The 366975-nt window shown below is 49.1% G+C and carries 320 protein-coding genes, 5 tRNA genes, 2 rRNA genes, 2 pseudogenes and 1 riboswitch (2 of these 330 only partly in view); of the genes and pseudogenes, 210 read left to right on the top strand and 119 right to left on the bottom strand.

What is annotated here, in order from left to right; genetic code table 11:
• The 3 genes from ACJJIB_RS16420 to ACJJIB_RS16410 form a co-directional block, all read left to right on the top strand.
• Positions 1-2844: ribosomal RNA gene (locus ACJJIB_RS16420) — 23S ribosomal RNA — on the top strand; it begins 36 nt to the left of the window's first position.
• A 203-nt stretch (positions 2845-3047) separates the two neighbouring features.
• Positions 3048-3163 (top strand): 5S ribosomal RNA (gene rrf, locus ACJJIB_RS16415).
• Positions 3164-3883: 720 nt separating this feature from the next.
• Positions 3884-6094, top strand: coding sequence for a hypothetical protein (locus tag ACJJIB_RS16410; protein ID WP_444886864.1), 2211 nt, complete (start codon positions 3884-3886; stop codon positions 6092-6094).
• Positions 6095-6461: 367 nt separating this feature from the next.
• Here ACJJIB_RS16410 and ACJJIB_RS16405 read toward each other — a convergent pair whose 3' ends face one another.
• The gene (locus ACJJIB_RS16405) at positions 6462-6707 is read right to left on the bottom strand and encodes a thiamine pyrophosphate-dependent enzyme (protein ID WP_444886863.1); all 246 of its coding nucleotides are present in this window, start codon (positions 6705-6707) and stop codon (positions 6462-6464) included.
• Positions 6708-6988: 281 nt separating this feature from the next.
• Positions 6989-7198: a hypothetical protein gene (locus ACJJIB_RS16400; protein ID WP_444886862.1), complete on the bottom strand. Its 210-nt coding sequence runs from the start codon at positions 7196-7198 to the stop codon at positions 6989-6991.
• A gap of 731 nt (positions 7199-7929) precedes the next feature.
• On the opposite strand from ACJJIB_RS16400, the gene ACJJIB_RS16395 reads away from it, so the two are divergent.
• Positions 7930-9498: a thioredoxin domain-containing protein gene (locus ACJJIB_RS16395; protein ID WP_444886861.1), complete on the top strand. Its 1569-nt coding sequence runs from the start codon at positions 7930-7932 to the stop codon at positions 9496-9498.
• 78 nt (positions 9499-9576) lie between these two features.
• On the opposite strand, the gene ACJJIB_RS16390 is transcribed toward ACJJIB_RS16395, so the two are convergent.
• Entirely contained in the window at positions 9577-10503 is a 927-nt protein-coding gene (locus ACJJIB_RS16390; protein WP_444884140.1) for an SGNH/GDSL hydrolase family protein, read from the bottom strand.
• Positions 10504-10776: 273 nt separating this feature from the next.
• A riboswitch (TPP riboswitch) is annotated at positions 10777-10875 on the top strand.
• 85 nt (positions 10876-10960) lie between these two features.
• Here ACJJIB_RS16390 and thiC point away from each other — a divergent pair.
• From thiC to ACJJIB_RS16355, 7 genes are all read left to right on the top strand, one after another.
• Positions 10961-12871 carry a phosphomethylpyrimidine synthase ThiC gene (gene thiC / locus ACJJIB_RS16385; RefSeq protein WP_444886860.1) on the top strand — a complete coding sequence of 637 codons (1911 nt, stop codon included), beginning with the start codon at positions 10961-10963 and terminating at the stop codon, positions 12869-12871.
• Positions 12872-12977: 106 nt separating this feature from the next.
• Positions 12978-14054, top strand: a complete 1077-nt coding sequence (thiO, locus tag ACJJIB_RS16380; RefSeq protein WP_444886859.1) for a glycine oxidase ThiO — start codon at positions 12978-12980, stop codon at positions 14052-14054.
• Positions 14054-14254, top strand: a complete 201-nt coding sequence (thiS, locus tag ACJJIB_RS16375) for a sulfur carrier protein ThiS (RefSeq protein ID WP_108734077.1) — start codon at positions 14054-14056, stop codon at positions 14252-14254. The genes thiO and thiS overlap by 1 nt, the downstream gene beginning before the upstream one ends.
• A gap of 2 nt (positions 14255-14256) precedes the next feature.
• Complete coding sequence (locus ACJJIB_RS16370) at positions 14257-15063, top strand: thiazole synthase (RefSeq protein WP_108734076.1); 807 nt, start codon at positions 14257-14259, stop codon at positions 15061-15063.
• 8 nt (positions 15064-15071) lie between these two features.
• Positions 15072-16625 carry a thiamine phosphate synthase gene (thiE, locus tag ACJJIB_RS16365; RefSeq protein ID WP_444886858.1) on the top strand — a complete coding sequence of 518 codons (1554 nt, stop codon included), beginning with the start codon at positions 15072-15074 and terminating at the stop codon, positions 16623-16625.
• Entirely contained in the window at positions 16619-17368 is a 750-nt protein-coding gene (locus ACJJIB_RS16360; RefSeq protein ID WP_444886857.1) for a HesA/MoeB/ThiF family protein, read from the top strand. Before thiE ends, ACJJIB_RS16360 begins: the two co-directional genes overlap by 7 nt.
• Before the next feature lie 342 nt (positions 17369-17710).
• Positions 17711-18184 carry a Dps family protein gene (locus ACJJIB_RS16355; protein ID WP_252082742.1) on the top strand — a complete coding sequence of 158 codons (474 nt, stop codon included), beginning with the start codon at positions 17711-17713 and terminating at the stop codon, positions 18182-18184.
• Between the two features lie 38 nt (positions 18185-18222).
• Here the strand turns inward: ACJJIB_RS16355 and ACJJIB_RS16350 are convergent, their stop codons facing one another.
• The gene (locus ACJJIB_RS16350) at positions 18223-19104 is read right to left on the bottom strand and encodes a LysR family transcriptional regulator (protein ID WP_444886856.1); all 882 of its coding nucleotides are present in this window, start codon (positions 19102-19104) and stop codon (positions 18223-18225) included.
• Between the two features lie 157 nt (positions 19105-19261).
• On the opposite strand from ACJJIB_RS16350, the gene ACJJIB_RS16345 reads away from it, so the two are divergent.
• The 4 genes from ACJJIB_RS16345 (at position 19262) to ACJJIB_RS16330 (ending at position 27724) form a co-directional block, all read left to right on the top strand.
• Complete coding sequence (locus ACJJIB_RS16345; RefSeq protein ID WP_444886855.1) at positions 19262-21241, top strand: acetoacetate--CoA ligase; 1980 nt, start codon at positions 19262-19264, stop codon at positions 21239-21241.
• A 108-nt stretch (positions 21242-21349) separates the two neighbouring features.
• A complete protein-coding gene (locus tag ACJJIB_RS16340; protein WP_252082736.1) occupies positions 21350-21730 on the top strand; it encodes a hypothetical protein in 381 nt (126 codons plus the stop codon).
• A gap of 166 nt (positions 21731-21896) precedes the next feature.
• Positions 21897-23696, top strand: coding sequence for an autotransporter assembly complex protein TamA (locus ACJJIB_RS16335; protein WP_444886854.1), 1800 nt, complete (start codon positions 21897-21899; stop codon positions 23694-23696).
• Entirely contained in the window at positions 23696-27724 is a 4029-nt protein-coding gene (locus ACJJIB_RS16330) for a translocation/assembly module TamB domain-containing protein (RefSeq protein WP_444886853.1), read from the top strand. The genes ACJJIB_RS16335 and ACJJIB_RS16330 overlap by 1 nt, the downstream gene beginning before the upstream one ends.
• A gap of 231 nt (positions 27725-27955) precedes the next feature.
• Here the strand turns inward: ACJJIB_RS16330 and ACJJIB_RS16325 are convergent, their stop codons facing one another.
• The 3 genes from ACJJIB_RS16325 to ACJJIB_RS16315 all read right to left on the bottom strand — a co-directional run bounded on the left by ACJJIB_RS16325 (position 27956) and on the right by ACJJIB_RS16315 (position 30452).
• Positions 27956-28558 carry a hypothetical protein gene (locus ACJJIB_RS16325; RefSeq protein ID WP_444886852.1) on the bottom strand — a complete coding sequence of 201 codons (603 nt, stop codon included), beginning with the start codon at positions 28556-28558 and terminating at the stop codon, positions 27956-27958.
• A 351-nt stretch (positions 28559-28909) separates the two neighbouring features.
• Complete coding sequence (locus ACJJIB_RS16320; RefSeq protein WP_444886851.1) at positions 28910-29488, bottom strand: HD domain-containing protein; 579 nt, start codon at positions 29486-29488, stop codon at positions 28910-28912.
• 106 nt (positions 29489-29594) lie between these two features.
• Entirely contained in the window at positions 29595-30452 is an 858-nt protein-coding gene (locus tag ACJJIB_RS16315) for a M90 family metallopeptidase (RefSeq protein ID WP_444886850.1), read from the bottom strand.
• Positions 30453-31199: 747 nt separating this feature from the next.
• Between ACJJIB_RS16315 and ACJJIB_RS16310 the strand changes: the two genes are divergently transcribed.
• Positions 31200-31964: a substrate-binding periplasmic protein gene (locus ACJJIB_RS16310; protein ID WP_444886849.1), complete on the top strand. Its 765-nt coding sequence runs from the start codon at positions 31200-31202 to the stop codon at positions 31962-31964.
• Between the two features lie 196 nt (positions 31965-32160).
• Here ACJJIB_RS16310 and ACJJIB_RS16305 read toward each other — a convergent pair.
• Positions 32161-32237 (bottom strand) — tRNA-Arg (locus ACJJIB_RS16305).
• Between the two features lie 368 nt (positions 32238-32605).
• On the opposite strand from ACJJIB_RS16305, the gene ftsH reads away from it, so the two are divergent.
• The 3 genes from ftsH (at position 32606) to ACJJIB_RS16290 (ending at position 38862) form a co-directional block, all read left to right on the top strand.
• A complete protein-coding gene (gene ftsH, locus ACJJIB_RS16300) occupies positions 32606-34564 on the top strand; it encodes an ATP-dependent zinc metalloprotease FtsH (protein ID WP_444886848.1) in 1959 nt (652 codons plus the stop codon).
• A 785-nt stretch (positions 34565-35349) separates the two neighbouring features.
• The gene (locus tag ACJJIB_RS16295; protein WP_444886847.1) at positions 35350-37638 is read left to right on the top strand and encodes a TonB-dependent receptor; all 2289 of its coding nucleotides are present in this window, start codon (positions 35350-35352) and stop codon (positions 37636-37638) included.
• Between the two features lie 246 nt (positions 37639-37884).
• Complete coding sequence (locus ACJJIB_RS16290) at positions 37885-38862, top strand: NAD(P)H-quinone oxidoreductase (RefSeq protein WP_444886846.1); 978 nt, start codon at positions 37885-37887, stop codon at positions 38860-38862.
• Positions 38863-38887: 25 nt separating this feature from the next.
• Here ACJJIB_RS16290 and ACJJIB_RS16285 read toward each other — a convergent pair whose 3' ends face one another.
• Both ACJJIB_RS16285 and xseA read right to left on the bottom strand, forming a co-directional pair.
• Positions 38888-41203, bottom strand: coding sequence for a transporter substrate-binding domain-containing protein (locus tag ACJJIB_RS16285; RefSeq protein ID WP_444886845.1), 2316 nt, complete (start codon positions 41201-41203; stop codon positions 38888-38890).
• Between the two features lie 66 nt (positions 41204-41269).
• Positions 41270-42622 carry an exodeoxyribonuclease VII large subunit gene (gene xseA / locus ACJJIB_RS16280; RefSeq protein ID WP_444886844.1) on the bottom strand — a complete coding sequence of 451 codons (1353 nt, stop codon included), beginning with the start codon at positions 42620-42622 and terminating at the stop codon, positions 41270-41272.
• Positions 42623-42794: 172 nt separating this feature from the next.
• Here xseA and guaB point away from each other — a divergent pair, with 172 nt between their 5' ends.
• Positions 42795-44282, top strand: coding sequence for an IMP dehydrogenase (gene guaB, locus ACJJIB_RS16275; RefSeq protein ID WP_444886843.1), 1488 nt, complete (start codon positions 42795-42797; stop codon positions 44280-44282).
• An 87-nt stretch (positions 44283-44369) separates the two neighbouring features.
• Complete coding sequence (guaA, locus tag ACJJIB_RS16270) at positions 44370-45947, top strand: glutamine-hydrolyzing GMP synthase (protein ID WP_444886842.1); 1578 nt, start codon at positions 44370-44372, stop codon at positions 45945-45947.
• 368 nt (positions 45948-46315) lie between these two features.
• Here guaA and rlmB read toward each other — a convergent pair whose 3' ends face one another.
• The 7 genes from rlmB to ACJJIB_RS16235 form a co-directional block, all read right to left on the bottom strand.
• A complete protein-coding gene (rlmB, locus tag ACJJIB_RS16265; RefSeq protein ID WP_444886841.1) occupies positions 46316-47086 on the bottom strand; it encodes a 23S rRNA (guanosine(2251)-2'-O)-methyltransferase RlmB in 771 nt (256 codons plus the stop codon).
• Positions 47083-47952: a Rossmann-like and DUF2520 domain-containing protein gene (locus tag ACJJIB_RS16260; RefSeq protein WP_444886840.1), complete on the bottom strand. Its 870-nt coding sequence runs from the start codon at positions 47950-47952 to the stop codon at positions 47083-47085. The genes rlmB and ACJJIB_RS16260 overlap by 4 nt, the downstream gene beginning before the upstream one ends.
• On the bottom strand, positions 47952-48710 hold the full coding sequence (locus tag ACJJIB_RS16255) for a pyridoxine 5'-phosphate synthase (protein WP_444884162.1): 759 nt from the start codon (positions 48708-48710) through the stop codon (positions 47952-47954). The genes ACJJIB_RS16260 and ACJJIB_RS16255 overlap by 1 nt, the downstream gene beginning before the upstream one ends.
• 3 nt (positions 48711-48713) lie before the next feature.
• Positions 48714-49304, bottom strand: coding sequence for a peptidylprolyl isomerase (locus tag ACJJIB_RS16250; RefSeq protein WP_444884163.1), 591 nt, complete (start codon positions 49302-49304; stop codon positions 48714-48716).
• 128 nt (positions 49305-49432) lie between these two features.
• Positions 49433-50113, bottom strand: a complete 681-nt coding sequence (locus tag ACJJIB_RS16245; RefSeq protein ID WP_252082703.1) for a TIGR04211 family SH3 domain-containing protein — start codon at positions 50111-50113, stop codon at positions 49433-49435.
• A gap of 26 nt (positions 50114-50139) precedes the next feature.
• Positions 50140-50439, bottom strand: a complete 300-nt coding sequence (locus tag ACJJIB_RS16240; RefSeq protein WP_444886839.1) for a YciI family protein — start codon at positions 50437-50439, stop codon at positions 50140-50142.
• Positions 50440-50477: 38 nt separating this feature from the next.
• Complete coding sequence (locus tag ACJJIB_RS16235) at positions 50478-51203, bottom strand: VC0807 family protein (RefSeq protein WP_252082700.1); 726 nt, start codon at positions 51201-51203, stop codon at positions 50478-50480.
• A gap of 250 nt (positions 51204-51453) precedes the next feature.
• Between ACJJIB_RS16235 and ACJJIB_RS16230 the strand changes: the two genes are divergently transcribed.
• The 5 genes from ACJJIB_RS16230 (at position 51454) to rluB (ending at position 56273) form a co-directional block, all read left to right on the top strand.
• Positions 51454-52368 carry a PHP domain-containing protein gene (locus ACJJIB_RS16230; RefSeq protein ID WP_444886838.1) on the top strand — a complete coding sequence of 305 codons (915 nt, stop codon included), beginning with the start codon at positions 51454-51456 and terminating at the stop codon, positions 52366-52368.
• Between the two features lie 116 nt (positions 52369-52484).
• Complete coding sequence (locus ACJJIB_RS16225; RefSeq protein ID WP_252082697.1) at positions 52485-53108, top strand: L-threonylcarbamoyladenylate synthase; 624 nt, start codon at positions 52485-52487, stop codon at positions 53106-53108.
• Positions 53109-53180: 72 nt separating this feature from the next.
• Complete coding sequence (locus tag ACJJIB_RS16220; protein WP_444888939.1) at positions 53181-54239, top strand: segregation and condensation protein A; 1059 nt, start codon at positions 53181-53183, stop codon at positions 54237-54239.
• A gap of 1 nt (position 54240) precedes the next feature.
• Positions 54241-55419: an SMC-Scp complex subunit ScpB gene (scpB, locus tag ACJJIB_RS16215; protein ID WP_444886837.1), complete on the top strand. Its 1179-nt coding sequence runs from the start codon at positions 54241-54243 to the stop codon at positions 55417-55419.
• Complete coding sequence (gene rluB, locus ACJJIB_RS16210) at positions 55416-56273, top strand: 23S rRNA pseudouridine(2605) synthase RluB (RefSeq protein WP_252082694.1); 858 nt, start codon at positions 55416-55418, stop codon at positions 56271-56273. The genes scpB and rluB overlap by 4 nt, the downstream gene beginning before the upstream one ends.
• Positions 56274-56343: 70 nt before the next feature.
• Here the strand turns inward: rluB and ACJJIB_RS16205 are convergent, their stop codons facing one another.
• The 3 genes from ACJJIB_RS16205 to ACJJIB_RS16195 form a co-directional block, all read right to left on the bottom strand.
• Complete coding sequence (locus ACJJIB_RS16205) at positions 56344-57051, bottom strand: SRPBCC family protein (RefSeq protein ID WP_444886836.1); 708 nt, start codon at positions 57049-57051, stop codon at positions 56344-56346.
• 90 nt (positions 57052-57141) lie between these two features.
• Positions 57142-58518 carry an ATP-binding protein gene (locus tag ACJJIB_RS16200; protein WP_444886835.1) on the bottom strand — a complete coding sequence of 459 codons (1377 nt, stop codon included), beginning with the start codon at positions 58516-58518 and terminating at the stop codon, positions 57142-57144.
• An 11-nt stretch (positions 58519-58529) separates the two neighbouring features.
• Positions 58530-59234, bottom strand: coding sequence for a response regulator transcription factor (locus tag ACJJIB_RS16195; protein WP_252082689.1), 705 nt, complete (start codon positions 59232-59234; stop codon positions 58530-58532).
• Between the two features lie 168 nt (positions 59235-59402).
• Here ACJJIB_RS16195 and ACJJIB_RS16190 point away from each other — a divergent pair, with 168 nt between their 5' ends.
• The 3 genes from ACJJIB_RS16190 to ACJJIB_RS16180 all read left to right on the top strand — a co-directional run bounded on the left by ACJJIB_RS16190 (position 59403) and on the right by ACJJIB_RS16180 (position 61021).
• Positions 59403-59870: a Spy/CpxP family protein refolding chaperone gene (locus ACJJIB_RS16190; protein WP_444884169.1), complete on the top strand. Its 468-nt coding sequence runs from the start codon at positions 59403-59405 to the stop codon at positions 59868-59870.
• Positions 59871-60085: 215 nt separating this feature from the next.
• Positions 60086-60637, top strand: coding sequence for a flavodoxin (locus ACJJIB_RS16185; protein WP_444885897.1), 552 nt, complete (start codon positions 60086-60088; stop codon positions 60635-60637).
• A gap of 6 nt (positions 60638-60643) precedes the next feature.
• Positions 60644-61021 (top strand): hypothetical protein, encoded by a 378-nt coding sequence (locus tag ACJJIB_RS16180; protein WP_444884170.1) that lies wholly within the window; start codon positions 60644-60646, stop codon positions 61019-61021.
• An 82-nt stretch (positions 61022-61103) separates the two neighbouring features.
• Here the strand turns inward: ACJJIB_RS16180 and ACJJIB_RS16175 are convergent, their stop codons facing one another.
• The 9 genes from ACJJIB_RS16175 to map all read right to left on the bottom strand — a co-directional run bounded on the left by ACJJIB_RS16175 (position 61104) and on the right by map (position 73475).
• Positions 61104-63059 (bottom strand): alpha/beta hydrolase family protein, encoded by a 1956-nt coding sequence (locus tag ACJJIB_RS16175; RefSeq protein WP_444884171.1) that lies wholly within the window; start codon positions 63057-63059, stop codon positions 61104-61106.
• Between the two features lie 111 nt (positions 63060-63170).
• Positions 63171-65225 carry an alpha/beta hydrolase family protein gene (locus ACJJIB_RS16170; protein ID WP_444886834.1) on the bottom strand — a complete coding sequence of 685 codons (2055 nt, stop codon included), beginning with the start codon at positions 65223-65225 and terminating at the stop codon, positions 63171-63173.
• 138 nt (positions 65226-65363) lie between these two features.
• Positions 65364-66497: a succinyl-diaminopimelate desuccinylase gene (gene dapE / locus ACJJIB_RS16165; RefSeq protein WP_444886833.1), complete on the bottom strand. Its 1134-nt coding sequence runs from the start codon at positions 66495-66497 to the stop codon at positions 65364-65366.
• 90 nt (positions 66498-66587) lie between these two features.
• The gene (dapD, locus tag ACJJIB_RS16160; RefSeq protein ID WP_444886832.1) at positions 66588-67619 is read right to left on the bottom strand and encodes a 2,3,4,5-tetrahydropyridine-2,6-dicarboxylate N-succinyltransferase; all 1032 of its coding nucleotides are present in this window, start codon (positions 67617-67619) and stop codon (positions 66588-66590) included.
• Positions 67620-67628: 9 nt separating this feature from the next.
• A complete protein-coding gene (locus ACJJIB_RS16155; RefSeq protein ID WP_444886831.1) occupies positions 67629-67982 on the bottom strand; it encodes an ArsC family reductase in 354 nt (117 codons plus the stop codon).
• Positions 67983-67984: 2 nt separating this feature from the next.
• A complete protein-coding gene (nth, locus tag ACJJIB_RS16150; protein ID WP_252082677.1) occupies positions 67985-68653 on the bottom strand; it encodes an endonuclease III in 669 nt (222 codons plus the stop codon).
• 57 nt (positions 68654-68710) lie between these two features.
• Positions 68711-69889 (bottom strand): succinyldiaminopimelate transaminase, encoded by a 1179-nt coding sequence (gene dapC, locus ACJJIB_RS16145; RefSeq protein ID WP_444886830.1) that lies wholly within the window; start codon positions 69887-69889, stop codon positions 68711-68713.
• 30 nt (positions 69890-69919) lie between these two features.
• The gene (locus tag ACJJIB_RS16140; protein WP_444886829.1) at positions 69920-72625 is read right to left on the bottom strand and encodes a [protein-PII] uridylyltransferase; all 2706 of its coding nucleotides are present in this window, start codon (positions 72623-72625) and stop codon (positions 69920-69922) included.
• A 79-nt stretch (positions 72626-72704) separates the two neighbouring features.
• Complete coding sequence (gene map, locus ACJJIB_RS16135) at positions 72705-73475, bottom strand: type I methionyl aminopeptidase (protein ID WP_252082672.1); 771 nt, start codon at positions 73473-73475, stop codon at positions 72705-72707.
• Positions 73476-73762: 287 nt separating this feature from the next.
• Between map and rpsB the strand changes: the two genes are divergently transcribed.
• The 16 genes and pseudogenes from rpsB (at position 73763) to rnhB (ending at position 90350) form a co-directional block, all read left to right on the top strand.
• Positions 73763-74509, top strand: coding sequence for a 30S ribosomal protein S2 (rpsB, locus tag ACJJIB_RS16130; RefSeq protein ID WP_252082670.1), 747 nt, complete (start codon positions 73763-73765; stop codon positions 74507-74509).
• A 113-nt stretch (positions 74510-74622) separates the two neighbouring features.
• Entirely contained in the window at positions 74623-75486 is an 864-nt protein-coding gene (gene tsf, locus ACJJIB_RS16125) for a translation elongation factor Ts (RefSeq protein WP_444886828.1), read from the top strand.
• Between the two features lie 162 nt (positions 75487-75648).
• Complete coding sequence (gene pyrH / locus ACJJIB_RS16120; RefSeq protein WP_152452478.1) at positions 75649-76386, top strand: UMP kinase; 738 nt, start codon at positions 75649-75651, stop codon at positions 76384-76386.
• Complete coding sequence (gene frr, locus ACJJIB_RS16115; RefSeq protein ID WP_444886827.1) at positions 76383-76940, top strand: ribosome recycling factor; 558 nt, start codon at positions 76383-76385, stop codon at positions 76938-76940. The genes pyrH and frr overlap by 4 nt, the downstream gene beginning before the upstream one ends.
• Positions 76940-77695 (top strand): polyprenyl diphosphate synthase, encoded by a 756-nt coding sequence (gene uppS, locus ACJJIB_RS16110; RefSeq protein ID WP_444886826.1) that lies wholly within the window; start codon positions 76940-76942, stop codon positions 77693-77695. Before frr ends, uppS begins: the two co-directional genes overlap by 1 nt.
• Positions 77696-77822: 127 nt before the next feature.
• Positions 77823-78668 (top strand): phosphatidate cytidylyltransferase, encoded by an 846-nt coding sequence (locus ACJJIB_RS16105; protein WP_252082663.1) that lies wholly within the window; start codon positions 77823-77825, stop codon positions 78666-78668.
• A gap of 108 nt (positions 78669-78776) precedes the next feature.
• Complete coding sequence (gene ispC, locus ACJJIB_RS16100) at positions 78777-79961, top strand: 1-deoxy-D-xylulose-5-phosphate reductoisomerase (protein ID WP_444886825.1); 1185 nt, start codon at positions 78777-78779, stop codon at positions 79959-79961.
• A gap of 58 nt (positions 79962-80019) precedes the next feature.
• Complete coding sequence (rseP, locus tag ACJJIB_RS16095) at positions 80020-81375, top strand: RIP metalloprotease RseP (protein WP_444884181.1); 1356 nt, start codon at positions 80020-80022, stop codon at positions 81373-81375.
• A 112-nt stretch (positions 81376-81487) separates the two neighbouring features.
• Positions 81488-82765 (top strand): annotated as a pseudogene (bamA, locus tag ACJJIB_RS16090) (outer membrane protein assembly factor BamA); the annotation flags it as partial.
• 63 nt (positions 82766-82828) lie between these two features.
• On the top strand, positions 82829-85381 hold the full coding sequence (bamA, locus tag ACJJIB_RS16085) for an outer membrane protein assembly factor BamA (RefSeq protein ID WP_444886824.1): 2553 nt from the start codon (positions 82829-82831) through the stop codon (positions 85379-85381).
• A 70-nt stretch (positions 85382-85451) separates the two neighbouring features.
• Positions 85452-85967 (top strand): OmpH/Skp family outer membrane protein, encoded by a 516-nt coding sequence (locus tag ACJJIB_RS16080; RefSeq protein ID WP_252082654.1) that lies wholly within the window; start codon positions 85452-85454, stop codon positions 85965-85967.
• A gap of 12 nt (positions 85968-85979) precedes the next feature.
• Complete coding sequence (lpxD, locus tag ACJJIB_RS16075) at positions 85980-87035, top strand: UDP-3-O-(3-hydroxymyristoyl)glucosamine N-acyltransferase (RefSeq protein WP_444886823.1); 1056 nt, start codon at positions 85980-85982, stop codon at positions 87033-87035.
• 85 nt (positions 87036-87120) lie between these two features.
• Positions 87121-87558 (top strand): 3-hydroxyacyl-ACP dehydratase FabZ, encoded by a 438-nt coding sequence (fabZ, locus tag ACJJIB_RS16070; protein WP_444886822.1) that lies wholly within the window; start codon positions 87121-87123, stop codon positions 87556-87558.
• 115 nt (positions 87559-87673) lie between these two features.
• Entirely contained in the window at positions 87674-88453 is a 780-nt protein-coding gene (lpxA, locus tag ACJJIB_RS16065; protein ID WP_444884183.1) for an acyl-ACP--UDP-N-acetylglucosamine O-acyltransferase, read from the top strand.
• A 114-nt stretch (positions 88454-88567) separates the two neighbouring features.
• On the top strand, positions 88568-89716 hold the full coding sequence (gene lpxB / locus ACJJIB_RS16060; protein WP_252082646.1) for a lipid-A-disaccharide synthase: 1149 nt from the start codon (positions 88568-88570) through the stop codon (positions 89714-89716).
• Positions 89717-89732: 16 nt separating this feature from the next.
• Entirely contained in the window at positions 89733-90350 is a 618-nt protein-coding gene (gene rnhB / locus ACJJIB_RS16055) for a ribonuclease HII (protein ID WP_444884185.1), read from the top strand.
• 23 nt (positions 90351-90373) lie between these two features.
• On the opposite strand, the gene ACJJIB_RS16050 is transcribed toward rnhB, so the two are convergent.
• Both ACJJIB_RS16050 and ACJJIB_RS16045 read right to left on the bottom strand, forming a co-directional pair.
• Entirely contained in the window at positions 90374-91648 is a 1275-nt protein-coding gene (locus tag ACJJIB_RS16050; protein ID WP_444884186.1) for an HlyC/CorC family transporter, read from the bottom strand.
• Positions 91649-91867: 219 nt separating this feature from the next.
• Positions 91868-92668, bottom strand: coding sequence for a cytochrome C assembly family protein (locus ACJJIB_RS16045; protein WP_444884187.1), 801 nt, complete (start codon positions 92666-92668; stop codon positions 91868-91870).
• A 206-nt stretch (positions 92669-92874) separates the two neighbouring features.
• Here ACJJIB_RS16045 and ffh point away from each other — a divergent pair, with 206 nt between their 5' ends.
• The 6 genes from ffh (at position 92875) to ACJJIB_RS16015 (ending at position 97559) form a co-directional block, all read left to right on the top strand.
• The gene (gene ffh, locus ACJJIB_RS16040; RefSeq protein ID WP_252082643.1) at positions 92875-94293 is read left to right on the top strand and encodes a signal recognition particle protein; all 1419 of its coding nucleotides are present in this window, start codon (positions 92875-92877) and stop codon (positions 94291-94293) included.
• Between the two features lie 155 nt (positions 94294-94448).
• Positions 94449-94688, top strand: a complete 240-nt coding sequence (gene rpsP, locus ACJJIB_RS16035; RefSeq protein ID WP_226648429.1) for a 30S ribosomal protein S16 — start codon at positions 94449-94451, stop codon at positions 94686-94688.
• Between the two features lie 22 nt (positions 94689-94710).
• Complete coding sequence (rimM, locus tag ACJJIB_RS16030) at positions 94711-95250, top strand: ribosome maturation factor RimM (RefSeq protein ID WP_444886821.1); 540 nt, start codon at positions 94711-94713, stop codon at positions 95248-95250.
• Positions 95251-95261: 11 nt separating this feature from the next.
• Entirely contained in the window at positions 95262-96026 is a 765-nt protein-coding gene (trmD, locus tag ACJJIB_RS16025) for a tRNA (guanosine(37)-N1)-methyltransferase TrmD (protein WP_252082639.1), read from the top strand.
• A 74-nt stretch (positions 96027-96100) separates the two neighbouring features.
• Complete coding sequence (gene rplS, locus ACJJIB_RS16020) at positions 96101-96457, top strand: 50S ribosomal protein L19 (protein ID WP_286037023.1); 357 nt, start codon at positions 96101-96103, stop codon at positions 96455-96457.
• A gap of 349 nt (positions 96458-96806) precedes the next feature.
• Complete coding sequence (locus tag ACJJIB_RS16015) at positions 96807-97559, top strand: DsbC family protein (protein WP_252082637.1); 753 nt, start codon at positions 96807-96809, stop codon at positions 97557-97559.
• 45 nt (positions 97560-97604) lie between these two features.
• On the opposite strand, the gene aspA is transcribed toward ACJJIB_RS16015, so the two are convergent.
• The 3 genes from aspA to ACJJIB_RS16000 form a co-directional block, all read right to left on the bottom strand.
• Positions 97605-99071 (bottom strand): aspartate ammonia-lyase, encoded by a 1467-nt coding sequence (aspA, locus tag ACJJIB_RS16010; protein ID WP_444884190.1) that lies wholly within the window; start codon positions 99069-99071, stop codon positions 97605-97607.
• Positions 99072-99199: 128 nt separating this feature from the next.
• On the bottom strand, positions 99200-100012 hold the full coding sequence (locus ACJJIB_RS16005; RefSeq protein ID WP_252082633.1) for a helix-turn-helix domain-containing protein: 813 nt from the start codon (positions 100010-100012) through the stop codon (positions 99200-99202).
• A gap of 161 nt (positions 100013-100173) precedes the next feature.
• Complete coding sequence (locus tag ACJJIB_RS16000; RefSeq protein ID WP_444884191.1) at positions 100174-101181, bottom strand: asparaginase; 1008 nt, start codon at positions 101179-101181, stop codon at positions 100174-100176.
• Positions 101182-101565: 384 nt separating this feature from the next.
• On the opposite strand from ACJJIB_RS16000, the gene ACJJIB_RS15995 reads away from it, so the two are divergent.
• From ACJJIB_RS15995 to ACJJIB_RS15935, 13 genes are all read left to right on the top strand, one after another.
• A complete protein-coding gene (locus ACJJIB_RS15995) occupies positions 101566-102888 on the top strand; it encodes a homoserine dehydrogenase (RefSeq protein ID WP_444885898.1) in 1323 nt (440 codons plus the stop codon).
• A gap of 91 nt (positions 102889-102979) precedes the next feature.
• Entirely contained in the window at positions 102980-104392 is a 1413-nt protein-coding gene (gene thrC / locus ACJJIB_RS15990; protein ID WP_444886820.1) for a threonine synthase, read from the top strand.
• Positions 104393-104441: 49 nt separating this feature from the next.
• Positions 104442-106169: a single-stranded-DNA-specific exonuclease RecJ gene (gene recJ, locus ACJJIB_RS15985; RefSeq protein ID WP_444886819.1), complete on the top strand. Its 1728-nt coding sequence runs from the start codon at positions 104442-104444 to the stop codon at positions 106167-106169.
• A 77-nt stretch (positions 106170-106246) separates the two neighbouring features.
• The gene (locus ACJJIB_RS15980) at positions 106247-107158 is read left to right on the top strand and encodes a DMT family transporter (RefSeq protein WP_444884194.1); all 912 of its coding nucleotides are present in this window, start codon (positions 106247-106249) and stop codon (positions 107156-107158) included.
• Positions 107159-107167: 9 nt separating this feature from the next.
• The gene (locus ACJJIB_RS15975; RefSeq protein WP_444884195.1) at positions 107168-107788 is read left to right on the top strand and encodes a LysE family translocator; all 621 of its coding nucleotides are present in this window, start codon (positions 107168-107170) and stop codon (positions 107786-107788) included.
• Positions 107789-107821: 33 nt separating this feature from the next.
• Positions 107822-108271, top strand: a complete 450-nt coding sequence (locus tag ACJJIB_RS15970; protein WP_444884196.1) for a hypothetical protein — start codon at positions 107822-107824, stop codon at positions 108269-108271.
• Between the two features lie 37 nt (positions 108272-108308).
• On the top strand, positions 108309-108704 hold the full coding sequence (locus ACJJIB_RS15965) for a MerR family transcriptional regulator (protein WP_444886818.1): 396 nt from the start codon (positions 108309-108311) through the stop codon (positions 108702-108704).
• 100 nt (positions 108705-108804) lie between these two features.
• Positions 108805-109900 (top strand): peptide chain release factor 2 gene (prfB, locus tag ACJJIB_RS15960; protein ID WP_157533496.1). Its coding sequence is split into 2 segments (ribosomal slippage): positions 108805-108876 and positions 108878-109900, totalling 1095 coding nucleotides; the frame shifts between segments, so codons are not numbered across the junction.
• Between the two features lie 84 nt (positions 109901-109984).
• Entirely contained in the window at positions 109985-111469 is a 1485-nt protein-coding gene (gene lysS, locus ACJJIB_RS15955) for a lysine--tRNA ligase (RefSeq protein WP_444886817.1), read from the top strand.
• Between the two features lie 169 nt (positions 111470-111638).
• The gene (locus ACJJIB_RS15950; protein ID WP_444884199.1) at positions 111639-112505 is read left to right on the top strand and encodes a hypothetical protein; all 867 of its coding nucleotides are present in this window, start codon (positions 111639-111641) and stop codon (positions 112503-112505) included.
• Positions 112506-112831: 326 nt separating this feature from the next.
• Positions 112832-113011 (top strand): hypothetical protein, encoded by a 180-nt coding sequence (locus ACJJIB_RS15945; RefSeq protein WP_444886816.1) that lies wholly within the window; start codon positions 112832-112834, stop codon positions 113009-113011.
• Positions 113012-113041: 30 nt separating this feature from the next.
• Positions 113042-113194: a GNAT family N-acetyltransferase gene (locus ACJJIB_RS15940; protein WP_444886815.1), complete on the top strand. Its 153-nt coding sequence runs from the start codon at positions 113042-113044 to the stop codon at positions 113192-113194.
• Positions 113195-113722: 528 nt separating this feature from the next.
• Positions 113723-114151, top strand: a complete 429-nt coding sequence (locus tag ACJJIB_RS15935) for an MAPEG family protein (protein WP_444886814.1) — start codon at positions 113723-113725, stop codon at positions 114149-114151.
• A gap of 1033 nt (positions 114152-115184) precedes the next feature.
• Here the strand turns inward: ACJJIB_RS15935 and ACJJIB_RS15930 are convergent.
• From ACJJIB_RS15930 to ACJJIB_RS15910, 5 genes are all read right to left on the bottom strand, one after another.
• The gene (locus ACJJIB_RS15930; protein WP_444884201.1) at positions 115185-116537 is read right to left on the bottom strand and encodes a HupE/UreJ family protein; all 1353 of its coding nucleotides are present in this window, start codon (positions 116535-116537) and stop codon (positions 115185-115187) included.
• A gap of 30 nt (positions 116538-116567) precedes the next feature.
• Entirely contained in the window at positions 116568-118319 is a 1752-nt protein-coding gene (locus tag ACJJIB_RS15925; RefSeq protein WP_444886813.1) for a hypothetical protein, read from the bottom strand.
• A 365-nt stretch (positions 118320-118684) separates the two neighbouring features.
• On the bottom strand, positions 118685-119296 hold the full coding sequence (locus ACJJIB_RS15920; protein ID WP_444884203.1) for a TPM domain-containing protein: 612 nt from the start codon (positions 119294-119296) through the stop codon (positions 118685-118687).
• Positions 119296-120057 (bottom strand): TPM domain-containing protein, encoded by a 762-nt coding sequence (locus ACJJIB_RS15915; RefSeq protein WP_444886812.1) that lies wholly within the window; start codon positions 120055-120057, stop codon positions 119296-119298. Before ACJJIB_RS15915 ends, ACJJIB_RS15920 begins: the two co-directional genes overlap by 1 nt.
• Positions 120058-120074: 17 nt before the next feature.
• Positions 120075-120689 (bottom strand): LemA family protein, encoded by a 615-nt coding sequence (locus ACJJIB_RS15910; RefSeq protein WP_444886811.1) that lies wholly within the window; start codon positions 120687-120689, stop codon positions 120075-120077.
• Between the two features lie 86 nt (positions 120690-120775).
• Between ACJJIB_RS15910 and ACJJIB_RS15905 the strand changes: the two genes are divergently transcribed.
• The 7 genes from ACJJIB_RS15905 (at position 120776) to ACJJIB_RS15875 (ending at position 126494) form a co-directional block, all read left to right on the top strand.
• Entirely contained in the window at positions 120776-121312 is a 537-nt protein-coding gene (locus ACJJIB_RS15905) for a YaeQ family protein (RefSeq protein ID WP_444886810.1), read from the top strand.
• A 14-nt stretch (positions 121313-121326) separates the two neighbouring features.
• Positions 121327-121809, top strand: a complete 483-nt coding sequence (locus tag ACJJIB_RS15900; RefSeq protein WP_252082598.1) for a YajQ family cyclic di-GMP-binding protein — start codon at positions 121327-121329, stop codon at positions 121807-121809.
• 11 nt (positions 121810-121820) lie between these two features.
• Positions 121821-122756 (top strand): esterase-like activity of phytase family protein, encoded by a 936-nt coding sequence (locus ACJJIB_RS15895; RefSeq protein ID WP_444884207.1) that lies wholly within the window; start codon positions 121821-121823, stop codon positions 122754-122756.
• 353 nt (positions 122757-123109) lie between these two features.
• The gene (locus ACJJIB_RS15890; RefSeq protein ID WP_444884208.1) at positions 123110-124045 is read left to right on the top strand and encodes a YjiK family protein; all 936 of its coding nucleotides are present in this window, start codon (positions 123110-123112) and stop codon (positions 124043-124045) included.
• Complete coding sequence (locus ACJJIB_RS15885; protein ID WP_444884209.1) at positions 124046-124636, top strand: uracil-DNA glycosylase family protein; 591 nt, start codon at positions 124046-124048, stop codon at positions 124634-124636.
• A gap of 2 nt (positions 124637-124638) precedes the next feature.
• Positions 124639-125361, top strand: coding sequence for a uracil-DNA glycosylase (gene ung / locus ACJJIB_RS15880; protein ID WP_444884210.1), 723 nt, complete (start codon positions 124639-124641; stop codon positions 125359-125361).
• Positions 125362-125693: 332 nt separating this feature from the next.
• Positions 125694-126494: a hypothetical protein gene (locus tag ACJJIB_RS15875; RefSeq protein WP_444884211.1), complete on the top strand. Its 801-nt coding sequence runs from the start codon at positions 125694-125696 to the stop codon at positions 126492-126494.
• A gap of 260 nt (positions 126495-126754) precedes the next feature.
• Here ACJJIB_RS15875 and ACJJIB_RS15870 read toward each other — a convergent pair whose 3' ends face one another.
• A complete protein-coding gene (locus ACJJIB_RS15870) occupies positions 126755-127690 on the bottom strand; it encodes a LysR family transcriptional regulator (protein ID WP_444886809.1) in 936 nt (311 codons plus the stop codon).
• Positions 127691-127759: 69 nt separating this feature from the next.
• Here ACJJIB_RS15870 and ACJJIB_RS15865 point away from each other — a divergent pair, with 69 nt between their 5' ends.
• The gene (locus tag ACJJIB_RS15865) at positions 127760-128497 is read left to right on the top strand and encodes an SDR family oxidoreductase (protein ID WP_444886808.1); all 738 of its coding nucleotides are present in this window, start codon (positions 127760-127762) and stop codon (positions 128495-128497) included.
• Positions 128498-128674: 177 nt separating this feature from the next.
• Here ACJJIB_RS15865 and ACJJIB_RS15860 read toward each other — a convergent pair whose 3' ends face one another.
• The 3 genes from ACJJIB_RS15860 to ygfZ form a co-directional block, all read right to left on the bottom strand.
• The gene (locus ACJJIB_RS15860) at positions 128675-129238 is read right to left on the bottom strand and encodes a hypothetical protein (RefSeq protein ID WP_444886807.1); all 564 of its coding nucleotides are present in this window, start codon (positions 129236-129238) and stop codon (positions 128675-128677) included.
• 247 nt (positions 129239-129485) lie between these two features.
• Complete coding sequence (locus ACJJIB_RS15855; protein ID WP_444886806.1) at positions 129486-130034, bottom strand: hypothetical protein; 549 nt, start codon at positions 130032-130034, stop codon at positions 129486-129488.
• Positions 130035-130381: 347 nt separating this feature from the next.
• Positions 130382-131422, bottom strand: a complete 1041-nt coding sequence (ygfZ, locus tag ACJJIB_RS15850) for a CAF17-like 4Fe-4S cluster assembly/insertion protein YgfZ (protein WP_444886805.1) — start codon at positions 131420-131422, stop codon at positions 130382-130384.
• Positions 131423-131536: 114 nt separating this feature from the next.
• Between ygfZ and ACJJIB_RS15845 the strand changes: the two genes are divergently transcribed.
• Positions 131537-131782: an FAD assembly factor SdhE gene (locus tag ACJJIB_RS15845; protein WP_252082577.1), complete on the top strand. Its 246-nt coding sequence runs from the start codon at positions 131537-131539 to the stop codon at positions 131780-131782.
• On the top strand, positions 131757-132209 hold the full coding sequence (locus tag ACJJIB_RS15840) for a protein YgfX (protein WP_444886804.1): 453 nt from the start codon (positions 131757-131759) through the stop codon (positions 132207-132209). Before ACJJIB_RS15845 ends, ACJJIB_RS15840 begins: the two co-directional genes overlap by 26 nt.
• 30 nt (positions 132210-132239) lie before the next feature.
• On the opposite strand, the gene nadB is transcribed toward ACJJIB_RS15840, so the two are convergent.
• Entirely contained in the window at positions 132240-133856 is a 1617-nt protein-coding gene (gene nadB / locus ACJJIB_RS15835; protein WP_444886803.1) for an L-aspartate oxidase, read from the bottom strand.
• A gap of 169 nt (positions 133857-134025) precedes the next feature.
• Here nadB and rpoE point away from each other — a divergent pair, with 169 nt between their 5' ends.
• The 5 genes from rpoE to ycjG all read left to right on the top strand — a co-directional run bounded on the left by rpoE (position 134026) and on the right by ycjG (position 138089).
• The gene (gene rpoE / locus ACJJIB_RS15830) at positions 134026-134640 is read left to right on the top strand and encodes an RNA polymerase sigma factor RpoE (protein WP_226647383.1); all 615 of its coding nucleotides are present in this window, start codon (positions 134026-134028) and stop codon (positions 134638-134640) included.
• A 117-nt stretch (positions 134641-134757) separates the two neighbouring features.
• A complete protein-coding gene (locus tag ACJJIB_RS15825) occupies positions 134758-135462 on the top strand; it encodes a sigma-E factor negative regulatory protein (protein WP_252082571.1) in 705 nt (234 codons plus the stop codon).
• 1 nt (position 135463) lies between these two features.
• Positions 135464-136639 carry a MucB/RseB family sigma factor regulatory protein gene (locus tag ACJJIB_RS15820; RefSeq protein ID WP_444886802.1) on the top strand — a complete coding sequence of 392 codons (1176 nt, stop codon included), beginning with the start codon at positions 135464-135466 and terminating at the stop codon, positions 136637-136639.
• 5 nt (positions 136640-136644) lie between these two features.
• Complete coding sequence (locus ACJJIB_RS15815) at positions 136645-137097, top strand: SoxR reducing system RseC family protein (RefSeq protein ID WP_444886801.1); 453 nt, start codon at positions 136645-136647, stop codon at positions 137095-137097.
• Positions 137098-137141: 44 nt separating this feature from the next.
• Positions 137142-138089, top strand: a complete 948-nt coding sequence (gene ycjG, locus ACJJIB_RS15810; protein ID WP_444886800.1) for an L-Ala-D/L-Glu epimerase — start codon at positions 137142-137144, stop codon at positions 138087-138089.
• Here ycjG and mpaA read toward each other — a convergent pair.
• Positions 138077-138781 carry a murein tripeptide amidase MpaA gene (gene mpaA / locus ACJJIB_RS15805; protein WP_444886799.1) on the bottom strand — a complete coding sequence of 235 codons (705 nt, stop codon included), beginning with the start codon at positions 138779-138781 and terminating at the stop codon, positions 138077-138079. The two genes, ycjG and mpaA, sit on opposite strands and share 13 nt — an antisense overlap.
• Before the next feature lie 175 nt (positions 138782-138956).
• Here mpaA and ACJJIB_RS15800 point away from each other — a divergent pair, with 175 nt between their 5' ends.
• The 8 genes from ACJJIB_RS15800 (at position 138957) to acpS (ending at position 146436) form a co-directional block, all read left to right on the top strand.
• Positions 138957-140351 (top strand): Do family serine endopeptidase, encoded by a 1395-nt coding sequence (locus tag ACJJIB_RS15800; RefSeq protein WP_444886798.1) that lies wholly within the window; start codon positions 138957-138959, stop codon positions 140349-140351.
• A 133-nt stretch (positions 140352-140484) separates the two neighbouring features.
• Entirely contained in the window at positions 140485-142290 is a 1806-nt protein-coding gene (gene lepA, locus ACJJIB_RS15795; RefSeq protein WP_252082557.1) for a translation elongation factor 4, read from the top strand.
• A 43-nt stretch (positions 142291-142333) separates the two neighbouring features.
• Complete coding sequence (gene lepB / locus ACJJIB_RS15790) at positions 142334-143101, top strand: signal peptidase I (RefSeq protein ID WP_252082555.1); 768 nt, start codon at positions 142334-142336, stop codon at positions 143099-143101.
• 48 nt (positions 143102-143149) lie between these two features.
• Positions 143150-143590: a DUF4845 domain-containing protein gene (locus tag ACJJIB_RS15785; RefSeq protein ID WP_252082554.1), complete on the top strand. Its 441-nt coding sequence runs from the start codon at positions 143150-143152 to the stop codon at positions 143588-143590.
• Complete coding sequence (gene rnc, locus ACJJIB_RS15780) at positions 143583-144263, top strand: ribonuclease III (protein WP_252082551.1); 681 nt, start codon at positions 143583-143585, stop codon at positions 144261-144263. Before ACJJIB_RS15785 ends, rnc begins: the two co-directional genes overlap by 8 nt.
• Before the next feature lie 113 nt (positions 144264-144376).
• Positions 144377-145276 carry a GTPase Era gene (gene era / locus ACJJIB_RS15775; protein WP_444884224.1) on the top strand — a complete coding sequence of 300 codons (900 nt, stop codon included), beginning with the start codon at positions 144377-144379 and terminating at the stop codon, positions 145274-145276.
• A gap of 24 nt (positions 145277-145300) precedes the next feature.
• Positions 145301-146050 (top strand): DNA repair protein RecO, encoded by a 750-nt coding sequence (recO, locus tag ACJJIB_RS15770; RefSeq protein ID WP_444886797.1) that lies wholly within the window; start codon positions 145301-145303, stop codon positions 146048-146050.
• On the top strand, positions 146047-146436 hold the full coding sequence (gene acpS / locus ACJJIB_RS15765) for a holo-ACP synthase (protein WP_252082544.1): 390 nt from the start codon (positions 146047-146049) through the stop codon (positions 146434-146436). The genes recO and acpS overlap by 4 nt, the downstream gene beginning before the upstream one ends.
• A 35-nt stretch (positions 146437-146471) precedes the next feature.
• Here the strand turns inward: acpS and ACJJIB_RS15760 are convergent, their stop codons facing one another.
• Entirely contained in the window at positions 146472-149237 is a 2766-nt protein-coding gene (locus ACJJIB_RS15760; protein ID WP_444886796.1) for a response regulator, read from the bottom strand.
• 288 nt (positions 149238-149525) lie between these two features.
• On the opposite strand from ACJJIB_RS15760, the gene cysM reads away from it, so the two are divergent.
• The 12 genes from cysM to ACJJIB_RS15700 all read left to right on the top strand — a co-directional run bounded on the left by cysM (position 149526) and on the right by ACJJIB_RS15700 (position 163262).
• Positions 149526-150416 carry a cysteine synthase CysM gene (cysM, locus tag ACJJIB_RS15755; protein ID WP_444886795.1) on the top strand — a complete coding sequence of 297 codons (891 nt, stop codon included), beginning with the start codon at positions 149526-149528 and terminating at the stop codon, positions 150414-150416.
• A 667-nt stretch (positions 150417-151083) separates the two neighbouring features.
• Positions 151084-153330 carry a GTP diphosphokinase gene (gene relA / locus ACJJIB_RS15750; RefSeq protein ID WP_444886794.1) on the top strand — a complete coding sequence of 749 codons (2247 nt, stop codon included), beginning with the start codon at positions 151084-151086 and terminating at the stop codon, positions 153328-153330.
• Between the two features lie 9 nt (positions 153331-153339).
• The gene (gene mazG / locus ACJJIB_RS15745; RefSeq protein WP_444886793.1) at positions 153340-154167 is read left to right on the top strand and encodes a nucleoside triphosphate pyrophosphohydrolase; all 828 of its coding nucleotides are present in this window, start codon (positions 153340-153342) and stop codon (positions 154165-154167) included.
• Positions 154168-154310: 143 nt separating this feature from the next.
• A complete protein-coding gene (gene adk / locus ACJJIB_RS15740; RefSeq protein ID WP_444884231.1) occupies positions 154311-154964 on the top strand; it encodes an adenylate kinase in 654 nt (217 codons plus the stop codon).
• Positions 154965-155131: 167 nt separating this feature from the next.
• The gene (hemH, locus tag ACJJIB_RS15735) at positions 155132-156130 is read left to right on the top strand and encodes a ferrochelatase (protein WP_444886792.1); all 999 of its coding nucleotides are present in this window, start codon (positions 155132-155134) and stop codon (positions 156128-156130) included.
• Between the two features lie 262 nt (positions 156131-156392).
• A complete protein-coding gene (locus tag ACJJIB_RS15730) occupies positions 156393-157199 on the top strand; it encodes a hypothetical protein (RefSeq protein ID WP_252082525.1) in 807 nt (268 codons plus the stop codon).
• Between the two features lie 165 nt (positions 157200-157364).
• On the top strand, positions 157365-158063 hold the full coding sequence (gene tsaB, locus ACJJIB_RS15725; RefSeq protein ID WP_444886791.1) for a tRNA (adenosine(37)-N6)-threonylcarbamoyltransferase complex dimerization subunit type 1 TsaB: 699 nt from the start codon (positions 157365-157367) through the stop codon (positions 158061-158063).
• 6 nt (positions 158064-158069) lie between these two features.
• Positions 158070-158867: an undecaprenyl-diphosphate phosphatase gene (locus tag ACJJIB_RS15720; RefSeq protein WP_252082522.1), complete on the top strand. Its 798-nt coding sequence runs from the start codon at positions 158070-158072 to the stop codon at positions 158865-158867.
• Between the two features lie 5 nt (positions 158868-158872).
• Positions 158873-159754 carry an NAD(P)-dependent oxidoreductase gene (locus ACJJIB_RS15715; protein ID WP_252082521.1) on the top strand — a complete coding sequence of 294 codons (882 nt, stop codon included), beginning with the start codon at positions 158873-158875 and terminating at the stop codon, positions 159752-159754.
• 84 nt (positions 159755-159838) lie between these two features.
• Positions 159839-160975 carry a tRNA-queuosine alpha-mannosyltransferase domain-containing protein gene (locus ACJJIB_RS15710; RefSeq protein WP_444886790.1) on the top strand — a complete coding sequence of 379 codons (1137 nt, stop codon included), beginning with the start codon at positions 159839-159841 and terminating at the stop codon, positions 160973-160975.
• Positions 160976-161116: 141 nt separating this feature from the next.
• A complete protein-coding gene (locus ACJJIB_RS15705) occupies positions 161117-161869 on the top strand; it encodes a thiaminase II/PqqC family protein (RefSeq protein WP_444886789.1) in 753 nt (250 codons plus the stop codon).
• Positions 161870-162302: 433 nt separating this feature from the next.
• Entirely contained in the window at positions 162303-163262 is a 960-nt protein-coding gene (locus tag ACJJIB_RS15700) for a DUF2279 domain-containing protein (protein ID WP_444886788.1), read from the top strand.
• Between the two features lie 90 nt (positions 163263-163352).
• On the opposite strand, the gene ACJJIB_RS15695 is transcribed toward ACJJIB_RS15700, so the two are convergent.
• The 4 genes from ACJJIB_RS15695 to ACJJIB_RS15680 form a co-directional block, all read right to left on the bottom strand.
• Entirely contained in the window at positions 163353-164288 is a 936-nt protein-coding gene (locus ACJJIB_RS15695; RefSeq protein ID WP_444886787.1) for a TauD/TfdA family dioxygenase, read from the bottom strand.
• A complete protein-coding gene (locus tag ACJJIB_RS15690; RefSeq protein ID WP_444886786.1) occupies positions 164281-165051 on the bottom strand; it encodes a class I SAM-dependent methyltransferase in 771 nt (256 codons plus the stop codon). The genes ACJJIB_RS15695 and ACJJIB_RS15690 overlap by 8 nt, the downstream gene beginning before the upstream one ends.
• A complete protein-coding gene (locus tag ACJJIB_RS15685; protein ID WP_252082510.1) occupies positions 165029-165727 on the bottom strand; it encodes an iron-containing redox enzyme family protein in 699 nt (232 codons plus the stop codon). Before ACJJIB_RS15685 ends, ACJJIB_RS15690 begins: the two co-directional genes overlap by 23 nt.
• Positions 165728-166341: 614 nt before the next feature.
• On the bottom strand, positions 166342-166623 hold the full coding sequence (locus ACJJIB_RS15680; RefSeq protein ID WP_444886785.1) for a hypothetical protein: 282 nt from the start codon (positions 166621-166623) through the stop codon (positions 166342-166344).
• Positions 166624-166792: 169 nt separating this feature from the next.
• Here ACJJIB_RS15680 and ACJJIB_RS15675 point away from each other — a divergent pair, with 169 nt between their 5' ends.
• The 3 genes from ACJJIB_RS15675 (at position 166793) to ACJJIB_RS15665 (ending at position 169033) form a co-directional block, all read left to right on the top strand.
• Entirely contained in the window at positions 166793-167035 is a 243-nt protein-coding gene (locus ACJJIB_RS15675; RefSeq protein WP_252082508.1) for a hypothetical protein, read from the top strand.
• Between the two features lie 235 nt (positions 167036-167270).
• Positions 167271-168620 carry a 3-carboxy-cis,cis-muconate cycloisomerase gene (gene pcaB / locus ACJJIB_RS15670; RefSeq protein WP_444886784.1) on the top strand — a complete coding sequence of 450 codons (1350 nt, stop codon included), beginning with the start codon at positions 167271-167273 and terminating at the stop codon, positions 168618-168620.
• Entirely contained in the window at positions 168617-169033 is a 417-nt protein-coding gene (locus ACJJIB_RS15665) for a nuclear transport factor 2 family protein (protein ID WP_444886783.1), read from the top strand. The genes pcaB and ACJJIB_RS15665 overlap by 4 nt, the downstream gene beginning before the upstream one ends.
• A 63-nt stretch (positions 169034-169096) precedes the next feature.
• On the opposite strand, the gene ACJJIB_RS15660 is transcribed toward ACJJIB_RS15665, so the two are convergent.
• Positions 169097-172204 (bottom strand): cellulose binding domain-containing protein, encoded by a 3108-nt coding sequence (locus tag ACJJIB_RS15660; protein ID WP_444886782.1) that lies wholly within the window; start codon positions 172202-172204, stop codon positions 169097-169099.
• Positions 172205-172970: 766 nt separating this feature from the next.
• On the opposite strand from ACJJIB_RS15660, the gene ACJJIB_RS15655 reads away from it, so the two are divergent.
• A complete protein-coding gene (locus ACJJIB_RS15655; protein WP_444886781.1) occupies positions 172971-175055 on the top strand; it encodes a neutral/alkaline ceramidase in 2085 nt (694 codons plus the stop codon).
• A gap of 89 nt (positions 175056-175144) precedes the next feature.
• Here ACJJIB_RS15655 and ACJJIB_RS15650 read toward each other — a convergent pair whose 3' ends face one another.
• Positions 175145-176062, bottom strand: coding sequence for a haloalkane dehalogenase (locus tag ACJJIB_RS15650; RefSeq protein WP_444886780.1), 918 nt, complete (start codon positions 176060-176062; stop codon positions 175145-175147).
• A 493-nt stretch (positions 176063-176555) separates the two neighbouring features.
• Here ACJJIB_RS15650 and ACJJIB_RS15645 point away from each other — a divergent pair, with 493 nt between their 5' ends.
• Entirely contained in the window at positions 176556-177041 is a 486-nt protein-coding gene (locus tag ACJJIB_RS15645) for a hotdog fold domain-containing protein (protein WP_444886779.1), read from the top strand.
• A 242-nt stretch (positions 177042-177283) separates the two neighbouring features.
• Entirely contained in the window at positions 177284-177766 is a 483-nt protein-coding gene (locus ACJJIB_RS15640; protein WP_444886778.1) for a hypothetical protein, read from the top strand.
• Positions 177767-177889: 123 nt separating this feature from the next.
• Here ACJJIB_RS15640 and ACJJIB_RS15635 read toward each other — a convergent pair whose 3' ends face one another.
• The 6 genes from ACJJIB_RS15635 to ACJJIB_RS15610 all read right to left on the bottom strand — a co-directional run bounded on the left by ACJJIB_RS15635 (position 177890) and on the right by ACJJIB_RS15610 (position 183190).
• On the bottom strand, positions 177890-178399 hold the full coding sequence (locus ACJJIB_RS15635) for a 6-carboxytetrahydropterin synthase (protein ID WP_444886777.1): 510 nt from the start codon (positions 178397-178399) through the stop codon (positions 177890-177892).
• A 269-nt stretch (positions 178400-178668) separates the two neighbouring features.
• The gene (locus ACJJIB_RS15630) at positions 178669-179256 is read right to left on the bottom strand and encodes an endonuclease dU (RefSeq protein WP_444884251.1); all 588 of its coding nucleotides are present in this window, start codon (positions 179254-179256) and stop codon (positions 178669-178671) included.
• Positions 179257-179259: 3 nt separating this feature from the next.
• Positions 179260-179817 carry a DUF1415 domain-containing protein gene (locus ACJJIB_RS15625; protein ID WP_444886776.1) on the bottom strand — a complete coding sequence of 186 codons (558 nt, stop codon included), beginning with the start codon at positions 179815-179817 and terminating at the stop codon, positions 179260-179262.
• A gap of 8 nt (positions 179818-179825) precedes the next feature.
• Positions 179826-180359, bottom strand: a complete 534-nt coding sequence (locus ACJJIB_RS15620; RefSeq protein WP_252082489.1) for a DUF2058 domain-containing protein — start codon at positions 180357-180359, stop codon at positions 179826-179828.
• 144 nt (positions 180360-180503) lie between these two features.
• Positions 180504-181598, bottom strand: a complete 1095-nt coding sequence (locus tag ACJJIB_RS15615; protein WP_252082487.1) for a PaaI family thioesterase — start codon at positions 181596-181598, stop codon at positions 180504-180506.
• Positions 181599-181717: 119 nt separating this feature from the next.
• Positions 181718-183190, bottom strand: a complete 1473-nt coding sequence (locus ACJJIB_RS15610; protein WP_444886775.1) for an alpha/beta hydrolase — start codon at positions 183188-183190, stop codon at positions 181718-181720.
• Positions 183191-183976: 786 nt separating this feature from the next.
• Here ACJJIB_RS15610 and ACJJIB_RS15605 point away from each other — a divergent pair.
• Together ACJJIB_RS15605 and ACJJIB_RS15600 are read left to right on the top strand one after the other, a co-directional pair.
• Entirely contained in the window at positions 183977-184492 is a 516-nt protein-coding gene (locus ACJJIB_RS15605; RefSeq protein ID WP_444886774.1) for an RNA polymerase sigma factor, read from the top strand.
• Between the two features lie 609 nt (positions 184493-185101).
• Positions 185102-188113 carry a TonB-dependent receptor gene (locus ACJJIB_RS15600; RefSeq protein WP_444886773.1) on the top strand — a complete coding sequence of 1004 codons (3012 nt, stop codon included), beginning with the start codon at positions 185102-185104 and terminating at the stop codon, positions 188111-188113.
• A 316-nt stretch (positions 188114-188429) separates the two neighbouring features.
• Here ACJJIB_RS15600 and ACJJIB_RS15595 read toward each other — a convergent pair whose 3' ends face one another.
• Positions 188430-188912, bottom strand: coding sequence for a PraA/PraB family alkane oxidation protein activator (locus tag ACJJIB_RS15595; RefSeq protein ID WP_444884255.1), 483 nt, complete (start codon positions 188910-188912; stop codon positions 188430-188432).
• A gap of 1138 nt (positions 188913-190050) precedes the next feature.
• Between ACJJIB_RS15595 and gnd the strand changes: the two genes are divergently transcribed.
• Complete coding sequence (gene gnd / locus ACJJIB_RS15590; protein WP_444886772.1) at positions 190051-191571, top strand: NADP-dependent phosphogluconate dehydrogenase; 1521 nt, start codon at positions 190051-190053, stop codon at positions 191569-191571.
• Between the two features lie 104 nt (positions 191572-191675).
• Here gnd and rdgC read toward each other — a convergent pair whose 3' ends face one another.
• The 5 genes from rdgC to ACJJIB_RS15565 all read right to left on the bottom strand — a co-directional run bounded on the left by rdgC (position 191676) and on the right by ACJJIB_RS15565 (position 196229).
• Entirely contained in the window at positions 191676-192668 is a 993-nt protein-coding gene (rdgC, locus tag ACJJIB_RS15585) for a recombination-associated protein RdgC (RefSeq protein ID WP_444886771.1), read from the bottom strand.
• 695 nt (positions 192669-193363) lie between these two features.
• A complete protein-coding gene (locus ACJJIB_RS15580; RefSeq protein ID WP_444886770.1) occupies positions 193364-193702 on the bottom strand; it encodes a hypothetical protein in 339 nt (112 codons plus the stop codon).
• A gap of 10 nt (positions 193703-193712) precedes the next feature.
• Positions 193713-194216, bottom strand: a complete 504-nt coding sequence (locus ACJJIB_RS15575) for a hypothetical protein (RefSeq protein WP_444886769.1) — start codon at positions 194214-194216, stop codon at positions 193713-193715.
• 90 nt (positions 194217-194306) lie between these two features.
• Positions 194307-195407, bottom strand: coding sequence for an alpha/beta hydrolase family protein (locus ACJJIB_RS15570; protein ID WP_444886768.1), 1101 nt, complete (start codon positions 195405-195407; stop codon positions 194307-194309).
• A 423-nt stretch (positions 195408-195830) separates the two neighbouring features.
• Complete coding sequence (locus tag ACJJIB_RS15565; protein ID WP_444886767.1) at positions 195831-196229, bottom strand: VOC family protein; 399 nt, start codon at positions 196227-196229, stop codon at positions 195831-195833.
• A gap of 442 nt (positions 196230-196671) precedes the next feature.
• Here ACJJIB_RS15565 and ACJJIB_RS15560 point away from each other — a divergent pair, with 442 nt between their 5' ends.
• The 3 genes from ACJJIB_RS15560 (at position 196672) to ACJJIB_RS15550 (ending at position 199609) form a co-directional block, all read left to right on the top strand.
• Positions 196672-197754 carry a bile salt hydrolase gene (locus tag ACJJIB_RS15560; RefSeq protein WP_444886766.1) on the top strand — a complete coding sequence of 361 codons (1083 nt, stop codon included), beginning with the start codon at positions 196672-196674 and terminating at the stop codon, positions 197752-197754.
• A 74-nt stretch (positions 197755-197828) separates the two neighbouring features.
• Entirely contained in the window at positions 197829-198701 is an 873-nt protein-coding gene (locus ACJJIB_RS15555; protein ID WP_444886765.1) for a GNAT family N-acetyltransferase, read from the top strand.
• A gap of 5 nt (positions 198702-198706) precedes the next feature.
• Positions 198707-199609, top strand: a complete 903-nt coding sequence (locus ACJJIB_RS15550; RefSeq protein WP_444886764.1) for a polysaccharide deacetylase family protein — start codon at positions 198707-198709, stop codon at positions 199607-199609.
• Between the two features lie 147 nt (positions 199610-199756).
• Here the strand turns inward: ACJJIB_RS15550 and ACJJIB_RS15545 are convergent, their stop codons facing one another.
• From ACJJIB_RS15545 to ACJJIB_RS15535, 3 genes are all read right to left on the bottom strand, one after another.
• Complete coding sequence (locus ACJJIB_RS15545) at positions 199757-199915, bottom strand: hypothetical protein (RefSeq protein ID WP_444888938.1); 159 nt, start codon at positions 199913-199915, stop codon at positions 199757-199759.
• 989 nt (positions 199916-200904) lie between these two features.
• Entirely contained in the window at positions 200905-202377 is a 1473-nt protein-coding gene (locus ACJJIB_RS15540; RefSeq protein ID WP_444886763.1) for an aminoacyl-histidine dipeptidase, read from the bottom strand.
• Between the two features lie 116 nt (positions 202378-202493).
• The gene (locus ACJJIB_RS15535; protein WP_444886762.1) at positions 202494-204461 is read right to left on the bottom strand and encodes a VacB/RNase II family 3'-5' exoribonuclease; all 1968 of its coding nucleotides are present in this window, start codon (positions 204459-204461) and stop codon (positions 202494-202496) included.
• 350 nt (positions 204462-204811) lie between these two features.
• Here ACJJIB_RS15535 and ACJJIB_RS15530 point away from each other — a divergent pair, with 350 nt between their 5' ends.
• Together ACJJIB_RS15530 and ACJJIB_RS15525 are read left to right on the top strand one after the other, a co-directional pair.
• Positions 204812-205900, top strand: coding sequence for a Glu/Leu/Phe/Val dehydrogenase dimerization domain-containing protein (locus ACJJIB_RS15530; protein WP_444886761.1), 1089 nt, complete (start codon positions 204812-204814; stop codon positions 205898-205900).
• A 250-nt stretch (positions 205901-206150) separates the two neighbouring features.
• Positions 206151-208970, top strand: coding sequence for a M16 family metallopeptidase (locus ACJJIB_RS15525; RefSeq protein WP_444886760.1), 2820 nt, complete (start codon positions 206151-206153; stop codon positions 208968-208970).
• 135 nt (positions 208971-209105) lie between these two features.
• On the opposite strand, the gene ACJJIB_RS15520 is transcribed toward ACJJIB_RS15525, so the two are convergent.
• A complete protein-coding gene (locus ACJJIB_RS15520; protein WP_252082433.1) occupies positions 209106-209717 on the bottom strand; it encodes a glutathione S-transferase family protein in 612 nt (203 codons plus the stop codon).
• Positions 209718-209807: 90 nt separating this feature from the next.
• Here ACJJIB_RS15520 and ACJJIB_RS15515 point away from each other — a divergent pair, with 90 nt between their 5' ends.
• Complete coding sequence (locus tag ACJJIB_RS15515; protein ID WP_444886759.1) at positions 209808-211169, top strand: metal-dependent hydrolase family protein; 1362 nt, start codon at positions 209808-209810, stop codon at positions 211167-211169.
• Between the two features lie 60 nt (positions 211170-211229).
• Here ACJJIB_RS15515 and ACJJIB_RS15510 read toward each other — a convergent pair whose 3' ends face one another.
• On the bottom strand, positions 211230-211940 hold the full coding sequence (locus ACJJIB_RS15510; RefSeq protein ID WP_444884270.1) for an SIMPL domain-containing protein: 711 nt from the start codon (positions 211938-211940) through the stop codon (positions 211230-211232).
• On the opposite strand from ACJJIB_RS15510, the gene ACJJIB_RS15505 reads away from it, so the two are divergent.
• Complete coding sequence (locus tag ACJJIB_RS15505) at positions 211912-212208, top strand: hypothetical protein (protein ID WP_444886758.1); 297 nt, start codon at positions 211912-211914, stop codon at positions 212206-212208. The two genes, ACJJIB_RS15510 and ACJJIB_RS15505, sit on opposite strands and share 29 nt — an antisense overlap.
• Positions 212209-212341: 133 nt before the next feature.
• Here the strand turns inward: ACJJIB_RS15505 and ACJJIB_RS15500 are convergent, their stop codons facing one another.
• A complete protein-coding gene (locus ACJJIB_RS15500) occupies positions 212342-213088 on the bottom strand; it encodes an aspartate/glutamate racemase family protein (RefSeq protein ID WP_444884271.1) in 747 nt (248 codons plus the stop codon).
• A 100-nt stretch (positions 213089-213188) separates the two neighbouring features.
• Entirely contained in the window at positions 213189-214385 is a 1197-nt protein-coding gene (locus ACJJIB_RS15495; RefSeq protein WP_444886757.1) for a hypothetical protein, read from the bottom strand.
• 75 nt (positions 214386-214460) lie between these two features.
• Between ACJJIB_RS15495 and ACJJIB_RS15490 the strand changes: the two genes are divergently transcribed.
• The 8 genes from ACJJIB_RS15490 (at position 214461) to ACJJIB_RS15455 (ending at position 223793) form a co-directional block, all read left to right on the top strand.
• Positions 214461-214901, top strand: coding sequence for a VOC family protein (locus tag ACJJIB_RS15490; RefSeq protein ID WP_444884273.1), 441 nt, complete (start codon positions 214461-214463; stop codon positions 214899-214901).
• A gap of 60 nt (positions 214902-214961) precedes the next feature.
• The gene (locus tag ACJJIB_RS15485) at positions 214962-216068 is read left to right on the top strand and encodes a hypothetical protein (protein ID WP_444884274.1); all 1107 of its coding nucleotides are present in this window, start codon (positions 214962-214964) and stop codon (positions 216066-216068) included.
• Entirely contained in the window at positions 216065-216736 is a 672-nt protein-coding gene (locus ACJJIB_RS15480) for a GntR family transcriptional regulator (RefSeq protein WP_252082419.1), read from the top strand. The genes ACJJIB_RS15485 and ACJJIB_RS15480 overlap by 4 nt, the downstream gene beginning before the upstream one ends.
• Before the next feature lie 396 nt (positions 216737-217132).
• Positions 217133-218482: an aspartate aminotransferase family protein gene (locus ACJJIB_RS15475; protein WP_252082417.1), complete on the top strand. Its 1350-nt coding sequence runs from the start codon at positions 217133-217135 to the stop codon at positions 218480-218482.
• A gap of 122 nt (positions 218483-218604) precedes the next feature.
• Positions 218605-219990, top strand: a complete 1386-nt coding sequence (locus tag ACJJIB_RS15470) for a glutamine synthetase family protein (RefSeq protein ID WP_444884276.1) — start codon at positions 218605-218607, stop codon at positions 219988-219990.
• A gap of 601 nt (positions 219991-220591) precedes the next feature.
• Positions 220592-221935: a glycosyltransferase family 4 protein gene (locus ACJJIB_RS15465; RefSeq protein WP_444886756.1), complete on the top strand. Its 1344-nt coding sequence runs from the start codon at positions 220592-220594 to the stop codon at positions 221933-221935.
• Positions 221935-222687, top strand: coding sequence for a class I SAM-dependent methyltransferase (locus ACJJIB_RS15460; RefSeq protein ID WP_444884278.1), 753 nt, complete (start codon positions 221935-221937; stop codon positions 222685-222687). Before ACJJIB_RS15465 ends, ACJJIB_RS15460 begins: the two co-directional genes overlap by 1 nt.
• Positions 222684-223793 carry a prenyltransferase/squalene oxidase repeat-containing protein gene (locus tag ACJJIB_RS15455; RefSeq protein ID WP_444886755.1) on the top strand — a complete coding sequence of 370 codons (1110 nt, stop codon included), beginning with the start codon at positions 222684-222686 and terminating at the stop codon, positions 223791-223793. The genes ACJJIB_RS15460 and ACJJIB_RS15455 overlap by 4 nt, the downstream gene beginning before the upstream one ends.
• On the opposite strand, the gene ACJJIB_RS15450 is transcribed toward ACJJIB_RS15455, so the two are convergent.
• Entirely contained in the window at positions 223728-224345 is a 618-nt protein-coding gene (locus tag ACJJIB_RS15450) for a class I SAM-dependent methyltransferase (protein WP_252082408.1), read from the bottom strand. The two genes, ACJJIB_RS15455 and ACJJIB_RS15450, sit on opposite strands and share 66 nt — an antisense overlap.
• Before the next feature lie 107 nt (positions 224346-224452).
• Here ACJJIB_RS15450 and ACJJIB_RS15445 point away from each other — a divergent pair, with 107 nt between their 5' ends.
• Together ACJJIB_RS15445 and ACJJIB_RS15440 are read left to right on the top strand one after the other, a co-directional pair.
• Positions 224453-225175 (top strand): acyltransferase, encoded by a 723-nt coding sequence (locus ACJJIB_RS15445; RefSeq protein ID WP_444886754.1) that lies wholly within the window; start codon positions 224453-224455, stop codon positions 225173-225175.
• A gap of 44 nt (positions 225176-225219) precedes the next feature.
• Complete coding sequence (locus ACJJIB_RS15440; RefSeq protein ID WP_444886753.1) at positions 225220-225732, top strand: shikimate kinase; 513 nt, start codon at positions 225220-225222, stop codon at positions 225730-225732.
• 72 nt (positions 225733-225804) lie between these two features.
• Here ACJJIB_RS15440 and ACJJIB_RS15435 read toward each other — a convergent pair whose 3' ends face one another.
• The gene (locus tag ACJJIB_RS15435) at positions 225805-226275 is read right to left on the bottom strand and encodes an Lrp/AsnC family transcriptional regulator (RefSeq protein ID WP_152452743.1); all 471 of its coding nucleotides are present in this window, start codon (positions 226273-226275) and stop codon (positions 225805-225807) included.
• Between the two features lie 277 nt (positions 226276-226552).
• On the opposite strand from ACJJIB_RS15435, the gene ACJJIB_RS15430 reads away from it, so the two are divergent.
• Entirely contained in the window at positions 226553-230110 is a 3558-nt protein-coding gene (locus tag ACJJIB_RS15430; RefSeq protein ID WP_444886752.1) for an indolepyruvate ferredoxin oxidoreductase family protein, read from the top strand.
• A gap of 50 nt (positions 230111-230160) precedes the next feature.
• On the opposite strand, the gene ACJJIB_RS15425 is transcribed toward ACJJIB_RS15430, so the two are convergent.
• Both ACJJIB_RS15425 and ACJJIB_RS15420 read right to left on the bottom strand, forming a co-directional pair.
• Complete coding sequence (locus ACJJIB_RS15425) at positions 230161-231471, bottom strand: OprO/OprP family phosphate-selective porin (protein ID WP_444886751.1); 1311 nt, start codon at positions 231469-231471, stop codon at positions 230161-230163.
• Between the two features lie 250 nt (positions 231472-231721).
• Positions 231722-232612: a TraB/GumN family protein gene (locus ACJJIB_RS15420; RefSeq protein WP_444886750.1), complete on the bottom strand. Its 891-nt coding sequence runs from the start codon at positions 232610-232612 to the stop codon at positions 231722-231724.
• Positions 232613-232798: 186 nt separating this feature from the next.
• Between ACJJIB_RS15420 and ACJJIB_RS15415 the strand changes: the two genes are divergently transcribed.
• Positions 232799-233905 (top strand): glycosyltransferase family 4 protein, encoded by a 1107-nt coding sequence (locus tag ACJJIB_RS15415; RefSeq protein WP_444886749.1) that lies wholly within the window; start codon positions 232799-232801, stop codon positions 233903-233905.
• An 11-nt stretch (positions 233906-233916) separates the two neighbouring features.
• On the opposite strand, the gene ACJJIB_RS15410 is transcribed toward ACJJIB_RS15415, so the two are convergent.
• The 3 genes from ACJJIB_RS15410 to ACJJIB_RS15400 form a co-directional block, all read right to left on the bottom strand.
• Positions 233917-234501, bottom strand: coding sequence for an acyloxyacyl hydrolase (locus tag ACJJIB_RS15410; RefSeq protein WP_444886748.1), 585 nt, complete (start codon positions 234499-234501; stop codon positions 233917-233919).
• A gap of 147 nt (positions 234502-234648) precedes the next feature.
• Positions 234649-235797 (bottom strand): sigma-70 family RNA polymerase sigma factor, encoded by a 1149-nt coding sequence (locus tag ACJJIB_RS15405; protein WP_444886747.1) that lies wholly within the window; start codon positions 235795-235797, stop codon positions 234649-234651.
• A 181-nt stretch (positions 235798-235978) separates the two neighbouring features.
• Positions 235979-236398: a hypothetical protein gene (locus tag ACJJIB_RS15400; RefSeq protein WP_444886746.1), complete on the bottom strand. Its 420-nt coding sequence runs from the start codon at positions 236396-236398 to the stop codon at positions 235979-235981.
• A 259-nt stretch (positions 236399-236657) separates the two neighbouring features.
• Here ACJJIB_RS15400 and ACJJIB_RS15395 point away from each other — a divergent pair, with 259 nt between their 5' ends.
• Entirely contained in the window at positions 236658-236963 is a 306-nt protein-coding gene (locus ACJJIB_RS15395) for a hypothetical protein (RefSeq protein ID WP_444884289.1), read from the top strand.
• 73 nt (positions 236964-237036) lie between these two features.
• On the opposite strand, the gene ACJJIB_RS15390 is transcribed toward ACJJIB_RS15395, so the two are convergent.
• The 4 genes from ACJJIB_RS15390 to ACJJIB_RS15375 all read right to left on the bottom strand — a co-directional run bounded on the left by ACJJIB_RS15390 (position 237037) and on the right by ACJJIB_RS15375 (position 240786).
• Entirely contained in the window at positions 237037-237795 is a 759-nt protein-coding gene (locus tag ACJJIB_RS15390) for a YciK family oxidoreductase (RefSeq protein WP_444884290.1), read from the bottom strand.
• Between the two features lie 51 nt (positions 237796-237846).
• Positions 237847-238506: an HAD family hydrolase gene (locus tag ACJJIB_RS15385; RefSeq protein WP_444884291.1), complete on the bottom strand. Its 660-nt coding sequence runs from the start codon at positions 238504-238506 to the stop codon at positions 237847-237849.
• Positions 238507-238518: 12 nt separating this feature from the next.
• Positions 238519-239220 (bottom strand): bifunctional 2-polyprenyl-6-hydroxyphenol methylase/3-demethylubiquinol 3-O-methyltransferase UbiG, encoded by a 702-nt coding sequence (ubiG, locus tag ACJJIB_RS15380; protein ID WP_252082389.1) that lies wholly within the window; start codon positions 239218-239220, stop codon positions 238519-238521.
• A 240-nt stretch (positions 239221-239460) separates the two neighbouring features.
• Positions 239461-240786: a TRZ/ATZ family hydrolase gene (locus ACJJIB_RS15375; protein ID WP_444884292.1), complete on the bottom strand. Its 1326-nt coding sequence runs from the start codon at positions 240784-240786 to the stop codon at positions 239461-239463.
• Positions 240787-240974: 188 nt separating this feature from the next.
• Here ACJJIB_RS15375 and gyrA point away from each other — a divergent pair, with 188 nt between their 5' ends.
• The 13 genes from gyrA to ACJJIB_RS15310 all read left to right on the top strand — a co-directional run bounded on the left by gyrA (position 240975) and on the right by ACJJIB_RS15310 (position 257132).
• Complete coding sequence (gyrA, locus tag ACJJIB_RS15370) at positions 240975-243536, top strand: DNA gyrase subunit A (RefSeq protein WP_252082387.1); 2562 nt, start codon at positions 240975-240977, stop codon at positions 243534-243536.
• 166 nt (positions 243537-243702) lie between these two features.
• A complete protein-coding gene (gene serC, locus ACJJIB_RS15365; RefSeq protein ID WP_444884293.1) occupies positions 243703-244782 on the top strand; it encodes a 3-phosphoserine/phosphohydroxythreonine transaminase in 1080 nt (359 codons plus the stop codon).
• Between the two features lie 41 nt (positions 244783-244823).
• On the top strand, positions 244824-245927 hold the full coding sequence (gene pheA, locus ACJJIB_RS15360; RefSeq protein WP_252082383.1) for a prephenate dehydratase: 1104 nt from the start codon (positions 244824-244826) through the stop codon (positions 245925-245927).
• Positions 245927-248158: a bifunctional prephenate dehydrogenase/3-phosphoshikimate 1-carboxyvinyltransferase gene (locus ACJJIB_RS15355; protein WP_444886745.1), complete on the top strand. Its 2232-nt coding sequence runs from the start codon at positions 245927-245929 to the stop codon at positions 248156-248158. Before pheA ends, ACJJIB_RS15355 begins: the two co-directional genes overlap by 1 nt.
• 66 nt (positions 248159-248224) lie before the next feature.
• Positions 248225-248914, top strand: coding sequence for a (d)CMP kinase (cmk, locus tag ACJJIB_RS15350; protein ID WP_444884295.1), 690 nt, complete (start codon positions 248225-248227; stop codon positions 248912-248914).
• Positions 248915-249087: 173 nt separating this feature from the next.
• Entirely contained in the window at positions 249088-250767 is a 1680-nt protein-coding gene (gene rpsA, locus ACJJIB_RS15345; protein ID WP_252082377.1) for a 30S ribosomal protein S1, read from the top strand.
• 140 nt (positions 250768-250907) lie between these two features.
• Complete coding sequence (gene ihfB, locus ACJJIB_RS15340) at positions 250908-251216, top strand: integration host factor subunit beta (protein WP_252082375.1); 309 nt, start codon at positions 250908-250910, stop codon at positions 251214-251216.
• A gap of 115 nt (positions 251217-251331) precedes the next feature.
• Entirely contained in the window at positions 251332-251640 is a 309-nt protein-coding gene (locus ACJJIB_RS15335) for a lipopolysaccharide assembly protein LapA domain-containing protein (RefSeq protein ID WP_252082373.1), read from the top strand.
• Between the two features lies 1 nt (position 251641).
• Positions 251642-252832, top strand: coding sequence for a lipopolysaccharide assembly protein LapB (gene lapB / locus ACJJIB_RS15330; RefSeq protein WP_444886744.1), 1191 nt, complete (start codon positions 251642-251644; stop codon positions 252830-252832).
• A gap of 47 nt (positions 252833-252879) precedes the next feature.
• Positions 252880-253590 (top strand): orotidine-5'-phosphate decarboxylase, encoded by a 711-nt coding sequence (gene pyrF, locus ACJJIB_RS15325; RefSeq protein WP_444886743.1) that lies wholly within the window; start codon positions 252880-252882, stop codon positions 253588-253590.
• 141 nt (positions 253591-253731) lie between these two features.
• Positions 253732-254034 (top strand): ComEA family DNA-binding protein, encoded by a 303-nt coding sequence (locus tag ACJJIB_RS15320; RefSeq protein ID WP_252082368.1) that lies wholly within the window; start codon positions 253732-253734, stop codon positions 254032-254034.
• Between the two features lie 204 nt (positions 254035-254238).
• Entirely contained in the window at positions 254239-255117 is an 879-nt protein-coding gene (locus ACJJIB_RS15315) for an MraY family glycosyltransferase (protein WP_444888937.1), read from the top strand.
• 65 nt (positions 255118-255182) lie between these two features.
• Positions 255183-257132 (top strand): polysaccharide biosynthesis protein, encoded by a 1950-nt coding sequence (locus ACJJIB_RS15310; RefSeq protein WP_444886742.1) that lies wholly within the window; start codon positions 255183-255185, stop codon positions 257130-257132.
• A gap of 168 nt (positions 257133-257300) precedes the next feature.
• Here ACJJIB_RS15310 and ACJJIB_RS15305 read toward each other — a convergent pair.
• Positions 257301-257376 (bottom strand) — tRNA-Asn (locus ACJJIB_RS15305).
• Between the two features lie 46 nt (positions 257377-257422).
• Positions 257423-257498, bottom strand: a tRNA-Asn gene (locus ACJJIB_RS15300).
• 241 nt (positions 257499-257739) lie between these two features.
• Between ACJJIB_RS15300 and uvrB the strand changes: the two genes are divergently transcribed.
• From uvrB to ACJJIB_RS15245, 11 genes are all read left to right on the top strand, one after another.
• Positions 257740-259746, top strand: coding sequence for an excinuclease ABC subunit UvrB (gene uvrB / locus ACJJIB_RS15295; RefSeq protein ID WP_444886741.1), 2007 nt, complete (start codon positions 257740-257742; stop codon positions 259744-259746).
• A 149-nt stretch (positions 259747-259895) separates the two neighbouring features.
• Positions 259896-259972, top strand: a tRNA-Val gene (locus ACJJIB_RS15290).
• Positions 259973-260079: 107 nt separating this feature from the next.
• Entirely contained in the window at positions 260080-262008 is a 1929-nt protein-coding gene (gene thrS / locus ACJJIB_RS15285; protein WP_444886740.1) for a threonine--tRNA ligase, read from the top strand.
• A 21-nt stretch (positions 262009-262029) separates the two neighbouring features.
• On the top strand, positions 262030-262575 hold the full coding sequence (gene infC, locus ACJJIB_RS15280) for a translation initiation factor IF-3 (RefSeq protein ID WP_435583647.1): 546 nt from the start codon (positions 262030-262032) through the stop codon (positions 262573-262575).
• Between the two features lie 146 nt (positions 262576-262721).
• A complete protein-coding gene (rpmI, locus tag ACJJIB_RS15275; RefSeq protein WP_020413351.1) occupies positions 262722-262916 on the top strand; it encodes a 50S ribosomal protein L35 in 195 nt (64 codons plus the stop codon).
• A 36-nt stretch (positions 262917-262952) separates the two neighbouring features.
• Complete coding sequence (gene rplT, locus ACJJIB_RS15270) at positions 262953-263312, top strand: 50S ribosomal protein L20 (protein WP_252082363.1); 360 nt, start codon at positions 262953-262955, stop codon at positions 263310-263312.
• Positions 263313-263516: 204 nt separating this feature from the next.
• A complete protein-coding gene (pheS, locus tag ACJJIB_RS15265) occupies positions 263517-264530 on the top strand; it encodes a phenylalanine--tRNA ligase subunit alpha (protein WP_252082361.1) in 1014 nt (337 codons plus the stop codon).
• Positions 264531-264661: 131 nt separating this feature from the next.
• On the top strand, positions 264662-267037 hold the full coding sequence (pheT, locus tag ACJJIB_RS15260) for a phenylalanine--tRNA ligase subunit beta (RefSeq protein WP_444886739.1): 2376 nt from the start codon (positions 264662-264664) through the stop codon (positions 267035-267037).
• A 130-nt stretch (positions 267038-267167) separates the two neighbouring features.
• Entirely contained in the window at positions 267168-267473 is a 306-nt protein-coding gene (gene ihfA, locus ACJJIB_RS15255; RefSeq protein ID WP_108733837.1) for an integration host factor subunit alpha, read from the top strand.
• Positions 267454-267822, top strand: a complete 369-nt coding sequence (locus ACJJIB_RS15250) for a MerR family transcriptional regulator (RefSeq protein WP_152452791.1) — start codon at positions 267454-267456, stop codon at positions 267820-267822. Before ihfA ends, ACJJIB_RS15250 begins: the two co-directional genes overlap by 20 nt.
• A 114-nt stretch (positions 267823-267936) precedes the next feature.
• A tRNA-Pro gene (locus ACJJIB_RS15245) sits at positions 267937-268013 on the top strand.
• A 99-nt stretch (positions 268014-268112) separates the two neighbouring features.
• Here the strand turns inward: ACJJIB_RS15245 and ACJJIB_RS15240 are convergent.
• The 11 genes from ACJJIB_RS15240 to ACJJIB_RS15190 form a co-directional block, all read right to left on the bottom strand.
• A complete protein-coding gene (locus ACJJIB_RS15240; RefSeq protein ID WP_444886738.1) occupies positions 268113-269330 on the bottom strand; it encodes a site-specific integrase in 1218 nt (405 codons plus the stop codon).
• A 14-nt stretch (positions 269331-269344) separates the two neighbouring features.
• Positions 269345-269629, bottom strand: coding sequence for a hypothetical protein (locus ACJJIB_RS15235; RefSeq protein ID WP_444886737.1), 285 nt, complete (start codon positions 269627-269629; stop codon positions 269345-269347).
• A 24-nt stretch (positions 269630-269653) separates the two neighbouring features.
• Positions 269654-270049, bottom strand: a complete 396-nt coding sequence (locus tag ACJJIB_RS15230) for a hypothetical protein (RefSeq protein ID WP_444886736.1) — start codon at positions 270047-270049, stop codon at positions 269654-269656.
• Between the two features lie 16 nt (positions 270050-270065).
• On the bottom strand, positions 270066-270329 hold the full coding sequence (locus ACJJIB_RS15225) for a hypothetical protein (RefSeq protein ID WP_444886735.1): 264 nt from the start codon (positions 270327-270329) through the stop codon (positions 270066-270068).
• Between the two features lie 26 nt (positions 270330-270355).
• Positions 270356-270544 carry a hypothetical protein gene (locus ACJJIB_RS15220; RefSeq protein ID WP_444886734.1) on the bottom strand — a complete coding sequence of 63 codons (189 nt, stop codon included), beginning with the start codon at positions 270542-270544 and terminating at the stop codon, positions 270356-270358.
• Between the two features lie 86 nt (positions 270545-270630).
• Positions 270631-271122, bottom strand: a complete 492-nt coding sequence (ssb, locus tag ACJJIB_RS15215) for a single-stranded DNA-binding protein (protein ID WP_444886733.1) — start codon at positions 271120-271122, stop codon at positions 270631-270633.
• Positions 271123-271176: 54 nt separating this feature from the next.
• A complete protein-coding gene (locus ACJJIB_RS15210; RefSeq protein WP_444886732.1) occupies positions 271177-271677 on the bottom strand; it encodes a siphovirus Gp157 family protein in 501 nt (166 codons plus the stop codon).
• The gene (locus ACJJIB_RS15205) at positions 271677-272417 is read right to left on the bottom strand and encodes a hypothetical protein (protein WP_444886731.1); all 741 of its coding nucleotides are present in this window, start codon (positions 272415-272417) and stop codon (positions 271677-271679) included. The genes ACJJIB_RS15210 and ACJJIB_RS15205 overlap by 1 nt, the downstream gene beginning before the upstream one ends.
• Complete coding sequence (locus tag ACJJIB_RS15200) at positions 272410-272862, bottom strand: hypothetical protein (protein ID WP_444886730.1); 453 nt, start codon at positions 272860-272862, stop codon at positions 272410-272412. The genes ACJJIB_RS15205 and ACJJIB_RS15200 overlap by 8 nt, the downstream gene beginning before the upstream one ends.
• On the bottom strand, positions 272847-273242 hold the full coding sequence (locus tag ACJJIB_RS15195; protein WP_444886729.1) for a hypothetical protein: 396 nt from the start codon (positions 273240-273242) through the stop codon (positions 272847-272849). The genes ACJJIB_RS15200 and ACJJIB_RS15195 overlap by 16 nt, the downstream gene beginning before the upstream one ends.
• 346 nt (positions 273243-273588) lie before the next feature.
• The gene (locus ACJJIB_RS15190) at positions 273589-274062 is read right to left on the bottom strand and encodes a hypothetical protein (protein WP_444886728.1); all 474 of its coding nucleotides are present in this window, start codon (positions 274060-274062) and stop codon (positions 273589-273591) included.
• Between the two features lie 113 nt (positions 274063-274175).
• On the opposite strand from ACJJIB_RS15190, the gene ACJJIB_RS15185 reads away from it, so the two are divergent.
• The 27 genes from ACJJIB_RS15185 (at position 274176) to ACJJIB_RS15055 (ending at position 293236) form a co-directional block, all read left to right on the top strand.
• A complete protein-coding gene (locus tag ACJJIB_RS15185) occupies positions 274176-274451 on the top strand; it encodes a hypothetical protein (protein ID WP_444886727.1) in 276 nt (91 codons plus the stop codon).
• A 67-nt stretch (positions 274452-274518) separates the two neighbouring features.
• Positions 274519-274731, top strand: a complete 213-nt coding sequence (locus tag ACJJIB_RS15180) for a hypothetical protein (RefSeq protein WP_444886726.1) — start codon at positions 274519-274521, stop codon at positions 274729-274731.
• A gap of 63 nt (positions 274732-274794) precedes the next feature.
• On the top strand, positions 274795-275001 hold the full coding sequence (locus ACJJIB_RS15175) for a hypothetical protein (RefSeq protein ID WP_444886725.1): 207 nt from the start codon (positions 274795-274797) through the stop codon (positions 274999-275001).
• Positions 275001-275714 carry a helix-turn-helix domain-containing protein gene (locus tag ACJJIB_RS15170; protein ID WP_444886724.1) on the top strand — a complete coding sequence of 238 codons (714 nt, stop codon included), beginning with the start codon at positions 275001-275003 and terminating at the stop codon, positions 275712-275714. Before ACJJIB_RS15175 ends, ACJJIB_RS15170 begins: the two co-directional genes overlap by 1 nt.
• Before the next feature lie 27 nt (positions 275715-275741).
• Entirely contained in the window at positions 275742-275987 is a 246-nt protein-coding gene (locus tag ACJJIB_RS15165; protein WP_444886723.1) for a hypothetical protein, read from the top strand.
• Between the two features lie 109 nt (positions 275988-276096).
• Complete coding sequence (locus ACJJIB_RS15160) at positions 276097-276753, top strand: hypothetical protein (protein WP_444886722.1); 657 nt, start codon at positions 276097-276099, stop codon at positions 276751-276753.
• On the top strand, positions 276753-277202 hold the full coding sequence (locus ACJJIB_RS15155) for a NinB/YbcN family protein (protein ID WP_444886721.1): 450 nt from the start codon (positions 276753-276755) through the stop codon (positions 277200-277202). The genes ACJJIB_RS15160 and ACJJIB_RS15155 overlap by 1 nt, the downstream gene beginning before the upstream one ends.
• Positions 277199-277486 carry a nuclease domain-containing protein gene (locus ACJJIB_RS15150; protein ID WP_444886720.1) on the top strand — a complete coding sequence of 96 codons (288 nt, stop codon included), beginning with the start codon at positions 277199-277201 and terminating at the stop codon, positions 277484-277486. The genes ACJJIB_RS15155 and ACJJIB_RS15150 overlap by 4 nt, the downstream gene beginning before the upstream one ends.
• A gap of 215 nt (positions 277487-277701) precedes the next feature.
• Positions 277702-278340, top strand: coding sequence for a hypothetical protein (locus tag ACJJIB_RS15145; RefSeq protein WP_444886719.1), 639 nt, complete (start codon positions 277702-277704; stop codon positions 278338-278340).
• Between the two features lie 29 nt (positions 278341-278369).
• Entirely contained in the window at positions 278370-279506 is a 1137-nt protein-coding gene (locus ACJJIB_RS15140) for an HNH endonuclease (protein WP_444886718.1), read from the top strand.
• Between the two features lie 227 nt (positions 279507-279733).
• A complete protein-coding gene (locus tag ACJJIB_RS15135; RefSeq protein ID WP_444886717.1) occupies positions 279734-279979 on the top strand; it encodes a hypothetical protein in 246 nt (81 codons plus the stop codon).
• Between the two features lie 337 nt (positions 279980-280316).
• Positions 280317-280694: a D-Ala-D-Ala carboxypeptidase family metallohydrolase gene (locus ACJJIB_RS15130; protein ID WP_444886716.1), complete on the top strand. Its 378-nt coding sequence runs from the start codon at positions 280317-280319 to the stop codon at positions 280692-280694.
• Positions 280694-281062 carry a 3TM-type holin gene (locus ACJJIB_RS15125; RefSeq protein ID WP_444886715.1) on the top strand — a complete coding sequence of 123 codons (369 nt, stop codon included), beginning with the start codon at positions 280694-280696 and terminating at the stop codon, positions 281060-281062. Before ACJJIB_RS15130 ends, ACJJIB_RS15125 begins: the two co-directional genes overlap by 1 nt.
• Positions 281059-281274, top strand: coding sequence for a phage holin family protein (locus ACJJIB_RS15120; RefSeq protein ID WP_444886714.1), 216 nt, complete (start codon positions 281059-281061; stop codon positions 281272-281274). Before ACJJIB_RS15125 ends, ACJJIB_RS15120 begins: the two co-directional genes overlap by 4 nt.
• Positions 281261-281761, top strand: a complete 501-nt coding sequence (locus tag ACJJIB_RS15115) for a DNA-packaging protein (RefSeq protein ID WP_444886713.1) — start codon at positions 281261-281263, stop codon at positions 281759-281761. The genes ACJJIB_RS15120 and ACJJIB_RS15115 overlap by 14 nt, the downstream gene beginning before the upstream one ends.
• Complete coding sequence (locus ACJJIB_RS15110) at positions 281758-283233, top strand: phage terminase large subunit (RefSeq protein ID WP_444886712.1); 1476 nt, start codon at positions 281758-281760, stop codon at positions 283231-283233. Before ACJJIB_RS15115 ends, ACJJIB_RS15110 begins: the two co-directional genes overlap by 4 nt.
• Entirely contained in the window at positions 283233-285269 is a 2037-nt protein-coding gene (locus ACJJIB_RS15105; RefSeq protein ID WP_444886711.1) for a portal protein, read from the top strand. Before ACJJIB_RS15110 ends, ACJJIB_RS15105 begins: the two co-directional genes overlap by 1 nt.
• Positions 285270-285273: 4 nt before the next feature.
• Complete coding sequence (locus ACJJIB_RS15100) at positions 285274-285519, top strand: hypothetical protein (RefSeq protein ID WP_444886710.1); 246 nt, start codon at positions 285274-285276, stop codon at positions 285517-285519.
• 6 nt (positions 285520-285525) lie between these two features.
• Positions 285526-286515, top strand: a complete 990-nt coding sequence (locus tag ACJJIB_RS15095; protein WP_444886709.1) for a hypothetical protein — start codon at positions 285526-285528, stop codon at positions 286513-286515.
• 12 nt (positions 286516-286527) lie between these two features.
• Complete coding sequence (locus tag ACJJIB_RS15090; RefSeq protein WP_444886708.1) at positions 286528-287421, top strand: SU10 major capsid protein; 894 nt, start codon at positions 286528-286530, stop codon at positions 287419-287421.
• A gap of 48 nt (positions 287422-287469) precedes the next feature.
• Positions 287470-287787 (top strand): hypothetical protein, encoded by a 318-nt coding sequence (locus ACJJIB_RS15085; protein WP_444886707.1) that lies wholly within the window; start codon positions 287470-287472, stop codon positions 287785-287787.
• A gap of 1 nt (position 287788) precedes the next feature.
• Entirely contained in the window at positions 287789-288391 is a 603-nt protein-coding gene (locus ACJJIB_RS15080) for a phage adaptor protein (RefSeq protein WP_444886706.1), read from the top strand.
• Complete coding sequence (locus tag ACJJIB_RS15075; protein WP_444886705.1) at positions 288391-289974, top strand: Kelch repeat-containing protein; 1584 nt, start codon at positions 288391-288393, stop codon at positions 289972-289974. Before ACJJIB_RS15080 ends, ACJJIB_RS15075 begins: the two co-directional genes overlap by 1 nt.
• A gap of 2 nt (positions 289975-289976) precedes the next feature.
• The gene (locus ACJJIB_RS15070; RefSeq protein WP_444886704.1) at positions 289977-290735 is read left to right on the top strand and encodes a hypothetical protein; all 759 of its coding nucleotides are present in this window, start codon (positions 289977-289979) and stop codon (positions 290733-290735) included.
• On the top strand, positions 290735-292276 hold the full coding sequence (locus tag ACJJIB_RS15065) for a hypothetical protein (protein ID WP_444886703.1): 1542 nt from the start codon (positions 290735-290737) through the stop codon (positions 292274-292276). Before ACJJIB_RS15070 ends, ACJJIB_RS15065 begins: the two co-directional genes overlap by 1 nt.
• The gene (locus tag ACJJIB_RS15060; RefSeq protein ID WP_444886702.1) at positions 292273-292524 is read left to right on the top strand and encodes a hypothetical protein; all 252 of its coding nucleotides are present in this window, start codon (positions 292273-292275) and stop codon (positions 292522-292524) included. Before ACJJIB_RS15065 ends, ACJJIB_RS15060 begins: the two co-directional genes overlap by 4 nt.
• 334 nt (positions 292525-292858) lie before the next feature.
• Complete coding sequence (locus ACJJIB_RS15055; RefSeq protein ID WP_444886701.1) at positions 292859-293236, top strand: hypothetical protein; 378 nt, start codon at positions 292859-292861, stop codon at positions 293234-293236.
• Between the two features lie 86 nt (positions 293237-293322).
• On the opposite strand, the gene ACJJIB_RS15050 is transcribed toward ACJJIB_RS15055, so the two are convergent.
• Entirely contained in the window at positions 293323-294174 is an 852-nt protein-coding gene (locus ACJJIB_RS15050; RefSeq protein ID WP_444886700.1) for a potassium channel family protein, read from the bottom strand.
• Positions 294175-294322: 148 nt separating this feature from the next.
• On the opposite strand from ACJJIB_RS15050, the gene ACJJIB_RS15045 reads away from it, so the two are divergent.
• From ACJJIB_RS15045 to ACJJIB_RS15020, 6 genes are all read left to right on the top strand, one after another.
• Positions 294323-294853, top strand: a complete 531-nt coding sequence (locus ACJJIB_RS15045) for a hypothetical protein (protein WP_444886699.1) — start codon at positions 294323-294325, stop codon at positions 294851-294853.
• 10 nt (positions 294854-294863) lie between these two features.
• Complete coding sequence (locus ACJJIB_RS15040; RefSeq protein WP_444886698.1) at positions 294864-295790, top strand: hypothetical protein; 927 nt, start codon at positions 294864-294866, stop codon at positions 295788-295790.
• Between the two features lie 32 nt (positions 295791-295822).
• Positions 295823-296851, top strand: a complete 1029-nt coding sequence (locus ACJJIB_RS15035) for a hypothetical protein (RefSeq protein WP_444886697.1) — start codon at positions 295823-295825, stop codon at positions 296849-296851.
• A complete protein-coding gene (locus ACJJIB_RS15030) occupies positions 296852-299035 on the top strand; it encodes a hypothetical protein (protein ID WP_444886696.1) in 2184 nt (727 codons plus the stop codon).
• A gap of 362 nt (positions 299036-299397) precedes the next feature.
• The gene (locus ACJJIB_RS15025; RefSeq protein ID WP_444886695.1) at positions 299398-300924 is read left to right on the top strand and encodes a TIR domain-containing protein; all 1527 of its coding nucleotides are present in this window, start codon (positions 299398-299400) and stop codon (positions 300922-300924) included.
• A gap of 30 nt (positions 300925-300954) precedes the next feature.
• Positions 300955-301467 (top strand): GmrSD restriction endonuclease domain-containing protein, encoded by a 513-nt coding sequence (locus ACJJIB_RS15020; protein WP_444886694.1) that lies wholly within the window; start codon positions 300955-300957, stop codon positions 301465-301467.
• Between the two features lie 60 nt (positions 301468-301527).
• Here ACJJIB_RS15020 and ACJJIB_RS15015 read toward each other — a convergent pair whose 3' ends face one another.
• From ACJJIB_RS15015 to ACJJIB_RS15000, 4 genes are all read right to left on the bottom strand, one after another.
• Positions 301528-301824: a hypothetical protein gene (locus ACJJIB_RS15015; RefSeq protein ID WP_226646540.1), complete on the bottom strand. Its 297-nt coding sequence runs from the start codon at positions 301822-301824 to the stop codon at positions 301528-301530.
• A gap of 220 nt (positions 301825-302044) precedes the next feature.
• On the bottom strand, positions 302045-302707 hold the full coding sequence (locus ACJJIB_RS15010) for a DNA-processing protein DprA (RefSeq protein ID WP_444886693.1): 663 nt from the start codon (positions 302705-302707) through the stop codon (positions 302045-302047).
• A 2-nt stretch (positions 302708-302709) separates the two neighbouring features.
• On the bottom strand, positions 302710-303222 hold the full coding sequence (locus tag ACJJIB_RS15005; RefSeq protein WP_444886692.1) for a ComF family protein: 513 nt from the start codon (positions 303220-303222) through the stop codon (positions 302710-302712).
• A 273-nt stretch (positions 303223-303495) separates the two neighbouring features.
• Positions 303496-304101: a hypothetical protein gene (locus tag ACJJIB_RS15000; RefSeq protein ID WP_444886691.1), complete on the bottom strand. Its 606-nt coding sequence runs from the start codon at positions 304099-304101 to the stop codon at positions 303496-303498.
• A gap of 544 nt (positions 304102-304645) precedes the next feature.
• Here ACJJIB_RS15000 and ACJJIB_RS14995 point away from each other — a divergent pair.
• From ACJJIB_RS14995 to csrA, 5 genes are all read left to right on the top strand, one after another.
• On the top strand, positions 304646-304843 hold the full coding sequence (locus ACJJIB_RS14995; RefSeq protein WP_444886690.1) for a hypothetical protein: 198 nt from the start codon (positions 304646-304648) through the stop codon (positions 304841-304843).
• 101 nt (positions 304844-304944) lie between these two features.
• Entirely contained in the window at positions 304945-305334 is a 390-nt protein-coding gene (locus tag ACJJIB_RS14990) for a LexA family protein (RefSeq protein ID WP_444886689.1), read from the top strand.
• Between the two features lie 1189 nt (positions 305335-306523).
• Positions 306524-306805 carry a hypothetical protein gene (locus ACJJIB_RS14985; protein WP_444886688.1) on the top strand — a complete coding sequence of 94 codons (282 nt, stop codon included), beginning with the start codon at positions 306524-306526 and terminating at the stop codon, positions 306803-306805.
• A complete protein-coding gene (locus ACJJIB_RS14980; protein WP_444886687.1) occupies positions 306795-307757 on the top strand; it encodes a reverse transcriptase family protein in 963 nt (320 codons plus the stop codon). Before ACJJIB_RS14985 ends, ACJJIB_RS14980 begins: the two co-directional genes overlap by 11 nt.
• A gap of 1039 nt (positions 307758-308796) precedes the next feature.
• A complete protein-coding gene (gene csrA / locus ACJJIB_RS14975) occupies positions 308797-308976 on the top strand; it encodes a carbon storage regulator CsrA (RefSeq protein ID WP_444886686.1) in 180 nt (59 codons plus the stop codon).
• A gap of 728 nt (positions 308977-309704) precedes the next feature.
• Here the strand turns inward: csrA and ACJJIB_RS14970 are convergent.
• The 5 genes and pseudogenes from ACJJIB_RS14970 to ACJJIB_RS14950 form a co-directional block, all read right to left on the bottom strand.
• Positions 309705-309758, bottom strand: a pseudogene (locus ACJJIB_RS14970) (YtoQ family protein); the annotation flags it as partial.
• Positions 309759-309868: 110 nt separating this feature from the next.
• Positions 309869-309973, bottom strand: coding sequence for a TIR domain-containing protein (locus ACJJIB_RS14965; protein ID WP_444888936.1), 105 nt, complete (start codon positions 309971-309973; stop codon positions 309869-309871).
• A 272-nt stretch (positions 309974-310245) separates the two neighbouring features.
• The gene (locus ACJJIB_RS14960; RefSeq protein WP_444886685.1) at positions 310246-310701 is read right to left on the bottom strand and encodes a nuclear transport factor 2 family protein; all 456 of its coding nucleotides are present in this window, start codon (positions 310699-310701) and stop codon (positions 310246-310248) included.
• 251 nt (positions 310702-310952) lie between these two features.
• The gene (locus tag ACJJIB_RS20950; RefSeq protein WP_507021847.1) at positions 310953-311135 is read right to left on the bottom strand and encodes a phosphotransferase family protein; all 183 of its coding nucleotides are present in this window, start codon (positions 311133-311135) and stop codon (positions 310953-310955) included.
• 986 nt (positions 311136-312121) lie between these two features.
• The gene (locus tag ACJJIB_RS14950; RefSeq protein ID WP_252082349.1) at positions 312122-312709 is read right to left on the bottom strand and encodes a hypothetical protein; all 588 of its coding nucleotides are present in this window, start codon (positions 312707-312709) and stop codon (positions 312122-312124) included.
• A 1351-nt stretch (positions 312710-314060) separates the two neighbouring features.
• Here ACJJIB_RS14950 and ACJJIB_RS14945 point away from each other — a divergent pair.
• Positions 314061-315110, top strand: coding sequence for a manganese-dependent inorganic pyrophosphatase (locus tag ACJJIB_RS14945; RefSeq protein ID WP_444884307.1), 1050 nt, complete (start codon positions 314061-314063; stop codon positions 315108-315110).
• Positions 315111-315754: 644 nt separating this feature from the next.
• Here ACJJIB_RS14945 and ACJJIB_RS14940 read toward each other — a convergent pair.
• Positions 315755-316150, bottom strand: coding sequence for a DUF1801 domain-containing protein (locus ACJJIB_RS14940; RefSeq protein WP_444886683.1), 396 nt, complete (start codon positions 316148-316150; stop codon positions 315755-315757).
• A gap of 822 nt (positions 316151-316972) precedes the next feature.
• Between ACJJIB_RS14940 and ACJJIB_RS14935 the strand changes: the two genes are divergently transcribed.
• A complete protein-coding gene (locus ACJJIB_RS14935) occupies positions 316973-318790 on the top strand; it encodes a DUF885 domain-containing protein (protein ID WP_444886682.1) in 1818 nt (605 codons plus the stop codon).
• 173 nt (positions 318791-318963) lie between these two features.
• On the opposite strand, the gene ACJJIB_RS14930 is transcribed toward ACJJIB_RS14935, so the two are convergent.
• The 3 genes from ACJJIB_RS14930 to ACJJIB_RS14920 all read right to left on the bottom strand — a co-directional run bounded on the left by ACJJIB_RS14930 (position 318964) and on the right by ACJJIB_RS14920 (position 320188).
• Positions 318964-319587 (bottom strand): phytoene desaturase family protein, encoded by a 624-nt coding sequence (locus ACJJIB_RS14930; protein ID WP_444886681.1) that lies wholly within the window; start codon positions 319585-319587, stop codon positions 318964-318966.
• Entirely contained in the window at positions 319538-319813 is a 276-nt protein-coding gene (locus ACJJIB_RS14925) for a hypothetical protein (RefSeq protein ID WP_444886680.1), read from the bottom strand. Before ACJJIB_RS14925 ends, ACJJIB_RS14930 begins: the two co-directional genes overlap by 50 nt.
• A gap of 162 nt (positions 319814-319975) precedes the next feature.
• Positions 319976-320188: a hypothetical protein gene (locus tag ACJJIB_RS14920; RefSeq protein WP_444886679.1), complete on the bottom strand. Its 213-nt coding sequence runs from the start codon at positions 320186-320188 to the stop codon at positions 319976-319978.
• A gap of 870 nt (positions 320189-321058) precedes the next feature.
• On the opposite strand from ACJJIB_RS14920, the gene ACJJIB_RS14915 reads away from it, so the two are divergent.
• Positions 321059-321214 carry a hypothetical protein gene (locus ACJJIB_RS14915; RefSeq protein ID WP_444886678.1) on the top strand — a complete coding sequence of 52 codons (156 nt, stop codon included), beginning with the start codon at positions 321059-321061 and terminating at the stop codon, positions 321212-321214.
• Between the two features lie 2208 nt (positions 321215-323422).
• Entirely contained in the window at positions 323423-329707 is a 6285-nt protein-coding gene (locus ACJJIB_RS14910) for a BamB-related PQQ repeat family beta-propellar protein (RefSeq protein ID WP_444886677.1), read from the top strand.
• A gap of 644 nt (positions 329708-330351) precedes the next feature.
• On the opposite strand, the gene ACJJIB_RS14905 is transcribed toward ACJJIB_RS14910, so the two are convergent.
• Positions 330352-331929 (bottom strand): phytoene desaturase family protein, encoded by a 1578-nt coding sequence (locus ACJJIB_RS14905; protein WP_444886676.1) that lies wholly within the window; start codon positions 331927-331929, stop codon positions 330352-330354.
• A gap of 664 nt (positions 331930-332593) precedes the next feature.
• Here ACJJIB_RS14905 and ACJJIB_RS14900 point away from each other — a divergent pair.
• Both ACJJIB_RS14900 and ACJJIB_RS14895 read left to right on the top strand, forming a co-directional pair.
• Positions 332594-333877, top strand: a complete 1284-nt coding sequence (locus tag ACJJIB_RS14900) for a hypothetical protein (protein WP_444886675.1) — start codon at positions 332594-332596, stop codon at positions 333875-333877.
• Between the two features lie 1792 nt (positions 333878-335669).
• A complete protein-coding gene (locus ACJJIB_RS14895) occupies positions 335670-336536 on the top strand; it encodes a glycosyltransferase family 2 protein (protein ID WP_444886674.1) in 867 nt (288 codons plus the stop codon).
• 133 nt (positions 336537-336669) lie between these two features.
• On the opposite strand, the gene ACJJIB_RS14890 is transcribed toward ACJJIB_RS14895, so the two are convergent.
• A complete protein-coding gene (locus tag ACJJIB_RS14890) occupies positions 336670-337824 on the bottom strand; it encodes a hypothetical protein (RefSeq protein ID WP_444886673.1) in 1155 nt (384 codons plus the stop codon).
• Positions 337825-339886: 2062 nt separating this feature from the next.
• On the opposite strand from ACJJIB_RS14890, the gene ACJJIB_RS14885 reads away from it, so the two are divergent.
• The gene (locus ACJJIB_RS14885; RefSeq protein ID WP_444886672.1) at positions 339887-341374 is read left to right on the top strand and encodes an APC family permease; all 1488 of its coding nucleotides are present in this window, start codon (positions 339887-339889) and stop codon (positions 341372-341374) included.
• A 104-nt stretch (positions 341375-341478) separates the two neighbouring features.
• Here ACJJIB_RS14885 and ACJJIB_RS14880 read toward each other — a convergent pair whose 3' ends face one another.
• A complete protein-coding gene (locus ACJJIB_RS14880) occupies positions 341479-342078 on the bottom strand; it encodes a hypothetical protein (RefSeq protein WP_444884315.1) in 600 nt (199 codons plus the stop codon).
• Positions 342079-342940: 862 nt separating this feature from the next.
• Here ACJJIB_RS14880 and ACJJIB_RS14875 point away from each other — a divergent pair.
• The 3 genes from ACJJIB_RS14875 to ACJJIB_RS14865 all read left to right on the top strand — a co-directional run bounded on the left by ACJJIB_RS14875 (position 342941) and on the right by ACJJIB_RS14865 (position 345590).
• Positions 342941-344410, top strand: coding sequence for a lytic polysaccharide monooxygenase (locus ACJJIB_RS14875; RefSeq protein WP_444886671.1), 1470 nt, complete (start codon positions 342941-342943; stop codon positions 344408-344410).
• A 169-nt stretch (positions 344411-344579) separates the two neighbouring features.
• Positions 344580-345287: an alpha/beta fold hydrolase gene (locus tag ACJJIB_RS14870; protein WP_444886670.1), complete on the top strand. Its 708-nt coding sequence runs from the start codon at positions 344580-344582 to the stop codon at positions 345285-345287.
• Positions 345288-345365: 78 nt separating this feature from the next.
• Positions 345366-345590: a GDCCVxC domain-containing (seleno)protein gene (locus tag ACJJIB_RS14865; protein ID WP_444884319.1), complete on the top strand. Its 225-nt coding sequence runs from the start codon at positions 345366-345368 to the stop codon at positions 345588-345590.
• A gap of 88 nt (positions 345591-345678) precedes the next feature.
• On the opposite strand, the gene ACJJIB_RS14860 is transcribed toward ACJJIB_RS14865, so the two are convergent.
• Positions 345679-346839 (bottom strand): patatin-like phospholipase family protein, encoded by a 1161-nt coding sequence (locus ACJJIB_RS14860; protein WP_444886669.1) that lies wholly within the window; start codon positions 346837-346839, stop codon positions 345679-345681.
• 462 nt (positions 346840-347301) lie between these two features.
• Between ACJJIB_RS14860 and ACJJIB_RS14855 the strand changes: the two genes are divergently transcribed.
• Together ACJJIB_RS14855 and ACJJIB_RS14850 are read left to right on the top strand one after the other, a co-directional pair.
• The gene (locus ACJJIB_RS14855) at positions 347302-347784 is read left to right on the top strand and encodes a hypothetical protein (RefSeq protein ID WP_444886668.1); all 483 of its coding nucleotides are present in this window, start codon (positions 347302-347304) and stop codon (positions 347782-347784) included.
• A 259-nt stretch (positions 347785-348043) separates the two neighbouring features.
• On the top strand, positions 348044-348373 hold the full coding sequence (locus ACJJIB_RS14850) for a cupin domain-containing protein (protein WP_444886667.1): 330 nt from the start codon (positions 348044-348046) through the stop codon (positions 348371-348373).
• Positions 348374-348397: 24 nt separating this feature from the next.
• Here ACJJIB_RS14850 and ACJJIB_RS14845 read toward each other — a convergent pair whose 3' ends face one another.
• Positions 348398-349441, bottom strand: a complete 1044-nt coding sequence (locus ACJJIB_RS14845; protein WP_444886666.1) for an alpha/beta hydrolase — start codon at positions 349439-349441, stop codon at positions 348398-348400.
• 485 nt (positions 349442-349926) lie between these two features.
• On the opposite strand from ACJJIB_RS14845, the gene ACJJIB_RS14840 reads away from it, so the two are divergent.
• On the top strand, positions 349927-350154 hold the full coding sequence (locus ACJJIB_RS14840) for a hypothetical protein (RefSeq protein WP_444886665.1): 228 nt from the start codon (positions 349927-349929) through the stop codon (positions 350152-350154).
• Positions 350155-350226: 72 nt separating this feature from the next.
• Positions 350227-352047: a jacalin-like lectin gene (locus ACJJIB_RS14835; protein ID WP_444886664.1), complete on the top strand. Its 1821-nt coding sequence runs from the start codon at positions 350227-350229 to the stop codon at positions 352045-352047.
• A gap of 53 nt (positions 352048-352100) precedes the next feature.
• On the opposite strand, the gene ACJJIB_RS14830 is transcribed toward ACJJIB_RS14835, so the two are convergent.
• Complete coding sequence (locus ACJJIB_RS14830) at positions 352101-353072, bottom strand: EamA family transporter (protein ID WP_444886663.1); 972 nt, start codon at positions 353070-353072, stop codon at positions 352101-352103.
• Positions 353073-353160: 88 nt separating this feature from the next.
• On the opposite strand from ACJJIB_RS14830, the gene ACJJIB_RS14825 reads away from it, so the two are divergent.
• Both ACJJIB_RS14825 and ACJJIB_RS14820 read left to right on the top strand, forming a co-directional pair.
• Positions 353161-354549 carry an aminotransferase-like domain-containing protein gene (locus ACJJIB_RS14825; protein WP_444886662.1) on the top strand — a complete coding sequence of 463 codons (1389 nt, stop codon included), beginning with the start codon at positions 353161-353163 and terminating at the stop codon, positions 354547-354549.
• 197 nt (positions 354550-354746) lie between these two features.
• Positions 354747-355520, top strand: coding sequence for a hypothetical protein (locus tag ACJJIB_RS14820; protein ID WP_444886661.1), 774 nt, complete (start codon positions 354747-354749; stop codon positions 355518-355520).
• 571 nt (positions 355521-356091) lie between these two features.
• Here the strand turns inward: ACJJIB_RS14820 and ACJJIB_RS14815 are convergent.
• Positions 356092-356718, bottom strand: a complete 627-nt coding sequence (locus tag ACJJIB_RS14815; protein WP_444886660.1) for a hypothetical protein — start codon at positions 356716-356718, stop codon at positions 356092-356094.
• 566 nt (positions 356719-357284) lie between these two features.
• Here ACJJIB_RS14815 and ACJJIB_RS14810 point away from each other — a divergent pair.
• The 3 genes from ACJJIB_RS14810 (at position 357285) to ACJJIB_RS14800 (ending at position 362111) form a co-directional block, all read left to right on the top strand.
• Entirely contained in the window at positions 357285-357749 is a 465-nt protein-coding gene (locus ACJJIB_RS14810; RefSeq protein ID WP_444886659.1) for a GNAT family N-acetyltransferase, read from the top strand.
• A gap of 774 nt (positions 357750-358523) precedes the next feature.
• Positions 358524-360392 carry a carotenoid oxygenase family protein gene (locus tag ACJJIB_RS14805; protein ID WP_444886658.1) on the top strand — a complete coding sequence of 623 codons (1869 nt, stop codon included), beginning with the start codon at positions 358524-358526 and terminating at the stop codon, positions 360390-360392.
• A 57-nt stretch (positions 360393-360449) separates the two neighbouring features.
• Positions 360450-362111, top strand: coding sequence for a D-arabinono-1,4-lactone oxidase (locus ACJJIB_RS14800; protein WP_444886657.1), 1662 nt, complete (start codon positions 360450-360452; stop codon positions 362109-362111).
• Between the two features lie 65 nt (positions 362112-362176).
• On the opposite strand, the gene ACJJIB_RS14795 is transcribed toward ACJJIB_RS14800, so the two are convergent.
• From ACJJIB_RS14795 to ACJJIB_RS14785, 3 genes are all read right to left on the bottom strand, one after another.
• Positions 362177-362959, bottom strand: a complete 783-nt coding sequence (locus tag ACJJIB_RS14795; protein WP_444886656.1) for an alpha/beta fold hydrolase — start codon at positions 362957-362959, stop codon at positions 362177-362179.
• A gap of 96 nt (positions 362960-363055) precedes the next feature.
• Complete coding sequence (locus ACJJIB_RS14790) at positions 363056-363496, bottom strand: hypothetical protein (RefSeq protein WP_444886655.1); 441 nt, start codon at positions 363494-363496, stop codon at positions 363056-363058.
• 253 nt (positions 363497-363749) lie between these two features.
• Positions 363750-364232, bottom strand: a complete 483-nt coding sequence (locus ACJJIB_RS14785) for an Lrp/AsnC family transcriptional regulator (protein ID WP_152456185.1) — start codon at positions 364230-364232, stop codon at positions 363750-363752.
• Positions 364233-364801: 569 nt separating this feature from the next.
• On the opposite strand from ACJJIB_RS14785, the gene ACJJIB_RS14780 reads away from it, so the two are divergent.
• Positions 364802-366975: the 5' portion of an indolepyruvate ferredoxin oxidoreductase family protein gene (locus ACJJIB_RS14780; RefSeq protein WP_444886654.1), read on the top strand. 1339 nt of this gene lie beyond the right edge of the window; the window shows 2174 of its 3513 coding nt (coding positions 1-2174); its start codon is at positions 364802-364804; its stop codon lies beyond the right edge, outside the window.

Here is a 366975-nt window from a genome sequence, read left to right as displayed (position 1 = left end):
CAGCTGGAGGCGATGAAGGACGTAGGAGCCTGCGAAAAGTCTAGGGGAGCTGGCACACAAGCTTTGATCCTAGAATGTCCGAATGGGGAAACCCACCTGTTTACAGGTATCCATAACTGAATACATAGGTTATGGAGGCGAACCCGGGGAACTGAAACATCTAAGTACCCGGAGGAAAAGAAATCAACCGAGATTCCCTGAGTAGCGGCGAGCGAAAGGGGATTAGCCCTTAAGCTCTTTATGTTTTAGTGGAAGGTTCTGGAAAGTACCGCGATACAGGGTGATAGCCCCGTACACGAAAAGGCATTTAGAGTGAAATCGAGTAGGTCGGGACACGTGTTATCTTGACTGAATATGGGGGGACCATCCTCCAAGGCTAAATACTCCCAGCTGACCGATAGTGAACCAGTACCGTGAGGGAAAGGCGAAAAGAACCCCGGAGAGGGGAGTGAAATAGAACCTGAAACCGTATACGTACAAGCAGTAGGAGCCCTTCGGGGTGACTGCGTACCTTTTGTATAATGGGTCAGCGACTTATTGTCTGTAGCAAGGTTAACCGCTTAGGGGAGCCGTAGAGAAATCGAGTCTTAATAGGGCGTTTAGTTGCAGGCAATAGACCCGAAACCCGGCGATCTATCCATGGGCAGGTTGAAGGTTGAGTAACATCAACTGGAGGACCGAACCCACTAATGTTGAAAAATTAGGGGATGACCTGTGGATCGGAGTGAAAGGCTAATCAAGCCGGGAGATAGCTGGTTCTCCTCGAAAGCTATTTAGGTAGCGCCTCGCGTCTCACCCTCGGGGGTAGAGCACTGTTTGGGCTAGGGGGTCATCCCGACTTACCAACCCCATGCAAACTCCGAATACCGAGGAGTGCAATCGCGGGAGACACACGGCGGGTGCTAACGTCCGTCGTGGAAAGGGAAACAACCCAGACCGCCAGCTAAGGTCCCAAATACCAGTTAAGTGGGAAACGATGTGGGAAGGCCCAGACAGCTAGGAGGTTGGCTTAGAAGCAGCCATCCTTTAAAGAAAGCGTAATAGCTCACTAGTCGAGTCGGCCTGCGCGGAAGATATACCGGGGCTAAAACTGGTAACCGAAGCTGCGGATGCTCTTAGGAGCATGGTAGAGGAGCGTTGTGTAAGCCGTTGAAGGTGGATCGGGAGGTCTGCTGGAGGTATCACAAGTGCGAATGCTGACATGAGTAACGACAAGGGAGGTGAAAAACCTCCCCGCCGGAAGACCAAGGGTTCCTGTCCAACGCTAATCGGGACAGGGTTAGTCGACCCCTAAGGCGAGGGCGAAAGCCGTAGTCGATGGGAAACAGGTTAATATTCCTGTACTCGCTATTGCTGCGACGGAGTGACGGAGAAGGCTAGGCCAGCATGGCGATTGGTTGTCCATGTTTAAGGTTGTAGGCTGGGGACTTAGGCAAATCCGGGTCCCTAAGGCTGAGAACTGATGACGAAGCCCACTTGTGGGTGAAGTGGTTGATGCCCTGCTTCCAGGAAAAACTTCTAAGCTTCAGGCAATAGTGAATCGTACTCTAAACCGACACAGGTGGTCAGGTAGAGAATACCAAGGCGCTTGAGAGAACTCTGGTGAAGGAACTAGGCAAAATGGTACCGTAACTTCGGGAGAAGGTACGCCGGTTTTGGTGATGGGACTTGCTCCCTAAGCTGAGGCCGGTCGAAGTGACCAGGTGGCTGCGACTGTTTATTAAAAACATAGCACTCTGCAAACTCGTAAGAGGACGTATAGGGTGTGACGCCTGCCCGGTGCCGGAAGGTTAATTGATGGGGTTAGCTTCGGCGAAGCTCTTGATCGAAGCCCCGGTAAACGGCGGCCGTAACTATAACGGTCCTAAGGTAGCGAAATTCCTTGTCGGGTAAGTTCCGACCTGCACGAATGGCGTAACGATGGCCACGCTGTCTCCACCAGAGACTCAGTGAAATTGAAATCGCTGTTAAGATGCAGTGTACCCGCGGCTAGACGGAAAGACCCCGTGAACCTTTACTACAGCTTTGCACTGAACTTTGAGCCTATTTGTGTAGGATAGGTGGGAGGCTTTGAAGCAGCGACGCTAGTTGTTGTGGAGCCGTCCTTGAAATACCACCCTGGTATGTTTGAGGTTCTAACTCTGGTCCGTTATCCGGATCGAGGACAGTGTATGGTGGGTAGTTTGACTGGGGCGGTCTCCTCCCAAAGAGTAACGGAGGAGTACGAAGGTGCACTCAGCATGGTCGGAAATCATGCAATGAGCATAATGGTATAAGTGCGCTTGACTGCGAGACAGACATGTCGAGCAGGTACGAAAGTAGGTCATAGTGATCCGGTGGTTCTGTATGGAAGGGCCATCGCTCAACGGATAAAAGGTACTCCGGGGATAACAGGCTGATACCGCCCAAGAGTTCACATCGACGGCGGTGTTTGGCACCTCGATGTCGGCTCATCACATCCTGGGGCTGAAGCCGGTCCCAAGGGTATGGCTGTTCGCCATTTAAAGTGGTACGCGAGCTGGGTTTAGAACGTCGTGAGACAGTTCGGTCCCTATCTGCCGTGGGCGTTGGAAATTTGAGAAGAGTTGCTCCTAGTACGAGAGGACCGGAGTGAACGAACCTCTGGTGTTCGGGTTGTCACGCCAGTGGCATTGCCCGGTAGCTATGTTCGGACGGGATAACCGCTGAAAGCATCTAAGCGGGAAGCCTCCTTCAAGATTAGATTTCCCTGACTCCTTGAGAGTCCTAAAGGGCCGTGGAAGACTACCACGTTGATAGGCTGGGTGTGGAAGCGTTGTGAGGCGTTGAGCTAACCAGTACTAATTGCCCGTGCGGCTTGACCATACAACAGAGATGGTTACTAACGACTAGCTAAGCTAGCGGATTGTGGAATGAAAGACACACAATGATCGCTTGCGGTGTATTACTACAGATTGTTTTACCGACTTATTTGGGGTTATCGCCGGTCAACAGACCGAGGCAAACAGCGATAACACGGCAGGCCAAGCAGATTGCTTATAAGACCAATGCCAACCCAAGCCAGTTTGCCTGACGACAATAGAGTTGTGGAACCACCTGATCCCTTGCCGAACTCAGAAGTGAAACGCAGCATCGCCGATGGTAGTGTGGGGCTTCCCCATGTGAGAGTAGGTCATCGTCAGGCTTCTAATCCGAAAAGGGCCACCCAACAGGGTGGCCCTTTTTTTATGTGTAAAAATATTTACAGAAAAAGATAAGATGGGTTGAAGAAAATTGAGTTCTTAATTTGCTTGGTCAATCTTCTGGTTCAAGCTAGCAATACTTCAAATTAAAACTTAACCCCAGTATTGATCATCAATCTGATCTTGATTTTATTTTCCATGACAATAACAAAGGGTTCGACTGCTAAGCAGGCGGGCTTTTTTTATGGATGAAAGAAATATCAGCGAATCGCGATTGGGAATTAAAAATAAAAAAGGGAGATTAAAAGCTTCCGCCAAATTTATCCTCTCAATAATGTTGCTGGATAATCAATGAAGCTTTCTTTGTCCTTTGTTTATGCTGAAGTAATAACTTGAGCTTGGTGTTCTTATAAGAAATTATTTGATCTAAATCTCATCCTGGCCTCATTTTTGTGAGACAGTCGTACAACATAGGCATAAAGAACTTGATTTTAATATAGCGATTCAGGATAGTCGCCCGTTGCCTTTTCTTGTGGGTTGAAGGGTTTTTATCTGCTCTTATACGCAACACGATAGAGGCACGTTAAGGCTTCTCACTTGTACGAGTGGTCGATGATAGTTAAAGACGTATTCAGCCGTGTCGGGGAAGACTATACATACCCAGTTTGGGCAGTGATGGCTGTTGCTGCCATTGGGCGCTAAAGATATTGAAGGATAGTTAGATGCACATTCTTACGCTGTACCAATCAATTTCGCGATGGTTTCTATTGCTGACCATTGCAGTTTCACTAGCCGCCTGTGGTGGTGGTAGTGGCGGTAGCGATGACGGGGCTTCTTCCCCGGATCCAACTTCACCAGAAACAGATCCCTCTTATAGCATTACTGTAGAGCTACGTGACTTAGATACGGATGAGTTGATTGAAAACCCCAATCCAGAAGAGCCGGTAAGTATCCATGTGACGGTTAAGAGTGACAATAGTGGTCTTGTTGTCTCTGAGAACGTAACTGTTACAACAACCTTGGGTGAGTTGAGCCCTAAAAGTGGCATAGTCAAGACAAATGACAGTGGTGTCGCTACTCTGGAACTGAGTGTTGAAGGACAGGAAATCGGCAGTGTTGGTGAGATTGTTGTTGCCTACGATAGTGTTAGTACAGATCAGGCACCCTACTCGCCACTAAGATTTAGTATCGAAGAACCTTCTCTACAGCTTGGCTACCTGGATAATAGCCAGCAGTTTGTGTCGGGTGAATTGGAGATTCTTGCTCAGAACCTATCTTCTAAGGGCACAACGCCAGTTAGCGTCTATTTACAGGGTCCTGATGGCAACCTTTACTCCAAAAGGATGCAAGTAGAATTTTCCAGTAATTGCAGTTTGAGCCAACCAGCCGTTGCTACTCTTGATTCTCCGGTTACTACGACAGAGGGTAAGGCAACTTCTACATATACTGCAGAGGGCTGCGAAGGTCAGGATAGCATCACTGCAACGTTAGTAGCTTACCCAAGTATATCTGCCAGCGGCCAGCTTACTGTAATGCCTCCAGAGGTAGGCTCCATTGAGTTTGTGAGTGCTGAACCTGAGATAATCAATATCCAAGGTTCTGGAGGCAAGGAAACATCAGAAGTACGTTTTCAGGTCTTCAGCAAAGATGGCTTGCCAATGAGCGGGGTGGAAGTTAACTTCACTTTGGAAGAGGGAGAGGGAAACGTCAACCTTGCTAGTAGTTCCGGAACGACCGATGCTGAGGGCGAAGTAATTGCTTTGGTTTCTGCTGGAAGGGTAGCGTTGCCGGTTCGGGTTAAAGCTACAATTACTGATAGCAACGGGAACACTTCTTATACTTTTTCTAGTGATTTAGTAGTCTCAGCAGGCATTCTTGATAAAGACTCGTTTTCTTTATCTGCTAGCGTCCTTAGAGTGAATGGTGATGACTATGATGGTGTCACTTCCGAGATCACTATTAGGGTTGGCGACGATAACAATACGACTCCTGATGGTACCGCTATTTCTTTTAAAACTGAGTATGGGCGCATTGCCGGCTACTGTACTACTGTCGATGGGAATTGCTCAGTGGATTGGAATAGCCAGAACCCCCGAGCACCTCTGGATTATAAATTCCTTGGTGACGATGGTGTGATGCATTCTCTTCGGACTATTTTTAACACGACCTGTCCGGTTACTGGGCTAATGGGCGGCTACCCATGTCCACAGCCATTGGGACAACCTTATGGCGGCCGCTCTACTATCCTCGCTTATGCGCTGGGACAGGAAAGTTATACCGACGCGAATAGTAATGGGCAATATGATACCGGAGAAACGTTTGTAGATTTACCGGAAGCGTTTTTAGATCACAATGAAGATGGAGCCTTTGGGAACTCGAGGAGTATTGGTAGTTGCTATCCCAATTGCCCAGAAGAGGCCGGTGATGAAGAGCTGTTTATCCCACTGAATGACAACGGAAAGTACGATAGTGGCAATGGTATTTATAACGGCCTTAGCTGCTCTGAGGCAGCTGAAGCGGATGGTACTTGCTCTAAAGAACTTGTTCATGTAAGTGAGGAGCTCGTAATTCTTGTGGCAGGGAGTGAACCCTACGGAATATTTAGAACCTTAGATGGTAATTATACTTCCAGTCCTGAAGTTGAAGTTGGTTTAGGGGGCGCGACTTACCTTTATTTTTATCTTTCTGACCTTTACAACGGGCTCTTGCCTGAGGGTACTACCGTGAAGACTTACTCAGAAAAATGTGAGGTTAGTCACGGCTCTAGTGAGATTGAGTTTGGCCCGGAACTGGTTGCATTTACTATCGTCGCCCCCAGTGACGCTGAGTTAGGTTCTGAGTACGTGAAAGTTGAGGTTAATGTTCCTGCTCCAGGCGGTGATTCGGATAGCGGTGTTACTAAGACTTGGCAGTTTAAGTGTACTGTTAATTAGTTTAATCTGATCAGGTAAGAATCTAGATTCTTAAGCTGATTTTGACAATTACCGGGCCACATAAGTGGCCCGGTTTCATTAATGATTAGTGAATCTCAGGCTTGTGTAGATCACAGTTTTATTCTTTGTAGTGAAACTCTTTTGCTGTGTGGATAATAATCGGAGCAACTTGGTTTCTCTAGGGATTGCTATATTTAAGTAAAAGTGTAATCGCTACTTGCAACTAAGTTTGTGAAGCTTTTATAAATTAAAAGTAAGTGCTCAGATAGACTTTACAAGCTCACTCAAATGATCGGTTAACTTATCATTCTCAGAATAATATACAGGGCAGGCAACCACTGGAACTGTGTGGGCTGCCAAGGCCTTTTTAACAATTTGCTTGACTCTGGAAGTCGACATGACAATGGCGCTTGAGTTCCAGATCTATTTTCCATCTAAAAAGCCCATAGCTACTGCCAACAAAAATTAACATAATAATGGGAATGCTTTCACTAATTGCAGTTTCAACTTCTTGAAAATTCATCATAAAGCTGCTATCGCCCATCACTGCTAGTACTCTGCATTTAGGGTGGACCAGGTTGATATCAGTAGCATCAGGTAGGGCATAGGACATAATGGCAAGCCTATTAGGAATTAGGAGGGGTGTTGGGCTTGTAGGCTAGGTAGGCGTGCCATCCACATTTTCACTGCGCAGGTGTCTGAAAGCACAATATCATCTATTTGTATCGCTTCTTGAAAGTCTGCGACCACCCTTTGGGATTTCATTGGGCAGGTATTGGAGGCTTTGCCATTGTTAATTTATCTGAAAAGAAGTTTTTGTATTTTTTAATCTTCACTGACCAGGCTTGGCTTTTTCAGGCGTGCTCAACTTTTGTAAAAAAAAGATTTTGGCTTCTATATCACGGTTAAGGCAAATGTTGGCATCAACCTCTGCTGGGAAATTATGATTATAGATAATTTTTTTTCTGCATTTAGGAGTATGGGGGATGGAGGCGTCTCATTCAGTTCATAGCCAACACAGATAACAACATCGACACAATCAAAACCAAAATTGGCATAGTCGTAAACCATAACACCCAGAGAGTTTGGATGCTCCTCTGGCATTGTGCTCTTTCCATGAAATGTGCTGACGAAAACCATATTTAGAGCCTCGGAGAATTGAATCTAAGTATCTTAGGTGTTTGCGATTGGAGGGGTGGGATTTAGCTTGGTGTTAACAAGCAGGGACCACTTATTTTGGGGTGCCGCCATATCTAAAATGTCTTCGGGAACACACAAGATAATAGGCTCTTGGCTAATCTTCCTGATAGCTTTTGAAAGCTGCACGTACCAGCTCGGAAGTGAATTCTGGATTTATAATCATTTTTGATGAGTTGGTGATGAGCTCAAGCATCTTTACTAGAGCAATATATTGAGACGTTTCTTTATAAAGCCCCTCGATACCAGCTTTAGCACTGATGGGAACGAGAGGCGTGCTATCCGCTTACGTATCGGCGATTTCCACTGGCATATTAGTAGCTTCTGGTCCAAGTGTTCCATAGCAGACACCGGGGTTCCCAGTTGCCAGGCCATACATAACTGTCATAAATAAATTTGCAAGCTGGAATCTGGCCAGATTTTCAATAAATGTCGATCAGTTTGTAGATGTTATCTGAAGACGCTGACAGTGATGGCGTTTAACTTTACAGTCCTATTAGGTGCCGCGCCCTAAAGAAATTGTTGATGGATAAATGAATAAACATCTCAGTTTTAGGGTGATTTTGGCGCTTATTTTGTAATTATTAGGTCGTGGGCTAGGAGCTTGTTAGGATCGACATGGGAAATGGGGAATTATAGTGAAAAAAGTTAAATTACGATTCCGAATGATTTTACTAATGAGTTTTGCATTTGTTTTTTCTTCATGTGGAAAAGACGAAAGAAAGGCTGCGCTAAATGCTAAACTAGATGTCGACTCTGAAGTGGTGGCGCGTATTGGTCGTAATAATATTACATTGCAGGATTTGGATAATGATTTACAGCTGGTTTTTTATGATATTGCAGAGCAAAAATATAATTTGCGTTTGGCTAGACTGAATGCCTTGGTGAATGGAAAAGCTAATTTTAGCTCAAAGAGGGATGATATAGAGATTTATCTGAAGTTGCCCGAGCCGCCACGAATTCAATTGCCCGAGAGTTCTAAATTTATTAGGGGTAATCAGGATGCTCCAGTCACCTTGGAGATGTATTGTTCTTACCAGTCTCCACATTGCAAAACGATACAGCCTGTAATACGCCGTCTACTAGAGGTTTATAAGGGTTGGGTTCGTCAAGCGCACTTTGATTTTCCGCTTAAATTTCATCGTGAAGGAATTCAAGCTGCATCTGCAGCGCGTTGTGCGGCGGTGCAGAATAAATTTTGGGAGTATCACGATGCCTTGTATGTTCTAACTCCTGAGTTTGATAGTGATACTTACCTTCAGTTGGCTAAACAATTGCAATTAGATATTCATCTTTTCGAAGATTGCTTATCCAGTGATAGCCCAAAAGATTCCGTAGTGGGGTCCCGGGATGGTGCACTAGATCTTGGTCTTAAAAATGTACCGGTCATTTTTATTAATGGGTTGTATCTGAAAGGGGTGCGTAACTTTGAGCAGTATGCTTTTTGGGTAGATAAAGAACTGCAATCTATGGGGATAAAATCAAAAGAAAAGTATAGATGGAAGGATAGCGAAACGATTGATGATAGAAATCTACCGGTTACCAGATTGCCACTAATGTTACTGGGGGTTAGCGAATCAACTGTAGAAGGTAAGTCGAAAGCTTTGATTGCAGTAAAGGAGGCTACTGCGGAGTATTTCAGTGCAGGGCAAAAAATTTCAGACAATATTTTATTGTTGCGCATCCACTCTAATTTCGCAGTGATAGAGAGTAGAGGCGGACTGGAAAAGTTACCCTTAAAGGGGAAAGAGGGCGCTGAGGTTTTACTCACCTACACACATGGGCAAAGTGAGGAGTTAAAACGACGTATAGAGCAGCCACTGGGCCCTGGAACCCGCAAGTTGATAGCCTCTTCTGGTGTGCTGACTCTAGGACAGGCTTGGTTAAGTCGTCACTTGGAGCAGCGACAGGCTTTGGAGGCTAAGTTTACCGAGGCCGAATTGGAAGTTGAGGGACACCATTTGATGCGACTTGAAGGTGTCGCAGATAATGAGTTCTTCACTGCCTTGGGCTTTCAAGAAAATGATGTATTACTGAGAGTGAATGATAGTTGGGTACATAGCGGTCAAAATAAATTGTGGGATGCGCTTTCTAGTGGCCGGCTTATTGATGTGGTCTTTATGAGAAAGGGACTACCACAACGTATACAGTATGTAGTTGAAGAGCTTAGCTACTTTGAGAAAAATTCAAATACAGAAAGAGAATAGTTTAGGCTGTGAGATAAACTTGGGCTCTCATGAAAGCTCTAGTCAGAGAGCCCAATGTTCACCGATTAGGGAAGTTATTTACTTATCGGGATTACCCTGCCAAAAGATATCGGCAACGATATTTTGGCCTTGTACACTGGGATGGAAACAGTCTCCACCACCCACATCGTCCTTTCCAAACTGGAAAGTCCCAGCATTTACCTCATCTTCACCAGTATATTCCGCTATAACCTCAACACCATTAACACCATTGTAACTTTCGGCTTCTTCGGCAAGAATCTCGTTATAACGCCGCTGGGCTGCAGTAATCGCATTATAGCGGGTGGTGAAGTCCTCTCCGTTCATGATACCGCCGTTGGTTGCAATTCGGCAGATACCAAATGTTGACCAAACGTTTTCACAGTCTACTCGGGAGTTTTCCGCCTGCTTTTCCAGGCCTGCTCCACGAAGATCCTGTACCCTAGGTACAGATCCGAGCAGAATGGTGGAGCCATTGGGAAGGCCGTCGACGAGTTTATCCAAGCCGGCTTGAACAGCTGAGCGCCATTCATTGTCGGTATATAGTGGGTTATTACAGTTGGCTGGATCGGCACAATCTCGGTTGCAGATGTCATTCCCGCCAAGAACGATTTCAACATGATCTGCCACATTGGTTTGAGCCAAAATGCGATCGGCCTGCACTGCAAAATTCTTATTACCTCCACGCATCTCGGCACCGGATTCAGCCGCTTTTTTATTTGCAGCGATATTGGGTGAAATAATTTTATATCTATCGTAAATACTTTCTACAGAATTATTGTCACCATCAAACCAAGAGTGTTCCGGTTGATCTCCACCCAGGAGGCAAAATAGGTCCCAAAAATACTTATTGCGTGTACAGTCTGCACCGAATGCCATGGTAATGCTGTCTCCTGCAGCGACAGATTTTGACGGGGCTGCCATCACTGATGGCAGCGACATAACACTTAAAAAAAAGACTGCTATAACTCCGTATCTTTTCCACATTGTGATTTCTCCCACACCGACTCTCGTCGTAGATAGTTATTGTTTTAAAGCTATATCGGTGAACCTGAGGAGTTTAGGTTGGTGGGTGAGAGGTGCTACTGCGAATGCGCTAGACTAGCTGGTCAGATTTTAATAAGTTGAAGCATGTTGAAATTCTGTCGTCGAGAACATTAAGTGATTTTGGTTTCACTTCAAATGATGGTTGTTGTCAGACCTAGATACGGCTCTTTGATAGACCACCTATTCATATTCGATGGCTTCCTCTATACTGCGCATTACTTGTCGGAGTGCCTGTGGGCTGAGATCGCTGTTGCGAGATCCGTTGAACCTGATCGGGGTAACCCCCGCGTAGGGAACAAGATCTGAAGTCGCCTGTTTTTTTACAGTTTGGCGTCTTTTCTCTTTGTAAGTGCCCTGGATGCTGCGACCTTTAAATTCCCAAGTTTTAAGGTTACGCATGTCTGAGATCATTGAACAATCCGGTAAAGCCGGAAAGCCCTCCCGCGCTGCCAGTCGCGATTCCGCTAAAGAATTTCTTGAGAATCTCACGGTTCAGTCTTTTCCCAATTCGCGCAAGGTGTTTTTGCCTGGTGAAACCCCTGGTATCCAGGTTGGCGCTCGCCAGATTTGTCTTGGGGATAGTGTGGTAGGTGGAGATGCCGATAATCCTATTCTAGAGCCCAACGCGCCTCTCACCGTATACGATACCTCCGGGCCATATTCAGAGCCCAATTTTAAAGTCGATGTACGCCAAGGTCTGCCCAAGCTACGCAAAGGCTGGATAGAGGCACGAGGAGATACTGAACAGCTGGACTCCCGCCAGGCGGCCTATAGTCAGCAGCGTATGGCGGCTCAGGGACTGGATCACATTCGCTTCGAAAAGCTTCCCAGTCCGCGCCGAGCCAAGCAGGGAAGTAACGTATCGCAAATGCACTATGCCCGCCGTGGCGTTATCACGCCGGAGATGGAGTTTGTCGCAGTCCGCGAAAATATGGGACGCGTAAAGTTAGCGGCGGAGATGAGTGAGAGTGAATACCAAAAAGCACGTGATGGTATTTACATCCCCGAGCAAATCACGCCGGAATTTGTTCGTAGGGAAGTTGCAGAAGGACGCGCAATTATCCCAGCGAATATCAATCACCCGGAAGTGGAGCCGATGATTATCGGGCGCAACTTTCTGTGTAAGGTGAATGCAAATATCGGCAATTCCGCTGTGACTTCTTCCATTGAAGAGGAAGTGGAAAAACTGGTTTGGTCTACCAAGTGGGGGGCAGATACGGTGATGGATCTGTCTACCGGAGCCAATATCCACGAAACTCGCGAGTGGATTCTGCGCAACTCACCAGTCCCCATTGGTACCGTACCCATTTACCAAGCATTGGAAAAAGTAAATGGAATTGCCGAAGACCTCAACTGGGATGTTTTCCGAGATACCTTGATTGAGCAAGCGGAACAGGGAGTGGATTATTTCACTATTCATGCCGGCGTGCTCTTGCGCTATGTACCACTCACAGCCAAAAGAATGACCGGGATAGTGTCTCGTGGTGGTTCCATCATGGCGAAGTGGTGTCTCGCTCATCACAAGGAGAATTTCCTCTATACCCACTTTGAGGAAATCTGCGAGATTATGAAAGCTTATGATGTGAGCTTTAGTCTTGGTGATGGCCTGCGTCCGGGCTCCATCGCTGATGCCAATGATGAAGCTCAGTTCGGTGAGCTGCATACGCTTGGTGAATTAACCGAAGTTGCCTGGAAGCACGATATACAGACCATGATTGAAGGCCCTGGCCATGTGGCTATCCATAAGATCAAAGAAAATATGGATGAGCAGTTGAAGCACTGCCACGGTGCCCCCTTCTATACTCTTGGCCCATTAACGACAGATATTGCTCCGGGTTACGACCACATCACTTCCGGCATAGGTGCAGCACTTATTGGCACTTATGGTTGCGCCATGCTCTGCTATGTGACACCGAAAGAGCACCTGGGCCTACCCAATAAAGAGGATGTTAAAGAGGGTCTGATGGCCTATAAGATTGCGGCCCATGCCGCAGACCTGGCCAAGGGGCATCCATGGGCACAGAAGCGCGATGACGCACTGTCAAAAGCCCGCTTTGAATTTCGTTGGGAAGACCAATTCAATCTTGGTCTGGACCCGGAGCGCGCGCGCTCTTATCACGATGAAACCCTGCCGAAGGAATCCGGCAAGGTAGCGCATTTCTGCTCCATGTGTGGGCCTAAATTCTGTTCTATGAAGATTACTCAGGACGTGCGTGATTACGCAGCCAAACAGGAGGCGGAACGCGGGATGGAAGAGATGGCAGTTAAATTTAAGGATATGGGCAGCGAGATTTATCACAAGGGCTGATCGGGTGTTGGGGGAGGGTAACTCCCCCAGCATATTAGAAATACAGTGATGTAAAAGGAGCTTGCTATCGCTGGTATCCAATTGGAATTGTGAAGATAGGTAAGCTGTGTCAAACGAAACCAAAGCCAAAGTGGCTATTGCCGGTGGCGGCCTGTTGGGGCGATTACTCGCCTGGAGGCTCTGTCAGCTTGATGTAGATATTACCCTGTTTGAGGCTGGTAACTTATCGGAATCAAAAGGTGGAGCCTGTTGGACAGCTGCGGGAATGATCTCGCCTTTATCGGAGCTGGTACATAGTAATAAACACATTTATAGCCTGGGGTTAAAAAGCCTTGAGCTTTGGTCTGAGTGGGTCCGGCAGCTAGAGGAGCAGAGCGGGCAGGACGTGGAATACCGCCGAGCGGGCTCAGTGCTGGTTGCTCATGGCAAGGATAAAAGTGAGCTGCTGCAATTCCTACGGGAGTTGCAGGGCAAGTTGGGCGAGTCTGCCAGGGAGCAGGTGCAGCCCCTCGATTGCAATACTTTAGCGAAATTAGAGCCCTCCTTACACGGCTTTGAACAGGGGCTTTACTTACGAGGTGAGGCGGATATCAATAATCACCGCTTATTGCCTGCGTTACTCAGAGTATCGCGCCGAGGTGCAGTCACTCTGCGAGAGTACAGCAAGGTAAATTGCGAAGCCGGGTATATCTCTGTGAACTCGGAGCGCGAACAATTTGATTGCGTGATCGACTGCCGTGGTCTCGGTGCCAAGGGGCAGATTGAAGGCTTACGCGGTGTCCGTGGTGAGGTGATGGTGGTGGAATCCCGGGAAGTGGTTTTGCAGCGTCCAGTGCGGCTGCTCCACCCGCGTTATAAGCTCTACGCTGTACCACGCAGCGATGGACGCACAGTAATCGGCGCTACGGAAATTGAGAGCGAAGACCAGTCGCCCATTTCCGTGCGCTCCAGTATGGAATTGTCTTCCGCGCTTTACTCCCTCAACCCGGCTTTTGCCGAGGCTCGTATTGTTGAGACCCGCGTAAATTGTCGCCCCGCCACTATGGATAATATGCCTTATATCCACAGCGAGGATGGGCTGATTAGGGTGAATGGCCTTTACCGTCACGGTTATCTTTTAGCGCCGGCAGTCGTGGAGCAAGTGGAGAATCAAGTGGCACAACAACTGTTACAGGTGGTTTGATGCAGGTACTAATTAATGGGGAAACACAGAGCCTTGAATCCCCGCTAAAACTCTCTGCGCTTTTACAGCAGCTCGGCTATCGCGGAGAAACGTTTGCCGTTGCGATCAACGGTGGATTTATTCCCCGTACGGAATATAGCAATACACAGATAAATAACGGCGATAGCCTGGATATTGTTGCTCCGGTAGTGGGGGGGTAAAGGTGAGCGATCTATTAACACTTTACGGAAAAACATTTAATAGCCGGCTTTTGGTGGGCACCGCCCTGTATCCCTCCCCAGCGATTATGCGCGAATCCGTGCAAGCCTCAGCTTCGGAAATTATTACTTTGTCTCTTCGCCGGCAAAATCCGGCACAGCAGCAGGACAATCGATTTTGGGATTATATTCGCGAGTCCGGTTGTCAGTTGTTGCCCAATACCGCCGGTTGTAAATCGCCGCGAGAAGCGGTGGAGCTGGCAAAAATGTCCCAGGAAATTTTCCAGACCGATTGGCTCAAGCTGGAAGTGATTGGTGATGATTACAATTTGCAGCCAGACCCCTTTGGTCTGGTAGAAGCTGCGCGGGAATTAATTCAGTTAGGCTTCAAGGTTTTGCCTTATTGCACAGATGACCTGGTTCTGTGTCGAAAACTATTGGATGTGGGTTGCGAGGTATTAATGCCCTGGGGGGCTCCCATCGGTACCGGGCAGGGACTGCTCAATAAATATAACCTGCAAACACTGCGCGAGCGCCTGAGTGATGTACCGCTTATTATTGACGCCGGAATCGGTGCGCCATCACAGGCGGCAGAAGCACTGGAGATGGGCTTTGATGCGGTGTTATTGAATACCGCGATTGCAAAAGCCCAGGATCCGGTACTGATGGCTAATGCTTTTAAATTGGCTGTGGAATCCGGGCGCGCCGCCTTTAATGCCGGCTTGATGCTCAGGCGTCAAACTGCCAGCCCCAGCACCCCCACCCTAGATATGCCTTTCTGGCAGCAGGCAGAGAGCATATTGCAGGATTAGTATTTTTTATGCGCGATCAACTCCAATTGAAAAAGCCAATTGTCTGGACCATTGCCGGCAGTGACTCCGGCGGTGGCGCCGGTATTCAGGCGGACCTGCTGACTTTTGCAGACCTCGGCTGCCATGGTTGCAGTGCTATCACGGCCAATACCGCACAGAATACGGTAGAAGTAACTGCAATTAATGCAGTTTCCCTAGAGGTCTTAGTTTCACAATTGCGGGCCTTACAGCGGGATCTATTTCCTGCCGCAATTAAAATCGGTCTGCTAGCGAATGCTGAACAAGTTGTTGCGGTGGCAGATTTCTTGCGCCAGCTGAAAGCGGTGCAGCCGGTTCCGGTTATTTACGATCCGGTTGCTGTTGCTACCAACGGAGCCGGGCTCACTGAAGGGAATATTACCGCAACGGTGTTGGCTCAGTTGATGCCACAGTGTGATCTGGCCACTCCCAATTTACATGAATTGGAATGGCTTACCGGAGCCAGTGTCACGGGTGCGGAATCTATAGTGCAGGCTGCGCGTCAGTTGCACGCTCACGGCGGTACCGCAATTTTAGTTACCGGCGGCCATACGCAATTACGTGCGGGAGAAGTTGCCGACTTACTGTGGGATGGTGAAAAAGCCGATTGGTTTATTGGCCGGGAAGTGTCCAGTACAGGCACACATGGCACTGGCTGCACCCTGTCCTCCGCTATTGCCGCTTGCCGCGCTTTGGGCTACCCGTTGCGAGATGCCTGCGTTGTGGGTAAAGCCTATGTACAGCGGGGCTTGCGCCGGGGAAATAATGCACATATCGGCGCTGGTGCTGGACCTGTAGGCCACTGTGGCTGGCCCCTGGATTTAATCGACTTCCCGGAGATTTTGGTGCCGGGAGAAGAGCGTGCGCTGGATTATGGTTTTGGTGCGGCCCAGCCCCTTGTTCAAGGGTTTGCCCAAACAGACTCTCAAGCATTGGGTTTATATCCGGTAGTGGATACAGTGGAGTGGTTGCAGCGCCTGGCTGAGCTGGGGGTGCGTACTTTACAGTTGCGAATAAAGAATCCGGGTGGGGATCTGCGCGCACAGATTGAGCGTGCAGTGGCTATTGGCAGGACGTATAACCTGCGCCTGTTTATCAATGATTACTGGCAGTTGGCGATTGAGTGCGGCGCCTACGGTGTGCATTTGGGGCAGGAGGATTTGCAGTCTGCTGATCTGAGGGCAATTCAAGCGGCAGGATTGAAGCTGGGTATCAGTACCCACGGCTTCTATGAATTACTGTTGGCCTACCGTTATCGCCCCAGCTACTTGGCGATTGGTGCAATTTATGCGACCAACACCAAGGATATGTCGGATCAGTTGCAGGGCGTGCAGAAACTCGCGCGAATGGCAGCACTATTGCCCGATTATCCACTCGTGGCAATTGGTGGTATTAATATGCAACGGGCCAGTGAGGTTATTGCTAGCGGTGTTGGCAGTATCGCCGTGGTCAGCGCTATTACTAAAGCGGAAGATTACAAGCAGGCGGTTGCCGATTTTAATGTCCTGTGGAAAGGTAAACATGCGGAAGTAGAGCCATGTTAAGTAGTAAAGAATTAAAGCGTTACAGTCGCCAGATAATGTTGCCCCAGGTGGGTGAAGAGGGGCAGAAAAAGCTGTCTTCTGCGCGAATTATGATTGTTGGCTTAGGTGGGCTCGGCAGCCCGGCAGGGATGTATCTGGCCGCAGCCGGTATTGGAGAGCTGCACCTGGTGGATGGTGATCATATCGATCTCTCCAATTTGCAGCGCCAGGTTTTGTACAAAACCAATCACCAGGGAAAATCCAAAGCCATGGTGGCTGCACAACAATTGGCTGCAGCCAATCCAACAATTAGCATTCACCCCCACAACCAAATGGCGAATGAATCCTGGCTGCATGAACGGATAAAACAGGTGGATCTGGTGTTGGACTGCACCGATAACCTGGAAATCCGCCATACGATCAACCGGGTTTGTTATCAGGCCGGGTGTCCGGTGGTAATGGCATCGGTGCAGGGGTTTTCCGGCCAGCTGATTAGTTTTGATTTTTCTGAAGGAAAAGGCCCCTGTTATGCCTGTCTGTTTCCGCCCCAGGAGCAGGCTGAAGTGCAGAACTGCGCTACAGCAGGGGTGATCGGTCCTGCGTTGGGGGTCGTTGGCAGTATGCAGGCTCTGGAGGCCATGAAGTACCTGATGGATTTGCCGGTATCGAGCTTGAATAAATTGCACTTAATCGAGACGGAAACCTTAGCTCTGCAAACTTTGCAGCTGCCGAGTCATAGTAATTGCCCGGTTTGTAATACCTAGCTAACTTTGTTTTCTCTTAAATTTTTCTTTCCGTAGATTGATACAGCGCTGGCACTATAAGTGTATGCATAACCAACATGTTTTATTTATTTTTCCTTTTTGGCGGATTAATTAACTTTTCAGTTTGGACACACAGTTGTTCCAGGGCAGGATACCGCTAGATTCAAGGCATGTTCCGAGTTAGTTGCCAGGGTAAATATGTTTGTCTTTTTAGTGTCTTATAAACTTGGCTCGGCTATATAGATAAGCTATCAACCCGATAGCTTGTGGTAAAACCATAAAACTATCAGAATGGGAGTGTAACCATTTCGGTGGCAAAGTCTTGGAAGAAGGATTTGTTTAATGAAAAAAATTGATATTGGTATTAGTGAAAAGGATAGGGAAAAGATTGCTGGCGGCCTCAAGCACTTGCTGGCGGATAGCTACACTCTATACCTGCAAACGCACAACTTCCATTGGAATGTTACCGGGCCATTTTTTCGTGAACTACACCTGATGTTTGAGGAGCAGTACAACGAACTGGCTACGGCGGTAGATGACATTGCAGAGCGAATTCGCACTTTGGGTGTTTCTGCACCGGGCACCTATCAGGCTTTTGGACAGCTGAGTTCTATTGAAGAAGTTGTGGAAGTTCCCGCAGCAGAAGATATGGTGAAAATTCTCACTAAGGGCCATGAGCAGGTAATAAAAACTTGTCGCGATGTATTAAAGGCCGCGCAAAAGGGCGAGGATGAATCGACTATTGCCCTGGTATCTGACCGTATGCGTGTGCATGAAAAAACTGCCTGGATGCTGCGCGCTACCAGTAGTAAATAGTTACTGGCACTCTGGGTAAATTACTATTCCTGTAGTGACTACTGCCCGGTGAGTAATTCCAGGAAAGCGCTGGCGGGTGCAGAGAGGTTACCGCGGCTTTTAAATAGTGCGCCAACTTCTTGCATTACCGCCGGCGCGGTAAGAGGCAAGCAGATTAAACCGTACTCTCGCATTTGTGCCTCACAAAGGCTTGGTACAGCACTGATTCCCAAGCCCGCTCTGACCAGCTGCCCGATAGTACTGAGCTGGTTAGCTTCACAAATATATTGAGCAGCTTGTCCACACTGGTCTAATGCAGTATCCGTCCAGCGTCGTACCGCCGATCCACGGTTCATCGATATAAAAGGGTGAGTGGCCAAGTCGCGCCAGCGTATTGTCTTTTTTTCCGCCAATATGTGCTCTTCGGGCACTACTGCGATAAAACGATCGCGTTCAAAGGGCACAAACTCCATTCCGCCCAGTTCATCCGGACGAAAACTGATACCCAATTCCGCGCGTCCCTCCTGCACCGCCTCTACAACCCGTTCCATAACCACATCTTCCAGCACAATATTGATTTGGGGAAACTTCTGGTGGAAGTCAGCCAATAGAGAGGGTACCCGGTTTAAGGCAAAAGCGGGGATAACCGCCAGCCGTAGCTGGCCGCGTTCCAGGCGGAAGCGCTGCTGTATAGCATCCAGTGATTGGTCCCAGCTATTAAGCAGTTGTTCCGCACGAACCAGGAACTCGCGTCCTTCTGGGGTCAAGACCAGTTGGCGACCATCGCGACTGAATAGGGGGCCTCCGGTGGCTTCTTCCAGATTACGGATGGCTATAGAGAGCGCCGGCTGGGAAGAGTGTAACTGGGCACTGGCCTGCGCCAAGCTGCGGCTGCGCGCTACGACAACGAAGGCTCGAAGCTGTTTAATAGTAGCGCTCACTGGGGCTCCAGATACTTCAGGGAATGTTAAATTTTATTAAAGAAACCATCGAAAGATTAAAATAGTTTAAAGTCGTCGGGCAAGGCATGATTGCCGCTTTCGCCTAGGCGAAGGTCAAACAACCACCGAGAATAATGAACCTACAAGGTCTGCTGAGATGAAGGACAACGCACAAGCCCTTTGGCAACCGAGCCCCAAGGCCGTAGCCGCCACCCAGATGGATGAGTTTCGTCGTCTGGTTAATGTGAAGCACCAGCTGCAGCTTGAAGACTACAGTGCGCTTTACCAGTGGTCTGTAGAAGAGCGTGAGCTCTTCTGGAGCGACTTATGGGATTTCTGTGAAGTGCAGGCCAGTGCGCGTGGAGAAGAGATCTTGGGCCGCGACAACATGCCGGGTGCTGAGTGGTTCCCCGATGCACGACTCAATTTTGCCGAAAACCTGCTGCGCTACCGCGACGATAAGACGGCTTTGGTTGAGCGCCTGGAGAATGGCAGCCGCCGCCAGCTCAGCTACGCGCAGTTGTACGGTCGGGTAGAACGCTTGGCTTCAGCCCTGGCGAATCAGGGCATATCCGAAGGGGATCGTGTAGCTGGCTTTATGCCGAATGTGATGGATTCCGTAGTGGCGATGCTGGCAACCACCAGTCTTGGCGCTATATGGACTTCCTGTTCGCCGGATTTTGGTATCAATGGCGTGTTTGATCGTTTCGGCCAGGTAGAACCGAAGGTGCTGATCGCCTGCGAAGGTTATTTCTACAACGGCAAAGTGATCGATTCCCTGCCGCGATTGCGCGAGATAGTGGCCTGTATCGACTCGATCGAGAAACTGGTGGTAGTGCCAGTTGCCCGCTCGCAGGAAAAAGTGGCTCAGGTACTAGCAGCAGAGCCGCTGGATAAAGCGGTGTTGCTACAGGAGTTCGAAGCCACAGCGCCTGAGCGCGAGCTTACCTTTGTTCAGACTGCTTTCGATCACCCCCTATACATCATGTATTCCTCAGGGACTACTGGGGTGCCGAAGTGCATTGTGCACGGGGTGGGCGGCACCTTGCTTCAACACCTGAAGGAGCATCGCCTGCACTGCGACTTGCGTCGTGAGGATTCCTTATTCTACTTCACTACTTGCGGCTGGATGATGTGGAACTGGCTGGTAAGTGGCTTGGCTTGTGGTGCAACCCTGGTGTTGTTCGATGGCTCTCCCTTCTATCCAGAGGCTAGGGGCTTGTGGGATATGGCGGATGAGGAGGGCATCAGCGTATTTGGCACCAGTGCCAAGTATATCGCCGCCTTGGAAAAGAGCGGCTGTAAGCCCCGCGAAAGCCACAAATTGGAGAAGCTGCGCGCGGTACTGTCTACAGGCTCGCCACTGGCTCATGAAGGCTTTCTATATGTCTACCGAGATATAAAGGAGGATCTGTGCCTGTCTTCTATTTCTGGAGGCACGGATATTATTTCCTGCTTTGCCTTGGGTAACCCTGCGTTGCCAGTTTATGCGGGAGAACTTCAGTGTCGAGGATTGGGCATGGCTGTGGAAGTCTGGAATGACGATGGCAAGCCGGTAACTTCAGAGAAGGGGGAGCTTGTGTGTGCCAAATCTTTCCCTTGTATGCCGATCGGTTTCTGGAATGATCCCGATGGGGCGAAATATAACAGCGCCTACTTCGAAAATTGGCCGGGAGTTTGGGCACACGGCGACTATGCAGAAATTACTACCCATGGAGGAGTGATTATTTACGGTCGTTCCGATGCGGTACTGAATCCCGGTGGCGTGCGTATTGGTACTGCCGAGATCTATCGCCAGGTAGAGAAAGTTGAGGAGGTGCTTGATAGCATCTGTATCGGTCAGCAGTGGCAAGACGATGTACGGGTTGTACTGTTTGTGGTGTTGCGCGAGGGCGTAGAGCTGAATGATGATCTAGTGCGGAGAATCCGCTCCACCATTCGCGCTAATACGACCCCGCGCCACGTACCCGCCAAGGTGATTCAGGTGGCCGATGTTCCGCGTACTATTAGTGGAAAAATTGTTGAGTTGGCGGTTCGCAATGTCGTGCATGGTAAGGCGGTTAAGAATATAGAAGCCCTCGCCAACCCAGAGGCTCTGGCACTCTATGAAAATTTGCCAGCCTTGGCGGAAGACTAAAGAGATTAAGGGGGGAGGGCGCGTAGACGGGCGTCATTTTGTTTGACTCGGTTCTGCGCTACCCTTGCCCTGTAGTAATACCAATAAATTCAAGGCAGAAGAGCAAGTATGGTTACCTATCTCTACTGGGCAGCGGTTATCGCTCTGGTTATTCTCTCCCTCTTTGCTGGCAGCCGCATGGGCAGCTTGAAAATTGGCGCCATTGTGGCTGCAGTTTTCTTCTTTGCAGGCTGGCTGGCTTATTACTTCCACTATGAACAGGTCTTTGTAAAACGCTTCGGTGGTGTGATGCGTATTTCTGTACCTGACGGTTACCGGCATATTGGCGCCACCTGGAAAGAGGATAACCTCTGGATCGAGAACTACGACCCCAAAACCAATCAATGTATTTTTACTGAATACTCCAAGGGCAATATTCTCGAGGGGCGGGTGATTATCAAAGACTGTAATCCGTTACTTGGCAGCCCGAGCACTAGCAGCCAGCCATAAACCATTTGCTTTCTCTCTGCCGGCGATTAAAACGGGACTATTAGCTATATCGTCTCTCGTCGGCAAACTCTACCCGGGCAATATCTGTACCGGGTCATTATCAGGTGTGAAGGGATGGATACCCGGGAGTATGCGGACTAGCCGCCGTAGTCAACGGATTAATATTTTGCGAGTTCTCTTTGCCTTCCTGCTTATCGGTTTTGTATTACTGCCCTTCCAGCAGGCAGTAGCCATTCCTTTTTTTTCCAAACTTCCCGCTTTTTCACTGTTTGTGCAGGGCGACCCGCAATTGCAGGAAAAATTGACTAAAGAGCTCAATGAGTTGCGTAAGAATAGTAGCGCCCTTGAGAGTTATGAAAACCTGCGGGATATCGCTCATTATGAGCGTGGAAATCTGGAAAAATTACTGCGTGCTGAGGGGTATTACGATGCTACTGTACGGGAATCGGTGCAGGGTAGTGAAATTATTTACCAAGTAATTCCCGGTCCTCAGTATTTGATAAAGAGCCTGGATATTGAAATGCCCGCGAATCTGCGGGCGGGCTTTCCCGGCTTGCCTATTTCTATCGGCGATCCATTACAGGCAGATGAGGTACTCGAAGGTGTGCAGACCATCACCAGATACCTTAATGAAAATGCCTGTCTGCTTAATGTCGATGTTACCTATCAAGCTACAGTGATTCACCAGGAGGCAGCTGCACGTTTGGTGTACCGTGTGGCACCCAGTCCAGAGGTGTTGGTGGGTGAGGTAGAAATCCTTGGTGCCACTTCTGTTGAAGATGACTATTTGCGCAGTAAGTTGAATATTAACCCTGGGGATTGTTTCAGTCGCAGTAAGCTGGATGCGGCTCAATTGCGTTTATTGCGCACTAATTTAATTTCCAATGTAACTCACCAGATATCAGAGCCCTATAACGGTCTGGTTGATGTCATCTTTATTGTGCAGGAGCGCAACCACCGCACTATTACTTTGGGGGTGGGGTACACCTCTGATGAGGGCCCCGGTGTATCTGCCAGCTGGGAACATCGCAATATTTTTCACCGTGGCGAAAAGCTGGAAGTGGAGAGTAAAGTGAATAAGGTCAAGCAAACTCTAGAGAGTAAGTTGACCATACCGCGTTTTTTTAGAGATAAACAGCGCTTTACTGCGAGTGTGGCCTTAACCGGTGAGGATGTAGACTCCTACAGTTCCAAGGCCTTGACCCTTAAGGGGCTGGTATCGCGCAAGCTGAGTAAGCACCGTACCATCAGTGGCGGGGCTGAACTGAAATTCAGCCGTGTGGATGAAAAAGTAGATGGTGCTGTGGAGGATGGGGACCCGGATGAGAATTATCATTTATTGGCGTTCCCGTTGGGTTTTAAGTTAAACACAACAGATAAGCCTCTCGATGCCCGTCGCGGCGCCACCACAGCACTGGAGATTAAGCCCTATGTGGATCTCAAAAATAACAGTACTTCATTTGTCAAAAATATCCTGCAGTTGACCACTTATAAAACGGCGCAATCGGCGCGCTACGAACCAACTTTAGCATTGCGTATCAAGGCCGGCGCCATTACTGGCGCACCCAATTTGGAACTGCCGGCGGATGAACGCTTTTATGCAGGTGGGGGTGGTTCAGTGCGAGGCTATGGGTACCAGGAGTTGGGTCCACGTATTGTTGAAATTAATGAGGACGGCCAGGAATCCCTGTCCGATGCGATCGGTGGGCGCGGCCTCAGCGAAATATCAATTGAAGGGCGTTTCCGCTTTAGTAAAACTTGGGGCGGAGTCCTGTTTCTCGATGGAGGAAATGCCTATGAGAATCCACGCCCTAACTTCTCTAACCTCTTCTGGGGGGCGGGATTTGGTGTTCGCTACAATACCTCCTTCGCTCCTATCCGCTTTGACTTAGCCTTTCCTCTGGATAGGCGCGACGGAGTAGATGATCACTACCAGGTCTATGTCAGCCTGGGGCAGGCATTTTGATGTCCAGATGGAGTGTATTGGCTCTGGACTTTGCTGGCGCACTGCTAGGTTTTTTGCGAGGCTTTTTGCGGGGGTTGTGGCGTTCCCTCGGAGCCGGGGGCTACCTGATCACGGGTCTGGTGCTATTTATTCTGCTTTCATTAATTTACTTTCTAGGCACAGAGCAGGGGCGGGTTAATTTGACCCGCACGGCTTTTTACGGTGCAGAACAGGTAATCAACGGCCTTACGATTGAGGCTGAAGGGATTGGCAGCGAGCGCCTCGGGGCTTGGTTTTTCGAACGTCTTCGGGTCGATTTTGAGAGCAATACCCTGGCAGAGGGAAGCCAGCTGGAGTTTCAGCTACAGAGTTTTTCCAGTAATCCAGTCAATATTGAGCGTATCGCTGCCAAAGATTTTCTGCTGAATCTCGATGTGCTGGATGAATTACTTAAATCCTTGACTGAAGCAGAGCAAGAAACTGCACAAGTAGTAGAGGATGAGACGGACACAGTAAAAACTTCCAGCTGGGAAGCCCTGTTGCCGAGTTTTCGCTTAGGAGAGTTAAAGCTTGAGCGATTGCAGTTAATTAGCAGCAAAGTCAGCGATATTCCAGCGCTCTCTGTATCCGCTAATAGCCTGTATCGCTGGGAGGGGCAGCCCACTCAGTTGCAGCTGGAAGTTCGCGAGTTAAAAGGTGGTGATCTGCAGTTTATTGCCGAGGGGCGGGAGCAGCAGCCGGGGCGGTTTGTTCTGGACTTTTCGGCCAGTGAAACAGCTCAGGGCTTTGTGGGTCGCCAGCTACACCTGCCGAAAGGGCAGGCGTTGGATGCACGTGGCAAAATTGCTCTGCGCCGTCGCGATGAGCAGGTACAGATCGATATAGAGTCTATTTCCATTCCACTTTCCCAGCATCAATTGGCATTGACCGGTAGCTTGCTAATTGACCTTTTTCCCTGGCGCATTCACTCCGAAGGTATTTGGTTGCAGGTGGATGGGCGGCGCAGCACTGTTTCAGGCAGTATTGGTGCAAATGAGATCAGTGCTGAGCTTCACCTCAACCGCCTGCCAATTACCCTCTCCCGCCCTTGGCAAGATGTATTACACAGCGGCTGGTTTAGTGCTGATTTAACCCTATCCGGTACACTGCCACTACCCAGTATCTCTGGTCAGATTGAGCTGAATAGTCACTATCGGGAGCAGCCACTGAGTCTGCTGGGTGAGGTGAATACTGATCAGGGGGTTATTCTGTTGGAGTCCCTTCGACTGGCGTTTGCCGGTGCGCAAATTCGTACGGCGGGCGCTATTGATACCGACAACAAGTCCCTGGACATCAATGTAGCGGCGCAAGAGCTGGGGGTTGAAGAGATTCGTCGATTGCTATCTGCTTTACCGCAAACAGAAGCACTAAAAATCCCCGATGACTTCTCTGGGACCCTGCATCAACTTCAACTACAGATAAAAGGGCCCTGGGACAAGCCGGTTTTTGATGGGGATGTGAGTGCTGTTACCGCTTACCGAGGCCTACAAAATGAGTTGACGGGCAAGGTGAAGGGTAATTTACAGGGGCTGACAATTACTGATCTGAGCTTGGTGGGGGAAAAGCTGAATGTATTCGGTGGCGGCTCGGTGGATATCGAGGCAAAAACAATGAATTTGCAGCTGCATTTGGATATTCGCAACCTCAGCCCTTATGAAGATCTCGGATTTGTCTCTGCACAGGGGGTTAGCCTGGGTTTAAAGGGGTTGCTGGGTGTCGAGGGCCCTTGGTCTAATCCCTACTTGAATGCCAGCCTGGAATCCGATGGTCTGGTTCAAGAATACCGCTATAACCTGAAAGGTGATGCCAACGGAAACCTGGAAAAAATTGACCTGCAAGGCTTGCGACTGGAACTCTTTGCCAACGGCACCATGAACTACTTTGATTCACGACAGTTTCAGGGCCCGCAATCGCCAGTGATTATCCCAGGTATCGCCAAGGGCGCGGTACAGCCTGAGCAGAGCGCGAGTCGCCTGACAGCCCTGGCCGAGGAAGCACAGCGTCTGGGGAAGCAGGGCGTCGTATTGGTGGAGGCGCAGGGAGTAATTGAGTCTAAACGGGACCAGCTCCAGGTGGGAGTGAATGTGCGTAACTTACCCTTGAGCTTGGTGGAAGTGTTTGGAGCAGTATTGCCCAGTACTATGGAGGGTGAGCTGAGTCTGGATGGAGAAATTAGTGGGGCGCTTACTAACCCGGAGGTAAGGGCCAGTGTGCTGGCGCAGGGCGGTTACCGCTATGAGCCCTGGGTGCTGCAGGGCGCTCTGGATTATGCCGATAAGAGTTTGATTGTTGAGGGGCTGGAGTTTTTGTGGGCGGGACGTAACCAATTGTCGGTCCATGGCAGCCTCAATGAACAACGTCTGGACCTGCAAGTTTTAGGTAGGGCTTCTCTGGAAGATCTCTCCCGTGAGGTAGAATTTAATATCCCCGATCAAGGGGATATCTCCCTGCATGCGAGTATCACCGGTAGCCCTCGTCAGCCACAGCTTGAGGGCGATCTGCGTCTCAGCGGCTATATGCCAGGCAGGGAAAAAGGGCGGGTTCAGGTACAGCCGCTCTCTATGGCCCTGGAGTGGTATACCGAGGGCGGTGAGTTGCAAGTGTCTCTGGTAGCTGATCATGGCAATCGACGCGCAGTAGATAGCAGCGCTAGCCTGCTTATTACACCCATAATGGAGCGATTGTTCGCAGATAACCCATCTGGACCTATAAGTGATGTTCCCCTGCAGTTGGTCAGTGATGGTACTGCAGACTTGTCTGTGGTTGCGGAGTTTATGGACCCGAGGGTGAATGTTATGCGGGGCCTGTTGAGTTTCTCTGCTGATGGTGCAGGCACGCTTGGCGAGCCCCGGCTCAATGGTGCGATAGAACTCAGCGGGGCCAGCTATGAGCACCGGCCCAGTCACACGCGCATTGCCGATATCGATTTTTATATGCGCCTTACACCAGAGGAATGGCGTATTGAGCGTGGCAGTGCCACTGTTGTGGATGGCGGTACGATTAACCTGGGAGGAGCGGTGTTCTTCCCTGAGCAGTCGCCACCACAGATGAGCCTCAATTTAAACCTAAATAGAGCACACTTGTTAAATACTCCGGGGGTGCGCGGTGCCATTTCGGGAGAGGCAATTCTGTCCGGCTCCAGCCAGGATGCGGAAATTACCGGGCGCTTTACTTTACGTCCATTAGCGGTACAGATTGAACAGTGGATCGGTAGCAGTGTTCCGGAAATCCAGGTGGTAGAAGTCCAGGTGGATGGCCCGCAAGTGGAGCGCGCTCCACCGCTACTCAGTAAGATTAACCTGGGGGTGGAAGTGGTTTTAGACCAGCAATCTTATGTGCGTGGTCTGGGGCTTAACTCCCAACTGCGTGGTCAGGTGGATATTCGTGGAACTGCGGCCAAACCCGAGGCTTCAGGAAAACTGACCATTGTGAGAGGTAGCTTTGATCTACTAGGTAAGAAATTTAATTTGCAGGAAGGGGAGGTACGCTTTGAAAATAACGAAGTGGCTGTATTTGTCGAAGGCGTTTACAAGTATAGCGACGGTGAAATCACTGCAAATATTTCTGGTTCTGCAACAGATATGGATATTACTTTCAGCTCTGATCCCTCAGCTTCCCAGGATGAAATCTTAGCTCAGCTGTTGTTTGGTAAGTCCTTGTCAGATATTTCTCCGCTGCAGGCGGTGCGTTTAGTGAGTGTGGTTCGCAGCTTGCAAACCGGACGCGCTGTGTTAGACCCGGTAGCCAAAACCCGGGAATTGTTGCGGCTGGATACTCTGAATATTGAGCAAGAGGAAGGTGATGAGGGGGATGAGTATGCTCTGAGCTTGGGAAAATATATTACCAACCGTATCTATGTAGAGTTGCAACGTAGTACCGATCCCCTAAGCCCCTGGCAAGCAGAAATGCAGATAGAGATAGGCGAAGACCTTAATCTGGAGTTTAAAACAGCGGACGAGGGCGATAGTGGTTCTGGTAGTGTGGAATTGCAGTGGAAGAAGGATTATTAATTTGCGACGGTTAAAAGTTATCAATAAGAATGAAAGGGCTTGCTTTCGACTTAGCGGCTGATAACTCGCTTTATTTAAGTCTTTTCGTAAAAAGAATTTTTGGCTGGATCATAGAGTGATTCAATTATTTAATCAGTTTTTTGAGTTTTTGATATTCTCAAAGACTATATATAAGTAAATGGCTGAATTACTCCCTTTTTTGGAAAATGGTAAGGATGTTCAGAATTTTTCCTACTCTTTAGATGACCTCAAGTGTTTAGTGATTAGCATATTTGTAACCTCTAAAGTGCAGCCCTCTTTTGGTGGGTGATTAACTCCCCAGTTGTCAATAACGATCATCATCGACTTATCAAAAATAGTCGGGCCTTTCTCGCGGTAAGCATGCCAGAGTTGATTAGTGTTTTCACACTTTGTCGCTGAAGGGGCACACACTCGAATGTCCCATTGATAAGTGCCGCTTTTGGGTCCTGAGAGAACTTGGCTGGAAGTAAAAGTGATATGCTGGCTAGTGCCACTATCGACTCTGATGGCGCCATGTTGGTTGATCCACTCTGCCTGCTTGGGGCGACCTCCCCAATTGGAGGCTAGGTCACCGGGGCCATTGGGGCCCATTGTTTCTACAAAGTCCACTTCTCGTTCCCCGCCGCTCCAACATCCCCCAGATTCTCCACACCAGGGGAACATGTATACAGCAATCCACTCGGTTGGGTTACATTTGCCCGCAGGAATAGAGATCTTGAAATCTATCGCAGCAATTTCCTCCATCTGTATGTTTTTATTGCCACATTGGACAGCTGTGGTATAGGCACAAGCCCCCTTGCTATTGCGCCGCATTATGATCGTTGCCGATCCGTCGATACTACTGGGTTGGAAGTCAATTTGGGTGCACCTATTGTATTGAGCAACCTTATCATCCTGATGGTTAAATAAGGGTTGGCACTTAATAGGCGAATTGGCTGATGCGGTGTGGAGCAAAAAAAGAATAAAGGCTCCGAGGATTGGCAGGGCTACTTTTGGCACGATTTATATTCCAGAAGGAGTTGGAAACTATTCAGATATTGGTAGCAATCAGGGGAAGCTATACAAGAATGGTATTGATTGTAGAACAGGCTAAGGTAGTTGAGCATTACCCTGTGGGAAGCCCATGGCTCAAATTTATATGCTTGATCCTATTCAGGTAGGCCCTTACTTGAGGATGCCATCTTTGATTGCCCCCTCTAGCATGCTACAAATCTCATGCCAAAGTTTTTCACTACCCTTTCCAATACGTGCGTTTAAAGAAAATATTTGATCCTTGGTGATGCCGTATTGTTTCCAACTGTGTCCCTCACCATAAATGTTATGTAGTAGGGGAGGGATTCGGTCAATGGCCTTGGCAAATCGGGCGTCAGCCGTTTCTCCAGACTCGAATTCCTCCCATAATTTCATCAATTCTATATTCATACTTCCAGGTAATAATGATAATAGTCGTTCTAACCCTTTCTTTTCTTTAGTCTTTGCCTCGTTTGTTTCCCTTGAGTAGATTATGGTATCCCCTGCATCAATTTCCCCAAGATCATGTATTAGTAGCATTTTTAAAACCCGGTTTATATCAATTGGGTCATTTGAATAATCTTTCAAAATTAGCGCGCATAGACAGACATGCCAGCTGTGCTCTGCGGAGTTTTCGAAGCGATTCAATCCCACTGGTTTTGTTTTCCGTTGAACGTCTTTAAGCTTCTCTATTTCGATAATAAAGCTAAGCGCTTTCTCAATTGCTTCCATTGATACTTCCTGGTATTAGTTTTCTGGAATTATGCTCGATATCATTTTTTTTTTATAAGCTGCCACTAGCTTATTGTATTTCTATGTTGAATTTAACGAGAAAGAGTTATAGCCCTGGAGAACTATCTGCTTTTCCTCCGACCAGTGTTGCTGGGTCCAGTCGATAGAAGCGGCTCAGTTCCCTGTAGAGCTCTGGATGTAGGGAGCGCATAGCAATGGGGATGGTGTAAAAGCTCTCAGTGGCTACAGCAAAAAATTCAGCGGGCGATTGGGCTCCATATAAATCCAGCACGGAAGGACTGTCACCGGGGAGCTGGCCAAATTCAGCTTTTTGGCGCAAACGATGGAATTCCTGGCTCATTACTGCAGCCCAGTTGTCGCCATCGTTGGACTTCTCAAAGAGTGGACGGCCATCAAAGTAGCCATCTTCCTCATCCACTTTATGGGCAAATTCATGTAAAGCGACATTGTGTCCTCGCTGAGGGAACTCTAAATCTTCCTCCAAATCACCCCAGGAGAGCACTACGGGGCCGCGATAGTGTGCCTCGCCTTCCCGTGCGCTGTGCTTGTGGGTCTCTATATAACCCTCTCTGTGAGTTTCCTGGGCAACGTAAGTGTCCGGATAGAGTAGTAAGGTGTAGAGATTGGGGTAACACTCGTTTTTACGACCCAGCAGTAGAAGGCATGCATGGGCGGCGATCGTGACTCTCATTTTTTCATTCACTTGTAAGCCGTCGCAGCCGACAAATTCTTTGTCATGAAGAAAAAGTGCGATATTTCCACGTAGTTCTTTCTGCTGGCCACTATTTAGATCGTGATATAGAGGAAGCGCTTCCTTGAGGAGCTGTAACTGCTCCTGAGTCAGTACTTGTGCACGTCGATAGTTGATGCGCCAGCGGCGATAAAGAATCGGTATTAACCAAATTGCCAGGGCGAGCAGGATAATTGTAATAAAAGCGCTCATAGATTATGTGCCTGCTGTCTGGCTGAATTACTCTCGTCTATTGAAAAAGTTTCACAGGTCGTACCTTGGTGGTACTTTATTTGTTTCTGCCGTTTATTGAATACCCAAATAGAGGGTAGCTTGCAGAACTCATAGAAATTTTCCTGCCGATCGTTGTGTGCGGTCCGATAAAGACGTAACCGAAGGGGGTCGGAGAGTGTTATGTATTTATGATCTTGACTGTGAGCTATCCACTTGCAGTTTTTCTCCATCTGTACCATTGAGGCTATCGATTTAACATTAAAGCTGCGGCCAGGCTTTCTTACTTCTCGAAACTCAGTGTTCAATTGTGAGTCTAGGATTGTCAGATTATTGCGATCATCTGTATTGTGTAGAGTTCTTTTATATTTAGTGAGCTGTTTCTGAATCGATACCATACTGGCTGGCCTTTGCTTCAGTCTCTTTGGGATTCCAGCGGGGGGTATAAACCTGGTTGAGCAAAATACAAGTTTGACTTTGCAGTTCTCAGGAAAAAGATTGATGTTGAGAGTTTTCCAATAGGGGTTTATAGCCATACCGCTTTACTATTTTCTGAGTTGGGGGGATTACGTGCCGTTTTCAAGTTCTTTGGCTAGAAAATATGTCTGGCATAGGGGGTGGCTGAGTATGAGTCTGTTTCTATGGTGGAAAGATGCGACTTGATAAATAGCTATTCGGTGTCAACACTTAGGGCGTCTGGGTGATTTTTCTGTCGCTTTGGAGATGGTTATGCGTATGCGCTCCGTTGTTGTTTTTCTCGGGTTGATGTTCGGTGTTCTTGTTCAGGCGGTTGCCCAATCGGGCGGCACACCCTTAAAGGTGGCAATAGCTGGCGATGCTCCCCCCTATGTGATCAACAATGCTACCAGTGGCTTGGAGGTCGATATTGTACGGGAAGCGCTGCCTGGGTATTCGGTGCAGTTTGAACAGATGGGTTTTGCAGAGACAGCCCCAGCCCTTGAGCAGGGTAAAGTACAGGCAGCTGTTAATGTGATGAAGAAAGATGATGGTCTTTTTTACTCTAATAACATGATCAGTTTTGCCAATTACGCGATTACCAAAGCTACCGATAAAATGAAAATTGATAACATTGCTGATTTGGCCGGTAAGAAGGTGATTACTTGGCAGGGAGGGCCTATGGATTTAGGGCCGGAATTTGAAAAGATGTATGGACCCAATGGTACGCAGCGCCAGAATATTATTCAGGCTCCAACAGCCCCCGATCTTGTCGCTCAATTTTGGAAAATGAAAGACGTGGTGGCGGTTGTAGATATGGAGCTGTTTAAGCATTTGAGTAATAAAATGGGACATAAAATGGATCAGGTTAATCTTTTCCCGATCTTCGTTCCAATGACCGATTTCCGTGTAGGGTTCCGTGATCAGAAGGTGCGCGATGATTTCAATAGTGGGCTTGCCAAGCTGTGCAGCAGTGGCCGCTATCAGGAGTTGTTGAAGAAATATGATGTTGTACAGAAGGAGAACATCTGCAAGTAAGCAGGTGTGAGAATCTCCGTATTGTACGGCGAGTGAAGGGGCCTCGGTTGTTATCAAGGCCCTTTCAATTTTTCAGGGACTAGCCAAGCTCGGCTATCTTGCCAGCTAACTTAGCTGAAGGTTGTTAGCTATAAGGTAGGTAAAAAGTCAGAAAAATAAAAAGGGCCTGTAACTTGCGTTACAGGCCCTTTTTGTATGGCGCGCTCGGGAGGATTCGAACCTCCGACCGCCTGGTTCGTAGCCAGGTACTCTATCCAGCTGAGCTACGAGCGCGTTATGGGTGCGAACTATAGTCAGTTGATTTGCTTAAGTCAACTGATTTCAAAGAAAATCCTTTAAAAATCCGCAACTTATCGAACTTTTTCGCCCCTTGGCGCAGGGCCAGAGAGTTCGACAGGGCGCGAATTTTGCCGCGTGGAACGAGAGTTTGCAAGTTCTTTTTAACAATAGTTGTTACAGGCCTTTAGGTGGGGTTGATTGAGACCGCTGAGCGCCGCCCTCATTCGTTAACCCGAGGCTTTATGAGCCTATACATATGCCGGCTCAGCATAGTTGGCGGAGAACTATACTGATTGTTCCAGCATAAAGGGACTGCGCTTCAATTTTTGGATAGTAGGCTACCCCAATATCAGTGAGATCTTATGGCAATGGCGGATGAGGATGAGAAAGGGAAGAAGTTACCTGCCGAGGAGCCAGATTCCCCTCTCTCTGGCCAGTCTCAGCAGAGTCCACTTGGTTGGCTGCAGTATGTCGTACTCCTTTTCCTGGTGATCCTCACTCTTCAATACTGTTCGAATGGGCAGTTTGGTTCAGAAAGGGAGGTTTTATCTTACAGTGACTTTAAGAGTGCGCTAAGTAAGGGGGAAATTGCCAGTGTACTTTTTGAAGGACAACGTATCACCGGAGTCTTCAAACAAGTAGCCAGTAAGCAGCCCGAGGGAAAGAGTGAGACTAAAGATAAAGCCCAGAAGCCAGAAGAAAAACGCTTTGAGACGACCATACCCCCGGTGCAGGACCCAGAGTTAATGCCCTTACTGGAAAAGCAGCAGGTAATAATTGAAGCGGAATCATCTCAGGGCGGATTTTGGCAAAGGATGGCGATCTTGCTGTTGCCGTGGGTTTTGATAATTGCCTTGCTGGTTTGGTTGGGGCGTCGAATGCAGGCCCGAATGGGTGCCATGACCCCAGGCAACCCATTCAGTTTTGCCCGGTCACCGGCCAAACGCTATGAACGCAGTGAATCCGAAGTGACTTTTGCTGATGTGGCTGGCCTTGCCAATGCCAAGAGGGACTTGCAAGAAATAGCCGGCTACCTAAAAGACCCTGAACACTACCGTAAACTCGGGGCAAAGATTCCTCGCGGTATTCTGCTGATGGGCCCCCCAGGTACAGGCAAAACATTGATGGCCAAGGCTTTGGCAGGAGAGAGTGATGCTCCCTTCTTCAGTATCAGTGGTTCGGAGTTTATAGAGATGTTTGTCGGTGTCGGGGCATCGCGGGTGCGGGATATGTTCGCTGAAGCCAAGAAAGAGGCTCCAGCAATCATTTTTATCGATGAAATTGATTCAGTAGGGCGGGCGCGCGGCACGGGTCTGGGAGGGGGACACGATGAACGTGAGCAAACCCTGAATCAGATTCTCGGCGAGATGGACGGCTTTGATCCCCAGGAGGCGGTGGTTGTGATAGCGGCAACCAACCGTCCCGATGTGTTGGATGCGGCACTGCTTCGCCCTGGACGCTTTGATCGCAAGATCACCCTGGATTTACCGGATAGGCCTGCTCGAAGGGACATCCTAAGTATTCATACTAAGAATGTCCCACTACATGGGGAGGTCGACCTGGAGCGCTTGGCTGCCTTAACGGCGGGTTTCGCCGGGGCGGACTTGGAAAACCTGATTAATGAAGCCGCGTTGTTGGCGGGCAGGCAAAATAGGACAGCCGTGGATATGGATTGTCTGCTACAGGCCAGGGACAAAGTAGTACTTGGTGGCGAGCGGGAAGTGATAATGGGGGAGGAAGATCGAAAGACGGTTGCCTATCACGAGGCTGGCCACGCCCTCACCGCGATGCTGCTACCCCATGCCGATCCGTTGGAGAAAGCCACTATTATTCCCAGGGGACACAGCCTCGGGGCAACAGAACAGATTCCACTAGAAAATCACCACAACATGAAAGTGAGCTACCTGCGTGATCGCATCGGTGTGATGTTGGGGGGTAGGGTGGCTGAGCAGGTCGTGTTTAATGAAGTCAGCAGTGGGGCAGAGTCCGATTTGAAGCAGGCCACCCGCTTGGCCCAGCATATGGTAACGCACTGGGGTATGAGTCAGAAACTTGGACCCGTGGCCTTTCGGCGCGGGGAGGAGCATATCTTTCTTGGTAAAGAAATGGCGCAGCAAAAAGATTTCAGTGAGCATACTTCTGAGATTATTGATGATGAAGTCATCGACCTGGTCAGCGCAATAGAGGCGGAAGTCCAGAATCTTCTACAGGGCCATCGCAAGGAGCTCGATGCCCTGGCACAAGCGCTACTAGAAAAAGAAACCCTCGATGCTTCTGAGATGCATCAAGTAATCACACTTGGGGGCAACGCAGACTCTTGATCTGCAAGCGGTTAAGGGATCGGATACATCCTAGCGCTGCATTTGCAGTTGACGAATTGATAGGGCATTGCTCGGCTAGCTTACCAGTGGGTCGTTTGCGATGTACTAATAAGGTGAAAATAATTTGTTACTTCTGGCAATAAAGTGGCCGGACTTAATGGTCAAATTCACTTTTGTATAAAGTGGAGAAATTTGTAATTAGTGTCACACTTTTTTAACAGAATATTCAAAAGTACCATTTCTCAGTATCCACACCCAGAAAAATCTAGTCTATTAACCGAGTAATTTTGCTGACTGCTAGGTCTTTTATGTTGAAGATAACGAAGTTTGAGCCTGTATTTCGCCGTTACTGCATTTTTTAAATTTATCAAGCTAGATTTAACTCACACCTTGGCTGCTCTTAACAAAAATAAATTTTGATTCCTTGCTTTTTAAGGGGAATTTTGGGTGTGGGCGAGTAAAAAGTTCGCACTTAAATAGTGCATTTTTAGTTCTTTTTTTTAGTCAGGATTTAGTTTTCCCTCTTCTAACGAACTTTCCAGACTAATTGAGTTATTTTTATCGTTATCCGCGATAAATAGACTTCCACCGGGCGTGGCTAGCCTGTAATCTGTTTGAGTCACAGAAAACATGCGAATTCTGTGCCTCTTTATCAGCGCGGTCTTGGATCGGAATCCCGCAAAGTCGGAATCTCCACAGAGAGAGTAGAGCGGCGGGATAAGGCAGTACCGATTGCGATAAGTCCGTTGTTGTAGATAAAAACAATAAAACAATGGAGAGAAAACATGGGAAGTCCGTCAAAACTTAAGCAGCACTCCGCTCTGCTTTCCGCCTGTTCTGTAGCGACTCTTTGGTTGGCCAGTGGTGCGACCCCCAGCTTTGCCGCTGAGGGTTCGGTAGGTACTCTAATGGAGGAGGTGCAAGTCACCGCCCGCAAACGCGCCGATGCAGAAATCCTGCAGGAGGTTCCCGTAGCGGCCACCGCCTATTCTGGCGATCAGTTAGAGGCTCTGCACACTAAGGATCTGCAAAGCCTTTCCTTCAAAATGCCCAATGTTCAATTGGAAGATGTGGGCACGGTAAAAAATACCGCAAACTTCACGGTACGCGGCCTGGGTATCAATAGTTCTATTCCCTCTATTGATCCTACCGTCGGTGTGTTTGTGGACGGTATGTATCTGGGTGTGAACGCCGGTGTGGTGACCGACCTGTTCGACCTGGAAGGTGTTGAAGTCTTGCGGGGTCCACAGGGCCTGCTATTTGGCCGCAATGTAACTGGTGGTGCAGTGGTCATAAAGACTGCCCGCCCCACGGATGAATTTTCTACACGCTTTAAAATATCCACCACCGACAATCTAGATACTGTCGCAGCCGGCTCCATTAACGGCGCCATTTCCGATACGGTCAACGGCCGTTTAACGGTTTATTACAACGATGACCGCGGATGGTTCGAAAACGTTGCCACTAACAACGACAATGCCGGCGCTTCCGACAGCTGGTTTATTCGGCCAAGCTTTAGTATCCAGCTGAGCGATACAGCGGAGCTATTGGTGCGTATGGAGCACGGCCGCATGGATTCTGATGGTGTGGTGGCTCAGAACCGCGGTTCTGAGCCCTATTTCGAAATAACCGACGACGGGGTTGTCCCTTGGGGCAGTCCGACCCAGATAGCCGCCTCATTAGGTATTGATGACTGGGATAATGGCAGGGATTCTTTTGAGGTGGCCCAAAATGAAGAAGGTTACCAGAAAGATGAATGGAGCCAGATCATTACCGAGTTCAATAAGGATGTCGCTTTTGGTGATGGCACCATTACCAATATTCTCGCCTGGCGTGAGTATGAGGCTCACGGACTGGGTGATATCGACTCTCTACCGGTCACGCTGTTTCATGCAGATTCCAGTGTGGACCAGAGCCAGCTCAGTAATGAATTGCGTTACTCCGGCCGTTTTGGTCGCACCGCATTGACCACCGGTGTTTACTGGTTTAGCCAAGACGTCACCTATTTGGAAAATCGACTTCTGTTTCAGGGGTTATTCGATTGGACTGGGGGCGGTAAGCAGGACCACAGTACTTATGGCGTATTTGCCCAGGCGGATATCGACCTAAATGAGGCTTGGGTTTTGACCTTGGGGGGACGCTATTCCAGTGAGAAGAAAGATGCCAAGATAGCCTCTATTCCTCTAAATACCTGCACCCTCAGTGGTTGTACAAGTTACGACTTTAAGGATAGCGAGAGTTGGAATGCCTTTACGCCCAAGGTTGGCTTGCAGTGGAGCGTCTCTGATGATACCCAGCTGTATACCTTCTGGACCAAGGGCTTCCGCAGTGGCGGTTACAACTTCCGCAATGCTGGTATTAATCCATTAACTGGAGGGCCTTATACTCCACAGGCTACCGATCAAGAGGAGCAGAGCAGCTTCGAGATTGGCGCCAAAGTGGATTGGCTGGATGGACGTCTACGCACCAATATGGCGGTTTTCCACAACACTATTTATGACATGCAGCGCGAGGAAAATCTTCCTGATCCATTCAGTGGCGTTGCGCAGATAATTCGCAATACCGCCGATGCCACTATTCGCGGCGCCGAGCTGGAGGCAATGGCGGCTATCAGTGAAAACCTGCTGTTTACCTTCAATGTTGGTTATGTGGACGGTGACTACGATAAGGTGCTGGGTGATCTGAATGGCGATGGCCTTGTAGATAGTACCGATCTCGGTCTTGAGATTCCCCGTCTGGCCCCCTGGACCTACGGTGTGGGCTTTATCCACGACTTGCAGTTAGGCGCCTACGGCACCCTGACTTCTCGTGTGAATTTTAATCATAGAGACGAAGCCCCTTACACCGATGATAACCGCGGTATGCTGTCAGAAGTGGATATGCTGGATTTCAGCATCGGCTATACCCCGGACAATGGTAGCTACACCGTTTCATTGTTCGGCAAAAATATGCTGGATGAAATGGCGGAGGGTAACAATACTCAGTTGCCTTACAAAATGGGTGGAGTGGGTGCCAGTTTCACACCATTGAATAAAGGGCGTGTAATGGGAGTGGAGTTCCTATACGAGCTCTAATCGCGGGACTTACCATTTGAATTAATTAGGACTTTGGTTCTCAGTTAATGCATTTCTTGGCCGGGCCACTTGCATACAGGATCTTTCGGTGATTTGTGCAAGTGTTCCCGGCCACATTGCTTTTACCCTCCTGTAATTCCCTTCTATTAGCGGTACAGTAGTGCTCAATATCTCTCTGATGGTTTCAGGGTTTGTCGCCATCACTGAATCGGGTCGTGAAGAATTTAAAGGATAAAGGAGCGAATAATGCGTGCTATTGATCTACCGGAGTATGGAGGCCCCGAGGTCATGCAGTTGGCGGACCTGCCCAGACCGGAGGTCGCCCCAGGTGAAGTGTTGGTTGAAGTAGCTGCCGCTGGTGTCAATCGTCCCGATATCGTTCAGCGCAATGGTCATTACCCTCCGCCTCCAGGTGCCTCTCCTATTCTTGGGCTTGAAGTTTCCGGTCGGGTGGCCGCTGTGGGTGAAGGCGTTGAACGCTGGCAAGTTGGCGATAAGATCTGTGCCCTAACTAATGGCGGCGGATATGCAGATTTTGTGGCGGTTCCAGAAGGGCAGTGCCTACCAATACCCGGTTCTTTGTCTATGGTGGAGGCTGCGACATTACCGGAGACTTTCTTCACGGTTTGGGCCAATGTATTTGATCGGGCTCGTTTGAAAAGTGGAGAGATCTTCTTGGTACATGGCGGTAGCTCGGGTATTGGCACTACCGCTATTCAGTTGGCACACCAGCTGGGGGCCAGGGTTTTCGCCACAGCCGGTTCCGCAGAAAAATGTGTGGCTTGTGTGCAACTCGGCGCAGAGCAAGCAATAAATTACCGGGAAGAAGATTTTGTACAGGCAGTAAAAGAAGCTACTTCAGGACATGGAGCGGATGTGATTCTGGATATGGTGGGTGGTAGCTATATTGATCGTAATATTCAAGTGGCTGCGAATGATGGCCGTATCGTGAATATCGCCTATCTGCAGGGAGCCAGAGTCGAAGTGAATATGTTACCGGTGATGTTAAAGCGGCTTTCCCTTACCGGCTCGACCTTAAGGCCAAGATCCACACAGGTTAAGGCCAGTATTGCACACTCTTTGGAATCACAAGTTTGGCCATTAATAGAAACTGGTAAAATTCACCCTCAGATTGCTGCGCGCTTCCCTTTGGAGGAGGTTGCCGAAGCACATCGGCTTCTTGAGTCTGGCAAGATCGTTGGGAAAATTGTGCTCACCTTGTGATCTTTGGAGAATCTACGTTATCAGCTTATGGAGCGGAGTAATTGGGTATCTGCTGGATAACCCCCTCTGGGGTGTGGAGTGGTGAGCAGTAGCTGATACTCGGTGCTTTCTGTAGGGGCACAGCTACACTGGCATCGTCGCTCATCATTTCTACATAGGCCTTGTAGAGATTGCTGATGTTACGCACATATTGCACGGGCTCCGATCCCCGTACATAGCCATAACGCGCACGCTTAAAATACTGGGGCTGGGCCAGCTTTAACATCGCTACTTCTACATTGTCGAACCAGACGTTGGGGTCTAGGCCCAACTGTTTGGCGAGGCGCTGTGCATCGAGAAGGTGGCCATAACCGGCGTTGTATGAGGCTAGAGTGAACCAGAGTTTGTTTACCGTGGGCAGGGAGGGGTTAAACCGGTCTCTGACCCAGTCCATATATTTTACACCGGCTTTAATGGCGCGCTCAGGTTCAAACAGCGGGGGTGGAAAGCCCATTTCCTCTGCGGTTGCCGGCATTACCTGCATCAAACCTTGTGCACCGACCGGTGAAACCGCTTTCGGATTGAAATTACTTTCCTGCCACATTTGTGCAACGATCATGCGCCAGTCGAAATCATATTTATAAGCCGATTCTTTTACCAGGTCATCATAAGGGGAGAGGTTTTCTCCTGGTATTATTCGGGTGCTAACCCTCTGCATAAAGCGTTTGTTGGGCTCAAAGTAGGCCGCATACTGTTTTTTATACTTCGCAGTTTTTCTATAGCCCTCGATAAATTTATTGAGGTTCTTCAGTAGATGCCAGTTCTGGCGTAGAACCAGCCAGCCTTGGGGCTGGGGGTCCCCGAGTAACGTACCTAGTACCAAATTGGGCTGTACTGAAGCCTCAATTTTTGCGCGCCCAGAATTTGAAATGGTGGCATCGATTAGACCGTCCGAGATCAAAGAGAAAATTTGTGATTGGGACATATCCGGCGGTGCAACCTGAACTTCTACGTCAATACCTGCGTCTCGCAGAATTTTAGCTGTGTCGATAAAAGAAGAGTAGGCACGTAGAGTGAGTTTTCGGCCGCTCAGGTCCTGAATTTTTTCGATTGGGGGTTTATTTTTACTACTTATGATTTGCTCTGCCGACTCTACATAGGGCTTGGTGAATACCATTCCTTTTGGCTCATAGGATGGGGTGATATTGAGTTCCGATCCGGCAAAATCCCCGCGTCCGGCCCTGAGCCAGTCCGCTAAGCTCTCTTCATACGGCACCACAATAATTTGTAACTGCAGTTTGTGTTTGTCTGCGAAGGCTTTTGCCAACTCATAGTCAAACCCCATTAACAGACCTTTCCAAATAAAGTAGGTCGTGGGGCCGTTATAAGTAAGCAAGCGAATAACGCCAGATTTTTTAATGCCCTTCCAGTCGGTGATGCGCTCTTCCTGGGCCTTCACCAGATTGCGAGTAATAAAGTTATCCACGGTGGAGTTGAGTCGCTTAGTGTCTTTGCGCATTCCCCAGGCGATATTCTGCATCTCGCTAACATAAGCCCCTAGGCGTAAGTCGTCTCTATAGTTGCGTAAATCCTCCGCAGAAAAGTTTTCGAGAATCGCGACCCGATTATTTTTCATATTGAGCATATCGATCAAACCATCGCGATTACCGTGAATAACAAATTCACGCACAGAAAGTTTTGCATCAGGATATTTGGCAATTAATTGCTGCGCAGCTTCTATATTGGCAGAGCCCTGCGGAACAATTAATTCAACATCGTTAAGTTTGCTCGGGTCGCTAATATCTGGACCGGAAGGGCCAGTAACTAGCTGCAGGCGGGATTGGCGCATGGGTACGCTGAAGTCAATGATTTTCTTGCGCGCATCGGTCACTGTTAGGTTATAGGCAATGACATCAGCTTCACCGGCAATTAGCATTTCTACTGCTTTGTCGGGGGTTGGGGCCTTAATCCACTTGGCCTCCAGCTTTAATTGATCGGCGAGTTTATTTCCCAGCTCGAAGTGGCGCAGGCTGACTACTCCGTCTCTAGGTAATAGGTTTTCCGCTGCTCCGGTCAAGTTCACGAAGCGGATGGTGCCGTGTTTTTTTATTTCCTTGAGGTCCCCGGTTTCAATGTAATTGACCTGCTGTTCTTTTGCAGGAATAACAATAGGACTTTTTTTCTCCCCGGTTGGGGTATTTGCCTGAGGGCTACTTTCTGAAGAGGCCGTAGGTTGTAGAGTACCTGAGTTCTCTGAAACTTCGGGTACTTTGGGGGAGCATCCGGCAAGTGCGAGAATTAGTATAAAAAAGTATAAAAAAATCCAGCAATAGGGGCTGATAGCTTTATAACGGCACCTCATAGATAGCTCCAAAAGCTCTCTATGTGTGGATTATAGTGTCGTGCCTCTTCAGCCCATTTTCTGGTTTTAGTGACTGATGTTCTCTACCTTGGCGGAAAAGTGACCCCGGGCCAATTGAACTTCAATTTCCTGGTTTATTTCGAGCGTGCGGCTGTCTTTTAGAGGTTTACCTTGGGAATCCTTGGCAATAGCATAGCCGCGCTGTAAAACAGCCAGTGGGCTCACATTGTGAAGTAACTGCGCTTGGTGGTTGAGCCTGTCAGCTTTTTGCAGCAAAAGGCGCTCAGCCGCGCGTTGCAAAGTGCTTTGCACAAATTTCAGCTGTTCTCCTTTTTTCTGTAATTGCCTCTGGGGTTGGTAGTGGGTAAAGGCCCGCTGAGCTGCTGCCAATTGGTTGCGGCGCTGCTGAATTTGCTGCTGGCCTGCGGCCAATAGGCGCATCTCCAGGTGGTCCAGGCGTTGCGAGCGGTTTTGCAGTTGTTCACGCGGGTGGCGTAAACGATTACGGCTCAACATAATTTTCTGCTGTAAGTGGCGAACCTGCTGCTGTATGGCCCTATATAATCGAAGCCTACTATTTTCCAGCCGTTGATATAACTCAGCGGCATTTGCACTGGCAATTTCCGCTGCTGCTGAGGGGGTGGGTGCGCGTAGATCGGCAGCCAGATCGGAAACGGTCGTGTCTGTTTCGTGGCCTACCGCAGAAATTGTGGGAATGGGGCAGGTGGCCAAGGCTCGCGCAACAACCTCCTCATTGAAAGGCCAGAGATCCTCCAAAGAGCCGCCGCCACGCCCCACGATAAGTAGGTCGTGGCGACCGCTGCGGCCAGCTTTTTCAATAGCGCCGGCGATTTGTTGCGCCGCTCCCTGGCCTTGTACAGCCACTGGCCAGAGTTCAATTCGCGCTCCAGGGTGGCGTCGACCCAATACATGGATCATATCGCGAATCGCGGCACCAGTCGGGGAAGTGATAATGCCAATATTGGTGGGCAAATAGGGCAGGGCGCGTTTTCGGGCGCTGTCGAATAGCCCTTCGGCCTGTAATTTGGCTTTGAGTTGTTCCAGTTGGCGCATCAGGGCGCCGAAGCCGGCTTCCTCCATATGTTCCACGATCAACTGGAATTCACCGCGGCCCTCATAGAGGCTAACCCGTGCACGGATCAGCACTTCGCGGCCGTTTTGTGGGCGAAAAGCCACACTGCGGTTGCGCCCGCGAAACATGGCACAGCGCACCTGGGCGCGGGCATCTTTCAAGCTAAAATACCAGTGGCCGGAGCTGGGCACAGTAAAATTGGAGATTTCCCCGCTGATCCACAGTAGTGGAATGCTGCCCTCCAGCAGCTGTTTCACCTCCCGGTTCAAATCGCTTACCGACAGGACACTGCGTTTGCTGTTGGGAGTTGCTGGGCTGGATTGCATCTGTGCCTCTCAAGTGAAAACTGGCGGAGCAATATTGCAGTATCCCCCTTATAGGTAAAGTGCTTTACTCGTTAAATCCGATTTTCTATGAAATGCCATTTGCGCTTTTATTCCTGAGAGGTATAATCGCGCCGATACCCAATCCCGCCTATTCGAGGTTTGAGTGTCAACAATGTCTGAATCCAATCTGCGCATCGCGCGCGAAGCCCTCACTTTCGACGACGTCCTACTTGTGCCCGGTTATTCCGAGGTGACCGCCAAGGATGTCAGCCTTAAAACCCAGCTGTCCCGCAATATCACCCTGAATATTCCCATTGTCTCCGCTGCTATGGATACAGTAACGGAAGCGCGCCTGGCAATTGCCCTGGCACAGGAAGGTGGTATCGGCATTATTCACAAGAGCATGTCCATTGAAGAACAGGCTCTTGCGGTGCGTGCGGTGAAAAAATTTGAAGCCGGTGTGGTAAAAGACCCGATTACGATCGAGTCGGATGCCACCGTGCGTGAATTGATCGCCCTGACAACCCATCACAATATTTCCGGTGTTCCGGTAATGGATAAAGGAGATCTGGTGGGTATTGTTACCAGCCGCGATGTTCGCTTCCTTACCGACCTGGATGTGAGTGTTGCCAGTGTTATGACGCCAAAGGAGCGCCTGGTAACTGCACACGAAGATGCCTCTTCTGATCATGTGCGCGAATTGCTGCACAAGCACCGCATCGAGAAAGTACTCGTTGTGAACGATGATTTTGAGTTGCGCGGCCTGATTACCGTTAAAGACTTTAATAAGGCAGAGCAGTACCCAAACTCCTGTAAAGATTCCGATGGTCGATTGCGTGTTGGCGCATCAGTGGGCACCAGTCCTGACACCGATGATCGCGTAGCGGCTCTGGTAGAGGCCGGTGTGGATGTGTTGGTTGTGGATACTGCCCACGGCCATTCCCGCAACGTAATTGATCGCGTGCGTCGCATTAAGGAAATGCATCCTCAGGTGGATGTAATTGGCGGCAATATTGCCACTGGCGACGCCGCGCGCGCATTGGTTGAAGCTGGTGCGGATGCGGTGAAGGTGGGTATTGGCCCCGGCTCTATTTGCACCACCCGAATCGTAACGGGTATCGGTGTGCCCCAGGTAACGGCAATTGCAGAGGTTTCCACTGCGCTTAAAGGAACAGGGGTACCCATGATCGCCGATGGTGGCATCCGCTATTCCGGTGATATTTCCAAGGCAATTGTTGCGGGTGCTTCTTCCGTAATGATGGGCTCTATGTTTGCCGGTACCGAAGAGGCGCCGGGTGAGGTGGAGCTATACCAGGGGCGTACTTACAAGTCCTATCGCGGTATGGGCTCCCTCGGTGCCATGGCGCGCACTCAGGGCTCCTCCGATCGCTACTTCCAGGATGCCAGCAAGGGCGCTGAAAAACTGGTCCCGGAAGGTATTGAAGGGCGCGTCCCTTATAAAGGCCCTCTGTCTGCCATTGTGCACCAGATGCTCGGTGGCCTGCGCTCTGCTATGGGGTATACCGGTAGTGTGGATATTGAAACCATGCGCACCCGTCCAGAATTTGTGCGGGTAACTGCCGCCGGCATGGGTGAGTCCCATGTACACGATGTGCAGATTACCAAAGAGGCGCCCAACTACCCGGTGGGCGGACGCTAAGCCTCTCGGTGAACAACTTTCAGTACCAAGCCGCAAACGGACCTTTCAGGTCCGTTTGCCGTTATTTATTCTGTTAATGAGTCAATCATGAGCCAAGATATCCACTCCAGCCGAATTCTGATCCTCGACTTTGGGTCCCAGTACACCCAGTTGATCGCCCGCCGTGTGCGCGAGCTGGGTGTTTTTTCCGAAATTCGCGCCTTCGACATGAGCGAAGAAGAGATCCGCGAATATAACCCGAAAGGTATTATCCTGGCCGGTGGGCCCGAATCTGTACCGGAAGAGGGCTCTCCCCGCGCGCCAGAAGTGGTTTACAGCTTGGGCGTGCCTGTTCTGGGGATTTGCTATGGCATGCAGACCATGGCACACCAGCTAGGTGGTGCCGTACAGGGAAGTAACGTCCGCGAGTTTGGCTACGCCCAGGTAAAAGTAGAGGGCGCTTCCAATCTGCTGCGCGATATCAAAGATCACCTCAACGATGAAGGTGAGGCGCTGCTGGATGTATGGATGAGCCACGGCGACAAAGTCGTGCAAATGCCGGAAGGCTTTGAGCTGATGGCCTCCACCGATTCCTGCCCCATTGCTGGTATGTACTCCGCCGACAAGAACTTCTTTGGGGTACAGTTCCACCCGGAAGTGACACATACCCTGCAGGGTATACGCATCTATGAACACTTTGTCATTGATATCTGCGGTTGTGAAAAGCTCTGGACCCCGGCCAATATTATCGAGGACTCCATTGCCAAAGTGCGCGAACAGGTGGGTGATGGCAAGGTATTGCTGGGTCTCTCCGGTGGTGTTGACAGCTCTGTGGTGGCGGCACTGCTGCACAAGGCTATTGGCGATCAGCTGACCTGTGTTTTTGTGGACAACGGCCTGTTGCGCAAAAATGAGGGCGATCAGGTGATGCAAATGTTTGCCGACAATATGGGCGTGCGGGTTGTTCGCGCCGATGCGGAAGAGGATTTCCTCTCACGTCTGGCAGGTGTGGATGAGCCTGAAGCCAAGCGCAAAATTATCGGCAATACCTTTATCGAGATTTTCGATCGAGAAGCGTCCAAATTGCAGGATGTGAGGTTCCTGGCTCAGGGTACTATTTATCCAGATGTGATCGAATCTGCCGCCGCCAAAACGGGCAAAGCCCATGTAATCAAGTCTCACCACAACGTGGGCGGCTTGCCGGAAGATATGCAGTTTGAACTGGTGGAACCACTGCGTGAGCTGTTTAAAGATGAAGTGCGCAAAATCGGCCTGGAGTTGGGCCTGCCTTACGATATGGTTTACCGCCACCCCTTCCCGGGACCGGGCCTGGGCGTTCGCATTCTCGGCGAGGTAAAGAGAGAGTACGCCGATATCTTACGCGAGGCAGACGCCATCTTTATCGAGGAGTTGCACAAGGCTGATTGGTACCACAAAACCAGCCAGGCATTTGTGGTATTCCTGCCGGTGAAATCGGTTGGTGTGGTGGGCGATGGCCGCCGCTATGAATATGTAGTGGCGCTTCGAGCCGTGGAAACCGTGGACTTTATGACGGCGCGTTGGGCGCATTTGCCCTACGAGTTGATTGAGAAAGTCTCCAATCGCATTATTAATGAGATAGAGCATATCTCCCGTGTGGCTTACGACGTATCGAGCAAGCCACCGGCTACCATCGAGTGGGAGTAAGCGCTTAATCTCACTTCTTTAATGGGGCGCTTGGCGCCCCATTTTTCTATTTTCCCCGCCAAGCGTGCCACTTTCCACAGCTGATCCCTTTACTATAAATGGCGCTTAATTGGTGCGCACGTCTTTCGCTTTTATCTTGTAATTCACTGTAACTCGTTGATTTTTTGGGCGTTTCAAAAGCTGGTCATTTTTTCTTCAGATTGTCACATTGGCGCAACCATGGGCCTTTGCGACAGGGAAAGAATAGTTATCCTCAGAGATATCCACAGAATCTGTGGGTAGCCACTCTTCGAGAGGGGTGTAGTTGGTAATTAGGGGGTTGAAAGAGAAAGAAGGGGCACCTTTTGCACAGAGATGCCCTGGGCGGATTAAAGTTGGCGCCGGAAGCTGATCAGTGCCGCAGTAACTGCTACGTTGAGGCTCTCCACACCATTTTGCATGGGGATACGCACTAGCTCGTTACACTGCTTGGTGACCGCATCGCTAACCCCGCGGGTTTCATTGCCCAGAACAAAAATAGTTGGTTTGTTACCGGGAACCTCTGCAAGGGTCATTGAGGCATGGGAGGACAGGCCACAGATACGTGCGCCGGAATCGCGAAAATCGCTTAGTGCATCGGCCAGGGTGTCGCACCGTAGTATCTGGGTTTTAAACAGAGTGCCGGTGCTGGCTTTGATCACCAGTGGGTCAATCTGTGCGCAGCCCTTTCTCGGCAGGAGAATACCATCCACACCGCCGGCACAGGCTGATCGGATAATCATGCCGAGATTTTGTGGATTGGTAATACCGTCCAGCGCTAAAAGTTCGTAGGTCTTAGCCTCATTCTTGGGCAGGAAGGCTTTGTAGTTGCCGTAGTTGGGTAGGGCCAGATCCAGCGCTACACCCTGGTCCTGGCGAGAATTTTTCGAGATGCGGGAGAGTTCTTTCCGATCCAAGTAGGAGATTTCTATCTGGCGCTCCTCGGCCAGAGACTCCATTCGACTGATCAGCTGGTCGCGTCGGTTGCTGCTAGCCAGGTGCAGCTTGTGTACCGGAAGTTCAGGGTCTTCCAGTGCTTCGAGCACCGGCTTGCGTCCATAAATAGTCAGAAGGCTGTCGAAAAAGGCCCTTTTTTTTAGGTATTCAGAGGAGTCTTTCACCGCATTGGCTCGCTCAGTAGTTCGATTAATTTGGCCGCGCTCTCATCGGATAGCTGGCCCCGCCGCGCCAACTCTACACAGGCGAGGCCCAGTTGGCGATAGTGGTGCGCGAGTTCCGGGGCTGTCGAGGTTAAGTCTTTCAGCTGGTTGGCTACCGTTTCCAGGTCGCCCCGGGCGATCGGGCCGGTGAGAGAATTCTCCGGTCCAAGAGCCATATTATTCTGTGCGGTCTGCAGAACAATTGGCTCCAGTAACTTGAGGGCACTATCGCGGTCGATACCCGCCGCAGCGAAACTGCTCAGGCTGAGATCTATGAGTACGGTGAGATAGTTGCACGCGATCACCGAACCGGCATGGTATAGAGACTTGTGCTGGGCTTCGATGTTGAGTATTTCACAGCCTATGGTAGTGAAAGCTTCTGCTAAAGCCTTTGTTGCAGAGCTTTCGCCCTCTAGGGCGACGCTACAGCCGGCGAAACTGTCGAGGGAGCGCAGCGGGTCGGCAAAGCTGTGCACCGGGTGGGCGCTGGCGATAGCGGCAGGGCGCAGCACTTCGAGCACTTGTGAGCTCAGGGCGCCACTGCAGTGGAAGGCTGCTATGTTTTCGCGTTCGCCAAGGTGGTTGGCGAGGCGTTCAGCTGTTGCGGCAATCTCGCTATCGCTGCAAGCGATTAGCCAGAAGTCTGCGGGCTTCATCAATTCCAGCGCGGCTACTGCGTGCCCGGCGCTGATAAACTCGGCGGCAGCCTGTGCGCTTTCCAGACTGCGGTTAAAAATCGATTGAACTTGAAAAAAACCGGTCTGTTGCCACAAGCGCCCGAGAGTTTTCCCCAGGCGCCCGGCACCAATAATGTTGAGTGTCTTCATTAGTTGCCGGCGAGGCAGTCCAGGTAAGCTTTAACAGCATTCTCCAGCCCCATACCGATGGCGTCTACGGTGAGGGCGTGGCCGATTGAGACTTCCTGTAATCCTGGCAGGGTGCGGTAGCGGGGCAGGTTGACCAGGTTCAGGTCGTGGCCCGCATTTACCCCCAGCCCCAATTGGCGAGCATGCTCGGCGGCGGCGCAGTGAGCGCTGAAGATATCTTCCAGTTCCGCACTCTGTTTTGCGGCTGCTTCTGCATAGGGGCCTGTATACAGCTCAATGCGATCAGCACCCACATCCTTGGCCAGGCTGATCTGCTCTAGATCCGGATCCATAAACAAGCTAACTCGGACACCGGCGTCCTTGAGTCTGGCGATCAGGGGGACCAGGCGCGGGCCATCGAGTTTGAGGTTGAAGCCGTGATCGGAGGTTAGCTGGTCGTTGCTGTCGGGGACCAGGGTGCACTGATCTGGTTGGGTTTCCAGTACTAACGGCATCAGGCCGGGATAGTCCCCCTGGTGCAGGGCAAAGGGATTGCCCTCAATATTGAACTCAATACCTTGGCGATCGCGGCACAGTGCAGCCAATTCGCGTACGTCATTGGGGCGGATATGGCGCTGATCTGGGCGTGGGTGTACGGTGATACCCTGCGCACCAGCGTCTAGGCATATCCGACCGTGGGCAGTGACATCGGGGAAGTTACCCTCGCGGGAATTGCGGATCAGGGCGATCTTGTTGAGATTAACACTGAGAGCGATCACAGCTTATTCTCCCTTGCTGTTGGTGGCGACGGCGTTGTCACCGGTGTCTATACGTTTGGCCTCAAGGATGCGGATGGGCGTGTTGGGGGCACTTGGGTGCTGTCGATAGAGGCCCCTTGGCTGCTCTACCATCTTTTCCACAATATCCATGCCGGCAATCACCCGGCCAAAAACGGCGTAGCCGGGCTTGTCTTCTTGGGCGTCGAGCCTGGTGTTATCGACCAGATTGATAAAAAACTGAGAGGTAGCGCTGTCTGGGTCGTTGGTTCTTGCCATGGAGAGGGTGCCGCGCAGGTTTTGCAGGCCGTTGGCGGATTCGTTGACGATGGGGTCTTGGGTTTCCTTTCTCTGGAAATCGAAAGTAAATCCGCCACCCTGAACAACGAAGCCCGGTACTATCCGGTGGAAGATGATCCCATTGTAAAAGCCGTTATCGGTATAAGTAAGGAAGTTCTGTACGGTGACCGGAGCTTCTTTGGCGAAGAGTTCGATCTGAATAATGCCCAAGTCGGTTTTAAGTTCCACGCGCGGGTTTTTGGCCAATGCGGGAAGGGCAAGGGTTGCACAGAGTAGCATTGCAAATAGTTTACGCATCATCCTAAGTCCTTTAGGTTTTACGGCAGTGTTTCGACACAGCCGCTTTTGAGTTGGATGTAGGGCCTGGGGGGATATCACTTCCCCCGGGGCTCAATAGTATGCGATTTCGACGAGAGTGGGCGAAATCAGTTCGCCCACTCTGAGTGGCGCTTGCGCGGGCGTAGGTGCGGGGCAATCATTGCAAGGAGGGCGCCCAGTAGTACAGACAGAGCGCCATACATATACCACTTGTGGCTTTCACTGCCGGATAAGCGCTGAATTTCCGCTTCTGCCATGGTCTTCTCCTGCTTGAGTAGTTCGTGCTGGTGCAGGAGCTTCTGGTGGCGCTCATTGAGTGCCAGGGCATCTGCTGATAACGCCTTTAGGGTTTTCAGCTCGGCTGCGAGCGTCTGGCTCTGTTGCTGGGCGGACTCCAGGGAGCTACTCAGCTTGCTATTTTCTTCCTCCAGGCGGCGGACTTCCCCACCGAGGTTGCCTTCCATTTTCTCAAAGCGTGCCAGGTTCGCTTCCGCTTGTTCCAGCTTGAGTTTGGCCACTGGGTCGGAGACCAGGTATTGGCGCCTCACCCACCCCTCTGTGCCACCCTGGGTGCGCACGCGGGTCCAACCCTCTTGCGGGGCATCTTCGAGAACACTGAGCTGGGTGCCGCTGGGCAAGCCGCGGTGCAGGATACGAAATCCATTGCCTTTACCGGCGCGCATAGGCACATGTAGCTGGTCGGTGATATAGCGAGTTTCGGCGGCGGCAGTTGCCGGGACTGCGTTGAGCAGTGTGGCGGCGATCAGGCCGCACAATAATTTCTTCATTGCGATACAGCTTGTGCTTGTTGTTATTAGGGCAGTACTAATTTGAATGGCTTGACAGAAGTTGAAGCGTAGACACCAGCAGCCACATAGGGGTCGCCGTCGGCCCAGGCCTGAGCCTCCTCAAGCGAGGGAAATTCGGCAACCACCAGGCTGCCGCTAAAGCCAGCCTCACCGGGTTCTTCGCTATCAACGGCGGGGTGTGGGCCTGCAACCAGCAGGCGCCCCTCGTCTTTAAGACGGTTGAGTCGGGCTAAATGGTCTGGACGCGCTTTTTTACGCAAAGGGAGACTATCGCTAACATCTTCACTGATGATTGCGTACCACATTGTGAATTTTGCTCTTGTTAGTTGATCAGGAAATTTTGTTATTGGGCAACCATGACTTCTTCCAGCTTCAGCCCGGTAAGCTTGCCGATACGGGAAAAGAGGAAAAAGAGAACCAGCATTAAAATAATGGTGGCCGGCAGGGCGATCACCGGATAGCTGAGTGCGGTCATTTTACCCAGTTCCTCATTGAAGGCTTCCGTACCCGGAGGGCTCTGTAAAATAACTTTCGCCAGTACGTAGTTGAGTACTGAGGAGAGGAAAAAAGAGGCGGCGATCATCCAGGATGCCTGTTGCAAGGTGCGCTCAAAGGCACCCTGGTTGCCTTTGTTGGCGAGACTTTGGGCAATCTTGGCGGTATCCAGTATCTGGTCGTTGTACAAAAGCGTCTTTACCAGTGGCCAGCGGGTGTAGAGGGAGGCAACGGTGGCGATACCCAGCAGGCCTGGAATGGCGGCTTCTTTAATGGCGATATACTGCGGATCCAACTCCAGCAGGCTGATGCCACCGGTGAGCAGGATGCTGATAGTTCCCAGGGCGGAGAAGAAGTTGACCTTGCCAGAGCGAATGAGGTCGCGCAGTCCGTAGCCGAGGGGGAAAGCCAGTGCGACCACTAGGGCCCATTTGGTGCCAAGCCAGTCGTCCCCGGAGAGTTTGGTCAGGACCAGGGTGGGGATAACGATGTTGAGAAGCAGGTTGCCGAGAAGGCCCTCTTTCTTCTTGGGCTTCTGTTGGGCTACTGGGGTGGTCGAATTCGTTTCGGTCATACTCAATTCCGGTGATAATGCCCGCGGGAAGCTGGTTGAGAGGTCATATTGCAATGGCCCTCAAGGAAAATCGCTTCCCCACTGACAATACTGCTGTCAGACTCCGGTTCCTCGTGGCCGCCAAGGGAGACCTATGGTCCGGGCCCTATCCTTGAAAACACCGGTTGCGAGTAGGACAGCGCCACCGGATGATTGTTCCAAATAATAGATACTGCGACTTTTAACCCCTAGAGAGAGTGAGAGCCTGCTGTTGAGTTTCCTGCCAGAAGATCTGAATACAGACCTTGTAGACCTTCACTGCCACAGTACCGCTTCCGACGGTATTTTAAGTCCTACTGAGCTGGTGTCGAGGGCGAAATCTCAAGGTGTGACACTGATGGCACTCACTGACCACGATACGGTGGGCGGTGTAGCTGAGGCACAGTCGGTTGGTGACCAATTAGGCATCACCGTGATGACGGGGATCGAATTCTCCAGCCTTTGGGGGCGGCGCTCCGTCCATGTAGTTGGATTGAATGTTGACCCGGCAGCCGAGTGCTTGCGGCAGGCAATTGCCCTGCGCGAGCGATTGCGCCAAGAGCGCGCCGAGCGGATTGCCGAACGTCTAGAGAAACGCGGTTTTCAGGGCGCTTTGCAGGGGGGGCGTGCGATTGCCGGTGATTCCGTACTGGGGCGGCCGCACTTCGCCCGTTGGCTGGTGCAAGCTGGGCACGTTGAGGACACAGCGCGGGCATTCAAGCGCTATCTGGGCACCGGCAAGATCGGCGATGTGCGCGTGGAGTGGCCACAATTGCAAGAGACTGTAGAAACCATTCAGTCTGCTGGCGGCTCGGCAGTGTTGGCACACCCTCTCAAGTACAGTCTCACTCGAACCCAATTATTGCGTCTGATGACAGAGTTCTACCGCAGTGGCGGGAATGCTATAGAGCTGCTCTGCGGTCGGCAGAACCCCACGCAGACCAGAGAACTGCGCACCCTCATGGCGTTGGCCGTTGGCGATTCCTGCAAAGCTCCATTGTTGAGCTCTTTGGGGAGTGATTTCCACCAGCCGGAGCAGCCCTGGAGGGAGCTGGGCTGTGTGCGTTTACCCGAAGACGTCGAGCCGGTGTGGAATCTGTGGCACACTCTGCACCGGGATCGACCCGGGGAAGCAGTATCTGCCTGACAGTGTGAATTTTCACATCACACCAGAGGGGGAGTCGGCATTGGTCGAACCCTAATCCCCGGCGGGTATCAGAGCCCGCCGCAAGAGGTTTCAATTGATTAAAGCTTGGGGGCTTTGTGGCGCAGTTCTTTCAAATTCATCCGGACAATCCTCAAGGGCGGCTGATCAGTCAGGCCGCAGATATAGTGACTAGTGGTGGGGTGATTGTTTATCCCACTGATTCTGCCTACGCGATAGGCTGCCGATTAGGGGAGAAGCTAGCGGTTGAGCGGATTCGCGCCCTGCGTCAGCTGGATAAAAATCACAACTTTACCCTGATGTGTCGCGATCTTTCCGAGTTAGCCACTTACGCCAAGGTGGATAACCAGATGTTCCGCCTGCTAAAGAACCACACCCCAGGCTCCTATACCTTTATTATGCCAGCCACCGCAGAGGTGCCTCGCCGTCTAATCCACCCCAAGCGCAAAACCATTGGCATTCGCGTGCCCGACAACCCCATTGCTTTGGAGTTGATTGAGGCGGTGGGTGAGCCGTTGATGAGCTGCAGCCTGATTATGCCTGGCGATACGCAGCCGCTGACCGACCCCTATGATATTCGCGACACCCTCGAGCACCAGGTGGAGCTGGTGATTGATGGTGGCTTTTGTGGAATGGAAGCGACTACGGTAATTGACCTGACAGGCGATGAGCCCGAGCTAATTCGCCAGGGCTGTGGCGCCACAGATGAAATACTGGGCTGATTAGTGCCTCACTGGTGTATAATCGGCCGTTTGCGATTTTGAGGGTGGGGCAGGGTGTCCAGTGAAGAACTAATAGCCGAGGTGGAGGAACAGGTACTCGCCGATGTTGCAGCTACCGAATCTGCCGCCCCTGCTGATTCGCCCACGGAAAGCCCGCTCTCCGAGGAGAGCGAAGAGGGCGAAGGCCCTCTCGCACTCGTGTTGGGGGAGGCATTTACCGACCTGCCCCCAGATCTCTTTATTCCACCAGATGCTCTGGAAGTTATCCTGGAAGCCTTCGAAGGCCCACTGGATCTGCTGCTTTACTTAATCCGCCGCCAGAACCTGGATATTTTGGAAATTAACGTCTCGGACATCACCCGCCAGTATATGGCTTATGTGGAGATGATGACGTCGATGCGTTTTGAGTTGGCGGCGGAATATTTGGTGATGGCGGCAATGCTCGCCGAGATCAAGTCGCGCATGCTGTTGCCGCGCCCGCCAGCAGCGGAAGAAGAAGAGGGTGAGGACCCTCGCGCTGCACTGATTCGCCGTCTGCAGGAATACGAGCGCTTCAAAACTGCCGCCGAGGATCTCGATGAAATACCGCGCATGGGCCGCGATATCCATCAGGCGAGTGCCGAAGGACCGGACCGTAATATTACCCGGCCCGACCCAGAGGTGGATCTCAAGGAGGTATTGGTTGCGCTGGCGGATGTGTTGCGCCGCGCCGATATGTTTGAGAGCCACCAAGTGGAACGCGAAAAGCTCTCTACCCGCGAACGTATGACTCAGGTGCTGGATCAGATCCGCCACGGTCAGTTTGTGCCGTTCGTGAGTCTGTTCACCGCAGAAGAGGGGCGCCTTGGCGTGGTGGTGACTTTCCTGGCGGTGATGGAGTTGGTCAAAGAGTCTCTGGTCGAGCTGGTACAAAATGAAGCTTTTGGGCCCATTCATGTGCGCGCAGCTAGCCAGGGCAATGAAGCCGGTGATGATGAACTTGACGAAAGTACAGATGACTCCTACGCAGAAGAGCCGGGGGAAACACCCCAGTTTTCCGATGCCGAGAGTACCTTGAGTCACGACTTGAGTGATCAGGAGTCACATCTTGAGGGGCAGGTGGAGCCCAGAGAAGAAGAGTTGGAACAATAAGATGACAATCGCTCCGGAATTACTGCGCAGAATCCTGGAGGGTGCCTTGTTAGCTTCGGCTCAGCCCCTCAGTGAGGAAAAATTGTTGTCCTTGTTGGACGAGGAGGAGCGCCCCTCCGCCACAACCCTACGGGATGTGCTCGGTGAGATTTCCGAGAGTTGTGCCGGACGCGGTTTTGAGCTGAAAAAAGTTGCCAGTGGTTGGCGCTTCCAGGTGCCGGAAGATCTGGCCCCCTGGGTGAACCGTCTATGGGAGGAAAAAGCGCAAAGGTATTCCCGCGCAACTCTGGAAACATTGGCGATAATTGCCTACCGTCAGCCGGTCACCCGTGGGGATATTGAGGAGATCCGCGGGGTTGCGGTCAGCTCCCAGATAGTGAGAACCCTGTTGGATAGAGGTTGGATCAAGGTGGTTGGACACCGAGATGTGCCCGGTAAGCCCTCCCTCTACGCGACTACCAGGGATTTCCTAGATTATTTCAATCTGTCCTCCCTGGATGACTTGCCCACTTTGGCTGAAATCCGTGATATCGAGAGCTTGAATAAGATTCTCGAATCAGAGGGGCTCCCCCCCGAGGAAATCGCGGCTGCACTCGCCGCTGAGGGAGAGGAACTTTCAGAGGGCGAGCAGGCGAGTGTGGAAACGGAAGAGGAGGCCGGCGCACTGGAAAGTGAGGAGCAGCAGGAATCTGAAGATGCGGAAACGGATACCGATGCTGAGGAGGACGCCCGGGTCGCTGCAGCGCTTGAGGAGATCGCTGCGGAGGCCAATATACAGCTAGAGGCCGATGGCGAGCAGCCCGAGATAGAGACCGAAGCTGCCGAAAGTGATGATGTGGCAGTAGCTGAGTTATCCACAGAGGCGCAAGAAGAGATCAAGGATGAGGCGCCGGAAGATGAATGGGAGTTGGCGCAGACGCAGTCTGAAAGCCCAGAGGCTTCTGAGCCTTTGAGTGTTGACGCCGAGGAGGAGTCAACTCCGGAAAAAGAACATGAAAGCGAAATTGAACAGGACGACGACGTTAGGGAGCCACAAGCCCCTATCGCGGCAACACTGCCCAAAAGCAGCCTGTTTGGTGATATCGACACTGAGGCTGCAATCGATCAAGAGGAGCCGGGAAGTAGCGATGTCGATGAAGATTCCCAAGAAGTAGTGCAAGCGGAAAACACCACCCCATGAGTGATGGCACCTCGCCAGCAGGCGAAAAATTGCAAAAAGTATTAGCGCGCAGCGGCCTGGGGTCGCGGCGTGAGATGGAGCGCGCGATCGATGCGGGTCGCGTGACCGTTAACGGAAAAGTAGCGGAACTCGGCGAACGGGTGACCGGCGCGGACCATATTGAATTTGATGGCCAGGGCTTGCCCTCCAGCGGGGAAAACCGCTGCCGGGTAATCCTATACAACAAACCCGTCGGCGAAATCTGCTCGCGCCACGATCCGGAAGGGCGCCCCACGGTTTACGACCGCCTGCCCCGGCTGAAAACCGGCCGCTGGATATCCGTTGGCCGCCTGGATTTCAACACCAGTGGTCTGCTGCTGTTTACCAATAGTGGCGAGCTGGCCAACAAGTTGATGCACCCCTCATCGGTGATCGATCGCGAATACCTTGTGCGCATCCAGGGAGATGTGGATGAGGAGATGAAGCGACGCCTGCTTAAAGGGGTGCTATTGGATGACGGCTCCGCGCGCTTTACCGATATTGTCGAAAGCGGCGGCGAGGGCAGAAACCGCTGGTTTTACTGCGTGGTGATGGAGGGACGCAATCGCGAGGTGCGCCGTTTGTGGGAGTCCCAGGGGGTGCGCGTGAGCCGCCTGAAGCGGGTGCGCTATGGCAGTGTATTTATTCCATCCCACGTGCGTGTGGGCCAGTGGATTGAGATGGAGCCCAGGGAAATTGACGACCTGTGTATCACCGCCGGTCTGCCCAAGCTGGGCCAGCGACCGCTAACCCAGGGGGAGAAACAGAACCTGGAACGCCAGAGGCGCAAACTGCGTAAGTCACCGGTACCGGCGCAGCGTCGTAATAAGTCCTGATACGGTTACGTTTTTTTACGAAAAAGCCCGCATTCTGCGGGCTTTTTCGTGCTTGGGTGCTAGCTTTAGCCTACGGCTGGTTCTCCTTTTGCTCTTCATTTTCAGGAATTTCTCCAGCCTCTTCTTGCTGTTGATTCTGCATCTCAGACTGTACGCCCTGCGGGCCACCACCCATGGCGTCGTCGACATCGGAGGGAATATCGGACACCGAATTACTGGTGTCATTAGTCTCCTCCTTATTGGCTCCCTCGGTTTTGGTACTGGACTCCATCAGTTGCTTGAGCTTTGCCAGTCCTTGTTCGTAGGACTCCCCCACCATTTTTTTGATGGCCAGCCCCATCCAGCGCTCCCTTGGGCCGCCACCGGTATCGGTATTAAAACTCCAGACAACCTGGGTGCCGCCGTTTTGGGGCATTAACCTGAATTCCGCGGAGGCTTCACTGCCGTCACCAAAATTAAGCTTGTTGAGTACTGTTGAGTCCGGCGTGCTGGCGATGATGGTCTGGGTTCCGCTGCCCTCTTTGGAGTTTTCACCATGCCAGCTCATGGTTGCCCCTACCCCCGTTTCTGGACCGCTGTATTTATATTCCATGGCGGGATCTATATGCCGCCAGGGGGACCAGCTGTTGAATTTTCGATAGTCGTTGACGTAGGGGAATATGGTTTGGGGTGGTTTGTCGATGTAGATATTGCGCTCCAAGGAGACTTCTCGGGGAAACAGATAACCGGCTAGGAGCAGTAGTATCAGAAATACGAAGATATAGAGTATCCAGCGCATAGCGGGGCCCTTTGATATTTTCGGGATCGCTGACCCCGATTGCCGGCGAATAGCCGGCACTAGTCAAGGTTATAGCAGTTCCTCTGCGGTTTAATCGTCGCTGAGATGGATAAGTGGCAGCTTGATCTCGACACAGAGGCCGGCACCGGGGTGATTGCGTGCGGTAATGCTGCCACCGTGATGCAATATCGTGCGCTGGGCGATAGCCAGTCCCAGGCCAAAACCACCACTCTCGCGAGTGCGGGCGCTGTCCGTGCGGTAGAAGGGGCGGAATATGGCTTCTAGGTCGGATTCTTCCACGCCGGAGCCAGAGTCGATTACAGAGATGCTGCAATTGTCTGTGGACTCCTGCACCAGTACCCGCACCAGTCCGTGGCTGGGGCTGTATTTGATCGCATTGCGCAAGATATTCTCTAGCGCTGCGGTCAGGGAGCTGCCGCGAGTAGCGACAAGCAGCTCTTCACCACTGACGCTCATATCAAAGCCGAGATGTTTATCCGTCGCCTCGATCTGCAGGTCGTCGATCAGCGCTGAGAGTAAACTGTTGAGCTCGACTACGTCATCCAGTGGGCGCTGCTCCTGGTTGCTGACCGGCAAGGAGAGAACGTCGGCGATAATATCTTCGAGATAGTCCGCCGCTTTGCCGATTTTATCCAGTTCAGTATCGAGCTCTACAACTTGCTTCTGGCGGGCGATCGCGAGGGCTACCTGCAGTCGTGCCAGGGGCGAGCGCAATTCGTGGGACACATCTTTAATCAGGCGGCGCTGTTCGGACATGGACTCCTGAAGCTGGGCGGTCATGGAGTCGAAGTCCAGTGCCAAGTCGGTCAATTCATCGTTGCGGGTGCGCAGGCTGGGGGCGACCCGGTAATCCAATCCTCCGGCGGCGACACGCTTGGTGGCGGCGCGCAGTTGTTCTAAAGGTCGGCTCAGGTAGCTGGCCAGCCAATAACAGGCAATGCCTGAGGCAATCATCGAGAGCAGCAGCATGGGCCAGAAGTTGCGCCAAAGGAATCGCAGTAGCAGCCCCTCTTTACTATCTCCGGCAACCAGGGCAATACGTAGAGGGTCGCCTGTGCGCAGTGGCAGGAAGAAGCCCACGGTAGGTTTGTTATCCACCAGCATATGGGCCTCGCGATTACGGTAGTCGAGGCTGTTGATCAGCGGCGCCATGTTCTGTGGCAACGGTCGCCCCAGCAGGTCGTTGCCTTCGCTATCTATTGCGTACACCCGCCGCTTGACCTTTTTGGGTGCGCGCTCCAGCCAGTGCTGAAACTGCTCGGGCCCATGGCGGCGGGCGATACGCATATTGCGCATGACTTCTCGAAACAGTGCGGGCCCCTCCCAGCGCTCCTCCTGGCGGGGGTCACCAAATTCGCCAAAATGGGTAATGTAAATGGCGGCAACCACCATCACCATGGCGGTGATCCATGCGCCAAAAAACATTTTCCAGAAGAGGCTGCGCATTTTGATACTACCTACTGCTTGGCCTGGGTGAGCATATAACCGGCGCCGCGGATATTGATAATCAGGTCGCGGCTGGCGCCTTTGTCCGCGAGTTTCTTGCGAATGTTGCTGACATGTACATCGATGGAGCGGTCGTAGGGCATCAGTTTGCGCCCCAGGGCATTCTCGGTGAGTACCTCTTTGCCCACTACATCCCCAGCGCTTTGTACTAACACCTTGAGCACAGAAAATTCGGCCCCTGTCAGAGATAGGGCCTGGTCACTCCAATAGGCCTGATGCTCGGTTGGTAGCAGGCGTAACGGGCCGCTGCTAAGGCTATCGTCGTTATTTTCTACCTCAACCCGACCGCGACGCAAGATTGCGCGCAGGCGCGCCGCCAACTCGCGGGGATTACAGGGTTTGGGTAAGTAGTCGTCGGCACCCATTTCCAGGCCCACGATTCGGTCTACGGTGTCCCCTTTGGCGGTCAGCATAATAACCGGCAGGGAGCGGCTGGTGGGAGAGGCCTCCTCGCGCAGCTTGCGCAGTACATCAAAGCCATTGTGCACCGGTAGCATCACATCTAACACCAGGGCATCAAAGGGCTGGCTCTGGGCCAATTCCAATCCGCGGCCACCGTCGTTGGCGGCAGTTACATCAAAGCCCTCTCCGGTGAGGTACTCCCTCAGCAGATCAGTTAATTCTGTGTCGTCGTCGATTAGAAGGATGCGGCTCATGATGTTCTCTCAATTGCTGTGGGGCCATTATATGCAAAGCGTTGGCGCTAGTTATCACAGCTCTGCGGCCTTTTTACCGTTCTTAACAAATGTTTACCGGGGTTTGCCCCTGTTTACACAGGCCCGACTTACTATGAAATCACTGAATACAAACGTGAGGACGGAGTGATGAAAAACTGGAAGCTGGTGCTGAGTAGCCTGGCCTTGGCCGGAGTAATGGCTGCCCCTGTAGCTACTATGGCGTTTGGCGCAGAGGAAGGCCATCACAAGCGCGGATATGAGTATATGGCGCGCAAGCTGGAACTGACTGAGGGCCAGAAAGCGCAGTTGAAGGCTAACAGAGACAGCAATAGCGAAAGCAGGAATGCCCAGCGCCAGCAGTTACAAGAGCTGCGCAAGCAAATCCATACCGCCCTGGAGAGCGGTGCAGACCAGGCCACCCTAGACCAGCTCGGGACCGAATTGGGCAAGTTGCAGGTGCAAAAAATGCAGAACCACTTCCAACTGCGCCAGCAGTTCGAAGCGATCCTCACGGATGAGCAGAAAGCAAAATTTGAAGAGTTGAAAGAGCATCGCAAAGAGCGCCGTGTAAAGTGGCGTGAGGAGCGCCTTGAGCGCCGCGCTACAGAGAGCTGATTTCCCCAAATCGCAGACTCCTTGTGCGATCCACCGGGCGCACCCTTCCCCAGAGGCCCGGTCGGTTCATAACCCTTTGCCCCCACAATTATGGGGGCTTTTTTGTGTCGAGGTATAGCCTTGGCCAGCTTGCCGTGCCCCGCCTTTGCTGGGAGAATACGCCGCCCCGCCAATAGGTATCTAGTGTGGCCCGGTTTGGGCGAAGAGGAATGACTGTGAGCAAAATCGGCTTGTTTTATGGCAGTGATGAAGGCAACACCGAATCTGTAGCCCTGCGTATTCGCGCCCGCCTGGGTGAGGAGCGGGTGGACCTGTTTGATATAGCCGATGTCACACAGTTGGACATTGCCAACTACGAGCAGCTGATTTTTGGTATTCCCACCTGGGATTTCGGCCAGATCCAATCCGATTGGGAGGAGTTCTGGGAGGATGTGCAGGAAATCGACTTCAGCGGCAAGACGGTGGCCCTGTTTGGCCTGGGCGACCAGTTTGGTTATGGCGATTATTTCTTAGACGCTATGGGCATGTTACACGATGTGATTGTCGGTCGGGGAGCGGCCATTGTCGGTTTGTGGTCGATCGAAGGCTATGAGTTTGAGGCCTCCAAAGCGGAGATCGAGGGCGAAGGCAAATTTATGGGGCTCGCTATTGATGAAGACCAGCAGGAAGAGATGACTGCCGAGCGTCTCAATCTCTGGTGCAAACAGATAGCCGACGAGTTTAATCTTGAAGGCGGTGCGGCCAGTGTCGTTGAGCTGGATGACTAAATCTACATGTCACAGACGATCCCCTTTAAAGATTTCTGGCCCTGGCTGGCCGAGCATCCCAACTGCATTCTCCGGGCCGGCACTCCAGAGAGCGTCGTTTACGATGATGATGACTACTACTGGCGCTTTGCAGAGGAGGATACCCGCACACTGCTTGTACAAGTGATGCGCGGCAAACGCCCGGTAGCGGAGTTTTTTATCGAGCCCTCACACATTGCTTCTGTACAGGTGGGCCCAGGGGAAAGGGGAGAGTATAACTTCGATTTGATGACAGAAATCCATGGGCAGATGCAGGTGATTTATTATTTTGTGCTGTCACATGGCTTAGACGAGCCAGTGAGTCCCGTCGAGGAGCCCCCCCAGGCTTCAGGGCAGCTCCACTAAAAGATCGTTTATCTGATCTTGGATTTGAAGTACCAGTTGATAAATCAACTGGTACTAAGGAGACCGGAGTGGTATTAACTTATTACAGGTTTACAGCTGGGTGTTTTTCTACTGACCCAACACCAATATGCTTATCAAGAAAAGCTAGTAGTTCTGTATAAAGTTTCATATTGTTTTTTTCATTATAAAACCCATGTCCTTCATTGGCGACAATAAGGCTTTTTGCGGGCTTTCCTTCTTTCTCAAGTTTTTCCAATAGCTCCTCTGCGTGCTCAACCGGCACTCGCTCATCTTTCTCACCGTGAATAATAAACAAGGGAATATTGAGTTTGTCAGTATTGTGGATTGGGGAGTTTTCCCTAAGGAAGTTCTTATCTTTGCTCAGCTCCCTTTTAAGGTAGGCTAACCCCCTATCGCGACGTTTGATGTCCCCCTTCTTATACATCATCTCCAGATCATAAACACCTACATAGCCGGCGGCACACTTATACAAGTCTGGGTATCTGATCGGATTCATTAGGGCGGAGTAACCCCCAAAGCTGGCACCGTAAATGCAAACTCTCTCTGGGTCTGCATAGCCTTTTTCTACTGCCCAGTGAACGGCGTCGGCTATGTCCTTTTGAATTTTGCCTCCCCACTCACGCTCTCCGGCTGTGTAAAAATGGTCTCCATAGCCTGTGGAACCACGGAAATTAACCTGGAGAAACAGGTAGCCATTTTGGGAAAGTATTTGTGCTTCTTGTTCGTATCCCCAATAGTCACGGGCATGGGGCCCACCATGTGGCACTACTACCATAGGCAGATTTTTAGTTTGTCCTTTGGGAAACGTCAGATAGGTGCCTATTCTCATGTTATCTGTGGTGACGAATGACTCAGCTCGCATTGAGTTTAGAGTTTCAGGGGCAAGCCATTCTGATGATGACAATAGAAAATCTACTTTCTTAGTCTTCAAGTTTGCTAAGAAATAATCCCCTGGAAGTCGGTCTCCATAAACTTTTAATATTCCTAAAGAGCCATCACTGGTGAAGCTTGTAAAGTTTATTCTGTAGCCCTCAAAAGCCTTTTTTAAACCACGGAAATAAGCTGCAAATCCATCGCCCTCATCAAAAAAGTACTCTTCAGGGTAGTCGGGGTGCAGGTAAACCCCGATGGGTTTATCACTTTTGGGGTGGTAAATTACTGCGCTAATGTCGGAAATATCGTGGGAAAATATTTGAGTTAATTTGTTTGTTTTAGTGTTAAATTTAACTAGTTGCTCCGTATCGTTAGGGCGGTCTATTTCAAAATAGAAATCCCCTGTTTCTAGATTGCCTCCCCTTGGCCAGCTACGATTTAAAATAGAGTTTTCTAGTTTTTCCCATCCTATTTTAGATTTCTTGTAAAGTTCGCGTTCACCATTTCTGTTGCTGCCGGTAGCGAAGGTTAAATTCCCGTTTCTGTCAGTGTGGGCGCGTCCTACCTGAGGAAGTCCTGTTATTCTTTTTTGTACGCCATTATAAATGTTTACTTCGAGGATTTCTCCTATTGTTTCCCAGTCCTTAGCCCAGGGGGAGGTGGAGATCAATATTTTATTTTTTTCTTTAGGGAGGGTATCAATGATTGTTGGGTGGGCATATGTGGATTCGGCCTTTTTTAAGCGAGATCCGACTTGGCGCTCTCCCGCCAAGTGTCCGAATATGTTTTTGCCTCTAGTGCCATCATAGTTAATGGCAAATAGTGAGCCATAAAATATTGGTGTCTCTAATGCCGCTTCCCTTGATACGACTTCAGTAACAATCCGTTCATTGTTAGCCCAGTAGAAATCGCCGACTTCTTCCTTGCTTCTAAAGCGCAGATGGCCAGTGATCTTTAGAGGGTTGATAGACATAAAAACCAGTATTCTCTCCCCCTCATATAATTTTTTAATGGCTAAATGGGTACCAGTTGGAGAAATTTTTACTTCTTGTATATCTGTATGCCGTACCAAGTCGGACAAGCTAACTTGCCCAGAAAGTGCGAGAGAGGGCCACAGGAAAAAAAGAAATAACAGCTTGCGCATCACTAAAATCCTTGTCATTGATTTTTCTATTATGAATGACAAGGGAAATGAATAAAATAGTGTGGACGCCTAGTGGAGGCGCCCACTAATTAAAAAGTCAGTAAAGATAAATTATTTACTTACTAAGTCTTCAGTCTCTCTATCCGACTTATGCTGATCAAACCAGTACAAAATAGAAGCCACTTTCGCAATCATCTGGCTGGGTCTTGCGGCAATACTGTGAGAGGCGCCTGGAATTCGTACCATTGCCGCTTCCACATCGTTCAACTTCAGTGCCTGGTAAAACTGCTCTGTTTCGGACATCGGTGTGCGGTAGTCCTCCTCTCCGGTGAGCAGCATGGTTGGCGTAGTGACATTGCCCACATAAGTCAGCGGTGAGCGGCGACGATATTCCTCCGGCTTTTCCCAGGGCATGCCTGAGAACCAGTATTTGGTAAAGAACCTGGAGTAATCTGCAGTTAAAACGAAGCTCTCCCAGTTGATTACCGGTTTGGCAACTACTGCTGCGCGGAATCGGTCAGTTTTGCCAATAATCCAGGCCGTTAGGGTGCCGCCGCCGCTGCCGCCGGTAACGAATAATTGCCCCTCATCGATATAACCTTGGTCGATTACTGCATCGACGCCGGCCATTAAATCGTCGTAATCCTGGCTCGGGTAATTGTGATGAATCAGGTTGGCAAATTCATGCCCGTAGCTGGTGGAGCCCCGTGGGTTTGTGTAGAGAACTACATAGCCGGCGGCGGCAAAAAGCTGCACCTCGGCGGCAAACCGGGGGCCATAGTTAGAGAAGGGCCCGCCGTGAATTTCCAACAGTAGGGGATATTTTTTCTTCGGGTCGAAATTGGGCGGGTAGGCGACCCAGCCTTGTATATCGCGGCCATCAAAACTGGACTTGTAATTGATCTCCTCCACGCGGGCCATATTGCGCAACGGCATCACATCGTTATTGAGGCTGGTCAGCGCTTTTACTTTGCCGTTGTGGGCCAAAGCCAGCTCTGCCGGATGTTGCGGATTAGTTTGCGTGTAAGCAATAGCTCCGCGTTTGGATGTGGCAAAGTGAGTGCCCGAGTAGGGCCGCCCCAGCGATAGACCACCAGCATCACTGGCGACTACGGTGTCACTGCCACCAATTTTTTTAATGGCAATTTTTGTGGAGCCCTGATCGTCGTAGCTGTAAGCGATACGTTTGCTGTCGCCGAGCCAGTCGAAGCTGGAGATGCTGCGGTCTTTAGCGGTTTGGACTTTGCGGGACTTGCCGCTGTCGAGATCGATGATGCGCAGGCTGTGTTGTTGGTACCCGAGCCGTTGATCCTCGAATCCCAGGTAGGCGAGCTTTTTACCATCGGGGGAAATCTGCGGATGGTGATCGGGCCCGAATCTTTCGGTGATCTGCTCGATGTTGCCATCCTTGAGATTTACTCTATAAATTTCAGAGTTCATCAGTTCGATCTCGTGATCGGGGTGGCGGTTTGCAGAAAAGTAAATAGCGTCGTTGTTTTTACTCCAGGCGAGACTACTGCCGTGATCGAACTCACCGCTGGTAAGCTGACGCGGCGTGCCGCCCTCACGGGGGATGACAAATACCTGGGTGTGCCCCTGCTTGAGATAACCCATGCCGTCCGCACGATAAATACTGCGGTCGATAAACTGAGGTGGTTTTGCCCACTCTGCGCCCTCGGGGGCACCGGGTAGTTCAACCGGGAGCGGTTTGCTCTCGGGCACAAACATGGTGAAGGCAATTTGTTTGCCGTCTCGTGACCACTGAATATTTGAAGGGGATTTTGGCAGGTGGGAGATCTGCAGATTTTGGCCGTTGTCGAGCCACAATAGGTGTATCTGGGGGCTGCCGCTGCGGGAACTTATAAAGGCAATTGTTTTACCGTCCGGGGATAGGCGCGGCGAATAATCAGAGTAATCTCCTGAGGTCAGTGGGCGGTGGTCCTTGCCGTCGGCACTGATGCGCCACAGGTTTGCCCGCTTGTTGTCCGCCATTTTGTTCATGGAGTTGCGGACGTAGTAAATACTCTTTCCGTCGTTACTGAACTGAGGGTCGCTGGCATACTCAAGATTGAATACATCCTCATAGCTGAAGTTAGTGGGTTGCTCTTCAGCGAGGGCAGGACTGGCGATTAATATCGCCGCGGCTATTTTCAATAGTCTGTTCATGATCTGCGGGCTCCTCCATTTTGTTATCGGGAGGAGCATACCGCAGAGGCAGTTGGTTAGGAGGCGAATAAGCCGATCCGTGTATTTAGTGGGATAGTCCGTGCAATTAATAAATAATTATCGTCTGGGGCAGTAAGCTCAGGTTAGAAGCTCCCTAAGTACTTCCCGATAGATTTCCTTAAGTATATCCAAATCGTCGGCTTTGACTCTCTCATCAACTTTGTGAATAGTGGCATTGACCGGCCCCAGTTCCACTACTTGCGCTCCTGTTGGAGCGATAAAGCGGCCATCGGAAGTGCCCCCGGCCGTCGATAATTCTGTTTCCTTTCCTGTGATTTTTTGAATCGCTTGCTCTACAGCGTGGACCAGTGGACCCTCGGCAGTGAGGAAGGGGTGCCCGGACAAATTAAAGTTCGCTTCATATTTTAAGTTGTACTTATCCAGGATTGCTCGGGCACGGGCCTCCAGTTCTTCGGCGGTGGATTCTGTAGAAAAGCGCCAGTTACAGAGCAGATCCACCTCACCGGGAATCACATTGGTTGCTCCTGTACCTCCGCTAATGTTGGAAACTTGGAAGCTGGTGGCTGGGAAAAATTGGTTGCCCTGATCCCACTCTTCTGCGGCCAGTTCAGCGAGAGCTGGGGCCAAATTATGAATTGGGTTTTCCGCCAGATGTGGATAGGCCACATGTCCCTGTACACCGAAGACTTTTAATTCAAGGCCCAGGGAGCCGCGTCTTCCATTCTTGATAATATCGCCGACGCGCTCGCTGCTGGAGGGCTCACCGACAATACAGCAGTCTATTTTTTCTCCCTGCTCCTCAAGCCACTCAACGACTTTGACTGTGCCGTTGATTGCCGGCCCCTCTTCGTCGCTGGTGATCAAAAAGGCGATGCGACCTCTGTGATCAGAGTGTTGCTGGATAAACTCCTCGCAGGCCACCACCATTGCTGCCAGTGAACCCTTCATATCGGCCGCGCCGCGACCATACAGAAAGCCATCGCGGATTTCGGGTTCGAAGGGTGGGCTGCTCCAGTTTTCCTCCGGCCCGCTCGGCACGACATCGGTGTGACCGGCAAAGGCAAGTAGAGGGCCTTTGCTTTGCCCGTTACGCACCGCCCAAAAATTATCGGTATCGCCACGGCGCAACTTTGTCACCTTGAACCCAATTTTTTCCAGCCGCTCAATCATCTGATCCATACAGCCTGCGTCCTCGGGAGTTACGGAGCGACGGCGGATAAGGTCAAAGGCCAGTTGCAGTGTGGGGGTCACGGAATAATCCTTTTAGTTGATCAGGTGCGTTGTTATCGGAATTTATGCAGATGGAGAGCGGGCGGGGCCGGGGCCCCGCAGGGTCAGGTTTTAATTGCTGTGCAGAGCTGCATTCAACTCAATGGCACTCTTATTCGTTAAACATTCAACGGCGCCATTGGTGGAATTTCTGCGGAACAGGAGGTCGGATTTTCCGGCCAATTCGCGTGCTTTGATATATTCGACCAGTTTGCCGCTGTCGTCCAGTAGGGCCACTTTGGTCCCAGCGGTGATATATAAACCTGCTTCCACGGTGCAGCGATCCCCCAGGGGGATGCCGATACCGGCGTTGGCACCCAGCAGGCAGTTGTCGCCCACGGAAATCACTATGTTTCCGCCGCCGGAGAGAGTACCCATGGTAGAGCTGCTGCCACCCAGATCGGAGCCAGCACCGACAAAAACGCCGGCCGAGATGCGGCCTTCGATCATGCCCGGTCCCTCGGTGCCCGCGTTAAAGTTGACGAAGCCCTCGTGCATGATCGTGGTGCCCTCACCGAGATAGGCGCCGAGACGCACACGCGCGGTGTGGGCGATACGCACGCCCGTGGGCACCACGTAATTGGTCATCTTGGGAAATTTGTCGACACAGGCAACTTCCAGGTGCTCTCCATTCAGGCGCGCTTCCAGTTGGCGCTGTGGCAGTTCTTCCAAGTCGATTGCGCCCTGATTGGTCCAGGCCACATTGACAAGTTTGCCGAAGATACCTTCGAGATTCGTTTCGTGGGGTTTCACCAGCCGGTGGGAAAGCAAATGTAATTTTAAATACGCTTCAGGTACTGTCTGTGGCGCCTCGTCGCTGGAAAGTACGGCCACTACCAGAGGTCGGTGGCTGTTGGCGAACTGCTGTAGGATCTCCGCCTGTTCGCCCGCCCCGGCGCTGTGCAGTTTTTCAGTGAGGCTGTGGAGCAGGGTCGCGTCGAGAGGCAGGCTGTGGTTGCCGCTTTCGATATGTAGGGTCTCGGTTACCGCTTTGGCTATTTCTGCACTGGGTTTCAAAAGCGGTTTTGGATAGAAGACTTCCAGCCAGTCGCCCTTGCTATTACAGGTACCAACGCCGAATCCAATGCTGTAGATATCGCTCATATTTTTCTCCTAGTTGGCTTGGCCGGTAAGTGCGGCGAACTCTTGCTCTTTAAAACCGAAGTGGGTAGTGCCGCCTGAGGTGGTCACTGGGCGCTTGATCAGGGTGGGGGTCTCGATGGCCAGGGTCAAAGCGCTGGTGTTGTCCATTGTGTTTTTCTGCGCTTCGCTCAGGGCGCGCCAACTGGTGGAGCGGCGATTCAGTACTTCCTGCCAGCCAAATTTATTCAGCCAGGCTTTTAGGGGCACATTGTCCATGCCGTCTTCACGGAAATCGTGAAATTGATAGTCGACCCCATTCTTCTCCAGCCATTTGCGGGCTTTTTTTACGGTGTCGCAGTTTTTAATGCCGTACAGAGTAATCACAGTTACGCCTTTTTGGTTTTCTTGGGGTTTTTGCGGTTGGGGTAGCAGGTGGTGCAGATTTCGCAGACTGTGCCGTCACAGCCGCGTGCCGAGCAGTACTCGCGGCCATAAAAAATAATCTGCAGGTGCAATTTATTCCACTTTTCTCTGGGGAATAGCCTTTTTAGATCTTTCTCGGTCTGGGTGACATTTTTACCGCTGGTGAGTCCCCAGCGCTGCGCCAGGCGGTGAATATGGGTGTCCACAGGGAAGGCCGGGTGGCCAAATGCCTGGGACATTACCACACTTGCTGTCTTGTGACCGACGCCGGGCAGGGTTTCCAGGGCGGCCATATTTTCCGGCACTTTACTGTGGTATTCGTTGACGAGAATTTGTGACAGCTTGCTGATGGCTTTGGATTTTTGCGGTGATAAACCGCAGGGGCGGATAACCGCTTGAATATCCTCCACGGGTACTAGAGCCATATCCTCCGGGTTGTCGGCCAACTGCCAGAGGGCGGGGGTGATCTGGTTTACACGCTCATCGGTACACTGCGCCGAGAGTAGTACGGCGACTAACAAGGTGTAGGAGTCTTTGTGATCGAGCGGAATCGGGGTCTGCGGATAGAGTTCTTCCAGGCGCTGTAGAATAAAATCCACGCGCTCTTGCTTGAGTAAATTTTTTACTGCCATTCTCGTCTGTGCCTGGGGGGCTCCTGGGTTACGGTGTCTGTTGGATTAGTTCGTCTGTCAGGTTTGCCGGCAAAATTCCTTGATGCGCTCTGCAGCCTCTATGCATTCTTCCAATGTGGCCACCAGGGCCATGCGTACATACTCGCTGCCTGGATTTACTCCCTCGCTATTGCGGGCGAGGAAAGAGCCTGGCAAAACCGTGATATTTTGCTGGCGGTATAGCTCTCTGGCGAACTCCTCCCCGTTGCCGACTCGCGGCCACAGGTAAAAGCTGGCCTGTGGTTTTTGTACTTCTAAGCAGCCGTCGAGAATATCGAGCACCGCGTCGAACTTTTGTCGGTAGAGTGCGCGATTTTCGTGTACGTGCTCTTCATCTTGCCAGGCGGTAATAGAGGCGTATTGGTTGGGCAGTGGCATTGCGCAGCCGTGGTAGGTGCGATAGAGCAGGAATTTCTCCAGCAGCTGAGCGTCGCCGGCAACAAACCCGGAGCGCAGCCCCGCCAAATTGGAGCGCTTCGACAGGCTGTGAAAAACCACACAGCGGCGATAGTCGCTGCGGCCCATTTGCTCGCAGGCTTGCAGCAGCCCGGCCGGCGGCGCGCTCTCATCGAAATAGAGTTCCGAGTAGCACTCATCCGAGGCGATGGTGAAGTCGTAGCGGTCTGCAAGTTCGATGAGTAATTGCAAATCGTCAATCTCTAGCAGGGCACCGGTGGGATTGCCCGGTGAACACAGGTAGAGCAGTTCACACTGCTGCCATACCGATTCGGGCACTGAGTTGAAGTCCGGTTTGAAACTATTGTCAGCGAGGCAGTTGATAAAGTGCGGCTCGGCGCCGGCGAGCAGGGCCGCTCCCTCGTAAATCTGGTAGAAGGGGTTGGGCATCAGTACTTTACTACCCGGCGTGACCGTGGCCTGTGCGAAGGCGAATAACGCTTCGCGGGTGCCGTTTACTGGCAGCACCTGGGAATCGGCACTCACCTGTTTGAGTTGGTAACGGGCGCACAGCCAATCGGCAATTGCCTGGCGCAGGGGTTCAAGGCCTATGGTGAGCGGGTAGGCGGAGATTTTATCCAGGTGCGCGACTAGCGCTCTCTGTACGAATTTGGGCGGCTCGTGTTTCGGTTCGCCGATGGAGAGGGCGATATGGGGTTTGTTCGCCGGCTGCAGGCCCGCTTTCAGTGCCTGTAACTTGGAAAAAGGGTAGGGCTGCAGCTTGTCCAGGTTTGGATTCATGGCGTTCTTATCCGCTCGTCATTGGTGATATTACGGCGCTGTGTGGTCATCCAGCTCCCGGCAAATGGCCTGCTCCAGAGCGCGGTTGGTCTCGGCATTGCAGAGGGCGCGCCCCTCGGCGTCGGTGATATGGAAAATATCCTCCACCCGCTCCCCGAGAGTGGAGATCTTGGCATTGTGCAGGCGCAGATCGTGTGTGACAAAGGTGCGTGCAATCAGGGCCAGCAGGCCCGGTCTATCAGCACTGGTAATTTCCAGCGTGCTGTACTGATCTCCCGGTTCTGTGGATAGGTGCGCGCGGCTCTCCAGTGAAAACATCTTTAGGCGCCTCGGCGTGCGCCGTTGGATCACCTTGGAGTAATCCTCCACCAGTTCCAGCTCCTCTTGTAGGGTTTCGCGAATTTGCTGCAGGCGCTGGGGTTCGTCGAGCAGGGGCTGTCCAGATTCGTCCAGTACATAAAAAGTGTCTAGGGTGTAACCTGAAGCCGAGCTGTAAAGGCGCGCGTCGTGCACGTTCAGGTTGAGCATATCGAGTCCGGTGACTGCGGCGGCGAACACATTGGCGCGGTCGGGGGTATAGACGAAAACCTGGGTGGCGCCATCGTGCTCACCGGGGCCCGAGTTGCGCGTTAGTACCAGGGTGTCGCTCGGCAGCAGCGGGCTGTTGCTGTGCAGCTCATGGATGGCCGCGGTGTGCCAAACGATGTTGTCGGCGCTCTCGCGTACAAAGTAGTCCTCGCCCATTTGCGCCCAGATATTTTCTATGGAGGCCTCTGGCAGACCGAGGGCGCTCAGCTTTTCCAGTGCCAGGCTGCGGGTCTCCTCGATGATTTCCTCCCGGTCGACGGGATTCTCCAAACCACGGCGCAGGGCGTGTTGGGTGGCCTGGTAGAGCTGGCGCATCAGGCTGGCGCGCCAGCTGTTCCAAAGCTCTGGGTTGGTGGCGTTGATATCGGCTACTGTGAGGGCGTAGAGGTAATCCAGGTGTTCGCGGTCGCCCACCTCGCGGGCGAAGGCATGCACCACCTCCGGGTCGCTGATGTCCTGTTTTTGAGATACCTGGCTCATCAATAGATGCTTTTCCACCAGCCAGCACACCAGGCGGCGGTCGCGTGCCGGCAGTTGGTGGCGTTGGCAGAATTCGGCGGCGTCCACCACGCCCAACTTCGAGTGGTCGCCGCCGCGACCTTTTGCGATATCGTGGTAGAGACCGGCAATATACAGCAGCTCGGGCTGGCGCAACCGCTCGAGGATCTCCGCGGCGATCGGGAATTTCTCCCGTGCTTCGGGGCCGCGAAAACTGCGCATATTGCGCACCACCTGCAAGGTGTGAGCGTCCACAGTGTAGATATGGAAGAGATCGTGCTGCATTTGCCCGGTAACGCGGCCGAATTCTGGCAGGTAGCGCCCGAGAATACCGTAGCGGGTCATGCGCGACAGCTGTGTGGAGAGTCCGCGCGCAGAACGCAGCAGTTCCATAAACAACTCGCTGTTGGCGGAGTCCGCGCGAAAGCGCTCATCGATCAAGTGGCGGTGCTCCCGGATCAGGCGGATAGTTGAGGCACGCACCCGGGTAATCTGCGGGTGCCTGGCCATCAACACAAAGATTTCCAATAGTGCAGAGGGGTGCTGATTAAACACCTGCGGATAGGCGGCTTCAATCGCGCCGCCGCGCAGTTGGAAGCGCTCATTGATGGGGGTGACAGCCTGTTCACCCCCTTGTTGGATCACCTCGCCCAAATACTGCAGCAATACATCGTTAAGCTCGCGTAGGGCCATTACGATGCGATAGTAGTTGTGCATAAATTGCTCAACTGCCAGCTGGGTGTCGCTGTCTTCATAGCCAAATTGTTTGGCTAGCTCCCTCTGGTAGTCGAACAGCAGTCGCTCCTCGGCGCGCCCGGCGAGGAGGTGAAGGCCGTAGCGCACACGCCAGAGGAAACTTTCGCCGGACTGCAGGATGGCGAATTCTTCCTCAGTGAAAAAGGCTTTGCCCTGCAACTGTCTGAGCGTGCGTACGCGAAAAAAGTACTTCGCGACCCAAGAGATAGTCTGGATATCGCGCAGCCCGCCGGGTGCGTTTTTGATGTTGGGCTCGAGAATATATTCCGCTGCCTGCTGGCGGTTGTGGCGCTCATCCTGTTCCGCCAGTTTGGCTTTGAAGAAGTCCTCGGTGGGCCAGAGCTTGCCCCCCTCCATCCCGGCCGCAAGCCGTTCGCCGGGTTTGCTATCACCCACCACAGTACGGGACTCGGTGAGATTGGTGATGACGGTGATGTCCTCGGCGGCCAGCGCTAGGCACTCTTTTACGTTGCGCACTGAGTGACCGATCTCCAAGCCCAAATCCCAGAGGAAAGTAATGAGGCGCTCTATGTTGTCGACTGTTTCATCATCGGCCCGTTCTTCGGTGAGGATCAGCAGGTCGATATCGGAATGGGGGTGTAGCTCCCCGCGCCCATAGCCTCCGACGGCCAGCAAGCTGGCGCCCGGTCTCCAGCTGTACTGATGCCAGGCGTAGTGCAACAGGCAGTCGATGAATAAGGCGCGCTCATGCACGAGGGTGGCCACATCTTCCCCCTCGCGAAAACGTTCAGCCATCTGGTGCTCGGCAGCGCCAATCGCATCTTTAAATACTTGCAAGGGCGGTTTTTCACGGGAAGCCAAGTCCCGGCGAAAGCGGGTTTGATCGAAGAAGAACAGGGGGCGCTCGAAGTAAGGGATATTGGCCGGCTGCATGACTGAAGTCCGTTTGGCAGTGTCCCGCCGCGCGGCAGCGGGACTGTGCATCTTTAATTGGAGCGGGGAGAGTTTGCGATTAAAACTTTTCCTCACCGCGTGCGGTCAGTACCTCAACCCCGTTGCTGGTGACCACCATGGTGTGCTCCCACTGCGCCGATAGGCGGCGGTCCTTGGTGACTGCCGTCCAGCCGTCGCCGAGAACGCGGGTTGCGGCTTTGCCGGCATTGATCATCGGCTCAATAGTGAAGGTCATGCCCTCCTGCAAAACTTCGCCAGTTCCGGGCTGGCCGTAGTGCAATATCTGAGGTTCTTCGTGGAAGACATCGCCGATACCGTGACCGCAGAAGTCGCGTACGACGGAGTAGTAATTCTTTTCGGCATGCTGCTGGATCACATGGCCAATATCACCGAGGCTGGTACCCGGGCGCACTATCTCAATAGCCTTGTACATGCATTCTTGGGTTACGCGCACCAGTCGCTCGGCGTGTGCAGCGGGCTTGCCGACAAAGAACATCTTGCTGGTGTCGCCGTACCATCCATCCTTGATCACGGTGACGTCAATATTAATGATGTCGCCCTTTTTGAGGACTTTGCTTTCAGAGGGTATTCCGTGGCAGACCACTTCATTTACCGAGGTGCAAATGGACTTTGGGAAGCCTCGATAGCCGAGGCAGGCGGGAATGGCTTTCTGCACATTGACAATATGGTCGTGGCAGCGGCGGTCCAGTTCTTCCGTTGTGACACCAGGGACCACATATTCGCCAATCATTTCCAGGACCTCTGCGGCGAGGCGGCCCGCGGTGCGCATTTTGGCAATTTGTTCCGGCGTCTTTATGGCTGAGGTCATGCGTGTCCTTAAGTCTATCTGTGAAGGCGGGCATTGTAGCGGATTGCCGGTGGTGGGGCATAGCGTCAGGGCTTGACACTATTCAGCGAGCGAATCGGCGCACTCATTCGCACCATATTTGTCCGCGTCCTTCACTCAGCTGTGCGATTGTGGTATAAAGCGCGCCGCTCCGGAATGCTTCCGGGGTGAAAATGCCGCACACGCATCGACACATGTGTCTGGGTGCCTCGATAGGGGTTGACGCATGGGATGTGTGGAGGACTAACCCGTATATATAGAGGTTTATTATGCCGCAAGTAAGCATGCGCGATATGCTGCAGGCTGGTGTTCACTTTGGCCACCAGACCCGCTACTGGAACCCGAAGATGGGTCAATTCATCTTTGGTGCCCGCAACAAGATTCACATCATCAACCTGGAGCACACTGTACCGGCCTTCAACGAAGCCCTGCAGGTGATCAAGGGGATGGCTGCTCAAAAGAAAAAGATTCTGTTCGTTGGCACCAAGCGTGCTGCACAGAAATCTATCAAAGAGCAGGCTGAGCGCTGTGGCCAGCCCTTCGTCAGCAATCGCTGGCTGGGCGGTATGCTCACCAACTACAAAACCATCCGCGCGTCCATCAAGCGTTTCCGTGAGCTGGAAGCCCAGTCTCAAGATGGCACTTTCGAAAAGCTGACCAAAAAAGAAGCTCTGATGCGCACCCGCATGATGGAAAAGCTTGACCGCTCCATCGGTGGTATCAAAGACATGGGCGGCCTGCCCGACGCGATTTTCGTAATCGACGTTGAGCACGAGCGCATCGCCATCCAGGAAGCTAACAAGCTTGGTATTCCGGTAATCGGTGTTGTCGATACCAATAGCGATCCCGCTGGTGTTGACTATGTAATTCCCGGTAACGACGACGCTATCCGTGCAATCAAGCTGTACACCACTGTTGCAGCTGACGCGGTGCTCGCCGGTGCAGCGGAAGCTGGTAGCGCGGTGAACAAAGACGAGTACGTCGAAGCTAGCGATGACGAAGCTGCTGCAGAGTAATTTGCAGGGCTAAGTGGTGTAACGGAGTAGCGTTACATTGCGAACTTAAAAAGGGGCCCGAATTACGGCCCCTTTTTTCTAATTTTTAGTGACAGAACCCCGAGGAAAAAATCATGGCGATTACCGCGTCAATGGTAAAAGAACTGCGCGAGCGTACTGGCCTGCCGATGATGGAGTGTAAGAAGGCACTTACCGCAGCGGATGGTGATATCGAGAAAGCGATCGAAGACCTGCGCAAAGCCTCCGGCCTGAAGGCTGCTAAAAAAGCTGGCCGCACCGCTGCAGACGGCGTTGTCGCTGCAAAAGTAGCCGAGGACGGCAGCTACGGTGTGTTGGTTGAAGTGAACTCTGAGACTGACTTCGTTGCCCGCGATGAAAACTTCCAGGCTTTTGTTGCCAAGGTGGTCGATAAGGCATTTGCTGAGCGTCAGCAGGACGTAGTCGCCCTGATGGAAGGTGATCTGGAAACTGCTCGCGAAGCACTGGTTCAGAAAATCGGTGAGAACATCGGTGTGCGTCGAATCCAGCTGGTTGAGGCTCCGGTTGTAGGTGCCTACGTACACTCCAATAATCGTATCGCCGCCCTGGTAGCTCTGAGCGCTGGTGAGGTTGAGCTGGCGAAAGACGTTGCTATGCACGTAACCGCGGTAAATCCCCAGGTGAATAAGCCTGAAGATATGCCTGCTGATGTTCTGGAAAAAGAGAAGGACATCATCAAGGCGCAGCCGGATATGGAAGGCAAGCCCGCTGAGATCGTTGAGAAAATGATGGGTGGCCGTATCAAGAAGTTCCTGAAAGAGAACAGCTTGGTCGAGCAGCCTTTCGTTAAGAATCCTGACGTGAGCATTGGCAAGCTGGTTAAAGATGCCGGCGCTGACGTAACTTCTTTCGTTCGTTTTGAAGTGGGCGAAGGTATCGAGAAAGAAGAGGTGGACTTCGCTGCAGAAGTGGCTGCACAGGTTAAGTCCTCTTCTTAATTGATAATAGTGGGTGCCCTGTGCGCTCACTCGCGGTGGGGTGCCTTCGCTGGAGCCTATGTGCTTACAGCGGGGCACCCCTCTGTGTAAATGACTGAAAGTGTTGTAATGTTCGGCGGCAATACTTGGCCACTAAACAGGTACATTTGAGAGGACCGAAGAATGCCCGGTATTAAAGACCGCAAATATAAAAGAATTCTGTTGAAACTCAGCGGCGAAGAGCTGATGGGTGATCAGGGTTTTGGTATCAGCCCTAAAGTGCTGGACAAAATGGCCCTGGAGATTGGCCAGCTGGTAGGTATCGGCGTTCAGGTTGGATTAGTTGTGGGCGGCGGCAATTTGTTTCGCGGCGCGGCCCTGAGTGCAGCTGGACTCGATCGCGTGACCGGCGATCATATGGGAATGCTGGCTACGGTAATGAATGCCCTGGCCCTGCGAGATGCGCTGGAAAGGTCCAATATCTCCTCGCGGGTCATGTCCTCTATTCAGATGAGCGGAATTGTGGACCACTATGACCGCCGCGCGGCCATTCGCTACTTGGAGCGCGGTGAGGTACTGATTTTTGCTGCGGGTACCGGCAACCCATTTTTTACCACAGATTCTGCAGCCTGCCTGCGCGGTATTGAAATTGAGGCTGAGTTGGTGCTAAAAGCCACCAAGGTAGACGGTGTTTACTCGGCTGATCCGGTACTGGACCCTACCGCAACCCGCTATGACCAGCTGACTTATGACGAAGTGCTCGATAAAAAACTTGGCGTGATGGATTTGACTGCGATCTGCCTCTGCCGCGAGCACAATATGCCCGTTCGGGTGTTCCGTATGGATAAAACCGGTGCGCTGCTCAATATTGTCGTGGGCGGCGAGGAAGGCACGCTAATCGAAGAGGAAGTGAAATCGTGATTGAAGATATCAAAAAAGACGCTAAGACTCGCATGAGCAAGGCGCTCGACGCACTGGCCAATAATTTCAATAAAATTCGCACCGGCCGTGCGCATCCGAGTATTCTCGACGGTATTCATGTTTCCTATTACGGTTCAGATACTCCACTATCTCAGGTTGCCAATGTCACAGTTGAGGATGCGCGCACCTTATCGGTGACTCCCTGGGAGAAAAACCTGGTTCCAGACATCGAAAAGGCGATTATGAAATCGGATCTGGGCCTCAACCCAAGCACAGCGGGTGCGGTTATTCGTATACCGATGCCTATGCTGACCGAAGAGACTCGCAAGAACTTTATTCGTCAGGCTCGCGGTGAGGCTGAGACTGCGCGTGTGTCTATCCGAAATATTCGTCGCGATGCGCTGGCTGAGGTGAAATCTTTGGTCAAGGATAAGGAGATCTCCGAGGACGATGAGCGTCGTGCAGGTGATGATGTTCAGAAAATTACAGATCAGTTTGTAGCGGATGTCGATAAGGCGCTCACAGCTAAAGAAAAAGATCTGATGGAAATTTAATGGGTAATAGTGGTACCAGCTTGAGCTCCCCAGTCCCCCGACATATCGCCATTATTATGGATGGTAATGGGCGCTGGGCCGCCCGCAGAGGGCTCTCGCCCTCGGCTGGGCACAAGGCTGGAGTTGAGCGCATACGCGATCTCCTGTCTGCGTGTAGGAGTCGCGGTGTAGAGGTGCTGACATTGTTCGCTTTTTCCAGCGAAAATTGGCAGCGCCCTCCTAAGGAAGTGGAGCTGCTAATGACGCTGTTTCACTCCTATCTGCGCAAAGAAGCTAGGCGTATGCGTGATGAAGGCGTGCGCCTGAGAGTGGTAGGGCGCAGGGATCGTTTTTCGCCTCGCTTGCAGCGCGCCATTGCGGAAGCGGAAGAGATTACCCGAGGCTGTACTCAGGGCGACCTGGTTATTGCTGCGGACTATGGCGGTCGCTGGGATATTGCCCAGGCGGCAAAGCAGCTTGCCGAAGAGGTGGTCAATGGCCAGCGGTCCCTCGACTCCATTGATGAGGATGCGGTTGAAAGCCATATACAGCTCGCGGATTTGCCATCGGTGGATCTATTGATAAGATCCAGTGGCGAGCAGCGTATTAGTAACTTTATTCTCTGGCAGGCCGCCTATAGCGAGTTATTTTTTACCGATACGCTCTGGCCGGATTTTGATGAAAGCGCCCTTGATGAGGCGATAAAAGCATTTCAACAGCGCGACCGGCGATTCGGTGGGCGCGCTGAAGGTGATGGCACGGCTGTGCAGGCCTGACGGGGATCGGGCCAAATGCGCGGCCATTTTTTTGTCCGCGAATAATTTTTAGGAATATTACACCGGGGCGTTCAGGCTTGCTGTGCGATAGTAGGCTGAGTGTAGGTCCAGATGAAAGGGGTTTTCGGTGCTTAAACAAAGAATAATTACTGCGCTGGTATTGCTGGTACTTTTCGCTGGAGTTTTGTTCCTGCTACCAATTCAATGGTACACACTGATTTTCGTAGCCGTGATTTTGCTCGGTGGTTGGGAGTGGGCCAATCTTTCCAACCTCAATCGCGCACTGCGTTTTGTCTTTCTCGCCGCACTGGGCGGAACCCTGGTATTCACCGCGGAATATGTTTTTTCCATGGATTTCGGATCCCCGGATATTGATCGGGCCCGTCAAATCCTGGCAGTAGCCTGCGGTTGGTGGGCGCTTGCTTTTCACTGGGTCCAGAGCTACCCCGCCAGTGCCTCGCTGTGGGGCAATCGTTGGGTACGTGGACTGATTGGGCTAGTGGTTCTGGTGCCCAGCTGGTTGTCGCTGGTGGTTTTGCGTGGGCTCGATCACGGGGCCTGGCTGGTATTGTATGTCGTCGCTATTGTTGTCGCTGCCGATGTGGGCGCTTATTTTGTCGGGCGCAAGTTCGGAAAGCGCAAGTTGGCCCGCGAAGTGAGTCCCGGCAAATCCTGGGAGGGTTTTTTTGGCGGTTTGGGAGCCTGCTTGATACTCGCACTGGTTACTTCCTATCTGTTTGATCTTCCTCTGAAAAATACTGTGCTGTTCTCTTTTGGTGTACTGGTAACTGCGCTTGCCTCAGTCATTGGCGACCTGCTGGAGAGTATGTTCAAGCGGCACCGGGGTATCAAAGACAGTAGTCATATTCTGCCAGGGCATGGCGGTGTTATGGATCGGCTGGATAGTCTCACTGCGGCTTTACCGGTTTTCACCATGGCGGCCCTCGCTAGTGAGCTGCCTAAGTACTTATAACGGGTACGCCACACTTCAATTTATATCCAGTACTTGTGACCTGCGCCGCTATTGTCTGTCGGTGCTTTGGTCGAGTTACAAGAAGTTTCGTAGGTAAGTCGAGCACTTATGCAAAGGCAATCTCCACAAGTCGTCACTGTCCTAGGTTCTACGGGCTCTATTGGTGTAAGCACACTCGATGTGCTTTCCCGCCACCCCCAGCGCTATACCATCTATGCCCTGACAGCTCGCGAGCGTATCGCTGAGCTGGCCCAGCAGTGTCGTCAATATAACCCTCGCTTTGCGGTGGTGGCTGGTGAAGAGGGGGCCGATCAATTGCGCAGTATGCTGGGGGAGGAAGTTTCTACTGAAGTCCTTTGGGGTTTGGAAGGGCTATGCCAAGTTGCTTCTGCGAATGAAGTGGATGTGGTTATGGCGGCAATTGTCGGTGCAGCTGGGCTGCGTCCAACTTTAGCAGCAGTTGAAGCTGGGAAGAAAGTGTTGCTTGCGAATAAAGAGGCTCTGGTGATGGCCGGCCCAGTTTTCCTGCAAGCTTTGCGGGCAGGAGGTGCCCAATTACTGCCAATTGACAGCGAGCACAATGCCATTTTCCAGTGTCTGCCCCAGCCGTTTGGCAGCTTGGAGGGGGCGGGAGTGGAAAAAATCTTGCTAACCGGTTCCGGCGGCCCTTTCCGCACACGCCTAGCCGGTGATTTACATCGAGTGACCCCCGAGGAAGCTTGCGCACACCCCAATTGGTCGATGGGACGGAAAATTTCAGTAGATTCGGCCACCATGATGAATAAGGGGTTGGAGTTTATTGAGGCCTGTTATTTGTTCAGCGCCAGCCCAGAGCAAATAGAAGTGGTCGTGCACCCACAGAGTATTGTGCATTCCATGGTGCAATATCGGGATGGCTCCCTGTTGGCACAGATGGGTAATCCAGATATGCGCACCCCCATCGCTCACGCACTGGCCTTTCCCATCCGCATAGATGCTGGGGTTCCTGCACTCGACCTGATAGCGCAGGGCCGCCTGGATTTTGAAGCGCCAAATTATCAGCGATTCCCCTGCCTGCGTCTGGCACGCGAAGCTATGAATGCCGGCGGCAGTGCTCCCACGGTATTGAATGCGGCCAATGAGGTGGCTGTAGAGGCGTTTTTACAAGGACGGTTGGCATTTACTAGTATTGCTGCGGCTATAGAAAAAGTAATGAATAGCACTCCCACCGTTGAACTGACAGGGCTGGACGTAGTCGAAGCCATTGATCTCAATGCGCGGGAGCTGGCCCAACAAGCTGTTGGGGCCCTTTAATTTTGCTGCTGGGCATATAATGCCGGTGTTTGCGCATGAAAAGAGACTGTAACTGAGTATGGATCTGATTCAGACGGTAATCTGGGCCTTGGTAGCCCTCGGTATACTGGTTTCCTTCCACGAGTTTGGACACTTTCTCGTAGCACGGCTCTGTGGGGTCAAGGTGCTGCGCTTTTCTGTCGGCTTTGGCCGCCGCCTTTTCTCTCGCTATGACCGGCACGGCACTGAGTTTGCTATCTCAGCAATTCCCCTTGGTGGCTATGTAAAAATGCTAGATGAGCGGGAGGGGCCTGTCGCCGCTCACGAGCTGAATCAGGCATTTAACCGAAAGAGTGTTTGGGCGCGTATGGCGATTGCTGCAGCGGGTCCCGCAGCTAACTTCCTGTTGGCAATTGTACTGTTTTGGATTGTCTTTATGGGGGGCACGGCGGGTCCGGTGCCTGTCGTAGATTCCGTCAAGCCTGGAAGTATTGCTGAAGCTGCGGGATTGGAGTCCGGGCAGGAAATTATCGCGGTGGATGGCGAAGCTACACCCACTTGGCAAGCCCTCAACTGGCGCTTGGCTAACCGTTTGGGGGACAGTGGCTCTATAGAATTCTCAGTGCGCTACCCGGACTCTAACCTCGAATATCATATGGCGGCTGATATCGACCGTTGGCTCGCAGGCCAGGAAGTCCCTGACCCATTGGGGGAGATTGGCCTCGGTCTCTGGACGCCGCCCATTAGTATGACGTTGCATAAGGTTGTGGAGGGTAGCGCTGCTAGTGCAGCGGGGCTGCGTGCGGGCGATAAGATTGTGGCTACCGACGGGCGAATTTTTTCCGGTTGGGAAGAGTGGAGTCAGTATGTGCGCGCTCGTGCAGGCGAGCCCCTTCAGGTGGAAGTTGAACGACAGGGGCAACGGTTGACCCTGCCGGTTACGCCGGCGCAGGTGACGCTCGACAGTGGTGAGCGTGTCGGCCAGATCGGCGTACAGCCCGTCACCGAGCGCTGGCCCGAGGATCGCGTACGAGTTTTCCACTACGGTGTAGCTGGCGCTCTTTCTCAGGGGGTGCAAGAGACTTGGGACAAAACACTGTTCACTCTGAACAGCTTGAAGAAATTGATTTTTGGTCAACTTTCGACCAAAAACTTGAGTGGCCCCATCACCATTGCTAAAGTGGCGGGTACTTCCGCAGAGAGGGGGTGGCAGTCTTTCCTGTCGCTTTTAGCTCTGCTTAGTATCAGTCTCGGTGTACTCAATCTGTTACCCATTCCGGTACTCGATGGTGGTCACCTTCTCTACTACGGTATTGAGGCGGTCAAGGGTTCTCCTGTGTCTGAGAGAGTGCAGGTGATCGGTTTACAAGTAGGTATGGCCTTAGTGCTTTGTATTATGGGGTTGGCTCTTTATAACGATATTTTACGTTTGTAGCCTCCTGGAGTGCACTTTCCTATGGCGTTTGGAGTGAATAGATTTTTAGAGTGAGCATGGTGCCGGTTACCTTGGGAACCTCTGCTCTTATCAGAAGCGGTTCGGAATTAGTATGAAATATTGGCTGTTAGCGATATCCCTGGGCTTGGTGCTGCCTCTCAGCGCTTTAGCTCAGTCATTCGTTCTCAGCGATATTCGTGTAGAAGGTTTGCAGCGTGTTTCTGCAGGCACCGTTTTTTCAGCTCTTCCGGTGCGTGTTGGCGATGAAATTGAGCTTGCGGATATTCAGGGGGCGACCCGAGAACTGTTTCAAACCGGTTATTTTGAGGATATTCAGATCGGTCGTGAAAGTAGCGTTCTAGTTGTTAACGTGAGAGAGCGGCCAGCCATATCTAAGATAGATATATCAGGAAACAAGGCGATTGCCTCGGAAGATCTGCTAAAGGCGCTGAAGGATTACGGTCTGGCCGAGGGACAGATTTTAAAGCGCTCGACCCTCAAAGGGTTGACCCAGGAGTTTGAGCGCCAGTATGTGGCACAGGGGCGCTATGGCGCTAGCGTCCAAGCAGAAGTTAAAGAGTTACCACGCAATCAGGTTGAATTGAAGGTTATTGTCGAGGAAGGGACCGTTGCTGCGATTAAACATATCAACATCGTAGGGAATCGCGTCTTTTCAGATCAAGAGCTCGGAGAAATTTTTGAGCTTAAAACCACTGGCTGGCTCTCTTGGTTGCGCAGTGATGATAAGTACTCCCGTGAGAAGCTCACTGGTGACCTGGAGCGTCTTGAATCTTATTATCTCGATCGCGGATATCTCGACTTCCAGATCGACTCTACCCAAGTATCTCTTGGGCCGGACAAGAAGAGTGTTTTCATCACTGTTAACGTGATTGAGGGTGATGTTTACACTGTTAGTGAAGTAGAACTTGCTGGAGACCCAGTCGTTCCAGAGGAAGAAATTAAGCGCTTGCTGCTAGTGCGTGAAGGGCAGACGTTCTCCCAGGTCAGGATGACAACGACTTCAGACTATATTTCCAAGCGTTTGGGCAATAAGGGTTACGCTTTTGCCGAAGTAAACGGTATTCCAGAAGCCAATAAAGAAGAGAACACGGTAAAAATCACTTTCTTTATTGACCCTGGCAAGCGCACCTACGTTAGGCGTATTACTTTTCGTGGAAACACTCGCACGGCAGATGAAGTTTTGCGGCGAGAGTTGCGCCAAATGGAGTCCGCTTTAGCTTCTTCGGCTCTTATTGAGCAATCTAAAGTTCGCCTTGAGCGACTTGGTTACTTGAAGGTGGTGAAAGTTGAAACGGTCAAGGTACCCGGGAACTCAGAACGGGTTGATGTCGATTACAAGGTAGAGGGGCAACCCTCAGGTTCCGGGGGAGCTGGGCGCTGAATAAAGCGCTGTAACTCCTGGATTGCGAATAAAAACACTCGGAATTAGTAGATGAAAGATTTCCTCAAAGCGGCCTCCCTCGGCCTGATGTTGCCTTTAAGTGCAATAGCGCAGTCGTTCGTGGTCAATGATATTCGCGTGGAAGGATTGCAACGCGTCTCTGCCGGTACAGTCTTCTCTGCCCTTCCCGTGCGAGTGGGTGATGAAATTGAATCCGTGGAAATCCAGAGCGCTACCCGGGCACTGTTCCGCACCGGCTACTTTGAAGATATCCAAATCGGCCGTGAAAATGGTGTTCTGGTGGTCACTGTTCGCGAGCGTCCAGCAATTTCCAAGATTGAGATCAGCGGTAATAAGGCCATCGCCACCGAAGATTTGCTCAAGGGTATGAAGGATAACGGTTTATCCGAGGGGCAGATCTTTAAACGTGCAACTCTGGAGGGGCTCGCCCAGGAGCTTGAGCGCCAATATGTGGCACAGGGGCGCTATGGTGCAAGTGTTAAGACCGAAGTGAAAGAATTGCCACGCAACCAGGTCGAGCTGCGGGTTATCGTCGACGAGGGCTCGGTTGCGGCTATCAAGCACATCAATGTTGTGGGTAACGAGGCATTTTCCGACGAAGAATTGGCAGAAATTTTCGAGCTGCAGACCACAGGTTGGTTGTCCTGGCTGCGCAGCGATGACAAATATTCCCGTGAGAAACTCACTGGTGACCTGGAGCGCCTAGAGTCCTACTATCTCGACCGCGGCTATCTGGATTTTCAAATAGAATCCACTCAGGTTTCCCTGAGCCCAGACAAGCAGAGTGTTTTTATCACAGTCAATGTGAGAGAGGGGAATGTTTACACCGTCAGTGAGGTGGATCTCGCCGGCGACCCGGTGGTTTCGGAAGAGGAAATCAAGCGCTTACTGTTGGTGCGTGAAGGGCAGACTTTCTCCCAGATTCGGATGACCACCACGTCTGACTATATTACCAAGCGTCTGGGCAATGAAGGTTATACCTTTGCCGAGGTGAATGGCATTCCCGAACCCGATAAAGAAGAGAATACGGTAAAAATTACCTTCTTTATCAACCCGGGTAAGCGCGCCTATGTGCGCCGAATCAATTTCCGTGGTAACACTCGTACTGCCGATGAGGTGTTGCGTCGTGAAATGCGTCAGATGGAATCTGCCTCGGCCTCCTCCGCAAGAATTGAGCAATCCAAGGTGCGCCTGGAACGCCTTGGTTACTTTAAAGAGGTGGAAGTAGAAACTGCAGAGGTGCCTGGTACTTCCGACCAGATCGATGTGGAATATACCGTAGAGGAGCAACCTTCAGGCTCTATTGGTGGCACTATCGGCTGGGCACAGAGTAGCGGCTTGGTACTCGGCGGTAATATCCAGGAAAATAACTGGCTGGGTACCGGCAAGCAGGTAGGTATTGGTTTAAACGTGTCTACCTACCAGACCGCACTGAACTTTTCCTATCTTGACCCTTACTTTACGCCTGACGGTGTGAGCCGCGGGTTTAACGTTTTTTATAGGGAAAATGACTACTCTGAGGTCAACCTGTCGGACTACAACACGACTAGTTATGGTGGTGGTGTTAGCTTCGGCTACCCGGTTTCAGAAATTTCCCGTGTGGGGCTGAATGTTAATTTCAGTCATTTGGAGCTCTCGGCCTCGAGTGGTTCTGTACAGGAAATCCAATCCAGCCCATCTCTTTTGGATGACACCTCTCTTGAGGGGGTGACACTCACTAATGCTGAGACGATTGTTGCAGATCTCAATGATGGAGTGGCCAATGATCTTGCAATGATGATTGATCAGAATCAGTTTAATACTTCAGCAGATGGTTTTATCGATCGTTACGGTGATGCGTTTAATAACTTGGCTTTGACTGCTTCTTATGCCCGCTCCACTTTGAACCGCGGTATATTGGCGACTCGCGGGGCATCCCAGAATTTCTCCGCGGAATTTACCGTGCCCGGCAGTGATCTTGAATACTACAAATTTATTTATACTGGTCAGTATTTCCGCCCCCTAACGAAGAGCTTGACGCTACGTCTGCGTACGCGCCTGGGTTACGGGGATGGCTACGGCGATCTCGATCAACTGCCTTTCTTTGAAAATTTCTATGCCGGTGGTTTTGGCTCTGTGCGCGGTTTCAAGCGTAATACACTGGGTCCCCGTTCAACTCCGGCCGAGTTTTATACTCGTCTCCCCTGTGCGACTGATGGTGAGATCATCACGGAGTACTGTTATCAGACAGATGAAAATGGAAACCTGGATATCCGTCAGAATGGGGATGCCGACCCCTTTGGTGGCAATATCTTAGTAGAAGGTAGTGCCGAGGTTATTTTCCCGCTGCCGTTTATCAAAGATCAGCGCTCTCTGCAGTCTGCCTTCTTTGTTGATGCAGGTAACGTCTTTGATACTAGTTGTGATGAAACCCAGATCAACTGTTACGATGTGGACTTCGGTAAAATGAATGTTTCCGCGGGCATTGGCTTGACATGGGTTACCGGTTTTGGACCATTGACTTTCAGTTTGGCTAAAGCCTTGAAGGAAAACGAGGATGATGAGACGGAAGTGTTCCAGTTTACCCTGGGTAATAGCTTTTAACTTTATCGAATATAAATGGATTGAGTGCAGCTGCTGCGCATAAAAAATAAAACCAATTGGAGAGACTAAAGTGCTTAAGAATGTAAAGATTTTCGCAATCCTGCTGGCTGGTATAACCCTGTCTGGCGCCGCCATGGCGCAGACCAAGGTTGCGGTATTTAACCTGCAGGCTGCGATTATGAGCACCGATGTGGCCAAGACCAAGGTCAATTCATTGAAGACCAGTTCCGAGTACTCCAAGCTGCAAAGTAGTGCCGAGTCTATTCGTTCAGAACTACAAAAAATGGCAGAAGATGCGCAGAAAAATAGCGTTACCTGGTCCGATGAGCAGAAAACAGAATATCAGCGTAAGATGAACTTCAAGCGTTCAGACTTTGAAACTACCGTTAAAAAACTGCGCGCAATGGAGGCCCAGGTGGGCCAGGAAATTCAAACTTCTCTGGGGCCCAAGGCTAAAACAGCGCTGGAAGCGATCATTAAAGAGCAAAACCTGGACTTAGTGTTGGATGCCTCTACCGCTTACTTTGCAAATCCTTCGGTCAATCTGACTGAGGCTGTCGTAAAGCGTATGAATGCTGATAAGTAATCGATAGTCTGTATGAGTGACAATTTGTCGTTAACCCAGCTTGCAAATGCTCTGGGTGCTGAGCTGCGTCTGGCCCCCGGGGTAGACGCAGAATATGTAATTTCTGGTCTTAGCACTTTGCAAGATGCTGGGCCCGAGCAGTTGACCTTCCTGGCAAACCCTAATTATCGCCGCTTCCTCAAGACCACGTCAGCGGGCGCTGTATTGGTGACTGCCGAGTTTGTTGAGGAGACACCTGTTAGCGCACTTTGTGTGGATAACCCTTACTTGGCTTTTGCCAGGGCGAGTGCTTTGTTCAATACGGCTCCAACGATTGAGGCGGGTATTCACCCGAGCGCTGTAGTTCATCCGGACGCAGAAGTGGCCTCTAGTGCCTCTATTGCAGCTGGTGCGGTGATAGAGGCGTTTGCGAAAATTGGGCCTCGGGCATCGGTTGGCGCCAACTGCTTTGTGGGAGAGGGCAGTACCCTTGGAGAAGGGAGCTGCCTTTATGCGGGTGCAATACTGCATCACGGTTGTCAGATCGGGCGCGATGTTATCATCCACAGTCACGCGGTTATTGGTGCAGACGGCTTTGGTTTTGCGCTGCATCAGCGTGAATGGATTAAGATTTATCAGCTGGGTGGCGTGCAGGTTGGCGATGAGGTTGAAATAGGCGCCAATACTTGTGTGGATCGTGGGGCACTTGGTGACACTGTGATTGGTCGTGGTGTCAAGATCGACAATTTGGTCCAAATCGCGCACAATGTGCAGATTGGTGACTACTCAGCCATTGCTGCATGCACAGGAATTGCGGGCAGCGCAGTAATCGGTAAGCACTGTGCTTTGGGTGGCAGCTCCCGTATTGCCGGGCATGTAACCATTGCCGATGGCTGCCAAGTTACCGCTAATACTTTTGTGACCAAATCCATCGACAAGCCGGGAATTTACTCCGGCGCTTTACCCTTTGCCGATAGTCAGTCCTGGCGTCGCAACGCGGTGCGCTTCGGGCAGTTGGATAAGGTGGCACGAAGGGTGAAAGATTTGGAGAAGCAACTTAAAGCCCTGTCCCTCGATCGGGATAAATAGCTCACAGCTGCTTTAAGAAAAACAATTTTGATTTGATGTTTTCGGGGCGTTTAACGCCCCGAAGTGGTTTCTGGGGGCATTTGGAATGATGGATGTAACTGAGATTCGCGAGTACCTGCCACATCGCTATCCGTTTTTATTGGTCGATCGTGTCGTTGAACTCGAGGAAGGGAAGTTTATTAAGGGGTATAAAAATATCTCTATTAATGAGGAGCTGTTTAACGGTCACTTTCCACAGATGCCGATTTTCCCCGGTGTTATGATCGTTGAGGCTATGGCCCAGGTTTCAGGAATTCTTGGCTTCAAAACATTTGGCAAGAAGCCCGAGGATGGCTACCTGTACCTGTTTGGCGGTGTCGACAAGGCGCGTTTTAAGCGTCAGGTGGTCCCTGGGGACAGGCTGGACCTGATGTCCGAAGCAGTTTCAGTGCGCCGTAATATCTGGAAGTTTTCCTGTAAAGCCAGTGTCGATGGTGAGCTTGCGGCCTCTGCAGATCTTCTGTGTGCGGTGAAGCAGGTTTAATGCGCTTATTCGTCACTTGACGTGGCTGCTAAGGTGCTTTTGATAACTCTTCCAGTTGTTGTTTATTTGAAGTTGTAGTGTCCGAAGTGTCGCTACCTGAGGAGTAGATTCCAGAATGCAGACAAATATCCACCCCACAGCTATTATCGATCCGACGGCGGTTATCGGTTCCGGGGTGAGTATCGGAGCCTATTCCATAGTTGGCGCCGATGTGGAACTCGGTGATGGCTGTGAAATTGCTTCACATGTTGTATTGAGTGGGCCCACTAAGCTCGGAAAAAATAACCGTATTTACCAGTTTGCCTCGATAGGTCAAGATACGCCGGACAAAAAATATCAAGGCGAGCAGACCACCCTGGTAATTGGCGATAACAATGTTATTCGTGAGGGCGTAACCATCCACCGGGGCACTGTGCAGGATCGTGGGGAAACCACTATCGGCAGTGATAACCTGATTATGGCCTATGCCCACATTGGTCATGACAGTGTTGTCGGTAATCACACCATTCTCGTTAATAATGTGGGGCTCGCCGGCCACGTAATAGTAAAAGATTGGGCAATCCTCAGCGGGTACAGTCTTGTACATCAGCATTGCACCATTGGTGAGCACGCTTTCCTAGGGATGGGCGCAGCGATCGGCAAAGATGTGCCGGCTTATGTCATGGTGGCTGGGAATCCGGCAGAGGCCAAGACTATTAATGCGGAGGGGTTGCGTCGTAGAGGTTTTTCCCGCGAGGATATCTCTCTAATCAACAAGGCATACAAAACGGTCTACCGGCGTGGCCTCACTCTGCAAGAGGCTGTCCAGGCCCTTACGGAACTGCGTGAACAGTCCCCTGTAATTCAGCCTTGGATTGATTCCCTGCAGACCTCCTCTCGCGGAATTGTCCGCTAAGCACAACCATTTGCGGGAAGTGCTGTTATTGTGCACTTCCTGATTTAGTCTTTTCATATCTTAATCGGTATCTATGAAAATTGAGCCATTTCCACTCTGGGGGAATTGTTAGGCGTGTCAGAAAATAATAAGCCGGTTCGTATTGGTATTGTTGTCGGTGAGGCCTCTGGAGATATCCTCGGTGCAGGTCTTATTGACTCCCTGCAAAAGCGTCTCCCGGGAATTCAGTTTGAAGGGATTGCTGGTCCGCGTATGCAGGCTTTGGGGGCGAAATCCCTTTTTCCAATGGAGCGCCTCTCGGTGATGGGATTGGTTGAGCCGCTAAAACGACTGCCAGAATTATTAAAAATTCGCCGCACTCTGCGCGAGCACTTCACTGAAAATCCGCCGGATCTTTTTATCGGAATCGACTCACCAGATTTTAACTTGTCTCTGGAGGAGTCCCTCAAGGCCGAAGGGGTTCGCACTGTGCATTATGTCAGCCCTTCAGTGTGGGCGTGGCGGCAGGGGCGAATAAAAAAGATTGCTCGTGCTATTGACCATATGCTCACCTTGCTGCCTTTTGAGGCTGCTTTTTATCGTGAAAACCATGTGCCGGTGACTTTTGTTGGGCATCCGTTAGCGGATGATATTCCTCTGCAGGTTAGCAATGTTGCAGAGCGCAAAGAGCTGGGTCTCACAGTTGATGACCGTGTTATTGCGCTGTTACCGGGTAGCCGAGGTGGGGAAGTGCGTTTGCTTGGGCCACTATTTTTGCAGACGGCTCGCTGGTGTTACCAGCGCCATCCCGATCTCAAATTTGTATTGCCGGCAGCAAATGAGCAGCGTTTAGCCGAATTGCGGGAGCAGCTAAAGGATTTTCCGGAACTGCCTGTCACGATATTGGAGGGAGATTCACACAAGGCGCTCAGTGTGTCGGATGCTGTGTTAATAGCTTCAGGAACGGCAACGTTAGAAACCATGCTACTGAAAAAGCCTATGGTGGTTGCCTATAAACTGGGCAAAATTACTTACGCTATCGTCTCTCGTATGCTGCACACTCCCTGGGTTTCTCTGCCCAACTTGCTGGCACAAAGGGAGTTGGTGCCGGAAATCCTGCAGAGTGATGCGACCCCGGAGAATCTCGGAGCGGCGTTGATGCGCTATTTTGAAGATCCACTACTGGGTGATCAGCTGCAGCGCGAATTTGATGATCTTCACCAGCAATTGCGTCGGAATGCCTCTGAGCGGGCAGCCGATGCTATCTGTGCTCTTTTGAAGTAATCGGGTTTTATAAACCATGAGTGTTAAAAAAGAATTACCTCCGTACATCTGTCCTTATAAAGGTGATCTTCTCGCTGGAGTCGATGAAGTTGGCCGTGGCCCACTGGCTGGAGATGTAGTGGCGGCTGCAGTAATTCTCGATCCAGCAGAGCCCATTTTGGGGCTGGCCGACTCCAAAAAACTTAGTGAGAAAAAACGAGAGTCGCTCTTTGAGGAAATTTGTGAGCGTGCGTTGAGTTTTTCTATTGCCCGTGCAACCGTCGAAGAAATTGATCAGATCAATATTCTGCAGGCGAGTTTATTGGCAATGCGCCGTGCAGTGGAGCAGTTGCCACTACAGCCTGAGTTTGTGTTAGTAGATGGTAATAAAAGACCGGACTGGTCTTATCCCTGCGATACTGTGATTAAGGGGGATGGTCGCGTTGCCGCCATTGCTGCGGCCTCAATTTTGGCCAAAGTGACCCGTGATCGAGAGATGGTGGAGTTGGATGCACGCTATCCAGGTTATGGACTGGCCGGCCACAAAGGTTATCCAACTAAAGCTCATATGCAGGCCCTGGAAGAATTGGGCCCCAGCCCACTGCACCGGGTGAGTTTTGCCCCGGTAAGGAAACTCTTAGAGGATATTGCTTAAGCTCAAGGTTGTAGAGCGCTTGACTAGCGCTCAATTTTTTTGATCCTGGCTCTGATAATCATTTTGTCGGAAACTTCTTCAATTTCCACTTGGTAATTATTGAGGATAAATAAACTGATATTACCATCTGGGATGCTTTCAAGGTGCTCCATAAGGAGACCGTTGAAGGTCTTTGGGCCGTCGGTGGTCAGGTCCCAATTTAGCGTGCGGTTGATATCCCGGATAGAGGTTCCACCCTCGATCATATACCAGCCGCTTTCCATGGCGACAATTTCCTCATCGTCGCTGGGAACTGGGCTCGCGGTGAAGTCGCCGACAATTTCCTCCAGTAGATCTTCTAGAGTTACTATCCCCATCACCTCCCCATATTCATCCACAACCAAGCCCATGCGGCGCTTGGTTTTCTGGAAGTTCATTAGCAGGGTGGGCAGTGGGGTGGCCTCGGGTACAAAGTAAGGTTCACCGGTAAAGGACTTGAGACGTTCAGCTGTGAGTTTGTCTGGGCCGTCTCGCAGTATCTGTGCGGCGCGACGCAGGTGCAAAATACCCACTACCTGATTGATATCTCCCCGGTATACCGGCAGGCGGGTGTAAGTACTCTCTGCCAGTTGTTGGAGAATCTGATCGGCGCTGTTTTCCAGGTCGATTCCCATGACCTCGTTGCGCGGGATCATAATGTCTTCCACTGTGGCCTGGTCCAGGTCCAGCACATTGAGAAGCATGCCTTTGTGCTTGCTGGGAAGCAGGGCGCCAGATTCGAACACCACTGTTCTAAGTTCCTCGGGCGCTAGGTGTTCTGCCTCGTTGCCAGCAGTTGCTTCAACGCCTACCAGGCGCGCAAGTCCATTGGATATGCTGCCGACGAGTAATACAAACGGTGTCAGAAGCCATTGCAGTGGGCGTAAAATTAGCGATGCAGGAAATGCCACTCTCTCCGGGTGAAGAGCGGCAATGGTTTTTGGGGTGACTTCCGCAAAAATAAGAATAACGATTGTGAGAGCGCCGGTAGCGTAGAAGAGGCCGGCATCGCCGTACAGTTGAGTAAAGACAGCACCGGCAATTACTGAGGCCAGGATATTGACCAGATTATTGCCAATCAGGATAACGCCGATCAGCTTGTCCGGTCGGGCAAGCAGTTCCATGGCCCGCTTGGCGCCGCGGTGACCGCTCTTGGCCTGGTGGCGCAGGCGGTAGCGGTTCAGCGCCATCATGCTGGTTTCGGAGCTGGAAAAGAAAGCCGATATCACAATCAGCAGGGCAAGCAGGCTAAACAGCAGGCCCGGGGGCATCTCGTTCAAGGGAGAACTCTTTTTATTTCTGAGCGGAGATATTGAAACAGAACGGCTACCTCCGCAAGTTTTCCGGTCACTTATAAACCTAAATAAACCCGGTAAAGGCTATAGGGGCGGTTGAGGAGATCAAGGGGTGTTTGGTCTCCTCCCTGAAAATGGCACCTGTGAGCGAATGTCAGTGCCGTTTGCTTATACTCGACTTTAAACGGCTCCTCTTTAGTATTCTTAGCCGCGCTGAAGGATAACCTCAATAACCAACTTACTACCAAAGTAGGCCAGCATTAGTGCAGCAAAGGCACACAGAGTCCAACGCACGGCAGTGTTACCGCGCCAACCCCACTGCCAATGCCCCCAAAGAAGAATACTGTAAAGCACCCAGGCGAGCAGGGAGAGCACTGTCTTGTGTAGGGGGCCCTGCTCAAAAAGGTTACCCACAAAGATAAATCCGGTAATCAGGGAGGCAGTTAACAGTAATTGGCCGAAAGCAATTAACCCAAAGAGTAATGACTCCATGCTTTGCAGGGGGGGGAGCAGGCGCATGGCACCCACTGGCCGATGGTTGTGTAGCTGCTGGTTCAGGTAATAAAGGTAGATGGCCTGTAGGGTTGCAAGAGTAAGTAGGGAGTAGGCGGAGATTGATAGCAGCGCGTGTATGGCAATCCCAGAAGATAACTGTTGGTGTGGTGCAACGCCTCCCCAGGTGTGGGACGCGGTCAGTTCGGTGAGTGCTCCTAACGGGGCAAAAATCAGTATCAACAAGGTTAGTGGTCGATTCACCGCTAGGATAAGCAGCAATAAGTTCACCACCCAGGTGATTAATGACAGCATTGCTAACAGATCAAAGCGATAGCCTGCTGAGGAAAACAGTGTCTGCGCAAGGGATATTGCGTGGGTGGCCAGGGCTCCGGCGAGCAGGCCCAGGAGCAGTTTACGATCGGGCTGTTGGGCGCGGGCAAGGGCCCTGGCCGCGACAATGGTGGTAGCTATATATAGCGCGATGGCCGTCCAGTGGGCGAATGCCGCCATTGGTTAGATCCGTATCTTCTAAGCAGTGGAGGAGGAGTGTGTCACAGCACGCTTTAACAGGGAAGATCTGGTGATATTTCGGCTGTGACGGGACCTGAGCTATACTGCCGCGCCTCAGAGTGGGAGTTTGGAGATACTCCCCAAAAAAATTTCGCGGCCCTCCGCACCGGGGTCCTGTCCGCAATCGGAGAAATCGAGACGAATTTATGTTCGATAACCTGAGTGACCGCTTATCGGCGGCCCTAAAAAAAGTCACCGGCAAGGCCCGTCTGACCGATGACAATATCCGCGATACCCTGCGTGAAGTGCGCAAAGCGCTGCTTGAGGCGGATGTCGCTCTGCCAGTCGTGAAGGCCTTTGTACAGCAAGTGCGCACAGCCGCTGTTGGGCAGAAGGTTAGCAAGGCCCTGAACCCGGGGCAGCAGTTCGTCAAGATTGTTCAGGATGAGCTGGTTAAGGTGATGGGTGCTGCTGCAGAGCCGCTCAACCTTGCAGTTCAGCCCCCCGCTGTGATTTTGATGGCGGGCCTTCAGGGGGCCGGTAAAACCACCAGTGTTGCCAAGCTAGCCAAATACCTGCAGGAGCGGGAAAAGAAGAAAGTTATGGTGGTGAGTGCGGACGTGTATCGCCCCGCAGCCATCAAGCAGCTGGAAACTCTGGCAGGTGAAGTGGGCGCGCTGTTCCATGCTTCAACTCCTGATCAGAAGCCCCTGGATATTGCCAAGGGTGCAGTGGATGCGGCTCGCAAGCAATTTGCCGATGTACTGATTGTCGATACGGCGGGTCGTCTGCATATTGACAGTCAGCTGATGGATGAAATCCGCGAGCTGCACAGTGAGTTGGATCCCGCAGAAACCCTGTTTGTTATCGACGCAATGATCGGTCAGGATGCGGTAAATACCGCCAGCGCCTTCAATGAGGCCCTGCCACTGACCGGGGTTATTCTGACTAAGGCAGATGGTGATGCACGCGGTGGTGCGGCACTCTCTGTGCGCCATGTTACTGGCAAGCCGATCAAGTTTATCGGTGTTGGTGAAAAGACCGACGCCCTGGAAACCTTCCACCCGGACCGTATCGCCTCCCGTATCCTGGGTATGGGCGACATTCTGTCTCTGATTGAAGAAGCAGAGCAGAAGATCGATAAAGAGAAAGCCGAAAAGCTGGTTAAGAAGGTCCAGAAAGGTAAAGGCTTTGACCTGGAAGACTTGCGCGACCAGTTGCAGCAAATGCAAAACATGGGTGGCTTTGGCTCCCTGCTGGAGAAAATGCCCGGCATGGGTGGTGTGGCGCAGGCCGCACAACAGGCCGACATGGGTAAAGAATTTAAGCGTATGGACGCCCTGATTTCCTCCATGACGCCGGCCGAACGCCGCAATCCTGACCTTCTTAACGGTTCGCGCAAGCGCCGTATCGTCGCCGGCTCCGGCACCCAGCTGCAAGATCTCAATCGCTTGCTTAAACAACATAAGCAGATGGGCAAGATGATGAAAAAGCTCAAGGGCGGCGGTATGGGCAAGATGATGCGCGGCCTCGGTGGAATGACCGGGGGTGGTGGTCTGCCCGGAGGTCTCGGCGGAATGGGCGGTATGCCCGGTGGCCTGCCCCCCGGATTCAAGAAAAAGTAAGGGTTTTCGGGGCTCTGAGGGCCCTAGGAATCGCTATACAAATCTCTGGCGGTACATTAGAATACGCCGCCTTTCAGCCGGGTGAGCTGCCGGCAGAGATGTTTGGGTGACAGCTTATTGCTGTCGCCAAGTGTTAAAAAATACAGGAAAGTTACATGGTAACCATTCGTTTGGCTCGTGGCGGTGCTAAAAAACGCCCGTTCTATCACCTGACCGTAACCGACAGCCGCAAGTCTCGCGACGGTCGATTCATTGAGCGTGTTGGCTTCTTCAACCCGGTTGCCCGTGGCCAGGAAGAGCGTCTGCGCATTGATCGTGAGCGTGTTGACTACTGGCTGGGTCACGGTGCTCAGGTTTCTGATCGCGTCAGCAAGCTGCTGAAAGAATCTGCTTAATTTGCGCGTAAGTGGTGCTCCTGTGACAGATAACGGAAAACCTTCCGAAGAGTTGGTCACGGTTGGGCGCGTTACTACCGTTTATGGTGTGCGCGGCTGGGTCAAGGTTCACTCCTATACCGAGCCGATGGACAACATCCTGCAGTTCCCTAATTGGCGCTTGCAGGGGCCGAAAGGTTGGGAAGCTCTCGAAATTGACGCTGGTAAGCGTCACGGTAAGGGCTTAATAGTACATGTGAAAGGCATTGATGACCGCGATTTGGCGGCTCGACTTTGCCAGCGCGATATAGCTGTAGCTCGTGAACTGATGCCTGAGCTTGAGCGGGGTGAGTATTACTGGCACCAGCTCGAGGGATTAAAGGTTGTCAGCCATTTCGATGGCGAAGATCACGACTTTGGTATCGTCGCCCGCATGATGGAAACTGGCGCCAACGATGTAATGGTGGTGCGCGGTGGAGCGGATAAGCGCGAGCGCTTGATTCCCTATCTGCCGGATCAGTTTATAACCAATATTGACCTGGAAGCCGGTGTAATAACCGTCGACTGGGACCCAGCTTTTTAAGGCGCTGAGCGATGACTAAAAAAATCGCTCTGGTAAGCATTTTTCCGGAGATGTTTGCTGCATTGACCGAGTATGGTGTCAGCGGTCGGGCCGTCAAAGATGGCCTGTTGGAAGTGCGCTGCTGGAACCCTCGGGATTTCACCAGTGACAAGCATCGCACTGTGGATGATCGCCCTTATGGCGGTGGTCCCGGAATGGTGATGATGGCTGAACCCCTTTATCAGTCCCTGCAGGCCGCGCGCGCCTGGGCTGGGGAAGAGGGCGAAGCTGTACGCACTATCTACCTGTCTCCGCAGGGACAGCAACTGGATCAGCGCGGGGTCGAAAACCTCTCTGGCGCTGGCAATCTGGTTTTGCTGGCCGGGCGCTACGAAGGGGTAGATGAGCGTATCGTCGAATCAATGATCGACGAGGAGTGGTCCATTGGTGACTATGTCCTAAGTGGTGGTGAACTGGCTGCTATGGTGTTGGTGGATACCATTACACGGCTGATTCCCGGCGCGCTAGGGCACGACCAGTCGGCGGTTGAGGATTCATTCTCCTCGGGTTTGCTCGACTGTCCCCACTATACCCGGCCCGAACAGTACCGGGGTGTGGCGGTACCGGAAGTGTTGCTCTCGGGCAACCACGAAAGAATACGCCGCTGGCGCCTGAAGCAGGCACTGGCGCGCACACAGCAGCGTCGACCCGACCTTTTGGATGGGCTGGAGCTGAACAAGGAGCAGAAGCAACTGTTGGAAGAAATTCAACAGGAGCGGAAATCCGATAAAACTTGATGCCGGATTCGCCGGGAGGCGGGAGTAGTTCGGTGAACTAGCTGAGAAGCTACATAAACTCTATTTGGGAGCAAATCCAAATGACTAACAAAATTATCCAGCAGCTGGAGCAGGAACAGCTGAAGAGCGAAGTACCTCCCTTCGCGCCGGGCGACACTGTAATCGTTCAAGTGAAAGTAAAAGAAGGTAACCGCGAGCGTCTGCAGGCGTTCGAAGGTGTGGTAATCGGCAAGCGCAACCGCGGCCTGAACTCCTCCTTTACCGTGCGTAAAATCTCCCACGGTGTTGGTGTTGAGCGTACTTTCCAGACTCACAGCCCGCTGGTTGACAGCATCAAGGTTAAGCGTCGTGGTGACGTACGCCAGGCTAAACTCTACTACCTGCGCAGCCTGACTGGTAAAGCCGCACGTATTAAAGAGAAGCTTAACTAAGCACCTCTCATACAGCTCGCAGAAAAGCCGGGGTTATTCTCCGGCTTTTTTGTATCCGTAGTCTTCCCTTTATGGCCAGTCATGTGCCAAGCCCGAAAGGCTGAATTGCCATGGAAGTGCATTTGAACTTCTGGCCTCACGCTTCTCCCTTTGTCCCCGACAGCTACGCTATCTACCCCTGTATCCTTTAGATCAGCGCACAACTTGGGAGTTTGTACGTAGTGTCCAGTGCCTGAATATGTTAAAACGCGCCATGTGGATCTGAAATGGCATATAGCTGCCATACTGGCTGGAACTGAAGGCCGACGTTTGAGTCGAACCTCATTGAGAATTTAAGGAGCAATCGGTAATGATGCTTATCAAGAAGCCGCTGGCGCTCGCTGGAGTGCTGCTCGGTCTGCTTGGCCCAGCGGCCCTTGCAGAGGTCGACGCAAACGTTGCGAAGACAATCAAAGCCCGCCTTGAGGCAAGTAACCCCAAGCCTACTTATGGTGAAGTGCGTGAGACCCCGATCGAGGGGCTCTACGAAGTAGAGCTTGACGGTGGTAGCAGTACTCTGTTTGTCTCAGCCGATGGCAACCATTTTATTCTGGGGGACCTGTTCCAGGCTAAGACTGGCGGAGGCTTTGCGAACCTCTCTGAGGGGCGCCGAGCAACTCGCCGGGCCAAGGTGATGGAAACCCAAAGCATCGACGATATGATCGTCTTCTCGCCCAAAGGCGAGACCAAAGCGCGTATCTATGTTTTCACCGATGTCGACTGTGGCTATTGCCGCAAGTTGCACCAGGATGTTCCTGAGCTGAACAAGCGCGGGATCGAAGTAAGATATTTGGCATTCCCGCGCGGAGGCCTGCAATCTCTGGGTTATCGCAAGCTCGCTACTGCCTGGTGTGCCGATGACACCAATAAAACGCTCACCGCATTGAAGAACCGCGAAAACGTGCCTTTGCAGGTCTGCAATAACAACCCGGTTGCCGCCCAATATAAATTGGGTAACGAGGTGATCGATGTACGCGGCACGCCCACTATTGTGATGGAGGATGGCAGGGTTGTGCCCGGTTATCTGCCTCCAGCCACTCTAATTAAAGAGCTGGGTATTTAAGATCAGCGGAAGAAAGCGGCCTCTCTAAAGCGGCCGCTTTTTTATCTAAGTCGGGCTCTTCAATGCTACTTTACGTGGCTGAGTCATATTCTCTGGAGCGAGAATATCATTTAACTCTTCCTCACTTAGTAACCCCTCATCCAAAATCAACTGCTTGACGCTCGCGCCCGTCATCAATGCTTGCTGGGCAATACGAGTGGCATTTTCGTAGCCGATAAACGGATTTACCGCGGTGATCAGGCCGATACTGTTTTCTACCAACTGCCGGCAATGCTCTTCATTCGCGCTGATGCCATTGACACAGCGTTGAGCCAAGGTATGCATGGCTTGGGTCATTAAGCGCATAGACTGTAGCAAGTTGAAGGCGATAACTGGTTCCATGACATTTAACTGCAGCTGGCCCGATTCCGCTGCCAAGGTGATTGTCAGGTCGTTACCGATTACTTGGTAGGCCACCTGGTTGACCACCTCGGGAATTACTGGATTTACCTTACCAGGCATAATGGAGGAGCCTGGCTGCATCGGTGGCAGATTGATTTCATTGAGACCTGCGCGAGGGCCGCTGGAGAGAAGGCGTAGGTCGCTGCAGATCTTTGAAATTTTTACTGCGATACGTTTCATTACCCCGGAAAACATGACGAAGGCACCCATATCAGAAGTGGCCTCTACTAGATTTTCCGCGCAGACAAAGTCGATGCTGGAAATTTCAGACAGTGCCGATACAACCAGTTGACGATATTGCGGGTCGGTATTAATACCTGTACCGATTGCGGTGCCGCCCATATTAATTTCTTTAAACAGGGCTACTAGCTCTTTAACCCGAGCGACATCTTCACGAATGGTTGCAGCAAAAGCGGCAAACTCCTGCCCCAGGGTCATGGGTACTGCATCCTGTAGCTGGGTGCGGCCCATTTTAATAACCTGTGCAAATTCCTTGGCTTTGCCATCAAATTCGATACACAGCTCCTCCATAGACTGCACCAGGTCGTTGTAGCTGAGCAGGACTGCTAGGTTGATGGAGGAGGGGTAAACATCGTTGGTGGATTGCGATAGGTTTACATGGTTGTTGGGGTGAGCGTTTTTGTATTCACCCTTATTGTGGCCGAGCAATTCCAGCGCGCGATTGGCAATTACTTCATTGGCGTTCATATTGGTGGAGGTGCCGGCACCGCCTTGAATCATGTCTACCAGGAATTGATCGTGCAGCTTGCCTTCAATAATTTCATCGCAGGCTTTGGCAATTGCCGCTTCCAGGTTCTTTTCCAGGTAGCCGAGTTCGCAGTTGGCATGAGCCGCAGCCTTCTTCACCATGGCCAGCGCTTTGACCAAATTAGGGAAGTGGTTGAGGGTGATACCAGTAATTTGGAAGTTTTCCAGGGCGCGCAGGGTTTGAATGCCAAAATAGACATCGGCCGGTACTTCGCGCTCTCCGAGCAAGTCTTTTTCGGTGCGGTATTCACTACTGGTAGTGAATACCGGCATGGGTTTTAGGGTGTGGAAATCGTTTGTCATGGACTTCTGCTTTCTCTTCATCTGCATAAGGGCAAGTGCACCAATAACCAGAATTAACCTGGGTTACGGGGTGCCCGTGGTTGTTATCATTTGGGCCTCTTGGTTGGGCCTTTAATAGAAATTCATGCTTAAAGTGGAGTGGCAAAAAAACTCTGTGGACCTTCAGTGTTTGAGGCTCGGATATTTTCGCGAATACTGCGATTGATCTCATCGGAATCCGGGCCAAATACCCCGCACAGTTTTAATGCGTTTTTGATGCTGATATTACGTCCGAGAGATTCCAGCAATACTTTTGTACATACGGGTTCGCGCCGGTCACTGGCAGAGGCGCCCAGCTTGAGGCCGGATAAATAACTCACTCGGCTTTTATAGGTGGGATAGAGGATTGTCTGGGCGATTTCGTTGCGTGTCAGCGCTTCGTAGCCAATCAAAAATATACGCTCAGAGAGAAAAAGCAGCATGCCTTTGTAGCGGGACTTGTACCACTCCTCCCTATCTGGATAGCGCATGCGCTCGAAGCGCTGGAAGTAATATCCTTCCCCATCGGACTCGATATGCAGCAGGCTGCGAATAATATGATCGGGAAAAGTCATCGAGTAGTGATATTCAAAGTAAAAGCCCAGGTATTTATCAGCGCGCCCCTGTGACTCCCGCATTAGCAAGTCAATATCCATAGAGTAGGGGCGGGAGGATTCGACAGTCGTAGCGGTGCGGCGCACCCGAACAATTTGCTCAAACTGTTCGGCGGGCATCAAAATTTCATGGGGTTCAACACCAAAGAAGTGGCAGATTTTACTGAGAGTGTACTGTGAGGGCTGAGTATTGCCGCTGAGGTATTTGTTAAATTGTGCTCGGTTCACACCCATGCGCCGACACACTTCGGCGATGGAGCGATAGAAACTGCACAGCAGGCGTAAGTTTTGTGAAAAATTATTGCTCATCAAGGAGTATCTGCTTCTGGTCTAAATGCCCAGTATTTTCCTCTAAACCAATACCTGGCCACATTTGGTCGCCCGATAAAAAGCCGTCGGGATTTATATCTGCAACGATAAGCTAGCAGAATTTTTTCTGCGCATTGCTCAATAAATCCCGTTTGATTTTGTTAGGGGGTGCATTCCCCGCATAGCGGGGTTTCCATTAAGTCTTTAACTTCACTGTTTGTGTGGTTCATGGCTAACAGGTGATTCAATTTGGCATAGCAGGCTTCGCTGGTCATATCCAGGCCACCGATCACACCGGCGCGCAGTAGTGCGGAGCCGGCAGCGTACTTGCCGAGATCCACATGGTTTTCCAGGCATTGTGATACCGCCACACAAATAATTCCCAGCTCTGTAGCTCTGGTAAGCTGCTCGGTAAATGCCTGATTGTCGGTGGGGGCATTGCCGGTACCGTAGGTTTCAATCACTATACCGCGTGGGCGTGCTTCAATAACTTTACTGAGAAACAGCGGAGTAATTCCGGGGAATAGTTTCACTAATACAACGCTGCCATCGGCGTTATCGGGGATTTCAAACTGCGGTGTGTCTCCGTGCATCAATAAAGCATTAGGATCGATATGCACCTGGATGCCCACTTCGCCGAGGCTCGGATAATTGGGACTGGAGAAGGCATCCAGTGAGCCGGAGCTAACTTTTACCGCACGGTTGCCACGCAACAGCTTGCCGTTAAAGTAGAGGCAGACCTCACCGATACTATCTGAACCGCTCAATAGCAAGGCGGCGATTAAATTGTTATAGGCGTCGCTGCGCATTTCCCGCAAGGGGATCTGAGAGCCGGTTACCACTACCGGTTTGGCCAGTCCCTGCAGGGCGAAGGACAGCGCGGAGGCGGTATAAGCCATAGTATCGGTGCCGTGCAGCACAACAAAGCCTGTGTAGTGGCTATAGTTGTCGCGTATCAGGGCGGCGATGCGGTACCAGTCCTGGGGCTGCATATTGGCGCTGTCGAGGAGCGGGTCGAGGGCCTGGAAATCATAGCTCGGCAGTTGGCCGATCACATCCTGTAGCAGGCGCTGCAGGGCATCTTCAAGATCGGCGTCCGGCACATAGCCGGATTCACTGCGGCGCATTCCCAGGGTTCCGCCAGTATAAAGGATAAGGGTTTTTTTCATCACTCGACCGCTATCTGAGTCCGTTTTTCAGTGCGCCCATTTTTTGGAAAAGGCGCGGTGGATGCAATTTCGCAGGTTGCTGGTACCTGATGCTAGTAGATGCACTTATAGCATCTACTGAGGATGGCTCCTATTTCAAGGAGTTCTTTTGGGTGACAAAAGTTTCGTTTACCCCATCGTTGAGGGTGGAGTTTGGCTGGCGCAATTTTATTGACTTTTTTGCTTTCAGCTCGGTAAGGTTGTCGATATTTTGTTAATTTTATTTGTTTTTATTGCGTCTTCTCCTGGTGTGGCATTTTAGGTTGGGGTGCATTACCGGGGGCCTACGCGCGGAGGGAATTTGTGAGCGCAACAATTGAAGACGTCGCAGAGGCGGCGGATCAGATGCCTGCGGTAGAGCCGCAGCGTGCAGTGCGTATTGGTGTTTGCGGTTTGGGCACGGTGGGCAGCGGAACAATCAATGTCCTGGCGCGCAATGGAAACGAAGTGGCCGCGCGTTGTGGCCGTTCGGTAGTGATTGAGCAGGTCGGGGCCCGCCGCGACAACCCCGATTGCGATACCAGTGAGCTGGATGTTACCCGCGATATCTTCGATGTCGCCAACAACCCCAATGTCGACATTTTGGTGGAGCTGATTGGCGGCACCACGGTAGCGCGCGAGCTGGTCTTGGTGGCAATTGAAAACGGCAAGCATGTGGTGACCGCGAACAAGGCACTGATCGCCGAGCACGGTAATGAGCTGTTTGAACTGGCCGCACAAAAGGGCGTCACCATTGCCTATGAAGCGGCCGTGGCCGGCGGCATCCCTATTATTAAATCCCTGCGCGAAGGCCTGGTGGGCAACCGCATCGAATGGCTCGCCGGCATTATTAATGGCACAGGAAATTATATCCTCACTGAAATGCGCGAGAAGGGGCGCAGTTTTGATGAGGCTCTGGTTCAGGCACAGGCTCTGGGATATGCAGAAGCAGACCCGACCTTCGATGTAGAAGGCATCGATGCTGCGCACAAGCTGGTAATTATGGCCTCCCTGGCTTTCACTATCCCGCTTGCCTTCGACAAGGTATATACCGAGGGTATCAGCCGCATTTGTCCGGAGGATATCCGCTATGCCGATGAACTCGGCTATCGCATTAAACATCTGGGCATCGCACGCCGCACAGAGCAGGGGGTGGAACTGCGGGTACATCCAACCCTGATTCCACAGCGTCGCCTGATCGCCAATGTAAATGGTGTGATGAATGCGGTGTTGGTCAACGGCGATGCGGTGGGGCCAACGCTGTATTACGGCGCAGGCGCCGGTGCCGAAGCTACAGCCTCGGCAGTGATTGCCGATATTGTCGATGTGGCGCGCACCCTGGATGCCAAGCCGGATCAGCGGGTACCGGCTGCCGGGGTGGCCTTGGCAGAGCAGGGCGATACCCTGGTGTTGCCGGAGGAAGAGGTGGTCACCAGCTATTACCTGCGTATTTCCGCTCATGATAAGCCGGGTGTTATGTCCAAGGTGGCAACTATTTGTAGCGATCAGGGCATCAGCATTGAGGCCCTGATCCAGCACGAGCCGGTCGATGGGGAAGAGTTGGTCCCAGTGGTGATTCTCACCAGCCGTGCCAGGGAGGCCTGCCTGCGCGAAGCGGTTACACAAATTGAGGCCCTGGATACGGTTGAAGGGAAAGTGGTGCGTATTCGCGTGGAGAGCCTCGGTTAAGCCCTCTCCCCTATTGCTAGATGGCGCCTTTCTCTATGAATAGGCGCCAGTTTTCTTTATTGCCTACGAGATCCAAGAGCGAAACAACACCGTGAAATTTGTCAGCACCCGCGGCCGCGCGCCGTCTCTCTCTTTTGCCGATACTGTCCTCACCGGGCTCGCCAGCGATGGCGGTCTCTATGTGCCCGAGTCACTGCCGCAATTTTCCCGAGAGGATATTGCGGCTATGGCGGGTATGGATTACCAGCGGTTGGCTTTTGAAATTATTCGGCCGTTTGTGGGAGAGGATCTCAGTGAGCGGGAGCTGCGCAATATTATCGAGCGCTCCTATGGTTTGGGGCAGGGTCAGTTTCGTCACAGGGCGGTAGCGCCTTTGGTACAGACCGATACCAATGAGTGGATTCTTGAGCTTTTCCACGGCCCGACTTTGGCCTTTAAAGATTTTGCCCTGCAGTTTCTCGGTCAGTTGTTCGACCACCTGCTGAAAAAGCGTGGTGAGCGCGTGGTGGTGATGGGGGCGACTTCCGGGGATACCGGTTCGGCGGCGATTGAAGGCTGCCGCCACTGCGACAATATCGATATTTTTATTTTGCACCCCCACAATCGGGTCTCAGAAGTACAGCGCCGGCAGATGACCACAGTGCTGTCAGACAATGTGTTCAATATCGCCATGGAAGGTAATTTCGACGATTGCCAGAATATGGTGAAGGCCAGCTTCGCCAACCAGTCCTTTTTGCCCGATGGGCGCCGTTTAGTGGCGGTGAACTCCATTAATTGGGCGCGCATTATGGCGCAGATTGTCTACTACTTTTACGCCGCCTTGCGCCTTGGCGCACCGGAAAAAACGGTAAATTTCTCCGTGCCCACCGGCAACTTCGGCGATATTTTTGCCGGTTATCTGGCAAAGCAGATGGGTTTGCCAATCGACCAGTTGGTGATCGCTACCAATGCCAACGATATCCTGCACCGCTGCATCAGCGATAACGATCACACGCCCAAACCGCTGATACACAGCCTGTCGCCCAGCATGGATATCATGGTGTCGAGCAATTTTGAGCGCCTGCTGTTTGATCTCTACGGCCGCGATAGTGCCGCAGTGGCGGAGTTGCTGGCAGATCGCAGTGTACCTATGCACTTGAGCGAATCGGCCCTGGCGCAGGCCCAAAAGACATTTTCCAGCTATAGGGTCGACGATGCGCGTACTATTGAGGTGATTCGTGAACAGTACCAGGCGACCGGCTATCTGCTCGATCCCCATACCGCTATTGGTGTCGAGGCCTCAAGAAGAGTGCGTCGCTCCGCCGAGCAGCCAATGGTTTGCTTATCCACCGCACACCCGGCAAAATTCCCCGATGCTGTGGCGCAGGCACTGCCACAAACCGAAATCCCCCTGCCGGCCCATATGCTGGACCTCTGGCAACGCGAAGAGCGATTCAAGGTGCTGCCCAACGACTTGTCCCAGGTGCACGATTATATGGCGACCATGCTGTCCGAAGGGCACTAGCTGGCGCAGCGAGGGACTTGGCGGCCGGATTAAAAATAGCTGAGAGAGAATGAATACAACAATTCAGCGGCGGCCAGTGGATTTTTCCACTGGCCGTTTTGCTTCTGAAACCCCCCAAATTTTACAGAGGGTACTGCTTGGTCGCGGTATCGTCAGCGAGGAAGCCCTGGACCACAGCCTCGCCAAGCTGCAACAACCACAGTCGATGCGGGGGCTGGATATAGCGGTGACACTGCTGGTGGAAGCCGTGCGGGCGCAACAGAAGATCTTGATCGTCGGTGACTTCGATGCCGATGGTGCCACCAGCAGCACGCTCGCCGTGCTGGCACTGGGGGCCATGGGTGCGCCGGGCGTGGACTTCCTGGTGCCGAACCGCTTTGATTTTGGTTACGGCCTCACCCCGGAAATCGTAGAGGTGGCCAAGGATTACGCCCCGGATATGCTGATCACCGTGGATAACGGCATCAGCAGTATCGATGGGGTGGCGGCGGCCAAGGCCGCAGGCATGACAGTGATCGTAACCGATCACCACCTGCCCGGCAGTGAGCTGCCGGGTGCCGATGCCATTGTGAACCCGAACCAGCCGAACTGTGATTTCCCCAGTAAGAATCTCGCCGGTGTGGGAGTTATCTTTTACCTGTTGAGTCGTCTACGCAGTGCCCTGCAGGAATGCGGTTGGTTTGCGCAGAGCGGTATCGCTCCGCCGAATATGGCCGAATTTCTCGATTTGGTGGCGCTCGGCACTGTCGCTGACCTGGTGCCGCTGGATCACAACAACCGCATTCTGGTGCACCAGGGTATCGCCCGTATTCGTTCCGGGCGCTGCCGACCCGGTATTTCCGCTTTATTAGAGGTGGCCGGGCGAGACCAACGCAGGCTTTCCACCACCGATATTGGTTTTATCCTGGGGCCACGTATCAATGCGGCCGGGCGCCTGGATGATATTGGCACAGGCATCCGCTGCCTCCTGACCCGCGATCCCAGTGAAGCTCGTGAGTTGGCGGGGGAGCTGGATATGCTCAACCGGGACCGCAAGGCCATAGAGCAGGGTATGCAGCGGGAAGCTCTAGCGGCGTTGGAAGAACTGCAGCTGGAGGGGGAAATTCCCTGGAGCCTGTGTCTCTACGATGCCAATTGGCATCAAGGGGTGGTGGGTATTCTTGCCAGTCGTATCAAGGAGAAATTCCACCGCCCGGTAATTGCCTTTGCCGAAGGGGATAACGGCCTGGTAAAAGGCTCGGCGCGTTCCATACCCGGCTTACATATCCGCGATGCCCTGAGCGATGTGGCCGCAGCCAATCCTGAGCTGATCAGTAAATTCGGCGGTCATGCCATGGCCGCAGGGTTGAGTCTGCCTGCACAAAACCTCGATGCTTTCCGGGCGGAGTTTGAACGAGTGGTGCGCAAGCGCCTGGATGAGAATCAATTGCAGGCCGTGATCGATTCCGATGGTGAATTGGATATTGCAGACTACACCCTGCAAACCGCGGCCCTGTTGCGTGCCTGTGCCCCCTGGGGGCAGGCGTTTCCCGAGCCGGTCTTCGATGGCGAGTTTCTATTGCTTCAGCAACGCATTGTCGGCGAGCGGCACCTGAAAATGGTGGTCGCTCCGCCGCAGGCGCCACAGCTGGCCCTTGATGCCATTGCTTTTAATATAGATACAGACCAGTGGCCGCAGCCCACCGAGCGAGTGCGCCTGGCTTACAAGTTAGACGTCAATGAATTTCGTGGGCGCGAATCCCTGCAATTAATGGTGAGCCTGCTGGAGGCTATATAGGAGCACCTTTCGGGAAGTTGTGAATTGCTTGGAGCTTGTTCACAACAGTAATAAAAAGTGGTTGGAAGTAAAAAGTAGTGAAACGTAAACAAGTCCAGGCCGAAGTCCTGCTGTTATTAGCCGCTCTTTTCTGGGGCGTCGCCTTTGTGCCACAAAAGATCGCCATGGCAGATATTGAGCCGTTGGCGTTCAATGCCTGGCGCTTTATCCTCGGCGGCCTGATTTTAGTGCCTATCGTTTATTGGCTATCTTCGCGCAGAGATGCCCAACCTGGCGAGGCGAACGGACATACCGTTAGCCACCGCTGGAGAGCCTGTTTACCCGGCGGTGCTCTACTCGGTTTTTGGTTGTTCCTAGGTGCGGCGCTGCAACAGATCAGCCTGCTCTACACCACTGCTGGCCGCGCTGGTTTTATCACCGGGTTTTACCTCCTGTTGGTGCCGGTTATCGGTTTGTCCCTCGGGCATAAAACCAATCGCTGGACTTGGGGCGGTATTGGTCTGGCTTTATTTGGCCTCTACTGGCTGGCGGACTTCAGTGAAGAATCTCAGTTAGTTGGCGACCTGATGGTGTTTGCCAGTGCTTTTGTCTTCGCCATCCAGGTGCTCTCTGCGGATCGCTTGGTGAAACGCTACGATGCACTGCGTCTGGCCTGTATTCAGTTTCTGGTCTGTGGTCTGTTGTCGGCCCTGGCATCCCTCTTCACCGAGCAGGCAACGATACAATCCGCTGTGGATGCGGCCTGGCCGATCGCCTACATGATGATTTTCTCCACTGCGCTGGCATTTACTTTCCAGTTGTTGGCTCAGCGCCATGCGGCACCATCCCACGCCACGGTGATTATGAGCCTGGAGGCGGTGTTTGCTCTAGCGGCAGGCTGGTTATTCCTTAATGAGATGCTTAACACCACAGAATTGATTGGCTGTGGCCTGATGCTGGCTGGGATGCTGGTAAGCCATTATGGGAACCACAGTGGTACCCATCACTAGGAAAATACAATGGAATTGTCTGTACTCGCGCTTTTTGTCCCCGCCAGCTTTTTTGCCTCGGTAACCCCGGGACTGTGCATGATGCTGGCCCTAAGCCTTGGTATTACGGTGGGGGTGCGCCACACCCTGTGGATGATGGTTGGCGAGCTGGTAGGAGTAGCGCTAGTGGCCTTGGCTACGGTGCTCGGTGCGGCGGTGGTAATGGTGCAGTATCCCACTGTATTTCAGCTATTTAAATACTGCGGCGGTGCCTACCTCGCCTGGATGGGCATACAGATGTGGCGTTCCCGGGGGCAGCTGGCTTCTCTTGATGCGGCACAGGGGCGCGCCCGGCCCTCCGCAAAAGCGCTGATGGTTCAGGGGTTTATTACTGCGGTTGCAAATCCTAAGGGGTGGGCCTTCTTTATTGCTCTGTTGCCGCCCTTTATCAACCAAAGCAAGCCCTTGGCACCGCAGCTTTCTATGTTGATCGCCACCATACTGTTGCTGGAAACCTTGTGTTTGCTGATTTACGCTGGGGGTGGTCAGGCCCTCAGTCGCCTGCTGGAACGCGCTGAAAATGTACGTTTAATTAACCGTATTTCCGGTACTTTGATGTTACTGGTGGGAGCCTGGCTGGCGCTGTCTTAAGCTGGGTGGCCATTGCTTTATGGAGGAAGTGTGATGGTGAAAATAAAATTGTCTGCTTTGCTGGTGCTGACTTTACTGGCTATGGCGGCCTGCGGTGGAGCCAAGGAGGAAAAGGCTATGGAAAATCAGGTAGAGAATACCCCGGGCTCCAGTCAGCCAGAGGTGACGTCCAACCCTCCCGCAACTAGGTCGGGCGAACTGGTTTGGGTCTATCGCAAGAGTGGCCGCAAGCAGTGTGAGGGCGGTGGCATGACTTTACAGCAGAGTCAGGCCAAGTTACGGGAAAATGGTTTGATGGTGCAGGAATCCCGCTGCGGTGTGCGCACAGATCGAATGTTTCCGGCTGTCTGTGGTGCGCCCACAGGGGATATATTGTTGCACTTGATCAGTATGGATGCTCTGGATGCCGCCCTGGAGCTGGGTTACGACCCCGCCGAAAAGATGCAGTATCAATTTTCCCAGTGCCGGGATAACAGCGCTTAAGGGTAAACTCTAGTGGTCAATAGGTTGGGAGTTGGCAGTGAATATTTCTCAGGCGGCACAGCATTCGGGGCTCAGTAGTAAGGCCCTGCGCCACTATGAATCGATCGGTTTGGTGACTCCCGCGCGCAAGGCCAATGGCTACCGCCATTACACCGAGGACAATCTGGAGACCTTGCGCTTTATCCAGCGCGCTCGCGCCTGCGGCTTCTCCATAGAGGAGGTACGCACTCTGTTGGGGCTTAAGGGTAATCCCGAGCGACACAGCCGCGAAACCAAGCAGTTGGTGCACGAAAAACTCTCCATGCTGGAAACCCAGTTGCGCGATATGTTGGCAATGCGTGAAACCCTACATTCGTTTATCGACAGTTGTGCCGGTGATGACTCACCGGACTGCGCGATTTTGCAGCAGTTATCCGGCCAGTTTGGCAAATAGGGATTTTGCGCAATTTACAGCGGCTGGCTGACTGGAAGGACCCCCGCGCGCTGCGGTAGAATGCGCGCCGCTTTTTATTTTGTCCGGACACCGAAAGTTCATGGAAATCAATCCCCTCCTCAATCAATTAAAAGACCTCGAAGAGCGCACTGACGTTCTTAGGGGGTATCTTTGACTACGCCAGCAAGAAAGAACGTCTTACCGAAGTAGAGCTGGAGCTAGCTGAGCCGAGCGTTTGGGACGACCCCAACCGCGCGCAGGAACTGGGGCGCGAGCGCTCTTCCCTGGAAACGGTGGTTAATACCATCGAAAACCTCGACTCCGGCATTGCCGATTGCCGCGAGCTGTTGGAAATGGCAGTCGAGGAAAATGATGAGGACTCCGTAGGGGAGGTCTCCACTGAGATCGAAGGTCTCCAGCAGCAGCTGGGGATTCTGGAATTCCGCCGTATGTTCTCCGGCGAGAACGACGAGAACAATGCCTACCTGGATATTCAGGCCGGCTCCGGCGGTACCGAGGCCCAGGACTGGGCGGAAATGATCCTGCGTATGTACCTGCGCTGGGGTGAAGCCCATGGCTTCAAGACCACCCTGGAAGAGGTCTCCGCAGGGGAAGTTGCCGGTATCAAGAGCGCCACCGTGCACTTTGCCGGCGATCATGCCTTCGGCTGGCTGCGCACAGAGACCGGCGTACATCGCCTGGTACGCAAATCGCCGTTTGATTCCGGCAACCGCCGTCACACTTCTTTCAGCTCGGTATTTGTGTCGCCGGAAATCGATGACAATATCGAGATTGAAATCGACAAATCTCAGGTGCGTGAAGACACCTACCGCGCGTCTGGCGCCGGTGGTCAGCACGTGAACAAAACCGATTCTGCGGTACGTTTGACCCACACAGAATCTGGCATCGTCGTACAGTGCCAGAGCGAGCGCTCCCAGCACCAGAACCGCGATAAAGCCTGGAAAATGCTGCGCGCAAAAATGTACGAGCAGGAAATGCTCAAGCGCAACGCAGAGAAGCAGGCCATGGAAGACAGCAAGGCCGACATCGGTTGGGGCAGCCAGATCCGCTCCTACGTGTTGGACGACCAGCGTATCAAGGACCTGCGTACCAGTGTCCAGACCAGCAACTGCCAGGCAGTACTGGACGGAGACCTGGACCAGTTTATCGAAGCCAGCCTCAAAGCCGGCCTCTGATTTAAAGACTCCACTCTCACCGCGTCCCTCGTCTCTCACTAATGGGACGAGGGGTAATATCACTCACAAAACTGATAGATCACCATGACTGATATCCAGCAAGACGAAAACAAACTGATCGCCGAGCGCCGCACCAAGCTTTCCGCTCTACGCGAGAAGGGCAATGCTTTCCCCAACAGTTTTCGCCGCGAGAACCTCGCTGCCGACCTGCAAGCTGAGTTCGGCGATAAACAGAAAGAGGAGCTGGAAGAACTGGGTAAACGGGCGTGCGTAGCGGGGCGAATCCTGGCGAAACGCGGACCCTTTATGGTGATCCAGGATGTGTCTGACCGTATCCAGCTCTATGCCGATAAAGCGGCACAAAAAGATATTAAAGAGCGCTTCGGTGCCTGGGATATCGGCGATATCGTCGGCGTAAAAGGCACACTGCACAAATCCGGAAAGGGCGATCTCTACGTCAACTGTGAAGAGTACAGCCTGCTGACCAAAGCGCTGCGCCCGCTGCCGGAAAAGTTCCACGGCATCGCCGACCAGGAAATGCGTTATCGCCAGCGCTATGTGGACCTGATCGCCACGCCGGAAGCCCGCGAAGTGTTCCGCGTGCGCTCTAAAGTGATCGAGTACATTCGCGACTTCCTCAACGGCCAGCAGTTTATGGAAGTGGAAACGCCCATGTTGCAGGTTATTCCCGGTGGTGCCAGTGCGCGTCCGTTCGTTACCCACCACAATGCGCTGGATATCGATATGTACCTGCGTATTGCCCCGGAGCTGTACCTGAAGCGTCTGGTTGTGGGTGGTTTTGAGCGGGTTTACGAGATCAACCGCAACTTCCGCAACGAGGGTCTGTCCACGCGCCACAACCCCGAATTCACCATGCTTGAGTTTTACCAGGCGTACGCGGACTACAACGACCTGATGGATCTCACCGAGAAGATGCTGCGCGGTATCTGTGAAGATGTACTGGGCTCCACCACTGTGGAATACCAGGACAGCAGCTACGACTTCTCCAAGCCGTTCGCGCGGTTGTCTGTGTTCGACTCCATCCTGCACTACAACCCGGAACTGACTGCGGCTGATATCGACAATATCGAATCCGCCCGCGCGGTAGCCGAGAAGCTGGAAATCCCGCTGAAAGATAGCTGGGGCCTGGGTAAGGTACAGATCGAGATCTTCGAGAAGACTGTAGAGCACCGTCTCGACCAGCCGACCTTTATCACTGAGTACCCAACTGAAGTGTCTCCGTTGGCTCGTCGCAACGATGACAATCCGTTTGTCACCGACCGCTTTGAATTCTTCGTTGGCGGCCGCGAGATTGCCAATGGTTTCTCCGAGTTGAACGACGCGGAAGATCAGGCCGAACGCTTTAAAGCCCAGGTTGCGGAGAAAGATGCCGGTGACGACGAAGCCATGCATTACGACGCCGACTATATCCGCGCGCTGGAATACGGCCTGCCGCCCACCGCTGGTGAGGGCATCGGCATCGACCGTCTGGTAATGCTGTTTACCAACTCTCCATCGATTCGCGACGTACTGCTGTTCCCGCATATGCGCCCTGAAGCGAACGACTAAGCGAACAAAAACGTAAACCCTGCGCACTATCCCAAGTGCCTACAGCTGCCGCGCCATTTCCGGCGCGGTGCTTTCCCTTCGGTCAATTCCCCGCCTGGCTATCGCTATCTATTCTTAATGGATGCTTATTGAGATTGAACCTCGGTAAAACCATTAAATGGAGATGCTCTTGTCAGTAATAAGGGCGGTGGCAATTATTTCTGGATTAATAGCGCTTTTTTTTTCGTGTGCAATTTCAGCCCAATATGCGCCTCAGAGCCGCCCCCCTGCGACAACCGTAGATGACTGGCGCTTTGCGGCCACCCCCTACATTTTTCTGCCACTTCGCACCAAAGGAAAGGCCACAGTGGCGGATACCACTGTGGATGTAGATCTGAACTTAAGAAAAACCCTAGAGCTCCTGAATGCGGCTTTTTCTGTACGTTTGGAAGCTTGGAGAGGACGCTTTGGCCTGGTTTCGGACCTCTATTATGTACACCTCAATTTAAATGAGGGCACAACGATTGCGCCACCCCGAAATCCCCAGTTGGATATAGATGTTGATATCGATGTGAATGTGGATGTTCATCAGGCGTGGGTGGCTGCATTTGGCGCTTACCGGGTACTGCAAGGCCATTTTGGCGAAAGCGAGCGGCGCTATTTTTGGGATATAGGCGTGGGTGTACGTTGGAATCGCCTGAGGCAGGAAGTGAAAGCCCGCGTGGGTATTGATATCGGCAGAATGCCAGAAATCCAAAATCGTTTGGGCGGCCGCAAAAGTTGGTGGGAGCCGACTATTGGTACCCGTGTGGGCTTTGCTGTGAATGACTGCCTGACCCTGGGGGCGCGTACCGAAATCGGCGGTTTTGGAGCTGGTGGTGATGATTTGCAGTGGAATCTATTGGCAGGATTAGACTGGCGCGCCTGGAAAACCACCTCATTGCGCCTGGGCTACCAATATTACAGTATTAATTATTCCGATCGACTTTCTGATGGTCGCTTTGCCTATGATATTACCCAGCATGGACCCTATCTAGCGGTGACCTGGCGCTGGTAAATAGAATAGTTTTTTGTTTCTGCGCTGAGCTTGGTTTCCCTTTATAAATACCTCTTATTAGTGATTAATATCTGTTAAAAAATTTTCCGTGATCAATTTTTTAAAGTGGGCGCTGATAGGGGTGAAAATATAAAAAATGCTTCTATTTGGTTCTAATGTTCTATTTTTGTGGTTGATTGATTTGCTGGAAAGTTTAAGTCAGGAGCGAATTTCCATTTTAAATGGCAGTTATGATAATGACGGTTGAAATTATCATTTTATGAGTCTGCAAGGATATATGGAATTATAGTGCGTAAGGCTATTAGAGATAATGCAGGCGCGTTTTTATGTTGTGGCAGTTCTATCAATATCATCAGAGCTCCTTTAATTTGGAGGATATTGATAGTAGAGGTCGATACAATATAGATGAAGAGCATCTAAGTGATGTGATATCTGGCAATGTAGAATGTGATGCATTTGTTGTTCTGATTGAAGGTGGGATTGCTGGTTTTGTAACTATAGAGTAAGCCGAAATTGTTGGTATGGAAATGCCGGAATTGTCTGATATCTTTATTCTTCCAAAATATCGCAGTCAAGGGGTGGCAAGTAAAATAGCTAGGGGTTTTATGCTTAAAGAAATCGGTCAGTTGTATGCGGAAATCTATCAGGGGGATACTTTTGCTCTTCAGTTTTGGGAGGGTGTTTTATAAAAAATTAATGTAGCAGAAATCAGTAAAGTTGAGTCTCCTAGAAAATCTAGCATTTCATGATTATGTGGTAGCAAATATCTAGTAGATGGAGGTATTTTTAAATGTAAGTTTTGTTGTGCAGTAATATTTTGATAAAGTTGATTTTCTGTGTGTGATAAATGGAGTTGGGGGTTTGGTTTCTGCGGAGTGAATGATAGGATTGTTGAAATGTTGCTTATTGCGCTTGAGTTGATAGGGTCTGAGGCCGGTACCCTTGCTGTTAGATATTCGATAAAAGTTAGGCGTAACAGAAAAATAACGATGAATATAGAGGTCAATTCCTGGGTTTTTAAGAAGGTTAGACGTTACTGTTGATGAGTCGCAGTTGGATGGTTGAGGGAATCCGTATCTGCTATTGCATGTTGAGTTAGATTAAGTTTGAAAGCTTTGGCTTGGTGGGTGAGGTGATATAATTTAATCTTCGTAATTTTGCTTCCCTAAAGGTTCAGTGCATTATTGGAAAATTAAAATTTAACTATTGGAAATAAGATGAATTCAACGGTTCAATTAATTCAGCCGGTGGTGGCTTTGCTGGTTTGGTCAATGGTTATGTGGTTTTGGATGTATGTAACAAGATTGCCGGCGATTGCATCTATGAAAATGAAGTTGGATTCTGAAGTGCCATCCGGAGTCCAGATGTCACAGCTTCCGGCAAGGGTTAGATGGAAGGCGGATAATTATAATCATTTAATGGAGCAGCCTACTCTATTTTACGCAGTAGTTTTCTCATTGGCTTTTCTAGGCGCAGTCACGGAGTTTATCGTTTATACTGCTTGGGCATATGTGGGTTTAAGAGTGATTCATAGTCTTGTTCAGGCTTTAGTGAATAAAATAGAATTTCGCTTTGTTGTCTTCGTTTTATCCAATATTCCCTTAGTAATCATAATATGTAAAGCAGCGATTCAAGCCTTTAAATAGTGACTAAAAAAGCAAAACTATTCGTTATATTTTGGTGCTTGTTATTGGTTGAGGTGATATTACCTTGGCAAAGCTAATCTGATTTGCTGTGTGGCCACTGGCCTCGTTTTGCTGTCGAAGAAAGAGTGCTTTACCAACTCATCTGCTAAGGATCATCATGTCTCCCGAGATTGAATGTTTGTAAGTTGCAAATGGAGGAAAGCATCTTTTTGGCTACTAGTATTTGTTCTAGATTGACCTAGCCTAAGAGCAGGCCCTCTTGTTTGTGGGGTAGGTGGTTTTAATTCTTGGTAACTAGGGGGTAGCATCCCCATTTTTTTCTGTGTAAGTTTCCTGTTATTCGATTTTAGCCCATTTAATGGAAATAGTATTGTCGATTAATGGGCAAATAATACAAGGAGCTGCTCTTCTAGGGTGTAGATTTGGTAGTTATGCATGCTGAGAGGCCTCCAGTGGGGCTGTAGCGAAGTGAATTTATTTATCCCAGCTTATTCAGTGCAAAATACATAAAAGTCTGTAAGTGTTTCCAGTGTTGGAGGGCATTTAGACGTCCATGTAGAAACCCTGATTCAATTAAGTAAATGCAATCTGACTCGAAAATACACTAAGTTATTAATGGTAGGTTTTTAATTTATAATGATATCGGTGACTTTCTCCTTTAGGCTAAAAGATACTATTCGTTCTGAGATGTCCATATGTTATATGGATGCTATTTTCATTCAGCTCTAAGTAGGGTGTGATCGAATTTGTTTTTGGTTATGAGGCAGGGGGGAGTGGGTAATGGCGTGCAGAATGCACTCTGCTGGTGAGTTTAATAAGACCACTTGTGGGCGAATAGCAGTGATTATAAAAAATAATACCTTGTTGTTGGCCTGTTCCATTGAGTCTATAGGAGTGGTTACCTTTTCGGTTCTTGGTTACAAATCCAGTAAATAGAGTGCTGCTTGATTTGTGGCTGTCTTTAACTTTAAATCGTTAGATTTATTGTTCAATATAATGAGGCTTATAACTTCCTCTCTGGTAAAATCATGAATTAGATTTTACTGTTGCTGATTGTAATATTGGTTCTGGATTGGTTTTCTTGCTGTATTACGTTCACCAATTCATAACCCCTCTCAAAAGTCCAGAGTAAGGCAATGGCACAGCATATAGTGGCAATTGTGTAGCGTAGGTTAGATTCCCAGTTTTTCTGTCGAAGTCTGGCCAAATAAAGCAGAGGCCAGATTGCTAAAATTATTAAAATTTGACCAGCCTCTACGCCGAGATTAAAGGCTAACAAGCTCTGCCAAATATTAGGTGAATTGATGTTGAGTATTTCATGTAATACAAAGGAAAATCCTAGTCCATGTAGTAGGCCCAGCATCAAGGACGTCAAAAAAATTGTACGCTCGGTGGATATAGAGGTGATCGATTTTTGTCTCATTGAAAGCCAGGCAATATAAATTATGGAAATGGCGATTCCGGTTTCAATCAGTGGGACAAACCAGACAGTGTTAGGAATAAAACCAAAGAAACCTACGGATAGGGTAATACTGTGGCCGATAGTGAAGGCCGTGACACGCCAGAATAATAAGGGGAGAGCGAGGGCACCAAGACTAAGACAAAGTACAAAAAGCACATGATCTAGCCCCTGAATAATATGTACCATGCCCTCCTTTAGAAAGGTATTGATGGCATCTATACTGGAATAACGGATTTGAACAGGCTCTCGCATTAGCCCCCTAGAGCGGAAAATCTGGATTTTCCCAGGGTTATAACTGAGGATTAAATTTGCAGTATTTTCTTGATCGGGAAGCCCTGGATTCAGGGAGCTAAAGAGTTGATATTCTTCCAGCGGTTGCTGAGTGGGGTAATGGATGTGGATATCAACCAGTGTGTCACTGACATGGAGCGAGTTGTTAAGTGCTCTCTGTACAAAGTTATTAGAAAGGGCTCGTTTTGCCTCTGCAAGTGTGGCAAAGGCTGGCTCGTTGCCAATAGGATAAAGGCGTACTGACTTTACATGCCCTTTAAGCTCCTGATCAGTAGAGAGGATATGTGTCGCTGCTGCGGCAATATTGCCCAGCCCCTCAGGGTGGATTGTGAACTGTTCGACATCCACATAGTGAACCAATCGATCATTTTCCAGGCTGTTGCGAGTATATGGTACTTGATATGGAATTTTCCCCGAGTAGGGATCAATACCATGTTGCGCCTTATCCGCCAGTAAATAGGAAAGAGGCAGTCTCATATAGAGGCTGGCTCCATTGGCGCTGTGCTCAATATGTAGAATTCTTATATTTAGGTTTAGTGAAAAATGGGCTTCAGTGATTTGAGATATTACAGATAGGTGGAGAGCCAGAGCAAAAGAAAGGAGGTTAATTAAATTTGAGATATTTTTTTTCATAGCACTTGGTTATCAACTCTAGTGGCAACCTTATCGTATAGATAGTGGTGTAAAGGCGGATATCTTCCAATACTTGTCTGATTGGGTTATTTCTATACTTGCTCGAGTTTCTCGCGGTACTTGCTCCATATGTCCCCAGCTGTAATCTTCAATCATTGAATGCCACTTTCCAACAATTCTGAAAGTTTTATTTCCGTTCAGGACCATTTGATCTGCATGCTCAATTTCCAGGTCACGGATAGATCTAATAGAACCCTTATTGCCGCTGTTGGTTAGAGGTTGGTAAACTTGTGACAAGTTTTCGACGGTAAAATCAAATTTTTCGCTGCTTACTAGATTGGCAAGCTGATCGTTTAATTTTTCACTTTGAGGTTCTTCATAGGCAGCGGAAAGACGATCAAGTATTGTCTCGGTAATTTCTTTTATTTCTTGCTTGTTTATGGTGCCGGGCAGGGGGATGCGCAGTTCACTTGGAAGAGTGTAATAAATGGGTACGGCACAAATAATTACAATGCCGTAAAAGAGTATCGGATGTTTGTTTTTTGTCTCAACCTTTTTGCTTCGCAGGGTGAGAATGAAAAATACTGCAAAGCAGAAGGAGAAAAGCACCGCCATGGGTATGGCCGCTATGGTATTCTCAATAGGGATTGGATCACTATTGGGAGCACGGTAATCATATAAATAATTGCGCCATTGAATGTCGGGAAAGTCCGGCATAACATGCGTTGGGAAAGGACCTGCCGGATCTTGTATTAGTGTGGGAACTGATTTGATGGATTCTGTAAAGAGGTTCCAGTCGATAGTAACACTTTGTGGTAGCTCCTTAACATGATATTTTTCCCGGTAACCGATCAGTAATGAACCTATCTCGATTCGCTCATGCTCTCCTATTGCGGTAAAGCCTGTATCGTTTGCCTTGAGAAAAACTGTTTCTGTGCTGATAGGTTCAACCAGCGTTTGGTTGATACTAGTGGGATTTTTTTTCTGTAGGAATTTCTCTGTAGTTGCGCTTAATTCTTTTCTTCGCTTGGCTGTAAGGGGCTTCCAGGCATCAAAGGGTTGTTCGGTCCATTGTAATAAATCTCTTGGGCGCAATAAAATTTCGTGGCGAACCTGGCGAGGTTCCACATAGAGGAAAGATCTAAGGGGGTAGCGATTGTGCCGATTTATAGCTTGGTTTTCAAAGCGAGTATTCCAAGGATCTCCCCAATCAATTTTCAGCTTTTCTATTTGAGACAAATATTGAAAACTGCTTACGGATGTGTGGCCGTGTTGACTGGTAAATCCTATTGTGGCTAAGACAGCCCCATCGGAATCCAGTGGTGGACGTATTTCCAGATTGCTCAAGCCTTTTATTGGAAACTCGATATCTGCCAACAGTATGGTTTTGTCGGCTGGAAAATTCGGCCTTAGCAGGCCTGTCCTTGGATCTATTCTTCCCGCAAAAGGTGAGTTTCTCGGTTTTCTCTCGGCAATTCTGACAGAGGTTATAGTCGGCTCAATTTTACCCTCTGGGGAGTGCACCTCAATGGCGATCTCTTTTTGTGCAAGAGCAAGTCTAGCTATTTCATAAATACTCTTCGTAGGTGGTATTCCCGGCCAAAACGCGTTCGCATCAGCTGCAGAAATCTCTAGGCTGATATAAAGGTTGTTATTGAGTATCTCTATTTCTGCAATATTTGGTGCAGTCTCCGCACCGGTGAGATTGATATAATCGGCGCAGATAGTGGAGGACAGTGAAGCCGATATAAATAGCCAAATTGTAATTAAGATCTTTCTCATTAGGTTTTCTAATTTTTTGGTTGCGAGGGATCACCGTCGTTACAGGAGTAACTAGTATTTGGCACTGGAATTTTTTGTGAGCTGGGTGCTTTTATACGGGTATTGAGGTTTTTATTTGACATATTTTTTTAAGCTTAATATTGATTGGCAAGTCCTGTTAAATTGGCGTGGATGACTTTGTTTTTATCTTGTTTGTTTTTGCTTTTAATGGTTTTTATAAGTACATAATCACCATAAGCTTTAATTTTTCATAGGGATTATTGCTCCTTTACTGCAGCTTAGTAGAAGGAGTTGTTAAAGCGTAGGTATAGAAGTATTGTGGCGTTAAAATCACGCCTGAAGGGTAAGTAGGGCAGTAAATTAGGTTAGTTAATTAGAATCAGGTGGTTGGGTAACTCATCTTTCACAACACTACAGGGGGCTGCATCTTTTAATAAGTCTCCACATTGTGAAATACAGAGTAACAGTGCTTCCCCAGCCTTACCGCGCTTAATTTCCCGTACAAATTGCTCGATAATAACCTGCCAGTTGTCGTTGGATACATGCTGAGCCAAGCCGCGATCTGCCAGAATTTCTACATAGTGCTCCGCTTCACAAATAAAAATCAACAGACCCAGTCGATCTTTGGTGCTATGTAGTTCTTGTTCAAGAAATTGACGGCGGGCTAGGTTTGAGGCGCGCCAGTATTTGATCTTTTTGGGTACAAGGCGCATGGTTATCGGCCGCCAGCGAAACAGTACTGCCAGCGCGATAAAGAGAACCCACTGTAGCAGAAAGGCTTGCTGAAAGCTGAGCCACCAGGGTAGGAATTGGAATAGTGGCGATAACAGCAGGGTCAAGAAGGCAGCCCAAAGGGTGGAGATATACAAATAGTTATCGGCTTCCCGCGCGACAATAGCTACCAACTCCGCGTCGGTTTGGGTCTCCACTTCTTTGATGGCCTCCGCCACCTGGCGTTGATAGCTATTACTAAGCATTACCATCCTCCCGAAGCACCTCCTCCGCCAAATCCGCCACCTCCTCCACTAAATCCACCGCCTGTGCCAGTCCCGGATAAGCCTCCTCTAGGGTGCCCCGCACCAAAGCCTCCGCTACCATAGTAGCCGCCAAAGCGACCGCGTTTATAATTACGCCCATGAATTGGTGAGCTGAGGACCGAGCTACCAAATAGATGCAGCATTACCAGTAAGAGAAATAGCCCAACTACAAAGGCCAGGCGTCGGCCCTCCTTGGTCTCGATCGGTTCGGCCACATATTCGTTCTTGGTGGCGGCAATAATTGAGTTCACGCCGGCATTAATTCCACCGGCATAACTCCCTTTCTGGAATTCCGGCAGAACCTTGGTTTGAATAATATTGGCAGATAGCGCATCGGTGAGAGCGCCTTCGAGGCCGTAGCCAACCTCAATTCGGAGCTTGCGCTCTTTGGGAGCTATCAAGAAGAGAATCCCATTGTTTTTCTTCTTGTGGCCCAGCTTCCACTCTCTTGCCAATTGATTGGCATATTCCTCTATGGTGATACCCTGGAGCTCTGGGAGGGTGGCCACCACCAGTTGGTTACTGCTCTCAGATTCGTATTGCTGAATCAATTCTGTAAGTTTGTATCTCTCTTCGGCGGTTAGTAGCTCAGCTTTATCCACCACCCTCCCGGATAGAGGGGGGAGCTGTACCTCGGCCCATAGAGCCAAAGCCAGTAATGCTGCAATGAGCGTCAACAAGGTCAGAAAGGAGCGTGTCATAAGGGTTTCCCGGCGGCCTACTGGAAATTGACTTCCGGAGCCTTCTCGGCCTCTTCGCTAGTGGCCTGGAAGGTCTCCCTCAAAGACATATCTCGATATAGGAGTGCGTGCCAAATACGACCGGGAAAAGTGCGAATCTCACGGTTGTAGCGCTGCACTGCCTGGATATAATCCCGGCGCGAGACACTGATGCGGTTTTCGGTGCCTTCTAACTGGGATTGCAAGCTGAGAAAGTTTTGATTGGCTTTGAGGTTGGGGTAGCGCTCGACCACAAGCAGCAGCCGTGACAAGGCGCTGGAGAGTTGTGCCTGTGCGGCTTCGAACTGTTGTAATTTGGCCGGATCGTTGAGCAGGTTGCTGTCCAGCTGAAGTGAGTTCACCTTGGCGCGCGCCTCGGTTACGGCCTGAAGGGTTTCCCGTTCATGCCCGGCATAGGCTTGAACGGTTTTCACCAAGTTAGGCACTAGGTCTGCGCGACGCTGGTACTGGTTTTCCACCTGAGCCCAGGCGGCTTTTACCTGTTCGTCATAGGAGGGGATATTGTTTACGCCGCAGCCACTGATGAGACTTGCCATCAGACACAGCATGGTGCAGCGCCAAATTGGCAGGCTGTTGCCGGTAGCAGAGGTCATGCGGAATATCCTTATTCTTCCGTAAACCAACCAAGAATAGTCCGCCTCAGTTGTAGTGCTGAAGGTGGCGTAGAGATGGAGCCGAAATGGCACTAAAAGCAACAATTTTCAAAGCCAAGGTGCAAATAGCCGATATGGACCGTGACTACTATGCGGAACATCAGCTGACCTTGGCGCGCCACCCTTCAGAAACAGATGAGCGTATGATGGTGCGCTTATTGGCGTTTGCACACAATGCATCCGATTTATTGGAGTTTACCCGAGGCCTCTCATCTGATGAGGAGGCGGATTTATGGCAAAAGAGCCTCAGTGGAGAAATCGACCTATGGGTAGAAGTGGGTCTTCCAGCCGAGGAGCGCTTGCGCAAGGCCTGTAACCGTGCCGGGCGGGTTTTGGTATACAGTTACGGGCGTCGTGCCGCACCGATCTGGTGGCAAAAGCTGGAGAATCAGCTCGAACGTTTTGACAACCTTAGAGTTTTCCATCTTGCTGCGGACACGACTGAGCAATTGGCGCAGATGGTTGAGCGCAATATGGATTTCAGTATCACCATTCAAGACGGCCATATTTGGTTGGCCGATAACGATCACAATACGGAGATTACTCCGCAAATCTGGAAATAGGAGCCGAGAATTTAATGCCTTCTTTTGACATTGTATCTGAAGTCGACAAGCACCAGCTGACTAACGCAGTGGATCAGGTAAACCGCACTGTTACCAATCGCTTTGACTTTAAAGGCGTGGATGCGGAAGTGGAGATGAGCGATTTCTCTCTGGTGGTCCGTGCCGAGGTGGATATGCAAGTAGACCAAATGGTGGATATGCTGCGTGGTGCCCTGATTAAGTGTGATATCGATCCGCTGGCTATGGATGTAGGTGAAAAAGAGCAGTCTGGTAAGCTGGTTAAAGTGGGAGTGACCCTAAAGAATGGCCTGGACAAAGAATTGTCAAAAAAAATCGTTAAGCTGATCAAAGATGAAAAGCTCAAGGTGCAAGCGGCTATTCAGGGTGAACAGGTGCGGGTTACCGGGAAAAAGCGCGATGATCTGCAACAGGTAATTGCCTTACTTCGTGGTAAGGAACTGGAACAGCCACTGCAATTTAATAACTTCCGCGATTAAATGGTTACACAGTGATCAAAAATTATCTCTCTGGCATTGCTATCGTGCTGTTCTCCCCCTTGCTGGCGGCAGTGGAGATTTCCCCCGCCAAGCTGCAAGCCAGCTATTGGGTGGATAATAGCGAAGGTCTGGATATTTCTGGCCTAAGCTTTTGTGCTGGCAAGTTGCTGGCAGTTTCCGATAAGAATTCTAGAGAGGTTTACTCATTAGAGCTCAGCGAAGGTTCCGCCGATCTGGTGTCCTTTTTGCGTTTGAGTGGTCTAGGAGTGCCGGAACGTGACGAGCCTGTTAATGTCTGGGAGAGCTTTAAAGCGTTTTTCCGCCCCGCAGAAGATCTGGACTTTGAGGGCGTTAGTTGTGGTGAGAATCAGATCTTTCTGGTTAGTGAGCATTACAATCGCATTGCCGTGGTGGACCCAGAGGGGAATGCGCGCTGGCAAGAGCATATCTGGTCGGGTGAAGCCAAATCTCAAGGTTTCTTACAAAAGAGCAACGCTTCCAGTGAGGGCCTGGTAAAAGCTGGCGATACTTTCTGGGTGGCGATGGAGCGTGAGCCAAGGGGCCTGTTGAAGCTGGATTCAGATGGAGAAGCTAGCGCATTCACTTTGCCACAGGTAGAGGGTTTAAATTTTGCTGATCGCTCTGAGGATTTAGCCGGCCTGGACTTCTTTAACGGCGCCCTTTATACCTTGGAGCGCAATGCGCACGCAGTTTGTCGCAGAGTATTGCCCAGTCTACGGGCGGAGTGGTGTCTGGATTATCGCTCGCTTGAAGAGTCTCCAGAGCGTGTTTATGAGGAAACCCGCTATGGAAAAGGTGAGGGATTGGCTGTGGGCGAGAAGGGCATTTTTGTGGTGCTGGACAATAACAATGTTGGCCGTGCGCAAGAGCCTGAAGATAAGCGCGCGTTACTGCTACACCTTGCAATGCCGGAAATGGCAAATTAATTGCAGCTCTGTTGGCACTATGCCGATAAATTTCGGCGTCACGTTTATTGCGCTCGGCGTCGAACTCTTTTCATTTCCACTCCTTTTATTTGCCGACTTTTGGCTTGAGTTTAGTCTGCCTCCTAAATCGGGTATCGTATTATCCTCCTTGTAGCGCAAAAATTGTCGATGGGTATTATGGTGGCTATGCTATTTCCTAGTGATTAGCGATCTAGAGTATGTTGGCAGCGGCTTTATGGAGAGAGACTTTTCCATTTCTCTGAAAGGTAAACGGTGAATTAGAAGATCTAAGAATGCGCCAAATCACTAATTATTCTTTTAGTTCATTCATTTCTCGATGGATTGGAAAAAACGTGATCAAGCGAATTTTATTTTTCTTTATCAGTTTGTTGGTGCCTTCAGCGATGGCTGCTGACATTATTCCCGCTAAAAAAGTACAGCATTATTGGGTAAATGCCAGCGCAGGGTTGAGCCTCTCTGGTTTAACTTTTTGTGATGGCAGACTTCTTACTATTTCAGATAAAAAGTCAGAGAAAGTTTATCAGATCGTTTTAAAGGGTGTTCATGCCAAGCTGGAGCCCTTTGTCACACTCTCTGGTTTGAATGTTCCAAAGAAAGATCGGCCGACAAACGTATGGTACTTTTTATTGGATCTTACCCGACCGGCAGCGGCAATGGATTTTGAAGCAATCAGCTGTGTAGATAATAATTTATATTTATTGAGTGAGCGCTACAACCGCATTGCCGAAGTTGATATGCAGGGGCAGGGCCGTTGGCTGGAAAATATGTGGTCGACCACAGCTAAGGCTCAGGGCTATATGCAGGGGTACAATCTATCAGGCGTAGGCTTACAGAAAGTTGGCGATGATTTTTGGATGGTGCTAGAGCGTGATCCCCGTGCTTTAGTTAAGCTTGGCCCTAAGGGGGGAGTGCAAATTTTTACACCGCCGGCTGTAGAGGGGCTAAATTTTCGCGGACAATCAGAGAACCTGGCGGGTTTGTCCTATTATGATGGCGCGCTGTTTACTCTGGAGCCCAATGCGTCTGCGGTATGTCGGAGAGAATTACCTAGCTTGAAGGCGCAATGGTGCCTGGATTATTGGGAGCAAGAGAACTCTTCTGAATTGGGCTATGAAGTATCCCGCACTGGGGGCAAAGGCGATGGGTTGGCAGTGGGCGATACGGGCATTTTTATAGTATTTGACAACGACAATATCAGTCGTATACATGACCCTCAAGATCGCAGGGCGCTTCTGTTACATCTAGCTTATCCCGAAGGGGCGCAATAGGTGGTCGTCGAGAGGTTACCAACCTTATTGGAGGAGATACGCGCTTGTCGTCTATGTGAGGATCACCTGCCACTGGGAGCCAATCCGGTGCTGCGAGCGGCAGAATCTGCTCGTTTGTTGATCATTGGTCAGGCGCCGGGAACTAAGGTTCATGCCACCAGTATCCCATGGAATGACCCCTCTGGTGATCGTCTGCGCGAGTGGCTGTCGATCGATAGGGATATCTTTTACGATGAATCCCAGATTGCCATTATTCCCATGGGCTTCTGTTATCCGGGGCGAGGTAAGGGAGGAGATTTGCCACCGCGCCCGGAGTGTGCTGTCACCTGGCATAAGCGCTTGCTGCAACAGCTACCTCACTTGCAACTCACGCTGTTGGTGGGACAATACGCCCAGCGACACTACCTGCCGCATTGGTATGGCAATATTACAGAGAATGTGCGCCATTACCGCGATGCCCTGCCCGCAGGGTATTTCCCTTTGCCCCACCCGAGCCCGCGCAACACACTTTGGCTGCGGCAAAGACCTTGGTTTGAAGAGGCTGTGGTGCCCGAGTTGCAAAAGTACGTAAAAAAGATTCTGAAGGTTTGATAATGCCGGTTCCGGAAAAAGTTAAGATTCACCCCTCCTGGTACGATGTGCTGAGCGAGGAGTTCAAGAAGCCTTATATGGCGGAATTACGTCAGTTTCTGCGGGGAGAAAAAGAGGCTGGTAAGCGCATCTATCCACCCGGTGGGCAGATCTTTAACGCTTTCAACTCCACCCCATTTGATCAGGTGAAAGTGGTGATTTTGGGGCAGGACCCCTATCACGGGATAGGCCAGGCGCACGGTTTATGCTTTTCTGTGATGCCCGGCGTACGAGTCCCGCCATCGTTACAAAATATTTACAAAGAATTGCACTCTGATATGGGAATACTTCCAGCGCACCACGGCTGCCTACAACCCTGGGCAGAACAAGGAGTGCTGCTACTCAATGCCACCCTCACTGTAGAGGATAGTAAAGCTGGTGCCCATCAGGGGCGCGGTTGGGAGCAGTTTACCGATGCCGCTATCCATAAGCTGGCCGAGCAGCGTGAAGGTCTAGTGTTTATACTCTGGGGTAGTTACGCACAGAAGAAAGGCGGTTTTATTGATCGCAAAAAGCACCTGGTACTACGCGCCCCTCACCCATCCCCCCTTTCAGCGCATCGTGGTTTTTTTGGCACTAAGCCGTTCTCTCAAGCTAACCACTGGTTGCAGCAGCGAGGTGAAAAGCCCATTGAATGGGCCCTGCCAGAAGAAAATCAGTTAAAAAGAGTTGCTGTAGAAGTCTAATAGCTGCCCCCCTTCGATAAAAATCATTTCTAAAAATAAATACCCAGCTTGCGATCGTTAAGGGTAGGCTGGGCATATTAGGTCAATTAAGTTGAACAGTATTTGTCAGTGTTTAAGGTAAAACCTTTGCGTTGGTGTATTTAAGTGCCTGAAGGGCTCTCTCGCACAGATGGGGGTTATCTGCTTTTTTATAAACTGTCTATAATGATTTTGGCTGAAATATTGCAGTTTTTTATCAGGGCTTATGAGAAGTTTAATCTCATATGTATGGCTAGTGCTGCGTGAAAGCTTTATGAATCTGACGACTTAATTGGGGGGAGCCAGTGCCGCTAATGCTGACCGACTTAGCCGATTCTATTTTGGATTTTCTCTCGGCGCCATTTATGGAAGCCTTTCTCACTACAATTTTTATTGGTTCGGGGGCGGCTTTAAAGAAAACAATTGATACGAGTGCTTTTAGAAGTTTGTGGACTAATTTTTTTAGTGATTCTGACTCTGAAATTCATGTGGTGCTTCCTCTAATAAAGCAAAAAACACTTTTTTCTGATTTTGCCAGTAGGCAAAGCCAGATTCCGGATAATGTGTTGTTTTTGCCTTATGATGAGGCTGTTGGGATGCAGCTTCTAAAAGAGGCTATTGAAAAAGCCTTTCCAAGAAAAAAAGTAATTTGTCATGATTCCAGAAACTTTGTCGGTGATCAAGAAAGTTTTATTTGCATTGGAGGTCCAGCTGTAAATGCTGTGAGTCGTGATTTGTTGCTTACCAGGAAGTTAGATGCAAAATTCAAGATGGATTTTTTGGGTCGATCTGCTTTTGATGAGGTTGATGAGAGTGTTTATAGGTCGAATACATTAAAAGGATCAATCACCGAAGATTACGGATTTATCTTTTTTGCAGAAAATCCTTACCATAAAAATAGCTGTATATGCTTAGTTTTTGGTATATGGTCTCATGGGACTTATTCGGCTGTGCAGGCTTTGTGCCAGAAGGGGAAACCTTTAAAAGAGTTAGTCAGACACCTTAAAAACAATAAATCTTTATTTGCTGTCACAAAATCTACGGTTAGGGGGTTGGTGACAGGCTTTCCAACTGTGGAGAAGGTGAGAAGAATAGAGTCTTCCTGTCAAATCTAAGAGCTTGGTATTTAGTTGATTTCGATGCTTGTTGTTAGAAGAGTAGGCTTTCTGGGTGTTTTCCTGAGAGGCTCTAAATGCAAAGAACTTTGCCTATTGGGATTGTGATTTTGGGCGGAGCCCTTTAAGGGCTTTTGTTATTGTAATGTTACTTGAGATAAGGTTAAAAATTCAGCCCCAAATACTCTTAAGGAATACTCTGGTGGCGATAAAGGTGAGGGGCGATTGGTGGTTGACCGTATAGGATTCCCTTCATGCTGCTAGATACTCCAATTAAATAAATTTTTTTCCTCTTTAAGAAAGTCTAACAATGCAGCGAGTTTCTTGGGTTTATTTAGTCCCTGGCGGTAAACGGCATGAATGTCCATTGGTGGAACATGCCAGTCTGGAAGAATATTAACGAGTGAGCCTTTTCCTAACTCTTCCATAATATTGTTGATTGGTAATTGCGCAATTCCCAGCCCATTGACTGCCGCATTTTTCAGGGCTGAAATATTAGCACAAAAGAAATTCCCATTAACGGGCAAAGTCATTGTCGATTGTTTAGAGGTTAGCGCCCACTCGGTATCTCCAGGGTTAAATTGAAATCTCAGGCAGTTATGGCTTATTAGGTCGCTGGGCTGCTGTGGTTTTCCCTGTGTGGTGAGATATTCAGGGCTGGCTACGAGAATTCGCGTTGAACTGCCAAGCTTTCTGGAAATCAGGCGCTCATCATGTATGTCGCCAACACGAAACGCGAGGTCAATGCCTTGGGAGAAGAGGTCTTCAAAGTCGTAAGTGAGGTTTAGAGAGACGGTAATTTTTGGCCAGCGCTTCAAAAAAGTGGGTAAAACTCTCTTGGAGAGAAATTCACCCAGGGCTGGCGGGGCTGAGATTCGCAATAAGCCTTGGACCTGCTGATCCATTACCAGCACATCATTTTGCATGGTTTTAAAGTCTTCTATCAAATGCAGAGCCCGGTCATAGGCAATAGCCCCCACTTCTGTCAGTGCAACACGCCGGGTGGTACGATCCAATAGTTTGGCTTTTAGGTGGGATTCCAGTCTTGAAACCTCCTTACTAACCGTTGATTTAGGAAGTTCCAGCTGATCTGCAGCCAGCGATAGGTTTAATGTCCTACAGACATGGACAAAAACAGATAAAGTTCTAAGGCTGATTGTTTCCAATTCGCGAATATTCATTTTCTTTTTATACAATTGTTTCCATTTTCTCGAATAATAGAATGCTCCTGTGTTTGAAGCAACCTAACTCACAGGAGATTTACCATGTCTAACGATCGAATTGCATTGATCACCGGTTCAAATCGAGGAATTGGTCTTGAGGCTGCCAAGCAGCTTTCTAACCAGGGAGTCAAAGTAATCCTGTCTGGTCGAGATAAAGCGAAATTGGAGGCCGTTCAAGCTACTTGGAATGGTGAGGTGGCACCAATTGATATTATTGAGCTGGATATTACCAAAGCTGAAGATAGGGCACGAGCTGCTCAAAAGATTGCGGAGCAATATGGTCGGCTGGATATTCTGGTGAATAATGCCGGTGTTATCGTTGAGGGGGAGTGGGGCCAGAACAATAGTGAAACAGTTTCGCAGGAGGATCTGAACACCACCTTTAGTATTAACGTATTCGCTCAAATTGGTCTAACGCAAGATCTTCTGCCATTGCTAAAGAAGAGTAAAGCTGGCCGTATCGTGAACGTGAGTAGTATTCTGGGTTCTTTAGCTGTGAACGCTGACCAGAACTCTGGTTGGAGTGCAGTGAAGCCCTTCGCTTACAATGCGTCAAAGGCTGCGCTTAATATGTTTACAGTTTCTTTGAGCCAAAGTCTTGCAGATACCGGTATCAAGGTAAACAGCGCACACCCAGGTTGGGTTAAAACCGATTTGGGTACCAGCGCGGCACCAATGGATGTGACCGAAGGGGCGAGAACTGTTGTGGAGCTTGCCTTGATTGATAGTGACGGTCCTAACGGTCAATTTATTCACCTTGGTGAAGAACAGCCTTGGTAAATAGTTGAAGTTACAGCTGGGTAGTTTTCAGAGCCCCCATATCTATTATTTGAAAAATAGGTATGGGGTCTTTGGTTTTTGAATGACTGTTGATTTTACTGTGCAGCAGATTTTTTTAGGTCTTGGATTTAATAGAAAATAATTTTTTATGAATTATTCAGAGGCTTCCCTGTGTGGTTAACGGCGCCTTCTTAGGCGCTCGCTATGAAGCTGGCTGGATTCTTTCTTCTCAACCGACTTCCATAAAGGCCGCATTAAGAGCCTGGCAAAGGCGAAGCCGACAAAAAACAAATTACATATGTAAGCAAGGAAATATGGCCCAAACCCTCTTTTGAAAACTATCCCAGTTGCGTTTAGGGTGCTTATGATAACAATGGAGGAAGCTATAGCAAAGAGACCGTAATAGGTGAATTTCATTACGGGAGAAACAAATTTAAAATGTCTTTTTTTCCATAGGTAGACAATAAAACCCATGGTAGCAATTCCCATGATGCTGCTGCTGATAGACCAGACATATCGTGCCTCGACATGAAAATTTAACAGGGCAAGAGAGAATGCAGAAAGTAGGGCGCTACACAAGCTGATATAGACAATCATGGCGAGGGAGACGACATGCCCTCTGGAGATACTTTCCATCTTTCTTGACTGAAATGTCGCAACCATAGCGGCAAAGCCCGCCAGAATAATGGATACTTCGATAATATGTAGCAGTTGTTCAATTTGTCCCGGCAGTGTATCCATCTTCCGCTGGCGCCCTGGGCAGAGATGTTATGTTGTGAGAGGTTTATCGGTGTGTAAAGGATAGTTTATGTTTTTTAGTGACTTGCTGTCTTTTTGGGGTTTCAGTTTTCTTTTGAAAATGTCGAAATTTTTAGTGCAAAATCTTTATTGAGGCGTGGGCGTTTTATTCTTTGATGGCACTTTTTATTTTGGTTGAGTTTTTACATGTTTCGACGGTTTATATGTTGTGGTGTGAGATTTAGGCCCTTCATTGCGTATTAATTTGTTGTTTTCGTGCGCGCTGCAGTTCGTTTTCTCTTACCACTTCCCATAGGGGGCGCATAAGTAGCCGTGAGAAGGCAAAGCCTACAACAAATAGGTTAAAAACGAAGGATAGGAAGTAAGGCCCATATTCTCTGTTAAAGCCGATTCCAAAGGCGTTCAAAAAATTGATAAAAGCCATGGTCCCAGCGCCCCCAAAGAGTGCAAAATAGATAATTTTTGCCGCTCTGGATACCGTTTTTAGACGCTTTTTTATCCATAAATAACTTATGGAGAAGGTTGTGGCCAAGAACATGGCAAAGCTACTTGTGGACCATAGGGTTTGATCACTAATCCCAAAATTTGCAAGTGTTAGGGTGAATGCGGCGAGGAGTGCGTTGACCAAGCCGATATAAATTATCATCGCAAGGGAAACAATTCTTCCTTTAGTGATCTTCCTGTTTTTCTTGGGTTGGAGGGTGCCTACGATGGCGGCAAAGCCAGCTAATACGATGCAGGATTCTAGCGCAACAATAATTTGATTCATCTCTTTCAATGGAGTCACCCCTTTCCCTGTATTTACATGGGATATAGCAGGGTAAGACTAGTGGAAAGAAGGTAAAGTGTTTTAGTGGGGTTAGTAGTAATTACCTTGTTTTAAGTGAAAAGCTTTTGGTCGTATTAGGTAGGTGCTGGTTGATTAATGGTCTGAATGTGAAAGTGGCGACGGGGAATGTCACTTTGTGAGTATTTTGCCTAATGTCTGAGCGGATTATCAGGTCTATGGAGGCAATGGTTATAAACATTGACTAAAGGTCGTGTGGAAAGGTGTTTTCCGCCTGAGACCGGTATGAACTGTATACCGGTCTATCTGCCAAAAGTGAATCAGCCGGTTAATTAGCCTTATGCTAAGGGGTCGGCATCAGCATCGTAGGGTAAATCCTGAATCTCCAGGGCACGGCCATCTTTCAACTTTAAGGTTTCGCCGGCGGCAATTTTGGCGATTGTCAGTACGGCGAGCAATTCTATGCCTTCTTCGCTGTGGCAGGCTTCAACCAGATTGCCGATGCTTTGTTGTCCGTCGGCAAAAATTTCCAGTCCACTGGCTGGAAGATCACCACCCTCACATTTTGCACGGTATAGGCGACGCTTGGCGGCGCCACGGAACTGCATGCGGGCGACAACTTCCTGGCCGGTATAACATCCCTTTTTAAAGCTCACACCGCCAAGTAGGTGCAGGTTAGTCATCTGTGGGATAAACATCTCAGAAGTGGTGGCATCAACCTGGGGGATGCCGGCTTCGATCTGCCCCTTTTGCCACTGGTCGTAACCTGTGGCTTCACTATGGGGAGAGAGTTTTTGCCAGAGTTGTTGTGTTTTATCGCTGGGGCTAAGCAGAGCCAATTGGAACTCATTGACCGATTGGGCGATACAGCGCTCGCCACTGAAATCGAAAGTCACTACCTGGCCTGGAGAAGGGGCCTCGAAGCCCAGTAGTTGTGCCGCCTGCTCCGCAACACCCTCTCCCTGTAGGCCTAGCCAATGGGAGTCATCGCTGATGTCGCTAAGTTCCGCCTTGAAAAATACGGCGTACTTCGCCAGCGCCTGCTGGGCGATTGGGGCGAGATTGCGGGGTAGGCGGAGTATAAATTCGCTCTGGGAGAGCTTTAGGGCACTAAAGGCACTGATCATGCGTCCCTTGGGGTTGCAGTGAGCACCCAGTGTGCTGTGCCCGTCGGGTAGATTTACAAGGTCGCAAGTGAGCTGGCCTTGCAGAAACTTCTGACTATCGGGGCCTACTACTGAAACGGCGCCCACGGGGCCGAGGTCGATAAGATGTAAGCCCTGGCGGTCATCATTGCTGGTAAGGGGGAAGTGGGCCCTGCCGCCTTCCCAAATGGCGCCTTCGCTACTGAGAAAATCCTGCCACTGTTGCTGGTCCATAGTGTTGCCACCTCCGGTTGTCTTGGTGGCATTAATTGGGGATTACAGCGCCCCTTTTCAAGTTTGCTCAGCTAGCAGGTATACTGCGCACTTTAATCTGGTTGGAAATGAAGTATGGATCGCAACCGCCTGTTTTGGGCCAGCCGCCGCGGCATGTTGGAGTTAGATCTGGTGCTGCTGCCGTTTCTGGACAATATCTACGAGACCCTGGAGCCCGAAGATCAACAGCGTTATGTGCGACTGATGGACGAGCAGGACCAGGATCTATTTGCCTGGTTCATGCGCCGTGAAGATCCGGCCGACCCGGAGCTATTGCGCATAGTACAGATCATCCGTGACAACACCGGTTTACAGCAGTAGACCGCCGTCTCAAATTTTTGAGCGCAGCGCACGCTTGAGCTGCGTGGTTGCGCGATCGCCTCTCCTTCTTCTCTTTTTATTGCTTGCCACAGGGCAGACGGTATTGCTGCTGTGGTTGAGTGACCTCCCTTCCTGGCTTTTCTGGTCGGCACTGCTGCTTATGTGCCTCTATGCCTTTGTTGAAAAACGTCGCCTGGAGCGGATGAGCGGGATCTTATCAACCCGAGACCGCCGCTGGTTTTGGCGTACTGAAAGTGGAGTGGAACGAGAATTTGAGTTTTGTGGTGAGCTGGTAGTGTGGCAGTGGTTGCTGGTAATCCGTGGGCGTGATCAGATGGGAGCCTCTTTTTGCTTGGTTTTGGCGCGGGACGCGCTCAATCGGGACGACTGGCGCAGATTGCAGGTGGCTTTGCGCTATTCACGCTAGGGTGGGCTCTGCCCACCCACACCCCTGTGTTCAGATAAATTGCCTCTGATTGGCGTAGTTTTCCGGTACCAGCACCGTATCCATGGCCAGCTCTCTGAGATCTGGATAATCGAGAGAATAGTGCAGGCCCCGACTCTCTCGGCGGTCCAGAGCCGAGCGGATGATCAAATCGGAAACCAAGGCCAGATTGCGTAGTTCCACTAGATCATTCGTGATGCGGTAATTGGCATAAAACTCGCGAATTTCCCGCTGCAGGAGTTTTACTCTGTGCTGAGCGCGCAGCAGGCGCTTGCGGGTGCGCACGATTCCTACGTAGTCCCACATAAAGCGCCGCAGCTCATCCCAGTTGTGGGATATCACAACGTCTTCATCAGAGTCCGTAACTCGCGAGGCGTCCCACTCCGGCGCCTTGCGCGGCGCTTGCACCGAGTCAAGATGTTCGTCGATATGCAGGGCGGCAGAACGGGCGTATACCAGGCATTCCAATAGGGAGTTACTAGCTAGGCGATTGGCGCCATGAAGGCCGGTAAAAGTAGTTTCCCCGATGGCATAGAGTTGGTCCAGGTCGGTGCAACCGTGTTTATCTACCATAATTCCACCGCAGGTATAGTGGGCGGCAGGCACCACCGGGATGGGCTCTTTGGTGATATCTATGCCGTATTTCAGGCAGTTGCTATACACGGTGGGGAAGTGCTCACGTACAAAGGTGGAATCTTTGTGGGAGATATCCAAATAGAGGCAGTCGGCACCAAGGCGTTTCATTTCATGGTCAATGGCACGGGCGACGATGTCCCTGGGGGCTAGTTCACCGCGCTTATCAAAGCGTTCCATAAAGCGGCTGCCATCGGGCAGTTTCAACTGTGCTCCCTCGCCGCGCAGGGCTTCTGTAACCAGCAGGGCTTTAGCCTTGGGGTGGTAGAGGCAGGTGGGGTGGAATTGGTTGAATTCCATATTGGCCACCCGGCAGCCGGCGCGCCAAGCCATGGCAATGCCGTCGCCGCTGGCACCATCTGGATTACTGGTATACAGATAGGCCTTGCTGGCACCACCGGTGGCGAGGATCACCGCCTTGGCCTGCAATAGCTCGACTTCTTCAGTATTTTTATTCAGCACATAGGCGCCAGCACAGCGAAAACGCCCTTTCTCGGGGTCTGGTTGGCGTATTAAATCAATGGCGACGTGATGTTCAAAGCAGTCAATATTGGGGCTGTTGAGTACTTTCACCAGCAAGGTGCTATGTACGGCTTTGCCCGTGGCGTCGGCGCTGTGAATGATACGGCGATGGCTGTGCCCACCTTCTTTTGTCAGGTGGTAGTCCTCGCCCTCGCGGGTGAAACTCACGCCCTGGTCAATCAGCCAGCGAATGGCTGCGGTGCTCTCTTCTACCGTGAAGCGGACAGACGATGGGTGGCAGAGTCCGGCACCCGCGTCTAATGTGTCTGCAATATGTGACTCCACCGAATCCATATCGTCTAACACTGCCGCGATGCCCCCCTGGGCGAACCAGGTGGAACCGTCCTGCAGACGCTGCTTGGAAAGCAAGGCTACGCGATATTTGGCGGAGAGATGCAGGGCCAGGGTGAGGCCAGCGGCGCCGCTGCCGATGACGAGAACGTCGTAGTTTACCGGGGCATTCATAGATTTCATTTATCTTTAAGGGTCGCGTAGTATAGCGCCTCCTGATTATTCGTCGATTTGACGTGGAACTTATGTCCTATTGTCAGTGTCTTCAACACAGTAAAAGAAACGCCTGCGCCGGCAGCCCCTCAGTAAATCGTTGTGGTGCCCGCAGTGTGGCTGGATATGGGAGTTGGGGATGACAGCGCATCAGGCGTCAACGAGTGACCGTGAGCTGGTGGAGCGGGTTCAAAAGGGAGATAAACGCGCTTTTGACCTGTTAGTACTCAAGTATCAACACAAAATTGTTGCTGTGGTCAGCAGATTTATCAAGGACCACAGTGAGGTACAGGATGTCACTCAGGAGGCTTTTATTAAGGCCTACAGGGCGCTCGCCAATTTCCGTGGCGACAGCGCTTTTTACACATGGATGTACCGGATTGCGATTAATACCGCTAAAAATCATTTGGTTTCCCGTAGCCGCAGGCCCCCGTCTTCCGATGTGGATCTTGAGGATGCCGAGTTTTACTCCGGCGCCGATCTGTTGCGGGATAACGAAACACCTGAGAATCAGATGTTTCGTGACCAGCTTGAATCTGCGGTGCATCGCGCCATTCGCGCACTGCCAGAGGATCTGCGCTCAGCGGTTACGCTGAGAGAGCTTGAGGGACTGAGCTATGAGGAGATCGCCGAGGTAATGGGATGCCCGGTAGGCACAGTGCGTTCGAGAATTTTTCGTGCACGGGAAGCTATTGACCGGACAGTCCAGGCCGTGATGGCCGGTGAGCCGGAAACACTGGGTGACCGGGGTTAAAATTGCGGAAAATTTTCCCAACTGGGGAAACCAACCGCCGAGAGCCCGGTCTTATCTCATACCAACTATGGTGCGTGTGGGCACCGAATAAATGATTGCACAAGAGGGTTAACCCCTATGTCCCACGGGAATCATCAGGAACGTCTCAACGAGTCGCTCTCGGCGCTTATGGATGGCGAAGTCAGCGAGTTGGAGTTGCAGCGGCTGTTAAAAGCCTCTTCGGCTTCTGAAGAGTTGGGTGAGCGCTGGTCACGCTACCAACTTGCGGCGAGTGTAATGCGCCGCGAACAGGTCGCCCCTGTGAACAGCAGTCTCGCTGCAAACATCTCTGCGGCAATTGATCTCGAAGAGCCCTTGTCGCAAACGGGGAGTGGTGGTGCCGTGGCGGCCAATGGGTTGATTAATAACCGTTGGTGGCGTCCGCTTTCACGCGGTGCGGTAGCGGCCACTGTAGCATTTGCTGCAATTCTTGGGGTTCAACAGATTACCGATACACAGCAGAGTCCTGTGCAGGGTCAGGGTGTGGAATTGATGGCAGAGGTTGAGCGCCCGGCACAGCCGGTAGTGCAATCTGCCCCGCAGCCGTCCGGTTTTTATGTGCCGGCACCATCTACCCGCTCAGTGAGCACAGCCACTCCGAGCTTTGTACCCGAGCAGCGCGGTGTGGTTGGCCAGCAGGTGATTCAGCAGGTGCCAACACCGGAGCTGATGCGCCATCTGAACCGCGTAATGATGCAACACTCAGAACAGGCCGCGCATGTCGGCAGCCAGGGCATGGTGCCTTTTGCCCGCGCGACCTACGGCGAACAAGTTGGTATGTAGCGTGACGAAAGCCGTTTTCAGGGGGAGTCTTATCCGTATTGGAATTCGCAGGGCCAGTAACCTCTTACTGGCCACCTCACTGCTGGCGCCACTGGTGATCGCCCAGGAGACAGTCAGCACCGATAATGCTATCCAACCCAGTGCGCCCAGTATCGTAAACCTCGATATGGCCAGCACCCAGGCGGCAGCTTCTGCTGCTGATGTGACAAACCCGAGCAGTGAACAGGATGCCCTGGCTACCGCCAACCCGGAACCTCCGGCTGTTGACCCCACAGTGCTCTCTGCGGAAGCTCTGACCAGTCCTGGTGCTGTGTCGGTAGCGGTTGCCGGTAATGAGGTAGAGCAGTGGTTGGCCAAGCTTGCCAAGGCGGTTGCCGAGCTGGAATACAGCGGGCTGGTCACCTTTGAGCACGCCGGCATGCTTGAAACCCTGCAGGTGGTACACGCGGTCCGCGACGGAGAACAAGTAGAGCGTGTGCGCTACCTCAGTGGCGAACCGCGAGAATTGATCAGCCACGGTAGCAGCAGCAATTGTGACTACGGTGTTTCGCCCAGTGCTCGGGCTACCCTATGGAATGCGGTGGGACAGCAACAAGTTCAGCGCGCCTACCAGTTTATTTTGCGTGGCGAGGAGCGTATTGCCGATCGCGATGCCGTAGTGATCGAGGCCAGGCCGCGGGATCGCTACCGGCTCGGGCTGGTGGTCAGCTTAGACCGGGAAACCGGCCTGCCCCTTAAAACTATGTTGGTGAGCACTCAGGGCCGAGTGTTGGAGCGCTACCAGTTTGTACAGCTAGACTTGTCGCCGGTAGAGGATGGTGCCCTGGAGGCGGTCTCCAATAATGCGCGACGGGTTGATAATCGAACTAGCTGCGAATCCTCCCAGAGTCGCTGGCAAGTGCGCTGGCTGCCGGAAGGTTTCAAGGTGGTATCGGTGAAACCCCTTTCCGATGGCGATATGATGGTCTTTAGTGATGGGCTAGGCGTATTTACCGTATTTGTGCAACGCCTTGGACCTGAGCTAAAGGATTTTAAAGGCAGAGCCATACGCGGTGCGACAGTGGCCTATATGGACCGAATGGAAGTCAATGGCGTCGCTTATACCGTTACTGTCGTTGGGGAAATCCCCGATGCCACGGCGCGCAGAGTAGCCAGTTCTATTGCTGAAAAAGGCTGAGTGCCGTGCTTGAAGAGCGCGGCCGTATTGTCGCCATAGAATCCGACGCTGTCTGGGTTGAAACAATCCAGCGCAGCGCCTGCAATGGTTGTGAGGCCAAGTCTGGCTGCGGCACTGGTCTACTTGGTGACTTTTTTTCTTCTTCCACGCGAGTGAGAGCAGTTCTTAACGGCTACCCGGCCGATAAAATTTCCCTGAATGATACCGCCGTAATCGGCATTGCTGAGAATGCCCTTACCAGCAGTACCCTGCTGGTTTATTTGTTACCACTGGTTTCCCTGGTGTTTGTCGCACTATTGGGGGACTATCTTTTCGCTGAGGCTGGCGCCGTTATAGGCGCGCTACTGGGCCTACTGGGCGGTGCTCTCGGCGTGCGCTGGTACAGTCGCCGCCAAGCTGCCAATCCCACTTATACCCCGGTGCTATTGCGCATAGAGCCCAGCAGCGGGCATTCATAACAGAACCTAAACTGATAACTCCAAGGTTTAATCGGAGTCTTTCCATGTTGGCCCGCTGCTATATAGAGCGCTGGCCCCTGCGCACGGCCTTTGTTATCTCCCGCGGAGCTCGCACTGAAGCAGAAGTCGTCGTTGTAGAGGTAAAGCTGGAAGGCCGCGTGGGTATTGGAGAGTGCACCCCTTATGCCCGCTATGGCGAAAGCCCTGAATCGGTTGTGCAGCAGCTGGAACCCTTGCTTTCCGAGCTGGCTGCCGGTTTGAAGCGAAGTGCTTTGGCGTCGCGATTGCCCGCTGGCGCCGCGCGCAATGCCCTCGACTGTGCGCTGGCTGACTGGGAGGCGAAGTACAATAATGTGCCCTTTGCCGGCCCCGATTCCCTGCCCACCGTACAGACTTTGGTGATCGACAGCCCGGAGGCCATGGCTATGGCCGCGGACAATGCGGTATCCCATGGAGTGCAAGTATTAAAGCTCAAGCTGGATGATCATCTGGTCTGTGAGCGGGTGGCGGCCGTACGTGCCGCTGCGCCCAGTGCCCAGTTGGTGATTGATGCCAATGAAGCCTGGCAGAGCATCACTCTGATCGAGCGCTGTCAGCAGTTGGCCGAGTTGGGGGTTGCCATGCTGGAGCAACCCTTGCCTGCGGACGACGATAAATTTCTCACCACATTTCCCCATCCACTTCCTATCTGTGCCGATGAGAGCTGCCATACCCGTGCTGACCTGCCGCGCCTGAAGGGGCGCTATGAGATGGTCAATATTAAGCTCGATAAGACCGGGGGGATTCGTGAGGCTGAGGCTCTGGCGAAGGAGGCATCCGCGCAGGGTTTTGAGCTGATGCTCGGTTGTATGTTGTGTACCTCGCGGGCAATACGTGCGGCTTGGCCTCTGGGGTCAAAGGCGCGCTACCTGGATTTGGATGGCCCTACCTGGCTGGCGAGAGATGCCGAGCCCCCACTGCGCTTTACTGCTGGCAGGGTTTATTGGTCGTAAGTAATCAGGTCGATCAGTATATCCAGATATTCTTCACTGGCTGCATCAGCGGAGATTGGTGGAAACTCCACGGTGATACAGGGCAGGGCGCGCTCGGCGCACCAGGTACCGAAAGAACCCGGTGTTTGGTAGCCTAGCTGTTCGACCAGTGGCAGCTGCATACCTTCGGCCAACCAGGCTCCCAGTGAAGTTTTGTCGGGGTCTTCCACGCAGCCCAGGGGTTCGTGGATAGATACCGTCCAAGGGGGCGCCAGTTTAGTAATCAACTGGGATAACGCGGAGGTTTCACTCTCAGAGGCGGGCCTGTTGCCGGTACCGAGTTGGACATCGCGGGCATCTGCTGTGCTATTCCAGCGGTAAACATTGCCGCCGCCGTCCCAGTTCTCTGTGGCAAAGTTGCGGTTCAGGTCTACGCCGTTTGCATTGCAGCGGGTACCCAACTGGCAACCATCGGGATTTACCGCCAGTATCACATGGTGTTTGAGCTGATTCGTCGCCAGTGAGCGCAGTGCACAAGAGAGTGCTACCACTGCTGCGACTTCATCGCCGTGGGTGCCGGCCATCACCAGGCCCGGTTTGTGGCCGGATTGAGCGGGAAAATAAAAAAGTGGTGCGCCCAGGGCGCTGTATCCGTACAGTTCTTTGGGGAGGTGGAATTGGCCTCGCTGTGGGCGTGGGCGCAGTTTGGACATCGCTGGCCTTTACACAGATTTACATTAGGCGGCAGAACTTTCGTGGCTATACAGCCACTAAATCGTTACTGAATGTCCCTAAAGGGGCTGGAGCCATTCCGTCGAGGCATGCCCTGGAAGGGATTCAAATTCCAATGGTTTCATATTAGAAGGGAACACTAGGGGTAACAAACCTATGGTTAAACGCTGTACACAATATCTCTTGGTACTCTGTCTCTTGGCTTCCGGCGCTGCTAGTGCGCGCGGACTGCCAGAACTTACCGAATTGATAGAGGAAAACTCTCCTGCGGTGGTTAAGATCAACACGGTGGATCGCAGCCGAGTGGCTCGCGGCAACAGTTCGCCGCAGTATCAGCAGGAAATCCCCGATATTTTCCGTCACCTGATCGAGCCACGCCGTCGTCAGCGTCCAGTGGCCAGCATGGGCTCAGGTTTCATCATTTCTGAAGATGGTTATATCGTGACCAACAACCATGTGGTCGATGGTGCAGATGAGGTGAGAGTTACGCTAACCGATCGCCGCGAATACGAGGCGAAGGTGATAGGCACCGATGAGCGCTCGGATCTTGCCCTGCTCAAGATCGAAGCCGATGACCTGTCGGCAGTGCGCTGGGGGGACTCAGAGGAGCTGCAGGTGGGTGAATGGGTGGTCGCGATCGGCTCGCCATTCGGCCTCGACTACTCCGCCAGTGCCGGTATCGTGAGTGCTATGGGGCGCAGTATTCCCAATGAGAGTCGTGAAAACTATGTGCCATTCATTCAGACCGATGTAGCCATCAACCCTGGTAACTCCGGTGGGCCGTTGTTTAATCTCGATGGGCGGGTAGTGGGGATCAATTCCCAGATTTATACCCGTAGCGGCGGATCCATAGGCCTGTCTTTCGCTATCCCAGCGAGCCTGGCCCAGGATGTGGTTGCCCAGTTGAAAGAGAAGGGTCGTGTGGATCGCGGCTGGCTCGGCGTTGGTATCCGCAATGTGGACCGTGATATGGCTGAAGCCATGGGGCTCGGTAAACCTTCTGGTGCGCTAGTGGAGCAGGTGAGTCCAGGTACTCCTGCGGCTGAGGCCGGTATTAAACCTGGAGATGTAATTATCCGTTTTGATGGTCGCAAGATTGGTGTACATGGAGATCTGCCACATGTAGTCGGTCAGGTTCGCCCCGGCACCGAGGTTCCCGTGGAGCTGATGCGCAAGGGCAGAACCGAAAAGCTACAAGTGGTTGTCGGTTCTCTTCCGGGTTCTGATGAAGAACGCAGCCAGGCGTCCAATCAGCCGGCATCCAGACTGGGTGGCCCCCTCGGTGTGGTTGTCGAGGAAATCCCGGAGGGTATGAAGCAGCGTTGGAATGTAGATACTGGCGTGCTTGTACGCCAGGTTATTCCCGGTAAGCCAGGTGCAAAGGCGGGTCTGCGTAGCGGTGATATCATCGCCCAGCTGGGCTTTGAGGAAGTGACTGATATCAGCGACTACGAAACGGTGGTCGATGACCTCCCCAAAGATGAGCTGTTGCCGATCCGCTTTTTCCGAGCTGGCCAGTCAACTTTCCGCACAATTAAGATCGAAAGCTAAGTACAAGAGGCAAATGGTGGCCCATTGGGTCACCTGCCTCTCACCTCTGCTCGGGAGTTCTGTTAGACTTGCGCCACACAGCTGGCAGCTCCGCCAGCTAATCATTTGATTTTTCAAGGGTTTTTATTCCGCAGTGGCCACAGATCTCTCACATATCCGCAATTTCTCCATTATTGCCCATATCGACCACGGGAAATCTACCCTGGCGGACCGCTTTATTCAGGATTGCGGTGGGCTCTCAGACCGCGAAATGGAAGCTCAGGTGCTCGACAGCATGGAGTTGGAGCGCGAGCGCGGTATTACCATCAAGGCGCAGAGTGTAACGCTCGACTACAAAGCGCGGGATGGTAAGACCTACCAGTTGAACTTTATCGATACCCCGGGACACGTGGACTTCTCCTACGAGGTATCCCGCTCCCTGGCAGCCTGTGAAGGGGCGCTGTTGGTAGTGGATGCCGCACAAGGTGTCGAGGCCCAGTCAGTGGCCAACTGTTATACAGCGATTGAGCAGGGCCTGGAAGTTATCCCGGTACTAAACAAGATGGACCTGCCCCAAGCGGATCCGGATAAAGTCGCTGAGGAAATTGAGGAAATCATCGGCATTGATGCTGCCGATGCGACCCGTTGCAGCGCCAAGTCCGGTCTGGGTGTAGAGGATGTCCTTGAGGATCTGGTGCGTCAGGTTCCACCACCCGAGGGTGATGTGGATGCGCCGCTACAGGCCCTGATCATCGACTCCTGGTTCGATAGCTATTTGGGCGTTGTGTCCCTGGTACGAGTAGTACAGGGCACCCTGAAAACCAAAGACAAGATTGTCACCAAGTCGATTGGTCGCCCCCATGTGGTGGATAACGTCGGTATCTTTACCCCCAAGCGCAAAGAAACTGGTGTGCTGCGTGCCGGTGAAGTGGGTTTTGTTGTGGCTGGCATCAAGGATATCCATGGCGCGCCAGTGGGCGATACCCTGACCCACGCTAAGGGTGCCGATGAAATCGAAATGCTGCCGGGCTTCCAGAAGGTCAAACCACAGGTTTACGCGGGTTTGTTCCCGGTTAGCTCCGACGATTACGAAGGCTTCCGCGATGCGCTGGAGAAGCTTTCTCTTAACGATGCCTCTTTGTTCTATGAGCCTGAGACCTCTGATGCGCTCGGCTTTGGTTTCCGCTGCGGCTTCCTCGGTATGCTGCACATGGAGATTATCCAGGAGCGTTTGGAGCGCGAGTATGATCTCGACTTGATCACCACCGCGCCAACTGTGGTGTATGAGGTTGAGCAGACCGACGGCGAAGTGGTGATGGTGGATAACCCATCGCGCCTGCCGGATGTGGGTAACATTGAGGAGATGCGTGAGCCTATTGCCGAGGTGAATATCCTGGTACCGCAGGAATATCTGGGCAACGTGATTACTCTCTGCGTGGAGAAGCGCGGTATTCAGAAAGATATGCAGTACGTGGGTTCCCAGGTATCCCTGCGCTATGAGCTACCCATGAGTGAAGTGGTGATGGATTTCTTCGACCGCCTCAAGTCGGTGAGCCGTGGCTTTGCTTCCCTGGATTACAGCTTTGTGCGCTTCGAAGCGGCAAAACTGGTGCGTCTGGATATCCTCATTAACGGGGATCGAGTCGATGCCCTGGCGCTGATCGTGCACCGTGAGAATGCCCAGCAGAAGGGGCGTGCCATGGCGGAAAAAATGAAAGAATTGATTCCCCGGCAGATGTTCGATGTGGCAATTCAGGCGGCTATTGGTGGCCAAGTGGTGGCCCGTACCACCGTAAAGGCTCTGCGCAAGAATGTGACTGCAAAATGTTATGGTGGCGATGTCACCCGTAAGAAAAAACTGCTTGAAAAGCAGAAAGCGGGTAAGCGCCGTATGAAACAGCTCGGTCGAGTGGAAGTGCCACAAGAGGCCTTCCTGGCCGTGCTGAAGGTGGATCAATAGCGGCTAGGTCCGCTATTGGCTTCAAGGAAAATAGAGATACATAATGGATATTAATTTACCTCTGATTCTGCTCTGGTTAGTCGTTATCAGTGGCGGTATCTGGCTGGTAGACAGCCTGTTTTTTGCCCGTCGCCGCAAAAAAGAAGGTGGGGGCAAGCAAGAGGATCCAGTGGTTGTGGAGTACGCAAAGTCGTTCTTCCCAATCCTGGCAATCGTTTTTGTGTTGCGCTCTTTTATTGTCGAGCCTTTCCAGATTCCCTCTGGTTCCATGATCCCAACCCTTCAGGTTGGTGATTTTATTCTGGTCAATAAGTATGAGTACGGCTTGCGCCTGCCGGTCTCCCGTAAAAAAGTAGTAGATATCGGCGAACCTCAGCGCGGCGACGTGATGGTGTTTTTCCCACCGCACATGAATGATACCTACTTTATCAAGCGGGTTATTGGCCTTCCCGGTGACAAAATTGAGCTGAAAAACAATGTGCTCTATGTCAACGGTGAGCTGGCACCGCAGGAGCTGATTCAGGCGATGCCCCCGGTAAATCCGAGACAGGAAATATTGTGGGAAAATCTCTATGGCAAGCGCCATTTAATGCAAAAAAATATCCCTGCCAGTCAGTACGGTAACTTTAGTGGTGTAGTTCCGGAAGGCCATTACTTTATGATGGGCGACAACCGCGATAACAGCCTCGACAGCCGTGCATGGGGCTTTGTCCCTGAGCGTGACGTAGTGGGTAAAGCCTTTGCTATTTGGATGCACTGGGACAACTGGCTCAGTTTGCCCAGCTTTAAACGTGTAGGCTCTATCCAATAACGAAAATGGCCGGCGTTGTGCCGGCGATATGGATTGAGGGCAAAGGTAATGAGTAGTGTTATCCGGGTTTCACTAAAGCGTCAGCGCGGCATGAGTTACTGGGGTTGGTTGTTGGTTATTGCGGTGTTGGGCTTTGCCCTTACCTGTGTTTCTAAAATGGCCCCAGCCTACGTGGATGCGCGCTATGTGAGTGAGGCCCTGAGAACTCTGGGTGAGAACCCGGAGCTGGAAAATATGTCGACCGGCCAGATCAAGAAAGAGCTGGGCCGTTTCTTTCTGATCAATAATGTGCGCGGAGAGCCCACTAAAGCATTGCAGGTGGTGCGTGGGGCGAAAAGTACTGTGGTCAGTATTAATTACGAGTTGCGCCAGCCGCTGATTTATAACGTGGATGTCGTGATGAAATTTAACAAACAGCTCAATACGGCCAAGCCTGAGCTTTGTTGTGATCCTTTGATAGATCTGGAGCAATTCCGCAAACGTGACTGACCTTTTACTGGAGCGCCTCTGCCAGCGCCTTGGCCACAAATTTGAACAAAGCACTCTTTTGGAGTTGGCGCTTACACACCGATCCCACGGCAGCCGTAACAACGAGCGTTTGGAATTTCTCGGCGATTCCATTCTCGGCTTTACTATTGGTGCCGCACTCTATGAGCAATTTCCCCAGGGCCGCGAGGGCCAGCTGAGCCGTTTGCGCGCGCAACTGGTCAGTGGTGAAACCCTAGCTAAGCTGGCGCGAGAGCTGGATATTGGCGACTGCTTACGCCTGGGCGAGGGTGAGATGAAAAGCGGCGGCTTTCGCCGCGCCTCTATCCTGGCTGATGCGGTGGAGGCCCTGATCGGTGCCATCTACCTTGATGCCGGTCTGGAGGCAGCGCGCGCTAGAGTGCTGGCATGGTTTGCACCACGGCTACAGGAGTTGTCACTGGAGACGGTGAAAGACCCCAAAACCCGCTTGCAGGAATGGCTCCAGGCCCGTAAAAAGCCTCTGCCTGAGTATTCAGTCGTGGATGTGTCCGGTGCTGAGCACGCCCAGCACTTTATCGTAGAATGCCGGGTTAGTGGTTTGGCCCAGCCGGTTCGCGGCGAGGCCAATAGTCGCCGCGCCGCAGAGAAAACTGCCGCGGTAGAGGCTTATAAGCGCCTCACTGGGCAGGACTAACCTTACAATTAGAGCGCAGCGGTTTATCGCCCGGCTCGGACAGATAGCCCCTGTGTGCGGGGGCGAGCAGAGCCCGGTTTCGCTGGGCACTTCAACCCTTTCGGAGAAACTTCTTGAGCGAACAACCCTCTCGCTGCGGCTATGTAGCGATCGTCGGCCGCCCCAATGTGGGAAAGTCCACGCTGCTTAACCATTTGCTGGGCCAGAAGCTGGCGATTACTTCACGCAAGCCCCAGACAACCCGCCACAACATGCTCGGTATTAAAACCGATGGCCCCAATCAGATTATTTTTGTGGACACACCCGGCCTGCATTCGGATCAGGAAAAGGCCATCAACCGCTATATGAACCGTGCGGCTTCCAGTGCAGCTCGGGATGTAGATGTGGTGGTGTTTGTCGTGGAGCGCACCCGCTGGAGTGAGGGAGACCAGCTGGTGGCCGATAAGTTACGCGGTCTCAAGTGTCCGCTGATTATCGCCGTCAATAAAGTCGATCAGCTGGAGGATAAGAGTGATCTGCTGCCTCAGCTGCAGGCTTTGGCGGAACAGCACCCTAAGGCTGAAATTGTGCCGATCTCGGCACTGCGCAACGTCAACCTTGATTCCTTAGAAGAGGTAATCCTCAAGCATTTGCCAGAGGGGCAACACTTCTTCCCAGAGGATCAAGTTACTGATCGCAGTTCACGCTTCCTCGCCGCAGAGATTGTGCGTGAAAAAATTATGCGTCAGCTGGGAGCGGAAGTGCCCTACCAGGTCACTGTTGAGGTTGAGGAGTTCAAACAGGAAGGGAAGATTCTGCATATTAGCGCAGCGATCCTGGTGGAGAGATCGGGGCAGAAGCGTATTATCATCGGCAACAAGGGTGAACGTATCAAGCAGATTGGCAGTCAGGCTCGTGAAGATATGGAGCGCCTGTTCGATAGCAAGATAATGCTGAATTTGTGGGTTAAGGTGAAGTCCGGCTGGTCTGATGACGAGCGTGCCCTACGCAGTCTCGGCTATCGAGACGAGTAACTCTCTTCCCCTGACTCGTCCGCCATGAAGACACCACCGCCGGCGCAGCCGGCGTACATTCTCCACTCCCGGCCCTATCGCGACTCCAGCCTGATTCTTGAGTTATTCACTCCAAACCATGGCCGTATTGGTTGTGTTGCCCGCGGTGCGCGGAGGGACAAGCAGCGGCGCCAGCAGGCGCTGCAACCTTTTACGCCTCTATTAGTTACTCTGCTCGGTGCTGGATCCCTGAAAACCCTCGGGCCCGTGGAGAATGTTGGAGTTCCACTCTGGCTTAAGGGACGTGCTGTCTATGGCGGGCTCTACGCCAATGAGTTGATGGTGCGCTTGCTACCGGAGGGCGAGGCGCACATAGGTCTGTTTGCCACCTATCAGCGTCTATTGCAGGAGCTATCAGATCTGGGCGGTACGGACAGTGCAGAGTTGGAAGGACCACTGCGCAGTTTCGAATTACAGCTGCTCGCGGAGTTGGGTAGTTGCCCACCGTTGGATTATTGTGTGCAGAGTCAGGGCGTTGTGAGTGAGGCCGGCAGCTACAGGTTGGAATTGGAGGTGGGCTTTGTGCCGGTGCACAGGCAGGGTGCCACTGCTCTGCGTGAGCGGGAGTTTTTTGGTTCAGAGCTGCTGGGGATACTGCGGGCTAAAGAGTCTGGCAAGTGGCCGGCAGAAGTATTGGGCCCGGCAAAGCGTTTAACCCGTATTTTGTTGCGCACATTACTGGGGGAGAAGCCCTTGCAGAGCCGCGAGTTATTTAAACAGGTTTACGGGAAATGATTGTTAGCATCGGTACCGACATTTGCAATTACAGCCGTATCGAGTCAGTTTGGCGCCGCCATGGTGATCGTTTCGTGGAGCGTATATTGAGTGGTGGCGAACGCTGTGATTTTGCCGATCTTGCCGAGGCCAATAGAGCGGCCTATTTGTGCAAGCGCTTTGCAGCTAAAGAAGCGGTGGGTAAAGCCCTAGGTACTGGTATTGGAGAAGGTGTTTCCTGGCAGGATATTGAAGTGCGCCGGCGCCAGGGTGCAGCTCCGCAGGTGCTGCTGCGGGGTGGAGCGCAGAGGCGGGCTCAGGCGATGGGAGTGGAGGTGATACACCTCTCCCTTTCCGATGAAAAGGACGCAGCTCTAGCGTTCGTGATTTTTGAAGCTCGCAGTTAGGCCGGAGCATCTCCCCGGCCTTTATTTATTGCGAGTTAGGCAACCTCCAACCCAAACAGTGTGTCGAGATCCTGCTCGGAGGCCCATTCTCGCAGGGCGCGAATTTCCCTGAGTGCTCTATCCAATTTGCGGCGGTCGAGCTGGGGATTCTCCTGATTTTGCTGGATACGTAACTCCTCCTGTAACACACAAGTGGCCTCTCGTAGGCGTGATACGCCACAATAACAGCAGCCGCCGTGCATGCGGTGGGTCAACTCAAACATGCCTTTTATGTCGCCTAGACCCTGTAGTCGCTCAAGTTCCCGTTCATCTGTTATCAACCCATCCACGAGCATTTGCAGCATATCCCTGGCCAGTTTTGCATCGCCATTTGCCAGGTTTAGGCTCTCGCCGATATCCACCAGGCGCATCTGGTTTGGGCTCAATTTTTCTACCACTTGTGGAGTGATAATTTTTAGCCAGCGTTTGATCATATGGGACAACTGGGCTTCGCTCACTGGTTTGCTCAGGTAGTCGTCTAGCCCTGCGGACAGTAGCCTCGCCTTCTCCTCGGCTCCCACATGGGCAGTGAGTGCAATAATGGGCGTGCGGCGGCCGGTCTCTCGTTCGCGGATGCAGCGGGTGACTTCAATACCGTCCATACCGGGCATCTGGATATCCATAAAGACCAGGTCGAAAGTGCTTTGCTGCCAATGTAGTAAGGCTTCCTCACCACTGGCGGCGATCACCACCTCTACACCCTGGGCGCGCAGTAACTCGCCGACCAGGCGCCGGTTAGCGGCGTGGTCATCCACGGCCAGGACACGCGGTGGCGCGGGCCAGGGGAGGGCGGGTACGGCACCATTACTGGGGCGAGGCTGGCTCTGTTGGGGGACAGCTCTTTTCAGTGCGCGAAGCAGGTTCTCGCGGGTTACCGGCTTGCCAAGGAAAGTTAAGGTGCGGGTGCGCAGCTGCTCATAGCAGCGGCGCAGCTCTGCTGGGGCACCGAGTACGATTACCCGGCATTGATAGGCATCGACCAGGGACTGTACCTTCATGCTGAAGCTGTCGAAGTCTCCCTTGGCGATGGCGGTATCGATAATCACCGCATCTGGCAGCGCATCGTGCCGCCACATTTGTTCAATTGCTGGCTGCAGAGTATCGGTATCGGCAAGTTCAATGGGTTCAACCTGCCACTGTTTAAGCAGTTGAGCAACCTGGGAGCGGGTCAATTCGTTGGGGTCGGCAATCAGTATGCGGCAGTCTGGGAAAAGCACCCGTGGCGGGATGCCGCGGTTGCGTTCCGGTACCAGGGTCAGTTCCACCCAGCAGGTGCTGGCACCATTTGCAGCTACTTCCATACCCGTGCAACCGCGCATGCGCTCGACGAGGCTGCGAGCGATAGAGATTCCGAGCCCGTTGGCGCTGATCTGCTGCGAATGTTGTGGTGTTTTGGCGTTGAGAATTTGTTCCAGCTCGCGGCGACCGGGCTCATCAATGCGATTTCCCAAGTCGGTAACACTGATTCGCAATACCAGTTCAGAGTCCTTATTGCTCTGTACAGTGAGGCGTACCGGGATATTACCATTCTCGGAACTACGCACGGCGTTACCGAGCAAGTTGGTAAATATTTGCTTTGTACGTAGAGGATCGCCCACTAGGGTGACAGGCAATTGTGGGTCAATCAGTGGCACCAGTTCCAGGTGATGCTCATAGGCATAAGGGGCAAGGATTTGCAGGGTCTCCTCAAGCAGCTGCCCCAGGTCCATAGGGATATGGTCGAGCACCAAATTGCCGGACTCGATTCGAGAAAAATCCAGAATATCGTTAATTGTGGTGAGCAGGTTTTCTGAGGAGCGCAGAATGGTTTGCAGGTAGTCCTGTTGTAGCTCATCGATCTCGGTTTTAAGCAATAAATTAGTAAACCCGATAATGCCGTTTAATGGTGTGCGGATTTCATGGCTGGTATTGGCAAGGAAGGTCGACTTGATACGGCTCGCCTCCTGGGCCCTTTTGCGTGCCAGGTCCAACTCGATATTTTGCTCTTCCATACTGTCGAGAGACTGACGTAGATCGTCCATGCTCTGCAGCATGTTCGATTTATAGTCCCGCTGGTAATTGGCAAGACTTTCACCCATCTCGTTAATCTGATCGGCCAGTTGTGCGAGTTCGCGGTTCTCTATCTCGTGAATGCGGCGGTCAAACTCACCGCGCCCCATGGCTTGTAACACCTGTCCCATACGTACCAGGCTGTGAGCAAAACGCTCAGATAAAATCACCGACCAAGCTAGGGCGGCCAAGGTGCAAATAATTAAGCCCACCAAGCCCACGAGTAATACTTGGTAGGTGCCCACAAGAAAATAGGGCCGGTGTAGCTCGATACTAATCCAGCAGGTGGTGATGTCCCCCTTTAATGGCTGTAATACCTGTAGGGTTTCATCATCTTCAAAAATAAAAGCTTCGCGCTGATTGAGTTGGTGGTTTGTAAGCGGGGTGCGTGGTCGTGGGCCCACACTGGCCAGAAGCCCCAGCCCAGTGGATCTATCCAGTGAGATTTTTTTACTTTCCTCAGTGGAATAAATATGCACCGAGCGCACCATGTCCTTTTCCAACATCAGTGCCAGAAGGCTCTTGCGTAACCATTCCATACGCAGATCGAAAGGGTGGCCGCCACTCATTTCAATTAACTCGGCCAGTTGCTCGGCACTTGCCCGTCCGTGGCTGAGTAAGAGCTGACGGCGATCATGCATTTGTTGCAGTGTGAACACCAGGGCCAGAGTCATGGCCAAAATCAGCGCTGGCGCAACCGTGAAGCGAAACATAGTTGAACGCAACGAGCGGAGCTCTGAAGGAGCCGGCATGGAAGGGTCGGTATTATTTGGGGCCATGAGAAATCAAGGGTCTTGTGCGATTATTTTTTCCCCATTTTACCCCTATGCGAGAGGAGGCGCACTCCTATACGGGCTGCTCTGGGTAAATGTTTTCTGCTTTGCGATTTTTTGATATTTGTAATAACTCGACTATATAGTCCACCAAAATAGTCGGTATTTAGCCCGAGAGGGAGCATCGGGTACACTGTGCGGCCGCAATATGTCTGGACTCAAGGTACTATGGATTACCCAACGATTGCTGACTGCGTAGGTAATACGCCACTGATCAAGCTGCAACGCCTCCCCGGTGATACCAGCAATACGATTTTGCTCAAGCTGGAAGGCAATAATCCGGCTGGTTCGGTAAAAGATCGCCCGGCTCTATCAATGATCAACCACGCCGAGGCAAGAGGGCAGATTAAACCAGGGGATACCTTGATAGAAGCTACCAGCGGCAATACGGGTATCGCACTGGCAATGGCAGCTGCCATTAAAGGTTATCGTATGATCCTGATTATGCCGGACAGTGCTACCGCAGAACGTAAGGCCTCTATGACTGCATACGGTGCCGAGCTGATTTTGGTCAGTGCGGAGGAGGGAATGGAAGGTGCTCGGGATCTAGCTCTTCAAATGCAGACCGAAGGTCGTGGCCTTGTGCTCAATCAGTTTGCCAATACGGATAACCCTCTGGCCCATTACGAGGGTACCGGACCCGAAATTTGGCAGCAGACCGCTGGGGAAATTACTCATTTTGTCTCTTCTATGGGGACCACAGGTACCATAATGGGCTGCGGCCGCTTTCTGAAAGAGCAGAAGCCGGAGGTTCAGATTGTGGGTCTGCAGCCAACCGATGGTTCCAGTATTCCCGGTATTCGCCGATGGCCACAGGCTTACCTACCAAAAATTTTTGTCCCGGAGGAAGTGGATCTCGTTATCGATATGGATCAGCGAGAAGCGGAGGAAATGACACGTAGGCTGGCGCGTGAAGAGGGCATCTTCTGTGGTGTTTCTTCCGGCGGAGCGGTTGCCGGAGCACTGCGCCTTTCCAGCCAAGTGGAGAATGCCATAATTGTGGCAATCATCTGTGACCGCGGTGATCGCTATTTATCCTCGGGATTGTTCAATCAGTAAGGCTGGGAAAAAAGGCACAGTCGGGTGTGCAGATTTTTTGTTGCCCCCGACTTTAGTGTGAATTTTTATATGCCTACTAATCTATCTGCGTATATTTGATATTTTCTCTCTCCGACTTTTATTTTTTTGATGCTCTGATTTTAAGCGTGTCCTCAGTTTAAGATTGTCAGTGCGTAGATTGTTTTATTAAAACAAAGACTATTACTTAGCTATGGTCAGCAGGTGAGGGCTTAAAACTCTCTTTATGTGGCTAATGAATAGGCTTTCACTAAAAAGGCTGTAATAGAAGCTGATTTTCTCAGTTTTCCAGTGTCACCGCAGAGATGTCGAAAATGAGCGGGTCTCTTTGTAAAAGCCCTTCAACCCGGCATGCCTTCCTTTAGTCGCATTCTCCTTGGTAAAAATTCTCACTACTCAATGTGATTGACCAATTGGTGTTATCGTTTGCAGTTTCCAGTATCAAGCCATATCCACTGGGGTGAGTTATCGCTAAATTTCACGCAGCTTGTTGAAAACATAAAGAAAATCGTGGACTTTAGTCTGACCAAACCTATGATAGAAGCGTCCCTAATTTGGGAAGTTATTCTTTTTGCTTGGTTTTGCCATCATGCAAGCCACTGAGCAATGCTAGTAAGCTTACAAATTCCTGTTTCGGCCCGGTTAAAACATGGTTCAAGTCAGAAAACATCATTCCTTTGGAGGTGAGAGAGAGCACGACCTGGAAGCCTGGTTGCGCCATGTGCAAAAACTGGCTGGGCTGGATGGGGCTGCCATAGTGACCTTGCGCCGTGCAGCAGAAGTAAGTGCTGAAGCTGAACAACAGGCTATTGCCGCGGAAAATATTTGGGCAGAGGGTGCCAGCAGTTTTGCCACCGGCCTTGAAATGGCGGAAATCCTGGCGGACTTGCAAATTGATTCTGAAGCACTGGTGGCTGCAGTGCTCTACCGAGCAGTACGAGAGAAGCGCCTCGCGCTTAAAAGCGTTGAAGAGGAGTTTGGGTCGGTTGTAGCCAAGCTTATTCGCGGGGTACTGCGCATGGCGGCGATTCGCAGTCGCAGTGCCGATACTGGTGAGGAAAGCAAAAGCGGTGCGGTAGAGGAACACTCGGAAAATATTCGCCGTATGTTGGTGGCGCTCGTTGATGATGTTCGCGTTGCGCTGATCAAACTTGCCGAGCGGACCTGTGCAATTCGTGCGGCCAAGAATGCTGAGCCCACAAAGCGCCAGCGGGTCGCTCGCGAGGTGGCCGATGTCTATGCACCACTGGCGCATCGCCTCGGTATAGGGCATATCAAGTGGGAGTTGGAGGACTTGTCCTTCCGTTACCTCGAGCCTGAAGACTACAAGCAGATAGCGCGTCTTTTAGATGAAAAGCGGATGGCGCGACAAGAGTATATCGATGAGGTGCTGGAGCTTCTTCGCACAGAACTGGCGCGGGCGGATATAGAGGGTGATGTCTATGGCCGCGCAAAGCATATCTACAGTATCTGGCGCAAGATGCGCCGCAAGAATATCGGCTTTTCTCAGGTTTATGACATTCGTGCTGTACGCATTCTGGTGCCTACCGTGCGGGATTGTTACGCGGTGTTGGGGATTGTACATAACCTCTGGCGCAATATTCCCAACGAGTTTGATGACTATATTGCCTCTCCGAAGGAGAATGGCTACCGATCCCTGCACACTGCAGTGATCGGCCCCGAACGCAAGGTGCTGGAAGTGCAAATCCGTACTTTTGCCATGCACGAGGAGGCTGAATATGGGGTCTGTGCTCACTGGCGGTATAAGGGCACCGACCTGAAAACAGAGAGCCAAGATAGCTATGAGCAAAAGATCTCTTGGCTGCGGCAAGTGCTCGACTGGCATGAAGAGGTGGGTGGTAATCCCTTACAAGAAGATCTTCAGACCGGGGAAGGGGACTCCCGTATCTATGTTTTTACTCCCGATGGCCATGTAGTCGATTTGCCCCGCGGAGCCACACCGCTGGATTTCGCCTATAAAATCCACACCGAGATTGGTCATCGCTGTCGCGGTGCTAAGGTGGATGGCCGCATAGTGCCATTAAACCACGAACTGGAAACCGCCAATCAGGTAGAGATTCTCACTGGTAAACGTGAAGCCCCCAGTCGCGATTGGCTTTCGTCCGGTATGGGCTATATAACAACCTCGCGGGCGCGGGCCAAGATTATCCACTGGTTTAAGCAGCAGGCCCGAGATCAAAATATTGCCGATGGTCGCAGTATTTTAGATGGTGAGTTCAAGCAGCTCGCTCTGAGTGATTTTAATTTTGAACAGCTTGCTGCCAAGCTGAATATGCACTCGTTGGATGATCTCTATGCGGCAGTGGGAGCTGGGGATATCGGTGTGGGGCAGGTGCTGAACACCGCCCAGCGTATGGTAAAGGTCGACAATGCGCAGCGTGTGCCTTCACTTACTGCCCCGGTGGCCACGGGGACGGGCAAAGCCGATGTTTATATCGAAGGGGTTGGTAATTTACTGACGCATATTGCGGGTTGTTGTAACCCTGTTCCCGGTGATGAAATTATGGGTTACATCACTCTTGGTCGCGGGGTATCGATACATCGTAAAGACTGCACGAATATGCTGCGTATGCAGGCAGAGGAGTCTGAGCGAGTACTAGAAGTTAATTGGGCGGCAAAACCGAGGGAACTCTATGCGGTGGAAATCGTTATCGAAGCCTATGATCGCCTGGGGCTGTTGCGCGATGTCACCGCTATGCTCGATAGTCAGAAAATCAATATTACGGCGATGCAGACACACAGTAATAAGCATAAGCATACTGTAGAGATGGTACTTACCGCCGAGATTCATAATTTTGAAGAGTTGAGTTACGTGTTGCACCGCATTAATCGCCTGCCCAATGTCGCTTCGGCGAAGCGGCGTATGCTGCGTTGAGGGAGACCCATGCAAGACCATTACTCGGTGGAGGACTTGCTTCACCTAATGTCCCAGTTGCGCAACCCAAACGGTGGTTGCCCCTGGGATCTGAAACAGACATTTTCCAGTATTGTTCCTTCAACGATTGAAGAGGCCTATGAAGTGGCCGAGGCAATTGAGCTTGAAGATTTCGAACATCTACATGAAGAGCTTGGGGACTTATTGTTCCAGGTGATCTTCTATTCCCAGCTCGGCCGTGAGCAGGGGCATTTCGACTTTTCCCGTATTGTGGACACCCTGGTACGCAAGTTGGTGCGACGCCATCCTCATGTGTTCCCCAGCGGAGAGCTCTATGGCGAGAATGGCTCCTCTGCAATGGATGAAGCGCAAGTAAAGCAAAACTGGGAAGCCATTAAAGCTGAAGAGCGCAACGCAAAGGGTGAGAGCGGAGTCCTGGCTGGTGTTACCGCGGGCTTACCCGCTTTGACGCGTGCGGCCAAATTGCAAAAGCGTGCCTCACAGGTGGGTTTTGATTGGCCAGATATCACAGGTGTGCTGGACAAAATAGAGGAAGAGGTAGCCGAATTGCGCGAGGCTATTGCAACCGGTGATCGTGAGCATGCTGGGGAGGAGCTCGGCGACCTGTTGTTCTCCTGTGTAAACGCGGCCAGGCATTTGAAAGTTGATCCTGAGTCTGCACTGCGACAGTGTAATCGTAAGTTCGAGCGTCGTTTTGGCGCTGTTGAGGCAGCCCTCAGGACAGATGGACGTGGGCCAGAAGATGCCAGCCTGCAAGAGCTTGATCGACTCTGGGAACGCGCGAAAGACATAGAAAGACAGGATTCAGACAGATAAGTAGCCGTATTGGCCGCAGTTTATTCTGCGGTAATGGCGGTACCACAGTCATAATCTTGCCCAATTTGGGGTGGACGTGTAAGGTAGCGCTCTTTTGGCGCGGCGGCTCTTAGTGCGTCGATAGTTTTGGAGGCTTACTGAACATGCGAATTATTCTCTTGGGGGCACCGGGGGCCGGTAAAGGCACTCAGGCACAATTCATAACAGAGAAGTTCGGCATTCCGCAGATCTCCACCGGCGATATGCTTCGCGCTGCGGTGAAAGCGGGCACACCTCTCGGCTTGCAGGCAAAAGACATCATGGAGGCCGGCAAACTGGTTTCCGACGACCTGATTATTGCCCTGGTGAAAGAGCGCATCGCTGAGGCAGATTGTGCAAATGGATTCCTTTTCGATGGTTTCCCCCGCACTATTCCCCAAGCGCAAGCACTGCTGGATGCAGATGTACATATCGATCATGTGCTGGAAATTGCTGTGGACGATGAAGAAATCGTCAAGCGCTTGTCTGGGCGTCGCGTGCACGAGGGTTCAGGCCGCGTTTATCACGTTGTGTACAACCCGCCCAAGAGCGAAGGTGTGGATGATGTGACTGGTGAGGCACTGGTACAGCGCAGTGATGATACCGAAGAGACCGTGCGCAAGCGTTTGGCGGTTTATCACGAGCAGACAGCACCGCTGGTTGGCTTCTACCGAGAGCTGGAAGTGCGCTCCCCTGAAGCAGCTCCGAAATACAGTAAAGTGATGGGAGTTGGCAGCATGGATGAGATCCGCGATAAGGTCATCGAAGCATTGAGCTGATCGCACTGAACATTGTTAAAAAAAGCCCCCGTTTGGGGGCTTTTTTGTATCTTCTCCGATGGTTTCCTTTTTAGTTTCGCAAGCGCCTACCTTGTAGTTGACTGACCAATCATTAAGATGGCCGGCAGGTTATTCCTGGCAAAATTGTATTTCAGACGGGTCTTTGTATGTCCACAGCGATAGTTTTGATGAATCTGGGTACCCCTGCGCAGCCCACGCCGTCCGCCGTAAGAGATTTCTTGCGAGACTTTCTCTCCGACCCCAGGGTAGTGGAAATACCCCGACCACTGTGGCTTACAATACTAAACGGTTTGATATTACCTTTTCGCCCCAAGAGAATTGCTCCGGCTTATGCGGAAATCTGGAATTGCAGCGCGGACGATGCGCAAGTTGAAGGTTCACCACTTCTCTACTATACCCGCCATCAAGCGCAGCTACTGCAAAAGCATTTAAAGGATAAAGGGCGGGATATCGCGGTAGAGTATGCCATGACTTACGGTGAACCGCGCCTCGATAAAGTTATTGAAAGCTTGCGATCAAAAGGCTATGAGTCCTTTGTTGTTTTCCCTTTATATCCGCAGTATTCGGCTACCACTACTGCTGCAATATATGATCAAGTGGCGCAAATTTTCCGAAAGAGTCGTGATATTCCGGATATTTCACTGGTTCGTGATTATTACCACAACCCTCTATATATTAAATCTCTCGCCAACTCTGTCAGGGAACACTGGCAGAAACACGGTCAGGCTGAAAAATTAATGCTTTCTTTTCACGGTATCCCCAAAGCAAATGTTGATAAAGGGGACCCCTATTTACGCCATTGTCAGGAAACCGCGAGGCTGCTTGCGGAAGAATTACAAATTTCCCCGGAGCGTTGGCAAGTTACTTTTCAGTCACGCTTTGGTAAGGCTGAGTGGTTGCAACCTTATACCGATAAAACTCTGATTGAATGGGGCAAAGGCGGTATCAAGAGTGTTGATGTGATTTGCCCAGCATTTTCGGCCGATTGTTTAGAGACATTGGAAGAAATTTCGGTAGAGAATCGCGCTAATTTTATCGAAGCGGGTGGAAGTGAATACCATTATATTCCCGCGCTAAATTTACGTGAGGATCATATCGAAGCTCTTACTGCGGTTGTTGAAGATAAGTTGCCAGGCCCAAAATAATTTTTACTTTTAGGTGTTTTGCCTCTTCAAAAGGCAATTTGTTAAGGAAAAGAGACTTATTTGCTGAAAAATTTCTCATTTTTCGCTTTTTTACTTGCAATGCCGTGTATTTTTATTAACTTTGATAAAGTTGTATTGAAATAGGCAGCGCACCGCTCTGTATAAGCAATAAAATAACCCCCGGGTTTTATTCGATAGCTAACAGGCCGCGTTGCCAGCACACTTTTGGAAGTACTTCTTCTTTTTAATGAGGAGACAAGGGATGGCAAGAGTAGTAAAAAAGAGTACACGTGCTAAAAAGGCAACTACATCGACCAAAGCGTCGCCGGTAGTCGTAAAAGCACAGAAAGCCGTGGATGCAGCAAGTAAGTCGCTGGATGCACAAATGGATCGTGTGGCAAAAGCAAAAGCGCGGGCACAAAAAAGTAGTACGGCAGCGGCCAAGGCTTCCTTGACCAGCGCCAATGGTAAAGCAAAAGATTTACGCGCCAAGCTGGCGATGGCAAAAATGGAGCTTGCCAAGGCCAAGACCATGGATGCCGTGCGTCATGCAGAAGAAGCGGCTAAGGAGAAGGTGGCCACCCTTTCTGAAAGCCTTTCTGCCAAGGCAGATAAAGACCTGGCGGCGGCATTGAAGGCGTTCGAAGCGCGCTGGATGAAGTCTCGTGTTAAGGCTCATGCCAAGAAGATCAAAGCCGCCGAGAAAAAAGCTGAGGCTAAGATAAAAGCTGCAGCAAAGAAGGCTGCGACAAAAGCCAAGGAGCTAGAGAAGAAAGCAGCTGCGAAGCTAAAAGCTGATGCTCAAAAAGCTAAAAAGGCGGCGACTAAAAAGACTACTGCGGCCAAGAAAGTAGGCCGCCCCAAAAAGGCTGCTTCTGAAACTAAAGCCACCAAGCGTGTAGGGCGCCCCAAGAAGGCCACCTCCGCAGCAAAGCCAGCGAAAAGAGTAGGGCGTCCGAAGAAGTCTGCTAGCAAAGCGGAGGCGGCCAAGAAAACGCCAACTCGTCGAGGGCGCCCACCTAAGGCCGGTACCGCTCGCCGTGGTCGACCACCCAAGAGTGCGGCTTAATTAAACCTCCTCTAGTTCACAGCATGCCTTAGTGGCATGGCTAACTCTCCATCAACCCCGGTTAATACCGGGGTTTTCTCTTTCCTCAATATCGCTAATCTACATGACTAGTCCTTGTGACCGTGCCACAATTCACTCCCTTCGATAACCCGGTTTGAAATAGTTGTGAAGATTCTTGCCCTGGATACCACGTCTGGTGCCTGCTCAGTGGCACTTTATAGTAATGGCCAGATTACCGAACGCTTTGTGCAAGCAGAGCGAGACCATACACAGCGCCTGCTACCAATGGTGGATGAGGTATTGGCTGAGGCCCAGTTGAGCCTTCCCGACCTGGATGCCTTTGCTGTAAGCAGGGGCCCCGGTTCATTTACGGGCCTGCGTATCGCTATCAGTTGTGTACAGGGGCTGGCCTTTTCCGCCGATAAGCCGGTAGTGCCGGTTTCCAGCCTAGCCGCTTTGGCCCTAGGTGCCAGAAGGGCGCACCCGCAGTGGGGGGGGGATCCTATTGTCGCTATGCTTGACGCTCGTATGCAGCAGGTGTACTGGGGTATTTACGGCACCGAGATGCCTAATGACAGCTTGATACCTGAGGCAGTACAGAATCCAGAGCAGGTTCTACTGTCATTGAGTGAGGCCAAGCTGACAAACACATATTACGGTGCCGGTCCCGGTTGGCACTATGAGGCATTAGGCAAGGCTCGAGCGGCAGAGCTGGATCTGAATGCCTTAATCCATGCACGGGATATTGCTGAGCTAGCGGTTCCTCTCTATCGAGCTGGTGCAATGGTATCTGCTGAAGCTTTGGAGCCCGTTTATCTTCGCAATGAAGTTACCTGGCAAAAACGTCAAAAAATTCGATCCTGATAATTCATGGAAATATTTCAGATTGTTGTACTGGCCCTGATCCAGGGCTTGACTGAATTTCTCCCTATTTCAAGCTCGGCACACCTGATCTTGCCTGCAGAAGTTTTAGGTTGGCAGGATCAAGGGCTTGCTTTCGATGTGGCTGTACATTTTGGCTCACTGATCGCGGTAGTCACCTATTTTCGAAAAGATATTTGGCTACTCCTGCGTGATGGTTTAGGGGGGCTTAAATCGAGGCAATTTAGCGATGAAGGACGTTTGGCTTGGCTGATTGTGCTGGCTACGATTCCTGTCGGTTTGGTAGGATTAATTTTTAAAGGCTATATAGAAACGCATTTACGCTCAGCAGCAGTTATAGCGGCCACCACCATCGGTTTTGGTCTGTTGCTTTGGTGGGCTGATGTGCGTGGAGCCAGGGTGCAAACCCTAACGCAACTTAACTGGAAAAAAGCACTAGTTATTGGTGGTGCGCAAGTATTGGCGCTTATTCCAGGTACTTCCCGCTCGGGTATTACCATGACCGCAGGGCTGATGCTCGGCATGAAGCGCGAAGCTGCTGCGCGCTTCTCTTTCTTGTTATCCATACCGGCGATAGCCCTGCCGGCCATGTTACTGACCTATGATTTACTCGCCCTAGAGTCGGTACCCTGGGGGGATATTTTATTGGGTACTTTGCTTTCTTTTATTAGTGCCTATCTATGTATTCATTTTTTCCTGCAATTTATTAGTCGCATCGGCATGGCGCCATTTGCGATTTACCGCCTGATTTTAGGGGCGGCTCTTATTTGGATGATATGGGGGTAATCAATATGGCAACGGTAGCGTTTATTGGCTTGGGAGTAATGGGTTACCCAATGGCGGGTTACCTGGCAAAAGCGGGTCACTCAGTGCGGGTATATAACCGCACCGCCAGCCGTGCAGAAAAATGGCTGGGCGAGTATGAGGGGGAGAGCTTCGAAACACCCGCTGAGGCCGCAAAAGGTGCAGAGGTGGTGTTTGCCTGTGTGGGTAATGATAACGATTTGCGCCAGGTGGTTGCTGGAGAGCAGGGCGCCTTCGCCACTATGGAAAAGGGCACCCTGTTCGTCGATCATACTACTGCCTCGGCAGATGTCGCGCGTGAACTGGCAGCAAATGGCAAAGAGAAAGGTATCGGCTTTCTCGATGCCCCAGTATCTGGTGGCCAGGCCGGTGCGGAAAATGGGGTTCTCACCGTAATGGTTGGTGGTGAAGAGACAGATTTTGAACGTGTAAAGCCGTTGATAGACACTTTTGCCCGTGCTGTTACCTTATTGGGCCCGGTGGGCAGTGGCCAGCTTTGTAAAATGGTCAACCAAATCTGCATTGCCGGTGTGGTGCAGGGGTTGGCAGAGGGGCTGCATTTTGCTAAAGCGGCAGGGCTGGATGGCGAACAGGTCGTGGATGTAATTTCCAAGGGCGCGGCACAAAGCTGGCAGATGGAAAACCGCTCAAAAACAATGCTGGCCGGTGAATATGATCACGGCTTTGCCGTGGACTGGATGCGGAAGGATTTGGCCATCGTTTTACAGGAAGCCCAGCATAATGGCGCCCTGTTACCGGTGACGGCACTGGTGGATCAATTTTATAGTGAGGTGCAGGCGATCGGCGGTTCTCGCTGGGATACCTCTAGTCTGTTTGCTCGCCTGATGAATGTGCGCTCTTTCGACTGACTTTACCTCCTCTCAAGCCTATAACGGAGCTGGATACTTCTGTTTCCAGCTCTGTATTTCCGTTCCTTGTTGTTTTAGATTCCCATGAAAGTTTTATTGCTCTCGGCCTATGATGCCGACAGTCACAAGCGTTGGCGTAAAGGCCTGGTTGCCGCCTTCCCCGAGTGGCAGTGGACAGTCTTGACACTGCCCCCGCGCTATTTCAGCTGGCGTATACGTGGCAACAGCCTTTCTTGGGCCAGGGGAGAGGCGGCACAAATACTAAAGCAACAGTGGGACCTAATTGTTGCCACGTCTATGACCGATCTCAGTGCGTTGCGCGGCTTAGTGCCCGAGATAGTGGGGGTGCCCACGGTGGTCTACTTTCACGAGAATCAGTTTGCCTATCCCGTCAGTTCAGGTGCGTTCCAGTCTATAGAGCCACAGCTCCTCAATATCTATACCGCGCTAGCCGGTGACCTGTTGCTGTTTAATTCGGAATACAACCGCCGCACCCTGATTGAAGGCGCAGCCAAGCTTTTAAAGCGCTTCCCGGACCATGTGCCGGTGGGAATTTGTGAAGAAATTACAAGTAAGTCGAAGGTGCTGCCAGTACCACTAGAGGATGCACTCTTGACTCAAGAGTACACACAAGCTGATTTTTGCTGGGGTCACCGCTGGGGGCAGGGTTATCAGGGAGAAGTAAGCGAGGATACGCTAATCATCAGTTGGGCCGCCCGCTGGGAATATGACAAAGGCGCTGACCGCCTGCTGCAAATTCTTCGGGGCCTAAAAGAGAAAAAGGTAAAATTCTTACTCAACCTGATGGGTCAATCCTTTCGTAATAGCCCAAAAGAGTTTGAGCAGATACAACAGGAGTTTAGTGAGAATCTGCTGGTGATGGGGTACGTGGAGAGTGAATCTCTATACCGACAAACCTTGCATAACAGCCATGTATTTCTATCTACCGCTTATCATGAATTTCAGGGGTTAGCGGTAATGGAGGCCGTCGTAGCAGGTTGTACGCCATTAGTGCCTGATGAACAGTGCTACCCGGAGTTTTATCCTGAGTGGTTTCGTTATTCTGAGGTTGAGGATGCGATTTGCAAGCTAAAAAATTTGGCCGCGATTGCCAATTTTGGTACAAGCAGGCAGGTCGATTTAACAAGGTTATCTTGGGGGAGGATTAAGAACGAGTATTATCATTCGCTTTCTGAAGAAAGACTTTACATAGTTAAATGAGAAATCAATCTTCAATATATGGTTGTAGATATTTGAGATAGACATTATAGCTTTCAAGTAGCGTGATTATCTCGGCGTAATCTGCGCTAATTACTGATTGAGATGCTATGCTTATCGCTTTAGGTTTTGGAGCGCTATAAGGTGACTTCAGGTTTTTTTATCAGGTTAGGATTTTTTTTTATATTCGCAGTAATAGTTGTGGCGAATTCTGTTGCGGAAACTATTGAGGAGAAACGAAGTAGGGCTGAGAAATTAATCCAACGGCTTGAAAATAAATATCTTAGTAATGAAGTTCCTGCCATTCTCCAAAAACTGGAAAAGAATGAGTTGTCAATGTCAGTTATAAATGCTTTTGCACTGGAGCAGCGCCTGATTATTCAATCTGACCTTCGCAATAACGCACTCTCCTTGCATCGATTTGGTGGTTCTTCAAGTAAGGTGACTAACAAATTCTTTTATCGCTTAGTAGTTAATGAGATGTCTGCCAGTGAGCAATTGCCGGTTCTAATTCAGGCACTTAATATCTCGAAAAGTCAAATTACTAAGTATCGTCCGCTAGCTGGGGCGCAGGCGTATCCAGCTTATACAGCATGGCTGGCAAATTATGCACAACCTGCAGAGATTGCGGCAGCCCTTTTAATCAACTTTCAAAGTTTTGGTAAAAATATTGGCCGTATGGCAAAAGCACTTAAACAATATAGGGGGTTGTCTGACAGTCAGTTGGAGTTCTTAATCAATTTTAGCACTTTACCTTCTGATTTTAGAGAGCAGGCTATAGCTATAGTGGCAAAAGGCTTGGCCTCCGGAGTAAGTGAGTCGGATATTGAAACTCGCGTAAGGCTTATTCAAGTCTATGAGGCTGATTTTTGGGGTGCACTTTCAAGTGTTGATTGACAGTAAATTTTTATGATGTAATGTTGTTTGACGTTGATTTTTATTAATCTTTAATTTAAAGCGCCAATACTTGGCGGTTATTCGATTATTCATATGAAATAAATCACTCTGTCTTTATAGATGCTTTATCCTTCTGGAGCGGTGTTTATATGCTGATGCATTGTCTTGAAGTGAGTTGCTCCAATAATAATATCAGTTGATTCAATATGCCCCGCCCCACCTTTTTGGCGCATTAATCTCTTTTTAGGTCTGTTTCTGGACCTTGTCTATATTTATTTCTATGCTTAATGATTGGTATATGTAGAGATAATAAGGATGGCTGAACTATCGGGTTTGGCTTTACTGCTAAGATAGCTTGCTTTGTCATAAAACACTTACCCTTGAGTGCGATAAAAGTTGAAGTCGGATTTTCCTATTAAAGGAATAAATGGAAATGATGAATCGTGTAATAGTTCAGAGAATTTCTTTGATCATGCTTTTTGCTATGTGGAGCTTTGAGGGGTTAGCTAAAGAGGTGGCCAGCCCTGTAGGCCGTAATTCAATGTCTTTTGAAGAATCACAAAGATTTGGTTGTGTACAGCAGTATCCGGTGGCTGACTCTAGATGGCATGGTTTTAAATTGCCTAAATTCAAGCAGCATCTTTCTACCATTCCCTTTGAGGCTGCAGGGGTAGCTGTTTCCACTTTAGCGATTGGTTTAGTGGATTGGGACTGGGGATCTAGTAGTTTTGGTACAACTAGTGAGGGTTTCTTTGAGGATGATACTGCCAATGGTGGTATGGATAAGCTCGGTCATGTCTATGGTAGCTATCTTCTCAGTGAATTCTTTACAGATGCCATTCACTGCAAGGCTGGTAATGCGGTGGGGGCGGAGGCTAGTGCAGTTACTCTAGCTTGGTTGAGTATGTTATTTGTGGAGTTAGGCGATGGTTACTCTAAGGAGCATGGCTTTGCCTGGGAGGACGTTGTTGCCAATACTGCAGGGGTAGGAATCTCTTACCTAAGACGGAATATCCCCGGGCTTAGGGAAAAGCTGGATTTTCGTCTAGAATATCTTCCATCGGGTAATCGCTCTGGCTTTAAGCCACACTCAGATTACTCGGGGCAAAAATACCTACTGGCCTTAAAATTAAGTGGTTTTGGCTTATCACGGAGAAATCCTCTTAATTATCTGGAGTTACATGGGGGTTACTTTGCCCGGGGTTTCACTTTGAAAGAAAAAGAACGAGACGACCCTTTGCGTAGAGAGCTCTATGTTGGGGTTGGAGTGAATATAGGGGAGCTGCTTTTTGGCAGGCCTGGAGTTAGAGAGAGTACTGGAGGCCGATTTGGGCGAAAGTTTTTTGAATATATTCAACTTCCTCATACTTATGTTGCTAGTGAGAATGATTAAATCGGATCCGGCTTTATAATTATTTACCCAGTAGACTATGCGCCTAATTGCCAGGCCCCCGGAGAAGATTCTCCTGGAGCCTGTAAGCACTTAATCTATCCACACCCTTGTATATATTCGTTTTTGCTCGGGTGTGTCTATAAATTCATCGCGATCGTGCAAGACTCTAGTATTGTCAATAAAAATCATATCGCCAGAATTCATATAAAAGCTAACAACATTTTCTTTATTGTTTAGTTCTCCATCAAGAAGATTTAGTGCTTGAAGTGCCTCTGCCGTTAAGGGATTATTGACTCGTTGATGGCCTTTCTCTATCCAGTAGCGCATATAGCGGATAGAAATTTTGCCATTGGCATAGCTGAAAATCGGGAAATGATTGTTCAGAATATTCTGGATATCTTTATCGCTCCCTGGTGTGACAAGATCTCGAATGTAATTCTTGTAGAGCAGCTCTAACTTTTTTGGTGCCTGTTTCTTGAGATTTTTATGTACCTGGGCTGCAGAAACTACTTTAGATTTACCACCTTGAATCGCGGGGGTAATACAGCAGAGCCCTAAAATATTTGGTTGTATGGCTCGTTGTGAGCTATCTGTATGTACACCAGTTGCTGCGTTAGTTTGTGAAACAGGAATGGCTTCGTCTTTATAGCTTTTGCCCGTATCTAAAATACCGTAGAGTCTACCGTAGGTATCAATAGTCTGCCCCATTGCCAGGCTGATTTTGAGAAACAGAAGATTTAGTGTTGCTTGATCAAAGCCTTTTACTCCTCGAATCCAAGTAACACCATTGCCTTCATGGATTTCACTTTTGATTTTTTGGGCGAGCTGATCAAACTGAGGAGTGGCAACAGAATCTGCTTGCAAAGCCAGAATAGGGTTGTCCTGCTCTTTAGACCATTCTTGCAGAGCTTTGATTTCATTTGGCCAGTCATTAGGCCAATTAAATTTCCAGCTGGGTTTAGCTTCCAACTCTGCGGCTGTCCATGCCTGTGCACGGATAGTCTCGTCAGGTGCTATATCAATCATTTACCTTCACCTTAAATAACACATGCAGTGGATAGCCTTTTAGTGGACCAAAAAATTCAGGATCAAATGCCAGATGTTCATCCGTTACAGCTAATTCTTTGACTTCGGGTAGGCTGTTAAAGCCGGCTTTAGCAAGGGCTTCGAAGTAGTGTGCAAAGGTTTTATGTACACAGCGAACAGAGACCGGGACACCATCTCTACGCCAGATTTTCCCCTCAAAGGTCTTATTTATACCGTCGAGATAAGATTTTTCACCATGTTCAAAGTAAAACGGTGGGCTTTCTTCCCTCATAAAGGGGAGGCATGGATGGGGTACGGTAAAGACAAAAGTACCACCTGCTACCAGCAAAGAGCGTACTTTACTCATCACCTGAGTCATTTCTTCGATAGTCAGGTAATTGAAAAGGAATACGGCAATGACCTTGTCGAATCTAGTTTGTGGAAATTGATTAAATGAAACTGCATTGCCCACGGTATAAGTTGCATTAGATAGCTTGAGTTCCTTAGCCATCGATTGTGCTTGAGCTATCATTTCAGCAGAAGAGTCAACTCCAAAAATTGACTTGACACCAGCCTCTATGAGCATGCGTGATACATAGCCCTCTCCACAGCCAAAGTCTAGGATATCTTGGTCTTTGATTTTGCCCAGAGCCTCTAAAACACGAGGTCTTGCCGTGAAGTCGCTTAACAGTATTTTTTCTGATCTAAGCCAATTCGTGGCTTGTGCATTATAAATTGATTCAGTTGATATAGGTTGGTTCATCCTGAGCCACTCCTGATACTTGTGTGGTTGTCGAGTTATAATTGTTGTCGATGATTTTTGTATTGTTGTATGCTCGTGCAAGCATGCCATCCCAAAAAGCAGCTCTTAAATTCAGAGCCTTAGTTGCACCCTGGCGAAGACGCCTCCTTCCTTCCTCTGTCTCGGCAAAAGTTAATGCGATCTGGTTGAGACTTTCAGCATGATCATCGTCGATTAGAGTGTGAACGGAAAAGAAGCAGTAGTCCTTGGGCTGAATTTCAGGTAAATGCTTCAACCCCTTTTCAATATATGGATAAATTGTACTCACTACATGCTCTGTTCCTATCCCTAAAGCTCCTATTGCTTCCTCGGTAGAGCCATAAAGTAATACCATTGAAAGCATGTCGTACCAGATGATTGCATCATCCGAAAGAGGTGTTTCTTGTTTACCCTGTGTGACCTTTTCTTTAAAGCGGTTAAAAAGATCAGCATGGGGGATATTTTTTATCCACCTTGGATCTATTCCATGGTGATTTAGTATTCGGAGTTCATCCTCCTCATAATTACCAGATTCTTCGTTCAGGTTTTCCAAGAGTATATTTCGGTGCTCCGGAATGGTCAGCTTGGAGATGGCTGCACTTAATAAGTTAATAAATCGGGATGTGTATAGGCTGTATTGTTGTGCAAAATCAGCCACAACATAAGGAAAGTTTGGCAGGGATGCCTCGCTAAACCGTATTAAATAGGTATGATTTACAGCCCTATGGTTAAGTACTTCCTCGGATAGATCTTCCAGCCAAACTCGGCTTGTGTTGCTCGTTTTAATGTTAAAATTCCTTTTCTAGATGTTGACGGTATAGCTTGTTTGCTTTTCAGGTTGTCAATGCACATCCTGTGCCCACTAGCTTTAAGTTTATTGTTTTTTGATAGAATTTCAGTATACGAAGTTGGATTTTTATTGGCAATTGTTAAATTGTAATTGATTTCCCATGGACGCTTCTTATTTTATGGTTTTTTGTTAGCTGTGATTCTTGGTGGTTAGATCTCTATACCTATTTTGGAGTATTTGCTTTTTTTAAGAGAGGGTTGATGCAGGTTTAGTGTTTGTTTTGTTTTCTTTTGAATGGTGAATGATTTTTTTGTGCTCAAAAATATTTCAAGAGCATGCTTTTTATTTTGTGCTTTATCGTTTTTGATTGATGCAGTTGTAGGCTTTCTGGTTGTTAATGACTTCATTTTTGATGTTTTTATATTTTTTGATTTCCTGTCTTGAGATGCGGGTTATTGATCTAAATCAATGATTTCAATATCTTATTGGGTTAAAGGGGGTTGCTCTTGTGTTGGTCGATGTGTGAAAAGGGTATAGTTGTCGCACTTGTAAGTCTCACTGGTAATATTTTTGTGTGATCTAGGTACTTTAACGTTGTTGTCTTTAGAGTTTCCAAAGATGGCTTTCTCCTGGTTGGTAGGGGTTGATACTAATTTATTTTCGCCTGTTTGAGTTGATTTCTTTGTGGCTGCAAAAAAGGATTTAGTGGCGGCTTGCTCTTGGTGGTTATAGAGTACATGTTTTATTTTTTCAGTCAGTAACATTAAAGATTGTTTAGGGATTTGTGGGTATTTGTAGCCAGGTTCTTGAGGGGATGTTTTATAGAACCAATTACACTAATAGGAATGGTTCGACATAACTATAGTAGATTTCATGAATTTTCATGTTTTATATGCCAAAATTATAGTTCCTTGAGCGGTAATTGGACCAATGATGAAATTGGAAGAAGATGTAGTTGATGCAATTGAAAGTGGCCAAATGATTCAAGCTATGAAGCTTCTGCGTGAATACAAGAATATTAATCTTAAAGAAGCAAGAATAATTGTTAACACCTATGTACGTGAAAAAAACATACAGTCATCACCTGCAGAATTACCTGGTCGGGCGGGATTAATTGGGCTTCTGCTCCTGTTGGCTATTACCGGATACTTAGCATTTGGCCTAGGTGCTGGTTAGCGGCGAAAATCTCAACTTTGCTTCAATTTGATTACATAATTTCTTAATTTGACCCGGTTAAGTTTACCAGCTATGGATCATACCAATGTCTCTGAAAGTTGGGACTATTGTCTACTCTTTAAAGAAAATGTGGCATATGCACACTGATGCTTGTATTTACCTCATTTTATGCTCTTCTTGATTATTACACTTTGCTTTAAAGCGCTGCTGTTACCTGTTATTTGGGAGGTTAACAATGGCTGCAACTCTTATAGACTCGCAGGTCTTTTCTGGTCTCTTTAGCACTCCTGCCATGAGTGAGATCTTTTCTGACCGGCAAAGAGTTCAGTACTACTTGGATGTAGAGGCTGCCTTGGCCAGGGTACAGGCGAGACTTGATATCATTCCCAAAGAGGCAGCAGATGAGATTTGCCAACATTGTCGTGCTGAAGAAATTGACCTTGAGCAGTTGAGATCCCAGACAGAGTTAATTGGCTATCCGGTATTTGGAGTTGTACAGCAGTTAGTTGAGCGTTGTAAGGGGGGGCTAGGGCAGTGGTGCCACTGGGGCACAACAACTCAGGACATTACCGACACCGCTACTATATTGCAGATTCGTGCAGCATTAAAGCTTGTGGAGACGGAAGTAGATGAAATCGCCGGTGCGCTGGCCGCTCTAGCCGAGGATTACCGGGATACGCCAATGGTTGCGAGAAGTAACCTTCAACAAGCTGTACCAATTACCTTTGGCTATAAAGCAGCTGTGTGGTTAGCGGGTTTTCATCGGCACCAGCAACGGCTTGCAGAAATTAAGAAACGAGTCCTAGTCGGGGAATTTGGTGGTGCTGCGGGAAACCTAGCCTCCTTGGGAGATCAAGGCCTAGCGGTGCAGGCTGGACTTATGAAGGAGCTTAATCTCGCTATACCTGTTATCGCCTGGCATACCATGCGTGATCGGATAGCTGAAGTCGCCTGTCTATTGGGGTTAATCACCGGCACTCTGAGTAAGATAGCCCTAGATATCAAACTGATGGCACAGACAGAAGTCGGGGAGGTCACGGAGCCCTTCACTGCGGGGCGAGGTGCTTCTAGCACTATGCCGCAAAAGCACAACCCAGTTTCCTCAGTATATATGAGTGGAATAGTGCCCATTGTGCGACAACAGGTGGCGGCGTTACTCAATGCTATGGAGGAAGATCACGAGCGTGCGACGGGAACCTGGGAGGTTGAGTGGGTGGTTCTTCCTGAAATCTTTTGTTTATCCGCTGCGGCATTGGCACAGGCGAAGTTCGCGTTGCGGGGTCTCAATGTACACCCAGATAATATGATGCGAAATTTACAGATGACTGGAGGTTTGGTTTCTTCTGAAGCGGTGATGATGGGGCTAGGCCCAAAGATTGGCCGTGAGAAAGCTCACGATCTTGTTTACAAAATTTGCTGTCAAGCAATGGAAACTGATCGCCCATTTGCGGATCTATTAAAGGAGAATAATGAGGTTTCTAAGGCCTTAACCGATAATGAAGTGGATAAGCTGCTTGATCCCAATAATTACCTTGGGCTTTGTGGTGAGATGGTGGATCGAACTTTGGCTAGGCAAGATAAATGATGAAGAAACGTGTAGATACTAAAGATACCGAGCAGCTCTGTTACCAATATCTATCTGCCTTGGAGCGGGGGGACTTGGATATACTTCTTTCACTGTTTACAGAACATGCTTTGGTCTATTCGCCAATTTTTGGGAAATGCTCAGTAGAGAGTTTTTATTCCTATATTTTTCAGTCAATTAGCGATCGTGCTATGAAACTGAACAATATACTTTCGGGTGTGTTAAAGACTAACCAAGTTGCATTACATCTTAGCTATACCCGGTCAGTAGAAGGAAGAGGTCCGGCCACAATTGATGTGGTAGACCTCTTCGATTTAACGGAAGATTTCAGTACTTTTATGGCTGTAACAATTATTTATGATACCGCACCAATTCATGGGGACTTTATATCTTGCAAAAATGCTCCGGAATAAATCACTTCTATTTTTTAATGGATACTAGAATTTTTAGAACTCCTTTCTAATAGCTAATAGGGGCTATTTTACTGATACAGCAGCAAAAGCTTGCAGTAATCCAGTTTTTGGTGTGCTATTAGGGGTAGGACAGTTAAAATTTTCTGAGTGCCCATAGTTATAGCCATACAGCAAGTTGCAGGCCATAACTTTATGTCCGGCTGTTGTTGGGTGTACAGAATCACCTGTCGGTACAATATTGCCCTGATCAACAAGAAGAATCTTTACCGGAGGAGTGATGCTAGCAATAGTACTTTTGATTTTCGTGTTGTAATAGTCTGTACAATGGTTGGAAGGGTCCTGACCATCCAAATTCGTTCTACGGGGAATGGTGGAAATTACAAAGGCAATTTTATTATCCGGTATACCCATTGCACTTAGGTGGCTGTATATTTTGCCCACCAACGTTGTTTTATCTCGAGTATTATTGCTAGAGATAATGCTTTCCACTACTTCGTCTAGGCGCTTGGCCGTTAGACTCCCAGCCTTCGGAGCCGCACTACATTGGGTAGCACCATTCCGGTTGAGATGGGTGATATCGTTTGTGCCCAGCTGGATAGGCACAATAATAGCATCTGATGCCGCCAGATTTAGGTTTAATGGGCAGGTTTGGTTGTCTAACCACCCTGCGCTGTTATCACTTTCACGACACATTTCAGTAACGACAGAATTAAAGTAGGCAATAGCATCTGCGCAGCTGGCAGAGCTATAACCTGCTGGGATTTGATGGCCTGTAGGATTAAGAAAGCACTGCATATCGCTCGTACTTGCTCCAGGAATTCCGGTATGCCAGTAATTTCCAGTCTTCTTCTCTACTCCATCGGGTCCGGTTGGGCCACTCACAGTACCAATAGTTTCTACGGGCTGACCATTATAGCTAATGGTCAGGCTGCCGTTATTATCGCTACTGCTTAGGGGAAAGCTGGATTTCCCATCAGAGGCCTCGACGATTTGCTGCCAGATTTGTGAGCGGAACCCCATTGAGTTGTAGGGCAGGGTGGTCATACCATAGGTGATTGAATCCCCGATAAACCAAAGTTTGATTTTACCGGCACCATCCTGAGAGGAGCTTCCGCTATCGTCGGGTTGGTTTCCGGCTACGGGGGGAGTTGCTGGATTGCCGGTGCCAACCTGGGATGAACCGCTGGCTTGGCAGGTGGCAGTAAGAGTTGGCTGACTATTGGTTCCGCTATACTCGCCATTAAATCCAAAGGCACGTGCCTCTCCTGGTGGAATAACATCCTGGCCGCTAGCGGTTACTGAGCCAGAGTGGTCAACCACCTCAGCATTCCAAAAATGGGTTACTTTTTGGTTGCCCGGCCATTGCCATTTTATTTGCCAAGCATCCAGTGGCTGATCCCCGGTATTGCGTATGACAACATTGGCCATAAATCCATTACCCCAGTCATTTTGAATGGCGTATTCCACCGTACATTGACCTGAGGCTTGGGGTTGTTCTGCGGGTGTTGGCTCAGTTCCAGTATTAGTGCCGTTCCCAGTGTTCGTACCTGATGTGGGCTCAGTGGTGTTGTCAGGTTTAGTAGCAGTAGAGGATTCAAACCATTTTAGGGCAAAAGCGCGGAATTCAGACTCTGAGGGTAAAGCCCCCTGCTTGGTGTGATAGTTATTTAGATAGCTCTTGGCATCAGTGTAAAAATTCTTGTGGGTTTGATAAATCTCCTTTTTATTGCCATTGTTATCAATCAACCAGTAACCGACAAATTCTTTAATCCAGCTATCGTATTCGTTCCCGTACATCTGCCAGTAAAGAATAAAGGGAGAGCCCCACTCAAGAGAGGTTTTAATTACATTGCGAGACAACATATCTTGCGCTTCACCAGAGCGGGTGCCCCAGTCTTTAAACCAAGATTCACCGTAACCGTATTCACCGATAAACACCCGCTTTTCGAAGGGCAGGCCAGTTTTTTGCGGCAGTTTTGACTCAATAAAGTCCAGTGCTTTGGTTAGCTCGGCGTGTAGGGTGGCAAAATCAGAATGTTTCTCTTTGGTAGTCAGATCATAGGCTGAGTAGGAAACGAGGTCGACATTGGTGTGTGGTAACACGGCGTTGGTGATGCGCTCTTTACCCTGCATTGCGGATTCAACCCGATTCACCTCTACATAGTGATACAAGTTGACGTTGGAGTGGGGAATATTGGCCTTGGCATCTTCAATGGCTTTTTGGCGAATATTGAGCCAGTCGATCAATCCCTGAATACGCAGCGGATCAATCTTCACTTGGTTGTCGTTCCGTGTTCCATCGGCTTTTTGCACGAGGTTCCAGTCACCCTCCCAATGACCGATCATAAACGTTTTACCTGAGCCGCTGTATTTCGTTAACAGATACTCGGCCATCGCATAAATCTTATCGTACTGCCAGGTGAGCTCTTCCTGAGACATGCCTTTATTGTCCATCCAAGATCCGGAGTCCTCCACCCAGAACATATAGTGGGAGAAGTCCATATCAAGCACCTCTCGGTAAGCGGGTACTTCTTCCAGCATACGTTTGAACTGGTAGTCAAGGCCCAAGCCGTTAAGCTCATCGTACAAGCCGGTAGACAGGGCGATCTTAAGTAGGTTGGACCCCATTGCGCGGATGGCTTTAGCGGATTCGACTAGAGAGCCTTCGCCTGTGAAACTGTACTTAGGGCTGATAGTCTGGGTGCCCAAAATATAGTTGTAGCTCTCTATTGCTGATAAGGGCGGGCTGGTTTTCGGTGGCTCTGATGTTGTCGGTGGAGGGGTTTGCTGATTCTGACAACTGGCATTGATTTTGGAGGGGGCTTGTGTTCCTCCAGAGTAGGCGATATTAAAGCCAAAAGAGCGAGCCTCACCCACAGGAATATTGGCAAAGTCACCTGTACCTTCCGCTGTTGCAGTATTGCCATTTTGGGAAATTTTGGCATTCCATGAGCCGTCAATTACCTGGTCTCCGGGCCATTGCCAATTAAGGTTCCATCCATTAATAGGCTCTGTGCCAGTATTGCGGACCACTACAGAGGCCATATAGCCCTTATCCCATTGACTTTGGACAACCATATTGACCTTACAGTTGGTTGCGGCCATGGAGAGAGGTGTGATGCCGAGTAAGAATAGGGAGGTGAAACCCGCTTTGAGTAATTTAATACGCATTTGCTAACCACTGCTTATTCATTATTTGCAACTCATCTTAGGGCCCTTTCTGGGCAATAAAGTTTCTTTTTGGAATATCGGGATTTTCATGACTAAATAGCCAAGGTATATTTTTCTCTATTTTATCCCATTTGTAGGTCATTTTATCCGGAAAAGACCTGGCCATACTTTGATCCCCTTCCCAGCATTCCTCAGCGATTGTTTACTGGAAGCCTATGAGTTTTATCGGTCTTTTTTTCATTACGTCCTTTATCGCCATGGTAGATGAGCGGCTGATCAGGTGTTTGTTAGAACGCGTGAGTCATCTTTTTATTGTTGTGCTTTATAAGATGAATAGTGCTGTCAGTTGGCGCAAACAGAAATAATTAATTGTTATTTCTGTTTTTTACTGGGTTGGTATTACTTTGAAATTTATCATGTCAGATTTATTTTGGCGGCCGTTGAGTTCTGTTAACCACACTGACTGGGATAATTAGAGTATGCTGGCACCCGCGTGCCTTTACAGAATAATAAACGCCTGGTGCGATCAAGGACATCGACCCTGCCGATCATTCTTCGCAGTTTCTAGAATGCTAAGGCAGCGGTACTAGGAAGAGAGAACCGTTGTGAGTAGTTGGTAATTACTCACAGGTATCCACTGGTTCGGCCAGTTTTTATCACACAATATCAAGCTGATTTTTTCGGAAGGGACTGGCTTCTTGGCGCCTTGAAATCAAGGATAGAGGGCCTTTGAAAGGACTTTTCGTATAAAAATTATGGAGAAAAAATGAAGACAAAAATAATTCGATGGTATACCACATTTTTTATACTGCTTGGATTCTCCCCCCTGGCTCTTAGTGCAGAGTGGCTGTTAGGTACGGGTAAATACGATATCACTGGGCCAGCCGCCGATGTTGGTATGGTTGGTTATGGAGAAACCAGTCAGACAACCAAAGGAATTCATAGCCGCTTGTGGTCCCGTGCTTTTGTAATTGCCAATCCTCAGGATAGTCAGCGTCTGGTATTTGTTTCCGCCGATTTACAGAGTATTACTCAAGGTGTTAAACAGGGTGTGGTTGCCAAGCTCAAGAGTAGGTATGGCAACGACCGCTTTACAGATGAAAATGTGATGCTCACGGCCACCCACACCCACGTAGGCCCTGGAGGTTATGATCACTATGTGATGCTCAATATGAGTGCACTGGGTTATGCGGAAGATAACTATAACGCGATCGTAGAAGGTATCTACCAATCTATTGTTATGGCAAATAGCAGTTTGGCAGAGGGCGACATTTACCTGGAGCAAGGTACCTTGCTCAACACGAGTATCAACCGCAACCCGGAGCCCTACGCGCAAAATCCGGATACGGGCAATTACCAATACGATACCAACAAAACTATGACGCAGCTCAAACTGGTTAATGCGAATAATAAAGCATTGGGTATTATTAACTGGTTTGCGCTACACAATGTTTCACTTGGTACCGGTCAACGTCAGTTGAGTAGTGATCACAAGGGAGCTGCCAGTTATTTATTTGAGCAATGGGCTTCAAATCAGACAGATTCGACAGGAAATCTTGTTGCGGCCTTTGCCAATAGCAATCTAGGTGATGCTTCTCCCAATATTTGTGGCCCAGGGAATGGTTGTGGCTCCAGTGAATATGAGAGTCTTGAGTTGGCTGCAGAAAAACAGGCAAACAAAGCGAAGTCTCTTTACAGCACCTCGAACAATAAATTATTGAACAATCTTGATTATCGCCATCAATACATATATTTCCCCGGTTATACCGTAGCCGGGGAATATACTGGCGAAGGGCAGCAAAACATTTGCGAAGGTGCCGTGGGCTGGTCATTCACAGCTGGCTCTTCCTGGGATGGTCCCAGTGGGATTGATGGTATTTTCGAGGGGATGTCAGTTGAAAACGAAGGCGTTGAGTGGGATCGCAGCGAAAGCCTATTCGAATCAGTGATCAGAGGTTTCCCGCTCTTTGGGTTAATGAACGCCTTCTCTGCGGCTGCCGTTTATAAGGATACACAGGATGATCCTTGCCAATATCCCAAACCCACTTTTGTTGAGCGTAAAGTAGTAGGGCAACAGCTGTATACCCCTTATCTGCCATTTCAGATGTTTCGCATTGGGTCCCTGGTCCTAGTGGCTGCGCCGAGTGAAATGACCACTATGGCTGGTCGCCGCCTGGAAGAAAAGGTATTGGCCTCAATGCAGGGGCACGGTGTTACCAGGGTAGTTATTGCCGGTTTGGCCAATGCTTATACCGGTTATGTGACCACTCATGAAGAATTTGACAGACAACACTATGAGGGGGGGCACACGATCTATGGGCCCAATACCTTGGCGGCTTATCAACAGATTTATACAGGCATGGCCAACGCCATGAATAATAATCTGGCGGTGGATGCAGGGCCGACACCAACAGATTTATCGAATGACCAAATTATTCATGTCATTGGTGTCGTCTACGATGATAAGCGCCTATGGGAATCCTTCGGCCAGGTTTGGAATGATGTACGTAGCAACTATTCTGTTGGTGATACTGTCTCCGCGACTTTTCGCTCCGGTCATCCCCGTAACGATTTCAGAACGGGAGATACCTTTATAGAGATTCAACGTAAGGTAAATGGCAACTGGGAAACCTACCTTACTGACAATGACTTGGATACTCGCTTTATCTGGACACGGGATACTGCGGTAGACTGCCTGGCCTGCTCCTTTGCTGAAGGGCAGTGGGTAATTGGTGAGGATACTCCTGCGGGTACTTATCGCATAAAACACAAGGGAAACTGGAAAAGTGGCTGGACAGGGAAGGTTAGCAGCTACTCAGGGAAGTCGAGCAGTTTTACTGTCAATAACTGAGTTGTGTTGATCAAATTATTCGATTAGTAAATCAGGCCGTTAATTCGGCCTGATTTAGATGCAATGAACACTAATTTTTTAACTTTTAACTATTGGGCAGGTTTTTGTAGTTGAAAATGAGATAGGGCTTTTTCAGCAATTTCCTTGCCATATTCCTGTACGAAGTGACCAGCCTCTTCAAGCTTGAGAGGCGGAGGACAATTTTTGATAATCCCCCTAAGCATTTCCATTACTTTTTCACCGAGTACGGCATCCCTCATTCCAATTGCCATAAAGCTATCGCCTTCCCAGGTCTTGGACCAGAAATTTCTGGCCTCTAGCCCCAGTTCTACACCCTCCATGTCGGGATCAACGGGAACAATTGAGGGGAAGCGACGAACACCGGCCTTATAGCGGTTATCGGGAAAGGGAGCATCATAAGCTACTATATCAAATAGATTGATTTCCGATCTGGCATCAGTGGCAATTAAGCCACCTACCGGTATCTCTGGAACACTGACAGAAAAATTTCTCCATTGATAAAAACCTTCCGAAGCGCCATCTCCCGCTGCAATCGCAGTATTCATTACCAGTAATCGTGTAAATCTTTCCGGCATATCCATTGGCAGAGTGAGGCCTAGAAGTCCACCCCAGTCCTGGCATACCAAAGTGATATTTTTTAGGTCTAGGTGTTCAATAAGTTGTATCAGGCTGTTGCGATGAAAATTAAAGGTGTAAGTATTGTCATCTGTTGGTTTATCGGAACGACCAAAACCAAAGAGATCAGGAGCAATAACCCGGTGCCCAGCTTCTATGAATACTGGAATCATTTTTCGGTACAGATAGCTCCAGGTTGGCTCCCCATGTAGGCAAAGAAATGTTGTTTCTGCATCAGAGGTGCCTTCATCAATGTAGGCCATACGCATTGAATCGTATCCATCCAGAGTATCGATGTATTTTGGTTGATAGGGAAAGCCTGGCAGAAGGGAAAAGCGCTCTTCGGGAGTTCTTAATCGCTCAATAGGCATTGGCAAGCCTCTTTTATTAAATGTTAGTATTTAGACTTTTATGATTTTAACTTACGAAATTAAACAATAACCAGCATACAAGTTAAAGGTGGTTTTTAGGTTTTTTTGATTTTGCTGTAGATTCATAGGTAAAATTTCTTCAAGTATTACATGTTGTCGATAAGAAATGGTTCTCACAATTCACAAGCTATAGATTGATATTTAAGTTCCGGTGAATGTGTTTTTAGCTTTTTGACCTTTACTTTCTATTTAAATGCTAATTTCAGTGCAGGGTTGGTATGCATGGTTAAACTGTGGATGAGAGCCTACACAGGCTTGAGTACAGGTCATCTTCCGCTTCCTTTGTCTTTGGGCAACCCCTAGGCGCACTTGAGGGTCAATTACCCTGATAGTTCTGATTACCTGATTTAGAGAAGAGATGTTGTATAGTGCCCCCGTTAACAAGCCCCTTAGCAAAGGGCTTATCAGTAAACGGTTAAGGTAGTGAGACAAGATGGAGTATCAGTCCTCGAAGAGTGCAGTTTTGCAGCTTTGGAAGAAGTTTGGTGGTTCGGCGTTTGGGCGTTGGACAGTTTCGAAGGTGGTCGCTTTCAAAGCACCTTACTTTAGGTCTATTAAGCCCTGCTTTGCTGAGGTATCACCGGGGCGTGTAGAAGTATTGCTGAAGAAACGTTGGGGAGTGACAAACCATATAGGCACAGTGCATGCGATTGCGATGTGTAATGCTGCCGAACTAGCCGGCGGGGTCTGCTTGGATGTTTCTCTGGATCGCCGCTTTCGTTGGATACCCGTGGGGATGGAAGTTAAGTACCTGAAAATGGCTAAAACCAACCTGCGTGCGGTTTGTGAGTATCCAGATTTTGCATCTATTCAGGTTGGTGATGTGGTTATGCCCGTGGGTGTCTTCGATGCTAACGGTGAGGAAGTGTTTCACGCGGACATCACCATGCGTGTATCTCAGCGCCCCACAAACAAGTAAAGGCTGCGGTTGGCAAATGGGGTTAGGTTTTTAGACTGTCACAAGTCGCGGAAATTGACCGAAATTGAGGGCAGGTAGTCCTCATAGTCCTTTTCTGAGTATCTGAAATATAACAGTCTTGGCCTAGATCACTGCTTATAATCTATACAGTCAATTGAGCCTCGTAAGTGGATGTACGGAGGCCGTGAACGTCGTAAAATAGTTCACTTCTAAGAGTAATCGATCGACTGGCTGGAGGAGTTATGGGTTTAATTTGGGATATGAGTCATTCGATATCCGCCTTTAAAGCGGTAGAGGGGGATAATACTGTGTATGAAATATATAATGCGGAAAGTCAGGCATTAAGCAGTGAGGGTATTCATCAGGATCTTGCCGAAAGCCTTGAGCTGGCTATTTCGAAGCTAAGTAAAAATGTAAATGATAGTTCTCGTTATTTCCTTATTCAGTGGGAACCCATCAGCTCGCAATTAACCCTGGCCGTCACGGATGACCAAAGAAAGAATGATGCCCAGGCTGTTGTTCGCTGTCACTTCACCGCGCTGGAAAAGCAATTTCAAGAATCTCAGTTTAAAACTGATGACGACAAAAAATCCGCTATAGCTGAATTTTCTGAAGATTTACACTTTTGGTGCAAGGAGTTTCTTTCAACGGACCAAGGGTTTAGCCAGTTTTCTTTAGTCGCTCTTTTTACCTCTGGCTCGAGGGATAGCGCTGTTATTCTATAGATTGCAGTACCTTTTAATATTCAGGGTTACTTTCATTAAAAACCAGTGAAAATAGCCTTGAAATGTACCCGAGTGGTCCACTCTAAGTGAAACTTGTTTTGCTATCACTCTCCACTATTTTAATTACAGATCTACAGAGAACTCTGTATACCAATTGTTGGTTTCCCAGACTTTGATCTTTTCGAAATTAATATCTAGGTCTGAGCTATTGGCGGCAACTCTTTGATGAATGGCACCATGCCAAGCTTTAGCGAGGTTTTCGGAGCTTGGTTTAAAGGGTGTTATACACAATTTCCCAATTTTGGAGTTCGCTTGAATAAATTGTGCCTTTTTTTGTTGTTGATGGATTATGCTCTTGTATTCTATGGAGTTAATAATTTCCTTTAAAAAGGGGTCTTGATAATCAATAATCGTAGCATGATCGCAGAGATCCTGAATCTCAGCTTTAAATATTTTTTTCAGGAATGACATGTCGGTGGGGGGATCTTGGTATTTTGCTCTGCATGTACATTCCACTCGATACCTGTAACCAACAAAGCCTTCTTCCAGCTTATTATCCTCTATATAGGCGTAATTTACTTTCTTGGTGATATTGAGGTCAAGGCAGTAGGTGATATTGAAGTATTGAGGCATTGGAGTGATCCTGATTTACTCAGATTACTATTGCTTGCTGCTGAGTATAATAGATATTTTGAGATATCTTGGGAGGGTTGATCAATATGGGGGAGAGGAGCTGAGCAGAAAGATCGATAAAAGAATTCCTAACAGCCTATTTTGAGATACAGGTCGCCGATAATAGTTTGGTATCCAATGAAAGATGTCCTCACTCTTAGCCTTATTTGGATTGTGGAAAGAATAAATTCAAAGGTGCCAAGGATAAGAAAATACATTAAAGAGATGTTTCAGGCTCTGTTCCCACTTTGTCCAGTCATTACTGCTGCGCCTATCATATGCGCTAAACGCAGGGCTTCAGGCACATTGCCGTTATCAGTAGCTTGCTCAAGTATCTGGGCGGCAATGTTCGGGACACAGCCCTGTACCTGAAAGTAAAAATTACGGTGAGAATAAACCTTGCCTGCTTTAAGTAGAATCTCCCTGCGTAGTGAATAATCAGGGAAGTTTTTCAGGGCTTTATTAATGGCTGACATATCCGGTGGTTTACGCATTACCGCGATACAGGGGCGCTTCAAGGATTCAGCCAGTTTGGGGAGATCTATGATATTAAAGCCTCCAACGGCGACGCCATCAATCAGTACCACGTTAATCTGGGGGTAAAACTTGCTGCTTTGCAATATTTGCGTGATAACTTCAGTAGCATCCATGCCGTCTTTTTGTACCTCACCCCAGAGCATGCCTTCAAAGCGGGTATCGGTACATATTATCCCGCTGATGTTTACAGGTGAGCCCCGCTCTTTTTGGAAAGGGGCATCGTCAAAGCCAATAATGCGGAGTTTCTTCTTCAGGCGAAGAAGTTCTGCGATGGGCTTCATCGTTTATTTTTTCAGCTGCTGGAAAAGGTAAGGAAAGAGTTTTAGCTTCTCCTCCTGAGTAAGAGACTCTACCCGTTGGATATTATTTTCCGGAATAGCTTCCGGGTTTGGGTAAAGATCAATCATTTTGGCTAGGTTTTCTTCCCGCAGCAGGTGCAAAATCGGGTAGGGTGCCCGATTGGTGAGGTTCTCGGCATCCTCTGGGGCAGTACCTGCGAATTGATAGTCCGGATGGAAGCTGGCCAGCTGATAGATACCTTCGTAATGGTTGCGCTTCAGTAGCCATTCGGCCTGATCGAGGAATTGATTGTAGTCAGCAAAATCCTTTAGGCAATTTGGAATAATCAGCAGGGTAGTCAGGAGTTCGTTTTCCGGCGTACTGTCGAGTCGTTGAAGCTCAGCAAGGAGGTCTGCCAGTAAAGCATCCTCGTTGTTTGCCTTACAGACCTTATAACGAATCTGGCCTGCGCGTAGTGGTTTGCGCGCAAAAGGGCAGAGATTTAGGCCCACCACAACATCGGTGAGCCATTGTTCCACTGCCTGTGTAACTTGTTGCTCCATGTATCGGCTTACCACATCAGGTCGTCGGGGATCTGGAAGTCGGCGTAGGGGTCGTCTTCGTCCACCGAGGTCGAAGTTTCGGTAGGTTTGACAATGATTTCAGTATTGCGCTCGGCAATTTTGTCGGCGATCACTCTGGGTACCAGTTCAAACTGTTCACCCTGGGCGACAATCACCAACCGGCCGGCAATGAGATGATCCCGCAGGATTTCACTGACATAGATAGTTTTGATTTTTTTATCAAAGGTAAAGTTATAGGCAGTTTCACCTGAGTAGGGCTGGCGGTTGTTGTTCACCAGCTGCTTGATTTGTGCTGCGATGGCCTTCTGTTGAGCCGCAGCGTCACGTTCGGCATTCAGAGCGCGATCCCGTGCAGCCTTATCCGCACGCGCTTGCTGCGCGGCTAACTTCGTTTCATCTACCTGTGGTTGTGAAGATTTCTTTGCAACTTTCTGTTGCTTGCGCTTTTCCTTACCGATCTGTTTGGCTTTTTTCTTGTCGACGAGTCCTGCTTGTAACAGCTGGTCTTGCAGTGAGGCCATAGTATGTTTCCTGCAATAGTAATTGGATTGTGCCGCCAGTAAGTTTGGTGGCTACTTGGTCAAAGTGTAATTGGGGACTTACCCCTTTCATAGATGTGGGGCATTTTACCTGAAGATAGCCGCGGTGCTGGCAGGGAATTTGATTTAAGGGGTCCAGGGCTTACCTGAGGTAGCGGTAGCAATGATCTCGTCGGGCTCTTTACCATCGCTCAACATTTGTGCACCCCCTGGAATCATTAGTGCTGAGCCCGTGGCAATTGCCACGCGTTTGCCGCTGGGGGTATCGATATTACAAGAGGAAACCCGTAGCTGGCGGCCGCGGTGAAGAACTTGCGCCTCGAGGATCAGGTCCCCACTGTTGAGCTTGGCTGGTCTGGCAAAGCGGATATGCATATCTAAGGTGGCAAATATACTGCCCGCCGGTAAGGTGGAATATACGGCCGCCCCCATAGTGAAGTCCGCCGCCCAGGCCAGCAGTCCTCCGTAGATAGACAGGGTGCCGTTAGAGAACCAGGGGGATGAGGGCATGGTAGAAATACAGCGGCCGTTCTCGATTTCGATGGCGCGGTAACCGGTGAGCAACCATACGGGGTGAATGCGACCCTCATTGATGGTAGTTCGCTGAAGCTCAATAGGTACCTGTTCCGGCAGATGCCCCATATCACAGAAATAGGGTTTGGGTGGCGGTCTGAGATAGGGGTCTGGGGGATCGGTTGGTCCCAGGTCTGGCAGAGGTAGCTCCTGATCAGGATTGACTGGGAAGTCTGCAATCAGGCAGCGAGTACTTCCATAGGCGAGGGTTCTGCCATCTTGATCGTTGATCTGAATGCTGGAGAGCCCCACCTGGCTACCGGAATGCACAGTCGTGGCCCGGCCAACAATATTCTGAGTATTGCTGGTAATTGGCCGGATAAAACACATATTCAACTCAGAAGTGCTAAGTACTTTACCGGCCGGGAGAGTCGTCCAAATTGCAGAGGCGAGGGGCGCGTCGGCGAACATCGCGTAAATACCACCCCAGTAGACCCCGGTGCCGTCTGCCAGCCAGGGAGTGATGGGCATTGAGTAAGTGGCTTTGCCCAACCCTGCTTCCGTTGGCTGCATACCTGTGAGCCGCCAAAAGGGCGGTCCCGGCAAACTTCCACGAATATATCGTTTGAAAGTCTGTAGACCGGGTTGTTGCAACGCTCGCAGGTCGCAGATGGCACCACGATGAACTTCGTCGGTGATATTGGTCATCCCCCGCCTCCAATTTCATCTATTGAAAGATTAATGTGCAAGGGCTGGGTAAACGAGGGAATGTGGGCTGGATATGGCAGCAGGCACTATTGACCTGCCGCTATCTGGGTGGGCAAGCCTTATTGTGGTGAAAAATCTGGTAAATCCACCGTAAGAGTGGTTTTTTCGATTGGGCGCCCCTCCATGAACGAGTTGATGGTGTCTTGTATCGCTGGGGATGCCATAAATAAATTGTGACCGGCATTTTCTACTGTTACCAGTGTGGCATTACTAAGTCCTGCCATTGCCTCATGCTGGCTCTCTATGTAAGTTCTGCCATCAAGAGTGCCACTGAATAGCAAAATGGGAATATTGCTATGGGGGTTGCTGCGAAAAGCATCACCCAGGTCCAATTGCTCAGCCAAGCCATCGTAGTGATAGGAAAAGTTGAGATAGTCACTTAACAGGGCGGTTTTTGCTTGCTCCTTCACTTCAGACTTTCGCTGTGTGCTTATACCTGAGGCTATATCTATTGCCGTTGGCATGGCACTCAGGGAAATTGGAGAGCCTGGACTCAAGAATCCATCGGGGAAGTAGCGTCTGGGAACTCGATCGAAAGCCGGAACACGCCCCAAATCAAGAGCTCGATAGAAGCCTAACAAGTGGGCGACACTTTTGGGGTCGGCAATAAAAGCGGAGGCAATTTGTTGTATGTCTCTACGCTGAAGCAGGTAATCCAGAGTGTGGCCTTCCCGCTGAGGGATCTGGATTTTGACTGGGGCTCGCTCCAGCTTTGTGTGCACTCTATCGATAAGAACCTTGATGTCAGGGTAGGCCGCTTTGGCTGTGGGTTGCTGGTCCAGGGCGAGTTGCAGTCGATCTAAATAAGAACCCGTTCGCGCGGGTAATTTAACAGTCTGATCCAAGCCCTCAGCACTGGAAAGGATCACTCTGTCTATAGAGTCTTCTATCTCCCTTATTGCGGCTAGAGCAAGGTGGCTGCCGTAAGAAGTGCCCCATAACACAATCTTCTCTACCCCCAGATGTTGTTTCAGCGCCTTCAGGTCGCGAGCGTTTTCCAGGGTGTTGTAACCGGCTAGATCGACCCCCTTTTGATGCCAGAATGCTAGGCATTCACGCAGAGCTTCGCGATGATATTCGATGTATTGGCTATCAGTTGTTTTTTTCAGGGCGGGAACAACCTGCCGAGATTCACAGTGAGGCAGATCGTTGGAGCGGCCGGTGCCACGCTGGTCCAGGGCGATCACATCGCCGTACTCCCGTAAAGCCATAAACATATCAAAACGATAGTTGACGGCCATGATGCCCGATCCACCAGGGCCACCGGCAAGATAAATAATCGGCGGGCCCGACTTTTTTCCGGTTGTAGGGAAGCGCACATAGTGAAGTTTCAGTGAGCGGCTCTCCGGATTACTACGATTCTCTATTACCTCAAAGAAGCCCTTATAGCCGTCTGCAGTCTGCTTATTCCAGGTCGTGAAAGTAAATGCCTCTTCATTAGCAGGAGATTTGGCATGGGTGGTTGTTGTACCAACAAGGAGACTTAAAAGTAGAAAGACCTGTAAAAAATGGAGATTGAATGTAAAACTCATTGACTACCATCCTTCCCTAGAGTGAATTTTTTGTATTTTTATACTTGAAAAATCTTGATTGAGCCAGCTGATGGTAAAAGAGGTGAGTCTCTTACCTTTGCTGAAATAATTGAAACCCTTTCATATTCGTAAGCTTGGAGCTTTCAGTCTTGAATGTTATTGAGATTATGAACTGTCATTCAATTCAACCTCTTACTTCAATCGATGGTCCTATGGCTTGATTTCATAACTCTTTACTCTCCGTAGGGTGTGCATTCGTACCATCTTGTGATTTGTTTGGTTGGCGCTATCTATATGTGAGGATGGCTTTGCATAGAATGATTGGCAATTCTGAGTTGATGAGCATTGGGAATCTCTCGTTGGAACAAGGTGGGGGCGGCACAGTTTGCTTGAAAGGTCCTCGATTGGTAGATTAACTTCGATTAATTTTGTTGATACTCAGGTTGAGGATGAGAGGTGGGAAAATAGTTCTGGAGATTATTTGATTTTTTGCTCTCATTTATAAAAAGGCGTTTCATTTTGCTCAAATAGTCCTTTCAAGCATTTATCAAAAAATTTTGTGAGGTTATTCTGTTAACTCTCCTTAACGTGGTTGTTTTTAATCTTCTTTCGCTGTGACCAAGTAGTTTTTATGTTTTGCTTGGCCTGATTTTTAGGGGGGAGTTGTTACAGATAAATAACAAGAATAAATTTCTGGATTTCGTGGATTTTGCATTGGTTGTTTGTCTAATCTTTTCTGTGTCTGGGGAGCACTAAATATCATTTGAATCACATGTGTGTTTCACTATGGATAATTTTCATCAAAAAGATATTTCAGCTTGGGTGGATAAGTATCGCCCAGGATTAAAACGATACTTTTCTTCTCGAGTAACTTCAGCTGATGTTGATGACCTAGTGCAAGAGGTTTTTGCTCAGTTACACTGGCATCTTAATCAGTCCGATATAGAGATAGAAAATCCAAGAAACTATATCTATACGGTAGCTAAAAATCTGTTGGTTAGTCACAGTCGGTACCACAAGTCCCGATGTCGAGCCTTCCATGAGTCACTTTCCCTTGATTATGAAATTCCCGATGTTATTACACCGGAGCGTACAGTAATAGGTATGCAGGATTGTCGGTGTGTCTTAAAAGCAATTCTGGGGCTGCCACCACGTGCAGGGGCGGCATTCAAATTTCACCGTTTTGAGGGATTGACTTACCAGGATATTGCCGAACGCATGGGGATCTCCAAGGAATCTGTAAAGGAACTTATCCAGCGCGCATTAATTAGGGTTAGGCGGGCAGTGGAGGAGGTTTCATAACCTGTTTTTCTCGGATATTTAATCAGGCTATCATCCAGTTAAAGATTGGTTAAGTACAAGTGTTTTAAATTACAGGTTAAGTCTATCTGTGCAAATTTTAGAGTCTAGTACTTGAATTTACGCCTATTCACCTAAGCATATTGATGCTTGCCTCTCAAATAGAAAACTTCTCTACTTTTATTGTCTCCTTCATCTTCAGATGGTTTTTGCAGATTTAAAGATTTTCTAAAAAGCTATATTTATCCCCAATTGTAAATCTGCTTGCACTTACTTGAACTACACTCGAAAAGACCTTTTGGAGGCTAGTCTTTTTTATTTATGAAAGGTGAGAGCTTCCTGCTTGAAATAAGTTGCCCTTTTTAGTGAGTGTAACGCTGAGAAGGCGGAGTTTGTAACTTTTGGTCACCGCTATTGTTTGGTTGTGTTAATTGTTGTTTTATTTAATCTCCTTGATTTCTGGGGGCGAATATTTAGTAAATGTGGATCTGAAAAATCTGGGGTTAGATCCCCCCGACTGTGCTGTAAATGCGTCTTAAACCTAGTTAGGCCTGAGATAAGGTGGTGTTTGGCTGACAGAAAAACAGAGAAAATATAATAGAGAGAATCAGAATGATGATGAGCCTGCGTAAGCAAAAAAATTTGATTGCACAAGCGATTCGTGCCACCAATCCGCTCAATCAAACAACGCCCTGGTACAGCGCTGCAATAGCCTGTCTGGTGATGTCTACCGTTTCCATTGCGGCCCTAGCCCAGGAGGAACAGGATACGGAAAGAAGTAGCCGCTCCAAACAGCCGATCGAGGAAGTGACGGTAACGGCCCAGAAAATTGAGGAGAGTATCCAAGATGTTCCTATTGCAGTTTCGGCACTCTCTGGGGATAGCATGGATGCCTTGAAGATCGAACGTGGTGAGGAACTACTACGGGCGATACCGAATGTAAACTTCTCCAAATCAAATTTTAGTACCTATAACTTTTCCATTCGCGGTGTTGGCACCAAGGCAGTTTCTGCCGCCACAGATCCTGCAGTGGCAGTGAGTTTTAATAATGCTCCATTGATTCGTAACAGGTTGTTTGAGCAGGAGTTTTTTGATGTTGAGCGGGTGGAAGTGCTACGCGGACCACAAGGCACATTGTATGGTCGTAATGCCACAGCTGGTGTGGTTAATATGTTGCCGGTTATGCCAGAGGATGAGTTTTCCTCTGAAATTAAAGCGGAGATAGGTAGTTATAATTCGAAGCGTACTAGCGGTATGTTTAATTTACCCATTGGGGAGACCATGGGGTTACGCCTCTCCGGTGCTATGACCAAGCGCGATGGATTTGATACTAATACCTATACAGACAATGACGTTAATGATCGTGATCTTTATTCCACTCGGGCAATTTTTGAGTGGGAGCCTTCAGAAACATTTAGCGCCAATCTAATTTGGCAGCATTTTGAGGAGGATGATAAGCGTTCACGTACAGGGAAGCAGCTCTGCACGACAGATCCAGGCGTTTCAATGATTGGAGATGTTGAAGTACCAGAAAATTTCACAGGTTTTTTTAGTCAAGGTTGTTTACCCGGCTCAATCTATAGTGATGAAGCATATGGTACAACCAATGCTAAGGGGCTTGCATTTGTTGTTGCTCCGCAAGCACTTCTTCAAGGCTATTATCCGGTAATGAAGGAATTTCTTCCAAATCCTTATGCCAATGCTGAGCAGTCCAGGGATTTGCGTGAAATTGCTACCAGTTTTGATCCTGTGTTTCGTGCTGAGAATGACTTGGTACAGTTAAATTTTGCATGGGAAATGAGTGATACTCTTACATTTTATTCCCAGTCGACTTATGCCAAGGACGACTATTACTCTTCCCAAGATTACAACCGGTATGTGTCAGACTCGATTTTTAGTGATTCTACTGAATATGGATTGGATCCAGGCCCTACGCCCGGTGGGATCTATACCGATCCACAGTTAGGTCCTTCGGATGGCGTCTTGGCAGTGGATATCAGCCGATCTGATAACAAACAGTGGAGTCAAGAATTCAGATTGCAAACATCCTTTGATGGCCCTTGGAATTTTGTTGTGGGAGCTAATTATCTAGATTTTAAGACTCAGGATGATTATTTTGTATTTAATAATATGTTCTCCCTGATTGCCGAGCATGTATACAATGGCGTTGATGATCCTGAGGCTGGTTTGGGTACAGAGAATTGCACGGACCCTCAGAACATTGAGGGTTTTCAAGATTGTATGTATGTAGATTACAACTCATTAGAGAATATTGATGAGGAAGGTCATAATTATTTCCTCAGTCGAAATCTAGTGGAAACACGATCCTGGGCTATTTTTGGTGAAACCTACTGGCAAATTAATAATGATGTAAAGCTTACCACTGGTCTACGCTACACGAATGATCGCAAGCGTTCCACACCGGTACCCAGTCAGTTATTACTGGGAACAGAAACTGATAATGATACCGGTGAGATCGTTCCTGGCCCTGCCTCTGGGGGGCTGGTTTATAAAGGGTATCCGGAGGGTGATGCCGTTACTCAAAGCTGGAAGGAGTACACTGGGCGCGCTGTACTAGACTGGCGTACAGATACGCCCTTTACCGATGAAACTATGCTTTATCTCTCCTTTGCCCACGGTTACAAAGGAGGCGGCACCAATCCCCCTCGCGCAGATATTGATCCCAACGTTGTGCAATACCAACCTTTGGATGAAACTTTTAAACCTGAATTTGTTAATGCAATTGAAATTGGAACAAAGAATGTTTTACTTGATGGCAGCTTAACTCTCAACGCTAATGCTTTTTACTATGACTATAGCGACTATCAAGTTTCCCAAATTGTTGACCGTATTTCGTTAAACGAAAACTTTGATGCAGAGAGTATGGGGATTGAGCTGGAACTAGCATGGCAGCTTACAGACAACACTCGGTTAGATATGAATATGGGTTACCTAAAGACCCGTATTGCAGATGGTGAAGAGTCTATTGATGTAATGAACCGTACTCAAGGACATGAGGATTGGTTAGTGGTTCGTCCAAGTCTTCAAGTTCCTTCTAACTGTGTTGCGCCGAAAGATGTAGTGGAGGCGACATTTGCAATACCATACCCATTAATGCTTTGGGCTTTATGTGATACTACGGGTAGATGGGGTTCTTTCACACCGGAAATAGAGTCTAGCCAGTATTTCCATGAGTGGCTAAATATCGACCCCTATAACCCGCTCACTGATGCACCGAATGGAGCGAGAGGCTTTGCCGCCGATTTAAGTGGCAATGAACTGCCAAATGCCCCACGGTTCACAGTAAATTTGGGAGTGGAGCATACAATTCCTATCGAAGATTGGGACCTAACTTTGCGAACTGACTATTATCGTCAATCAGAGAGTTACGCAAGGGTTTACAATACAGAGTATGACCGTTTAAAGGCTTGGAGTAACCTCAATGCTTCAGTCAGTTTGAGTCATCCTAACTCAGAATTGTATATGCAGCTCTATGTGAAGAATATATTTGATGATGCACCGATCACAGACATGTTTACTAATAGTGATGATTCAGGTCTCACCACAAATGTATTTACTTTAGAGCCTCGTATTGTTGGGTTCAGTATAAGTAAAGGGTTTTAAACTCTGCGATTATGGTTGATTGACAGATTTAAATGTTAATTACCTCTTTAAGAGCACCTTGATCTGTTGGATAGGTTCTTCTGACAGATTGAGGTGCGTTTTTAAATGTAAACTTGCTATTTGATAATTTGCCAGTTTTTTGAATATTTCTTTATGAATTTTTAGCCGATTGCTAAAGCTTAGGTTCTTTGGCTGGTGATGGGTGAGTTGAGGGTGGTTAGGTTAGGTGGGTGTTTTGTTATAAGTCAATTAATTGTATAAGGGGCACCATCATGATTGCTGATAGTACCCCGTGCGTCTAAATTATAGGGGCTATCTAGGGTACAGTGAATGATGATTGTGGATTGGTAGATACAACGCCATTTATAACACAGGGAGATCCTGATCCAGTACTAGGTATTTGGGCATCATTAAAGGTAATTTTGCCTGTTGACTGGTCGAAACTTCCATTCAAATCTCCCGCGCAATTACCTGATACAGCTGCTACGTTTACATTTTTTAGGGTTACAGTATTGTTTGCATGTCCTACAAGGGCATATGGTAGCCCGCTAAAAGAAATAGTGCCGCAAATGTTAAGGAAACCTCCCGAGAGGGCCAGGCTTCCAACTGAGGCATCTGCTCCTGTAGAGTCGACACTTCCAGAAAGTTTACATTGAAGCAGGATACCTTTCTCTACTTCGAGGTTACCATCACTCGCTAGGGCGATTGCACCTGGGGGAGACCAGGTTTCTGCATTCGCCAGCCCGGCTACCCCAAAAGAGGCCAAACAGATAGAAGCAGCGGTAAGGATCTTTTTCATAATAATGGTGTTCCTAATATTTCTGTTAATTATTAATGCAGGCACATTACTTGATGCTTGGTCAATTTATATGCGCTACCTTTTGAAGCGTTCATCATCGCTGGAAAGTGATGAAACTTAGTTGACCTCAATAATAGGAGCCGACCCAGTTCCAACCCCTTCCATTTATAAAGACGAGTTGGGACGACCGTTGGGGGGATGTCTAGCCCAAATAGACGCAGATTTATTTGTGGGGCGTATTTCCTATCCTCAAACTCAATCTATTAATAGGTTGGTTTTATTTATGAATCGTGTGGGGGTAGGTTGGCGTACATAAGAAAAAGGTATTATATTGTTGATAGTGACATTCGCAGATTTATATAATTTTTGTTCTGTGGATCTTTATTAAGATTTCTGATGTGTTTTGAGTTGTGCAAAGATATAGGAATTTAGGAATTGTTCTCTCATTAAATTCAACGAGTTAAGAGTGCTTATATAGCTTTTGGTTTGTCAGTTTTCTCAACTTTATTTTAATCCTTATTTCATGTTTGTTTATAAGGTGTTTCCTGGTGGGGTGTTATGGCTGCTAATAACAAATCACTATCGGTGGCTGGGTTCCTGGTTATGGAAAGGTTTTATTGATTGTAATTTTTCTATTGGGTCGATTTAATCTGTCGATGTATTCCCAGTTCTGAGCAGTTAAGAAAATATCGACTATTTATAGACTTTCGTTAGTCTAATTTTCACTTGAGTTGGGAAATAAAGGAAATATATTTGAAAATATCTAAATAGTTAGAAACCCGATGAAAAGCATGAGGCTTCCAGTAAATGTCTTGTTGTGGATTGAATTAACATCAACGGACAGCGTGTAATTTTGCATAGGTCTTTTTGTAAAACTTTAAATATCTAAATTAACTCGGGCAGGCTTTTGTGGGGCTTACAGAGCGTGTATTTGGCATTAAAGGATAAAAGCTATCACGTTACCGGCTAATTTGAGGAAGTCCTTGGCGAAGGGCTAAGCTGTACCAGTTTCTACTTCATAAGCCGTTTTTACTATGGCTGGGGACGGTTTTGTTTGGTTTTTGCTCTCCCTGCCCCGGACTCATATTGTTATACTCCGCGCCCTTGAAAGCCCCCCTATCTTATGACGGAGAATTTGATGTCTGATTCACAGTGCGACATTGGCTTTATTGGCGCTGGTGTGATGGGTAAGAACCTGATCTTGAACTTGGCTGATAATGGCTATCGGGTCTGTGCCTTCGATTTGGATCACAACCGGCTCAATGCACTGCTAGAACAGGATAAAAAGGAACGTGGTGATCGGCCTGCGCGCGTGGAAACCTGTAACTCATACACTGAGTTGTTGGCTAAGGTCAAAGCGCCGCACTTGATCATTCTTTCTGTACCTGCAGGGGCGCCAGTAGATGATGTTTGTTGCAAACTGTTGGATGCTGGCCTCAAGGCTGATGATATTGTTGTGGACACGGGTAACAGCCTTTGGACTGACTCCGTAGAGCGTGCCAAGCGCTATGAAGGTAAGCTGATCTTCTTTACAACGGCAGTATCCGGTGGTGAGGTTGGTGCGCGATTTGGGCCGTCTCTGATGCCCAGTGGCGATCGCTACGCCTGGAGCCGTATCGAGCCCGTTTGGCACGCGATTTCGGCCAAAGTGGACAAGGCCAGTGGCCAGCCTATAGAGCGCTTTGAGCCGGGTAATCCGGTGAAAGAGGGTGAGCCCTGCGCGGCTTATATCGGCCCTATTGGTTCTGGGCACTATGTAAAAATGGTGCATAACGGCATCGAGTACGCGGATATGCAAATGATCTGCGAGGCTTACCATGTGATGCGCAGTGCCTTGGCGATGTCACCGGCGGAGATTGCCGAAGTGTTCCGTGAGTGGAATCGAGGTCCGTTAAACAGCTACCTGATTAATATCAGTGCTGAAGTGCTTTCCACCCTGGATTCTGTTACCGAACAACCGCTGGTGGATGTGATTTTGGATCGTGCGGGTCAGAAGGGGACCGGCCTTTGGACGGCTATCAGCAGTCTTGAAGTAGGCTGCCCTGCGCCGAGCATTGCCGAAGCGGTTTACGCCCGCTCCCTATCTACTCGCAAAATTTTGCGCACCCGCGCCTCGCAGAAACTCAAGGGCCCAGTTCTCACCCATGTAGCGGCAGAGCAGCGTGAGGAAGTGATCCAGCAGCTGCACGATGCCCTTTACTGCGCCAAGATCTGTGTTTACGCCCAAGGTTTTGACCTGATGAAACTGGCTGCGCGGGAGCAGGGCTGGCAGCTGAACTTCTCGGAAATTGCGAGAATCTGGCGTGCTGGCTGTATAATCCGTGCGGTATTCCTGCAATCGATTAGTGACGCCTACGATCGAGACTCCAAACTCTCTAATTTGTTATTAGATGACTTCTTTACCCAGCAGATCGCCGACCACCAGGCTAACTGGCGCCAGGCAGTGGCGAGTGCAACTCTAAATGGCATTCCGGTACCGGCGCTGTCTTCAGCTCTGAGCTATTACGACGCTTTCCGTTCAGAGTCCCTACCAGCCAACTTGCTGCAAGGGCAGCGGGACTTCTTCGGTGCGCACACCTTTTCACGGGTAGATCAGCCCGAGCAGCGCAAATACCATGTGCTGTGGGGTGAGCCGGGCCGACCAGTTGTGGAGATCTGAGCTTCAGAAAGCGACACTTTGACCTTGGGAGGGGCTTTCGTCCCGCTCAGGGTCAGGTTATTGTTCACTGCTCCATTCATTTCTTTTGCAGTAAAACAGGGCTATCAGAAGACCACTTCTTCTACTTCTCGCGCCAGCTCTTCAGCTTCAGAGTGGGAGGCTTTAGCGACCATCTCCTCTACGCTGGCAGATTCGGTATTAACGCCACCAAAGGCATTGAGTAGATCCTTGATTAGGGCTGAAATTTCCAGTGCCATTACTGCAAAATCTGCATCGAAGCGCTGCGCCGCACTTTCGGCATCGGTGTTATCTGCCTTTTCCAGCAGCTCATCGCTGAACTTTACCCGTTTCACGGAGAGTTGGTCGTCCACCAGGAAATCAACCCCGCCGCGCCAAACCAACCCTAATTTATGTACCTGCAGGCCAGCAACCAAGTGGTTGTGAATTTCCTCGGCGCATAGGTCTTGGTTTTTGCAGCGGATCACACTGCCGCTGTCCTTTGGGTCGCGCAGTTCGCATTCGTGCCCGAAATCAAATTGAGTGGGGGCCTCGGGAGCGGTGAGCCAGTGGGTCATTGTTTGTTGTGGCAGGTTTTTGGCTGATAGAGGGACTACCGCGAGGCTGCTAATGGCTTCGCGCAGATTTTCCAATAACTCTTCAGCGGCGGAGGCAGAGGAAGCATCAACCACTACCCAGCCCTCCTGCGGGGCGATATAAGCAAAGTGCAAGCGGGACTTGGCAAAAGCCTTGGGCCGCATTTCTAGCAGTACCTCATCTTTGAGGTTTTGACGTTCCTTGCGGCCCAGCTGTCGGGCCTCTTTTTCTGAAATGGCTTGGGCCAGTTCTTCTACTTTTTCATTGATAACGGCTGCTGGTAGAACTTTTTCTTGCTTCTTGGCGCAGACCATCAGGTAGCCATTGGTGGCATGTACCAATTGATTGCCGTGTCTGCCCAGGGGAGAGACCCAACCGTAGCGGACACTGTCCTGGCTACCGCAAGGCACAAATGCCTGGGCTTCCAGTAGCTCGTTTAGTTTTTCGGCATCCAGAGAGAATTCTTTGGTTAAGCGGTAAATACGAAGGTTCTTAAACCACATACATCAGGCCATTTGGTGTTCAGTTGCGTGTGCGGACGTTAATTATGCGGAAACTGGGGCGCGGCAGCTAGTGAGCTGTTTCCAAATGACGAATTGGTTGTTTTTTGTCCGAAAATTTGGCTGGGCAGGATAGAATGTTCAGCATCAATGCCTGCAGAGATTGTAGGTTATTGTTCTTTCAGCAGGATGGTCGTAACGGGGCCGTTTTCTCTGTGAAAGCCTTTGTGGCTGAGCTGCAATAGTTTGAGTGCAGTCGCAGACACCTGGTTCTGTTAAAGGGTAGGGTCATCGGAGAACTCCCCTAACCGTTTAAAAGTAGGGGGCAGGGCTGCTGGCCAGATTTATCTGAGCCGGTCACACCACGCCAGTAGTCCAACCTTAACCCCATATTTCAGCAAGGCCAATTATTATTCTCTGTTTGGTAATGTGTCTTTAAGCCGCTGGGCGCTTATCGATATTAACCTTGAAGAGGAAGAAGTAAATGGATTGACTTATCTTTAGCAAAGGATTACTTCGGTATTTCCCGGATGGCTACTTGAATTGTTCGCGGAATCTGAAGCTGATTTAGAGGGGCAGTGTGGCGGTAATGAAGAATGCTATTTCCGTAAAACTGCTTGAAATATAAAAACAATTACATCATGGCATTCCCCACAGTCAGTCCGTGACATTTGTGGGGCTATATAATTACTGAATGCTCAGGAAGCAATTTTTAATGAAATACCTGTGCAGGCTTCCAATGCGGTCCAAATTACTCCCACGATGGCATTCCAGATTTTTTCTATGGTTACAGCGAGAAGGCCGCGGAGGGTTCTGGCAAAATTCAAAGCCATATCCTCGATAGAATCAAGAAAGTAATCTCTCAAGTCCTCACCGATTTCGTTTTCCGCGATGGCTTTGGCAATCAATTTTGCCTGAAGGGCTAGAGCGGATAACTGGCGCTCTGAGAAGCCACGGATTTCTGTGATGTCATGCTCAATAACGGTAGAGGCTGCATCTTTAATATCTGAGATCAATTGGGTTACGTCCAGTGACATGGCAAAGTCCTCAGCGGTTTAAGAAGGATTCGTAAGTTAAAGCCTGGTCCATAGAGATTACAACTTCATTCTTGAAAAGCGCCACAATGGTAGAGCGAAGCCCCTTATCTTCGTCTTCTTTGCGCATTCGATTAAGACTGCTAGAGATTTTTTTAAGTGAATTGACACTGGGTGGCTGCTCATTGAAAACGATATCTGCTCCTGTAGAACTCAAATAGTTGTTGATTTTCTTGAGTGTATCTTTATTGGGCATTGGCCGGGTGTTGGATTGCATCGCCAAGGCGTCAATCCTGCCAATTAATGCATGGTAGTTTTGGTCTCTTTTAGCATAGGAGTCTTTATCAGTACCATGAGAAACTGAGGAAAAGAACTGCATGAGTTCTGCATTTACCTCAGTGAGATCTGAATAGAGTTCCGCATCATATCTTGGAGCTAGCTGGGAGCAACTGCTAATGGCTAGAGCCAGAACTATGTATAACAGAGCGGATGCTACCTTGGGTGGGGTGGACAACATCTGTACTCTCCTTGCTGTTGACGTTTATGGATATTCTGATTGTTACTTCAAGTAAGCGATAGATGGATGGCTACTATCGCTCAACTTTCATTAAGCTGGTTCTAAGGCTTCTTCATTTTTACAAACTTTAGCTGAGTCCTGCCGTTCAAAATATGACAATAGAAATCTGACTGCTTCCTGATTGTCGAAATAGCGGGAATGTACTTTGGCCGCGATTTTATCTGGAAAAGTGCCATAAGAACCGATTACCCTCTCATAGCAATTATGGGCTTCAGGTACGGCTGAGCCGCTGGCAAACCAGTCGGAGTGGGATTTGATATCAATCCATTCAATCAGATCATCGCGCTGGGATAACTCTAGAACTTCGTTTTGTAGCCATGGGGCCTGTTTACCCAGAACCTCGATTAATGAGCCCATGGTTAAAATACGCACTGGCGTGCCAAAGGAGGGAAGATCTGCAAAGAGATCCACAGTAACTACGCTACCAAAGCTATGCCCGACTATTGTAACTGATTCATAGTTTTCTAAGGCTAGGCTGCTTTGCAGTTGCTCGCGCACACGTCTGATAATCTCAAAGCGCACAGCGGGTTTACCTCTGGCCGCGGGCTCATTGGTTAGGTAGCGCTTACAAAAATCTGAGATATCAACCAGTAGCGATACGGGCATGAGAGCGACAATCGCTGTTGCCACTGCCCAAATACGCCAGCCACCAATATATTCAACAGATCTTTTCAATTCCTCTACCAGAGGGAAGAATGGATTATCAGCGGCAGGTTCAATAGCTTCAACAAATAGTATAATGGTACCCAGGTACCAAACTATAAAGGCTAGTGCTGACAGGGTTAGCCCAAAGGTGAGGTATTTGCGCCGCAGTACCCCTTTCCAAATATGTAAATTAGCGAGCCAGAACCAGATAAGTGAAAAGCCCCTGGCGAGGCGAGTTTTTAATGTCTGTTGGGTAATACTGGGTACCAGGTCGTTCCAATAAGCTTCAACCAGGTCCAGTTCCATCTCCTGCCCTGCGGTGGTGGCTCGTAAACGCTGAACGCCCGGGGGAATAGTGGGCGCCGCAATGGGGGTGAGTGGTATGCGCTCACTCGCGGCAATAAGTCCCTCTGTAAACTCGGACAATTGTGCAGTACTGGTGACACGGGTAAGTCCTGGTACCAGCATTATCAAGTTTCTTTTCATGGTACTTCCAAATGATAGTGTTGAGCCTCGGGCTGCTTCATTCTTTGATTTAGTGCCCGTAGTTCAATGGCCTGAAGGGCCCTATATGTTTTGAGTGTTATTATGTTAAGAAACAAACTTCCTTTTATTCTTTGACGCACCAGTTTTGGACTGGTTATGCATACTCCGATGCTGAAAATTTGACCTGTAATTAGCTCGGGTTAGATCAAGAGGTATAAAAGTATGGGAATTGGTACATGTAAAGCGAGTCTTGCCCGATTTATATGTGATAGAGAAAGAGAAGTAAACAGGAAATTTTACAATAGTATGGCTTCTATACTAACGAATGAATGAGGCGCAGTTAGTGAGTTCGGAGAGATTTAAATTGAACCCCTGCCACCGTAGTTGAGTGCTAGCAGTGGCAAGTTTGGTAGAAAAAGCAGTTTAATCAACCACTTCTGTTTGCAGCTGGACAAGTATAAACTCATTGCCATACAGGTCTTCAAAATGGGCAAACTCAGCGTTGGAATCTGAGGTTCTTGGCTTAGTAAATTTTACTCCATTATTTATTAGGCGCTTATATTCATTATCAAAATCCTCTGTATAAATAACTGCACAGGGTTGACCCGCCGTCTGTCTGCCAACCTGATCCAATTGACTATTGGAGGAGGCTTGTAAGAGCCAAATACCCATGTCTTTTTGTTCGGGTAGGCGAAGGTGAACGAATCTTAATGGCGGAGCCTCTGAATCAATAAATACTTCGAAACCAAGTTTGTCACGGTAAAAAGTAATAGCTTCTTCGTAGTCACGAACAAGAATAACCAATCTTCCTATAGTGTTCATAAAATCCCGTCTTTGCTGATTGAATGTTGATAGAAGGGCTTGATATTAACTGGCTTTATTGTACTGAATACTACTGCAGTCAGAATTTGATTAAATCACAACGTAGAATTATATGACAGAAATACTCCTGTCGTGCCTAAACACAAGGGGTTCTAATTAGATGTATCAAACGGTTGCTGTTCACGTTATCAGATAGTGAGATTTAGGATCGCTTTAAGGCTTGTGGGCGATCTTCATAATGAATCTTTAAGCGTCTTTTTATGGGGTTAGAGTTAGGTGGAAATATTCAGTTAAATCGTTTTCGTCTCTTTCCACATGTTGTCGTTTATTGTTGGCAGCTAAAGCTAGACTTGGCCATTAAAGATGACTTGATCGTTATTTAAATAGAATTGATTAGCGGCTGATCGGTGTGGCTTTAAAAATTTAAAAGGAAATTAATGGCATGTATATCAGGGAAAAGATGATGGACAATAAATTTGTTCGCGGTTTACTTGGTACAGCTCTGATCTTGTTTGTTGGGTTGAGCCAAAGCAATGCCAGTGCCTGCACTAGAATTTTTTATGAGGCTGGTGATGGTTCTTATATTACAGGGAGAAGCATGGACTGGAGTGATACCACAGCTGCAATGGACTTTTGGTTGTTCCCAAAAGGGATGCAGAGAAATGGAGGTGTCGGTCAACAGTCGATAACTTGGACTTCGAAGTACGGTTCGGTAGTAATAAGTATTTATGAGGCGGCAACTTCTGATGGCCTTAATGAGGCAGGCTTGGCTGGGAATCTACTTTATCTGGCTGAGGCTGAATATGGAAACCCTCAAAAGCGTGGAAAACCGACTATTTCAGTTGGAGCCTGGCTTCAATATATGCTGGACAATTATGCAACTGTAGAAGAAGTGGTTACAGCGATAGAGGCAGATCCATTTACTGTGATAGGAGCTGATTTGCCTGATGGTAAGCCCGCTACTGCGCATATTTCAATCTCCGATCCCAGTGGGGATTCTGCGATATTCGAGTATATCAATGGAGCACTACAGGTCCATCATGGCAAACAATATAAGGTCATGACCAATTCTCCGATATATAGCCAACAACTGGCGATTAATACTTATTGGAGCCAAATTGGTGGTGAGAATTTTCTGCCAGGTACCATAACTGCAGCAGATCGTTTTGTCCGTGCTAGCTTTGCCCTTGAGTCATCACCAAATTTTAAAGATCATCGAAAGGCAGTTGCCTCAGTCTTCTCACAAATACGCGCTGTGAGTGTGCCACTGGGGATGAGTGATCCAGGGAAACCTAATATTGCCTCGACCCTGTGGCGTTCAGTGATAGATCAAAAGAGAATGCGATATTACTTTGACTCCGTGATTAATCCTTCGGTGGTTTGGTTGGATTTTAGTAATTTAGATTTTAAAAGTGGGGCGAAGGTTTTATCTATGAAGCTGGATACCCCGAGTGATATTGGTGGTGAAATATCTTCGCAGCTTAAGCCGGCAACTCCCTTTAAATTTCTTGCACCAAAGAGTTAATCGGAGTTAAAAAGTCACATTTAACTAGATTATAAATGGAGTTGATCTCAGTCTCTTTATAAATAGGGGTGGATATGAAAGATACAATGACTATACGTAATATGCAGCGCCCTGAAGTGGATGTCTTGGTACATTGGGCAGCTCAAGAGGGCTGGAATCCAGGATTGCATGATGCTGAAACTTTTTGGCAAACGGACTCTAAAGCATTTATCGCTGCACTGGTTCAGGACAAAATGATAGGTGGTGGTGCTATTACCTCGTATGAGGGAATATATGGCTTTATGGGCTTCTTTATTGTGAAGCCAGAGTACCGAGGATTGGGGCTTGGTCGTAAACTTTGGTATTTCCGTCGTCAACGAATGCTTGAAAGGTTAAGCCCAGGAGCTTCAGTGGGGCTGGATGCTGCATTCCAGATGCAGGATTTCTATGGGGAAGGCGGCTTTAAATTCTCTCATCGCAACTTGCGTTTTAGTATGGCCGTGCCTTTAAAAGTGGCTTCAAATAGTAGTGGAAATTTTGAAATATTACCTCTTGCAGAGATTCCTTTCGATCAGCTTCTTCAATATGACATGACCTGCTTTCCTGCAGGAAGGGAAAAATTCTTGCGTACTTGGCTGAATCAAGAAGGGGCTCAGGCTTTGGGAGTATTGCAATCGGGAACGTTGAAAGGTTATGGGGTAATTCGCCGCTGTGGTGAAGGTTGTAAAGTGGGCCCTTTATTTGCCAATAACGGTCAGTTGGCTGAAGCGCTATTAATTGAATTGACAAAGTTTTCTTCAAGAGGGGCTGTATTTTTGGACGTGCCGGAAAATAATCAAGAAGCCATAGCTTTAGTTAAAAAATATAATATGAAAGAGGTATTTGGTTGTGCGCGTATGTACCTAGGCTCTAAGCCCGATATTGCTCATGAGCGTATTTTCGGTGTAACAACCTTTGAGCTGGGTTGATGATTGTGCGTGACTTAGAAGGCTATGCAGGGCAGCCTCCGGATCCAAAATGGCCGAATGGGGCCAGAATAGCCGTTCAATTTGTACTGAATATAGAGGAGGGCGCTGAATCTTGTGTTTTAAACGGGGATGATCAATCGGAAGCTTACTTACATGAACTCTTCGGTAGGGAGCCGCGTTTAGGGGAAAGAGACCTCAGTGTTGAGAGTATGTATGAGTATGGTAGCCGGGCTGGCGTGTGGCGTATCCTCAATATCTTCAACTCGAACAAACTCCCACTAACGGCCTTCGCCTGTGGGTTGGCACTGGAATTAAACCCAAGTGTGGCACAGGCATTGGTAGCCGCAGGTCATGAAATAGCAGGGCATGGATATCGCTGGTTAGATTATCGCCATATTGATGAAGCCGTTGAGCGAGAGCATATACGAGCAACCCATAAATGCATTGAAAGACTAACTGGAGAGAGAGAAGTTGGTTGGTATATCGGTCGCACTAGTGCTAATACCCGCAAACTTCTAGGGGAAGTTTCCCAAGTCCTCTATAGTTCTGACTCCTACAGTGATGACTTGCCATACTGGAGTTACACCCCAAAGCCTAGGCTAATCATTCCCTATAGTCTTGTGAATAATGATGTTCGATATCTTTTCCCAAATGGCTGCGCTTCGGCAGAAGATTTTTTTCAAATTTTAAAAGATGCTTTTGATCTTCTCTGGCTAGAAGGGGAGAGTCAGGCGAAAATGTTAACGGTTGGTTTACATGGCCGAATCAGTGGCCACCCCGCTCGTGCGATGGCTTTACTCCAATTTATTGACTATATCCAAAATCATGAAAAAGTTTGGATTTGTAGAAGGTCAGATATTGCCAAACATTGGATTTCTCAGCATCCCTCAGCGGGGGGAAGTAGTTAACCTTATTAAGCTCATTGTGTTGTCGAGGTCAATAGGATTTTTCAACTGTCATAGGAAATGTTGTTGATTTATAAGAGGCTGGCAGCTATTGATACTTCATGGGACTGCCAGCGGCTTTTATTCTCTGTTTTTACTTAAATACCATTGCTAATACTGACTGCTGGAGACTGAAATATTTCCGTTCTTCCTCTGCTCAATCATGGTAAATGGAAGCACTATTGTGTCAGTTGCGGTGGAAAAGAGGCTGTCTACGAGATACACGCCGAGAAGTAAGTCGACATTTATTGATTCACTGTCTGAATGCATTTTACATATATTGTAGGAAAGACCGCTGTAGACTCTCGGGATGGATTCACAGTTGGATTTTTGCCGTTTTAAATTTGCAGAAATTTCACGGTCTGTGCTGGAGAGGGTGGTGAAAGTCCCACAGCCCGTTAACATAAGAGAGCAAATTGCTAGACTGATAGTTTTCATTAATATCGTTCCCTGTGAATGTTTAGAATTGATAGCCGAAATGTAGTTTTAGCTCGGTCCCATCTCTGAATGAGCCATCTTTATTAGTTTTTAGGTAGGATTTTCCCAAACTAAGAGGCTGGCCTCGTCATATCTATTGAAGAAGTAAGTGTAAGATCCTGCGATAAAGCTTTCATAACGTCCTTTATATTTGAATTCAGATAATGACTTATTGTTCGGCGATGCACTGAGAAGGTTTGAATTTTCATAAATATAATGTTTCCAATCTAGCTCTTTTGTTCTTATAAGTAAGCCGAGGGAGTGTTTCGGGTTCAAGCTTCTTTCCCATCCAAGGGTTATTCCATGCTCTACATCAAGGTTGTCGGCCAGCCCTCCTCCGATATAAAAAGTGTCGGCCCCATAGGTGTTTGAGTACTAGATACCTAAAAGGCCTCCATATTGTGTACCTACACCAAAGCTAAGGTGGTTATTCAGATTTGCAGAGGCGAATGCGAAGGATGGGAAAAGAATACAGGTAAAAATCACACTTTTCATAGTTCTTCCATGTTGTGTTAAAGCGATTCTATTGACCTAAGGCATTCAAGGGAAGTTCCGTAGTGGTTTCTAGAGTAAGAATTTTTATAAAGGCGCTGAGCACTCTTTGGAAAATAAAAAATATTTTATTAATTGATGAGACAAAAAAGTAAATCAGATTGAGAAAGAAGACTGCTGACTTGATTTTTACTTGTTGGGGGTCGCCTGCCCACTCAGATGATTTGTAGTGGGCAGGCAATAAAAAAGGATGATACTGTTAAAGATAGCTCTATAGGTTGATCGTTAAGCTAGCTACGGGCAGGAATGGCCTGCACAACTTTAATAAAATAATCCCAGAAGTTAGCCACACTCTGAATATGCACTCGCTCTTCGGGTGAGTGGGCGCGTCGGATAGTGGGGCCGAATGAGACCATGTCCCAGTTGGGGTATGGCTTGGCTAAAAGACCGCATTCCAGGCCGGCATGGATGACTTTTACTTCTGCATGTTCCCCAGTCACTTCCTTGTACACTTCCCGCATCATGGCAAGAAGTGGTGATGTAGGGTTTGGCGTCCAGCCGGGATAGGCATTGCCCAGCTTGGTTTTTGCACCGGTCAGCTCGAATATGGCGGCTACGTCGAGTCCGTGGTGGTCTCGGGCACTGTCGGAGAGGCTGCGTACCAGGCATTGCATCTTTACTTGATGTTGGCCGTTTTCTTCAACAGTTACCACACGAGCCAAGTTGTTGGATGTATCGGCAATGCCATCCAGTGCGGTGCTCATGCGTTCTACACCGTTGGGGCAGGCGCGAATAGCACGGATTAATTTCAGCTGGCTCGCTTCATCCATAACGCTGCTCGGTGCTTCGGCTGCTTCCAAGCAAATCTCCAGCGATGCTTCATTGTCGAATTCGCGTGCAATTTGCGCGCTCTCTTGCTCAACAATTTCCTGTAACTGTTTCTGTGCGTTATTCGGTACAACTAGTGTGCTGAAAGATTCCCGAGGGATGGCATTGCGCAAGCTGCCACCATCGAGGCTGGCAATGCGCAATTGGGGAATGCTTCGCTGAGCGGTATCAATAACACGATTGGCAATTTTATTGGCGTTACCGCGACCTTTGTCAATGTCCAGGCCGGAGTGCCCACCGCGTAGACCGCGTATGGTGAGTTTGAAAGCCTGAGCGTCAGCCATCAGAGGCTCAGCGGTGTAGGGTAGGGCGGCATTAACGTCCACTCCACCGGCACAGCCGATGTAGAGTTCTCCCTCATCTTCGGTATCGAGATTTAACAGCAGGTCTGCTTCGAAATAACCTGGCTTAAGATTTTTCGCTCCGGTCATACCCGCTTCTTCATCAATAGTCAGCAGTGCTTCCAGAGCTGGGTGCGGGATATCTGTAGATTCCAGCAGGGCGAGGATGGCAGCTACACCGATGCCGTTATCGGCCCCCAGGGTGGTGCCTTCTGCGGTTACCCACTCACCATCGATATAGGGTTTGATGGGGTCCGTCAGAAAATCGTGATCAGTATCGGCATTTTTCTGCGGCACCATATCCACATGGCTTTGCAGTGCCAGTGTCTGGCGGTTTTCCATGCCGGGGGTAGCCGGCTTCTTGATAATGACATTGCCAATTTCGTCGAGCTGAACTTCTAAGCTGCGATTCTTGGCAAATTCCACAATGTGTTCGACAACGCGGTCTTCATGCTTGGATGGGCGGGGAATTTCACAGAGTTTGGCGAAGTGTTGCCATAGCGGTTTAGGGTTCAGCTCAGCAATATTGCTCATTGGTGGCCTCGGGCATTGTTATGGGTTGGTTTTATGCTCTGCGTTTAAATTGGCGCAGCTAGGGCATAACAGTAAAGAGCCCGGCGGGTGCCGGGCTCTTTGGGGTTCTACTTGGCTTAATTCTCTATAGCCATTTCGTTTGCTGAAGTTTCTGGTAAGAGCTCCAGGGAAATACGGCGCTTATCGACATCTACAGAGGAAACCTTAACGTTGATAGTTTGTTCCAGCTGGTAGCTCTGTTCGTTGTAGGTAAGGGTAAGGTGCTTGCCGTCAAAATTCGGTAGATTCTTTTTATCCCCATTTAGGCGAACAAATCCATCGATGCCGAATTCGTCCAGGCGCACACCGAGGCCGGCGCCATTGACCAGGGTGATCTTGCCGCTGAACGCCTGTCCAACCTTGTCCTGCATAAATTGGGCATAAAGCCATTGCTCAAGCGCACGATTGGCCTGGCGGCCGCGGGTCAGGCTGTCCTGTAGGGCTTCGATCTGTTCGTCACTAAGCGCCGCAGCAGGGCCGTCTTGTTGGGCGGCACGCAGTACCCGGTGGTTATGCAGGTCGTTGTATTTGCGAATGGGGGAGGTCGCAGTGGCGTAGGCTTCAAGGCCCAGACCTAGGTGCGCTCCCGCTTTGTTGTCGAGTTGGCCGGGGCGCAGCATGCGCTTCAGAACCGACAACAGGTTTTGCATCTGTGCATCGCCATGGCTTTCCAGATACTTAACCAGGGCTAGGTAATGTGGCAATTCGCCGAGGTCTTGCCCTGCATGCTCCGGTAGTAACTCTTTGAGTAGGCTGCGTACCTCACCCATGCGCTCCTCGCGAAAACCCAGGTGTACCGAGAAGCAGCCCTGTTGCAGCTCAGCCAGTTTGCCGCCAATGCTGATATTTGTGGCGAGCATGGCTTCTTCCACCATGCGCTGTGCAATATTGCGCTCCTGCTTTTCGATACGAGCGATCTTGCGCTTGTCGTCGAGGTGAATCTCGTAATCGGGGCGGTCTTCCATCGCCAGGGAGTGATTTGCGCGATAGGCAGAGCGAGCTTCAAAAACGGCAGCCAGGTTGTGCAGACTCTGTTTCTGTTCTTCCGGTACGGCGGATTCGTCGCCCTCAATGAACTGGCTCACTTGGATGTAGCTCAGCTTGTGCTGGGAGCGAATCGCAGCAAATTCATAGCGGCTCTCGCCCAGGCTGCCATCAGTGTTGATATCAATATGAACCACCAGGGCCGGGCGCAGTTCTCCGGGTACTAGGGAGAACAGGTTTTCACACAGGTTACGCGGCAGCATGGGTAGGGTTTCACCGGGCAGGTATTGGCTGTGAGCGCGCTCGAACGCCTCTTTGTCCAGGGGGCTGCCGGTTTCTATCACACTGGAGGGGTCGGCGATGGCGATATGCAGGGTCCAACCTTCGTTGCGGGTGGTGACGGCGAGGGCGTCGTCCATATCGCGGGTACTTTCCGCATCGATTGTGGCAAAGCCCAGTTCAGACAGATCCTGGCGCTCGGAGATCACTTCGGCGAGTTGAGCGCTGATTTCTTGCGCCTGGGCCTCCGCAGGTTGGCCAAACTGCTCAGGCAATTTGAATTGCGCTACTACATAAGCATGCTCAATACCGGGGATATCGGGCTTGCCAATGACCGTTTCCACTTTTGCCTGGGCGCGGCCATCTTTGAATGGGTGTCGATTGATTTTACAGGCGATAAACTCTCCCGGCTGTGCTTTACCGCGGGCCTTGGGAGGCAGGAAAATCCAGCGCGACAAGCCGTTCTGGCTGGGCTGGATAAAATGCCCCTGGCCCCGTTGGACATATTGCCCAACCAGATAGTCGAGTTGGCTTTCGATCAGTGTGTCCAGCTCAGCGCTGAGCTTGCCTTTTTTCTCTTCCGTGAGGCTGACGCGGACACGATCACCTGGGAAAACCCGTTCCATCTCATTGGGAGGTAAAAAAGCCTCGCGTCCATCTTCTAGCTCTACAAAGCCAAATTTGCCGTTGCTGCCGCGAACCCGGCCCTCGGCAAACTCCTTACTGGAGCGAATATCTGTTTTCAGTTGTGAAAGTTGTTTCAGAGCGTCGGCATTCAGCATCGAGTTGATCTCTCGGGGGTCGATTTAGGCGCGGATTCTACCAGACCAGAATGAAGCGGGTAACAGGGGGCTAAAGAAGGAGAAATCATATCCGTTTGATTAAGCGCAAAGATGCCGGGTTGAAGGGGCAGTCAAGATCGATGACTGTATGGCCCAGTATATTTCCGTAGGGGCCGCTGTCCTAAAAAAAAATAATTCGTGTGAGGATTTAGCTATTACAGCGCTGTTCTGTGCAAAATATGCAAACTTTATCTGCCGAAGCTAGATATAATCTTACCCCTAAATAAAAACAGATAAGGGCTGTGGTTGTTCCCCAGCTGTAGAACCGGCCTTCCGGAGAGGAACAGTTAATGAGTATTTTTTCCCATTCCGCCTACGATAAGCACGAACAAGTGGCGTTTTACCAAGATGCTAAGAGTGGTCTCAAAGCAATTATCGCGGTACACAATACGAATTTAGGTCCCTCCCTGGGTGGTTGCCGCATGTGGCCATACGCCGATGACGGCGAGGCTCTGAATGATGTTCTGCGTCTTTCACGAGGCATGACCTACAAGTCTGCTATGGCTGGCTTGAAGCTGGGTGGCGGCAAATCCGTCATTATTGGCGATCCGCGTAAGGAAAAGACTCCCGAGCTGCTGCGCGCCATGGGTGAGTTCATCAATACCCTGGGCGGCCGCTATATTACCGCAGAGGATTCCGGCACCAGTGTTGCCGACATGAGCGTAATTGGCGAGACCACCGAGTATGTGTCCGGTCTGTTCGCGGGTTCTGAATTCGGCGGTGACCCCTCTCCCTCCACTGCATATGGAGTGTTTGTCGGCCTTAAGGCTGCTGTCGAACACCGCTGGGGCAAAACCGACCTTACGGGTCTGAAGGTCTCTGTTCAGGGGGTGGGCAACGTGGGCTTCCGCCTGGGTAAACTACTGAAAGACGCCGGTGCTGAACTGTTTGTGACCGATATCTTCCAGGACAATATCGACCGTGCGGTAACTGAGCTGGGTGCTATTGCCGTGACCGCAGATGAGATCTTTGATCTGGATGTGGATCTGTTTGCTCCCTGCGCTATGGGTGCCATCCTCAATGATGACACCATTTCCCGCCTGAAGGTGGGTGCTGTGGCCGGTGCAGCCAATAACCAGCTGGCCGAGGAGCGCCATGCAGCGGCTCTGCGCGAGAAAGGCATTCTGTATGCGCCAGACTATGTGATCAACGCCGGTGGCATTATTGATGTTTACTACCAGCAAAAAGGTGACTACGACGCCGCAGAGGTGAAGGCCCATATCGAAGAAATCGGCAGCACCATGAAAGAAGTGTTTGTGCGTGCAGACGAGACTGGCGAGACCACAGCGCATGTGGCCGACCGTATTGCTGAAGAACGCTTCGGACACCACTCTGTGACCGGTGATACGGAGAACAAATCCGGCACCGTGGCAGCATAACCTAATTCGGCACGGGAGATGTGCCGATGACCTGATCCCTGGCGATTGGCATCATCGCTTCTCTCTGTGATGTATTTATTTGGGCACTTTAGTGCCCATTTTTTTGTCTCAAGATTGATGTAGTGACCTGGTGCCTCATTCTGGTGTCAGGTTTTTGGTTCGTTACTGCGGAGGGCGAGCCGGTAAATGGATTAGATACTGGCCTAAACTTGCCATCCTGAATCCGCGGTTATTACTAGGGAGTGACAATATGGACTTGCGTCCAGTGTTCTTCAGTGTCGTTATCGCTACTGCCGGTCTTGCCGGCTGTAATCAGTCTACCGATGATACCCCCCACGCTCTTTCCGTGGACAAGGAGGCCGCAGCCAGCAGTAAAGATGCGGCTACGGATCAGAAAGCATTCGTACCGCCTCCTCAACTGGATATTCCCTTTCACAAGGAAGTTTTGCCTAACGGACTGACCGTTATTGTGCACGAGGATCGCAAGGCCCCGGTTGTCTCTACCAACATCTGGTACAAGGTGGGCTCCAAAGATGAGCCGAAGGGTAAAACCGGCTTTGCGCACTTATTTGAACACCTTATGTTCAATGGCAGTGAGAACTTTCCCGGCGAATACTTTGAACCCTTTCAGCGCTCCGGTGCTACCGACATGAACGGCACCACGAGTAACGATCGCACCAATTACTTTGCCACAGTTCCCAAGGGAGCTCTGGATATGGCTCTGTGGATGGAGTCTGACCGGATGGGCCACTTCCAAGGCGCTATTACCCAGGAGGTGCTGGATGAGCAGCGCGGAGTGGTTAAAAACGAGAAGCGCCAGGGAGAGAATGCGCCCTACGGCAAAGCTTTTGATATTATTGCCAAAAGTACCTTCCCTGCGGATCACCCCTATTCATGGACACCTATAGGTTCCATGGAAGACCTGGATAATGCCAGCCTTGAAGATGTAAAGAAGTGGTTTGCAGATCACTATCAACCGGCCAACGCCACCCTGGTTATTGCCGGTGATATCAGTGTTGATGAGGCGATGGCCAAGGCGCGCAAATATTTTGCTGATATTCCCAGTACTAAAGTGCAACCTCGAATCAAAAACTGGGAGTTACCCACCCAGGTGAAAAAGCGCGAAGTTGTTCACGACCAAGTACCGCAAACCCGTATTTACAAGGTTTGGAATGTCCCCGCCATTGGTAGTGAGGAAGAGCATGCCCTGGAGCTGATGACTTCGCTGCTGGCAAATCGTAAAAATTCCTTGTTATATCGCCGATTGGTTCGGGATGAAAAAGTAGCAACCAGTGTGAGTGCTTTTTATTACGGTCGTCAGTTGGCAGGTCAGCTGATTATTGTGGTGGATGTAAAGCCGGGGCAGCCTGTCGATAAAGTGGAAAAGCTTTTAGATAAAGAGTTGCAGCAGTTTGCTAAAAATGGCGTCAGCGCAGAAGAGCTGCGCCGGGTTAAGCAGGGTGAATTCGCCAGCCTGGTAAAAGGATTGGAAAAAACCGGTGGCTTTGGTGGTAAGAGCGATATCCTCGCCCGTTCGGAATTTTACTATGACGATCCCGGCGCACTTCTGAAAGGTGTTGAAGAGTATGCCAAGGTTTCCGCTCGTGAGGTGCAGGATGTTGCAGAGCAGTGGCTGAAAGATGACTCTTACACTTTGATTATCCAGCCTCAGCAGCAGTTCACCGCAGTCACCGAGGGGGCAGACCGCAGTAAGCTGCCGGAGGTGGATAAAAATGTAGAGCTGGAATTACCTAAGCAGCAGAACTTTACCCTGAAAAATGGTCTTCGGGTTGTTTTGGCTGAGCGCCACGATACGCCGGTTGTGTTAATGAATCTGCAATTTCGCAGTGGCGCCTCAGCAGACAAAAGTAAACCCGGGCTCGCTTCAGTCGCGGCACAAATGTTGAATGAGGGCGCCGGCAATCTCGATAGCTTGGAGTTTAGTGCCAGAGCCGAGGAGCTAGGGGTAAGTATTGGTGGTGGCAGTGGTTTGGATTACAACTCCATCAGTATGAGTGCCCTTAAGTCACAGTTGAAACCCTCACTGGAGTTATTTTCCAAGGTAGTAACCGAGCCCCGTTTCCCCGAGTCTGATCTCGAGCGGGTAAAGTCCAATCGCCTGGATGCCATCGCCCAGGAAAAGGCACAACCCCAGGGATTGGCACTGCGTGAGTTGCCGCCACTGCTCTTTGGTAACGAGCATCCCTATGGCGCCCCCTTGACCGGCTCTGGCACACCTGAAGGCATTAAGTCGATCACTCGCGAAGATCTGGTGAACTTCCAGAATACCTGGGTGCGTCCCGATAATGCTACTCTCACCATTGTTGGTGATGTGACAGAAAAAGAGATCGAGCCGCTCCTGAATGAAACCCTGGGTGGCTGGAAAGCGCCTAAAGAGGAGTTGCCACAAATTGATGTGGCCAAGGTGACGCGTCCAGAAAAGGCTAGGGTTTACCTCCTGGATCGTCCAGGCGCCCAGCAAAGTTTCATCATGGCTGGATTGGTGATGCCACCTTGGCAGCCGCAGGGTGCTGAAGCTTTTGATGCGATGGCCAATACGATCGCTGGCAAGTTTACCTCGCGGGTTAATATGAACCTGCGTGAAGACAAGCATTGGTCTTACGGCGCCCGAGCGGTTTCCATGGATACGGAAGGTCAGCGGCCCTACATTCTGTTTGCCCCAGTGCAGACCGATAAAACAGCCCCGGCCATCAAGGAATTAATCAAAGAATATCAGGAGTATTTGACTGACCGCCCCATTACCGAGAAGGAGTTGGAAGACTATCGAAACGATGAGGTGCTAAAACAGAGTGCACGCTTCCAAACCAAAGGGCAGTTATTGTCCAGTATCAACTGGCAGGTGGAAAAAGGTTTGCCGGAAGATTACATTGCCGATTATCCCCAAAGGGTGGCCGCTTTGAATAAGGAGCAGGTAGAGTCCTCTGCGCAAGAGTTTCTTGCACCAGATCAATTTACCTGGGTCATTGTTGGCGATCTGGAAAAGATTAAGGGAGAGGTTGAAGCCCTGGATATTGGTCCTGTAGAGGTACTACCCGCAAAAGATCAATAAAAAATTGATGTCATACTAAAAACGCCCCGGTTTCTTATAAACCGGGGCGTTTTTTATGGGCGTTTAGTGGTTTTTTTCAAAACCTGATACCCTCCACTGGGCAGGCTATTCCGAATAGTTTTTCAGAAATTTACCTCAGGCCTTGAAGCTTGGGCGCTGCTTGAGCTGCTCACGCCAGCGGATCAGGTGGGGGTGTTTTTCGGCATCCGGACGCAGATTCTGTACTTTGCCAAAATCGAGACTGCACACCATGCTGATATCGGCTACTGAGAAATAATTTCCAACCAGAAATTCATGATCAGAGAGGTGGTCGTTTAGAGCCCCCATAAATTTTATCGCTCGTTTACCCGAATCCTCGCCGAATTCAGGATAGACATTCATGCGGTCCTTGAAAAAGCCAGAAACGTGTTGGAAGCACATTCCTACTGGAAACATTAAGTTGAAATCGGCACGGCGATTCCACATTTCCACTAGGGCTTTTTCTTTTGCATCGCGGCCAAAGAGTGCCGGCTCCGGGTGTAGTTCTTCGAAGTATCGTTGAATCGCTACGGACTCAGAGATATAAGCGCCATCATCCAGTTCCAATACGGGAACTTTCTTGTTGATATCTTTACTGCGATATTCGGGGCTGAGGTTTTCGCCCTTGGTAATATCTACATGGGTAAATTCAACTTCGATGCCTTTTTCCGCAAGATACATGCGAACTCGACGACAATTGGGGGCGCTTGCAAACTCATAGATCTTCATAGGGCTTCCTCTCGCCTCGGCGATTGCGTTAAATTGAGCAGCTGTCCATAAAAACATTACAAATCTAAAAGAGACTTACTGGTGACGACAATGACCACAAGTTCCAAGAGAGGCTGCTTCTTTCGCCGCACAGTCACGGCGCTGGCTGTTTTTGCCGGTCTGTTTTGCCAGCAGGCTACTGCTGAAGAACTCGCTATTTATGCGGGAAAACTCTTCAATAGCAGCAATGGAAAACTGTTAGAGAATCGCACCATTCATATTGTGGATGGCCGTATTGAGTCGGTACAAAAAGGGTTTGCCAAGCGGGAGCGGGAAATTCTTGTCGACTTGCGCAATTACACTGTGCTTCCAGGATTGATGGATATGCACAGCCACCTCACTTATGAGTTTGGTCCTCGTGCTTATACGGAATCTTATACCTGGAATCCGGCAGACTTCACTCTGCGCGGTGTCGATGCGGCCAGCCGTACCTTGCAGGCGGGCTTTACCACCATCCGCAATTTGGGTGATCACGATAATGTCACCGTCAGTCTGCGGCGAGCGATTGAAGCAGGCACTATTGAGGGACCGAGGATTTACACTGCGGGAAAATCTATCGCAACCACCGGTGGTCACGCCGACCCCACGAATGGTCGCCGCCATGACTTAGTAGGGAATCCCAGCCCGGCCGATGGTGTTGTGGATGGGCCTATTTCCGCGCGCAAGGCGATTCGTCAGCGCTATAAGGATGGTGCAGACCTCATCAAAATCACTGCTACTGGCGGGGTGCTGAGCGTTGCCAAAAGTGGGCAAAATCCACAATTTATGCAGGATGAGTTGGAGGCAATTGTTGCCACTGCCAAAGATTATGGCTTTACCGTGGCGGTACATGCCCATGGTAAGGAAGGCATGATTCGAGCTGTTCGCGCCGGTGTGAACTCCATTGAGCACGGCACTTACATGGATGAAGAGGTGATGGATCTCATGCGTAGGAACAACACTTGGTTTGTTCCGACTTTGATGGCCGGAGAGTGGGTAACTGAGAAATCTGCGATTGATGGTTTTTTGCCCGAAATTGTTCGTCCCAAGGCCGCCACTATGGGGCCTCTAATGCAAGAGACTTTTTCCAAGGCATATAAACGCGGAGTTAAAATTGCCTTTGGAACTGATACCGGTGTGACCCGGCATGGAGAGAATGCACGGGAATTTGTCTTGATGGTACAGGGGGGAATGACTCCTGCTGACGCCATCCGCTCTGCAACCTGGAATGCCGCACAATTACTGCAAATTCAAGACGAGCTTGGCAGTATCAGCGAGGGCAAACTCGCGGACATCATTGCGGTTGCAGGAAACCCTCTGGAGGATATCTCCGAATTGCAACGGGTGCAGTTTGTCATGAAGGAAGGCAAGGTTTTCAAATACCCCAGCGAGCCGGCAGTAGAGGTATTTCTGGAGCATGAGGAGAATGGTTGATAGCTGTGAGTAGAATACCGGCACCGCATAGAATTGCGGGGCCGGTATAGAAATAATTGATTATTTCAGCTCGAAGACCAGGTCCAAATTGACAGCTACGGTAGTCTCACCGGGGGCAATAGGGGTTGAAGCACTGTCTTTCATTGACTCCATCTGGCCCCTTAACATCATAGGGCGGGGCATACCGCCGCTACCCTGTTCAGAAATACTCACGATTCGACGAACCTTCATGCCCAGTGCTTTAGCGTAAATAGTCGCGCGCTCCTGGGCATCCAGTAGGGCTTTTTCGCGAGCCTCAGCTTTTACTGGTTCTGGCTCGCCAATCTCAAAGCTAGGACCGTTAATTTGGTTGGCCCCGGCGGCGGTGAGATCATCCAGTACACCTCCCAGCTCACCCAATTTGCGCACTTTGATGTTGAGGGTATTTCGCGCAGTATAGCCGACGATTTTGGGCTTCTGATCTCTCTGATAATGGTAGCGGGGAGAAAGACTGACGCCGCTGGTTTGAATATCTTTCTTGGCAATGCCGGCCTTCTTAATCGCTTTCATTAGCGTAGCCATTTGTTCGGCATTATCTTGCATGGCTTGCTTACTGTCGTCTGCCTCGGTTACCACGCCTACAGACAAATTGGCAACATCGGGAGCCTGACGTGCCTCACCTTGGGCCGCAATAGAGACCAGGGTTCCCCGTTCGGAGGGAGCCTGCCCATTTCCGCAAGCGGCGATAAGCAGAGTAAGTACTGTGATTGTCGAGAATTTTACTAACTTCATGATTTTTCCTTATCAATCGCTATGGATTTGGCATCACTCCGATGCATTAGGCGCCAAATACTATCAGTGCCTTTCTGAACCGCAGCTGAGCAAGAAGGTCAGCATAACGGATCATCGGGGAGCTGTAGACAAGCTGCTTGGCAATATTGGCTTGCCACTTGGCCGGGAAAGTGCTGCCAACTTAATCAGAGCTAAATTGCTTCTGATAAGTTTCATCTTTCTTGGTAGAAAACAAAACTCAGGAGAAGAAGCTATCGACGTCTGTTAGAAACACGTGGCTGCATTCGTTTTTTAGGATGCTTAATCACAGGCTGTATCTGGCTGGCTAAATCCAACCTCCGTAATTCTTTGAGCCAGAGCTATCGGGAGAGTAGAGATTATAAGGAAGTCTTGGAAGAAGCTCAGTCTGTGTGCTCTATTCGCCTGGAGAGGCTATCGGGAAGGCCCAATGTGTCTTTCGCGGGCGGACGGGCGAAACCACCTGCGCGGGCAATACCTGGGTTGAGCCGTACAAGACCCTCTGCCTGCACGACAGCGGCAGGGACTGGATCGACCACAGGAATCGGCAGTCTGCCAGAAATCTTTGTGGCAAGACCGGCGAGTGGTCCTCCAGCGAGGATGGCGACATCTGCCCGGTCAGTATATGCAGCTTCTTCTACGAGCTGAACCAAGCTCTCGCTAAGCTCTTCCTGTACAGTTTCGATTGATTGGAAACACTCGCTAGGTAGGCGAATGCCGGTGAAGCGATTTTCGAGACCGGCACGCAGCACACCATCACGAAACCAGTCCGCCAAACTATCGCTAAATGTGACTATCGAGAAGCGCTGGCCAAGTGCACAAGCGGTCAGCATTGCCGCCTCGGCAACACCGATCACGGGAATGTCGAATAACTGGCGCGCACCAATGAGACCTGGGTCCCCGAATGCAGAGATGATGACTGCGTCTACCTGTGTGTGGTGTTCAGCAATTGTCTCGAGGATATCACTAGCGATAATTTCGGCCTCGACCCGGCTCGAAATATAAGGAAAGCCGATCTTGGCGGTGGTTGCTACGATTTTGGTGCGCGGAGATGCAACCCTTTGTGCGGCGCCCGCCATTAGTGACGTCATAGATTCTGTGGTATTTGGGTTGAGGAGAAGCAGCTTCATGATTAGGTCCGGGCTCTCCCGTTTTTAAGATTACATCGTCCGCAAAAGTATGGATCAAAGTATTGATCAATAGAGGCTGCCGGCTGGCTTAGCCTGTTAATCAGCATAACAGCGCCTCCGAATTTATTTGGGGAGAGCCAAAAACCTGCTGATAAGTTTCATTTTCATCATGGTAGATAGCAAAGCCCAGGCGCAGCAGCTGTTGGCGCCTGTCGCAAAGGACTGCTCGGGCTTTCAGCTCTTTTTGTAGCTTTTCTGAGTTTTCTGTTGTGCCGCAATCGAACGTGAAAAAGTGGCCATGGCCCTCCTTCAGGTCGTGGTGAATTAGGCGCTCCCGGTTGAGTAGCGGGTGGCTGTTTTTGTCCATTGTGTTCAGGAAGCGACTTTGGGCATTGAGGACATAGCGGTGGATTTTATCTACGGTGATACCTTCGCGTCGGAATAGATCGAAAATGGAAAGACCCTTGTACAGGCAGGAATAATCCATAGTTGCCCCGGCAAATCTCAGCCAGTTGTCCGCATAGCTGACATGGCCACGGCGATTTTCAGGCTCCGCAATTTCGGCAAACCAGCCGGTATTTAGTGGTCGTAGGGAGCAGCCGCGAGGAATGCTCATAAAACACAGCCCTTCGCCGGCACCCAGGTACTTATACGAGCCGGCAGTAAAAAATGCTTTGTCAGCAATACCACTCAGGTCGATTGGGCGGGCAAAAAACCCATGGTAACCGTCGACTACAAACTGGGTTTGGGTTGGCTTCTGCTCGACGATTCGCAATAGGTCGGGGAATACCACGCCAGAATCGAAAAACACCAGGCTGGCATAAGCCAGTTGGTAGTCTCCCGTATGCAGTTCCTGCTCAAAGCGCTCTGCCAGGGTGGAGAAGGGGTGTTTGGGTATACGGGTTACTTGTATGTTGGGCAATTCTTCCAGCCGCTGCAGCTGGCGGGTGAAGCTGTAAAATTCTCCATCTGTAGTGAGGATATGCAGGGGTTCAGTGATGGGAAAGGCACTAAGTAGCCGGTAGACAAGCTCGTGGGTATTGGGGGCAATAGCTATTTGAGAAGCGTCGGGGAGGTTTAGTGTTCGCGCGACGGCACTTTGCCAGGCGGGTATTTTTTCCTGGAAAATAGGTCCCCACTTGTCATCGGCGAGCAGTGCCGCATCCTGCCAGTATTGTTGGACTGCCTCCAAGGTTACATCGGGCCAGTAATGATGGGAGTGACAGGCCATGTGCAGCATGGAGGATGGGCTGCCGCTGGGTGCTTGAGAAAATGCACGATAGAATTTTTTATACATTTACTTTTCGCCAGGCGAAGCTGAATTATTTATTATTCCGCGATTGTAGATCCTGGCAACAGGAAGGAGTAGAGGGTGAGATACCTGCACACAATGGTCCGTGTGGCCAACCTGGAAGAATCCTTAAAGTTTTACTGTGAGAAGTTGGGCTTGCAGTTGGTACATCGCAAAGATTATGACAAAGGGCGTTTCACCCTGGTATATCTTGCGGCCCCTGAGGATGTCGATAGTGCTCGCCAGCATAAAGCGCCCACGCTGGAACTCACTTACAACTGGGATTCGGAGCCCTATAGTGGCGGGCGAAACTTCGGCCACCTGGCTTATGGAGTGAATGATATCTACGCCGTCTGCCAGAGAATGATGGATGCGGGGGTTACGATCAATCGTCCCCCTCGCGATGGCCATATGGCCTTTTTCCGTTCGCCGGACGGTATCTCAATTGAACTGTTACAAAATGGCGAGCCCCTGGAACCGAGGGAACCCTGGAAGTCGATGGAGAACAGCGGCGAGTGGTAATTGGCCCTGGCAAGGCTCTCATTTGACTTTGGCTTTTAGGTAAATTGATAAGGAATTTATGTGAAGAACCGCAGTTGCATTTTACTGGCCGGCGCCAAAGCGGCGCGTAGGGTTCGCGAGGAGGGATTACATCAGGGGCAGTTCTCAACCTTGGTCGGAGCTTCTGGGGGTCCCAAGTGGCTGGTTATCAGTCAGCTGGATCGGGTTCTTATGGGGGCTTTTTTCAAAGGTCGCAGTGAGCCTATTGCGACGCTGGGTTCATCAATCGGCAGTTTTCGCAATATGTGCTACGCCATGGAGAATCCTTTGGCGGCGCTGGAACGTCTGGAATATGGATATATTCACCAGAGCTACGGCGATACCAAGCCTACCCCGGCTGAGATTACGGCGACGGGTGGCGCGATTCTACAGGAAGTGTTAGGGGGAAGTGGTGCGCGCGAGGTGGTGGAGAATCCCTTGTGGCAGAGTCACTTCGTGACAGCGCGTGGGCGTGGCCCCTTGGCAAGTGAAAAGCGAGCCATTCTGGCCCCGGCGCTCTTTACGTCTGCGTTGGTCAATGCGGTTTCCAGACATAGCCTTAAAGCCTTTTGGGAGCGTGTAGTGTTTCACTCCCGAGCCCAGGCTACTGTGAAGTTTGGCAATCTGAGTACGGCGAATGCCCCTCTCACTCGGGAGAATGTTCGTGAGGTGGTGCTCGCCAGTGGTTCTATACCACTGGTAATGGCGGGTGTGCGCAACCCGGCTGGCGCACCCTTGGGAAATTATCGCGATGGCGGGATTACAGACTACCACTTTGATTTGCGCTTCAGTCATCCACGTGGATTAGTGCTCTACCCGCATTTCTTCCCGTTTATGGTGCCCGGTTGGTTCGACAAGGGGTTGTCCTGGCGACGTGTGCGTGGCGATGCCATGATGTCGACACTACTGATCGCACCGTCGCCGGGGTTTGTGGAGCGGTTACCATTTGGCAAGATCCCGGATCGCAACGACTTTTATAAGATGCCCTCGGATGAGCGTGTGCGCTATTGGAAAAAAGTGGTGGAAATGAGCCGGCAGGTGGCAGACGACTTTTATGAAATCTGGCAGACCGGCCGGGTAGCAGATCATCTTATCGAAGTGGGTTCCGATGATTTGCCCCATAAGTTGCAAAAGGTTGGGGCCGCATGAAGATGGCACCAGAATTTAGCCCTCCGCAGGAGGAGTTTCGCACTACTCAAGAGCGTGTGTACTTTCAGGTGCGAGATGCCATTCTGCGTGGCAAGTTTTTGCCGGGGCACCCGGTCACTATCCGGGGTTTGGCGGCGGACTTGAATTGCAGCCCGATGCCTGTTCGTGAGGCCTTGCGGCGCCTGACCTCGGAGCGAGCGCTAGAGCTGTCTGATACCCGCCGTGTCACTGTGCCCACTATGACGCCAGAAAAGCTCGCAGAGATTTGTGCGGCACGGGTTGCGCTGGAGTGTCAGGCCGCAGAGCAGGCGCTGCCCTTTGTAGGACGGGGGGCTCTTGAGCGGTTACGACAGCTAGATGCTCGAGTCACTAAAGCGCTCAGAGAGAAGGATATCGAGGAGTATGTGACGGCCAATCTCGATTTCCACTTTACCCTCTATCGCCTGGGGCATCCCCATATCATCCTCTCGCTGATAGAGAGCCTATGGCTGCAAACAGCTCCCCTGCAGCACCTGGTGTTCCAGCGCTTCGGTGTACAAGAGTTGCCAGACCGTCACGAGGACCTGCTAGGTGCGATTGCCGATGGCGATGTGGCGCGAGTGCGCCTTGCTATTCGTCAGGATATTGAGGAGGGGCTCGGCTCAATTCCCGCCGAAGAATTACTCTAGGGCTTAGGCCGGCGCTTTTACAGTCATTTTTATAGGAGCCAGCCCAGGCCAACAAGCCCGACCTTTTTAGCCATCTTGATAGGTCGCTGTGAGAGTCTTCACGTATCCCTGTTGTAAGGGTTCTTGTTGCCGCAATTTCAGTTCAAGATTTTCTCCTAGCTAAGGGTAACTGCGGTTCTGGACCCTATTGTTACCCTGAGGCATAGATAGATCTTGCGCTTCCGTCAGTCTCGCCACTAGAATGTGATCACAAATTTTGGAAGCAATACCCTGTCCGGCAAAGCACGTTAATGGGCTCCGGAGGGTAGGTGATCAATTGCGGGATGACTCATTCGATGCATGCGGGCTCTCGTCCGGTGCTGTGGAGAGCCCCCAGAGCAAAGCCAGGAGCGAAATATGAACAAAAGTGAGCTGCAACAACACGACCGCGAGCACCTGCTGCACCCCTTTACCGACTTCAATGACTTGGGGCAACAGGGCACCCGGGTGATCACCAGTGCTGAAGGCGCTTATATCACCGATATCGATGGTAATCGTCTACTGGATGGCATGTCTGGTTTGTGGTGCTGCAACCTGGGTTATAGTCGCAAGGAAATTAGCGATGCAATCTATGAGCAGCTGAATACCCTGCCGTTCTATAACAGTTTCTTCCAGTGCACTACCGTGCCATCTATCGAGCTGGCAGATGCCCTGGCAGAAGTAACTCCCGCCAGTATGAGCAATGTGTTCTTCACCGGCTCCGGTTCTGAGGCGAATGACACCAATTTGCGCCTGATTCGCCGTTTCTGGGATCTGCAGGACAAGCCCGAGAAGCGCATTGTGATTTCCCGCAAAAATGGTTATCACGGTTCCACCATCGCCGGTGCCAGCCTGGGTGGCATGAGCGGTATGCACAAACAGTTCCAGCCGCTGGATTACATAGAACACGTACAGCAGCCTTACTGGTTTGCCGAGGGCGGGGAAATGTCCCCAGAGGAGTTCGGTATTCAAGCCGCGCGCAGCCTCGATGAAAAAATCCAGGAGCTGGGCCCTGAGAAAGTGGCCGCCTTTATTGCCGAACCTATCCAGGGTGCAGGTGGTGTGGTCATTCCGCCGGAAACCTACTGGCCAGAAGTGAAGAAAGTATTGGATCAATACGACATTCTGTTGGTGATGGATGAGGTGATATTCGGCTTCGGGCGCACTGGTGAATGGTTTGGTGCAGATTATTACGGCCTCAAGCCGGACCTGATGACTTTCGCCAAAGCGGTGACCAATGGTTATTTCCCTCTTGGCGGTACCATGGTAGGTGATCGCGTTGCTGATGTGATCAAGAGCAAGGGCGGGGAATTTACTCACGGCTACACCTACTCTGCGCACCCCGCGGCCTGTATGGCAGGCCTGGCCACTATTAATATCCTGCGCAATGAGAAGATTATCGAGAATGTGCGTGATGTGACTGGCCCTTATCTTGCCAAACGTTGGGCAGAGTTGGCAGAGCACCCCATCGTTGGTGAGGCGCGCAGCCTGGGTATGGTCGGCGCTTTGGAGCTGGTGAAAGACAAGGCCAGCCGCGCCCGCTTTGATGATGACTGTACTGCCGGTGGCGTATGTCGTGATCTGAGTATCAAGCACGGTTTGGTTATGCGTGCCGTGGGTGATGCCATGGTGATTGCGCCGCCACTGATTATTACCACTGAGCAGGTGGATGAGCTTGTGGAAAAAGCGCATCGCGCACTTGACGACACCGCTAAAGCTCTAGCGTAAACTCGGGGTCTAGCCCCTTTTTGGAAGCGGCGCAAGGCTGTCACCCACTATCCGTCAACGGAGAATGCAGGTGACCGCTCTGGGCCGCTTCTGCGGTTTGACAGGATTACCTCAGGCAACTTATGTCACAAGAAAAAGAATTTACTGCCCAACCAGAACTGTTGGAGCAGTCGCGCAAATTCCTGGCAGAACACACGGACCTAAAGTGGATTGAAGGCTTTATGTTCGATATCAATGGTGTCCCCCGCGGCAAATGGCTACCAGCAGAAGCGGCGGAGAAGCTGCTGAAGGGAAGCCTGCAAATGCCGCGTAGCGCTGTCAGCCTGGATATCTGGGGGCGGGATATTGAAGATAGCCCTCTGGTGTTTGCCAGTGGTGACAGTGATGGTGTTTGTCTGCCGGTATCGCCGATCAGTCTGGCGCCCTGGCACCGGGAGGTAACAGCACAGCTGCATATGCAGTTGCACGAGGCGGATGGCTCTTCGCTCTATGCCGATCCACGTGCCCAGCTGCAGCGGGTGGTGGATCGCCTGCAGAAGCTCGGTTATACCGCAGTCTGTGCCACCGAATTGGAATTCTATTTGTTGCGCGATGACGTTGATCACTTGGCGCGCCCGCGCCCAGTCAGCGACAACGATGCCGAACTGGTGCCCTCTACCGATGTATATGATTTGTCTGAGCTGAACGCGCAGCGTCACTTTTTTGCCGATGTGCGTGCCGCTTGTGAGGCGCAGGGTATTCCAGCTGATTCAGTGCTTTCAGAGTGTGCGCCCGGTCAGTTTGAAATTAACCTGTTGCACAGTGCCGATCCTGTCAAGGTGGCGGATCAAACTCTGTTATTTAAGCGCCTTCTGAAAGGCGTGGCGCGCAGTCACGGCTTCCGTGTAAGCACTATGGCTAAACCCTTTGGGGATCAGGCTGGCAACGGTATGCACGTGCATATGAGTTTGATTGATAGCCATGGTAAAAATGTTTTTGATGATGGCAGTGAAGAGGGCTCCGAGCTGCTGCGTCAGGCAGCTGCAGGTATGTTGGCAACCGCCAATGATGCGATGGCATTCTTTGCGCCACACAGCAATTCCTACCGCCGCTTCCAAGAGAGTTCTCACGCGCCGCTGAATTTGTGCTGGGGCTACGACAACCGCACCACCACTTTGCGAGTACCAGCCAGTAATCCCGAGGCTCGTCGTATCGAACACCGCATTGCCGGTGCCGATGTGAATCCCTACTTGGTCTTGGCGGGTATTTTGGCCGGTGTTTGCCACGGAATTGAGAACCAGTTACAGGCTCCCGATCCGGTTGAAGGCGATGCCTATCAGGTGCAAAGCGAGCAACTGATCAATACCTGGAGTGGGGCACTGAAGCGCTTTGATAAGAGTGCGTTGTGGAGAGAATATCTCGATCCTCGGTTTGTCGAACTTTTCCTTATGCTGAAGCGTCAGGAGATGGCGGAGATTGGCGCTCGAGTTACCGATGTGGAATACCAAAGTTATTTGCATCGGGTTTAATCACGGTTTCTCGTGTACCGGCGGCATAAATACTGAACGGCTTTTACGACAGGAATGCCGGCAGGAATACAGGAGAGATCGATACTCTGCTATACCTAAATTTAAGTGCGTAACGTACTTGAAACTCTCCTCCTGAAAGTGTGTTCGAGAAACCTGGCCCGCCTTTTGGCGGGCATTTTTTTGCCGGTCAAAAATAAATACATAGGCTATTTTCTCAGCTCTTTTGCCAAAAAACTCTTGTCACACTTTTCTTTCTATTCATCCTGCCTCTGATGGCTGGGCTGAGAGTAAACCTGGCGCAGGCAAAAATATTTTTAAATGGGGTATGTGCAGCGCAGAGATCTGGTGTAGTTCATCGGCCGATAATGTAATTGATAGAAGTTCGCTGCCTACTTTATTTGGCTTCAGAAGCCACGCGGAAGGGCAGACTGGCCAAGAGAGTGGATTACTTCTGCCTAGCAGTCATTTCCCCGCCAGTGTATTCTTCCGCTTTATCAGCGTAGAGCCCCGGATTGGTCGATTGCTATAGCCAGGCTTCACAGCAGGGCGCTGCCTTTTTGATTAATGAGTGTGGGTCTCAGAACAAGCAGATGGGGAATCTATGACCGCCTTGGGAAATTGTGCAGACGGTCCAATGGCTAGCGAGACACGGCCACTAAAAATATGTCTACTGGGATATCGCAGTCATCCGCACAGTGGTGGCCAGGGAATTTATCTCCGTTACTTAAGTAAGGCTCTGGTTGATGCCGGCCATTCGGTCGATGTGATATCCGGCCAGCCCTACCCAGAGCTGGATGAGCGGGTGAACTTGATCAAGATGCCCGGACTCAATCTCTATGAAGTAGAAAAGCCCAGCCGTGCCCTTAGACCAAAACATCTGCTCTCTTGGGCAGACTTCTTTGAATGGCTGAGTAAACTGACCGGCGGTTTTGCCGAGCCATATACTTTTGGTCGTCGCGTGCGTAAATACTTACGTCAGCATGGCCACCAATACGACATAGTTCACGATAACCAATCGCTTTGCTATGGGCTGTTGGATATCGAGCGCAGCGGCCTCCCAGTTGTTGCCACTATTCACCATCCCATTACCCGCGATCGCCAGCTAGCCCTGGATGCGGCGCCGGACTGGCGCTTTCGTTTGTTGGTGCGACGTTGGCACAACTTCCTGAATATGCAAATCAAGGTTTCGAGGAAGTTGCGCCATATTGTCACGGTATCGCGCCAGTCAGAGCGGGACATCATCGAACAATTCGGGGTGGCGCCGGAGCAAATACACCTGATCTATAACGGTATCGACACAGAGATCTTCAGCCCCGATAACAAGGTGCAACGCCAACCCTTGCGTATTATGACGACCTCTTCGGCGGACCAGCCGCTCAAAGGGCTTGGAATCTTACTGCAGGCCATAGCCGGATTGCGTGAGCGCTTTCCTGAGCTGGAGCTATTGGTGGTTGGCCGTTTGCGCAAAGGCGGCGCTACCGAAAAGCTGTTGCAGAAGTTGAAACTGCAAGATGCTGTGCAGTTTGTTTCTGGGATTTCCAATGAAGAACTGGTGAACCACTACCGCAGTGCAACAGTAGTGGCCTGCCCATCACTGTATGAAGGGTTTGGCTTGCCTGCGGGTGAGGCGATGGCCTGTGGGGCCCCAGTGGTTTCCAGTGATGGAGGCGCGCTGCCAGAAGTTGTCGGCGACGCCGGTATCGTCGTCCCGGCCGGTGACAGTAAAGCGCTGGCGGAGGCCCTTGGTCGTGTTCTGGCGGATAAATCTTTGCAAGCGGATATGGGCGCTCAAGGCAGGGCGCGTATTGAAAATAAGTTCTGTTGGAGTTTGGCGGCATCGAACCTGGTGGCTTACTACCGGGAAATACTTGGCGAGTCTGTCGTGCAACAGCAGAATGAAACGGCCTTAGTCGATACAGATGTTAGCGGTGCGGAGGCTGCTTAATGATTACTGTAGATCCGCAACACCTGAACCTTCGCCCGGGACAAAAAGTTTTGGACCTGGGCTGTGGCGAGGGGCGTCACTCCATTCATTTAATGATCACTGATGAGGTGGATGTATACGGCATCGATCTGTGCCTAGATGATGTGTGTACCGCCAATGAGCGGGCAGAGCCTTTTAATAATTCTGAGCACGCCAAAGGGCGCCTGTTACTTGGGGTTGCCAATGGTTTGCAGCTGCCGTTTGCCGACGCCACATTCGATGTGGTGATCTGCTCCGAGGTATTGGAGCACATTCATGAGTACAAAGCGGTTCTCGCAGAAATTGACCGTGTATTGAAGCCCTCAGGTATCTTTGCCGCTACTGTGCCGGCGTATTTTCCCGAGTGGGTCTGCTGGCAGCTTAGCGATGCGTATCATCAGGTGGAGGGGGGACATATCCGTATTTTCCGTGAGCGGGAGCTGCGTCAGAGTATTGAAGCCCTGGGACATCGCCATTTCGCTCGGCACAAGGCGCACGCACTGCACGCGCCCTATTGGTGGTTGAAATGTCTGTTTTGGGATAAGCCAGATAACCGCTTGGTGAAAGCTTACCATCGCTTGTTAGTGTGGGACTTGATGAAGCGGCCCGCACTCACACGTGTGGCTGAAAAGCTGTTGAATCCTCTTTTGGGGAAAAGTGTCGCGCTCTATTTTGTGAAAGCGGAGCAGCGGGCGCCTGAGCCCCTGGGTTTGGCAGGGGAGGTGAACCCATGAGTGAAACGGTATTGCCCCCCAAAAAGAGTACAAGCCTTTTCCCCGTAGGTTTTGTGCGTGATAGCGCAGCCTATATCCTTTCCCAGCAATTACCCGATGGCTCAATCCCCTGGTTTAAAGGGCACTATGCCGATCCTTGGGATCATGTAGAGGCGGCCATGGGATTGGCTATCGCCGGAGAATTTGGTGCCGCGGAGAAAGCCTATCGCTGGTTGGCGGATATTCAATTGCCGGATGGCAGCTGGTGGGCGGCTTATAAAGATGGAGAGATCGATAACGGTGAGCGCCGGGAGACTAATTTTGTCGCCTACGTAGCCACTGGGGTCTGGCACTATTTCCTGATCAGTGGCGACAAAGGTTTTCTACAGCAGTACTGGTCGATGGTTGAGCGCGCTATCGATTTTGTCCTGGGTCTTCAGACCGAATACGGTGAAATTCACTGGGCCGTGGATGCCGGGGGGCAGCCCAAAGAGGATGCCCTGATTACCGGCTGTGCCTCAGTTTTTAAAAGCCTTGAGTGCGCGATCAATATTGCCAGTGTGTTGGGGGTGGCTCGACCGGAATGGGTGCGGGGACGCACGGCATTAGGTGAGGCTCTACAGAGTAAGCCCGAGCGTTTTGACCGTACCTGGGAGAGCAAGGCGCGTTTTTCCATGGATTGGTTTTACCCTGTGCTCACTGGCGCATTTACAGGCGAAGCTGCGCGTGCTCGACTACAGCAGCGCTGGGATGAGTTTGTGGTGGCCGGTTTGGGTTGCCGTTGTGTCAATGATGAGCCCTGGGTGACCGTGGCGGAATCCTGCGAGTTGACTATGGCCCTATTGGCCTCGGGGCAGCGGGCACGTGCGGAGATCATTTATCGCGGCCTGCACCGCTGGCAGGACAGCGATGGTGGCTACTGGACTGGATATGTCTATCGAGACCAGGCGGTTTGGCCCGAGGAGAAAACCACCTGGACCGTGGGTGCGATGCTGCTTGCGGCAGATGCACTCGCCGACCTGACGCCGGCGAGCGGTTTGTTTACCTCGGTGTGCCTGCCTTCAGATACGGCGCAGGATGCCCAGGGTGTCGACAGTTTCGACCAGCTCGAATTGAGCGGAAGCTAGAGCGAGCTTGTAAATGTCATAGGGGGCTTGGCCGCCATCGGCGGGGTCGGGGAATATATCGTGAATGGCCAGGTAGCCGCCTGGCACAATATGCCTGGACCAGCTGCGGTAGTCGGTCAGTGCCGCTTCAAGGGAGTGGCCTCCGTCGATAAATACCAGGCCCAGCGGGGTATTCCAGTGGCGCGCGGCCACCGAGGAGGGAGCTACCACGGGCACAACCCAGTCTTCCAGTTCGGCCGCTCTCATATTGGCTCGAAAGGTTCGGAAGCTGTCCATTAGGTTGGCTTTTTGGTCAAACAAATCGGGATCGTGGTATTCCTCACCCGGTTGATGCTCCTCGGAGCCGCGGTGGTGGTCCACGGCAAACACGACACTGTCGGTCAGTTTACAGGCTGAAGCTAAGTAGATTGTGGACTTCCCGCAGTAGCTGCCTACTTCGAGACAGGGGCCGAGGCTGCTGGTCTCAGCGGCAAGATGATAGAGCGCTTCGCCCTCGTGGGCAGCGAGGAATCCCTTGATGGCTCGGATATCGATGGGCAAATGAATGGACATATTTTACTGCTTGCTATTTTACTTGGCCCAAACACTAAACCGGCGCTTGCACAAAAGCAATTGCGATTTTTTGTGGGCGGTTTGCCCCATCAAGTAGATATTTAATTATGCGCAAGGATCATAGGCCTTACTGGTTAAAGCGCCTGCAGTTGCGTTGGCGCAATTGGCGCACGCACTATTTTTTACTTCCTCAATTTGATGCGGTAGGTGTTGACCCCGAGGTGATGGACCCTTCTTCTGTACATGTTTTTGGAGGGAATGTTCGCCTGGGTAATTATCCCCATTTAATTTCTAATGCGGAAAAGTGCATTCGCTTTACTACCTTTGGGCACAAGGGGCGCGAGGCTTTTATTACCATTGGGAACTATGTGCTGATTTCTCCCGGAGTGAGGATATCGGCTGCGCAGTCCATAGAAATTGGCGATGCCTGTATGATCGCCGCAAATGTTTATATTTCTGATTCCGATTGGCATGGCCTCTATAATCGTACCAGGCCTTTTCGTTGCACTGCGCCGGTGCGTCTTGGGAATAATGTTTGGATTGGCGATAGTGCGACTATTTGTAAAGGCGTAAGCATTGGTGATAATTCCGTTGTCGGCGCGGGTAGTGTGGTCACCAAGGATGTGCCAGCCAATACAGTGGTAGCAGGGAATCCAGCCAAGCCGATAAAAACCATTAACCCCAAACGGAGAATGATTACCCGCGAGGCGCTTTTTGCCGATGCTTTCCGCCAGGCTCACAATATGGATGAGCTGGATAAATTTATGCTGCAAGGTAATAGCCTATTTGGCTGGCTGCGCGCTGTATTTTTCCCTCGCCGCGGTGATTAACGTTGATTACTGCTTCGCTCTGATTATTGCGAACAGGTAAAAAGATGAAAAAAAGAAAAAGTATTGTTCTGATTGGCATGCCGGGCGCAGGTAAAAGTACTTTGGGTGTGTTGCTGGCCAAAGAGCTGGCCCTGGATTTTGTTGATACAGATGTTTTGATTCAGGCGCGGGAGGGGAAAACACTACAGGAGATTATGGCGGAGAGTGACTACCTCAATTTGCGGGTTATAGAGGGGGAGGTCATAGCCGCAGCACAGCTGCCCAAGCATGTGGTTTCGACTGGGGGCAGCGCGGTCTACAGTGCTGAGGGAATGGCTAATCTGCGTGCGCAGGGCACAGTCGTGTTTTTGGAATGTTCCGCAGATGAACTTCGCCAGAGAATCCACAATTATGAAAGTCGTGGGATAGCCAAAGCACCGGAGCAAAGTTTTGAAAGTTTATTTGAGGAGCGCCAGATCCTCTACCGCAAATATGCGGATATTACTTTGCGCTGTGATGGTTTGAATCTGCAACAGGCTTTGGATCAATTAATGCAAAAGCTGCGGGCGTTGGCTTGATAGGTTTTTTGAGCCCCACAAACTTTGGGGCTCATTCATGAGGCTCTGGTATTGCCTCAGCCTCTTATTCTGCTAGAGCGGCAACTGAGTGGTATATTTCACTTGTTTAAGGGCGAAGGTGGAATTCACCGAGGCTACATTGGGCAGGTGCACCAGTGAGCGTTTTAACAGTTGCTCGTAATGTTCAACACTGTCCACTACTACACGCAGAACATAGTCCTTGTCGCCACTGGTTGAATAGCATTCGACCACTTCCTGAACATCCTGTACCGCAGTCTCGAAATTATTCAGGGACTCTTCATCGTGGTTGTGGATGGTCACGTAACAATATACTGTGACTCCCAGGTCCAATTTACGCGGGTCCAGCAGGGTGACTCGGCCGCGAATAATACCCTCCGCCTCCAGCCTTTTGATACGGCGCCAGCAGGGGGTGTGGGAAAGACCGACTTTGTCTCCGAGCTCCGCCATGGAATAATCGGCGTTCTCCTGCAGCGCTCGCAGAATCTTGCGGTCGAAATCATCCAGGTCTGTCGAACGCTTCATAAAGACTCCTATCCTATAAAAAATTGCTCGATCGAGATTTTCATCACAAATTTACGCACATTTACGTAAATAAAGCAATGCTCTGTTGCGCTTAACGCACTAGTATGACCTGACCAATCCGTTTCAGCCTGAGCGCTTTTTGTGATTACCCGCCAGAGAGTTTTGCAGGGTGCCGAAAAATTGATCAGCTAACTACCGAGACGGAGCAATTCGGAAGAATAATGACTTATAGCTCGAACTGGGTTTCGAGAAGAATAAATGACCGGAAACTAGGTGTATGACTGAAAAAGTAGCCAGTCCCCAGCGCGCGGTGGACTCCCAGGGGAAAAAACAAATCTCACTGGATGATCGCTTTACCACCCTCAAAGGCCGTGTGCTTCTTTCGGGGATCCAGGCGCTGGTGCGTCTGCCCATTGACCAGATGCGGATGGACCAAGCTCGCGGTTTAAATACCGCAACTTTTATCTCCGGTTACCGCGGCTCTCCCCTCGGTGGTTATGACTTGCAGCTCTCAAGGGCCAAAAAGTTACTGGATCAGCACAATATTCGATTCCAGCCGGGCGTGAATGAGGAGCTGGCCGCGACGGCCGTATGGGGCTCCCAGCAGGTTGGCCTATTCGATGGCGCTCAAGTCGATGGCGTTTGTGGTATCTGGTATGGCAAGACTCCGGGCGTGGATCGCTCATGTGATGCCTTCCGTCACGCCAATGCTGCGGGTTCCTCGCCAAAGGGTGGTGCTCTTATTGTCGCTGGGGATGACCACGGCTGTAAGTCCTCTTCCTACCCGGGGCAGTCGGAATTTGCTTTCGTGGATATGCATCTTCCAGTCTTGAATCCTGCAACTGTGCAGGAGGTCTTGGATTACGGCCACTATGGCCTGGAGTTGTCCCGTTTCAGTGGCTGCTGGGTGGCAATGATCACTTTGGCAGAGAATATGGATAGTTCTGCTACCGTGGAAGTCGATCCCCAGCGGGTGCAGTTCAATTATCCTGAGATCGAGCGCCCCGCAGGTGGCCTGAATATCCGCAAGCAGGATAACCCCCTCGAACAGGAAGAGCGCCTGTGGCGCTATAAGCGCCCGGCGGCTCTGGCCTTTGCTCGGGCGAACAAGCTGAACAAGGTAGTGCTGGAAAACTCTAATGCCACTCTTGGTATCGTCACTACCGGTAAGGCTCACCTGGACTTGATGCAGGCCTTCGAGGACATGGGGATTAATGAGGAAAAAGCCCGTCAATTGGGCATTCGTATCCTCAAAGTGGGGATGACCTATCCCCTCGATGTACCTGGAATTCAGGAGTTTGCCCGCGGCTTAGATACTCTACTGGTGCTGGAGGAGAAGCGTAGTCTGATGGAGGTGCAGCTGAAAGAGGAGCTGTACAACGTCCACCTCAAAGACCCCAATTTCCCGCGTATTCTCGGGAAAGTAGATGAACACGATCAACCGCTGATGCCCGCCTATGGTGAGCTATCTCCGGCCATTATTTCCCAGGTGCTTGGTCTGATTTTGGATCAGGATAAGCTGGGTGAACGCGGGCGACATCGCTTGATGCGCCTTAATGCCCTGGCCCAGCGCATCGCGCAACAGGCGGGTTCCAATGTTTCTCGCCTACCCATGTTTTGTGCCGGCTGCCCGCACAACCGTTCCACCAAAGTGCCTGAGGGCAGTCGCGCCCTTGCCGGAATCGGCTGCCACTATATGGCCCAGTGGCTGGACCGTGAGACGTTCACCTTTACTCAAATGGGCGCCGAAGGAGTCAACTGGGTGGGGCAGGCGCCTTTCACCGATGAAAAGCATGTATTTGTGAACCTGGGGGATGGTACTTATTTCCACTCGGGGGTCCTCGCAATTCGCGCTTCTGTCGCCGCTAAGGTAAATATCACCTACAAAATCCTGTTCAACGATGCCGTCGCCATGACAGGTGGCCAGCCCCATGATGGAGAGTTGGCGCCGGATATGATTTGCCGCCAAGTGCTGGCCGAGGGTGTGCAGAAGGTTGTTCTGGTGATGGACAACCCAGACAAATATCAGGGCGCCCTGAGTTTCCCTTCCGAGGTAGAGATTCGCCATCGGGATTATATGCCGGCGGTAATGGAGGAGTTGCGTGAGGTGGAAGGGTGTACGGTCATTATTTACGACCAGACCTGTGCTACTGAATTGCGCCGTAAGCGCAAGCGCGGCTTACTCCCCCAGGCTGAGGGGCGCCCCTTTATTAATGAGTTGGTGTGTGAAGGCTGTGGCGACTGTGTGCAGCAATCCAGCTGTATTGCCGTGGAAAAGGTTTCTACAGCTTTGGGGGACAAGCGCCGTGTTAACCAGACCGGTTGTAATCAGGATCTCTCCTGTATCAATGGCTTCTGTCCCTCGTTTGTGACGGTAAAAGGTGGGCGCTTGGCCAAAGGTGCGGGCGTTGGCGATATCTTGCGCACAGAAGCAGAAAAGCTGCCTGCACCACAACTGCCGGGTCTGGATGAACCCTTTAACTTCCTGGTGACAGGAGTGGGTGGTACCGGGGTGGTGACTATTGGTGCTCTGTTGGCAATGGCGGCCCATATGGAAGGCAAAGCCTGCAGTACCCTGGATCAGACCGGTCTCGCGCAAAAAGGCGGCGCGGTGTATTCCCATATTCGTTTTGCAGCCCACCCAGAAGCATTGCAAGCGGTGCGAATCTCCGATGGTCGCGCCGATGCACTGATGGCCTGTGATTTGATCGCTGCGGGAAATCTCGCCGCCTGTTTGGCCAAGCTGGATGAAACCCACAGTCGTGCGGTGGTGAATACCCACCTGAGCCCCACCGCTGCCACCGTTTTGGGGCGTGAGGATGCTCACTCTCCGCAAGCCGTTCTCGATACCCTAAGTAACGCGGTTAACGCGCTGGATTCTGTCGAGGCCCACCGTCTGACCAAATCTGCACTTGGAGATACTCTGGCGGCCAATATATTTATGTTGGGCTTTGCTTGGCAAAAAGGCCTATTGCCACTTTCCCAGGCGTCGCTGTTGCAGGCAATTGAGCTGAATGGTGTGGCAGTGGAAGGCAATCTGCAGGGCTTTGCTGCCGGGCGTCTTGCTGCGGCAGACCGCACAGCTCTAAACCGGTTGCTTGCTCACGATCGGACGCCTGTACAGCTACCCAAAGGTTTGGATGAAATTGTTGCTCACCGGGTTGAGCATCTGACTGGCTATCAAAATGTAGAGTTGGCTAAGCGCTACCAAGTTTTGGTGGATAAAGTTAAAGCGGCGGAAACCCTTAAGGTACCCGGGCGCCAAGCGGTCGCCGAAGTGGTGGCGCAAAATTATGCCAAGTTACTTGCTTACAAGGATGAGTATGAGGTTGCGCGCCTCTACACTGACGGGCGCTTTACTCAATCCTTGCAGGAGAATTTTAGCGGAGACTTTGTCCTCGAATTCAACTTGGCGCCGCCATTACTGGCCCGTTTCGACAAAGTGTTGGGGCGTCCTCGCAAAATGAAGTTTGGTGGTTGGATGCACAAAGCATTCGGAATCTTGGCCAAATTAAAGTTCCTACGCGGTACTGCTCTGGATATTTTCGGCTATACCGCTGAGCGACGTATGGAGCGGTCTTTAATCACTGAGTATGAGCAATTGGTTGAGAAAGTGGTGGGGCAGTTGAACGAACAAAACCATCAGGCGGCTATTGAATTGCTCAGTTATCCTGAGGTTATTAAAGGTTACGGGCACATCAAAGAGGCTAATGTGTTGGAGGCGCAACGCCAGAGAGAGCAGGCGCTAAGTCGTTTTGAGAATCCTGTTGGTAAAACCGGCCAAGCTAGAGAGGTTGAAATTTTCGACCCCACTAAAGCTCAGCAAGTGGGCTAACGCTCCGCTCCTACTAAAGCCCCGGTGGGTTTCCACCGGGGGTGTTCCGCTTACCAGAATCCCTGCATACGAATAGCAAGCTGCTTGGTTTGATCGCCGGTAAATTTATCATCCCCGAGAGTCACGTTCAGCATCAGGCGCACTTTGGGATTAAAATAATAATTAAACCCAAAAACAAAATTACTTACCTTCATGCCGGGAATATCCCGGTTTTCGATGGTGTCGTAGCGTGCGGTAATCTCGAAGGCGCTCTCTGGTGGAGTAGGTTTGATAGATCTGAAAACTCCACTTTTCTCATCATAGGGTTTGTGCTGGCCAGTGATCGCCCAACTTCCCACGATATACCAAGTGCGTACATCTTGGTCTCCGATAAAACAACCGGTATATGGGTCACAAAAAAAACGAGGCGGCGCACCAAAGAATTCGAAAAATGTAAATTCGGATAAATAGAAATCTCCGGAAAAATTCCCAAAAGCGTATTCAGACTGGGCGTAGAAAGGCCCATAGGCGCCAGCGAGTTCTAATCCCAGAATCCACACATCTCCACCGGGGTCGCCCTGATAAAATTCATCATCGCCAAAATCACCGAAGAAAAATTCACCACCACCGGGGCTCAGTGCAACCAGTTGTTCTGGGCCGCGACGCCCTGCGTATTCGACTAGCGCCTCGCGCGGTGGCGTGTCTTCATTGGCATCTTCATAGCTGAATGAAGCGCCCAGATGTACAGTACTGTCGAAGTTACTAATTGGGGCCCAGGTAAATCGGGTGGCGGCACCAATGCCCTCGTTGCGTGGATCACCGGGGTTGCGCAGATTAAAAAGGGTGACCCCATAGGTGTGACAGCACCAATGGGTATGCCAGCCAATTCCCTGTTGCCTGCCGCGGTTGTCGTATATACCAGCGGATGAGGCAAAGGATCTCTCCATCATGGTGATTTGATTGGAGGAAGTGAGTTGGTTCATCGAGCGGCTGGGTTTAAAGTTTCCTATGCGGAGACTACCATCAAAGACTTTAGTGCCCAGGTATACAGTCCTTAATCCTCCAGCTCCTGAGGAGGCAAAGTCTCTTTCCAGTTCGTATTCCCATTTCCACAATTTTCCCCGCATTTTTAGTCGTACTCGACGAAAATCTGTAGTGTTTACGGGTTCTTCAAGTTCTGTATCAAACAAGATGGTGTCATAGTAGTTTTTATCTTTGTCAAAAAAATATGTGTCAAAGTGAATGCGGCCGCCGAGTTCTGCAGAAAAATTTTCATCCTTGGACGTAATTTTTAGCCCCCCTTCAGTTTTGGCCTTATCAGCAGTGGCGAAGGGAGATAAAAGTACACAGGTTAGGGCGAAATACAGGGCGTAGTATTTCATGCAGTGTCCTTAGAGGCGGCTGTATCTTTAGCTGCGTATTGTTGCAGTTTAGCAAGTAGGCTTGATGATTTTTCGGTTTTCTGGGGTAGGGTTTACTTATAAAGAGAAGGTCTTGGGGTATGGCCGAGTAAGGGATGCGTGTTCTTAAGTAAGCCCGTGAAACACCTGCAGCTGTGTATGCTTCCACAAGTGTTTCTTGGGTGGAAATGAAGCGGGTTGTAGCTCGATTGTTTTCCTGATAGGTGAAAGTTTAGATGCGCTCCAGCTTATAGCCTTTTTGCTTCATCAGCTCAGCAATGCTGCCTTGGCCGACTAAATGGCCGGCGCCGACAACCACAAAGAGTTTCTGATACTTCGGCGCTTTTAAGATTATTTTGTTCGCCATTTTCTCATTGCGCTGAAAAAACAATTTTTCATAAAGCGGCTGATATTCGGGACTTTCTTCAAGGCCATCGAGAATAATCAGGCGATTGAGAGCTTTGTCATCTCCGGCTTTCCATGCACTGGTGAGCTTTGGCAAAAAGGTAGAGATATCTTCCAGCTGCTCAAGCGTCTGCTGGAGTAAAAGGGCGGGATTATCCAGGCCATTTAATAGCTGGAATTGCTGTAGAACCCCCTCCAGCTCCAATACCGGTTTGCCGTCCTTTTTAGCCTTGCTTAGGAAGTGGCGATCAATACCCAGTTCCGGGTTGAGACCCTGGGCCTGCATTTCGATCATACTCATGGAAATCATGGCGATGGCTGGGCGCTGGCGAATAAACATAGCCTCCGGCATGTTGCGTTTGTGCATCCAGACTTGTAATTTCTTGTACAAATCTGCGGGGAGGTCATCACGCAGGCTGCGTTCTCCCTGATAAACAGACTCCATCATAATTTTCTGCTGTATCAATATATCGCTTTCGGCGGCGAGGATATCAGCTTCAACAGCAACGGCATCACTTTGGGCATAGGCACGCTCTATCTGGGAGCGCATTGGGTAATAGTCTTCTGTGGCCAGGTGGATAGATCCCAGCAGGTAGACAGTTTTATCCTCCTTGGTGGCTTTCCAGAAAATACCTTGATCTGTTTCGGCTGCAGAGGCTATGCCAACAAATAATATAAGAACAAGAGCGATTGACCGTGTGAAGTAGCGTTGGAACATTACTTTTCCCTGAATGTGTTGAGGCGAATCATGTTAGCACTCGAGAAGCCCGTCTGATACCAAGTGACTGCGCAGGTAAATTGGCCTTGCCAGAGGGGTTTGTTGCAAATCTGTGTGGAATCTACTGGGAAATTACTTCTGTGAGGGTCAAAATACTCTCTTTGTTCCACTTTTGCGGTAGATGTTTTGAGAATTGTACAAATCTGGCCTGAATTGGAGCCTGGAGATAGAGGTAAGGCTGCGCTGGATTTCATTCAGGAGTTGGCTCGGCAGGACGCAAAACCAATTGTGATCTCAGCCGGGGGGGGCTTGGTGGCGCGCCTCGAACTGCATGATGTCCAACATATCCCATTGCCTTTGAACAAGAAGCCTTTTTGGGCTATGGCTCTTGTGCGCCGCTTGCGCAGTGTCCTACAGAATTTAAATGCCGATGTGATCCATGTCCATGGGCGCTTAACCGCCCAGATGGTCTGGCGAGCTTGGGATGGTATGGATGTCAATACACGCCCCAGTTTGGTCACTCATGTCGATGGTTATTATTCGCCCTGTCGAAGGGATGTAGGGTTGGTTTCCGGGCCATGTGTGATTGCATCATCCGATGGAATTGCCAGCCACCTGAAAGCGCATCTTGGGGAAAAATTGGTTAATCCTACCCATATCGTGCACTGGGGCATTAGCTCTCGGGAGTTCGATCGCAGTAAACCTGTATCAGGCCAATGGCATCTGCGTTTTCTGAATAGCTATCCGCAACTGGAGGGAAAAAATTGGTGGCTGTATTCGGGCCCCTTGTCTGAAAAGGGTGAGCTGAAGGTGTTTTTGCACGCTCTGGCGCGGGCCGTAACTAGCCGGGAGGATTTATTGGGGTTGGTGGTAGGGGCATCAAAGGGTGGTGATTTACACCATATCCGCAAGTTGGAGCAACTGGCTCAAGAGTTGGGGCTGGAAGGGAAAGTACTTTTTCTGGGAGAGAGAAAGGATTTACGGGAGCTCTATGCCTCCTCGCAATTGACTTTCAGTTTGGCCAGCCCTGGTGAGCCTAGTGGCCAAAGTGCTATGCAGGCTTTGGCGATGGGGTGCTCTGTGGTTGCCTATAAAGATACTTGTGCTGGAGAGGTGCTGGAAGGCTGCTTCCCAAAGGGAGTCGTTGAGCGGGGAGATTCACAAGCTTTATGTGATGTGGGTCTGGCTTTATTGGAGCGGCGGGATAAAGTGGAGTTAAATGGTTTTTTTCATGAAGAAATCGTTAAAAAGACCATAAATATCTATCGGGATTTGGTTGGCTCTTCTAGCTAGGCAGAGGCTGATTAAAAATTAAAGTGCCCATTAAATGAGGCAAAATCGAAACCGGGATTGGGGATATTCGTATAGGCATTGGAAAAGTGGCTATAGCGCAGCGATAGTGTATGGCCGCTACTGAAGCGATAGCCCAGAGCAAAATGTAAGGCAAAATTTACCTTGGTGCTGAGTCGAATATCGCCAAATTCCTGCTGGCTTAAATAAGAAGCGCCGACACCCGCCTCACCAAAGCTACCTAGGGGTTCACTGCGCGGATACCAACGCAGCACCGGTTTGATTTCTAGAATATTTTGCTGCTGGGTTTCATTGAGGTGTTCCAGGCGGATATAGGAATAACTGCCTTGTCCCCACCACTGCCAGGCATTATTGGCATTGTTGAAAGAGGTGAGCAGGTAGGAATAGTTGATACCGCCTACTTTGGCGGCTGAAATCGAGTCTCTCTGCATCAGGACATTTCCTAGCCCCTTTCCTGCGCTGATAATAATTTCCTGCTCGGCGATAGTGGCAGGGGCTCCGGGGAGAATCCAGGCGAGCAAAAGTGTACAGCCCAATGCTGTGTTGCCGCTTACACCATTTTTGGAATATTTACGCATGGGTTGTGAGGATCATAGTTGCAAGAACTGTAACTAAGACTAGTGGGAAAGTGATTGAAGGCAAGCACGCTACCTATCGACCGCCACCGGCTTCCTCAAGTTTGGCTGGGGCTGAGACCAGCCCCAGGCCGCGGAGTTTTTGGACTGTTATCGCCACTGACGTTTCAGTTGACGAATGGCATCGGAGTGCAGTTGGCGGGCGCGTTCCTGACTGAGCCCAAGCTGTTCGCCGATAACTCTGAAAGAGCAATCCTTGTCTGAAATCAGTCCATAGCGCAGGTTCAATACCGTCCTTTGCCTAGCTGGCAGGCGGTCGACAGCTTCGCGTAGTCGCTCTGCCAGCTCTTGGTTGGTGACCAATTCATCGGTATTGTAAAGTTCGTCGGCGGGAGCGTAATCCAAGCGGGTACTGCTCTGGTCGTCTGCGACAGGGTCGTCCAGTGAGCCTGTTGGGCCGGGTAGCTTGAGCAAGCTTTGAATTCGTTCCAGGTCAAGCCCCGTGTGCCTGGCCAGATTTTCATCGGATGCGGGCTGGCCTAATGCGCGTACCTCGCCGATGGCACGGTAAATTGTGCGTAAGTCATCCTGCACATTGGCTGGCTGGCGAACCAAATCTTCATTGCGCCGCATGGCCAGTTGTATTTCCTGCTGAATCCACCAGTAGGCGTAGGTTGAAAATCGGTAGCCCATTTGCGGCTTGAAGCGCTCTATGGCCTTCATTAAGCCGACGTTCCCCTCCTGAATCAGATCAATAAAAGGGACCGAGGGATTGCGAAAGCGCTTGGCAATAGCGATTACCAGGCGTAAATTGCACTGAATCAGCTTTTTTCTTTGTTCCTGAAAGCGTCTCAGAAGCCCACCGAGTTTGCTTCTTTCCCGTCGGGTGAGTTCTTCGAGTGACAGTAACATCTCTGTGCGAGCAATAATCAGGCCGTGGTCATAGGCACCGGTACTGCCCCGCTGCTCCACGCCTTCACTACGCAATTGCACAAGCTCGGTCCCGCACTGCTGTAATTTCTCAATCAGGGTATCTTCGAGATCCCGTAGTAGGCAGGTGGTGCTGTGTTCCTCCTCGGGGGTAAGCAGCTCAAGTCTGTACAGGTGCTTGAGATAGCTTTGCATTGGGGTGCTGCCACTTTCGCTGAGCGATTCCCCAACTGAATGGATCTCTTCGATATCGGGTTCGGCACCTTCTGCCTGACCGCGATTTTCCGCATTGGAGCAGGAATCGGAGAGGGCGTTGTCTGTATCCTTCAGCCAGTCTTCATCCCTTGAGTAAAAGTTTTCTCGGGACAAGTGCTTAAACCTTCTGTTGACTGCGTGAACGATATGCTTTGTTCAGTCTCTCCAGGCGCTCTTGGCGCCCTTTTCACCTTAACGATAGATGAAAGTTGAATTTTGCGCCCAATAAAGGCTGACTGATGGGTTTTTGTGGGAGGGGCTGGGCGCAGCAAACGCCCAGTTAATAAAAGATAAATTATTTTAGGCGCTTAACTCGCATTTTCTTTCCGCCGTCAGCGGGTTTCATAAAGAAGGAGCCAAACATTGCACGCTCTACGATAATGAGATCGCCGGCCTTCCAGAAAATGCGTCCTGTATCATTCTGCTTCCAAATCTGACCATTCTCCAGAGTGACAATCTTTTTATTGTGAGTGCTCTCTTGAATCTCAGTGATTCTTGCCTCAATAGAATCAGGTGTCTCTACAGTTTGCTTATACTCTTGACCAAAATTTTGTTCGGCTCGCTTCTCAATGGAGTTACTGAGCTTATCGTAGCAGGCCAATCGGTCTGTATTGGATGTCACTTTAGAGCAGTGTTTGAGCTGCTTTCCAAGTGAATCTGCATAAACACTGGAGGTAAGGATCGCTAGAAGGGAAATTATAAAAAATCGAGTCATGACTATTTATTACGCTTTTGCCGGTTGTTGGTTTTATTTTGCCGGAGCAGTTGGTGATGGACAATTGGATTTGTGCGTCTCAGCACGCTTTTAGTGGAACCTACATGGAAAAATAGCTTCCATAAAAATGGGTCACCCTGCCACTCTTTAGTGTTCAGGCCGGCTCATTTGTAAGAGCAGCGCTTACATTAGGAGGTTGTCGAGCGCTTAGCTATTGGTTGGGTTAAAAATATAGGCAAAAACTATCCAGGGGCGGAAAATGAAAGGTCTTATTACTCCCGCAGTTCTATTGGCCACGCTAGGTTACCTTAGTTTTGAGGGGTTGCGACTCTCTTTTGCAGGGGAGGCCTTTGCCGCTACGAGCATGGTTAGCCTGTCTCAGAGCCAGCAGGGGAAAAACATAGAGCAGGACTTTTCTGGAAATGGTGCTCAGAAGGAAATGCTTGATGGCAGTGAGATGATGGAATTTGAAGGGGACATCTTTGCGGATGTGCCTGAGCATGCGGCAACCGATAAGGGTGTCGGGCAGAGAGATTCATTGGGAGAGAAATCCCCAAGTAAGTGACGCAAGGGCATTTTTTTGTTGATGCCTTAGTAAAAAACCGGGTTTTACCCGGTTTTTTACTATTTACATGGGTTCAGCGTTTTTGAGCGCTAAAGTGTTTGCCGCTTTGACTGCGGCTGTCATCGCCCATTAAGTAGAGGTAGGTGGGCATAATTTCTTCTGGTGCCGCCACAGATTTGGGGTTTTCTGCCGGATAGGCTGTTGCGCGCATTGGGGTGCGAGTTGCGCCTGGGTTGAGGCTATTCACCCGTACATTGGATACACCATCCAATTCATCGGCCAATACCTGCATAAGGCCTTCTGTTGCGAACTTTGATACAGAGTAGGCACCCCAATAAGCCCTTCCCTTTAGGCCTACGCTGGAACTGGTGAATACCACTGATCCGGCTTCGGATTTTTCTAGTAATGGCAGTAGTGTTTTGGTGAGCCCAAATACGGCATTAACATTGACCTGCATAACCTGTTGCCAGGCGGAGAAATTGTAATTTGCCAGAGGGGTGCGCTGCCCGAGGAGGCTGGCATTGTGAAGTAGCCCATCGAGACGGCCAAACTCCTGTTCAATGGCCTCGGCAAAATTTTCAAAGTGCTCTATTTTGGCTTCATTGAGGTCCATTGGGAAAATGGCCGGCTGCGGTCCTCCTGCGGCCTCAATCTCGTCATAGACCATCTCAAGTTTTGGAGTGGTGCGTCCCAGTAAGATTACAGTGGCTCCGTGTGCGGCGAAAGTCTTTGCTGCAACCTTGCCGATACCGTCACCAGCGCCGGTTACAAGTATGATTTTATCTTTTAGTAGGTTTGATGGAGCGACATAGTCGCCGGCATATTCAGACATGAAACATCCTGATGCTGGCGCCCAGCATCGGGCCGGGCATGGTTTCGAAGGTTAAATATAATGTTGCTGGAGTAGGGGCCAGATTTCATCCACTGAGCTGACCAGGTGATCGGCACCCCAGTTAGCAGGATCGTCGGAGGCATCAATATATCCGTATGCGCAAGCAATGGTAGGCATGCCCGCACGCTGGCCGGCAATGATATCTCGCTGATGATCCCCTATATAAACGGCATCCGCTGGAGTGCAGCCTATTTTGCTGCAGGCGAGCAGTATGGCTTCAGGGTCCGGCTTGGACTTGCTCACATGATCCGGGCAAATCACAGTGGAGGCTGGCGGCAGGTATTCGAATGCTCGCATAAGGGGCACAGTAAACGCTTCGGGCTTGTTGGTAACGATACCCCAGGGGATTTCATTTTGTGCCAGCGTATCAAGTAATGGCTCTATGCCGGGAAAAGGTACGGTCTGCTCTGCGAGGTGTGCCAGGTAAAGATCCAGTAGGCGCTGCAAAAGGCTGGAAAATTCAGGATCGCCTTCCTGCTTGCCAAACCCCAGGGTGACCAGTGCTCGCGAGCCGCTAGAGACGGTGCCACGGATAACCTGATCGGGCAGGGGAGGGAGTTGCTCCTGGTGGCGCAACTGATTGAGCACGACAATAAAGTCTGGTGCGGTGTCGAGGAGTGTGCCATCCAGATCAAATAAAACTGCTTTCATTCTATGGTTCGCTTATTCGGGTTTGCTGGCATACATCAGGTAATTGACGTCGACGTCGCGGGGGTTCAGTTTATAGGTGCGGGTTACCGGGTTATAGGTCATGCCGGTGATGTCGCGTAACTCCAGATCCGCCTCGCGCAGCCAGGCACCCATTTCCGAAGGTCGGATAAATTTGCTGTATTCGTGGGTGCCTTTGGGTAGTAAGCGTAGGATATATTCCGCTCCCACCACCCCGAAAAGCCAGCCTTTAGGGGTGCGGTTGATCGTCGAAAAAAACAGGTGCCCGCCGGGTTTGACCAAGTTGGCACAGGCGCGGATTACCGAGGCAGGATCGGGTACATGCTCGAGCATTTCCAGGCAGGTGACAACGTCGTAACTTCCAGGGGCTTCCTCGGCAAGTGCTTCCACTGTAATACGTCGATAATCTACCGATACGCCACTTTCCAGGGCGTGTAGCTTGGCGACATTGAGAGGGGCTTCGCCCATATCAATACCGGTTACCGTCGCGCCTCGCTGAGCCATTGCCTCGGCTAGAATGCCACCGCCACAACCGACATCCAACAGTTTTTTACCAGCCACCGAGGCGTATCTATCGATATAATTAGCACGCAATGGGTTAATTTCGTGAAGGGGTTTAAATTCACCTTCTTTGTCCCACCAGCGGCTGGCGAGTTGTTCGAATTTGGCGATTTCCGCGGGATCTACATTACTCATGAAATTCTCTGCATACTCCGTCGCTATCAACCCGCAAATAAATTTGTGCCGGGTTAGTTCAGCACTGAGGTGCTGTCGCCGGCTATTAGCCGGTCCTAGTCCGCGAATACGAGGAGGGTCGAATGACTACTTCCGTACTTCACGGGCGGCAATAAATGACGAAGAGAGTCAATTTAATTGCCCGGTTAATCGTTAATTGCTGGCTGCTTATTGCAGTTGAATTACCGTAACCAATAACGCCTAGCGTGAATGGCCGGCGATTCTATCACGCCATAATTGCGCCCGCTGGATTACCTCTGCTTCATTCAAGGTCAACAGCTGGCGTTCCTCCAGCAGTTGTTTGCCGGCAACCCAGACATCGCTGACATTGTGCCCACCGCTGGCATAAATTAACTGTGATACAGGGTCATGCACTGGTTGCTGTTCGAGGCCGGATAGATCGATCGCGGCAATATCGGCGCTCTTGCCGATTTCCAGGCTGCCAGTCTTCTCTTCAATTCCCAGGGCGCGGGCACCATTGATGGTGGCCATCGCCAGTGCCTGGTGAGCGGGAAGCGCAGTGGCCTTGCCGCTTACGGCTTTGGCGAGCAGGGCGGCGGTACTGGCCTCGGCAAAAAGGTCCTGACTATTGTTACTCGCGGCTCCATCGGTGCCCAGTGATACATTGATACCGGCGTCGAGCATCTCGACCGTGGGGCAGAAGCCGGAGGCCAGCTTGAGGTTGGAGGATGGGCAATGGGCCACATGCGCACCACTGGTTTTTAACAACTCTATGTCCCGTTCATTGGTTGCTACCATGTGCACACAGAGCGTTTGTGGGCTCATTAGGCCTAGCCGCTGTAGTCGTTCGGTGGGGCGTTCACCATTTTGTTTCAACGCAGTTTCCACTTCTTGGTAAGTCTCATGCAGATGGATCTGCACGGGAATTTGCGCCTCGGCGGAACACACGGCGATTTTTTCCAGGGTCTGATCGCCAACTGTATAAGGGGCGTGTGGTGCAAACATCACTTCAATGCGTTCATGGGCGCGGTAGTCGTCGCGCAGTGCCAAGCCTTTGTGCAAGGCCTCTTCGGCGTGGCGGCTCCAGGGAGTGGGTGCGTCTAATATCGGGAAGGCGATATGAGCGCGGATGCCGGTTTCCCGAGCGGCGATTGCTACGGCTTCTGGGTAGAAGTACTGATCTGAGAAGGTGGTAGTGCCCGAGCGCAACATTTCAGCAATAGCGTGGCGGCTGCCATCTGCGACAAACTCCGGCCCCACCCAGCGTTGTTCCGCTGGCCAGATATGTTTTTCCAGCCACTCCTTGAGGGGGCGGTCATCAGCATAACCCCGCAATAGTGTCATGGGCGCGTGATTGTGAGTATTGATCAGTCCGGGAATCAGGGCGTGATGTCCTAACTCTACTTCCCGCTTTGCCTTAAAGCGTATCTTGGCTTCTGCCGATGGCAGCAGAGCGGTAATTTTTCCGCCTTCAACAGCGAGTGAGCAGTTCTCGTACACTTTTTGTGCGGGGACTACCGGAATAATCCAGCGCGCATGAATCAGGGTATCTATTGCTTGGGGCATGGGGAGGTAAGTGGCGACGGTTAAGATAGGGATTTACTTTAACGGCAGAGTCTGCCCGCGGCAACAGCTGTAGGTGAGGCTCGGAAGTGCGTGGGGACTGCCATCCAAAGGCGTCAAACTGTGCTAGAATCGCCCGCTTATCCGGGCTCAGTATCCATGCCCGCGCTATAAAAGGAACGCCGTAAGCCATGGGCGAATTAGCCAAAGAAATCTCTCCGATTAATATCGAAGAAGAACTAAAGCAGTCTTATCTCGACTACGCCATGAGCGTGATCGTCGGGCGCGCACTGCCGGATGTACGCGATGGCCTCAAGCCGGTACACCGTCGTGTGCTCTTCGCTATGAGCGAGCTTAAAAACGACTGGAACAAACCTTATAAAAAGTCAGCGCGTGTCGTTGGCGATGTGATTGGTAAATATCACCCGCACGGAGATACCGCGGTCTACGACACCATTGTGCGTATGGCTCAGCCGTTCTCTATGCGCTACACACTGGTGGATGGCCAGGGTAACTTCGGTTCTATCGACGGTGATAGCCCGGCCGCCATGCGTTATACCGAAATTCGCATGGATAAGCTGGCCCACGAGCTGCTATCCGACCTCGATAAAGAAACGGTCAATTTTGTCGACAACTACGATGGCTCCGAGCAGATGCCGGAGGTACTGCCTTCCCGAGTACCGAACCTGCTGGTAAACGGTTCCTCCGGTATTGCTGTGGGCATGGCCACCAATATTCCTCCTCACAATTTGGGGGAAGTTGTTAATGCCTGCCTGGCGCTGATTGCTAACCCCGAGCTGTCTGTCGACGACTTGATGGAGCATATTCCCGGGCCGGACTTCCCCACTGGCGCAACCATTAATGGCCGTGCCGGTATCTTGCTAGCCTACCGCACTGGTCGCGGACGCATCTATGTGCGCGCCAAGGCGGACGTTGTTCGCGATGACAAGAGCAATCGCGAAACGATCATCATTACTGAGATTCCCTTCCAGCTGAACAAAGCGCGCCTGATCGAGCGAATTGCCGAGCTGGTGAAAGAGAAGAAGATTGAGGGTATCTCTGAGCTGCGCGATGAATCCGATAAAGACGGCTTGCGTGTAGTGATTGAGCTTAAGCGCGGTGAGCTGGGTGATGTGGTCTTGAATAACCTCTATTCCCAGACCCAGCTGGAGAGTGTGTTCGGCATCAATATGGTAGCTCTGGTTGATGGTCAGCCCAAGGTGCTGAACCTGAAAGAGTTGCTTGAGCACTTTGTACGTCACCGCCAGGAAGTGGTTACCCGCCGTACCGTTTACCTGCTGCGTAAAGCACGCGAGCGCGGCCACATTCTAGAAGGCCTGGCAATTGCTATTGCCAATATTGATCCGGTCATTGAACTGATTAAATCCTCCGCAACGCCGGCGGAAGCCCGTGAGGCGCTGCTAGCCAAGGGTTGGCCGGTGGGTAACGTACAGCAGTTCCTGGAGCGCGCTGGCGCCGATGCCTGCCGCCCAGATGACCTGCCTAAAGAATTTGGCCTGCGCGATAACGCTTACTATCTGTCCCCAGCTCAGGCTCAGGCCATTCTCGAACTGCGCCTGCACCGCCTCACTGGTATGGAGCACGACAAACTGCTGGCGGAATACCAGGACCGCTTGGAGCAGATCGCCGAGTATCTGCATATTCTCGGCAGTTTTGAGCGCTTGATGGAAGTGATTCGCGAGGAGCTGGAGCAGCTGTCAAAAGACTTTGGTGATGAGCGTCGCACCGATATTGTTGCCTCCCGTCAGGATTTGACCGTAGAAGATCTGATCACCCCGGAAGACAAGGTGGTGACCATTTCCCACGGTGGCTATGCCAAGAGTCAGCCTCTGACCGATTACCAAGCTCAGCGTCGTGGTGGTATGGGTAAGTCGGCCACCCAGGTGAAAGATGAAGACTTCGTCGAGCACCTGCTGATCGCCAACTCCCATGACACTATTTTGTGCTTCTCTAACAAGGGCAAGGTGTATTGGCTCAAGGTCTATGAAGTGCCGACTGCTGGTCGCGCCTCCCGTGGCCGCCCGGTGGTCAATATGCTGCCCCTCGAAGAGGGTGAGCGCATTAGTAGTCTGATGCCAGTGTCTGAATACGATGAGGATCACTTTATTTTCTTCACCACCGCCAATGGCACCGTGAAGAAGACTCCACTGACGGCCTTTGCCCGTCCGCGCAGCGTTGGTTTGCGCGCAATTGAGCTGGAGGAGGGCGATCGTCTCGTCGCTACAGCGGTAACCGATGGTGAGCGCGATGTGTTGCTGCTCACCAGTGCTGGTAAAGCAGCCCGCTTCTCCGAAGCCAATGTGCGCTCTATGGGGCGGGTGTCTCGCGGTGTCCGTGGTATCCGCATGCAGGAGGGGCAGGAAGTGATCGCCATGGTAATCCCTGAAGAGGGAGGCTCCGTGATGATGGCGACTGAAAACGGCTACGGTAAGCGCACCGCGATCAGCGAGTTCCCCACGAAAGGTCGAGGTACCCAGGGGGTTATCGCAATCGCCGAAAGCGAGCGTAACGGCGCTCTGGTCGGAGCTTGTCAGGTCCACCCGGGTGAGGAAATGATGTTAATTTCCGATCAGGGTACTCTGGTGCGCACCCGAGTCGATGAGGTTTCGGTGCTGGGGCGCAATACCCAGGGTGTGCGTGTCATTCGACTCAAGAGCGGTGAAAAACTCGTGGGCCTCGGGCGCATCGAGGAGACGGAAGAAGAGGGTGAAGATAACGGTGGGGCCGAGTGACCCACCCCAAACTACCAACAGAAAGGCTGCGATTATCGCGGCCTTTCTTGCCTCTGGCACCCTAAGAAATGCTTAAAAGCGTGATATCCATCTCTCAAGATGGTGTTTTGTGCGTCGGCATATCTAGTTGAATTTGAAACCATTTTTAGTTTGTGGAAATCAGGTCATGAGGAAATACAATTTCTGCGCTGGTCCAGCGGCTCTGCCGGAACCGGTCTTACAGCAAGCACAGTTGGAGCTGATGGACTGGCGCGGTCTGGGTTGTTCAGTAATGGAAGTTAGCCACCGCTCGCCGGAATTTGTTGAGGTGGCTGAGCGCGCGGAGCAGGACTTGCGCGATCTGCTCCAGGTGCCGGATAACTATAAGGTGCTGTTTCTGCAGGGGGGCGCTACCGGGCAGTTTAGCGCGATACCCTGGAACTTGTTTGGCGCTGGCTCTAAGCAGGCAGATTTTATCCACTCGGGACAATGGGCCGCAAAAGCGATTAAAGAGGCCCGGCGCTATGGTGATGTGAATGTGGTCGCCACTAGCGAGGACCGCAATTTCAGTTATGTGCCAGCGCAGAATAGCTGGCAGCAGAGCGAGGGTGCGGCCTATCTTCATTACACGCCCAACGAGACTATTGGCGGTATCGAGTTTGATTATGTTCCAGAAGTGGACTGCCCTCTGGTTGCGGATATGTCATCAAATATCCTTTCCTGCCCGATCGACGTGGAGAAGTTCGGTGTAATTTATGCCGGCGCGCAAAAAAATATCGGACCTTCGGGAATTGCGGTCGCCTTAGTGCGCGATGATCTCCTGGATCGGGCGATGAAAGATATTCCGCGCAGTTTGAGCTGGAAAGTGGCAGCCGATGCCGGTTCAATGGATAACACCCCGCCCACATTTGCTTGGTACCTTTCTGGCCTGGTTTTCCAGTGGCTTAAGGCGCAGGGCGGGGTTGAAGCTATGGCCCAACAGGCCGCTAAAAAATCCTCGTTACTCTATGAGTTTCTCGATGGCAGCGATTTCTTTTCCAGTCCGGTAGAAAAGTCCAGCCGCTCGCGGATGAATGTCCCATTTGTGCTGGCCGATGAGCGCCTCGATAAACCGTTTTTGCAAGAGGCTGAAGCAGCTGGGCTGCTGAGTTTGAAGGGACATCGCTCTGTGGGTGGCATGCGCGCATCCCTTTACAACGCAGTGCCTTTTGAGGCGGTGAAGGCGTTAGTGGCCTTTATGGCAGACTTTGAAGCCCGCAAAGGCTAGAGAGCAGACAATTATTAACTTCAGGAGAAAGTAGAAAGCGGATGACAGAGGAAACCGTGGGAGGCGACCAGCGCCTGCTGGAGCTGCGCAATCGTATTGATAGTATTGATTCAGAGATCGCGCGATTAATCAGCGAGCGAGCCAGTTGTGCACTGGAAGTGGCTGAAGTAAAGAAAGCGACAGGTGAGGATGCGCTCTACTATCGTCCTGAGCGTGAGGCGCAGGTACTGCGTCGCGCCATGGAGCGCAATGACGGCCCCCTGACGGATGAAGAAATGGCAAGGCTGTTTCGTGAGATTATGTCTGCCTGCCTTGCTTTGGAGGAGCCTGTCAAAGTGGCTTATCTCGGGCCAGAAGGTACCTTTACCCAGCAGGCGGCCCTGAAGCATTTTGGCAATTCTGCGCAGAGTCGTCCGCTGGCGGCCATTGATGAGGTCTTTCGCGAGGTGGAAGCCGGCGCTGTAAATTACGGTGTAGTGCCCGTGGAAAATTCCACCGAGGGTGTGATTAATCATACCCTGGACAACTTTATGAACTCCAACCTCAGTATCTGTGGTGAGGTGGAGCTGCGAATTCACCATCATCTAATGATTTCTGACGTGACCCGCCCTGAATCGATCACGCGGATTTACTCCCATGCCCAGAGTCTGGCCCAGTGCCGAAAATGGCTGGATGCACATTACCCCAACGTGGAGAGGGTGGCGGTTTCCAGTAATGCGGATGCGGCCAGGCGTGTTAAAGGGGAGTGGAACGCTGCAGCAATCGCTGGCGATATGGCTGCCGAATTATATGGTCTCAAAGTGCTCTCAGAGAAAATCGAGGACCGTCCGGATAACTCTACGCGCTTCTTAATCATTGGTACCCAGCGGGTGCCCGCCAGCGGTGATGACAAAACCTCCCTGATGGTCTCTATGCGCAATGAGCCGGGTGCGCTGCACGATTTGCTAGAGCCATTTCGCCGTTATGGAATCGATCTCACCAGGGTGGAAACCCGCCCATCCCAGTCTGGAAATTGGACCTATGTATTTTTCGTGGATTTCAAGGGGCACCGGAATACAGATGATATTGCGGAGGCACTCAAAGAGGTTGGCGCCTGTGCCTCGGACCTGAAAGTGCTCGGGTCCTACCCGCGCGGTGTGCTGTGATGGAGAAGTCTCATATAGGTCGCTTATTGGTGGTTGGCGTCGGCCTTATTGGTGGTAGCTTCGCGTTGTCCCTAAAGGCGGCGGGTGCTTGCCGTGAGGTGATCGGTGTCGCACTCCAAGAGGAAGTCTGTGAAGAGGCAAAGAAGCTAGGCGTGGTCGATCGTGCCTATACCAGTCTGCCGGAAGCGCTCGACTTGTTGGAGGAGGGAGACCTGGTTTTTATCGCTGTGCCAACCTTGGCGGTGGAGTCGGTGTTTGCGCAGTTGAAGGACAATCTGCCCGAAGGTGTAACGGTTACCGATGCTGCCAGTGTTAAGGGAAGTGTGCAGCGCTCGGCGGAAAAGGTCTGGGGCAGGGTGCCGAACTTCCTGGTGTTGGGGCACCCGATTGCTGGCTCTGAGAAGAGCGGGGTCAGTGCCGCACGAGATGACCTTTATCGCGATCACCGTGTCATCCTCACTCCGGCTCCTGATACCGATGTCGATCGCCTGCGCTTGGTGGCTCAGGCTTGGCAGGCTGCAGGATCTGAGGTGCTGACAATGTCGGTAGAAGAGCATGATGAGGTGCTGGCTGCAACCAGTCATCTACCTCATGTAATCGCCTTCAGTCTGGTGGATACCTTGGCCCACGACGCCGAGAATGAAAATATCTTTCGCTATGCTGCTGGAGGTTTTCGCGATTTTACCCGTATTGCCTCCAGCGACCCGGTGATGTGGCGGGACATTATGTTGGCCAACCGGGATGCCATTTTACAGTCGATCGATCTCTACAGTCTCAACCTCTCCTCCCTGCGCAGTGCCATTGCCTCCGGTGATAGCTCGGCGTTGATGGGAGTTTTTACCCGCGCTAAAGCGGCGCGGGATCACTTTACAAAAATGTTGGCAAAACAAGCGTATTCAGAACCTATGCAAGCTAAGGAAGTAACTTTTATTGCTCAGCCGGGTGGCACAGTGAGTGGCAAACTCCGTGTTCCTGGAGATAAATCCATGTCTCACCGTTCAATTATGCTGGGCTCTCTGGCTGAAGGTGTGACAGAGGTGGAGGGATTCCTCGAGGGGGAGGATGCCCTTGCTACTCTGCAGGCTTTCCGTGATATGGGGGTGGTGATTGAGGGGCCGGACAAGGGCCGAGTGATAATACACGGGGTGGGACTTCATGGCTTAAAGGCACCGCCTGGCCCCTTATATCTGGGCAACTCCGGAACCTCTATGCGCCTGCTTGCTGGTTTGCTGGCGGGGCAGGGCTTCGACGTTACCCTAACCGGCGATGAGTCCCTCTCTAAGCGCCCTATGAATCGAGTTGCCAACCCATTGCGAGAGATGGGCGCGGCTATTGAGACTGGCCCTGAGGGGCGTCCGCCGTTATTGATCAAAGGCGGCAAGCCTCTGTCAGGGATCAATTACCGGTTGCCAATGGCAAGTGCCCAGGTGAAGTCTGCGGTACTACTTGCAGGCCTTTATGCAGAAGGTGAGACCAGTACCGAAGAACCGGCCCCCACTCGAGATCATACCGAGCGTATGCTGCAGGGCTTTGGTTATGCTGTGGAGCGAAATGGCGCCTGTGCGACCTTGCGTGGTAGTGGGGGGCTTAAGGCTTGCCGTATTGATGTGCCGGCGGATATTTCCTCTGCGGCTTTCTTTATGGTGGCTGCGGCTATTTCCCCGGGAGCCGATGTGATGCTGGAGCATGTGGGCATCAATCCCACCCGCGACGGGGTTATCAATATCCTGCGGGCCATGGGTGGCGATATAAAGCTTTTAAATAAGCGTACTGTAGGGGGGGAGCCGGTTGCGGATATTCGGGTTCGCTATGCACCTTTAAAGGGGATTGCCATTCCAGGGGATCAGGTGCCACTGGCTATCGATGAATTTCCCGCACTTTTTATTGCTGCCGCTTGTGCCCAGGGGCAGACGGTATTGACCGGCGCCGAAGAGTTGCGTGTGAAGGAGAGTGATCGTATTCAGGCGATGGCTAACGGCCTTTCTGCCTTGGGGGTGAGCGCGGAGCCTACCGCGGATGGAATTGTAATCGATGGTTCTACTGAAGATGCTGTATTTTCAGGCGGCACTGTGGATAGTTTGGGGGATCATCGTATTGCGATGGCTTTTGCGGTGGCATCGTTGCGCGCAAAGGATACAATTCGCATCCTCCACTGCGCTAATGTGGCGACCTCCTTTCCAAATTTTGCCGAGCTGGCCGTCGGTGCAGGTCTAAATCTGCAGTTGGCATGACCTAAGGCATGAGTTAAGGAGGGGCCGGTTTGCGCGGCTTACAATGAAGTTGAGTTGTACAAAAATATGAATGAAACGAACAAGCTGCCACCGGTCGTCACAATTGATGGCCCCAGTGGTTCTGGTAAGGGGACTATCGCAAAGTTGCTGGCGGATAGGCTGGGCTTTGTTCTTTTGGATTCTGGTGCTCTCTATCGGGCTGCAGCTTTGGCGGCCCTGGAAAAAGAGGTGGATCTGGCCGATGAGGATTCGCTGACCCAGGTTGCCAGAGATCTGGATGTTCGCTTTCTGATCAGTGATGGTTGTCTGCAGGTCCTGCTGGAAGGGCGCGAAGTCAGCCATGAAATTCGTATGGAGCGGGTGAGTATGGCGGCCTCTACTGTCGCTGCCATTCCTGGGGTGCGCGCCGCACTGTTGCAGCGCCAGCGTGATTTTCGACTACAGCCTGGATTGGTTGCTGATGGCCGCGATATGGGCACGACCGTATTTCCCGATGCTCCAGTCAAAGTCTATTTGACCGCCAGTGCAGAAGAGCGCGCCAGAAGGCGCGAGGCTCAGTTGCGGGAGAAGGGGGTTTCTGTTAGCCTCCGCGACCTGCTGGAGGACATCCGTGCCCGTGATGCACAGGATATGAACCGAAAAGCCTCGCCCCTGGCTCCTGCGAAAGATGCGGTAGAGCTCGATAGTACTGGGGTGACGATTGAAGAGGTTCTCAACGAAGTGCTGGCACTGGTGCAGAAGCGAATTGCGCCCTGAACCACAGAGGTCAGCAGCAGATAGTTTTTAACGATAACGGCCGGGTTTTGCCAGAATTGCCCGGCCGTTGTTGTAATCCGACCCGCGTTCTGGCATCGCGGTTGGGGTCTTGGCTGGCGGTTGACTAAACTCAACAGTTACCAACGGCTGGACCCAGCACTATAGGTAATGTAATGAGCGAGAGCTTTGCTGATCTATTTGAAGAGAGCCTGAAAAGCGTTGAAATGGCACCGGGCGCTATTGTTACTGGTGTTGTAATTGACGTAGACAAAGACTGGGTAACCGTTCACGCGGGCCTGAAGTCTGAAGGCGTTATCCCTGCTGCTCAGTTCGCCAACGATAAAGGCGAAGTTGAGCTGCAGGTGGGCGACGAAGTACAGGTTGCCCTGGAAGCTGTAGAAGACGGTTTCGGTGAAACCCGTCTGTCCCGTGAAAAAGCCAAGCGTGCTGAAGCCTGGAAAATCCTCGACGCAGCTCACGCAGCTGACGAAGTGGTTAAAGGTGTTATCAGCGGCAAGGTTAAGGGTGGCTTTACTGTAGACGTTGCCAATATCCGCGCATTCCTGCCCGGCTCTCTGGTTGATGTTCGCCCGGTTCGCGACACCGCGCACCTGGAAGGTAAAGAGCTCGAGTTCAAGGTTATCAAGCTGGATGCCAAGCGTAACAACGTAGTGGTTTCCCGTCGCGCTGTGATGGAAGCTGCAACCTCTGAAGAGCGTGAAGCGCTGCTGGAAAGCCTACAAGAAGGCATGAGCATTAAGGGTATCGTTAAGAACCTGACCGACTACGGTGCTTTCGTAGATCTGGGTGGTATCGACGGCCTGCTGCACATCACCGATATGGCTTGGAAGCGCATCAAGCACCCAAGCGAGATCGTGAACGTTGGCGACGAGATCGAAGTAAAAGTACTGAAGTTCGACCGCGAGCGCAGCCGTGTATCCCTGGGCCTGAAGCAACTGGGCGAAGATCCTTGGGTATCCATCAAGCAGCGTTACCCAGAGAACAGCCGCGTGAAGGCGGTTGTAACCAACCTGACCGACTACGGCTGCTTCGCCGAGCTGGAAGAAGGTGTCGAGGGTCTGGTACACGTTTCCGAAATGGATTGGACCAACAAGAACATCCACCCGTCCAAAGTTGTCCAGGTTGGCGACGAGGTAGAGGTGATGATCCTGGATATCGACGAAGAGCGTCGTCGTATCTCCCTGGGTATCAAGCAGTGCCAGGAAAACCCGTGGGATGCCTTCGCGCGTAAATTCGCTAAGGGCGACAAGATCTCCGGTAAGATCAAGTCCATCACTGACTTCGGTATCTTCATCGGTCTCGACGGCAGCATCGACGGTCTGGTTCACCTGTCCGATATCTCCTGGAACGAAGCTGGCGAAGAAGCTGTTCGCAAGTTCAAGAAAGGCGACGAAATCGAGACTGTTATCCTGGGCATTGATTCCGAGCGCGAGCGCATCTCCCTGGGTATCAAGCAACTGGAGTCCGATCCGTTCTCCGACTACGTATCCACTAGCGATCGCGGCAGCATCGTCAATGGTATCGTGAAGGAAGTAGACGCTAAGCAAGCGGTAATCACCCTGGCGGATGAAGTTGAAGGCATTCTGCGTGCTTCTGAAATCAGCCGCGACAAGGTTGAAGACGCTCGCAACGTTCTGAAAGAAGGCGAAGAAGTAGAAGCTAAGATCACCAGCGTGGATCGCAAGAACCGCGTGATCAGCCTGTCTATCAAAGCCAAAGATCAGGACGACGAGAAGCAAGCCATCAAGGATCACAGCAAGAAGCAGTCTGAGCAGGTTCAGCCCGCTACTATCGGTGACCTGATCAAGGCACAGATGAGCAACAAAGATTAATAGTCTTTAAGTGTTCATTGCTCCAAGTTTAGTGCTTGGAGTGACCCGAAAGCCGGACTGGGGTTGCCCAGTCCGGCTTTCTATTAGATGATTGGCGCTCTACTCCAGAAAATCAATGACTTACAAAGGTTGCGGAGCGCATGACCAAGTCCGAACTGATCGAAAGGATTGCGTTGAGGTTGGATCAGCTGCCAGTTAAGGATGTAGAGCTGGCGGTGAAGGTGATGTTGGATACTATGTCTGACTCCCTGTCGCAGGGTGAGCGTATTGAGATACGTGGTTTTGGTAGTTTTTCCCTACACTACCGAGCGCCGCGCACTGGGCGTAACCCCAAGACGGGGGATGCTGTGGCGTTAGCGGGTAAGTATGTACCCCATTTCAAACCGGGGAAAGAGTTGCGCGACAGAGTCAATCGCAGTATGCATGATGTGGTTGGGATCGAAGTATGATTGCATCTTAGGGCTTGCGGGATCAGAGGGGCAGGGCTCCTCGAGTGGCAGTACCGTTCGCCAGAGAATTCTATTGGCTATTAGAGTCACCCTTTAGTGGAACGTGGAGGTTCCCTTGTCATTTCTGCGCTGGCTGATGCACTTTATTTTCGGTCTTCTGGCCCTGGTGTGCGTTGCTCTCGGAATCTATTTCGCGGTGGAAAACTCCCAGGTAATCTCCCCGGTTATTGCAGGCTACTCATTGCAGTCAGGCAGCGTTGGTGTTTGGCTTATCTGCATGTTGCTGCTGGGTGTCCTGCTCGGATTTCTCGCCAGCCTTTTGCCAATTTTTTCCCAGCGTCGCCGCGTGCGAGGTCTTAACAAGCAGCTGAAAAAGATGGAGCGCGAACTCCAGGCTGTTCATCATAAGGCTACCGGAGACTGACTTGCTGGACTTAGCCTATTTCTTCTTTTTACTGGCTGCCGTTGCAATCGGTTGGGTGCTGGGTCGAGGCAGTACCAGGAAAAAACCTGACTTTAGTGAGCAGGAGCAATCCCTCGCCCGCTCCTATGCTCAAGGGCTCAACTATTTGCTCAGCGAGCATCCCGATGACACTATTGAGAAGTTTATTGATTCTCTTGAGGTAAGCCCGGTCACTTTCGATACACACCTGGCCTTGGGGAACCTCTTGCGTAGGCGAGGGGAGTACGACCAGGCTATTAGAGTGCATCAGAACCTGCTGGCGCGCCCTAGCCTATCAAGGCAGAGCCAGCACAAGGCCCAATTTGAGCTGGCTTGCGACTATATTGCTGCTGGTTGGTTAGATAGAGCCGAGCGACTATTACAAGAGCTGGTTGAGACTTCACAGGAGCTGCGTGCAACCAGCCTCGAGCACTTGATAGAAGTCTATAGGGATGAGAGAGAGTGGGCTAAGGCTATTCATGCAGTAAATCTACTGCATGGCCGCCGCTTTAAGCGGCTGTCAGCGGACTGGGCTCCTGTGCAGGCACACTTTTGCTGTGAGTTGGCTGAGGAGGCTATTACCGGCAAAGACTACTTGAGTGCGCGAAAGCATCTCGACGCGGCTTTAGGGTATGATCGAAGTTCGGTCAGGGCTTGCCTGTTGTGGGCGCGACTCGAATATTTGCTCGGCAAGCAGCGAGATGCCATTAAAGTATTGCAGCGGATCCCCAAGCAAAGTCCAGACTATATCCCAGAGATTCTAGAGTTGTTAGTCACCTGCTACGTGGAACTTAATGATGGGAAGGGGTTGGACCGCTATCTTGAGTCGCTTCTCAAGGAGCATCCTTCAAATAGTGTGCTGATTGCCCTGACTAGCAGGATTCAGGAGCAAGATAGCGAAGCTGCCGCTGCAGCTTTTATGGGAAAGCAGCTTGCTCTGCGTCCTTCTTTGCGAGGGCTTGGCCGCTTTCTGGACTTATATATAGGTACTGCGCAGGGTAGATCGAGGGAAAATCTCTCCCTGCTGAAAGCGCTTATCGATCAGTTGATCGCTAGCCGCCCACACTACCGGTGTAGCAACTGTGGTTTTTCTGGTAACCAGTTGCATTGGTTGTGCCCCAGTTGTAAGCACTGGGATTCTGTCCGGTCAGTCAAAGGGATCGAGGGTGAGTGATCAGCTCCCTCGGCCACCGTATAACCTAATCCTTAAGAGGTATTTCTTTGCAGTCTCAAGTCTCCTCCCCAGTTATTGTTGCTCTTGACTATGACAGCGCTGATGCCGCGCTCTCCATGGCTGACCAGTTAGACCCGTTGCTTTGTCGGGTAAAAGTTGGCAAGGAGCTTTTCACTATTGCTGGGCCCGATCTGGTTCGTGCCCTTGTGGACCGTGGGTTTGAGGTGTTTCTAGACCTGAAATTTCATGATATTCCCAACACTGTCGCTGCGGCGGTTAAGGCGGCTGCGCGCATGGGGGTCTGGATGGTGAATGTGCATGCTAGTGGTGGAGAGCGCATGATGAGGGCGGCTGTAGATGCTCTGAGTGAATTTGGTGCTCGCAAGCCATTGTTGATTGGAGTTACTGTATTGACCAGTACCACCCCGGAAGAGCTGGCTGCCACTGGGGTTGCTAAACCGCTTCAGGAGCAGGTGCTAAATCTGGCTGCACAAGCACACTCTTGTGGTCTCGACGGTGTGGTCTGCTCTGCCCGTGAGGCTGAAGCGTTAAAAGCGGCTTGCGGCCCCGACTTTGAGTTGGTGACTCCGGGAATTCGTCCTGCGGGCAGTGATGTCGGCGATCAGCGACGGACTCTCACCCCTTCTGAGGCGCTGGAGCAAGGTGCTGACCTCTTGGTGATAGGTCGACCAATTACTGCAGCAAAGAACCCCATGCTCGCTCTTCAAGATATATTGACTGAAATTGCAGGAAATTAAGGTTTGTTTGCCTAGACCGGGTGTGATGTAGTGTAATAGCCCTCGGGCAAAGTGTTGTTTGACCTATTGGTATCATGTCCCGGCTTGGGGAGGTAGAGCTGTCCCAATGTGAAACTAGAACACTTTCACTGGGAGTCGAACATGATTAAAACTCATTCATTACTTTCTTTGCTGTTAGCTATTGCACTTTCATTTCTTTCCTCATCAGTAGTATTTGCCGATGGAGCTGAGAGTGAGCAGCAAGTTGCCTTTGAGGTCAATGTAAACAGTGCATCTGCTGAGGAGCTTGCTGGCAAGCTTCTTGGAGTTGGTGAGGCTAAGGCGCAGTTGATTATCGAGTATCGGGAACAATATGGACCCTTTACATCCTTGGATCAGCTTCTAAATGTCAAAGGGATTGGGGCGGCCACCCTGGATAAGAATCGTGAGCGCATTCGGTTGTAGCTGCTTCTGACTAGCGGTGGATTAAGGTCTTCTTTGCTGAGTGGGTAAGGGGTCTATGTCTACCTATTTGCTTAATCGGGTTAGAGAGAGGGTTCTATCACCCCCTCTGCTGTGAATTTGGCGTCAGCACTTATTTGAGTTTTTAGTGTTGGCGCTATCTCACGCCAATCGTAGAGCATTGAGGAGAGAGGTTTAGTGGATCCGATGTCAGCTTGGTGGCTTCCCTTGCTAGTTGGAGGGGCTCTGAGTTATGGCGTGACGCTTGTCTTGCTGTTGCGCATGCGAAATTTGGCTTTAGATGTTCCTAATCACCGTTCAATGCACAGCGCTCCAATTCCGCGCACAGGCGGATGGGCACTGTTGGCGGGCTGCGGACTGGGCATAGCTGTAGGGCCTGCTTCCCTCCCGTTACCTGTTTATATGTCTTTTGTGTTGCTCCTTGCCGTATCTGCCATGGATGATATTAGGCATGTGGCGGCGAAGGTACGTTTGGCTTTCCAGCTGATTGCTGCTTTGATGGTTGTCCTTGCGCTACCTGTAGGGCTGGAGTGGTGGTGGCTTCCCCTTTTTGTGTTGGGCGGGGCCTGGATGATCAATCTATACAACTTTATGGATGGTATAGATGGATTTGCTGGCAGCATGACCGTGATCGGCTTCTCATCTCTTTGTCTGGCATTCCTCTTGGTGGAAGACTGGGAGTTGGCAGGGGTGTGTGTCTTATTCGTTGTGTGCGCATTAATTTTCTTGCGCTTTAACTGGCCTCCTGCGCAAATTTTCTTGGGAGATGCAGGGTCGACGTGCATTGGCTTGGCGGCGTTTACCTTAAGCATATTTGGATGGCAGAGAGGGGCCTTTGAGTTATGGTTTCCAATCATTGTTTTTAGCCCTTTTTGGGTGGATGCCAGTATTACATTGTTGCGGCGAATGGCTAGCGGGCAGCGTTGGTGGGAGGCGCATCGAGAACATTTTTATCAACGCTTGGCTATTCGTATCGGGGTGGCAAAAGCGCTCTACCTGCAGCTGATTCTGATGATCGCAGCCTCTGCCCTGGCGTTCACTTTTTCTGCTTTTGCGGCAACTTGATTTCAACGGTCGCTTTTAATTGGCGCCACGGATTGGTTGATTTTTATGTATGGGGTAATCCTGTGATGGGAATTTGGCGAAAGCTGGAGAGGGCTAGGAAGCCGGTTTTGATGTTGCTGTTTGACTTGGCAATGCTGAGTGCTGCCTTTTTTATGGCGATGGCAATTCGATTGAATGGATTAGCTGAAGCCGTAACACTCCCAATGCTGGGTTGCTTGATGATTACGATCTGCTCTAGCAGTTTAATATTTCTAAAGCTCGGTCTTTACCGCACAGTTATCCGCTATATGGGGCAGAAAGCGGTTATTGCTGTGCTCCAGGGAGTTACCGCATCCTCAATTCTGCTTGCGGTTGCTTCTTATTTGACGACCGCAGGTGTCCCCCGCTCGGTTCCCGTAATTTACTGGTGTTTCGCGTTGATAGCAGTGGGGGGGTCTCGGTGGCTCGTCCGAATTTACTATCAAATGGCGTTGGAAATTCATAAAACGCGAGTGGCAATTTATGGGGCTGGTACTGCTGGCCTGCAAGTTTACAAGGCTCTGCTTCACGGTGAAGTCTACAAGCCGGTTGCCTTTTTTGATGATAACACCTCTAAGCAAAAGACCCTGATAGATGGTGTTATGGTCTACTCCCCTTCAAGCATACTTGATGTGGTCGCTGAGCATGATATTGCTGAAGTATTACTGGCGATGCCTGGTGTTCCAAAGCGCCGGCGCCGAGAAATAGCGAGAGGGCTCCGTGATCAGGGGTTGGTAGTCAAAGCTATTCCTGGCGTAGAGGAGCTGGTTGATGCAGCAGGCCGTACCGAAGATATGTCCCAAACCTATGAGAATGTATTGGGCAGGGCTCCGGTGGAGCCTGAGAAGGCTTTGATAGCTGGTTCCATTAGCGGCAAAGTAGTGCTGGTGACGGGCGCTGGCGGCTCTATTGGATCGGAGCTTTGCAGGCAGATTGCCCAGTGGGGTCCGGCTCATTTGGTGCTGGTGGAATCTTCAGAGTATGCGCTTTATCAAATGGAGCGCGAGCTTCTTCAGCAGCAGCAGGATGAGGGGTATCAACTTCGGGTGACCGCGCTGCTTGGTGATGTTCGGGATAGAGTCCGGATGGCGGATATCATCAAGGGTTTCTCGGTTAATACCATTTATCATGCCGCTGCTTATAAGCATGTTCCCCTGGTTGAGCAAAATGTTGTTCTGGGGGCGGACAATAATGTGCTGGGCACGTTGTCGGTTCTGGAGGCCGCGGAGGGTTCTAAAGTTGAGCAGTTTGTGCTGATCTCCACCGATAAGGCTGTACGCCCTACGAACGTAATGGGGGCTACCAAGCGTTTCGCGGAGTTGGTGTGCCAGGATTATGGGCGTCGCTCTACTCAAATGCGGGTTTGCATGGTGCGCTTTGGTAATGTGTTGGGGTCTTCGGGTTCGGTGATACCCCTGTTTACGGATCAGATTAATGCGGGCGGTCCTGTCACTGTAACCCATCCAAAAGTAACGCGTTACTTTATGACTATCCCTGAAGCGGCTCAGCTTGTATTGCAGGCAGGCAATATGGGGCGCAATGGCGATGTATTCGTTCTGGATATGGGGGAGCCAGTCCTTATATATGACCTTGCTGAGCGGCTAATTAGGGTTATGGGACACTCTGTGAAGGATGATAGAAATCCTGATGGGGATATTGAGATTCAAGTGACAGGTTTGCGTCCTGGGGAAAAGCTCTATGAAGAGCTGCTACTCGGTGACAATGTGTTGGGTACTGATCACTCGATGATAATGCGTGCGGAAGAAGAGTTTTTGGAGCCTAGGGTCTTGCAGCGATTGATTGCAGGGTTGAGGCAGGCTTGCGTAGAACATCATTGTGAAAGGGTTCATCAGATTTTGTCTGAGGCGGTAAGTGGTTACACCTCAAAGCAAGGTTTGGTCGATGCTGTTTGGTCCCGGTCTCGCACTGTGAAGCCCCAGATAAAAATGGCCACGGTGGAGCGTCTTCCTGTCACCAGTGAGGGCGGCTTGCACTAGCTTGCCAGGTAAGCTGTTACATGAGCTCCTGATTTTTGGGGGCTTGTAAGTCCTAGGGTGGAATATAGGTAAAAGCCATTCTGCCCATGGGGTGAGGGAAGTGCGGTGAAGTATGAAGAAAGTGAATAAGAAAAAACCCCGCATAGCATGCTATGCGGGGTTTTTGTTTGGCTCCGCCTGCTGGGCTCGAACCAGCGACCCAATGATTAACAGTCATTTGCTCTACCAACTGAGCTAAGGCGGAATTTAATCTAACTTATAGAGCGCAAATTAAGCTGCGCTTTGAAATTTGGCTCCGCCTGCTGGGCTCGAACCAGCGACCCAATGATTAACAGTCATTTGCTCTACCAACTGAGCTAAGGCGGAATATCTTTTCGGCTGTGCCGTTGAGATGGCGCGTATATTATAGAGCACTCCTGGCGAGGTCAACCCCTTTTTTGATCTTTAACTAATTGATTTGTCAGGAAATTATTTATTTGGCCTGTGCGCAAAACGCCTCAGGCCTGGGTAGGGTGGGGTAGGACGCTATTCTCTTGTATTTGAGGGTGGTATGACGACAGCCTACAATCCGCTGTTGCATGAACGAATGAGTGGTTGAGGGAAGTGTATGGAGTCGCGACCTTTTAAGGTGGAATCTAAGTATCAGCCGGCCGGGGATCAGCCGCTGGCGATCAAGCAGTTATCCGAGGGCATAGATGACGGCTTGAGTCATCAAACACTGCTAGGGGTTACCGGCTCAGGTAAGACCTTCACGATGGCGAATATTATCGAGCGCTTGCAGCGCCCGGCGATAGTGATGGCTCACAACAAAACGTTGGCAGCTCAGCTCTATGGAGAGTTCAAAGAGTTTTTCCCCAAGAATGCCGTCGAATACTTTGTTTCTTATTATGACTACTATCAGCCCGAGGCCTATGTTCCCTCCTCGGATACTTTTATTGAGAAAGATGCATCGGTAAATGAGCACATTGAACAGATGCGCCTTTCCGCCACCAAGGCACTGATAGAGCGGCGTGATGTTGTGGTCGTTGCCACGGTATCGGCTATTTACGGTCTGGGTGATCCCGATAAATACCTAAAAATGGTATTGCACTTGGATCGTGGCGACCTGGTGGATCAGCGCACAATTTTACGCAGGTTGGCGGAGTTGCAATACACGCGCAATGATGCTGATTTCCGCCGCGCAACTTATCGTGTGCGCGGCGATATTATTGATATCTACCCGGCCGACTCCGATTTGGAGGCGGTGCGCCTGTCTCTGTTTGATGAAGAGATTGAAGAGATCACCTTGTTTGACCCGCTTACTGGAGAGCAGTTTAAGAAAGTTCCTCGGGTTACCATCTTCCCCAAGAGTCACTACGTTACCCCGCGTGAGACCATTGTCAGCGCTATTGATGAAATCAAAGAGGAGCTGCGAGTGCGTCTGGAGCAGTTGCGCGGTAATAACAAGTTATTGGAGGCGCAAAGGTTGGAGCAGCGCACCCGCTACGACCTGGAAATGATGCAGGAGTTAGGATACTGCAATGGTGTGGAGAACTATTCCCGCTACCTCTCCGGCCGCAATGCTGGTCAGCCGCCCCCCACGCTATTCGACTACCTGCCAAACGATGCACTGCTATTTATCGATGAAAGCCACGTAACCGTGCCACAAATCGGGGGCATGTATCGCGGGGATAGATCGCGCAAAGAGACCCTGGTGGAGTATGGTTTTCGCCTGCCTTCTGCCCTGGACAATCGCCCCCTCAAGTTTGAAGAGTGGGAGCATCTGGCCCCGCAAACGGTATTTGTTTCGGCAACGCCAGGGCCCTATGAAGCCGATCACGCGGGGCAGGTGGTCGAGCAGGTGGTGCGGCCCACAGGGCTTGTTGATCCGGAAGTGGAAATACGTCCGGCTCAGACCCAGGTTGACGATGCGCTCTCTGAAATTCACCGCTGCGCTGAAGCGGATCAGCGGGTGCTGATTACCGTGCTGACAAAGCGGATGGCAGAGGATCTGACCGAATACTTAGCGGAGAATGGCGTGCGGGTACGCTACCTGCATTCCGATATTGATACCGTTGAGCGGGTGGAGATTATCCGCGATCTTCGTATCGGTGAGTTTGATGTGTTGGTGGGTATTAACTTGCTGCGTGAAGGTCTGGATATGCCTGAGGTTGCCCTGGTGGCTATCTTCGATGCTGACAAGGAGGGTTTCCTGCGCTCTGATCGCTCCCTGATCCAGACTATTGGGCGTGCGGCGCGCAACCTTGAGGGGCGGGCTATTTTATATGCGGACAAAGTAACCGGCTCCATGGAGCGCGCGCTGGAAGAGACCCGTCGTCGCCGGGAAAAACAGATTGCTTTCAATAAAGAGCATGGCATTACACCGAAAGGTATTCGCAAAAGCGTTGCGGATATTCTTGAGGGTGCTGTGGCGCCCGGTGTACCCAAAAGTAAGCGTAAGGTGGCAGAAGGGAAGGGTGCCTATAAGGTTGACGACAAACCGATGTCCGATAAGCAGCGCTGGGCGCGAGTTGCTGAGCTGGAGAACCAAATGTATGAGCATGCCAAAAATCTGGAGTTTGAATCTGCAGCGAAGCTGCGGGATGAGATTGCCCACCTGAAGGGGGTGGAATAGTTTAGTTGAGGGCGGCTTTTTCGGCTGCCCTCACCGCCACGGCAACTTAAAAAAACTCTGTAAAAGTTCAGTAAGTTGTTGAAAACACTGAAAAGTGGTGCTAAAGTTCGCGCTCTTCGCAGCACTGGGTTCCCCCGCTGCAGAGTTCTAGACCCGTAGCTCAGTTGGTTAGAGCGCTGCCTTGACATGGCAGAGGTCAGCGGTTCAAATCCGCTCGGGTCTACCATCTTCAAAAGGATGGTTGCCCATCTGAATCAATAGTTCCATGAACCACTTCATGGATAGTTTCATGCGGTCTTTGGTAGGGATCGCCACTGAGAGAAAGGACAAACAATGCTCGTTGTTACTCTCCCCGATGGTTCTCGTCGAGAATTTTCCGCTCCGGTTTCCGTGCATGACGTTGCCGCAGATATCGGTCCTGGCTTGGCCAAGGCTGCACTTGCAGGCGTAGTCGACGGCAAAGAGGTTGATACCAGCTATGTCATCGATCGCGATGTCAATCTGGCCATCATCACCGACCGTCAGCCCGAAGGCCTGGAAGTCATTCGCCACTCCGCTGCACACTTACTGGCGCAGGCAGTTAAGCAGCTGTACCCGACGGCCCAGGTCACTATTGGCCCGGTTATCGAAGATGGCTTCTACTACGACTTTGCTTACGAGCGTCAGTTTACGCCGGAAGATCTCGAGAAGATCGAAGAGCGCATGGAAGTGCTGGCCAAGGAAGATATTACAGTCAGCCGCCGGCTAATGCCCCGTAAAGAAGCGGTGCAATACTTCCGCGATATGGGCGAAGAGTACAAGGCCGAGATTATCGACAGCATCCCCAGCGACGAAGATATTTCTTTGTACCGCCAGGGCGATTTCGAAGATCTGTGTCGCGGCCCCCACGTGCCCTCCACTGGCAGACTGAAGGCGTTCAAGCTGACCAAGGTGGCTGGCGCTTACTGGCGCGGCGATTCAAACAACGAGATGTTGACCCGTGTTTACGGCACCGCCTGGGCCAACAAGAAAGAATTAAAAGCTTACCTGCGTCGTATTGAGGAGGCAGAGAAGCGCGACCACCGCAAGCTGGCCAAGAAATACGATCTCTTCCATATCCAGGAAGAGGCACCCGGTATGGTGTTCTGGCACCCAAATGGCTGGACTATTTACAGTACTGTCGAGCAGTACATGCGCCGCCGTCAGCGCGAGTTTGGTTACAAAGAAATCAAAACCCCACAGCTGGTGGATTTCAGTCTATGGCAGAAGTCTGGTCATGCGGATAAGTTTGCCGATGACATGTTTACGCTCACCAGTGAAGAGCGCCAGTTTGCCATCAAACCTATGAACTGCCCCTGTCACGTGCAGGTGTTCAATCAAGGTTTGCGCAGTTATCGCGACCTGCCGCTGCGTTTGGCGGAGTTTGGCTCCTGCCACCGTAGTGAACCTTCCGGTTCCCTGCACGGTCTGATGCGCGTGCGCGGCTTCGTACAGGATGATGGCCATATCTTCTGTAGTGAAGATCAGATCCAGTCAGAGGTTTCTGACTTTATGGATCTGCTGCACTCCGTGTACAAAGACTTCGGCTTTAATGATGTTATTTATCGTCTCTCCACTCGCCCGGAGAAGCGTGTAGGTTCTGATGAGAGCTGGGACAAGGCAGAGAAAGCCCTGGCCGATGCGCTGGATGCCGCGGGCCTGCCGTGGGAAGAGTTGCCAGGTGAAGGCGCCTTCTACGGACCCAAGATCGAATTCTCCCTGAAAGACTGTCTCGGCCGGGTATGGCAGTGCGGTACCATTCAGGTGGACTTCTCTATGCCGGGCCGTCTGGATGCGCAATATGTCGCCGAAGATGGTTCGCGTCAGTCCCCGGTGATGTTGCACCGTGCAGCCTTGGGTTCCTTCGAGCGCTTTATCGGAATCCTGATCGAGCATTACGAAGGCGCGTTCCCCACCTGGCTGGCACCACAGCAGGTGGCGATCATGAATATTACCGATCGTCAGGCCGATTACTGTCGTGACTTGGAGGCCCGCCTTGGTTCGCTGCAATACCGCGCCAGTGCTGACTTGAGAAACGAGAAGATCGGCTTTAAAATCCGCGAGCACACGCTCCAGCGTGTCCCTTATCTGCTGGTCATTGGCGATAAGGAAGTAGAGAGCCAGACGGTTGCCGTGCGCACCCGCAGCGGTGAGGATCTGGGAAGTATGACTTATGAGTCTTTCCTTGAGATTCTCGAGCAGGACGTCAGTCGCCGCGGCCGTTTGTCCGAAGATAATGCATAACAACTTGGCAACTGGGAGACCATAGCTATTAAACGAGACACTAAGGGACGGTCCAAAAAGGCCCGCATAAACGATCAGATTGAAGCGTCAGAAATCCGCCTGATTGGCGCTGATGGCGAACAGGTAGGCATTGTCTCCCTGAATGAAGCGCTGGAAGCTGCACAGCAGGCTAGCTTGGATCTCGTTGAAATTGCCCCGGACTCCACGCCGATAGTCTGTAAGATTATGGACTACGGCAAGCACGTATTCGAAGCTAAAAAAGCTAAGAATGCCGCCAAGAAGAAGCAGAAGCAGCAGCAGATCAAGGAAATGAAATTCCGCCCGGGCACCGATATCGGTGACTACCAGATCAAGCTGCGCAACCTCATCCGCTTCCTGGAGGCGGGTGACAAGGCCAAGGTATCCTTGCGCTTCCGTGGTCGTGAAATGGCTCACCAGGAGCTGGGTATGGAAATGATGCAGCGCATCGAAAAAGACCTGGAAGAGCTGGCCATTGTAGAGCAGCGACCAAAGATGGAAGGTCGCCAGATGCTGATGGTTCTCGCTCCCAGCAAAAAGAAAAAGTGAGGTTTGGGGAAGCGATTCCCGGAACCTCCTTTGAGAAGTGATTGGGCGACGGCTGCCTCCTCACTCTCACCGTGCCGATGGCTCAGGTTGTCGGCAGATACTAAAGGTGCCTGTTATGCAGGCGAATATTCACTTTGGAGTACAAAATGCCGAAAGCAAAGACTCACAGTGGCGCTGCCAAGCGCTTCAAGAAGACGGCTGCGGGCTATAAGCACAAGCACGCTAACAAGAGCCACATCCTCACCAAGATGACCACCAAGCGTAAGCGTCAGCTGCGTGGCACCCAGACTATGAACAAGTCTGATGCCGGTCTGGTCGATCGTATGCTGCGCGCCAAGTAATTGGCCCAAATCGCAAAGGTTTAAGAGGATAGAGTTATGGCCCGTGTAAAACGTGGTGTAGAGGCGCGTCGTCGTCACAAGAAGATTCTGAAGCAGGCTAAAGGTTACTACGGTGCGCGTTCACGCGTATTCCGCGTTGCCAAGCAGGCAGTTATTAAAGCTGGTCAGTACGCATACCGTGACCGTCGCGTTAAGAAGCGTAACTTCCGCGCTCTGTGGATTACCCGTATTAACGCCCAGTCCCGTGCAGAAGGCCTGAGCTACAGCCGCCTGATCGCAGGTCTTAAGAAAGCGGAAATCGCACTGGATCGCCGTGTACTGGCTGATCTGGCTGTTTACGATAAAGCCGCTTTTGCTGCCGTAGTTGAAAAAGCTAAGGCAGCCCTGGCAGCGTAAGCTGTCACTTCAGTTGTAAAACTGAATATTTAAAATAGGGAAGGGCTGTAGCGGCCCTTCCCTATTTTTTTATGGGGTTTCCGCTATTTTTTACCGGTGGCGGTGCCAGGGGAGCCCCCGCGGTGCAAATGCACCGGCAAAAACAAGCACAAAACTAGGGCCAATCGGCCTCAATCGAAGTTGGATTCAAACGGGAACAGTTCGATGCAAGATTTGCAGTCCCTCACCGAGCAGGCAATGGAGCTGGTGGAAAAGGCCGATGGCCTCGCCGCACTGGATCAGGTGCGTGTTGATTACCTGGGCAAAAAGGGCCAGCTGACGGCACTGCTGAAAGGCCTGGGCAAGCTGTCTGCTGAGGAGCGCCCGGCTGCGGGTGCCAAGATCAATGAAGCCAAGCAACAGGTGCAGGAAAAAATTAATGCGCGCCGCACTATGCTGGAGCAGGCCGCCATCAATGCCAAGCTGGCTGAAGAGACCATTGATGTCACCCTGCCAGGGCGTGGTGAAGAGCAAGGCAATGCTCACCCCATCACCCGCACCTTAAAGCGTGTAGAAGATTTCTTTGCGGGCATCGGATTTACAGTTGAGAACGGCCCGGAAGTCGAGCAGGACTATTACAACTTCGAAGCCCTGAATATTCCCGCGCACCACCCAGCGCGCGCGATGCACGACACTTTCTACGTGGACCCCACCACAGTACTGAGAACACACACCTCTTCCGTGCAGATCCGCACCATGGAGAAAAAGTCTCCGCCGCTGCGCATTATCTGCCCCGGCCGCGTATACCGTTGCGACTCCGATGTGACCCACTCGCCCATGTTCCACCAGGTAGAAGGCCTGGTAATCGGCGAGAACATCAGCTTTGCGCACCTGAAAGGCACCATCGACCAATTCCTGCGTGCTTTCTTCGAAGCGGAAGTGCCGGTGCGTTTCCGTCCGTCTTATTTCCCTTTCACCGAGCCGTCTGCAGAAGCGGATATCCAGTGCACCGCCTGTGGTGGTGAAGGTTGCCGCGTATGTTCCGGCACCGGCTGGCTGGAAATTCTCGGCTGCGGCATGGTGCACCCGAACGTGTTTGCCGCCTGCGATATAGACAGTGAAAAATACTCCGGCTTTGCCTTCGGTATTGGTATCGAGCGCCTCGCCATGCTGCGTTACGGCGTTAACGATCTGCGCTTGTTCTTCGATAACGATCTGCGCTTCTTGAAACAGTTCTAGCCCAGTGAGAGCGCGAATAGCCGAGGCGGTTCGCAGTAGCAATCGAATTGTGGAGGCCCGGGTGGCGAAATAAATATCCCGGGCAAAATGCGCACCAAGTTGCGCTGACGGAATACAGAAAGAGATCAACTATGAAAATCAGCAACTCCTGGTTGCGGGAATGGGTAAACCCGAAACTCACCACACAGGAACTGGCCGATCAAATCACCATGGCCGGTCTGGAAGTGGATGGCATAGAAAAAGTAGCGGGTGATTTTTCCGGAGTGGTTGTGGGTGAGATTGTCGCCTGTGAACAGCACCCGGATGCCGACAAACTGCGCGTGTGTAAAGTGGCCGGCCACCCCGACGGTGAAATGCAGGTGGTGTGCGGTGCTCCCAACGCGCGCATCGGAATCAAAATTCCTTTTGCCCTGGTAGGCGCCAAATTGCCGGGCGATTTTAAAATCAAAAAAGCCAAGCTCCGTGGTGTAGAGAGCTTCGGCATGCTCTGTGCACAGACCGAACTGGAACTGGGCGAAGACAACGACGGTATCTGGGAACTGCCGGAAGACGCACCCACCGGTACCGATCTGCGCGAATACCTGCAGCTCGATGACGAAACCATCGAAGTGGATCTCACCCCGAACCGTTCCGACTGCCTCGGTGTTGCCGGTATTGCTCGCGAAGTGGGCGTACTGAATCGCTGCGCTGTTGAAGGCCCGGAAGTTGCCCCGGTACCCCAGCAAATCGACGAGAGCCTGCCCGTATCCCTGCTAGCCGAAGCCGCCTGCCCGCGCTACGTAGGTCGTGTCATTCGCAATATCGATATCAAAGCGGTAACACCTCTGTGGATGCAAGAGCGTCTGCGTCGCAGCGGCCTGCGCAGTATCGATCCGGTAGTAGACGTTACCAACTACGTACTGCTGGAACTGGGCCAACCCATGCATGCCTTCGACCTGGAGAAACTTTCCGGCGGTATCAAGGTGCGTATGGCAGAAGCCGGTGAAGAGCTGACCCTGCTGGATGGCCAGGCAGTGAAGCTACAGGAAGGCACCCTGGTGATTGCCGACGAAGAAAAGCCACTGGCCATGGCCGGTATTATGGGTGGCTTGGATTCTTCCGTTACCGAAGGTACCCAACATATCTTCCTGGAGAGCGCCTTCTTCAGCCCGCTGGCGATTGCCGGTAAAGCCCGTTCCTACGGCCTTCACACCGACTCCTCTCACCGCTTTGAGCGCGGCGTGGACTACCACCTGCAAGAGAAAGCGGTTGAGCGTGCTACCCAACTGCTGCTGGATATCGTTGGTGGTGAGCCAGGTCCGGTACACGTGCGCGAGCTGACTGAAACCATGCCCGCCGAGCGCCATATTACCCTGCGCCGTGCCAAGGTAGAGTTGGGCCTGGGTATCAAGCTGGCCGATGACGAAATCGTCGACATTCTTACCCGCCTGGGTCTGGAAAAAATTGACCAGAATGACGAAGGCTGGACCTTCCTCGCCCCCAGCTTCCGTTTCGATATCGCCATCGAAGCCGATCTGCTGGAAGAGTTGGCCCGTGTTTACGGCTACAACCGTATCCCAAGCGAAAGCTTTACCGCCGAGCTGGAAATTGCCCCGCGCCCGGAGAGCACCATTGCCCAGGACAATCTGGAGCAGACCCTGCTGAGCCGTGGCTACTACGAAGCGATCACTTTCAGCTTTATCGATAGTGACAGCGCTGCCCTATTTGACCCGGAAGCTGACCCAGTGGCTCTGCAAAACCCGATCAGCGCAGAGCTGGCGGTGATGCGTACTACCTTATTGCCGGGCCTGTGCAAAGCCTTGCAGTACAACCTCAATCGCCAGCAAAACCGCGTGCGCCTGTTTGAAACCGGCCTGCGCTTTGTACCTGGCGCGGAGCTGCACCAGGAGCAGATGATCGCTGGTCTCGCCTACGGTAACCGCTTTGCGGAAAACTGGACTGGCAGCAAAGACAGCGTGGATTTCTACGACGTGAAAGCCGACGTGGAAGCCCTGCTGGCTCGCACCGGTGTCGCCGATGAATTCCGCTTTGTTGCCGGCCAACACTCCGCACTGCACCCGGGCCAAACCGCCAAGATTATGCGCGGCGACCGCGAAGTAGGGGTTATCGGTGCCCTGCACCCGCAGCTGCAGAAGAAGCTGGATCTGGCCAAGCCGGCCTTCGTATTCGAACTCAGCCTGGAAGCGATCGGCCAGGGTAAAGCCCCTGCGTTCCGCCCGCTGTCCAAGTTCCCTGAAGTGCGGCGCGACCTGGCCCTGCTGATCGACGCGGATGTTCCCGCCGCCAATCTGGTAGAGGCCGCCACCGAGGCCGCCGGTGAAACCTTGACGGACCTCAAGATATTTGACGTCTACCAGGGCAAAGGTATTGATTTAAATAGAAAAAGTGTCGCTTTGGGGTTGACGTTTCAGCATTCGTCGCGCACCCTTAATGACGAAGAAATCAATGCCGCTGTAGATGCGGTGGTCGGTAAATTAGAAGAAAAATATAACGCTAGTCTGCGCTAACAGGGCATGATGCTCTCGGTGTGCAGACTGAATTGCACCCCGAGAGCGTCTGCTTCCGGGTTGAAAGCCGCCGCGGTTTGGGCCGCTTCCGATCTGGAGTCGACGCCTCTGAATCAATTGGTAGGATCCAATGACAGAGGCACTGACCAAGGCCGGGCTCGCCGAGAAGTTGTACGAGGAGCTGGGCTTTAATAAGCGCGAAGCAAAAGAGATCGTCGAGTATTTCTTCGAGGAAATCCGCAATGCGCTGGAAAGCAACGAGCAGGTCAAGCTCTCGGGCTTTGGCAATTTCGACTTGCGTGATAAAAGCCAGCGCCCCGGTCGCAACCCCAAGACCGGCGAGGAAATCCCCATCTCAGCCCGCAGGGTAGTCACCTTCAAACCAGGGCAAAAACTCAAGACACGAGTAGAGGAACATGCTGGAACCGAGCAATAATGCTCAGCTACCTGCAATCCCCGGTAAGCGCTATTTCACCATTGGTGAAGTGAGCGAGCTGTGTGCCGTGAAGCCCCATGTACTGCGCTACTGGGAGCAGGAATTCCCACAGCTGAAGCCCGTTAAACGCCGCGGCAACCGCCGTTACTACCAGCACCAGGACGTTATTATGGTGCGCCAGATTCGTGCGCTACTCTATGAAGAGGGCTATACCATTGGAGGAGCCCGCCAGCAGATAGAGACCGGTAGTGAAAGGGCAGAAGTGGTGCAGTTACAGCAGGTGCTACCGGAAGTGATCGCGGAACTCAAAGATGTAGTGGCCCTGCTGGATGGGAGAAAGAATTTCTAAAAAACTGTAAACCTGGGCTTGCAATCCAGCCGCACTCAGGTATGATTCACGCCACATCGAGACACGATGTCTTTAAAAATCAATCACTTAGCGAAGTGAGCGATTTTTCAAAATCGGAGCGTAGCGCAGCCTGGTAGCGCACCACACTGGGGGTGTGGTGGTCGTCGGTTCAAATCCGGCCGCTCCGACCATCTTTCTTCATATCTCATGCGGCTTTCAGCCAGATTTCGAGATTGAGCGTACAAAAACCAATTCCCAAGCGTACAAAAACCCCGTACAAAAACTCTCAATCACTTCCGCATTAGTAATTTCGGGTCGATGCTGATACCCACTTCTTTGTATTCCCGCTCATGTCCCCCGAGATAAAACTTCTCAGTAATCTCTGCATCTGTGTGGGCGCATATTTCTGCAATTTTCTCTGAGCTATGGCCGGACTTCTTCAGTAGGTGAGAGGCTAGAGCACGGACTTCGTGAAAGGTTGGCCTGGCGCTACTTGGCAAGTCCTGGCGAACTCCTGCGGCATCACGTACTTCCTTAAACTGATTTGATAGCCTTGCAGGCATCAGCCTGCACCAATGCTCATCTTGCTTCGCCCTGGGTTGCCTTTTCTTTGGTTGATACGAGACCGCAAACGGGCAGCGGTAGTTTTGCAGAGATAGCTGCCGGGCCCGGTTGATGACTTGGCGTAAGCCGGGGTGCTGGCTGTAGGACCAGCGAAGATATGTGGCTCTTTCCTCGCCTCTCTGGTTGATTGATTTATCTACCCCTTTATCAATACCGGCATCCGTAACATGCTCGTCCAGTCGTAAGCTGCACACATCACCGCGTCTCATGGTAGTGAGGAGCGAGAGGTCCATAGCAATTTGGAGCCCTGTATAACCCAGTTCACCGGCCATATCGTGTATTTGCCAGAAGTCTTGCAGGGTTAGCCTTTGTCTCACTTTTGCAGGACGCTGCCGCGGTATTAATTTGGGGGCTTCGTCGCTGGTGTTGAATGGGTTGAATGTGAGTTTCGGAACTGTACCTTCGAGCATTAAATAATTAACGAAACTGCGCAGAGCGGCGCGGCTATTCCGCTGAGGGTGATAGTCTTGCGATTCCCACCATTCGCGAACCATGGTTAGCGTCAGCTCGTGCGGCATAGGGTTATTAAGCTGTTCGCACATACGCTCAACATAGCGGCGCTTCTGGTTCCAACGTGAAGCTGTGGCCTGTTTGGGGTGGTTTAATTCCATCCAGGCAATCCAGCCGCTGTAGCGGTCCAAGAGGCTTCCGGCTCGTGCAGTCCAAACGGTATCTGTTGTTGCTGGCTGGCGCTCATAGAGGTCGCGCTGCCGGTTGGCCTGCTTTGCCTGACGAATCGCTTCAGCGGTGGTGCCGTGGAATGTGAGACTGGAACCATCGGGGCGAATATAGCGCCAATAGTTTGCCCGCTTTTTGGGGTCGGTATAGAGGTTTTCTGGCAACTCCAGACCGTCCACATACCTAGGTTTCCTTGGTCTAGCCATTATTTTCTTCCGTGTTATCTGCGCGCTAGTAGAGGAGAGATTGGTTCAGCTTCTGCTGATGCGCGCTCTTCCGTGCGTATTGTGTAGGGGTCATGGAACCCATTTCGGTAAATATATAATCTATCGCCTAACCAGCGCCCAGCAACTTCACCAGTTGAAACCCACTTTATAACGGTCTCGCGTGCGGGCTGGGTTCCAGCAAAGCTCTCTCTAACCCAGTCTTTCCAGTACATAAGCTGATTGATACTCTGGGGCGCCCTTTGTGGGCCGCCCTCAACAACTCCAGTTTGTGCTTTCATGCCGCCACCCGTGCTATGGCTGAGTTAGACATTGGTTGCCTCCGTATTTTCGGCTAGGTAACCTAAGGCGTCCCGACAAGCTTCATCAGCAGTTGAGCCACTACCGCAAGCCAGCAATAACTTTGAGCCAGGTTTGTCTTTTAGCCATGCCATCCAGTCGGTTATTCTGCTTCTAGCAATTTCCACATATAAAAATGGATAATGATTTTCTAGCTCAACAGCTTTATTTATAAATTCCGCCACGCTGCTTTCTTGATTAGATTGCTCTGATTCAGCAAACGTTTGAAACTGCGAAAACATCCAGTGCAAAAACTCGCCCATTTCCGATTCATGAAAAGTAAAGCCCTCGCTGGTGCCAGCTATTTCAGTGGCTTTCTGTTTCCACTGCTCCAGAAGGTTTTCAAATCTTGATTGTTCCATTGCATATCCCTCGCTATTAACTATTTCCGTGAGCCTCTAAAAATGCTCTTCCCAGTGCCGTTAGTCTCTTGGTCTCTGATGTCCTTGCATCTATTAGAAAGCCGCCATCAATCAAAATGTGATAAATAGTGTGGCCAGACCAGAAGCCTTCGATTTGATTATTGAGACACTTAGCAATAATTTCCCTTTTTGCTTGGGTGCTATTATTTATCTTCTTGCCGAAGTTTGTGCCATCGAATAGCTCTTCGATATATTCATCTGAAATTACCTGATAGGCCATGGGCTCCCCTCGCTATTATTCAGCTTTTACATGTAAAGCGGCATGAAAATCGCATCCATAGCCGTGCTAGTGAGAAATCCAGCTAAAAACCATAAGAGCTTATTTTCTGACTTGGGTGGGGATGCACATTCTTCTTTTGTGAGAAGGCGGCCATTTACATAAATATTGCTGCCTTTTTTTTCGATGCGTAAATCGTTTATTTTGACTGCTTGCATATCAGATTCCTTTAGATGTTTTCAGGCTGCAAGTGGATAGATGTGAACCCCGTTAGGGGTCCTGAGCTAGCGACCCAGGTTGGTGATTAAAATAATGGTGGTTCGTTAAACTGTTGGCTGAAGTCACTTGTTCCGCCCATCGCATTTGGAGGTTGTCGGTTTTGCTGATACCCCTGACCTTGCGCTTGTCTTTGCTGCGGCTGCCCCTGGGATCCCTGGCCCTGTTGCGCTCCGTTTTGCTGACCATCAAGCATCTGCATTTCAGCTGCGACGATTTCAGTCGTGTAGCGGTCCTGGCCGGTTTGCTTGTCTTGCCACTTCCGTGTGCGAAGTGAGCCCTCGACATAAATTTTGGCCCCTTTGCGTAGGTATTCACCGGCTACTTCTGCGAGGCGATTGAAAAAGACTACGCGGTGCCATTCGGTGCGTTCTTGCTGCTGGCCGGTTTGCTTATCCTTCCAGCTTTCACTGGTGGCTAGGCTGATATTGGTTATGGCGCTGCCGCTGGGTGTGTATCTGGTTTCTGGGTCGTTGCCCAAATTACCAATCAAAATGACCTTATTGATTCCCTTTGCCATAATTGGCTCCTTCAAAAAAAATGCGCCCCGTACCAGCGGCGCTAGCCTCACGCGTCAACGTATTTGTAATGCAGGTTTAGCTTCTGCCAGTCGCGCCCCTGGAATTTCCTGGCCTTCTTTTAGAGCAGCCAATAACGCCTTCTTGTCTGGGGTAAATGTGTTCTTCACTGTCACGAATTCGCCGGGCAGGGCGTCTTCATTCTCAATATCAACTTTGGCCATAGGTTTTTTCAGAGAGATAGTGAACACCGGACATTCAATTTTCTTAATTCCGCATTCCTGCATATTGAAGCGGAGATATTCGGTGATTGAATCGCGGCGGTTTTGCAAAGCTTTTTTCTTAGCCTGTAACCGCTTAATTTCATCATCGAGTCCCTTTTCGAAAGGGGTGAAATTCATGAGTAGATTACCTATCTGGATAGCCTTCTCATTGAATTCCAGCTCTATCCCTTCCAGGGTGTCGGCAATATCTTCCGGGGTCATATCGTTGTCTTCGGCCAGCTGTTTTAGCTCGCGGGCTTGGTCGGTGATTTCATACAGTTTTAAGGCGGTCATCATGCAGCTCCTTGGAGTTGTTCCTTTTGCGCTTCGTAGCTTTGGGTGAGAGCGGTAATTCCTTTTTTGGCGACCTCTGCGAGGTGTGGCATATTTCCTTGCCGCTCAAGGTGTTTGATTGAGGTTTTGAAAATTCCGGCGGCCTCATGTAGGCGGCGTGAGCTTTTCAGTGTTTCCAGGTGCTTCTGGACGTACTCGGTAAGCTCTTTGGCTTGCTTGTCTCGCGCGGAGTCTTTGTCTTCCGCTTTGTCTATTTGGCTTTCCAGCTGGCGCTCTTGGCGGTATTCGGGGTCATCCCATTCACCGCTATAAATATCTGCGGAGAAGCCGAGGAATGAAAAGCACTTTTTTAAAGCGTCGGAGACAGATTTTTTTGCAGCTTCTTTATCTTCAATAAAGCGCTTCTTGTTATTTGACCAGTAAATACGCGGTGTGTGGCCATAGTTCTCCACATGACCTCGCTTTCCGTCAATCTCATACCAGAGGCGAAGCTTGATTGTGTGGGTTAGGTTATGACCGATTACTTGACCGTCCTGAATTACTGGGGCTCCCTGGTCGTCACGCTCTTCAGCGATTTCGTAGCCCCAGTAAATGCCGATCGGCCCCCATATCTCGGTAGCTTTCTCAACCATGGCAATGTGATTGATGCTTGCAGTTTTGCGGCCCTCTAGCGTTGACTCTTTTACAAAGCGAGCGTCAGTTTTTTTGACTCGCTGCCAAATGCTTAGATTCTCAGACATTTTGCTCGCTCCCGTTATTAAAAAAGGAGAGCTGAAATTCATTGCTGAGGGGGATAAAAACAGCCGCTACTGAATTAATTTCCCCGCAAACTCCTGATATTTCGGTCTTCTCCATAACCCAGCCGCCAGGAACCCGAACAAAAAGGCGCCCGCCTATTTCTGTGGTCTGCCCTAAGTCCAGCCCATAAAGATCTTTTCTCTGCTTGAGTGACTTCTCTCTTTTTTTGCGCTCGATTTCCTGCTCCCAGTTTTTTTCCATCTCTTTCTGGTAGGCCTCTAGCTCTTCCCTATGTGCCTCGAACCCCTCCACGTCGTAAATATTCCAGGACGGGTCTTTTATCCAGGCTTGCTTCAACCGATCTATTGCAGCTTGGGAGCGTTTCTTTGCTGTTTTTTCCATTGTGTTTTCTCCGTTAGAGAGGGGAGGGCTTAAAAGCCTTCCCACTCGTCGAGGTATCCAGTTTCACGAGCTACAACTTCTAAATCCTCTCGGCATTTTTCAGCCAGACTCAATGCGTATTGTTTGGCTATTTTTTGGAGCCTATATCCAGCTTCACAGGCATCGAGAAGTGCAAGCCTGAAGATTTCCGCAAAGCTGTCTTCATCAAATTCGTTGTTAGCAATTTCAGTGAAGCGGCTGTGGCAGTTGGCTGCGGTTTCGGAGAGACGAACCTCTTTAGTGAGGATGCGGTTTAGAAAAAACTCTGCAGCCCTATCTTCAGCCTTTGCTTTCTGTGTGGCGCCCTCATCTGGCAGAGAGTCTTGGTGACGCTCATAACTTCTAAGAGCGTCTTCGGCGGGGGCGGTTGAGCTGGTTACTAACATGGTGTTCTCCCTGAGCTGTTAGAATCAGGTTAAGCAAAAAGACTAACTTTTTAAAGTCAAAAAGATTAACTAATGTTGATTTGTGTGTCACATGGGGTGCAAATATTGCTTGGTGGGACGTTAGGGGTTGCTCTTGGAAGATCGAGATTTAGGGGGGCATTTAGCTCTATGGGTAAGAGGTGCCTCAGTATTTTTAGAGCGGAGGGTAGGAGTTGTCTGTAGTCTGGTTTGATTGGGGTCTGACAAAGGACAGGCTGTAGGTGGCCCTGGCAGCGATCCCTGCAATGAATTTATGCAGTTAGGCCGTGCCAGTGATTGCAGGGCCACCTAGATTTTGAGGGTCTATTTAGGATTCTTTCGGTAAAAGAAGTCTGAGTGCGTAACTTGGGTCTACAGGTGTAGTCCCTCCTGTGGATTCAGTGTACGCGTATACGGCAGCCGCTGTTTTAGCTAGTAGTTCCATGCGCTCATCTTCGCTAAGGTTTAGAGATAATAGTTTCATCTCCTTTTGGCTACGAATAAGAGCATCAACGAGTAAATCGACATTGACCCCGCCTGGTGTGCGGGTAGCTTCAGGTTGCTCGGTGCCATGGTGGGTGTCCAGCCAGCCGTGTTGATACCCTCCTGCATCTTCAATTCTTCGAGCTATAGAGTCTCCAATATTGCGTCGAGGATTCTTGCCGATTATCTGCGATATTCCAGAATTAGGCATATCCAGCTTGCGGGCTAGCTCTGCTGGCCCGCCAACTTCTTTGGCAATGCGTCGGGCGTTTTCCCGTCTTATTGTCTTTATATCCATGCGGCCTTTGGTTGTGTTCATGCTTTGGCCTCAATTCTACCTACCTTACAGCTTTGGCAAGTTAGCCAATTTTGCAACTTTGGCATGAATTTGCTTCAGCAAAAGTTAGTCTTTTCTTGCAATAGTTAGTCTTAATGACATACTCTGTGAGTATGGAAAAGCAGATACGCATACAAAAGGCTCGAGCAGAGAGTCGTCTCGCCTCTTATGTAAGGGATTGCTGGTACCGCAAGCGGAAGCAGCTCGCGCACTTGTGTGCCGAAGCTGGAGAGCCCTGTGCAGCTTCATACCTTCATCAGATAGCGAGCGGACGTCGAAAGGCCAGGCCCGACCTTATCAAAGTAATTGTTCAAATCAGTGATGGTGAGCTGAGAGAGCAGGACGGTGCAGATTATTGCTATCTGCAGTAGCGCCAAATAACAGCCGTAGAGCTGCCATGCGATTTTAACCTAAGGACGGATGATATCGGAGGCAAGGATGAGGTCAGGATTGGAATGTAAATCAAATTTAAGAACGAGCAAAAAGACTCGAAATCGAATCGATGCATTATCAAATCGATTTGGCATCCCAAGAGAGCAATTACTGCGAATTATTTTAGAGGCTTCGCTTCCTATTTTCGAAGCTGAGACTCCTGAAGATATCAAAAAAGCCCAAGCGGCTCAGCGCATCTTAACCATGCTGCGCATATAAGAAAATCGACGGTTCCGGATTTAACCCAGAGCAGTAAATACAAGTCATAACTGGGGCAACACTATGCAAGACGATATTAAAGCGGCGATGGCTGGACTTTCTGAGTCTGAGCGAGACCGCTGGGCTTTTTGCGCCCGCAGGAATAAAAATAACACGGCATTACAACAAGCTGAAAAAGCCGTCGATTTAGTAACTGAGGAAATGTGCAGTTTTTTAGGGCTCGATGAGACTCTCATCGACTCCAATCAAGTGCAGGAAGGGGGTGTGTAGTGAGCGCAGAGGCTACCTTCTGGGCATGGCAACAGGGTGTGAAGTCAACACACAAGCTGGTGCTCCTGTCGCTTGCTAATTGCCACAACGAGGCAAGCGGGCAATGTAATCCCTCGATTGCTTACATTGCTCAGGCAACAGGCCTCAATCGGAAAACTGTCATCACAGCTATGGAGCAGCTGGAAGAATCAAGTCTGATTATTCGCGTCAAGTCGAGCGGGTCTAGCAATCAGTTCAATTTGAATTTTGGCCAAATCACCAGTACCAAAAACGGTACTAGTCCCAAAAACGGACCAGGCCCAAAAACGGACAAAACCAGTCCCAAAAACGGTACTGGACCAGTACCAAAAACGGACCACGAATCTAAAAAGAAACTAAAAGAACCTAAAAATATTAATAAGGGCTTGGATTTTTCATCTTGGCCAACCGAGCCAAGTGCAGAAATTCTTCATGACTGGAAAAAAGTTCGGAAAGCCCCGCTAACTCAAACCGCTGTAAACAACATTGCCAATCAGCTCCATCAAGCCAATCAGCATGGCTACAGCGTTGACCACTGCCTCGCCATTTGCTGTGAGCGGGGGTGGAGAGGCTTCCAGTTCCAGTGGCTGCTGAATCATGAGAGCCAAGCGCAGCAGCCTCTGGCTCAATCCATACATCAAGAGCGGACCCGAGACCGGTCTGTGACTGACATGCTCACAGATACCAGCTGGTAAACCTAGAACCATTAGGGAGTGATACCCATGACCGTAGCCACCATTCCAGAAGCCCTTCAACGGATTTCAACCACTGAGCCCTGTAGTCCGCTAGCAGTATTCCGCACTAAGCGAGACGACCAAGTAGATGTGATGTTTGCAAATACCATCCGCACCCAGCAGCGCATCGAGTGGGGCGATATCAACTATCTTGGCAGCTTCCACAAGGAGAGCTTGAGCGAGGCCCGCCAGCGGTTTCATGACTACTCAGAGAGTATGCGAGAAGTCGCGTGATGAATGAGCCAGCCCCAACCAAAACAGTTCTTTATTTGGAATTCTCTCTGTGGGTAGTGGCGGTTGGCTCAGGTGTTTGGTTTTTGATTGGGCTGGAGTAGGGGGAGTGATGAAAAAGGATATTGCGGTTTTTCTGTTTGATTTGACGGGGAAAATGGCTGAGCCATGGCTTAACGCAGGATATGAGTGCTGGATTGTAGACATTCAGCATCCTGAGTCTTATGAAAACCAAGGTATAACAGATTGTGGAAACCTGAAGAAGGTGCATGCCAATTTGCTCAGGCCTTGGCTTCCACCTTTTGAAAGAGAGCGGATAGCTTTTGTTGCAGCGTTTCCGCCATGTGATCACTTGGCAGTCTCTGGGGCAAGGTGGTTCAAGGGGAAGGGGTTGAGGCTTCTTTCCGACTCAATATCAATGTTTGCTACAGCGGCAGAATTTTGTGAGTGGTCTGGTGCTCCATATTTAATTGAAAACCCAGTAAGCAATATTGCCTCCCACTGGAGAAAGAGTGACTACCGTTTTCAGCCATATCAATTCACAAGTTTCTGCCTGGAAGATAATTACAACAAGTTGACCTGCCTATGGGTTGGTGGGGGCTTCATCATGCCTGAACCAAGTCGGGCACAAGGGTTGGATGAGCCTGATAACAGAATACATACCTGTGCTCCAGGGCCAGACCGGGCAAACCTTCGATCAGAAACTCCGCGCGGATTTGCTCAGGCTGTATTTGAGGCAAATCGGTCAAAAGTAAAGGCAGCAGCATAATGCCAGAGCAGCACATCATTCGAGATAAATACAGTAAGTCTCGCATGATTGAGTTTATTGAAAACCTTGACCTTGCGGGTAAGCCCTGGCTCTTCAAGTGGAATCGCCACAACCCTAACAGCTGGCCCATGAAGAAAACTTGGCGTATGTGGATGAGCGAAACAGCTGAATGGATGGCAGCGAGAGGTGCAACTATGCCTCTCTGCATGAAAGACGGCAAGACGTATGGACAGCGCCCATTCAATGCTCAGGACGCTCACGAGTTATTTGTGAGTCAGCATCTGGGGCTTGATGCAAACGGTAAGCGCTACAAGACCGCCAGCGGTGAGAAAGGTGAAATGCTTCGCATGATGGATATGCATTTGGCCTGGGCAACCGAGCGGGGGTTATTCCTAACGGTGCCAGGGGAAGGTGAATTTATGAAACTGAAGCAGGGAGGAGAGCGATGAGCAAAATTCGCAAGTCTGCTAGAGGCGAAGATTGCACCTTGAGGTTATTCCCTCACTGTAACAGCAACCCTGAAACGGTGGTGCTTTGCCACCTGCCCAGCAATGCAGGCCTAGCCCGTAAGTCTCCTGACTGGTGGGGTGTATATGGCTGTAGCAATTGCCATGACGTTATCGATGGCCGATGCAAGACAGAAATTCCAAAGGCTGAGATAGAGCGTAGCAAGTTAAGGGCACTGTACGAAACCCAAAGCAAGATGCGTGAAAAGGGATTGATAAAGGAGTAGCCAATGCCTAGTTGGGGAAAGACTGAGCTAACACGTAATCAGCAGAGCGCCCTGTTTGAGCCGTCCCCGTGCGATGGATGCAAGCAAAGGGACAGGTGTGCAGTAGAAGAGCTCGCTTGCAGTGATTACCTACGCTGGCAAGACACGGGCAAAACCAGGTATCGAGATAGAGAGCCCACATCAAAGATATTCCGGAAAATCTTCAAGGTGAAGCAATGAATTTTCACTCAGCTCGACAGGCTTGGCATGATGCGTTTGATACAGCAACTCAACAATCAGATTATGCGGCAATGCTGGGAGGGCAGACGGTGCTGAGTAGGGGCCCGAAGCATTACATCGATGAGATTCGGAATGAGCATGGAAAAGTTACTGCTCGATTGGTAGGTCAGACTGTTTATGCAACTGAAACTAGGGTGGGGAAGGGCAGTAGCGGGCGAATAATGGATGCTTGTGAAAAGGGATTGGTGCAGCATGCCATAGCCAAGCTGAGAGAAACTGATGAGCTTGCTTATTGCTGGGGGATGGCTGCTTATGCTCCTCCGGGGAATCGGTATAAGGAGCGAGCTTATTTTCTGAATTACATGATGAAGCAATTTAATACTTGGGGCGAGCCCCATGATCCGTTGAAAGTTGGGCAGTTGGCCTTATTTTGTATTCACTCTTTTGCAATTCGTGATGTGACGGGGAGGCGAATTAATCTTCGTCAGGCCCGGCAGTTGTTGGGGTGTGATAAAGAGGGGTGGGATATTGATTGGCGTAGGGTCTGGGTGCGATTTCAGAGGGTGTTAGATCCATTGACGGGGCGTGCACTTGGGGTTGTTGAGCGAGTTGTGCGGGCTTATCGAAATTCCTAAAAGTAGATTATTTGGAGTGGGCTGGATAAATGAAGTTAAAATGCATCTATTGTGGTATTGCGGAGTTTGATAAAGGGAAGGGATCGGAAGAGCATGCGATATTATCTAGTTTAGGTGGTAGGAAAGCTTCAAGATCTATTTGCTGTCAGGCGTGCAATGGAAAGCTAGGTGAAGAGATAGATAAACCCTTGGTGGAGGGTTTAAGGCACTTATCTACATATTTTGGGGTTTTGACTGGGCGAAATAAAGAAAGTGCGATTGTTAGAGAGTTTGGTACCCATAACGGGGTACCTTTTGACCTACTTCCGGGAGGACAAGTTCAGCTGTCAAAAGATCGGGTGGAGGAAGAGATAGATGAAGATAAGGGAATTATAAATATTTCTGTTCATGCAAGGGATGAGTATAGAGCTAGAAATATATTAAAAGGCCTGTTGAGAAAGCACGGAAAAACTGAAGAAAATCTTAATCTTAATGAAATGGCGCGTGATTTGGAGGGGCCAGGCCCAGTCAATTCTAATTTAGAGCTAGGCGGCGAGCTTCAGTATAGATCAATAGCTAAAAGTGCTTTGACATATCTTGCTACGATGATCTCATCTGAAAGGCTTAGAGGGGAATGTTTCTCTGAAATTATTGAGTATATTTTGGGGCGCAGGGAAGGGGCAAGGTTTGTATTTATTGTAAAAATGGATTTTCCTGAGTTTCCATCTGTTTCTGAAGTTCAGCACAGAATTATAATATTTGCTTCAGAAGGGAGAAGGATGGTTGTCGGGTTGCTCGAATTATTTGGTGGCATTAGATTCAAAGTAACTTTGAGTAATTGTTGGGACGGCCCGGACGTTAAGAAGGGTTATGCGGTAAACCCCTTGACGGGAGAGCACAAGGAGTGTGAGATTGAGGAAAGTATAAATGATGATTGTTGGGGGGAAGATTTAGAAGTTAATAGTGAGGAGATTTTTAAAGAGATACTTAATGGTGTCTTTGTGCTTGCATATCGTAATCATATTGAGCTCGAAAAGAATAGGATTTTTGAGCGGGTTTGGGAGGAGTTTCAAAGTGAGATTAGTAGTCAGGGGTTGACGAGTGAGATTCGCCAGCGAGTTTTTTTTAGGTTGTCTGAGGAGCTGGCTCGTCTAAATCGTAGAATAAATAAGAATTTTCTTAATTAATAAGATCAATACTTAATTGTTGGCTGGGGTTGATATGTTCGGATTGTTTTTAATTGTGCTTTTAGGGGGCATCTGATGTTTCAATTTTTTGTATTCTTTTCCTTGTTAGGAAAAATCGGTTGCTGAAGTAGGGTTACTCTGGTTGACAGCCTGGTTTTTTTATTGCTTCACCGTTAACGTTATCTGTTGCTTCTATTGGGCATGAGCATACGAAGGCTGTAGCAGAGATGTCATTTGATGAAGAGAGGGTAAGAATATATGGGGCTAAAACTTATAAAATTCCTGGTGAGCTTGATAAACAATTGATAAATTTTGCATTTTCAAGTAAGAAAAATTATACAGCTCAACTTTTGTTGTATTCTTTTACCTTCAGCTTCTTTAAGTCTATTTTGTATTTTGTATCGGCTGCTCTAGGGGCATGGTCCTTGGTGAAATACTTGGATTTGCGCATTAAGATTGATGTTGCCATTTAGGATGTTGGTAATCAGTCTTAGGTTTACCTAATTGGAAAGTTGAAACCCTTGACTTTCTCTGTGTCAGAACTGTATAAAAACCCCATGCTGGGATAAGTATGCAGACCCCTAGCGAAGCGCCCCGAAGCCCGCTTAATGCGGGCTTTTTTGTGCCAGATCACTGAGTTGGCGCACAAGTTAACAAGACTGTATATATATACAAGCTGTTCATATTGACAGTATCGGAGGTCTGGGATTAGTATGCCCATAGCTGCTCTGGTTTTCATGCAGCGACCGTTCATCCTTTCTTAAACCGGCCCCCCAGCCGGTTTTTTTATGCCTGAAATCTGAGATTCTTATGTTCCAAAACGACTACTTCACGGAGTCGGAGTTGATCTGTCGTTGTTGTGGCAAAAATCATTTTAAAGATGAAACGCTAAAGCGCCTGGTTAGAGTCAGAGAACGCTATGGCAAGCCAATGGTCATTAATTCCGGTTACCGTTGCCCAGCGCACAACGCTCGGCTGAATGCCACTATGACCCACGCCACCGGGCAGGCCGTTGATGTTCAGGTGGCATCAGGCAGGGCCTACCGGTTAATCCAATTAGCCCAAGAAGAAGGCTTCACCGGTATAGGGGTAAAACAGAAGGGGCCGTTTAAAGGGCGATTCCTTCACCTGGATGACCTTGAATCAATACCCGGCGAGCGCACCCGCCCCACAGTGTGGAGTTACTAATGATTGCAGCCATATCCAATCTACTCGGCAAGGTCATAGACAAAGCATTCCCAGATAAGACTGAAGCCAATCGCCTCAAAGCGCAGGTGGATTCGCAACTGATTTCAATGGACCTGGAGGAGCTGAAATCAGCCTCTCAGATAATCACAGCAGAAGCTAAGGGGGAGTCATGTCTACAAAGAAATTGGCGGCCAATAACGATGCTCACATTCGTCGGACTGATTATGGCGCACTGGGTAGGGTGGACAAGTCCAAACCTGAGCGAGGAACAGATTCTTGCCCTCCTGGAAATAGTAAAAATCGGCCTCGGTGGTTATGTCGTGGGGCGCAGCGCTGAGAAAGCAGCTAAGGCTTGGAAGCAATCATGACCCTACACGATGCAATGCGGGAGATACCCGATAAGGCCAGTTATATGACTGCTGTAGGTGCTGGCACTTTTGCCGGTTGGCTCGCTGATAACTGGCTTGGCCTTGTAGGTGTAGTGATAGCTGCATTGGGCCTGGCAGTGAATTGGTACTACTCACACCAGCGGCATAAGTTGATGAGAGAGCAGCAAGGAAATAGTGATGCCGGCACCTGAAGGAAACCAGTTTTGGAAGGCTCGAACAAAGCATGGCCGTGACAAGCTGTTTGCTAGTTCTGAATGCTTGTGGGAAGCCTGTTGTGAGTACTTTGAATGGGTAGAGGAAAACCCTCTATTCGAATCAAAACTGTTTTCATACCAAGGCGCAATTAGTGAAGGCGTCATACCCAAGATGCGAGCTATGACCATATCTGGGCTTTGCTTATTTCTGGATATAGACCGCTCAACCTGGACTGCTTGGAAGACCGACGAAGGTTTTTCCACAATCGTTTCGCGAGTGGAAGAGGTTATCTATTCACAGAAGTTTGCAGGTGCAGCAGCTGACTTGTTGAACCCCAATATCATTGCCCGTGAGCTGGGTTTAAAGGATGCAAACACCCATGAGGTATCAGGCCCCAATGGCGGCCCCATAGAGCACTCTATGACTCTGGCTGAAGCCAGCAGTCTCCTCAAAGAAGCCGGCATTGACCCTGACACCATATGAACAAGCTGCAATTAGCGGCAGCAATCAAACTGGTCAGGCAAGAGCGCGAATTCCTCCAGACCGTACCTCCAAGGCTTCGGGAAATATTCACCACTGATAAGCGGACAATCGTTTTAGTTGGTGGCCGTGGCTCGGCAAAGTCATTTACTGCGGCAAAGCTAATAGCCAAGCGGGTTGCTCAAGGGCAGCGGTGGCTATGCGCTCGCGAGTTCCAGAACAGTATTGATGACTCCGTTCATGCGCTGATGAAGGCGCAAGTCGATGAGTTAGATTTGCCTGGACTCAGATACGACGCAACCCGGGTATATGGCCCTGACGCTGGTGGTGCTTTCTATCGCGGCCTGGCTCGCAACCTTGAGAGCCTGAAGTCAACGTTCAACCTGAATGGCGTTTGGGTAGAAGAGGCCCGCACCATGTCTCAGGCCAGTATCGACATACTCGGCCCAACGGTGAGGGAAGAAGGCTCACAGCTGCTGTTTACCCTCAACAGGGGCAGCAGTAACGACCCATTCAGCAAGCATTACTTGGCCCCCTACGAGAAGCACTTAGCCAGGGATAAGCGCTACGAAGATGATGACATTCTCATCATTGATATTAACTTCGACGACAACCCCTTTTTCCCCAACGTCCTGGAGAAGGACAGACTCAGAGACAAAGAGAAACTGCCCCGGGCCAAGTATGAGCATATTTGGTTGGGCGCTTATGAGGATTCAGTGGAAAACGCAATTATTGAGCCGGACTGGTTTGATGCTTGTGTCGATGCCCATAAGAAGCTTGGCTTCGGCGCTGTTGGCCAGGAGCGGATTGCATACGACCCAGCAGACTCAGGCGATGCTAAAGCAGTGGCCTATATGCACGGCTCTATTCTGCTTGATGCGCAAAACACTGAGGCCGGTGACCTGGATAGCGCAACCGATTGGGCGCTGAGCTTTACCAATGACCACAAGCCTGACGCATTCCTCTGGGATGTAGTGGGCGTTGGTGCAGGTCTTAAGAAGCAGGTCACTGACGCACTGGAAGGCAAGAAGATAGAGATAGAGGGCTTTAATGGCGCTGCCGCACCGGTAGACCCCGATGCTATTTATCAGCCAGAAGATGGCGAAATCAAAGAGCCTAAAACCAACAGAGAAACATTCGCTAATCGCCGTGCTCAATTCTATTGGATGCTGCGAGACAGAATGTTCAAAACCTTCCTGGCAGTTGAGAAGGGCAAATACATCAACCCTGATGAACTGATAAGCATCAACTCTGAAATTAAAGAGCTTGCACAACTTCGCTCTGAGGTTTGCCGCTTGCCGCGCAAGTATGTGGCCGGAGGCAAAATCCAGCTTTACAGCAAGCAGGAAATGAAATCCAAATTCCAAATTGACTCGCCCAATATGGCCGACGCGCTAATGATGTGCATGGCTGAGGTGACCGTCGATGATGATGACTTCGATTACTCACGCTCTAACCCTGGAATCCGTTACTGATGGCAAAAACTAAAGGCGAAATTCTGAAGCTGGCTGAGCAGTGCATTCAGCTATCAGAAGGCGATGACGATTCCACTAATTCCGATGACCGTGCCCAGGCCTACAAGTATTACTACGGCGAGCCATTCGGCAATGAGCGTGAAGGGCGTTCCGATTATGTAAGCCGTGATGTATTTGACGCTGTGGAGGATGCCAAAGAGATTTTATTAGAGGTGTTCGGCTCCAACCGAGAGACTGTGAAGTTCACCCCGCAAGACCAGAATGACGTGTTGCAGGCGAAGCTGCGCACCAGCTACTGCAACCGGGTATTCAATAAAAACAATTCTGGCTATTCAATCCTTCACGACTCTATCCAGGATGCGTTGCTAGCAAAGAACTGTACGGCCAAGGTCTACTGGAATGAAGAGACCGAATATAAAACTGAGCAGGTGCAGGGCATCACAGTTGAAGCTTACGAGCAGCTTGAAAGCTCTGAGGCTGAGATTATCGAGGCTGTGCAGGATGAAGCCAACGGCCTGATTGATGCTGAGCTGAGAGTGCCTGTTGATGCCTCTCGTGTTGCCGTAGAGGTTATTGCTCCTGAGCGTATGGTTAGAGACCCGAACGCTACTGAACCGGGCAAGGCCCGCTTCTGGGGGGAGAAAAGCGAGGTAACACGCTCTGAATTAATCGAGATGGGCTTTGACCCCAAATCAGTGGCTGACCTGACTGCTGACGGTGATTCCCGGGATGAAATGGAAGAGCAGGCCCGTGAAGGTGTAACGACCGGTGATGACCTGCTTGGCGAGCCCTCGCAAGAAACCCTGGAGCTTTACGAGCTGTTTATCTGGTGGGATGACGAAGGCGATGGCATTGCACAACTGCACCAAGTCTTTAAGGTTGGCAATACCATCCTTGAGACTGAAGAAGTGCAGCGGATGCCGTACTTCAGCTGGGCAGCGCTGAGGGTTGCGCACCGATACGATGGCTTATCTACCCACGACATCATTGGTGATATTCAAAAGCTGAAGTCGACCATCAAGCGGCAGGTAGTAGACAACCTGCTGATATCCAACAATCAATCCCGTGTTGCCCGGCAGGGTGCGTTTGTTAATCCTGCTGATTGGATTGATAACCCTGTTGGTGCAACTCATTGGCTCAGCAAGACTGCAGCGGGACCGATAACAGACCATGTGATGGCAACCCCGGCCCCACAGCTAACACCGCTGACTATGCCTGCCCTGGAGATGCTGAATCAGGATAAGGAGCACCGGGCCGGCGTGTCTCGTTTAACTTCGGGGCTTAATCAAGACGTTATCAGCAACCAAAACGCAGACGACATGATTAACCGCATGACCAGCGCAGCAATGCGGCGAATGATGGGCATGGCCAGGCGTTACGCCGAGCTGTTTTTAATCCCGATATTCCAAGAGATTTACACCTTAGCCCTCGAGCACGACCAAGAAGGACTGCTAGCGGAGGTTGATGGCGAGTGGCAGCAGCTCAACCCGCAGGAAATGGGCGAGGGCGTTGATATGGAGGTAACCACGGCCCTTACCCCAGATGATGCCGAGATGCGCGCGCGCACGTTGATGGTGCTGCATAACTCGTTGACTCAGGGTGCTCAGATGGACCCCTCACTGCAGTCCATCTACTCACCGCAGAATAAATACTCGGTACTGCGCGAGATATTCAAACTGTCCGGCCAGCCTTCACCGGAATTCCTGACTGATCCAAATAGCACCCCGGCACAACTGCAGAAGCAGTTAATGCAGGCCCAGCAGCAACTGCAGCAGATGACCATGCAAAACCAGCAGCTCCAGGCGGTATTGCAGCAGTTCAATCAGCAGGAGCTTGGTATCAAGGCTCAGGATGCACAGACGCGGCAGGTTAAGGCGATGGGAGAATTAGACCTCAAGCGCCAGAAGCAAATGACAGATGCCTCCCTTGGCGACCGTAAGCAGTCCTTGGCTGAAGACGCTGAAGCCCATGACCAAACTATCGATGAGCTGGAACTCGCTCTTGAGCGCCGGCAGGACCGCAACGTAAACATTTAATCCTATGAAAAAACTACTTAAGCGGGTTGCCAATACCTGCCTGCCAGCCCGTGCGCGCTCGGTACTTGCCAAACAGCTTTGGGATAGTCCGGCCTTTAAGCAGGCGGTTAAGGACGTGGTGGCCGATATCCAAAGCGAGTGGCTCCACTGTGAAAACCCGCAACAACGCGAGGAGCTGCACCGCCAATCCCGCGCTCTGCACCGCGTCACTGAAAAATTAAACAGCTACTACCAACCAACAGAGGAATAACCGGCCATGTTAGAAAATTCTGCAATCGATGCTGCTCTTTCCGAAGTACTGGGCGAGTCCGGTGACTCAACTGAAACAGCTGAATCTGAAACTTCTGCTGACGATTCCACAGAGACTACGACCGAAGGTGAGAGTGAAACTACCGGTGAAGCCGATGGTGAATCCTTGGAGCAGGGCAGCGAAAGGGAGCAAGACGAAACAGAAACTGAAACAGGGGAGGAGGGCGAAGACACCAGCGAAGAAAGTGAATCAACCGATGAACCCTCTCTTGAGGTGGATGGCGAGAAAGTATCTCTTACCCAGGTGAAGGCCTGGAGGGATGCCGAGAAAAACTATCAAGCTACCCACTCCAAAAGGCAACAAAAACTCGCGGACACCCAAAAGCAGGCTGACCAGAAATACCAGCAACTCGACCAGGGTTTGCAGTTCCTGGAAAACCAACTGAAAGGCCCGCTAGCTCAGTTCGACAGCGTTAACTGGCAAGAGCTACAAGCTAATGACCCAGCCAAGTATCAGGAGCTACAAGGGCAATACAAGGTTGCTCTACAGGGCTTTCAGCAGGTTGAAGGCGCTCGCAAAAAGCTGCAGGAGCAGGCCGAGGAGCAGCGCAAGGCAGACCATCAGCGCAAGGCCAAGGAGGCTGTCGAAACCCTGCAGGAAATGCACACAGACTGGAGCAATGAGCTGTATCACTCGGTGCTGAAGTACGCAGTTGAGAAAGGTGTGCCCCAGGAAGAAATAGCCAACGAAACCCGCCCCTGGGTGATTTCCGCATTACTCAACCAGATGAAGGCCGAGCAGACCCAAGTCAAATCCAAACCTAAACCCCAGACAGTAAAACGCACCATTAAGCAGAAGGCGGCACCGAAGCGCACTGACCCGAAAGTGAAGAGTAAGGCGGAAATGTCTGCTTTACGCAAGCGGGCACTAAAAGGTGATGCCAAAGCTGAAGATTTTTTGATTGATAAAGTTCTGCAAGATGCGGGCGCCTACTAAGGAATTTAAACCGTGACTACTACCTATGAAGTTGTCGGCAATGCCGAAGATATTGATTCCATAATCCACTCTGTATCAACGGTGGATACACCTATGCATAACCTAGCCCGCAAGGGTAAGGCTGACGGCATTCTTGTGCAGTGGCAGCAGCGTGAACTGGCCCCGCCAGGAGAGAATGCGCAGAAGGAAGGCGCAGATGCTGGGGATCCGCACTACACCGCGACAGAAATGCTCAATAACCACACGCAAATCTTGGAAAAGGTTTTCGAGATATCGACCTCACAGGAAGCAGTAAAAAGTCATGGCCGCAAGTCTGAAATCCGTGACCAGGGCAAAGTGAAGGCCAAAGAGTTGAAGCGGGATATTGAGTACGCTTTTACCGGGAATTGGGACGCGACACCAAGCGGTGGCAACGTCGGCACTGCACGGCGTATGAAGTCTGCGGGCTATCAAATCAATGCGGCCAACCGCATTGATGCATCCGGGTCTGCATTGGATAAGGCTAATATGGAGACCTATATCCTTGATGGTCTCCAGCTGACGTATGAAGCGGGCTCTCAGGTCGATACTGTTTACCTTACTCCCACTCAATCTCGCATTTGGTCTGATATTGCAAGGGCGGAAGGGCGTACCCGTGATGTAAAAGGCAGCACGGTGGTGAATTTTGTAGATACCTATGAGACGCCTTTCGGGCCTGTTGCTATCGCGCTGGCCCGCAACCAAGACCCTGAAACAATTCTGGGCATTGATAGTGATTTGTGGCAGGTAGACACGCTGCAAAAAACCAAGCTGGAATCACTGCCAAAGACCGGCCACGCAAAGAAAATGATGTATTCAACAGAGCTGACCCTGAAGTGCCTTAACAACAAAGGCTCATTCATGGTGAGTGGAGTGAATTATCAATAAAGCAAAATAAACTGGATAGGAGAGGGAGCCCACGGGCTCTCTTTTTTTATGCTCGAAGATTTTGTAATTCAAGATGACAGGGTGATTCAGGTTCGTGCGAGCAATGACAATACCCTGAAAAAGAATGCAGCAGACCGCAGAGAGTTGGCGCTGGCATGGTTGAGGCAGAACCCAGAAATTAGGCCTGTTGCAACTCTCGATACAACCATTCAATTTGAAATTATCAAAAAATATGGACCTGAAATGGACCCCATCCGTGTAGGAAAAATGACCGATACGGAATACAGAAAGTTTAAGCGTATTCTGGCAACCGAATATCCAGCCCTTTGTATCAAACAGTCTCAGCGTTATCACCACGGTAATTAATATGGCTATCACCAATTACAGCGAGCTGAAATCTGCAATTGCAGGGTGGTTGGAGCGTGAGGACTTAGCCTTGCGCATCCCGGAATTTGTCGCTTTGGCAGAGAGGAAGATTTTTCGCAGGTTCCGCACTCCAGCGAATGAGCGCACCGTACTCGAAGACCGTCGCGCTGATGAGGGTGCCGAGTGGCTGCTTCCAACTCACTTCCTGGAGTGCAAGCGCCTGATTGTTAATGGTGTCACCCTGACCCGCATCACGGATACTGACTATTACGGCAGGCCGCCCCAGACAGGACAACCCAGATTCTTCTTCCGCTATGCCAACCGCCTCAAGGTGTGGCCAGCGCCCGCTGAGGATTACCGCTGGGTGCTGAATTATTGGACTGACATGGAGCTCACCGACGAATATCCGCAGAACACAGTGCTGCCGGTGGCGACGGATCTTTATCTATTCGGCGCTTTGGCGGAAGCCGAGCCCTATCTGATGAATGACAGCCGGATTGCGATGTGGAAGGCGAAATTTGAAGAAGGGTTGACGGAGTTGAATGACATGGCCGAACGCGCGGAGATGGCGGGGTCGGCAAGCATTAGTGGAGGGGCCTACTAATGGGAACCGGCTTCTATCATCCGAATGATAATGACCCGCAAATGGTCGAGGCCCAGGACGCGCAGAGTTATGCCAACTTGGCGAAAGACTGGGCCATCAAAATGGATGGTCCGGTGCAGGGCGAGAGTTATTCCTCACAGTGGAATGCCACCTTGTCAGCCCAGAGTGCTGGCGAGTCTGCTGCTTCCGCCTATCAAGCCCAACAATTCAAGAGCTTGTCGGCCGAGTATGCCAACGCTCCAGAGGACATTTATGTAACCGGTACTTCAGATTACTCCTCCTATCACTGGTCGCTAAAGTCTCAGGCTTACAGCAATTCCGCCCAAGCGTCCGCTCAGGGGTCCGAACAATGGGCACAGATAGCGCAGCAGGCGGCTACCGGAAATGCATTTCGAGAAATTAGTGATACGACTTACACAATCACAGAGGGAGATAACGGATACACGCTTTGGTTCACGGCTAGCGTTCCAGTCACTATTACCGTTCCTGGCGAGACAGCATTAAGCATGGGGGCCAATATTTCAGGGCGGGCAGTGCAGGCTGGGATAGGGGAGCTGCATTTTGTCGATGACGGTGAATCTGCCATACATTCTCCCAACAATTACACACTAAGTATGGGGCAATATGCCTCGGTGGACTTCCTTCGCAAGGATGCCAATACATGGCACCTTAGCGGCGACCTTACTGAATACGTGGCTATTTGGAGCCTGATACATGAAAGCGAGGCGGCGGGTACTCCCGGGGGGCGCATTCAAGGTGGCGCTGTCTCTGTAGGTAACAATTTCTTTTTATTTGGCGGCAGAAACAATAACGGCACATACAATGATATCTGGAAGTTCGACCCCAGTGATGACAGTTGGACTCAATTGATGAGCGGAGCTACCAATCGTCGAAGCTTTTCAATGACGGTAGACCCTAACAGCTCAAAAATCTATATATATGGTGGTATAGACGGCTGGGGGATGAGACTTGGCGACTTTTGGGTGTATGACATTGATGGGGATTCATGGGTTTCGCTCACTGCGCCAGGGGTAAACCCTCGTCACTCCTCCTGTCTCGAATGCGTTAACTCAAAAATATATCTTTTTGGCGGTTGGGATGGTGCCACTGAAAATAACGATGTGTGGGAATACGATATTACTGCCGGGTCTTGGACGCAGAAAAGTAGCGGGGGACCATCTGTCGGTATTAGATCATCCACTGTTGTCGGTACTGATATCTATCTCCATGGGGGATACTCAAGCGGTTATATTTCTACCTTGTGGAGATATGACGTCGTAGCTGATTCATGGTTACAGATGTCCGATTCACCAATCGGCGTTTACAGTCATGCCCTAAATACCTACAACGGAAAGATATATTCGATTGGTGGGTCAAGCGAAGATGTAACAATTAATTCCGTGTTTGAATTCGATCCTGTTGAAAATAATTGGACTCAACTTGGAGATATGCCTCTTGTGAGGAGAGTGCACCAATCTGCCGAAGTCGGTGGAAAGATTTTCATCTACGGTGGAATTCTGGATTCGGGAGATTGGTCTGGTGATTTTTGGCTTTATGATGTTGCCGCTGAATTGGGGTCATAATTATGCCGCTAGAGAATGCCAATTATATCTCCGAATTAGACCCTAATAATCCACTAGACGGCGAGGGTGCGGGTCAGGGTGACGACCATCTACGGGTAATTAAGCGGGCTATTAAGCAGACGTTCCCGAACTTCTCTGGACCAGTGGAGCTAACTGATGCAGAACTGCAAGGGTTACCGCAAAACCTGCTGAATGGTGTTGAAGCAACTATCAATTTTCTGCTTCCTCACACTGAGCAAAAGGGATCGATCAAGCCCTGGTCTACTGCCTATGCACCAGTGCCATCAGGCTGGCAATTGTGTGACGGCACCAATAATACACCGGACCTTCGCGGGCGTTTTATCGTCGGCTCCGGCGCTGGTTATGCAGTTGGCAACACCGGTGGTGCTAGCACTAAAACCACAAACAGTAGCGGCGACCACAATCATGGAGGTTCCACTGCGGGCCACGCGCTGACTATTGCGCAGATGCCACCCCACAATCATGACAGTGACCAGTATTGGTCAACAAACAAGAATGAAAGCTCCTCTATCGGGCCGGACTATGACCCCAGTGATAAAGACGGGCGGCCAGCATCCATTAAATCGCAGGGGGGCGGTCAGGCACATAGCCACGGTATTGGGAGTAGCGGCTCCCATACGCATTCTGTTGACGTGCGCCCACCATATTATGCACTTGCTTGGATAATAAAAACCTCTGAAATCACCAGTGATGATATTGCTGACTTGCTGGCTGAGTTGAGCGGCGATGAGGATACCTAATGGCTTTCTATCCTATCCGGCAACTGGGGGAGCGCGGTATTAATGTCGATACCCCTCCATTCGAGTTGCCCGTCAATGAATTTTCGGCCGGCAAAAACGTCCGATTTGCCAACGGCGCGGCACAGACTATGCCATCGCCGAAAATACTAGAAGCTCTGGCAGAAGCTCCCGTATTGGGTGCCGGCTGGATTTCCGATGGTGTACCGCAACTGGCCTATGCCTCGCAAACAGAGCTGTACATTCGCGAGAATGAAATCTTTGTTAACCGCACCAACAGCGCAGATTTTTCTAACGGATATTCTCCGTCAGAAAACTGGCAATCGCTGGTGTGGGGCGAAAGCGTGATATTCAATAATGGTGTAGATGTGCCGCAGATTCTTGAGCCGGCGGATACGGAATTTAAAGCGCTACCTAACTGGCCAGCTAACCTCCTACGAGCCAAATTGCTCCGCGGTTACAAAAATTTCATGGTGGCCCTGGGTATTACCGAAGGCGGGGTCAGCTATCCGAACACTGTGCGCTGGTCCACTGAGGCGGAGCCAGGCCAAGTCCCCTGGACCTGGGATGTGGCTGACCTGTCTGGCCTTGCTGGGGCTAATCCGGTGGACTCCGGGGCAAGTGAATTGGTTGACTGCTTGCCCTTGGGCGGGGCCAATATTATCTATTCTCAGGATGCCACCTACTTGATGCAGTTTGTCGGTGGGCAATATGTATTTGCCTTCGACAAACTGCTCGACCAAGGCATTCTTTGTCGGGATGCTGTGGCCGCGTTCGACAAGTTTCACTTTGTAATTGGTTCTACTGAAATTTTTGTACATGACGGTTCCAGTACTCGACCGGTAGCGCATCGGAGAGCGAATAAAACTTTTTACAATGAGGTGGGTGACCGCACCAAGGTGCGTTGCGTAGCCAACCATAAAACCAAAGAAGTATGGACCTATTACACTACAGGCGCGGGTAATACTAACCGGGCCATGGTTTACAACTGGCTGGATAATACCTTCACGTTTGTAGATGTGCCGAGCGTTGCTTGTGCAGTCTTTGCACCCAAACAGGGTGAAATTGTGACCTGGGAGGAGCTGACGCAGAGCTGGGCGGACCTTACCCAGAGTTGGGGTGAATTTGCTGATACCGCTTTCTATCCGGTGATGTATTACTTCAGTAGCGACGGAACGGCCCACACCCTACAGGAAGCCGACTTCCTCAGCACAGCGAGCACAACTCAATCGGTTTACCTGGAGCGCACCGGCATCGACCTGGACCAGCTGCTGAAAGCGCCTACAAAGCAGTGGAAATTGATTCGGCAAATTGTTCCGCAAATCCATGGTACAGGCAAAGTTCGCATCACCGTAGGCGGGGCCTCAACGGCCATGGGTGACGTGCACTGGCGCCAGCCTCGGGAGTTCGATGTGGCCGAAGGGCTCAAGGTGGATGTACGGCTCAAGGCTCGCTATCTCGCCATCAAAATCCAATCCGTAGACGCCGGATTCTGGCGGCTGACCGGCTGGGACCTGGACCTGATTCCGGTGGATGGCCGATGAGTTACACACCGGGACCGGCGCAGCCGAGAAACCTTGAGGAGCTGTGGCGGTATTTACAGGCGGAGCTGGGCAAGATACAGCGCGCTTTTACCGATTTGGAGGCGCTAGCGCCTCTCTACCGTGAGCCGCCACGACGCCCGCCGCTGGGACTGTTGGTGACTGCCGATGGCACAGACTGGGACCCCGGACAGGGGAAGGGTTTGTATATCTGGGAAGGAAGTGCCTGGGTGCAGGTGCATGCGCTGTGAGGTCAGAGAGAATCAAACCTGTTGCCCAAGGGTGTTGAGAACAAGGAAGTCAATGAAAGAGCTTGACGTATGGAGTGTATCCAGCGTGCACTAAATCCGCGTGTGGTGATTGGGGAATAAGTAGCTTCTCGGAGACTGCCTGAGTATCGCCTTAAGCAGGTGGGGATTAATTATAGCCACACCATTAGAACATTGGCGCAAATTTACTTCTTGAGAGGAGGCCGCTGCCAAATTGGTCTAGCCTGAAATCGTGACATATATTTGGGGCCAACAGCACCTAGCTATGACTTGGCTCAAAGATTGAGATCGGATTATTTATATTTAGGAGGTGCTTATGGTCCATTCAAAAGGTGGTACAAATCCTTCCTTTGCAAATGATAGGGATATTTACCCCAAAGGAATTAAATCTGAGAATTACAAACTAATAGACTTTACTAAAATTAAGGTGGTTAAAGGTATTACAGGGGAATACGTGCTAACTGTATGGGGGAAAAATGACCCTGATATAGAGCCTTCACTTAATCCAAGACAATACCCATTGAATCCGGATTATTATGAGATAGAAGTAATAGGAAAATGCCTGAGTAGTCCCCCCCCTAAAAATGTGAAAAGATTCCCACTTGATTTAGACCTTAAAAACTATATGGGTGAAAAAGGCATAGAAGTTATTGGTGCGACCAATTCTGTTAAGTGGGACTTGCCAGAGGGGTAGAGGGGCTTTTTCCATCGAATCGCCTAGCCGTGTATAGCTCTATTGCGGCTATGGCGATTCCTTCGGGTTGATAGGAGGTGTTAGATTTATAGCTTTCTTATGTTTTCCAAGTATAAATCGTAGTCCCGCCAAGGCCCACTGTTTGGAACACCAGCCATTATGTCTTGAGTTATGAGTGTAAGATAGTCTGGTAGGGTATCCACACGGTGGACGGAAGTAAATTTTGCCCTGCTTGAAGCCTCAATAAAGGTGATTAGGAGGTTGAGTGAATTATTATCTTTAGCATGTATGTTAGAAAGTGTAAATTCAATTCTCTTGCTTAAAATATAAAGCTCAGATAAGAATATGTCCCTAAAATCTTCTTCTTCCTTAAAGCGGTCTAGGAGAAGGTGTATGTTTCCCGGCTTTTTATCTGTATCCTTAAATAAATATTCCCTGAAAACCTTCATTTCTGAGTATTGGTGTGCGTTTTCTAGAGTTATGTTTATTTCTTTTTGGTTGTCAGGCTTATTTTTTTCAATTCTGTTGATGCATTGAAATGTAATTGCGTCCCTGAAGACTCCATAGCTTCTTAGAAGCTGGTCGATTAATATTAAGTGCCTATCTCTTTCCAGTTTTGATGCTCTTTGTTCAGCGATATAATTTAAGAACGCACCAATGAGTACTATTCCAAGTAGCGCTTCAGAAGCGGCCAATACGCGGCCAAGGGTTCCAGATGGGTTAAAATCTCCATAACCTAATGTTGTAACTGTGACCACGCTAAAGTAGACACTTTCTAAAAACCCAACATTATCTTTTCCTTCGATTGAATTGGTTAGCCAATAAATTAGCGAATATACAAAAATCATTAGAATGTAGAGCCAGAAAATCTTTCTTGGTGTTGACCCAAGAAAGGTCCTTCTCAGGAATCCATGACCCTGCTCTATTGGCTGTGCCAAATTTTTCTCTTCCAGAGTAAGTGTTTCACTAGACATGGGAGTTTTAATGTTCGCCTTCAAGTTGTTATTTATTGATCCTAATTTCTTATTATTACGCTGGTGACTTCTTCTGTAAATGAATCATATAAATTAAAAGTAGGCTGCTCCCATGAAATTCAATTATGGATACAACCCCTACATGCCCGACTGGGATACCCGGTACAGCCCGGCCCTCTCCCTAATTCAGCAACCTCAAACCCAACAGCAATCCAGCATTAACCCAATGCAGGCCATGAGCTGGTACAACAAATTTGCTGGCGGCGGTGCCCCTGGTGCAGGTAGCACGGCAAGCGGTACCGCGAGCAGTGGTGCGGCAGGTGGTTCCAGCTGGATAGCTTCTCTCGGTCCCTGGGCGGCGTTGGCTGTACTCATCGGGGTAAATGAAAACGAAGCCCGCAAAGGGGGATATCGCGATGAGGATGACAAGGGCTACGCCCTGGACCTACTCGGCGGCAAGGTATTCGAGCAGGACGCCACTTACCGCTGGAAAGACGACCTCAATGATGCAGTGCCAGGCTCTGGCAGCATGGTTGAATCAATGGCAAACCTCGGTTCTCTGGATTTCTCCAACGCTGGCAAAGCGTTTGAAGATGGATTGAAAGAAGACCCATTAATCAAAGGCATTCTCAGCCTCTTCTAATAGGTGAAACATGGGATTTTTAGACGGTCTTATGGGTGGTGGTGGCGAGTCCAAAAGCCAGAGTTACTTGGATGAGGACCAGAAAGGCTACCTGAATGATATTTGGGGAGAAGGGCAAAGGCTCTACAACTCCGGGCAATCTCCGGTCGCCGACCTCAGCCCGGAAATGCAGCAATACATCCAGGCTGCAATGGGGTTTGGCAACACCGCCAATGGCTATGCCAACCAAGTATCTGGTGCGGCCAATGGCTTCGGCAATACAGCCAATGTGATGCAGGATTATTTGACCCAGGTAATGAGCGGGGGCGGCTACCAGGCCCCAATTCAAAACGGTGTTGATATGAACACCGTAAATTCCCTGGTTAACAACGATGTTTTAAATTCGCAAATTACCGCCAGCACCCGCGACATATACCGCGACCTCAACGAAAACCAATTGCCGGGCATCGCCTCTGGGGCGGTTTCTACGGGTAATACTGGCTCGACGCGCCGAGGGGTTGCCGAAGGTATTGCTATGCGCGGCGCAGACGACAGGGCCTCAGATGTGGCCGCAGGTATCCGCTCCAATGCCTATAACCAAGCCGTGCAGGTTGCGGCCGGCCAATCCAGCGCAAACCAGGGGGCTCAGCTTGCAACGAATAATCTCAACACATCCCTGGCCAGCAATAACTTCGGTACCGCTGGCAATCTCTTCAATACCGGATTCGGCAACGCCTACAACATGGGCGCGGGTGGTGTGAGCATGATGGGGCAGAGCGGAAACGCGATGCAAAACTATATGCAGCAGGTAGCCATGGCGCCCTGGCAGAAACTGCAGCTTTATCAGGGCTCGATTGGCTCTCCAATTGTTCTCAATGAATCTACCCAGGCGGGAGGCAGTAATGGAGCCGGGGGAATCCTGGCCGGTATCGGCGGAATCATGCAGGGCATGGGGTAAGCCCCACAACTGAAACTCAATAGGATAGAGAAATGCCAATACTCAGCATGGGCGAGCCTATCGGGGCGCTCGACCAGAATTTCATAGAACCCCAACAATCCCCCACCTTCGATTCCTCAAACCCTTTTGCCCGCACCATCGACCGATACGAACAGCAGCTAATTGAAAACCAGAGTGAAGTTGAAAAGCTGAAGGGCAATAAATGGGCCCGGATTGGACGCATGTTAACCGCTGCCGGCGTAGGTCTAAATGGTGGTGACCCCTCGCAAGTTTACCAGGGCTACAACAACCAATTATCCGCTCTGCAAAATCATAGAGACAGGCTCAATTCTGGGATTGAGGAAATGAACCTGAAGCGGGCAATGATGGAGCGGCAAGGCGCAGGCTCAGCGGACACTGTGGGCTCCCCGCTAACACTCGCTAACGGTAATTATGGAATCGCTGTTAAAAACCCGGACGGCTCAACAGAGGTGCGTGACCTGGGTGTCCGGTTTGACCCTAAAGTGCACAGAATCGGTGACCAGCTTTTGACAACCACCGGAGGTAACACACCGGTCGAACTTTTAACTAATGAGCAGCTTAATAAAATTCTTGAGCAGCGTATGAAAAACGAGAAGGGCAAGATTGATTTAAAAACGAATTCTGATGCTGAAAAAACTGCAGCGCTTAATGCTAAAACCTTCAAGGCATATCAGGCCGCTATGCATGGTCTCTCTAACAGGATGGAGCATACGGCTACAAACCCACTCACCGGCTCCTTACCGGCACTAACTCCAGAGGCGCAGGCGGCTGAGGGTGCTGTTTCTGCAATGGCCCCGATTCTGAAGTCTCTGTTCCGTGAGGCTGGTGAGGGCGCTTTCACCGATAAAGACCAAGAGCTGCTGCTTAACATGGTTCCGACTCGAAAAGACCATCCTGAAGCGCGAAAAGCAAAGATTGAAATGATCGATCGAATTGTTCGTGCGAAGCTCGGAATCAGTTTTGAAGACATCGAGCGTGACGGCCCCGAGGCGGCAGCTGACGCCGCCAACATAAATAAAGACCCATTGGGGATTCGATAAATGGCTTTAACTCTCGCAGAAATACGCAAGCAATACCCAGAATATTCAGACATGAGCGACGAGGCTCTGGCGCGCAGCCTGCACCAGTCGTATTACAGCGATATGGAGTTCGGCGAGTTCGCCGGCAAGATTGGCTACACACTGCCGGACCCTGCGGGCATTAACCAGCCAGGGTCTTTTGAGCGATTTGTGGACAATTCCGTTGGAGAATTTGAAGTATTGGGCGCGGTGGGGTCATCCATTCTGGCAGAGCCCGTTTCCGGTCTTGCGGGCATTGCCCAATCGTTAAACCCCTGGGCTAAGCCGGGAGCCGGTGCCGACGCTGTGGAGGCGACCCGTGACTTTCTCACCTATCAGCCCCGCACCAAGGAGGGGCAGGATAAATTAAATACGATAGCCGGCTACATCGAGCCTATTGGTGAGGCCATGGAGTATGTTGAAAAGGGCTTGGGTGATGCGACCTATAACGCTACCGGAAGCCCAGCGCTGGCTGCCGGTGCCGCCACTGTGCCGACGGCAGCATTGGAGTTGGCGGGCGTCGGCCTCGGTAAGGGTGCCGCTCGGGTCAAAAAAGCCACCCCAGAGAATGTTAAAACGGAACTGGCTCGGCTCGGAGTGGACCCCGCCCAAGTATCGGATGACTTGGCCGTAAAGGTGGCGAATGAGTTAAACGCTGACGGCGACTTCTCCGGTGATGCTTTGGTGGGAGTCCTTGAAAATGTCGATATGCCAGAGGATTGGCTACCAAAGACTCGCGCAGAACAGCAGGGAATTGAGACCGGCAACTTTGACCTATGGCGCAAACAGAACGAGGCCGCTGCCGGTGTCTATGGTAGCGACGCTGAGCAGGCGGTTAACCGCTTTACGGATTTCCGCGAGCGCCAGCTGGGCAAGGTAGTGCAGAGTCAGATGGATAGCTTGGGGCCGACTGAGGGGGCTAGTTCGCTCGCCATCAATGCAGGGCTGCTCTATGACGGTATCCTCTCCAAGGTGGAGAATGCCAGGCAGGCTAAGACAGACGCATACACCAGGGTGGAAGATATCGCGAAGCATCGCGGCCCGATGATGGCCGAGGGCTCCGTTATGCAAGAGGGATTGGGAGCAGCCTATCGCGGGTTTGATGGCGATATCAAGCTTGCCAGCAAGACAGAGACACCCAACGCCTACGGGTTGTATGAGGAGCTTCAGGCAGCACTGCGCGGTGAAAAGTCTTCCGACCTGCCGGGCGCCCTTACAGTTGCGACCAACAAGATGGAAAGCCTGGACAATTTTGAAAGTCTGCGCCGTCGAATATCTGCTGCTGAGCGGGCCGCGGCCCCGGGCTCTGCCGACCAGGCACTACTTGGGCAAGTGCGTCGGCAATATGACAGCTGGCTGGATGAGGCAGTGGAGAGTGGGAAATTTTTCGGCTCGCCCGAGCAGCTGGACGCCCTCAAAGAAGCTCGCCGCCTTAATCGTGAATATATGCAGATAGTCAAAGGCACCCACAAGGATGGCAAGCCCACGGCACGTACTCGCATTATCAATGATGTCGTGAATGGCCGTAGCACTCCTGAGGAGGTGGTCAACAAGATTATCGGCGGCACCGGTAAGAAGCAGGGAGCGGCTATCGTTGAAGACTTCAAGCGGCTATTCGGTGAGGACTCCCCGGAATTCGGAGCCCTGCGACAGTCCGCTTTTATGAATATTTTCGGCCCCGCTTTTAAGGTGGCCGATGATGGCAGCCTGCAGCTATCCAGGGGCAGCTATATCAATCGACTCTCTGACCAGCTCAAGAATAATGAGAGCAATCTGCGGGCCTTGTTCGATGAGTCTGAGGTGGGCCGCTGGAAGAAATTTGCGGGCGAGTTGCGGAAGTTACAGGAGGATGTGCGCAAGAAGAACTTTTCGGGCTCCGCGTACCACTTAGCCGGGCCGATGAGTGCACTAGTGGATCGAGTGGGCATCATTACTCAATGGCTGCCGTTTATGCGTGAGGGTGCCGAGAGTGTGAGCAAAAGCCGCCGCTGGCGCGACCTGAAAAAGAGCGGCTTGGCTGAAGGTGATTTCACCGTGTCCAGCGATACCGCTACTTTACTTGGTGCATTACTGGGTGGCGCCCCGGCGCCCTCAGGAGTATCACCGGCGCTACTGTTAAGTGAGGATGATGAGCCTCGTAATCAGGGTGTTCTAGCTGTTAAATAACTTCCCCCTTGGTTCGATGCTGGCCGAAACTGTCAAATCATTGGCAGTAAACCTCAGCCAAAGGCACTTAACGGTTCCGTGCTGGTTTATGCGGATAATGATAATGGGCCGGCTTGATTGGTCAGGTAGATGTTGGGGGCCTAGAATGGGGTGCTTGGGGACGGTCAGGCGAGCTAATTCACATTGGTGTCCATGGACAATGGAAACTTTTCTTGTCCATACATGAGTAAACCGTAAGATTACCGAATTTTTAAGGAGTTCCGTAAGTAGTATAATGTAGCGAAAATACCGAGATAGAGAGACAATTCTTTGCCTTAGTATTCGCTTTGTTAATAAGTTAAAAAGCAGGGACAGTATTTAAAATGAGCAGGTTAGAGCTTGAAGATGTGTTTAATGAGGCGGGGTATCCACACCATACTTTTGTTAAGCCTAAAGAGTACCCTTATTTAAGATCTTCTTTTAAATCTATCGGTAAGCACATCACAGTAGCAGGCCCATCGGGGACAGGTAAAACAACTTTAGTGCGAAAGATGTTGTCAGACTTATCTATAGATGATACTGATATTCTCTGGATTAATGCACGGCAGCATTCAGATGTTGAATCAGGCTTGCAGGTGTTCGCAGAGGAACTTAAGTGTGTTGCGAATTTTAATGAGGTCACAGATCTACTTTCTTTAGTGAAGTTTATAGTAATTGACGATTATCATTTCCTGAGATCTGGTGCCCGACTTGAAATTGGCAAAAATTTAAAGCTCTGGCATGAAAAGGGGGTGAGGTTCGTAATTATAGGGATTGCTGCGTCAGCTGAAGAGCTGTATGGCATTGACCCAGAGCTGGGAATTAGAAATGATCCCTTCAATATAAAGACTCAATCTGAAGAATTCTGTAATCAGCTTCTAAGCTTGGGAGAGACTGCTCTGAAAATCCGTTTTTCAGATGCTCTCCGAAAACAAATTATGGAGGCATCGAACGGTGTTCCTTCGATCGTACATATCATTGCAAAAGTTTGTTGCATAGAAGATCAAATTGAGTACGAACAATCTCAAGTAAAAGTGATAGATAATGAACTTTCAAGGATTAGAGAATCAGTGCTCCGTATGTTTCATGGTAAATATAGAAGTAAACTTGTGGGATTGGCTAAAGGTAAGCAGCAAGCAAAGTCAGTGCACCATACCTACTTTGATATAGTTTCAGGTATTGCTAGTTACAATGGAACAGAAATCCCTACTGAAGCACTCTATAGTTCAATTGTCTCTTCTATTGATGACAAGAAAGATCGACAAAAAAAATCGACATCTTTTTATAATTGCTTGAAAAACCTAAGTGATGTTATTGATGAAAAGGGTTTGAGTGATATTCTTTTTTATAAATCAGGTGAGAAGCATATATCGATTGAAGATCCGTCCTTTCGTTTCTATTTGGATTTGTTAGATATTTCTGAGATAAAAGATAGAATCCATTTGCGAAATTCTGGGTATCCTTATGATGTAGCGGTTTCTTTTTCTGGTGATATTCGGAGTACCGTTGAGGGATTTATATCGGCTTTGAAGCAAAAAGGGCTGAATGTATTCTATGATTTTGATCAGCAGGCTCAATTATGGGGGGCTGACGTTAGAATTAAGCTTGCCGAAGTATATGCTAATGAAGCTTTGTTTATGGTTATATTCTTGTCGGAAAAATATCCGGAAAGAGATTGGACAGACTTCGAATTGTCGGTTGGCAAAGATGCTGCTGAAAAAAGAACACAAGATTATCTACTTCCCTTGAAAGTTGATGATGTTAAAGTTGTTGGGCTTAAATCAACTATTGGGTATGTAGATCTGAGGGAGGTTGGTATTGATAAAGCTGCAGATCTCCTCGCTGAAAAGATAGAGACAGCAAATGCTTAATCTGAATAATAACTAAGGTTTAGCAAAATTTTGACGTCTAAAATCTACTTACGTTTACTTACTTTACTTGTTATGGCCGCCGCACTAAGCGGCTGCTACGAAATCGAGCTCGAGGCCTACGACCGCCAACAGTGGCTCCCCCGCTGGTCTGATACTGATGGTGATTGCCAGAACACTCGCCAAGAGCTGCTGATTCGCCTCTCCCTGGCTCCGGTGACTTTTAGCAACGAGAAGGCTTGTACCGTCGTGTCTGGCTTATGGATGGACCCCTATACCGGTCAGTTTTTCCAAAAGGCTTCGGACCTGGATGTTGAACATATTGTTCCGCTTTCATGGGCCCATAAGCATGGAGGTGCCAGCTGGACACGGGAACAACGCCGTGCCTTCGCCGAAGACCCGGCTAATCTCTGGCTGGTGGATGATGGTCACAATCAGAGCAAGGGTGATAAGGGCCCCGATGAGTGGTTGCCACCTTACCAACCCGCCCGCACCATTTATGTCCAGCAGTTTCAGATCATTGCTGAGAAGTATGGGTTGATGTGATTGGGTGTGCCCCACATACGCGGGGTTGAACCGCTGACTTTTAGTGTCAATGGGGGCTGCTCAAAACATGTCGTTGAACTTAACCATGCCAATATTCTCAATCGTTATTTCTTTTGCGTAACGCTTTAGAGCCTCATCCGTCAAACGGTCTTCTTCCTCGCTTAGCTCGACCATCTCACGCCTGGCTTCTTCTATGGCTTCCTCCAATGTGTTCCCTGTCATTGAGCCGCTTATGAGCGCGTTGATCTCTTGCGCTGTCATTTCAGCAATAAACTCTACGCCCATTCGAGACAGATAAAATTTTGCAACATCATCGGGAAGTTCATCAATTCTGTCTTCATAAAATCGTACTAACATAGTGCGGACTCCCTAATAGTTTTGCCCAACTCTTTGAGGAAGAGCTGCACCTGTGGCAGCTTTTGAGGTTCATAGCGACTCATTCCCCAACCTATGCCGCCTTATAAACCAGTCTAGGCCTTCTATACGAGCGGTTTATGGCGATAGTGGAGAAGTATGGGCTGAAGTTCTCGTAGAAGGAGTCAGCCCAGATGCTGGCACTCTTGAGAGAGTAGGGCGGTTACAGCTCTAGGAGATCGTAGTCAGCCTTAGTTCTTAAAGCAGTTGCCTTACCCTCATTGATGAGTTTCATCGGGCCCTGACAGTTCAGGCCTAAAGAGTTCTCCGGGTTATGAGGGGCAACAGCAAAGAGGCGGTGGCGGGCCTGCAGGCAGAAGTCTACATGCTTCATAGTTCCGCTTGATGCCGCAGACTCCACGATGACAGAGGATTGAGACAGGCCTACTTGAATCCTGTTTCTTGCTACAAAGAAGTGCCTTTGCGGAGATACACCTTCAGGGTGTTCGGATACCCAGAGGCCGCCAGCATCGAGTATTCTCATCGCTAGCTTATAGTTTGCCCGAGGGTTTGCAGTGTGCAGGCCATGGGCAAGCACAGCGATGGTGTCACCCCCGGCTGCCAGGGCGCCCTCATGGGCTGCGGCATCAATCCCCAGAGCAAGTCCACTTATGACAACATTACCTTTGGAGACAACATAGCTCGCGATTCTTCGCGCAATCTCTAGGCCGTTAGGTGAGGCATCTCGAGAGCCAACTATCGCAACGCCAGGCCGATTGAGCAAACTGACATTGCCACGAGCGTACAGTGTTGCTGGCGGATTGGGAGCTTCTTCCAGGCTGGCTGGATAAGCCGGGTTGCCACGTTGGATCTCAACTATTTCCATTACTAAACCGTTTTGCAGAGCGCTAGTGTTAGAACTACGTTTGCACCAGCCTGTTGGAGTAGCCTTTCGGCAACTTGCAGTGAATTTCCGGTGGTAGTCACATCATCTAATAATACCACTATTTCACCTGACACTATCGAATTGGCAGCCACCAAGGAGCTCTGGTGAACACTTGCAGCACGATTTCCGCCCTTATGGAGAGAGGGGATGCTAGATATTCTCTGAAGCAGGTTTCCGCTGTTTCGGATTTCTGGAAAGCTTCCTTTTAGAAGTCTAATCAATGGCCCAAAGCCCTTGTGAGCCTTGCCTGCGGTTGAGGATGGCACTGTTGCGACACTGAAACCTGTGCTTGAGGGTATTGTTGCTCTTAGTTTTGTTGCTACATGATCTGTAAAGAACTGAACAGCTTGTGGGTCGCCATTTTTAAACTTGAGCAGCTGCGCGCTTGCGCCAGTGTGGTTCGGATTGTTTCCTCCACGATAGGGGTGATAGTCGAAGAGGTGCTCTATTGACATAACAAAATCCTTGTAATGCTATCTGTCCTAGTGAAATTTGATTGTAAATATACAGTGGAACTTTATGTTGTAAAAACCGGATTAAATTCGATTAGTCACACCTAAGTAAGGGCATGTTATTATCAATTTTTACTCAGTGAGGGGTGATAGGTTGTACTTTGGTGTAATCCGTGTTTTTGAAAAGCGGAGACTGAAACCTTAGCATTGCTGACAAATGTAAAGCTGAGTAGATGTTATTCAATCAACCAGTCCAGGTTAGCTATGTGCAGCTCTTTATGGAGATAGTGGAGAAGTACGGCTAGATCCATCGAGGAAATGCAGTTCCATACGCTCAGAGAATGGTGCAGTGATACGGGTGACGTAGTCTAATGAGCTACATAGTGGATCAGTAAGCTCTAGTGAGATAACAGTTAAATAGTGGAGATAAATATTTTCATCCTTGGATTTAATAAACGTTAATGCGGCTGAAATATTTATCCATGAAGTAAGTAGGCGAGGTCTACGTGCTAAAGTGGTAATTATTATTTCGCGACCTTTTATTGGCTTTTCATTGGAGGTGTTTAGAATTTGATCCTTCAAAGACTTACCGCCATCCTTCTCTTTTTCTAGCTCGGCATGAATAATGTCGGTAAATTTGTTTATTTGTTTCTCTCGAAATTGAAGCTCTTCCTTCTCTTTCTGTAGTCTTACTTGTTGAGCAAGGTAGATTACAGATGCAGCTGCAAGAAGAGGCCCAATAACACCACCAAAAAAGCTGCCTAACTCTCCCCACTTTGAGTGGTCATCCCAAAGCCCAAGACCGAATTTGTAGAAATACAAAAACACAGAAGTCGCCACGCCCAAAAGCACAAGCATTGCTGAGACGCTAGTTCTACTCATAAATCATCCATTTTCTAAGGTTAGTCATAGGCGGCATTGCCTGCCAATCAGTAAGTGTGGCTTGCAGGATGCATGTAATCAATAGGATTAATACCCCCACCCATGGCGCCGACTGATGATTTCGATAAGCGTATCCGCGAAGGGTCCTTGCAGTAGCTCGTGGTGATAATTAAAGATATTTAACCATCTAGCCTTGCAATTTGGTGAGAAGTTTCAGGGAAGTAACATATTGTGAGCGAATTCCTCTAGTGAAAAACCTCTCAAATCAGGCGATACGTTATTGCAATATAGAAAGTGCTAAAAAACTGAGATTTGCTAGACATATATGACTAGGTCGGACGTTTATATCAACCAATTCTCGATATTGTTCTATTTTTTAGCAGAATTTTGTCCTGTATAGCTGGGTTGCAGGGCGTAACTCACTGGGTGCAGTATTCGGGTTGCAAGATAATGAATTTGAAATGTTTGCTTTAATTGGGTGCTGTATGTATATACAGTATTTTGGTAGATTGCGCCTGTGTCGTCGGAAAGAAGGAGTTGGACCATGACATTTATAGATGTTGAAGCCGAGATACGTGCTTGCTTGAACACTATTGAGATGACCGCAGACACTGCCGATCCGAAAATCAGGGATATGCTAAAGGTGCAGATAAACAACCTGGATGCAGCAACCAACACCCTGGTTGATGAGCTAAACGCTCTCAATGAGAAGCAAGAACAGCTTCGAGAATTATTAAAGTAGTCAGGCAAGGTCAAGAGGTGGCGCTGAGGTCACGCGCCCCCCCTTGTCTGACCGCTCCAGGCCCCTCTATACTGTATGTATACACAGTATTGGTTGGCACCATGAAACTTACCTCTCTTTACGGCAGCGGCGTTAGCTGTGGCTTCCCCTCACCAGCAGATGACCACAAAGAAGAAGCCCTCAGCCTTGATGAACATTTAATAACCAATGGCCCAGCGACGTTCATGGCCCGTGCCAATGGCGATTCTATGCAAGGGGTGGGAATCTTCGACCGGGACATCCTCATCATTGACCGCTCGCTGACACCGATAAATGGCGATGTGGTGGTCGTAGCCTTGGATGGACAGCTGACCTGCAAAATCTTGGATAGAGGGCGGGGGAGGCTGCTGTCGGCTAATGAGAAATATAAGCCAATCCCTATCTGGGAGGGGCAGGAGCTGATTGTGGAGGGGGTGGTTAAGGCGTCAATTCGGTACCATCGTGGGGGTTAATGAATCGCTGGCTATACATACAGTTTTGCCGTAATTTTCGACGCTAATTTTACAGGCGTGAATTTCATCTATAAAATCCTTTAAAATCAATGGGTTAGATTTTTGTACCAGTATTTCTGGGGGTGTGGTGGTCGTCGGTTCAAATCCGGCCGCTCCGACCATATATATCGTTGTATAACAACGGCCAAGAAACCCGCTTTTTAGCGGGTTTTTTTGTGGGTGGAACTTTGTGAAGGGTAGGCTTGAGAAAAACTCTTTGTTAGGAGTCTCTGAATAATTCCGCAATATTTTTGGGTCTTGAAGGCGGCAGATGTTAAGCGCAGCTCGCTACAAATAGCCGCAGTCCAAGACCAGCAACCCAGTAGTTTTGGCTTTAAGGGGTGCTACATGTGTCCTGCAGAGCGACTCACACTCTACACTGTGGCTTCTTGAGAGATCTAGGTACTCCTGCGAAAAAGCGTCTTGATAATGATTGCTCTGAAAGCCATAGGCATCACTAAATAACTCAAAAGCTTCTTAACTGCATTTTGAAGTTGTCAAAGGATTTTCTTTTCCGCTTGGAATCTTGATCTAATTTATAGATTTACACTGGCATAATGTTTCATTAATATGCATTTGGCTTTCGGGTGGTGAGAAATTACTACCAGGGAATGTTTATCACAGAAAGACGTAAGTCAAAAATTGGAACTTAAGGTTCCGTGGAGATTATCTCTAACTGTTCCGGTGAGGCGCTCGCGCTTAGTCTCGCTCGGGCGCGCCCGGATCGCACGAGCTGTGAGCTCGTGCTGGTTGGTAGGCAGATAAAACCTCCCAATATTTCTCTAGTGAGAACTCCTAGATACTCTGTGAGGTGTTAGCAGGTTCGCAAGCACCGTATCTAATAGGAGATAATTTTTTTTATGAACTCAGTTTTTTCTCACTTGAAGGCCCTTGGGGGGCGGTGTATCGGTAGTCTAGGACGTTTTATACAGCATCCTAGAGTGTTAGCTCTTTTTATTAGAGTATTGGGAGCAGTCCTGATATGGTTGGTTAAAACCGCTATCATTGTTCTAGCATCCACGCTGGGTTTCGCTCTACCGGCTCTCTAAGTAAGGCATCTCGGTGCCTGCCAAAGAGCACCATCTGCCTACATTCAACCAAAAAAACTCCTCTCCTGAGTATGACTAAGAACCTTCGTACATTGATATGTTTGAGAAAAGCCCTTAATTTAAGTGTCTTAGAAGTGAGTAACAACTCTAAAGTACCAATTGGGCTACTCTGCTCTATTGAGTCAGGTTCATCACCAATCTCTAAACAGCTCATCGACTGGTATTCATATAAATTAGATCTTAAGCCAAAATACTTGGAGGCTTTGTTAGTTGTCCCTATGGAAAAAGGTAAACTTATTCAAGGGCTTCAGTCTGTAGCTCTTTCAGTTTTTCTTTTTTACCTTCATTTAGGTTTTAACTTAAAAAAGTTTGATGAAAAATAAGAAAAAGCATCCTTTAAATCAAAGTGCACTCTATAAAGTCAAGTCTCATGGCCGACTTGCAACAATTTTAGGTCTTAAATTATCAACCCTAAGAGCGATCAAAAGGAAAGGGGGTGATAATTATTATTTTACTAAGCTTGAGTCAAGTAGAGATCTTCAGGTTCCTAAATATCAACTTAAGCGTGTTCATGGAAGAATAAATGAATTGCTGTCTCGCATAGAAATTCCTGAATATCTTCACTCTGGAGTTAAGAAAAGGTCCAATGTTACAAATGCAAGGGTTCATGCTGCAAAAACCAAGCTTTTAAAGTTGGATATTAAGAGTTTCTACGCTAATACAACTGAAGAGCAGGTCTTCAGGTGTTTTTATAAAGTTTTTAGATGCTCAAAAGACACAGCCCAAACCATCTCAAAAATTTGCTGTGTAAATGGGATTCTTCCTACAGGCAGTCCAATCAGCCAGTCAATTGCTTTCTGGGTAAACAAGGGGGTGTTTGATCATTTACACTTTTATTCTAAAAGTCGCGGTATTAATTTTACTCTCTATGTTGATGACTTAGTTTTTTCAGGAAACAAGGTGTCCAAATATTTTGGTGACTATGTTGTGAAAAAAATAGGTGAGCTTGGTGGGTATGAATGTCATAAAGTGAGACTTTACAATCCTAAAACACCAAAAATTGTGACGGGAGTTGTTGTGCAAGGTGAGGTGCTTCGGGTCAGAAATCGGGAGAGAAAAGTGATATCTGAATTAATTAATAAATTAAAAGAGGATATTAAAATGACTCCGGAGCTGCATAAATCACCAGAAGTCATTTATGGGTTTCATAAGCTTATAGGGCATTTAGCCTCTGTCGGTCAGTTTAACGGTAGATATCGCCAGCTTATGCGAAAAGTTGTTGAGCGTAGGCGTTCTTTGGATGTACAAGCAGTCAACCAAAATAGTCTGGGATAAATGTATCGAAACTATCCAGGAATCCAAAAAATTGAAGAGCTGAGATTTAGAATATTGGCGAAAATACAGGATACCCAGGCAAGCCTCCTAGGATATGACACATTCATCCGAGTCCTTGCCATCCTTGCTTTACTTTCTGGTGCCATCTGCTTGACCTAGAATTTCAGGGTTTTTTGCGAACTACCGCTCCAATTAATATCTCTGGTGACACGATCGCACCTGCAAGCCCGCAGATGGCGATAAAATGTGCTCGATATCCGACTCAGAAGCCAAGGTAGAATACTTGGCGGCGTATACACAAGCCTGAGGCTAGTAATCTTTCTCATTGATGAATGTGTTTGGAGCCAAGAAGAATTGGAGTGATAGCTAATCACAAACCCTCCGACAGTTCTCTTCACTGTTTGAGCGGTAATCACAAATATAGCCTCCGCAACTGGCTTCAACCTGGAAGCAATCAGACAGGATCAGTAATGTGGAGAATTGAAACTGGTAGTTTTTGACTAAAATTCCCCTAATCGAAAATAAATAAAATATAGGCGCGAAAATAATCCTATTGGAATTTATTCAGTTTGTTTCAATCTCAAAGCTACGTAAAATCGAAAGATACTTTTGGTATCTTGGCCGAGATTGAGTGAACCGATTAAAAAGGCTTCAGAAGTTTAAAGGGTTTTGAAAGCTTCAAGAGAGCTGAGAGTTTTCTAAAAGACCCATCCCCTCAAAGGAGAACGGTAGCGTGACGTAAGAGTAAGTAAAAGGCGCTGACCCAAGGTGCTACCAACACCGGGGCCAGCTGACCAAATTGATAACATGACTATCAAAATGGCTATATGGATAATACGCTAGAAACCCGCTCGTCTTCAATAAAGTGGAGTACATTCAGCGGCTTGGGGCCTGTTCCCAAGCTCTGGAAGCCTAGCGCCCGCCTTTTCCTCTTCTCTGCCTACCGCCCCCGCGCACCACCCCATATTTCCTCCAAACGTTAAGCCCAAGCTTCCCCACCCCGGAAGTGATCAAACTTTGACCATCGAAGGAAATAAGTATGTTGATCTTAAAGCGACGGATAGGTGAAAACTTAAGGATTGGAGCAGATGTCTCCGTCACAGTGCTGGAGGTTAAAGCTAATCAAGTGAAGATAGGCATAAGTGCACCCAGGTCACTGCCCATCCACCGTGAAGAAATCTATGTGCGGATCAAAAAGCAGCTGAAAGCGAAGGCTTGAAAGCGTTTAAAGCGGCTGCCAGGAGGGATAATCTTGCCTCTCTGGTGTACCCGTATTGAAAAGACTAGAGGAGTTATACCGGCAATCGTCCCTTGTTATTTAGCGGAGTGAACTAGTGGCCAAATTGGGTCCCAAATTACCAGAGAAAAATAGCCGATGAACCAAGTAGTAAAAAGCCAAAGTGATCCAACGTACTACTGCGTACGCTTGTTTGAGATATTAAACTTCCACAATGAAAGATTAAGCTAGTGATAGGTGACCCTGAACGCATTGTAGGCAGTCTATATTCCCTCATCAAATTTGGTGAGCTTGATTTGCAAGGAGTTGTCACTATGTAAGCGGTACATGAGCCACAGTATTTAATTTGCTCTGGCAGACTGGCACGATGCCCCCTCCATCAACTTCTGAGAAAAGCGCCATGAATCAGCAGCAGTGGCAAAGCCATATCGGGGGCTAGGAGAAAAGCTCTCAATTCAAGCGCGCCAATGTTCGTAATCACAATCTAAACTACAGCTAGTTCCTCTAATGGTACCGCAAGCTATCTGAACAAACGTCGGTGACTATTACCCTGACTTTGTTCCCGTGAGTATCAAGTCCCCCACAGCCACAACGGGAGATCTGGGTATATTGGATTCTCTAATGGCATAAAGCTGAAGTTGATACCCGTGTAGTGAGTCAACCTGGTCAGGTGTTTGTGCCCAAGCTTGAGCGACACCATCAACCTCTTTTTACGCATGTAACAGGGATTGATCATGCAGAGTGATATAGGATTTACCAAGCGCTACGCAGCATCCAGCATCGAACGCTGCATTCCATTTATTATATTTTTACCAAAGCGAATAATAGCCAGGCCAGAATTTTCAATGTGGTGTTTAATCCGTATCGCGTTGACCTAGGCAGACTTATGATCTCGACAGAAGGAGTTAGCTTCCACGCCATGGCCATCGCCAGCTGTATCACTGGCACAGTGATTGGTAAACGCAGAGGAGAAAGAGATTTCCAGTCCCTGCTTATTGCAGCCTTCAATTATCTGGGCTCTTCAGTCAGAGTGTATTTTTCCAGAGAGTTATACTTTCAGTTTTATAGTTGAGTTACTTAATAGTGGTAAACAATAGAGTTTGATACTTAGGAAATGACTTACAGTAGGAATTTGACTTGAGAGAAGGGGGCTATTGATTGAGTCAATTAGGATATATTAATGCGTCATTAGCGCTGAAGTATAAGAGCAAAATCCCTTTTGGCTCTTACTTATTGGTGGTTAAGGTAGCCTTATGGCTTAAACACCACATTTTCTGGCACTTTTCCAGATGGCAGTCTTGTAGAGTGCAATTGTGAGATGAGCCACTTTCCTTTCACTTTCTGTAGAATAGCGCTTTCGAGCCAATAAACATCCTGGCTCTCATTCTTTTTAGCAAAATTGGCCTTATTCCAATAGTTGATTGTGACTAGGTCTGGCCTCTCATCAAAGTCAATAATGCTAAAGTAATTGGTTCTAACAGTATCTGATGGCTTTGCTACCTTAATTAGATCTTCAATCGTCCATACTTCACCATGTTCGAGCAAGAGAAAAGATTCAGTTACGGTGCTTCTCATACGCTCATGGTCTACATCGGATAGGTAATTTAGAAGGTTCTCGATAGTTTTGAATGCTTCAGGCTTCTCTTGCGCCTGTGCGTTACCGATTGTCAAAACAAACAACATCAATGTAAAAACAATATTTCGCATAAGTTATTTTCCTAGTTTTTAGAGGTTAATTATTAGTAACGGAAGTGTTGATTTTACAACATTTACTTCATCAAGTGACTAAACTCCTTAAGGTGAGGGAGGCTATAAATGTTAGGCGAGTTCCGATCGGAGCAGGTTTTCGCTGATGCTGTCTATTTTTTAAGCAAAAAATTTGTTTTTGGGATCTCAGAGCCCCATTATACGGCATACCAGAGTAAGTTTAGATATTTGTACACTCTGCGCCAATGTTCTCAGGCCGGATTACACCTAAGATACAGCTCGAGTAAGGATTGTTGCTGAATTCTGTTGAGCTGATGTTCCTCAATGATTACGGCGAGATCATAGAAGCGATCGCCCCTAGCCGCGTATTCCCAATCAATGGCATAAAGCCGCCCGGTCTTTTCAGTGATGAGATTTCCAGTGCTTAAAATCATTATGGCAAAGAAAGAACCTACTACTTAGCTGTTCCGCGGCAGCAATATGGGAAGAAATTGTTTGGTAAAGCTGTACTAGTGTGGGGTAGAAATTTGCTTGTTCATTAATCGAGCTCCAATAATGATCAGCTTTAAAGGATATATCCAAGTGGGCATCAATTTCGGGGAGGCTGTGGATTTAATTAAGTAAATTGGCAACCTGTTCCGGAGCATTGGCATCACTTCCATTCCAAGGTGCACTTCACAAAGCGGGTAACTTGGTATTGATATGCTGGGGCACTGTAAACTAAAGGAGCGTATAGCCCGGCACTACTTGAACTCACAAGGAGGTAGGTCTCTGCTTGTCGGTTTAAATCTAGAGCACTGCTGTATTGTGAATTGATACGTAGAAGTAATAGCTCTTGGTTTGCCTTGAGTGGGAATGTTTGGTTCGTTTGCCCCTGTAAGCCGTCTGACCACAATGGATTTGGATGGGCTCCATAGGGCCAGTCCTGGGGAAGCATAACGTAGAACTAATATCTTTGCCGGCTGATTAATTGATTGAAGCTGAATCTTATCAAATATTGTAGGCCGTTCTAGAGGCACGTAATAGTGATGAACTTAATTTCAAAAGTAAAATTTGGGTGAGTAGTGTGTTTTAAATTGCGAGTCTTGATTGAAAATGGGGGCTGGAGGTTTATTCTTGTGATAAGCAATATTCTTCAAAGTATGATTCTTTTAGGGAGAATTTGATTCATGAAATTTCTAATTGTGGTCCGCATTACAGCTCTCAATTAAAATAAGGTGTGTCAGATTTATCCTGAATTAATACAACTAAAACTGCCTAATGCTAGGCGTGCCCAATTCAAAGCCGGAATCCGGCACTATTACAGCTGGCGATCTGTTCTCCAGATCGCCGAGAGAAATAATCTGCCTATAGATGACTAGCTCACGCAGAGTTTTGAACATCCTTGCTGATGCCCACTTCACCTTTTAATCGATAACTATTAAGAAAAGGTGACTGCACGCTCATTCAAATCATAATACTGAGTATTAACCTTAATCTTTACAGAGCTACCGGTAGCATCAAACCAGCCGAGATACCCGGTAACCTCTAGGCTTTTATGGGTAGTGGCCATCGCCTCACGTAAACGCTGGGCCCAGGGCCTTAACTTCTCACCATCATAACCTGACCCGCAAGCGCAGAGATGCAGATCGACAAAATTGCCAGGCAAACCCTCTTTAACCAGCGTGCCCGCTAGCTGCGTGGGAGTATAGGTTTTCCATACTCCGCCCTGCCACGACTCTACCCCTCTATCGAAAACTTTTGCTTGTTTATTCTTACCACTATTGCGTTGTGCACCAATTTGCTTGCCATCGCCACCGCCGGTACCATGAGCAACAATATAAAGAGTGTCACCAGATTTGAGGCTACTGAGACACTTATCTATCCAGCGGTACATAGACTTACCAATACCAGATGTTACCTTGTTGGCAAGAATTTGATTCTTCGGAATATCCCATGCACTTGCCATATTCTCAGCAAACTCTAGCATTTCATCACTGTTTACCGGTAGGTAAATGTACTTTGCCATTTTTTACACCTTGTTATTATTACAACGCCAAAATTATAACACCAAGCCTTGCAGATTGAATTATTCAGGGCACCCAAAAATTGGAGAAAAGTCTCAGTTTTGCGACAAGCATCGGTTCTGGTGGCTACTCATATCTGATTTGGATATAAAGGTAGGTGAGATGTTAAGAACTTGTATTTAGGCTTTAGAAAACTTCACTTTTTGGTAATAAGTCAGAAATCGTAGTGTTGATAGATTGGAGCAGGGTTAAATTAGCAAAGAGGAAACTCCGATAGTGGATCAGACCATGTACCCTATGTTTATTGAGCTTGCTGCACGAATGCATAGTTGAATCAAAGTGTAATCAGGGTGTTTAGGCGTATTTGTGATATTGGCCCAGATCGTGTTTAGGTCTACATAGCCCATACTGGCCGCGATAACGCTTTTATCCAATAAAGCCCAGGATTTAAATAAGTGGCCTGTAACGCTGTCTTCAGGATTAGCTGGGATTCATTTAAGAGATGTATAAAACAGCTGACATTGATTAAATTTTCCAGCCATAGAAGGGCAACGCTTTGTAGCTTTAACGATTCACAGTGATCGAGTACGCTGCCCTGGGTTATCGTTGTGCCAAGTTTGAGGCCTTAAATAGCTCCAGATAGCGAAGAATCACTTCGATATCTGGTCAGGTCAGCCTTTTTGTCGATATAAAGTACGATATGGTAATGATTACTCATTACGGTATAGGCTACGTTACTAAGTGTAAAATCTGATGCCAACCTATTCATAGGCGTTTCAATTAACTGGTACTAGGCGTAGGGGTAAATGCACTGATAAGAGGGTGTTACACCAAGAAATATCTGAATGATTCTGGGCCGAGTCCTTGGTTATTCTCATATTGATATGGATGACTAGCAGATATTTTATTAAATTTCGTCAGTAGGGTTGGCGGTTTAGGCTTTATATTTGGTGAGTGTTGATCAGTGTCCTTAGGTTATTTGGTGCCAATAAATAAAGTGGGTGAAGTAACTAGACCTTCTGGGAAATACGTTTGTTTGTAGCCGCATGCGACAAATAGTGCCAGTAAAGTTAGGGTGAGGATGGCTTGTCCGCTAAGTACCTATACCTTGTCTATAGTCCGAACTGCTTACCTCTTTACACAGAGAGGCTTGCTAGTTTATCGATCCACTTAATATGCAATGAGTGAATGAATGTGATGGACGGACGTTAGTCATGCCATCAGCTATTTTAAGGTTTCTATTAATCTGTTAGCAAATGACTGTGGAGGATGCCGGTGAGGTTTATAATCTCATGCTCGTCAATACTAAGTGATCACCGCCCAATAGACTTCCCCGGTCTGCTTTCGAGAGCCTTGTTTTTTTCACTCAGTTGGGTTGTTGGCGCTTCATTAGGTGCGCAGGAAATCAGTTCCTCAGACCTGGGGCAAGATACGCCTACTACAGATGTTGCTGCTGACTATCTGAGGAAGGAGTTAAAAGGCACCCAGAACTTGGTTTGGACCGGGCATAAAATACCCGATACTGATTCCGTTAGTGGGAGCTTGCTCTCAGCCTTCATTTATGGTGGTAAGCCAGCAATTCCCAGTAAAATCAATCCGGAGACTCGCTTCGCCATTGAACAATGTGGTGCTGAGGAGCCCGAAATAATTGAGAATTTCTCAGGAAAGACTGTTGGATTGGTGGATTTCAACCAAGGCACTCAATTGCCAACTGGCATTGATCCAGACTTAATCGTAGCGATAATCGACCATCATGCGATTGGTGGATCGCCAATTAATATTCCAAATGTAATCAGTATAGAGACTAGGCCATGGGGATCGAGCGCGACAATTTTAACTGATCATGCTCAGAAGTTTGCTATTGAATTACCAGTTCATCTGGCGTGTATGGGGTTGGCTGCAATTCTTTCGGATACGGTTAACCTGACATCACCTACCACAACCGAGTACGACAAAGTCTATGTAAAAAAATTGGCAAAGAGAGCTGGTATAGATGATGTAGATAAGTTTGCAGAGCGGATGTTGCTAGAGAAATCAGATCTGGGTGGGTTTTCCGCCAAGGATATTGTTTTACTTGATTTTAAAGATTTTGAGTTCGGAGGAAAAAAAGTTGGCATTGGTGTTGCTGAAACGCTGACAGCTCAGCAGTTAATCAACAGAAGGTATGAACTGAAGTCTGCCATGGGCGAGATAAAAAAAGTGAAAGGTATCGATCACTTGATCTTCGCAATTGTCGACACTCATGAAAATAAATCTTATCTACTTTGGAGTGACACCTCAGACAAAGATCTTATTATCTCCGCTTTTGGGGACCAGGTAGAGGATGATATGGTTGTTGCTAAAGGGGTGATCTCGCGAAAACGCCAAATTGGCCCAGCAATTCAAAGAGCTTTAGAGAATTGAAAGATTGACTGATTTATTGAGTTCTCTGAAAAGATTATATTCCTGCGATGCCCATTTTGGGCGAGGAACAAATTAAGTGTAATCATTATCAAGAAAAACAGATACCAAGAAAGTTGGAGTAAAGCTGGCCTATACCAGATGTGAGGCTTTACTACGATTCAAATAATGGAACGCCTTTGATTTCACTGACGAAACGATGACTTGATCATCAACGATGATCGTGATTGAAATGTTACAGCTGATTTAATATTGCAATTAATTTTTACCGTTTCGCTTTTAAATAAAGGGGTGGAGGGTAAGACTAATGAAAAGTTTAAAGCGTTAATAAATTTTTACTTACCTCAGGATAATCATCCCCATTACGTCATTGAGAACTTGTTTTATAAATCATTCGTAAAAGTAAAGGTGAGATTCTATGTGGATACTATCCGAGCGTTATCTCCATTGTTCAAAAGCTGCAAGAGTAAATAAAAATTGCTAAATAATTTTGGTTTTCTTTAGTAGGCAATTATTCAGTTTAAGCTCAAAAGACTGGGGTTGAGCTCCGGTGTTTTTACACGTTGTAATTTCAAGATGGCAATAAATTCATAAAGCCGAGCATTAATCCCGAGCTATACTAAATTTAGCAACATGCGTACCCTTGCTCATATTATACGCAACAACTTCCCTTTTCGTTTGACAATATTCTTGTAATCCCACTGAATTACCTTTGATTTTTTTAGCCAGCGTTTTATATCAGATGTTTTTATCTGCACTGCGTCTGTATAACGAATAGAAGCATCTTTAAATTTTCCTGTCCCTGGTTCGAGCTTAGGCTCGTCAAAGTCTATACCGCTCCAGAACATCAGGCGAATGCAGTCTTTTAGTTTACTGTACCCTACAATTGGATTGCCCTCTAAAAACCATACAGGGTGGCCATGCCAGATCTTACTTTCAGCTTTTGTCAGGCCTTTATCAATTAGCTGTCGTAAAGTATCGCATATCAGCAGCTCTTCACCGACCTGTGCTGAATTAAAATCATCGATCGTTTCATATTTCATGGTTATCAATCTTTCAGCCTCGTCGAGCTTTAACGCCAGTTTCAGGTATGTCTAGAGTGGCGGTGTTGAGTTATTTTTTTAAGTGGAATATACATATTAAAAAATGTTAGATGGTATCATCCTTAAGCATCTATTCTAGCATCTAGAGCTTGGTTTAGGGGGTAAAATCTGAACCAAGATTGAGCAGTCGTTATCTATCATCTGTCAAGGGTAAAATTATTCGGTCCCTGTATCACCTGATTCTTGGTGTCTTAAGTCCCAAAACAGATCGCTACACTTATCGAGATTACCGGAGCCACAAAGATACAGGTCTTGGACAGGATGCGCCAATCTGCAAAGTAAATAAAGAGCCGGTTACTCCACGCTTGATACAACCCCAAAGTATTAAGGTAGATATCACAATAGATCAAATAAAACCTATGTTCTAAATCCGGGGAGAGTGAATTTTCTGGGCGATGATGGCATTACGAATATTCGAATTGTAGTTAATGATGGTACCAGTAATAGTTTTCGCTGACCAATCACGATAGTTCTCTAGTTTTTGACCTCCAGCAGTTCTTGAGTGATTTGTTAGCAGAATAGCGTGGTGATATGGTGGTTTTCGCAGCTGGAATCGAAAGGATGGTGGAAGATCCTTACTTGGTAATATTTGAGCTACTTTGGTCTTCAGGCCTCTCTGAAAGCCATTGTTCTGTCATGATCTATCTACAATGTGCATCTTATCGCTTTATTCGGTTTGTTTGACGCATTATCTAGAGCTAATGGTTGTGCTTTGTTTAAGGGCATAGTGAAAATAGTGGCACAAATTAGGAGGATCTAATAATGATAAAAACAACAGCCAAGTGGGTTGGCGGGATATTATTGCTTGGGATGGTTGCAATCTCGGTCTTTGCCGTCAATGCAATTTATTTTAAACCATGGTCTATCAATGTATATTTTGAGCGAGCCTTTATAAAAATTCAAAGTACCAGCCCGGAAACACTCTCAATTTTTCGCATACTGGAACGATTTGGGATTGATGGCCATAATGCTCATCTTGATGATGTTTCTGAAAAGATGAAGCAACATGAGATACAGATAGTTAAGGATGAACTATCTACTTTAAGGAGCTATGACAGATCTAGTCTCAATGACCGGCAGGCAATTTCCTATGATATTCTGGAGTACTACCTGGAAAGTCTAGTAGAAGGGGAGCGCTGGAGGCATCATAATTACCCTCTCAATCAAATGTTTGGTGTGCAAAATACTCTTCCGGAGTTTCTTGTTGAGTTGCATCAAATTAACAGTGTCAAAGAAGCGGATTATTATCTCTCCCGCTTAAGTGAAGTAGATAGAAAATTTTCTCAAGTATTGGATGGGTTGAAAATTCGGGAACAGAAAAAGATCTTGCCTCCACGCTTTGTAATTGATCGTGTGTTAAGAGAAATGCAAGGGTTTATTAACGTTCCGACGCATGAAAACATACTTTATACCTCTCTGGAAAATCGCTTGGATACTCTTGAAACTTTACCAGATCAAGAGCGTACACGTATCCTTGATAGAGGAAAAATATTAATTGAAACAGATGTCTATCCTGCGTACGCAAGCTTGATCGCTTACTATCAAGAATTACAGTATAAGGTTTCAGAGAATAATGGCGTTTGGGCCCTCCCGGAAGGTGATGAATTTTATGCATATCAAATACGTATTCATACCACTACAAATCTGACTCCCGATGAACTGCACAATACGGGCTTGATGGAAGTAGAGCGTATAAAAGATGAAATGAAACAGATCTTTGCTTCTGTTGGTCTTGATACGGGAAGCATTAACTCCCGTTTCTCCGCTATAAATAATGATCCTCGGTTTCTTTATGAAAATTCAGATAAGGGCCGTGAGCAGATTATCAAAGACTATCAATTGATTATCGATGAGATTAACACAGGTATTGACGATTATTTCAATATAAAACCAACTGCGGGCGTTGAAGTTAAGCGAATTGCAGAGTTCAAAGAACAAGGCGCACCGAAAGCATACTATATGCCCCCGGCAATTGATGGGTCTCGCGGAGGGGTGTTTTATGTAAACCTGCGCGATGTACATGAAACAAAGAAATTTACCATGCGAACCTTGGCTTATCATGAGGCAATTCCAGGGCATCATTTTCAAGAAGCAATTGCAAAAGACTTAGAGGGATTGCCAACTTTTCTTAAAGCCGTATCAAATACAGCTTATGCGGACGGCTGGGCTCTTTATACAGAGAAGCTAGCCAAGGAGATTGGTTTTCAAGATGATCCCTATGATGATCTTGGGCGATTACAAGATGAGATGCTTCGTGCTGTTCGTTTAGTGGTAGATACCGGTATACATCACAAGCGCTGGAATCGAGAAGAGGCGATTGAATATATGGTGAAAACGACCGGTTTTCCGAGAACTGAAGTCACCACCGAGGTTGAGCGCTACTTTGTGATGCCGGGTCAGGCTGTAGCTTATAAAACTGGTATGTTGAAGATATTGGAGTTGCGAGAACGTGCTCGTCAAAAGTTAGGGAATAAATTTGATATACGTGAATTCCATGATGTAGTGCTAACTAATGGTGCCGTACCGCTGATGGTGTTAGAGCAACTTGTTGACCGCTGGATTGCTACTAAGAAAGTCTAAGAGAGTAAATAAAAAGGCATTTCAAGCAGTATCATTTGCTATTTAGAGTGAGCTCGCGTTAATTGTAATAGCGATCAACAAGTTCATTGTAGCGCCTGAAAGGGGGTTGAGTTCGACTCATACCCCACTACTGAATCCAAACAGATAATGGCCTGCTTTCTGCGGGTCATTTTTTATTTATCCCTTAAAATCTCCATCGCAGCATTATGCCCAGGCACTCCAGTAACGCCACCTCCCGGGTGACTACCGGAACCGCAGAGATACAGGCCCTGAATCGGCGTGCGGTAATCCGCAAAGCCCATAAAAGGGCGGTTGCTCCACAGTTGGTCCAGGCCTAAGGCACCATGGAAGATATCGCCACCCATCAAGCCAAACTTGCGCTCTAAATCCAGCGGTGAGTGGATTTGTTGGGCGATGATGGAATCACGGAAATTGGGTGCATAGTTGTTGACGGTATTGATAATGGTCTGAGCTGCCTGCTCACGGTAGTTGTCCCAGCTCTTACCCTCCGGCAGTTCTGGAGCAATTTGTTGGCAGAATAGGCTGGCCACATGTTGACCCTCGGGGGCCAGAGAAGGATCGATGGTGGAGGGGATCAATATCTCTACTATGGGTTGCTTTGACCAGCCGTATTGAGCCGCATCTATATAGGCCTGCTCCAGGTAATCCATGGTAGGGCCAATGACGATTCCAGACTTGTAGTGCGGTTGTACGTGTGTGCCGGAATTACAGGTAAAGTCTAATAGTTCAAGCAGTGCGACGGAAGGTGCCGGGCTCCACTCTAAAACCATGTACACGGCGGCGGAGCACCGTCTCTAGATGTTGTTCGTTAATCATCGGAGAATAGAGTAGTTTAGGACCGACATGGCGATTACTTTTGCTTCTGATGGTTTCCCCACTACTTAATCGTACTCCGGTTGCACGACGACCATTGAACAGTACTTCTGTTACTTTAACCCCTGCATGAATAGCGACCTCAAGACGCTCTGCTTCCTTACGCATGGCCGGGGTGATAGTACTCATGACGTCAAACGCCTTTCTCACTATTAACCAGTAATAGCTCGCATGCCGAGTCGAGAGTGTTGAGCATTAAAGCAATACATGGTCTAAGTCAGAGATAATATTGAAATCCTGCTCCAGTGTACAGGTAGTACACTGGAGCTATCGATTAGAGAGAAGAGTAAGTTACTTACTACCGCTCTCCATCGCCGATTGAATTTGGTCTGCGAATTTCGATAGGTTTTTGAATTCAGACTCCAAATTAACATCAGTGCTTGCTGATGACGCTCTTGCACGGATTATCTCAAGTGCTGTAGCTACAGCATGTGAGCGTGCTGCTTTTGGCTCATTGGCATAGGCTGGACTTGCCATTTTGGCTGCTTTAATAAAATCGGTCATAGTTAATTTCTCCTTTTTAATTTGTACTTCAAAAGAGCTAGTTTAGGGTTTAATAAATTATTTAAACCCTGTAGGCGTCTCATTCATTTAGTTTGGTGAAATCATGGCAAAGTGAGGTCTCAACAATTTCGTAGATAATTGGTAGGTGCTCGCCAATGCTTATCGATTAGATCCAAGCCTGAATATAGTCAGGGTATCAAATATAGCCCATCTAAATGTGAGGCGACATGGTTCAGAATTGGTAAGCTGACGAAGTACATAGAGAAATCTCAAAAATCTGATCTGAGAGCATTTAGATTAATACTGATTGTATGCTGGATTACTGAAATGAGACTGGTTTGATGAGGGCCTCAGTATTCACAGCGCTATAATATCCGTTTGGGAGTAGCTATGACTATGGCGGCAGTATCGGGGCTAATTAGTTAGCCGATTCTAATCTGATATAGCAACGATTAGTGGGGCTGGATCGAGCCTCTTTAATTTTGTGAGTAGTGAGTAGCTTGGTTGTGCGCCTGAAGAGGATTTTTTGAGTAAGAGAGTCAACGATCTTTTCTTAACTGGGAAAAGATCGTTCTGGTAGTGGCTTCACGCCAGTAAAAAAGGAGCTCTGAAGTTGAGAAAACCAAGCTAAGCAAGGTCTTAAAGTGGATAGTTATGGTCGGTGATGAGGGTATTCCGTTGGGAGGCACCATTAGATTTTCCTTATCAGCAAATATAAAGTTATTACGCTCTTTACTTGATGCTACGTATATAAATACAAAACTCATCGTTTAGTGTATGACAAAGCGGCGGCCCCTGACCTTTTTCGAGATAAACTGTTGAGTTGTGGAATCGATATTATCTGACCATTCAAGATTAATAGAAAAAGCCGTGAGCAGGATGGAAGAAAGCTCTGAAGACATACTCATTGCTGAAAAATTGGGGGTCACCAGGGGGGATTGCCATCGTTTGATGTTGGGTGAAAGTGCTATTTTTTCCCGTGTGTTTTTTTTCATTGCATACCTTTCAGGTATTTTAAAAAAATGAATGGTATTTTAGATAAGCTAAAAATTTGAAATTTTAGCGCGCAAATATATTCATGAAATATATAAATTTATGGGGGTTTAATTAGTGAAGTAGCTCTCCTTATGCTATGAATTTATTATAGTGCTATTTTATTATTTGTTCGTTTCCCCTTATAGTAGTAGAGGCTGATTGTTTGTTGGGCTAAAGGAAAGCATATCAAGAAAGTTAGCTTTCAGATAAATTCGAAGTGTGAGGTTGCTGCTAGTATTATAACATTCATAATATCCTCCTCAACTGACTGATATGCCATTTATCAGTAAAGGTTTGATAAAGATTTCGAGTCTCTTTTTCTTGTTAAATCTACCCTCGAAGAAGTGATTAAGTGATTCAGAACTAGCATCCTAGTCGAAAGTTTGTGGTTAGAGAAATCCGTTACTTCTCTATAAATTTATGCCTCCCAGAAATATGAAGGTTAATAAGATTATCTACTAGCCTTCTAAAGAGCTAAAAGCTTCTATCATGTTTCGTTGGGTGAGTTTTCTTTTGAGTTTTATCTCTATGTTCAAGGGGGAGGTAAAGTTTACTTGTTAGTCAAAATTTCCATCGCAGTATTATGCTCAACCACTCCAATAACGGCCGCCTCCCAGGTGTTTACCGGAACCACAGAGATACAACCCTAGAATAGGCGTGCAGAAATGCGCAAAGCCTATAAGGGCCGGTTACTCCACAATTGGTCCAATCCTAAGGCATCATGGAAGATATCACCCCCCATCAAACCAAATTTGCATTCTAAATCCAGAGGTGAATGAATTTGCTGAGCGATGATGGAGTAGCGAAAATTGGGTGCAAGGTTAGTGACGATACCGATAATGGTTTGCGGTGCCTACTCACTGTAGTCGTCTCAGCTTTTGCGCTCCGACAGTCCGGAGCAAATCGTTGGCGACATGCTGGCCATATCAGGAGGGAAGTGATGGTTGAAGGGGTCCATATCTCTTCAATGAATTGCTTTGACCAGTCGTATTGGGTCCTATTTATATAGTCCTGCTCAAGGTAACCTATGGTGGGACCAATGATAATTCCGGGCCCCACCCTAAAACCACGCATATGGCAGTGGAACTCTGGCTCTAGATGTTGTTTGTGAATTACCTAGGAATAAAGCAGTGCAGGGACGATATTGGTGATTACCTTAGCGCCAGCAAAAGTCCCCCCTGCCCAGGTGCACCCTGGTCATACGACTACCATCAATCAATACCTCCTTAAATTCAGCGTTTATGCGAATAGTGACCCCGAGATGCTCCACCTATTAACGCATGGTCTGGGTGATAAGACTCATACAAACTAATGCAAGACCTTAAGGCCTTTCTCATCATTTACCTCACCAAATATATGGTGCAATAACACATAATCAGAGCCGTATAGCACGGTGGTAGTCTCTGTTGAATCTGATGAGTTTGGTGTGGGAGAGAAAGAAAGCACTGGCAATCCTTAACCCGCAAACCTCGGGTTTATTAGGAGACAGTTGTTGGCCATTCCAGTGTACCGGCTTTAAATAGGAAAGCCTTTGGGCATATCTCAGTGATCCTTGCCTACCAGAGGTGAGAGGTGAGCTGCTCGGTAGTGATTGCAGCGTAAATACGTTGCTGTAATGAGGTGTAATTGGAGCTGCGATATCGAGATCAAAGATCTTAGCCATTTTTTGTATCTTCTCTTCAATCCGCTGGGGCTGGGGCTGGTATTCACAGTTCTTCCCGCATCCCTACCGCAGAGGAATACCCTCCGTACACAGCGGGAGATATAGTGATAATAAGGTATCGAATTCTAGGTTGGGTTTTGCAGTTCATTTAATAGCCGTATATGATCGCGCCCGTTTTTGTAAAGAATTGCAAAGTGGCGAAAAGGCCCTGATTTATGCAGCTCAAGTACTATCGCACTAAGTATACAGGCTTGGTGAGTGAAAAGGATTGTGATATGGGATCGCGAACAACGGTATTTAATTTAAAGCTTGTACTGGCAGGTCTCACTGCGGTCTTAATAGGTTGCTCAGGAGGGGGGGGAGGCAGTGACTCTTCACCTGAACCCGAGCCTACCCCTATCCCAGCCGTCACATATTCGCTTTCTGGGGCCGCCGTTAAGGGGCCACTAAGTTTTGCAACCTATAAGATTCATAAAGTTTCTTTTGAGTCGGAGGACTTAAAGGGAGAGGTTGTCGCGAGAGGCGAAACCACCGAGTTGGGTAAATTTACAGAGGAAGGCTTAGACCTTCCGGACAATGGCTACTATCTAATTGAATTTTTGGCTGGTGATGTCACGATAGACCTAACGACGGGAATGGCCCCAATCCTTCCTAGCTTATCAACAATTGTTGAAGCTGAAGCGCTCGAGAAATCTAAAGATATCTTCGCAACACCGCTAACAACTATCGTTGTTGATCTGATCCGGCAGAGAAATGTAGTCGATAAACCTGGGTTGAGCGATGCTATAAGCTCCCAATCCCTGGTTGTTAAAAGTCAGTTAGGCTTTGACCAGCTAGATAAGGTAGACCTTTTTCATACGCCACCAGTGGCCTTTGGGAATGAGGCCGACCTTGATGATATTTTGAGCTACCGTACCGCTTCTGAAGCTACCGCGTCTCTTGTGTGGGCTCTTAAAAACGAGACAGATATAAGCACTTCTACAGTAATGGAGTTGTTAGTTTTAGATCTAACAGATGGGGTGTTAGATGGCCTTGCCGAAGGTCTTGATACAAATACCACGCAGGTAGTACAAGATAATTACGACTTTGTGTCCAGGCTGAACATTGGTGAGCTACATATACCCAACACCTTTGATCCAGAGTCTTCAGACGCTGTAACTCCTCTCAAAGTTGGTGGTTTAGTTAAGCTCCTTATTCATGAAACACGTCAATATGACAGTTCAAGAGAGATCTCAGCCTGGGAGGATAAGCCAAAATACTCCATTATCAACGCTATCGGAGCCGATTTAGATGGGGATGGTACCCCCAATGAAGTTGACAACGATATTGACAATGATGGCGTAGAAAATGAGAACGACGCATTCCCTTGGGATAAAACAGAGTCATCAGATCAGGATGGTGACGGAGTAGGTGATAATGCTGACTATTACGAACTTGATGCGTCGTGCTTTCGGATAAATGAAGGTGATGGGGAGACCTGTTTCGCCACACTGACCGATACACTTGCACTGGATGAAGCATTTTCTGATGCGAATGGTGTTATATATCTCGGGTTTTCTGAAAATGGGATTTACGATTTTTACCAGTGGAGTTCAGAGACCCAAAACTTCACTGGAAAACTTGATCTAGTAGTTGAAGATCAAAGTCCCCAGGTTGTACGTTACCATGATGAGCATAAGAGAGTATATCTTGCTTATAGTGACGGCTGGATCCGATATTTTTCAATTGATACACCTGAAAAACTAGTTAACCTCATTCAAATGCCTGTGGGTACAACCGGACTGGCGGAAGCGGGTCGCTATCTATTGGTTCAAGATGGTCAGGGAGCCTGGAGTTCACATCATGTCTTGTCTAAGGATGGGAATTTATTAGATAGTAAGGATTGGAATAGGTATTCTCATTATTATGTTTGGAACGATGTAAATAATCGGCTTTATCATTTTAGAGATGGCACGTCACCTAATGATATACATTTTGAGGAAATCTCTCAGTCGAGTGGTACTATAGGTGCCCAAGGGGAATCTCCCTATCATGGTGATTACACTATCAGAGGTCCGATTCTGCTCGTTAATAGTGGTAACGGAGTGCTGCTTGGTAGTGGTGATTATTACAAAGCCAGTGACTTGAGTTTAATTGGCTCTCCAGTAACTAGTTTTGATTATGGGTTTTCCGATAATAGTGCGGTTGTAACCTTATCAGCGTCTTTTACTAATAACAGCTCTTTAGTAGCTTACAACAACAATTTTGAAGCATTTTTTTCTGCTTCCTATACCGGACTTCCTGAGGGCTTAGTACAGTTAGATGAAGCAGCCTTAGTCATTACTTATACTGAGAATCATGGCCGAAAGTATCAGCTGGTTGAGCTATTGGATGATATAGATGGTGATGGAGTTCCGAATAGAGAGGATGCATTTCCAAACGATAGCGCTGCATCAGTTGATTCTGACCTCGATGGTGCGCCCGACTCATGGAATGATGGGTATGATCCGTCTGTGGGAGAATCTAGTTTAAGCCTCGATTTATTTCCTCTGGATTCAGCCTGCTACCTTGCAGAGCATGGCATAAATGGTGTTTGTGATATTCAAGGACAGGTCCAGGTCAAAAATGTCGATGAGATTGCTCGAAGAGGAAATGTACTTTATTTGCTGGATGACAATTCTAGCTCAATCTGGAAGTGGGATACGGCAGCTGGTAAATATCTAAATCCTTTACAATTAGGGCACTTTGAAAGTAACGGTAAGGCGATGTCTATAAATGTCGCCAATCCATCCTCGATATTGGTTAGTTTTGAAAATGGTAAACTTCTTGAGTTTAGTGAAACTTTACCTATAAAAAGCCAGGAGGTGGCCTCGTTTGAGGGACGTCTGGAGGCATTAATAAGTGCTGGTGATTTCTATGTGGCAGTTGCTGGAAGTGGTCTAGATAGCTCTTATTTTAACTATCACTTGCTTGATAGAAATTATGTGGTTAGGGATAGTTACAGTTGGGTAAATAGACCAAAGGGACTCTTTTACGGTAAGGAAACCGGCCGAATTTATTATTATTCTTCTTATGGAGATTTAAATAGTTTTAATATTGATAATGATAGAAAGGCGTTTTCCGGGTATCAAAATTATTATTTCGGAGAGTCTTTAGGTGCTTGGCTGTCGCAATCACCGGATGGTAAATTGTTTGTGACTGGTGAGGGGAGTGTTATCCAAGGATACCCCGCTAACCCTCTTGTTAGCCCACTTGATTTGAGCTCTTTATCTGAGGGTGTGAGCGAGGAGATACAGCTACTGGGTTTCACCTGGAGCGAGAGTGTCGCTGTTGGTCTGGTTAAGGTAGATAGGAAATATCTTTTAGCTGTTTTCAGTTATGACCTTAGTGAGATTCTATTTAAACAATATCTCGATATCGATACCTATATAGACCTTATTGCTGATGAAAATGGTGTAATACTAATTGATCAGTCAATTGGCAATAGGTTGCATATAGTAAATTATCGGTATGAATCTGATGCCGATAACGATGGCTTGCCAATGTGGTGGGAGTTGGCCCACGGTTTGGATGACACTGACAAACTAGATGCCTTGAAGGATTCGGATGCAGATGGTCTAAACAATCTTGAGGAGTTCGTAGCCGGCAGTTCGCCTTTGATGGCAGATACGGATCAGGATGGATTGTCAGACTTTGACGAAGTTATCACTTATTTTACTGATCCATCTAACAGTGATACGGATGAAGACGGTATGCCAGATGGCTGGGAAGTGCTATATGGACTGAATCCGTTAGATGTTTCTGATGCCGATAGTGATTTGGATAATGATACGTTTTCTAATCTAATCGAGTTCCTTTTGGGCTTTGACCCAACTGAGGAGTTATCCTTACCCTCTCCAATAGATGAATTCTATTTTTCTTTTGAGGATCAAGAGTTGCCGGATGGTTGGGTTTCACAAGGTAGCCCAAAATTTGTAACTCAATCAGCTAGTGATGGGGTCGTTAGTCTATTTGCCGAGGGTAGTTGGGGTATTTCGACAACTAATTACTTTTTACCTGTAGAGCTTTCTCTTCGAGCGCGGTCTACCTGTCACTCTATCTATGATGCCCAATTGGTTATTGAGCTAAATGGAGAAAAATTATTAGATAGTCCAGTCTCCCAAACATCATGGGAAAAGCTCTCTGTTCCCATTGCTGAGGGTTATCATACATTGGTTGTGAGGGTTGAATCCTTTGCTGACGATTGTGGTATTTTGATTGATGAATTAGCAGGCATTTCTCCTCCTACACTTTTTGAATTGGGCGCCTCTGGAATTTCTATTTCTGACAATAAGCTTTACTTACTTGATGTTGATGGTCGTGAAATAAAAAGCTTCGATATCCCTGATCCAAAAGGGAGTAATAACGCATATGCACGAGATGCGGTTATTTTGGATGATGGAAGAGTAGCGATTTTCAATGGGACATTTGAACCTTATTTAAGTGTGTATACGCTAGAGTTAAACCTTTGGGAGCACTATCCAGCGCCTGGATGGAGTACCGTTAATAATTTGAGTTATGGCGGCATAGATGCTGTTGGTGAACAAGTTTTCGTTACCAACCAGTCAACTAGTGGCAGTCCTAGTCAAGGGTATGTGAAGTTTGACTTAGCAAGTGGCTCTGTGAATTATGTAGATGCAGGCCCATTTATAGATCTGACAGTTGGCGAAGATGGTTATCTCTACGCATTAAGTGGCAGTCAGATTTCTCAGTTCGATCCTGTGTCCGGAGTTTTACTCTCCAATATACCAATTGAAACTTCACGGGCAATTGCCGTTGATGAGGTTGGTAATATTTTTTCAGCTACCTGGGACGGTGAGATACACCAGTTTACGGCTGGTGGGGTTCTGCAAAAAACTTTATTCGTTGGCCAGAGCTTTAATGATATTAATATTCGTAGAAATGGAGAATTAGTCGCTGCTACAGCATATGATGGGCTATATCGTGTCGCGGCGGACTTAAGTAGTTTTACCAAGCTAGATACGCGAGGTAAATTTGTAGATCTTATGCCAGATTGGGACTCTGACAATGATGGACTCCCTGATTGGTGGGAGTATGCCTTTGGATTAGATCCTAAGAATGTAGGTGACGCGGGCTCCGACTTGGACGGGGATGGCTTATCTGCTTTGCTGGAGTACACCTTTGGTACTCATGCGGACAACCCTGATATTGACAATGACGGCGTTAACGATGGCGATGAGCTTTTAATTTATGGTTCTGATCCTTTTATTGCAGATACGGATGCCGATGGCTTGTCCGATGGGGTGGAAGCGGAATTAGGTACAAATTTATTGGCGCAAGATAGCGACAACGATGGGCTTACTGATTTTACAGAGGTAAAGGAACTAGGCTCAAATCCCTTACTTGAAGACTCGGATAGTGATGGTATGGGAGATATGTATGAGTTCGAGTATGGTTTGGATTTGTTAGTAGATGATAGCGCGGATGATGTTGATGCTGATGGCCTGACCAATTTGCAAGAATATGCTTTAGGGTCGTCTCCGAGAAATGTAGATACAGATGGTGATTTCCTTTCGGATTTTGAAGAGTCGAATACCTATGGTACATCTCCAATAGTTGCTGATACTGATGGCGATCGTATGCGGGATGGATGGGAAGTACTATATGCGCTAGACCCGATCGATGCTGACGATGCAGCAAATGATGAAGATTTTGATTCTTTTACAAATGTTGAAGAGTTCTTCTCAGACACCTCACCTATTGATAGAAATAGTTACCCCCTACCCGTAGTATGGGCGACATATCAAGGGGGAGCTGCGCATACTGGTTTTACACCGCTACAGCTGGATGTAGATAATTTCTCTCACCATTGGTCCGTGACATTACCTAATATGACGAAGTTACACCCGGTAGTGGTGGCTGATGGTAAGGTCTTCGCATCTAATGATTCCTATTTTGCTGAGCAGAGAATTGTTGCCTTGGATGCAAGCACGGGAGATTTGGCATGGGAGCGCATTTATGATGGTATACATTCTATAAATCCCCCAGCTTATGACCGTGGAAAAGTCATTTTTCAAACTGGTGGTCATGAAGATTCCTTTATACGAGGGCTTGATATAGATGACGGCTCGCTATTGTTTGCTACTGAATATGGAAATCAGTGGTCAACCTACATGTCTCCAACTGTATATGATGGAGGGATTTATACTGCCGGGGGGTATTACGGAGGACTTTACTCATTTGATCTGAGTGATGGGTCGGAGTCTTGGTTTGCATCAACTGCGCAGTATCAAGAATTTACCCCAGCTGTAGATGAACAGTATGTATATGCATTTATAACTGACCTGCAAGTTTTTCATCGTGATTCTGGTGAATTGGCCTATAGCATTGAATATCCTAATTTTGACTGGAGAGGGTACGATGTAAATTTGGCCACAGTTTTGACTAGGTATAATCATATTGTGGCAATTCAATCGGGCTCTTTAGTTGTATTTGATCTCGATAAACGCAACATTTTATGGGAAAAAAATTCAGTTGGATTTTCAGGGCAGCCAGCTTCTAGTGGTGGAGTTATTTATGCTTTGCAGTCTGGTATTTTAAAAGCTATTGATGAAGAAAATGGCAGCGAAGTATGGGCCTGGGAGGCGTCAAAGTCGTTAACTTCAAATATTGTGGTAACCCGAACGCATATTTTTGTTGGAGATTCATCACATACTTATGCCATTAATATAGGTACTCAGAAGTTGGATTGGAGTTTTGAATCTTCCGGGCACTTAAGTCTTGGTGATGACGGAACCCTGTATATCGCTGGCTCTGAATTGACTGCTATTTCGCTACAGTAACTGAACCTTTAATTTGGTTCAGTTTACTGAGACTACTGATGGTATGGTGGGGCAACCCCCATGCCATTAGTATTTGCTAGTTTGAAGTAGCCTAAGGTTTAAAAGACTGGCTGTACCCTGTCTATTATTATGGTGCTAATTTTTATTATCTGGTCATCTGAATAAAAATATGAAGTAAGAATTTACTTTTCCAATTCTATTTGTCATAGCTCTAGGGTCAATGTCAATTGGCGAGGTACCTTAAATTTTATCGGTGGTGGTATCTTCAAACTTTCCTCAACCTTTCCAATTTACCAGTTCGAGATAGTGCTTCAGTTAAAATTTAGGCTCTTGGGTTTATGGTTAAGTATCAGCTGAAGACTTAGAGGTTGATTGTGAGCAGCTGCTACGGGAATTCGCTGCCGAATCGAAGTAAAATAGACTTTTCCGGGTTTTGGCAATATTAGTCTGGAGAGGATTAAGATCTATATAGACCATACCGGCTGTCTGCGCCCTCCCAATTTGCCCCCTGCACTAGTCAGTAAGTGCAGGGACTCATTCAAATAACGTATATACCAGCTGGTATCTTGAGTGGTTAATCTTGGTCGGAACACCATTATGAATAGTGGCCATACTGGGTTCCATAAGATCAATATGAACCTCTCTTATTTATCTCTCAGAATCTCCATCGCAGCATTATGCCCAGGCACCCCAGTAACGCCACCTCCCGGGTGGCTACCGGAACCACAGAGATATAGCCCTTGAATCGGCGTGCGGTAATCGGCAAAGCCCATAAAGGGCCGGTTGCTCCACAGTTGGTCCAGGCCTAAGGCACCATGGAAGATATCGCCACCCATCAAGCCAAACTTGCGCTCTAAATCCAGCGGTGAGTGGATTTGTTGGGCGATGATGGAATCACGGAAATTGGGTGCATAGTTGTTGACGGTATTGATAATGGTCTGAGCTGCCTGCTCACGGTAGTTGTCCCAGCTCTTACCCTCCGGCAGTTCTGGAGCAAATTGTTGGCAGAATAGGCTGGCCACATGTTGTCCCTCGGGGGCCAGGGAGGGATCGATGGTGGAGGGGATCAATATCTCTACTATGGGTTGCTTTGACCAGCCGTATTGAGCCGCATCTATATAGGCCTGCTCCAGGTAATCCATGGTAGGGCCAATGACGATTCCCGACTTGTGGTGCGGTTGTACGTGAGTACCGGGTTTACATGTAAAGTCTGGCAGTTCAGACAGTGCGATATTCATACGGAAGGTGCCGGACCCCACTCTAAAACCACGTACCCTGCGGTGAAATTCCGGCTCCAGATGTTGTTCGTCGATCATCTGGGAATAGAGCAGTTTAGGGCCGACATTAGCGATTACTTTACTAGCTGCAATGGTTTCCCCGCTACTTAGCCGTGCTCCGGTAGCGCGACCACCATCGATTAGCACCTCTTTAACTTCAGCGTCTGTGCGAATAGAGACCCCAAGGCACTCTGCCTCTCTACGCATGGCCTGCGTGATAGCACCCATACCACCCATAGCATGGCCCCAAGCACCTTTCTCACCGTTTACCTCGCCAAACACATGGTGCAAGAGCACATAGGCGGAACCGGGAGTGCTGGGAGCGGCATAGTTGCCGACAATAGAGTCAAAGGCGAACGCAGCTTTTACATGGTCATTTTCAAACCAGGCATCCAGCACGTTGGTAGCACTCTTGGTAAACAGGTCCAGAGCGTCTCGGCGAGATGCCATGCTTAACTTTTTCGCTCTAAGCCCAAATCCACCAGCGCGAACCAGGTCTATAAGGCCACCACCCACGTTGGGGGGAGCGCGCAGTAGCTCTTCGCGTAAAATATCCGCAACGGTTTCCAGCATGGCATAAAAGTCAGGCAAGGTAGCTGCGTCTCTCTCAGAGAAACGTGCTACCTCTGCCTGTGTATCTGCAAGATTCTTATGGAAGGAAAGACTATTGGCTTCTGAAAGTGGGAAGAAGTTTGATTGCGGCCGTAATTTGATTTCCAGGCCATGCTCTCGTAGATGGAGGTCTTCGATGATCTTGGGGTTAAGCAGACTCACGGTGTAGCTTGCCACAGAGTTTTGGAAGCCTGGGTGGAATTCTTCAGTAACCGCAGCACCACCAACAATCGACCGGCGCTCAAGAATCGTTACATTTTTTCCAGCTTTAGCCAAATAGCAGGCACAGACAAGGCCATTATGGCCACCGCCTATAATCAAAAAATCCTTCATTATTATTCTCTGAGTAGGAAAAGGTTAGGATCAATTGTCGTCAAAAACCGCAGAAAAATAAAGAGTCCAAAATCAGATTATTATCGATACCATTTTGTCTATTGCTGGGTCTAAAGTTTTTTAGATAAATTAAGGTGGGAGAAATACTTGTACAAAACTCTATATTATTTCCGCTTTAGTGCAAAATTAGTGTTTACTGCATCCTTGATTAAAACTATGCGGCTTCAAAAAAACTGCCCAGTTAAATATACTGAACTCAAGGAGCCTAAAGGGGAGCACCCGTAGTATTATTGGTGAAGCGTTAATCTATATCACTTCTTATTAGATTTTCTCTGAAATTAATTGTGTGCACTACCATCATGCATGCAGATACTTTGGGAGGCGTATTGGCAACTATCTATAACGAAGTTTTATATCGGGTTTTTAAATTACCCTGTCCTTTTGGTAGGCTGAAGCCAAGTTGAGTTTAACTCAATACACGAGAAGTATAAGTTCAGTTTCGTAGATTAATTTCCTGGTTGATGCTAAAAAGTAAAAAAATATTGCAGCTATTAAGTGTGAAATGTATGAAAAAATCACTCTTCAATACTAAATTTTCTTTGTTCTTACCTCCTCTAGGAATTACTTTAGTTAGCATAGATATGTCTTATGGAGATGATATTTTGTGTCCAGTGAAAACCTTTCCAGAGTGTTAGGTGCTCAAGAAGCAATATTCACAGAATTAGCCAGGAGGACCTGTGGAGGTACTTTAGTTATTTCCTTCATTAAAGTTCTTACACCACTAAGCGTTGAGCAATTAAAGTCTGGGTTTGCATCTATTCATAAAATTTATCCTCTATTACAAGCACGTGTGGAGTCTGGAGAGCAACTTCGTTGGCGTTGTGATGTGTCATTTGATTCTATCCCTTTCGAAGCTGTGAAATTAGATGGGCCTCTTGATTTTGAAGAGGAGTTTACGCGTAGAGGCGAGGTTGGACTTGATGTTGAAAAATGTACTTATACGCTCTCGTTCTATATAAATTCCCAGAATAAAGTTGACTGGATATCCCTGGTAAGCAGCCATGCAGCCCTGGATGGCCGGTCAGTAATGACTCTTTTTTGTGTTCTAGATATATATTTTAGGGAGCCTGAGACATTTAGATTAGGAAGGCAGCCCTTGTATGAAGCGGTTGAGAGCTACTTTCGCTCCTCCAAATACTTCGCAAGACAGGAGTCATGTAACGCTAAAGATGATTTATTTAAATGGCCAGTTGAAGAGTCAGCCTTTGCTGCAGAGCGTGAGGGGCACGCTATTTATAGACAATTTCCTATGGAGGATCTTTCAAGTATTGTAAAGCAGGGGAAGAGCTACAAAGTTAGGCCTAGTGCACTTTTTTGTGCTGTTGCTATTAAGGCCTCAAAAATTTTACCTAATCATAGGGACTGGATTAAAATCCTCTTACCTTTAGATGTTCGAGATTTATGTGGATCAGAAATCGGTTTAAGCGCAGTGGGTGCATTTTCAGCAGTAACCACTTTAGAAGTAATACCTAATATTGATACTAGTAATATTTGGCAGCTAGCAAGATACTTGCAAGTTGAGCTTGATCGCCAAGCCGCGGAGGGAGAATCATGTAAGTTCGCCTTTCCTAAAGATTATATCCTAGGGGATATTATCGGTTGGGCTCAAGAATATGAAAATAATAAACCAGTTTTCTCTGAAGGGTTATGTATTTCAAATGTTGGAAGCATGAAAGCTTTGGGCACGCACATGAAATCTTTTGAAATTGTAACAGCTATTCCTTTCCAGACACATGGTGCTCACCCAATATCACTGTTAACCTATTCAACGGTTAGGAACTCAGTATTTATTTTCTCTTACTGTTTCCCCCTTACTAAGAAAGATAATGTTTTAAACTTCGCGGAAAAATTTATCAATACACTTAGGGATCTTGTCAAGAACACTTGAATAAATCATATTCTACAACCTACTCAACTGAAAGAGCTCTGATTGGATAGATCACATTATATTTTACATGAAAAGTAATTTTGAGGAAGTCTGGTTGCTTTATTTAGATTTCTGTCTCTAATAATAATTTGTAACCAAGGTATGGCTTTGCAGGGCTATCTAAGTCTTTAAATTCATAATGGTGTATACGAATCATCCTGAAAAATCGGTGTAACAAACTCCGAACGGCATAATTCCGGTATTAAAGATTTTTCGAAGGGTTGTGGCTATTCGCGAAATACTGCCTCTAGCCTATGTACCCTTACAACCCCTAAAATATTTTTCAATCTACTCGAACCTCTACTTGGGTTTTTTGAATGATTTTATTCTGATGGGGTATTGGTTGCCTTCCTGCTGGGGTATGTATGATTTATACATTAAGTCAGATTTGACGAATCAAAGTATAAGTTAAAACTCGTGGGGGAGTTTTCTTTCTCAGTTGAATGTTTCCACTTTATAGAAGGGGCTGAAATTTGGGTGTTTACTTGTTAACGACCGAGCCAGAGAGACGCTACTTGTGTATCCACTGAGAGTTGTATTGTCACTGAATGCATTTTTTAAAATACTAGAGATCCGACTTATTGGTATCCACTTCCACAAAGTAAGTAGAAGAAGCGTGATCCTAAATAATGGAATACAAAAAAAATCAGGTATATTGGAGTAAAGTTGGATGTTGATTTATAGGATTCTGGCGGGCTAACACATAGTGCCGATACAATAGCTGCCAATAGGTACGAGATTTAAATTTCTGTATGAGCTGGTAAACCCTGACTAGGCATGTTCTGATTCTACTAGTGTAGAAGAAATTGATGAATTAGAATCTATAGAAGTGAAGCGGAACATCGTAAAGAAACCAGGGTGCTTTAAGCGTAAGTAAAGTCGTGTAGGGTAGGCAGAATAAGGGGGGTTGGCGCCAAAGTAAGAATTTATTTCGTCATTAAAAAACACAGAGCACATCCATGTATTTGGTTTGCCAGCTTATTGATTGTGGAAAGCCTATAGACCATGGCGTTAGCACTTCCCCAAAAAAGTAGATTTGATACAATACAAAAGAGGGAAATACATGTTAAAGCCTGGTTTCGAATAATGAAGTGTAGGCTCTTTATTGCGTGAAATTTAACACTTATTTAGAGGGCGACTACTCATAAGTATTCTCGAATCATAGGTATGAATGCTAATGTTAAATAAGGGTTTCATTACTAATAATAACCGTGGCCTTAGACTCCCTTTGTGTATTAGGGCAAGTTTGATCATGATAACTTAAATTTCATAATAATTGTGATGGAAAAAATCAACATCCTCTTGGTATATGCCGGCTTGTCCTTTAAAGGGTAAGAATATGAACCCCTAAATTATTGAGATGCAATCTATAGTTGAAAGGCGAATTGATGGTTTCTGTATTCATGGATATAACACTAGTGAATATCTATAGGTTGTGATCTGAATTGATCTGTGTACAAGCCCGACTCTATTGTAGATCGCTAGCTGTCAAGCTGCATGGATTTCATCTTGAGGAGGTAAATATTATACTTATACTACTGCACAAGTAAGATTCCAATGAATAATATTATTTAAGAATTTGACACCTTGATAATCATTAGGCGTACACGGATGATAGGCGAGAATGGGAGCTTACCCATAAGGGAAATCTCTGAATTGCAGCCACAGAGGGGAAGTCAAATTTGCTTAAATATTTTATTGAGCATTATGTAGTGAAAGTGAACTTAATGGTAGCAAGGGAACGATTAATATTATGAAGTCTAGATTTAGCATAATCGCCCCTTGTTATAATAATTCGGCTCTCTTGCGCAACATGCTGAAAGGGTTTTCTGTCCAGAATTATCCAAAAGAAGATTTCGAAGTTATTGTTGTCGATAACAATTCAAGTGATTCAGGTATTTATTCTTGTTATAAGGAATACAAAGACAAGTTGAACTTAACCTTACTTTATCGCCAGATTTTAGACAATCCTTTTGCCCTTAATTCTGCTCGAAATTTAGGGGTAAGGATTTCTAAATATGACTGGTGTGTTTTTACAGATAGCGACTGCATACCATCCTCCAATTACCTAATGCTGATTAATAATATAATTAATAACAAGGGGAAGAACATCTGTATGACAGGGTTGAGGGAGTTTATTCACTTCAAGGACGTTGAGCTTGATATGGTCGACGGCACTGATATACATCTAAGTGCCTGTCCCAGATTTAAAAGCCCATCGAATTATGGGTTAACAAAAGATAGAAGGATAGGTAAGATAGAAGGCTTACCTGATACGGAGCAACCCTGGGGTCATTTCTATGGTTGTAATATGATCTATAAAAAAGAAGATATTATCAAAGTGGGAATGTTTGACGAATTTTATGATGGTACATGGGGGTATGATGATATTGATATGGCTTATAGGGTTATCAGTGAATTAAAGGTTGAACCAATTTTTGCAGATAAAGCCGTTGTTTATCATCAAGATGAGGTTGCACCGGCTGAGAAAATTGACAAGTCAGTCTCAAAGACTGAAAAGCTAAATAACCCAAACTATCAGTACATTTGCAAGAAAATTAACGGATACTATGAATTTAGTACTCGTGAGTTCAGGCGTTTTGGTTTAAAAGGTTTTTAATTGACTGAAGTTGCTAAAATTTTTCTTAGTTTTTTTGTGTCTATTGGGGGATAGTGCTAGATCAAAATAGCAATTTACTGGTTCTTAATAAGATATGATTCACAATATTCGTGAAGAAATGAGCCTCCAGCCATTAGATGCCCGTTACATTGCATTCAACTGAGAATTTTCTTAAGAAAAAAGTTATCTTTTTTATGTCAAAGGCCGCTTTATTGGCAGTGGTGTATATCCAATAGCCCTTGTCATATTTGCTTATAGTAAAATTCAAGGTATCTCTAGCAATTGCATAGACTGCGATGCACTCATCATCCCCTATAGGTAAGTAACCTAGCATAAAGTCTTCTTTTATCAGCTGGTCAAATTTTTTTTCCACTCCAAAAGCATCTAGTAAAACCATTCCGTAGTAGGCTATATCATATTTCTGCAATAGATAAATCTGCCGGCGGGTAGATTTATTTAGTGTGCTGAAGGAGAAGTTAAATCCGCAAGCAGTGTTACCGATTCTTTTCTCAATAATGTGTTGTTTCGGTAAATTTTGTGTAAATTCCTGTGTTATAAGTATGTTTGCTTTTTTTCTGTCCATAAATTCTGTAAAAGCAACGATAAACTTTTCAGTGATATCTTCAAGACAAGGTTCTTCAGTTTCAACTTTGGCTGATATCATTACAATATCGTCAACTTCGCCTTTTGTATTTCTATATTCTTTCAAAAGAAAAGGATTTTTTTTGGGGTCCCTCTTGTTGTACAAAATTAGTCCAGCAATGAAAAATAAGGCCTTGATAAAATCTATTGAATACTTCAAAAGAGAACGATTCCTGCTCCCATGGTAGAGCCTTTTTAACTTTAAATAATATTTATCGGATCTAGCTTTTTCGCCTTGTAACAGATGTTTTGCACATTTAACAACCAGTAGCCCTGTATATCCTGAGAAGTATTCGTGATTAATAATGAAGTAGGTGCTGTCCTCGCTGAAATGAATGTAAATTGGAATCCTCATCTTTTCTAGGCTCCTATAAACAAAATTTCTACTTGAATTTTTGGTTGCCTGTTTTTGTAATTCTTTTATTTGAGAAAGATAATAAGACTTGGAGTGAGGAGCAGAAGTTAGCTCAACCAGATCATAAAGTATGCTCAAGCAACTCGTAATTTCTTCCTTTCCATATTTTTTAAAGCGATAAACCATTAATGTTGTTACAGTGCCGTACCCTTTTAGATACTGCTGCACAAAACTTTTTGGAGTTTTTACTGGAGTAAATAGATTGATCAATATTTTGGTGAAAAGTTGCATTAGATCTCTCTGCGAGTGCGAGCTAATATCTCAGTTATAAGTAAACCATATTTCAAAGCTCTAAATAAGCTTAGTTTGTCATTAGAAGGATTGGAGGCCTCCTTATAGATCATTATTAAGTTTATAACATTCAATGTTGAAAAAATGCTGTGGAGTATTTCATTTAGGCTGTGTGTCTGATGTTGTGTTTGAATAGGTGTTGATAACATTTATTCCAAAAAGCTATTTCCACGCTTCTTAAATCTCTTTTTAGTTATTTATAATGATATCTTTGATTATTGAGAGCTATTATATAATTTGAAATTGGTTGGTCTCACGTAATCACAAAAAATAAGACCGACAATTGAGAGCCGATTCATGTCAAGATTAACAGGTGATCATTGGCAATGATAAAACCTTGCCTTTCTGCGCTTAAAAGAAGCACAAAGCCCACTGATCGGCTAGAAAGCATGTTATGAATTTTTCCCTCCTGAGCCCAATGGAAACGTCTTCTTTTATACTATCCCCATCGAGCACTTGCTGGAAAAGGTACTAACTATAGGAAGAGCAAGGTACTTGTTTAGGGGGCGGTGAAAGTTTCTGGGACAACTTAATCAAAGGTTTCTGTTTGAAATGGGGCATCATTTTCGATTACAGCTTTTCTACAGCAAGAAAAGGAGGGCTGAAGTTGAGAAACTATTCGGAGTTAGGGTACAAAGTAGATGGTAGTAGTCGCCAGCGAAGACATTTGATTATGAATTACCGTTACCTCATTAGCTGAAGTAAATTTATTGTATCCAATAATTCATATTACGCATTGAAGTAAAGAAATTGGTCGGTTTTTTAAACTTTAAAGTGACCGACCATAACTTTCGCCGAGATTATTTAGTGAGTTATGGATTGTATCTTACTTGCCGGCAGAGGAGGAATAGGAAACAGCATAAGACAGGATGGTGAAAAGCTCAGAAGTTATTAGATAGCTTCGAAGTCTATCTGTTGGTTGGTTGTATCGTATTTAGGCCTTTGATAGGTAATCCTCTTCTTCGCCAATGTTTTTTTATGTGCAATTTGGCAATGAAACTTATTAATTTTGTGCAAGATTTTCCATAATTATTTGTTAACTCGCTAATTTATTTTAATAAATGTCTGGTTGGCAGCAATTTCATATTTTTTAACAATATTTGAAATCTTATACTCGACAAAAGTAGGGTGTTGTGTTTTTGAGCTTGTATGTATAAGTATTTAATTTCCTTGAAATATTAAGCTAGGGAAGATGTTTGAGTGGAAGTTGGATCAATCCTTGATTAATATTAATTGGTTGAAAAATAACTTAATAAGTTTTCTGGGCAAACCTTACAATACTTCACTGTCGTGCATAATCAATTTAAGGCGGTGATCGCACAATTTTTTAATACGAAAGATAAGCTTGTATGCCGATCTATTGAAATAATTGCAGTTAGTTAAAGAAATAGTATTACATTGCTATATGGGCTGCCGGTTTTTATAGTTTTATAACTATTAAGATGATGGTTTTATTTCGTTGATTCTTACTTAAAGTCTTGAATCCAACGTTAGCCAATACAGGTGAGTTCCCCAAAAGTTATTTGCTATCAATTGTGACGCTAATACGTTTGCAATATGTTCGTACTGGTATAGATATTTTAATCAAATATATTTTTCTTTTTGGGTAGGCTAAAGGCAGATAGAAAATATAAATATATTAGTAGATAAATGATGAATTCTATGCCTTTTAGAGGCATTACACGACGAATGATTCTTATTTGATGTCGGTTGATAGTTAAACAGTATACTAGGTGCTTCAATTGATCGGTATTGAATTTGTTAACCACAGAATATCTAGGGTCAATAGTTAAATATTAGGCTTTAAAACTTCTCAGAGGTTATGAACCTAGTAATTTTATATAAGTTCGAAAAAACTATTGGATGCTGCGAACTGTAGATAAGTAGATGCAAAAACTTGTGTGTATTTTTTTGATCAGATGGGTGAATAAGAGCTATTGATATTCTTCGATTGGTAAAATGGTGATCTACTCAAAATATAAATTATAAAAATCTACCAAATATGCATCACAAGAAGGGTGGTAAGAAAAAAGCAACGTTGCTAAGCGCAACATTGCTCAGTGCAACTTGCATGATAGGCTCGGGCTGGCTGTTTAGCGCCCAATTAACGGCTAGATATGCGGGTAACTGGGCATTTGTGGCATGGATACTCGCAGCAGTTTTAGTTTTGATGGTAGGTTTGTGTCTTGCGCGTGTCGTGTCGATTTATCCGGTCCGAGGTGCACTAGCTCAAGCCTGTGCTTTTTCTTATAACAGTATCTTTGGTATGCCTTTTTCCTTTGCTAATTGGTTTGGCATTCTAATGGTAGTTGCAACGGAGGCTCAGGCTACTACACAATATCTTTCTTCTGCTATTGGCTCTTCTTTATTGATTGAAAGTCATAGTCTTACGATTTGGGGAAAGTTACTTGCCCTTAGCATCTTAGCGCTATATCTACTGATTAATTTTTATGGTATTCGTTGGCTAACTAAAATCAACAATATTGTAACTGTACTCAAAATTTTTACTCCACTATTTGCTCTGACAGTATTACTCATTGTAGTTTTTACCCGAAATCACATAGGCTCAAATTTTTCTCTTCCTTCCAGTCAGGAATTTGAGTTCCATAGTGCCTTTTCAGCCATCATTGGTGCAGGATTGATCTATTCCTACAATGGATTTCAAGTAAGTGTTGCTTTTGCTAGTGAAATCAAAAATCCTAAACGCAATATCCCTTTGGCTATAACACTATCGATAATAATCATTACTTTGGTTTATTTGTCATTGCAATTTGCTTTTATGGAGGCCGTTCCACATCAGGTGTTGATAGAGAATGGTGGCTGGCAGGGGTTGAACTTTGCTTCACCACTGTTAGATCTAGCCACTCTGCTTGGCCTGCACTTTTTGGCGTTACTATTACTTGCAGATAGTATCACTAGTCCCTCAGCTTCTGGATATACGTACCTTGGAGCTTCATCAAGGATTTTATTTGCGATGGCCAAGGTAGGGCAAATGCCTCGCTGGCTAGCGGTGCTAGATCCAGTGCACAATATTTCCAGACGATCCATTCTAGTTAACTGGGTATTGGCAGCTATTGTTTTGGCTAATGCGGATAGTTGGGCAGCACTTATGGTAATAGTAACAGGGTACCATATTGTTAGTTATATGGCTGCGCCTATCAGTATGGGAGCCCTTGAGCCTAACACCCGTTGGTTTGGGCTGATAGTTTTTATCCTACTGGGTTTATTAATGCAGACATTACAGTCTTCTTCGCTGCTTTTAGTATGTGCATCTTTATCAGTTTTGGTCTCTATATATGCAGGGCTTCATATAACAAAAGCTGGTATTCATAAGCTAATTATATTTACTTTTCCATTTTTGGCATACTTATGGAGCTTGTACCTTATATCAAATGTTTGGTTGATAATAAGCGCATCTACAGGTTTTTATCTGTTGATATCTTCGCGTTATTATGTTGAATTCTGCAAAAGTTATAAGGCAAGAGATTGAGGGTAAAAGATGCTCTCATAAAGTGGGCATCTTCATAAAAATTGGGTCTGAAAGGTTTGACCTGACAGCAGTGGTGAGATATCTGCCAGGTCAAATTTTGAAGGTCAAAACATAGAATTAATCATCTTGTTGGCTTTCGAGTTGCCTGAACCATGATTGAGATCATCCCAGGTTACTTTTCCGCTAGCAAGATCTAACTTAACACCCTGATGTCCAACATAATTTCCACCTTGACGTAAAGTCATCTCAGTGAAAACTCCCTGGGTAGTGAAATTAAATCTTTCAGTATTCGTAATGTTAAAATTAACATCAAACATGCGATTAAATTCCAACACGCCACGTACGGTATCAACTAACGCTCGTGTGTGTGTCAAGCTAGATCCATTTCCAAGCATGGTTTGATGTGAAGAGCTACCATTGAGTGATACGCCACCAAAAACCCATCCCCGCCACTTTCTACCCGGTGCAATAGGGCAGACTGCTGCCATTATCTCAAGGGCATCATTTCTTACCTGCGGAGCTTGCATTGATCCTGAAAAATGAGCGACTACACCAATCTTTCTAGGGGCGCCGCTATAGAGTACTAGCCCTACACAGGAACCATAACCGTCAGAACGCAGCTCTCCTGCATTGGTGCCTGTCACCCAAGTACATTCCGGTCTGAATCGATAAGCAGCATAATTACCACCTAGCTGAACTGCCATAACATTGCCTCCATATCGGATAATTATCAATTATGTGACTGTTTGGTCACTGTCAATATAACCGTACATCACGCAGTGACCTTGATCAATATCAGTTAATTACAAATTGAAAGAGAAATATTGCTTGGGATTTTGCTGGTGAGTTCTTTCAGTTTTTAAAGGTGGAGATCATGTCCTTCCTGTTCGAAAGTATAGGCGTGTGGTTTCAGTTAGTGGTTTTGGGTTTTTCACTTAGAAGGCAGAGTTCTCAGGGTACAATTGACGTTATATAGCTCTATTTATTTACACTTGCAGACTTTCAACTATACGTAGATGCGCTTGCTCAGATTTTATTTTATTTCCCAGTTCGAATTGGACCGAAGTAGAGTTGTGAAATATCTTTTTGTGTGCGGTTTGCCTGTCAGTCACCAGGATTTATTGTACTTGAGGGCAGAAGATAACTATTGATGGGCCTCCACATGCGGATATTTTACAGCGTAATTGTGCAGGAAATATGGAAAACATGGCTACTGCTCCTTGTTTTTTATTGGCTTGTTTTTTTGCGCCACTAATCTGGCCGTAATTGTCGTTAGTGTTCATTAATTTTATCCAGGCATTGTGAATTCGAATCATAATTTCAGTTTTTTATGCTCTCTTAGTCTTTTTAAGTGGTTTTATATTGCTTTTCCTGAATTGTTGTGAGAGCAAGGTTCTATTTTCAATCTAAATGGTTTTTTACTTGGTTTATAGGAACCGTGTTAATCAGTGGCGGTCCATAGCTTTGTCGCTAACGCTACTTCTGAAGTAAAACCTGCTTCGGTAAGTGAAGGATCTAGCTTAACTGGGGAAGGACATCGGACAAGATTGAATAACAGGCAAAGATATGATTTACCGAAAAACCAAATTAGCTTCTGTATTTAAACAACCTTTTTTTAGTCATACATTAATGGCTGTAGTTTTAACTGGAATTAGCTCTAATGTACTTGGCCATGGTTATGTAGAAGCTGTTGATGGCGGGGTTGCATCCGCACGTGGGACACTATGTAAATATCCTCTCGACTCTGGAGAGATGAATATAAACTGCGGTGCAGTTCAGTGGGAACCACAAAGTGTAGAGGGTAATGAAGGCTTCCCGGAAAGTGGACCCGCTGATGGGCAGATTGCCAGTGCGGGGAATAGCTCTTGGTCAGAGCTAAATGAACAGTCTTCTGATCGCTGGGTTAAGAATTATATCAGTTCTGGTTGGCAAACCTTTAAATGGCACTTCACTGCGAACCATGTAAGCAGAGACTGGAAATACTATATTACCAAAGAGAACTGGAATCCAAACGCGTCCTTAACCCGTGATCAGTTTGATCTTAATCCCTTTTGTGAAGTGGATGGAAACTATGAGCAACCTCCAACAAATATGACACATGAGTGTCAGGTCCCAGATCGTGAGGGTTACCATGTCATCCTCGCTGTTTGGGATGTTGGTGATACAGTGAATGCTTTTTATAACGTTATCGATGTTGAGTTTGATGGTGATAATGTTACCAATACTGCGTGGAGTGCTGTAGGCACAATTAATCCAACACAAGACTTAAATATTGGAGACAAGGTATATACCCGTGTGTTTGATAGCTCCGGTGAAAATAGCTCTTATTCTACACTTCTGGAGATTGCCTCAAGCGAGCAAGGGATCGCAGAAAATTGGTCTCACGACTTGGCTGAATTGATTAACCGAGAGCAAACCAGTATTAGAGCTGGTGATTATGATGGTAGCAGTAGCTTTGAACCCTTGTACGGTATTAATAGTATTTATCTGCTAGAAAATAGTGGCCTGAGAAACGTTGAGATTGGGTACGAACTTAGTGCGGATCAGGGGGATGGTACTTCAGATACCAATGACGATGATTCAGATGATACTGGAAACACCGAAGGTAGTGGGAATACTGGGACTGCCTCTTGTGCAGTATTTGAGCAGCCCTACGCTGGTGATCCGGGTTACGCGATTGGGGATATCGTTATTTTTGATGGTATCGCTTACGAATCCAAACACGAGCCCAATTGGTGGTCTCCAAGCTCGGCGCCAGCACTTTGGATTGAAACCACTTGTCAAACGGTAGGGGGTGAATCAAACAACGATTCTGATACGGGATCAGGCAATACTTCCTCTAATAACAATACCAGCACAGAAGGCGACACGGCAGCTTCCTGCCCGGAATTTCAGCAGCCTTACGCAGGCGATGAGGCCTATCAGTCTGGTGATCGTGTAACTTTTGAGGGCCAGGTATATACTTCCACCTACGGGCCAAACTGGTGGTCTCCCACTGCTGCGCCGCAGTACTGGGAGCAGAGCTCATGTGAGTAACTTAAACATTCTCAACCGCTTCCATATAATGAGAGGGAGGCGGTTGAATATAGGTGGCTCATTTCCTTAGTATTGACAGCATGAAATACTGCTTTCCAAGTCATTTCATACCAGCTTCTTTGGCCGGTTATTACACGTAAATTCATTACGTACATAAAGGTGGCAACGGATGGCAACCTTCGTTTTGGTACATGGCGCTTGGCAGGGAGGTTGGTGTTGGCGGCGGGTTGCGGATCGCTTGCGTAATTTTGGCCATTTAGTATTTGCTCCCACATTAACAGGTCTAGGAGAGAGAGTTCATCTTTTAAATGATAAGATTGACCTGGACACACATATTCAGGATGTTCTTGGTGTCATTGAATCGGAAGAACTCTCTAACATCATTTTATGTGGTCATAGCTATGGGGGAATGGTCATTACCGGTGTTGCTGATAAGGTACCCAGTAATGTCCGCACCCTTGTTTATCTTGATGCTTTGGTGCCGGAGAGCGGGCTATGCACTTTAGAACTCTTACCTAAGGAAATAGGCTCTACCTTGCTTGAAAGTGCTAGGTCTACAGATAAAGGCTTTCTGGTAGCCCCAGATCAGGCTAAAAACTTTGGCGTGAATATTCATGATCAGGCCTGGGTTAATAGGCGCTGTGTAGACCAGCCCCTCAAGACCTTTGAGCAACCAATCTTTTTGGAGGGGGCTTGGAAACTAATTCCTGATCGCATTTATATCTATGCAACAGGGTGGACTCCGGGAATTGGTAAGCCATTTTATGAAATGGTACAGCGGGATAGCAGATGGCAGTCTAACTCTATTCAATGTGGACATGATGTAATGATTGATAAGCCTGAGGAATTAACGCAGATACTAATAGCCTCTATTTAAATATTCTTATCAAATTGCTACTTGAGAAACTCTGGACTTGTCTTTATAGCCTAAGTCATAAGCGTTATAGGGATTGATATGACAAAGAGTACGCAGGTTTTAACTTCCAGGATCACCTGCCCTTTATGTGGTCATGATCATACGGAAACTATGCCGATTGATGCATGCCAATGGTTCTATCAGTGTAAGAATTGTGGAGAGCTATTAAGTCCCAAGAAAGGCGATTGCTGTGTATTTTGCTCTTATGGAACGGTTGCATGCCCACCGGTTCAAAAAGATGGAAAATCCTGTTGCTCCTCGTAAGGGACAGCCATAATTTTAGTGGTAAGAAAGTATAAACAGGTAGGCTGTTGGCTCAAGCGGGATCGAAAGTATAGGCGTTTAGCCCATTCTATTCTGATCTCTCCTTTAGGTGTTCAATGGCTTGATCAATTTCCGGCTTATTTTCTTCTATTAATCTATCTGCATGAATTTTTAATGAATCGATTGATTCGTAGTCAAAAATCCCGACTTTGGGATTGTTTACTTTTACGTTTAAGTAGTCAAATTCTATCCTCCCTTTTGGAGATAATAATTTTGCAATTCTTAGAGCGTAGAGCTGCTGGGTATCCATAGATCGTTGTACATCTGTGATAAGGTCAGGAAACCATTGAAGTCGTCCCCAGTTTTTTATGTCTTGATAACTATCCTTTGCGCTACGCAGAGGCGGGGTACCCGATCCCATTATAAGTATGTAATAATTTTTATTTGGGTATTTTTCAATAATGTCCAGTAATATCATGCTGGTCGGATCATTTTCTGATACTGCGGCATCTGCAAAATATCGATGACTGAGGTCCCTGCTTGATGTTATAAAGTCTACAGGAGGGAATACCCCTTCCGCGCTGGATGCAGCAACCACTAGCTGATAGACACTGTTTGAAGGGAGTTCAGCAATTTCTTCACCATAATTTTTAAAAAGATGTACCCTTCCAGTGTAGATATCAAGAGAAGGCACAATGACTGGTTTTTCTAAATCAGTAAATTTTAAGCTTTCTGAGTAATGAAATTTTAAAACTTGATGGAGTCGATCTCCCATGAACCTCGGTGAAAACATTCCAGCTCCAGTCAATATTTTATGATGCCAGGGTGTTGAGAATAAATATTTACTTTCAGATTTGTAAAGTTTTATCAGTAGGTCTATTTTTGAGCCGTAGTCACCATATTGTTCACGTAGTTGTTTCATGGGAATGTTGATTCCTGTAGCAATAATAGCTCCGGTGGATACTCCACTGAAAACATCAAATATTTCATTTATGGGCTTGCCTACTTGACGTTCAATATATTGAAGAACATATAGTGGGATAAGACCTCGAACCCCTCCACCATCCAAAATTAGGATGTTGATGGTTTCTTTATCCTTGAGGGGGGCTTCATAGATAATGGCTTCTTCAGTAGCCGGTATCCTATGGAACTTAGTTTTTTCAGTAAAGCGATGATTGTAGATATAAATTGTGATGCCAATTGTGGCTAACAATAGAAGTGTAAAGAGTGTAAGTTGCCAGGTCTTCATTGTGTCACCCAAGTAGCCTGCCGACAATTCAGGCATAATTTGAGCAATAATATTTATTTTCAAGTGACGTTTAGTGAAGTTTTTGATTTAATTTTTATTTTTCTTATTCATAAATTATATTGTTGGTAGGGTTGTTGGTGTTTTGATCGGAGTGGCTGAGATGGCTATTCCCTCTGGAATTCTATCGAAATGCATATATTGCAGAAGAGTATATAAGCTGTTTGGTCTTGTGATATCTACATAGTCAATATTCTGACTGTCTGTTAACGTTTTGCACAGGTATTGAGAACAACTACCTTTCAAAAAGATGATATTTAGGATAACCTCCTAGACTCACTGTATTCTGCTGATCGAATTATGACTTATGCTAAGATAGGGTCATTATAGATGTGTACCGAACCCTAGATATAGACCCACTGGTTTTGTAAAGAATTCTAAGCTGTGAGCTCTAGGCTAATAATTATGTTTAAATATTTTTTAGTGGCCCTTTTGTTGTTGATTTTGGCTTCATGTGGCAGGCCCGAGTCACTTTCAGTTGAATCTGGGGGGGAAGCTAGGCTTGGTACTGAAGAGGTCGTTGAGGGGACGCTGGAGCAGGAAAAACAATTACAGGACTTTGTTAGTTCCACTGAGCTATCTAAAGATGATATTTCAAGTGTAGAAGATCACACTGAAACTCCTGATAACCAACATGGCCCTCAAAGCACTCTCTCCACTGAAAAAAGCTCTAGGCCGATAGATATCAGTGCAGCTTTCGAGAAGGGCGTATCTTCAGTTGAGAAGTATGATTTCTCCAGAAAAAGCACATTGCCTAATCTTTTTGAGACGCAGCAAAAGGCTGAGAATGTCTCTTTTAGTGGTAAGCTAATAAACGACCCTGAAAATCCTGATTACCTTCAGTCGTTGGAGGGGGTGGAATTCTCAATAGAAATTAAAACACGATAGAATAAAATAGAAAGGCAATTCGCTGCATCTAAGGTGGTTGCTGTAATATGTCAATATAATTGCTTCCCTAGTGTTTGTTTGGGTTTTGCTTTATCAAGCTTTTGCCTCTCTTTGATTAACTATTTTTTCTCTATAGGTTAGATACAACCACTAATGTCTTGTGTTACTTTGTTTCGAATAGTGCGCTTTTTATCATCCTGGGCTAATATTTTATTTGCGGGAGCGAGGCTCAAAGTTTAATACATGGAGTGTATCCAGAATGTCAGGAAGTTATCCAGATAGAATTAAGCAGCTACCTCTTTATGATGGTCGGTTTGATGCCTACAAGTTGGAGGCAAAAGGAAGTGATGTTCTTTTTGCATCATATCCGGCGGGAACGGTTATTCCAGATCATACGCATGCGACTGATAATTATGGGGTGATTACGAAAGGCGAGTTGGTACTAAGTATGAATGGTGCTGTTCAGCGCTTTGGAATTGGCGATTGGTACCATATTCCAGCAAATACTGAACATGCTGCCTCATTTGAAGAGGATACAGATGAAATCGAGTTTTGGTTTCAAGCTAAAGATAAAGAGAAAAGCCTTTAATTTCCCCAGCAAAATCTATTGAGTTCAAACAGATTGAATAACCCGAATACGGTCATTCATGGCTCTAATGGAGATTGGGATTGTAGGTGCAAATACCTCCCATGCGTGATTAACGCCTGGACGCAAGTGGAACTCTGTACTTACCTCGTCATTGGCGAGTAAGCGTGCATATTCAATATTTTCATTGCGAAAAATGTCCAATTCCCCAATTTCAATATATGCGGAGGGCAATCCTTCCGCGTTTTTTAAGTGAGCTGGAGCGGCAACAGCGGTTACTTTAGTTGTACCCATTGTTTCTCCGAGATAAGCCTGCCAAGCGGTAAGGTTGTCATCATTAGTCCAAAGTACATAGGGAGCCAGCTTTGGGTCCTCAACAGTATTCCGGTCATCAAGCATTGGATATATAAGAATTTGTTTTGCTAAAGAAGGGCCATTCCTGTCCCTTGCTAAGATGGTCAGTGCCGCAGACAGCCCTCCACCAGCACTATCGCCCATAACAGCTAACCTGTTGGGGTCTACTTGCAGCAATTTGGCATTCTTATGGAGCCAGCACAATGCCGAGTAACAATCCTCAATGGGGGTTGGAAAAGGATATTCTGGCGCTTTGCGGTAATCCACTGAGAGAAATGGCACCCCACTCTTTGAGACATAGTTTGCGACTAATCGGTCGTATATTCCTACATCATTGAAGATCAAGCCCCCACCATGTAAGTAGAGTACCGCTGACCCCGGCGTTGAGTTTTGTTTACAGTACCATCGCAATATGATGCTGGATTCATCGGGCAGCTTTACCAGAAAATCTTCTATTGATACATCGGTTGGCATGGGATGGGTTTGAAATACCTCTCTGAGAACATGCTCACCAACCTCACGTCTTGTGGCCACATCACCTACTTCTATTGGCTCTATGGATTCCAGTAAAGCCCTAAATTGCTTGATTGCTTGGCTGAATTGGCTGTCAAGGGTATAGGCCATGATCTTTCCGTATCTTATGGCTTGGTACTGACGGTAGGGTATTTCTATTGGAAAAAGTTGGACGCTTATAGCTTCGTCTATTTTTTCATCCATGTGTTGGAAATGCTGCCTGAATCCAGTGTTGCCTCGGGGGGTAACATTCATCCAGATGGGACGTTCAGAAGTAAAAGTGAAACTTTACAATCATACCTAAATGATAGCGTTCAGCGCTAATTTATTTGTGCCTATTGTGAAATTTTATGAAAAATAACTTTATAGATTGACTGTGAGCAGCTACTAGGTGTATGAAGTAATAGTTAAAAATAAGAAAGATCCAGAGTGATAATTTTCAAATTACCTCTCAATCTCCTGTCCAAAAATGTGTACGCATTATGGAATGGTTAAGTAACATTAAGGATACACTTTTACTGCGGTCTTTTAGGGTAATTTTCCTATTGAAACGCCAGCGCTAGTCAATCCCCGAAAAACTGGAGAGACACTCTGTATTTGTGTTTTCACTATCAAACATCTGTCAGGGATAAATAACGCTAAGAATAATTAACTCGTTATCTATTTTTTTACTGGGAATCTCAGTATGGATGATGGCTGCTGGAGAAATTGATTCAGGCGATGCAAAGGTGCATCGGTTGGATTTGCAGGGACAAATTGATACTAGGGCACCGTTGTCAAAAACGCTGTGGGCAGGGGCACATAATGCCTATGCTTCTTTCCCGTGGGATCAGGGAGTATATACCGATGTTAATCAATGGTATGCCCCTGAGAAGCTGTTCCATCGTGGTATCCGCCTAGTGGAGTACGATACCTAACCTTCATCCACGTTTAGCTCTACTCCACACATGTGTCATATGGGACCTGAAGAGGCCACTATGTGCATATACATGGCAGGCACAGCGGCAACTCTCGGGGATGGCTTTGATGAGATCACGGATTTTCTCGAGGATAATCAGGATGAAGTGCTATTTATAAAATTCGAGGCTTATGATTCAGATTATCATCAGAATTTTAGGAACAAAATTGGTGAAAAGATTGAGAGTCGCCTGGGGGACTATGTTTTCAAGCCAACTGACTGGGGCTACGCGGAAGGGGATTGCGCTTCATTGTTAGTGCAAACTTTAAGCAAGCAAGATGTGCTGGATGCAGGGCGAAACATTATTCTTTTTACTCAGGTACCTAGAGAGTATCCGCACACAGGGGATAATAATCTTTGCGATTATCACGATGAATCCAAAACAAGCAAGTATTTAAGGAATGTCTGGATTGGCGTGGATGAAATGGATGCTGCTGGTAATCTAGCCTCTAATGAACCTTTGGCTCAAAATTCTCGTCAGTTGACAGCGGATTCTGATGGTAATAGCAGCGCTACCACCCACTATAAAAATGGAAATTTCAGCGTCGCACTGGATGCGACTACGGAGTACAGTAAGAACGATATCAAAATTTATGGTGATACCGTCCAAGAAAAAGCACAGGCAGGTTACCAGCTGATAGAGTTGGCTTTAGTTGAAGCCAATGCAACAACCATTGGAGCATCCAAGGCTCCACAAATTGAAGATTACCTTTGGTCTTGGCGAGATGACCCACCGGGTACCGAGCACAGTTGTAGTTGGCTAACTAATGATAGGGAGATTAGAGATTATGATTGCTCTACGATCCGTGTATTTGCGTGTGTAGATGCTAATAGAAATTGGCACATCAGCGAGTCCACCGGTGCCTGGGCTGATGGCTATAGCGCTTGTGCTGCAGAGGGCTATCAATACGGTATGCCTTATAATGCCCTTGAAAGTACTGAACTCTATGCTGAAAGAAATAATAAGGGCATAACAACTTCGGTTTGGGTAAGTTATTATAAGGTATTTGAGGATTTTTGGCTTGCCAGCCAGGATGCTTACTCTGATTATGGTTACCTCAAAAAGGATGCGATTGGTGGCACTGGTGGTGCTGCATTTTATTCCATCGATTTAATCAAGCGTAAACTGCTTGGTAGCGGCACTATGAATTTGAAATCGGTACAAATTCGCTCTGGAAGTCGTATTGATGGGTTAAAGGCTTGTTATGAATTCCAGCAGGCTGTCAGCCATGCAAATGCGAGTGATCATGAACTTTGCATTGAGTATGGTGACGGAGATGGTAGCTCAATGGGCTCTATCCTTAGTTTTGACTCCGCCAGTGGTGAATATCTCGATGATGTTAAAATCTGCTGGGATGATGAAAAGTACAGTTCCGGTAGTATTTATTATTTAAATCTGACTTCCAGTACAGGGGAGAGAGTTTCAGGTGGCATGCAGCAGGATTCCTGTAAGAGCTATTCTTCTACCTCTACCCAGAAGATATTTGCTTTCCATGGGCGCCAAGGGGATGAAGTTATTGCTTTGGGTGTGCACAAGCTTTCCAGTTCTTTGATCAATGCTGGCTATTACGCAACGGAATGGCTCAATAATGACAACCCCTCCTCTGGTGGCATTGACTACGAAAGTTTTAATGAACACAAAGCGGCAGGTAATATCTCCAATACCTGTGAAGTAAAAGATGTCGTAAATGTTGTTGGCCGCTTGGCTGATTCCAAACTGGATTACAGGTTTACAGGAGAGAGTATATTAGTGGGGAATCTCGGTTCTAATTATCGTTTCTTCTGTGCAACAGAGAATTGTAGTGATTACGAGGTAAAATACTTCTTTACTACGCCTTCTTGTTTGCCCTAGGTGGCGGAGGTGAGGGCGGGTTGGGAGGCCCAATCCGCACTTACTCTAAAACCTTATTGAATATTTATGGGCACATTTGCTTGCTTCTTTTTGCTCAATCTCACTTTATCCCACTTTATGACTCCCGCAATGAGCCCAGAAATGATCAATAAGCTTGAACAGATTTTCACTATCCCCAGAGGCTCTTGATAAACAAGCCAGCTAGCTAGGAGACCAAAAATTGGTACCAGTAAGGTAAGAGGAGCGATAGTAGATAAAGGGTAAGTGACAACCAAACGATTCCAAATCCAATAGCCTAGTAAGGTGGTGGGCCAAGCCTGAAATAGAATTGAGGCTAGGGTAAGCTTATCAATTTCAATAAGGTTGTTTAAAACCTCTTTACCTTCCAGAGCCAACGCAAGAACCAGTAAAGGGATGGGAGCAAACAGAAGGCTCCAGACAATAAAAGCGAAAACCTCCTTGGTATTGGCCGCTTTGACAATCAGCCCACTGATACCCCAGCAAGTTGCTGCCAGAATCACTAGCACCACACCGAGGGGGCTGACACTGCCATCTTCAATAAGGAAAGCAATCCATAATCCTAAGATTGCCAGGCTGGCTCCCAATATTTTTTGTGTACTGACCGTCTCTTTAAGGATCAGCCAGCCAAGTAATACGCTAATTGCTGCATTGAGCTGGAGCAGCAGTGATGCCATACCTGGAGAGAGCCCAGCAGTAAGCGAGCAAGTAGCAAGTCCCCAGATACCTGTGCCAAAGACCAAGCTATAGCTGAGGATATAGCGCCAGGCAACGGGCGGCTTGGGAATAAAGAAAATGGCCGGTATTGCTGCAAGAGTGAAACGCAGCGCGGTAACTAGTAGTGGATTGAGATTTGTCGTACTCCCTTTAATGGCAATAAAGTTGACACCCCAAATAGCCATCACGAAAATTCCAAGGCTCAAATCTTTGTATCTCATAACTACTATCCCATTGATATCGGGATAGTTTCTGTGCATTCTGAGGTTAGGGACAGATACAGATTTCAATTAAAAAAAGTATACAGTTTGTTACTTTCTGCCCAATAAGGGGCTGGAAGGTTAATTGAGTTTGGGGAGTATGATGCGGTACAAGAAAATGGCTGATCATTTAGTGGAAGATATTCGCCAGGGAAAGGTGCAGCCAGGACAAAAGCTTCCTTCTCTACGTCAGCTTGCTAGGGTGAATGAGGTTAGCCTGACTACCGCATTGAATTGTTATCGTCATCTGGAGGAGACGGGATGGATTCAGGCTTTACCGCAGTCAGGTTTTTATGTAAGAAAACCTTTGGATGTTTCTGGGCTTCCTGAGATGCCCGCTTTTTCTTGCCAGACTACGAGACCGATTGCGGATCATTTCTTTCATTCGGAGGAGCCAGGCCCACTGGGAATAACTCAGCTATCTGTAGAGTTGCAGCCTGTTTCTAAGTTAGAGCGAAGCTTAAGTCGCGCTTCACGTAGTCAGGGGAGCCGGGTGTGTCTTTATCCTAATGTGCAAGGAGAATTGCCTTTGCGTCGTTCTCTCAGTGAGCACTTTGGCGCTTCGGGTTTCCATTTCCAAGCTTCTGATCTGGTGATAACCAATGGCTGTCTTGATGCTGTACGTACAGCACTGGAAGTAACGACAAAACCTGGGGATGCAGTAGCGGTCAGCTCTCCTTGCTATAGCGGTTTACTTCAGCTCCTCGGGGGAATGGGGCGGACTGTCGTAGAGATACCATCCACAATGGATGGTTTAGATTTGCGACAGATGGAGTTACAGATGCAAAAAGGCGGTGTTCGGGCTGGGCTTTTTACCTCTAGCCATATGAACCCAACCGGTATTAGTCTCAGTGTCGAACAGAAACAGCAGCTGGCTGGGTTAGCGAATAAATACCGAATCCCGATTATCGAGGACGACGTCTACCATGAGTTAGATCACCGGGGAGCCCCTCCACTCCCTGCATACCATTGGGATACCGGGGGATACTTATTATGGTGTGGATCTATATCAAAAACACTGAGTGCTGGTTATCGACTGGGTTGGTGTTTGCCTGGACGATATTTAAATGATTACAGGCAGCAACGTCAACTCGAGAGCTTGGGGGTAAATTCACCACTCCAATTGAGCTTGGCTGATTTTATCAGTAGTGGGCAATATGCTAAGCACCTGGCGACATTGAGACCCCTGTTGCGGGAGCAAGTTGATCAGTATCGTAATTTCCTGACCGACCATCTCATCCCAAAGGTGCGGATTAGCATGCCAACAGGAGGATTGGTTTTATGGCTTCAAGTTCCCGGGTTAAATGAGGATGAATTCGCGATTCTTTTAAAGAGGAAACTCTTGGATATCCGAACCGGAGTATGCTTTAGTACCTTGAATTACTATAAAGACTGCTTGAGGATTAATTGTGGTTTTCCACTGAGGGATAATAATGGTGAGTATTCCCAGGCAAAAAAACAGCTGGAGCAGTTGGTCGAACTGATCAATCGAAGTGTTGCTGCATAAGCTATACAGCTTAGTCCGGAAGGCATCCGTAAGTTTATTGTTATGTGCCTGCACCAAGTAGCTACTGACTTCAGAGGGATCAACTTTAGTTAGCAATGGCTGCTCTGTCACCATATTACAAAAATGTTTCATTCGATGGCTTCCCTTTGCTAGAATCCGCGACGATTTTGAGAGAGTAAGTTCATGGAGGATTTCGAATGAAAACCATTGCATCCTTATCTGTAGTAGCTATGGCTGTTGCTGCTGCTATTCCTGCACAGGCCAACACAACGTTTGATTTGCCGAATTTTAGCCAATGCTCCGATGCTGCGACTCAAAGCAATACAAATGACCGTGAGGTGTATCGCATTTTTTCAGATTTCTACTATGAAATTGAAGATAAGCGCGAGTATGCCGTTACCGCGGTGAAAAACTGGGCAAAAAACTTTGCCTCTAGCTGTATCACTTCCACCACTCAAATCACATTAGATGATGTACAGTGTGATGATTTTATCGGTGGTGCGCCAGTTTGCCGTATAGAAAGTGATGAAGGTGACTATGTTGTTGTAAAAGACTACGTTGATTCCACCAATGTAGTCCTTTCCAAGCATGACCAGCAAAACTGGCCTGCAGTTCACACCTCTAATGACATGGACATGCTTTGGATGGCCAATCCTGCGAAGTGTTACTCAGACCTTCTAAAGTCTGGTGTGGATTCCCAGGCGTATTACCTGGATGCCTATAATTACCGTTACTTTGGTGATTATCGATTTGTGTTGGCTAGAACTACACGTGATCTGGTGCAAAATCTGGCGGGGCAATCTAATCAATGTGCCTATGAAACGATAGGTATTGAAGCCAATAAAATGGAGTGTTCTGAGACCTCTGGCGGTACAAAAATATGTGCTTCCAGGCATACCAATGCAGGTTATTTCGTATTTGTTAGTGATGACAACCACGGAATGCATGTGGTATTTAATCGCTGGGACTGATAAGTATTGATGGTTGTGAAAGCTCCTCAAGTGGGAGCTTTTTTGTATCCTTATAGTGGTTTCCAGCTTTTCGTTTTCTGATAGAGTAGGCTTATTGTTCTCCAATACACTTGACCCTGCCTAGTACTACTTCAAATTTTTTCTCTTCCGCCAGAATAATTAACCTTTGTTGCAAGTAATAACTACAATTCTCATGTGCTGCAAGCACATCAACTTGCAGACCCATATTGTTGTAACATGCCATCGGTCACTTTCTATGTCCTATAGGCTTGCCCAGAGTGATCTCCTCGCAAGCCAGTATTGTGTTGTAGCTCCCGACTGTTCGTCGAGAGATGCCTTTCCAAAAATTCCGCAATTGTTTTCTGAGAGTGTTCAGATTGTAGGTCTGGTATCGTTCGTTTTCGCTCAGTTAGTAGTAGCTCATGAGTGTCTTTTTCTTGGTCGGGAAAGATGCCGGCTCTACCAGCTGAATCCTCCCTTGTAAATTGTACTTATTATCGGAGGCCAAGCGCACTAGAATGTGAAGAAAAACTAAATATTTAGACAGGAAGAATAATAATTTATTTGAGCATCAGTTTTCCAGGCGAAGAATTCCTTTTCGACCAATATTTTCAAGTGCACATTGTAAAATTTTTCCATTTCTAGTCAAAGTATTCTTAGTTTGTAGAACACACAGTTCCCATCCAGATCTATCTAGCCTAGTGAGATCTTTAATTGATGTGCGCATATTATCAGAATTTGTCTCGCCTGGCTTATATGCACCTAAAGAGGCCAGTATAAAGCGAGCATTTTCATATCTTAATGGGTAGCGTCGTTGAATATTCTGAATTTGACTCACTAATAGGTCGGTGCAGTTTGAGCAGGGAGTTCGGCTTACACCAAGGATTACGTTGAATTTCTGGCTGAGTCCTGAAATAGAGTTGTCAATTGCTGAAGGAATCCAAACCTTCCATGTTAAAGATTTCATGAGTTTTTCTTCAGCGTGAGAACCGTTTCCACTTGTTGATGTAAATACTTCTTCAATGCTGGAAGGAGAAAATAAAAAGCTATAAGTCGGATTTTCCGCCTTTAGATACATTTTCTTGTATTCAGACCAGAATTCAACGGCACTCCATTCTACTTGCCTAGTCCCACGTTTGGGTCTCGTAATCTCTCCATGCCCATAGTGATGTACAATTTGATCCCAATGCAAAATCACCCTTAGTTCCTTCTATAATTAACAATTGATAAGTTGGCACAGGTCGATATAAGTGGTACGTAAGATTGCCTCAAAATACTTAGATGCTTGATTTCGTTAAAAACAGCAAAGTTAGTACCGTTTAACTCCCTGCGACCAATTGTTTAGTGTAAATTATCATCTAATAAATTAGAATCACAATGTGATAACTTGTAATAACATTTATGGAATCTATTAATTTGAGCCTATGTTTTAACTTCAAAATAACCACGGGTAAGGGATCCCTGATCTTTTCAATCCTGGCTGCAATTATTTGTTTATTTTTACCACATTCCAAAAGTAGCAGGGGCAGTACTACACTCATTTTCTACTGCTTACTGTAAATATAGTTCCTGTTAAGCTTTGATTGCTGTCTTTACATCCGTCTGAAAAAATACTCCCTTTCATTGGTGGTAGGTTTAAGGGTAAGCATTCGATTGGTCTTGCTATAACTCCTACAGGCTGATAGCCTAAAAATGTGATCACATTTATATGGGCCAGGGAGCCCAACTAGCCCCTTTAGTACGGAAAAATTTGGGAGTAGAAGTATGCAGGGTGAAATAATAACTGCCACGCCAAAGCATGCCGATATAGTAGCGCATCTAGTTGCCAAACTATTAATGGCTTTGGTGGGGTATAAGCGTGAAATCAAACCTGATCAACTCATTGAGACAAGTAACAAGCTGCTGGTAAGGGAGAGTGCTTATAATGCTTTTCTTTATAGAGTTGAGGGTGAGATTGTTGCTGTTATAACAGTTTCCAGGTCTGCAGCTATTTATGCTGGAGGGTATTATGGCGTAATTGAAGAATTTTACGTAGAACCTGAATACCGAAGTCAGTCGATTGGTAAAAAAATGCTGGACCGAGTGGTTCAGTTTGCAAGAGAGCAGGGGTGGCCACGTTTGGAGGTGAGTACACCAGAGAAAGACAAGTGGAGCAGGACAGCAGATTTTTATCGTCGGGAAGGATTTTCAGATAACTCTAATGGGGAGAGGCTGAAGCTGGAATTATAGTCCTTATTTTTCTGTAAGGTTCGGTACCTTCTGTATGTCTATTTTCCTTGCAGTTTTTATTGATTGTATCGGGCCCTATATAGGCTGAGGAATCGGTGTGTATTAAGGTGGGAAGGTTTATATTAATTCGCTCTCATCCTTTAAATTTAGGGCTTTGTAAGGGTGCCTCAACAAGCTTTCTCCAAATAATACTTCTGTAACATTGAGCGTGGACGGGAAATATATCCTATGCCGATTAATGTAAATATTTATTTGGTGGTGAAAAACTCCCTGTTTTAGCCTTTAAGGCTGAATGAATCGTTGTGGCGTCATTAAGTTGCACGATTTTTTAGTGGTAAATATTTAGGGGGTTATCGTGGTTGTAATAAAAATAGAGTTTGGCTCTTTGGGATTTTCTAGCCAAGACGTTCGGAATTACAATATGTACTGAAAAAGATTCTCATTTCCGTCTGAGTTAATGCTTGGAAATATGATTTAGTAGATGTTTTATTGATATTATTTTGCCTGACTGTTTAGTTCTGCAGGGCGCTTATGCTTTACGGAAAAACTGGTTAACAGTGTCATCATCTCGTTCTTGATTTTTTCGATTCAATATAATTAACTGCCGCTCGGGTTTAAATATTTTCACCTTTGGTGTGCTCGCCAAGCTGGGAAATAATAAATATATTTCGCTTGGTGAAAAGGGTGTTAAAAATCAAATATGAATACATTGCACTAAATTTATAAACATAAGGTCAGTTAAAGCAGTCGGCCGTTTTTATTACAAGGAAAATAATGAAACGTCGCGATCTTCTGAAAGCCGCAGGTGCTCTATCGGCACTGCCACTGGCTGGTATGACCAGTTCTACAGCTCAGGCAAGTAATCGCCTAGAGGATTCCACCTTCCCAAAGTCAATTATGCATGGCAGCCTGCAGGATTCTTCCGGTTTCCTTAAGGTGGTTCAAGGTAACTTGCCTGATGATGTTACCGGCCATTTGTTGATGGCCGAGGGGATTCCTCTCGCTCCTAACCATTTGACTCCAAATGGAAAAGGTGCGCTTACCCGATTGGATTTCAGTGGTAGAGCCAGTAATGGCAGTGTGGCTTATACGCGAAAAATGATCAGAACCGCCTCTGCAATTATGCAGGAGCAAGATTTGAGTGGTTTCGATAAGTTTAATTTGCTGGGGGGAACTATCTATTCCAGCCCAAATCTTGGCTTTATGAATTATTGCAATACGGCCCCCAATTATATGGGGGAAAATCGCTTTGCGATGAGCTATGAGGGTGGGGTGCCCTATGAGTTCGATGCTACCACTCTGGAAATGATAACCCCTATTGGTGAGGTGGGAGAGTGGGAATCCAGTCTTCCTCCTCTATTGGATAACCTAACGCCAAAGAAGTGGTTATTCCCACAAATTCGCACTACTGGTCACCCCTTCTTTGATTTGACGTCCGGTGAGTGCATTACCATCAATTATGGTGGCAATATGGGTGACTCCGGTCGCTCGGGCTTTATTCGCTTGATTTCCTGGGATCAGCGGGAGGCTTTCAAAAGCTGGAATATTCGTGATCGCCAGGGAAATAACGCATATATCGCGGCCAGTTCCCACTCCCTGGGGGTTACTCGTAACCATGTCATTATTTTTGAGACCGCGGCGAGGGTCGAATCCACTCGTATTCTCGGTACCCATATTGTGCTTCCGCAGGAGCACAAAACTCGCTGTTGGGTGATACGCAAGTCGGATATGGTACCTGGGCGTGAGGATATTATTGCTGACTACCTGGAGCTGGGCTTTGATACCTCCGATATTGTTTGCAACTATGACGACAGTGCCGGTGAAATCACTCTCTATGGCCAGTATATGGGAGCCATGGACAAGTCTGAACAGCTGTTCCGCTATGAAATATTCCAAGAGGGTGGGCTAGTGCCCAAGTGGTTGTCCGGCTATCCGGCGGCGCCTGTGGATGTTGGAGGTCTGGTGCGGGCTAGAATTCAAGTAACGTCTGACTTTGCACGGGAAATCAAAGACGATTACCGGGTTATCCGCGACGAAAACCTCCTTTGGGATATGAATGACCCAGCTTATCGAGGGCACTTTCAGTTTCCAGAGACATTTGAGCATCTGTATTGGGCTGCGGTGGGCTACCGCCCAGATTTGGTTTCTATGCGCGTTTCCTGGGCATACCGCAATTACCCAGAACGTTTTTATAGTTATTGGGATATGCCCGAGCAAAGTAAGCCATCTGCTTTGGTGCATATGGATTGCACCCGCATGCAAATTGCCGATGCTTATCAGTTCCCCGATGACTGTGTGATGCGGACTCCGCAGTTTATGGCGCGGCCTGGATCCACCGCGCAGAATGATGGTTATCTAATTGCTGCGGTTGTTCGGAAAAATCCGAGTAGTGCGCAATCCAACGGTAAAGAGTTCTGGATATTTGATGCTGCCGCACTCAGCCGGGGGCCACTCTGTATCCTCGCCAGTGAGTCTTTGGAATTTGCTACCACCAACCATGCCCTGTGGGTACCCTCTATAGGTCGCCGTCCAGCTATGGCTTACCGTTCTGGATACGGGGATTTCCTGCGCAGTAAAGCGCCTGATCACAGTCGCAATGTTCAGGAAATAATCGATCGGGAGCTATTACCTAGATTTGGTTAATTTTTTCATTAATTGAAATACAACAATTTAGTAATGCAACAACAAGGAAGCAAAGGCATGTACCATCCACTTCTCTCCGGGCGAAGTCATTTGTTGCGCCGGGCTACCAATTTCTTGTGTGCGGCAGGTTTGTTTTTTGCTGCGGGGGCTTCGGCGGAGCAGTTACCTCCCCCCATTGATGTACCTGAGGTTTTGAAAAACTATCAGGACACCCAGGATTGTTTTCCCGGTGTTATTCATGACCCTTCAACAATCGCTGAGGTACAGTCGATAGTGCGCGATGCTGCGGCTCAGGGGCGCAAGGTCATGACCGGTACCCGGCGCTTTAACAGCCAGATAGACGCGGCTTGTGCGGGCAACGGCGAAGTGCAAATCACTCTGGAAAATATGAGCCAGGTGGTTAGCCTGGATAAAGAAAACCGCTTGGTAACTGTTCAAGCTGGTATGCGTTTTAATGATCTAGCAGCCTATTTGCGTGAGCATGAACTCAGTGTACCGATGGTTACTGAGCTGGCGATCTTCTCGATTGGCGGGATGCTCGGCAGCGGCACTCATGGATCCACCTTTACTCAGAAAAGCAATATGATTTCTGACTATGTCACCGAGATAAAGCTCGTTGATGGCAAGGGGAATCTGCGTGTAATCACTGGTGAACTACTCAATGCTGCGCGGGTTAACCTTGGTGTTTTGGGGGTTGTGGTTGAAGTGACTATTGAAGCCGAACCCGGCTACAAGGTACAAGCCAAAGTGAAGGGACACCGGGATGACAGCGATCTGGAGAATGTCATTTTGGGCTTGGCTCGGGATAACCACTCCGCAAATATTGCCTGGTTCCCAGGTCTCGGCCGCTATACGGTTACTACTTATAATAAGGTTCCTTTGGACACCCGGGGCAATGCTTATAACGCTCAAGCTGATGTTTCGGATTTTTCCGAGTATCTCTTTGGCCTGATTTTTGATAGCTTGCATGAAGCCGACAGTGCTGCCCTGCAGTGCTTTGCCGCATCTCTGCGCTATACGGCCCGCTCCAGTTCTTATTTCCGCGATGTAAATACCGGTCTAAAGAAATTCATCAAGCCCACGGGGCACGCGGATCTGATGCAGCATTTTGTCTGTAAAGAGCCGAACAATTGTGTCTGGGATAAGTTGCCGATTGCCTTGCAGGAAGTGGCCATACCTTTTGAGGAACTGCCCAACTGGATTGCCGATGTGCGCCAGATTATTGCCCATAGTGAGCGCACCTGCTTCCCCTTGAACGGTATTTACTTCCGCTTTGGTAAGGCCTCCGATAGCTATCTGGGAATGAGTGCTGGGCGCGACACCGCTTTTGTAGGTATCGAGTATACTCTGCGCCAGCGCGGTGAGGCGGTGCCTAAAAACTACTTTGTAAACCTGGAAATTGAGCAGATGTCGCTGCGCAAATATGGCGCCAGACCGCACTGGGGTAAGAATTCGGTGGCTATTTTTGAGGATATGCCCTCGCGCTTCCCGAAATGGTCTCAGTTCCTTGATGCCAAGGCGGAATTGGATCCTGAGAATGTCTTTACCAATCCATTCTGGCAGCGGGTTAGTGGCCAAGACCCTCTTGAGAATTACCTAACGCCCCAATGTAATGCTGACGGTCAGTGCTATTGCAGAACCGATGCACATTGTGAGCAAGGGGCAACTTGCCAAGCAGGTAATTGGTATTCCGAGGCGCGGATATGTAAGAAAGATTAGGCTTGTATTGAAACAAAAGGAGTGGTGGTTTCACCACTCCTTTTTATTTTATTGATGATTGAATGTTAATTCTTTGAAAGGTGCTCTTTAATATACAGGCAAAACTTTTCTGGGTTTTCTATTGGCAACATGTGATTTTCTGAAGCCGCTTGCAATAATTTAGATGAAGGAGTGTGACTGGCAGCAGATTTGGATACTATCTGAAAGAGATTTCTGGTATTACTGCCGTATCCAATCGTAGTGGGGATTTGGATTGTCGACAGGTGCTCTTTATCCAGGCAGGGCTTTTCAGTTTGAGAGAGTTGCAAGGGCAGGGTGTGAGCATTCTCCAGTTGCTGGGCCCGAAGCGCTGGTGCTTGTGAAGAGAAGTAGCCAGCTCTGTTCCCGGAGCCATCAATTAGAAACGTCACAGCCTCCTCAAGCTCACCATTGTCAACCGCTTCGAATACCTTGCCAAACATGGCTTCGGCATCCTGCATAAACGCCTCCATTTTCTTGGTATCCAGATGTCCTGGATAGCCAGGCTCATAGATAAATAAGCTTTTGAACAATTTGGGGGCTTTTATTGCTGCACTTAAGGCAACATCAGCACCATAAGACCAGGCGATCAAGTGAATGGGGCCATCGCCAAGCGTGGCTGAGAAACTAATTAAATCATTGGCATGAGTTTCAATGCCAAAACTTCCACTCGAGCCTTTATTGTCAACACCAAAATGTCTTTGGGTGAGAGAAGCAACCCTGTATTCTTTTGCGAGTATACGATGGTGTGGTTCCCACATTCTTTCATCGGCAAGTGCACCATGAAGAAAGAGGACAGTTTCTTTAGATTTTTCTAGTGAGTGCTTCATCTTTGGTATATAAGCTTTATTATTTATTTCTAACTTTTCACTCTCTGAATTAGAGAGCGCTAATAGCTTGGGTTTGCGCTTCTATGCCTTAAGGTTTTACTCTTTGTAAAGTCTGATAAGGGCCAAGAAGCTGATAGCGGCCAAGTTTACTCCAATCCCCCAAGTTTGTTCACTTAATGGGGAGAGTGAGTATTCAGCACCGATACTCAGGCGATATGTATCACTGAAGGGTGGATATATCAATAAAAAGGATGCGCCTACTCCGGTGGCAAGTTTAAAACTCAGAATAGGAGATGTGATCCAGGGGATCTGTGCAATAAAAACCCGCTCAAGGTGCTTAATGTTTGAAGGGAATCTCAAAAATTTTATGCCCGCGTATACTGAGTATACAAAAAAGGCAAATACTAGGCTGCTACCAATTGCTTTATTGAATGTTAATTCTCGTGAAATCATGGTATCTGCTGCAACCATAATGCTTCCAATTGAGCCGCCTGCAATTGACGTGGCCAGTAAGATCTTTCTGATTATTGCTTTCAATGACTTCCCTTAAAACACCAGTTATTCATATTCTTTTTTGCGGATAGCTTTTCCCAGACCAAGTATATTGATAATTCAATGATCTATGAGAGTCTGTCTCTCAATGAGTTAGCCTGATCGGCCCCATTAACAAGAGCAAGATTAATAAACGATCTGCATCGCGAGAGCGCCCGGGTATAACTCAGGCGCTTTAAACTGGAGGATTGCCTTAAAAATTTATCAGGACAGTGGCAGGAGGGTATTTCTGTCTAATTTATTTTTCCAACAACTGATCCAACGGTAATTCAGTGCGGTAACGTACCTGTTTTAGGGAAAAGCTACTCTTAATATGATCAATACCCGGTAACTCCGTCAGTTTTTTATCGAGAAATTCCTGGTAGGCCTGTAGGTTGGGAACAACCACGCGGAGCAGGTAGTCGAAGTCACCGGTCATTAAGTAACATTCCATAACCTCCGGCCATTGGCCGATAACAGATTCAAAATCCTGTAGCTCTTTTTTCACTTGGTGGTTTAGGGTTACCTGAATAAAGACACTAACTGGAAGGCCTACTTTTTCGGGCTCCAAAAGGGTCACGGCGCGCTTGATAAATCCCTGTTCATTGAGATTTTTGACCCGCCGCGAGCATGGCGAGGGGGAAAGGCAGACTTTTTCTGCCAGCTCAATATTGGGAATAGTGGCATCCTCCTGGAGGATCTCCAGGATTTTTTTATCGATGGCATCCAGTAAATAGGCCATGGTTTTTTCCGTATCTCTTCTCTCTGAACGAACACCGGATTATCCGGCTGCTTCACTGCCATGCCGGTATGACAAAACATCCCGGTTGAGTCCTTTCTGGGCAATTATCCTGTTTTATGACTGCGCCGTGAAACCGTTTATTCTTTGTTATCAATATCCGCTCACTAGATCTGTGCTGAGTGACCAGCCACCACCTACTCGTTCACTCAGCTTTCCTGTAACCGACTTGCAAACTAGGAAGGTGGCTACGTGTAGGGGTAGATTCTGCGTCTCTTACAGTGGCGCCCCCGTGTAGGGCCTATTCGATGAATCCCTAAAAAACTGACTTTTTGAGTGAATTGTTGCTGGTAGTTTGTGATCTTTAGCGAGTTGTGTCCGTATTATGCCCTAGCCAGGCTTATTTTGGTATGACCTGCCCGGCCGGGCGGTGTTAATTTTAGCGGCTAGTAAGCAGATGCTTCGGTTTGGCTTTGAGCTGTTTCAGTAGGTGCCGAGAGAAATGTGGCACCGTGGCTATCGTCATCAAACCGGGCAAAAGAAAAGCAATAATGAATTAATAGGTGGTACCCATGGCAATGGTCGAAGGCGATCAGGAGCTGGGCTTTGATACCGAGTATTCTCTCAAAGCCGCATTTACCCGTGATTCTGGCCGAGTCTTTCTGACTGGTATTGATGCGCTGGTGCGCCTGCCGCTCATGCAGAAACGTATGGATGAGCTGGCTGGCCTGAATACTGCGGGCTTTATTTCCGGCTATCGGGGCTCCCCTCTCGGCGGTTACGACCAAGCGCTCTGGCGTCATAAGAAGCTACTCGCTGGGCACGATATCCACTTTGAACCGGGTATTAACGAAGACCTTGGGGCCACCAACATTTGGGGTACCCAGCTAGTCGATCACTACCGAGAGCAGGCCACCCGCGATGGGGTCTTTTCCATTTGGTATGGCAAGGGCCATGGGGTGGATCGCACCGCAGATGTATTTCGCCAGGCGAATATCCAGGGCACCGCCAAACTCGGCGGTGTGCTGGCATTGTGTGGCGATGACCACACCGCTGAGTCCTCCATGTTTTCCCACAACACCGATCAGATTTTTGAATCGGTAATGATGCCGTTGCTGTTTCCCGCCAGTATCGACGAGTATCTCACTCTCGGTCTCGCTGGTATTGCACTGTCGCGCTTTTCCGGTCTGTGGGTAGGGTTCAAGGCCATTACCGAAACGGTAGAGGCCGGTGCCTCTCTGGTGGTTCCAAGCTTGCCACAGTTCACTATTCCGGCGGACTTCCCCATTCCTGCCCATGGCTTGAATTATGACCCGCACCTGAATTGGCCCGCTGAGCGCCTGGAGTACGAGCGCCGTATGCTGGAGGAGCGCTTGCCGGCGGCGCAGGCCTTTGCCTATGTCAATCGCCTGGATAAAACAACGCATGAAAGCGAGCGCAAGCGCTTTGGAATCGTGACTGTGGGCAAGGCCCATGGGGACCTGCTGGAAGCGTTACAACTGCTCAACCTGAGCGAGGAAGATCTGCGCCAGGCGGGCATAGCCATTTATAAGGTGGCGATGTCATGGCCCCTGGAGCCTCGCGGTATCAGTGGGTTTGCCGACGGCATGGAACGGCTGCTGGTGGTGGAGGAAAAACGCCCGCTGGTGGAAGACCAGTTGAAGAACCTGCTGTATGGCTGGGAGGACAACCGCCGCCCGAAAGTGGTCGGTAAGAAGGACCTCAATGGTGAAGATCTGCTGCCGGCGATCTGGGGTTTTGGACCAGATCAGGTGGCCAAGGCGATTACCCGCTGGCTGGCAGATACTGACCTCGCACAGCGTTTGATCCCCCTGGCAGAAAAATTGGGAGGCAATGTGCCTCAGCGAGCACAAGGCCTGTTGGCGCGGGAGCCAATTTTCTGCGCTGGCTGCCCCCACAATACTTCCACCAAACTGCCGGAGGGCAGCCTCGGCAGTGCCGGCATTGGCTGTCATATCATGGCGCTGGGCAAGGGGCTGCGCACCGATACTTACTCCCATATGGGCGGTGAAGGCGCCCATTGGGTGGGGTTGCACCGCTTCTCGAATGCCGAGCATATTTTCCAAAATATGGGAGATGGTACCTATAACCACTCCGGTTTATTGGCGATTCGCCAGGCAGTCGCCAGTAAGGTCAATATCACCTACAAAATCCTTCTCAACGATGCGGTGGCCATGACCGGTGGCCAGCCTGCCGATGGCGAGGTAAACGCTCCAAGTCTGGCCGCGCAGCTGCTGGCAGAAGGCGTTGGGGTGGTGGTTCTGCTCAGTGAAAACCCCGATCACTGGCATCAGCACCGCGGCCAGTTGCCGGCGAAAGTGGAAGTGTTAGACCGTTCAGAGCTGGATGCCGTCCAGCGCCGTCTGCGTGAAATGCCGGGTGTCACCGCCATTATTTACGAGCAGGTGTGCGCCGCAGAAAAACGCCGGCGCCGCAAGAAAAAACTGATGGTGGATCCGCCCAAGCGCCTACTGATTAACCAGCGCGTGTGTGAGGGTTGTGGTGATTGCAGTGTGCAGTCGAGCTGTATCGCCGTGGAGCCCCTGGAAACCCCCTATGGCCGCAAGCGTCAGATCAATCAGTCCAGCTGTAACAAAGATATGCGCTGTGCCGATGGCTTCTGTCCCAGTTTTGTCACCATCGAGGGTGGTGAGCTGAAGAAACCGCCGGTTCAGTCTCTGGCTGAGTCCCTGGATTCTGCCATCGTCGATTTGCCGCCAGCGCC

The sequence above is a fragment of the Microbulbifer mixtoriginis (SeqCode) genome (assembly GCF_052467705.1).
This window is presented reverse-complemented; position numbering and strand designations above follow the sequence as displayed.

What these genes read in the sequence shown, in the direction of transcription:
- ACJJIB_RS16410 (WP_444886864.1), top strand. Translation starts at nt 3,884, where the DNA reads ATGCACATTCTTACGCTGTACCAATCAATTTCGCGATGGTTTCTATTG.
- ACJJIB_RS16405 (WP_444886863.1), bottom strand. Translation starts at nt 6,707, where the DNA reads ATGTCCTATGCCCTACCTGATGCTACTGATATCAACCTGGTCCACCCT.
- ACJJIB_RS16400 (WP_444886862.1), bottom strand. Translation starts at nt 7,198, where the DNA reads ATGCCAGAGGAGCATCCAAACTCTCTGGGTGTTATGGTTTACGACTAT.
- ACJJIB_RS16390 (WP_444884140.1), bottom strand. Translation starts at nt 10,503, where the DNA reads ATGTGGAAAAGATACGGAGTTATAGCAGTCTTTTTTTTAAGTGTTATG.
- thiC (WP_444886860.1), top strand. Translation starts at nt 10,961, where the DNA reads ATGTCTGAGATCATTGAACAATCCGGTAAAGCCGGAAAGCCCTCCCGC.
- thiS (WP_108734077.1), top strand. Translation starts at nt 14,054, where the DNA reads ATGCAGGTACTAATTAATGGGGAAACACAGAGCCTTGAATCCCCGCTA.
- thiE (WP_444886858.1), top strand. Translation starts at nt 15,072, where the DNA reads ATGCGCGATCAACTCCAATTGAAAAAGCCAATTGTCTGGACCATTGCC.
- ACJJIB_RS16360 (WP_444886857.1), top strand. Translation starts at nt 16,619, where the DNA reads ATGTTAAGTAGTAAAGAATTAAAGCGTTACAGTCGCCAGATAATGTTG.
- ACJJIB_RS16355 (WP_252082742.1), top strand. Translation starts at nt 17,711, where the DNA reads ATGAAAAAAATTGATATTGGTATTAGTGAAAAGGATAGGGAAAAGATT.
- ACJJIB_RS16345 (WP_444886855.1), top strand. Translation starts at nt 19,262, where the DNA reads ATGAAGGACAACGCACAAGCCCTTTGGCAACCGAGCCCCAAGGCCGTA.
- ACJJIB_RS16340 (WP_252082736.1), top strand. Translation starts at nt 21,350, where the DNA reads ATGGTTACCTATCTCTACTGGGCAGCGGTTATCGCTCTGGTTATTCTC.
- ACJJIB_RS16330 (WP_444886853.1), top strand. Translation starts at nt 23,696, where the DNA reads ATGTCCAGATGGAGTGTATTGGCTCTGGACTTTGCTGGCGCACTGCTA.
- ACJJIB_RS16325 (WP_444886852.1), bottom strand. Translation starts at nt 28,558, where the DNA reads ATGCGGCGCAATAGCAAGGGGGCTTGTGCCTATACCACAGCTGTCCAA.
- ACJJIB_RS16320 (WP_444886851.1), bottom strand. Translation starts at nt 29,488, where the DNA reads ATGGAAGCAATTGAGAAAGCGCTTAGCTTTATTATCGAAATAGAGAAG.
- ACJJIB_RS16315 (WP_444886850.1), bottom strand. Translation starts at nt 30,452, where the DNA reads ATGAGCGCTTTTATTACAATTATCCTGCTCGCCCTGGCAATTTGGTTA.
- ACJJIB_RS16310 (WP_444886849.1), top strand. Translation starts at nt 31,200, where the DNA reads ATGCGTATGCGCTCCGTTGTTGTTTTTCTCGGGTTGATGTTCGGTGTT.
- ftsH (WP_444886848.1), top strand. Translation starts at nt 32,606, where the DNA reads ATGGCAATGGCGGATGAGGATGAGAAAGGGAAGAAGTTACCTGCCGAG.
- ACJJIB_RS16295 (WP_444886847.1), top strand. Translation starts at nt 35,350, where the DNA reads ATGGGAAGTCCGTCAAAACTTAAGCAGCACTCCGCTCTGCTTTCCGCC.
- ACJJIB_RS16290 (WP_444886846.1), top strand. Translation starts at nt 37,885, where the DNA reads ATGCGTGCTATTGATCTACCGGAGTATGGAGGCCCCGAGGTCATGCAG.
- ACJJIB_RS16285 (WP_444886845.1), bottom strand. Translation starts at nt 41,203, where the DNA reads ATGAGGTGCCGTTATAAAGCTATCAGCCCCTATTGCTGGATTTTTTTA.
- xseA (WP_444886844.1), bottom strand. Translation starts at nt 42,622, where the DNA reads ATGCAATCCAGCCCAGCAACTCCCAACAGCAAACGCAGTGTCCTGTCG.
- guaB (WP_444886843.1), top strand. Translation starts at nt 42,795, where the DNA reads ATGTCTGAATCCAATCTGCGCATCGCGCGCGAAGCCCTCACTTTCGAC.
- guaA (WP_444886842.1), top strand. Translation starts at nt 44,370, where the DNA reads ATGAGCCAAGATATCCACTCCAGCCGAATTCTGATCCTCGACTTTGGG.
- ACJJIB_RS16260 (WP_444886840.1), bottom strand. Translation starts at nt 47,952, where the DNA reads ATGAAGACACTCAACATTATTGGTGCCGGGCGCCTGGGGAAAACTCTC.
- ACJJIB_RS16250 (WP_444884163.1), bottom strand. Translation starts at nt 49,304, where the DNA reads ATGCGTAAACTATTTGCAATGCTACTCTGTGCAACCCTTGCCCTTCCC.
- ACJJIB_RS16245 (WP_252082703.1), bottom strand. Translation starts at nt 50,113, where the DNA reads ATGAAGAAATTATTGTGCGGCCTGATCGCCGCCACACTGCTCAACGCA.
- ACJJIB_RS16240 (WP_444886839.1), bottom strand. Translation starts at nt 50,439, where the DNA reads ATGTGGTACGCAATCATCAGTGAAGATGTTAGCGATAGTCTCCCTTTG.
- ACJJIB_RS16235 (WP_252082700.1), bottom strand. Translation starts at nt 51,203, where the DNA reads ATGACCGAAACGAATTCGACCACCCCAGTAGCCCAACAGAAGCCCAAG.
- scpB (WP_444886837.1), top strand. Translation starts at nt 54,241, where the DNA reads ATGACAATCGCTCCGGAATTACTGCGCAGAATCCTGGAGGGTGCCTTG.
- rluB (WP_252082694.1), top strand. Translation starts at nt 55,416, where the DNA reads ATGAGTGATGGCACCTCGCCAGCAGGCGAAAAATTGCAAAAAGTATTA.
- ACJJIB_RS16205 (WP_444886836.1), bottom strand. Translation starts at nt 57,051, where the DNA reads ATGCGCTGGATACTCTATATCTTCGTATTTCTGATACTACTGCTCCTA.
- ACJJIB_RS16200 (WP_444886835.1), bottom strand. Translation starts at nt 58,518, where the DNA reads ATGCGCAGCCTCTTCTGGAAAATGTTTTTTGGCGCATGGATCACCGCC.
- ACJJIB_RS16195 (WP_252082689.1), bottom strand. Translation starts at nt 59,234, where the DNA reads ATGAGCCGCATCCTTCTAATCGACGACGACACAGAATTAACTGATCTG.
- ACJJIB_RS16190 (WP_444884169.1), top strand. Translation starts at nt 59,403, where the DNA reads ATGAAAAACTGGAAGCTGGTGCTGAGTAGCCTGGCCTTGGCCGGAGTA.
- ACJJIB_RS16180 (WP_444884170.1), top strand. Translation starts at nt 60,644, where the DNA reads ATGTCACAGACGATCCCCTTTAAAGATTTCTGGCCCTGGCTGGCCGAG.
- ACJJIB_RS16175 (WP_444884171.1), bottom strand. Translation starts at nt 63,059, where the DNA reads ATGCGCAAGCTGTTATTTCTTTTTTTCCTGTGGCCCTCTCTCGCACTT.
- ACJJIB_RS16170 (WP_444886834.1), bottom strand. Translation starts at nt 65,225, where the DNA reads ATGAACAGACTATTGAAAATAGCCGCGGCGATATTAATCGCCAGTCCT.
- dapD (WP_444886832.1), bottom strand. Translation starts at nt 67,619, where the DNA reads ATGAGCGATATCTACAGCATTGGATTCGGCGTTGGTACCTGTAATAGC.
- nth (WP_252082677.1), bottom strand. Translation starts at nt 68,653, where the DNA reads ATGGCAGTAAAAAATTTACTCAAGCAAGAGCGCGTGGATTTTATTCTA.
- dapC (WP_444886830.1), bottom strand. Translation starts at nt 69,889, where the DNA reads ATGAATCCAAACCTGGACAAGCTGCAGCCCTACCCTTTTTCCAAGTTA.
- ACJJIB_RS16140 (WP_444886829.1), bottom strand. Translation starts at nt 72,625, where the DNA reads ATGCAGCCGGCCAATATCCCTTACTTCGAGCGCCCCCTGTTCTTCTTC.
- map (WP_252082672.1), bottom strand. Translation starts at nt 73,475, where the DNA reads ATGACCTCAGCCATAAAGACGCCGGAACAAATTGCCAAAATGCGCACC.
- rpsB (WP_252082670.1), top strand. Translation starts at nt 73,763, where the DNA reads ATGCCGCAAGTAAGCATGCGCGATATGCTGCAGGCTGGTGTTCACTTT.
- tsf (WP_444886828.1), top strand. Translation starts at nt 74,623, where the DNA reads ATGGCGATTACCGCGTCAATGGTAAAAGAACTGCGCGAGCGTACTGGC.
- pyrH (WP_152452478.1), top strand. Translation starts at nt 75,649, where the DNA reads ATGCCCGGTATTAAAGACCGCAAATATAAAAGAATTCTGTTGAAACTC.
- uppS (WP_444886826.1), top strand. Translation starts at nt 76,940, where the DNA reads ATGGGTAATAGTGGTACCAGCTTGAGCTCCCCAGTCCCCCGACATATC.
- ispC (WP_444886825.1), top strand. Translation starts at nt 78,777, where the DNA reads ATGCAAAGGCAATCTCCACAAGTCGTCACTGTCCTAGGTTCTACGGGC.
- rseP (WP_444884181.1), top strand. Translation starts at nt 80,020, where the DNA reads ATGGATCTGATTCAGACGGTAATCTGGGCCTTGGTAGCCCTCGGTATA.
- bamA (WP_444886824.1), top strand. Translation starts at nt 82,829, where the DNA reads ATGAAAGATTTCCTCAAAGCGGCCTCCCTCGGCCTGATGTTGCCTTTA.
- lpxD (WP_444886823.1), top strand. Translation starts at nt 85,980, where the DNA reads ATGAGTGACAATTTGTCGTTAACCCAGCTTGCAAATGCTCTGGGTGCT.
- fabZ (WP_444886822.1), top strand. Translation starts at nt 87,121, where the DNA reads ATGATGGATGTAACTGAGATTCGCGAGTACCTGCCACATCGCTATCCG.
- lpxA (WP_444884183.1), top strand. Translation starts at nt 87,674, where the DNA reads ATGCAGACAAATATCCACCCCACAGCTATTATCGATCCGACGGCGGTT.
- rnhB (WP_444884185.1), top strand. Translation starts at nt 89,733, where the DNA reads ATGAGTGTTAAAAAAGAATTACCTCCGTACATCTGTCCTTATAAAGGT.
- ACJJIB_RS16045 (WP_444884187.1), bottom strand. Translation starts at nt 92,668, where the DNA reads ATGGCGGCATTCGCCCACTGGACGGCCATCGCGCTATATATAGCTACC.
- ffh (WP_252082643.1), top strand. Translation starts at nt 92,875, where the DNA reads ATGTTCGATAACCTGAGTGACCGCTTATCGGCGGCCCTAAAAAAAGTC.
- rpsP (WP_226648429.1), top strand. Translation starts at nt 94,449, where the DNA reads ATGGTAACCATTCGTTTGGCTCGTGGCGGTGCTAAAAAACGCCCGTTC.
- trmD (WP_252082639.1), top strand. Translation starts at nt 95,262, where the DNA reads ATGACTAAAAAAATCGCTCTGGTAAGCATTTTTCCGGAGATGTTTGCT.
- ACJJIB_RS16015 (WP_252082637.1), top strand. Translation starts at nt 96,807, where the DNA reads ATGATGCTTATCAAGAAGCCGCTGGCGCTCGCTGGAGTGCTGCTCGGT.
- aspA (WP_444884190.1), bottom strand. Translation starts at nt 99,071, where the DNA reads ATGACAAACGATTTCCACACCCTAAAACCCATGCCGGTATTCACTACC.
- ACJJIB_RS16005 (WP_252082633.1), bottom strand. Translation starts at nt 100,012, where the DNA reads ATGAGCAATAATTTTTCACAAAACTTACGCCTGCTGTGCAGTTTCTAT.
- ACJJIB_RS16000 (WP_444884191.1), bottom strand. Translation starts at nt 101,181, where the DNA reads ATGAAAAAAACCCTTATCCTTTATACTGGCGGAACCCTGGGAATGCGC.
- ACJJIB_RS15995 (WP_444885898.1), top strand. Translation starts at nt 101,566, where the DNA reads ATGCCTGCGGTAGAGCCGCAGCGTGCAGTGCGTATTGGTGTTTGCGGT.
- recJ (WP_444886819.1), top strand. Translation starts at nt 104,442, where the DNA reads ATGAATACAACAATTCAGCGGCGGCCAGTGGATTTTTCCACTGGCCGT.
- ACJJIB_RS15975 (WP_444884195.1), top strand. Translation starts at nt 107,168, where the DNA reads ATGGAATTGTCTGTACTCGCGCTTTTTGTCCCCGCCAGCTTTTTTGCC.
- ACJJIB_RS15970 (WP_444884196.1), top strand. Translation starts at nt 107,822, where the DNA reads ATGGTGAAAATAAAATTGTCTGCTTTGCTGGTGCTGACTTTACTGGCT.
- lysS (WP_444886817.1), top strand. Translation starts at nt 109,985, where the DNA reads ATGACTGATATCCAGCAAGACGAAAACAAACTGATCGCCGAGCGCCGC.
- ACJJIB_RS15945 (WP_444886816.1), top strand. Translation starts at nt 112,832, where the DNA reads ATGTTGTGGCAGTTCTATCAATATCATCAGAGCTCCTTTAATTTGGAG.
- ACJJIB_RS15935 (WP_444886814.1), top strand. Translation starts at nt 113,723, where the DNA reads ATGAATTCAACGGTTCAATTAATTCAGCCGGTGGTGGCTTTGCTGGTT.
- ACJJIB_RS15930 (WP_444884201.1), bottom strand. Translation starts at nt 116,537, where the DNA reads ATGAAAAAAAATATCTCAAATTTAATTAACCTCCTTTCTTTTGCTCTG.
- ACJJIB_RS15925 (WP_444886813.1), bottom strand. Translation starts at nt 118,319, where the DNA reads ATGAGAAAGATCTTAATTACAATTTGGCTATTTATATCGGCTTCACTG.
- ACJJIB_RS15920 (WP_444884203.1), bottom strand. Translation starts at nt 119,296, where the DNA reads ATGCTTAGTAATAGCTATCAACGCCAGGTGGCGGAGGCCATCAAAGAA.
- ACJJIB_RS15915 (WP_444886812.1), bottom strand. Translation starts at nt 120,057, where the DNA reads ATGACACGCTCCTTTCTGACCTTGTTGACGCTCATTGCAGCATTACTG.
- ACJJIB_RS15910 (WP_444886811.1), bottom strand. Translation starts at nt 120,689, where the DNA reads ATGACCTCTGCTACCGGCAACAGCCTGCCAATTTGGCGCTGCACCATG.
- ACJJIB_RS15905 (WP_444886810.1), top strand. Translation starts at nt 120,776, where the DNA reads ATGGCACTAAAAGCAACAATTTTCAAAGCCAAGGTGCAAATAGCCGAT.
- ACJJIB_RS15900 (WP_252082598.1), top strand. Translation starts at nt 121,327, where the DNA reads ATGCCTTCTTTTGACATTGTATCTGAAGTCGACAAGCACCAGCTGACT.
- ung (WP_444884210.1), top strand. Translation starts at nt 124,639, where the DNA reads ATGCCGGTTCCGGAAAAAGTTAAGATTCACCCCTCCTGGTACGATGTG.
- ACJJIB_RS15875 (WP_444884211.1), top strand. Translation starts at nt 125,694, where the DNA reads ATGCTGACCGACTTAGCCGATTCTATTTTGGATTTTCTCTCGGCGCCA.
- ACJJIB_RS15865 (WP_444886808.1), top strand. Translation starts at nt 127,760, where the DNA reads ATGTCTAACGATCGAATTGCATTGATCACCGGTTCAAATCGAGGAATT.
- ACJJIB_RS15860 (WP_444886807.1), bottom strand. Translation starts at nt 129,238, where the DNA reads ATGGATACACTGCCGGGACAAATTGAACAACTGCTACATATTATCGAA.
- ygfZ (WP_444886805.1), bottom strand. Translation starts at nt 131,422, where the DNA reads ATGGACCAGCAACAGTGGCAGGATTTTCTCAGTAGCGAAGGCGCCATT.
- ACJJIB_RS15845 (WP_252082577.1), top strand. Translation starts at nt 131,537, where the DNA reads ATGGATCGCAACCGCCTGTTTTGGGCCAGCCGCCGCGGCATGTTGGAG.
- nadB (WP_444886803.1), bottom strand. Translation starts at nt 133,856, where the DNA reads ATGAAATCTATGAATGCCCCGGTAAACTACGACGTTCTCGTCATCGGC.
- rpoE (WP_226647383.1), top strand. Translation starts at nt 134,026, where the DNA reads ATGACAGCGCATCAGGCGTCAACGAGTGACCGTGAGCTGGTGGAGCGG.
- ACJJIB_RS15825 (WP_252082571.1), top strand. Translation starts at nt 134,758, where the DNA reads ATGTCCCACGGGAATCATCAGGAACGTCTCAACGAGTCGCTCTCGGCG.
- ycjG (WP_444886800.1), top strand. Translation starts at nt 137,142, where the DNA reads ATGTTGGCCCGCTGCTATATAGAGCGCTGGCCCCTGCGCACGGCCTTT.
- mpaA (WP_444886799.1), bottom strand. Translation starts at nt 138,781, where the DNA reads ATGTCCAAACTGCGCCCACGCCCACAGCGAGGCCAATTCCACCTCCCC.
- ACJJIB_RS15800 (WP_444886798.1), top strand. Translation starts at nt 138,957, where the DNA reads ATGGTTAAACGCTGTACACAATATCTCTTGGTACTCTGTCTCTTGGCT.
- lepB (WP_252082555.1), top strand. Translation starts at nt 142,334, where the DNA reads ATGGATATTAATTTACCTCTGATTCTGCTCTGGTTAGTCGTTATCAGT.
- ACJJIB_RS15785 (WP_252082554.1), top strand. Translation starts at nt 143,150, where the DNA reads ATGAGTAGTGTTATCCGGGTTTCACTAAAGCGTCAGCGCGGCATGAGT.
- recO (WP_444886797.1), top strand. Translation starts at nt 145,301, where the DNA reads ATGAAGACACCACCGCCGGCGCAGCCGGCGTACATTCTCCACTCCCGG.
- acpS (WP_252082544.1), top strand. Translation starts at nt 146,047, where the DNA reads ATGATTGTTAGCATCGGTACCGACATTTGCAATTACAGCCGTATCGAG.
- ACJJIB_RS15760 (WP_444886796.1), bottom strand. Translation starts at nt 149,237, where the DNA reads ATGTTTCGCTTCACGGTTGCGCCAGCGCTGATTTTGGCCATGACTCTG.
- cysM (WP_444886795.1), top strand. Translation starts at nt 149,526, where the DNA reads ATGGATTACCCAACGATTGCTGACTGCGTAGGTAATACGCCACTGATC.
- relA (WP_444886794.1), top strand. Translation starts at nt 151,084, where the DNA reads ATGGTTCAAGTCAGAAAACATCATTCCTTTGGAGGTGAGAGAGAGCAC.
- mazG (WP_444886793.1), top strand. Translation starts at nt 153,340, where the DNA reads ATGCAAGACCATTACTCGGTGGAGGACTTGCTTCACCTAATGTCCCAG.
- adk (WP_444884231.1), top strand. Translation starts at nt 154,311, where the DNA reads ATGCGAATTATTCTCTTGGGGGCACCGGGGGCCGGTAAAGGCACTCAG.
- hemH (WP_444886792.1), top strand. Translation starts at nt 155,132, where the DNA reads ATGTCCACAGCGATAGTTTTGATGAATCTGGGTACCCCTGCGCAGCCC.
- ACJJIB_RS15730 (WP_252082525.1), top strand. Translation starts at nt 156,393, where the DNA reads ATGGCAAGAGTAGTAAAAAAGAGTACACGTGCTAAAAAGGCAACTACA.
- ACJJIB_RS15720 (WP_252082522.1), top strand. Translation starts at nt 158,070, where the DNA reads ATGGAAATATTTCAGATTGTTGTACTGGCCCTGATCCAGGGCTTGACT.
- ACJJIB_RS15715 (WP_252082521.1), top strand. Translation starts at nt 158,873, where the DNA reads ATGGCAACGGTAGCGTTTATTGGCTTGGGAGTAATGGGTTACCCAATG.
- ACJJIB_RS15710 (WP_444886790.1), top strand. Translation starts at nt 159,839, where the DNA reads ATGAAAGTTTTATTGCTCTCGGCCTATGATGCCGACAGTCACAAGCGT.
- ACJJIB_RS15700 (WP_444886788.1), top strand. Translation starts at nt 162,303, where the DNA reads ATGATGAATCGTGTAATAGTTCAGAGAATTTCTTTGATCATGCTTTTT.
- ACJJIB_RS15695 (WP_444886787.1), bottom strand. Translation starts at nt 164,288, where the DNA reads ATGATTGATATAGCACCTGACGAGACTATCCGTGCACAGGCATGGACA.
- ACJJIB_RS15690 (WP_444886786.1), bottom strand. Translation starts at nt 165,051, where the DNA reads ATGAACCAACCTATATCAACTGAATCAATTTATAATGCACAAGCCACG.
- ACJJIB_RS15680 (WP_444886785.1), bottom strand. Translation starts at nt 166,623, where the DNA reads ATGTTACTGACTGAAAAAATAAAACATGTACTCTATAACCACCAAGAG.
- ACJJIB_RS15675 (WP_252082508.1), top strand. Translation starts at nt 166,793, where the DNA reads ATGAAATTGGAAGAAGATGTAGTTGATGCAATTGAAAGTGGCCAAATG.
- pcaB (WP_444886784.1), top strand. Translation starts at nt 167,271, where the DNA reads ATGGCTGCAACTCTTATAGACTCGCAGGTCTTTTCTGGTCTCTTTAGC.
- ACJJIB_RS15665 (WP_444886783.1), top strand. Translation starts at nt 168,617, where the DNA reads ATGATGAAGAAACGTGTAGATACTAAAGATACCGAGCAGCTCTGTTAC.
- ACJJIB_RS15660 (WP_444886782.1), bottom strand. Translation starts at nt 172,204, where the DNA reads ATGCGTATTAAATTACTCAAAGCGGGTTTCACCTCCCTATTCTTACTC.
- ACJJIB_RS15655 (WP_444886781.1), top strand. Translation starts at nt 172,971, where the DNA reads ATGAAGACAAAAATAATTCGATGGTATACCACATTTTTTATACTGCTT.
- ACJJIB_RS15650 (WP_444886780.1), bottom strand. Translation starts at nt 176,062, where the DNA reads ATGCCTATTGAGCGATTAAGAACTCCCGAAGAGCGCTTTTCCCTTCTG.
- ACJJIB_RS15645 (WP_444886779.1), top strand. Translation starts at nt 176,556, where the DNA reads ATGGAGTATCAGTCCTCGAAGAGTGCAGTTTTGCAGCTTTGGAAGAAG.
- ACJJIB_RS15640 (WP_444886778.1), top strand. Translation starts at nt 177,284, where the DNA reads ATGGGTTTAATTTGGGATATGAGTCATTCGATATCCGCCTTTAAAGCG.
- ACJJIB_RS15635 (WP_444886777.1), bottom strand. Translation starts at nt 178,399, where the DNA reads ATGCCTCAATACTTCAATATCACCTACTGCCTTGACCTCAATATCACC.
- ACJJIB_RS15630 (WP_444884251.1), bottom strand. Translation starts at nt 179,256, where the DNA reads ATGAAGCCCATCGCAGAACTTCTTCGCCTGAAGAAGAAACTCCGCATT.
- ACJJIB_RS15625 (WP_444886776.1), bottom strand. Translation starts at nt 179,817, where the DNA reads ATGGAGCAACAAGTTACACAGGCAGTGGAACAATGGCTCACCGATGTT.
- ACJJIB_RS15620 (WP_252082489.1), bottom strand. Translation starts at nt 180,359, where the DNA reads ATGGCCTCACTGCAAGACCAGCTGTTACAAGCAGGACTCGTCGACAAG.
- ACJJIB_RS15615 (WP_252082487.1), bottom strand. Translation starts at nt 181,598, where the DNA reads ATGACCAATATCACCGACGAAGTTCATCGTGGTGCCATCTGCGACCTG.
- ACJJIB_RS15610 (WP_444886775.1), bottom strand. Translation starts at nt 183,190, where the DNA reads ATGAGTTTTACATTCAATCTCCATTTTTTACAGGTCTTTCTACTTTTA.
- ACJJIB_RS15605 (WP_444886774.1), top strand. Translation starts at nt 183,977, where the DNA reads ATGGATAATTTTCATCAAAAAGATATTTCAGCTTGGGTGGATAAGTAT.
- ACJJIB_RS15600 (WP_444886773.1), top strand. Translation starts at nt 185,102, where the DNA reads ATGATGATGAGCCTGCGTAAGCAAAAAAATTTGATTGCACAAGCGATT.
- ACJJIB_RS15595 (WP_444884255.1), bottom strand. Translation starts at nt 188,912, where the DNA reads ATGAAAAAGATCCTTACCGCTGCTTCTATCTGTTTGGCCTCTTTTGGG.
- gnd (WP_444886772.1), top strand. Translation starts at nt 190,051, where the DNA reads ATGTCTGATTCACAGTGCGACATTGGCTTTATTGGCGCTGGTGTGATG.
- rdgC (WP_444886771.1), bottom strand. Translation starts at nt 192,668, where the DNA reads ATGTGGTTTAAGAACCTTCGTATTTACCGCTTAACCAAAGAATTCTCT.
- ACJJIB_RS15580 (WP_444886770.1), bottom strand. Translation starts at nt 193,702, where the DNA reads ATGTCACTGGACGTAACCCAATTGATCTCAGATATTAAAGATGCAGCC.
- ACJJIB_RS15575 (WP_444886769.1), bottom strand. Translation starts at nt 194,216, where the DNA reads ATGTTGTCCACCCCACCCAAGGTAGCATCCGCTCTGTTATACATAGTT.
- ACJJIB_RS15570 (WP_444886768.1), bottom strand. Translation starts at nt 195,407, where the DNA reads ATGAAAAGAAACTTGATAATGCTGGTACCAGGACTTACCCGTGTCACC.
- ACJJIB_RS15565 (WP_444886767.1), bottom strand. Translation starts at nt 196,229, where the DNA reads ATGAACACTATAGGAAGATTGGTTATTCTTGTTCGTGACTACGAAGAA.
- ACJJIB_RS15560 (WP_444886766.1), top strand. Translation starts at nt 196,672, where the DNA reads ATGTATATCAGGGAAAAGATGATGGACAATAAATTTGTTCGCGGTTTA.
- ACJJIB_RS15555 (WP_444886765.1), top strand. Translation starts at nt 197,829, where the DNA reads ATGAAAGATACAATGACTATACGTAATATGCAGCGCCCTGAAGTGGAT.
- ACJJIB_RS15545 (WP_444888938.1), bottom strand. Translation starts at nt 199,915, where the DNA reads ATGCATTCAGACAGTGAATCAATAAATGTCGACTTACTTCTCGGCGTG.
- ACJJIB_RS15540 (WP_444886763.1), bottom strand. Translation starts at nt 202,377, where the DNA reads ATGAGCAATATTGCTGAGCTGAACCCTAAACCGCTATGGCAACACTTC.
- ACJJIB_RS15535 (WP_444886762.1), bottom strand. Translation starts at nt 204,461, where the DNA reads ATGCTGAATGCCGACGCTCTGAAACAACTTTCACAACTGAAAACAGAT.
- ACJJIB_RS15530 (WP_444886761.1), top strand. Translation starts at nt 204,812, where the DNA reads ATGAGTATTTTTTCCCATTCCGCCTACGATAAGCACGAACAAGTGGCG.
- ACJJIB_RS15525 (WP_444886760.1), top strand. Translation starts at nt 206,151, where the DNA reads ATGGACTTGCGTCCAGTGTTCTTCAGTGTCGTTATCGCTACTGCCGGT.
- ACJJIB_RS15520 (WP_252082433.1), bottom strand. Translation starts at nt 209,717, where the DNA reads ATGAAGATCTATGAGTTTGCAAGCGCCCCCAATTGTCGTCGAGTTCGC.
- ACJJIB_RS15515 (WP_444886759.1), top strand. Translation starts at nt 209,808, where the DNA reads ATGACCACAAGTTCCAAGAGAGGCTGCTTCTTTCGCCGCACAGTCACG.
- ACJJIB_RS15510 (WP_444884270.1), bottom strand. Translation starts at nt 211,940, where the DNA reads ATGAAGTTAGTAAAATTCTCGACAATCACAGTACTTACTCTGCTTATC.
- ACJJIB_RS15500 (WP_444884271.1), bottom strand. Translation starts at nt 213,088, where the DNA reads ATGAAGCTGCTTCTCCTCAACCCAAATACCACAGAATCTATGACGTCA.
- ACJJIB_RS15495 (WP_444886757.1), bottom strand. Translation starts at nt 214,385, where the DNA reads ATGTATAAAAAATTCTATCGTGCATTTTCTCAAGCACCCAGCGGCAGC.
- ACJJIB_RS15480 (WP_252082419.1), top strand. Translation starts at nt 216,065, where the DNA reads ATGAAGATGGCACCAGAATTTAGCCCTCCGCAGGAGGAGTTTCGCACT.
- ACJJIB_RS15475 (WP_252082417.1), top strand. Translation starts at nt 217,133, where the DNA reads ATGAACAAAAGTGAGCTGCAACAACACGACCGCGAGCACCTGCTGCAC.
- ACJJIB_RS15470 (WP_444884276.1), top strand. Translation starts at nt 218,605, where the DNA reads ATGTCACAAGAAAAAGAATTTACTGCCCAACCAGAACTGTTGGAGCAG.
- ACJJIB_RS15465 (WP_444886756.1), top strand. Translation starts at nt 220,592, where the DNA reads ATGACCGCCTTGGGAAATTGTGCAGACGGTCCAATGGCTAGCGAGACA.
- ACJJIB_RS15460 (WP_444884278.1), top strand. Translation starts at nt 221,935, where the DNA reads ATGATTACTGTAGATCCGCAACACCTGAACCTTCGCCCGGGACAAAAA.
- ACJJIB_RS15455 (WP_444886755.1), top strand. Translation starts at nt 222,684, where the DNA reads ATGAGTGAAACGGTATTGCCCCCCAAAAAGAGTACAAGCCTTTTCCCC.
- ACJJIB_RS15450 (WP_252082408.1), bottom strand. Translation starts at nt 224,345, where the DNA reads ATGTCCATTCATTTGCCCATCGATATCCGAGCCATCAAGGGATTCCTC.
- ACJJIB_RS15445 (WP_444886754.1), top strand. Translation starts at nt 224,453, where the DNA reads ATGCGCAAGGATCATAGGCCTTACTGGTTAAAGCGCCTGCAGTTGCGT.
- ACJJIB_RS15440 (WP_444886753.1), top strand. Translation starts at nt 225,220, where the DNA reads ATGAAAAAAAGAAAAAGTATTGTTCTGATTGGCATGCCGGGCGCAGGT.
- ACJJIB_RS15435 (WP_152452743.1), bottom strand. Translation starts at nt 226,275, where the DNA reads ATGAAGCGTTCGACAGACCTGGATGATTTCGACCGCAAGATTCTGCGA.
- ACJJIB_RS15430 (WP_444886752.1), top strand. Translation starts at nt 226,553, where the DNA reads ATGACTGAAAAAGTAGCCAGTCCCCAGCGCGCGGTGGACTCCCAGGGG.
- ACJJIB_RS15425 (WP_444886751.1), bottom strand. Translation starts at nt 231,471, where the DNA reads ATGAAATACTACGCCCTGTATTTCGCCCTAACCTGTGTACTTTTATCT.
- ACJJIB_RS15420 (WP_444886750.1), bottom strand. Translation starts at nt 232,612, where the DNA reads ATGTTCCAACGCTACTTCACACGGTCAATCGCTCTTGTTCTTATATTA.
- ACJJIB_RS15410 (WP_444886748.1), bottom strand. Translation starts at nt 234,501, where the DNA reads ATGCGTAAATATTCCAAAAATGGTGTAAGCGGCAACACAGCATTGGGC.
- ACJJIB_RS15400 (WP_444886746.1), bottom strand. Translation starts at nt 236,398, where the DNA reads ATGACTCGATTTTTTATAATTTCCCTTCTAGCGATCCTTACCTCCAGT.
- ACJJIB_RS15395 (WP_444884289.1), top strand. Translation starts at nt 236,658, where the DNA reads ATGAAAGGTCTTATTACTCCCGCAGTTCTATTGGCCACGCTAGGTTAC.
- ACJJIB_RS15390 (WP_444884290.1), bottom strand. Translation starts at nt 237,795, where the DNA reads ATGTCTGAATATGCCGGCGACTATGTCGCTCCATCAAACCTACTAAAA.
- ACJJIB_RS15385 (WP_444884291.1), bottom strand. Translation starts at nt 238,506, where the DNA reads ATGAAAGCAGTTTTATTTGATCTGGATGGCACACTCCTCGACACCGCA.
- ubiG (WP_252082389.1), bottom strand. Translation starts at nt 239,220, where the DNA reads ATGAGTAATGTAGATCCCGCGGAAATCGCCAAATTCGAACAACTCGCC.
- ACJJIB_RS15375 (WP_444884292.1), bottom strand. Translation starts at nt 240,786, where the DNA reads ATGCCCCAAGCAATAGATACCCTGATTCATGCGCGCTGGATTATTCCG.
- gyrA (WP_252082387.1), top strand. Translation starts at nt 240,975, where the DNA reads ATGGGCGAATTAGCCAAAGAAATCTCTCCGATTAATATCGAAGAAGAA.
- serC (WP_444884293.1), top strand. Translation starts at nt 243,703, where the DNA reads ATGAGGAAATACAATTTCTGCGCTGGTCCAGCGGCTCTGCCGGAACCG.
- pheA (WP_252082383.1), top strand. Translation starts at nt 244,824, where the DNA reads ATGACAGAGGAAACCGTGGGAGGCGACCAGCGCCTGCTGGAGCTGCGC.
- ACJJIB_RS15355 (WP_444886745.1), top strand. Translation starts at nt 245,927, where the DNA reads ATGGAGAAGTCTCATATAGGTCGCTTATTGGTGGTTGGCGTCGGCCTT.
- cmk (WP_444884295.1), top strand. Translation starts at nt 248,225, where the DNA reads ATGAATGAAACGAACAAGCTGCCACCGGTCGTCACAATTGATGGCCCC.
- rpsA (WP_252082377.1), top strand. Translation starts at nt 249,088, where the DNA reads ATGAGCGAGAGCTTTGCTGATCTATTTGAAGAGAGCCTGAAAAGCGTT.
- ihfB (WP_252082375.1), top strand. Translation starts at nt 250,908, where the DNA reads ATGACCAAGTCCGAACTGATCGAAAGGATTGCGTTGAGGTTGGATCAG.
- ACJJIB_RS15320 (WP_252082368.1), top strand. Translation starts at nt 253,732, where the DNA reads ATGATTAAAACTCATTCATTACTTTCTTTGCTGTTAGCTATTGCACTT.
- ACJJIB_RS15315 (WP_444888937.1), top strand. Translation starts at nt 254,239, where the DNA reads ATGTCAGCTTGGTGGCTTCCCTTGCTAGTTGGAGGGGCTCTGAGTTAT.
- ACJJIB_RS15310 (WP_444886742.1), top strand. Translation starts at nt 255,183, where the DNA reads ATGGGAATTTGGCGAAAGCTGGAGAGGGCTAGGAAGCCGGTTTTGATG.
- uvrB (WP_444886741.1), top strand. Translation starts at nt 257,740, where the DNA reads ATGGAGTCGCGACCTTTTAAGGTGGAATCTAAGTATCAGCCGGCCGGG.
- thrS (WP_444886740.1), top strand. Translation starts at nt 260,080, where the DNA reads ATGCTCGTTGTTACTCTCCCCGATGGTTCTCGTCGAGAATTTTCCGCT.
- rpmI (WP_020413351.1), top strand. Translation starts at nt 262,722, where the DNA reads ATGCCGAAAGCAAAGACTCACAGTGGCGCTGCCAAGCGCTTCAAGAAG.
- rplT (WP_252082363.1), top strand. Translation starts at nt 262,953, where the DNA reads ATGGCCCGTGTAAAACGTGGTGTAGAGGCGCGTCGTCGTCACAAGAAG.
- pheS (WP_252082361.1), top strand. Translation starts at nt 263,517, where the DNA reads ATGCAAGATTTGCAGTCCCTCACCGAGCAGGCAATGGAGCTGGTGGAA.
- pheT (WP_444886739.1), top strand. Translation starts at nt 264,662, where the DNA reads ATGAAAATCAGCAACTCCTGGTTGCGGGAATGGGTAAACCCGAAACTC.
- ihfA (WP_108733837.1), top strand. Translation starts at nt 267,168, where the DNA reads ATGACAGAGGCACTGACCAAGGCCGGGCTCGCCGAGAAGTTGTACGAG.
- ACJJIB_RS15250 (WP_152452791.1), top strand. Translation starts at nt 267,454, where the DNA reads ATGCTGGAACCGAGCAATAATGCTCAGCTACCTGCAATCCCCGGTAAG.
- ACJJIB_RS15240 (WP_444886738.1), bottom strand. Translation starts at nt 269,330, where the DNA reads ATGGCTAGACCAAGGAAACCTAGGTATGTGGACGGTCTGGAGTTGCCA.
- ACJJIB_RS15235 (WP_444886737.1), bottom strand. Translation starts at nt 269,629, where the DNA reads ATGAAAGCACAAACTGGAGTTGTTGAGGGCGGCCCACAAAGGGCGCCC.
- ACJJIB_RS15230 (WP_444886736.1), bottom strand. Translation starts at nt 270,049, where the DNA reads ATGGAACAATCAAGATTTGAAAACCTTCTGGAGCAGTGGAAACAGAAA.
- ACJJIB_RS15225 (WP_444886735.1), bottom strand. Translation starts at nt 270,329, where the DNA reads ATGGCCTATCAGGTAATTTCAGATGAATATATCGAAGAGCTATTCGAT.
- ACJJIB_RS15220 (WP_444886734.1), bottom strand. Translation starts at nt 270,544, where the DNA reads ATGCAAGCAGTCAAAATAAACGATTTACGCATCGAAAAAAAAGGCAGC.
- ssb (WP_444886733.1), bottom strand. Translation starts at nt 271,122, where the DNA reads ATGGCAAAGGGAATCAATAAGGTCATTTTGATTGGTAATTTGGGCAAC.
- ACJJIB_RS15210 (WP_444886732.1), bottom strand. Translation starts at nt 271,677, where the DNA reads ATGACCGCCTTAAAACTGTATGAAATCACCGACCAAGCCCGCGAGCTA.
- ACJJIB_RS15205 (WP_444886731.1), bottom strand. Translation starts at nt 272,417, where the DNA reads ATGTCTGAGAATCTAAGCATTTGGCAGCGAGTCAAAAAAACTGACGCT.
- ACJJIB_RS15195 (WP_444886729.1), bottom strand. Translation starts at nt 273,242, where the DNA reads ATGTTAGTAACCAGCTCAACCGCCCCCGCCGAAGACGCTCTTAGAAGT.
- ACJJIB_RS15190 (WP_444886728.1), bottom strand. Translation starts at nt 274,062, where the DNA reads ATGAACACAACCAAAGGCCGCATGGATATAAAGACAATAAGACGGGAA.
- ACJJIB_RS15185 (WP_444886727.1), top strand. Translation starts at nt 274,176, where the DNA reads ATGACATACTCTGTGAGTATGGAAAAGCAGATACGCATACAAAAGGCT.
- ACJJIB_RS15180 (WP_444886726.1), top strand. Translation starts at nt 274,519, where the DNA reads ATGAGGTCAGGATTGGAATGTAAATCAAATTTAAGAACGAGCAAAAAG.
- ACJJIB_RS15175 (WP_444886725.1), top strand. Translation starts at nt 274,795, where the DNA reads ATGCAAGACGATATTAAAGCGGCGATGGCTGGACTTTCTGAGTCTGAG.
- ACJJIB_RS15165 (WP_444886723.1), top strand. Translation starts at nt 275,742, where the DNA reads ATGACCGTAGCCACCATTCCAGAAGCCCTTCAACGGATTTCAACCACT.
- ACJJIB_RS15160 (WP_444886722.1), top strand. Translation starts at nt 276,097, where the DNA reads ATGAAAAAGGATATTGCGGTTTTTCTGTTTGATTTGACGGGGAAAATG.
- ACJJIB_RS15155 (WP_444886721.1), top strand. Translation starts at nt 276,753, where the DNA reads ATGCCAGAGCAGCACATCATTCGAGATAAATACAGTAAGTCTCGCATG.
- ACJJIB_RS15150 (WP_444886720.1), top strand. Translation starts at nt 277,199, where the DNA reads ATGAGCAAAATTCGCAAGTCTGCTAGAGGCGAAGATTGCACCTTGAGG.
- ACJJIB_RS15145 (WP_444886719.1), top strand. Translation starts at nt 277,702, where the DNA reads ATGAATTTTCACTCAGCTCGACAGGCTTGGCATGATGCGTTTGATACA.
- ACJJIB_RS15140 (WP_444886718.1), top strand. Translation starts at nt 278,370, where the DNA reads ATGAAGTTAAAATGCATCTATTGTGGTATTGCGGAGTTTGATAAAGGG.
- ACJJIB_RS15135 (WP_444886717.1), top strand. Translation starts at nt 279,734, where the DNA reads ATGTCATTTGATGAAGAGAGGGTAAGAATATATGGGGCTAAAACTTAT.
- ACJJIB_RS15130 (WP_444886716.1), top strand. Translation starts at nt 280,317, where the DNA reads ATGTTCCAAAACGACTACTTCACGGAGTCGGAGTTGATCTGTCGTTGT.
- ACJJIB_RS15125 (WP_444886715.1), top strand. Translation starts at nt 280,694, where the DNA reads ATGATTGCAGCCATATCCAATCTACTCGGCAAGGTCATAGACAAAGCA.
- ACJJIB_RS15120 (WP_444886714.1), top strand. Translation starts at nt 281,059, where the DNA reads ATGACCCTACACGATGCAATGCGGGAGATACCCGATAAGGCCAGTTAT.
- ACJJIB_RS15115 (WP_444886713.1), top strand. Translation starts at nt 281,261, where the DNA reads ATGCCGGCACCTGAAGGAAACCAGTTTTGGAAGGCTCGAACAAAGCAT.
- ACJJIB_RS15110 (WP_444886712.1), top strand. Translation starts at nt 281,758, where the DNA reads ATGAACAAGCTGCAATTAGCGGCAGCAATCAAACTGGTCAGGCAAGAG.
- ACJJIB_RS15105 (WP_444886711.1), top strand. Translation starts at nt 283,233, where the DNA reads ATGGCAAAAACTAAAGGCGAAATTCTGAAGCTGGCTGAGCAGTGCATT.
- ACJJIB_RS15100 (WP_444886710.1), top strand. Translation starts at nt 285,274, where the DNA reads ATGAAAAAACTACTTAAGCGGGTTGCCAATACCTGCCTGCCAGCCCGT.
- ACJJIB_RS15095 (WP_444886709.1), top strand. Translation starts at nt 285,526, where the DNA reads ATGTTAGAAAATTCTGCAATCGATGCTGCTCTTTCCGAAGTACTGGGC.
- ACJJIB_RS15085 (WP_444886707.1), top strand. Translation starts at nt 287,470, where the DNA reads ATGCTCGAAGATTTTGTAATTCAAGATGACAGGGTGATTCAGGTTCGT.
- ACJJIB_RS15080 (WP_444886706.1), top strand. Translation starts at nt 287,789, where the DNA reads ATGGCTATCACCAATTACAGCGAGCTGAAATCTGCAATTGCAGGGTGG.
- ACJJIB_RS15075 (WP_444886705.1), top strand. Translation starts at nt 288,391, where the DNA reads ATGGGAACCGGCTTCTATCATCCGAATGATAATGACCCGCAAATGGTC.
- ACJJIB_RS15070 (WP_444886704.1), top strand. Translation starts at nt 289,977, where the DNA reads ATGCCGCTAGAGAATGCCAATTATATCTCCGAATTAGACCCTAATAAT.
- ACJJIB_RS15065 (WP_444886703.1), top strand. Translation starts at nt 290,735, where the DNA reads ATGGCTTTCTATCCTATCCGGCAACTGGGGGAGCGCGGTATTAATGTC.
- ACJJIB_RS15060 (WP_444886702.1), top strand. Translation starts at nt 292,273, where the DNA reads ATGAGTTACACACCGGGACCGGCGCAGCCGAGAAACCTTGAGGAGCTG.
- ACJJIB_RS15055 (WP_444886701.1), top strand. Translation starts at nt 292,859, where the DNA reads ATGGTCCATTCAAAAGGTGGTACAAATCCTTCCTTTGCAAATGATAGG.
- ACJJIB_RS15045 (WP_444886699.1), top strand. Translation starts at nt 294,323, where the DNA reads ATGAAATTCAATTATGGATACAACCCCTACATGCCCGACTGGGATACC.
- ACJJIB_RS15040 (WP_444886698.1), top strand. Translation starts at nt 294,864, where the DNA reads ATGGGATTTTTAGACGGTCTTATGGGTGGTGGTGGCGAGTCCAAAAGC.
- ACJJIB_RS15035 (WP_444886697.1), top strand. Translation starts at nt 295,823, where the DNA reads ATGCCAATACTCAGCATGGGCGAGCCTATCGGGGCGCTCGACCAGAAT.
- ACJJIB_RS15030 (WP_444886696.1), top strand. Translation starts at nt 296,852, where the DNA reads ATGGCTTTAACTCTCGCAGAAATACGCAAGCAATACCCAGAATATTCA.
- ACJJIB_RS15025 (WP_444886695.1), top strand. Translation starts at nt 299,398, where the DNA reads ATGAGCAGGTTAGAGCTTGAAGATGTGTTTAATGAGGCGGGGTATCCA.
- ACJJIB_RS15015 (WP_226646540.1), bottom strand. Translation starts at nt 301,824, where the DNA reads ATGTTAGTACGATTTTATGAAGACAGAATTGATGAACTTCCCGATGAT.
- ACJJIB_RS15010 (WP_444886693.1), bottom strand. Translation starts at nt 302,707, where the DNA reads ATGGAAATAGTTGAGATCCAACGTGGCAACCCGGCTTATCCAGCCAGC.
- ACJJIB_RS15005 (WP_444886692.1), bottom strand. Translation starts at nt 303,222, where the DNA reads ATGTCAATAGAGCACCTCTTCGACTATCACCCCTATCGTGGAGGAAAC.
- ACJJIB_RS15000 (WP_444886691.1), bottom strand. Translation starts at nt 304,101, where the DNA reads ATGAGTAGAACTAGCGTCTCAGCAATGCTTGTGCTTTTGGGCGTGGCG.
- ACJJIB_RS14995 (WP_444886690.1), top strand. Translation starts at nt 304,646, where the DNA reads ATGACATTTATAGATGTTGAAGCCGAGATACGTGCTTGCTTGAACACT.
- ACJJIB_RS14990 (WP_444886689.1), top strand. Translation starts at nt 304,945, where the DNA reads ATGAAACTTACCTCTCTTTACGGCAGCGGCGTTAGCTGTGGCTTCCCC.
- ACJJIB_RS14980 (WP_444886687.1), top strand. Translation starts at nt 306,795, where the DNA reads ATGAAAAATAAGAAAAAGCATCCTTTAAATCAAAGTGCACTCTATAAA.
- csrA (WP_444886686.1), top strand. Translation starts at nt 308,797, where the DNA reads ATGTTGATCTTAAAGCGACGGATAGGTGAAAACTTAAGGATTGGAGCA.
- ACJJIB_RS14960 (WP_444886685.1), bottom strand. Translation starts at nt 310,701, where the DNA reads ATGCGAAATATTGTTTTTACATTGATGTTGTTTGTTTTGACAATCGGT.
- ACJJIB_RS20950 (WP_507021847.1), bottom strand. Translation starts at nt 311,135, where the DNA reads ATGATTTTAAGCACTGGAAATCTCATCACTGAAAAGACCGGGCGGCTT.
- ACJJIB_RS14950 (WP_252082349.1), bottom strand. Translation starts at nt 312,709, where the DNA reads ATGGCAAAGTACATTTACCTACCGGTAAACAGTGATGAAATGCTAGAG.
- ACJJIB_RS14940 (WP_444886683.1), bottom strand. Translation starts at nt 316,150, where the DNA reads ATGAAATATGAAACGATCGATGATTTTAATTCAGCACAGGTCGGTGAA.
- ACJJIB_RS14935 (WP_444886682.1), top strand. Translation starts at nt 316,973, where the DNA reads ATGATAAAAACAACAGCCAAGTGGGTTGGCGGGATATTATTGCTTGGG.
- ACJJIB_RS14925 (WP_444886680.1), bottom strand. Translation starts at nt 319,813, where the DNA reads ATGAGTACTATCACCCCGGCCATGCGTAAGGAAGCAGAGCGTCTTGAG.
- ACJJIB_RS14920 (WP_444886679.1), bottom strand. Translation starts at nt 320,188, where the DNA reads ATGACCGATTTTATTAAAGCAGCCAAAATGGCAAGTCCAGCCTATGCC.
- ACJJIB_RS14905 (WP_444886676.1), bottom strand. Translation starts at nt 331,929, where the DNA reads ATGAAGGATTTTTTGATTATAGGCGGTGGCCATAATGGCCTTGTCTGT.
- ACJJIB_RS14895 (WP_444886674.1), top strand. Translation starts at nt 335,670, where the DNA reads ATGAAGTCTAGATTTAGCATAATCGCCCCTTGTTATAATAATTCGGCT.
- ACJJIB_RS14890 (WP_444886673.1), bottom strand. Translation starts at nt 337,824, where the DNA reads ATGCAACTTTTCACCAAAATATTGATCAATCTATTTACTCCAGTAAAA.
- ACJJIB_RS14885 (WP_444886672.1), top strand. Translation starts at nt 339,887, where the DNA reads ATGCATCACAAGAAGGGTGGTAAGAAAAAAGCAACGTTGCTAAGCGCA.
- ACJJIB_RS14880 (WP_444884315.1), bottom strand. Translation starts at nt 342,078, where the DNA reads ATGGCAGTTCAGCTAGGTGGTAATTATGCTGCTTATCGATTCAGACCG.
- ACJJIB_RS14875 (WP_444886671.1), top strand. Translation starts at nt 342,941, where the DNA reads ATGATTTACCGAAAAACCAAATTAGCTTCTGTATTTAAACAACCTTTT.
- ACJJIB_RS14870 (WP_444886670.1), top strand. Translation starts at nt 344,580, where the DNA reads ATGGCAACCTTCGTTTTGGTACATGGCGCTTGGCAGGGAGGTTGGTGT.
- ACJJIB_RS14865 (WP_444884319.1), top strand. Translation starts at nt 345,366, where the DNA reads ATGACAAAGAGTACGCAGGTTTTAACTTCCAGGATCACCTGCCCTTTA.
- ACJJIB_RS14860 (WP_444886669.1), bottom strand. Translation starts at nt 346,839, where the DNA reads ATGAAGACCTGGCAACTTACACTCTTTACACTTCTATTGTTAGCCACA.
- ACJJIB_RS14855 (WP_444886668.1), top strand. Translation starts at nt 347,302, where the DNA reads ATGTTTAAATATTTTTTAGTGGCCCTTTTGTTGTTGATTTTGGCTTCA.
- ACJJIB_RS14850 (WP_444886667.1), top strand. Translation starts at nt 348,044, where the DNA reads ATGTCAGGAAGTTATCCAGATAGAATTAAGCAGCTACCTCTTTATGAT.
- ACJJIB_RS14845 (WP_444886666.1), bottom strand. Translation starts at nt 349,441, where the DNA reads ATGGATGAAAAAATAGACGAAGCTATAAGCGTCCAACTTTTTCCAATA.
- ACJJIB_RS14840 (WP_444886665.1), top strand. Translation starts at nt 349,927, where the DNA reads ATGATGGCTGCTGGAGAAATTGATTCAGGCGATGCAAAGGTGCATCGG.
- ACJJIB_RS14835 (WP_444886664.1), top strand. Translation starts at nt 350,227, where the DNA reads ATGGCAGGCACAGCGGCAACTCTCGGGGATGGCTTTGATGAGATCACG.
- ACJJIB_RS14825 (WP_444886662.1), top strand. Translation starts at nt 353,161, where the DNA reads ATGGCTGATCATTTAGTGGAAGATATTCGCCAGGGAAAGGTGCAGCCA.
- ACJJIB_RS14820 (WP_444886661.1), top strand. Translation starts at nt 354,747, where the DNA reads ATGAAAACCATTGCATCCTTATCTGTAGTAGCTATGGCTGTTGCTGCT.
- ACJJIB_RS14810 (WP_444886659.1), top strand. Translation starts at nt 357,285, where the DNA reads ATGCAGGGTGAAATAATAACTGCCACGCCAAAGCATGCCGATATAGTA.
- ACJJIB_RS14805 (WP_444886658.1), top strand. Translation starts at nt 358,524, where the DNA reads ATGAAACGTCGCGATCTTCTGAAAGCCGCAGGTGCTCTATCGGCACTG.
- ACJJIB_RS14800 (WP_444886657.1), top strand. Translation starts at nt 360,450, where the DNA reads ATGTACCATCCACTTCTCTCCGGGCGAAGTCATTTGTTGCGCCGGGCT.
- ACJJIB_RS14795 (WP_444886656.1), bottom strand. Translation starts at nt 362,959, where the DNA reads ATGAAGCACTCACTAGAAAAATCTAAAGAAACTGTCCTCTTTCTTCAT.
- ACJJIB_RS14785 (WP_152456185.1), bottom strand. Translation starts at nt 364,232, where the DNA reads ATGGCCTATTTACTGGATGCCATCGATAAAAAAATCCTGGAGATCCTC.